Below are 461,373 nucleotides of genomic sequence, written 5' to 3' on the forward strand. Positions count from 1 at the left end.
TTCAAGGGCACCCTGGACAACACCAAGGTGTTTGACCTGCTGAAGGCGGCCTTCGGCTTCTGATCCACATCAACACGGTAACCCCACCGGGGCGGATGGCGTATGCCCTCCGCCCCTCTGCACGTAAAGGCAACACCATGAAATCGTCCCTGATCGCCGTCCTCCTGGCCGCCGGCTTTGCCGCCAGCGCGCAAGCCGCTCCTGCCGCTCCTGCCGACCTGGACCTGGGCATCACCTATTACAGCCGCGTCCTGACGCCCGAAGGCGTGACGCGCGAAAGCCGCTACGAAGAAAAGATGCTGCGCCGCCCCGGCCACGTGTGGGTCGAGCGCGTGCTGGCGCCGTCGACCGATGCACATGCGGGCCACAGCCACGGTGAAAACAAGAAAGTGGCATTGAAAACGTCGACCGCGGCCACGCAGCATGAGCACAAGCACTTCAATCCCGTGCTGATACCGCGCCACGTGATGCTGGAAAAGAACACCGTACGCGTGGAATACATCGATGCGCATGACAAGATCGTCGTCGCCATCCCCAAGGCCGAGTACGAAAACGTCAATTTCGACGGTTCCTGGGAAAACAGTTTTTATCTGCTGGACCCGAAACTGGTGGCCGCCATGCCGCTGTCGAAACAGGCGTCGAACGTGACGGGCGCGCGCTGGCGCGAAGTGGAAAAGAATGGCGTGTTCCAGCGCATCCTGTGGGATGAGCAAAAACAGATTCCGCTGATCATCGAGAGCGGCGACCGCGCGAATACCTTCTATCGCCGGGTCGACGTCAAGCTGCAGCCCACCGTCAGCAAGGCGCAGCCGTGGGCCAACTTGCAGTACTACGCGCAGCGCGAGTATTCGGACTACCTGGACTAAGAGCCTATCCCAGTAGGGAGCGTCTTCTGCTGGCAGCACATCAGGAGCGCGGACAAGGCGTGAGGAGGACGCGTGGCGAGCCACGCGACGACGATCAACGCAGTCCCCGCTTCTGAGGTGCGCCAGCGGGGGATGTATTCATCTACTGGGACAGGCTCTTAGCCAGCCTCGGGACGTAAAAAAAGCCAGGGAAATCCCTGGCTTTTGTTTGCCTGACTGGCGGGCGCCGGATTACTCCGCCGCTGCCGCCTTCTTCGCCGGCGCCTTCTTGGCAGCCGTCTTTTTCACGGCCGCAGCTTTCTTGGCCGGCGCTTTTTTGACGGCTGCCGCTTTCTTGACGGCCGTTTTCTTCGCTGGTGCCGCGCCTTCTTCGCCTTCGGCCTCGGCCGCTGCCGCCTTCGTCTTGGCGCCCGGCTTGGCCTTGCGCTCTTCAAACTCGAAGCTCACCTTGCCATCCTTGCCGCGCACGAGGAATGCCTTGAACGGACGGCGGGTACGCTGCGAAACAAAGCCCGGCAGCAAGTCCGTCTTGCCGTCGTTGAGCAGTTTTGCCATTTGTTCCGGCAAGATTTCCTGCTGCAAGATGATACGGCCGCTGCGGAAGTCGCACGTCTTCGGCTTGGCCACGCTGTGTTCGCACACATAGGCCAGTCCCATTTCGTACACGCCGGCGTTGCACTTGGGGCACGGTCCCACGGGCGTCTGGCCCGTGAAATCGACGCCTTCGCCATCTTCGCTCTCGTCGTTCTGGCCGAAATCGAATTCCAGCTTGAAATTCTTGATCTCTTCATCGCGCACGATGCGCAGGATGGCCGCGAACGGACGGCCCATCTTCGAGCGGAAGCCTTGCAGCGGGCCGATGGTGCGGTCCTTCAGCAATTGTTCCACTTCGGCGATTTCGAACTGGCGCGAACCCGGTGTCTTGCTCATCGAGAATTCGCACTTGGTGCAGGCGAAACGACGGTAGTTTTCCTTTACCACGCCGCTGCAATTCGGGCAGGGCGTTTCCAGGGTCGCGTAGTCGCCGGGAATGGTGTCATTATCGTATTCCTTGGCGCGCTTGACGATGATCTGCGTCATCTGCGCGATTTCGCGCATGAATTCTTCGCGCGAAATCTTGCCTTTTTCCATCTGCGACAGCTTGTATTCCCACTCGCCCGTCAGCTCCGGCGCCGTCAATTCATTGACGCCCAGGCCTTTGAGCAAAGTCATCAGCTGCGATGCCTTGGCCGTCGGAATCAATTCGCGGCCTTCGCGGATCAGATAGCGCTCCGTCAGCAAGCCCTCGATGGTGGCCGCGCGCGTCGCCGGGGTGCCGAGACCCTTGCCGGCCATCGCATCGCGCAACTCGTCGTCGTCGATCAGCTTGCCGGCGCCTTCCATGGCCGACAGCAAGGTCGCCTCCGTGAAGCGCGCAGGCGGCTTCGTCACCAGGCCGTTGGCGTTGACGCTTTCCGTCTGCACTTTTTCGCCCTTGGCCACTGGCACCAGGTTGCCGTTGCCATTGCTTTCCTTGTCGGCGTCCGTCGACGCTTCCTTGCCGTAGATGGCCAGCCAGCCCGGATTGGTCATGACCTTGCCTTCAGTCTTGAACTGATGGCCGGACACTTCCGTGTAGCGCGTGGTGACCTGGAATTCCGCAGGCGGGAAGAACACGGCCATGAAGCGGCGCGTGACCAGGTCATACAGCTTCTGTTCCGGCTCGGACAGGTTCTTCGGCGCGATCGTCGTCGGGATGATCGCGAAGTGATCCGAGATCTTGGTGTTGTCGAAGATGCGCTTGTTCGGCTTGACCCAGCCCTTGTCGATGATCTGCTTGGCGAACTGGTGGTAGTTGCTGTTGTCCTTGACCGTTTCCAGCGCCTGCAGCACGGTCGGCATGTAGTCTTCCGGCAGGTGGCGCGAATCGGTACGCGGATACGTCAGCACCTTGTGCTTTTCATACAGCGCCTGGGCCAGGCCCAGGGTGTTCTTGGCCGAGAAGCCGAAACGCGAGTTCGCTTCGCGCTGCAGGCTGGTCAGGTCGAACAGGCCCGGCGCCATCGAGGTGGTCGGTTTCGATTCTTCCGTGACATTGCCTTGGCGGCCGCGGCAGGCGGTGGCGATCGAGTCGGCAGCCGTCTTGCTCCACAGGCGCTCGGCGCGCTTCTCGGGGTCGTTCTCGTCCTTCTTGAACTTCGTGTCGAGCCAGCGGCCTTCATAGATGCCGGCCGCGCAAACGAATTCGGCGCGCACTTCCCAGAAGTCGCGCGGCACGAATTTCTTGATCTTGTCTTCGCGTTCGACCACGATGGACAGGGTCGGCGTTTGCACGCGGCCCACGGTGGTCAGATAAAAACCGCCTTCTTTCGAATTAAACGCCGTCATGGCGCGCGTGCCATTGATACCGATCAACCAATCGGCTTCCGAACGGCAGCGGGCCGCATCGGCCAGCGGCAGCATTTCTTCATCGCTGCGCAGGTGCGAGAAACCGTCGCGGATGGCGCCCGGCGTCATCGACTGCAGCCACAGGCGCTTGACCGGTTGCTTGGCTTTCGCGTTTTGCGCGATCAGGCGGAAAATCAGCTCGCCTTCGCGCCCCGCATCGCATGCGTTGATGAGGGTAGTGACGTCTTTGCGTTTGATCAGCTTGTTTAATACTTTGAGGCGCGCTTCCGTCTTGGCGATCGGGTTCAGCGCGAAATACGGTGGAATCATCGGCAAGTGCGCGAAACTCCATTTGCCGCGCTTCACGTCGAACTCTTCCGGCACGGCGATCTCCAGCAAGTGGCCGACCGCCGACGACAGGACGTATTCATCCGATTCAAAGTACTCATCGTGCTTGGTAAAGCCGCCAAGCGTCTTCGCGATATCGTTCGCGACAGAAGGCTTCTCGGCGATGATGAGGGTTTTTGTCATATTTTTTAGTCTCGAAAAATGCTCTAGGATAGTTTCAGCATGCGCATCATACAGTGCATTGCCAGGCGCCGACGCTTTTGTCTGCGCAAGGCCTTGTGACTTGTGGTCTTGTCAAGCGGCCAATGATAAGCGCCTATTGAAGAATTCGGCAAGTTATCTGCAAGCAAGAATGCGCAAGCGCAAACACAACAGGCTGGCGGGCGTGCTGGTGCAGCACATGGTAAAGGGGATGGCGCGGCAGCGGCGCCAGGGTCGGCAGGCAGCGACAGCGGCCGCCAGCGACGTCTATATATTAGTGCAATAAGCGCGGCGGGAGGTCTTCGTCGTCGACAAACAGATCGTCGAACATCAGGGCGTCCGGTTCCTTGCCCTGGCTCCACAGCAGCATCAGCACGATGACTTTCAGCTTGCCCAGCGAAACGGGTGCCTCGTCGAGCGCCAGCGCCCGTTCGATGACGATTTCGCGCTGCAGCGGCGACAGCACCTTGGCGCTTTCCAGGAACTGGATGAAGCCGACGGCGGCCGTGCCCAGCACGTCGCTTTCCTGCTGCACATAGAAGCGCGTGCCCGTGGAGCTGGCCGTCAGGGTTTGTTCGACGCCGGCCATGGCGTTCAAGTCCGTCAGCCACACGAGCGCTTCGGAAATCTCCACGTCGTCGAAACCGACGGCCGACAGTTTGCGCGCCAGGACTGCCGGCTCGGGGCAGGCATCGGGGCGATAGTAAGTCTCGTAGAGGTACACCAGGATATCGAACATGGCTCTACTCTATCAGCTAAGTTCGCTGCGACACAAGGGTGTGCGCCGACAAAGCGCCCCCGTGCGGCAAGGCCGCCACACAAGTGACAAGCTGTCATTTACAGCGTTGAAACAGTCCTCCCGGCAAGCGTTCCACCCGGCCCGCCAGCTCCAGCGCCAGCAATTCCCCCATCAGCACGCCCATGGCCAGGCCGCTGCGCGCGGCCAGGGTATCGGCATCGAGGGGATCGTGGCCCAGCGCGGCCAGCAGCGGCGGTTCGTCTTCCACCGCTGGCGGCACTTGGGGCAAGCCGCCCAGCCATTGCAACTCTTGCAGCACGTCATCAGCCGACTCGACCAGCTTGGCGCCCTGCTTGATCAATGCATGGCAGCCCTTGGCCAGGGTCGCATGGATGGAACCGGGCAAGGCATACACGTCGCGCCCCTGCTCGCCGGCCAGACGCGCCGTGATCAATGAACCCGATTGCGCGGCCGCCTCGATCACCAGCACGCCGCGCGCCAGGCCGCTGATCAGGCGGTTGCGGCGCGGAAAGTTAGCTGGCATGGCGGGCAAGCCCAGCGCGTACTCGCTGACGATGCAACCCTGTTCGGCAATTCTTTGCGCTAGATCAAGGTTACGTCGCGGATACACCAGATCGGCGCCCGTGCCGATCACGGCGACGGTAGCGCCCGCGCCGCGCAAGCCGCCCTCGTGCGCGTGCGTATCGATGCCCAGCGCCAGCCCGGAAATGATGGTCAGGCCCGCCATGCTCAGCGCTTGCGCGAAAGCGGCCGCATTCTGCATGCCTTGCGCGCTGGCATTGCGGCTGCCGATGATGGCCACGCCGGGACGCGACAGCAGTTCCGCCCGCCCCCGTACATATAACAACAGCGGCGGATCGGCGATTTCCAGGAGCAGGGGCGGATACGCGGCATCGGCCAGGGTCAGCACGGCGTTGCCGGGCCGCTGCAGCCACTGCAGGGTGAGTTCCAGCTGGCTGTTGGCCACGGGCTTGGGCAGCTGCACGATGGCGCGCGCCACGCTGGCCGGCACCGCTTCGCGCAAGGTCTCGAAGGGTGTGGCGAAGATCTCCGGCGGCAAGCCGAAGCGGGCCAGCAAGGCGCGCGCCGCCACCGGCCCCACGCCGGGCAGATGCTGCAGGCGCAGCCAGCCCGCCAATTCCGTGGCCGTGTCTGCCGTCGTTGCAAGTGCATGCATGACCACCTCGCTGTGTGCTGTGCCCTCCCATGCTAGCGCCATGGCGCGCACGCGATACCGACGCGCGCAAGGATGCGTGCAATGCGTGTGCAAAACGGCCCCCCATCCACAGGAGCATGGGCGTCTGTGATAAAATTTCCCTTTGCAGCAAACGATTAGCGCACTGGCAAACGCATCTGCCGCGCCGTTGTGCCATACGCGCCCAAGCATGGCGTACCCAACAGAAAATAGCCCTGCCATCGTTCGCATGGCCCAGGCATGAATAATCCGGCGCACCGGCGCCCACCTTAACCAGTCGAATCCGTATGTCCATATTAAATATCCTGCGTTACCCCGATCCTCGCCTGCACACGATCGCCAAGCCCGTCACCGAATTTGACGCGCGCCTGCAAACCCTGATCGACGACATGGCCGAAACCATGTACGACGCCCCGGGCGTCGGCCTGGCCGCGTCGCAAGTGGACGCGCATATCCAGATGATGGTGATCGACATCACCGAAGAAAAAAACCAGCTGCAAGTGTTCATCAACCCGGAAATCACCTGGGCCAGCGAGGAAAAGCAGGTCTACGACGAAGGCTGTTTGTCCGTGCCTGGCGTCTACGACGGCGTCGAGCGCCCGGCCCGCATCAAGGTGCGCGCCCTGGACCGCCACGGCAAGCAGTTCGAACTGGAAGCCGATGGCTTGCTGGCCGTCTGCATCCAGCATGAGATGGATCACTTGCTGGGCAAGGTATTCGTCGAATACCTGTCGCCGCTCAAGCGCAACCGCATCAAGACCAAGATGATCAAGGAAATCCGTGGTCTCGAGCGCGAAGCGAGCCTGCGCGCACAGAACCGCCGCTTCTAAGCCGCTTTTGCAGCTGTGCTGATAGACTGACCGCAAAGACTGACCGTAACACCACGCCAGCCTGGCGCCTCCGGCGCGGGCCTGCGCACCTCACGTCAAGGAACCATATGAAAGTGATCTTCGCAGGCACGCCTGAATTTGCCGCCACGGCCCTGAAAGACTTGCACGAAGCGGGATTCGAGATTCCGCTGGTGCTGACCCAGCCCGACCGCCCTGCCGGACGCGGCATGCAATTGCACGCCTCGGCCGTCAAGCAATATGCACAGCAGCACGGCATCGACGTGCTGCAGCCCTTGTCGCTGCGCATGGACAGCAAGGACCCGCAGCGCGCCGCCGAGGCAAAAGCAGCGCACGAGCGCCTGCTGGCCACCGACTACGATGTGATGGTGGTGGCGGCCTACGGCTTGATCTTGCCGCGCAGCACCCTCGACATCAAACCCTGCATCAATATCCACGGTTCATTGCTGCCGCGCTGGCGCGGCGCCGCGCCCATCCACCGCGCCATCGAAGCCGGCGACGATGAAACGGGCGTGACCATCATGCAGATGGAAGAAGGCCTCGATACGGGCCCCATGCTGGCCATCGAGCGCACGCCCATCGAAGCGGGCGATTCCACCGCCAGCCTGCACGACAAGCTGGCCACCCTGGGCGGCAAGATGATCGTCGAGACCCTGCGCAAGATGCAGCTGCAAGCGCTGGAAGCCGTGCCCCAGCCGGAAGCGGGCGTCACCTATGCGGCAAAAATCGCCAAGGAAGAAGCGGCGCTCGATTTCAGCCTGCCGGCGCTGGAACTGGGCCTGAAAATCCGCGCCTTCAATCCGTTTCCCGGCGCCTGCGGCCAGGTCGATGGCACCACCATCAAGATCTGGGCCGCCGACGTGCTCGAGGCGGACAGCAAGGAAGCGCCGGGCCAGGTGCTGGCAGCCGACGCCCAGCACGGCATCGTCGTGGCCTGCGGCAATGGCTCGCTGCGCCTGACGGAACTGCAAAAACCGGGCGGCAAGCGCCTGCCTGCGGCCGAATTCATCAAGGGCTTCCCCCTCGAAGGCAAGCGCTTCGCCTAAGTTCACCGGATCGCACCGCGCCATCATCCCGATGGCCATAAAAAAAGGCTTGCCGCGGCAAGCCTTTTTTGCATCCGCCCCGCTAGCTTAGCGGCGCTGCACCTTCATCAGCCGTGCGCCCAGAGACGACGACAGGCTGACCTCGAAACGGCCGCCGGCCGGCAAGGTGCTCACGTCGACATTGGCTTTGCCACCCGTCAAGTCACTGGCGACCACCGTCTTGCGGCCATCGGCAGCCACGTGCATGACGGCGGCATACGGTTCCGCCTCGGCATTCCAGACCAGCACCAGTTGGCCGCCGCTTTGCGTCGCATCAAACGTGGCATCGTTGGCGGCAGCCTTGCTGCGGCGCGCCGGGCGTTCCAGCTTGGCTAAAGCCTTGCCATTTGCCAACACTTGCACATCGCTGATTTCGCCCGGATTGGCGAAGCTGACGCGGAAGTGGCTCATGGCGTTGCCGCCATGGTCGGCCACGGAGACGCCATCGAAGGGCAAGTCGATAGTCTGTCCGGACGCCGTCAAGACGCGCAAGGTATAAGCATGGCCGCTGCCGCTGGCAGCGGCGCCGATGCGCGCCGACGAGGCAACGGCCGGGCGCAGGGCCACGCCGCCAGGCGTAATGCGGCCGGAAATGGTCAGGTAGCCGTTCTCGGCCACGGCCATGCTGGCGGCCAGCACATTGCTGCCCGTAATCTGCGTGCTGCGTTTTTCCAGGAATTGCTGCACCCGCGCATAGCTGTAGTCGGAGAACCAGGCGCCGCTGCAATAGCTCATCACGTCCTTCATCGGCGTGTTGCCATAGACTGCCTTGCTCAGCTGGCCGATGCTGCCTGCATAGTTGCTGTTGTACAGCGGTTGCGGGCCCAGATTGCCATTCGCATATGGGTAGTCGACAGCAGCGCCAGCCGGACCGCCGCAGGGAACGTGCTGCAGCGAGTGATTGTGGCCCAGCTCATGCACGAGCGTAGTCAGCCACAGAGGCCATTGATTGGAGAATGGGTCGACCGCCGCGATGCTATTGGACTGGGCATCGAGGCCGATGGCCGACGTAAAGTCGTTGCCGCTGCTGCGCTGGTTGATGTAGGCCAGGCCGGCGGCGTTGGTGACGGACATCTTCGGCACGAAACCATAATAGTAGGCGCCGCTGTCTTCCAGCGCGCGCCGGTTTTCCAGCTTGCCCAGGGCATCGCTCCACCAGCTGTCGGCCGTGCTGCTGCCCGGCATGCTCAGTGCGGCGCGCGTCGTGATGCTGATATTTTCCGTCGCATACGGATACACGCGCAGCAGCGCGGCGCGGATCACCTCGGCGTCAGGCAGTTGCGCCACGCCATCATCGGTGCTCAAGGGCACGAGCACCAGACGGATCTTGGCCAGGCTGGCCACCACGGGCGCCGCTTCCTGGCTCACTTGCACGCCGTCATTGCCGACGGCCGTCACGCGCACGCGCACGCCGGGCAAGATCCAGCCTGCAGGCAGGACGGCACTGAAATTGCCGCTGAAACTGTCATCGTTCTTCGTCGTCGGCAAGAGCGCCGGCCCCGTCATCGCGATGCTGCCCAGGTTGCTGCCATTGGCGGCGGTCGCATTCAAGGTGACCGCCGGGCTGGACTGGCCCGCCTGCCCGGCCAGCACGGACACGCGCACGGCGGCCGGCTTGCCGCGCGTCAGGCGCAAGGCCGTATTGCTGGCATTCAAATTCAGTACTTGCGCGAAATCAATGCTGCCCAGGGTAAAGGCCGACACCGTGCCCGCATTCACGGCGATGCGCGACGCCGCCGCCAGCATCACGTTGCCCGTTGCCGAGTCTGGTGCAGACAATACCAGCTGGCTGGCAGTGGCGCTGACGATGACGGCTGGCGTATTGCCCACCGACGCCGAAGTGACCTGGTCGAGATTGCTGCCCTGCACCGTCACGGACAAGCTTCCGTTATTGACGGCCGAGGTGATCGACGTCACCGTCACGCTGGCCAGCACCGTGTACGTGTCGCCGCTAAGCACATCGTTGTAGGGACCGCGCACCGTCAGCGCGCCTGTCGCCGCGCCCGCAGGCACCAGCACCGTCACGCTGCCGGCCGTCTGGCTTTGCGGCGTTGCCGCCGCACCATTGCCAAACTGCACCGCCGTCACGGCGCCCATGCCGCCGCCCGTGATCGTCACGCTGGAACCGACGCCGCCCGTCGCCGGCGCGACGCTGCCCACGCTCAATGGCAGGTACACATTGACGTTATAGCTGGTGGACGCCGTGCCGCTGGCGCTGACGAGGCTCAAGGCGCCCGATACGGGCACGCCCGGCATGGTCAGGGTGATGCTGGTATCGCTGGCGGCGCTGGTGGCAACGGTCACGCCGCCAACCTGGAAAGCCGTCACGCGGCTCAGATTCGTGCCTGTAAGCACCAGGCTGCCACCGACGGCGACATTCGCCGCCGAAACGGCCGTCACGGCAGGCAGCAGCACGGGCGTGCCCGACGTGGTCGCCACCACCGTGTCGCCGCCCCCACCGCCACCACCGCCGCAGGCGGACAGGCCCAGCATGACAAACAATGCGACAAGCAGATGGTTTTTCATGGCTGGCAACCATGTTGATGCAGCGCGATGCCGGGGAGGACACGAGATAAATGTGACATATTGGTGACTTTTGGTGAGAATTTAATTTCGAAGAACCAATATTATGGTTTAGTTCGATTCCCAAAGACAACTATTAATGCTTTTGATTCAATTGGTTTTGATAATAATTAAAATATCTGCTTGGCAAACTTTACTCTGGGCATTATTCCCCTCACTCTGTATTGGCTAAAATCAAAATTACTTTCCTTTGCAGCTATTGCCATTCAACTCATTAAAAATATGCTGATGCGGCGCAAATAATGTGGAAATTTTTCCACAGCCTAGACGCCATATCGTTCTGACAACTTTGCTGGAAGAATTAACGTTTTGAGTAAGATTTTCAGGAATGCAATTTTCAGAAGCAGGCGTGGCGGCAGGCGATGTGTTGCAAGAAGGCCTGCCGTGGGGCGAACGGCCGCTTTTGCTTAAAACCAAAGCAGCCTGATGCCGTATAATTTTAGACCCGGTGAAATCAGGCGATTGCCACCTTCTGCCTGCCCTACCCGGCCGGCAACTCTCCGTCAGCTGATCCTGCTGACCCGCATCCGCCTCGTAACGTCTTGTCGCCGCGCCGCCGCCCGTTTGCCTATTGAAAGCATGAAATGAACGATACCGTGATCCCCGCCATGTCCCCGACCGAAGCCACCTTGCGCGCCATTCTGGCGCAGCGGATCATGATTCTCGACGGCGCCATGGGCACGATCATCCAGCAATACAAGCTCGACGAAGAAGCGTACCGCGGCGGCCCCGCCGGCCGCTTCATCGATTTCGCCGCGCCGGCCGACAGTGGCGCGCGCGAACTGTTCGTCAAGGGCAATAATGAGTTGCTGACCCTGACCCAGCCCCACATCATCCAGGAAATCCACGAGCGCTACCTGGCGGCCGGCGCCGACCTGATCGAAACGAATACCTTCGGCGCCACGACGATCGCGCAAGACGATTACCACATGGCCCACCTGGCCTATGAAATGAACGTCCAGGCGGCCAAGCTGGCGCGCGCCGCCTGCGATAAATATTCCACGCCGGACAAGCCGCGCTTCGTCGCCGGCGCCCTCGGGCCCACGCCGAAGACGGCGTCGATCTCGCCCGACGTGAACGACCCTGCCGCGCGCAACGTTACCTTCGACCAACTGGTGGCCGCCTACCTGCAGCAGACGCAGGGCCTGGTGGAAGGCGGCGCCGACGTATTGCTGGTGGAAACCATCTTCGATACCTTGAACTGCAAGGCGGCCCTGTTCGCCATCGACCTGTTCTACGAGCAAAACCCGGATGTCGTGCGCCTGCCGCTGATGATTTCCGGCACCGTCACGGACGCGTCGGGCCGCATCTTGTCGGGCCAGACCGTGCCCGCCTTCTGGAATTCCGTGCGCCACGCGAAACCGCTGACCATCGGCCTGAACTGCGCGCTGGGCGCCGCCCTGATGCGCCCGTACGCGGAAGAGCTGGCCAAGATCGCCGACACCTTCGTGTGCATCTACCCGAACGCGGGCTTGCCCAACCCCATGAGCGACACGGGTTTCGACGAGTTGCCAGCCGACACGTCCGCCCTGCTGCGCGAATTTGCCGACGCGGGCTTCCTGAACATGGCGGGCGGCTGCTGCGGCACCACGCCCGAGCACATCGCCGCCATCGGCGAGTTGCTGTCAAAAAACACCCCGCGCACCGTGCCGGCCCCATCGCACGACCTGCGCCTGGCGGGCCTGGAACCGTTCGTCGTCAATGACGAGTCGCTGTTCGTCAACGTGGGCGAGCGCACCAACGTCACGGGCTCGAAGGCGTTCGCGCGCATGATTCTCAACGAGCAATATGACGAGGCGCTATCCGTGGCCCGCCAGCAAGTGGAAAACGGCGCGCAAGTGATCGATATCAACATGGATGAAGCGATGCTCGATTCGCTGGCGGCCATGACGCGCTTCCTGAACCTGATCGCCTCGGAACCCGACATTTCGCGCGTGCCCATCATGGTCGACTCGTCGAAATGGTCGGTCATCGAAGCGGGCCTGAAATGCGTGCAGGGCAAGGCCATCGTCAACTCGATTTCCATGAAGGAAGGCGAAGAAGAATTCCTGCGCCAGGCAAAGCTGTGCCGCCGCTACGGCGCGGCCGTCATCGTCATGGCCTTCGATGAGAAGGGCCAGGCCGATACCTTCGAGCGCAAGATCGAAATTTGCGCGCGCGCATACCATTTATTGATCGATGCGCTGGACTTCCCGCCGGAAGACATTATTTTCGATCCGAACATCTTTGCCGTCGCCACCGGCATCGAAGAGCACAATAATTACGCCGTCGACTTCATCAACGCCACGCGCTGGATCAAGGAAAACCTGCCGTACGCGAAGATATCGGGCGGCGTGTCGAACGTGTCCTTCAGTTTCCGCGGCAACGATCCAGCCCGCGAAGCCATCCATACCGTATTCCTGTACCACGCCATCAAGGCCGGCATGACCATGGGCATCGTCAACGCCGGCATGGTGGGCGTGTACGACAACCTGGACCCGGAATTGCGCGAGCGCGTGGAAGACGTGGTGCTGAACCGCCGCGAAGACTCGACCGAGCGCATGATCGAATTTGCCGGCACCCTGAAGGCGGGCGGCAAGGCCGAGGCGCAAACCCTGGCCTGGCGCGAAGGCACGGTGCAGGAACGCCTGTCGCATGCGCTGGTGCATGGCATCACGCAATTCATCGTGGAAGACACGGAAGAAGCGCGCCAGGAGCTGCTGCACAATGGCGGACGCCCCATCCACGTGATCGAGGGCCCGCTGATGGCCGGCATGGACGTGGTCGGCGACCTGTTTGGCCAGGGCAAGATGTTCCTGCCGCAAGTGGTCAAATCGGCGCGCGTGATGAAACAGGCCGTGGCCCATCTGATTCCATTTATCGAGGAAGAAAAGCTGCTGGAAGAAAAGCGCACGGGCATCGTCGCCAAGCCGAAGGGCAAGATCATCATGGCAACCGTGAAAGGCGACGTGCATGACATCGGCAAGAACATCGTCACCGTCGTTCTGCAATGCAATAACTTCGAAGTGGTGAACATGGGCGTGATGGTGCCGTGCTCGGAAATCCTCGCCCGCGCCAAGGTGGAAAACGCCGACATCATCGGCCTGTCGGGCCTGATTACGCCGTCGCTGGAAGAAATGGCCTATGTCGCCAAGGAAATGCAGCGCGACGAACACTTCCGCATGCTGAAGATTCCCCTCTTGATCGGCGGCGCCACCACCAGCCGCGCCCACACGGCCGTGAAAATCGCCCACAACTATGAAGGCCCCGTGATCTACGTGCCGGACGCCTCGCGTTCCGTGTCCGTGGCGCAATCCTTGCTGACGCCGGAACAGCGCGACAAGTACGTGGAAGACATCGAACTCGACTACGCGCGCATCCGCGAACAGCATGCCAACAAGAAGGCGCTGCCGATTTTGCCGCTGGCGCAGGCGCGCGCCAACAAGATGCTCGTGCCGTTCGACGGCGCCTGCACGCCCGTGAAACCGAAGTTCATCGGCCGCCGCGTCTTTAAAAATGTCGACCTGGCCACCCTGGCCAACTACATCGACTGGGGCCCGTTCTTCCAGACCTGGGACCTGGCCGGCCCCTTCCCCGCCATCCTGACGGATGAAGTGGTGGGCGACGCGGCCACCAAGGTCTACGCGGAAGGCCAGGCCTTGCTGAAAAAACTCATCGACGGACGCTGGCTGACGGCCAACGGCGTCGTGTCCTTGCTGCCGGCAAACAGCGTCAATGACGACGATATCGAGGTGTACACCGACGATACGCGCAGTAGCGTGGCGTTCACGTATTACGGCATGCGCCAGCAGGGCGTGAAACCCGTGGTCGACGGCGTGCAGCGTCCGAACCAGTGCCTGGCCGACTTCATCGCGCCGAAGGCATCGGGCGTGAAGGATTACATCGGCATGTTCGCCGTGACGTCCGGCCTCGGCATCGAGAAATACGAAAAACGCTTCGAGGATGCGCACGACGATTACTCGTCCATCATGCTCAAATCCCTGGCCGACCGCCTGGCCGAAGCGTTCGCCGAATACCTGCACGAGCGCGTGCGCAAGGATTTGTGGGGCTACGTGCCGGACGAGCACCTGGGCAACGACGACATGATCGCCGAAAAATATGTCGGCATCCGCCCCGCTCCAGGCTACCCGGCCTGCCCCGAACATACCGTCAAGAAAGAGATGTTCGAGGTCATGCAGGCCGAGGAAATCGGCATGCAGCTGACGGAATCGTATGCCATGTTCCCCGGCGCGGCCGTGTCCGGCTTCTATTTTGCCCACCCGGAGTCGAAATACTTCGTCGTCGGCAAGATCGGCATGGACCAGGTGGAAGACATGGCCAAGCGCCGTGGCGTCAGCATCGAGGACGTGGAACGCTGGCTGGCGCCGAACCTGTCGTAATGCCATAATATAAGCACAAGGCGCGCGGAACTTATCGCGCGCCGAAGCGCACTAACGCAGTATGCCGGCCGGCATGCTGCATGCCCGCTCCGGCCCGTTCCCAACCGGCAAGGAGGATATATGGCAACCAATTTCAAACTGAAACGCTGGCAGGATCAGGTGATCCTGTTGCTGGGCCTGTGGCTCGTCGTCTCGCCCTGGGCGTTTTCCTATCCCGAAGGCTCGCCGCAGATGATCAACGCCTTTGTCTCGGGCCTCGTGATCGCCATCCTGGCCGCCTTCGACCTGTACAAGACGTATTTCTGGGCCGTCGTCGTCAACCTGCTGGTGGGCGTCTGGGTCGCCGCCTCGCCGTGGATACTGCGGCTGGCCGAACAGCGCGTCGTCCTGTGGAACGAGCTCGTCGTCGGTATCGCCGTCGTCGTCCTGGCCCTGTGGGAGCTGCGCACCGACCCCGAGCTGCACAAGCACTGGCCCGGCGCCGCGGCGTAGTGCAGCTACCGGCGTAAAAAAACCCCGCCGGGCACTGCCGGGCGGGGTTCTTGATATGGCTAGCTATGCCAATTACAGGGCGTATCTGACAACGTTATCGCTCCATTCGTAGGCGGCCATTTCCAGCTCCACCAGGTCGTCCGGCGACATGGCCAGGTCGCGCAAGGTTGGCACGATCTCGCCTTCCATGTCTTCGATGCGCTCGATGCACTCGGCCAGGCGCAGCAGGTCGCCGTAGAAGCCTTCGCGCGACAGCAGCGCTTCGGCAACTTCGTCGATCACTTCGATCTGGCCGAGGATTTCCGACATCGGCACGCCGAACAGGGTATCCATCAGCGACATGATGCCGACCGTAAAGGCGATATCGGCCGAATGGGCGTGGTTCGGGCGCAGTTTATGCGCGAGCAATTCCAGCAGGCGGCCGCGCGTGGTGGCCAGCATCAGCAGCGGCGTCATGCTGTGGCCGCGCTTGCTTGGTTCCGCATACAGCATGATTTGCAGCCAGCGCTGCAATTGGCGGCGGCCCAGCACGGTCACGGCCTGGCTCAGCGAATCGATGCGCTGGCGCGCGCCCACGGCCGGTGTATTGACCAGGCGCAGCAAGTTCAGGGCCAGCGACACGTCGCGCTTGATGGCGCGCTCGATGTCCATATTGTCGGCGTCCGAGGTCACCAGGGTCATCAGTTCCATGACGGCCAGTTGCGACGGCGACAGTTTCTTGCCCGTCATGATGGCGGGCTTGGCAAAGTAATAACCCTGGAAGTAATCGAAGCCCAGGTCCAGGCCCGACTTGAATTCTTCGCGCGTCTCGACCTTTTCCGCCACCAGTTTCTTGTTTTCCTGCTTGAAACGGGGCGCCAAGGCTGCCAGCACTTTCGGGTCGACCGTGCTCATGTCCATCTTGACGTACTGCACCAGCGGCAGCAGTTCCTGCACTTGCGCCGTGTCGGACACGACGTTTTCCAGCGCGAAAGTGAAGCCATGACCCACCAGCTCGCTGATGCGCGCGCGCACTTCCGGCGTGACGGGCATCGATTCGACGATTTCCAGCACGACTTTTTCACGCGGCAGGAACACGAAGATGTCGCTCATGATCACGTCGGCATCGACGTTGACGAAACCGAGCGCGTCGCCGATGACCTTTTCCATGCCCAGCTGGGAAGCGTGGGCGATGACGGAGGCCGTGGCGGACAGATCGCTGGTAATGTTGGCGGGACCGACCGGAGCGTTGCGGAATAGCAACTCATAGCCAAACAGGGCTTGATTACGGTCAAGGATAGGTTGTCGCCCCAGATAGAACTCGCGCACGCGCAAGGGTTTCGGGGTGATGTCGTTGCTGGAAATATCGATCATTAACTCTTCATCAATCACGTCGAGTGACACCGGCCGCGCCGCGCCCGCATCAAGGTTCACTATTGACAATACTTTAGCTGAATTCCGCCCGCGCTGTGGGTATTTTGGCAGCAATCCAGTTTATTGTCGTCAACAAATTAGGCGACTGGCGTGTCTTGCACCATCCCGTCGACAAATAATTTCAATTCGCCCGGCGCAAACGCCGTCCATTGCTCATTCGTCGTCAGCGGCTGGGTAACAATCACGGCCACGCGGTCCTGGGGTGTCGTCACCTGGGAAAAGTCCACGCTCAGGTCTTCATCGGAGAGTTTAGCAGTTGGAAACGGATGTTGTCGCACCAGATAGTGCAAGCTGGTCGAGCAATGGGCAAACAGCGCCTCGCCGCTCGACAGCATCATGTTGAAAGTGCCGTGGGCGGCGATGCTGGGCAGCAACTCCGCCAGGGCCGCATGCAGTTGCGGCAACGCCGGCGGGGCATCGCCAAAGCGCGCGTGCAGTTCCTGCAGCAGGTAGCAGAAAGCCCGTTCGCTGTCCGTGCAGCCAACGGGGCGGTAACTGCCCGTCAGCACGGGGTTGAAATCCTTCAAATCGCCATTGTGGGCAAAGACCCAGTAGCGGCCCCACAGTTCGCGCACGAACGGGTGGCAATTTTCCAGCGCCACCTGGCCTTGCGTCGCCTTGCGGATATGCGCGATGACATTGCGCGACTTGATGGGGTAGCGTTTGATCAGTTCGGCCACGGGCGAGGCGATGGCCGCCTGGTGGTCGACGAAATGGCGCACGCCGGCGCCTTCGAAAAAGGCGATGCCCCAGCCGTCATGGTGGGTATCGGTATGGCCGCCGCGCATGGCGAAGCCGGTAAAACTAAAGACAATGTCCGTGGGGACATTGCAATTCATTCCGAGAAGTTGGCACATGGTCTGTTTGCAGCTGAATAACACAACCACCATACCATGCCGTCAGACGGATTGGTATGGTGGCGATAGCCATCCGGTCAGTGCAACAGGACGGGCTGGCTCATGAGGGAATCATAGCTGCCCAAAAATTCATCGATCTCTTCCATGCTGGGTTCGCTGGCGATCAGCTCCGTGACGTCGCGGCGGAAGTGTTGCGCAAGGATGCCGGCGATAAACGTTTCCCGCTTGCCCCCCTTGTCGACGATTTCATAGCCGCCAAAGCGCAGGGCTTCGAGGTCGCCGTCGACGCCGAATTCCACGACGCTGTATTGTTCGCTGTTATAGATCAGGTTCATTTTGCATCCTTCGCTCAAGCAGGAGAAGCTCCTGCGGTGTCAGAACAGAGGTGGGGTTCACACGGCGCCATTTCAAGCGGCCATGCCACCCTGCGGGCTACAGAGTTGTAACGAGATGCAAACTACGACTGCGGTAAGGCGATCAAGAAATCGTCAGGAAACCACCATGTCTGCTTGCAGCGCCAGCAGGGCATCGTAGGGACTGGCGGTGAGCCAGGTGCGCAATTGTTCGATGTGCGTGGCGTCGGCCAGGCTGATGAACAAGTGTGCGGGTGGATGGCGCAGCAGACGATTCAATGTTACACGCAATACGAGATTGCCGCTGCAGCACAGGCAACCTGGCGCGATGCGCAACAGTTGCAATGGAAATGATGGAGGAGGAGAAACTTGCCCGGCCAGGTCGGCCAGGATGGCGTTGCCGTCAGCCAATCCTTCCAGGATCACGGCGGCCGGCTGGCCAGGCGGCAAGGCTTGCGCGATGGCCGCTTCACGCCCGGCGGCGCGTCCACCGCTGACCAGGGTCAGCGGCGTCGGACGCCGCACGGCTGCCGTCACAGGCTTTTCTTGGCCAGCTTGCCCGGTTCGACACCCAGCTGTTTCAGCTTGCGGTACAAATGGGTGCGCTCGAGGCCCGTTTTTTCCGCCACGCGGGTCATGCTGCCGCCTTCGCGTCCCAGGTGATGTTCGAAATACATGCGCTCGAACGCGTCGCGTGCCTCGCGCAGCGGCAAGTCGAACGACAGGTTGTAGCCATGGCCTTCGGCCACCGCCGGTACGGCGATGCCTGGGCGCACCATCAGCTGTTGCGGCGCGCTGCCGCCAAAGCTCGGCACGGGATGGCTGCTTTCCTCGGCCACCACGGGCGCCACGGGGCGCGGCGCCACGCTCGGCGCGCGCACGGTTTCCTGTGCCCGCGTCAAGCCTTGCTGGACTGCCTTCAGCAGTTTTTGCAGGGCAATCGGTTTTTCCAGGAAGTTCATGGCGCCGATGCGCGTCGCCTCGACCGCCGTATCGATGGTGGCGTGGCCCGACATCATGATCACCGGCATGGTCAGCAAGCCGTCGCGCTGCCATTCCTTGAGCAGGGTGACGCCATCGGTGTCGGGCATCCAGATATCCAGCAATACCAGATCCGGCGCACCGGCGGCACGCGCTTCGCGCGCCTGCTGCGCATTTTCGGCCAGCTGGATAGCATGTCCTTCGTCGCCCAAAATTTCCGAGAGCAACTCACGGATACCCATTTCATCATCCACTACGAGTATGTTTGCCATTCGTGTCTTGCCTTCCTCATTTCGCCGGCCGTCGCGCACAAGATGCACACGGCGGACAACTATGATTTTATTAGTGTTTTAAATACTAAACCAGACCCTCACGCCAGGAATTCCTGGGCAGGAGTGTCGGGAGCTAACTTTAACAGCAAAATGACCACCGAAGCGCCATTGCCGTCGACCCGGTTCTCGATATCGATGCGTCCGCCGTGTTCATCGATAATTTTCTTGACCATCGCCAGGCCCAATCCCGTGCCGCGCGCCTTCGAGGTCACATAGGGCTCGAAGGCGCGCGCCAGGATTTTTGGCGCGAAACCAGGGCCATTGTCGCTGATGGCCAGCCGCACGGCGATATTCACGCCGCCGTCCGCACTGCGATAATGAATTGCTTCCGTCCTTACGTCAATCCGCGGATGCGGCGAGTCCGGCGGCAGGTCGGCCATGGCGTCCTGCGCGTTCTGCAGCAAGTTGTGTATCACCTGGCGCAACTGGGTCGGATCGCCCATCACCATCGGCAGGTTCGGCGCCAGCAGCGGGTGGATGATGTCGCCATCGTCGCCGCGCAGGTACAGGTTCAGTATCTCTTCGATCAGCTCATTCAAGCGCAGCGGCGTGAGCACGGCCGGCGGCGTGCGCGCATAGTCGCGGAAGTCGTCGACCATGCGCTTCATCGCATCGACCTGCTTGACGATGGTGGTGGTGGCGCGGCTGAGCAGGTCGGCATCGGGCTGCTCCAGCTTGCCTTCGAGCTTCATCTGCAGGCGCTCGGCCGACAGCTGGATGGGCGTGAGCGGATTCTTGATTTCATGCGCCAGGCGGCGCGCCACCTCGCCCCAGGCGATCGAGCGCTGCGCGGAAATCACGTCGGAAATATCGTCGAAGACGACGATGTAGCCGCTGCCGGACTCCAGCGGCAGGCGCGAACCGCGCGCCAGCAAGGTGATGTCATGCTCGTCGGCACTGCTGCCCAGGCGGCGCGGAATCTCGATCTGGCGCTGCCAGTGCAGGCGCTGCTGGTTGCGGCCCGACGCCGATTGCGCGCTTTGCGCCGTGAAGGCGCTGATGATGGCGCCGCCAAACTCTTCCATTCCAGCAATATTCGCCAGCGGCTGGCCCACCATGCTCATGCCCGAATGCTGCAGGATGCGCTCGACCGACTCATTGCAGGTCACCAGTTTAAAGTCGCCGTCGAGCACCATCACGCCGGCCGACATGTTCGCCAGCACCGATTCCAGGTGGGCCTTGGCGTTTTGCAAGGCGGCGCGGTTGCTTTCCACGGCCGTGCGCGCATCGAGCAACTGGCGCGTCATGATGTTGAACGACTGCGTCAGGGTGCCCAGTTCATCCTTGGTGGCGACGATGGGGCGCGGCGACAGGTCGCCCTCGGCCACGGCGCGCGTGCCTTCGGCCAGCAGCAGCAGGGGCTGGGCCAAATTGCCAGCGATCAGGAAAGCGCTGCCGATGGCGCCAAAAATGGCCAGCAGCAGGGTCAGGGTGAGGATTTCCATGTACATCTTGCGCAGTCCCACGCGCGCGACGAAACGTTCCTTGTATTCGCTGTAGGCGGCGCGCAGCACTTCGCCATTCGTCGCCAGCTTGGGCGGCACCGATTGCAGCAGTTGCAAATAGCGGGGCGAGACGGAAGGCCCCGGCACGGCCACCAGCACGCGCAGGCGCAGGCTGGCCGCCGTTTCCAGCGACGCCGGCAAGCCCGAGCGGAAACCGCCGCCGCCCGACTCCGTGCCATCGTCGTGCAACTCCAGTCCGCCCTCGGCGGAGGCATAGCCGGCCGGCAAGGCTGCCTGCACCAGCATGGGCGGCGTCGGCAAGTCGGCCGCGCTGTGCGGCCCGGCGCTGGCCAGCAGCACGCCGTCGCCGCTGACGAGCATGACATTTTGCATGCCCTCTTCGCGCAGCAGGCTGGTCAGCACGGCCGGACCGGCCACCGGGTCGGCGCCCAGTTCTTCGACGGCCTTGTGGCCCCGGTGGTCGAGCTCGACCAGGGCCGCATCGAGGCCGGCACGGCCCAGCTCAATCCCCGATTCCAGCGCCGCTTCGATCTTGACGTTGAACCAGGATTCGATGGAGTGGGAGACGAATTGCACGGAGACAAGGAAAATCACCAGGCCCGGCAGGATGCCGACGGCGGCGAACAGCATCACCAGGCGCGTCATCAGCTTGGAGCCGAACTTGCCGCTCTTGTAGCGCGCGTACAGGCGCGCCAGGGAAATGCCCACCAGCGCCAGCAGGGACACGGCGACGGCCGCGTTCAGGCCCAGCAGCCAGGTGTAATAGCGGTCGAAAAAGCCGGAATTGTCGGAAGCCGACGCCAGCAGGAACAGCAGGATACTGACAATGCCGCCGCCCACCACCAGCAAATAGCGCAATGCTTGACTCACTACTCCGCCGTATACAAGAAGGTTTTTTTATTCGAAGCCAGGCGCCAGTCGCTGTTATTGAAGGCATTGACCTGTATCGGCTTGGGCAGGTAGTCGCGGTCCATGCCCATGCGCAAGGTGACGTTGTACGTCTGCCCCACTTTCAGCTCGCCGCGCCGCGCCACCAGCCAACGGCTGGGACGGCGGATCAGGAAGAGCGCATCGTCGAGGGTGGGAAAGCTTTGCTGCAAGCCGCCGCCCGACACATGATACTGGCGCGTCAGCACGTTATAGGACAGCTTGCTGGTCTGGCGCGCCACGATGGCTTTTTCATCGAACCAGTACCAGCGGGGCCGGGTCAGTTCGATTTCTGTCGTGAAATACAACGGCACGCCATGCTGTACCGCATCATCGAGGTCGTGATTGAGCTCGAAGGAATACGTGGCGGCCAGCTTGTAGCCCTCTTCGCCCGACTCGATATAGGCACGGGTGATCTCGACCATGTCGGCGGCATGCGCGCGTGGCATGGTACATGTCAGCATCAGCAGCAGGGCCAGGAGTCGGAAGAGTCGTGTTGTCACAAGTGTGCCGGTAGTGTCCGTAAGATAAGGTTCGACGAATCGCTCAAGCCGCATTTTTTTGGAATAGCGCATAGAACAAACCGTCGTGGTCCTGCTCCGCGCTGCCAGTCGGCAACAGCTGGCCAGGCGCTGTCAATCGGGTCGCATTATTGCGTACCGCAAATGCCGCCGCCTGTGCCTCGGACTCCTGCGGCCACAATGAACATGTCACGAACAGCAATTTACCATCGGGGCGCAGCATCTGCCACAGGTTGTCCAGAATTTTGGAGGAAAGTGTTGCAAGTTGGAACGCATCACCCTTGCGGCGCAACCAGCGAATGTCGGGATGGCGGCGCACGATGCCCGAGGCCGTGCACGGCACGTCGGCCAGGATGCGGTCGTACTGCTGGCCGTCCCACCACGCGCTCGATTGCGCATCCTGCGCCTTCAGGGTGGCGTCCAGGCCCAGGCGCTCGAGGTTTTCCGCGATGCGCGGCAGGCGCTTGGCGTCCGCATCGATGGCCGTCACTTGCACGTCGGCCAGCTCCAGGATGTGGCACGTCTTGCCGCCCGGCGCCGCGCAGGCGTCCAGCACGCGCATGCCATCTTGCAAGTCCAGCAGCGGCGCGGCCAATTGCGCACCGGCATCTTGCACGGAAACGACGCCCTGCTCGAAGCCGGGGATCAGCGCCACGCCGATCGGTTTGTCCAGCCGCACGGCAAACGGTCCCACCTGGCGCGCGGCGATGCCCGCCTCCGCCAGCACGGCCAGATACGCTTCGACCGTGCTCTTGCGGCGATTCACGCGCAAAGTCAAGGGCGGCACGGCATTGCCGGCCGTCAGAATGGCTTGCCAATCGCGCGGGTAAGCCAGGCGCAGCGAGTCGATCCACCACTGCGGATAATTCCATTGCGCCAACGGTTGCTGCAGGGCCGCTTCCAGCAAGGATTTGCGCTCGCGCAAGAAACGGCGCAAGACGGCATTTACCATGCCCTTGGCATGCGCCAGGTCAGGATGCGAAGTGGCCACTGTGACAGCCTGGTCGACAACGGTAAACTCTTCGTACGGCTGCTCGCCCGGCTCGGCCGACATCAGCGACAGCGCGCAGCACAGCAGGGCGGCCAGCATCGGCGGCTCGGGCGCCTTCGACGTCATCAGGCCGACCAGGGTTTCGCTGCGGCCCAGCTGGCGCATGGTACGGTAGGAAATATCCTGGATGGCGCCGCGCGCCTGCGGGCTGGCGTTCGATTGCGTAAACACCTTGGCCAGCGCCTGCGGCAGGGCCGTGCCCGTACGCACTTGCGCCACGGCATTGGCCGCGCCCAGCAGGCAAAACGCCAGCGAGTCGGCGCGCAAATCGGGTTGGAAGCCTGGCTGCAAGACCGGTTTCAGGTCGGGATGGTAGCTGGGACGCAATTTCGGTGCGGCAGGAGCCTGGCCTGGCGCCGGCTTGGTTTTCAATTTCAGCGTGGGGCGCTTGTTCATAGTTATCCGGTGTGGCTGCGCGCGGCGGGCTGCATGGTGGCAAAGTCGCGGCCGCGCGTCATCAATAAAGGGTCGATTGTAGCGTTTGTGGCGCCCTCTGGCCCAAGCGATTGCAGCGATACATGTAAATTGCGGCAAAAAACTGCATATATACAAGCAGAATGTCCCATGCTGATGTTTTCGTGCACCAACATGGGCATGCTGTCCTGATAATATCGTGAAAAGCGCCGGCACGGGCACACTGCCGGCTGGCGTATTGTTCCCGGCAGCAAACCAGTATAATTAACGCAGTCTGGGCGGCTTGGGTACTGGCCGTCCGTTTTGCTTTTTGATTCATTCTATTCATTCTTAACGCGGTTCCACCGCCATCCTGCTCATGCTCGCCCAACAGAAACAAGAAATCATCGCCCTGTTCCAGGCCGCCCTCGCTCCCGTCCTGGCCGGCACCTCGCTAGCGCCTAGCGTAGTGCTCGAGCGACCACGCGATGCATCGCATGGCGACGTCGCCTGCAATATCGCCATGCAACTGGCCAAGCAGCTGAAACAGAATCCCCGCGAACTGGCGCAAACCATCGTGACGGCCGTGCTGGCCAATCCGGCCGGCAAGGGCCTGGTCGAGGCAGTGGAAATCGCCGGTCCCGGCTTCATCAACGTGCGCGTCTCCGCCGCCGCCAAGCAAGCCGTGGTGAAAACCATCCTGAGCGAGGCCGACAGCTATGGCCGCAGCACGGCAGGCGCCGGCAAGCAAGTCATCTTGGAATTCGTCTCGGCCAACCCGACCGGTCCGCTGCACGTGGGCCACGGCCGCCAGGCAGCCCTGGGCGACGCCCTGTCCTCGCTGTTCGACGCGCAAGGCTACAAAGTGACGCGCGAGTTCTACTACAACGACGCGGGCGTGCAGATCCAGACCCTGGCCAATTCCGTGCAGGCGCGCGCGCGCGGCTTCAAGCCGGGCGACGCCGAATGGCCCGAGTCCGCCTACAACGGCGACTACATCGCCGACATCGCCAACGACTTCAAGGCCGGCAAGACGGTCTCGGCCAGCGACGGCCAGCCAGCGACGGCCAACGGCAACGTGGAAGACATCGATTCGATCCGCCCGTTCGCCGTCACCTACCTGCGCAACGAGCAAGACATCGATTTGCAGGCGTTTGGCGTGAAGTTCGACAATTACTACCTGGAATCGTCGCTGTACGCGGACGGCAAGGTCAATAGCGCGGTGGAAACCCTGATCAAGGCGGGCCACACGTATGAGCAGGATGGCGCGCTGTGGCTACGCACCACCGACTTCGGCGACGACAAGGACCGCGTCATGCGCAAGACGGATGGCACCTACACGTATTTCGTGCCGGACGTCGCATATCACCTGGTGAAATGGCAGCGCGGCTTCGTGCAAGCCATCAATATCCAGGGTAGCGACCACCACGGCACCATCGCGCGCGTGCGCGCCGGCCTGCAGGCGGTCGACATGGGCATCCCGCAAGGCTACCCCGACTACGTGCTGCACAAGATGGTCACCGTCATGAAGGATGGCGAAGAAGTCAAGATTTCGAAGCGCGCCGGCTCCTACGTGACCGTGCGCGACCTGATCGAATGGTCGGGCGGCGGCGACATCGCCAAGGGCCGCGACGCCGTGCGCTTCTTCCTGATCTCGCGCAAGGCCGACACGGAATTCGTCTTCGACGTCGACGTGGCGCTGAAAACCACCGATGAAAACCCGGTCTATTACGTGCAATACGCGCATGCGCGCATCTGCCGCATCCTGGAAAACTGGGGCGGCGATGCCAGCACGGTCGCCAGCGTCGACCTTTCCCCGCTGACGGCGCCAACCGAAGCGACCCTGCTGGCGACCCTGGCCGCCTACCCTGAAATGCTGGCGCGCGCGCAAGCGGAACTGGGACCGCACCAGGTCGCCTTCTATCTGCGCGACCTGGCCGCCAACCTGCACAGCTTCTACTTCGCCGAAAAAGTGCTGGTCGAGGACGAAGCCGTCAAGATGGCCCGCCTGGCCCTCGTCATCGCCGCGCGCCAGGTACTGCGCAACGGCCTGGCACTGATCGGCGTGTCCGCGCCAAACAAAATGTAATCGCGAAGGTCAAACCGTCAATGAATCACGCTTCCCGCTACTCTTCGTCCCGGCGCCAGCAGGGCAATACCCTGGTCGGCATCATCATCGGCCTGGTCATCGGCCTGGGCATCGCCGTGGTGGTCGCCCTGGTGATCACCAAGGGCGCCTCGCCCTTCACCGACAAGTCGGGCAAGGCCGGCAAATCGGCCGAGCCGACGGCCGGTCAGATCGCCGACCCGAACAAGCCGATGTACGGCAACAAGGAAGCGGCCAAGGAAGCGGCGCGCGACTTCTCCAAGGAGCCGCGCGAGATCACCACGCCGACGCAGCCTGCCGCACCGGCGCCCGTGCCCGCCACCGCGCAGCAGCCGAAGGCGCCGCCGCCGGACGCGCTGCAGGAATTGATCGGTACATTGAAGGACAAGCCGGCGCCGAAAACGCCAACGGCGGCACCAGCAGCGCCCGCGCCGCAAGCCAAGGCAGACGCGAAAGAGGCCAAGGCCGATGCAGCCAGCGACAAATGGATTTATTATCTGCAGGCTGGCGCCTTCCATGACATGTCGGACGCCGAAAGCACGCGCGGAAAACTGGCGCTGCTCGGCTTCGAAGCGGCCATCAGCGACCGCAGCACCGATGCGGGCGTGCTGCACCGCGTACGGGTCGGGCCGTTCAACCAGCTCGAGGCGATGAACCGCGCACGCACTAAACTGTCTGAAAACGGCATCGATGTCGCCGTCGTCCGTAACCAAAAATAAGGAACCAGCATGCGTTTTCTGAAGAAAATCCTGATCGCCGCCGCCCTGTTCACCGCCGCCATGGGGGCGTCGGCCTCGCCGGCCGAGCCCAAGAACGGCGTCGAGTACGAAACCCTGCCCACGCCGCAGGCGACGGAATCGGGCAAGAAAATCGAAGTGACGGAATTCTTCGCCTATTACTGCCCGCATTGCAACGTGCTCGAACCGCAGCTGGCAGCCTGGGTCAAGAAACAGGGCGACAACATCGTCTTCAAGCGCGTGCACGTGTCGCGCGATGACAGCGTGGCGCCGCAGCAGCGCTTGTTCTTCACCCTGCAAGCCATGGGCCTGGTCGACAAGCTGCACACCGGCGTCTTCCACGCCATGCACGTGGAACGCAACCGCCTGAACACCGACGACGCCGTCTTCGACTTCGTCGCCAAGCAGGGCGTGGACCGCCAGAAGTTCATCGACACCTACCGTTCGATGGGTGTCTCGGCCCGCGTGCGCCGCGCGGACGCCATGATGCAGGGTTATAACGTGACGTTCTGGCCCATGATCGCCATCGATGGCCGCTACATCACCTCCCCTTCGCAGGCCGACCAGGGCAGCAAGTCGGCCAAGAACGAAGAGCAGCTGAACGCCCAGGCGCTCAGCGTGATGGACGTGCTGGTCGCGAAAGCCAAAGCGGAAAAGAAATAAGCATGGCCACTTCCCTGGCGCGCCCGGGCATCGCCTGATGCATCGCGTTTTCATCACGGGCGCGTCGAGCGGACTGGGCGCCGCCCTGGCGCTGCAGTACGCGCGCCAGGGCGCCCATCTGGGCTTGCTGGCCCGCCGCGGCGACACCCTGCAGCAACTGATCGCCTCCCTGCCCCACCCTGAACGCCACCGCGCCTACGCCGTCGATGTGTGCGACCACGCCGCCCTGAAAAGCGCGGCCGGCGACTTCATCGCCCATGCCGGCGGCATCGACGTCGTCATCGCCAGCGCCGGCGTGTCGTACGGCACCTTGACCGAACATGCGGAAGACCTCGACGCCTTCGCCCGTTTGATGGCCATCAACGTCACGGCCACCGTCGCCACCTTCGCCCCCTTCATCGCCACCATGAAAAGCCAGGGTAGCGGACGCCTGGTGGGCATCGGCAGCGTGGCCGGCATCCGCGGCCTGCCCGGCGCGGAAGCCTACAGCGCTTCGAAGGCAGCCGTGATCAGCTACTGCGAATCGCTGCGCCTCGAACTCAAACCGGCAGGCATCAAGGTCGTCACCATCACGCCCGGCTACATCGACACGCCGATGACGCGCCATAACGCCTACCGCATGCCCTTCCTGATGCCGGCCGAAAAATTCGCCGTGCGCGCCGCGCGCGCCATCGCCGACGGCGACAGCTACCGCGTGATCCCGTGGCAGATGGGCGTCGTCGCCAAGCTGCTGCGCGCGCTGCCCAATGCCGTCTACGACCGGGCCTTCGCGAATGCGCCGCACAAGGCGCGCAACTGAACTGACCACCATGACGAAGCACTCAGACCTGAACAGCGCGGCCATCGCCGCCCATTGCGCCACGAGCGCCTCCCATGTAGCCATCGAAGTGGTCGACGAAACGGGATCGACCAACGCCGACCTGCTGGCGCGCTGCGCCACCCTGGCCGGCCCCACCCTGCGCATCGCCGGCCAGCAAACGGCCGGACGGGGACGCGCCGGGCGGCCCTGGGTGTCACAACCGGACGCCAGCCTGATGTTCTCGCTGGCCTGGCGCTTCAAGGGACCGCTGCACCGGCTGGTCGGCCTGCCGCTGGCCGTCGGCGTGGCGCTGGCCGAAACCATGACAGCGCTGGGCGTGCCGGTGCAGCTGAAGTGGCCAAACGACCTGCTCAAGGATGGACATAAACTGGCCGGCATCCTCGTCGAGACGCAGCAGACGCCAGACGGCGGCGTGTGGGCCGTCATCGGCTGCGGCATCAATCTGCTGATGCCCGATGCGCTGGAACGGCAGATCGGCCGCAGCGTCTCGGCCGTGCCCTGGCTGGCGCAGATGGAGCGCAATACCCTGGTGGCGGCCCTGCTCAGCCGCCTGGCCGGCGTGCTGGCCGAATTCGACGACACGGGCTTTGCGCCCTTCACGGAACGCTGGAACGCACTGCATGCATGGCAAGGCCAGCACGTGAAAATCCTCGACAATGGCCAGCTGCTGCAGCAAGGCGTGGCGGCCGGCGTGGATGAACTGGGCCGGCTGCTGCTGCGCGGCGAGGACGGCTTGCAGCACATCATGTCCGGCGACGTGTCCCTGCGCCTGACGGGGGAGTAAGCGCATGCTGCTGCTGATCGACGCCGGCAATACGCGCATCAAATGGGCGCTCGTGGCCGCCGACAGCGCCGCCGGCGGCTGGCTGGCCAGCGGCGCCGTCACGCATGCGCAGATCGACACCCTGGCCGCGCAGTGGGCGTCACTCGCCATCGGCGAAGCACTGCTGTCGAACGTGGCAGGCGCCATCATCGGCACGCGCCTGCGCGCCATGCTGCCGGTCGTTACCAGCGACTTTGTCTCGCTGCCGCAGCTGGCGGGACTGACGAACGGCTATCGCGCGCCGTCGCAACTGGGCTGCGACCGTTTTGCCGCCGCCATCGGCGCGCACGCGCTGGCGCCTGGCCAGGCCGTCATCGTCGCCAATTGCGGCACCGCCACCACCATCGACGCCATCACGGCCGATGGCGTTTTCCTCGGCGGGATGATCTTGCCGGGGCTGGGACTGATGGCCAGCTCGCTGGCGCGCAACACGGCGCAGCTGCCGCAGATCGCCAGCGACGCCCTGCTGCCGGCCGGCTTTGCCGACAACACGGATGACGCCATCCTCTCCGGCTGCCTGGCGGCCCAGGCAGGCGCCATCGAACGGGCCGTGCGCATGCACGGCGCCAGCGCCTGCCTGCTGTCGGGCGGCGCCGCATCGCGCATCGCACCGGCCCTGGCGCTGGCGGTGCCGCTGCACCTGGTCGACAATATCGTCATGCTCGGCCTGCAGGCGGCCGCACGCGCCGGGGCTGCAGGAACACAAGGAAATCACCCATGCTGAAATTCGTCTTCTGGCTGCTGGCCGGCGTCAACCTGCTGGTGCTGGCCATCGGCCAGGGCTATCTGGGCAGTTTTCGCACGGAGACACGCGAGCCGGCGCGCCTGAAAAACCAGCTGCAGGCGACCAAGCTCACCTTGCTGACGCAGGAGCAGGCCATGGCGCCCGCCGCGCCGCCTGCCGCGGAAGAAGCAGTGACGCCGGCGGCGGCCGCACCGGCGCCACCGACATCGTATGCCTGTACGGAAGTGGGCAATTTCGTGCTGGCCGACGGGCGCCGCTTCGAAGCGCAAGTGGCGTCGCTGGACCTGGGCGACCGCCAGTCGCGCCGCAACGTGGCCGGCCAGGAGATTTCCAGCTACATGGTGTACATCCCGCCGCAGGGCAGCAAGGAAGGCGCCGACCGCAAGGCGGGCGAATTGAAGCAGCTGGGCGTGACGAATTACTTCATCATGAATGAAAGCAGCCCGCTACGCTGGGGCATTTCACTGGGTGTGTTCAAGTCGGAAACCAGCGCGCAAAGCCAGCTGGCATCGCTCAACAAACAAGGCGTGCACAGCGCCCGCGTCGCACCGCGCTACAGCGCCAGCAAGCAGATGGCTTACCAGTTCCGCGACCTCGACGCCGTCACGCGCGCGCGTCTGGAAAAGATCAAAACGCAGTTCCCTGACCAGGAACTGCGCAACTGCAAATAAGCACCTGACTAAACCTACTGCGCGTCGCGCTTTGCGGCCTGCGATGCTCGCTGTGCTCCAGCACAGCTGCGCTTCTTAGCCAAAAATCGCTGCCGCTCGCTACGGTTTTATCAGGTGCTTTGCACCGTCAGGCGAGCCTATCGCTGGATGACGATAGGCTTGATGCCTGTCGATTCCGGCAAGTTCGCCGCCGCGCGGGCCGCTTCGGCGCGGCTGGAGAACGGTCCGCCGTACAGGCGGAACAGGTTACCGGCCTGCACCACGCCCAGGGTACCGAGGGCTGCCGCGTATGGCGCCAGGCGCGAACGTCCCGATTCCGCATTGTCGGCGCGCGAGTAGGCGCCCAGCTGCAAGTAGAACCCGCTGGCCAGCGCCGCCGGCGCCGGCATGGCCACCGTCGCATCGACGGGCAGCATCTGCGTCGACACTTCCGGCTGCACCACGGCGCCCGTTTCCACGGGCGTGTCGATGGAGATGGCCACCACGGACGGCACCGGCTTGGGCGCCGCACGGGCCGCAAGGATGGCGTCGATATCGGCTGGCAGCAGCCGTTCGACGACCACCTGGTGGCTGCCCTTGCCGAGGAAACCCAGCTTCAGCGCCGCCGTGTAGGACACGTCAATCACGCGCGTGGCGTGAAACGGTCCGCGGTCATTGATGCGCACGATCACCTGCTCGCCGCTGTCGATGCTCGTCACGCGCGCATACGATGGAATCGGCAAGGTCGGATGGGCCGCCGTCATCTTGTACATATCGTAGATTTCACCGGACGAGGTGCGCTGGCCATGGAATTTCTTGCCATACCAGGTACCCGTGCCCTTCTGCTTGAACGGTTCGTTATCGGTGATCGGCGTGTAGGTCTTGCCGAAGACGACATACGGGCGGTTCGAGCGCGTGGAATACGGCTCGTTACGCACTTCCGCATCGGGCACGTCGCGCAGGTTGGCCGGCGGATTGTCGCCCGGGCCATCGTCCTTGTAGTAGCCGCCACGCCCGGAGCCGGCCGCCGGCAGCGCAGGCAAGGTGGGATCCTGGCGCACAGGGGACTTGACCTTGCCGCCGGATGGCAGCGGCACGTTATTCGATGCGGGCTTTTGCGGCGTCGTGCCGCAGGCGGCCAGGGTCAGCAAGACCGCCAGCAGTGTGGCAACATTCGGCCCGCGCATGACAAAGGTATCGAAAGGCGCGCGCATCAGGTCTGCACCAGCTTGCGGTGGCGCTGAATGCTCATCAGGATACCGGTGGCCACGCCCAGGGTCAGCAGCGCGGTGCCGCCATAGCTGAGGAATGGCAAGGGGACGCCGACCACCGGCACGATGCCGCTGACCATGCCCATGTTGACGAAGGCGTAAGTAAAGAAAATCATAGTGATCGCTCCTGCCAGCAGGCGAGTGAAAAAACTGGGGGCGTTGGCGGCGATCATCAGCCCCCGTCCCACCAGCAGCAAATACATCAGCATCAGGATCAAGTTACCGACCAGGCCGAATTCCTCGGAATATACGGCAAAAATAAAATCGGTCGTGCGTTCCGGAACAAACTCCAGGTGGGCTTGCGTGCCGTGTGTCCAGCCCTTGCCCGTCATGCCGCCGGAACCGATGGCGATGATGGACTGGATGATATGGAAGCCCTTGCCCAGCGGGTCCTTGGTCGGGTCGATCAGCATCATCACGCGGTCGCGCTGGTAATCATGCAGGTGCGACCAGGCGATCGGCAGGCAGGAAACAAAAGTGATCAGCAAGCCGGCCAGCACCTTCCACGACAAACCTGCCAGGAAGATGACGGTAAAGCCGGCCGCCACCACCAGCAGCGCCGTGCCCAGGTCGGGCTGGCGCGCGATCAGATAGACGGGCGCCAGCAACAGCACGGCTGCCATCACGAACGATTTCCAGCGCAGGGCGCCCGCATTGTGCTGGAAGAACCAGGCCAGCATCAGCGGCGTGGCGATCTTCAGGAATTCGGACGGCTGGATGTCGATCACGCCGATATGCAGCCAGCGCCGCGCACCGAGCTTGATGGTGCCGAACAGCGCCACTGCCACCAGCAAGATCACCGACACCGTATAGGCGGGTACGGCGATGCGCATCATCATCTGCGGCGTGACGTTGGCCGCCACCCACATGACGAAAAAGCACAGCAGGATATTGCGCAAATGGTCTTCGATCTTGCCGGGGATGCCGATGCTGGCCGAATACAGGGTCAGCAGGCTGGTGCTGAGCAGCATCAGGATGATGATCATCAGCGGCGGATCGAACACCGCCAGATAGGGTTTGGCGCGCCGCCACAGCGAGCGCCTCTCGTTAATGGGCATGTGCTTCCTTATTGTCTGGCAGGTGCCGTCGGGGCTGCTTGCTCGTCCGTGATTTCTTCCAGGGTGCGCACTTCGTCGACATCTTCCTTGGGCACCTTGGTGGTGTCCTTTTCCTTGTCGCTCGGGCGCTTGCCCAGCAGGTAGTAGTCGAGCGCCTTGCGCGCGATCGGCGCGGCCACGCCGGCGCCGAAGCCCGCGTTTTCCACCACGATGGCAATCGCGATGCGCGGCTTGTCGGCCGGCGCGAAGGCCGTAAACAAGGCGTTGTCGCGCAGGCGTTCGGCCAGCAGCTTGGCATTGTACTTCTCGTTTTTCTTGATGCCCACCACCTGCGCCGTACCCGTCTTGCCGCCCACCGTGTACTGCACGCCGGTGAAGATGCGCGCGGCCGTACCGCCCTGCTCGCTGGTCACGCCCACCATGGCGCGCTTGATGATGTCGATGTTTTCCTGCTTGAGCGCGATGCGGTAGCTTTCCTTCGGCACCGTCAGAGTGCGCGCACGCGTGGCGGCGTCTTCGATGATCTTCACCAGATGCGGTTTCATCACCACGCCGTTATTGGCCAGGTTGGCCGTCGCGTGGGCGATCTGCAGCGGCGTATAGGAATTGTAACCGGAACCGTTACTCACCGAAATCGTGTCGCCGCCCACCCATTTTTTCTGCTGCGGCGTCTTGAAGCGGTTGCGCTTCCATTCCGTCGATGGCAGCACGCCCGTCTTTTCGTTATTCAGGTCGATACCCGTCAACTGGCCGAACCCGAACGGCTTCATGAAGTCGTGGATGGCGTCGATGCCCATGTCGCGACCCAGCTGATAGTAATAGGTGTTGCACGAGACGACGATGGACTTGTGCATGTCCACCGTGCCATGGCCGCCCACCTTGTCGTCGCGGAAGGTATGCCCGCCGAGAATGAAGAAACCGGGATCGGAAATCGACTGGCTCGGCGTGCGCTTGCCCAATTCCAGCGCGGCCAGCGCCATGAAGGGCTTGAAGGTCGAGCCAGGCGCGTAGGTGCCGGACAGGGGACGGTTGACCATCGGCCGGTCCAGCGAGGTATTGAGCTCATTCCAGCTTTGCTGGTCGATGCCGTCGACGAACAGGTTGGGGTCATAGCCTGGCTTGGAGACGTAGGCGAGGATGTCGCCCGTGGCCGGGTCGATGGCCACGGCCGCGCCGCGCCATTCGCCGAACGCTTCCTCGACCACTTTTTGCAGTTCGATGTCGATCGACAGGATCAGGTTGTTGCCCGGGGTGGCCGCCGTGCGCGACAGGGTGCGCATGGCGCGCCCGCCGGCCGACACTTCCACCTCCTCGTAGCCGGTGGTGCCATGCAGCTGCTTCTCGTAGCTTTTTTCCAGGCCTTCCTTGCCGATATGGTCGGTGCCGTTGTAGTTGGCCGCGTCCTCGCCCTCTTCCAGCGCCCTGGCTTCGTTGCGGTTGATGCGGCCGATGAAGCCCACCACGTGCGAAGCGATTTCGCCCATCGGATACTGGCGGAACAGGCGTGCCTGCACCTCGACGCCAGGGAAGCGGAAGCGCTGCGCCGTGAAGCGCGCCACTTCCTCGTCCGTCAGGCGCGTGCGCAGCGGCACGCTGACGAAGTTCTTCGATTCTTCCAGCAGCTTCTTGAAGCGGCGGCGGTCCTTGATGTCGATCTGCACCAGGGTCGACAGCTCGTCGATCACGGAATCGAGGCTGGCGCTCAATTTCGATGGCGTGATTTCCAGCGTGTAGGCCGAGTAATTGCGCGCCAATACCACGCCGTTGCGGTCGAGGATCAGGCCCCGCGTGGGCACGATGGGCACGACGGCGATGCGGTTGTCCTCGGCCTTGGTGGCGTAATCCTCGTGCTTGATCACCTGCAGCCAGATGAAACGCGCCAGCAGCAGCGAAAAGCAGACGAAGACGAGCCCGCCCAGGATGGTCAGGCGCATGCGGAAAAAATGCAGTTCGCGCTCGGTGTTTTTCAGTTCAGTCATTGCAGGCGCCCGTCAAATCGGCCGGTTATGGTCACGGTCCACGGCGCGGCGCTGCGGCGCCAGCAAGATCCACGTGACGAAGGGCCACAAGGCCACAGCGACGAAGCTCTCGATGAAATTGAGCCAGCCGGGGAAGCGGCCCGAGACGATCAGCCGCGTCAGCAATTGCAGCGCCTGCGTCAGCAACAGCAGCGGCAGCACGTGCAGCGCCTGCGTCAGGATGGGGAACCACAGCACGCGGCGGTGCATCATGATGGCGAAATACGAGAGCAAGGTGTAGGCCAGCGCATTCTCGCCCAGCAGGGTCGAATCGTGCACGTCCATCATCAGGCCCATGAAGAACGCCACGCCGATGCCGACCTTGCGCGGCTGGTGGATGCCCCAGAAGACCAGCACCAGGGCGACGAAATCGGGAACGCCGACGAACTGCCCCCACGGCAGCAGGTTCAGCAAAAAAGCACACAGCAGGGAAAAACCGATGAACAGGGGGCTGACCGGCAGCAGGATGTAATGCGGGCGGTTCATCGTGTCGCTTCCTTCGGTGGCACGGCGGCAGGTGTTGGTACAGGCGTTGGTACAGGTCCTGCAGGCGCCGCCGGTTTCGGCGCCGGGCCGGCAGGCGGTTTCGCCGCTGGTGCGGTGGCCGTATTGGCGGCAGGTGGTGTCGCAGCGGCAGCCGCAGGCTCCTTGGCAGGGTCCTTGATCGGCGCCATCTTGCCGGCGATCTTGCGGCCCGTCTTGACTTCTTCGGCGGGCGGACGCGGTGGAATGTCCGGCGACGTCATCAAGATGAGCAGCTGGGTGTTGCGTTCGATACCGGCCAGCGGCTGGCACACGACGCGGCCGAACGGACCATGCGCATTGCGCTCGACCAGGGTCACGCGCGCCACGGCCAGGCCCGCCGGGTACAGGCCGTCGAGGCCCGAGGTAATGACGATGTCGCCGATCTGGATGTCGGCGCTGGGGGCCGTGAAGCGCAGCTCCATGGTGCCGGACTTGCCACGGCCGATGGCCACGCTGCGCACGCCATTGCGCAGCAGCTGCACGGGAATGGCTTGCTCTTCATCGGTCAGCAGGGTCACTTCGGAAGTGAACGGGAACACGCGCGTGACTTGCCCCACCACGCCGAGATTGTCGATCACGGGGCGGCCCAGTTCCACGCCATGCTGGATACCGCGATCGAGCACGATCTTGCGCGTGGCCGAATCGCGCGTGTCATACAGGACTTCGGCCATCATGGTCTTGACGGGAACGCGCTCGCGCGCTTCCATCAATTTGCGCAAGTGGTTGTTTTCAACGATGTTGAGCTGCGCCTGCTGCAGGATCTGCGCCGAGGCGATTTGCTCGTGTTTCAGGTCGCGCACCTGTTTTTCCAGGGCGGACAGCGAAGAAAAGTAATTGCCGACGCCAAGCGCCACATCGCGCGGCACCAGGGCCGCCATCTGCACCGGATACAGCACGGTGCCGACGGCCTGGCGCACGGCCGTCAGCGCGTGCATGCGCGAATCGACCAGCAGCAGGGCGATTGAAATGCCGGCGAACACCATCATCTTGACGCGGGCGGAGGCGCCTTGTTTGAAAAGTGGCGGAGGACTGTATTCCATGACTTCCAATAATCAGGCCAGGCGCAGTGCGCCAACGTGCAGGCCCCGGTCAGACGCCGGCGCCAAAACCAAAAAAAGGCCGGAAAATGGTTTCCGGCCCTTCTGTCAGATTATTCGTAGGAGAAGATCGAGCCGAGCTTGTCCATACGTTCCAGAGCCATCCCGGAACCGCGCACCACGCAGGTGAGCGGGTCCTCGGCCACCAGCACCGGCAGGCCGGTTTCCTCCATCAGCAGGCGGTCCAGGTCGCGCAGCAGTGCGCCGCCGCCCGTCAGCATCATGCCTTTTTCGGCGATGTCGGCGCCCAGTTCCGGCGGCGTCTGTTCCAGCGCGTTTTTCACGGCCGAGACGATGTTGTTCAGCGGGTCGGTCAGCGCTTCGAGGATCTCGTTGCTGGAAATAGTGAACGAGCGCGGGATGCCTTCGGACAGGTTGCGGCCCTTGACTTCCATTTCCTTCACTTCCGAGCCAGGGAAGGCCGAACCGATGGCCTTCTTGATGGCTTCAGCCGTCTGTTCGCCGATCAGCATACCGTAGTTGCGGCGGATGTAGTTGACGATGGCTTCATCGAACTTGTCGCCGCCGACGCGCACGGAACCCTTGTAGACCATGCCGCCCAGCGAGATGATGCCTACTTCGGTGGTGCCGCCGCCGATGTCAACCACCATCGAGCCGGTCGCTTCGGACACGGGCAAGCCCGCGCCGATGGCCGCTGCCATCGGTTCTTCGATCAGGTACACCTGCGAGGCGCCGGCACCCAGGGCCGATTCACGGATGGCGCGGCGTTCGACCTGGGTCGAACCGCACGGCACGCAAATGATGATGCGCGGCGATGGACGGAAGAATTTCGAGTCGTGCACCATGCGGATGAATTGCTTGAGCATCTGTTCGGTCACGGTGAAGTCGGCGATCACGCCATCTTTCATCGGACGAATCGCTTCGATATTGCCCGGCACCTTGCCCAGCATCTGCTTGGCTTCCTTGCCGACTGCCTGAATGGTCTTCTTGCCATTCGGACCGCCTTCCTGGCGGATGGCGACGACGGATGGCTCGTCCAGGACGATACCGAGGCCGCGTACATAAATAAGGGTGTTGGCCGTGCCCAAGTCAATGGCCAGATCGGTGGAGATATACCTGCGTAAAAAACCAAACATGAGTGTCCTGTAGCGCATCGAGCTGCGCAAAAGCTGTTTATGGGGAGTTTCAAAGCGGGCGCTTTCAGGCACCCTGAAAATCCAAAAGGCGATTTTTCCGGGTTTCGCTTGGCGCTTGCGCAATCTTTTCTATGCTGCGGCAGCAGTCCATCAGCGCCGGCAACGCATTAACCCGCCATTCTACCTTATAATTTGAATGCGATTTGCTCAAAAACCATGGAAAAGTGCGACTCTTGCAGCCGCGAGTTACGCGGCATTCCTCGATTTTTGTGAGCAAAATAGCAGTAAATACCCGCGTTTTATCAAAACGCCAACTTAATACTAATGCGCGGCACTCCGCGCCATTCGCCATGTCCCTGACACTCTCCGACGTAAAACGCATCGCCCACCTGGCCCAACTTGAAATGGCCGACGACCAGGCCGTCACGTCTTTGGCCCAATTGAACAAGATTTTTGCACTCGCGGAACAAATGCAAGCCGTCAATACCGATGGCGTGGCGCCCCTGAGCCACCCGCTGGCCGCCCACATGGACAATATCGCCCTGCGCCTGCGCGACGATATCGCCACGGAACAGAACCGCCGCGATGCCTACCAGGCCGTGGCGCCGAAGGTACAGGATGGCCTGTACCTCGTGCCCAAGGTCATCGAGTAAACACGCCGTAGCGCTGTTCCCGCCTTTTTGCCGAATATCAAAATAGAAACGCCATGCATACAAAATCCATCAAACAGCTGTCCACGCTTTTGCAGAACAAGGAAATTTCCGCCGTTGCACTGGCGACGCATTTCCTCGACCGCATCGAAGCGGACACCTCGAACGCCTTCCTGCACGTCGACCGTGCCCTGACCCTGGCGCAAGCTGCCGAGGCCGACGCGCGCATCGCCGCGGGCACGGCCACGCCCTTGACGGGCGTGCCGATCGCGCACAAGGATTTGTTCGTCACGAAAGGCTGGCGCACGACGGCCGGCTCGAAAATGCTGGCCGACTACGCCAGCCCGTTTGACGCCACCGTGGTGGAGAAATTCCAGGCCGCCGGCATGGTCACCCTGGGCAAGGTCAATTGCGATGAATTCGCCATGGGCTCCGGCAACGAGAACTCGGCCTTCGGCGCCGTGCAAAACCCGTGGGACAAGACGGCCGTACCGGGCGGCTCGTCCGGCGGCTCGGCCGCCGCCGTGGCGGCTGGCCTGACGCCGGCCGCCACCGGCACCGACACGGGCGGCTCGATCCGCCAGCCAGCCGCGTTTTGCGGCATCACCGGCATCAAGCCGACGTATGGCCGCGTCTCGCGCTTCGGCATGATCGCCTTTGCCTCGTCGCTGGACCAGGGCGGCCCGATGGCCCGCTCGGCCGAAGACTGCGCCCTGCTCTTAAGCGCCATGGCCGGCTTCGACGAACGCGACTCGACCAGCCTGTCGCCGGAACAGGGCGGCGTGGCGGAAGATTTTTCGCGTGAACTGGGCCAGCCGCTGACGGGCTTGCGCATCGGCGTGCCGCGCGAGTACTTCGGCGAAGGCCTGGCCAAGGACGTGGAAGCGGCCGTGCGCGGCGCTCTGGCGCAGTATGAAAAGCTGGGCGCCACCCTGGTCGACATCTCGCTGCCTAACACCGCCCTGTCAATTCCCGCCTATTACATGATCGCGCCGGCCGAAGCGTCGTCGAACCTGTCGCGCTACGACGGCGTGCGCTACGGCCACCGCGCTACCGAGTACAAGGACTTGCAGGACATGTACAAGAAGTCGCGCGCGCAGGGCTTCGGACCCGAAGTACAACGCCGCATCATGGTCGGCACCTATGTGCTGTGCCACGGCTACTACGACGCCTACTACCTGAAGGCGCAAAAGATCCGCCGCCTGATCGCGCAGGATTTCGACGCCGTGCTCAATGGCCCGAACGCCGTCTGCGACGTCATCATGGGCCCCGTCGCGCCGACCGTCGCCTGGGACCTGGGCGACAAGACGGACGACCCGGTGGCGAACTACCTGGCCGACATCTACACCCTGTCGACCAGCTTGGCCGGCCTGCCCGGCATGTCGATCCCGTGCGGTTTCGGCGAGGGCGAAAAGAACGCCAAGCGCCCCGTCGGCCTGCAAATCATCGGCAATTACTTTGGCGAAGCCAGGCTGCTCAATATCGCCCACCAGTTCCAGCAAGTGACGGACTGGCATACGCGCAGCCCGGCAGGCATTTAAGAAATAATTCGCGCCGCCCAGGCGGCGCCACCAAAAAATAAGCGAGAACACTATGCAATGGGAAGTCGTCATCGGTCTTGAGAACCACGTTCAGCTCACGACCGAATCCAAAATTTTCAGCGGTTCGCCGATCAAGTACGGCGCCGAAGCCAACACGCAAGCCAGTCCCGTCGACCTGGCGCTGCCAGGCGTGCTGCCGGTCATGAACAAGCAAGCCGTCGACCGCGCCATCCGCTTCGGCCTGGCCGTCGGCGCCACCGTCGCGCCGCACTCGGTCTTCGCGCGCAAAAACTATTTTTATCCCGATTCGCCCAAGGGTTACCAGATCAGCCAATTCGAAGACCCCGTCGTCATCGGTGGCGCCCTGACCTTCGGCTATGAAAAGGATGGCGAATTCGTCACCAAGACGGTCAACCTGACGCGCGCCCACTTGGAAGAAGACGCGGGCAAATCGCTGCACGAAGATTACGCGGGCATGAGCGGCATCGACTTGAACCGCGCCGGCACGCCGCTGCTGGAAATCGTCTCGGAACCGGAAATCCGCAGCGCCGCCGAAGCCGTGGCCTACGCCAAGGCCCTGCACTCGCTGGTCATGTGGCTGGGCGTTTGCGACGGCAACATGCAGGAAGGCTCGTTCCGCTGCGACGTCAACGTCTCCGTGCGCCCCGTCGGCCAGAAGGAATTCGGTACCCGCTGCGAAATCAAGAACCTGAACTCCTTCCGCTTCATCGAGGAAGCCGTGCACGTGGAAGTGCGCCGCCAGATCGAACTGATCGAAGAAGGCGGCAAGGTCGTGCAAGCGACGCGTTTGTACGATCCGGACCGCAAGGAAACGCGCGAAATGCGCAGCAAGGAAGACGCGCAGGATTACCGCTACTTCCCTGACCCTGACCTGCCGCCGCTGGTCATCTCGCAAGCGTGGATCGACACGGTCAAGGCCTCGATGCCGGAACTGCCGGCCGCCATGCGCGCCCGCTTCATCAGCGAATACGCGCTGCCGGAATACGACGCGCTGGTGCTGACGCAATCGAAAGCCATGGCCACCTACTTCGTCGCCGTGGTCGACAAGGCTGGCAAGGAAAACGCCAAGGCCGCCGCCAACTGGCTGATGGGCGACGTGTCGTCGACCCTGAACCGCGAAGGCGTGGACCTGGACGACGCCCCCGTCTCCGCCGCGCAGCTGGCCGCCATGCTCAAGCGCATCGCCGACGGCACGATCTCGAACAAGGCGGCAAAGGAAGTCTTTGCCGGCATGTGGGAAGCGAAGTCGGACGACGAAAATCTGGTCGACACCATCATCGACGCCAAGGGCCTGAAGCAGATCTCGGACTCGGGCGCCCTGGAAGCCATCGTCGATGAAGTGCTGGCGGCGAACGCCAAGTCGGTGGAACAGTACCGCGCCGGCAAGGAAGCGGCGATTAACGCGCTGATCGGCCAGGCCATGAAAGCGTCCAAGGGCAAGGCCAACCCGGCCCAGCTGACGGAACTGCTGAAGGCCAAACTGGCGGGGTAATCTTCGCGAGAGGCATGCAAAAGGACGCTGCGGCGTCCTTTTTTTATGCGCCGCCCGCTTGCGGGTATGATCATGGATTCTTCCACGCACCTGTGAATACGCCATGAACAAGATCAAAACCGGCCTGGTCGGCTACGGCTTTGCCGGCTCCACCTTTCACGCTCCCGTGCTGTCCGCCATCGAGGCCCTGGAGCTGGCGGCCGTCGCTTCCAGCAAACCGGAGCTCGTGCACAAGGATTGGCCGCACGCGACCGTGTATGCCGAGCCCGCGCAGCTGTTTGCCGATCCGTCCATCGAGCTGGTCGTCATCGCCGCGCCCAATGAAGCACATTTCAGCCTGGCGCAAGCGGCCCTGCAGGCGGGCAAGCACGTGGTGGTCGACAAGCCCTTTACCATTTCCAGCTTTGAAGCACAGAGCCTGATCGCGCTGGCCAAAGAGCGCAAACTGGTGCTCAGCGTGTATCACAACCGGCGCTGGGATGGCGACTTCCTGACCCTCAAAACGCTGCTGGCGCAGGGCACCCTGGGGCGCATCGCCAGCGTCGAGTCGCATTTCGACCGCTTCCGTCCCGAGATCCGCCAGCGCTGGCGCGAGTCTGGCGCACCGGGCGGCGGCTTGCTGTACGACCTGGGTCCGCACATGCTGGACCAGGCCATGCAGCTGTTCGGCCAGCCGGAAAAACTGTACGCCGATATCGCCCTGCAGCGCGACGGCGCGCAGGCTGTAGATTATATGCACCTTGTGCTGTACTACGACCGGCTGCGCGTGGTGCTGCAAGCGGGTTGCCTGGTAAAGGCGCCGACGGCGCGCTTCGCCGTGCATGGCGACAAAGGCAGTTTTGTGAAGTTTGGCCTCGACCCGCAGGAAGACGCCCTGAAGGCAGGCGGCAGGCCGGGCCAGCCCGGCTGGGGCGTGGATCCCGTGCGCGGCGCCCTGCACCTGGGCACGCAGCCGGACGGCCATTTCGAACACCTCGAGATGCAGGCGGGCCGCTACCAGGACTTTTACCAGGGCATGGCCGACGCCATCCGGCACGGCGCACCGGCGCCCGTGGCAGCCGAAGATGCGGCGGTGACGATACGCCTGATCGAACTGGCGCTGCAAAGCGCCACCGAAGGGCGCGTACTCAAGGTCAGTTGATGACGAAGGCCAGCACCACGGCGCCCAGCGCCAACAGGGCCAGGCCGCAAATGAACAGCAGTTCGCCCCACCATTCGTAGCGCAAGCGCGACTGGCCGGGGCGCAGCGACATGAACGAAAGCACGGCGCTGACGAGAAAGACGATGGCATCGACGGCCAGCAGCTTGTCGATCGCCACGCGCACCTCGCCGCGCGGCGCCAGGTGGCCGATCGACAGCACCGTCATGCATACGCCGACCATCGTCGCCGACGTGGGCAGGATATGGGCAGACAAACCGCGCGCCGGTACGCCCCGCTCGGGCGCCTTACCGTCGCCCGGCATCAAGGCCGGCCCTGGTTCGTTCCCGCCGGCCAGACCAGCTCCACGCGCGCGGAGCTGCCCGCCTTGACCTGCACCTTGCGTTCCAAGGTCTTGCCGGCCAGGGTGGCGCGCAAGCGGTAGCTGCCCGGCGGCAGTTTCGCCAGCAGGAACGGTCCGCTGGCCGTCGTTTCCAGCACCGACATCCCCTTGGCATCGCTGATCTGCAGCTTCACGTCGGAGGCAAATTCCGCCTTGCCTGCCGCCTGCACGGAAAACACCAGGCTCAATGGCCAATGCCGGCTGGCGCTCTTGATGGCCGTCGACTCGTCGAGGCCGATGCCGCCGCTCAGGTATTCCACCGCCCCGCTCTTCTGCACGGGCGGCAGCGCGTTATCCGTTTGCGCCTGCGCCGCACTTCCCAGCAACAGCCCGGCGGCCAGCACTGCCGCCGCCAAGCCCAGGGTACCGCGTCTGTTTGATGCCATCTCACTCTCCTCGTGTCGGTTGAATCAAGATAGGAAGCGCAGCTTAGGCAGGACTTAGGAAACCATCAACGCCGGCGCATGGCCTCGGCGATCTTCTGGTCCGTCTTGAACTGGCTCAGCGCATATACGGCCCAGATCGTCGCTGGCAGCCAGCCGATCAAGGTGATTTGCAGGATCAGGCAAATGATGCCGGCGATCGGACGGCCGATCGTGAAAAAGGTCAGCCACGGGAATATCAGGGCAATCAGCAAGCGCATCGTTCGTTCCTTCAGTATTCCCCTGCGCCGCGGGGACCGGGCCGGCATGCGGCGGTAAAATCCATTGACCTGATTATAACGATACCTGCGCCTCACGCGGCGCGGGTGCCAGTTGTTTTTCCATCCACGCCAGGATGGCGGCGAAGATCTCCTCGCGGTTCAGTTCATTGAAATTCTCGTGATAATTGGCCGGATAGTAGTGATAGTCGAGCAAGCCATCGGGCACGCTGCGCAGCATGCTCTCCGTGGCGCGGCTGTCGGCCAGCTTGTCGTCACCGGCCACCACGGCAAACAGGGGGAAACGCCAGCCCGACAAGCCTCCCGCCAATTCCTTTTGCGCCGACGTCAAGGCATGGGCGAAGCGCACCGAGGCGGCACTGGCGCGGATGCCGTCGCGCTCATCCTGGAAATGGCGCGCGGTAATGGTCTGGTCGTGCGTGAGCAGCATGGTCAGGTTCCCCAGCGGCACCTTCATCGTGGGGAAGCGCTGCGCCAGCCAGCCCGACAGCATCTGCAGCACCTTCGGCACGGGAATCGCATTCACGTAATACGGCGATGAGATGACAAAACCCTTGATGGCCGGGTCGCCCGCAAAGCGCCGCAGCCCCAGATGCGTGGCGATCAAGCCGCCCATGGAGTGGCCCATGACGAAAATCGGCACGCCTGGATACGCCTGCTTGACCCAGGCGAGGAACAGCTCTTCGTCGTCGAGGAAAGCCTCGAACGATGGGATATCGACCTTGCGCTGGCCATCGTGGCCCACCATGTCGAAGCTGACGGTGGCGATGGCGTGCTGGCGGAAGTACAGCGCCGGCGTGACATAATCGCCCGCATGCGCCATGCCGCCGTGGATCGCCAGGATCACGGCACGTGGCTGTTGTGACCCTGGCGGCTGCCAGATGTGGATGGGGCGCTCGACCTGGTCGCTGCACCGCAGGCTGGCCATCTTGTCTTCTGAAAAACGCATCGCTGCTCCTGTCATGCCCTGTCACGCCTTCAGGTGATCGATCAACTGGCGCGCATACAGGGGTAATTCACTGAACTGGCGCACGCAAATCGTCAGATTGCGTACCGACCAGGGATCGGATAATTCCAGGCAGCGCAGCGCCATCGTCTGCTGGCAGCGGCTGGCAGCCGCCAGCGGCACCACGCTGATGCCCACGCCGCTGGCCACCATGCGGCACACGGCATCGAAGCTGCGCAGGCGCACGCGTACCTTCAATGGACGCCCCAGGCGCGCCGCATGCATGCCCAGGTACTGCTGCATCGCGCTGTCGTCGGCCAGGCCGATGAAATCGTGATCCAGCAGCGTGGAGAACGCGACGACACCATCCTGGCCCAGCGCCCGGTGGTGCACGCCGTCGGCCGCGGCGATGACCACCAGGCGGTCGGGGCGAAACAAAAACGTCTGCAAGCCGCGCATGTCGACCGAGTCGGACACGATGCCCATATCGGCCAACCCTTCCGAGACAGCCTTGACGATATCGTAACTGAGGCGCTCTTCCAGGTCGATGGTCAGGTTCGGATGGCGGTCGAGAAAAGCGCCGAGCGCCTCGGGCAGGAATTCGCTGAGCGCCGCCGTATTGCACAGCAGCCGCAACTGCCCTTTCAAGCCGCGCGCAAACTCTCCAAGCTCGCCGCGCATTTTCTCCATTTGCAGTAAAACGAGGCGCGCGTGATGCAGCAAGGTCTGGCCCACGGGGGTCGGCTCCACGCCGCGCCGCCCGCGCAGCAGCAAGGGCATGCCCAGCATCTCTTCCATGCCGCGCACGCGCGCACTGCTTGAGGCCAGCGCCAGGTGGCTGCGCGCGGCGCCCGCCGTCAGGCTGCCCGCCTCCACCACGTTGACAAACAGCTGCAAATCGACCAGATCAAAGCGCATGGCGGCTCTCCTTTTCGCCATCTTATCAGCCTTCGTATTTTACTAAGGCTGACTCAAAATAATCCACCTTGGCGAAATCCGCAAGCGCGCGCAGAATCCACGCAAAATCACTGTGGGATGAAAAAGATGGAGACGTCATTTCTGCTGGCTGTTGGCGCCAGCTTCCTCGTCGCTGGCTTCGTCAAGGGCGTAGTCGGCCTGGGGCTGCCGACGGTGGCCATGGGCACGCTCAGCCTCGTCATGCCGCCCGTGCAGGCGGCCGCCCTGCTGATCGTGCCCTCGATGGTGACGAATGTCTGGCAACTGGCGGCCGGCCCCGGCCTGCGGGCGCTGCTGCGTCGCTTGTGGCCCATGCTGACCGCCGTCATGGCGGGCACGCTGGCCGGCGGCGCCCTGCTGCCGGCCGACAGCGGGGCCTGGGCCATCGTCGCGCTGGGCGTGGCGCTGATGCTGTATGCGCTGGCGGGCCTGTTCTCGCTGCAGCTGCGCGTGCCAACGCGGCACGAAGCGTGGCTGGGGCCCGTGGCAGGCGCGGTAACGGGACTGGTGACGACCGCCACGGGTGTCTTCGTCATCCCCGCCGTGCCGTATCTGCAGGGACTGGGGCTGGCGCGCGATGCGCTGGTGCAGGCGCTGGGCCTGGCGTTTACGGCGTCGACCGTGGCGCTGGCGGCCAGCCTGGCCCTTCACGGCGACTTCAGTCTCGGTGCGGCCGGCGCGTCGGCGTATGCGCTGCTGCCGGCGCTGGCCGGCATGCTGGCCGGTCAATGGCTGCGCGGACGCATCGCGCAGCCGGTATTCAAGCGATGCTTTTTTATCGGCCTGTTCGCCCTGGGTTTGCATGCGGCGCTCAAACCATGGCTGGCGTGATGATGCAGATAGACTGGCAAGGGGACAGCGCGCTGTGCGCGTGGATCGACGGCCAGCAGGTGGCCATGCTCGACATCAGCAAGTGCGCGAACGAAGTGACGGTGAACATGCTGTTCGTGAAACCGCCGTTCCGCCGGCGCGGTATCGGCGGCGCACTGCTGCGGCGACTGTTGCAATGCCATCCGCAGGCCAGCGCCGCCTGCAGCGACCCGCGGCTGCGGGCCCTGCTGGAAAGTAGTGCGATTTAAAGTGTTCAGGGCAAGGCGCAGCGCGGCAGACAGCACGCTAGTGCGGCAACGCGCTGCAACGCCGCCATGGGCGCTTTAAATCCCGTAGCGCGTGCGGTAGGCGGAAACAGCCTCTTTATGTTTCAACAGTTCCGGATCGGCGCCCGCGCCATTCAGGTAGCCGAACAAGTCGTCCAGGTTGCCGATCGAGATGACGGGAATGCCGTACTGTTTCGACACTTCCTGCACCGCCGAACTTGGCGACAGCTGGCCGTCCGGGCCCGAGCGCTCCATGCGGTCCAGGGCGATCAGCACGGCGCATGGCTCGGCGCCGGCGGCGCGGATCATGTCCACCGATTCGCGCACCGAGGTACCGGCCGAGATCACATCGTCAATGATGACAACTTTGCCATGCAATTTGGCGCCGACGATGGTGCCGCCTTCGCCATGGTCCTTGGCTTCCTTGCGGTTGAAGGCGAACGAAGTGTTGCGGCCCTTGCCGGCCAGCGCCACGGCGGTGGCCGAGGCCAGGGTGATGCCCTTGTAGGCGGGACCGAACAGCATGTCGAATTCCACGCCCGAATCGAGCAGGGTCTGCGCGTAGAACTGCGCCAGCTCGGCCAGGGTGGCGCCGTCATGGAACAGGCCCGCATTGAAGAAGTATGGCGACTGGCGTCCGGCCTTGGTGGTGAACTCGCCAAACCGCAAGACTCCCTTGGATACTGAAAACGCGATAAACTGCTGGCGTAAATTATTCACATTAGCCTCATTTTTTAAAAGTGCCTGTATTTTAATCCGCGCGCACCGGCGAGACAATCGCCATGCCGCGCCCGCCGGCCCCGTCCAGCGCCCTTTCACTCTAGACCTATGCCAAAAATTATCTCCGCCAACCTGAACGGCATCCGTTCCGCCGCCAAAAAAGGCTTTTTCAACTGGATGGGCACGCAGACGGCCGATTTCATCTGCGTGCAGGAATTGAAGGCGCAATTGCCCGACATGACGCCGGAATTCCTCAACCCGCACGGCTATCATGGCCATTTCCACTACGCCGAGAAAAAGGGCTATTCCGGCACGGGCGTGTACAGCAAGGTCGAACCGGACGCCGTGCATATCGGCTTCGGCAGCCCTGAATTCGACGCCGAAGGCCGCTACGTGCGCTGTGATTTTGGCAACCTTTCCGTCATTTCCGTGTACTGCCCGTCCGGTTCGTCCGGCCCGGAGCGCCAGGAAGCCAAGTTCCGCTTCATGGAACTGTTCCTGCCGCATTTGCTGGAATTGAAGGCGCTGGGACGCGAAGTCGTCATCTGCGGCGACTGGAACATCGCCCACCACGAAATCGACCTGAAAAACTGGAAGGGCAACAAGAAAAATTCCGGCTTCCTGCCGGAAGAACGCGCCTGGCTGACGCGCGTCTTCGACGAAGTGGGCTTTGTCGACGTACACCGCGGCCTGGACAAGCGCGAAGACCAGTACACGTGGTGGAGCAACCGCGGACAAGCCTACGCGAAAAACGTGGGCTGGCGCATCGACTACCACGTCGCCACGCCCGGCATCGCGGCCCAGGCGCATACGGTCAGCGTCTACAAGGACGAGCGCTTCTCCGACCACGCGCCGCTGATCATCGACTACACGCTCAAGGCGTAAGCGCCGCTACAGGCTGCGCCGGCTTTCAAAATGGCGCGGCGCGCCGCTCAACGGGTCCGTGAAATCGATCGCGCGCGCCAGCAACTGCAAGGGCTGCGACATATCGTCGTCCTTGCACGGCAGGGCCACCGGGTAAAACGCATCGTTGACGATGGGGATGCCCAGCGACGCCAGGTGCACGCGCAGTTGGTGCTTGCGGCCCGTGTGCGGCTGCAGCCGATACAGGCACACGTCGCCGCGCTCCTCGATCACGTCGATGACGGTTTCCGAGTTCGGCTCGCCCGCTTCCTCGCGCATGAGGAAAAACTGCTCGCCCTCGACCATGCGGCTGCGGTAGGTAAATGGAAAATCGCGGCCATCGAGGCGCGGCGCCAGCGCCTCGTACGTCTTGCGCACTTCGCGGCGCTGGAACAGCGATTGATAGGCGCCGCGACTGGCCACCTGGCGCGAAAAAATCACCACGCCAGCCGTCTCGCGGTCGAGGCGGTGGATCGGCGTCAGCTCGGCGCAGTCCAGGGTTTTCTTCAGGCGCGTCAGCAGGGTCTCCTGCACGAAGCGTCCGGCCGGCGTCATGGGCAGGAAGTGCGGCTTGTCGACCACCACCAGGTGTTCATCCTGGAACAGGATCTCTTCCTGGAAGGGGATAGGCGTTTCCCGCTCCAGCTCGCGGTAGTAAAAAATGCGCATGCCGCGCTTGTAGGCGCTGCCAGGGCCCAGCACCGCACCGTCGCCGTTGACCACTTCGCCGCGCGCCATGCGGTCCCGCCATTGCGCAGCGCTGATCTGCGGATAGCGCTCGAGCAGAAACGACAGCATGTCGGGCCATTGCCCTTCCGGCAGCCACAGGTAGCTGGGCGCCACGCCGTCGCGCATGGGCAACGGCGCCGCTGCCGGCTTGTTGCCGGGACTGCGTACAGACATCCTAGCGCTGCGCGATGGCGTTGCTGCGGTACGGCGGCAAGGCGTCCACGCTGACGCCCTTGCTGCGCGCGTACAGGGGCAGCACTTGCGCCATGTGGCTGTTCATCTGCGAGATGCGGTCCTTGCCCGACGGGTGGGTCGAGAGGAATTCCGGCGGCGCGCCCGCGCTCACGGCCGCCATCTTCTGCCACAGCACCACGCCGGCGCGCGGATCGAAACCGGCGCGCGCGGCCAGGTCCATGCCGATCAGGTCCGCTTCGCGTTCATCGTCGCGCGAGAACTTCAGCATCACGCCCTTGGCCGCCATGTTCGTGGCGGTGCTGGTCAGATTCGGGTCGACGCCGAGCCAGGCTGACAGGCCGGCACCCACCAGCTTCGAGCCGACGGCGGCCAGGTTGCCCTTGCCAGCCTGCGCTTGCGAGTGTTCGCGCAAGGCGTGCGAAATTTCATGGCCCATGACGACGGCCACTTCATCGTCGGTCAGGTTCAGTTTGGTGATGATCCCGCTGTAAAAAGCGATTTGCCCGCCCGGCATGCAAAAGGCGTTGACCTCGTCCGAGTTGAGCAAGTTGATCTGCCAGTTCCAGTTGGCCGCCGCATCGTTCCAGCGCGTGGCAAACGGGATGATGCGCTGGGCGATGGCGCGCAGGCGTTTCACTTGCGGATCGCTGTCCGGCACCAGCGCGTTTTTTTCCTTCGCTTCGTTGACCAGCTGCGTATATTGCTGCTTCGATTCCGCATTGAAATCGGTGCCGCCGGCAAAGATGCGCGACGTCGACAAGGGACGCACCTTGATGCCATCCTGTACCGTCGCCTGCTGGGCGTGGACGGACAGGGGCGCCAGCGCCGTGGCCGCGCACAGGCTGGCCAGGACGGTGTAACGTTTAAGGGATATTGGTGCCATTGGCAGACCTCCATGGAGCGATTTTAGGCAGCATCATCATGGCCGGGAAGGCCAGGAAGAAGCACACGATGAAAAACGAGAACCAGCCCAGCTCGGCGACCAGGAAGCCCACCGAGGCATTGATCAGGGTGCGCGGCACGGCGCTCAGGCTGGAAAACAGCGCATATTGCGTGGCCGTGTAGCGCGGGTCCGTGGTGCGCGACAGGAACGCGACAAAGGCGGCCGCACCCAGGCCCAGGCTGGCGAAAGCTTCAAAACCGATCACGGCGCTCAATAGCATGGTGTTCGGCCCCACCTGCGCCAGCCAGGCAAATCCCAGAATCGCGATCGCCTGCAGCGCGCCAAACACCCACAGGCCCCGGTTGATGCCCAGCTTGAGCATCCACACGCCGCCCACCACGCCGCCGGCCAGGCTGGCCCAGAAACCCGTAGTGTTGGCGGCCAGGCCGATCTGCGTCATGGAAAAGCCCAGGTCCAGGTAAAACTTCGTCGCCAGCGCCGTGGCCATGCTGTCGCCGATTTTATAGAGTAATACGAAAGCGAGAATCCACATTGCGTTACGCCAACCATCACGCGCGATGAATTCCTGGAATGGCAAGATGATCGCTTCGCGCATGGTCTTCGGCGGCGAGCCATACACGGTCGGCTCCCTGATCAGCAGGGTGCACACGAGGCCCGGCAGCATGAAGGCGGCCGTGATCCAGAACACGGGCTGCCACGGCATGCGGTCGGCCAGGATCAGCGACAGCGCGCCCGGCACCATGCCCGCCACCTTGTACGCGTTGACGATGACGGCGGCGCCCAGGCCCTGCTCGTTATCGCTGAGAATTTCGCGCCGGTAGGCGTCGATGACGATATCCTGGCTGGCAGACAGAAAAGCCACGCCGCCGGCAGCGGCCGCGATCAGGCCGATCTGCGTGAGCGGATCGAGCATGCCCATGCCGCCGATGGAAAAGAACAGCGCCACCTGCGTCAGGGCCATCCAGCCGCGCCGGCGTCCCAGGCCCAGGATGCGGTAGCGGTCCATCAGGGGCGCCCACAGGAATTTCCAGATGTACGGAAACTGCACCAGGGCGAACAGCCCCAGCGCCTTGACGTTCAATCCCGACTTGGCCAGCCATGCCTGCAGCAGGTACAGCAGGATGAACAGGGGCAAGCCGGAACTGAAGCCCAGCACCAGCACGGCCAGCATGCGGCCATTGGCATAGGAACGCCAGCCTGGCGCCGGGATTGTGGTCATCAATGCACCGCTTTTTTACGCAGGCGGAAGACGGCCAGGTCGCCGCGCAGGTTCGGCAGCACGGAGACCATCTTGCCTTCGGCCAGGGCCACGCATTCGATCACTTCCAGGCCGCATTCCTCGGCCAGTTCGCGGAAGTCGTTGATCGTAGCGCAGCGCACGTTGGGCGTGTCATACCACTGGTAGGGCAGCGATTTCGACACGGGCATGCGCCCTTTCAGCAATGCCACGCGGTGCGGCCAGTAGGCGAAGTTGGGGAACGAGACGATGGCCTCGGCGCCCACGCGCACGATGTCGCGCAGCAGCGGCTCGACCTGTTTCATCATCTGCAGGGACGACAGGCACAGCACCGTATCGAAGCTGTTGTCGCCAAAGACGGCCAGGCCCTTTTCCATGTCCTGCTGGATCACATTGACGCCGCGCAAAGTACTGGCCAATACCTTGTCGTCGGCGATCTCGATGCCGTAACCGCTGCACTCCTTGTCGCTTTGCAGGTATTGCAGCATCACGCCGTCGCCGCAGCCCACGTCCAGCACATGTGCGTTGTCCGGCACCCAGTGGGCGATGAAGGCCAGGTCGGGGCGCAGCGCGCTCAATTCGTCAAAAGTCATGCGGTCTCCTTCGCGCCCTGGCGGACGGCGGTGTGCTGTGCAGGAGCGGGCAAGCCCGCCCCGATGTCGTTCCATACCTGGCCATAATAGGCGCGCACCATGTTCATGTAGCGCGCATCTTCCAGCAGGAAGGCGTCGTGGCCGTGCGGCGCGTCGATTTCCGCATACGTGACCTGGCGGCGGTTGCAGACGAGCGCTTCGACGATTTCCCGGCTGCGCTCGGGCGAGAAGCGCCAGTCAGTGGAAAACGAGGCGAGGAAGAACTTGGCCTTGGTGCCCGACAGGGCCTTGGCCAGGTCGCCGCCGTGCGCGCGCGCCGGGTCGAAATAATCGAGCGCCTTGGTGATCAATAAATACGTGTTGGCGTCGAAGTATTCGGAGAATTTGTCGCCCTGGTAGCGCAAATACGATTCGATCTCGAAATCGATGCCGAAGCCGAACTTGTAATCGCCCGTCTGCGCCGCATCGCGCAGCTTGCGGCCGAATTTCTCGGCCATGTCGTCATTCGACAGATAGGTGATATGGCCCACCATGCGCGCCACGCGCAAGCCGTTCTTCGGCACCACGCCGTGGGCATAGAAGTCGCCGCCATGGTAATCGGGGTCGGACAGGATGGCCTGGCGCGCCACGTCGTTGAAAGCGATGTTTTGCGCCGACAGCTTGGCCGTCGAGGCGATCACCACGCAGTGGCGCAGCCGCTCGGGGAACATGATGCTCCACGCCAGCGCCTGCATGCCGCCCAGCGAACCGCCCATCACGGCGGCAAACTGTGTGATGCCCAGTTCATCGGCCAGGCGCGCCTGCGCGCTGACCCAGTCTTCCACCGTGACAACGGGGAAGGAGGCGCCGTACGGCTTGCCGGTGGCGGGATTGGTGTGCATGGGGCCCGTCGAACCGAAGCAGGAACCCAGGTTGTTGACGCCGATGACGAAGAATTTGTTAGTGTCGAGCGGCTTGCCCGGTCCCACCATATTGTCCCACCAGCCCGTGCTTTTCGGCTCGTCCGCATACACGCCAGCCACGTGGTGCGAGGCGTTCAGGGCGTGGCAGACCAGCACCGCGTTCGATTTGTCGGCGTTCAAGGTGCCGTAGGTTTCATACATCAACATATAGTCTTGCAGCGATGCTCCGCTTTGCAGCTGCAAGGGTTGCGCAAAATACATGGTTTGCGGCGAAACAATTCCAATGGATGACATGTGTGTCGGTTTATAAAAGGGGGGCGGCCCCACGGGCCATGGTCGATGCAGCACCGCGATGATAGGTGCTGCAACTTTAGCATCAGGGCACCTCTTGCCGCGCGCGAGGTGTCCTGATGCTGATAAGGTGACAGTTTACATGAGCTGCAGTTGCTGGACAGCTTCCGCGATCACATTTGGTTCCATGGAACGCATAATTTTGCGCATTTGTGGCGCAATCAGGCCAAGATCGCTGTTGAGTATCTCTTGCTTGACTGCCAACAGCTGGGCCGGATGCATGGAAAACTCGCGCAGCCCCATGCCCAGCAGCAAGCGCGTGAGCTTCACGTCGCCCGCCATCTCGCCACAGACTGCCACGTCGATGCCCGCCTTGTGGCCGGCGGCGATCGTCATGGAGATCAGTTGCAGCACGGCCGGGTGCAGCGGATTGTACAAATGCGCCACTTCATAGTCGACGCGGTCGATGGCCAGGGTGTACTGGATCAAATCATTCGTGCCGATCGACAGGAAATCCATGCGCTTGACGAACATGGGCAGGGCCAGCGCGGCGGCGGGAATCTCGATCATGGCGCCCACTTCGACCTCGTCGTCGAACTTGACGCCGTCCTCGCGCAGGCTGGCCTTCGCTTGCGCGATCATGGCCAGCGACTGGTCGATCTCGAACGCATGCGCCAGCATGGGAATCAGGATGCGCACCTTGCCGAAGGCGGAAGCGCGCAAAATGGCGCGCAGCTGCGTCAGGAACAGCTGCGGCTCGGCCAGGCAGTAGCGGATGGCGCGCAAGCCCAGGGCGGGATTCAAGGCCGTATGGTCGGACTGGTCGAGCGGCTTGTCGGCGCCGATGTCAAGCGTGCGGATGGTCACCACGCGCCCCTTCATCGATTGCACCGTGTTGCGGTAAGCCTCGAACTGCTCGTCCTCGGTGGGAATCTTGTGCGCGCGGCCCATGAACAGGAATTCGGAACGGAACAGGCCCACGCCGCTGGCGCCCGATTCCAGCGCGAACGGGCAATCCTCGGGCAGTTCGATATTCGCCAGCAGGGTAATCGGCGTGCCGCACCTGGTGACGGCCGGCGTCTTTTTCAGCTTGCCCAGCTTCTTGCGCGCGCGCTGCATGGCCACCTGGCGCTCGCGGTACTGCTCCAGCACCAGGGGACTGGGGTTGGCGATCACCACGCCCGCGTCGCCGTCGATGATCAGCCAGTCGTCCTGCTCGATCAGCATCGACGCCTGCGACATGCCGACGGCGGCCGGGATATCCAGGCTGCGCGCGACGATGGCCGTGTGCGAGTTCTGGCCGCCCACGTCGGTGATGAAGCCGATGAAGGAGCGGTCGCGGAACTGCAGCATGTCGGCCGGCGAGATATCGTGGGCGACGACGATCATCTGCGCCAGCAACTCATCGTCGGCGGCCGCTTTCGGCAGCAGCTGTTCCGTGCCCAGCAAGACCTTCAGCACGCGTTCGGCCACTTGCTGGATGTCGGCCTTGCGTTCGCGCAAATACGGGTCTTCGATTTCGTCGAACTGCGCCGACAATTCATCAATTTGCGTCAACAGCGCCCATTCGGCGTTGTAGTGGCGCGAACGGATGATGTCGAGCGGCGCTTCGGCGATCATCGGGTCCGACAGGATCAGCGCATGCACGTCGATGAACGCGCCCAGTTCCGTGGGGGCATCCTTCGGCAGCTCGTTCCACAGGGTTTGCAGCTCCTTGTGGACGGCGGCGATGGCGTTTTGCAAACGCTGGACTTCCGCTTCGATCTGTTCCTGGGCGACCAGGTAGTGTTTGACGTCAAGGGCGGCCGGCGCCAGCAGATGCGCGCGGCCAATGGCGATGCCGCGGGAGACCGGGATGCCGTGGAGCGTGAAAGATGCCATGGGGTGACCTGTCGGAATGCGGCTGCGGCTGCGTTCGGCGGGCATTACTCGCCTTCGCCAAACCTGTCATTAATCAGGGCGGTGAGCGCATCGACACATGCCTGCTCATCATCGCCCTCGGCTTCCAGGGTCACTTTCGCGCCCTTGCCGGCGGCCAGCATCATCACGCCCATGATGGACTTGGCGTTGATGCGGCGCGCGTTGCGGGTCAGCCAGACGTCGCTCTTGAACTTGGCGGCGAGCTGGGTAAATTTGGCGGAGGCGCGTGCGTGCAATCCCAGCTTGTTGATGATTTCGAGTTCTCTTTGAATCATTTTTGTATGGTCTCTATCCCTGAATGCACTACGCTGATGACAATCTTGGCCTATAAAAACCGCCGCCTTCAGGGCGGCGGCCATGCACTTCCTTATTCTCCCACGCGGATGCGGTTATCGACGCGCACGGCGCCGCTTTGCGCACCGGCCAGCGCCATCTCCACCACCACGTCGAGCGTGTCGCGGCGATACGTGATGGCGCGCAGCAGCATCGGCAGGCTGATGCCGGCGATGACTTCCACCCGCCCCGCATCGGCCAGCTTATTGCAGCAGTTCGACGGCGTGCCGCCCTTCACGTCGGTAATCACCAGCACGCCGGAGCCGTCGTCGAGACGGCAGATGGCGTCCGACGCCAGCTTTTGCACTTCCGCCAGGTCCTGGTCGGCGACGACGTCGATGGCTTCAAACCGTTCCGTTGGCCCCCGAAACACATGCGCGCAGGCGGCGATGAAAGCCTGTCCCAGCGGTGCATGTGTCATGAGCAAAATCCCTACCATAGTCATTTCACCTTCTAGCGCTGCTGCGCTTGCGCAACGCCATGCTCGACGGCGTCGACAAACATGGCCGCCACGTCAAAGCCCGTCTGCTGCATGATTTCCTGGAAGCAAGTCGGGCTGGTGACATTGACTTCCGTCAGATAGTCGCCGATCACGTCCAATCCTACCAGCATCAGGCCACGCGCGGCCAGGATCGGGCCCAGCTTTTCAGCGATTTCCAGGTCGCGCGCCGTCAATGGCTGCGCCACGCCCGTGCCGCCGGCGGCCAGGTTGCCCCGGACTTCGCCCGCCTGCGGGATACGCGCCAGCGAAAACGGCACCGGCTTGCCGCCGATGACGAGGATGCGCTTGTCGCCCTTGACGATGTCGGGAATAAACCGCTGCGCCATGATGGTCTGTGCGCCGTTCTCGCTCAGGGTCTCGATGATGGCGCCCAGGTTCAGGCCGTCGGCCTTGACGCGGAAGATACCCGTGCCGCCCATGCCGTCAAGCGGCTTGAAGATGACGTCCTGGTGCTTGGCGTGGAAGGCGCGCAGGCGCGCTTCGTTCGACGTCACCAGGGTCGGCGAAGTGAATTCGGAAAACTGGGCGATGGCCAGCTTTTCATTGTTGTCGCGGATGGCGGAAGGCTTGTTGAAGACGTGCGCGCCCTGCTTTTCCGCCAGTTCCAGCAGATACGTGCCATACACGTACTCCATGTCGAACGGCGGGTCCTTGCGCTCGATGATAGCGTCCAGGGTCGACAGGCGCACTTCCTCGGTGGAAACGACCTTGTACCAGTCGTGCTCGTCGCCCGTCAGCTCGATATGCTGTACCCGCGCCGTGACGATGCCCTCTTCCAGCGCCATGTCCTTCTGTTCGAAGGCGTACACGGCGTGGCCGCGTTTGGCCGCCTCGCGCATCATGGCGAAAGTGGAATCTTTGTAAGTCTTGAAGCCTGCCAGCGGGTCGGCAAGGAATGCAATTTTCATGGTGCGTCCAATCGGGGAGCCTGGATAAGGAATGCTTGATTCTAGCCGAGATCGCCGGGCGCGGTAGTCACCGCGCCCGGCAAGCCGCAGGGATGGATCAATACACCTCGGGATTCGGGTCCGTGCGCTCCATTTCCAGCGACGCGGCCAGCAAGGCCAGGCGCGCCACCACGCCATACACATAGAAGCGGTTCGGCGCGGCCGTGCCCGGCTTGGCCTTCAAGTCCGGCACGGCATGCTGCTGGGCAAATGCCAGCGGCACGTACTGCGAGCCGGGCGCGTTCAGGTTCTGGTCCACGCCCTTTTCCGCGTGCACGCGGTAGAAGCCGCCCACCACGTAGCGGTCGATCATGTAGACGACCGGCTCGGCCACGGCATCCTTGATGCTTTCAAAGGTCGGCACGCCTTCCTGGATGATGACGTCGGTGACAACCTTGCCGTCCTTGACGATGGACATCTTGTCGCGCTGCTTGCGCGACAGGTCGCGCACTTCGCTGGCGTCGCGCACCGTCATGATGCCCGTGCCATACGTGCCCGCATCGGGCTTGACGATGACGAAGGGCTTTTCCTTGATGCCGTATTCCTTGTATTTCTTGCGGATCTTGGCCAGCAGCACGTCGACGCTGGCGGCCAGCGCATCTTCGCCCTCGCCTTCCTGGAAATTGACGTCGCTGCACTTGGCGTGGAAGGGGTTGAGCATCCACGGGTCGACATCGATCATCTTGCCGAATTTCTTCACCACTTCATCGTAGGCCGTGTAGTGGTTGCTCTTGCGGCGCAAGGCCCAGCCCGCGTGCAAGGGCGGCAGCAGGCTTTGCTCATGAATATTTTGCAAGATATCGGGAATGCCGTCCGACAAGTCGTTATTCAGCAGAATCGTGCACGGGTCGAAATCCTTCAAGCCCAGGCGGCGGCCATTGTTCAGGCGCACGAGGGGCTCGATGACGAGCATGTTGCCATCTGGCAACGCCAACGGTGTCGGCTGGGTGATGTCGGGCGACCAGGAACCGAAGCGCACGTGCAGCCCCGTCTGGCGGAAGATCTGCATCAGGCGCGCCACGTTCTGCAGGTATTGCGGCGTGGTGTTGTGCAATTCCGGCACGATCAGCAGGTTGCGGGCATCCGGGCAATACTTGTCGATGGCGGCCATGGCCGCCTGCACGGACAAGGGCAGCATTTCCGTCGCCAGGTTGTGGAAACCGCCAGGGAACAGATTGGTATCGACGGGCGCCAGCTTGTAGCCCGCATTACGCAAGTCTACCGAGCAATAGAAGGGCGGCGTGTGCTCTTGCCACTCCATGCGAAACCAGCGCTCAATGGCCGGCGTCGCGGCCAGAATCTTTTTTTCGAGGTCGAGCAGCGGTCCGGTCAGGGCCGTGACGAGATGGGGAACCATAGTTACATCCTTAAATTATGTGCAGTATTCAAAAAAGCACACAGAACTGCCGACTATATTACCGTGTAAGTACCCCAAATCGGGGCAAAAGCCTTGTTTTAAAGACCTTTTCCATTCCCATAACGAAAAAAAGGCGCCTCAATGAGGCGCCTTTTCCAGCAGGACATGCCGCGCCGGGGCGCTGGCATGCCAGATAATTGCTATTTAGCCATGATACGCTTGCTCGCCGTGGCTGGTGATATCGAGGCCTTCGCGCTCTTCGTCTTCCGGTACGCGCAAGCCGATGACGATGTCGACCAGTTTATAGGCAACGAGGGAAACCAGGGCCGACCAGAGGATGGTGGTGCCGACCGCTTGCGCCTGCACCCACACCTGGTGGCCGATCGAGTACGGATCCGCCGACATCTTGTTGGTGACATAGTCGAAGATGCCCTGGCCGCCCAGTTGCGGTGCAGCAAACACGCCCGTCAGCAAGGCGCCCAGGATACCGCCCACGCCATGCACGCCGAATACGTCGAGCGAATCGTCGGCGCCGATCAGGCGTTTCAGGCCATTCACGCCCCACAGGCAGACGACACCGGCCAGCAAGCCGATGACGAGGCCGCCCATCGGGCCGACAAAGCCGGCCGCCGGGGTGATCGCCACCAGGCCTGCCACGGCGCCGGACGCGCCACCGAGCATGGAAGGCTTGCCCTTGGAAATCCATTCGCCAAACACCCACGACAGGGTGGCGGCGGCCGTTGCCAGCAAGGTATTGACGAAGGCCAAAGCCGCCACGTCGCCCGCTTCCAGCGAGGAACCGGCATTGAAACCGAACCAGCCCACCCACAGCAGCGAAGCGCCTATCATGGTCATCGTCAGCGAGTGCGGCGCCATCGATTCGCGGCCGTAACCGACGCGCTTGCCGATCATGATGGCCCCCACCAGGCCGGCGACGGCGGCGTTGATGTGCACCACGGTGCCGCCGGCGAAGTCCAGCGCGCCTTTTTGCCAGATCCAACCCGCCTTCAGGGCTTCGCTGGCCGAGGTGGCGGCGTTGGTGATCAGGTCAGGACCGGTCCAGAACCACACCATGTGGGCCGCTGGCAGGTAGGCGAACGTGAACCACAGCACGACGAAGGCCAGCACGGCGGCAAACTTGGCGCGCTCGGCAAAGGCGCCGACGATCAACGCGCAGGTGATGGCGGCAAACGTGCCCTGGAAAGCGACGAAGACGAACTCGGGAATGACGACGCCCTTGCTGAAGGTGGCGGCGGCGGCGAACGTGCCCTTGGCCGGATCCCAGATGCCGTTCAGGAACAGGCGGTCGAAGCCACCGAAGAAGGCGGTTTTTTCCGTGAAGGCGATCGAGTAGCCGTAGATGCACCACAGGACGATGACCAGCGCGAACACCATGAACACCTGCATCAGCACCGACAGCATGTTTTTGGAGCGCACCAGGCCGCCGTAGAACAGGGCCAGGCCGGGGATCGTCATCAAGATCACCAGCAAGGTGCTGATCATCATGAAACTGGTGTCGCCCTTGTTGGCAACGGGCGCGGCGGCTGGCGCGGCAGCGGCCGGGGCCGGTGCGGCTGCATCAGGCACGGGCGTCACGGCCGGGGCGGCAACGGCCGCGGTCGTGGCCGCCTCCGTCTTGGCGGGCGCATCGGCAAAGCTCGGCGTGGCGACACCAAACGCACACAGACAGGCTATCCCGGCTAGCAATTTTGTTATATTTTTATGCATCAATATTCCCCTTAGAGCGCTTCGTTGCCGGTTTCACCGGTACGGATGCGGATGACCTGTTCCAGGTTGTAGACGAAAATCTTGCCATCACCGATTTTACCGGTACGCGCGGCGCCTTCGATCGCTTCGATGGCCTGGTCGACAATGGCGTCATCGACGGCCGCTTCAATCTTGGTTTTTGGCAAGAAATCAACGACATACTCGGCGCCACGGTAGAGTTCCGTGTGACCTTTCTGGCGGCCGAAACCCTTGACTTCCGTGACGGTAATGCCTTGCACATTGATAGCCGACAAAGCTTCGCGTACTTCGTCCAGTTTGAACGGTTTAATGATTGCAGTAATCATTTTCATGACTGTCTCGCTTAAAAGGTTTTCGATACGGTCAGCACGAGACCGGATTTCGCCAGATTCTTGCCATTCGGTGCCAACGATACGATATTGGCCTTGACGACCGCCAGGGCAACGGTCGCCATGCCGAAGTCCTTGGTCACGCCGATCTTGTAATCGCTGTAGCTGAGGGAATCGTTGTGCTCGACCTTCTGGCGCCCGGCGTGCAGATTCAAGATGTAACCGTCGTGCACCTCGACGTTGGCGCCCACGTCGAGGTAGCCGCTGTTCTTGCTGTCGGCCACGCCGAACAGATTGGTGGTCGAATGCGAGTACTTGATGTACGCGGGGCCATAACCCAGCTGGCCGTACAGCTCGAAGGTGTTGGCATTGGTGCTCAGTCCATTCGATGGGTAGAAGTAGTACAGGCCGCCCACGTCATAGGTAAAATCCTTGCTGATCTCGCCCCGCTTGCCGCCGTAGATATCCCATTCCAGATTGGTATCGCCGCCGCCGTCCTTGATCCATTTGATGCTCGACAGCCAGGTGCCCACATACAGGCCCGTCGGGTTATGGGTATAGTCGGCACCGCCGCTGATGGCCGGGTTCAAGCGGCTTTGCGAGATGCCGCGGTAACGGTAATCGCTGGTCAGCGCCACGTTGTAGCTCACCACGTTATCAGGTACCGCTTCGGCCACAGCAGGCGCCGCCACTGCATCCTGGGCCATGGCGCTACCGCACAAGGCGGTCATGGCCAGCGTCAACGCTGCAGCTAAAGTCATGTTCTTGGACAGATTCTTCATGGCGATTCCCTTTTATTGAACTTTTAAAGCGGTTGAGGTTTAAAATCTTGGCTGGAGATCACAAAGCGTTCATACCTTCTTTAGCAGAATACGTGCCAGCTCTATTGCCACCTTGACAGGTGCATTTCCGTCCATACATACCCTGCACACGGCCAGGAATGCGGCAACGGACTGCTGAAGCACAATGAAGCGCCCAGTTTCGCACCAGATTAACGCTGCTGTGCACCGCAATGGTGCGATGCACAGGCCGCACCATAAAAGGACTGACCATGGACATGAATACCTTCTTTAACGACTTGCAGGGCAAGATCCATCAAGCCATCGAAAACTCGCCGGCCAAGGATATAGAGAAAAATGTGAAATCGATGATGACCCAGGGCTTCGCCCGCCTCGATCTCGTCACGCGCGAGGAATTCGATATCCAGGCGCAAGTGCTGGCCAAGACCCGTGCCAAACTGGATGCACTGGAATTGCGTCTGATCGAACTGGAAACGCGCCTGAACGATCCAAAAGCCTGAACCGCTGCTGCACGCAGGGCGCCGTAATCGGCGACCTTGCTGGCATACCTCAAGCCTCACACCTTTTCAAGCGCTAGACTGATCCTGCCCGCGTCCGCGCTACAGGGGAGTCTGATGAGCCTGGCCGTCCTGAAAAGCCGCGCCCTGGCCGGCATGGAGGCGCCCGAGGTAAGTGTCGAAGTCCACCTTGCCAATGGCTTGCCTTCGTTTACGATAGTCGGCCTGCCGGATACGGAAGTGAAGGAGTCGCGCGACCGCGTGCGTGCCGCGTTGCAAAACTGCGGCTTCGAGATGCCGGCGCGGCGCATCACGGCCAATCTGGCGCCGGCAGACTTGCCCAAGGAATCGGGCCGCTTCGACTTGCCCATCGCACTGGGCATCCTGGCCGCCTCCGGCCAGTTGCCGGGCGACCAATTACAGCACTATGAATTCGCGGGCGAACTGTCGCTGTCTGGCCAGTTGCGTCCCATCCGCGGCGCCCTGGCCATGACCTTTGCCATGCAGCGCAGCCAGTCAGGCACGCCACGCGCCTTCATCCTGCCGCAGGCGAACGCGGACGAGGCGGCTCTCGTCAGCGATGCCTGCATCTATCCCGCCCACAGCCTGCTCGAGGTCTGTGCGCATTTTGCCAGGCACGCCAGCCAGACTGCCCTGCAACGCCACCAGCCCGTGCTGGCACCGCACGCTTTTCCCTATCCCGACTTTGCCGACGTGCAAGGGCAGCAGCAGGCGCGACGCGCACTGGAAGTGGCGGCAGCGGGCGGTCACACCGTCCTGATGGTGGGACCACCGGGCGCAGGCAAGACCATGCTGGCCAGCCGCTTCCCTGGCGTGCTGCCGCCCATGAGCGATGAAGAGGCGCTGGAATCGGCGGCCGTGCATTCGCTGGGCAGCCACTTCAAGGTGGAGCATTGGAAACGGCGGCCCTATCGCGCCCCGCACCAGACGGCGTCCGGCGTAGCCCTGGTGGGCGGCGGCAACGTGCCACGGCCAGGTGAAATCTCGCTGGCACACTGCGGCGTGCTGTTTCTCGATGAAATTGCCGAATTCCACCGCCGGGTGCTCGACGTGCTGCGCCAACCCATGGAGTCGGGCGTGATCAGCATTTCACGCGCGGCACGCCAGGCCGAGTTTCCTGCCCGTTTTCAATTGATTGCCGCTATGAATCCCTGCCCGTGCGGCTATCTGGGCCACGCTTCCGGTCGTTGCCGCTGTACGCCAGACGCCGTATTGCGCTATCACAATCGTCTGTCGGGCCCCCTGCTCGACCGTATCGACCTGCAGATTGAAGTGGCCGCCATGCCGCCGACGGCGCTGGGGCGACGTGCAGGCGCCGGCGAAAGTACGCAAGCGATCGCCACGCGGGTAGCGGCAGCCTATGCCTTGCAGTTGGTACGCCAGGGAAAAGCGAACCAGCAGCTGAGCAACACGGAAATCGAACAACATTGTCGCCTGGAACCACATGGCGAACAGTTGTTACATGGCGCCATGACGCGCCTGCACTGGTCGGCGCGCACCTACCACCGGGTGCTGCGCGTGTCGCGCAGCATCGCGGACCTGGCGGGCAGCCCCGCCATCACGCAAGCGCATGTTGCCGAAGCGATCCAGTACCGGCGCGTACTGCGCGAGATATAAGGCAAGCGGTGAACCCTACACGTGCACGATTGCGCGTGATTGGCAGCGCTGCTACCATCTGCTGATGAAAAAAACATCACTTGCCCTCTTTCTGGCTACGCTCGCGGCCGCCAGCGTCCTGTCTGCCTGCAGTCCGAAATTCGACTGGCGCGACTATCGCAGCCCCGACGCCCAGTTCACGGCCCTGTTTCCGGGCAAACCGGCCGTGCTGACGCGCGAGATCGATCTCGACGGCAAGAAAGTCAGCCTGACCATGACGGCCAGCGAAGTCGATGGCAATACCTTCGCCATCGGCAGCGCCATGCTCGACAGTGCGGAACAGGCACAAACGGCCCTGCCCGCCATGCAGACAGCCCTGTTGAAAAATATCAATGGTGTCGTGCGCAGCGAGAAATCCGCGTCGACGGCCAGCAGCACGGCGGCCGGTAGCCATCAACGCAGCGCGCTGAGCGTCGAAGCGACGGGGACGCAGCAGGGCAAGCCCGTCCTGCTGGTCGGCCGTTTTGTGGCGCAGGACAAACGCATCTTCCAGATCATCATACTCGGTGAAGAAAGCAAGCTGTCGCGTGACACCATCGACACGTTCATGGACTCGGTGAAACTGGATTGAGACTTAACGATCGCTTAAACGGATGTTTTCACGGTAAACACGCTCTTGTAAATACGTGCGTTGTCCAACAGATGGCCCTATCCGGCTTGCAAATGTGCAATCCGGGCAATCGGACGGCCTGTGCGACATTTCAAGTCGTGATATTGTTTCGACACTAACAACAAGTTTCAGAAAGCGCTTATGTTGATCTCATTCAAATCCAAATCCTCCCCAGAAGTGCTGATGTACCAGGAGCATGCCCAGCGCATCCTCGACATCCTGCACAAGAACCCCACGCGCGGCGTCATCACGCCAGCGGAAGCGGGCGATGCCCTGGCCCTGCTGGAAAAAGAAGTCGCGGAAAGCAAACTGCATCCGGAAAATGACATCGAACACGATGCGCATACGCCGGAAACGCTGGAAGACGGTGAAACAGGCGCCCATGCGCGCGCACAAAAAGTGCATTTTTCGCAGCGCGCCTATCCTTTGATGGAAATGCTGCGCTCGGCCAAGGCGGAAGGTGAAAGCATCACCTGGGGCATCTGATCCGATGAATGCTGCAGACGAAAAAAAACCCCGCACCTAGCGGGGTTTTTTTATATAACAAGCCTGACGATAACCTACTTTCACACTGGTTGCAGCACTATCATCGGCGCAAAGTTGTTTCACGGTCCTGTTCGGGATGGGAAGGGGTGGGACCAACTTGCTATGGTCATCAGGCATAACTTTTTCAACAGCCTGCTCCCAACGGGGCAGCAAACCATCTGATCTGAGGAGGCGAATTATATAGCAATTTGCCTGAAGATGGGACTAAAAGTGGGCTTTTATCGCGACAAAACCGCCAGACGTAAAAAAACCCCAACCGGATCACCGGAAGGGGTTTTTTCGAATAACAAGCCTGACGATAACCTACTTTCACACTGGTTGCAGCACTATCATCGGCGCAAAGTTGTTTCACGGTCCTGTTCGGGATGGGAAGGGGTGGGACCAACTTGCTATGGTCATCAGGCATAACTTGTACTGGCATTTGTCCTCAATGGAGCGACAAAGCCTGAATCTGGAAGAAGCAAAGATTGGGTAATGAATAGTTGTATCAACACACACGCAACGTTGTACCGTCTTATCCTCTGTACCTGCTAAGGTTATAGGGACAAGCCGTACGGGCAATTAGTACTGGTTAGCTTAATGCATTACTGCACTTCCACACCCAGCCTATCAACGTCCTGGTCTCGAACGACCCTTCAAAGAGCTCAAGGCTCTGGGAAATCTCATCTCAAGGCAAGTTTCCCGCTTAGATGCTTTCAGCGGTTATCTCTTCCGAACTTAGCTACCCGGCAATGCCACTGGCGTGACAACCGGTACACCAGAGGTTCGTCCACTCCGGTCCTCTCGTACTAGGAGCAGCCCCCTTCAAATTTCCAACGCCCACGGCAGATAGGGACCAAACTGTCTCACGACGTTTTAAACCCAGCTCACGTACCACTTTAAATGGCGAACAGCCATACCCTTGGGACCGGCTACAGCCCCAGGATGTGATGAGCCGACATCGAGGTGCCAAACTCCCCCGTCGATATGAACTCTTGGGAGGAATCAGCCTGTTATCCCCAGAGTACCTTTTATCCGTTGAGCGATGGCCCTTCCATACAGAACCACCGGATCACTATGTCCTACTTTCGTACCTGCTCGACTTGTCAGTCTCGCAGTTAAGCACGCTTATGCCATTGCACTATCAACACGATGTCCGACCGTATCTAGCGTACCTTCGAACTCCTCCGTTACACTTTAGGAGGAGACCGCCCCAGTCAAACTGCCTACCATGCACTGTCCCCGATCCGGATAACGGACCAAGGTTAGAACCTCAAACAAACCAGGGTGGTATTTCAAGGTTGGCTCCACGAGAACTAGCGTCCCCGCTTCAAAGCCTCCCACCTATCCTACACAGATTGGTTCAAAGTCCAATGCAAAGCTACAGTAAAGGTTCATGGGGTCTTTCCGTCTAGCCGCGGGTAGATTGCATCATCACAAACATTTCAACTTCGCTGAGTCTCGGGAGGAGACAGTGTGGCCATCGTTACGCCATTCGTGCAGGTCGGAACTTACCCGACAAGGAATTTCGCTACCTTAGGACCGTTATAGTTACGGCCGCCGTTTACTGGGACTTCAATCAAGAGCTTGCACCCCATCATTTAATCTTCCAGCACCGGGCAGGCGTCACACCCTATACGTCCACTTTCGTGTTTGCAGAGTGCTGTGTTTTTATTAAACAGTCGCAGCCACCAGTTTATTGCAACCCTTTCACCCTCATGGAGTAAACCAATCAAGCTACCGGGGCGTACCTTTTCCCGAAGTTACGGTACCAATTTGCCGAGTTCCTTCTCCCGAGTTCTCTCAAGCGCCTTAGAATACTCATCTCGCCCACCTGTGTCGGTTTGCGGTACGGTCTCGTATGACTGAAGCTTAGAGGCTTTTCTTGGAACCACTTCCGATTGCTTCGTGCACAAGTGCACTCGTCTCAACCCCTTGAATTCCGCACCCGGATTTGCCTAAGTGCCTTCTATGAGCCAAAAACCAACTATTCCAACAGTTGGACAACCTTCCGCGATCCGTCCCCCCATCGCATCATACGACGGTGCAGGAATATTAACCTGCTTCCCATCAGCTACGCATCTCTGCCTCGCCTTAGGGGCCGACTCACCCTGCTCCGATGAACGTTGAACAGGAAACCTTGGGCTTACGGCGTGGAGGCTTTTCACCCCCATTATCGCTACTCATGTCAGCATTCGCACTTCTGATACCTCCAGCATCCTTTACAAGACACCTTCGCAGGCTTACAGAACGCTCTCCTACCATATATATCTGTGATAAATCACAGAACAATATCCGCAGCTTCGGTGACTGGCTTAGCCCCGTTACATCTTCCGCGCAGGACGACTCGATCAGTGAGCTATTACGCTTTCTTTAAATGATGGCTGCTTCTAAGCCAACATCCTGACTGTTTTAGCCTTCCCACTTCGTTTTCCACTTAGCCAATCTTTGGGACCTTAGCTGGCGGTCTGGGTTGTTTCCCTCTTGACGCCGGACGTTAGCACCCGACGTCTGTCTCCCAAGCTCGCACTCATCGGTATTCGGAGTTTGCAATGGTTTGGTAAGTCGCAATGACCCCCTAGCCATAACAGTGCTCTACCCCCGATGGTGATACTTGAGGCACTACCTAAATAGTTTTCGGAGAGAACCAGCTATTTCCAAGTTTGTTTAGCCTTTCACCCCTACCCACAGCTCATCCCCTAATTTTTCAACATTAGTGGGTTCGGACCTCCAGGGCGTGTTACCGCACCTTCATCCTGGCCATGAGTAGATCACTTGGTTTCGGGTCTACACCCAGCGACTGATCGCCCTATTCGGACTCGATTTCTCTACGGCTTCCCTATTCGGTTAACCTTGCCACTGAATGTAAGTCGCTGACCCATTATACAAAAGGTACGCAGTCACGGAACAAGTCCGCTCCTACTGTTTGTATGCACACGGTTTCAGGATCTATTTCACTCCCCTTCCGGGGTTCTTTTCGCCTTTCCCTCACGGTACTGGTTCACTATCGGTCGATTACGAGTATTTAGCCTTGGAGGATGGTCCCCCCATATTCAGACAGGATGTCACGTGTCCCGCCCTACTTGTCGTACGCTTAGTACCACCGGTCCGATTTCACATACGGGGCTATCACCCACTATGGCTCCTATTTCCAGAGGATTCTGTTATCGGTCCGACTATCACGTACAGGCTCTTCCCATTTCGCTCGCCGCTACTTTGGGAATCTCGGTTGATTTCTTTTCCTGCAGCTACTTAGATGTTTCAGTTCGCCGCGTTCGCCTTGCATACCTATGTATTCAGTATGCAATACCCTAAAAGGGTGGGTTGCCCCATTCGGAAATCTGCGGATCAAAGTGTGTTTGCTCACTCCCCGCAGCTTATCGCAAGCTACTACGTCCTTCATCGCCTGTAATCGCCAAGGCATCCACCATGTGCACTTATTCGCTTGTCCCTATAACGTTAGCCTCTTCATTCTTTCAAACGAAAAGAGCGCTACAGGGATAAGAAAGTACAACGTTGTTGCTTGTTTGTTGATACATACAATCATTACCCATCGATTTACCTTTTACGGCAAACCGATCAATAAATAATCTTTACTTCTTCCAGATTGTTAAAGAACATACAGCACTTGATCTCGAAAAGACCAAACCTAAATTTAATCACCGCTGTGATCAACTTACGTTTGAACTTTTTGGTGGAGGATGACGGGATCGAACCGACGACCCCCTGCTTGCAAAGCAGGTGCTCTCCCAGCTGAGCTAATCCCCCTGAGATTTACTACAGAAACTGGTAGGGCTGGTTGGACTCGAACCAACGACCCCCGCGTTATCAACACGGTGCTCTAACCAGCTGAGCTACAGCCCCAAATGCTGTTCTTTATATTAACAGCCGATAAGTGTGAACATTTGATGCGTGAACCAGTTACCTGATTCGTGCAAACTCTAGAAAGGAGGTGATCCAGCCGCACCTTCCGATACGGCTACCTTGTTACGACTTCACCCCAGTCACGAATCCTACCGTGGTAAGCGCCCTCCTTACGGTTAAGCTACCTACTTCTGGTAAAACCCGCTCCCATGGTGTGACGGGCGGTGTGTACAAGACCCGGGAACGTATTCACCGCGACATGCTGATCCGCGATTACTAGCGATTCCAACTTCATGCAGTCGAGTTGCAGACTACAATCCGGACTACGATACACTTTCTGCGATTAGCTCCCCCTCGCGGGTTGGCGGCGCTCTGTATGTACCATTGTATGACGTGTGAAGCCCTACCCATAAGGGCCATGAGGACTTGACGTCATCCCCACCTTCCTCCGGTTTGTCACCGGCAGTCTCATTAGAGTGCCCTTTCGTAGCAACTAATGACAAGGGTTGCGCTCGTTGCGGGACTTAACCCAACATCTCACGACACGAGCTGACGACAGCCATGCAGCACCTGTGTACTGGTTCTCTTTCGAGCACTCCCCAATCTCTCGAGGATTCCAGCCATGTCAAGGGTAGGTAAGGTTTTTCGCGTTGCATCGAATTAATCCACATCATCCACCGCTTGTGCGGGTCCCCGTCAATTCCTTTGAGTTTTAATCTTGCGACCGTACTCCCCAGGCGGTCTACTTCACGCGTTAGCTGCGTTACCAAGTCAATTAAGACCCGACAACTAGTAGACATCGTTTAGGGCGTGGACTACCAGGGTATCTAATCCTGTTTGCTCCCCACGCTTTCGTGCATGAGCGTCAATCTTGACCCAGGGGGCTGCCTTCGCCATCGGTGTTCCTCCACATATCTACGCATTTCACTGCTACACGTGGAATTCTACCCCCCTCTGCCAGATTCTAGCCTTGCAGTCTCCAATGCAATTCCCAGGTTGAGCCCGGGGATTTCACATCAGACTTACAAAACCGCCTGCGCACGCTTTACGCCCAGTAATTCCGATTAACGCTTGCACCCTACGTATTACCGCGGCTGCTGGCACGTAGTTAGCCGGTGCTTATTCTTCAGGTACCGTCATTAGCAAGAGATATTAGCTCTCACCGTTTCTTCCCTGACAAAAGAGCTTTACAACCCGAAGGCCTTCTTCACTCACGCGGCATTGCTGGATCAGGCTTTCGCCCATTGTCCAAAATTCCCCACTGCTGCCTCCCGTAGGAGTCTGGACCGTGTCTCAGTTCCAGTGTGGCTGGTCGTCCTCTCAGACCAGCTACTGATCGATGCCTTGGTAGGCTTTTACCCTACCAACTAGCTAATCAGATATCGGCCGCTCCACGAGCATGAGGTCTTGCGATCCCCCACTTTCATCCTTAGATCGTATGCGGTATTAGCGTAACTTTCGCTACGTTATCCCCCACTCTAGGGTACGTTCCGATATATTACTCACCCGTTCGCCACTCGCCACCAGAGCAAGCTCCGTGCTGCCGTTCGACTTGCATGTGTAAGGCATGCCGCCAGCGTTCAATCTGAGCCAGGATCAAACTCTTCAGTTTAATCTCTGTTACTTTGCCGTTTTACCGGCACCGTTATTTCTAACGGGTCGCTCACTCAAAAAACTGACAGGCCACTACTTGCGTAGCGCCTATTTCATTATTTCTTGTGAACATTTGATATTTTAAGTATTACAGCAATCCGAAGATCGCTGCTGCACTTACATCAAATGTCCACACTTATCGACTGTTAATTGTTAAAGAACTGTATTCGGTACTGCTTTCGCGCTATCGACAAAGCGTTGTGTTTGTCAGCTGCGAAGAAGGAAGAGTATGAAGCGTTTCGGCCATTTCGTCAACCTTCTTTTTTACTACCCAGCCCCGGAAGGCTGTCCCTTTTGTGCCGCAAACCAGTGCGTCTCATCGGGGAGGCGAATCATATCAAAGACCATCGAAGTTTGGCAAGCGCTTTTCCAGGAAAGCGTGCATGCCTTCTTTTTGTGCAGGCGTACCGAAGGCCGCCTGGAACAAGCGGCGCTCGTAGGCGACACCATCCGTCAAGGTGGTTTCAAAGGCGCGGTTGACGCAATCCTTGATCATCATGGCAACCGAGGTCGGCATGGCGGCGATGGTCTTGGCGGCGGCCAGCGTTTCTTCCAGCAATTTATCGGCCGGCACGACGCGCGATACCAGGCCGATACGTTCCGCCTCGGCGGCATCGATGGTGCGCGCCGTCAGCAGCAGATCCATGGCCTTGGCCTTGCCGATGGCGCGCGGCAAACGCTGCGTGCCGCCCGCACCCGGCGTGACGCCGACCTTGATTTCCGGCTGGCCAAATTTGGCGCTGTCGGCGGCGATCAGGAAATCGCACATCATAGCCAGTTCGCAACCGCCACCGAGCGCATAGCCGGCCACCGCACCCACCACAGGTTTGCGCACGCGCAAAATATGCTCCCAGTTGCGGCTGATGTAGCCCTGGGTAAACGTGTCCGGGTAGGTGTAATCGGCCATGGCGGCGATGTCGGCGCCGGCGGCAAACGCTTTTTCGCTGCCAGTGAGCACGATGCAGCCGATATTGTCATCCGCATCGAACTTCAGCAAGGCGTCGCCCAGCTCATTCATCATGTTGTCGTTCAAGGCATTCAAGGCCTTCGGGCGATTCAGGCGGATGAGCGCCACTTTGCCCTGGATATCGATGATCAAGTCTTCGTATTGCATATAGTCTCCTCTGGATGAACACGGTGACAACGATTGTAGCGGCTAACGGCAGCGGCGCGGCAGGTGCGCTGCTATTATTGTGAGCCTGATCATTTTCATATCGAGCAAGATATTTTCTCCTCCCTCTTCCAGTACTGCACCCATTACCTGCGCGGCGACGGCAGCGCCGCCAGCGTCGATTTCCGCCGCCTGTGGTTCAGCAACGGCCTCAATTGCTTCGGCGCCCAGATCACCTCGCTGGCCCTGCCCCTGTGTGCGGTACTGTTATTGCATGCGACGCCGGAACAGATGGGCGTGCTGGTTGCCTTGCAGGCGCTGCCGTTCGCCCTGTTCGGCTTGCCCGTCGGCGTGCTGCTGGACCGGCGCAGCAAGCACCCGATCATGCTGTTCAGCGAAAGCATGTCCGGCCTGGCCCTGGCCAGCGTGGCAGTGGCTTACTGGTGCGGCGTGCTGTCGATGCCGTGGTTATATATAGTGGGGTTCATCATCGGCACGGGCTTCGTCGTGGGCGGCGGCGCCGAGCAGGTGTTTCTGACTTTCCTCGTGGGCCGCGATGGCTTGATCGATGCGCAGTCGAAATTTGCCGCCACCGAATCGGCGTCGCGCCTGATCGGTCCCGGCCTGGCCGGCGTGCTGGTGCAGGTCTTGTCCGCGCCCGTCGCCATCCTGTGCACGGCGTGCGGTTATCTGATTTCCGTCTTCAATTTGCGCGCCATGAGCGTGCGCGATCCACGGCCGGCGCCATCCGACAAGCACGCCTTGCGCGACATCGCCGACGGCTTGCTGTTCGTGTGGCGCGAACCGCTGCTGCGCGCGCTGGCCTGGGGCGCCGGCATCTGGCACTTCCTGTTTTACGCCAGCATGGCCTTGACGGTGCTGTTCGCCACGCGCGACCTGGGCATGAACCCTGGCGTGCTGGGCATGACGCAGATGCTGGGCGGCGCCGGCGTCTTGCTCAGCGCCTTCATCGTCAAGCCATTGACGAAGCGCTACGGCGCCGGCCGCACCATCCTGATCGGCCTGGCATCCACCTCCGTGTGCTTTGCCCTGACGCCAACGATTCCGGCAGCACTGTTCGGCAGCGCGGCCGCCAGCGCCGTGGCGTATGCCATATTGATGTTCTTTTTCGATTGCGGCGTGATGCTGTTCTTTATTCCCTACCTGGGCCTGCGCCAGAAGGTGACGCCCGATCCCATGCTGGGCCGCATGACGTCGACCATGCGCTTCCTGACGGTGGCGACGGCGCCGCTGGGCGCGCTGGCCGCCGGCTGGATCGCGGAACACTTTGGCGTGCGCAATGGTCTCGCTTGCATCGCGGCCGGCAGCATCCTGTTGACGGTGGCCATGGTGTGGGGCACGCCGCTGCGTAGCGTGCGCACCTGAAGCGATGAACGGGCATACACTGCTAAAAGATTGCCTTGGCGACACTATTCACGCCAAAGCCTGTGAGGTTTGATTTATATCAAGGTTTTAATTGATGTAAATCCATAAGCTGTCTTACATCACTTGAGGAGCACGCTATGTTTAACACCATCTTATTTCCCACCGACGGCTCGCCGTTGTCCGACAAAGCCGCCGAGACCGCCCTCGCCTTCGCCCAACTGAACAAGGCCAAGCTGGTCGCCATCAGCGTGGTGCAGCCCTTCCCGTTCTCGCCGATGGCCGACGGCGGCATCGTGCTCGACGCCAGCCTGTATGAACAGCAGATGCAGGAAGCGTCACAACGCGCCATCGACAAGATCGGCGCAGCGGCAAGCGCTGCCGGCGTGTCTTTCGAAGGCGTGGTGGCCGTGTCGCCGAGCCCGCACGATGAAATCGTCAATGCGGCGCAAACCTACCATTGCGACATCATCCTGATGGCCTCGCATGGCCGCAAGGGCTTGAACAAGTTGTTCGTGGGCAGCGAAACGCAAAAAGTGCTGGCCCACACCCATTTACCCGTCATGGTCCTGCGCTAACCTTGCGCTAGCGCAACCCCCGCCCGGCGCCGCGAGAAACTCAGCGCGCCGGCGCCTGCTTCGGCAACAACACCCACACGGCGCCGCTCTGTTTCATGCGGCCTGCATTCTCGGCCGCTTCCGCGCCAAAGCCAAAGAAATAATCGACACGGATCGGCCCGCGAATGGCGCCGCCCGTATCCTGCGCCATCACCAGGCGCTGCATGGGGATCTCGCTATTGGCTTGCGTGGTGGACAAGAATACGGGCGCGCCCAGCGGCAGGAAGCGCGAATCGATGGCCACCGAGCGCTGCGGCGTCAGCGGCACGCCCAGCGCGCCCTTCGGCCCCACTTTCGGATCGGGCAAGCGCTCTTCTTTGAAGAAGACATAGCTCGGGTTGGCGTTGAACAATTCATCCTTGCGCGTGGGATGGCCGGCGATCCACGCCTTGATGCCTTGCGCGGACGCCTGGCTCAGGGTCAGCTCGCCCTTGTCGACCAGGTAGCGGCCGATCGATTTGTATGGATGGCCGTTTTGATCCGCATACGCCACGCGCACGGTTTCCTGCGTATCGGTCAGCTGCACGCGCCCGGAACCCTGCACTTGCAGGAAGAACGCCTCGACTTCGTCATCCACCCACAGCAATTCCTTGCCCGTGACGGACGTGGCGCGCTCGATGTCGGCGCGGGTTGCGTACGGTATCACCTTCTTGCCGACCAGCTTGCCCCGCAAGCGCATGTTCTTCAGTTCCGGATACACGCCGGACAAGTCCACCGAGACCAGATCGTCAGGCACCTTGTACAGCGGTGTCTGGTATGGACCGCCGCGCTTGCGCGCGCCGTGCAGCAATGGCTCGTAATAACCGGTCACCAGTCCAGTATTGGCGCCATCGGCGGTGACGACTTGATTTGGCACAAAGAAGGTCTCGAAAAACAGGCGGATGGCCTTGTCGCTGTCGGCATTGACCTGGCGCGCAATCGTGCACGATTCCTTCCAGTCCGGCCGCTTCACCAGCACGCCGCACGAAGCCATGAAGGCGGGCCAGGCGGCGCGCATGTCGTCGCGGGCCCAGCCTGGCAAGGCGGCAAACTTGGCGGGCACGAAGGTGGGCGCCGCCACGTCCGTGGCATCCTTGGCATCGGCCGGCTTGGCAGGCACAGGCTTGACGACGGTCGGCGCAATGGCGGGCGCCTTGCCGCTGGAAGCAGCGGGCGGCGCGACGGGCGGCGTGGTGCAGGCGGACAAGACAAGCGCGACGGCGCCGATTGAAACAGGTAGACTACCGCGTGTAAACAGACGGCTGGTAAATGGGCTGCGGGTAAATAACATAGGGATGCGTATGTGGATCTTGATGATAGAGGCGCTGGTGGCGTTCTTCTTGCTGGCATTTATAGTCTGGTGGACCATGTATTCGGGCAAAAAGCCCGCACCGCCGGCACGCAAGCAGCTCAGTGAAGAACAGGACGCCACCGAAAAACTGAAATAAGGGGGCAAGCCCCCGGCGTTTCCTTAATGCAGGGTACGCGGCACCGACAGCACGAACTCGGGAATCGGCGCTTCGAACTGATGGCCGTCTTCGGCCACGCAGAAGTATTCGCCGTGCATCGAGCCCTGCGGCGTGCCCAGCATGGTGCCGCTCGTGTATTCGAACTGCTCGCCCGGCTGCAACAGCGGCTGGTGGCCGACGGCGCCCAGGCCGCGCACCTCCTCCACCTTGTTGTTCGCATCCGTGATGACCCAGTGGCGCGAAATCAGTTGCGCGCCAGCCGTGCCCGTGTTGACGACGCGGATCGTGTAGCTGAACACGTGCCGCCCCTGGTCCGGTGCCGATTGATCGGGCAAATATTGCGTTTTGACCGTTACCGTAAATTCATAAGTCGCCATCGTCATTCCTCTTCAGACATTGCCAGTCATATTGTGTGTCGCGCGCGACGCATTGGCCATCGCACGATGCGTATTCTGTATTTCACCTTACTTCAATGAGGCATGGTAACGGCGTCAGGCGTAAAATAGCGCAAATCGCATTTTCTATCCTTTGGCTACTTCACCATGACAACATTCCGTATCGCTCCCAGCATCCTGTCCGCCGACTTTGCCCGCCTGGGCGAGGAAGTGCGCAACGTCGTTACCGCCGGCGCCGACATCATCCACTTCGACGTGATGGATAACCATTACGTGCCGAACCTGACCATCGGCCCGCTGGTGTGCGAAGCGATCCGCCCGCACGTGCAAGTACCCATCGATGTGCATCTGATGGTCAAGCCTGTCGATCGCATTATCCCGGATTTCGCCAAGGCTGGCGCGAACATCATCACCTTTCACCCGGAAGCGTCGGATCACGTCGATCGTTCCTTGCAGTTGATCCGCGACAATGGCTGCAAATCGGGCCTGGTTTTCAACCCGGGCACGCCGCTGCATTACCTGGAACACGTGATGGACAAGATCGACATCATCCTGATCATGTCCGTCAACCCGGGCTTCGGCGGCCAGTCCTTCATTCCGCAAGCGCTGAAGAAAATCGCCGAAGCGCGCCGCATGATCGACGAATCGGGCCGTGACATCATGCTGGAAGTCGATGGCGGCATCAAGATCGACAACATCGCCGCCGCCGCCGCCGCCGGCGCCGACACCTTTGTCGCCGGCTCGGCCATCTTCGGCAAGCCGGACTACAAGGCAGTCATCGACGCCATGCGCGCCGAACTGGCCAAAACGGTGGGCAACTGATGCAAACGGGCATGGTGAAGGACCACGTACTGGCTGGCGTGCGCGCCGCCATCATCGACCTCGATGGCACGATGCTCGACACCGTGCCCGATTTTCATGTCGCCATCAATGGCATGCGCGCCGAACTGGACCTGGCGCCCATCAGCGCCGACGCCATCAAGTTGATGGTGGGCAAGGGCTCGGAAAACCTGATCCGCACCGTGCTGGCGCTCGACTTCGATGACGCCGGCGTGGAACAGCGTTTCGAGCAGGCGATGGAGGGCTACCAGCGTCACTACCTGGCCATCAACGGCCAGTTCAGCACCCTGTATCCGGAGGTCGAAGCAGGGCTGGCGGCGATGAAGGCGGCGGGCCTGCGCCTGGCCTGCGTCACCAACAAGCCGATCGCCTTCGCCCTGCCCCTGCTGAAACTGAAAAACCTGGACCAGTATTTCGAGATCGTCTATGGCGGCGATTCGCTGCCGCAGAAAAAACCGCACCCCATGCCGCTGCTGCAAGTGTGCGCGGACTTCGACCTGCCGCCATCCAAAGTGGTGGCCATCGGCGACTCCTCGAATGACGCGCAAGCGGCCAGGGCTGCGGCTTGCCCCGTACTGACGGTACCGTATGGCTACAATCACGGACACTCTATACACGATACCGATTCCGATGGTATAGTAAAGACACTGCTCGAAGCAGCCCGTTTTATTGGCATGCAAAACTAACCGGCATACTGACCAAACCCAACACCATATCGTGAACACGTTTCTCATCAAAAAACACAATGTCACCCAAACCGGCTCGATTGAGGCCTGGCTTTGGCGACGCTGGCAATCCTGGCAGGCTTAAGGGCCGAGCCGTTACGATTGCTGCCGGTTGTACACACGTCGTTTGCGCATATTGCGCACGTTGCGTGTCCCGGCAAGTTTTTTGATAACCCACCGCAGGGTTTGTGCACTATGCACACTCATACCCTGACGGCATGGAGAGAAACATGACCGAACTCGAATTCAAATCGCTGGCCCAGCAAGGCTACAACCGCATCCCCCTGATCGCGGAAGCGTTCGCCGACCTGGAAACCCCGCTCACCCTGTACCTGAAACTGGCACAGTCCCAACAAGGCGGCAAGAACACCTTCCTGCTCGAATCCGTCGTCGGCGGCGAACGCTTCGGCCGCTATTCCTTCATCGGCTTGCCCGCCACGAGCGTGTTGCGCAGCTATGGCAAACGCACCGAAATCGTCAAGAACGGCAGCGTGATCGAAGAACACGAAGGCAATCCGCTCGACTTCATCGAACAATTCCAGTCGCGCTTCAAGGTGGCCCTGCGCCCCGGCATGCCGCGCTTCTGCGGCGGCCTGGCCGGCTACTTCGGCTACGACACCGTGCGCCACATCGAGAAAAAACTCGCCGGCGGCGCGCCGAAAGACGACTTGAAGCTGCCCGACATCCAGCTGATGGTGACGGAAGAACTGGCCGTCATCGACAACCTGTCCGGCAAGCTCTACCTGATCGTCTACGCCGACACGACGCAACCCGAATCGTTTTCGAAAGCACAGCAGCGCCTGAAGGACTTGCGCATGATGCTGCGCCGCGGCGTCGATGCGCCCGTCACCAGCGCTTCCGTGCGCACGGAAACCATCCGCGACTTTTCCAAGGAAGATTACCTGAAGGCCGTCGCCAAGGCACATGAATACGTGATGGCGGGCGACCTGATGCAGGTGCAGATCGGCCAGCGCATCCGCAAACCTTATGTCGATTCGCCGCTGACTTTGTACCGCGCCTTGCGTTCGCTCAACCCGTCGCCGTATATGTACTTCTATAATTTCGGTGACATGCAGATCATCGGCGCCTCGCCGGAAATTCTGGTGCGCAACGAAAAGACGGCGGACGGCGGCAAGAAAGTCACCTTGCGCCCGATCGCCGGCACCCGCCCGCGCGGCGCCACGCCAGAGCGCGACGCCGAATTGTCGGCCGAGCTGCTGGCCGACCCGAAAGAGATCGCCGAGCACGTGATGCTGATCGACCTGGCGCGCAACGACATCGGCCGCATCGCCGAGACGGGTAGCGTGCAAGTCACCGACCGCATGGTCATCGAAAAATACTCGCACGTGCAGCACATCGTCTCGAACGTGGAAGGCAAGCTGAAGGATGGCCTGTCGAACCTGGACGTGCTGCGCGCGACCTTCCCCGCCGGCACCCTGACGGGCGCGCCGAAAGTGCGCGCCATGGAAGTGATCGACGAACTGGAAATCACCAAGCGCGGCATCTACGGCGGCGCCTGCGGCTACCTGTCGTTTGGCGGCGAAATGGATGTGGCGATCGCCATCCGCACGGGCGTGGTCAAGGACGGCATGCTGTACGTGCAGGCCGCGGCCGGCATCGTGGCCGACTCCATTCCCGAAATGGAATGGCAGGAAACGGAAAACAAGGCGCGCGCCGTACTGCGCGCCGCCGAACAAGTGCAAGATGGCCTGGATGGAGGGTTTTAAGATGCTGCTGATGATCGACAACTACGACTCCTTCACCTACAACATCGTGCAGTATTTCGGCGAGTTGGGCGAAGACGTGCGGGTCTACCGCAACGATGAAATCACGATCGCACAGATCGAGGCGCTGAACCCGGACCGCATCTGCATCTCGCCCGGTCCGAAAGCGCCGGCACAGGCGGGCATTTCCGTGGAAGTGCTCAAGCACTTCGCCGGCAAGAAACCGATACTGGGCGTGTGCCTGGGCCACCAGGCCATCGGCGAAGCGTTTGGCGGCAACGTCATCCGCGCCAAGCAAGTCATGCATGGCAAGACTTCCCTCATCGCGCATACGGGCGTGGGCGTTTTCAAAGACTTGCCCAGCCCCTTCACAGTGATCCGCTACCACTCTTTGGCGATCGAACGCGCCTCGCTGCCTTCCTGCCTGGAAGTGACGGCGTGGACGGACGACGGCGAAATCATGGGCGTGCGCCACCGGGAATACGATATCGAGGGCGTGCAGTTCCACCCCGAATCGATCCTCTCGGAGCACGGCCACGCCCTGCTGAAGAACTTTCTCGAGCGCTGATTTTCCGCGCACGCCACGGCGTGCCATCAGTGTCCTCCTGCGCCATCATTGAAGAAGGAAGCATCATGCCGATCACACCACAAGAAGCCCTGCTGCGCTGCATCGAACACCGCGAAATCTTTCACGACGAAATGCTGTACCTGTTCCGCCAGATCATGTCCGGCGAAATGTCGCCCACCATGATCGCCGCCCTCACCATGGGCTTGCGCGTGAAAAAGGAAACCATCGGCGAAATCGCCGCGGCCGCGCAAGTGATGCGCGAATTTTCCACCAAGGTGCCCATGGCCGACACCACCAACCTGCTCGACATCGTCGGCACGGGCGGTGACGGCGCGCACACGTTCAATATTTCCACCGCCTCGATGTTCGTGGCGGCGGCAGCCGGCGCGCGCGTGGCCAAGCATGGCGGGCGCAGCGTCTCTTCCTCGTCCGGCAGCGCCGACGTGCTGGACTCGCTGGGCGTCAACATCAACCTGCAGCCCGAGCAGATCGCCCAGTCGATCGCGCAAACGGGCATCGGCTTCATGTATGCGCCCAACCACCACGCGGCCATGAAACATGCGGCGCCCGTGCGCAAGGAACTGGGCGTGCGCACCATTTTCAATATCCTGGGCCCCTTGACCAATCCCGCCGGCGCGCCGAACATTTTGATGGGCGTGTTCCACGCCGACCTGGTCGGCATCCAGGTGCGCGTGCTGCAGCGCCTGGGCGCGCAGCACGCCATCGTCGTGTATGGCCGCGACAACATGGATGAAGTGTCGCTGGGCGCGGCCACCATGGTCGGTGAACTGGTCAACGGCGAAATCCGTGAATATGAAATCCATCCCGAAGACTTCGGCATGTCGATGATCGCCAGCCGCAACCTGAAGGTGGCCGATTCCGTGGAATCGAAAGCCAAGATGATGGAAGCGCTGCGCGGCGAGCCCGGTGCGGCCGCCGACATCGTGGCCCTGAACGCGGGCACGGCGCTGTACGCGGCCGGCGTGGCCAGTTCGATCGAAGACGGCCTGGCGCGCGCGCGCACCGCCGTCAGTTCGGGCGCGGCCCTGGCGAAACTCGCTCAATTCGTGCAGGTCACGCAACAGCTGGGCACCCTGGCGCAAGCGTAAGCTGCCGCCCTCCTTTATAGAATAGCGACCATCATGTCCGACATACTCGATAAAATCCTGGCCGTGAAAGCCGATGAAGTGGCAAAGGCCAAGGCCCGCCGCAGTCTGGCCAGCCTGCGCGGCGACGTGGAAAGCGACAGCGCCCTGCGCGCCGGCCTGCGCGGCTTCGAAGCGAGCCTGCGCCAACACATCGCCGCCGGCAAGCCCGGCATCATCGCCGAAGTGAAAAAGGCGTCGCCATCGAAAGGGGTCATTCGCGCCGACTTCCACCCGTCTGATATCGCCGCCAGCTATGCCGCGCATGGCGCAGCCTGCCTGTCCGTGCTGACGGACGAGCAGTTCTTCCAGGGATCCGTGGAGTACCTGCAGCAGGCGCGCGCCGCCTGCGCCATCCCCGTGCTGCGCAAGGATTTCATGGTCGACATGTACCAGATCTATGAAGCGCGCGCCATGGGCGCCGACTGCATCCTCCTGATCGTCGCGGCGCTCGACCATGGCCTGATGGCCGAAATGGAAGCGTGCGCCCACGAACTGGGCATGGGCGTGCTGATCGAAAGCCACGATGGCGACGAACTGACGGCGGCCCTGAAACTCAAGAGCGCATTGATCGGCATCAACAACCGCAACCTGCGCACCTTCGAAACGTCGCTCGACACGACCATCAAGCTGTTACCGCGCATCCCGCAAGACAAATTGATCATCACGGAATCGGGCATCCACGGCACGGCCGACGTGCAACGCATGCGCGATGCGCACATCCACAGCTTCCTCGTGGGCGAAGCGTTCATGCGCGCGCCCGACCCCGGCGTGGAGCTGGAACGCCTGTTCAGTTAAACCATGGTAGGCTGGTAGCATGAGACACGGAATTATCGTCCTTGCCGCCGCCAGCCTGCTGTCGGCCTGCCAGACCGCGGCCCCGCCGGCGGTGAGCACGTCCACGCCCACGTCCACGCCCCCTCGCACGCCGGCCGCGATACAGCTCGCGGACAGCATCGACGCCTACAAGTCGCTGGTGGCGCAGCAGATCATGGCCGCCAACAGTGCCTACACGTTCAGCGGGCGCCTGCCGCCCATGCTCCCTGCCATCGTCGTGCTCGACCTGAGCGTGGGCCCGGACGGCGAGCTGAAAGGCGTGCACGTGCACCGTTCGCGCGACAGCGAAGCATCGGCCGCGGCGCTGGCCGCCGTGCGGCGCGTGCCCACCCTCTTTCCGCCAGCGGCACACCTGATGCACCGCCACGCCCGGACCTTCGATTTCTCCGAAACCTTCCTGTTCAACGACCAGTACCAATTCCAGCTGCGGACCTTGTCCGGTCCACAGTAAACGCGGCGGTATCGAGTTCGATACGGTCGCGTCCCCGTTCCTTGGCCAGGTACAGGGCCGCATCAGCGCGCGACAACAGCTGTTCCAGCCCTTCCACCACCGACGCCTGGCAAGCGACGCCGATGCTGACCGTACACGGCGGCAGCCCTGTATGACTGGGCTCGCGCAGCAAGGCACGGATGCGTTCGGCCACGCCCAACGCATTATGCGCCGGCATGTCCGGCATCAGCACGACGAACTCCTCGCCGCCGAAACGCGCCACGCAATCCGATTCGCGCAAGGCGCCCTTGATAACGGTGGCCACATGCGCCAGCACCCGGTCACCCACCGCGTGACCGTGGCGGTCATTGATCAATTTGAAGTAATCAAGGTCGATGCTGAGCAATGTCAACGGCAAGCGGCGGCGGCGCAGATTGTCTATCTCGCGCGCATAGGCGTCGCCAAAGCCGCGCCGGTTCAGCACCTGGGTCAGCGGATCATGGGTCGAGCGGCGCTCCAGTATCTGCTGCAGGCGGCGCGTCGCCATCGTCATGAAGCCCACCGTCAGCAGCAGCGCCATGAAATTGGCAACCGCCAGATAGATGCCGGCCGGCGTGCCGGCCACCGTCAGGTTCACGCTGGCGCCGCCATGCAGCAAGGCAGACACGCCGCGCGCCAGCACCACGACGGCTTGCATCAGCATCAGCGCGGCAAAGAAAAAACTCGAGAAATGGCGCTCGCCATGGCGCCATACCAGTTGCACCTGGCGCGCATAAAACAGGAAGACCAGCAGGGAAAAGACCGCCACGCGCGCCGAAAAATCGGGGTGCACCAGCAACCACCAGCTATTGCCGGCGATGGCCAGGGCAAGTATCAGCAGATAGGCGCGGCGGCTGGGCGCTAGGCCAAAGAATTTCTCCGTGCCCAGCATCGACAGGCCGATACCGGCCACCAGCGCCGCATTGGCCGCGATCATGGACAATGCCGGCGGCAGCACTTCGCGGGTGCCGAACAGCAGGGACGCGCACACCAGCAACAGCAAGCCGGCCGCCCAATGCCCCAGGCCATGCACCTCGCGCCGGAAACTGCGATACACCGAGAACATGACGATGCTCATCGCCCCGCACATCAGGGTCGTCATCAGCATAATCGTTCGGGGATCGAGGGTTTGCACGTTGGGCGCGATCTAAAAGAAGCGGTTCGGCAATTTTAGTTTAGTTAAAGAAAAATTAGTTCATTTGCAGTAAATATGATGGCAAGCCGCCAGTTTCACCGGATAAGTTGCATTTGGGAAATTGCTGCTTGAAATAAAAAACCGGCCAGTGACGGCCGGTTTTCTGTCTTACCGCATGAGCATCATGCCGCGCTAGGACGCTTCGGCCCCGTGGCTTTCTTCGGCGCCGGCAGCAGCGCCAGGCTGACGCCGGGCACGCGGTCGCCTTGCAGCACGGCCGCAAACGTCATCAGCTCGTCGCGGCGGAAGGCGTGGATGGCCACCTTGGCGCCGACGGCGTAGCGGCCCAGCAAGGTGTCCAGGTTGGCCGGGTTACCCGTCACGCGCAAGCCATCGATGGCCACCAGCACGTCGCCCGCCGACAGGCCGGCCACGTGCGCCGCGCCGCCCTGGTGCACCTGCGCCAGTTTGGCATCGTTGCCGTCGCGGCCCAGGTTGACGTCCAGGCTGGCCTTTTCCGCCTTGCGCGCGTCGCTGTATTTCACGCCGAACGGCGCCAGCAGGCGCGCCATCGGCACGTCGTCCGTGCCGCGGATGTAGCGCTCGAAGAAGGGCTTCATCCGCGTGCCGGCAATTTCGTCGAACAGGGCTTCGACTTCGGCCGGCGTCACGCCGCGGCCTTTGCCTTCTCCCTTGCCCTTGTAGAAATCGCGGCCATAACGCTGCCACAATGCCTGCATCACGTCGTCCAGCGACTTTTCGCCATTCGTCTTGGCGCGGATCGTCAGGTCGAAGGCCAGCGCGATCAGCGAACCCTTGGTGTAGTAGCTGACGATGGCGTTCGGCGCGTTTTCATCCTGGCGGTAGTACTTGCCCCAGGCGTCGAAGCTGGAATCGGCCACGCTTTGCTTCGTGCGGCCGCTGCCGCGCAAGACGCTGTTGACGGTTTTTCCGAGCAGCTTGAAATAGGCCGCTTCATCGATCAGGCCCGCGCGCACCAGCATCAGGTCGTCGTAATAGCTGGTGAATCCCTCGAACAGCCACAGCAGCGGCGAATAGCTTTCCGCCTGCAGGTTGTACGGCGCAAAGGCGGCCGGCTTGATGCGCTTGACGTTCCAGGTATGGAAGTACTCATGGCTGCACAGGCCCAGGAATTTCAGGTAGCCGTCGCCGATTTCCGTGCTGGTCGACGCCGTCGTCGGCAGGTCGGCACGCGCGCAGATCAGCGCCGTCGAGGCGCGGTGTTCCAGACCGCCGTATCCGTCGCCGACGGCCATGGTCATGAACACATAGCGGTCCATCGGCGCTTTCCTTGTCTTTGGCTCGAAGAAGGCGATTTGCGTTTCGCAGATGGCTTTCAGGTCGCGGCACAGGCGGTCCAGGTCCAGGTTCGGCACCTTGCCCGTGACGACGATATCGTGCGGCACGCCATGCGCGGTGAAAGTGGCCAGCGCGAAGTCGCCCATCTCCACCGGGTGGTCGATCAGCTCATCGTAGTTGGCCGCCTGGTAGCTGCCGAAGCCATAGCGTTTCGCTTTCAATTCCGGCAGGGTGGTGGCCACTTTCCACGTCTTGCAGGCCGCATCCTTCGGCTGCACGATATGCACTTCATGCGGCTCAGCCTCCTGGCCCAGCACGCGCAGGAACACGCTGGTGCCGTTGAAGAAGCCGTGGTTCTGGTCCAGGTGGGCGGCGCGCACGGACAAGTCCCAGGCATACACGTCGTATTCGACGGTCAACGGGCCCTTGCACGGGGCGGCTTGCCACGAATGCTTGTCCAGCTTGGTCAGCGCCACGGCCTTGCCCTCGGACTCGGCGCGGATGCTGACGATATTGCGCGAAAATTCGCGGATCATGTAGCTGCCCGGGATCCAGGCCGGCAAAGCAAATACCTGGCCGATGGCGGCCGGCGACTTGACGGTCAACGTCACCTTGAACATGTGACCGGCCAGGTCGGCTGCGGCAATGCTGTAGATGATGCCGGCGGCCGGTGTGGTTTTCACTGCGGTTTTTGCCGCGGCTTTGCTTGTGGCTTTGCCGCTTGCCTTGGCTCCCGCCTTGGCGGTGATTTTTTGAATCGGTGCTTTCTTCATGTTTTCCTCGTGTCTGGCATGGATGTTCTACAATCGCCCGGGCGCGCCAGGCGCCGGCGACAAATCGTCAGGTGTATCAATATCGCGCAAGATGCCGCTGTCGTCCACTGCTACTTCGCACACGGCATGGCTGTTGACGATGCTGCGCGCGCCCTGGTCGCCATCGAGTGCCAGCAGCAGCGGCAAGTGAAAGGTGCTGAACGCGACAGGATTGCCGCGCCGTCCCCGGAGCACGGGCACGGCGATGCGCGCGCCATCGCCGATGGCGTGCGACAAGGCGGCGATTGTAGCCGCTTCCACACTAGGCATGTCGCCCAGGGCGATCAGCCAGCCCGGCGCACCGCGCACGTGACCGATGGCGCAGGTGAGCGAGGCGGCCATGCCCGTGTCGGCATCATGGCAGACGCGCACCTCGCAGCCCAGCGCACCGAGCTGGCGCGCGACCTCGGCATCGTCGGGGCGCACCACGGCCAGCACGCGCGGCAAGGCAGCCAGCATGTTCCTCGCTGCCGCCACCACCACCGGCAGACCCGCGTGCGGTCCTTCCGCCAATGGCTGCAATAATTTGTTCTGCACGCCGGCAGGGTCGAACCTGCGTCCCCTTCCGGCTGCCAGCAAGATGCCGACCGTGCTCAAAAAACCGCTACCGTCATGCGGCCGCCAAATCAAAAGGCAGCTTGCGCAAGCGCTTGCCCGTCAGCGCGAACAGCGCGTTGGCGAAGGCGGGCGCCAGCGGCGGCACGCCCGGCTCGCCCATGCCCGTCGGCGCATCGCCCGACGGCACCAGGTGCACCTCGATCACCGGCATGTCGGGCATGCGCGGCACGGGGTAATCGCCGAAGTTCTGCTGCTCCACCACGCCATCCTTGAGCGTGATGGCTGCGCCGGGAATCGTCATGCCCAGCGCCATCAGCGCGGCGCCCTGCACTTGCGCCTCGATCGTCAGGGGATTGACGGCCAGGTTGCAATGCACGCCCGCCCATACCTGGTGCAGCTTGGGTGCGCCTTGTACCACCGACGCCGTCACCACATAGGCCACCACGGAATTGAACGATTCGTGCATGGCCACGCCCCAGGCTTGCCCCTTCGGCAGCTTCTTCTTGCCGTAGCCGGACTTGGCCACGGCCAGGTCCAGGGCGGCGATGTGGCGCGTATGCTTGGCGTCGATCAGCTGCTTGCGGTAGGCGACGGGGTCCATCTTCGCCACGTGCGCCGCCTCGTCGATCAGGGTTTCCATGACGAAGGCCGTGTGCGTCGAGCCGACGGAGCGCCACCACAGCACGGGCACGTTCGCCTTGGCCGTGTGCACGGACAGCTTCATCGGCAGGGTGTAGGGCTCGCCCATGCCTTCGACCATGGTGCCGTCGACGCCATTTTTCACCATGAAGGCTTCGAACGGCGTGCCGGCCATGATGGACTGGCCCACGATGGTATGGTCCCAGGCGAGGATTTTCCCTTTGGCGTCGAGGCCGATCTGCGCGCGGTGCACGTGCGACGGCCGGTAGTAGCCGCCCTTGATATCATCCTCGCGGCTCCACATCAGCTTTAACGGGCCGCCCTTGCCCGCCGCCCGGTACGCCTTGGCGACGTTGACGGCTTCGACCACGTAATCGGACGAGGGCACAGCGCGCCGGCCAAAGCCGCCGCCGGCCATCATCGTGTGCAGGGTGACCTGCTCCGGTTTCAGGCCCGAGGTCGCCGCGATGGCCGCCTGGTCGCCCGTCTGGAATTGCGAACCGACCCACATCGTGCATTTGTCTGCCTGCAGGTCGACGACGCAATTGAGCGGCTCCATCGGCGCGTGCGCCAGGTAGGGAAATTCGTAGACGGCTTCGATCTTTTTCGGCGCCGAGGCCAGCTTGGCCATGTCGGCAGGTTTGGCGACGGTGCCCGGCGTTTTCGCCAGCGCCTTGAAGGCGGCCAGCTGCTTGTCGCTGCTGACCTTTTCCACGGCGCTCGTGTCCCATTCGATCACCAGCGCGTCGCGCCCCTGTTTGGCCGGCCAGTAGCCTTCGGCGATGACGGCCACGCCGCTGCCGCCACGGTCGGTTTTGACTTCCAGCACGTCCAGCACGCCCTTGATGGCTTTCGCCTTGCTGGCGTCGAATTTCGCCACTTTCGCGCCAAACACGGGCGGGCGCGCCACCATGGCCACTTTCGCGCCAGGCGGCTTGAAGTCGATGCCGAACTGCTGCTTGCCCGTGGATTTGGCGGCCGCATCCAGGCGTTTCACGGGTTTGCCGATGATGGCAAAGTCGCGCGGGTCCTTCAGCTTGACGGTGGCGGGCACTGGCTGGCGCATGGCCGCGTCGGCAAATTCGCCAAACGTGGCCTTTTGTCCGCCGGGGCCATACAGCACGCCCTTGGCGGCGCGCACCTGGTCGGGGCTGACTTTCCATTGCGCGGCGGCGGCGCCCACCAGCATGGCGCGCGCCTTGGCGCCGATTTCGCGGTACTGCGTAAACGAATGGGCGATGCTGCCCGAACCGCCCGTCATCTGCATGCCGTAGGCGGCATCCTTGTACTGCTCGCCGGCAGGCGCCAGCGCGCCGTGCACCAGGCTCCAGTCGGCGTCGAGTTCCTCGGCGATCAGCATGGGCAAGCTCGTTTGCACGCCCTGGCCAAATTCCAGCCGGTTCACCTGCACCGTCACCGTGTTATCGGGGGCGATGTGCAGGAAAGCGTTCGGTGCATACACGGGCTTGGCGGGTGCGGCATCGGCCGCCTGCGCCAGCTTGCCTGCGCCTGGCAGGAAAAAGCCCAGCATCAAGCCGCCGCCGGCCACCGCGCCCGCCTTCATGAAACCGCGCCGCGACACGCCATCCGCCACGCCCGGCGAAACCGATGCCAACGCCGCGCCCAGGGTCACCCCGCCATGCTGCAATGCTTCCTGATTCAACCATTCGATACGCATGTCGCTCTCCTCAGGCCAGGGTCTTGGCCGCGTCCTTGATGGCCGCGCGGATCCGTTGATAGGTGCCGCAGCGGCAGATATTGCCGCTCATGGCGCCGTCGATGTCGGCATCGCTGGGCGCCTTGTTGGTGCGCAGCAGCGCCGTCGCGCTCATCACCTGGCCGCTTTGACAGTAGCCGCATTGCGGCACGTCGTGCCGCACCCACGCCGCCTGCACGGCCTTGCCCACCTGGTCGTTTTCCATCGCTTCGATGGTGGTGATCTTTTGCGCGCCGACGGAGGAAATCGGCGTGATGCACGAGCGGATGGCCTGGCCGTCGAGGTGCACCGTGCAGGCGCCGCACAGCGCCATGCCGCAACCGAACTTGGTGCCCGTCATGTTCAGGTTATCGCGCAGCGCCCACAGGATGGGCGTGGAAGGATCGGCATCGACCTGCGTGTCGCGTCCGTTGATATTCAGGGTAATCATCTGCTGCTTCTCCTTTTTTGAATTGTTATGGCGTCTACAAACAACACTTGATGATACGACAGCGGAAAAAAGTGCAAAAAAAAGCGCGCCTTGCGAGGGCGCGCCGTCCAGCCTTCCTGGCGACAGCCCGGATTACTTAATGGTCGAGAATTTCTGTTCCAGCGTTTTCGCATCGACTGCGCCCGGAATGCGGCTGCCGTCGGCAAAGAAGATGGCAGGCGTGCCCGACACGCGCAATTGCTGGCCCAGGGCCAGGATTTTTTCATGCGGATTGGCGCAGGTGGCGGCTACCGTGGCTGGCGCCTTGCCGTTCAACATCCAGTCATCCCATGCCTTGTTGCGGTCCGGCGCGCACCAGACATTGCGCGACTTGACGATGGAGTCCGGCGACAGGATGTTGTACATGAAGGTGTAGACGGTGACGTTGTCGATTTCCTTCAGCGCGTTCTGGCGGAAGCGCTTGCAATAGCCGCAGTTCGGATCTTCGAACACGGCGATCACGCGCTTGCCATTGCCCTTGACGGTCTTCATGGCGGAGTCGAGCGGCAAGTCGGAGAATTTGATGCGGTTGACTTCGTCCAGGCGCACCTTGGTCAGGTCTTGCGACGTCTTGGCGTCGAAGACGTGGCCGACGAACAGGTATTGCGCGGCCTTGTCCGTGTACAGGATGTCGCCGCCCGTGCGCACTTCATACAGGCCGCCGTACGGCGTTTCCTTGACCGAATCGACCTTGGCGCCTTCGCCCAGGCGCGGCTCGATCAGCTTCTTGATGTTCGCTTCCGTTGGCGTTTCCGCGCCGGCGCACGACATCATCAGGCCCGAGGCCAGTACCAATGCGATTCTGCTCATTTTTATCACTATCACTTCTCCACTTGAAACGCCTGGCGGGACTCGCCTCTGGCCCGGCATCGTTATCTCTTTGACAAAACGATCGCCGCAGACCAGCTGCGGCGACCTTGAATTTTCACACCTGCCATTATCCGGCGATATCTTAAGATTCGCTGATATTTACTGATGTCCCAATGCGTGCGCGATCATTTTCCGCTTCAGGGCCGGTAATTTATCCAGCAAGTTTAATCCCAAATTGCGAACCACGCGCAACGGCTCCAGGTCGGCGCCAAATAATCGCGCCAGGCCATCGGTGGCCAGCTGCATCAACAGCACGTCTTCCTTGCGCGCGCGCGCATAGCGGGCCAGCACGCGCTCGTCGCCGATGCCGCGGTGCGCTTCGCGTTCGGCGATCGTCTTGACCAGCTGCGCCACGTCGGCAAAGCCCAGGTTCATGCCGTGGCCGGCCATCGGGTGCACCACATGGGCGGCGTCGCCCACCAGGGCCACGCGCGGCGCCACCATGGCGTGCGGGCGCATCAGGGTCAATGGGAAGGCGCGCACCAGCTCCGGCTGCAACGGCGTCAGCTTGCCCAGTTTGTCGTGGCAGTAGGCGGCCAGGCGCGCGGCCAGGGCGTCGGCCGATTCGGACATGAGGGTGTCGGCCAGCGCATCGGGCGCCGACCAGACCAGCGAGACGCGGTCGCCCGGCAGCGGCAGCAGCGCGACGATGCCTTCGCTGCCCGTGAACCACTGGTGGGCCGCGCCATGGTGCGGCTTTTCGCAGGCGAAGTTGCTGACCACGCCGCGCTGGCCGTAGGAGCGGTAATCGAGGCCGATGTCGCACTGGCCCCGCACCCACGACTGGGCGCCATCCGCGCCCACTACCAATGCGCAAGTGATGGTGTCGCCGCCATCGAGATGCACGATGGCCGAGTCGTTCGTCCATTCCAGGCGGCTGGCGCGGCCCTGCACCACGCTGACGTTCGGTGCAAATTTCAGGGCGGCGTCCAGCGCCTGGCCCAGATTGCGGTCTTCGATGATCCACGCCAGCGTGCCCACATGGGCGCCATACGCGTCGAAACCGAGTCCGCCCGCCTGCGCGCCGTCGCCGTTGACCAGCATGGCGTCGACGGGCGCCACCCTGTCAGCCTCCAGGGCGCCCCATACCTTCAGCGACGACAGCAGCTGGTGCGCCGTGTGATTGAGCGCATACACGCGCACATCCCAGCTGGCTTCGACCGGCTTGGCGGCCGAAGGGGATGTGGGCGCAGGAGGGCTCACCGGGGATAACAGGGTGACGCTTTGTCCTGCCTGGGCAAACGCCAGCGCCGTGGTTTTCGCGATGGCGCCATTGCCGACGATGCAAACGTCGCTGTGGCTATGCATGAAGCGCCGCATGGTAGGGGGAGTGGGACTGTTCATGCGGCCATTATAGCGTTTGCCCCACCCTTTTCAGATAGTCCGGAAGTACAGGACGCGTGTCCCAGATCAAGCGATGCCATGAAAGACGGGCAGCACGTGGTCCGCGATCTCCTGCAAGGTCTCGGCCAGCGGGCGGCGGTTCTGCCGCAGCTGCAAGCCGATGTGCTGCACGCCGGCGTCGCGCATGGCCGTCAACTCGGCGATCAGGCCGTCGCGCCCCGTGCGTGCGCCGAAGCGGAAGCGCTGCAGCGGCAAGTTCGGGTCCTCGTCCAGGTCCAGGTGAATGAAGCTGACGTAGGGTTTATCTTCCCCGGCGACGGCGCGCCATTGCGCCGAGCGACGCGCATGGTCGTCCGGCGTGCCCGGATAGGCGAGCCAGCCATCCATTTGCTCGCCTATCCAGGCGGGCGACTGCTGCGCCAGCCCCGCCACCAGCAGCGGCAAGGGCGCGGACGGCTTGGGCAGCAGGCGGATGCCGGGCGGCAGATGCGTCTCGCCCCAGTCGCGCAGCATGGCTACCTGTTCGCGGAACGCCGCGCCGCGCTGCTCGAAGTCGCGGCCGAAGACGGGATATTCGACAGGACGGTCGCCGCTGGCCACGCCCAATAGCAAACGCCCGCCGCTCAACTGGTCGACGCTGGCCGCCGCTTTTAACGTCAATACAGGCTCGCGCAGGGGCAGCACCACGGCGGCCGTGCCCAGCAAGATGTTCTCCGTGATGCCGGCCAGGTAGCCAAGATAGGTAAACACCTCGAAGACCTGGGCCGCGTCGCCGAAGGACGGGTCATACAAAGGCACGTCGCGCAGCCACAGGGCCCTGAAACCGAGGCGGTCGGCCAGTTTTGCCAGCGCCGCATGCTGTTGCAGGTCCGGTTCGCCCGGCACGCGGCCGGACGCCGCATTCGCCTGGCGCCCCGTGGACGACCAGTCATTATCGAGCGGCAGTTCCAGCCCGATACTGAAACCGCCCTGCCCAAGCTTCGTCATGGCGCCCATATCAATCCCACTGCGGCGCCAGGCCGTCCGGATTGGCCAGGCGTTCGCCACGCTCCAGGGTCGCCATCTGCGCCATCTCGTCCGGCGACAGGGTGATGCGCTGGAAATGCAGGTTCGCTTCCAGGTTGGCCCGTTTGGTGGACGACGGGATCACGGCAAAGCCCTGCTGCAGCGACCAGCTCAGGGCCACTTGCGCCGGCGTCACGCCATGTCTTACCGCGATGGCCATGATGACGGGATCGACGACCACCTTGCCATACGCGAGCGGCATATAGGCCGTGATGTGGATGCCCTGGCTGCGCGCGAAGTCGATGACGGTGCGGTTTTGCAGGAAGGGGTGGATCTCGACCTGCTGCGTGGCGATTTCAGACGCGCCCACCGCAGCGATGGCTTGCCGCAGCTGCGCGTTGGTGAAATTCGATACGCCGATGGCTTTCGTCAGCCCCTGCGCCTTGGCGTCCGCCAGCGCCGCCATATACTCGGCGACGGGAATGGCGTCTTGCGGCGACGGCCAGTGGATCAGGGTCAGGTCCAGTTGCTCCAGCTGCAGCTTGTGCAGGCTGTCCTTCAGGCTGGGAATCAGTTTGTCGCGCTGCAGGTTCTCGATCCAGATCTTGGTGGTGACGAACAGCTCGTCGCGCGGGACGGGGCTGGCGGCGATCGCCTGGCCCACTTCGGCTTCATTGCCGTAGATTTGCGCCGTGTCGATATGGCGGTAGCCGACGTCGAGGCCCGTGGTGACGGAATCGATGACGACCTGGCCCTGCAGGCGGAAGGTGCCCAGGCCGATTTCAGGGATGGCGGTGCGATTTGTGGTGGAGTTCATGCGGTAATCCTCTCAAGTCAATGTCGATGGCCACACTATGCGCCCATCCTTTGTTGAGAAAAATACCGCTGATATCAAATCATATTTGCCCCACAAGCAAGTAAAACCATGCCCATGCAGGAAATCTGGGAAAAGTCGCAGCCGGCTCTTGCATTCCCGTTTTGGTCTGCTATAATTCGCCACCTTGGCCTGGTAGCTCAGTCGGTAGAGCAGAGGATTGAAAATCCTTGTGTCGGTGGTTCGATTCCGCCCCGGGCCACCAAGAATACGTTTCACATTCAAAAACGCCACCTTCGGGTGGCGTTTTTGTTTGTGGACTGTCTATACAACACGCAGGCCGTTTCCGGCCCGCAACCACTCCCCCGGCGCCGTCAGCGCCGGGCAAACATCCCGCTTACCACATCAAATCATCAGGAATCTGGAACGCCGCATACGGATCGTCCTCGTCCACTTCCGTGCTGGCCTGTTTCACGCGCACGACGATGGCGGGGTCGCGTTCGGCGATCTTGTCGGCGATGATGCGCGGCACCAGTTCCACGGCGCCGTTCAAGCAGATGATGACCAGGCGGCCCGCCACCAAGTGGGCTTGCACGGCGGCCGTCACGTAGATGCGCTCGATCTTGTTATTAAATGTAAAGTTGTACGGCACGTCGCCGTTGTTGCCCTTGCTCTGGCGATTCTTTTGCACCATTTGCGCGATCTGCGCCACGATGGCCTTCTGGTTGGCGGCCGCGTCGCGCTGGGCGTTCAGTTCGCGCGCCCGCTCGGCATTCTTGCGCTGGGTCTCGAGCGCGGCCAGGCGCACCTCGTCGACGCTTTGCGTGCCGCTCTTGCGCTCGTCCTTTTTCTGCTTGCTCTTGTCCTGGTTGGCCAGCTTGACCTTCTTCTTGTCGACCAGGCCGGCCTTTAAAAACTGCTCTTGCAACGAGACCATAACTACTCCGTATTGAGGGTGCGCCGGCCAAGGCAGCGGCATCGGCCGGTGGAAAGACGCTAGCATAGCAAAAAACAGGGGCGCTGCCGCCGCAACATGGCTACCCGGGCCAGCTGGCGGGCGCCTTCTGCCTGCCAGTAACAAAAAGACACACTCGAGTGGAAATTTTGTTGATAAATGTCATATAGTTAGTTACGTTTTGCATATCGGCATTCTCTGCCGATTGCATCGCCCCCTTCCACCGACTGCGTCTACAAGGATTTGCCATGAAACAATTAATCGCCCTCTGCATCGCCGCCGCGTTTGCCAGCACCGCCTTTGCCGCCGCACCGGAAGCGGCGCCCGTCGCCAAGACGGCCCAACAATCGAAGATGACGACCTGCAATGCGGACGCCGCCGGCAAGAAAGGCGATGAACGCAAGACCTTCATGAAGGAATGCCTGAGCGCCAAGCCGGCACCGGCCATGACGCAGCAAAACAAGATGAAAGCGTGCAATGTCGACGCCAAGGACATGAAGGGCGATGCCCGCAAAGCCTTCATGAAGGAATGCCTGAGCGCGCCGAAGAAATAAGCGCCTCGCCTGTTTGCCCCCCCAACGCCAGCGTCGACGCTGGCGTTTTTTTACGGCGATGCGTACGCCTGCATGAGCCGGTCAAGGAAACCGAACAGCTGGCCGTTCATGGCGTGCCAGTCGTGGCTGCGCAAGACCGCTGGCGGCTGCACGAAGCGGTGCGGCTCCAGCATGGCCAGTTCGGCTTCCGACGCGGCGATCAGCAGTTCGACCACCTCCGGCGTGAACTCCATATGGCACTGGAAGCCGTACACCAGCCTGCCGTATTCGATGATCTGGCGGGGGCAGCCTTCGCTACAGGCGATGACCTTCGCGCTGTCGGTCAGGCCAGGCATGTCGCTATGCCAATGCCCGGTTTCCAGCACGTCGCCGAAATGGGCGAATTTATCGTTTGCCCGTCCTTCCGCCGTCAGCATGACGGGGAACTTGCCGATCTCCTTTTCCGGGCTGTGCGCCTGGCGTGCTCCCAGGGCTGCGCCTATCAGTTGCGCCCCCAGGCAGACGCCGACGACTGCCTTGCCCGCCGCGGCACATGCGGCAATCAGGGCCTGTTCGGCCGCGGCGTCGAAATGCGGGCATTCCTCGCGCGTCGTCGACGGCGATTGCGGCCCGCCCATGACGACCAGCAGGTCGATGTCCGCGATGGACGGGGGCAGCGGCTCATGGGCATGGACGCGGGAATACGTGGCCGCGTAGCCGCGCTCGCGCACCCATGTCTCGTAGGCGCCCGGCGCCTCGAACGCTTCATGCACGATGAAATGGACTTTCATGATGTTCCCTTTCTGTGGCGAGGAATTAAAAAACTATGGCCGGCCCAGCACCTGGGCCAGCACGCCGGCGAACGCCTGCGCGCCCGCTTCATCCATGCTCGACACGGTGATCCGCAATCCCTGCGCCGGCGCTTGCACCCCAAACGCTTCACCGCCGCGCACCAGCCAGCCATGCCTGGCCAGCGCCAGCACGGCCGCCTGGCTGCTGCCCGGCAGCGGCAGCCACAGGTTCAAGCCATCGGCGGGACTGGCGCAGACCAGGCCTTGCGCCGCCAGCGCATCGGCCAGGATGCCGCGGCGGCGCGCATAGTCTGCGCGGGCCAGGGCCACCTGCGCCAGCACGTCCGGCGACGACAGGCAGGCGCTCACGGCGTCCTGCAAGAGATGGCTGACCCAGTTCGTGCCGGGCGCCAGGCGCAGGCGCAGGCGGCGGGCGGTCTGTCCGTCGCTGGCGACAACGGCCAGGCGCAGATCGGGGCCGAAGATCTTCGATACCGAACGGACCAGCGCCCAGCGCCGGGCCGCAGGGGGAATCACGTCCCGGTAGCCGGCGACGGACAACAGCGAAAAATGGTCGTCAACGATGACCAGCACGTTCGGATAGGCGGCCAGCACCGCGCGCAACTGAGCCGCGCGCGCCGCGCTCAGGCTGCAGCCGGTCGGATTGTGCGCGCGCGGCGTCACGATGACGGCTTGCGCGCCTTGCGCCAGCGCCCGTTCCAGCGCCCCGGCCTGCATCCCCTCGACATCGACCGCCACGCCAACGGCGTGCAGCCCCGCGATGCGCAGCGTGTTGATGCTGCTGACGAAGCACGGGTCTTCCACGGCCACCTTGTCGCCCGCGACCAGATACGCGCCCAGCAGGCGCTCGACCGCATCGACCGCCCCATTCGTCAGGGTGACGTCGTGCCCTTCCGGGCAATCGCCGGCCAGCCAGCGCCGCGCCAGGGCTTCCAGCGCCGGGTCCAGCGTGGCCTCGCCATACAGGCGCGGACGGTAGGGCTTGCGCGCCAGGGCCGCGCCGACATCGGGCAGCCAGGCCAGGTTCGGATTGCCGCCGCCCAGGTCGGCCAGCGGCGAGCCGGGCAGCAAGCCTTCCTGCTCGCCGGGATCGCGCTGCGCGCGGATGGCCGTGCCCAGGCGCCCTTGCGTGACCGCGATCCCGGCCGTCACCAGGCGCTTGTACGCCAGCGACACGGTATTGCGGTTGACGCCCAAGGTCGCCGCCAGCTCGCGCACGGTCGGCAGCGCCTGGCCCGGCGGCAGTTCGCCCGCCTGCGTCAGCGCGCGGATGCTGTCGAACAGCTGCGCCGCGGTTTTCCCTGTCATCTTCATGATGGTCTCAGACATGATATATTTTGGCATAGGACAATCATACATCACTGCGGCGACTCCTGCCGCTCATAAGGCTGACACAAGGCTGACACATGAACAATGACACTCCCCTGCCCACTCCCACCATGCACGCGCAGCATGGGCGCTGGCCGCAAGCCGTTTCCGTGGACGACTTCCGCCGCAATCTGGCGGCGGTGCATGCGCGCATGGCGGCCGCATGCCAGCGGGTCGGGCGCGATCCGGCCGGCGTGCGCCTGCTGCCCGTCAGCAAGACCAAGCCCGAGGCAAGCCTGCGCCTGGCCTATGCCGCGGGTTGCCGCCTGCTGGGGGAAAACAAGCCGCAGGAAGCGGGCCGCAAGTGGGAAGCGATGGCGGACCTGGCCGACCTGCAATGGTCGGTGATCGGCCATTTGCAGACCAACAAGGCCAAGCTGGTGGCGCGCTTTGCCAGCGAGTTCCAGGCCCTCGACAGCCTGCGCGTGGCCGAGGCGCTGGAACGGCGCCTGCAGGCGGAAGGGCGCGGGCTCGACGTGTTCGTGCAAGTGAACACGTCGGGCGAAGCCAGCAAGTACGGCTTGCCGCCGGACGAAGTGGCTGCTTTCCTGCGCCAGCTGCCCGCCTTCCCGGCGCTGCGGGTGCGCGGATTCATGACATTGGCCCTGTTGTCGGCGGAAGCGGTGCGTGTGCGCCGCTGCTTCGTGCTGCTGCGCGAACTGCGCGACCGCCTGCGCCAGGACGCCCCGCCTGGCATCGGCCTCGACGAGCTGTCGATGGGCATGTCCGGCGATTATGAAATCGCCATCGAAGAAGGCGCCACCGTCGTGCGGGTCGGCCAGGCCATCTTCGGCGCGCGGGACACGCCGGACAGCCACTACTGGCCCACGGCGCAGACGGAGTAGGCGGCCCGACGCGCCCCGCAGGTAGCCGCGCAGTCAACCATGCCGAATGATCAAGATGACATGCATAAAGATAGCGCGTAATATTTTTACCATACTGCTCAGCTCGGCAGCACAGCTCCTGGGGAAAGGACGGCAGCGTGGCCGCGTCAAACGATCTCGCGCACTGGCGCGGACAGATTTTTTCGCGCCTGCTGCAGGTGGTGTTGCTGCTTGGCATCATCACCGCCATTCCCAGCGCCTTGCTGGCGGCGCGCGAAGCTATCTGGTCCATAGTCGCCCTCGACGTGCTGGCCATCGGCTGGGTCGGCGTCATCTGGCATCTACGCGCCATGCCCTACCGCTGGCGCGTGTGGCAATTCCTCATCGTCGCCTACCTGGTGGGCGTGGGCCTGCTGTTGAAAATCGGCCCCGTCAGCCAGATCTACATGATGCTCATGCCCGTGCTGGCGGCCCTGCTGCTGGGGATGCGGCCAGCCTTGTCGACCCTGGCCCTGACTTCGCTGACCATCTTTTTCCTCGGTTTGCATCCCGACGTCGCCCTGCACGTGCAGGGCGTGCCCGACTCCCCCGTGCTGCGCGCGCTGATCGTGGCCCTGAACTTCCTGTTCATCGCCGCCGTGCTGACCCTGTCCTGCGCCTTCCTGCTGCGCCACCTGGAACGCAGCAGCCAGGCCCTGTCGCAGCTGAACGCCGACCTGCGCTTGACGGCCACGGCGCTGGCCCGCCTGAACGACATGGTGATGCTCGCCGAAGTGACCGATGCCCCCGGCGGCGCGGCGCCCGCCACGCGCATCATCTTCGTCAACGACGCCTTCGAGCGCAGCAGCGGCTATGCGCGCGCCGAGGTGCTGGGCCGCAGCCTGCTGTTCCAGCAGGGCCCCGCCACCGATGCGGGCGAACTGGCGCGCGTCGCCGCCGCCATGGCCAATGCCCAGCCGGCCAGGGCGGAATTGCTCAATTACAACAAGGCCGGCAAGGCGTACTGGGTCGAAGCGGAACTGGCGCCGTTCACGGATGCGGACGGCAAGCAGACGCACTGGGTGGCCGTCGAGCGCGAAATCGACGAGCGCAAGAAATCGGAAGCGGACATCCACCGCCTGGCCTTCTACGACGTGCTGACGGGCCTGCCCAACCGGCGCCTGCTGATGGACCGCATCGGCCACCTGCTGGCCGCCGCGCCGCGAGGGAATACAATCAGCGCGCTGATGTTCATCGACCTCGACCACTTCAAGCACATCAACGACGCGCGCGGCCACGCCACCGGCGACGCGCTGCTGCGCCTGGCCGGCGAACGGCTGGCGCAGCTGATGCGCAAGGCCGACACGGTGGCGCGCATCGGCGGCGATGAATTCGTCGTGCTGCTGGCGCACCTGGCCGAAGACCTCGACAGCGCCGCCCGCGCGGCGGCCCAGGTGGCCGAGAAAATCCGCGCCGCCATCGCGCGCGACTTCGATATCGACGGGCAGTCCTATCATTGCAGCGCCAGCATCGGCGTGACCCTGCTGCCGAAAGCGGGCCAGCAGGCGCACGACCTGCTGCGCGAAGCGGACATCGCCATGTACCGCGCCAAGGCGGAAGGACGCAACGGCATCGCCTTCTTTGAAGCGGCCATGCAAGCGGGCGTGGAACGCCGCCTGACCCTGGAACGGGCGCTGGCGCGCGCCCTCGATGCCCATGCACTGTGCATGCACGTGCAGCCGCAGGTCGACCGCCATGGCCGGGTGACGGGCGCCGAATTGCTGATGCGCTGGCCGCAGGCGGACGGCAGCCATATCGCGCCCGGCATCTTCATTCCCATCGCCGAGGAATCGGGGCTGATCGTCAGGCTCGGGCACTGGGCACTGCGCGAGGCGTGCCGCGCCGCCGCCATGCTGGCGCGGGCGGGGCAGCCCGTCGCCCTGTCCGTGAATGTCAGTCCGGCCCAGTTTCGCCAGCCCGATTTCGCCGCCCGCGTGCAGGCGGCGCTGGCCGAACACGGCACGCCGGCCGGCGCCCTGATCCTGGAACTGACGGAAGGCCTGCTGATCGACCAGCGCGACGCCTCGCTGGCGCGCATGCGCGAACTGGCGGCCCTCGGCATCCGCTTTTCCATCGACGATTTCGGCACCGGCTATTCCAGCCTCGCCTACCTGACCTCGATGCCGCTGTACGAACTCAAAATCGACAAGCGCTTCATCGACGACACGCCGCACGATGCGCGCGACACGGCCATCGTGCAAGCGATACTGGCCATGGCGCGCCACCTGGGCTTGCGCGTGGTGGCCGAAGGCGTGGAAACGCAGGAGCAGGCCGACTTCCTGCTCGCCCACGATTGCGACGGCTTGCAAGGCTACCTGTATGCGCGGCCCATGCCGCTGGACGACTTTCTGGCCTGGCTGGCCCGGTATCAGGCTTAGCTTTCCGACATTTCCTGCACGAAACTCCTCCGCTAGAATACCGGCCTCATAGCCTGTACCTTCACCATCCCCTTTGATTAAAGTGATCCCCGATGCGTCTGGTTCTTCCCCTGCTGCCGCTCCTGCTGCTCTCTCTGCTCCCCGCCGCCCATGCGGCCCCATCCACCGCACCCACGCCCATCACCCTCGACCAGGCCATGGCCGATCCCGACTGGATCGGCGCGCCCGTCGAAGCGGCATGGTGGGGCTGGAATGGCCAGCTCTACTACAAGCAGAAACGCCTCGGCTCGCCCCTGCGCGACACCTATCAATTGCCGGGCGCAAACGCCAAACTCAATAGCGGCAAGAAGGTCGACGATGCGCAGCTGGCCAATCTCGACGGCCAGCACATGGTGGTCAACCGGGCCGGCACGCGCGCCATCCTGCTGCGCAACGGCGACTTGTTCGAGCGCAACCTGAAAAGCGGCGCCTTGATCCAGATCACGCGCGGCGTGTCCGCCATCAGCGACCCGCAATACTCCGCCGACGGCGGCGCCGTGCAATACCGCAGCGGCACAGACTGGTTCAGCTGGAACCGGCTTGACCGCCTGAGCGCCCCCGTGGCCCTGTTGCGCGCCGTCAAGGACCCGGACGCCAAGCCGGAAGCGGACGCCCTGCGCGAACTGCAGCTGCGCCTGATCGTCAACCTGGCGCGCCAGAAGGAAGACCGCGACGCCAGCCGCGAACGCCGCCATGAAGAGCGCCGCCTGGACGCCACGCGCGCACCGGAACCGATCTACCTGGGCGACAAAATCACTATTTCCGGCAGCGCCCTGTCGCCGGACGGCCGCTGGCTGCTGTTCGTCACGCAGGACAAGGCCGCCGAAAAGGGCAAGCTGGGCAAACTGGCCCGCTACGTCACGGAAACGGGCTATCCGGAAGCGGACGACGAGCGCACGCGCGTGGGCCGCAACATGCCGATCGCGCAAAGCCTGAAACTGGCCGACCTGCGCACGGGCCAGGTGCGCGAGATCGCCTTCGATAACCTGCCCGGCATCGCCGCCGACCCGCTGGCCGCCATGCGCGCCGAACAGAAGCTGCCGGCCCTGAAAGGCAACCGTCCCGTGCGCATCGACGCCCAGCGCGACGGCGTCGCCTGGACCGACGACGGCGGCAAGGCAGCCGTGCGCATCCGCGCCATCGACAACAAGGATGGCTGGCTCGCCAACGTCGACCTGGCCAACGCCGCCCTGCTGCCCGTGCACCGCATCAGCGACGCGGCCTGGGTCAACCGCCGCGCCGACGAATTCGGCTGGCTGCCCGACAACGCCACCCTGTGGTATCTGTCCGAGGAAAGCGGCTACGCCCACCTGTACACGAAAACGGGCGCGGCCCCGGCGCGCGCCCTGACCAGCGGCCAGTGGGAAGTGAGCGCCGTCGAATGGAGCCGCGACGGCAAAACCGCGTATTTCATGTGCAACCGGCAGGCGCCCGGCACGTATGAAGTGTGCGCCAGCACGGCCAAGGAGGGCGGCGCGCGCGAAGTCACCGGCTTGAAAGGCGTGGAAAACTTCGGCTTGTCACCCGATAACGGCAAGCTGCTGCTGCGCTATTCCACCAGCTATATGCCAGCCCAGCTGGCGACGATTTCCGTTGCCGGCGGCAAGGCCAATATCCTGACGGATACACGCAGCGACGCCTTCAAGGCGCGCAGCTGGGTCATGCCGCAGCTGGTGCAAGTGCCGTCCACGCATGGCGCGGCGCCGATCTGGGCCAAGCTGTACCGCCCGGCCCAGCTGGAAGCGGGCAAGAAATATCCCATCGTCATGTTCGCGCACGGCGCCGGCTACCTGCAGAATGTGACCGAGCGCTACCCCGTCTACTTCCGCGAACAGATGTTCCACAACCTGCTGGTGGAGCAGGGTTACATCGTGCTCGACGTCGATTACCGCGCTTCGCTCGGTTACGGCAGCGCCTGGCGCACGGCCATCTACCGCCAGATGGGCCATCCGGAACTGGAAGATTTCATCGACGGCGCCCACTGGCTGGCAGCCCGGCACCAGGGCGACATCAAGAACGTGGGCATCTATGGCGGCAGCTATGGCGGCTTCATGAGCCTGATGGCCCTGATGCGTGCGCCGGAAATCTTCAAGTCCGGCGCCGCGCTGCGTCCCGTGACGGACTGGACCACCTACAACCACGAGTACACGGCGAATATCCTGAACACGCCGGACGTCGATCCGCAAGCGTATAAAATCTCGTCGCCGATCGAATACGCCGACAAACTGACGGGCAATCTCTTGATCGCCCACGGCATGATCGACGACAACGTGTTCTATCAGGATTCCGTACGCCTGTCGCAGCGCTTGATCGAGCTCAAAAAGGATAACTGGGAAATGGCCAGCTACCCGATGGAGCGCCACGGCTTCGTGCAGCCGGAAGCGTGGTATGACGAGTACCGCCGGATTTATCAGTTGTTCCAGAGAACATTGAAATAAACCCCGATGCCCGCTTGAAGCGGGCATTTTTCATGAACTCATTCAGTCAAACGGCACGGGCCGCGGCGTCGTATCCGACGATGGCGGCAGGATCGGCAGCACGATATGCGGCTGCTTGCCCGTCAGGGTTTTCAGGAAGGCCACCAGCTTGCCATTTTCATCGGGCGTGAAGGTGCGGCCCAGCTGCAAGCGGCCCATCACGTCGACGGCTTGCGTCAGGGTTGCCGCCTCGCCATCGTGGAAGTAGGGATACGTCAGCTCCACGTTGCGCAGGGTCGGCACCTTGAAATTGAAGCGGTCCGCATCCTTGCCCGTCACGGCCGAGCGTCCCTCCGCCGTCATCGCCGTCTTGTACGGCTCGACGACGCCCATCTTCTGGAAGGTGTTGCCGCCCACGGCGGGACCGTTATGACAGGCGATGCAGCCGCTCGATTTGAACAGCTGGTAGCCGGCCAGCTCGTCTTTCGTCAGCGCGCTCTTCTTGCCCGACAGCCATTGGTCGAAGCGGGAACCGGGCGTCACCAGCACCTCTTCAAAGGCGGCGATGGCGCGCGTGACTTGCTCGATGGTCAATTTATCCTGGCCAAACACTTGCCGGAACTCCGCGCGGTAAGCGGGAATCGAGGCCAGCACGTCGATGGCAAGCTCGTGCGTGAAAGCCATCTCGCCGGGATTGGCGATGGGGCCACCCGCCTGCTCCTGCAAATCCTTGGCGCGGCCATCCCAGAATTGCGCCACGTTCATGCTGGAATTGAGCACGGTGGGCGAATTGATGGGTCCGCGCTGCCAGTTGTGGCCGATCGACGTCTTGATATTGTCCGTGCCGCCCATGCTCAGGTTATGGCAGCTATTGCAGGAAATAAAGCCCGAACGCGACAGGCGCGGATCGAAAAACAGTTTCTTGCCCAGCTCGACCATGGCCGGATTGGCCACCTTGGCGGCCGTGATCGGCTGGATCGGTTCCTTGTCGGCGGCGTGCAGCACGTTGCCGAAAGTCAGGCTGGCGATGAAGAGGAAGGGGGATAAGGTGCGGCGCATAGTCTAACTCCTGGAAACATTCCCGAATCGGCGGCGCGCGCCGGCGCGGGAATGCAGCGCACCGGCCCGGTTGCCACCCGTACATCGCTGGTTGGATGTTGATTTATATTAACTTTGACTAGTTAATAAGGAAAATGACCGGGATCAAGGTTCTGCCCAAGTGCGAATCGCGCTTGCCATTTACGCAAGCGTGGCACATGATGAGCGCATGCAAACGCCAACCTACTCCGCCCTGCTGCGCGCCGCGTGCGCCAGCTTCCTGCTGCTGGCCGCCAGCGCCTGCGGCAGCGCCCCCACGCAAGATGATGCGCCGCCCGCCCCCGGCAATGCCGGCTTGCTGGCGCAGATCCAGGCGGAAGTGGGCGCCGCCGCGTGCGATTCCACCCAGCAATGCCAGACCATCGCCATCGGCGCCAAGGCTTGCGGCGGCCCCGAGCGCTATCTGGCGTGGTCCAGCAAAAGCAATGACGGCAAAAAACTCAAGGCACTGGCCCAGGCGCAAGCCGAGGCAAGCCGCAAGCAGCAGCAGGCGGACGGCATGATGTCGACCTGCTCCATCATCACGGACCCGGGCGCCACTTGCCAGGCAGGGCGCTGCGTGCTGCAAAAGAGCGGCCTGGGCGGCAGCTCGGCCATGTAAAAAAGCCGCTGATTCAGCGGCTTATGAGGTTCGGCAACGCGTCAGGACTGCAATTGCAAGGTCTTGACGATCTTGCTTTCCACCTTCTCGCCTGCGCCCGACATGGCATTCTTGCTTTCCTTGCGCAGGAGCAATAAATGGTCGCCGCTGACGCCATACTGGCGCGTCTCGTCCGTCTTTTGCGTAAAGCTGATGACGACAAAGGCGCGCCCGCTCACATCCACGTGGAAATGGCTGGCCAGCGGCGTGCCGTCCGCCGCGATCCACACATCGAGGCCGCCTTCGAACTTCTTCACATACTTGCGGTCTTTCTCAGGCACCTTGTCGAGCGACAAGGTAAAGCTGAGTAGGCGCGCCGGCTTGCCCTTGTAGCTATCCATTTTTTCGCCGCTGAACACGGCTTCCTCGATTTCGCGCGACAGGGTGTCCGCCGCCGACACCATGGAGCGCAGCTCCGTCGCCTTCATTTCCCCCAGCGCAAAGCCGATCGGCGCCTTGGCCTTCGGATCCTTCACCTTGGCGCGCTGCTCGGCCTCCACTTTCGCCAGCAGCTCCTTACTGTAGAGCACTTGCAAGCCCGCCGGCCCGCCCTCGACCGCTACCGTGGCCTGGCCGCTATCCTCTTCCGCCGCCTTGCCCTCGCCTTCGCGGCGCCAGGTTTTCGATTCGACCTGCGCCTTGATCGGCATCTGCCCCTGCAAGCGCGCCAGCGCCGCGTTCAACTCGGCCAACCCGTCGGCCCGCGCCGCGCCGCACAACAAACCGAACAAGCCCGCCACCGCCAGGCCTTGCACTCCAATACGTCGCTGCATCGCCACATCCTTTCGGTCATACAAGGATGCCAAAACACCATGTTTTGGCCATCTGTTGCATTTGAACACAGCCAGCTCTGGTCAGGTGGAAAGTCTTTCTGCTATAATTCGCCGCCTTGGCCTGGTAGCTCAGTCGGTAGAGCAGAGGATTGAAAATCCTTGTGTCGGTGGTTCGATTCCGCCCCGGGCCACCAAGAATAAAAAAACGCCACCTTCGGGTGGCGTTTTCTTTTGTCCGCCACCGCCTTTCCCCCTCTGGCAAAACCGTACGCGTGACTTTTTTCTGTCGCCGCCGAACCCATTGTGCGAGAATGCCCCTCCCCACTGGATGGTGCGCATGATGATCAGACTCGCCGCAATCACAACCGGAATGACACTGCTGCTGGCAGCTTGCAAGCCCGCGGCCACGGCGCCCACGCATGACATTCCTGCGGCAATGCGCCAGACCGCGACCACCCTGCTGCAGTCGAAACTGCTGCACGCGACCTCGATAGCCGTCGTTTATCGCGGCCAGGAGTTCATCCTGCATCAAGGCGAGCTGGAGACCGGCAAGGCCAATCCGCCCAACGATACAACGCTGTATGAAATCGGCTCAGTCAGCAAAACCTTTGCCGGCCTGCTGCTGGCGAACGCCGTGCTCGATGGGAAGGCGGCGCTCGACGATCCCATACAAAAATACCTGCCGGCCGCCTACCCGAACCTGCAGTCGCAGGGGCAGCCCGTGCGCTTGCGCCATCTGATCACGCATACCAGCAATATGCCGGGCATGCTGCCATTGCAGGTGAACACCGTATTGCAGGATTTCACGGCGCATGCCACGCCGGCAAAGCTCAACGCAGCCTATGCCAACTACGGACAACCCCAATTCTGGCAGGACTTGCATACAGTCAACATCAACGGTCCGCTGGGCAAGGACTACGCCTATTCCAGCGCCGGCACCGAACTCGTTGCGCACGCGCTCGAAACCATCTACGGCATGCCCTATGAAGTGCTGCTCACGCAATTGCTCGCGCGCGAAGCCGGCATGCACGATACCAGGCTGAAAATCGCAGCCCAGGATGCCGGCCGGCTGGCGCCCGGCTACCACAGCGACAATCCCGTCATCACGACACCGATGCCGCAACTGCCCTGGGGGGCCGCCGGCAACCTGAAGTCGACCATGCCGGACATGGCGAAATACCTGCGCCTGCAATTGGGCACCCATCCCGCCGTCGTCGAATCGCACAAGCCGCTGCTACGCTTTCAGGATGACTTCAGCATTGCCTATTTCTGGAACATCGGCACGAGTCGCCAGCTGGGCACGCATTACGTCCACCATGGCGGCGTGCCGCGTGCGCAAGGCTACGCCTACATCGTTCCCCAATATCAGCTCGGGGTCTACATCATCACCAACCAGAGCGGCGACGCCACCGCCGGCGCCATGGAAAGCGCGCTGGCGCATATCTTCGACACCGTGGCATCCATGGAAAGCGCGCAGTAGGCCGGGCCTTGTTTGGCACATCTTCGTGCCGCTGCTTCGATTCCGCCCCGGGCCAGCAAGAATGCAGCAGTACTGATCAAGACGCCACCTTCGGGTGGCGTCTTTGTCTGCTGGCGCCGAAAACAATAATGCCGTATGACAATATGACTTAAGTTACAATCATGCAATTTTATAAATTGCATTCCCATGACTCATTTGCGTATTATTTCAGCGACCAGCTTAATGCTCGCCTTGAGCGCCTGCGGCGGCGGCAGTACTTCACCGACATCGCCTCCCGCTCCACCCCCGACACCGCCCACACTGCCAACGCCCCTGCCGCCCGAGGTCAGCGCCGTTTCGCCCGCCAAGGCCAACATCGGCATGGTCACCACCTTTACTGTGACTGGCAGCAATCTGCCGGATAACATGCAGTTTGCGTTGACGGACTGCGCAGGTATCGCCGAGCTCAGCGGGGGTAGCAGCACGCAGCGTCAATTCAGCTGCACGCCGACCGGGCAATCGGGAGCGCGCCAGGGTGCCGTGTCCGCGAGCGCCGGCGCCGCATCGCCATTGCACAAGCTCTCCATCGACTATCAGGCGATTGCCGCATTCGTCACCAGCCTGAATTGGCGCTACGCCGCCCTCAAATCTGACGGCACACTCTGGGGCTGGAACCCTCTCCAGCCCGTACCGGTCAAGATCGGCGACGGCTACGCCGATGTTGCAGTCAGCATCGCTGCCACCCTGGCCATCAAGAAAGACGGCTCGCTTTGGAGCTGGGGCAACAGCAATGACGCAGGCATCCAGGGCAATGGCACGAGCGGCTCAAACGCCACTCCTGTGCAGATCGGCAGCGATTTCCTCAAGGTCGTCGTCAAAGGCGAGAGAAGCGTCGCCGGCGAAAACGCCGAAGCCCTGAAAAAAGACGGCAGCCTGTGGGTCTGGGGCGCGCGTAGCCTGCAGCAACCCAACGCCATCGAACCGGAGCTGACGCCGCGCATGATAGACACGGGCTACGTGGATATCGCCCGTGGCAGTGGCGGGGCGTCACTGGGCCTCAAGCGCGACGGCTCGGTGTGGACATGGACCCAGAATCTGGCCAACCAGCCATTTACACCGGTCAAGATCGCGGATGGCTATATTGCGATTGCCACCAGCTACGATGCGGTCTATGGCTTGAAGGCGGATCATTCGCTGTGGAACTGGGGCGGCAACGCGCCCAACCAGTCGCCCGCCGCCACGCCCACTGCCGCCACGCCGGTCAAGGTGGGAGATGGCTTCGTCAGCATATCGGCAGGCACTTATTATGCGCTTGCCGTCAAGTCCGACGGCACCTTGTGGGCAGGCGGCGATGGCAACAACGGCCAGTTCGGCGATGGCCAATTCAATCGCGGTGCCTTCCGGCAAGTCGGTACCGGGATTGCCGCCGCATGGGCTGGCAGCGCATGCTCCTTCATCCAGAAGACCGATGGCAGCTTGTGGGCGGCAGGCTTCTGCGACCTGGGGGATGGCAAATATGCGCGCTACATGCTCACGCCGGAACCCGTCACGCTGTAATTTTCCCTACTGCCCATCCGGGTCACCATCCTGGATTTACGTGACATCAAAGGCCCGGCTCTGGCACAGCCATGGCCGTTTCAAGGCGGCGCCAGCACAGGCGTCACTATTGAGAATGGACAAGTTCGATGAGGCCTCTGGCACTTGTATTTAGCGCGTGTGTGCTCGTTGCATGCGGTGGCGGAGGCGGTGGTGGCGACTCCCCGCCGGCCCCTGCCGCCCAGGCAGATTTGACCGTCAAATAAGCGTGCCAGGCAGCACCAGGCCCTCAGTCGCGGTGCTGCCACTCCAATTTGAACAGCCACAGCAACCTTCGGGTTGGCTGTTTGTCCTTGCACAAAACCTCCACCCCACCCGCCGCTATGTACGCAAACGTACGGACTGCGGCTGTCCAAGAGCACATGCTGCAGGCAGACCACATCCCTTCCCGCCGCCAGCGCCCTGCGCGACACGGCGCGACGGCTACCTGATCCGATTCTCTCCGCCATACCGCCATGCGAAACTCGCGCCCGACCCCGTCGAGCCGTTCCGTACATCACCGCACACTGCCAAAGGATGCATCATGAAAACTACCCTGATATTGCTCGCGCTCGCCTCTACCCTCGCCCTGACCGCTTGCCAGCGCGAAGCACCACCCGCGCCTACCGTCGTACAAGTCGTTCCCGGCCCTGCCGGCGCGCCTGGTCCTGCCGGCGCTACCGGTGCCAAGGGCGCCGAAGCCCCTGCCGGTGCGACCGGTGCCACCGGCGCCACGGGCCAGACCGGCGACAGCGGCATGCAAGGCAACGATGGTGCCAAGGGCGACGCTGGTGTTGCCGGCGATGAAGGCGCCAAAGGCGACACGGGCGCCAAGGGCAAGACGGGTGACACGGTGATTGTTGTTCCGCAACGCTGATACGCCTCGCGCCAGACACCACAACGCCAACCCCTGCGGTTGGCGTTGTGCGTATGCGCAGTACCGCACAGTAACATCGGCCGCATCGGCCTACTCTGTTGTCATGACACAGGGAGATATCGCATGCTGACGATCATACTGATGCTGGCCCTGCTGGGCCTGGCTTTACTGTTTGCGCCCGGCCCCGTGCGCCGCGCCTTGCTTGCGCCGCACCTGCTCGCGCTGTTCAAGCGCATCTTGCCGACCATGTCCGACACGGAACGCGACGCGCTCGAGGCGGGCACCACGTGGTGGGATGCGGACCTGTTTTCCGGCCGGCCCGACTGGCCCAAGCTGCTGGCGTATGGCCGCGCCATGCTCACTGCCGAGGAGCGCCACTTTCTCGAGCACGACGTCGAGCGGCTGTGCGAACTGGTCAACGACTGGGAAACGCAGCAGCAACTCGACTTGCCACCGCAAGCCTGGGACTACCTGAAAAGCCAGGGTTTCCTCGGCATGATCATCCCGAAACAATACGGCGGCAAGCAATTCTCCGCCTACATGCATTCGCAAGTGGTAATGAAGCTGTCGAGCCGCTGCTCGGCCCTGGCCGTGACCGTGATGGTGCCCAATTCGCTGGGGCCGGCCGAACTGCTGTTGCACTACGGCACCGAAGAACAGAAGGATTACTACCTGCCGCGCCTGGCCGCCGGCACGGAAATTCCCTGCTTTGCCCTGACCAGCCCGTATGCGGGTTCCGACGCGGCCGCCATCCCCGACCTGGGCGTCGTGTGCATGGGCATGCATGAAGGGCGCGCCACTGTCGGTTTCCGCCTCAGCTGGAACAAGCGCTACATCACCCTGGCGCCCGTGGCAACCTTGCTGGGCCTGGCATTCCAGACCAGCGATCCAGAACACTTGCTCTCCGACAACGATGCGCCCGGCATCACTTGCGCCCTGATCCCCGCCAGCCACGACGGCGTGGTGATCGGCCGCCGCCACCATCCCTTGAACGCCGCGTTCCAGAACGGTCCCACGTCCGGTCAAGATGTCTTCATCCCCATCGACTGGGTCATCGGCGGCCAGGCGCAAGTGGGCAAGGGATGGCGCATGCTGATGGAGTGTCTCGCGGCCGGGCGCGCCATTTCGCTGCCCTCGTCCAGCGTCGGCATGGGCAAGATGGCCGTGCGCGGCACCGGCGCATATGCGGCCGTGCGGCGCCAGTTCAACATGCCCATCGGCAAGTTCGAAGGGGTGCAGGAAGCGCTGGCCCGCATGGGCGCCAACCTGTACTTGATGGATGCGGCCCGCACCCTGGCCGCGCACGCCGTCGACCTGGGCGAGAAGCCGTCCGTCATTTCCGCCATCGTCAAATACCACGTCACGGAACGGGGCCGCGCGCTTGTCAACGATGGCATGGACATTCTCGGCGGCAAGGGCATCTGCGTGGGACCGAACAATTTCCTCGCCAGCGCCTACCAGCAAATCCCCATCGCCATCACCGTCGAAGGCGCCAACATCCTCACGCGCAGCCTGATCATCTTTGGCCAGGGCGCCATCCGCGCGCATCCGTATGTGCTCAGGGAAATGGCCGCCGTCAGCGAAAGCGACGGCCGCAAGGCCGTGCGCGATTTCGATGCAGCCTTCTTTGGCCACGTGGGCTTTGTCCTGGGCAACCTGGCCAGGGGATTGTGGTACGGCCTGGGCGGCGCGCGCCTGGCAGCCGTGCCCGACGACGGCGCCGCGGAACTGGCGCCCTATTACCGTGCCCTGACGCGGCTGTCGACGGCGTTTGCCGTCATGACGGATATGTCGATGTTCGTGCTCGGTGGCGAACTCAAGCGCCGGGAACGGCTGTCCGCCCGCCTCGGCGACGTGCTGGCACAGCTGTACCTGGCGTCGTCCGTGCTGAAGCGCTACGAGGACGATGGCCGTTTCACCGCCGACCTGCCGTATGTGCACTGGTCGCTGCAAGATGCACTGGTCAAGGCCCAGCAAGGCTTGACGGGCGTGCTCGACAATTTCCCCACGCGCGGGCTGGCCGTGCTGCTGCGCACCCTGCTGTTCCCGTTTGGCCTGCCACACCGTCCGCCATCCGACGAACTGGGCAGTGAGGTGGCGCTGGCCCTGCAAACGCCGGGCGCCGACCGCGAACGGCTGCTGGCCGACGGCCATGTCGCCAGCGACGCCGCAGATCCCGTCGCCTGCGCCGAGCGGGCGCTGGCCCTGCTGCCCGACGTGCTGCACATCGAAAAACGCCTGAAAGACACGCCCGCAGGCGCGGCCCTGCGGCACTTGCCGCAAAGCCTGTCCGCCATGCAACAGTGGCTGGCCGCAGCCAAGGCAGCAAGCTTGGTCAGCTGCCAGGAGCACAATGTCTTGCTGGAATATGCGCGCCTGGCCGACGGTTTGATCCAGGTCGACGATTTTCCGGCCGAAGCGGCGCAGCCAGCACACTTGCCGGTACACGAGGCCGATACCGGCAGCCGCGCCGCCTAGGCGAATTTGCGACCTATACTGAATGGAGCGGGCGCGGTGCCCGCTCTTTGCAGAAAGGAGTCGATCATGACGCGCAAATTCATCGATTGCCGGGAATTTCCAAGCGACACACATTGCTCGGTGGCCATCTCGGCCGACAGCGAGGAAGAGCTATTGGGCATTGCCGTGGAACATGCGGTCTCGGTACACCATCACCACGACACGCCGGAGCTGCGCCAGCAGCTGCGTCAACTGTTCAAGGACGGCATGCCGCCCGAACACCTGCCCATGACGGGACAGGCCGGCAGCAGCGGGGCCTCGCACGCGCACTAGCCTGCCAGGGCTTGCGCCGGTTTCTGCAAGCGCAAGCCCAGCACGAGCGGCACCAGCGCCGCGTACACGACGATCACGGACAGCCAGACGGCACCGGGCCAGTGCGCCCGGACGCCAAAGTAAATGCTGGAAAACACCAGCGGACACAGCACGGACGCCAGGCTTACGGCCGAGGCCAGCACGCCCTGGAACTGGCCTTGCCGGTCCTCGGCAACTTGCCGCGTCGCCAGCGACTGCAAGGCCGGCGCGCCGATGCCGCCCAGGGCGAACACGGGCATGATGGCGAAGATCATCCAGCTGCGCGTGGCAAACGCCATGACGAGCAGCGCGACGCAGGCGCAGGCCACGCCCGTCAGGATGGTGGCGCGTTCGCCCAGCAGTTTCACGGCCGGACCGGGCAAGAAGGCCTGGGCCAGCGCCTGGCACACGCCAAAGGCGCCCAGCGACAGGCCGATCCACAGCCCGTTCCACGCGAACGCATCGTGTCCCCACAAGGCCCAGCACACGCCATACACTTCGCCGGCCGCGCTGAAGGTAAAGAAGATGACGGTGATCGGCAGCAAGCTTTTCTCCGAGAAAACCCAGCGCAAGGGGCGCAAGGGATGCAATGCCGCCAGGTCGATTTTTCCGCGTGTCGGCGTTCGTGATTCGGGCAAGCTCAACCACGCCAGCAACAGATTGCCCGCATTCAAGACGGCTGCCGCCATGAACGGCAGGCGCAGCCCGTAATCGCCCAGCGCGCCGCCCAGCACGGGACCGATGATGAAGCCTGCGCCGAACATCGCGTTGAGCAAGCCGAAGCGGCGCGCCCGCTGGTTCTCGGCCGAAATATCGGTGATGTAGGCAGTGGCCACGGAAACGTTGGCGCTGGTCAACCCCGCGATGGCGCGCCCCAGCAACAGCATCCACAGGCTGGGGGCGAAGGCGAGGAACAGGTAATTGACGGCCGCGCCCGCCAACGACAGCAGCAGCACGGGACGCCGGCCCAGGCGGTCGCTCAACGCGCCCAGTACCGGCGCAAAGATGAACTGCATCAGCGCGTACAGGGCCGTCATGATGCCGATATACGGCGCCACGTTATCGGCATGCGTGACGTCCCGCAGCAGCGTCGGCAGGATGGGGAAGACCAGGCCGATGCCGATGGCGTCCAGCACGACAGTGGCGAAAATGACGGGCAGCGCCGCCACGGGAAGGGATTTCTTCATATACTCAATCTAAATATGTACTCAGTACATAAATAGTATTCCCCATCTTGCCGCACCATCAAGCGTTATCTGTACTCAGTACACTTCGTGTATGATCGGGGCAACATGACGATTCCTGCCGACCTCCGCTCCCGCAAACGCCTTGCCACCAGGCAAGCCATCTCGAATGCCGCCACGCGATTGTTCTTCGTGCACGGCTTCGAGCAAGTGACGGTGGACGAGATCGCGGCGGCCGCCAGCGTGGGACGCATGACGGTGTTCAACCATTTCCCCCGCAAGGAAGACATGTTCTTCGACCGCGAGGAAGAGGGACGCGAACTGCTGCGCGCCGCCCTGCGCCAGCGCGATCCCGCCATCGCTCCCATCGAAACCCTGCGCCTGCTGGCGCACCGCCTGGCGGCCGAGGACAGTCCCTACCTCACGTTTTCCGCCGCCGGCCAGGGCTTCATTGCCACCGTCGAGGCCAGCGCTACCTTGAAGGCGCGGGCGCGGGCGATCCGCGACGAGCTGGCGCACGTGGTGGCGCAAGCGCTGAGCGACGCCACGGGGCGCGATGCAAGCGATCCCCTCGCCCGCCTGGCGGCCAGCCTGCTGCTGGCCACGTGGAGCACCGCCCTCGTCGAAGCGCATCGTGCCTTCGCGCAACATGGCGACGCGCAACTGGCCAAGGCCGGCTTCCTGTCCCTGGTGGACTGCGGACACACGGGATTGAACGCCGCCATGGCGGGCACGCCCTACGCCTGAAGCGACAGCCCCCTTCGTTCAGGCAGCCCATCGTCTGTCGCAGCGCAAGCCTTCGTACTTCCTTGTTTCATTTGCCAGCACCTGGGCTTGCGTACCGTCTGGCGCCTTCCTATCATGAAACCACGCGCTGGCAAACGATGCATGCAGGCCGGCACGCGGGGACAGTCCTCCTGCTTCCCGTCACCATACCCATAACCGCATGCAGCCGCTGGGAGGTACACGATGAATACCTTGACGAACGGCCAGCTCAATGAGTTGCAAGCCTCATTGAGAGGGCAACTGTTACAAACGAACGACGCCGGCTACGACAGCGCGCGCGCCGTCTGGAATGCGATGATCGACCGGCATCCGGCCCTCATCGCGCGCTGCGCGGGCACGGCCGACGTGCGCACGGCGCTGGCGTATGCACGCGACCACGGCCTGCCCCTGGCCGTGCGGGGCGGCGGCCACAATATCGCCGGCAGCGCCCTGTGCAACGATGGCCTGGTGATCGACCTGTCCGGCATGCGCTCGGTGCATATCGATCCGCAACAACGCCGCGCCCACGTCGAAGGCGGGGCCACCTTGCACGACTTCGACCACGAGGCGCAGGCGTTCGGCCTGGCCACGCCGCTGGGCATCAATTCCACCACGGGCGTGGCAGGACTGGCCTTGGGCGGCGGCTTTGGCTGGCTCAGCCGCACGCTGGGCCTGGCGGCCGACAACCTGCTGGCGGCCGACGTCGTCACGGCCGACGGACAATTCCTGCATGCGAGCGCGACGGAGCATCCCGACCTGTTCTGGGCCTTGCGCGGCGGCGGCGGCAACTTCGGCGTGGTCACGCGCTTCGAATTCCAGCTGCATCCGGTGGGGCCGCAAGTCACGGCCGGCCTCATCGTGTTTCCTTACGCGCAAGCCAAGGCGGTGCTGACGAAATACCGCGATTTCGTCGACGGCATGCCCGATGCATTGACCGTCTGGGCCGTCTTGCGCAAGGCGCCGCCGCTGCCCTTCCTGCCGCCGGAAGTGCACGGCCAGGACGTGCTGGTCCTGCCCGTTTTTTCGCCCGTGCAATCTGCCGCCATGCAGGAAGCGATCGAGCGCATCGGCAGCTTCGGCCAGCCGCTGGGCATGCACCTGGGCAGCATGCCGTACACGGCCTGGCAACAGGCGTTCGATGCCCTGCTCACGCCGGGCGCGCGCAATTACTGGAAATCGCACAACTTCGCGCAGCTCAGCGACGCGGCCATCGATACCGTCATCCGCCATGCCGGCAAGCTGCCGACGCCGCAATGCGAAATCTTCCTCGGCCTGCTGGGCGCGCAGGCGAGCCGGCCGGCGCCGCAGGATACGGCCTATCCGCACCGCGACGCCCTGTACGTGATGAACGTGCACACGCGCTGGGACGAGCCGGCCGATGACGCGCGCTGCATCGCCTGGGCACGCGAGTTTTTCAACGACGCGGCGCCGTATGCGACGGGCAGCGTGTACGTCAATTTCCTGACCGAGGATGAAAGCGGGCGCACGGCCGACGCGTATGGCGTGAACTATCCGCGCCTGGCGCGCATCAAGAAGCAATACGATCCCGCCAACCTGTTCCGCGCCAACCAGAACATCTGCCCGGCCGCCTAGGCTGCCACGGCGCAGCGCCTTGCAATCCCTTGATCCAGGGCAATGCAATGCGCTCGCCGCCCGCTTACAATCGCCGGCTTTGCCCCTCCTCCATGCGCCACGCTCCCGAACTTCTCCTGCCTGCCGGTTCCCTGGCCAAGATGCATGCCGCCTTCGACTATGGCGCCGACGCCGTCTACGCGGGCCAGCCCCGCTACAGTTTGCGCGTGCGCAATAACGATTTTTCGACCTTGCAAGCCTTGCAGGAGGGAATTGACGGCGCGCACGCGCGCGGCAAGCAATTCTTTGTCGCCAGCAATATCTTCGCCCACAACGCCAAGCTGAAAACGTATCTGCGCGACATGGAGCCGGTGATCGCCATGCGCCCGGACGCCCTGATCATGGCCGATCCGGGCCTGATCATGATGGTGCGCGACAAGTGGCCGGAGATTCCCGTGCACCTGTCCGTGCAGGCGAACGCCGTCAACTGGGCCGACGTAAAATTCTGGCACCGCATGGGCTTGACGCGCGTGATCCTGTCGCGCGAACTGTCGCTCGACGAGATCGAGGAAATCCGCCAGCGCTGCCCGGAAATGGAACTGGAAGTGTTCGTCCACGGCGCCCTGTGCATCGCCTATTCGGGCCGCTGCCTGCTGTCCGGCTACTTCAATCACCGCGACCCGAACCAGGGCACGTGCACGAATTCCTGCCGCTGGGATTACAAGGTGAAAAATGCCACCGAAGACGCCAGCGGCGACCTGGGCGGCATGCAGGTGGTGCCGCTGGAATTCCACCAGGCGCTGGCCGAGGCCGACAACAACGCGTTTTCCGCCCTGCACCAGCAGCCGCGCCACCCGCTGGCCGACCAGCCATATTTAATTGAAGAAGCCCAGCGCCCGGGCCAGCTGATGCCGATCCTCGAAGACGAGCACGGCACCTACATCATGAACTCGAAGGACTTGCGCGCCGTCGAACACATCGAGCGCCTGGTGAAAATCGGCGTCGATTCGCTGAAGGTCGAGGGCCGCACCAAGTCGCTGTACTACGCGGCGCGCACGGCGCAGGTCTACCGCCAGGCCATCGATGACGCCGTCGCGGGCCGGCCTTTCGACATCGGCCTGCTGGGCCAGCTGCAAGGCTTGGCCAACCGCGGCTACACGGACGGTTTCTACCAGCGCCACCACACGCAGGCGCACCAGAACTACATGCGCGGCGCATCCGAGGCGGACCGCAGCCAGTACGTGGGCGACGTGCTGGGCGTGACGGACGGCTGGGCCAGGGTGGACGTGAAAAACCGCTTCGCCGTGGGCGACCGCATCGAAGCCGTGCATCCGGGCGGCAACCGCGACTTCACCATTACCCGCATGCTGGCCGACGATGGCAGCGAGATCCAGGTGGCGCCGGGCAACGGCCACTTCGTGCGCATCGAACTCGACGGGTCCCTCGACAAGGCCTTGCTGGCGCGCTATTTGTAACCGCCAGTCTGGAGCGCGGGGTGGCGAACCAGTATGTAAGTGTTTGATTTGACAAGAAAAATTCCCGCTGACACAGCCTGAATAATTTGTTTAGGCTTCAACATTGCTATACGATACGGCCACCCTGCGCTTGGGGGCCTTATCGGCATCCCGTGCGTCCCTGACACGTTCACCGGAATCCCCGATGCCACCTGCCACCTCTGCCCTGATCACCAATGACGCCGTCGTCCTCGGCCTGCTCGCCATGACCCTGGGGGGCGTCTTCTGGACCGCCTCCCGCACGAACGGCTTCTGGAAAAAGTTCTATACGTATATCCCGTCCCTGCTGATGTGCTATCTGATCCCGGCGTTGCTCAACACCTTCGGCATCATCGACGGCAACGCGTCCGGCCTGTACGCCGTGGCGCGCGACTACCTGCTGCCCAGTGCGCTCGTGCTGCTGTGCGTGGCCATCGATTTCGGCGGCATCATCCGCCTCGGCCCCAAGGCCATCATCATGTTTCTCACCGGCACACTCGGCGTGATGCTGGGCGCCCTCGTCTCGTTCGAAGCCCTGCGTCTGATCCATCCGGAAACGGTGGCGGGCGACACGTGGCGCGGCATGACGACCGTCGCCGGCTCGTGGATAGGCGGCGGCGCCAACCAGGCGGCCATGAAGGAAGTGTTCGAAGTGGACGCCACCCTGTTCGGCCAGTTCGTCGCCGTCGACGTGCTGGTGGCCAACGTCTGGACGGCCGTGCTGCTGTTCCTGGCGGGCCGCGCGGGCGCCTTCGACCGCTGGACGGGTGCCGATTTGACGGCCATCAATGCGCTCAAGGACAGCATCGAAAGCTACCGCGCCCAGCACGCGCGCGTCGCCACCCTGACGGACATCATGATCATCCTCGGCGTGGGCCTGGGCGTGACGGGACTGTCGCACTTCCTGGCCGGCCCCATCATCAGCTGGATCAATACCTTGCCCGCCGCATGGCGCCTGCAGGATTACAGCCTGACGTCGAACTTCTTCTGGATCGTCGTGCTCGCCACCACCTTCGGCTTGCTGCTCAGCTTTACCCGGGCGCGCAGCCTGGAAGGCGCGGGGGCATCGACCATCGGCTCGGCCATGCTGTACGTGCTGGTGGCCACCATCGGCATGCACATGGACCTCGGCGCGCTGCTCGACAAGCCGTTCTTGTTCCTGCTGGGCCTGATCTGGATCGCCGTGCATGGCGGCTTGATGCTGCTCGTCGCCAAGCTGATCCGCGCACCCCTGTTCTTCATGGCCGTGGGCTCGCAGGCGAACATCGGCGGCGCCGCGTCGGCCCCCGTCATCGCCAGCGCCTTCCACCCGGCCCTGGCCCCTGTCGGCGTGCTGCTGGCCGTGCTCGGCTATGCGCTGGGCACCTACGGCGCCTACATCACGGGCTTGATCTTGCGCAGCATGGCGGGGTGACGCTCCTGGCAGCGCGGTAACGACAACGCCAGCCTTCGGGCTGGCGTTGTCGTTGGTTCTCGAATCAGCTTGCTACCGGCCATCAATAGTTGCTAGGGAGAGACATAAAACATAAATAAATAATAACTTTGTGCTATATATGGCATGAATTGAGATAATATTTTAAAGCAACATATTTTCAAGAAAGTAAATTCTTTAATTGCTTTAAAAGCATCATCGCACGCAACAGGGCATAGCCAGCCTCCCCCCCCACTCATGAATGAACGTTTCCCCACTCCGTTGACTAATATCAAGTCAGTATGGACCGGCAGCATGCGTCCAACGCCCGCAGAAATGCGTGAGTTTCCTTACGATACGTCGTCGTCGCCACTCCCCCATAAAAAGCTATTGGTATGCGCAGCGCCACGCGCATCGAGCAAACGCCTGGCCCGCCTGTTACTCGGCGCAGGGATCGGCGTGCCGCTGGAGTATTTCAACGACAATAGCGTGCAGGCGCTGACGGAGCGCTGGCAAATCAAGAAACAGGATTACCTCGCGCATATTTTTGCCAGGCGTTCTGCGAATGGCCTGTTCGCATCGAATATCCAGTTTCCCCAGATACAAAAGTGGCCGTATCCACACGACTTTACCGCCTTGTTCGAAGGAGCGACGGTCATTCATTTGATCCGCGACAACAAGCTCGCCCAAGCGGCATCCCTGGCGACCTGCATGATCACGGGGCGCTGGGGTTTCGAAGTCGCCCCGGTAACAAAAAATTACTCGACCTGGCGCCTCAAACTGGCGGCGCGCAAGGCCATGCAGCTGATTGCCGTGGATGAACAACTCTGGCAGGACTGGTTCAAGCAACGGGGTATCGAACCGCTCGTCATCAGTACCGAACGTGTCAACCGGCACGATCTGACGCTGATCGATGACATCGCCGCCTTGCTCGGCGTCAATGCCGATGCGGCAAGCGCCCAACGCATGCTGGACGTGGACCAAGGCGCCTACCCAGGGGACCAGGAACTGAAATCGCGCATGCGCACGCTCGTCGAAGAACTTGCGGCACGCGGCTAGTCAACGCCCGGGCTTCCCCGTTTTCATTGAACACACACAACAAGACAGGACGAACATTGAATATCTTTATGGTGCGCCCCACCACTCGCAATATCGGCAACGATCTCATCGGCTACGCTACGGCAGAGCTCCTCTATGAGGTGTTCGGAGCGGCCACCAATGTCGTCAGCATTCCTGCCTTGAAAGGACCGCAATTTGGCGGCCTGGTGCCACGCCAGATTTACGACATGAACCGCCTCGCCGACGCCGTCATCGTGGGCGGCGGGAATCTGTTTGAAAACGGCCAGCTATCCTATGATGCCCAGGCCGTCAATGCCTTGCGCCGGCCGATGATGCTGATGGGGCTATCCCACGGCCGCATCACGGGCCGCGACGGGCAAATGGAAGACCGCACCGATGCGCTCAGCCCGATTGCGATACGGCACCTGGTCGAGCATGCCAAGGTGGCCATGGTGCGCGACACGGGTTCGCAGGAAATCCTCGCCGACCTTGGCGCCAAGGTGACGGTCGGTGGCTGTCCCACGCTGTACCTGCCGCCGAATGCCGAGGGCGATGCCGCCAAGGGCGGCGTGATCATTTCCATCCGTCATCCCATGCGCATGAGCGTTCCGGCCACCTTGCAGTGGCGCATCGCCGAAGACTTGCGCCGCCTGATTGCCGCCCTGCGTGCCGAATATGCGCAACCCGTCTACCTGGCTTGCCACGACTACATCGATCTCGAATTTGCCGCCGGCTTCCCGGAGGCGGCCCCCCTGTACTTTGACGAAGTCAGCCGCTACATCGAAGCGCTGCGCACCTGCAAGCTGCACGTCAGCTACCGCCTGCATGGTTTCCTGCCCTGCCTGGCCATGGGCTCGCACAGCATCAACCTGTCGTATGACGAACGGGGCCGCTCGATGCTGTCGACCATCGGCATGGCGTCGTGGGATGTTGATCTGATGCAAAGTGGCGACTGCGTGAGCGCCATCATGGACCGCGCGCGCTCGGTCGCGCAGTATCGCCGCGCGCGCCAGGACGCCCTGCCGCTGATACAGGAGTTGCGCCAGATCACGGTGCGCGGCTTGCAAACCTTGCGCACCCTGGCATCGGAGCAATGAAGATGAGCGCTCCATCCTCGACACAGGGCGTGTGGCTCAAGTGCCACGTCCGTGAACTCGCCCCGTGGGCAACGATGACCGAGCGCGTGCTCAGCGAAATTATTTCCACGGTCGAACAAATGAAGGGCGCCGCGGCAGCCCAGGTGCTGCGCCAGCATGGCATCGAGCGGCTGCACGAAGTGATCGACACCGACGATGTGACGTCCTTGCGCAACCAGGTGCTGGAACGCTTGCGCCAGCCCTTGCTGGCCATGGCGACGGCCGTCGGCCGCCAGGTCCTGGGCTGGGATGGCGATTTCTATGTGGATGACTATTTGATCCTGCGCATCAACTTCCCCTACGAAGTAGCGCGCAAGACCAATCCGGCGAGCGAAAATCCCGGCATTGGCCGCCTCAGCGCGACCGTGCGCGAGCAATTTCAAGCCCGTAAGGTCATCGACCCCGTGTACGCGCCGAAAGACTATCACCGGGGCCACCCGCCCGCCGCCTGGGCACATGGTCCGCACATCGATAGCTGGGCCGGCCATTCGCGGGACGGACGCAATATCTGGTGGGCCATTGGCGAGGTGCCGGCGGAAGCGGGCATGGTGCTGTATCCGGAACTGGCCAACGCCTCGCTGCCCTGCGAGCGGCGCACGCTGTACCTGCAAGCGGGCTACCGCCTGCCGGTGCCGACTTATCTGCCGCTGGCGGCAGGCGAGATGCTGGTCTTCGATCCAGAAGTGCTGCACGGCACGCACCTCAATACGACGGACGCGACGCGCGTGGCCATCTCCATGCGCCTGAATGCTTCCCGCCCGACCTTCGATCCCGCCTGTTTCTACTCGCGCGAATTCTGGCGCCGGGCCGCCGATATCGAGCAGGGCCACGATGAAGTGCTGCACCTGCGACGCGAAGACAATTTCGGCGCGCCCGTCGCCGCCGCCCCCGTGCAGACGCCGGCAGCCGTTCCCGTCATTGCCGGCCAGCTCGACCAGGCGAACGGCGTCATACATGGCCAGCTTCCTGCTGCCGGGCCCGACACGCAGCGCATCATCGTCGATGCCGCGCCGTATCGCATCATGCTGGTGCGCACCAGCGACGGCACCCGCGCCTACGATGCGGCCTGCCCGCATTACGGCGTGGACCTGGCCGATGGCGGCTGCGACAGCGACAGCGACAAAGTGTATTGCCCGGCCTGTGCCATCTCGTTCGACTTGCAAACAGGAAAATCGTCCTGCCCGTCATTGACACTGCAACCGTATGACATCCGGCAAGACGGCGCAGCCATCCGCATCCGTGTTGCGCCGCCAGAAGCCGTGGCGCCATGAGCGTCGCCCCCGTCAGCGTCATCATTTGCACCAGGAACGGCTGGTCCAGGGGGTTTCTCGACGACACCTTGCAATCGCTGCTGGCCCAGTCCCGGCCCGCGCAGGAAATCTTGCTGATCGACGATGCCAGCAGCGACGGCACTGCCGCTTACGTCCACGCTGCCTACCCGCACGTGACCATCGTGCACAATGCGGGCACCGGCCTGGCGGCCGCCAGGAATACGGGAGTGGCCGCCGCCCGTTGTCCATGGGTGGCCTTCATCGACGACGATGACATCTGGCTGCCTGAAAAACTGGCCGAACAACTGGCACAGGCAGAAGCATCCGACACGCCAGATGCGATTGTGTATGCATCGCAAGTTGCCACGCTTAACAGCCATGGCGGCAATCCCGTGGCCTGGGCAACGCCACGGCAATTTGCCGCCTGGCCCGCCTGCCTGCTGGGTTCTCCCATCCAGCCATCCGGCGTGCTGCTCAGCAAACGACTGCTCTCCCGTATCGGGCCATTCAGCGAACAGTTGAAGGAAGGCGCCGCTTACGACTACTGGATACGCTGCCTGAGTGCCGGCATGTCCATCCACTACAGTAGCAACGTCCTGCTGCACTATCGGCAACATCATCCGCAAATGACCGCAATGTCGCGCAAGCTCGAGCATTTCCTGCATATCGACGCCATGCTCGCGCCGCACCTTGCGCGACTGGCGCCAGCACTGGCCAACAGGATCCGCTCAGCGCGCAAGCTGAACAATCTGCGTTCCCTGCTGAACCATACCGGTATACCGGCAGCAACACGTTACTGGCGCGCCAGCGCCCCTTGCCCGGTGCCCGGCCTGCGCACTCTTTCCTATTTCTTGCTGGATACTGTTGCATGCCGGGCTCCGCACCGGATTCGCCACACGCTGCGGCAGCGCGCCATGCAGCTGCTCATCGGCAAGGAAACGCCCTTGCCCGGGCTGCGCCCGAAACGATCCGGACACCTGACGTAAAGGTCCGCAACGCCAGCATTCACGCTGGCGTTTTTTGTTTTTCGGTCACTTTTTCCACCAGACCACTCTCTGTTTGGCCTCGCCGCTTGATGGGAAAGCGCGCCCCACAATGTAGCAGAAACCCCTCAAAACCAAATTTCCGCACCATTTTCGTGCAAAATCTGCGATGATAGTTGCCCAAATAACCGATTACCTCCATGGAATTCTGATGAAATACGCATCTGCTCACGAGTATGTCCAGCATGTCGCCGCACGCAATCCAGGTCAACCCGAGTTTCTGCAAGCCGTCACCGAAGTCATGGAGAGCTTGTGGCCATTCCTGGAACAGCACCCGAAATACGCGGAACAAGGCTTGCTGGAACGCTTGATCGAGCCGGAACGCGTGGTGATGTTCCGCGTATCGTGGGTCGATGACCATGGGCAAGTGCAAGTCAATCGCGGCTACCGCATCCAGCACAGCATGGCCATCGGGCCGTACAAGGGCGGCATCCGCTTCCACCCGTCCGTGACCCTGTCCGTGCTGAAATTCCTCGCCTTCGAGCAAACGTTCAAGAATGCGCTGACCACGTTACCGATGGGCGGCGGCAAGGGCGGCGCCGATTTCGATCCGAAGGGCAAGAGCCCGGGCGAAGTGATGCGTTTCTGCCAAGCCTTCGTGAGCGAACTGTTCCGTCATGTGGGTTCGGACACGGACGTGCCGGCCGGCGACATCGGCGTGGGCGGACGTGAAGTGGGCTATATGGCCGGCATGATGAAAAAACTCAGCAACCGCGCCGACTGCGTGTTCACGGGCAAGGGCGCCAGCTTCGGCGGCTCGCTGATGCGTCCGGAAGCGACGGGCTACGGCACCGTGTATTTCGCCGAAGAAATGCTGAAAACGCGGGGCCGCTCGTTCGAAGGCATGCGCGTGTCCGTGTCCGGCTCGGGCAACGTGGCGCAATACGCGGTGGAAAAAGCCATGGCCATGGGCGCGAAAGTCATCACCGTCTCCGATTCGAGCGGCACCGTCATCGACGAGGAAGGTTTCACGCCGGAAAAGCTGGCCATCCTGATGGAAATCAAGAATCATCTGTATGGCCGGGTCAGCGATTACGCCGCGCGCACGGGCGTGCGCTTCGAGGCGGGCGTGTCGCCATGGCATGTGCCGGTCGATATCGCCCTGCCCTGCGCCACGCAAAACGAACTGGACATCGACGCTGCCCGCACCCTGATCGCCAATGGCGTGCAGTGCGTGGCCGAAGGCGCCAACATGCCCACCACCATCGAGGCCGCCAAGGCCTTCGAAGCGGCCGGCGTGCTGTATGCGCCGGGCAAGGCCAGCAATGCGGGCGGCGTGGCGACATCCGGTCTGGAAATGAGCCAGAACGCGGCCCGCATATCGTGGCCGCGCGAAGAAGTCGATGCACGTTTGCTGCAGATCATGCAAGGCATCCACGCCGCGTGCAAGCAATACGGCACGCGCGCGGACGGTTCCGTCAGCTATGTGGATGGCGCCAATATCGCCGGCTTCGTGAAAGTGGCCGATGCCATGCTGGCGCAGGGTGTCATTTAACCCCAGGACAGATACGGGGAGCATCTTGAGAATTAACGACACCTGACAAAACCGTAGCGAGCGGAAGAGAGAGGTGGCCGAGAAGCGCAACCGTACTCGGGTACGGTGAACATCGCAGGCCGCCTATATCGACGCGCAGTAGGTTTGGTCAGGTGTCCTACGACATTTCAGGCTTCATCAAACTCTTGCGGCTGATGGTGCGGCCCGATACCATGAACTCGCCGTTGCCACGGTAGTGCAGGGTTTCGGGCAGCTTGGGCGAGGTGGCCACGTGGGCTTTCACGCACTCGAAAATGAAGAAGCCGCCCTTCGGGTTGCCCGCCACCTGGGCCAGCTTGCATTCGAAGTTGGCGTAGCACTCGGCGATCAGGGGCGCGCCCACCTGCTCGGCCGGCTGGGGCGTCAGGCCGAAGGCCGTGAACTTGTCCGTGTCTGCGCCGCTGCAATTGCCGATGGCGACCACCTGGTCGACCATGTCGGCCGTGGGCAGGTTGATCACGCATTCCATGCTGCGCTTGATCATTTCATAGCTGTGGTTCGCGTCGGAAATGAAGCAGCCCAGCAAGGATGGCGTGAATTCCATCAGCATGTGCCAGGCCATGGTCATGACGTCGCTTTCGCCCTGCCACGTTGAACTGACCAGCACCACCGGCCCCGGTTCGAGGAAGCGCCGGATGTCGGCGACGGGGTAATCTTCTTTGTGGTAATTTTTCATGCAGTCTCCAGGACGCGGTACGCCACAGCATAGCCCAACGGCGCCTTGCCGGGCGCGCGGCTGGCCGATGGCAGCCGTATCATCCGCGCCGCGATTTGTGCCATTCATCGCAAAATTCTCCCCAATGGAGATGTTGCACAATAGAATACACTGATCAACTACTCAAGGAAACCGTCATGCGCCCTCTGTTCCTGTTGTCAGTCCTGTCCCTTGCCTGCCTCTCCACCCTCGCGCATGCCGACGAGCAAACCCGCACGGTCGGCGCCTTCAACGCCATCGATATCCGCGGCCCCATCAGCATCGAAGTCGAATCGGGCAAGGAGCAAAGCCTGCTGCTGCGCGGCGACCAGAAATTCCTCAGCGGCGTGATCACGGAAGTGGTCAATGGCGAACTGAAAATTTCCATGAAGGACAAGGACATCAAGAAAACGGAAGGCGACCCGCGCATCATCATCACCATGCCCACCTTGCGCAAGCTGATCGCGGAAGGCGCGGGCGAAAAGATATTGACCAAGCTCAATGGTCCAAGAGTCGACATCAGCTACAAGGGCGCGGGCCGCCTGGCCGCCGATGGCCAGGTCGACTGGCTGCGCCTGAAGGCGCAAGGCGTGGGCGAAGTCGATACGAAAGCCTTGCTGGCAAAAAACGTCGACGTCAATTTCGAAGGCATCGGCTCCGTCAAGGTGTACTCCTCGGGCGAACTGAACGCCGTGGTGCGCGGCATGGGCGAACTGACGTATTACGGCAAGCCGAAGATCGTGCACAAGTCGATCGCCGGCATCGGCAGCGTCAATGCCGCCAAGTAAGATTTCCTAAAACAACAAGGCCATCAGGCCAGGGGAGACCGCATGACCGCAACACCCGAAACCCAGGATAACGATGCGCCGCTGGTGCTGCGCGAAGACGAGGGTGGCCTGGTCACCCTGCGCCTGAACCGTCCCCTGCAATTCAATGCCCTGTCGGAAGCCATGCTGGCTGCGCTGCAAGAGGCGTTCGATGCCGTCGCGCTGCAACCGCACGTGCGCTGCGTGGTGCTGGCCGCCGAAGGCAAGGCTTTTTGCGCGGGCCACGACTTGCGCCAGATGCAAGCCACGCGCCAGCTTGCGTATTATCAAACCCTGTTCGCGCAATGCTCGCGCGTGATGCAAGCCATCCAGGCCTTGCCCGTGCCCGTGATTGCCCGCGTGCACGGCATCGCCACGGCGGCCGGCTGCCAGCTGGTCGCCAGCTGCGACCTGGCCGTGGCGGGCGCGTCCGCGCGCTTTGCCGTCTCCGGCATCAACGTGGGCCTGTTCTGCGCCACGCCATCCGTGGCCCTGTCGCGCAATGTATCGCCCAAGCGGGCCTTCGACATGCTGGTGACGGGCCGCTTCATCGACGCCGACACGGCCGCCGACTGGGGCTTGATCAACGAAACGGTGGCCGATGCGGCGCTCGACGACGCCGTGGCGCGCCTGGCGCAGCAGATCATGGCGAAAAGCCCGACGGCCATCCGCTACGGCAAGCAAATGTTTTACAAACAGCGCCAGCTGCCGCTGGACGACGCGTATGCGTATGCGGGCGACGTGATGGCGCGCAACATGATGGAAGAGGATGCGCAGGAAGGCGTCACTGCCTTTTTAGAAAAACGGCCGCCCGGCTGGGCGACCGCAAAGTAGCTTAACGCTCCTGCTTCATCTGCTGCTGCACGGAAAGACTCAAGGTACCGAGGTCTTCCTTGCCCAGCAGCGGCAATTGCGCCAGCAGCTGCATCAGGGCGGAACTGCCCGTCACGTCCAGCTCGGACGACTGCACCAGCACCGTGCCGGCGCCCGTGAAGTCGATCTGCTTTTCCTCGCCCGACAAACTGAAACCGGTGAGCGCGCCGGCGGCCGAGGCCCAACCCTGCACGTGGGCGTAATCGTAGTGGTACGACGGGCTGGGGCAATCGGCCCAGCCCAGCACGGCCTGCTCATCCACGCGGCACGGCAGTTCGAGGAAATGCACAGGGCCGTTCGACGAGGCGATGACCTTGCCCGTGCCGATCATGGTCAGATAACCGGGCAAGGTCGATTCCTGGCAAATCACATCCTTCGTAAAACCCAGCAGGTTTTTCGCGCGGATGGTCATGTTGGCGTTGTCCAGGTCGTAGCACGCCAGGTCGTTGCCGTTGTCGCCCAGGATCAACTGGCCTTGCCCTTGCGCCACGACAAAGTGGTGCACGTATTTCGGTGCATTGAAGGCATTGCGCACGATCAAATCGAGCACGCTGCTGCCCATGGCTTCGAAGCGCAGTTCGCCATAGAAGGCGATCATCTTGCCCTTGCGAATGAAGATCTGTTCCTTGACGTCGATGACATACGAAAAACGGTTCAGGTTATCGTTCTTCGGCAAGGTATCGGGATTGTAAATCGTCATGGCTTACCTTTCGCTCGCTTGGATGTAGACCGTGCCCTGGCCCGTGAATTTCACCTGGTACGATTCGCCGGACGCCTGGCCGACGAAGGTTTTCCAGTTCAAGTCCGTGACGATGGTCGAGCTCAGCTGCCCCGTGTGGCCGATATACGCTTGCGGGTCGACAAACACGGGCACGTCCGGCGTGACGGGCAAGCCGATGGCATTGCCGTCCGACAAAATTGCCACTTCGCCCGTGCCTTGCAGCGTGGTGGTAAACAAGCCCTGGCCCGAGGCCATGCCGCGCACCACGCCCTGCACGCCGCCCTGGTTGCCGAGGAACATGGTGCCGGCCGTCAGGCGCGCATCGAAGGCCAGCAGGGAATCGCTTTCCACATAAAACGTTTCGCCGCGCACGGGGACGATGGTGACGAACAGGCCGCCCTGCGCATAAAACACGCTGCCCGTGCCGCGCGCCGACATCAGGACATAGCCCTCGTTCGTGACGGCGCGCATGGCCAGGCTTTGCACGCCCTGGCCGGCCAGGAAGGAACGGCTGAACGCCACGTCGCCCTGGTAGGACACCATGGCGCCCTTGCGCGCGAACACTTCTTCATTGCCGAGTTTGACCTCAAGCATCTTTTCATTGATTTGCTGATAGACAGGCATCGCGGGTCCTCGCTGACTTAACGTTCGGCGGGCTGGATGAACACCACGCCCTGGCCTGTGAATTTGTGCTGGTACGATTCGCCCGAGCTCTGGCCGATCATCGTGCGCCAGTTGACGTCGAAAACGAATTCCTGGCGGATATCGCCCTTGAAGCCGACGAAGGCGTCCGGGTCCACGCGCAGCGGGTGCGCGGGCGTCACTTCCAGCATGATCAGGTTGCCGCGCGAAATGACGGCCAGGTTGCCGTGCCCTTCGACGGTGGTGGAAAACAGGCCCTGGCCCGAACTGGCGCCGCGCAGACCCGCAAAGCTGGTGCCCGTCTTCAGGCTCGTGTCGTAGGCCAGCAGGCTGCTGCTTTCGATGGTCAGCTTTTCACCCGTCAACGGAATGACGGTGATTTCGGCCGCATTCTGCGCGAAAAACACGGTGCCCGTGCCGGCTGCCTGCATCACCTGCATGCCTTCGTTCGTCACCTTGCGCTTGAGCGCGCCGAACAGGCCCTCGCCGCCGAGCAGGGATTTTTCAAATTTGATGCTGCCCGTATAGGCGACCATGGCGCCGGCAATCGCCAGCACTTTTTCATCCTGCAGGCGCACTTCCAGCAGGCGGTCGGTATTGGTGCGGAAACTGGTCACGCGCGACTCCCCAAGAATGCCAGGGCACAAAGCCATGGCTATCCGACAAGATACCGTTGGCGTTACCGCCATGCAAGTGCTATTCCTCCCGAACGGGGTGGGTGAATAAAAAAAAGCGTGCCCGGAGGCACGCCTTGCGTTCAAGCAAAGAACGGTTTACTCAGCCAGAACCGGCTTGGCGCCGCGCGCGTTCTGGAACAGCGGCACGGGATCGTTGGTATTGACCTCGACCACCGTGACGCCCTGCACCACGCCAGCCACCTGGTAGCCGACGGCGCCCAGGTGACGCTTGCCTTCGGCCAGGTTGGACCAGCTCAGCGAGACAGTCGCCGTGCCGCCCGTGTAGGCCGTGCCCGGCATCAGCGCCTTGAAGCCGCCATTCGACAAGCCCGGCACCAGCACCCACGACGACAAGGTGTAGTCGGCCTGGCCGTTTTGCGGCGCAAAACCGATCACGCACACCTTGTAGGTGCCAGCGGCGGGCAGGCGCAGTTCCACTTGCTCATTGGAACTTTCATTGCCGCTGCTGCCGACCAGCACATTGGCGGCGTTGTAGACCTCCATGTCCATGTCGGTATTCGCGCCGCCCGTCGTTTCCGCATCGTAGGTGGCAAAGCGCGCCGCCAGGGTGCCGGCCGGGATCACCACATTGTGCACGTTCACGCCCGTGGCGCCGCCCGCCTTGCAGGCGGCCGATGCGGCGGCGCCCGTCGTCGCTTGGCCGATCGTGCGCGCCTGGCGCACGGCTTCGACGAGACCCGACTTGACGCCCACCAGCGCGCCCGAGAAGCCCGTGCCCAGGGTCAGCACCTTGCTGCCCGTGGCCGCTTCGCTGCTGACCAGCGGAATGGCCACCAGCGCCGTGCCGCGCGCCGTCAGCGGGCTGCGCACCGTGTGCGTGCCATCCGTCCAGCTCAGGGCGCCGTAGGTCCAGGTATTGGCCGGCGCCGTGGTGCGCGTCAGCTTGACCTGGTACTGGCCCTTGGCGCCCGGCGCCAGGCTCAGGCTCGTTGGCGTCACCGCCACCGTATAGCCGGGCAAGCTGGCCGAGACGTTGTAGACGGCGCTGCTGGCGCCCACGTTGGTCACCGTGCGCGTCAGGGTTTGCGTGCCCAGCACGTTGGCCGCCGTCAGCGACGCCAGGTTCAGGTTATAGGCCGCGATGGTACCGATGGCCTGGCACGTGGCGGCGCTGTAGACCTTCAGGTTCAGGCCGCACAGGAAGCGCGCATAGTCGATTTCCGACATGTCGTACACGAGGCCAGGATCGGCCGCGCTGTTCGGCGCGATGTGGCCGGCGCCCTGGCCCCACGGCAGCTGGCCCGAGTTCTTCGCCGTGGCATCCCACGACACGGAACCGTTCAAGCCGTCCGAATAGGTGCTGAAGGCCGTCGTCATCAGCGCCGACTTGATGGCCGCGGGCGACCAGTCAGGATGCTGCTGCTTGAGCAATGCCGCCACGCCGGCCACGTGCGGGCTGGCCATCGAGGTGCCGGAATAGAAATCCCATTCGGCCGCCGGCGCCACGCCGCCCGCTGCCACGGCATCGCGCTGCGCCTGCGTCAGGTCGGCCGTCACGCCGGCCAGCACGTTGGTGCCGGGCGCCGAGAGATCCGGTTTCAGGATGTTCGCGTTGGCCACGTTCGGGCCGCGCGAGGAACGGTCGCTGACGATCGGCGCCAGCACCGTCGTGTCGGCGGTGGTGTGGATTTCGCCCAATGCCGCCGTGCCGTCGGGCGTCGCCGCCATGAAGGCCTTCAGCGCGTCGCCCTGCGCCTGCGCCAGGTGCACGGTCGACAGCGCGTGCGCCTGGTTGATGACGGTGTTGGCGCCGCCGGCCACGTTGGCGATGATCACGCCCGCCGCACCCGCCGTTTTGGCGTTCGCGCTCTTGTTGACCAGCACGTTGCCGCCACGGTCGCACACGAGTATCTTGCCCGCCACTTTCGCCGGGTCCAGATACGCCGACGTGGCATCGGCCACGCCGAAGCAGCGCAGCAAGTTGACATCCGTCGGCAGCACGCCGGCCAGGCCCGCGTCGCGCGACTGGATCAGCGGCAGCGCCGGGGTATTCGCATTGCTCGATGCGCCTTCCAGTTTCGTGCCGCTGCTAAGAGTGACGTTGGCCGCGTACAGGCGGTTGTGGGTGGAATTGGCCACCGTCGCCAGCCACGGGCTGATGTGCGACACGGGCGCCGGCACGTCGGGCGCGGGCGTGGCCGGGCCGGAATTGCCGCCCGATGTGGCGACAAACACGCCGGCTGCCGCCGCGCCGAGGAAGGCCACTTCCGTCGGTTCGTCGAAAGCGCCGCCGCCCGCGTTCGGGCCGATGGAGAAGTTGATGACGTTCACGCCATCCTTGACCGCCTGGTCGATGGCGGCCACGCTGTCGGCCGTGGCGCAGCCGTTGCGGCCCGTCGAGGCGGCCGTCCAGCACACTTTATAGGCGGCGATGCGGGCGCGCGGCGCCATGCCGGACGCCTTGCCCAGCGAGACGCCGTTCGAAGTGGCCAGGGCGCCATTGTTGCCGCCCGCCGTGGACGCCGTATGCGTGCCATGGCCGCCGTGCCCCGTCAGGCCGGCGACGGAATCGCGCGGCGACATGAATTCCGTCCAGTGCAGCGCCGACGTGGCGGCGCGGTAGTAGCGCGCGCCGATCAGCTTATTGTTGCAATTTTCGGCGCTAAAGCCTTCGCCCGTCTGGCAAGTGCCCTGCCAGCTGGCCGGCGGCGCGCCATACACGACGTTGTTGCCGCTGTGGCTGGGCACGCCGTTCTCGTCGAGGCGGTCGGCAAAGGCCGTGTTCTCGGGCCAGATGCCGCTGTCGACGATGCCGATGATGATGTCTTCGCCCGCGTGCGCCTTGCCGCCCAGCTGCTCCCAGATGCCGCCCGGCTTGTCCAGGCCCAGGAAGCTGGGCGTGTAGCTGGTGTCGAGCTGCAGGATGGAATCGGCGCTGATGCTGGCCACGCCGCTGTTTTTCTTCAGGGCGCGCACTTCATCGTCCGTCAGCAAGGCGGAAAAGCCGTTGAAGACGACGCTGTACTGGTGCGTGATTTCCGCCGCGCTGACGGTGCCGGCCACGGCGGCCTGTTTGGTGTCGAGGTAGCTCAAATAGGCCTGCACGTCGGCCGCGCCCACGTTGATGCGCGCGCCCGGGGCCGGCTTGGTGGCGGCCAGGCCGTCGACCTGGCCCGTGTAGGTGGCGGCCGGCTTGTCGACCAGTTGCACGATGTAGGAGCGGCGTTCCTGCGCCTGCGCCGCTTGCGCCAGGCTGGCGGCCAGCAAGAGGATGCCGAGTGAAACGGGACGTAATTTCATCTCATGCTCCTTGCACGGTGGAGGCGGCGAACTTGCCGCTGCGGCGGCGCGACAGCATGCCGATGGCGCCCAGTCCGGCCAGCATCAGCATGTAGGTCGACGGTTCCGGCACGGCGCTGATATTGATATTGTCGAGCGCAAACTGGCCCTGGTTGAAGGCGGGGAAATCGAGGGAGTTGCTGCACGCGCCCGTATCGTTGAAGATGCACGCGTTGAAGCTCAGGCCCGTAAACGCATAGTTGCTGAAACCGCCCAGCAGGGAAGCGCTCTGGAAATGGTAATTGCCATCGCTGCCCTGGCCGGGAAACGCCAGCGAGGTGCTGATCACCTGGCCGTCGCTGAGGGTGCCGCTCAGCTGCAGCTGGCCCCAATTCTGGTTCGGCAAGCCGGACACGGGGGCGATAAAGGAATAATCGAAACCGGCCAGGGTGAATGCCTGGTGGTCGGCGCGCGTGAAATTCACGCCGCCATCGTTGAGGATAGCCAGGTAATTGCCGGTGGCGCCCTGCGGGCAGGCGGCGATATCGCACGACGAACCCACGCGGCCATCGAGGATGGCGCCCACGCCGCTGACGCCGCCGCCGGCCGCCGTCGTCGGGTCGGCCAGGAACAGCAGGTTGTAGCTCGACGTATTGAGCGTCTGGCCGCTTTCATACACGTCGGGACGCAAGTTGTCGAAAGTCAGGACACCGGCCAGGGCCGGTGCCGAGCCCAGCACGGACAAGGTGGCCAGCGCGGCAAGGACGGCGACGCGACCGCGGGTAGCGGGCGGATTGGCGGTGGCGGGCGATACCCGCGCATGTGATAAACGATTCATTCTATTCCCTTGATTGTTGTGGATAGATAGGTCGGCAGGTCTGGCGCCCGCTTTCAGCTTTTTCACAAAAGTGTCAACAAATATAGCAAATCGTATAAAACAAATATCATATTTTTAATATCATTTATTTATTTTTTATCTAACTCCGCGAAACTTTGTTTTGTTTTATCTATGAAAGTTTGAGGAATCTCAACGTTACATTTGAACAACAAGAGCGCACACTGCAGACGCGTACGCCAGCGGACCGGCCCGACTTCGGATAAGCTCGAAAACCGCGCCTGCCGCGTCGTCCTCCCCGTCACATCGCGGTACACCTGTTCCATCCTGGAACACTTGCCTGTCCCCTCCGCCCCGCATGAGCGGCCCCTCGCGCCCTTGCGCCGATGGCATGAAGCTTGCACAACAAGAAGATCGACCGTGCTCAGGGAGCAGCATCATGGAACACCATCAATTTGGCGCCCAGGCAAGCGCGCACGCCCGGCCGCGCCGGACCGTCCTGCTGTGCTGCGCACTGGCGCTGGCTTTTTTCCTGCTGGCCGCCAGGCTGGACCTGGCCGAACGGCTGACGCAGTCGCTCTGGCGCCAGGAACATTGGCAGCTCGATGAACTGGCCCTGAGCCTGCTGGTGCTGGTGCTGGCGCTGGCCGGCTTTGCCCTGCGGCGCGGCCGCCAGGTGGCGCTGCTGCTGGCGCAAAACCGCGCCCTCACGCAGCGCCTGCTGCGCGCGCAGGAAGAGGAGCGCTGCGCGCTGGCGCGCGAGCTGCACGATGAAGTGGGACAGGACTGCACGGCCATCCGCGCCGCCGCCAGCTACATCCTGCGCGCGCGCGAGGGCGACCAGGCAAACGTGCAGGCGTGCGCCGCCAGCATCGCCCGCTCGTCGGAAGCGCTGCACGCGATGGTGCGCACGATGCTGCGCCGGCTGCGCCCGCCCGTGCTCGACAGCCTGGGATTGGCGCCGGCGCTGCAGGCGCTGTGCGACAGCTGGACCCAGCAGCACGGCATCGCCTGCCATTTCGCGCCGCACGCCATCCCCGCCGGCCTCGACGACAGCACCGCCACCGCCATCTACCGCCTGGTGCAGGAAGGCTTGACGAACGTGGCGCGCCACGCGGGCGCCGACCGGGCCACGGTGGAATTGCGCGCCGATGCGCACGGCTTGCTGCACCTGGCCATCGAAGACAATGGCCGGGGTTTGCGCCAGGACAAGACGCCAGCAGACGGTTTCGGCATGCTGGGCATGCGCGAGCGCGTGGCGGGCTTGCGCGGCCACATCCGCTGGATCAGCGCGCTGGGCAACGGCTTGCGCATCGAAGTGGCCCTGGCGGCACGGTGCGTGGCATGAGCGCCATGAACGCCATGCACAGCGGCATGCGGCCGATCCGCGTGATGCTGGTGGACGACCACCCGGTAGTGCGCACGGGCTACCGGCGCCTGCTGGAACAGGGCGGCGACATCGCCGTCGTGGCCGAGGCGGGCAATGGCGAAACGGCGTATGGCTTGTACCAGGAGCACGCGCCCGACGTCTGCGTGACGGATTTGTCCATGCCCGGCATCGGCGGCCTGGAATTGCTGCGCAAGCTGCTCGCGCGCGACGCGGGCGCCCGCGTGCTGGTGTTTACCATGCACGACACGCCCCAGCTCATCGCGCGCGCGTTTGACGGCGGCGCCTGCGGCTTCGTCAGCAAGCAGGCCGACCCGGAACACCTGGTCGACGCCGTGCGCGCCGCCCACGCGGGCCGGCGCTACCTGGACCCGCACAGCGCGCCCGGCGTACTGCAAGGCACGGCCAACATGGAAGCGGACCGCTTGAGCAGCCTGAGCCAGCGCGAATTCGAAATCTTCCGCCTGCTGGCCGAAGGCCGCAGCGCTGCCGACTGCGCCCGCCTGCTGCACGTGAGCTGCAAGACGGTGGCCAACCACCAGACTTGCATCAAGGAAAAGCTCGACGTGCCCGGCCCCGCCGCCCTCGTGCACCTGGCGCTGCGCAATGGCATCATCGAGCAAGTCCATCCTTAAAACGCATAGCGCACGCCCACATTCACGCTGCGCGGCGCGCCGGCCGCATAGAACGTCGCATTGACCATCGGATAGTCGCCGTTCACGGCGGGCAACGGGCGGGCGGCGAAATTGCCGTTGGCGTCGAAACCCGTCGCGCCCAGCTGGGCCGCCGTCGCATATTTCCGGTCGAACAGGTTATTCACCTGGGCAAACACGCTGAGCCGTGGCGTCAGCTGGTATTTGCCGTTCAATTCCACCACGGCATAGCCTCCGCTCTTGCCCGCGCCCAGGTAGGCTGGCCCGCCCGCCTGGTGCGCATTGTTTTCATTGCCGCGCGCATAGGCGCTGGAGACGGCCGTCATGGCCAGGCCCACCGTCCAGTCGCGTCCGCCCTGAATATCCACATGCGCCTTCAGGATATGGCTGGGCGTCAAGGGAATGCGCTTGCCGGGCGTGATGACGATATTGCCTTCCAGGCCGGGCGCGTCCGCATCGCTGCTGCTGTTGGCGCTGCCGTTGACGAGCTCCCGGCTTTGATACGTCGCCTGCAGCCACGTGTAGTTGACGCCGAAGTCCAGCATGCCCGCCTTGCCATCCAGCGCCAGCTCCACGCCCTGGTGGCGCGTCTTGCCGAAATTCTTGAAATAGCCAAACCCCGCCTGGTTGTCGGCCACGAACAGGATATCGTCGTGATTTTCCGCGCGGAACACGCCGGCGCTCCAGCGGGCCACCTCGCCCCACTGGCCGCGCACGCCCGCTTCCCACGTCTTCGTGATGACCTGCTGTAATGGCGGGTCGCCGGCCATGGCGTTGGGCAAACGGCACGGATTTTCCGGATCGGCGCAACCGAGTTCGATGGCCGTCGGCGTGCGGCTGCCTTCGTTGTAGCCGAAATAGGCGCCGATGCCGGCCACTGGCGCATACGCCAGGCCGATGGCGGGATTGAAGCGGCTGAAACGGTGGTCGCCGTCCAGCGAACCGCTGCCGCCGCCGGGCGTGATGGCGTCGCGGTTGCGCACCGTGCTGCGGTTGTAGCGGCCCGAAACGGTCAACGTTAAATCTTGAGTGAACGCCATGCTGTCGCTCGCATACACGCTCCACGTGCGCATGCGCCCGCTCAAGTCGACCCGGTTGTCGACGGGCGTGCCGTCGTCATCGATTTCCGTGCCGTCGGCAAAGAAGTTCACAGGCGTGATGCTGCGGTCCGGATTCAGGTAGCCGAACTGGCTCGTCTGGCGGAACGTGGCGTGGCTGGCATCGAAGGCGGCACCGGCCGTGACGGCATGGCGCGCTCCCGCCAGCTCGGCCAGCGCGGTGAACTGGCCCGAAAACCCATAGTTTTCCTGCCGCGTATGGCTGCGGTTGAGCATGCCATTGCATTTTTCGGCCGGCTCGTCGTTCAGCAGCACATTGGCGATGCAGCGCCATTTCGGGAAGGGTGTATTGGCCGCGTTCGCCCCGCTGGCGGGAAAGCCCGTGTAGCCGGCCGCCGCCAGGGCCGCCCGCTCGGCCGCTCCCGGCTGGTAGACGGACTGGTCGAGCGACTCGTCGTTCAAGTCGCCATTGAACGTGTGCGTATCGATCTTGCGGTAGTACACATTGCCCGACAGCAGCAAGGCCGCGCCGGCCTGGTGCTTGCCCGTCACGTTCAGCAGGGTCGACTTGTTTTCCGTCAAATCCGGCTTGGTATACACGCTGCGGTAATCGCGCGCCAGCATGCGCTGTTCCTGCAAGCCGTTGCCCGTCAGCGCATTGTCCGCGTGGGCCACGGTAACGGCGATATCCGTGCGCGCATCGCTCCAGCCCAGCTTGCCAAACACCTGGCGCACGTCGGACGGCGAATCGTCGCGCCAGCCGTCTTCCTTGAAGCGGTTGCCCGTCACATACCAGTGCCAGCCCTGCGCATTGCTGCCGCCATGCTCGACCTCGACGGCGCGCCGTTTGTCGGAACCCAGGCGCGCTTCGATGGCGGTGCCGGGGCTGCTGCGGCCATCCTTGGTTTGCAGCGCCAGCGCGCCGCCCAGGGTATTCAAGCCGAACAGAGGGTTCGAGCCGGGCATCAGGGTCAGCGAAGCGATGGCCATGCGCGGGATCAAGTCCCAGCTGACGACGTCGCCGAACGGCTGGTTCAGGCGCATGCCGTCGAGGTAGACGGACAACCCTTGCGGCGTGCCCAGCAGGGGCGACGCCGTGTAGCCGCGGTAGCTGACGTCGGGCTGGAACGGGTTGTTCTGTACCTCGTTCACGACGACGCTGCCCAGGTTGCGGCGCAGGAAGGCGGAGAGATCGAGCGCGCCGCTGCGGGCGATCTGCTGCGCGCTGGCCGTCTGCACGGGCGCGGCCAGGGTGTCGCGCGGCTGGTCCACGGTGGGCAGCGGCATGCTGCCCGTGATGATGACGGTGGGCAAGTCACCCGAAGTGGCCAGGCTGGCGTCAGCGGCAAGGTCGGCGGCCTGCGCCTGGCACAGCGCCATGGCGGCGGCGGCCAATAAAGTCAGTTTCATGCGTATCCCCAGTTTTATCGTGGTTTTTATTACTGTCCAGTATCGGACAGCCACCATCGGGGAACCAGGGAAAAACTCCCGCCGTGCGGGGGAACTAGCGTTGCAAGGGCAAATAACTCTGTTTGAGCTGGCGCAACACGAAACTCGATTTGCTGTGGCGGATGCCGGGGATTTTATATAAGCGCTCGCGCAGCAGGCGTTCATAGTCGCGCGTGTCGCTCACCGCAATGCGCAGGTAGTAATCGTAGTCGCCCGAGACGAGGAACGCTTCCAGCACTTCCGGGATCATGGCCAGCGCGTGGCCGAATTCGAACAGGGCCTGGTCGGAATGGTCGTCCAGGGTCACTTGCACGATGACGGTGTCGGCCAGCCCCACCTTGGCCGCGTTGACATTCACCGTATAGCCTTCGATGACGCCATCGTCTTCCATGCGCTTGATGCGCGCCCAGCACGGCGACGAGGTCAGGCCCACCTTGGCACTCAGGTCGTGCAGGCTGATGCGGGCATCCTGCTGCAGGGCCGTCAGGATGGCGAGGTCGAATTTATCCAGCTTCATTCTGTCATATCCTTATTTCACAGCAAATTTTACTGAATATCGCATTCTATACGAGAAAACCAGCAGCCTTTTCTGCTGCATAAGGCAGAAAATAAGGCCATGAAACCCGATCCCGCTCCCCTCCTCGCTCCCGCCGCCGATCTTGCGCCGCGCAACGGCGCCAGCACCCTGATCGACACCCTGCTGGCCCTGGGCGTCGACACCGTCTTCGGCTACCCGGGCGGCGCCGTGCTGCCCCTGTACGACGCGCTGCACGCGCAGCCCCGCCTGCGCCACGTGCTGGTGCGCCACGAACAGGCGGCCGTGCACGCGGCCGAAGGTTATGCGCGCAGCACGGGCCGGCCTGGCGTCGTCTTCGTCACCTCCGGCCCCGGCATGAGCAACACCACCACGGGCTTGCTCGACGCCCTGTGCGATTCGGTGCCCGTCATCTGCATCAGCGGCCAGGTGGCCAGCACCAGCATCGGCACCAACGCCTTCCAGGAATGCGACGCGCTGGGCATCTCGCGCCCCGTCACCAAGTGGAACCGGCAAATCCGCGCGGCCGAGGAAACGGCCGTCGTCGTGCACGAAGCATTTATCCAGGCCACGCAGGGCCGGCCCGGCCCCGTGCTGGTCGATTTTCCCAAGGATCTGCAGCTGGCGCCCGTCACGCAGCACGCGCCGCTGCCGCCCGCCGCATCTGCCGCCGCCCTGCCGCAGCCCGCCGACCTGGAACGGGCCGCCAGCCTGATCGCCGGCGCGCGCCAGCCCGTGTTCTATGGCGGTGGCGGCCTCGTCAATTCCGGCCTGGATGCCTGCGCCGCCTTCCAGCAACTGGTGAAACTGGCCGCCGCGCCGTGCACCCTGACCTTATTGGGCCTGGGCGCCTTTCCCGCCTCGCACCCGGCCTTCCTCGGCATGCTGGGCATGCACGGCACCCTGGAAGCGAACTTGGCCATGCACCATGCGGATCTGATCGTCTGCGTCGGCGCCCGCTTCGACGACCGGGTCACGGGCCGCCTGGATGCGTTTTGTCCTGGCGCAAAGGTCATCCACATCGACATCGACCCGGCCTCCATACACAAGGTGGTGCGCGCCGACGTGGCCCTGCGCGGCGACTGCGCCCCCGTATTGGCCGCCTTGCTGGCGCAGCTGCGCGGACGCCTGCTGGCGGACCGCCAGCCGTGGTGGCAGCGCATCGACGCCTGGCGCGCCCAGGACAGCCTGGCGTTCGACGATACGCCGGAGGTGATCGCGCCACAGGCGCTGATGCGGCGGCTGCAGGCGGCGCTGGACGGCATGGACGGCGGCGACGTCATCGTCTCCACCGACGTGGGCCAGCACCAGATGTGGGCGGCGCAGCACTTGCGCTTCGAGCAGCCGCGCCGCTGGCTGACGTCAGGCGGCGCCGGCACCATGGGCTATGGCTTGCCGGCCGCCATCGGCGCGCAGATCGCCCATCCGGGCAAGCGCGTCGTGTGCGTCAGCGGCGATGCGTCGATCTTGATGAATATCCAGGAACTGGCCACGGCCGTGCAGCACCGCCTGCCCGTGAAAGTGGTGCTGTCGAACAATGGCTACATGGGCATGGTGCGCCAGTGGCAGGAACTCATCCATGGCGGGCGCTACAGCCACAGCTACACGGAAGCGCTGCCCGATTTCGTCGCCCTGGCGCGCGCGTTCGGCTGGCAGGCGCGCACGGTGAGCCGGCGCGAGGAGCTCGACGCGGCACTGGCGGCCTGCCTGGCATCGGAGGGCCCGTACTTCCTCGACGTGCGCGTGCATGGCGCGGAAAACTGCTTCCCCATGATGGCGCCCGGCGCGGGGCACCATGAAGTGACCTTGCGCAAAGGCGTCGTCTACACCGGGTAACAAATCCTGTTCAACTCCACACCCTGTATATCCAGTAGCTTTCATCGTCGCGCATGGCGCGCGCCAACTCGGTGGGGCTCAAGCCCGTGATTTCGCGCGTCTCGCGGCAAAAATGGGCCTGGTCGGCGTAACCGCCGCTGGCGGCGACGTCGGACCAGGACGCCGTGCCCTGCAGGATGGCGCCGCGCTCGTCGAGAAACAGCTGTTCCGCGCGGCGCATGCGGCGCAAGGTGCGCATGGGCTGGCCGGCCCAGGCCTTGATGCGGCGCTCGATATTGCGCGCGCTGCTGGCCAGGCCCGTCGATGCCGCCTGCACGGCCAGGCGGCGCACCCAGTCCTGCACGGCGCCGGCCGGATGGTCGCCGCTCTTGCGCGCCAGCGCCCAGCGCGGCGCGAGAAAATCCTCCACCAGCCTGACGCGGACCGCATCGTCGGGCGCCGCCAGCACGGCGTCCGACAGGGCCAGCCAGTCCCCATCGAACAGCGCGTCGAGCGGGCGGAACTGGTCCAGCAAGCCATCCATCGAGACGCCCGACAACGCATGCAGGGCGGCCGGGTAGAACATCACCACAAACGTATGCACGGGGCCGGGGTTGTAGCTGACCAGCGGATACGAGCGGGGGCCGCCGAACAGCGCGGGCGGCATGCGCACGTCCCGCAGCGACAGGCCCGGCGCTGCCGCTTCCACGTCGCCCGCGACGGTCCAGACGATGCTGCACATGGGCGCGGCGGGAAAGCGGTTCAGGCGCTGCGCCGGCGGCAACGGCGCGCAGCCCGTGGTGTCGCGCACGAGGAAGGCTCGCACGCAGGAAGCGAGCGCCGTGCGCGGCGCGATCAGGCGGGTCAGGGGCGTAGGGGCGGCAGGCATGGCGACGATTGTACCGGCAATTTCCGGCCGCGCCCGATGTCGTATTCGTTCAAGACGCGGACGCGCAAGCGCGCTACAGTGAAGTCATTGTCGCCATCCACCAGGAGTACGCCATGCCCCCGCTCGATCACGCCGCCGCGCCCGCCACCACGGCCCTGCGCCAGATTCGCCGCCTGCCGGGGCCATTCGCCCTGCCCATCGTCGGCAACAGCCTGCAGATCAAGCTCACGCGCATCCACCGCGACGTGGAAGAGTGGGTGCAGCGCTACGGCCCCTACCTGCGCGCCTGGTTCGGCCGCACCCTGGTGCTGGTGGTGGCCGACAGCGAGGCCGTCGCCGCCGTGCTGCGCGACCGGCCCGACGGCTTTCGCCGCCCCCTGAGCAGCTCCATCGTTTCCGAGGAGATGGGCGGCATCCCCGGCCTGTTCCTGGCCGAGGGCACGGAATGGCGCAACCAGCGCCGCATGGTCATGGCCGGCATGGCGCCCGGCACCGTCAAGGCCTACTTCCCGGCGCTGGCGACGGTGGCGCAGCGCCTGCAGCGGCGCTGGCATCTTGCCGCCTCGCAAGGCCAGGCGATCGACCTCGATGGCGACCTGAAACGCTACACGGTCGACATCATCGCCGGCCTCGCCTTCGGCACGGAGGTCAACACGCTGGAAGCGGGCGAGGACGTGATCCAGCGGCACATGGACGCCATCCTGCCCGCCGTGGCGCGGCGCAGCCTGTCGATGTTCCCGTATTGGCGCTACGTCAAGCTGCCCGTCGACCGCCGGCTGGACCGCGACGTGGCGGCCCTGTCCGCCGCCGTGGCCGACCTGGTGCAGCAGGCGCGCACGCGCATGGCACGCGACCCGGCACGCCGCGAGCATCCGCCCAACCTGCTCGAAGCGATGATCGCCGCCGCCGACGAAAAGGACAGCGGCGTGAACGACCGCGCCGTGGCCGGCAATGTGCTGACCATGCTGCTGGCGGGCGAGGATACGACGGCCAATACGCTGTCCTGGATGATTTACCTGTTGCAACGCCATCCGCACACCCTGGCGCGGGCGCGCGAGGAAGTGCGGCGCCTGGCGCCCGACGCGGCCCGCTTCACGATCGAGCAGATGGATAGCCTCGACTACCTGGGCGCCTGCGCCAGCGAAGCCATGCGCCTGAAGCCGGTGGCCCCCTTCCTGCCCGTCGAGGCGCTGCGCGACACGGTCATCGCCGATATCGCCGTGCCGGCCGGCACCCTCGTGTGGTGCGTGATGCGCCACGATACGGTATCCGATGCGCACTTTCCCGACGCGCAAGCCTTCCAGCCCGAACGCTGGCTGGCCGAGGGCGGCGAGGCGAACAACAAGCGCGCTTCGATGCCCTTCGGCGCCGGCTTGCGCACGTGTCCGGGCCGCTACCTGGCCTTGTTGGAAATCAAGATCGCCATGGCCATGCTGCTGGGCAGCTTCGACATCGCCGGCGTCGACACGCCCGATGGCGGCGAGGCGCAGGAACTGATGGGTTTTGTAATGTCGCCCATCGGCTTGACGCTGCGCCTGGCGCGGCCGCAGTGATACCATGGGGGAAGTCCCATTCATTCGACCTCCCCATGACCATCCGCCTGGAATCGCCGCAGCAAGCCGACGTGCAAACCCTGATCGCCGAGCTTGATGCATATCAACAGACCCTGTATCCGGCCGAGTGCGTCTACTCGCTGGACCTGGCGTCCGTGCCGTCCGATACCCTGCTGTTTGCCGTCGCCCGCGATGCGGCGGGCACGGCGCGGGCCTGCGGCGCCATCGTCGTCACGCCCGCTTTCGGCGAGCTCAAGCGCATGTACGTGCACCCTGACAGCCGGGGACTGGGCCTGGCAAAACGTTTGCTGGCCTTGCTGGAAGAGCAGGCGCTGGCGCGCGGCTGCCGCTTGCTGACCCTGGAAACGGGCATCCACCAGCCCGAGGCGATCGCCCTGTACGCGCGCCACGGCTACCAGCGGCGCGGACCGTACGGCGACTATCCCGACGACCCATTCAGTGTCTTCATGGAAAAACCGCTGCAGGTGGCCGCATGAGCGCGCCCAGCGACAGCCTGCTCGACATCCGCGCGCGCCTGCGCGCCTTTGCCGACGAGCGCGATTGGGACCAGTTCCACACGCCGAAAAACCTGGCCATGGCCCTGTCCGTGGAAGTGGCGGAATTGGCGGAACACTACCAGTGGCTGGCCACGGGCGCGGATAGCGAACTGGACGAGGCGAAGCGCACGGGCATCCGCCACGAACTGGCCGACGTGCTGATGTACCTGGTGCGCCTGGCCGACAAGAGCGGCGTCGACCTGCACGCGGCCGTGCTGGAAAAGATGCAACTGAACGCACAGAAATACCCGGCGCAGCAGGTGCGCGGCGACGCGCGCAAATACAGCGAGTACTGATAGCGAGTGCTGACACGCCCACCCGTGCGTGGCGGATGCGAAAAAAGGCGTAGCATCAAGCCATGCGTATTTATCGATTACTGCTGATCATAGGCTTGCTCCATGGCCCTATTGCGCTGGCGCAAACCGCGCCCGTGCCGCAGGTGAAGGTGGACGCCACGCGCGACCCCGTCGACAAGTCCTACCGCAAGATGCTGCAGGGCGTGGACCGCTTCGAGCGCGACCATGCGCTGGCGCCGCAGGCCGTGCTGCGCTTCCGCTTGCTGCCGCGCCAGCCCGGCGTGGACATGGCCGGTGTGCAGCTGCGCATCGCCGGCGACACGGTCAGCATCCCCTTGCCCTTGGCCGAAGACAACAGTTTTGCCCCCGTGCGCAATGCGCAAGCGGCGCGCGAAGACGCCGTGCTGCTGGCCAACCGCAAGGCCACCACCATGAGCTGGCGCGCGCAAGTGATCACGCCCGGCTTGCCGCCCGGCACGCGGCGCCTGGGCGACCTGCGCCTGGAATGCCGCGCCGGCATGGATTCCGGCCTGATCTCGAACGACCCGCAAATCATCGCCTGGCTATCCAGCATGCTCTACAGCACAGATAAAGTGTGTTCCGAGCCGGATGGCAATTATCTGTTCTTCACGGACCGTCCCCTGTTCGGCGTGACCCTCGTGCATGGCGAACGCCGCCTGGCGCTGCCGTTCACCATGCTGTACGCGGGCGGCGAGCAAACGCCCGCCTCGCTGCCCTATTGCGATTGCCAGGTCTTGCTTGATCGCACGTATTACGCGCCCTTGTGGGATAGCAACTGGCCGGACGACACCCTGCTGGAATTTACTTACATGGACGAGGTGGCGCCATGAAGTGGCTGTCGCTGGTCTTGTTGACGCTGCTGGCCGCCTGCTCCGGCACGCGCGCCTTGCAAGCAAGCAAGAATGTTCCCTACGCCACCCTGGAGCAAGCCGTGCAGCCGGGCAGCAGCACGCGCGAACAGGTGCGCGCCGCGCTGGGCGACAGCACGTCCATCCGTTTCGACAGCGGCAAGGAAGTGTGGATGTACACCTATCCGGCGGCCTCGGGCGCGCAGGGGGAATATGTGATTCTGTTTGGCGGGGATGGGGTGGTGAAGCAGGTGCGCGGCGGCGAGGTGTACCGGGTACGGAAGTGATTCCCGCCAGCATGGCGCTGGCGGGAGTGGCATGCTTATCGTGCCTTCAGCAAGGCCCGCGACGCGACGCCCGCGCCCACGCTGCGGCCCACGCCGGCAACCTTGCGCTTGGGCGACGCCTTCAGCTTGAAGATGCCGATCGACTGGGCCACGCTGTCGGTGCGCTGCGCCAGGTTGGTGGCGGCCGCGGCCGCCTGCTCCACCAGCGCCGCATTCTGCTGCGTGATGCCATCCATGTGGATGACGGCCTGGTTGACTTGCCCGATGCCCTGGTTCTGCTCGCGTGTGGTCGAGGAAATCTCGTCCATCACTTCCGTCACGCGGGCTACCGAGGCGATCACTTCCGCCATGGTGGCGCCCGCATTGCTGGTCAGTACGCTGCCCGCGTTCACGGTGGCGATCGAATGGTCGATCAGGTTTTTCACTTCTTTCGCAGCCGTCGCCGAGCGCTGCGCCAGGCTGCGCACTTCGCCGGCCACGACGGCGAAGCCGCGGCCATGCTCGCCCGCGCGGGCCGCTTCCACGGCCGCGTTCAAGGCGAGGATATTCGTCTGGAAGGCGATGCCGTCGATCAAGCCGATAATGTCGAGAATCTTGCGCGACGAGCTGCTGATCTCATCCATCGTGGTGACCACTTCGCTGACGATGGTGCCGCCCTTGGCCGCCACGGTGGACGCCTGCGCCGCCAGGTCGTTGGCCGTGGCCACGTGGTCGGCGCTGTTCTGCACGGTTGACGTCAGTTCTTCCATGCTGGCCGCCGTCTGCTCCAGGCTGGACGCCTGCGATTCCGTGCGGCTGGACAAGTCCATATTGCCCGTGGCAATTTCCGCCGTGGTGATGCGGATATCCTCGAAGTTGGCGCGCACGTCGCCGATGATGCTGTGCAAGTTGATGTTGGTCTGGCGCAAGGCCGCCATCAATTGACCCATGTCATCGTCGCGCACCTTGTCGATGACGCCCGTCAAGTCGCCGCCGGCCATCTTGCGCGCCACCGTGATGGCGTCGCCCAGCGGGGCGACGAGGGAATTGTGCAGATGGGCCCAGAAATACAGCATCAGCGCCACGGCGGCAGCGGCGGCACCGCTGAGCCAGCTGCGCGTGGCCGTGCTCGTGTCGCCGTCGATATTCCACACGGCGCAGCCGAGGATGGCCAGCACCACGCCGAAGACGATGCAATGCAGTGCCAGGTCTTGCGACAAGCTCAGCTTGCGCCACTCGGCCAGCTTGGCGGCCCAGCCCTGGCGCACGACGCGGCCATTGCGGATCGCCAGGTTGGCGCTATTGCCGTCTTTGAAACTTTTATACAGGGCTGCCGCTTCGTTGATCTGCTCGCGCGTGGGCTTGGTGCGCACGGACATATAGCCGATCGGGCGGCCGCTTTCGATGACGGGCGTGATATTGGCGAAGACCCAATAGAAATCGCCATTCTTGCAGCGGTTCTTGACCATGCCGGTCCAGGGCATGCCCGTCTTGATGGTGTCCCACAGGTCGGCAAACGCTTCGGCCGGCATATCGGGATGGCGCAGGATATTCTGTGGCGCACCCAGCAGTTCCATTTCTGAAAAACCGCTGACTTCAATGAAATACTGATTGGCGTAATTGATGTTTCCCTGTAAATCCGTGGTGGAAACAATCGTCATGCCTTCATTTAATACGTATTCATTTTGCGTGATAGGCGTATTGACCCGCATCGTCGCTCCTCTATTTTTTTTCAACTAGCATAACAAAAACATAAAAACAATATACCACATCAAGCACCCATGATATATCGCCTCGGCGACAGTGACGCCAGTCAAACAATTTAATAAAAGTCAATTTATTTATGTTTTAGGATTTACTTTGATTCAACTTGATTGATTTTATTGAAATGCAAAATTTAAATTGCGTGCATATACAATAATTAATAAAAAATTATGTATCGATGCAGCAGGCAATAAATATGGCGTTTACGCCGATAAAAAGATGCAAAGGAGCCGTGGCCATTGCCGGCAGATGGCAATACCTGCCGCCAACCATAACGCGGCAATCATGTTTATTTCTTGAGGGAAAATAAAAACTGGCGCGAATGCGCCAGTGGGGGATGTGTCTCCAATCCGCGACACAGGCGCCGGAGCGCCCGTGGGAATGGCTTACTTGTACGTTTTACGGGGCGGCGACTTCGGACGCGGCGGCGCAGGCTTGCGCTCCGTCGTGCCATCGTCCAGGCTGATGCGCAGTTTCTGCCCCGAAACGACGACCGATTTCAGGTGGTCGAGGATTTCCGGCGGCATGCCTTCCGGCAAGTCCAGCACGCTGTAGTTGTCAAAGATATCGATGCGGCCGATATGCTTGGCTTCCAGGTTCGCTTCGTTGGCGATGGCGCCGACGATGTTGCTTGGCGTTACGGCGTGCTCACGGCCCACTTCGATACGGTAGGCCGTCACGCCCGGGCGTGGACGTTCCTTCTTCGGCGCGCGCGGGGCAACTTCGCCCGCGTCCGCCGGCGCATCCTTGAACGCTGGCGCGGACTTGGCGGCGAACGGCTTGCGCGGCGCGGCTGGCGGCGCCAGGTCCGGTGCGTCGCCGTCGCGGCTGATGCGCAGCTGCTGGCCCGCCACCCACACGGTTTTCAGCTGGTCCAGCAATTCTTTCGGCATGCTGTCTGGCAAGTCCAGGACGCTGTAGTCGTCATAGATTTCGATGCGGCCGATGTTTTTCGAATCGATGCCCGCTTCGTTGGCGATGGCGCCCACGATATTGCCCGGCTTCACGCCATGCTGATGACCTACCTCAATGCGGAAGGTTTGCATGCCGGCGTCGGCCGGACGCTGGATGCGTTCCTTTTTCGGGAAGGCCGGGCGCTCGCTGCGCTCGTTGCGGTCGAAGCGGTCATTGCGTTCGAAACGGTCATTGCGTTCAGGGCGGTCGAAGCGGTCTTGGCGCGCAGGACGGTCGTCTTGCCACGTGGCTTGCTCGCGCGCCTTGTTCTTGTCCAGCAACAAAGGCACATTGCCACGCGCCATCTTCGCCAGGGCGGCGGCGATTTCGATGGCGGGAATGTTTTGCTCGCGTTCGAAATCTTCGATCAGCGACTGGAACTGTTCCAGTTCGCCCAGGGCCAGGGTTTCGCTGATCTGTTCCTTGAACTTGGCGATACGCACGTCGTTGACGGCCTGGATCGTCGGCAGTTCCAGCATGCCGATCGGCTGGCGGGTCGAGCGTTCGATGGCTTTGAGCAAGTTCTTCTCACGCGGGGTGATGAACAAAATCGCTTCGCCGCTGCGGCCGGCGCGGCCCGTGCGGCCGATGCGGTGGGTGTAGCTTTCCGGATCGTGCGGCACGTCGTAGTTGACGACGTGGCTGATGCGCTCGACGTCCAGGCCGCGGGCGGCCACGTCGGTGGCGACCAAAATGTCGATCTTGCCGTCTTTCAACTGCTGGATCGTGCGCTCGCGCTGGGCTTGCTGGATGTCGCCATTGATGGCGGCAGCCGAGAAGCCGCGGGCTTGCAGCTTGCCGGCCAGCTCTTCCGTACCCAGCTTGGTGCGGGCGAAGATGATCATGCCGTCAAACGCTTCCGCTTCCAGGATGCGGGTCAGCGCGTCGAGCTTGTGCATGCCCGACACCAGCCAGTAGCGCTGGCGGATGTTGTCGGCCGTGCCCGTCTTGGCGGCGACCGTCACTTCGGCCGGGTTCACCAGGTAGGTGGTGGCGATGCGCTTGATGACGGAAGGCATGGTGGCCGAGAACAGGGCCGTTTGATGCCCTTCCGGCGTTTCTTGCAAGATGCGTTCGACGTCGTCGATAAAGCCCATGCGCAGCATTTCATCGGCTTCGTCGAGTACCAGGGTTTTCAGCTTGGACAGGTCGAGCGAACCCTTGTCCAGGTGATCGATGACGCGGCCAGGGGTACCGACGACGACGTGCACGCCGCGGCGCAGGGCCGACAGTTGCGGGCCGTAGCTTTGGCCGCCGTAGATCGGCAGCACGTGGAAGCCGGGGATGTGGGCGGCGTACACCTGGAACGCTTCGGCGACCTGGATGGCCAGTTCGCGCGTCGGTGCCAGGACCAGGGCTTGGGGTGAGCTTTGTTTCAGATCGATGCGCGACAGGATCGGCAAGGCGAAGGCGGCGGTCTTACCCGTGCCTGTTTGCGCCTGGCCCAGCACGTCGCGGTTCGCGAGCAATAATGGAATCGTCGCCGCCTGGATAGGCGACGGTGTTTCGTAACCGACATCCTTGAGCGCGCGAACCAGCGGCTCGCTCAGGTTAAGGTCGGAAAATAAGGAAATTGGTGTATCAGACATGAAATCACTCACAAGTTCGCTCGAATCGCCCAATGCGAAAGAGTGTATCTGCTAGTTTACTCTTTACTGGACCTTACCGGGTGGCTGCATGCCGCAGAACGCCGTTTTTTGCGCCATATCTACGTAAAAAAGGCAGAAAAATCGGCGATCCGCACGCATTTGGCGCGTGATTTTGCCAACATTAAACGATACACAACAATATGCCGGCTGCGCCTGTTCTGCGTGGCAACAGCTACGGCGGGCGCCGCGCCGTCACGGCGCCCGCCCCCGCTTCAGGTGCGCAAGAACTCCAGCAAGTCCTCGTTCAGCCTATCCTTGTGCGTCGTCGCCAGGCCGTGCGGCGCGCCCGCATACACGAGCAATTTGCTACCGATGATGAGCTCGGCAGTGCGCCGCGCCGAGGCGGCGATCGGCACGATCTGGTCGTCGTCGCCATGGATCACCAGGGTCGGCACGTCGAATCTGGCCAGGTCGCCCGTGAAATCCGTTTCCGAAAACTGCTTGATGCACAGGTAGGCGGCCGGCATGCCCGCCTGCATGCCTTGCCGCCAGAAACTGTCGCGCACGCCCTGCGACGGCTTCGCGCCGGGCCGGTTGTAGCCATAGAAGGGCTCGCTCAAGTCGCGGAAAAACTGGCTGCGGTCGGCCTGCACGCCTGCGCGGATGGCGTCGAACGCGGACAGCGGCAAGCCCAGCGGATTATCGGCCGTCTGCAGCATCAGCGGCGGCACGGCGCCCACCAGCACGGCGCCGGCCAGGCGCTGCGTGCCGTGGCGGCCGATGTAGCGCGCCACTTCGCCGCCGCCCGTCGAATGGCCGACGAGGGTGGCGCCCGTCAAGTCCAGCGCGGCGATCAGGGCGGCCAGGTCGTCGGCATAGGTATCCATGTCGTTGCCGCCGAACGGCTGGCTGGAACGGCCATGGCCGCGCCGGTCGTGCGCGATGACGCGGTAGCCGCGCGAGGCCAGATAGAACATCTGGTCTTCCCAGGCGTCGGACGACAATGGCCAGCCGTGGCTGAAGACGACGGGCGGGCCGCTGCCCCAGTCCTTGTAGTAGATCAAGGTGCCGTCGGCGGTACGCAGGGTATTGCTCGATTGCAAGTCAGGGCTAGTCATGGAACGCTCCTTGTCGGTGGACCAGCAGCCATTGTGGCCCCAATCGGCTGGTGCGCGCCGCGCGCTACGCCAGAGCATTGCGGTAGAGTAAGATTACCGCTGCTTTGCTTTCCCGTATTCACTTTTGGAGTTGTCATGCGTTTTCCCTTCGTCCTCGTCGCCAGCCTGTTCAGCACGGCTACCCTCGCCCAACCGCTCGTTGCCGAGGCGCCCCTGCGCGCCCACCTGTCCTTCCTGGCCGACGACTTGCTGGAAGGACGCGGCACGGGCCAGCGCGGTGGCGACCTAGCCGTGCGCTACCTGGAAACGCAGGCGGCCGTGGCCGGCTTGCAGCCCTTGCCGGACGGCACGTATCGCCAGGCGCTGACCATCGTCGGCAGCAAGGCATTGCCATCGAGCACAGTGACCTTCAGCGCGGGCGGCAAGACCTTGTCCCCCGCCTTCGGCCAGGACATCGTCTTTGGCGCGGCGAATGGCCAGCAGAAAGTGGCGTTCGACGCGCCCGTCGTGTTCGCCGGCTACGGCATCCGCGCCCCCGAAGAGCAGTGGGACGACTTCAAGGGTGCTGATTTAAAAGGAAAAATGGTCATCCTGATGGTCAACGACCCGCAGCCGACCGTTGCCGAACCGAACCGCTTTGCCGGCAAGTCGCTGACCTGGTACGGCCGCTGGGTCTACAAGTACGAGGAAGCGCTGCGCCAGGGCGCCGCCGGCGTGCTGCTGATCCACACGACGGCGTCCGCGTCGTATCCGTGGTCGGTGCCGGCCAATGGTTTCGGCCATGAACGCTTCAACCTGGCCGGCGCGGGCAATGCGATGGAAGGCTGGCTGCAGGAAGACATGGCGCGCGCCCTGTTCCAGGCGGGCGGGCAAGACCTCGATGCCTTGCGCGCGCAGGCGGAAACGCGCGAATTCCGCCCCGTGGCCTTGAACGCGACGGTCAAGGTGGTCTTGAACAGCCAGATCCGCAGCATCGAGCAATTCAACGTGGCCGGCATCGTGCCGGGCACGGATCCGAAACTCAAGGACGAAGCCGTGATTTACTCGGCCCACTGGGACCACCTGGGCAAGGATGACGAAGGCAGCGCCCGCTCAGGGCAAAGCGACCACATCTACAACGGCGCCATCGACAATGCCTCGGGCGCGGCGGCCCTGCTGGCCATGGCGCAAGTTGCGGTAAAACAACCTGCACGGCGCACGCAGATCTTCCTGTGGCCGGCCGGCGAGGAAACGGGCATGCTGGGCAGCACGGCCTACACGCGCAAGCCCCTGTGGCCGCTGGCGAAAACGGCCGCCGACCTGAACCTCGACAGCATGAACTTCGTCGGCAAGACGCACGACATCGGCGTGGCCGGCGCCGAGCGCAGCAGCCTGTACGCGAGCGCCGCCAAGGTGGCCAAGCGCATGGGCCTGCGCCTGGCACCCACCATTCCCGACCTGTCCGGCGCGTTTTACCGGGCCGACCACTTTGCGTTTGCCAAGGCTGGCGTGCCCGCCTTCAACGTGGGCTCGGCCGTGTTTTCCGGCGACGGCTCGTTCGACTTCGTCAAGGAGCCGAAAGCGTCCGGCGAGCGCCTGGTGGCGTTCAAGAAGGATTACCACCAGGTAACGGATGAATACCACCCGTCGTGGGACCTGTCGGGCATGGTGCAGCAGGCGCAGTTCACCCTGAACCTCGGCTATGAAGTGGCGAACGACAAGAATTTGCCTACATGGAACAAGGGCGAAGCGTTTGGCAAGGTCAAACGCTAGGCGCCATGAAAAACACCGGCCTGTGCCGGTGTTTTTTTAAGAGTGCTGGACAAAATGTTCAGGGCTAGGCGTGTTGCCGAAGACAGTACGAATGTACGGCGAGGCAACGCAACAACGCCATGGACTTTTTGTCAGGCGCTCTAAATTGCCATGATGCGTTTCAGGTCGACGAAGGCCGTTTCATACAGGTGCTGGAACGCACCCACCATGACTTCTTCCACACCTTCGGCCGCATCGAACTCGCTAGCCCATTCCGCCACGCAGGAAGCGCCGCCCGGCTCGCCCGTGACGCGCAGGGTGGAGCGGTAGTTCTTGACGGGGATCGGCCCCGATACGATGGTGTAGCTGTAGCTCTTGTCCGCCTCGCTGTAGCTTTGCAGGCGTTCGGCGATGATGGCGCCGTCCGTGGTTTTCAGGCGGCGCACGCGGCCGCCGTGTTCGGACAGGCTGGTCTTGATCGAGCTCGACCATTCAGCCAGCGACTGGAAGCCGCCGATAAAATCCCACACGCGTTCGGCGCTTGCCGCCAATGTTACAGAAACAATTACTTGGGCCATCTTTAATTCGGTTCCTCATCCAGGTTTGCCGGGCGTTGCCCGGCACAGCCGCTATTTTAGCGCCCATGCGGCTTTGTTGCTGGGCGCGTATTGGGCTCGAGAATAACAACTGGCCGGCCTGGCGAGGCAGCCTTACAGGTTTTCCGCCAGGAAAATCAAGGAATTGCCGTGCGCGTGGGCGGCGGCGCGCTGCTGGTAGCTGTCGCGGTGGGTGCAGTTGAAACCGTGCTCGGCGCCCGGGTAGATATGGATTTCCACGTCTTGCCGGTCTTCGAAGCGTTCGGCGATCTTTTGCACGGCTTCCGGCGGAATGTGGCTGTCCTGGCCGCCAAAGTGCATGAGCAGCGGCACCTGGATGCGGTCGGCCAGGTCCAGCTTGTTCTGGATGCCGCCGCCGTAATAGGCGATGGCCGCGTCGACCAGGCCAGCCGCGGCCGTCTGGAACGACAAGCGGCCGCCGAAGCAGTAGCCGACGGACGCCAGCTTGCCCGTCACTTCCGGACGCGCGCGCAGGACGGCGATGGTGGCGGCGATATCGGCGTCGGCGTGGGCATTGTCGGTAGCCTGCATGAGTTCGACGGCGCGCTTCCAGCCGTCCGCGTCATAGCCCAGTTCGATGTGCGCACCGGCGCGCCAGAACAGGTCGGGCACCAGCACCACGTAGCCATCGGCCGCGTACTGGTCGGCCACGGCGCGGATGTGCTCGTTGACGCCGAAAATTTCCTGCAACAGGATGATGGCGGGGCCCTTGCCCACGTGCGGCACGGCCAGGTAAGCCTGGAAGCTGCCGTCCGGGCCGGCGATATCGATCCACTGCGATGTTGTGCTCATAGAAACTCCAGTCTGAGGTTGGGGGGAATGCCACAGCCAGGCATGTTACTGGTTTTTCCCTCTTTCTGCGCCCACCCTTTGTCCTGGCTCAATACATCTCGCGCAGGTAAATCACCGGGCCCGACTTGAAGACGCCAAAGACGACGGTGCCCACGGTGCTGGGCAAGTACGCGATGCCGGGCACGGACACATCGACGCTGCCGGTCTTGCCGGCGCCGGGCGCCGCCACAATCAAGCGTCTATTCGGCGGCAAGATGCCCTTGTCGAACGTATAAGTAATAACCGTGTTAGCGGGGAATGCAAAGTCCTTGCACACCAGTGTTTTCTTGCAATTGGCAAACACCACCTGCGCGCTGCCGAAGGCGCTGATGCTGTCCAGCAGACTGGTGACCCAGGTCTTGCCGTCCCAGTACTGCGCCTGCACGGCCAGGCGCACGGGATAGCGCTCGGAACCGTAGTCATGCGGCACCATCAGGCGGCCCGTGAGCACGGTCAGCTGCGCTTCCTTGCCATCGGCCGGCGCCGAGCTCACATTGCCAGCTGCCGGATAGGCATACGTCGCGCGCAGCAGCAGCCCCGTCGGCGATGCCAGCGCTGTCGGCTGCTTGGGCACGGCATAGGCGGCGGGGAAGCTGTAGGCGATGGCGCGCGTGGCAACGCCATTGGTAAAACTGGTGACGGGTACGCCCGTCACGGCCGCAGGTACTGTTGCCCCATCCGTCAGCGTGCTGCCCGATGGCGCCGTGGGCGGATATTTGTTGTTCCCCGTGGCCGCGTCATACGGGACCAGCGGCACCTGCGTTTTGTTGATGTCGGCATTCCTGGCGTCGAAGTTCTTCGTCTCGTTGCCGGCGGCCGTCTGGGCGCGGATGGTCAGGTCGAAGGGCTGGCGCGAATACACGGCGCGGTTGCCGGCGCACACGAGCGGCGTGCTGCACGGGAAAGGAAACTCCGTCTTCGTCCCCCCCGGGAGGTCCACTTGCTTGACGACCAGTTCCGTCACAAAGTGGTGCGGATAAAAGAGCACGGGGTCGCTCGTCCCCGGCGACGTCAGGCTGCTGCCCAGATAACCGTTTTGCAGCGCGGCCGTGAAATTGATCTTGCCCACTTCGGGCCAGACCAGCGGCGGCGCCGTGGTGACGCCCCCTTTTTTCAAGAAATCGAGATCGCCGCCGACCGTCGGATTGGCAGGCGTGTTAACGTCCGGGTTTTCGTAGACCGGCGCCAGCAAGATATTGCCAAGCACGACTTTTTGCACGGCGACACCGCTTTCGTTGCCGAAATTCTTCGTCACGGCACCGGCCGCGTTGACGGCCGACAGCATGATGGTCATACCGGACGTCAAGGGCGCCGCCGCCAGGCCCGCGCGCTGAATCGGCGCCAGCTTCGTGAACAGAAATTTCGCTGGCGCCACGATGACCGTGCCGCTACCGCTCATGTCCAAACCTTTGTCGCTGCCGCTGTCCGGCTTGTAGGCAGCCGTCAGGATCAGCGCTCCCGCATCGGCATACAGCATGTTCGGCTTGGCCACGCCATCGGCGCCAAACGTCACATTCACCTTGGTGCTCGCCACGGCGCAGCTGCTCTGGTCGCTGCCAGCCAGGGCGACATAGCTATTTTGGACGCTGTCAAAGATGCGCGCAGGCAATGTTCCCTTGTCCGGATTGCTGTACCCGCAAGTCAGGTTCAATTGCTTGGTCTGGCTGGCGAACATGGGCACGCACACGTCCCTGTTGCCGGACGAGGTCTGCAAGGCGCTGATTTCCAGTACGGCCACGTCCTCCGCGTAGCGCGGAACGCCGCTTACCTGGAAGCCGCTGGAGAGAAAGCTGATCTGGCAATTGCTCGTGTTGCCGCCGCTCTTGCACACCAGCGCCCCCGCCGTGGCGGGCGTGCTGACCAGGCTCAGGGTGGCGATGCCCACCGTGGTCTGGCGCACCGTGACATTGGCGTTGACGCCGCTGGCATCGATCTGCGTCGGCACGCCGCCCGGGCTGACGGTGACGCTGGGGCTACCCTTGTACACCGCGCTGCAGCTGGCGTCGGCACAGGCAGTCACCGTCACCGTGGGCACCTGGCAAGTGAGCGCCGTCAGCGGGTGCTCGATCTGGAAATGGTGCAGTCCGCTCGGCGTGCCGGGCCCGCACTTCGGCCCCATCGGTTCATTGAAGGCCCAGCCGCTGTTGTTCGTCACGCAACTGCACGGGTTCGACGGTGTATACGCCTTGCAAGTGATGGTTTGCTGCACCCGGCCCTGCCAGCCCAGGGTGATGTGGTCGACCAGCGCATTGCCCGTGATATACGCGTTGGACGAGTCCAGCGTGACGTTGCCGCCCTCGACATTACCCTTCACGCCATTGCCGGAGGCGATGCTCAGGGAGCTGGACGCTTTCACGTCGCCCGTGACCAGCAGGCCCGAGGCCTTTAAGTCGATGGTCGGCGACGTCAGGTTGCCCTTCACCTGGCTGCCCGAACCGACTGTCAGCGAGGTGCTGGCCGTGATATCGCCCTGCACCTGGCTGTTCGCTGCCTCGATGCTGACGACGGGCGCCTTGGTGGTGCCATTCAGGTTGCTGCCCGAACCAAGGCTGAAGGAATTGACCGCCGTCACGTCGCCGGTAATCGACACGCTGGAACTGGTGGTGATGCTGCTGCCGTTGACGGGTCCCGTTATAGTCGAGCTGGAGCCGATGCTGACGTTGCCGCTGGCCTTCACGCTGCCCGTGATCGTGACCTTGGAATTGCCGCTGATCGAGCCGCCGCTGATGGCGCCATTCAGCGTCGAGCCGGAGGAAATGTCGATATTGCCCGTGGCCGTGATATTGCCCGTCACCTTCACGGGCGTGCCGCCCAGGGAAACGGACGCCGCCGAGATATCGGCCACGAGCACGGTGCCGCCCTGCGACCCCACCTTGAAATTGCCGCCCTTGGCCGTCAGGCTGCCGCCCGTGATCTTCAGGTTGGGCGGATTGACATTGCTGATGTCGATATTCTTGTTGGCCGTCAGGGCCGCCGTGCCGCTCATGCTCAGGCCCTGGTTGTAGTCGATGCTCACATCGCTGTTGACTGTCACGCCATAGCCGCTGGCGATGACGACGTTGTCGGTGCTGCCCATGATCAGGCTGGCGCACGTGTATTGGGTGCTGGACGCCGGCAGGGTGCAGCCGCTGACGGCGCCGCCATTGAAGTTGAGCGTGGCCGCGTGGGCAAGGGATGAGCCCAGCAGCAATGTCAGGGCGGCAAAAATGTGGAGTAAGCGCACGATATCGAGGAATCCGGTGGGTGGGGAGCCAGCGGGCGCGCGGATTATTTCATGCTAACCTACGCCATCGCTGTTGTTGCATTATGGCAGTATTTATCCCCCTCGCGCATATCGCATGATCAAGCAAAGCCCCAAAGAATTCCCCCTGCGCACCGTCGACATCATCGTCTATCCCGGCTTCAAGGCGCTCGAAGCCATCGGCGCCATGAAAGTGTTTGACTACGCCAACACCCATTTGCGCCTGCGCAATCTGCCCGGCGGCTACGACGTGCGCATCGCCTCGACAGCCATCGGCCCGGTCGAGTCGGACACGCTGATGTCGCTGCACGCCAGCAAGGCGCTCGATGTGAACCGCCTGCCCGACCTGGCCGTCATCGTCGGCTGCCACCACGTCGAGCAAGTCTTGCAGGACATTCCCGCCCTCGCCGCCTGGGTGGCCGAGGCGGCGCCGCGCATCGACACCCTGGCAGCCCTGTGCACGGGCTGCTTCTTCCTGGCCGAGGCCGGAGTGCTGGACGGCAAGAGCGCCGCCACGCACTGGAGCGCCGTGGATAGCCTGCGCCAGCGCTATCCATTGATACAGGTCAATGCCGATGCGATTTTTGTACGGGAAGGGAAATTCTGGACGTCGGCCGGCGTGACGGCCGGCATCGACCTGGCGCTGGCCCTGGTGGAAGACGATTTCAGCCGCGATATCGCGCTGGAAGTGGCCCGCGACCTGGTCGTGTATCTGAAGCGGCCCGGCGGCCAGTCGCAGTTTTCCGTGCACCTGTCGAGCCAGATGACGACGCACCCGACCATCCGCCAGTTGCAGGGCTGGATCATGGAGCATCTTGCCGAAGAGCTTACCGTGCCGCTGCTGGCGGCCAGGCTGGCCATGAGCGAGCGCAATTTTACGCGCGTGTTCCAGCGCGAAACGGGGACCAGTCCCACGGAATTCATCGACACGGCCCGCTTTGAAGTGGCGCGTCGCTTGCTGGAAGACAATGTGTCTTCCTTAAAACAGGTGGCCGTACAGGCGGGCTTGCACAGCGAGGACAGGCTGCGCCGCCTGTTTCAAAAGAAACTCGCCATCACGCCACGCGATTACCGCGAGCGCTTTTCCAGCACGGCGCGCTAGGCGCTGCGGGAATCAGCGCGGCTTGCCGTGACGCACGTGGCGCGTCGCCAGTTGGCGGCTCTGCCGGGCCAGCGGCGTAAACAGCAGTGCGCACAGCAGATACGTGGCCAGCAGCGCCAGCCAGATGGCGGGCGTGGCGAGGCTGGCGGCATTGCTCCACCACAAGGCCAGCAGGGAAGACAGGGCCGCGCCGAGGAAGACGGGCAGCATGCGGCGCAAGGTCGCGAGGTAGGCAGTGGCAAACATGGACGGCTCCCGAAGCAAGGCGGTGATGTCTTCACACTAGCAGGGGCAGGCGGCGAAGTACAGCGCGCCGCCCTGCCCCGTCCGTCAAGTGTTGCGCAATGAGTACAGTCAGATAAAATTAATACAACACGACGGAACGGATCGATTCGCCGCTCTTCATCAGGTCGAAACCTTCGTTGATGCGTTCGAGCGGCAAGCGGTGCGTGATCAGGTCGTCAATGTTGAGCTTGCCTTCCATATACCAGTCGACGATCTTCGGCACGTCCGTGCGTCCGCGCGCGCCGCCGAAGGCCGAACCGCGCCATTCGCGTCCCGTCACCAGCTGGAACGGACGGGTGGAAATTTCCTGGCCCGCCGCCGCCACGCCGATGATGAAGGACTTGCCCCAGCCCTTGTGCGTGCACTCGAGCGCCTGGCGCATCAGGGTGGTGTTGCCGACGCACTCAAACGAATAATCGGCGCCGCCATCCGTCAGTTGCACGATGGCATCGACGACGTTTTCCACCTCGTTCGGGTTGATGAAATGCGTCATGCCGAACTTGCGCGCGATGGCCTGGCGCGCCGGATTGATGTCGATGCCGATGATTTTATCGGCGCCCACCATCTTCGCCGCCTGGATCACGTTCAGGCCGATGCCGCCCAGGCCGAACACGGCCACGTTGGCGCCCGCCTCGACCTTGGCCGAGAACAGCACGGCGCCCACGCCCGTGGTGACGCCGCAGCCGATGTAGCAGACCTTGTCGAACGGCGCGTCGGAGCGGATTTTCGCCAGCGCGATTTCCGGCACGACGATGTAGTTGGAAAAGGTGGACGTGCCCATGTAGTGGAACAGCGGCTGGCCATTCAGCGAAAAGCGGCTGGTGGCGTCCGGCATCAGGCCGCGGCCCTGCGTGGAGCGGATGGCCTGGCACAGATTGGTCTTTTGCGACAGGCAGAACTTGCACTGGCGGCATTCCGGCGTGTACAGGGGAATGACGTGGTCATCCTTTTTCAGGGTCGTCACGCCCGGACCCACGTCGACGACGATGCCGGCCCCTTCATGGCCGAGAATGGCGGGAAAGATGCCTTCCGGGTCGGCGCCGGACAGGGTGTAGTAATCGGTATGGCAGATGCCCGTGGCTTTCAGCTCGACCAGCACTTCGCCGGCGCGCGGGCCGGCCAGGTCGACTTCTTCGATGGTCAGCGGGGCGCCCGCTTTCCAGGCAATCGCGGCTTTGGTTTTCATGTATGTCATTCCTGCTCGGTTTCAGATGCGCCATTATCGGGCGCCGGCGGGCGCGGCGGCGCAAGTGCCGGCGCGCTTGTCTGAAAACGCGGCGCATTTGTCCGATGCCACCGTACGTTTGCGCCAGCTCAAACTTCCCGCCGCAAAGACGCGCATTCTTGGCACAAGCCCATCCCCTCTTGAGCAGCCATTGCATCGTGCCCGCAGGAGACTGACATGCGCCATTTCCTTTCCCGCTTGCCGCTGCCCTGGCTGGCCCCGCTGCTGGCATGCTGCCTGGCACTGCTGACTGCCTGTGGCGGCGGCCATCACCACCCAGCGCCGGGCGCCACCACGGGGAACCTGACGGTCACCCTCGGCGGCTTGCCGGCCGGCGTGGCGGGCGCCGTCACGGTCACGGGGCCTGCGTCGTACAGCAAGACGCTGACGGCCAGCACCACGCTCACCGGCCTGGCGCCCGGCGCCTACGCGGTTGGCGCCGCCAGCGTGACGCAAGGCACGGGGACGCTGGCGCCCACGCCCGTCACGCAGCAGGTGCAAGTCACTGCGGGGGCGACGGCCAGCGCCAGCGTCATGTATGCGGCAGCCACGCCGCTGGCCCTGCGCCTGCAGGAAGTGGCCAGCGGACTGGATGCCCCCCTCTTCCTCACGGCGCCGCCCGGCGACAGCCGTTTGTTCATTGTCGAACGGGCCGGCCGCATCCGCGTGGTGCAGAACGGCAGCCTGCTGGCCACGCCCTTCCTCGACATCAGTACGCTCACCACCACCAGCGGCGAACGGGGCTTGCTGTCGCTGGCCTTCCATCCGCAGTACGCCAGCAATGGCTATTTCTTCATCTATTACACCAGCCTGGCCGGCGACATCGTCATCGAGCGGCGGCAAGTGTCGGCCGGCAACGCCAACGTGGCCGATCCCCTGTCGGCGCTGGGCATCCTCACGATTGCCCACCCCACCTTCAGCAACCACAATGGCGGCTTGCTCAGCTTTGGCCCGGACGGCTATCTGTATGCGGGCACGGGCGACGGCGGCAGCGGGGGCGACCCGCCCGGCAATGCGCAAAACACGAATGTACTGCTCGGCAAGCTGCTGCGCCTGGACGTCAACGCCAGCAACGTCGCCCAGCCGTACGCCATTCCACCCGGCAATCCCTTTGCCTCGGCAGGCGGACGCCCTGAAATCTGGGCCTACGGCTTGCGCAATCCGTGGCGCTACGCCTTCGACGTGCCGGCCCAACTGCTGTATATCGCCGACGTGGGCCAGGCCAGCTGGGAAGAGGTCGACGTGCGGCCCGTGGGTCAGGCGGGCAACAACTATGGCTGGAACATCATGGAAGGCACGCAGTGCTACAACAGCGTCAGCTGCAACCAGGCGGGGCTGGTCTTGCCCGTCATCACCTACGGCCACGATACGGCCGGCGGCTGCTCGATCACGGGCGGCTATGTGTACCGGGGCGCGGCCCTGCCGGAACTGGCGGGGCAATACCTGTATTCCGACTACTGCAGCGGCTGGCTGAAGAGTTTCAGCTACGGCAATGGCACGGCCTCTGCCGTGACTGACTGGGGCATCGCGAACGTGGGCAACATCGTGTCGTTCGGCCAGGATGCTCAAAACGAGCTGTACATGCTGAGCGGCACAGGGAAAGTCTACCGAATCGTACGCAAATAGCGCCCCTGCGCGATGCCTGCAGCACACGGACGATGGGACGTTTTTCGACGGGACGCGGGGAACCGGCTAGAATTGGTTTTTTCCGCCGCGCCCTGCGCCCCAGCTCAAGAGAACACCATGGCCCGTTTGAAACTTGAATTCCCCGAAGACCAGTACTGCTATTCCTCGCAACTGACGGTACGCACGACGGACATCAACGCCGGCAACCATCTCGGCAACGATTCCATGATTTCCATGATTTCCGAGGCCCGCGCCCGCTTCCTGTTCGAATATGGCGTGCGCGACATCGAAGCGGACGGTACCGGCATCATCGTCACCGACCTGGCCACCACCTACCGCGCCGAAGCCCATGCACGCGACCAGTTGCTGTTCGAAGTGGGCGTCATGGATTTCAACAAGTATGGCGGCGACATCACCTTCCGCATCACGCGTCCGCGCGACAGCACCCTGATCGCCATGGCCAAGTCCGGCTTTGTGTTTTTCAACTATAAGCTCAGCCAGGTCGTGCCCATGCCGGAAGATTTCGGCAGCAAGTTCCCGCAGGTGAACTGGATCGATTGAGGCGCGGTACATTCCGGCCATCATCCTGTATGCTTGTCAGGATGATATGTAAAATTGACCTGCGCCGCGCCGGCGCCTGCCTGCTGGCCGCCCTCTGCGCGATGGCCGCCCCCGGCATCGGCCATGCCGCGCCGCAAACCGTCATCCTGTACGGCGACGACGACTATGCGCCATACAGCTATGTGGAAAACGGCGTCTTCAAGGGCATGTATGTCGATATCCTGCGCCAGGCGGCCAGCGCGATGCCCGGCTACCGGCTGGAACTGCAGCCGCGCCCCTGGAAGCGGGGCCTCGATGCGCTGGAAAAGGGCCAGGTTTTCGGCCTGTTTCCGCCCGGACGCAAGACGGAACGGCCCTACGTGCAGCCGTATTCGGCCATGCTGTACCGCGAATCGGTGGTGCTGTTTTGCCATGACGCCGTCATGCGCACGCCGCGCACGCGGTTTCCCGCCGACTTTGCCGGCCTGACCATCGGCGTCAATACGGGTTTTTTACTCTCGGAAAAACTGATGGCGCCGGCCCGCGAGGGACTGCTGCGCCTGGAAGCGGCCAAGGGCAATGAAGCCAATCTGAAAAAACTGGCCTTGCGGCGCATCGATTGCTACGCCAGCGACCGCGGCGCGGCACGCCACACGGCGCGCCGGCTGGGCGGCGAACTGGCCCGTTACGGCTTTGCCTTGCACGAAGTGCTGGAATTGTCGTCCGAAGCCACGTATATCGCCTACAGCGCGCGCAACACGCCGGCCTACAAGGCCGATTTCGTCGCGCAGATGAATGCCGCCCTGCTGGCCCTGCGGCATAGCGGCCAGCTGGCGCGCATCGAACACGCTTATTTGCGTTGATCAGCCCGGCACTTCGCGCCGCGGCAAGATCATTTGCGTACCGGACTCTTCACTTGCGCGCCGAACGTGCTCGCAAACCAGTCATCGATCATCTGCTTCTCGTAGCGCAGCTTGTCGCCGCTGGAATAACGATTGATGCGCGTCAGATAGGACATATCGGACAGGGCCGCATCGGCGCTGCCGATGACCTTGCCATCTTGCTCCAGCACATAGTGCAAGCGTATGCGCGGCCAGTCGGCCTGGCCGGTCATCACGCGGAAATCCTGCGCAGAGCGCATGGCGGGATTTTCACGGCCAGCCATGTCCAGATCCGTCACATCGATCTTCAGGGTTAGCCCGGGCTTGAGCGCCTCTCCCCGTTTTGCGAAGTGCGCCGCCAAGTCCTTGAGGACATTCTCACGCTCCGTCCGATCGAAAGACACATCCGAGAATTGTTCCGGCTTGGTGAAATGCACTTCCGTGCCCGCCCAGGCGGCAGTGCTCGCCAGCAAGGCAAGACCAGCAATGAAGGTACGCGTCGTTTTCGTTTTCATGATGAGTCCTTTCAAGAATGTGGATGGCCTGCGGCCATTTTTTACTTCTCAATATAGCGCGATGCGTTTCATTCTAAAGGGAAACTAATACATTGTTACTTTTCTTGCACCGCGTAACGAACGAGGCTTCGTCCCACCGATTTTTTTTACAGATTCATTGGCAATATTAATTAAAACAAAGTATTGTCTTGAAAATATAGTTGCCTAAGCGATAAAGTATACATAGTGCCGGCAGCGTGGATTTAAAGTGCTTTTTTGATATGCATGTTGCATGAGTTTAGTCAATTATTCTTGCTTGTTGTTAATACTTGGCTGTCAGTCTACAATCGATAAAATGCGCCCGAAAAACGCGCAACGCCAGTAGTGGCGCACAGGCAAGCCTGGCGCGGGCGTCTCAGTATTGCGTCAGTTATGCCTTTTAGCGGAACTCGCCCTTATGTCATTTTTGTCTTCAGCATCGCCCAAGTTACCTCCCTGGAAAGTCCTGCTCGTCGACGATGAACCCGACATCCATGACATCACCGAACTGACACTGAGCCGTTTTCGCCTCGAGGGCCGCGCCCTGAGTTTCGTGCATGCCTACAGCGGCGCCGAAGCCAAGCAGGTGCTGGCGCGCGAAGCAGGCATCGCGCTGGTGTTTCTCGACGTGGTGATGGAGCGCGAAGACAGCGGCCTGGAAGTGGCGCGCTGGATGCGCGAAGACCTGGGCAACCAGTTTACGCGCATCGTGCTGCGCACGGGACAGCCGGGACAGGCGCCGGAAGAACGGGTGATCGTCAACTACGACATCAACGACTACAAGGAAAAGACGGAACTGGACCGCACCAAGCTGTTCACCACCACCTTTGCCGCCCTGCGCGCCTACCGCGACATCATGAAGGTGGAAGAGGCGCGCCAGGCCCAGCTCCATTACCGCGAGGGACTCGAGCGCGTCATCGCCGCCTCGGCCCACATCTTCAAGCAGCGCAACCTGCGCGACTTCGCCAGCGGCCTGCTGCAGCAAGTCGTCGCCCTGCTGCGCCTGGAAACGAGCATGCTGCTGCGCCTGCGCGGCGCCAGCGCCATTTCGGGCGAGCAGGATTATGAAATCCTCGCGCAGATCGGCGACACGGACGACGGCATCCTCAGCCCTTCCCTGCTGTCGCAGCTGGACGACGCCAAGAGCAACAAGATCTCGCGCCTACACGGCGACACCTATGTCGGCTATTTCCCGAACAGCAGCGGCAAGGCGTCCTTGCTGGTACTCAAGGGCGTGGAAGAAATCTCCGACCTCGATGCGCAATTGCTGGAAGTCTTCTGTTCCGGCGTGGCGATCGCCTTCGACAACATCCTGCTGACGCAGGAAATCACCGATACCCAGGCCGAGCTGATCCTGCGCCTGGGCGACGTCGTCGAATCGCGCTCGCACGAAGGGGGCAACCACGTGCGCCGCATGGCCGAAGTGTGCCAGCTGCTGGCGCAGGCGTCCGGCATGTCGGACGAGGAAACCATGGTGCTGCGCCACGCGGCACCCATGCATGACATCGGCAAGATTTCCACGCCCGACGCCGTGCTGCTCAAACCGGGCAAGCTCGACGCGGCCGAATGGGAAATCATGAAGCAGCATCCGACGGTGGGCATGTCCATCCTGGACGGCTCGCAGCGCCCGCTGTTGAAGGCGGCCGCCGTGATTGCCCACCAGCACCATGAAAAATACGACGGCAGCGGCTACCCGCAAGGCCTGGTCGGCGAGCACATCCACAAATACGCGCGCATCGCCGCCGTCGCCGACGTCTTCGACGCCCTCATGCACAAGCGCTGCTACAAGGACGCCTGGCCCCTGGAGCGCGTGGTGGGCTACCTGCGCGAAGTCAGCGGCAGCCACCTCGATCCGCAATATGTGGAATTGCTGATTGCAAATCTGGATGCGGCGCTTGCGTTAAATCAACGTTTTCCAGACTAGCAGGCCCCACGAGCGATACGCACGCCGGCAAAACACGCTTCGGCCCATGCCCCCAACACGGGCATTCCGGGCCAAGCGGACCTGAAAAATGTCGAGGGCAAGGCGCAGCGACGCAGACAGTACGCATGTACGGCAAGGAGCTGCAACGCCGCCATCGGCATTTTCTCAGGCCCGCGTCTCCGGCCCGCCGCTTTTAGGTTTTCAAGGACACATCATTGAACCCGAGCGGGAAACGGATTTTATAGTGCAATCCCATGCCCGGCGCGCTGACCACCTTCACCGTGCCGCCCAGCGGCCCCGTTACCAGGTTGTAGAGGATATGCGCGCCCAGGCCGCTGCCGCCGGAACCCCGCTTGGTCGTGAAGAAGGGGTCGAACAGCTGGCCCAGGGTGGCGCTGTCCATGCCCATGCCGTCATCGCTGTAGTCGAGTTCCAGCATCTCGCCGGCCGTGCGCACGCTGATCCTGATCTTGCCCGGCTCGCCTTCGACAAAGCCATGCACGAGTGAATTGACCACCATGTTCGTGACGATCTGCGAGACGGCGCCCGGATAGCTGCGCAGCTGCACCTCGGGCCCGCAATCAATCTCCACCTTGACGGGCTTGCCCTTCAGCTTGGGCTGCAAGGACAGCAGGATTTCATCGAGGTATTTGCGCAAGTTGAAGCTGCGCAATTCGTCCGACGACTGGTCCACGGCCACCTGCTTGAAGCTGCGCACCAGCGCCGCGGCGCGCTGCGTGTTCGTCGTCATGATGCGCAAGGTCTGGTCGATGATGTCGAAGAATTGCCGCAAGCCATCTTCATCGAGCTGGCCGCCTTCCAGGTCTTCGCGCGTGAGCTTCAATTCCTGCACCAGGTGGCTGGTGGCCGTCACGCAAATGCCCAGCGGCGTATTGATTTCATGCGCCACGCCCGCCACCAGGCGTCCCAGCGAAGCCAGTTTTTCCTGGCGCACCAGTTCCGACTGCGCCTCCTGCAAGGCGCTCAGGGCGCTGTTCAGGGCCGCGTTCTGCTCTTCCAGCGCTTCCTTGGCCCGACGCATGGCGCTGTCGGCCTGGATGCGGGCCATCGCCACGGCCACGTGGCTGGCCATGAAGGCCAGCACGTCCAGTTCCGCCTGGCCATACACGACGGACGTGTCATAGCTTTGCACGATGATCACGCCATATTTCCGGTCGCCCAGCAGCATGGGCGCGCCCATCCAGCTGGCGATGCTGGTATTGCCCAGCGGCTCTTCCATCTCGCCGCTGGCCACCAGCGCCGCATAGCTGTCCGCATCGAGCAGGCAAGCCTGGCGCCGCGCCAGCACATAGGAACTCATGCCGATGCCGTAATGAAAGCGTTTCACGGGCGCCTGCGCATCCTTCTCGTCGACGAAATACGGGATCGTGATGTCCTTGTTGTCCGGGTGGTACAGGGCGATGAGGAAATTCTTCGCCGTCACCAGCTCGCTGATGATGGCGTGCAGGCGCGCGTACAAGGTCGTCGCATCGGATGCCTGCGCCGACAGGTTGGCGATTTCATACAGCGCATGCTGCAGGTTTTCCGCGCGGCGCCGCTCGGCCACCTCGTGCGCCAGCAGGGCCGTGCGCTCCTGCACCGCCTTTTCCAGGCGGTCCATGCTTTGCATGCCTTGCAGCGCGCTCGACACGTGCGTGGCGATCAGCGCGAACAGGGCCTGGTCTTCCAGGCTGAAGCGGTGCTGGGCGTCGTAGCTCTGGATGACGATGGCGCCCAGCACCTGGTGCTGCTGGTCCAGCAGCGGACAGCCGATCCAGTGCTCGGCCGCCGTGCCCCCGCCCCAGGCGCCGCCGCCGATGGCGCGCATGGCGTCGTCGTCGGCCGTCATCACCAGCTGCTTGCGGTTGACGATGACCCACGCCGTGGGCGACTGCGCGGCGCTGGCCAGGCGCACGCCCTCGTCCGGGTCGGGCGCGGCGTCGAATTCGTCGACAAAATAGGGAAAGCGCACGAGGCCGTCGTCGCGGTCGCTGAGCGCGACATAGAAGTTCGCCGCATACATGATGCGTCCCAGCGCCGCATGCACCGCCTGCAGGAATTCACTGATATCGCTGCAGGTGCTCGAGCGCTGCCCGATTTCCAGCAACACGGTTTGAACGGCTTCCAGGCGGCTGAGGCGGCTTTCCATGGGTGACTATGTACCTTGTGCAAGTATATGTTCTGAAAATCAATATTATCAGTTCAGCCCAGCCTTGGCACGGCATAAAACGGAGAATCTTGCCTTGAGGCAGAGCAACACACGCCACGCGCGCATTTGCCACGCTGGCAATACAGTGGCAGACTAGGCCCCTTCCTACAGACCAGACCGTCCTCATGACTGCCACGCTACGCGCCTCGCTTCGCCCCTACACCCTCGCCGGCCTGCTGGCCTTTGCCGCGCTGGGCATGCCGCCGCTGTGCGCTGCGCCAGCCAAGGCGCCGGCGGCGGAAACGGCCGATGGCGGACGCTATTTCGGCCCCCTCGTCGCGGGCAAGATGCATGGCCAGGGCCGGCTCGAATATGCGAGCGGCGCGTTTTACGAAGGGGGCTTCGCGCGCGGCGTGTTTTCCGGCCAGGGCAAGCTGCGCCAGGCGTCCGGCGTCGAATACACGGGCGCGTTCAGTCAGGGCGCCTTCGATGGCCTCGGCCGCTACACCTCGCCCAAGGGCGAAATTTACACGGGCAACTTCGTCAAGGGCAGCTTCGAGGGCGTGGGCCGCTTCCAGGGTGCCGACGGCGCCACCTTCGAAGGCCATTTCAAGCACTGGCGCCCGCACGGCGCCGGCAAGCTGACCGACACGGACGGCACCGTCTTCGAAGGCGAATTCGTCCAGGGCCAGGTGCAGGGCAAGGCCACCGTCACCACCAGCGACGGCATCCACTACGAAGGCGAGCTGAAGGACTGGAAATTCGAAGGCCAGGGCGTGCTGCGCACGGCCGACGGCGACGAATACCGGGGCGGCTTCAAGAATGGCCAGTTCGACGGCAAGGGCGTGCTGCGCTACGCCGTGGCGCAGGCGGACGGCCGGCGCGAAGACAGCGGCAACTGGACGGAAGGCCAGCTGGACGATCCGGCCCTGGACAAGCTCACGCGCGACAATATCGAGCTGGCCCTGTACAACCAGCGCACCTTGCTCGACGGCGCCCTGGCGCGCATCGCGCCGCGCGATGCGGCGAAAAAGATCAATCTGTATTTGCTGGGCGTGGCCGGCGATGGCGCACAGGAAGTGTTTCACCGCGAAACGGCCTTCGTGCAGCGCCAGTTCGACCGCGATTACGGCACCGTGGGCCGCTCCCTGATGCTCGTCAACAGCCGCAACACGGTGGCGCAGCAGCCGATGGCCACGCGCACCAGCATCGCCGCCAGCCTCGACGCGCTGGGCGCGAAGATGGACAAACAGAACGACGTGCTGTTCCTGTTCCTCACCAGCCACGGCTCGCCCGAGCACGAACTGGCGCTGGCGCAAAACGGCATGGACTTGCACAGCCTGCCCGCGCAAGAGCTGGCGTCCATGCTCAAGCACAGCGGCATCCGCTGGAAAGTCATCGTGATCTCGGCCTGCTATGCGGGCGGCTTCATTGCCCCCTTGAAAGATGACAACACCCTCATCATCACGGCCGCGCGCAGCGACCGCACCTCGTTCGGCTGCGACGACCAGAACGATTTTACGTATTTCAGCGAAGCGTATTTCAAGGAAGCCTTGCCGAAAAGCAGCAGCTTCACGGAAGCGTTCGACAAGGCCAAAGTGCTGGTGCAGGCGCGCGAGGCGGCCGATTTCCGCGAAGGCGGCATGGAAGCGGAAGAGCATTCCGAGCCGCAACTGTTCCAGGGCAAGGCCATCGCCGCGCAATTGAAGGCGTGGCGCGCGCAGCCGCGCTGACATGGGCACGCCCGCCCGCCTTTCTGTACAATAGCCGTCACCATGCGTAAATTCTTCCTCATTTTGCTGCTGTTCGTGCTTCCGCTCCAGATGTCCTGGGCTGCGGCGAGCGCGTATTGCCTGCACGAGGAAGGCAAGGCGGCGCAGCACCTGGGCCACCACAGCCACCAGCACAAGGCGGATGCGGACAAGCAGCCCGCCGGCGATAAAAAAGTGGCGGACCAGCAGAAAAAAAGCCAGCCGCACAGCGATTGCAACGTCTGCCACGGCATCGGCCACGCATGGCTGCCGGCCGGCTCCAGCCTGCCCATCGGCGACATGGCTTCCGTGAACGCGGACACTTCCCCCTTCTTTTACGCTTCCCACATCCCGGACGCTCCCAAGCGCCCCGACTGGTCGTCGGCCATCTAGGCCGACGGGACGTCCCCTTTTGTCATAACGCAATGCGCGCCCTGAAATAATCCGGGTGCAGGCCTGCGCGTCCCGTCGAATTCTTTTTCCATACCTTGGAGAATTCGATGCACCGATCCATTTATCTATTGCTACTCTCTGCTGGCCTGCTGGCCGGCAACATTGCCCACGCACAATCTGGCGTGGAACCCGCCGCACCCCTGACCCTGCCTGCCGCGCTGGCCCTGGCGGAGGGCGGCAACGCCACCCTGTCGGCCGCCCGCCATGAACTGGTGGCGCAAGGGGGCGCCCTGCAACAGGCGCGCGCCTTGCCCAACCCGGAATTGCAAACCGTGCTGGAAGACACGCGGCGCGCCACGCGCAGCACCACCGTGCAGCTCAACCAGCTCATCGAGCTGGGCGGCAAGCGGGGTGCCCGCGCCGCCGTCGCCCAGCGCGGCGCAGACCTGGCGCAGGCGGGCCTGTCCCTGCAACAGGCGGACACGCGCGCCGCCGTCACGTCCGCCTTTGTCGACGTGCTGGCCGCGCAGGAAGGCTTGCGCCTGGCCGACAGCGCGCAGGCGCTGGCCGCGCGCGCCAGCGACATCACGGCGCGCCGGGTGACGGCCGGCAAGGCGTCCCCGGTCGAGGAAACCCGCGCCAGGGTGGCCGAAGCGAGCGTGCGGCTGGAACTGAACCTGGCGCGCAGCACCCTGGCCAGCGCCCGCCAGCGCCTGGCCGCCCTGTGGGGCAATGCCACGCCCCGCTTCACACTGGCAGAGGGACGCCTGGAAACCTTGCCGGAGCTGCCCCCAGCCAGCGAACTGGCAGCGCGCATGGCCCAGGCCCCTGCCGTGCGCCAGGCGCAAAGCGCACTGGCCCAGCGGCAAGCCATGCTGGACGTGGAACAGCGGCGTTCCACGCCCGACGTCACGCTCAGCATCGGCATGAAGCGCTCGGAAGAGCTGGGCCGCAACCAGGCCATCATCGGCCTGGCCCTGCCGCTGCCCCTGTTCGACCGCAATGCGGGCAACAAGCTCGACGCCTTGCGCCGCAGCGACAAGGCCAGCGACGAGCTGGCTGCCGCCCGCATCGCCGTGCAAACGGCCGTGGCCGCCGCCAGCGAACGCCTGGCCACGGCCCGGCTCGACGTGGAAAGCTTGCGCCAGGACATCTTGCCTGGCGCGCAAAGCGCCTACGACGCGGCCAGCAAGGGATTCGAGTTCGGCAAGTTCGCCTTCCTCGACGTGCTCGACGCCCAACGCACCTTGCTGCAAGCCAAAAACCAATACCTGCGCGCACTGACGGAAGCGCAGCACGCCGCCGCCGACATCGAGCGCCTGCTGGGCACACCAGCTCCTCTGTAAGGAACACCCTCCATGAACATCACACGCAACAAAAAGCAGGCGATCGCCATCGCTTCCATCGCCGCCGCCGGCATCGTGCTGGCCGTTCTCATCCTTGGCACGGGCAATTCCAAGACCCCGCCGCCCGCCGCCAAGGCGGAGGCGCATGTGGAAAAGAAAGACGAACATGGCCACGAAGAAGTGGAAGGCAAGCTGGAATTGACGGCTGCGCAAAGCCGCGCAGCCGGCGTCGTCATCGCCACGGCCGCGCCCGGCCGCATCAAGACGACGGTGGCCCTGCCCGGCGAAATCCGCTTCAATGAAGACCGCACGGCCCACGTCGTGCCGCGCCTGGCCGGGGTGGTGGAAGCCGTGCACGCCGACCTGGGCCAGCTGGTGAAAAAGGGGCAAGTACTGGCCGTCATCGCCAGCACGGAACTGTCGGAACAGCGCAGCGCACTGCTGTCGGCGCAGCGGCGGCTATCGCTGGCCCGTTCCACGTATGAGCGCGAAGAAAAACTGTGGCGCGAAAAAATCTCGGCCGAACAGGATTATCTGCAGGCGCAGCAAGCGTGGCGCGAAGCGGAAATCGCCGTGCAGAATGCCCAGCAAAAGCTCAGCGCGCTGGGCGCCAATGGTTCCGGGACCGGAGCCAGCAAAGGCCCGCTGAACCGCTACGACATCCGCGCGCCGTTCGACGGCATGGTGCTGGAAAAACACATCACGCTGGGCGAAGCCGTCAAGGAAGACGCGAACATCTTCGTCATTTCCGACCTGTCGACCGTGTGGGCGGAAATCGCCGTGCCCGCGAAAGACCTGGCCACCGTGCGCATGGGAGGCAAGGCAGAGGTGAAAGCGTCCGCGTTTGATGCCAGCGCGCAAGGCACGATCACCTACGTGGGCGCCTTGCTGGGCGAACAGACGCGCACGGCCAAGGCACGCATCAGCTTGCTGAACCCGGACATGGCGTGGCGCCCGGGCCTGTTCGTCACGGTGGAAGTCGTGTCCGGCGAAGCGGACGCGCCCGTCACCGTGCAGAGCACGGCCATCCAGACGGTGGAAGACAAGCCCGTCGTCTTCGTGCAGGTGAAAGATGGCTACCAGGCCACGCCCGTGGTGCTGGGCCGCAGCGATGGCAGCTTGACGCACATCAAGCAGGGCCTGGCCGCCGGCACGCCGTACGCGGCGCAAGGCAGTTTCGTCCTGAAGTCCGAGCTGGGCAAGGACTCCGCCGGTCACGAACACTGATCACGTCAAGGCTAAGGAAACCATCATGTTTGAACGCTTGATCCGCTTTGCCATCGACCAGCGCTGGCTGGTGATGCTGGCCGTGGCCGCCATGGCCGGCCTGGGCATCTACAGCTATCAAAAGCTGCCCATCGACGCCGTGCCCGACATCACCAATGTGCAGGTGCAAATCAATACCCAGTCCGCCGGCTATTCGCCGCTGGAAACCGAGCAGCGCGTCACCTTCCCCATCGAGACGGCCATGGCCGGCTTGCCCAACCTGGAGCAGACGCGCTCGCTGTCGCGCTACGGCCTGTCGCAAGTGACCGTGATCTTCAAGGATGGCACGGACATCTATTTTGCGCGCCAGATGATCAACGAGCGCTTGCAGGAAGCGAAGGAAAGCTTGCCAGCAGGCATCACACCGAAGATGGGCCCCGTTTCCACGGGCCTCGGCGAAATCTACCTGTGGACGGTGGAAACGCAGGACGGCGCGAAAAAGCCCGACGGCACGCCGTACACGCCGACGGACTTGCGCGAAATCCAGGACTGGATCATCAAGCCGCAGTTGCGCAATGTCACGGGCGTGACGGAAATCAATGCCATCGGCGGCTACGCCAAGCAATACCAGGTGGCGCCCTACCCGGAAAAACTGGCCGCCTACGGCATCAGCCTGCAAGACGTGGTGACGGCGCTCGAGCGCAACAACAGCAACGTGGGCGCCGGCTACATCGAACGGCAGGGCGAGCAACTGCTGATACGCGCGCCGGGCCAGGTGGCGTCCAAGGACGACCTCGGCAACATCGTCGTCGCCAATGTGCAGGGCGTGGCCATCCGCATCCGCGACGTGGCCGACGTGGTGCTGGGGCGCGAGCTGCGCACGGGCGCGGCCACGGAAAACGGGCGTGAAGTGGTGCTGGGCACCGTGTTCATGCTGATCGGCCAGAACAGCCGCGCCGTCTCGCAAGCCGTCGACAAGAAGATGGTGGAGATCAACCGCAGCCTGCCGAAAGGCGTGCACGCCGTCACCGTGTATGACCGCACGGTGCTCGTCGACAAGGCGATCAATACGGTGAAGAAAAACCTGCTGGAAGGGGCCGTGCTGGTGATCGCCATCCTGTTCCTGTTCCTTGGCAATATCCGCGCGGCAATCATCACGGCCATGGTGATTCCGCTGGCCATGCTGTTCACGTTTACGGGCATGGTGCAATACCACGTGAGCGCCAACCTGATGAGCCTGGGAGCGCTGGACTTTGGCATCATCATCGATGGCGCCGTGGTGATCGTGGAAAACTGCGTGCGCCGCCTGGCCCATGCGCAGCAAAAACTGGGACGGCCGTTGACCTTGCAGGAACGTTTTCACGAAGTGTTTGCGGCATCGCAAGAAGCGCGCCGGCCCTTGCTGTATGGTCAGCTGATCATCATGGTCGTGTACCTGCCCATCTTCGCGCTGACGGGCGTGGAAGGCCGCATGTTTACGCCGATGGCCCTGACGGTCGTCATCGCCTTGCTGGGCGCCATGCTGCTGTCGATCACCTTCATCCCGGCCGCCGTGGCGCTGTTTATCGGCGACAAGGTGGCGGAGAAGGAAAACGCCATCATGCGCGCCGCCAAGCGCTGGTATGCGCCGCTGCTGGACAAGGTGATGCGCAACACGCCCGTCGTGCTGACGGGTGCGGCGGTGGCCGTGCTGCTGTCTGGCTTGCTGGCCACGCGCATGGGCAGCGAATTCGTGCCCAGCCTGAACGAGGGCGACATCGCCATCCAGGCCTTGCGCATCCCCGGCACCAGCCTGACGCAATCGCTGGCCATGCAGCAACAGCTGGAAAAAAAGCTGATGAGCAACCACAAGGAAATCGCCCGCGTATTCGCCCGCACGGGAACGGCCGAGATCGCTTCCGATCCCATGCCGCCGAATATTTCCGACGGCTACATCATGCTCAAGCCCCGCGACCAGTGGCCGCAGCCGAAGAAATCGCGCGAGCAATTGCTGGCGGAAATCGAAGCGACGGCCAGCAGCTTGCCAGGCAACAACTACGAGTTTTCGCAACCGATCCAGCTGCGCTTCAATGAACTGATTTCCGGCGTGCGCAGCGACGTGGCCGTGAAACTGTTCGGCGACGACATGCTTGTCCTCGACGGCACGGCGGCGAAGATCGCTGGCGTGCTGGGCAAGATTCCGGACGCTACAGAAGTAAAAGTCGAGCAGACGACGGGGCTGCCCATGCTGACGGTGCAGATCGACCGCGAGCAGACGGCCCGCTATGGCCTCAACATTGCCGACGTGCAAGCGGCAATTGCCACGGCCATCGGCGGGCAGGAAGCGGGCACCCTGTTCCAGGGCGACCGCCGCTTCGACATCGTCGTGCGCCTGCCCGACAGCCTGCGCAGCGACCTGGAGCAACTGAAACGCTTGCCCATCGCCCTGCCCCTGGGCGCGGCGGCGGAAGGCCGCGCGCGCTTCATCCCGCTCGGTGAAGTGGCCAGCCTGCAAGTGGCGCCAGGGCCGAACCAGATCAGCCGCGAAGACGGCAAGCGCCGCATCGTCATCAGCGCGAATGTGCGCGGCCGCGACATCGGCTCGTTCGTGGCCGACGCCACGCAGCAGTTGCAAGCGCAGGTGGCCATTCCCGCCGGCTACTGGACCAGCTGGGGCGGCCAGTTCGAGCAATTGCAGTCGGCCACGAAACGCCTGGAGCTGGTGGTGCCGGTGGCGCTGGCCCTCGTCTTCGTCTTGCTGTTCGCCATGTTCGGCAATGTGAAGGATGGCTTGCTCGTGTTCAGCGGCATCCCGTTCGCCTTGACGGGCGGCATCGTCGCCCTGTGGCTGCGCGACATTCCCATGTCGATCTCGGCGGCTGTGGGTTTCATCGCCCTGTCCGGCGTGGCCGTGCTGAACGGGCTGGTGATGATCGCCTACATCCGCCAGCTGCGCGAACAGGGCATGCCCTTGCAGGAGGCGATACGCGTAGGGGCCATCACGCGCCTGCGGCCCGTGCTGATGACGGCGCTGGTGGCCTCGCTGGGCTTCGTGCCGATGGCCATTGCCACGGGCACGGGGGCTGAAGTGCAGCGGCCGCTGGCCACCGTGGTGATCGGCGGCATCCTGTCGTCGACGGCCTTGACCCTGCTGGTGCTGCCGCTCTTGTACCGGCTGGCGTACCGCAAGGAAGACGAGGTGGAAATGCACACCGCGCCCGAAGGCGCGGCGGTACAGCTGAGTAAATAGAGGGAAGCGCTACCGCAATCGGCTTAACCCGGCCGGCGGTAGCCGCCTTCGATCCAGTTCGCCGCTGCGGTGGCGTTGAACTTGAAGGCGGCCGAGGTGCGCACCTTGGCGATCTGTTCGCCGTCGGCGTCGTAGGCGCTCAGTTCCGCGTACGGGTGGTCTTCGTCGGGCACGATGTCGAACATCACCTTGATCTGCCCCTCGTCGGTGGCGACGAACAGGTTCTTGTGCAATTGCGCATGCAGCTGCTGCTCGTGGCGGCGCAGCACTTCCGAGGCCGTCTTGACCAGCGTGTTGAACGCGTTGACGTCGAGCGGCTTCGGGTTTTTCTTGTCGCGGCCCATGGTCCACGGGCCTACCAGGGCTGGCTCCGGTTCGCCATCCTTGATCATGGCCACGGCCCAGCCTTCATCTTCCTCGTTCTTGATCACGCGCGCCGTCCAGCCATTGCCTACCCACAGGCGCGGCTCCTGGATCGGGGCGTCGTTGTCCTGCTCGGCTGCTTCGTCGGAAAAATCGGGGAAATCGGTACTCATGGCGGTGCTCGTGATGGAAGGTCGGGGCTAGCATGATAGTCGAAAACGCCCGCCCGTGCCGCCTTGCCGCAAGCGCGACGGCACGTCATACAACACGAGGCAGCCTGCCGCCACGGCGGCTGTCAGCACATGGACATGGCAGGCCGGTTGGGCCAGGTCAGCGGCGGACCGGGCGGTACCCAGCGCGGATCGATGGCCGGCAGCGGCGCATGGTAATTGAAGGGGTTGATGATGATCGGCGGTATCGCCGATGGCGCGCCGACGGGCTCGGCGCAGGACTGCGTGGCGCTACGCTGGCGCATGGTGCGATGGTCAGGGGGGGATAGCGATTGATCCCCGGTATCTGCAAACAAAAGCATGTTGCCCTCCTTGCGAGACTGAGGTATTCAGTATAGGACGGCTTGCGCGCATTACAAGAAAAGAAATCTTGTTCCAGATCAGTGTTTTTCTGGCCCCCAGCGCCTTCCATACCGTGAAAATGACAGCCTGTCGCACGCCGCTGGCGGCGAGCCGGGCGCATCCCTACAGTGTGAGCATGCAACACCCCATCACCCACACACCGAGGCCTATCATGAAAAAATTGCTCACCTTCGTCCTCATCGTCATGCTCGCCTGCCTGTTCCTCGACAAGATCAGCGGCAGTGGCAGCGACATGCACATGCAGTTCAACGGCGACGATGTCGACGGGCCGCTGGAGTGGCTGTTCGGCCTGGTGTTTGCCGGCGGCGGCTTGCTGATCGCCGCCATCGCGGTGGTGTGCGCCGCCGTCATCACGGGAGTCGTCCTGGCCGGCGTGGGCGTGGTGCTGATCGCGGTAGTGGCGCTCTGCGTGGTGCTGGCACTGGCCTTGAGCACGCCCGTGCTGCTGCCGCTGCTGATTCCCGTCGCCATCGTCTGGCTGATCGTCAGCCGCAACCGCAAGCAGGCGCAAGCGCGTCAGCACAGCCTGTAATCACTGCGCCATGAACTTGCTGAGCACGCCGTCGCCGCCGCCGTCATTCTGTTCGATGCGGTTGCGCCCGCCCCGCTTGGCCCGGTACAGCGCCTCGTCGGCGCGCGCCAGCACGGCGTCGCAATCGGCATCGGTACCGGCCATGGCGGCCATGCCGATGCTCACCGTGATGGTGATCACAATGCCGCCATCGATGGTCAGCGAACTTTCCGCCACGCGCCGGCGCAGCCGTTCGGCGAACACGGCGGCGGCGCTCAGATCCGTGCCAGGCAGCAAGATGGCGAATTCTTCGCCGCCCACGCGGCCCGGCACGTCGACCTTGCGCAGCGCCTGGCACATCAGCGCGCCCAGGTGGCGCAGCACGGCATCGCCCACCGCGTGGCCATACTCGTCGTTGACGCGCTTGAAGTGATCGATGTCGAGCATCAGCACGCTGGCGCAGCTGGCCAGTTCGCGCTGCAACCGCGCATGCTCGTTTTCCAGCGCCGCCATGAAGTGGCGCCGGTTCGGCAAGCCGGTCAAAAAATCCGTGGTGGCCAGTTGCAGCAGTTCCGCGTTCATGCGCTTGCGCTCGGTGATATCGAGCGAGGACACCATGACGAAATCGAGGCTGTCCGCATGGCCCGGCATCACCAGCAAGCTCAATTCATTTTGCCGCGCCGCGCCATCGAGACGCACGAAGCTGCTCTCGCACTCGTACAGGTGGGCGCCGCCAGCCAGCGCCAGCAGCGCATCGCCAAAGCGCGGCAAGGCGCTGTCGTCGAAATTCTGCGCCAGGCCCAGCGCGCCGCGACGCTGGTCGTCCTCGTTGGCGCGCACCTGCGCCAGCGCGGCGCCGTTCGCATCGATGATGCGCACCATCCCCGCCAACCGCTGCAGCGCCTCCGGATGGGCCTGGAAATGGGCGCCCAGGTCGCGCACGCCCGCTTGCTCGAGAACATCGAGCGCGGCGCGCACGGCCGACCAATCCTGTTCCCACAGGGCCACGGGCGCATGGTCGTACAGGCTGCGGAAACGCGCTTCGCCGGCGCGCAGGGCCAGCGCCACTTGCGCCTGCTCAATGGCCATGCCGGCCAGGTGCGCCGCCTCGCTCAGCCGCGCCAGGTGCGCCGCGCCCGGCAAGGTGGGCTGGCGGTGATACGCCATCAGCACGCCCAGCAGCTTGCCCGAGCCGCCACGCACGGGTTCGGCCCAGCACGATTGCAGCTGGGCCCGCCACGCCAGTTCCATCGTCTCTTGCGCATCGGCAACGGCGTGCAAGTCGCCCACGATCACGCGCAAGTCGTCGCGCAAGGCTTGCGCGGCGATGCCATGCACGCCCTGCAGGGTGTCGAGGTCATGCCCATGGCTGGCCAGGTTGAAGAACGCGGGCAAGCCCGGCGCCGCGCCCAGCACCAGGCGGTGGCGGCTTTCATCGAGCAGCAAGATGCTGCACAGCATGGCAGGATGGTCCGCCTGCACGCTCAGCACCACGCTTTCCAGCACCCGTTCCAGCGGCGCGCCCGTGGCCAGCATTTCCAGCACTTGCCGCCGCGTATGCTCGCGCCGCTCCATCTGGCTGCGCTCGCTGATATCGCGGAAGGTCCACAAGCGCGCCTGTTCATTGCCCAGTTGCATGCTGCGCACATATTGCTCGACCACCCGCCCATCGCGCAGGTGCAGCACGTCGCGCCGCTCGCGGTGGCCGTGCGGCGCATGGACGCGTGCTCCGAGGAAAGGCGCCGCCTGCTCCAGCTGGCTTTCCACATGGCGCACCAGCGCCGCGCCGTCGGCTTGCCAGTCGAGCGCATCGGGCACTTGCCACAGGTCGCGGAAGCGCCGGTTCGACGTGAAGATGCGGCCATCGATGTTGTCGACCAGAATGCCGTCGATGGTCGAGTCGAGGATGCTGCGCAGCATGGCCTGGCTGCGCTGCGCCGCCTCGGCCATCGCCAGCACGCTCGCCTGCCCCTGCTCCAGCTGGCCCGTCAGTTCGCTCGAACGCGCCAGCGCCACCTGGGCGCGGGCGCGGCCCGCCGCCAGCAGCCAGGCGGTCAGCGCCAGCACGATGCTGGCCAGCAAGCCGGTCAAGGCCACCAGGCGGGGCCGCGCCAGCAGTTCGCCATCGAAACCGGGCATGGCGCGCACGCGCAAGGTCCAGGCATGGCCGGCGATGGTGATCGTTTCCTGCGCCACCAGGCTGTCCGAGGCGGCAGACGACAAGGCGCCCGGCAAGCTGTCATACATCAGGGCCGCCTCGGCCAGTTGCGCGCCATCATAGATTTCCAGGTCCAGCTGGCGCGCGCTCTCGCCGCCCACGCCCGCCATCAGGTCGCCCATGCGAAATGGCGCAAATACCCAGGCGCGCAAGGCGGCGCGCCGCTGCTCCACGCTGCCGTGCAGCAAGCTATTCTCATACACGGGCAGCACGATGAGAAAACCATGCGACTGGGCGCTGCCGCCATCCTGTACCAGGTGGATCTTGCCCGTCATGGCGGCTTGCCCCGTGTCGCGCGCCTGTTCGAGCGCGGCGCGGCGCACGGGTTCGGAGCCGATGTCGTAGCCGAAGGCCAGCAGGTTGCTCTCGCTCAAGGGTTCCAGATAGGTGATCGGCGCATGCCAGGCGCGCTGGCCGTGCGGACGCACGGCATAGCCGGGATAGCCTTCCGCGCGCACGCTCGCTTCGTGCCGCGCCAGGGCGGCGCCGGACAACAGCGGCAGGTAGCCGATGCCATGGATGCCGGGAAAGTGGCGGTCCACCTGCTGCACCGCCAGGTAGGCATGGAATTCGCGGCGCGTGACTTCCTGCGAACTGGCATACAGTCCCTGCACCCCGTGCAGCACCTGGATATAGGTCTGCATGCGGCCGGCGATGTTGTTGACCAGTTCGTGCACGCGGAAATCAAAATCGGCCCGCACCTGCTGTTCGCTGGCATCGTGGGCATTGCGCCAGGCGCCATACGTCAATCCCAGGCACAGCGCCAGCACCAGCGCGGCCAGCACGCGCGGTCCCATCCAGTGCGACACTGGCCCAGCAAACCACGACGTAGACGCGCGTGTAGGCATGACAGGATGACAAGCAGAACGGATATCAAACCGCTTCACGGCCAGCGACGTGGCTGGCGGCGGGCTGCAGGACTACCATCGGTAGTCGATGAGAATGATAGTACGTTACAGCGGGCGGCCTTGCAATGCTGAATATTGTATTAAAAAAATCACATATTTCGCCAATGCAATGATGTGTACTCCAAGAAAATTCGATGCCGTGAAAACAATCCACCACTCGCTGATATGATCGCCCCGCAATCCATCACCTGTGAGTCGCGTTTGCAACAGGATAGCTGGCAGGGAACACTCTGGCTGGCGCCGGACTTCGCCATCTTGCATGGCGCGGCGGGCGCCACGGCCAGCCACGCCCATTATGCGCACCAGTTGATGCTGAGCACCGGCGCGCCTTTCACGGCCGAGCTCGACGGCATCGTCCACACGGCGCGGCACTTGCTGGTCGATAGCCTGCGTCCGCACGCCATCCTGGCCGCCCCGGCGCCCATGCTGACCATCTATGCGGAGCCGCAGCGCCTGGGCGGCCCGGCCCTGCTGGCAGCGGCCGGCAGCGCAGGCATGCCCAGCCTGGACAGCCTGGCCGCCGCGCTGCAGGCGCAGCCGCGCGAGCACTTGCCCGATCCCCGCTTGCGGCGCGCGCTGGAGAAGGTCGACACGTTGCTGTCAGGCAAGGTCAGCGCGGCCGCCGTGGCCGAGGCGGCGCATTTGTCGCTGAGCCAGCTGGAACGCCTGTTCAGCGCCCAGCTGGGCTTGCCCGTGCGGCGGCTGGTGCTGTGGCGCCGCCTGCGCCTGGCCATCCGTTTCATTGTGCTCGGCAGCACCCTGACGGAAGCGGCCCACGGCGCCGGTTTTGCCGATGCCGCGCATTTTTCGCGCACCATGCGCAGCCTGTTCGGCGTGCGCGCCGACCGCAGCTTGCGCCAGCTCAACGTCAAGCTGCTCGATTGATGGCTTTACGCAAGTCCGCCGGCAATGCGGGCGCGCGCACGCCCTCTTCCGCGCGAAACGGTTCCAGCAGCTGCGCCCCGTACGCGGCCGGGTAATCGGGACGGCTGCCGATGCCCAGGTCCTCGCCCCGCATGCGGTAGCCGGGCGCGTCGAAACGCGTGCCCAGCAAGCGGTCCCAGCAGGTAAAGAACAGGCCGAAATTCACGTCGCCCGCCGTGCCGTACTTCATGTGATGGAAACGGTGCAGGGGCGCCCAGGCAAACACGTGGCGTAGCGGCCCCATGCGCATGTCGACATTCGCGTGCTGCAGCAACAGCTGGATCGCCACGGCAAACGCCAGCACGGCCATGACACGCTCCGGTATGCCCAGCAGCAACAAGGGCAGCATGCCGCCCGCCGCTTCCAGCAGCAGGTGCAGCGGGTGTTTCATCCAGCCGTTAAAACCGTACAGGCGCGTCACGCTGTGGTGCACGGCATGCAGTTTCCACAGAAAATAATAGCGGTGGCTCAGGTAATGCACGAGCGTGATGCCGCAATCGGCGATGAGGATGGCCAGCAGCAGCTGCGCCCAGAACGGCAACTGGCCGGGCCAGAACGGACCCAGCGCCAGGTGCCCGGCCAGCAGGGGGAAGATGGCCAGTCCCAGCAGGTACAGCGCTTCATTGACGAGCGCGTGCGCAATGTCGCGTCCGCCGTCGCCATGCTCGTGGTTCCACGCGCCGTCATACGGCAGGTAACGCTCGGCCAGAAAGGATGTGAGCAGGGCCAGCAGCAACAGCGGCGGCAAGACCCGGAGGGAGAATTGGCACAGCGCCACCAGCACGGTGGCGGCGCCGATGAAGCCGGCCCAGAAGACTGGGCCGTACAGCGCGGCAAAGAGGGATTTCATGGCAAGACGCTCCTGTGGCAAAAACCACAGCATGGCCTTGTCCCCCGCCCCGCCGCTTGAAGAAACGGCGCAAACTGCTTATTTGGCGGCCGGCTTCGCAGCCTTGCGCGCCGCGTATTGCTGGTAGCCATTCGCGCGCAGGGCGCAGGCGGGGCAGGTGCCGCAGCCATAGCCCCAGTCGTGCAATTCTCCCCGCTCGCCCAGGTAGCACGTATGCGTGCCGCTGCGGATCAGGTCGACCAGCGGCTGGCCGCCCAGGTCTTCCGCCAGGTCCCAGCTTTGCGCCTTGTCCAGCCACATCAGCGGCGTTTCCAGCTTCAGGCGCGTATCCATGCCCAGGTTCAGGGCCACTTGCAGGGCCTTCATGGTGTCGTCGCGGCAATCCGGATAGCCGGAAAAATCCGTCTCGCACATGCCGCCGACCAGCACCGTCAAGCCGCGGCGGTAGGCCACGGTGGCGGCCACCGTCATGAACAGCAAGTTGCGTCCAGGAACAAAAGTGTTCGGCAAGCCGTTTTCCTGCATGACGATCTCGACGTTCTGCGTCATGGCCGTATCGGAAATGGCGGAAATCAGGGACAGGTCGATCATGTGATCCTGGCCCAGGCGGCTATCCCACTCGGGCGACTGCCGGCGCATCTGTTCCAGCACGCCGGGACGCACGGTCAGTTCGATCGCATGGCGCTGTCCATAGTCAAAGCCGATAGTTTCCACGCGGCTATAGTGTTTCAAGGCCCAGGCCAGGCAGGTGGTGGAATCTTGTCCACCGCTAAAGAGCACCAGTGCGGAGTCCGTTGCTAGCATAATTTCTTTCTTTGAGTTTTGTTCTGTCCAATAGTGCGCGGGGAAACGAGATTCCCCATGCAAAAAATACTTATTCGTCCGCCATCAGTTTACCTATTCCGGTAACATGCAGTCAGCATTTACTCATCTGGAGCACCATGTTTTCTGCACGACCCATACGGCATACGGTTGCCGGCAAGGCGATACGACCACGAATTTTGGCACAAGTAGTGACAAAAGCAATGGGTCAACTGACACTGGCGGCCGCCGGCAGTGTCATCTTGCTGTTCCCCATCGCCCAGGCCGCCGCGCAGGAAGGGGCGCAACAGAGCGCGCAAGACGCGCCCGCCGACAGCGCCGCCACGGAAGCGGCGCCCGCCCCGCTGCAGTACGAGGTCAAGGTCAACGCGCCGGGCGACCTCGATGAGTTGCTTGAAAAAAACCTGGACCTGGAACGCTTCCGCGGCAACCCGCGCATGGACCGCGAGCAATTGCAGCGCCTCGTCCGTGATACGCCGGAGCAAGCCAGGAACCTCGTCGCCACGGCCGGCTACTATACGCCCGTCGTCACGGTGCGCGTCGATACGTCGGGCGCCAAGCCCGTCGTCATCGTCGACGTCGATCCTGGCCAGGCGGTCACCATCGACAAGGTCGAGCTGGCATTGCGCGGCTTCGACCCCACGCCGCCGCTGGCCGCCAGCGAGCCCTACGATACGGAAGCCCTGAAGCGCAGCTGGTCCCTGAAGACGGGCAGCGTGTTTCGCCAGGCCGACTGGGAATCGGCCAAGCGCGCCCTGCTGCGCGAAGTGGTGCAGACGCGCTACCCGCGCGCCCAGCTGGTCGACACGCAAGCCGTGGTCGATCCGGAAACGCATAAAGTCTCGCTGCTGGTGGTGCTCGACAGCGGCCCCGAGCTGCGCTTCGGCGAGCTGCGCATCGAAGGCTTGAAACGCTACGATCCCAGCATCATCCGCAACCTCGACAATATACGTCCGGGCGAGTACTACAGCGAATCGGCGCTGCAATCGTTGCAGGCGCGCCTGCAGGACACGGGCTACTTTGCCAGCGTGGAAGTGAGCGCCGACATGAGCAGCATCCTCAGCGAGCAGATCGAGGCCGGCCAGGAAAGCCAGCAAGCCGAGGCCGAAGGTGCCAGCGCCGCCGCCGAAGCCAAGCCCGTCAACCGCGGCCCCGCACCGCTGCTGCCGCTGGTGGTGCGCGTCACGGAAAACAAGCAGCAGAACGTCAGCGCCGGTCTCGGTTTCAGTACGAACACGGGCAATCGCGCCCAGCTCAACTATGACAACCTGAACGTGTGGGGCACGCGCTTCAAGAGCGCGATCACCATGGAAACGAAGAAACAGGCGGCGCACGCCAATTTTTACTTTCCAACGACCGAGCGCGGCTACAACGACAGCGCGGGCGCCTCGTTCGAGCGCAGCGACATTTCCAACGAAATCACGGCCGTCACGACCATCTCGGCCAAGCGCAACTGGGGCGGCACCAACCTCGAACGCAGCCTGACGTTCGAGTTCCTCAGCGAGGACAAGACCGTCGTGGGCCTGGAACAGACGCGCAGCAAGAGCTTGCCGTTGACCTATGCCATCACCAAGCGCAGCCTCGACAGCCTGCTGTTCCCCACCAGGGGCTACGTCATCAACGCCCAGGTGGGCGGCGCCCTGCTGCCCGTGCTGACGGACGAGCGCTTCGTGCGCGTGGCCGGCAAGGCCGTGTATTACCGTCCGCTCGGTGAAAAAGGCGAGCTGATCGTGCGCGGCGAAATGGGCGCGCTGGGCTCGAAGGAAAAACGCGGCGTGCCGGCCGTCTACCTGTTCCGCGCGGGCGGTGACCAGTCGGTGCGCGGCTATGGCTACCAGGAACTGGGCGTCAAGGAAGGCGACGCCACCATCGGCGGGCGCTACATGCTCACCGGCAGCGCCGAATACCAGTACTGGTTCAAGCCGAAGTGGGCCATTGCCGCCTTCTATGACGCCGGCAACGCGGCCGATACCGTGAAGGCGGCCATGACGCCGAAATCGGGCTACGGCCTGGGCGGACGCTACAAGAGCCCCGTCGGCCCCATCAATGTCGACGTGGCGTATGGCCACGCCGTCCACGCTTACCGTTTGCACTTCTCTCTGGGATTCACTTTCTGATGTCCGATATTACTACCGAGTCCCCCAACGGCGCCGCGCCGCCACCGCCGGCGAAAAAAGCCCGCCGCTGGCCCCGCTATGTGGCGATCGCCGTCGCCAGCCTGGCCGTGCTGCTGGGCGGCGCCTTCTGGTTCCTGGGCCGCGAATCGACCCTGCAGATGCTGGTGCAAAAAGTGGCCAGCGCCAGCGGCGGCGAAATCGCCGTGTCGGGCGTGTCCGGCTCGCTGTACAACCGCATGCACCTGGGCCACGTCAGCTACCGCAGCAAGACGCAGCACATCACGGCCGAGAATATCGACATCAACTGGTCGCCGTTCCAGTTCTTCTCGGAAGGCATCGCGATCAGCGAACTGCACGTGGCCAGCCTGTCCGTGGAAGGCACGGCGCCGTCCGAGGAGCCGTCGACGATGCCCGCCAGCCTGGCTTCGCCGTTCAAGATCGGCATTGCCGACGCGCGCCTGGACAAGGTGATCCTGGTGAGTCCGGGCGGCAACACGGTATTTGAAAAGATCCATTTCACCTTGTCGGGCGACAAGACGCAATGGCAGCTGGAAGACGCCTCGGCCCTCACACCGTTCGGCCAGGCCACGGCCAGCGCGACGATTGCCGCCACGCAACCGTTCAAGCTGTCAGGCAAAGCCGGCTTGACGCAGATCAACCCCGCCGCCGGCGAAAAACCGGCCGCCCTGGCCCTGCAACTGGGCGGAGACCTGAATGTGCTGAACGTCACGGCCAAGGGCAGCGCGGGCGCGGCCACGGCCGATGCCCAATTGGCGCTGGCGCCGTTCGACCCCGTCATCATCCTGCGCTCGGCCAGCATCAAAGGCCGCAACATCAATCCGGGCAAGTTTGACGCGACCTTGCCGCAGGCGGACCTGAGCCTGGAACTCGACGCCGCCATCGATACGCGCCCAAGCGCGCAAAGCGTGTCGGGCAAGCTGGCCATCCTCAACCACGCGACACCGGGCCCCATCGACCAGCAAAAGCTGCCGCTGCGCCAGTTCGAGGCGAGATTGGGCGGCACCCTGACGGCCACCACCCTGGAGTCGGCCCTCATCGACTTCGGCACTGCGGGCAAATTCACGGGCAGCGGCAAGCTCAACCGCGACGCGGCCGATGGCCCCATCGGCAATGCGCAGCTGACCTTGCACACAGACAAGATCGACTTGCAGCACATTTACAGCAGCATCAACAGCACGAAGATCGTCGGCGATATCGTGCTCGACAGCGATGGCAAGACACAAACCCTGCGCGCAAAGCTGGGCGAAGCCAAGCTGCGCCTGGACGTGGAAGCCACTTTGGCCGATTCCCTCGTGCAATTGCGCAAGGGCACTTTGCAAGCGGGCAAAAGCAGCGTCAACGCGACGGGCCAGATCAGCCTGAAGGATGAACAACCGTTCAAGGCCGTGGCCAGCACCAGCCGTCTCAATCCCGCCGACTTCGGCGCCTTCCCCGTGGCCGACCTGAACCTCGACGTGCGCGCCAACGGCCACGTGGCACCGCAATGGCTGGCGAATGCGGATTTCACCGTGCGCCCCAGCAAGCTGCTCGACCAGCCCCTGTCCGGCAAGGGCAAGCTGACGGCCGATGCGGCCCATTTCAGCGGCATCGACGTGCAATTGGCGCTGGGCAAGAACAACGTGACGGCCAAGGGCAACTTCGGCGGCGCCGGCGAAAAACTCAACTGGAACGTCGATGCGCGGCAACTCTCCGCCCTGCAGTCCGACTTGCTGGGCAGCGTGCTGGCCAGCGGCGTGGTGCAGGGCACCATGCAGCAGCCGCGCACGACGTTTGTTGCCGATGCGAAAGGGCTTGGCTTGACCAGCGGCAAGCGTCCCGCGCCGGACAGCGCCATCCATGCCAGCGGCGACGTGGGCTTGACGGGGCCGAAACAGGCAGCGGAACTGAAAGTGACGGGTTCCGTGCAAAAGATCAATCCGGCCGCGTTTGGTGCTGCACTGCCCAACGGCAACGTCAATGCGGATTTCAACGGCAGCGGCCGCCTGAGCGGCGACTGGCAAGTGGCCCTCAACCTGGCCCTGCGCGAATCGACCTTGCAAAACGCCCCGCTGGCCGGCTACGCCAAGCTGTCGGCCAATGCGAAACGGGTCGACAGCGTGGATACGGAACTGCGCCTGGGGCCGAACAGCCTGCTGGCCAAGGGCGCGCTGGGGGGCGCCACGGACAAGCTGACGTGGAAACTTGATGCGCCGCAACTGTCGACCCTGGGCCCCCGCTTTGCCGGCGTGCTGCAGGCAGCCGGCTCCGTCAGCGGCAAGATGGACGCGCCGGCCGCGCAGCTGACGCTCGATGGTAGGGATTTGACCTTCTTTGGCGACCAGCAATTGAAATCCATCAAGGGCAGCGCCAGCGTGGGCGCCGGCCAGGGCGCGCTCGACCCCATGGTCAGCAGCCTGGACATCACGGGCTACAGCACGCCCACCTTCAAGCTGGGCAGCGCCCGCCTGGCCACGACGGGCACGCGCGGCAGCCATACCGTGAGCCTGGCGGCGCGCAACGACGATTTCGATGCCACCGTGCAAATCCGCGGCAGCCAGATCGGCGCCAGCTGGACGGGCACGATCGACAGCCTGCAAAACAAGGGCCGCTATGCGCTGGTGCTGCAAGCGCCCGTGCCCGTGAAAGTGGCGGGCCCTGCCGGCAGCGGCGTGGCGGGCCTGGGCCAGCCGGAACAGATCAGCGTGGGCAACACCGCCATCAAATTGCCAGCAGGCAGCATCACCATGCAAAGCCTGGTCAAGAACGGCCCCCGCTGGACCAGTTCCGGCCAGGCGGCCGGCGTGGCCCTGACGTATCTGGCGCAAGTGATTCCCTCGCTGCAAGCCAATGCGCGCAGCGACCTGACCCTGGGCGCGCAGTGGTCGCTCGACATGCAGGTGCCGACGGCGCAGCAGAAAGATCCCTCCCTGGCGGGCATGCTGCACATCTACCGCGAAAAAGGCGACGTGACGGTGGGCGTGGAACAGCCGCTGGCGCTGGGCTTGCGCACCCTCGATGCCCGCGTGGATGTTGCCAACCAGCAGCTGCGCCTGGCCGTGAAACTCGACGGTGCGCGCGCGGGGCAGAGCGACATCAATGCCACCGTGCAAATGCTGGGCGGGCGCATCAGCAACGACAGCGCCCTCTCCCTGACGGGCACGACCAGCATCGATACACTGGCCTGGCTGGCGCCGCTGACGGGCCAGCCGGGCCTGGAACTGGGCGGCGCCTTGAAAGTGGCGCTGTCCGGCAGCGGCACCATCGGCGCGCCGCAATTGAATGGCGACATCAACGGCAGCAAGCTGCTGGTGAACTGGGCCGACCAGGGCTTGAAATTGCGCAATGGCGTACTGCAAGCCAAGCTGGCCGGCGATCAATTGCAATTGCAGCGCCTGAGCTTTGACGGCGGCGATGGCAAGGTGCAGGCAGACGGCTGGGTACGCTTTGCGAATGGCGAAGCGAGCCTGGAACTGAAATTGATGGCGGACCGGCTGCAGGCGCTGTCGCGCCCCGACCGCACCTTGATCCTGTCGGGTAACAGCACCCTGGTGCGCAACGACAAGCGCTTCAGCTTCGAGGGCAAGTTCAAGGCCAACCGCGCGCTGATCGAACTGGCGCCGCAAGATACGCCCACGCAAAGCAGCGACGTGGTGGTGCTGGGCAAGGAAGTCAAGGGCAGCAAGGAAGCGCCGTCGCTGCCCCTGAATATCGACCTGGAATTTGACCTGGGCAATGCCTTCCACCTGCGCGGCATGGGCATCGATGCGGATCTGGCGGGCAATGTGCGCGCCAGGGTCATCAACCGCGCTGCGCCGCGCGTGACGGGCAGCATCAAGGTTGTCACAGGTCAATACGCCGCCTACGGACAAAAGCTGTCGATCGAACGGGGCTTGATCGCCTTCACGGGCGCCTACGACAACCCGTCGCTGAACATCCTGGCCGTGCGCAAGCGTCCCGAAGGCGAAGCCTTGTCGGAAACAAATGTGGAAGCGGGCGTGGAAGTGCGCGGCACGGCCCAGGCGCCGACGGCCAAGCTGGTGTCTACCCCGAGCGTGTCGGACAGCGACAAGCTGGCCTGGCTGATCCTGGGCCACGGCGCGGAAACGGCGGCCGGCGATGAAATGGCCCTCTTGACGACGGCCGCAGGGGCCCTCTTCGGCGGCTCCGGCGGCGGCTTGCAAGGCAAGCTGGCCAATTCGCTGGGACTCGACGAAGTGGGCCTGTCGCAGGCGCAAGGGCTGGAAAGCACGGTCGTCACCGTCGGCAAGCGCCTGTCCTCGCGCGCCTACCTGACGTTCGAGCAAGGCACGAGCACGGCAACGAGCCTGGTCAAGCTGCGTTACAAGCTGAACCGCCGCATCACCCTGCAATTCCAGACCGGCACGAACAATGCCCTGGACGTGTTGTACACGTGGGCGTTCGACTAATCAGACGTTGAAATGCAGAAACAACAAAGGGCGCCTCGGCGCCCTTTTCTTTGATCTGCCGCAAAGGCAAACTTACTCGGCCACGTCGAGGCCCCGCTCGATCATGCCTTCGACGTACGCGCGCAGATATTGTTCCAGCGCGGGGCCGGACAGCACGTTGGCCGTCAGCGCGCCATGGGGCGAGCCTTTCAGCACGCCGTCGTGGTACACGCGCGCAATCCAGGCCACGTCCGTGCCCAGGGTGTAATCGAGTTCATAGTCGAACGATTCTCCGCTGACTTTGCGTGTGTAGACTTCCTTGACAATTGCCATCTAAAACAGCCTTTCTTGACGAGATTAACTGGGATGCGGGTGCGGCACGGGATCGTCCTGCGGCACCGGGTGCACGGGCCCCGGATGGTGCCCGGGCGCTTCTTGCGGCTCCGGCGCCGGCATGGGTTCATCGACGGGCGCCGGGTCGGGCGCGCGGTGGGCATGGATGACGGACATGGCTGGCCTCCCGGCGGACAAAAGAAGACCATACCACGAGATGCCCGCCGCCTGTCCATGTTTGCCTGCCGGCTTGACGTCCGCGGCCGGCGGCACGGCGTGACAAGGCATAGTGCTTGCATGCCATGTAAATGTCAACATGCAACTTTTACCGTTTGACAAGCATCGCCGCCCGTCCCCATCTGGCTTACAATCGCTGTTTTACCCGTACTCGATTGCATACATGGAAACCACCACCCTCGCCCTGCTGTTACTGGTCCCGCTGCTGGTCTGGCGCATTTATTCGCGCCTGAAGAAACTGGTGGCGCGCCAGAAGTCGCAGCTGTGGCGGCACTGGACGGTGGCGATCACCTTCCCCGCGCTGCTGCTGTTCCTGGCGACGACGACAAAGTTCGACGTCCTGCCCCTGTCCAGCCTGGGCGCGGCCGCGCTGGCCGGCGGCTGGCTGGGCGTGCTGGGCTTGAAGCTGACGCGCTTCGAACAGGTCGGCAAGGACTTTTTCTTTACCCAGCACCGCTACCTGGGCCTGGCCATCACGATGCTGTTCATCGCCCGCCTGCTGTACCGTGGCATGGAAATCTACCTGAACTCGCGCCTCGACGTGCCCGTGCCGCCGCCACCGTTCGGCCAGAGCGCGCTGACGATGGCCGCCTACGGCCTCGTTATCGGCTACTACGCCGTGTATGCGTGGGGCCTGGTGCGCTGGCGCCAGCGCAACCAACCGCTGCAGGCGCCCGAATAAGTCATCCCGTCAGTAGTACTGGCACAGGCCTTCGCAGGTCGTCACCGACAGTGCCTGGCGTATCGTCGCCAGCGCCGGCGCCAGGGCGGGATCGAGGTCCTTGTCCGCACCAGCCAGGCTGGCCAGCAAACGCTCGCGCAACGGCGGCGCCATCAACGCGACGTTCGGCGTTGCGTACTGCGCCGCCGCTTCCAGCATGCGCTTCTTTTGCGCCACGGTCCAGAACGGCACTTGCACGAACTGCACCACGCCGACATACAGGGTGGTCGAGCCCTTGCTGAAGGCGCGCGCCCGCATGCGCTCCGTACCGCTCACTACCTGCAGCGGCTGGCTACTGAATTCCTGCTCCATCAAGCCAATCAAGTGCGCATGGCAATGCATGCCAAAGGCAAAAAAAGTACTCATTTCATCGCCATAATTGGCCAGGTTCTCCGTTACCTGGTCATTGCGCGCCTGCTGCAACTCGGCGCCGGACAGCGGCAGCGGCCGCTCGCTGCCAAACGTGTAATACGCCTTGCCAATGTTGGTTGCCCGCTCGCACAGGGCCACGCTCGGGTTGATGTCCTGCAACGCCGCGACGGGCGCCCGGAACAGGCCCGGCGCGTCGGTAATCTGGGCAATCAACGCTGCCACTTCAGGTTCACTCAGGCGCGGCAAGCCGCTTTGCAGCGTGGCCTTGGCCATCAGCGCTTCCAGGCGTGCACTGGCTTGCTGGAAATCGGTATAGCTGTCGGCCCAGGCGGCAGGCGCCACGAGGACGGAGGAAAGGCAGAACAGGCGGCCGAGGCGGCGCAACGGCATGGAAATCAACAGGGACATGGGATCAGGAAAACACTATTGGAAAATTGGCAATTATAGGCAATCTGTATCTACAGTGCATTTAATTGTGTTTTACACCACGTTTTATCTAGGCGATGATGGTGACGCGCGGCCAGCGCGCCGCATAATCCTTGCTGGCCAGGCGCTGCGCATAGCCGTCCAGGCTGATGCGCGCCGGGTTGCGCCGCACCACCATATCGAACAGGTCGTCGAGGCCATGCGGCGCGATGATGCCGATCCCGCCGTCAGGCTGCAGCGAGATGCCAACCGAGGTGGCAAACTCGGGCCAGGTGGCGATGGCGTCGTCGAGCGACAGCAGGGGCGGCACGGCGTAGCCGAACGCGTCTTCGAACCACAGGTGCACCCGCGCCTGGTTGCAAACCTCCCACGGCACGCCGGGCAGCACGGTTTCCAGGCGCTGGCGCAGCTGCGTTTCGCTTTCCGGATGCATATCGCAGGCATCGAAATACGCCACGTCGACGTCGCTCAAGGCCGACGCTTGCGCGTAGCCATGCAAGGCATCCCACACGAGGTTGCGCACGGCGCCGGCGCCGATGCAGCAATGGGGCAAGCCCAGCTGCGCCACTGCGTGCAGGGCTTGCATGCACCACGGCGTGGCGCTGGCGATGGCGCGCAGGCGCGCCGCCAGTGCTTCCTGCCTGCTCATGCAGCTAGGGCCGGATCTGCGGCGCCACGCCGTCGTGGCTAACCGTGCCTTCGACATTGCCGAAATACACGTCCAGGTCTTGCTTCGGATGGAAGTTGCGCAGCTTGACTTGCAAGGTGGTGGGATTAATCTTGCTGAACGTGCCGGGGAAGCACAGGCTGACCAGCTCGTCCGACTTGCCCTTGATCAAGTTCAAGGTAAAGTCTTCGATGCCATTCTTCCAGGTATTGCCGGTGGTCAAAATGTACGACACCCACACGGCATTGACGAAGCCGCTTTCGCCCTGCTGGGCCGCCAGGCGGTTCCACGTCTTGTAGAAGGCCTTGTCGCCGCAGTATTTCTTTTCAAATGTATTGCCATCACCCAGGTAGGACGCACCGGGACCGGCCGCGACGAACGGCGCATATTGATGGCGCACGCGCACGACTTTGCCGGCAGGGAATTTCTGCTGCCACAGGTAGATGACTTTCACGGTCCAGGCCGGTACCCATTCCTCGTCGTACAGCTGGGCCAGCAAGCCTTCGCGGATCATGATCTTGCTCTGCGCGGCCGTCAGCGGCGCCACTTTCTTGTCGAACGGCGTGTGCGAGGGGAAATACGCAATTTGCGCATCGGACAAGCCCAGCTGGCGCAAGCGGGCCGTCACGTCCTCTGCGTCGAGCTTCGCGACGAAGGTGGTTTTATAGTCCTTGCGCTTGCCGTCAACGTCGACGGTAAACTGCTGCGGCTGGCCATAATACGTGGGCGAGCCGTGGTAGCCGGAAGCGTATTCGGGCAGCGGGAAGAAGATCGTCTCCTCCACATCCGTTTTCGACTCATTGAGGAACTCGTATTCGACCTTGATCAATTCCGCGCTCACGCTGAGCACTTCCTTTTTCATGGCCACGGCATCCGTCTTGCCGAACAGGATGCCGCCCGCGCTCACGGAGCCGATGCCGTCGTTGGCCATGGCGGGCGCCGAACACGCCAGCGCCAGCGCGGCAGATGCCAGCAAGGTGCGCACCAGCATCACGCCACCTTGCCCGAGACGGGATCGACCCGGCGCTGCAGCACGAAAATCGGTTGCGCCCATTGGGTATCCTTTTTCTTCTTGCTCGTGATCAAAGTCAGTTCCGATGGATCGTAGACATCCGTGTTGTGCGTCAACGGCGTCGTCATCAGGTATTGCGCTTCCGTGTTCTTCAGGAATTCGCCGACCAGTTGAATGTTGCGGATATCGAGGTGGGCAAACGGTTCGTCGATGAAGACGAAGCCGCCGGAACCGTCTTCCGATTTCAGCAAGCCGATCAACAGCACCAGCGATTTCATCACTTGCTGGCCGCCCGACGCTTCGCCATCGTTCATGCCGATCACGCCCTTGCCGTCGAACTTGAAGCGCACGTGCAAGCCCGCCTGCGACAGCTGCACGTCGTCGTTTTCCAGGCGCACGGGGTCGGCATGCACTTCGATGCCGGCCAGTTCGCCCAGCTCCTTGATGTTCTTGCTGTAGGTCTTGATGGTGTAGCGCAAGCGTTCCATGTAGGCGCCGCGGGCATTGCCCGTCGCTTCGATGGCGCGGTTGTTCTGGTAGCGGCGCTCGTCCGTTTCTGACTGGCGGCCATGCAACTGGTCCGACAGGCGGTGGTGCTGGTCGATGACGGTGGCGTCGAGTTCCCAGTCGTCGCGCGCCAGGCTGTTTTGCAGGCTGGCCACGCGCAAGTCGACCTGGTGCGCATTCTGATGCTCGGCCACGAGGGCCGCGCGGCGTGCGGGACGGCGCCAGCTTTTCGGCAAGTGGCGCCACGCATGGCGCAGGGCCAGCAAGGCGCGCGCATGCTCGGCGCGCTGTTCGATCTGCTTCTTGTAGCCCAGGCGCGAGCCCGCTTCCGCCTCGGACAGGGCCAGGCGCGCGTTTTGCCACACGGTATCGGCACGCGTGCGCGCCACGGTGGCGTTCTTCGTCAGGTTTTGCAACTCGCCCAGGCGACCGCCCACTTCCAGGCGCTCTTCCTTCAGCGGCTTCGAGTTGCGCAGCGCTTCGGCGAATTCTTCCTGGCGGGCGCTGAGTTCCTTGGCCGCGTCGACGCCGGCGATGCGCGCTTTCAAGGCGCCCACTTCGGCCGCCAACTTCGAAATCGCCAGGGTCAGGGTGTCTTCCTGTCCTTCCAGGCCCGGCAGCGAGCGCAGCAGCGCTTCCAGGCGGCCGCTGCGGCCAGCCTGGCCGAAGCGGTAGCGCGACGCTTCCACGAACAGCGAGCGCCCACCCCTGCGTTCGCGGTGGTAGGCCTCGGGCGTGATCCACTCCTCATGGTTGCCCAGTTTAAAACCTGCTTCGACGGAATCGACGCGCGCAATGCGCGACAATTGCTCGATCAGCCAGCTGGGCACGGGCGCGGAAAATTTCACCACGGCCAGCAGGCTCTCGTCTTTCGCGACAGGCGCCGTGACCAGGTCGGGCACGATGAAGTGGCGATAGCGCTCCTTCTCGGCCAGACGATAGGCGGCCGCCGCATCCTTGGCCTTGTCCAGCAACACCACCGAAGCGTAACCGCCCAGCACGCCTTCGACGGCGCCCTGCCAGCGGCTGTCCGTCACTTCGACGATGTCCGACAGCATCGCGTGACTGATCCCCGCGTCGCGCAGCGCGCGGCGCATGCCGCGCACGTTGTCCGGCTCCGGCATGGCCGTCTTGCCTTGCAGCGCGGCAATAGTTGCCTGTTCGCCCGCGATGCGCGCGGACAAGGCGTCGCGCTGCTGGCGCTGCTGCAGCAATTGCGCTTCCTTCTGTTCCAGCTGGGCCGCCACTTCGGCGATGTCGCTGCCCGAGTCCGCCGCCAGCTTGTGCAAACGGTCTTTCTGCTCGAGCAAGCTGTCCAACGGTTTGAGCTTGCTATTGATCAAGGACAAACGGCTCTGCAAGCCGATCGATTCCTGTTCCAGCAAGGTTTCGTTCATTTGCGCGTCGGACAGGGCCTTCGCCTGCGATGCCAGCGCATTGCGTTTATCGGTCAGCTGCTGGTCCGCCTGCGCCATCGGTTTGCGCGCATCGCGCAATTGCCGGCTGGCCGTGGCCGCTTTTTCGCGCGCCTCGTGGTACTGCAGGCTGGGCAGCACTTCTTCCAGCAGGTTGCGGCGCTCCTTATGCAGCCCTTCCCACTGGTGGTAATTGGCAACGCGCAGGCGCAAGCCTTCCAGGTTGGTCTTCGACGCTTCCAGTTCCGTCTCGAAACGTTTCAGTTCCACTTCCGTGTCGCGCTGGTGGCGCTTGGCTTCGTCGTAGGCGTCCAGCACTTCCTTGTCGCCGAACACCTGGAACACCAGGTCGAGCAGCTGGCGCGGCGCGTATTCGCACAATTTGTCCGTCTCGCCCTGCTCCAGCGCCAGCACTTTCGACATGGCGGGCGACAGGCCCGCATTGGCCAGGCGCTTGCGGTAGTTTTCCACGCCGAGCCAGTCGTTGGCGTCCGTGATGTCCTCGATCTGCACATTGCCCGGACGCATCAGATACTGGCGCTTCCAGTCGCCGCCGTTCTTCTGGATCTGGCAAAACAGGGTCACTTCATCATCGCTGAAGAAGCCGGAACTGCGGAACGGGCGGTTCGACAGCTGCTTGCCCACGTTCTTGTTGTCGACCACGGCGCGCAGCCAAGCCGTCTGCTGGCCCGAGTGGCGCGCATAGTGTTTATAGGTGCGGCCCATCGAGCAATCGAGGCCGAACAAGGTGCGCAAGGCGTCGAGCAAGGTGGTCTTGCCCGAGCCGTTCTGCCCCGCGATGGTGATGATCTTCGCGTCGAGCGGAATATTCTTGATGCGCTGCCAGTAATCCCAGTGCACCAGTTCAAGTGATTTGATATGAAACATGGGCGCTTTCAGTGAGGGAGGTCGGACGCGGGCTCATCGCCGTCGTCGGGCAGGTCGCCGATGTCGGCGGACAAGTCGTCCGCCAGGTCGGCGTCGGGCAACGTATCGCCGCTGACGGCCACCAGGCGCGCCGGCGCCCGCTTGAACACGTCGGCCAGGGCACCGTTGATGATGCGCTCTTTCAACACGTCCGTGTCCATCATCAGGTCCAGCAACGGGCCTTCCAGGATGAAATCGCCGCGCCGCTCGATGAAGCCCAGCTTGGCCAGGGTGCCCAGATTCATGTCCATGCGCGTCTTCTTGCCCAGCTTGTCGCCGAAGTCCGACAGCAGCGCCTTGTAGGAAATGCCGATCGACGCGTCTTCCGCGCGCGGCAGCGGTTTTTCCGTGCCAAACATGTCGTTCTGGTCATCGTCCGCGTGCTGGTGCGTTTCCTGGCGTTCACGCTTGGGCAGGATAATCTGCGCCCACAGCACCACCAGCAAGGCCACGCCATCGCGCGCCAGGCCGAAGTTGTTGTTTTGCCACACGTCGCGCGCGCCGAAAATCTTCGGCTCGATGGTGCGCGTCAGTGCCAGGGTGACATGGTCGGCGTACACGTTGTCGAGCAATTTCAAGCCGCAGGCCAGCAGGCGCGCATCGATCTCGGCGCGGAACAGCTCGTCGGACAGCACGCGCTTGACGAGCTTGTCGTCGCGGCGCAGGGTTTGATGCGTGAGCAGGCGCGCAATCAGGATTTGGGAATCGTCATTCATCGGCGGTGCCGCTATCTAAATCAAGTGAAACATTCAGTGAAAGCGAGGCGATCGACATGGCCGCCACGTGGGGGTCGGTCAGTTGGACCATCTCGTCGGTCGGTGTAAAGGTAATCGGCAAACGGGCCAGTTCGGCCGTGGATCCCTGCAAGCTCGCTTCGGAGACGTCGCCCAGCAGCGGCAGCATGGAGGCGCGGTACGAGGCCACGGCAAAGCTGGCCGGCAGCAGGGAATCCTGCACGGGCACCGATTTCGGCCCTTCTTCGCCGATGCTGGGGAAATTGCCCAGGCTGGCGAAGTTCGACAGGCGTTCGAGCAAGTCATCGAGTTCGAGTTGCATGGCGGGACCGTCGCTGATGGTGGTGGGCGCGTCCTCTCCGCTGGGCAGGCCCGTGTTGATGACACCCGCCGCCCGTTCGGACAGCAGTTCCGTTTCGGCCACGTCGATCATCTCGGCCGGCGTGGAGAACAGGGGCACGACGGGCTGGTCGATGGCGCCCTCGGCCAGGCTGGCCAGGTCGTCATGCAGCAAGAGCCAGCGCTTGATGTCCGTGGTCGACAAGCCCGACTGGCCCAGGTGGACCCGCTGGCGCTCGATCTGGTTCAGGGCGCGCGAAAACATGCCTTGCATGTTCAGCAATTTACTTTGCGCGCGGCCGATCGCCTGCGCCGCCTTGTGCGTGGCGCTGTCCGCGTTTTCATCGGAGGTGATGGCCACGAGGATCTCGGAACCCTTCTCGACCCAGTCGCACGCCATGTTCCACTTCGCTTGCGCCGTGCGCAGGCGGAATTCGGAACCGGAGGCAATCGCGTCGGAGAATTCTTCCGTCAAGTCCACCAGGCGGCCCAGCAAATGCTGCAGTTGCTCGACCGACACGCCACCGACGGCTTGCGCACCCGCCACCTGCGACAGCAGGAAACCCATTTCCGCTTCATCTTCCGTCTGCCCCAGGCCCAGCAAGCTGTCGATGGCGGACAGCACATTGCGCGCCATCGGGGTCACGCGGTACACGCCCTGCTGCGCATCCCAGGCCAGCAACTGGTTCGAGCGCAGGCGCAGCAAGACCGTTTCCAGGCTTTCCGGCAACAGATATGCGAGTTTCGTATTGATATCGGCGCGCGTATAGGCGGACGTGGCCGCATCGGACGCGAGCTCGCGCAACACCAGCAGACGCACCAGCACGCCATCGAAACCGCCGTGGAACAGGGCCGTAAACACTTGCAGCAGGGGCTGCGCCCGCTTCAAGTGAAAAACTTGCTCAATTTCATCGGCCGAAATATTGGGCTGGAAATGCGCCTGCAAGGAATCGTGATGCTCTTGCTCTGTCTGATTTGCATCCGTAGCCACGGCTGCACTTGCCATTATATCAATCATTCTTTTCCGGATGAGTGTTCAGCGGGCGGCGCTGCGGGCTAACGCGGCGCTGCGGGGCGGGGGCGTCAGTATATCAGTTCTGACATGCAATTTAGCGCATGGGAGGGGGCGGTGCGGACATGGCGCAACACGGCCGGTGCGCCGTGCCGGGCCAGGAGGGTGAAATGGGGGGCCAAACATGGTATGCCTGGCCCCAAGCCATTAGTGAACACTTACTTCCTGACGATCTTTTGCAAGGTTTGCTCGACGTAATCGCCGTCTTCATCGGCGAACGTCACCTTCACGGGATACCATTCCAGCGACGGCGCCAGCCACAGGTCCACTTGCTGGCCCTTCTTGTCCGGCGGCGGCGCCTTGACCAGGTGCACGGCTTCCACCAGACCCTGGCCCGTGGCGACGGTTTCCTGCTTGACGACCTTGAAGGTCCACGGTTCGGCGTCATGGCGGCCGGCAACGAAGAAGCTCCATTCCGAGCCGGGCGTGAATTTCTCCGGGGTGGCGCGCGCCACGCTGACCAGTTGCCAGACGGTGCTGTTGCGGTCCTGCTCGCCGCCTTTCAGCGGATACGTTTCATCGCCTTCGCTGAAGACGATGCTCTTGCTGTCGCGCTTGAAGGTGGTCGTGGCCGCTTCCTTGCGGAAACGTTTTTCCACGAACTGCGCCGGCGCCAGGCCGTAATCGTCGACCGTGCCTTCGCTGCGCTGCTCCAGGATCTTGCCGAACAGCGCGGCCTTGGTTTCGGCCAGCAGCGAGTACTTGCCGTCGCCGGCGCGCCAGTTGCTGACCGATTCGCCGGACAGCGCAATGCCGCGCTGCTTCGCCTTGATCGAATAGACGAGGTCGGCCGACGGCGCCAGCTTGTACGGGCGCTTGATGACGGGATGGTCCACGGGCTCGTCCGCCGCCATGGCGGGCGTCAGGGTGGCCGCCAGCAGGCTGGCAGCCAGGACGCGTTTCAAGGTAGTCAAAGTAGTCATTTATTTTCCTGTTGATTCATTTACGGAGATCTTGGTCACGGTTTGCGTGGTCAGCGCCCCGTTCGCTTCGGTATTGCGTATTTGTACCGGATACCATTGCATGGACGGCGCCAGCCAGACATCGAGCTGCGACGAATACGTGCCGGGCTTCGGCGGCCGGCGCAGGTGCCACGTCACCAGGCGGCCCATTTTCGTGTCCAGTTCTTCCTCGCCCACCAGGTGGAAGCGGAACACGGTCGCTTCCTTTTCCTCGCCGACGAGAATGTCGATATTGCCCACCAGCTGGTTGACGTCGGCACGGCCGATGGCGGCCAGCTGGAACGGCACGGTGGCCTTGTCCTGCGCCCCTTCCTGCCATGGCGCCGTGGCCGTCGTGGCCGAAAACGTGATGGCCTTGGCGTCGCGGTTGAAATGCGTGGCCGTTTGCGCGCGGCCCTTGCGTTTCTCCGTGGCCGTGACGGGCACGATGCCGCTGCCATCGATCTTGCCCTCGCTCGTCAGCACCAGCAGGTTGATGCGCGTGATCAGCATGCTCAAGCCCACTTCCAGTTTCAGCTGATACGTATCGCCCCGGTTGTCCCAGGCCATCGCGGCCACGCCCTGCCACTTGGTGCCGTCCGCATCGCGCCGGTCCACGTGCAGGTCGAACTGGGCCGACGCGGGCGCATTCGTCTTGTAGCGCCGTGCCTGTTCGACGGCCGGTGGCGGCGGTTCGCTGGCCGGCGCGGGCGCGGCGGCCACGGCGGGCGCCGGCGCCGTGATGGCCGGAGCCGCCACGGCGGCCGGCTCGCTCGTGGCCGGGCCTTCCGGCACGTCGCTGACGGGCGCCGTCAACTGGGGTGTTTCGCTCGACGCCAGCTCCGTCGGCGGCGGGGGCGGCGGCGGCGGCCTGGGCTTGGGCACGGGCCGCAGTTCGGGCGGCGGGGGCGGCACCACCGGCAGGGGTGTGGGCGGCTCGGCGATCAAGGCCATGCTGACCACCTGCGCATGATTCTGTCCCAGCGGCACCATGCTGGCGCGCGAGGTGAGCCATTCCAACGCCACGTAATGCAGTACGCCGATGACCGCGACAAAGATGACGGTACGGCGGCGCGGTGGCGAAAAGAAGGAGTCAGGCATCATAGGCCGTAGTGTAACGCTTCCGCCCCGCTTCCCGCTTCTTGCCCGTGCTCAACTCTTAATGTTTTATGTAAGAAAATGTTGGCGGCATTGCGTCAGTTGCAAGCCGATATCTGCTACGCTAAGGCTATCCACCTACCAGGAGATTTCGCATGGCAAACCCGCAAATGCCCCAAATGCCGGGCGCAGCAGTTGTGACCGATACGCTCGACTTCGTCAAAAACCTGTGGGGCAGCATGAGCGTGCCCGGCATGGGCATGCCTGGCATCACGGCGCCCACCATGTCGGTGGAAGAGCTGGACAAGAAAATCAATGACTTGAAGGCCGTCGAAGCATGGCTGAACCTCAACACCAGCATGCTGCGCGGCAGTATCCAGGCGCTGGAAGTGCAGCGCGGCACCATCGCCACCTTGAAATCGATGGGCGCGTCCCTGGCGGCAGCCATCACCCAGCCCGGCGCCAGCGAGAAATCCGTGTTTGAATCGGTGCCCTACGCTTCCGCATTTTTCCAGCAAGCCGCACCCGCGGCGCCTGAACCGAAACCGGCGCCTGCGCCCGCACCGCCACCCGCTGCGGCGGCGCCCGGCGATGCCGGCAGCCAGGCCGGAGCCCAGCTGGCCAATCCAAGTGCCTGGTGGAATTTGTTACAAGATCAGTTCACGCAAGCCGTCTCGACAGCGATGTCGCCCGACGCCGCCAGCGCGGCAGCGGCCAGCTTTGGCGGCGTGAGCAAAGCCAAGCCAGCGGCCAGCAAGCCTGCCAAACCTGCCGAAGCAGGCACGGCAGCCAAGGCCAAGGCCCCGCTGCGCAAGGCGCCCGCGAAACGCGCAGCGCCCAAGGCCAAAGCACCAGGCAAGGCCTGATGTTTCAAGCCGGCAATATGATCAGGCGATACGATGAATGCGGATCGCCTCGATCATGTTGTCGGCCTGGCGTTTTACGTCACCGATCGTGATCAGGCCTTCGTCGGCCAGCGCCTTGGCGTGCTCGTACGAAGACTGGAATGTTTCCAGCGTGTCTCCCTTGGCGGCGACCGGGCGTACCCAGGCAACGGCGCCGACCTTCATTTTTTTGTATACTTCATTGACCACATCACGCATAGTTTCTTCCTTATTGTTGTAAAGCAACTCAAGCACGGGCGAACCCACGCTGGCCCCTAGTTTATCATCCGGCACGCTCACGCACGGCTTTTCCCCCTTTTTCCGCTGCCGGCGGCGCATTTTCCGGCGCCGCGACGGCGTCTTCCGGCCCGGGCGGCGGCGTCAGCTGCACCAGTTGCTCCATCAATTGCGCGAAGCGCTGCTGCCCTGGTGCAATTTTGTCTACATACAACAACACTTCCATGGCCTCGGCCGCCAAATCGGCCTGAAACCCGCGCTGCTGCAGGAAGGAAACGATGATTTGCGCGGAATTGAACAGGATGCGCAAGTTGTTCGGCAGTTTTTCGCGCGCCGCGCGCATCCAGGCGACCGCTTCGTTGAGCTTGTCCGTCTTCCACAGCAGAACGCCCTTGTTCATCAAGTCCGACGCTTCCTTGCGCGAGGCGATGATCAGGCTCGTGCCTTCGTCGCCCATCTTCGCCTTGTCGAATATCTTTTGCACTTCGTCCTGCACCACCTGGTTGTCGTGGTTGTTCTTCACCACGTAGCACAGCAGGCCGGCCGGCGCATCCTTCACGCCGACGGCGAACAGCAAGGTCGCCAGCTCCATGCAGATGGCCTTCTCGGGCCGCGCCGGGTCTTCCAGCAGCATGGCTTCGAGCTCGTCGCCGCACTTGCGCGCGCGCCGGTAATCGCCCGTTTCGTGGTGCACCATGCCTTCCGTGATCTTCGCGCGCAAGCCGATCTGTTCGGGCGAGAATTCGCGCTGCGCCAGCAGCAGCCATTGCAGCGCCTCTTTCGCATCCTTCTTCAGGCCGCACACGCGCGCCAGTCCCAGGTAGGCGTCCGGCGTCTTCATGACGGAAAACTCGCCGATGGAAATACACTTGCGGAAAGCCTTTTCCGCCATGCTGACATTGCCCACTTTCAGGGCCGCCAGTCCCAGGTTGCGCTGGCGCGGCACGGAATTGGGCGACAGGCGCGCCGCCTTTTCCAGCACGCCGCACGCTTCCTCGTGCTGGCCCATCAGCTGGTAGGCGACGGCCATCTGGTCGTAGGCGTCGATGTAGTACTTGTTTTCGACGATCACGCCCTGGAAGATCTGCCGCGCCGCCTCGTGTTCGCCGTTATTCATGCGGATCTTGCCCAGGCCCGCCTTGGCCCAGCTGTAATCGCGCTCGGCCAGCACTTTTTCGTACACGGCGCGGGCCTTTTCCGGCTCGCCGCTTTTCAGCAGCAAACTGGCCTTCATGCGCAGCAATTCCAGCTCGTGCAGCTTGTTGACTTCGATCTGCGCGTCGCACAGCTTGGCCGCGCGCAGATAATCCTTTTCCATGCAAGCCTGGTCGATTTCGCGGAACACCTGCTTCTTGTGCCACACGCGGTTCAGCCGCGTCAGCAGCACCCCTTCCGTGATCGGCTTGATCAGGTAGGCGTCGGGCTGGTGCTCGGCCGCGCCCATCACGGATTCCACGCTTTTTTCGGCCGACACCATCAGCCACACGCTCGATGGCGCCGTCAGGTTGCGCACGCGCGTCTCTTCCAGCACTTGCTGGCCATTCTTGCCTTCGCCCAGGTTGTAATCGCACAGCACCACGTCGTAGCGCGTCTTGGCCAGCAGCTTCATGGCTTCGCCGCCGCTGGCCGCCTGGTCGATATGCCGCGCGCCCAGGTTGCGCAGCGATTCGCGCAGCAGGATGCGGATGCCGATGAAATCGTCGACCAGCAGATAGTGTTTGTCGGCCCAGTCGGTGCTGCCCGCTTCGGCGGCGGTGGCGTGGCTGTCTGTCGTCATGGATTCCTCGTTCAGGGCAGGCGCAGGATGAAACAGCCGCCGCCCAGCGCGCCGCCATTTTCCAGGGCGATGCTGCCGCTGCTGCCCCGGTGCTTGTGCATCTTTGCCACTTCGCTGGAAAAATACAGGCCCAGTCCCGTGCTGTTGGTGGAAAAATTCACGCCAGCCGCCATGCCATCCATGGCCGCGCTGCCCGCGTCCAGCAAGGCCTGGGTATAGCCGTCGCCATTGTCTTCCACGCGCAGCTCGAGCATGTCGTCGTGCTCCCGCACGGACAGGCGGATCGTGTCTTTCGTGTAGCGGATGGCGTTGTTGATCGCATGCGCGAGCACGCCGATGACCAGGTCTTCATCGAGGGTCCAGATCAGCTCCGGCGGACAAGCCGTCTGCAGGTGGATGCCTTTCGAGGCCAGCAGGATCTTTTCCTGGTCCACCACCTGGTCGATGACCTGGCTCACCAGTTGCGGCTGCACGTCGAAGGGGTAGCCGGGCTTGCCCACTTCCTTGTACAGGGCCAGCAGCTGGATCAGGTTATCGTTGAGGCGCTTGGTCTGGTACAGCATCTGCGCCATCTGCAGGTAGGCGGGGTCGGCCTGGGGCGCGGGCTTGGCCTGCTCGGCCGCCAGCAGCGACTCCAAGGTGCCGCTGACAACGCTGATCGAGTTTTTCATGTCGTGCACGGTCGACGCCAGGAACAGGAAAAGCTCGGGCGAGCTGTGTTGATCTTCCACCGGATATCTCCTTGGGGGCCGCGGCTTGAATATTGCCAAGGATAAATTATACCGCCAGCCTGCGGGCGCCTGCCAGCCAGGCGCAAAGTCCGTGACATGACGCAACAATGCCGCCCCCGCTGGCGCAGGGGCGGCATCGGCTTGACAAGGCGGCAAGATCAGCGGCGCGCGCCCGCCAGGCGTTTGACCACGACGATCATGCGGTCGATTTCCTCATACGTGTTGTAGAAGGCGAACGAGGGGCGCACGGTCGCTTCCACGCCGAAGCGGCGCAGGATAGGCTGGGCGCAGTGGTGGCCCGAGCGCACGGCGATACCCTCGTCATTGAGGGCGCGCCCCACTTCCGCCGGCTCGTAACCGGCCAGCACGAACGAGGCCACGCTGGCCTTGTCCAGCGCCGTGCCGATCAGGCGCACGCCGGGAATGGCTTGCAAGTGGTGCGTCGCGTATTCCAGCAGCGCGTGCTCGTAGGAGGCGATGTTTTCCAGGCCGATGCGCTGCACGTAGTCGATGGCCGCGCCCAGGCCCACGGCATCGGCGATATTGCCCGTGCCCGCCTCGAAACGGTTCGGCACGCCCTGGTAGACGGTGCGCTCGAACGTGACGTCGGCGATCATGTTGCCGCCGCCCTGCCACGGCGGCAATTGCTCCAGCAAATCCGCCTTGCCATACACGGCGCCGATGCCCGTCGGGCCGAACACTTTATGCCCCGAAAACACATAGAAATCGGCGCCCAGCGCCTGTACGTCCACGCGCAGGTGCGACACGGCTTGCGCCCCGTCGACCAGCACGCGCACGCCGGCCGCATGCGCGAGCGCGATGATCTGCGCCACGGGCGTGACCGTCCCCAGCGCATTCGACACCTGCGTCACGGACACCAGCTTGGTGCGTCCGTTGAGCAGCTTGCGGAATTCATCGAGGATGATCTGGCCGCTGTCATCGACGGGAATCACGCGCAATGTCGCGCCCTTCTCTGCCGCCAGCTGCTGCCACGGCACGATATTGGCATGGTGCTCGAGCTGCGAGACGATGATCTCGTCGCCGCTGGCTATGTACTTGCGGCCAAAGGTATTGGCAATCAAATTGATGCCTTCCGTGGCGCCCCGCACGAAGATGATTTCATTGGCCGAGGCGGCGCCCAGAAAACTGGCGACCTTGGCGCGTGCCGCTTCATACGCATCGCTGGCGCGCGCCGCCAGCGCGTGGGCCGCGCGATGGATGTTCGAATTTTCGTGCGCATAGAAATACGACACGCGGTCGATCACCGACTGCGGCTTGTGCGTGGTGGCCGCATTGTCGAACCAGGCCAGCGGCTTGCCGTTGACCCGCTCGGCCAGCACGGGAAAATCGCGCCGCACGGCGTGCACGTCGAACGGCGCCGGCGTCTGGTGCTGGCCAGGCTTCGTCGCCGAGGGCAGCTCGGTCTGGAAATAGAACGCGGGCTGGCCACTGGCTGGCGAGACGGGCAACTGGCGCGCGGGCGCCTGCTGCGGCGTGGCAAACAGGCCCAGCACATCATCGGGCGCTGTCTGCCCTTGCCCCTGCCGCGCCAGGCCATCAAGGCCATTGCCCGACGCGGGATAACCATGCGCGCCACCGATAAAATAATACGGCGACGGTGCAGCCGGCGCATTGATCGCCGACAAGCGCGGCGTCGGCACGGACGCGGGGGCCGGCGCAATGGGCGCTTCCAGGGGCGCCGTCACGGGCGGCACCTGCGCCGTCGCCACGCCGGGAGCGATGGCGGCGAACGCAGGACCGGGTTGCGGCGGCGGACGGTTCGCATAGCGGGGCGCCGCATCGAGCACGCTGCCGGAACCGCCGAGGCTGGGCGACTTGTCCAAGCCCGGCAGGCGCGCAAAGAATTCTCCCGCCAGGCGGTTCAAGGTCGCTTCGTCGGGTAAAAACGGGACGGCAGGCAAGCCCGCCGCGCCATCACTTGTAGGTGTCTGGGTAGTCATGGTATTTACCGATCTCCACGTCTTCCAGTACGGCCAGCGCATCGTCGGTCAGCACGGCCAGCGAGCAATACAGCGAAATCAGGTAGGACGAAATCGCGTGGCGGTTGATGCCCATGAAGCGCACGGACAGGCCCGGGCTTTGCTCGCCCGCCAGGCCAGGCTGGAACAGGCCGATCACGCCTTGCCGCTGTTCACCCGCGCGCAGCAGGATGATCTTCGTCTTGCCGTCTTCGATGGGCAGCTTGTCGGACGGCACCAGCGGCACGCCGCGCCACGTGAGGAACTGGGAACCGAACAGGCTGACGGTCGGTGGCGGCACGCCGCGGCGCGTGCATTCGCGGCCGAAGGCGGCAATGGCCAGCGGGTGCGCGAGGAAGAAGCCCGGCTCCTTCCACACTTTCGTCAGCAGTTCGTCGAGGTCGTCCGGCGTGGGCGCACCCGTCAGGGTAAAGATGCGCTGGTCGTCGTGCACGCTGGCCAGCAGGCCGTAGTCGGGATTGTTGATCAATTCGCTTTCCTGGCGCTCCTTGATCGTTTCGATGGTCAGGCGCAGCTGCTCCTTGATCTGGTCGTGCGGACTGCTGTACAGGTCCGACACGCGCGTGTGCACGTCGAGCACCGTGCTGACGGCATTGAGGAAGTATTCGCGCGGCTGGTCGTCGTAGTCGACGAAGGTTTGCGGCAGTTCCGACTCGTCGCGCTGCGAGCAGGCCACGCGCACGTCCTTCGGATTTTTCACGCGGTTCAGGCGGTAGATACCCGCTTCCACGGGCAGCCATTGCAGCAGGTGCACGAGCCAGCGCGGCGTGATCGTGGACAGCTGGGGGACGCTCTTGCTTGCATTGGCCAGCTGGCGCGCGGCGTTGTCGCCCAGCGCAAACTGGCTATCGGGGGTTGCTTCGGCCATCTACGACTCCTAATGAGAAAAGTGAATATGCTTATCTGAAAAACAAATAAAGTATCAAGCGTCTCCCCTGATCTCTCAACATGCTATCGCCATCAACGCGACGTTTTAATCCACCCGCATTAATCCACCAATTCCGGCTCGCAGCGCGCCATCAAGCCCGCCAGGCCGATGCCCAGCGCGCCGGCCAGCTTTTCCACCGTCAGCAGCGACGGCGTGGCGGCGCCCCGTTCGATCTCGCCGATGAACGAGCGGTTCAAGTCGGCCGCTTCGGCCAGGCGCTCCTGCGACCAGCCATGCCCTTCGCGCAACTGGCGCACGGCCAGTCCAAACTGTTTGATCAACATGCTGTCCTCATGGGTGGTGGGCAAAAGCGGGGTGGGATGGCGCCGGCAGCTCCGGCAACTCCGGTGCTTCCTGCTGGTTATGCGCTTGCGTGACATGGCTGCCGGGCGCCACGCTGCGGGTCAGCCAGACATTGCCGCCGATGACGGAGCCCTGGCCGATGGTCACCCGTCCCAGGATCGTCGCGCCCGCGTAGATGACCACGTCGTCCTGCACGATGGGGTGGCGCGCCAGTCCCTTTTTCAGCACGCCATCGGCGCCGGCGGGAAAGCGCTTGGCGCCCAGGGTGACGGCTTGATAGATGCGCACCCGTTCGCCGATGATGGCCGTCTCGCCGATCACCACGCCCGTGCCATGGTCGATGAAAAAGCTGCTGCCGATGATGGCGCCCGGGTGGATGTCGATGCCCGTCTGCGAATGGGCCACTTCGGCGATGATGCGCGCCACCAGCGGCGCGCCCAGCGCATACAAGGTATGCGCCAGGCGGTAATGGATGATGGCCAGGATGCCCGGATAGCACAGCAGCACTTCGTCGACGCTGTGCGCGGCCGGGTCGCCATGGAAGGCGGCCGCCACGTCCGTGTCGAGCTGGGCACGGATGCGCGGCAGCGCGCGGGCGAAGCGCTGCACGATGGCCAGCGCCTGCTGTTCGATGGACACCGTCTGCTGCAAGCCATGCTGGCGCGCGTGGTAACTGAGTTCGCGCCGCACCTGTTCGTGCAAGCCCGTCAGGGTCGTGTCGAGCGTGTGGCCGACAAAGAAATCCTCGCTCTCCTGCTGCAGGTCGAGGGGGCCCAGGCGCATGGGAAACAGGGCCGCGCACAGGGCTCCGACGATGTCGCGCAAATGCTGGCGCGACGGGAATTCGCGCGCGCCGCACTCCTGGTTGCTGGCCAATCCTTCGCGCCACTGCTCGCGCACGGCGCGCAATTCATCGACGATCTGGCGCAATTCCCATTGCGGCTGCGCGGCAAGGGAGGCAGGGGGGATGGCTCGCTGGTTCATGGTGATCCTGAAGGGAGATTTAATCTTGCAGCCAGGGCAGCGCATGCCAGCGCCAGCCACCGCTGTGGCCACGCTGCTGCTGCTCATCGAGGTCGCCCTCGAAGCCTTGCGCGATATTGAAGACGTGCGTGAAGCCGGCCTTGGCCGCCGCTTCGGCAGCTGCGGCCGAGCGCTTGCCGCTGCGGCACAGCAGCACCACGACGGCGTCCTTGCCACGCACTTTCGCTTCCAGTTCGCGCGTAAAGCGGGGATTGCGGTTCATGGACGTGCCGGTCGCCCACGCCACGTGCAGCGAGGCGGGCACGTAGCCGACGAAGGTGCGTTCTTCATTCGTGCGCACGTCGACCAGCACGGCTTTGCCGGCCTGCACCAGCTGCCATGCATCCTGCGCGCTGACGATGCCCGCATACGGCAAGCCTTGCGCCTGCGCCTGGGTACGCGCGAGATTGAGCACTTCGTCAAACGCCGCCTCGCCGTGCGCGGCGCGGGGATCGAAAATCAGTTCTGCAGCAGCCATCTTTCCACCTCTTTATTCCGTCGTCAAAAACCAGCACGAGTCCACTGTAGCGAACTTATGTTGTTCGGAAAACAAATTAAAAAGAGTTTGGAAAGCTGAAAAACGTATATGGAGATATTGCAGCGTAAAGCCGGGGTCAGACCCGCCGGGTCTGACCCCAGAACTTGTTTGGGGGGTAAATTAGAAAAAGACCAGAATCAATATGCTCTACGGCGCTCTCGTAATAAAAAGCGCGCAGGGTCCAAAGCGGCGGCCAATTGACTCTCCAGCGGCAGCGGTTCGCCCTCCAGCTGGCAAGCCAGCAGCTCGGCCGCCAGCGGCGCCCAGATCAGGCCGCGCGAGGCATAGCCGAGCAAGCCGAACAGGCCGGGCCAGCGGGGCACGTCGCGCAGGCGCTCGCAGCGGCCTGGCACGCCGGGGTCGGGCAAGGCGCCCGCCAGCGGCAAACGGTCCGGCGCCACGCAGCGAAAGCCCGTGCGCCCGGCCAGCGGCGCCTCGAACGGGGCTACGCCAAGGATGTCGGCGATCTTCGCGATGTTTTCTTCCTGGCTCGATGGGCGCAACGTGGTGTCCGCGTCCGCATCATAGCTGGCGCCCACGCAGACAACACCCTGGTGCGCCGGCGTCATGTAGGCTTCGCGGCAGACGACGAACGGCAACGAAGGCAAGCTGCCTTCGGCCAGGTGCGTGACTTGCCCCCGCACGGCGTCCAGCGGCAGGCCGGCCGCCTGCTCGACATCCACGGCCCCCGTGCCCGCCGCCAGGATGACGGTGGGCGCGGCCGCGATCAGGGTACCTTGCGCATCGCGCACCAGCCATTCTTGATCGCCGCGTTCCAGGCGCAGGGCGCTGCTGGAAAAGCGCCGCGTGAGCAGGGCGCCGCAGGCGTCCAGCATGGCGGCGCAGACGGAGGACGGGCGCGCCCAGCCGCCCTGTTCGAACCACCAGGCGCCATCGGGCGCCGGCGCGCCCAGCATGGCCGCCGCCTCGGGCGCTTCCAGCCAGCGGGCGAATTCGCGCGGATACAGGCCGCTGGCGGCGATCTGCCGCTGCACCTGCGCATGCGCGTCATCGCGCGCCAGCTGCAGCACGCCGCATTGCGCGCCATCAAAGGCGCTGCCGATGCCGCCCAGGTCCTGCCAGTAGCGCAGCGAGTACAGGTAGGCGGCGCGCACCAGGCGCGTGGCGATATTGTCGTCCTTCGACAGCTGCGGCATGAAGATGCCGGCCAGGTTGCCCGACGCCTCGCTGGCCGGCTGTGCTTGGCGTTCGATCAAGGTCACCTTCCAGCCGCGCGCGGCCAGGCGTTCGCAGGCGGCCGCACCGGCCACGCCCGCGCCGATGACGATGGCGCGCCGCTCGGGCGCCACGGCAGCCACGTGCTCTGCGCGCCGCGCATAAAACATGGCGCGCAAACGGCTCTCGTCGAAGACAAAACCGTTCTTTTGCAGCGCCATGCGCTGCGCCTCGTCCAGGTGCACGGCCTGCAGGCGGGCGCCATCGACCATCAGGCGCGCCAGCACGGGCGTGGCTGCCGGCACCCAGGCCAGGTGCACTTCGTCGACACGCGCCGACAATTGCGCCAGGCAGGCATCGGGTTCGCCGATCAGCACATCGAGCGTGACGAGGCCATCGTGCGAGACCATGCGGTGCAGGCCCGGCACGCAGGGCGGCCACTGCGCGCGCCACTGCTCGGGCAAGTGGTTGGCGTCGACGGGACGCGGCGCCAGCGCGATGTAATGCAGGCGGCGGCCGCCATGCGCCGCGCAGGCGGCACGCAAGCGGGCGCCGTCAAAATCCGTGTCGAGCAGCACCAGCGCGCGGCGCATCAATGCCCCGCGCGGCAAAAGCAGGCGGGCGTATGGTCGTCGACCATGCCGATGCCCTGCATGTAGGCGTAGATGATGGTCGAACCGACGAACTTGAAGCCCCGCTTGAGCAAGTCTTTCGACAGTTTGTCGGACAAGGCCGTCTTGGCGGGACGCTCGCCGGTCTGCCAGCTGTTGACGATGGGCTGGCCATCGACATACGCCCACAGGAAGCTGTCCAGGGTCTGCCCTTCCGCGCGCAGGCGCAAATAGGCTTGCGCATTCGTGATGGCCGCCGCCACCTTCAGGCGGTTGCGCACGATGCCCGGGTCGAGCAGCAGCTGCGCCACCTTGTCCGGGCCATACGCGGCGATCTTTTCCGCATCCCAGTTATCGAAGGCGGCGCGGTAGGTGTCGCGCTTGTTGAGGATGGTTTCCCAGCTCAGGCCAGCCTGCGCGCCTTCCAGGTTCAGCATCTCGAACAGCCGGCGCTCGTCGTGGCAGGGCACGCCCCACTCCGTATCGTGGTAATCGAGATAACGGGGATTGGCCGGATTGGCCCAGGAGCAGCGGGTAATATTCATGGTCGTGTTCTTCATGTGCAGGCAAGTGCCAGTATAGTTTATCGGCCGCGCAGGAGGCGCCCCAGTTCCTGCAAGCCGTGCGCCATCTCGGCCGGGGGAATCGCTGCAAAGCCCAGCAGCAGCCCGGGCGGCGTGGCACACTCCGGCCCCGCCGCCGGATCGGCATAGTGGCCCAGCGGACGCAATTCGATGCCCCGTGCCAGGCCCGCGTGCGACACCGCTTCCTCGTCATGGCTGCCGCGAAAATACGCGCACAGTTCCAGGCCGCTGTCGGCCGGGCCGCAGGTGAGCTGGTCGTCGAGTTCGCGCGCCAGGCCACGCACCAGCAGGTCGCGCCGCTCGGCATTGCTGTCGCGCGTGCGGCGGATATGCCGGCCAAAGTGGCCCTCGGCGATGAAGTCGGCCAGCGCCATCTGCGGCACGATGGCCGTGTGGCGGTCCATCACGGCCTTGGCCTGCACCAGCGCTTCGGCCAGCGCGGGCGGCGCCACCATGTAGCCCAGGCGCAGGCCCGGGAACAGCACTTTCGACAAGGTGCCCACGTACACCACGCAACCGGCCCGGTCCAGGCTTTGCAGCGAGGCCAGCGGCGCGCCCGTGTAGCGGTATTCGCTGTCGTAATCGTCTTCCACCAGCCAGGCTTTGTTTTGCGCGGCCCAGGCCAGCAAGGCCAGGCGGCGGGGCAAGCTCATGCTCACGCCCAGCGGCATCTGGTGCGAAGGCGTCACGTAGGCCAGCTTCGCCAGCGGGCAATGCGCCACGCCATACGCCACGTCGAGCCCCTGCGCATCGACGGGGACGGGAAAGACGCGCGCGCCGGCCGCGCGCAGCGGGCCGCTGGCGCCCCGGTAGCCGGGCGACTCCATCCAGGCCGCGTCGCCGGGCGCCAGCAGGATGGTCGACAGCAGGAACAGCGCCTGCTGCGAACCGGAGGTGATGACGATCTGCTGCGGCGTGCACTGGACGCCGCGCGACGCCTTCAGGTACACGCACAGCAGTTCGCGCAGCGGCAGGTAGCCGGCCGGGTCGCTGTAGCCGAAATGGTGATCGGGACGGCGCCAGCGCCGCGCTTCCAGGCGGTTCCACACGTCGAACGGAAAATGGTCGATGCGCGGCATGCCGACGCGAAAGGCGCGCAGCGGCCCCCGGTGGAACGCCACCTGGCGCATGGCCGCCACCACGCCCTGCCCGCGCGCCGACAGGGGCCGCAGCAAGCCCGGCGCCGCGGCAGGGACAGGCAGAGGAACGTCGCGGCTGACAAAGGTGCCGCGCCCCACGGCGCCATCGAGATAACCTTCGGCCGCCAGCTGCGCATACGCATTGAGCACCGTCTGGCGCGACACGGCCAGCAGGCGGCAAAAGTCGCGCGTGGGCGGCAGCTGCATGCCGGGACTCATGCGGCCATCGAGGATGGCGGCCTTGATGGCCGCATACAGCTGGCGAAACAGCGGCTCGCTGGCGCCGCGCTGCAGCGGCAAGGCGGCGATAACCTGGTGCAGGTGGGAAACTGGCATGATGGCATTCTTGAATTGGTAACTTCAAGATAGCACTTATTGGCTGTTTTAAATAGCCAAGACTGGCGCTAAGATGGTGCATCCCCCTTCTACTCTTGCGGAGCACCCATGCATCAGTTTTTCGCCACCGTGGCCTGGCAGCGTGACGGCCAGGATTTCGCCGGCCAGCGCTACAGCCGCGGCCATGAATGGCAGTTCGACGGCGGCCTGACGGTACCCGCTTCGTCGTCGCCCCTGTCCGTGCCGTTGCCCATGTCGGTGGCGGCCAACGTCGATCCGGAAGAAGCGCTGGTGGCCGCCACGTCGAGCTGCCACATGCTGTTCTTCCTGTCGCTGGCAGCGCAGCGCGGCTACGTCATCGACGACTACCGCGACGACGCCGTCGGCGAGCTGGGAAAAAATGCCGCCGGGCGCCAGGCCATGACGCGCATCGTGCTGCGTCCGCGCATCGTCTTCGCGGGAACGCCGCCCTCGCCCGAGGCGCTGGCCGCCCTGCACCACGACGCGCACGAGCGCTGCTACATCGCCAATTCGCTGACGGCCGACGTGGTCGTGGAAGGAGCCCACTAGATGTACACGCCCGCCACCTTCCGCGAAGAGCGCCTCGAGGTGCTGCATGGCCTGGTCCAGGCGCATCCGCTGGGCGCGCTGGTGCGCCATGGCGCCGATGGCCTGTGCGCCGACCACCTGCCGTTCGAGATCGCCGCGCCCACGCCCGAGGCACCATTCGGCATCCTGCGCGCCCACGTGGCGCGCGCCAACCCGCTGTGGCGCGTGGCCGGCGGGAGCGATGACTGCATGGTGATCTTCCAGGGGCCGCACGCCTACATCACGCCCGCCTGGTATGCGGAAAAGCAGCGCAGCGGCAAGGAAGTCCCCACTTTCAATTACGCGGTCGTGCACGCGCACGGCCCCCTGCGCGTCATCGACGACGCGGCGTGGCTGCTGGGATTGCTGGAGCGCCTGACGGCGCGCCATGAGGCAGGTCAAGCCGCGCCTTGGAAAGTGGGCGATGCGCCGGCCAGCTACATCGAGAAACTCTTGAAAGCCATCGTCGGCATCGAGATTCCCCTCACGCGCATCACGGGAAAATGGAAGCTGGGGCAGAACCGCAGCATGCAGGACCAGGCCAGCATGGCGCATGGCCTGGCGCTGGACACGCAAGCCGGCGCGGCGCAGGCCCTGGGCGCGCTGATCGCCGCCAACGTCAAGTCAGCCAGCTGACAGCCGCCGAAAACGTCAAAAACGACAGCGCCGTCGACACGAGGATGATGCGGGCGATGCGCGCAGTATTCGCGCCGAAGCGTTCCGACAGCAGCGAGACGTTGCTGGCGCTGGGCAGGCAAGCCACCAGCACCATGCAGGTCAGCGCAAACGGATCGAGCGGCGCGCCCAGCGCGATGGCCGCGTGGCCGATGCCCCACACCAGCAGCGGATGCAGCAGCAGTTTTTTCAGCGCCACGGGCACATACTCGCCCAGTGGCGCCGGGTCGCTCGTGCTCATCTGCGAACGGGCCAGCACGGCGCCGATGGTAAACAGGGCCACCGGCGAGGCGGCGTCGGCCAGCAGGCCCACCGTCTGCATCAACGGCTTGGGCAAGGCCAGTTCCAGCCACGACGTCAGGGCGCCCAGCACAATCGCCCACGGCATCGGATTGCCCACCATGCCCTTCAAGGCATTCATGACGGCCGCGCGGCTGCCGTGCGCGCCGCCGCTACCGATGCGCGACAGGGCGATGCACAGCGAGCTGGTAATGAGCATGTCGACGACGATGGTGACGATGACGGGGCCCGAGGAGCGGGGACCGAGCAAGGTCAATAGCAGGGGCACGCCCATGAAACCCGTATTCGGGAAAGCCGCCACCAGCGCACCGAAGGCGGCGTTGTTCCAGTCGATGCGGTGGCTCAAGGTCATGGCCGTGGTGACGCCCACCATGATCAGGGCGCACAGCAGGTAGACGCCGAACACGCTCGCGTCGAGCAGCTGCGCGATGGGCGTGGCGGCGCCGAAGCGGTACAGCATGCAGGGCAGCGCGAAGTACAGGACAAAACTGTTCAAGCCGCCGATGGCGGCCAGCGGCAGCAGCTTGCGCCGCACGGCCAGGTAGCCGCACAGCACCAGGGCGAAGAAGGGAAAGGTGATGGCGAGGATGGTCAGCATGGAGCGCCATTGTAGCGCGCTGCACCGGCCGGCCGCCTGGCGCAAAAAAAGGCCGCTCGCGCGGCCCAAGGAGGTTTCGGGGAAAACGCCAAGCCGGCTAGGGTTTGAGCTGGGCGCGGATCTCGCCGGCCGGATAGGCGGCGCTATGCACGTTCACGTACAGGTTGCCGGCCTGGTAGCTCGCATACTGGGGCGGCGTGAGCATGGTGCCGGCCGGCACGGCAAACATGCCTTCGGCAGTTTTCACCAGCGGCACGATGACGGGGCCATTCGCGCCGGCGGGCGCTTCATGGATGTGCGCGACGGTGGCCACCATGCCCGTGTAGCGCACGCCGCCGCTGACGCTGCGGTCGTGGGCGACGCGGATATTGCTGCTGCCGCTGGCCGTGCTGGTATTGGCCGGCACTTCCTGCGCGCCCGTCAAGGTGACGTCATGGCCGCCCGGATGATGCGGGCCGTGGGAACAGGCGCCCAGCAGGGCGGCCAGCGCCAGCACGCTGGCGGCGCGGCGTACGTGTTGTTGCAGTGTGCTCATCGCAATACTCCCTCAACGGACATCGGATCACGGATGGCGCCCTGCCCGTACAGCCGAGCCGGGCGTACGCCGCACTTGAGTTGCATAGTGCGACAGTAACGCCATGCCGCCGTGTCCGCTTTGCTGTACGCCAAACTTGCTGCTCGCCTGCCAGCCCGCGTTCAGGCCAGGTGGCCTTCCGCCACCCAGCCGCGGTTGGCGGCCGGCGCCTTCGGCTTGGGCGCGATGCCGCTGCTTTTTTCCGCATCGAGGATGATGCTGCGCATGCTGTCGCTGGCGGCAGGCCCTGGCGCGAACGCGTAGTACTCGTCGTTGATGGGCAAGCCCGTCGTGGCGTCGACCAGCACCGGATCGGCGGCCAGGCCCGTGTCGCGGCTGGCGATGACGAGGCTGGCGCCTTCGGGGGCGAAGTTCTCATTACCCCAGGCAATAAACGCCAGCAAGACGGGCTTGAAGGCGCGCCCGGACTTGGTCAGCACATAGTCGTAGCGGGGCGGCTTGGCACAATACAGGCGGCGCGTCATCAAGCCCCCTTCCACCAGGTCGGCCAGGCGGCGCGTCAGGATGGTGGGCGCAATCTTGAGGCTTTTTTCAAATTCGTCGAAACGCGTCTTGCCGTAAAACGCTTCGCGCAGGATGAGGATGCTCCACCATTCGCCCACCTTGCCCAGGCTGCGTGCGATCGGGCAAGGCAAATTATTAAAGTTGGTATGTTTCATGACCATCTCCTCACGTTGATTCAACACAACAATCGAAAAAGTATTTCAGTTGCAATACAGAAACTTAGTTACTATCATCTTGAAAGCTACGCTCACCCCATGATGGCGGCCTGAAAATACGCACAAACTCACACTTTTCTTGTTCCAGTACAATCATGGCTCGTTCTGTCCCCCTCAACCCGGTACGAAAAACGGTGTCAGCCTTGCCATGCGGCATCGCTGACCACGCCCGTTTTTCGCCAGATGCATCCAAGATGACTCCTTTGAAGCTTGCCGTACTGCCAGCCCTGTTTGCCCTTGCCGTTTGCCAGACCACCACCGCCGGTACCGTCTCCTCCGCATCGTTCCAGGCCACCTTCGTCGTCCACGATGCGTGCACCATCGTCTCGCAGCGCGGCAGCGCCCAGGTGCGCTGCCAGCACAACACGCCCTATTTTCTGCACCAGCAGGCAACGTCATCGGGCGCCGACCTCGTCACCGTCACGTTCTAGAAATAAATCGTTGCCGTCACCGTATCCTTGTAATCGCCAGGGCGCGGCGACACCTGCGCCGGCACGCGGCCGTAGATCGTCAGCGGCACGCTGGCGCCCGTTCCCGTCCCCGTCACCATGCTCGTGCCCGCCGTGCCATCGCCCCATGGCGCACCATCGAGGGTGGCGGACAGCAAATAGCTGACCTTGTCCGTGGTCACCGTGTTCTTCATTTGCCGGTTGGCCACATTGGCCGCCACGCTGCCGCCGTTCAGGGCAATCTGGTAGGCATTGTTATTGACGCAGCGCACCGACAAGGTGCTGGTGCTGCGCAAGTTGCCCGTCAGGATGGAGGCGTTCGCAAACGCCATCGGCGTGGCCGTGATGGTGCAATCGTTGACGGCCGTGGCATTCACCGTGAAACCGAAGCTGCCGCTGCTGGCCGTGCAACCCTGCAAGTTGACGAGGCCATACGTGGTGTAGGTGTAGGTGCCGACGCCGGCAAAGCTCGACGTATAGACGGTATTGGCGTTGGCGACCGTGGGCACGGCGGCCAGGGCGGTGCCGGCAGGAATCTTCGCGTACACGGTAAAGGTGGTGGAATACGTGCCGGGCGGCGCCAGCAAGCCAGCCGACAGGATCATGCCGAAGGTCGACGGCGCGCCCGGCACGCCGGCGCCGCCCCAGATCTTCGCCGTCGCATACGAATTGTCCACGTACACGTTGTACTCCATGCGGTTGCTGCCATTGCCCAGCTTGCGCGGCAGGGCCGACGTGGAATTCGTGCCCAGCCCCAGCGAAATGCACACTTGCGCATTGGGCGTGAGCAACTGCCCCAGGTTCAGCGACGAAAACAGGCAGCTGAAGGTCCCCGTGGCCTGCGCCACGTAATCGGTGCCGGAAATCGGGCTGAGGGTGCCGAAATCGATATTCGTCACGCTGACCGTGCAGGTATCGGCCGCCTGCGCCACGCTGCCCCAGGCGCAGCCCAGCAGCAGGGTCAGCCATAGCAGCAGGCGGCGCATCAGCGGCCTGCCCCGGCGCTGGCAGCGGCGGCTGCGCAGCGCAACGGCCCGATCACGGGCAAGCCGCCAGCGGCCGGACGCACATAGGCAAAACGCAGCGTGCATGCGCCGTCGCCTTCGCCGACTTGCAACTCGTTTTGTTCGAGCAGGTCGTCGACGAAAACGATGCCGTCGAATCCCACCACCGTCTGCTTGCCGCTTTGCACGTGCAACACGGGCAAGCCCGTGGCCAGCGCCTTGCCCTGCGCATCCTGGACGATGACGGTGGCCGCGCTGTAGCGCTCGATGGGAAAGGCCGCCAGCACGCCCGCCAGGTATTGCGGCACGACATTGATATTACTCACAGGCACCCGCGCATCAACATCAAGCTCATCCGTGGCGATGCTGACCTGGTTATTGCCATAGGGATTCAAATTCGGCACCAGCAGATAACCGCCCCTGCCCGTCACGCCGATCTGGCGGTTTTCATGCAGCACAGGAATATTACCCACGCCGCCCGTGGAGACCAGCGCAAAACCGTTGCCCACCTGGCGCGCCGCCTCGACATGGCCATCCATCAGCACCAGCGCGCCGGCCGCGCCCAGCGAGGAGGCACTGCCCATGCTGCTGCTTTGCGTGCGCGCGCTCACGCGGCCGTCGTTGCCCAGGTATTCCACTTGCGCCTGCCGGTAGGCATTGCTGCCCGCCGTGCCAGCCTGCACGCTCCAGCCGAAGCCGCCGCCAAAGTCCGCCGCGCGCTGCGCGCTGACGCTGCGGCCGCTCTCGCCGTTTTGCCGGCTGCTGTTCACGCTGAGGGCCAGATTGTTGTCGAAGGCCATGCTCAAGCCAAAGTAAAAGCCCCGCTTCTCGCGTTGCCGCAAGTCCTGGAACAGGCTGGCGTTGAAGAACAGGCCATGAAACAGGGTGGCCGAATAGCCCACGGTGGCCAGTTTCGATGGCGGTGCGCCAGGCGTGCGGTAGCTGATATAGCTGCTGCTGATACTGCTTCCTGCAGGCAATGGCAAGCTGACGGTGAGGCGGTCGGCCGCGCGCACCACGGCGCTGCCGTCGCGCGAGGCCAGGTCGCCAAAGCCGGCGCTGGCGCGCACGCTTTGCACATCGACGCTGAAGCGCGGCCCCATGTATTGATAGCCGGCACCCAGCTGCGCACCACGGCTGCGGCCGGCGCTGGCCGACAGCGAACCGCTCAGCACGCCCGCCTGGCCCAGCCGCACCAGCGCGCCCGCCCCCGCCTGATACAGGCCGGCGGCCAGTTCCGCATGGCCTTCGAGGGTGAAGTTGTCGCTGACGCCGTGGCGGCCGGAAGCGCTGGCAACCAGTTGCCGTTCATAGCCGAACAGGCGGCGGCCATAGTCGCGCCGCACGGCGCCCGCCTCGACCGAGTAATCGCTCAAGCCGCTGGCCAGCATGCGCGTATCGACATACAGGGGCAGCACGGTCGTCACGCTGCGCCCCAGCGCATCGCGCGTGATAATGGTGGCTTGCCCTGCGCCATTGATGCCGGCCACCTGGTTCAGCACGAATGGACCGCTGGGCACGCTGGCAGCATATTGCTGCACGCCATTGACATACAGGCTCAGCGACGAAGGCACGAGCGCCGTGCCATCGACGGAAGCGACGGGAAAGGTCAGCAAGTCGGGGCGCAGCTGGAAATTCTTGCGCCACTGCACGCCGCCGACGCGCACGGCGCGGCTCCAGCTCAGCGACGAAGAAATCAGGTCGCCCACTTGCCACGTTTGCAAGGTGTCGGGGTCGGCGTGGCTCCAGAAGGTGTCAAAGCGCATGTACTTGCGCTGGTCCGACCCCAGGTTCACCGTGCCGGTATTGCTGAAGACGCCGCTGTCATTGAAGTAGCGCAAGTCGTTGAAGATCGCGGCGCGCCGCGTCCGGCCCAGTTCCGCATAGGCTTCGTAATTGAGGACGGCACCGGGCGTGACCGTCGATGGCGGCGTCTGCGCCGCCGTGCGCGCGCTGATGCGGTAAGGCGAGCGCAAGTCGTCCGCCACCCGCAGCGACACGCTCTGGCGCGCCGCATCATATTCATAGCTGAGTCCGGGAATCGCGTCGAGCGCCACCTCGGTCTGACCGGGTGCGACCAGGCGCGCGGGGTCCAGCCCCAGCTGCTGCAAGTTCGCCACACTGCTGCGCAAGCCTTTGCCCACCTGGGTAAAGCGCAAGATCAGCCCGGTTGATTCAGCATTCACAGTAACCTCCAGATACAGTTCATTCGGCGCCGCCGGATCGCTGGGCAAGCTGGCGGGACCCGGATCGGCGCCCGTCAGGCCCGCCGCGCCATCGGCCCTGGCCAGCGGCGCCATGACCAGCAACAGCCACGCTGCCAGTGCGCGTTTCATGGTGTGGCCGCTTGCGCCCGGGGCGCGCAGCAAGCCGCCCCGTCATGGCAGCCATGTTCAAGGTGTCGAAGTCTTGGCAATGAGTGCCTTGGCATTCACATTTACCGCAATACTCAACGGCCCATCCAGTTCGGCCTCCCTGGCAACGGGCAGGCGCCAGACGCGCATGCGTGCCGCCAGGACATAACCAAACAGCCCCTTGCTGATGACAAACTCCTTGCCCGCCGGGTTCGTCAACGTCATCGCACCGATCTGCGCATGGAAATTGCCGCTGTTCTTGATGCGCAACATCCACTCGCCCTGTTCGCGGAAAACTTGCCAGTCAAGCACTTCCTTACCCGGCGCCCCGGCCGGCAGCACGAACACGGGCACCGAATAGCGCAGGCGGATATCGACGCCGCTGCGGCCCGCCTCATCCTCGCGGCTGACTTCATCGATGAGCACGCGATACGTTTTTTCCTGCGCGACAGGGCCAGCCTGGGCACGCACGAGGCGGATGGTCTGCCGGCTGTTGGCGGCGATTTCGACGATCGGCGGACTGGCCACCAGCTCCTGCGTCGGCGCCAGCGTTTCCTCGCCATCGCGCTGATCCCAGACGAATACCCGCACTTGCCCGTAGATGGGCTGGTCACCGAGGTTTTGCAGGGTGAGGCCGGCCGCATTCTGCGCCGCGCGCAAATTGAGCGTCACCGGCGAAATCTGCAGGCTGGCACCGTGCGCGCCCGCGGCGCAGCAAGCCAGCAGCGCCAGCACGCCTTTCATCAGGGAAACAACACCGGCCTTCACGCGGCGCCTGGCTTAAAAGTAAACGGTGGCCGTGATGGTCGACTTGTAGGTATCGGGCGCCGGTGTCGCCTGCGGCGGAATATTGCCGTACACCGTGATCGGCTGCGAGGAGCCGTTACCGGTGCCGCCGACGGTATTCGTGCCCTGGGTATCGCCCCACAAGGTGCTGCCGGCCGTCTGGTACAGATTGAATTGCACCGTTCCCAGGTTGCCGCCGGTACCGCTCAGGTAGCGCGTCGTGCCGGTCGAGCCGGTGCCCGTTCCCGCCGTCAAGCCCACGTTATACAGCGTGGTATTGGTGCAGGTGACATTCACGGTCGTATTGACGTTCACGGCAGTAGCCAGTACACCCTGACTTTGGCCAAAGTCGAGATTGGCCGCCGCGATGGTGCAATTGGCGATGATCTTCAGGGTGACGTCGAAGGTGGTGCTGGCGCTGCCATTCAAATACACGGCTGCGTCGGCGCCACGTGGCAGGAGCGCCGTGGCGGCAATAGCCACGCTGGCGGCAACGATAAGACGGGGGAAAATAACTCGCAACATGATACCTCCTGATGATGGAACATCATTAATGAGCCCGCCAATTTGAGGGGCGTCGAGGATAGTCACGGTATTGCCGGCGTTTTCTTGGGCACGCAAACCAGGACGACAAAATACAGGTGCCGGGAGTCAGGAACCCGGGGACTCCGGCACTTTTTGCAGCATTGGCAAAACAGATTTTTTAGCAATCGACATTGCTTAAAATCAATGCACGAATGAATTATTGGCGATCTGGGAAATCCGCGCTTCTTCTGGCGGAGAAACATCTTTTGAAACACGAGAAAAGCAGAAAAAAAAGAAAAAGCGAGGCATAATAAGCCACAACTTGCTATTTGGTTAAGTCATCCATGCCATGCCATTGACCAGCGAAACCATCAAAAAGAACATCTTGCTCGTGGACGATTCCGCGTTCGAGCAGCGCATGCTGATGGAGCTGCTCAGCGAGCAGCCCTATCGTTTCAGCATCGCGTTCAACGGCTACCAGGGCTACCAGCTGGCACTGGCCACGCATCCCGACCTGATCCTGCTCGATGTGCGCATGCCCGAGATGGATGGCTACACGGCGTGCCGTTTGCTCAAGGCCAATCCCGAAACGGAACAGATACCCGTGATCTTCCTCAGCGGCGCAGATGCCGCCAAGGAACGCATCATGGGCTTGCAGGTGGGGGGCGTGGACTACATTTCGAAGCCATTCACGCCGGAAGAACTGGCCGCGCGCATCCATATCCACCTGGGATTGATGCGTAAAAGCAACAGTACCCTGCCGGCGACGACGCCGATCAGCGACAAGCTGCAGCATCCCGACCTGGTCTTCGTTAATGCCGTTAAGCAACTTATTCTCGACAACCTGGGCAGCCTGCCGAACCTGTCCGAAATCGCCCGCAGCGTCGGCACCTACCGCGAAAAGCTGACCCTGATGTTCCGCGAGCAGACGGGCATGACGGTCTTCGCCTTCATCCGCGAAGCGCGCATTGCCCGCGGCGTGGAATTGCTGCAGCAGACGGACATCGACGTGCAGGATATCGCCCTGCTGATCGGCTTTCACAACGCGGGCAACTTCGCCACGGCCTTTCGCGAACGCATGGGCGTGCCCCCCAGCGCCTACCGCCAGCGCCTGCAGGAGCAGACGAGCCAGCGGCAGGCGGCGGGCGGCTAGAACTTGTAGTTCAGCTTGAGTGCCGCAACGCGTCCGCGCGGGTCGGCCTGGGTAAAGTCAAAGCCGGTGGAGGCATAGTCCCAGGGCGCGCGCTTGTTGGCCAGGTTTTGCACGATGAAGGTGACGTTCGCCTGTGGCGTCACCTGCCAGCTGCTGGTCGCGTCAAAGGTGTTGAAGGCGGCCACCGATTCATCGAGGTGCGTCTCCTGCGCATAGCTGCCCACATAGTTCCAGGTCAGGGTCGACGACCATTTCCCCTGTTCCCAGGTGGCCGAGCTGACGCCGCGCCATTTCGGAATGGAACCGAAGTGATTGGTGCCGGCGCCATTGGTGAGCGGCGCGCCATCGGACAGCGGCTCGGCAAAGCGCAGCATGCGGCTCAGCTGGCCTGCCAGGGTCAGCTTGCCCCAGTCCTTGTCGACAAAGCGCTGGCGCAGGTCGATATCGATGCCCGACACTTCGCGCTGGCCCTGGTTGCGGAACTGGCGGTACAGGGTCGTGATGCGTCCATCGGCGCCGCGCGTGATCTGTTGCGGCGCAGTATTTTCATTCTCGAGGATGGTGGTGGCGCTGGCCGTGCCGATCACGCCATCCTGCTTGATGCGGTAGTAATCGAGGCCGATGCTCGAGCTGCTGGTAGGCGACACCACCACGCCCAGGTTCAGGTTTTTCGAGCGCTCGGGGCGCAGGTTCGGATTGGCGATCGTCATCACCGTCACGCCGCGCGCCTGCGTCGGCGTCAGCGGATCGCGGGCATCGATCACGCTGGTATAGCTGACGGCCGTGCTGTCGGTGATTTCCGGCAGCGACGGCGCGCGGAAGGCGCGTGAAACAGTGCCGCGCAGCAACAACCATGGTGCCGCCTGGTAGCGCGCGCTGGCTTTCGGCGAAAATGCATTGCCGAAGTCGCTGTAATGGTCGGCGCGGCCGGCCACGTTGACGGACAGATCCTTCACGACGGGTACGTTGAATTCGGCGAACAGGGCCGACACATTGCGCGATCCGTTGATGATATTGAGCGCCGGGCGCAGTTCCGTGCCCGACAGCACGGCCGTCGAGGTTTGCGAATCCATCTTTTCGCGGCGCCATTGAGCGCCGGCGGCAAAGCCCAGCGGGCCCGCGGGCAAGGCCCAGATATCCTTGGCCGCCGAGAAGTCGAGCGTGTCGAGCGTCGATTCGGCCGGGCGCAGGGTCGACAGGCGCAGGCGGTTGCGCACCGCTTCGCTGTTTTGCGATTGATCAAAGAAATTGTAGCTGCCTTCGGCCAGCACTTTCTGGAATTCGTAGCGGTTGACGAAGTTCTGCACCGTTTCCTCCAGCTTGCTGCTGGAATGGGCCACGGCCGTATCCCAGTCCCAGCCCGCCCAGGTGCCCTTGGCGCCGGCCAGCGCGCGGTAGAAGGTGACGCGGTCCTGCTTCAGGCGCGGCCCCAGGTCGAACAGGGTGGCCGTGAAGGGCAAGGGCGTCGTGCCCGGATTGTTCGGATGGCCCACGGGCAGCACCACGGGGATGGTGTCGAGCAGCTTGGTGCTGTTGTTCCACACGCGCGTGGCGTTATTCACGCTCAACGGCGCGCTGAAGGTCTGGTCGGCGCGCGAATAACTGTGCAGCAGGTCGACATAGGCTTCCGTGTCCGCGTTCAGCTTGAGGGTGCCGCGCAGCGACGAGTGGATGCGCTGGATGCCCGGAATCAGCGTTTTATACGGCGCCGGATTGTAGGCCAGCACCTGGCCGCTGCGATCAGGATTGATATCGTTGTACGGCACCAGTTGCAGCGGGCCGCGCACGCCGCCCAGGGTCTGCGTGGGATCGTTGCCCGCGTAATTCGTGACAGCCCAGCCCAGGCTGCCGCGCTGCTGCTGGCGGTAATCGGCATCGCGCAGCCATGCCACGTCGCTTTGCTGCAGCTTGTCGCGCTGCTGCGCGTCGACCGAGAAGACCACGCTGTAGCCATCTTCCTCGAGCTTGCCGAAACCCGTTTGCAGCGCCGCGCTCTTTTCATGCTGGCCCGTGCCTTGCGTCGAGCCGCCCCATTGCGCCGTGATGTCCGTGCCCGTGAATTCCTTGTACAGGATGATGTTGACCACGCCGGCCACGGCGTCGGAGCCGTACACGGACGAGGCGCCATCCTTGAGCACCTCGATGCGCTGCACGGCCGCCATCGGCAGGCTGTTCAGGTCGACGAAGGTCTGCTGCAAATCCTGCGCCGTGGCATAGCTGGCCACGCGGCGGCCATTCACGAGGATCAGGGTGTTTTGCTGGCCGATGCCGCGCAGCGACAGACCCGAGGTGCCGGCCGAGAAACTGCCCGTATATTGTTCGTTGTAGCTGTTGCCGCTGTTGGCGGAGATGGCGCGCAGCACGTCCGACACGCTGGTCTTGCCGCCGGCTTTCAATTCCTTGGCCGTGATGACCTGCACGGCGCTGGCGCCCTCCTTTTCGCTGACGCGGATATTCGATCCGGTGACGTTAACACGCAGCATGTCGTCCTCGGCATGGGCAAGAGTGGTGACAGCGGGAAAGGCGGCGGCGATGGCAAGACTGATGGCGAGTGGTTTGAACATGGTTTCCTCTTATTGGGATTGCAGCCTTTTTCCGATAAAAAAGGCCGAGCAGGGGCACGCGGACCGGGTGGGCCAGCGGGCAAACGACAACGAAATGGATGGAGTGACTTAGGGGATGCGTGGACGGGCACGCATCGGCATCCACTGCGCCATGCATTGCATGGTCAGTTGATGACAAGTAGCGTAAAAACTGGCAGAAGGGGTAGAACGCAACATAAAAGACACCGGTAAGCGGGGAAAGGCCACTATATCCCGGTGTCTTTATCGCGTGAACGAATTAAAAATTGATTGTATATACGATTTGAATCTAAGGACTTGTCGTTTGACAACATTCAAGCATCGGCATGCGCCACTGGCGCCAGCGCCGCCCGGCGCGCCTGCACGCTCCACCAGTACCAGGAAACCACGGCATTGACCCAGTAAGCCGCATACAGCACAGCCGTCAGGTGCAGGCCGCGGCTGTAGTACAGCGGCACGGCCACGGTGTTGACCAGCAGCCAGAAAGCCCAGGTTTCAATGCGCCGGCTCATCAGCAGGAATTGCGCGATGATGCTAAATACCAACACTGCCGAATCGATGAACGGCGCGTAGGCATTCGTAAAGCGGTGCAGCAGCATGCCGTAGATCACCACGGAGGCGATGCCGGCCGGCACCACCCACGCCAGGCTGCGCCAGCCCGTGCGCGTGATCGGCAACGGCTTGCCGCCGGCGCCACGCCGCCATTGCAGCCAGCCGATGACGCAGGTGACGATGAAAAACAGTTGCAGCATCACGTCGGCGTACAGGTTGACCTGGAAAAACAGCACGGCAAACAGCACGCAGCCGACCATGCCGATCCACCAGGAATGAATATTGTTGCGTCCGGCCAGGATGATGGAGGCAGTCATCAGTACATTGGCGGCGATCTCGAGCGGGGCAGTCAAGCGGTCTTCCTTTGCGGGGCAGTGGTGGCACCGCGCCACTATAGCCGATTACACTGTACGGTGTTCGCCGGGCCGGAGGCGATTTCCATGGGGGAAAGCGGCAAAAAACGCGCAAACATCGAGGAAATGCGAACCAGGCCCGCCTTCCGCAGCCTCAGCCCTTGACTTCCGCGGCCATTCTGGCAAATTGAATATCAAGTTGAAACTCCTGGAAACCTCCACATGCGCATGCGCCATCTCCTGTTTGCGGCAATGCTCGGCATAACTGCCCTGCCCGCCGTGGCTTGCCGCATGACGATGGCGCTGGAACAGTGGCCGCCATATATCTACCGCGATGCCCGGGGCCGCTTTACAGGCCTGGACCTGGAGTTGCTGCAAGCCATTTTCAAGGAAGCCCGGTGCACCCTGGTCACCTTGCCGGAATTGCCCACCGCGCGGCGCCAGTTGCTGTTCCAGAAAGGGGGGCTGGACCTGATGCTGGCCGCGTCCGAGACGCCGGAGCGCCAGTCCTATGCCCGCTTTTCCCTCTCGTATCGCGACGAAGCCGTGGGCCTCTTCAGCAAATCCGGTGCGCCCGCCGGCCACCGCCAGATCGCCAGCTTCGCGCAGCTCATGCGCGGCAACTCGACCTTGCTGGCGCCCAAGGTGGGCTGGTATGGCGCGCAGTACGCGGCGGCCCGGCCGGCGCTGGAAAAGGCCGGCCGCCTGAATGCGTTCGGCAGCTTCCAGCAAGGCGTGCGCATGCTCGATGCGGGCCGCGCCGACCTGCTGCTGGGCGACGTGCTGGCCGTGCGCCACGAAGCGCGCCTGCAGGGCGTTGCCTTGCACACCCTGCCCTTCCTCATCCTGCGCGCCCCCGTGCACCTGATGCTCAATGCGCGCACGACCAGCGCCGACGACCTGGCGCGCCTGAACGCCGCCATCACGCGCCTGGAACAGCGCGGCGTGCTGGCGGCGATACGCAGCAGCTACGAAGCGCCGTAGCCGCGGTCAGCCCTTGCTGGCCGCTTCGAGGATTTCCAGCTTCGTTTCACGGCCATTCTTTTGCACGCCCTGCGCCTTGTCGTAGCTTTCGATCAGGGCGCGGTACGGCGGCACGATGTGGTCCGTCATGATGGCGGCAAACTCCATCGCATCGGCGCGGTTCCAGGTGCTCATCACTTCAGCCAGCACGGCATACGTGTCGATCGGCACGGCGCCTGCCTGCGTCACGCGCGCCATGGTGATGTCGGTGGCCATCTTCGACCAGTTGCCCGAGGCGTCGATGATGGCAAACACCTTGTAGCCGGCCGCCAGCGCGCTGATGGTGGGGAAGGCCATGCACACGCTGGTGAGCGTGCCGGCGATCAGCAGGGTCTTGCGGCCCGTCTTTTCGATGGCTTCGACCCAGGCCGGATTGTCCCAGGCATTGATCTGGCCCGTGCGCGGGATATAGACGGCTTCCGGGTTGAAATGGTGGATTTCCGGGATCAGGGGGCCGTTCGGGCCGTCGGGCACGGAAGCGGTGGTAAAGGTCGGCATGTTGGCCAGACGCGACAGCTTGGCCAGCGCCGTGACGTGGCCGCGCAGCACGTGCTGCTCGATATCGCGCACCAGCTGGAACAAGCCGCTCTGGTGGTCGATCAGCAGCATGACGGCGTCGTCGGGATCGATCATCGGTGGCAAACCTTGGAAGTTGGCGGGGGTGCTCATGGTAGTCTCCTCAAAAAACCATGCCGCGGGATGCGGCATGGGTACTGCACACACTACTTCTCGATGCGGGCGAAGCGGCCGCTGTTGAAATCCTCGAACGCCTGCACGATTTCCGCTTCGCTGTTCATGACGAACGGACCGTGGCCGACGATGGGTTCGTCGATCGGCTCGCCGCTCAGCAGCAGAACCACGGCGTCGTTGTTCGCCTCGATGGTGATGCTGTCGCCATCGCGCTCGAACAGCGCCATCTGCGCTTCGCGCACCACGCTCTCGCCGTTGACCAGCACCGTGCCATGCAGGACGATCAGCGCCGTGCTCCAGCCTCGGGTCACGGGCAGCTCCGTCAGCTTGCCCTGGGCCAGGCGCAGGTCCCACACCTGCATCGGCGAAAACGTGCGGGCCGGGCCATGCTGGCCGTCGAAGTCGCCGGCGATCACGCGCACGGAACCGGCATCGTCCGGCAGCGCCACGGTGGGAATCGTGTCGCTGGTGATGGCCTGGTAGCCGGGCGCCGTCATCTTGTTTTGGGCCGGCAGGTTCACCCACAGCTGCACCATTTCCAGGGTGCCGCCCGACTGCGTGAAGGCAGGCGAGTGAAACTCTTCATGCAGGATGCCGGCGCCGGCCGTCATCCATTGCACGTCGCCGGGGCCGATCACGCCGCCCTGGCCCGTCGAATCGCGGTGCGCCACTTCGCCCTTGTAGACGATGGTCACCGTTTCAAAGCCGCGGTGCGGGTGCGAGCCGACGCCGGGCGGACGGGTGCCGGGCGCAAATTCGGCAGGGCCGGCATAGTCGAGCAGCAGGAAGGGGCTCAGCTGCTTGCCATGGCCGTTATACGAAAACATCGAGCGCACGGGGAAACCGTCGCCGACCCAGTGCTGGCGGGGTGCGCTGTAGATACCTGTGACTGTGTTCATCTCGATCTCCTGTTGGGGTTTGCATTACGATGAAGACAGAATACGCTTGCAACGATGAAGGCGGTAGACGGTAAAATATGCCATCAGCGTTCCAAAAATAGAACGATCAAGGAGACAGCATGCAGGATCTGAATGACTTGTATTACTTTGTGCAGGTGGTCGACCATGGCGGTTTCGCGCCGGCCGGGCGCGCGCTGGGCATGCCGAAATCCAAGCTGAGCCGGCGTATCGCGCTGCTGGAAGAGCGCCTCGGCGCGCGCCTGCTGCAGCGCACGACGCGGCATTTTTCCGTCACCGACGTGGGCCAGACGTTTTATGAACATTGCAAGGCCATGCTGGTGGAAGCGGAGGCGGCACAGGAAGCCATCGAGCTGACGCGGGCCGCGCCGCGCGGCACGGTGCGCCTGTCCTGCCCCATCGCCCTGCTGCATACATTGGTGGGTCCCATGCTGGCCGGTTTCATGCGCGCGCATCCGCAGGTGACCCTGCTGCTGGAAGCGAGCAACCGCCGCGTCGACCTGGTGGCCGAAAGCATCGACGTGGCCATCCGCGTGCGCCCGCCGCCGCTGCCCGACAGCGACCTGGTGCTGCGCGTGCTGGCCGAACGCAGCCAGTGCATGGTGGGCAGCCCGCTGCTGTTCGCCGGCGCCCCCGCGCCGCAGGCACCAGCCGACCTGGCCGACTGGCCCAGCCTGGCCCTGGGCACGCCGCAACAGCACTACCAGTGGGATTTGCATGGCCCGGACGGCGCACGCGCCCAGCTGCGCCACGTGCCGCGCTTCGTCACGGGCGACATGCTGACCTTGCGCGACGCGGCCGTGGCCGGCGTCGGCGTGGTACAGCTGCCGACCATGATGATCACCGAGCAGGTGGCCGATGGCAGCCTGCTGCCGCTGATGGAGCAGTGGCGGCCGCAGCGCGAAATCATCCACGCCGTGTTCCCGTCGCGGCGCGGCCTGCTGCCGGCCGTGCGCGCGCTGCTCGACTACCTGGCGCACGGCTTCGCCGCGCTGGAGGAAGAGTGAGGGTTTTCAGGTACGATGACATACCCTCCCATCGCCTGGATGCCGCATGCGTTTATTGATCCTGTCGGACCTGCACCATGAGCTGTGGCGCGACGATGCGCCGCAAGGTGACCTTGCGCTCAGCTGCCCCGATGCCGTCATCCTGGCCGGCGACATCGACACGGGCGCCCGCGCCGTCGCCTGGGCCGCCACCGCATTCGCGGGGCTGCCGGTGCTGTACGTGCATGGCAACCACGAAGGCTATGGCCACCACCTCGACAAGGTGCGCCAGGAGCTGCGCAGCGCCTGCGCCGCCACGGACAACGTGCACTTCCTCGACTGCGGCACGCACGTCATCGCCGACCCGGCAGGCGGCGCCGTGCGCTTCCTGGGCGCCACCCTGTGGACGGATTTCCGCCTGCTGGGCGACGACACGCGCCAGGCGGCCATGCGCGACGCGGAAGCCGTCATGAACGACTACAAGCGCATCCGCCTGGCCAACATGGGCTTTCGCAAGCTGCGCGCAGCCGACACGGCCATGTTCCACGCGCAGCAAAAAGCGTGGCTGGCACGCGAACTGGCGCAGCCTTTCGACGGCAGCACCGTCGTCATCAGCCACATGGCGCCGTCGCTGCTCTCGGTCGACGATGCCTACGGCAGCGAAGGCTGTTCGCCCGCCTATGCCTCGCGCCTGGACGAACTGGCCGCGCAGGCGGACCTGTGGGTGCATGGCCACATCCACGCTTCGCGCGATTACCGCATCGGCTCGTGCCGCGTCGTCTCGAACCCCTGCGGCTACAAGACGCGCAGCGGCACGCCGCAAAATCCCGCTTTTGATCCGAACTACATCGTCGAGCTGCCGGCCCGCTAATCGTCAGGCTTGAGACGGCCCGCCAGCCATTGCTGCAGGCGGTGCTTGCCGGCCCGGCGCGCCGCGCGCGGCGACGCTACCGACTGGTGCGCGCCGGCGCCGCCGCGCAGCCTGGCGGCAGCCACCAGCGGATTGCGCGGCTTCGGCGTGGCTTTCACTTTGACCTTCATGGTTGCTCCTTTCAGCCCTTGATGCAGACGACCTGGCGCAAGGTATGCACCACTTCCACCAGGTCGCTCTGGTGCACCATGACGGCATCGATATTTTTATAGGCGGCCGGGATCTCGTCGACCACGCCGCCATCCTTGCGGCACTCGATGCCGGCCGTCTGCTCGGCCAGGTCGAAGCGGTTGAAGCGGCGCTTCGCCTCGCTGCGGCTCATGCTGCGCCCCGCCCCATGCGAGCAGGAACAGAACGATTCGGCATTGCCCTTGCCGCTCACGATGAAGCTGCGTGCCCCCATGCTGCCGGGAATGATGCCCAGCTCGCCCTGCCGCGCCGAAATGGCGCCCTTGCGCGTCACATACAAATCCTCATTGCCATGCGTTTCGCGCGCAATGTAGTTGTGATGGCAGTTGATCGCTTCGCCGTCCAGCCGGAACGGCGGCGCATGCTTCGCCAGCACGTCGAGCACGCGGCGCATCATTTCACTGCGGTTGAGCAGCGCATAATCCTGCGCCCAGTCCACCGCTTCCACGTAGTCGTCGAACACCATGGAGCCTTCGCTCAGGTACGCCAGGTCGGCGTCCGGCAGCTGCAGCTGGTGGCGCCGCATGTCCTTCTGCGCGGCGGCGATGAAGTAACGGCCAATCACGTTGCCGATGCCGCGCGAACCCGAATGCAGCATGATCCACACGCGCTGTTCCTCGTCGAGGCAGATTTCGATGAAGTGATTGCCGCCGCCCAGGGTGCCTGCCTGGCAGATCCACGTGCGCTCGAACTGGCGCAGCATCTTGGCGATGCCGCGATGGCGCTCGACGATGTGCGCCAGGCGGTCGCCGAGGGGCCGCACGGCGCGCGCCTGGCGCGAGCCTTGCACGCGGCTCCATTCGTGCTGCTCGAAGCCGACGGGTACTTCCGCTTCGATGGCGCTGCGCAGGCGCGCCAGGTTGTCGGGCAGGTCGCTGGCCGTCAGGGTCGTGCGCACGGCATTCATGCCGCAGCCGATGTCGACGCCGACGGCGGCCGGGATGATGGCGCCGCGCGTGGGAATCACGCTGCCGACGGTGGCGCCGATGCCGGCATGCACGTCAGGCATGGCCGCCACATGCGGATGGACGATGGGCAGGCTGGCAATATTGTGCAGCTGGCGCAGCGCCTGCGCGTCGATATCGTCGGTAAAAATATGCACGGGCACCTGGGCGCCGTGCAATGTCTGATGGATGGGCATAACGTATTCCTTGGTCTTGTCGTTATGCCGGGGTCCTGGTAAACCAAAAAACCCCGGCGAGTTTCCTCACCGGGGCTTGAAGGACACCGGCTCGGGATCGGCAATGCTGCCGATGGCCCCGAGCGTCATGCGCGGGGCTAGTGGTCGTACAATTTGCTGCCAGCCTGCTCGAACATGGGTTTCCTTTCCTTTATCTGGTTAATCTGCACTGCGGACGCTGATTCTGCGCCGTATGCTGCAGTGCGTCAACCGCTTTTCATGGTGCATGCGCCAACGTTGTTATTTTGTCGCAGTCTCGCCAGTCATGGCTTGCTCCTTGGCGATGCGGGCGTCGAGCTTCGCTTCATTTTTGGCAGCGTAGTTGCTGCACGCCTGCGCATCGATGAAGGGATTCGGCATGACACCTTCCAGCAGTTGCGTGAGCTTGCGGTCGCCGCCGGAGTGGTCGGGGTGCGCCGAGATCAGGATATCGCACGGCAGCTTGGCGAAGTCCTGCATGACGCGGCGGAAGGCCGGCGTCAGGTCCGCATGGCGTTCATCGGCCAGGTAGTGAAAGTCGTCGGCAGCCACCGGCGTGAGGCTCGCGCCAAACACCACGTTCAGGCACTCCTGGCGCTCCGCATCCTCGCACGACACCCAGGTCCAGCTGGTGCTGCCCGGCGTATGCCCGGGCGTATGGCGCGCCGTGATGGTCACGTCGCCCAGTTGCAGGGCTTCGCCATCGGCGATCTCGCGCACGTTGTCCACGGCCGGCATGGGATCGATTTCGCCCGCCTGCGGATCTGCGGCGAGCACCGCTCCCGCGCGCAGCGCCTCCGCTCCCAGCGGGCTGGCGATCACTTGCGCGCCGCTGTCGCGGGCCAAGGCGGCGATGCCGCCCGAATGATCGAAATGCGCTTCCGTACTCAGGATGAACTTGATGTCTTGCAGGCGAAAGCCCAGCTCCAGGATATGTTCCTTGATGGCGGCCACCGATTGCGGCAATGCGCCATCGATGAGGATCAAGCCTTCGCGCGTGTCGATCAGCACCACGCTCAAGCCGCCCACGCCCACGTAATACGTGTCGCCATGGATGCGCGCCGGTTGCTGCGGGCGGTTCCACTGCGCCGCATACGGCGAGGCGATAGGCTGCGTCAAAGGATCGACGGCGGGCGTGGCGGCATGCGCCGTCAACGGCAGCGCCATGGCGGCCAGCGCGATACTGAGCAAGGTCTTGGGAAGGAAGAAAGGCGGCATGCGGCTCCAGGAAGATAGGCAGTATGAATCAATGCCACAGGGTAACGTCGCTACCCTCGCGCGGTCAAGCAGACGGGCGTGGCGACTTGCGCTACGATAGAGGCCCATCGACTGCCGTGCGCCTTGCCGCGCCCAATGCCATGCGTTTGCTGATCCTGTCCGACCTGCACCTGGAAGTCTGGGGCGAAGACACGCCCGCCATCGACCTTGCCGCCTGCCGCCCCGACGTGGTGATCCTGGCCGGCGACATCGACACGGGCAGCAATGCCGTCGCCTGGGCCGCGCGCACCTTCGGCACCCTGCCCGTACTGTACGTGCACGGCAACCACGAAGGCTACGGCCACCAGCTCGAACGCATGCAGGACGCCGTGCGCGACGCCTGCGCCAGCGCGAATGCGCATGGCGCCAACATCCGCCTGCTCGACGGCGACGCCGTGGTACTGAACGGCGTGCGCTTCCTCGGCGTCACGCTGTGGACGGATTTCCTGCTGTTCGGCGCGCAGCGCCGGGAAGAAGCGCTCAATGCGGCGCAAGCCTACATGCCCGACTACAAGCGCATCAGCACGGGCGGCGACACGCCCCGCCTGCTGTGCGCCAGCGACACGGCGCAGCTGCACGCGCAGCACCGCGCCTGGCTGGAGCGGCAACTGGCGCAACCGTTCGATGGCAAGACGGTCGTCATCACGCACATGGCGCCATCGATGCTGTCGGTGGAAGCGCAGTATGCAGACAACCTCGGTTCGCCCGCCTTCGCCTCGCAGCTGGACGCGCTGGTGGCACAGGCCGACCTGTGGGTGCATGGCCACATGCATGCCTCGCTCGACTACCGCATCCAGGACTGCCGCGTGGTCTGCAATCCCTGCGGCTACAAACGGCCGGACGGCACGCCCGAGAACGAACGTTTTGACACAGGCTTCATCGTCGAGCTGGCCAGCGCGGCTTAACGTTTTCCATAGCGCAGCTGCACCACGCCGCTGGGCAGCTGGCGCGTGCCGTCCAGGCGCCAGTCGCTGCGCGGCAAGCCATCCTCGAACAGGCGCACGCCCCGGCCCAGCACCACGGGCAGCACGGACAAGGTGACACTGTCGACGACACCGTCGCGCAAGCCGGCGCGGATGACCGCGCCGCCATCGAGGTACACGTGGCGGCAGCCTTCCGCTGCCAGTCCCTGCAGCACTTCCCGCACGCTGCCTTCGCGGCGCTGCTCGCCATGGCGCGGCGCGAAGTCGCGGTGGCTCAAGACCACCACGCGCTTGCCCGCATACGGCCACGGCTCGAAGCCCAGCACGGCGTCGTAGGTGGTGCGGCCGATCAGCAGGGTATCGACTTGCTCCATCAATTGCGTGTAGCCGGTGGCCTCGGGCGAGTCGGGGGCCAGCTCGGCCAGCCAGGACAGGTCGCCGTTTTCCCCGGCGATGCAGCCATCGAGACTGATGCCGAGAAAAACGCTGACGAAAGGTTTTTGCATGAGTGTTCCTTGATTTAATTCTACAGTGTAGAATTATGCCCATGAAAATCCCAAAACTTCAAGCCATGGAATCTCCCGTGCGCCGAGCGGGTCGTCCGCGCAGTGCCCTGCCCGCACTGGACAACGCCAGCATCCTGCACGCGGCCCTGGCCCTGCTGGAAGAAAAAGGCGAGGCGTTTTCCATGCGCGCACTGGCGCAGAACCTGGGCGTCGACGCCATGGCCCTGTATCACTACTACGCGGGAAAAGAGGAATTGTTGCAGGCCTTGATGGCGCAGCGTTTTGCCGCGCTCGATCCGCAGCAGCCGCCGTTTACGCGGCGCCAGGCAGCGCCACGGCGTGTGCTGGCGCTGTGCGCGCTGTACCTGGAACTGGTCAGCGCCACGCCGTATTTCGTGCGCCTGATGGCGCGCGGACTGGTGGAGCAAGCCGACGTGGCCGAGCGGTTTATGGCACTGTTCGAGCTGGCCGTCGACGGTCTCGCGCTGGACAAGAAAACCCGCTTGCGCGGGCGCGATGCGCTCGTCGACTTCCTGCACGGCTATGCGCTGGCGGGCCGGCCGGTGGGCGAGACGCACTGGCACGCCTCGGTTTCCCTGATCCTGGCCGGCATGCAGGCCAGTGTTGAAACAAGCGCTTAATTGAACTGCTTGAAATCCGGCTTGCGCTTCTGGAAAAAGGCCGTAAACGCTTCCTTCGCCTCGGCGCCGCCCAGCATGGCGCTGAACAGTTTGTTTTCGTCGGCGATGGCGGCCTTCATCGGCTCCATGCGGCTTTGCTTCATCAGGCGCTTGGTAGCACGGATGGAGGCGGCAGGCAGGGCCACCAGCTTGGCGGCTTGGCCTTGCGCGAAGGTCATCAGCTCGTACAGGGGCACGACTTTCGACACCAGGCCCATTTCCAGCGCTTCGCTGGCCGGGAAGGACTCGCCCAGCATCAGCTTTTCCGCCGCGCGCGGGTAGCCGGCCAGTTGCGTGAGCAGCAGGCTGGAACCGAATTCCGGGCACAGGCCCAGCTGCGTGAACGGCATCGAGAAGCTGGCATTGTCGGCTGCGTAGACCAGGTCGCAATGCATCAGCAAGGTCGTGCCGATGCCGATGGCCGGGCCGGAAACTGCCGCCACCACGGGCTTGCTGCTGCCGTACAGGGCGCGCATGAACTGGAACACGGGGCGGTCGTGGTCGAGCGAGCCATCCTTCGGGCGCGCCGTCTTCATGAAGTCATCGAGGTCGTTACCAGCCGTGAAAATCGCGCGCTTGCCGCAGATCAAGATGGCGCGCACGTCGTCGTCCGTCTCCGCCGCCACCAGCGCATCGGCCAGGGTCTGGTACATGCCGCCCGTGATCGCATTCTTGCGTTCCAGGCGGTTGAATTCCAGGGTCAGAATGCCCTCGCTCTTGCTGCACAAAATATCCATGTCGTCTCCAAAAAGATAAAGGGCGCCGGGGTAATCCCGCAGCGCCCAAGTTTTGACCAATCTTATCTGACCTCTTGCGTCACGACGCCTGTGTCATCAAACGCGCTCGAAGATACCTGCTGCGCCCATGCCGGCGCCCACGCACATCGTGACCATGCCGTACTTCTGCTTGGTGCGCTGCAGCGCGTGGATCACGGTGGCTGCGCGGATGGCGCCGGTGGCGCCCAGCGGGTGGCCCAGGGCGATCGCGCCGCCCATCGGGTTGACTTTCGATGGATCCAGGCCCAGGTCGCCGATGACGGCCAGCGCCTGTGCGGCAAACGCTTCGTTCAGCTCGATCCAGTCCAGCTGGTCTTGCGTGATGCCGGCGGCGGCGCATGCTGCAGGAATGGCGAATTTCGGACCGATGCCCATGATTTCCGGCGGCACGCCGCGCACGGCGAACGAGGAGAATTTCGCCAGCGGGGTCAGGTTGTGCTCGCGCAGGATTTTTTCGCTGACGATCAGCAGCGCGCCGGCGCCGTCGGACATCTGCGAGCTGTTGGCGGCCGTGACGGAGCCCTTGGCCGCGAAGACTGGCTTCAGCTTGGCCAGCGACTCCATCGACGAATCGGCGCGCGCGCCTTCGTCCGTGTCGACGGTGCGGCGCGTCACATCAACCTGGCCGGTAGCCAGGTTCGGCGTGCGCGTGATGATTTCCACGGGCGTCGTTTCCGCCTTGAAGAAACCGGCTTGCTGCGCGGCGATGGCGCGACGGTGCGATTCGACGGAGAACGCATCCTGCTGTTCGCGCGACACTTTCCATTGCTGCGCCACTTTTTCTGCCGTCAGGCCCATGCCGTAAGCCATGCCGATGTTCTCGTCGCTGAACATGTCGAGGTTCATCGACGGGTGGTGGCCCATCATCGGCACCATCGACATCGATTCGATACCGCCGGCGATCATCACGTCGGCTTCGCCCACGCGGATGCGGTCGGCCGCCATGGCGATGGCCGTGATGCCCGAAGCGCAGTAGCGGTTGACGGTGACGCCGCCCACGGTTTTCGGCAAACCGGCCAGCAGTACCGAGTTACGCGCGATATTGAAGCCCTGCTCCGCTTCCGGGAACGAGCAGCCGATGATGGCGTCGGTGATCAACGCCGGGTCCAGGCCAGGCGCTTGCGCCAGGGCCGATTGCAGCACGCGCACCAGCAGGTCGTCCGGGCGGGTGTTTCTGAACATGCCGCGCGGCGCCTTGCCGATCGGGGTGCGGGTTGCAGAGACGATGTAGGCGTCTTGAAGTTGTTTGCTCATTTTATGCTTTCAAAGATGTTGAACGAGGTTCGTGTTCTGTCGAATGTCCGGGGTAGAGGCTTATCGCTTCTGCGACAAATACCAGTCCACCGTCACCTGTGCCGCCAGCGTGCCTTCGGAGTCGAAGATATCGACTTCCACGGGAAACGCCACCTTGCCGTCCTGCGCCAGCTGCGCCTTCAAGGCAGCCAGGTCGCCCGGTACCCGGCCTTCGGCGCGCGTCGCGCCCCGGGCCACCTTCTGGTACTGGATGCGCGACTCCTTGGCCACCGGACGCAAGCCCAGTATCAGCTCGGCGAAGCCGCCCGCCATGGCCGCGCCGGAAGCCGTTTCGGCCAGGGTAAACAAGGCGCCCGCATGCTGCGTGCCCAGGTGATTATTCAGTTTTGGATCTTCCGGCAGCGACACCTTCGAGGTGCCGGCGCCGATGTCGTCGATGCTGATCCCCAGCAGCCGCACGAAGGGCAAGGTGTCCATCATCTGTTGTTTGATACGGTCATACACCATGCTTGGCCTCACGCGCAGTAATACTTTAAAAACGAGGGACAGGATCGTCATCGACGTTGTGCTTAGTTGCGTACCGGCTTACCGGTCTGCATCATGCCCATGATCCGTTCCTGGGTTTTCGGATGGTTCAACAGCTCCAGGAATGCCTTGCGTTCCATATCCAGCAGCCACTGTTCGCTGACGAAGCTGCCCTGGTCCACGTCGCCGCCCGATACGATCTCGGCGATCATCTCGCCCAGCTTGAAATCGTGCGCCGAAATGAAGCCGCCGTCGCGCATGTTGACCAGCTGCGCCTTGATGGTGCCCCAGCCGTAACGGCCCGTCACCTGGATCAGCGACGGCAGTTGCGGACGGAAGCCCGCGTCGAACATGGCGCGCGCTTCGACCTTAGCCACGTGCAGCAGCTCGTAGGCGTTGAACACGATCACGTCGTCTTCCTTCAGGTAGCCCATTTTCTTCGCTTCCAGCGCCGATTTCGACACGTTGGCGGTAGCCGCATTGGTGAAACCCGTTTTCAGGAATTGCAGGATGTCGTTACCCTTGGCTTCCTTGTAGGCGCGCTGCGCCGCTTCCTTCAGGCCGCCGCCGGCTGGAATCAGGCCCACGCCCACTTCCACCAGGCCGATGTACGACTCGATCGAGGCCACGCGCTTCGATGCGTGCAGCGCCAGCTCGCAACCGCCGCCCAGTGCCAGGCCGGCGACCGCGGCGATCACCGGCACGTTCGCGTATTTCAGCGACATGAAGGTGTTCTGCAGTTCGGCGATGATCGGATCGACAGCTTTCACGCCGCCTTGCATGAACGCCGGCAGTGCCGATTGCAGGTCGGCGCCGGCCGAGAAGGCGCCGCCTTCGGCTGCGTCGGCGTGCCAGATCACCAGGCCCTTGAAGTTCTTCTCGGCTTCGGCCAGCGCCAGTTTCAGGCCATTGATCACGCCTTCACCGATCACGTGCATCTTGGTCTTGAACGAGATGATCAGCACATCGTCACCCGTATGCCAGACGCGCACGGATTCGTCTTCGAAGACGGTGGTGCCGGCGGTCTTGGGGTCGGCAGCGCCGCTGCCCAAGTTGGTGCCAAAAACGGGCGCGCGGAATGGCTGGCGGTCGTACACGGACAGGGTCGAACGGGGCACGAAGCTGTTCGACACGGCCGAATACGAACCTTCCGGCGTGTGCACGCCGCCTTGTTCAGCGACCGGGCCTTCGAAGACCCAGGCTGGCAGCGGTGCATTGCACAGCGCGTGGCCGGCGTCGATGTCTTCCTTGACCCAGTTGGCCACTTGCAGCCAGTTCGATGCCTGCCACGTTTCAAACGGACCCACGTTCCAGCCGAAGCCCCAGCGCATGGCGAAGTCGATGTCGCGCGCATTGTCGGCCACGGTGTCCAGATGGATGGCGATGTAGTGGAAAGCGTCGCGGAAGATCGCCCACAGGAACTGGCCTTGCGGGTTCGTCGATTCACGCAGCGCCTTCATCTTCTTGACCGGATCCTTTTCCTTCAGGATGCGGGCGATGATGTCGGCAGCCTTGGCGCCGCCGGCCACGTATTCACCGGTGGCGAAGTCCAGGCGTTGGATTTCCTTGCCGACCTTCTTGTAGAAGCCCGCGCCGCTCTTCTGGCCCAGCGCGCCTTTTTCCACCAGCTGCGCCAGGACGGCCGGCGTCTTGTAGACGGCGGCGAACGGATCGTTCGGCAGGTAGTCCTGCATGGTCTTGATCACATGGCCCATGGTGTCCAGGCCAACCACGTCCGCCGTGCGGAAGGTGCCCGACTTGGCGCGGCCCAGCTTGGCGCCCGTCAAATCATCGACGACGTCCACGGACAGGCCGAATTTTTCGGCTTCGTGCACGATGGCCAGGATGCCGAACACGCCAACGCGGTTGGCGATGAAGTTCGGCGTATCCTTGGCGCGGACCACGCCCTTGCCCAGGGTGGTGGTCAGGAAGCCTTCCAGCTGGTCGGCGATCTGCGGCTTGGTGAACGCGGTCGGGATGATCTCGACCAAGTGCATATAGCGCGGCGGGTTGAAGAAGTGCACGCCGCAGTAGCGCGATTTCAGGTCGGCGTCGAAGCCTTCGGCCAGCTTGGTGATCGACAGGCCCGAGGTGTTCGAGGCGAAGATCGCGTTCGGGCCGATGTGCGGGGCCACCTTCTGGTACAGGTCGTGTTTCCAGTCCATGCGCTCGGCGATGGCTTCGATGATCAGATCGCAACCGGCCAGCAGGTCCAGGTTGTCTTCGTAGTTGGCCACCTGGATCAGCGCGGCGTCATCCTTGTTGCCCAGCGGCGCAGGCGACAGCTTTTTCAGGTTCTCGATGGCGCGCAGCACAATGCCATTCTTCGGGCCTTCCTTGGCCGGCAGGTCGAACAGCACGACCGGCACTTTCGCGTTGATGCAATGGGCGGCGATCTGCGCGCCCATCACGCCGGCGCCGAGGACGGCTACTTTTTTAACGATGAAATTGGTCATATTTTCCTCAAGTCTTAGAACAGGTCTGCGTCGAGTGCCATCAGGTTGGCCGAACCGGAACGCGCCTGACGGATCAGGGTTGCCGTTTCAGGCTGCAAGCGGGCGAAGTAGAAACGTGCGGTAGCCAGTTTGGCGGTGTAGAACTTGTCGCCGCTGGATTCTTTTTCGAGGGCGATCTTGGCCATCTGCGCGAACAGGTAGCTGTAGATCATGTGGCCGACGACGCGCAGGTAAGGCACGCATGCCGCGCCCACTTCGTCCGGATTCTGGAATGCCTTCATGCCGATTTCCATGGTCAGCTTGGTGACTTTGTCGCCCAGGTCGCCCAGTGGCGTAACGAATTCGCTCATCGCTTCATCGGTGCCGTTGTCTTCGACGAAAGCCTTGATCTTTTCGCCGAACTTGCGCAGCTTGGCGCCGTTGTCGCCCAGGATCTTGCGGCCCAACAGGTCCAGCGACTGGATCGTGTTCGTGCCTTCGTAGATCATGTTGATGCGCGCGTCGCGCACATACTGCTCCATGCCCCATTCCGAGATGTAGCCGTGGCCGCCGAATACTTGCATCGCGTCCGAGGTGGCGATCCAGGCGTTGTCGGTGATGAAGGCCTTGATGACGGGCGTCAGCAGCGCCACTTCATCGGCCGCTTCCTTGCGCACGTCGGCGTCTGGGTGGTGCAGTTCGCGGTCGATCTGCAGCGCCACGTAGGAGGTGAAAGCGCGCGCGCCTTCGGCGTAGGCTTTACCGGTCAGCAGCATGCGGCGCACGTCAGGGTGCACGATGATGCGGTCGGCCGGCAGTTCCGGGTTCTTGATGCCGGACAGCGAACGCATTTGCGTGCGGTCCTTGGCGTAGATCAGCGCGTTCTGGTAAGCGATTTCCGTCAGGCCCAGCGACTGCATGCCCACGCCCAGGCGGGCCGCGTTCATGAAGACGAACATGGCGTTCAGGCCCTTGTTCGGCTGGCCGATGATCCAGCCTTTCGCGCCGTCCAGGTTCATCTGGCAGGTCGAATTGCCGTGGATGCCCATTTTTTCTTCGATGGCGCCGCAGGTGATCGGATTGCGCTCACCGACAGTGCCATCCGCGTTTGGCAGGAATTTCGGCACAAGGAACAGCGAAATGCCTTTCGAGCCTTCCGGCGCGTCCGGCACGCGGGCCAGCACCAGGTGCAGGATGTTTTCCGCCATGTCGTGCTCGCCGGCCGAGATGAAGATCTTGTTGCCGGTGATGGTCCAGGAACCGTCCGCCTCAGGCAGCGCTTTCGAGCGCAGCAGGCCCAGGTCGGTGCCGCAGTGCGGTTCGGTCAGGCACATGGTGCCCGTCCATTCGCCCGACACCAGCTTCGGCAGATACACTTCCTTCTGGTGGTCGGTGCCGTGTTCCTTCAGGCACTCGTAGGCGCCGTGCGACAGGCCTGGGTACATGGACCAGGCCTGGTTCGACGAATTCAGCATTTCATAGAACGAATTGTTCAGCACGACAGGCAAGCCCTGGCCGCCGTATTCCGGATCGCACGCCAGGGCCGCCCAGCCGCCTTCGACGTACTGCTTGTAGGCTTCCTTGAAACCCTTAGGCGTGGTCACGCTTTTCGTGACGGGGTCGTGGTGGCAGCCTTCGCGGTCGCCGGAGTGGTTCAGCGGGAACAATACTTCGGAAGTGAATTTGCCGCCCTCTTCCAGCACCTGGTTGATGATGTCGGCGTCGACGTCGGCGTACGACGGCATTTGCTTCAGTTCTTCTTCCACTTGCAGGAACTCATGCAGGACGAATTGCATATCCCGGATTGGCGCGACGTATTGACCCATAATTTTCTCCTGAAGGCGATTAGCTAAAGTGTTGTACTTGTAAGTGCGTGTGCGTTGTTGCGGATACTGCCTGACGGCTTATTTGCTTGTGACGGAATTCTGGTACGACGCCAGCAGGCGGACAAAGCCCGCTTGCGCCCGTTCGATGCTGCCCGGCACGCGCAGGAAGCGCGCATCGTGATGCAGGGCCAGGATCAGGCCATACATCTCGTACACCAGCTGCTGGGCATCCGTGTCCGCTTTCAAGTCGCCCGTGGCGATCGATTGCTCGACACAGCGCAACAGCGCACCCTGCCAGGCCCGCACCATGGCCACCAGGGCTTCACGGATGGGACCGGGACGGTCGTCATACTCGACGGCGCCGCTGATATAGATGCAGCCGGAAGCGATTTCCACGCTGACCCGCTTGACCCAGCGCGCAAACATCGATTGCAGGCGCTGGATGCCGCGTGGTTCTTTCATGCTGGGAAAAAAGACTTCTTGCTCGAAACGATAGTGGTAAAGCTTCAGCACTTCCATCTGCAAGTCTTCGCGCGAGCCAAAGTGGGCAAACACGCCCGACTTGCTCATGTTCATTTTGTCCGCAAGCAACCCAATGGTCAGGCCTTCCAGGCCGTCGCGGCTGGACAGGTCCAGCGCCACGTCGAGGATGGCTGCACGGGTCAGTTCGCCCTTGCGCATGAATTTGACTGAAGTATTCAAGAGGTCCGTTCTAAAAGTGATGTTGCCGATTTGGCGGACTGAAGCGAGGGTAAAAAAAAGCACGCCTCGAAAAAATCCGAACGCTCGTACTATTATCCACTACCACGTAAAAGTCAAACGGGAACTTTAGAGCCGGCGTTCTATTGGTGCAGCGCAGCATTTTCAGGCTGCGTGTTTACAGCGATTTCAGGAGGGCAAAAGCGTCGCGCGCCCTTGCCCTCCCGCATCAGGCGAGCCTCAGGAAAGGTCGCCTGCCTTGCTCAATTGACGGCGGTCGCGCTTGGTCGGCCGCCCCTTGATGGTGGTGCCTGGCTCGCGGAACAGCTTGCGCTCCTCGGCCAGCTGCTCGCGGCGGGCGATGCTGGCCGGCGTTTCGCCATACAGCAGGCGCGCCACGGGCGCCGCGCCGCGCTTGTCGGACAGGCCCAGCACGGCCACTTCCCACGTCTCCGCGCCATTATCGATGGCCAGCTCGTCGCCCAAGCGCAGGCTGCGCGCCGGTTTCACGCGCTCGCCGCCCACTTTGACCTTGCCCGTGTCGACGGCCTCGCTGGCCAGCGAGCGCGTCTTGAAGAAGCGCGCCGCCCACAGCCATTTGTCCAGCCTTACCGTTGTCATCTCGTTCATGCGTACTTGCCTACTGAAAAAATGCGCATCACCAGCCGGTACACGAGGAACGCGGCTTCATAGCCGATGCGCCGGAAACGGCCGATGTGCTTGAAATCATCCTGGTGAATCACGATGCCGTCCGCCACGCCCTGCTCTATATGCTGGCGCAAGCTTTGCGCGAACGCCACGTCCTTGATGACCACGTTCGCTTCCTGGTTCAGGAACAGGCTCAGCGCATCGATATTGCTGGAGCCGACCGTCGCCCAGTCATCGTCGACGACGGCCACCTTGGCGTGCAGCTGCGTCTTGCGGTATTCGACGATTTTCACGCCGGCGGCCAGCAGCTTCGGATAAAACGAATGCGCCACGGCGTCCTGCATGCGGAATTCGCCCACGCCGATCAACAGCACCACGTCCACGCCCCGCTGGGCCGCCTGGGCCAGGGCGCGGCGCAGCTTGTGGCCGGGCGCGAAATACGGGTTGGCCAGCATCACGCTTTTCCTCGCCTGGCCCAGTGCCTGCAGGTAGGCGCGCTGGATGGTGCGGCGGTTGCGCAGGTTGTCGCGCACGACAAAGCCGGCCACCACGGGGTTCTTCGCCAGCTCCTTGCTGACGACGCGCATCTTGCGGTACAGCTTGATACGCCGCACCAGGTTCATCTTGCCCAATCTTGCCCACTGCGCCTGCACTTCTTCGTGGATGGCGTCCACCAGCGGGCCCTTCACCTGCACGGCGAAATCCCAGCGCGGCGCTTCCAGGCTGATGTTGTGGTCGTAGTCGCAAAACATGTCGTCGTTGATATTGATGCCGCCCACCAGCGCGATTTCGCCATCGGCCACGCAGATCTTGCGGTGCGTGCGCGTGATGCCGCGCCGGAACCACGGATTGAAGATGCGGTGGTGCACGCCAGCCGCTTCCAGCTCTGCATGCATGGCGTTGACCCGGCGGTTGCCCGTGCCGAACCAGTCCGTGATCATGCACACCAGCACGCCGCGCGCGGCGGCACGCTTGAGCGCATCGAGCACCAGGGCGCCCGTGGCGTCGTCGGCAAAGATATACGTTTCGAAATACACTTCCGAGCGCGCGCCGTCGATGGCGGCGATCAAGGCAGGAAAGTAATCGGTGCCGCAATACAGCAGCTGGATGTCGTTGTGGGCGATGAAATTGACTGTGCGCATGCCGGCAGTCTACGCGAGTTTCAAAGCGGCAACTATCGGCGCGTGGTCCGACAATTTGGCCCACAGGGTGCCGTGCATCACTTGCGCGCCTTCCACATGGAAACCGCGCACATAGATGCGGTCCAGGCGGAACCACGGCAAGGCGGCGGGAAAGGTACGCGCCGGCACGGGAATCGGCGTTTTCGTCTGGCGCCGCGCCAGGGTGCGCACCAGGTCGCCCAGGGCCGAGTTCGAAGCCCGCTGGTCGAATACCTCGACCACACCGAGCGCGTTGCGCAGCTTGTCGCTGAGCGTGTTGCGCCAATCGTTGAAGTCGCCCGCAATGATGACGGGCTCGCCATTCGGCGCCGATTCCATGACGGCGTCGATCAGCGCCTGCGCCTGGCGCCCCCGCCCCGACTCGAACAGGCCCAGGTGGACGACGTAGCAATGCACGTCGGCCTGCGGCGTCTTGAGCACGCAATGCAGGATGCCGCGTTGCTCGTAGGCATGGTCGGACACGTCGTGGTTGGTTTGCGAGGCGATGGGAAACTTGCTCAGCAAGGCGTTGCCATGGTGGCCATGGTCATACACGGCATTCATGCCGTAGGCGGAATGGTGTTCGGGGCCGGCAAAGAACTCGTGCTGCGACGCTTCCGGCCAATGCTTGTGGCCGTTCTTCTCGGCGCCATAGCGGGCCGCATTACGGTCGTGCTTGCCTTGCACCTCTTGCAAGAAGACAACATCGGCATGGAACAGGGCAATCGCCTGCTTTAAAGCATGCACGCGGGGCAAGCCCCGCACGGAGGAGACACCCTTGTGTATATTATAAGTTGCTACGCGGATTTTCATGCATTGATTCTACTCCCAGACAGGCCCCGCGCGGCGCCGGCCTAGGTGCGCGTGCGCACCTAAAACCCACAATCAGGCCAGCATGCGTCCCACGCCCGCCGTCACGCTGACGATCAGCGCGGTAATACCCGCCGCCCAGACGATCTTCACCAGCAACGGTGCGCCACGCCAGGCCACGGTGCGCTTGCCCTCGGCAAACGCGCCCGGATGCAGCAGCCAGCCGATGGCCATCAGCGGCATGCCGATCGGCGGCGTGCGGCCGGGCACGGTGGAGCTGAACAGCAGGAAGATAAAGCACAGGCAAAAAACGATGCCCAGGGTGCCCAGCAGTTTTTGCTGCGCAGTCAAATGTAACCAGTTCAACATGGAATGCTTTCTAGAAAATCAGGTGGGACGCGCCAGGCCCGTCATGGCCGGCAATTGCAAGATCGCTTCCGCGTTGGACGACGAGAAACAGCGGTCGGCCGCCGCCAAGTAAGGCAGCCACGCATGCTGCAAATGCTCGCGCGGGCTCAGGGTGACGGCGATGTCGCGCGGCACTTGCACGCTGAACACGTGTTCCGTGTTGCGCGTCACGCCCGGCGCATAGCGGTGGCGCCAGATCGGATAGATCTCGTACACATTCGACAAGTTCCAGTCGCGCAGCACGATATCGTGCCCATCGGCAACGATGCCGGTTTCTTCCGCCAGTTCGCGCGCGGCCGTCAGCAGCAGCGGTTCATCGACGGCGTCGACGGAACCCGTCACGGATTGCCAGAAACCAGGTTGGCCCGCGCGCTCGATCAGCAAGACGTCTAGGTCCGCCGTATGGATGACGACCAGCACGGAAACGGGAATTTTATGGCTCATATCAAGAATGAAAAAGGCGCCTCGCAGCGCCTTTTTTTGCCTCAGCAAGTAAAACGGTAGCGGCTGCCTGGGCAGCCACATGCTTCATTACACTACTTTTGGCTCGGTGCTGCGCAAACGGATGTGCAGTTCACGCAGTTGCTTCTCGTCAACTTCCGACGGCGCATGGGTCAGCAAATCTTGCGCGCGCTGGGTTTTCGGGAAGGCGATCACGTCGCGGATCGATTCGGAACCCGTCATCATGGTCACGATACGGTCCAGGCCGAATGCCAGGCCGCCATGCGGTGGCGCGCCGTATTGCAGGGCGTCGAGCAGGAAGCCGAATTTCAGCTGCGCTTCTTCGGCGTCGATCTTCAACGCGCGGAAGACCTTGCTTTGCACTTCTTCGCGGTGGATACGGATCGAACCGCCACCCAGTTCCCAGCCGTTCAAGACCATGTCGTAGGCCTTGGCGATGCAGGCGCCCGGATCGCTTTCCAGCATGTCTTCATGGCCGTCTTTTGGCGCCGTGAATGGATGGTGGGTCGCCGTCCAGCGGTCCGCTTCTTCGTCGTGCTCGAACATCGGGAAGTCGACCACCCACAATGGCTTCCACACGTCTTCGAACAGGCCGGCTTTCTTGCCGAACTCGCTGTGACCGATTTTCACGCGCAGCGCGCCGATGGCGTCGTTGACGACCTTGGCCTTGTCCGCGCCGAAGAAGATCAGGTCGCCGTCTTGCGCACCGGTCTGCTCGAGGATCGTGGCCAGCACGTCGGCAGGCAGGAACTTGACGATCGGCGACTGCAAGCCTTCAGGACCCTTGGCTTTCTCGTTGACCTTGATGTAAGCCAAGCCCTTGGCGCCGTAGATGGCGACGAACTGGGTGTAGGCGTCGATTTCCGAACGGGGCATGCTGCCGCCTTGCGGTACGCGCAGGGCCACCACGCGGCCGCCCTTCATGTTGGCGGCGCCGTTGAAGACCTTGAATTCGACCGACTTCATGACTTCGGTCAAGTCCGTGAAGGCCAGCTTGACGCGCATGTCCGGCTTGTCGGAGCCGTACAGGCCCATCGCTTCGGCGAAATCCATCACCGGGAACGGGTTCGGCAAGTCGATGTTCAGCGTGTTCTTGAAGACGACGCGGATCATGTCTTCGAACAGGTCGCGGATTTCCTGTTCCGTCAGGAACGAGGTTTCGCAATCGATCTGCGTGAATTCAGGCTGGCGGTCAGCGCGCAAGTCTTCGTCGCGGAAGCACTTGGTGATCTGGTAGTAACGGTCGAAGTTGGCGACCATCAACAGTTGCTTGAACAACTGTGGCGATTGCGGCAAGGCAAAGAAGCTGCCCGCGTTCACGCGCGACGGCACCAGGTAATCGCGCGCGCCTTCTGGCGTCGACTTGGTCAGCATCGGCGTTTCGATGTCGATGAAGCCCAGCGCGTCGAGGTACTTGCGCACTTCCATCGTCACCTTGTAGCGCAGGCGCAGGTTGTTTTGCATTTGCGGGCGGCGCAGGTCCAGCACGCGGTGCGTCAGACGCGTCGTTTCCGACAGGTTGTCGTCGTCCAGCTGGAACGGCACGGGCACGGAAGGGTTCAGCACTTCCAGCTCCGAGCAGACCACTTCGATCTTGCCCGATTTCAAGTTGTTGTTGATCGTGCCTTCGATACGGTTGGTCACGACGCCCGTCACGCGCAGGCAGAATTCGTTGCGCACGGCTTCGGCGACCTTGAACATCTCCGCTTGTTCCGGGTTGCAAACGATTTGCACCAGGCCTTCACGGTCGCGCAAGTCGATGAAAATCAGGCTGCCGTGGTCGCGGCGGCGATGTACCCAGCCGCACAGGCTGACGGTTTGTCCCAGCATGGCTTCGGTAACGAGGCCGCAGTATTCAGTACGCATAGACATAAAATTCTCAGTTCAGGTTAGTGAGTGTTCAATCCGGCCACGTCCCGCATGGGACGCCTGCCTTTATTCTTTGGCTGCCGGGGCCGGTACAGCAACAACTTCCGCAGGCGCCACCACGCCCATCGAGACGATATATTTGAGCGCCGCATCGACGCTCATGTCGAGTTCGACGACATCGCTGCGCTTCATCATCAGGAAAAAGCCCGATGTCGGATTCGGCGTCGTCGGCACGTACACGCTGACATAGTCGCCCACCAGGTGGTTTGCCGCATCGCCGCCCGGCACGCCGGTCAGGAAAGCGATGGTCCAGGAGTTCTGGTGCGGATACGGCACCAGCACGGCCTTGCGGAAGGCATTGCCCGACGGGGAAAACAGGGTATCCGACACTTGCTTGACGCTCGAATACAGGGAATTGACGATGGGTATGCGTTGCAGCAATTTTTCCCACAGTTTCACCACGTAATTGCCGACCAGGTTATTCGTCAGCAAGCCCGTGAAGAACACGATCAGTACCGTCAATACCGTGCCCAGGCCGGGAATGGTGCTCAGCGCGGGAATCTGGCGGCCGAACCAGACGCTGGGCTGCGTACTGCCGGGCACCAGCAACAGCGACTGGTCCATCGTGCTGATGACCAGATTCAGGACCCAGGCCGTAATGGCCAGGGGTACCAAAATCAGTAATCCGGTAATAAAGTATTTACGCATCGGTTTCTCGGTAAGGGATCGTATCGGCTCGGCGCGCTTTTCAGTCCGCTTTCGGCGCAGCGGCAGCCGGGGCGGGCGCAGGGGCCGCGGCAGGCGCGCTCTCGGCGGCCGGGGCGGGTTTGGCGTTATCGGCCGGGCCCGTCGGGATGGCCGTGGTGGGCGCCGTGCCGCCGCGGAAATCGGTCGCGTACCAGCCGGTGCCCTTCAATTGGAAACCGGCGGCCGTCAATTGTTTCTTGAAACTGGGCTTGCCGCACGACAGGCACACCGTCAGTACTGGATCGGAGATCTTTTGCAAGACGTCCTTGGCAAAACCACACTCGTCACAACGGTAAGCGTAAATCGGCATCTCTACTCCGAGAAAATCATCAAAAACCCTGAATTATAAAGCTTTTCCTTTGTCGCCAGCGGAAATTGCCCCGCCCGCCTCAGTCCGCCCGGCGGCGCCAGCTCATCCAGCGCTCCTTGCCGGCGAAGACGGCGATGGAATCGTCGACGGCGTCGTCGGCCAGGCAATCGAAATGCGGCGCCAGCAATTCCTGCAGTGTCTCACGCGATATGCCGAACGGCGGCCCCTTGGCATTGTCGTCAAAGAAGAAGTAGCCGGCCAGCATGGCACCGGGCGCCAGCAACTGCGCCCAGCGGGCCGCCACTTGCGGCCACCTGGCGCGCGGCATGGCGCACAGGAAAGCCCGTTCATAGATCAGGTCCAGCGGCGCAACGGGTTCCCAGGCAAAGAAATCCGCTTCCACCACCCGCCCTGCCCGCTCACCCAGCTGGATGCGCGCGGCCGCCACGGCACCGGGCGAAAAGTCGATGGCCGTGGCATCCCAGCCGTGCTCCAGCATGAAGACCAGCTCATACGCCGAGCCGCAGCCGGGAATCAGGCAGCGCAGCGGCACCGGGCTGCCGGCAACGAAGCTGCGCAGGCGCGCGGGCACGCCGCCGTGGTCCCAGGGCGTGAATTGCTTCTCGAAACGCTCGTCCCAGAAGGCGGGCGAGAGCGGGTCGCGGGTGTGGAAGTCAGCCATCACTTACGTCCTCAGCCAGTTAAAACGGCAGTTGATGCCAGCGCATGAACACTTGCAAGCCCAGCGCACCGAGCGCAAAGGCGCCCACGAAGTAGACGATAAAGCTCAGCAGGCGGTTCGTCTGGCGTTGCTCGGCCAGCAAGGTTTTCATCAGTTCCACCTCGTTTTCGCGCGGTTCGCCATGCACCGTCAAGGCCTGGTGCAGCAAGCGCGGCAGTTGCGGGAAGATGTGCGCATAACGGGGCGCCTCCGCGCGCAGGCGCTCCATGAAGCCTTGCGGCCCCACCTGGTTGCTCATCCATTTTTCCAGGTAGGGCTTGGCCGTTTGCCACAGATCCAGTTCCGGGTCCAGCTGGCGGCCCAGGCCCTCGATATTGAGCAGGGTCTTTTGCAGCAGCACCAGTTGCGGCTGCACTTCCACATTGAAGCGGCGCGAGGTCTGGAACAGGCGCAGCAACACTTGCCCAAAAGAAATATCTTTCAGCGGACGGTCGAAGATGGGCTCGCAGCAGGCGCGCACGGCCGCTTCCAGCTCATCGACGCGCGTATCCTTCGGCGCCCAGCCCGATTCGATATGCGCCTCGGCCACGCGCTTGTAGTCGCGGCGGAAGAAGGCGAGGAAGTTTTGCGACAGATAATCCTTGTCGTAGTCGTTCAGGGTTCCCACGATGCCGAAGTCCAGCGCGATGTAGCGGCCGAACGATTCGGGCGCGATCGATACGAGAATATTGCCCGGATGCATGTCCGCATGGAAAAAGCCGTCGCGGAACACTTGCGTGAAGAAAATCTCCACGCCATCGCTGGAGAGTTTACGCAAGTCCACGCCGGCCGCCACCAGGCGCTCCGTCTGCGACACGGGAATCCCATACATGCGTTCCATGACGATGACGCTGCTGGAACAGTAATCCCAGTGCATTTCCGGCACCAGCAGCAAGTCCGAGTTGGCGAAGTTGCGGCGCAGCTGGCTGGCGTTGGCCGCCTCGCGCATCAGGTCCAGCTCGTCGTGCAGGTATTTGTCGAACTCGCCCACCACCTCTTTCGGTTTCAACCGCTTGCTGTCGGCCCACAGGCGGCTGGTCCAGTCGGCGGCGATGTGCATCAGGGCCACGTCTTCGTCGATCAGCTTTTTCATGCCTGGACGCAAGACCTTCACGGCCACTTCGCGGCCATCTTTCAGGGTGGCAAAGTGCACCTGGGCAATCGAGGCGGACGCCACCGGTTCGCGCTCGAAGCGGGCAAACAATTGATCCGGGTGCGCGCCCAGGGACTTGGTGATCTGGGCGACGGCCAGGTCGGAATCGAACGGCGGCACCCGGTCTTGCAGGCGCGCCAGCTCTTCGGCGATGTCGAGCGGCATCAGGTCGCGCCGGGTCGACAGCACCTGGCCGAATTTGACGAAAATCGGACCCAGCTCTTCCAGCGCCAGGCGCAGGCGCAAGCCCCGTGGCGACGACAGGTCGCGCCAGAAAATCAGGGTGTCGATCAATTTGGCGGTGCGGGGAACTTGCAGACCAGAAATCGCTATCTCATCCAGGCCGTACTTGATGGAAACACGGATGATTTTAAACAGGCGCAGGAATTTCAATATCATGTAGACAAATCCGGTGAGGAGGGCTGCGACTGGAGGGCGGCGGCCGCCTTTTCCAGCCGGGCAAGGCGCTTGGCCAGGCGTTCGACGTCATCGCGCACGCGCGTCACGCCAGCGGAATACTCTTGCAGGGTAGAAGGACGGATCAGCATGGGCTGTTCGTCGAGAAAATATTCGGCCACGTTTTCCGCCAGATTTTGCTGGCCCGTGCGCACAAAGGCGGCCGCATCCTTCGCGCCGGACACGAGGCGCGTGGCCAGCATGGGGCCGACGACCTTTTCCAGGTCGTGCTCGGCTTCCCAGCGCAAGCCCTTGCTCAATTGGGAAATCGCATTGGCAAACTCGGCATCGCCTTCGATCTTGACGTAGGAAAACGCCCGCTCGCGGTTTTGCAGGATCAGCGGCACATCGGACAATTTCACGCGGATGGTGACGTTGGCCGGCATGTCGGCCGGCGCCGCCCCCAGCATGCCGGCGCTGTCGACGCGCAGGCGCAAGGCCACGGCGCCCGTGTCGATGCAGGCCAGCTTGCCGGCATGCACGGCCAGTTGCTGGCGCGCCCACGGCTCCTGCGCCAGCAAGTGGTTGATTGTCGCGATGACGGGCGTCATCAGGGAGAGATCGGAAAGTGGTGCCATCTTATACTGCGCGCCGCGCGCGCCCCCAAAAAGAAAAAACCGCCCATCAAACAAGGTGGGCGGTTTCGATCTTACCAGTTCAGCAGGAAATATCTGTCAAGCATCATGCATTCCGCATGGACTTAAGCCATTATTCAGCAAGTTTTTACAATTAATTCAATTGCTGGATGCCTGCCAGAACCCAGCCGCTATTGCCGCTGACGGGTTTCGACATATTCCATACTTCCGCGAACGGTTCCGCTGCGGCGCCCGGCGCCGAACGGATCAGGCCCGTAAACTTCACGCTGGCCAGGTAGTCGTTGACGCTCGTTTCGATTCCCAGCAGTTCGGCATCGATGGTGACGACATCCGTAAAGTCCGGCTGCGCGCCCCGTTCCTGGATTTGCATGCGCAGTTCCGCATACACTTCCGGCGACGTGAATTCGCGGATATCGTTGACGTCCGCCTTGTCCCAGGCCGCTTGCAGGCGAATGAAATTGCTTTTCGCGTGGCGCAGGAAGGCGTCCTTGTCGAAGTCGCTTGGTACGCCCCATGGCGCGGCAGCCGGCGCCGGCTTGTCCAGGCCTACGCCGGACGAGACGGGTTGCAGCGGCGGCAGCGGCGGGATGCGCGAACCGATGTCAGGCACGTTGCCCGCTGGCGCAGGCTGGTTGCCGCCAAAACCGGCGAACGGCGCATTGCCGCCGGCATTGTTGTCGCGTTTGCCACGTACCATGCGGTAGATGAAGAACGCCACGCCGGCCAGCAAGGCCACCATCAGCAGGGTGCTGATCATGCTGGCCAGGGCGCCGCCCAAGCCAAAGTGCGACAGCAAGGCGCCCAGGCCCAGGCCCAGCAAGGCGCCGCCCAGCAAGCCCTTCCAGCGGCTCGGTGCCTTGGCGGCAGGGGCCGGCGCGGGGGCTGGCGCAGGTTGCGCCTGGCGTGGCGCGGCGGCCGGCGCCGGGGTTGGTGCCGGCGCAGGCGCCTGGCGGCCCACGTTTTGCGACTGGCGGCCAAACGAACGGCCACCGCCCATGGGACGGGCCAGCGCCTCGCCCAGCATGGATACCGTGGTCGCGGCCAGCATCATGCCGACCATAAATTTCTTCAATTTCATTCCATCTCCTAAAATCACCGGCTTGGTGAGTTACAGCTTGAGTTACATCTTGATGCCGGTATGCAAAGCGGCAATGCCTGCCGTCAAATTGTAGTACTGCACGCGCTCCAGGCCCGCCGTTTCCATCATGGTCTTCAGCGTTTCCTGGTCCGGATGCATGCGGATCGATTCTGCCAGGTAGCGATAGCTTTCCGCGTCGCCGGCGATTTTCTGTCCGAACCACGGCAAGACCGAGAACGAATACAGGTCGTACGGCTTTTGCAGGGGCGCCGCCACCTTGGAAAACTCCAGCACCAGCAACTTGCCGCCCGGTTTCAGCACGCGGCGCATTTCCGCCAGCGCCACATCCTTGTGCGTCATGTTGCGCAAGCCAAAGGCCACGCTGACCCGGTCGAAATAATTGTCGGGGAACGGCAGTTTTTCCGCGTCACACAACAAGGTGGGGGTGAGCAAGCCGCGATTCAAGAGGCGATCGCGGCCTACGCGCAACATCGATTCATTGATATCGGTCAACCAGACTTCGCCGGTAGGGCCCGCCTGCTTGGCGAATGCCTTCGACAGGTCGCCCGTGCCGCCGGCGATGTCGAGCACCTTGAAACCGGGGCGCACGCCCGCGTTGGCAATGGTAAACGTCTTCCACAGACGGTGCAGCCCGCCCGACATCAAGTCGTTCATCACGTCGTATTTGGCAGCGACGGAATGGAACACCTTGGCGACTTCGCGCACTTTGTCGTCTTCTGCAACTGTTTTGTATCCGAAATGGGTCGTATTGGTCATGGTAGGCAGTCTGTTTGAACTTGGGAGCATTATACAAGCGGCAGGCGCATTTCCCCGTGACGCCGGAGAAGGTATTGCCTTTCCACTGCATTCGCAGCCAGCATTGCTGCCCGGGCATATGCCGCCAGCGCCCCCCGCCGGTCGCCCTGGCGGCGCAGCAAGTCGGCCCGGGCCGCGTGCAGATAATGCGAATTGGCAAGACTGGGCACGGCTTCCAGGCGTTCGAGCCACGCCAGGCCGTGCTCTGCGCCATGCGCCATCGCGCAGGCGATCACGGCATTGAGCAAGATCAAGGGTTCCGGCTTGTGCCGCAGCAAGGCGCCATACAGGGTGCTGATCTGGCGCCAGTCCGTCTGGCTGGCCGTGACGGCCTTGGCGTGCAGGGCGGCAATCGCCGCCTGCAACTGGTATGGCCCTGGCGCGCGCGCCGGCAAGGCTCGTTCCAGCACGGCCAGCCCTTCGGCAATCAAATCCGCCTGCCACAGGCGGCGGTCCTGTTCTTCCAGCGTCAGCAACTGGCCTGCGGGCGAAAGGCGGGCCGGGCCGCGCGACGCCTGCAACAGCATCAACGCCAATAAGCCCTGCACTTCCGGCTGGCCCGGCTGCAGGCTGTCGAGCAGTCGCCCCAGGCGCAGCGCTTCCGCGCACAGGTCGGCGCGCAGCAAGCTATCGCCGCCGCTGGCGCAATAGCCTTCGCTAAACACCAGATAAATCACGTGCTGCACTTGCGCCAGCCGTTGCGGCCAATCCTGGGCCGGCGGCAACTCGAAAGGGATGCGCGCTTCGGCGATCTTGCGCCTGGCGCGCAAAAGCCGCTGCGACAGGGCCGCTTCCGCCACGCCGAAGGCGCGCGCGATCTCGCCTGTGGACAGCCCACACAGGGTGCGCAGGGCCAGCGCCACCTGCGCCTCGGGCGCCAGCGCGGGATGGCAGCAGATGAACAGCAGGCGCAGGCGGTCGTCCTCGATGGCTTGCGTTTCATCAAGCATGGCCGCCGGCAGGCAGGACAGCACGGCCTCGGCCTCGCTGACGCTCTTGCCCGCGCGGCGCACGTGATCGAGGCCCGCGTTGCGCGCCACCGAGCTGAGCCAGGCCGCGGGATTGGACGGGATACCCGCCTGCGGCCACAGTTCCAGCGCCTTGCGGCACGCTTCCTGCAATACATCTTCCGCCAGGCCCAGGTCGCCGAAGCGCCGCATCAGGCCAGCCAGCACCCTGCCCTTTTCCTGGCGAAAGACGCGTTCGACGGCCGCAATAGCGTCACCGGCCATGTTTATGCCGTGACAGGCCGTACTTCGATGGTGCCCAGGGAAGCCGCCGGACAACGCCCGGCCCAGGCCAGCGCCTCGTCCAGGTGGGCGCAGTCCAGCAGGTAATAGCCGCCCAGCTGCTCCTTGGTTTCCGCGAACGGCCCATCCGTGATGACAGGCTTGCCGTTTTGCACACGCACGCTGGTGGCGCTGCGCACAGGCGCCAGCTCGGCGCCGCCGCGCATCACGCCCGCCGCCTCCAGGTCCTGCGTATAGCTGGCAAAGTCGGCCATCAGGCTGGCCATCTGGCCCGCTTCCATGGCGGCATAGCGCGCCTCGTCGGCGTAGATCAGGATCATGTATTCCATAGTCTCTTCTCCAAAAGAAAAATGCCCGCAAGCGCGGGCATCCATACGACGAACGGGGCGGCGGCAATCCGACAAGATTACCGCATTATTTTTTTGACTTAGTGTTTGTGCCCGCAGCTGGGTCCATGGACGTGTCCGGAAGATTGCTTGACCGTCATGTCCGCCTTGGCATCGCGGCCGCTGTCGCCCGGGTAGCCGGCGGCTGCCAGCTGGTCCAGATAGGCTTGCCACAGGGTCGCTTGCTCGGCGCCCAGCTTGTACAGATAAGCCCAGGTGTACAGGCCGGAATTGTGGCCATCGCTGAAGGTGGGCTGCACGGCGTAGTTGCCGACCGGCTCCAAACCCGTGATGCCGACCAGACGCTTACCTAATTGCAAGGTTTCCTGGCCCTTGCCATGGCCCTGCACTTCGGCCGACGGCGAGTACACGCGCAGGTATTCGAACGGCAAGGCAAATTCGCTGCCGTCGTCGAACGCCACGTCGAGCACGCGCGACTGGTTGTGCACGGTCAAGCCGGTGGGTTGGGGTGTTGCTGCTTTTTCAGTCATGACAATACTTTATGCGGATAAACGTTGAAGGATGGCGTCGCGCAAGGCCGGCAGCAGGGCGCGGCGCGCGGCCAGCACCTCGGGCGCCGTTTCGCGCTGGATCACCGCCCAGCTGGGGTTCGGGAAATGCGCGTCGTCGCGGTAGCGGGGAATCACGTGCCAGTGCACGTGCGGGGTCATGTTGCCGAAACTGGCGACATTCACCTTTTCCGGCTGCATCACTTCCCGCACGGCCAGTTCGACTTGCCACACGACTTCCATGACGTAATTGCGCTCGCCCGGCGTCAAGTCCGTCATTTCCTTCACGTGCTTGTTCCAGATCACACGGCAAAAGCCGGGATAGGCAGGATCGTCGACCGCCACGACGGACAGGCGCTCGCTGCGCCACAGCAAGGTCTCCAGCCCCTGCTTGTTGGCGTAGCCGTCCAGCAAGTTGCACAGATCGCAACTCGTGGACATCACACGAGCACCCGTTCGATGCCGCCGTCATTGGCGCGTTTCACGTAATCCGGCATCCAGTTCTCTCCCAGCAAGTGTTTGGCGATCTCGACGACGATGTAATCGGCCGTCGTGCCCGAATCGTCATTGTAGCGCGACAAGCCTTGCAGGCACGACGGGCAGCTGGTGAGGATTTTCACGTCGCCCGTGAAACCGTCGCCGCGCAGCTTGTCGGCGCCCTTGACCATCTCTTCTTCCTTGCGGAAACGCACTTGCGTGGAAATGTCCGGGCGCGTGACGGCCAGCGAACCCGATTCGCCGCAGCAACGGTCATTTTTCTCGATCTTCACGTTGTCTACCGTGCTGATCAGGGAATTGATGGTCTTGCCCGATTCCTGCAGCTTCATCGGATTGTGGCATGGCTCGTGGTACATATAGCGCGTGCCGTTGACACCTTCCAGCTTGACGTTTTTCTCCAGCAAATACTCATGGATATCCATGATGCGGCAGCCGGGGAAAATCTTTTCAAACTGATACGTCGCCAGCTGGTCATAGCAAGTGCCGCACGACACGAGCACCGTCTTGATGTCCAGGTAATTGAGCGTGTTGGCCATGCGGTGGAACAGGACGCGGTTATCCGTCATCATCTTCTCGGCCTTGTCGAACTCGCCCGCACCCCGTTGCGGATAACCGCAGCACAAATAGCCCGGCGGCAAGACCGTCTGCACGCCCACTTCCCACAGCATCGCTTGCGTGGCCAGGCCCACTTGCGAGAACAGGCGCTCCGAACCGCAACCAGGGAAGTAGAACACGGCTTCCGTATCAGCCGTGGTCGTCTTCGGATTGCGGATGATCGGGATGACCTTGTCGTCTTCGATGTCGAGCAGCGCGCGTGCCGATTTCTTCGGCAGGTTGCCCGGCATTTTCTTGTTGATGAAGTGGATCACCTGCGCCTTGACGGGCGGCTTGCCCGTCGATGGCGGCGGCGCCTTGGTTTGCTTCTTGGCAAATTTCTTCAGCAAGTCATGGCCCAGGCGTTGCGCCTTGTAACCCCAGCCGATCATGACCTTGCGCGTGGCGTTGATGGTCACGGGATCGGTGGCGTTGAGGAACATCATCGTGGCCTTGGTGCCAGGATTGAAGCTTTTCTTGTCCATCTTGCGCAACAAATTGCGCATGTTCATCGACACATCGCCAAAGTCGATATTCACCGGGCAAGGCGTCACGCATTTATGGCAGACCGTGCAGTGGTCGGCCACGTCCTCGAACTCTTCCCAATGCTTGATGGAAATACCGCGGCGCGTCTGTTCTTCGTACAGGAAGGCTTCGATCAGGGACGAGGTCGCCAATATCTTGTCGCGCGGCGAGTACAGCAAATTGGCGCGCGGCACGTGGGTCGAGCACACGGGTTTGCACTTGCCGCAACGCAAGCAATCCTTGACGCTGTCGGCGATGGCGCCGATATCGCTTTGCTGCATGATCAAGGACTCATGCCCCATCAGGCCGAACGATGGCGTGTAGGCATTGCGCAAGTCGGCGCCCATGCCCGGCAGGTTCAGCAATTTACCTTTGTTGAACCGGCCTTCCGGATCGATGCGCTGCTTGTAGCTGCGGAATTCGCCGATCTCTTCTTCCGTCAAAAATTCCAGCTTGGTGATGCCGATACCGTGTTCGCCGGAAATCACGCCATTGAGCGAGCGGGCCAAAATCATGATGCGGCCCACGGCTTCGTGGGCGTCCTGCAGCATTTCGTAATTGTCCGAGTTGACGGGCAAATTCGTATGCACGTTGCCATCGCCCGCATGCATGTGCAGCGCGACGAATACGCGCGAACGCAGGATGCGCGCGTGAATCGCCGTCGCCTCGTCCAGGATCAGCTTGAACGCGGCGCCGTTGAATATCTGGCGCAGCTGGGCGCGGATCTCTTGCTTCCAGGTAATGCGCACTGTGCGATCCTGCACCACGTCGAACAGGGTGGCGTCCGGCTGCGTTTCCAGACGCGCATCGAACACGGGCAGCAAGCGCTCCATGCCCAGTTCGGCCAATTCGCCCTTCACGTCCGCCAGCGGACGGTCCAGCTGGGCCAGCAGATAGGTCCAGCGGCTCGTGACTTGCGCCAACAGCTGCTGCGCCTGCTCGGCGCGGTCGCCCAGCATTTCCGCATCGTCGACCCGGTCGTCGGACGCATCGTCGCTCTTGCCTACTGGCAAATTACCCTTGCCAAAGAATTCGCTGAGGGCCTCGGCCAATTGCAGTTTATTCTTGATCGACAGCTCGATATTGATGCGTTCGATACCATCCGTGTATTCACCCATGCGATTGAGCGGGATCACGACATCTTCATTGATCTTGAACGCATTCGTGTGCTTGGCGATCGCCGCCGTGCGAGCACGGTCGAGCCAGAATTTCTTGCGTGCTTCCGGGCTGACGGCCACAAAGCCTTCGCCCACGCGGGTGTTGGCGATGCGCACCACTTCCGACGCCGCTTGCGCGACAGCATTTTCATCGTCGCCGACGATGTCGCCAAACAGGGCCATCTTCGGCAGTACGCCCCGCTTCGACTTGGTGGCGTAGCCGACGGCGCGCAGGTAGCGCTCGTCCAGGTGTTCCAGGCCCGCCAGGCGGATGGTCGTGTATTGCTCGCCTTTCGCCGGCAAGCCGTCGAGGTAATCCTTGATTTCCACGATCGACGGGATCGCGTCGCGCGCCTGGCCGAAGAACTCCAGGCAGACGGTGCGGGCGAACTTCGGCATCTTGTGCAGAATCCAGCGCGCCGACGTGATCAGGCCGTCGCAGCCTTCCTTCTGGATGCCCGGCAAGCCGGCGAGGAATTTATCGGTGACGTCCTTGCCCAGGCCTTCCTTGCGGAACTTGCGGCCAGGAATTTCCAGGATTTCCGTCTTGAACGGCGCGTTCGGTTTCGTCGCGTCGCGCGTGCTCGGGTGACGCCATTCCAGCTGGAAACGTGCCAGTGCGATATCGTGGATCTTGCCCAGGTTGTGGTCGAGGCGCGTGACGTCGAGCCAGTCGCCATTCGGGTCGACCATGCGCCACGAGGCCAGGTTGTCCAGCGCCGTACCCCACAGCACGGCTTTCTTGCCGCCCGCATTCATGGCGACGTTGCCGCCGATGCAAGAAGCATGCGCCGAGGTCGGGTCGACGGCAAACACGAAACCAGCCTTTTCCGCCGCTTCCGACACCTTGTTCGTGATCACGCCGGCGCCCGAATTGATGGTCGCGTATTCATGCGTGAGGCCCGGCAAGACCGTCATTTCCACGGCGCCCAGGGTGATGAGTTTTTCCGTGTTGATGACGGCCGACATCGGCGTCAGGGGAATCGCGCCGCCCGTGTAGCCGGTGCCGCCGCCGCGCGGGATGATGGTCAGCCCCAGCTCGATGCAGCCCTTCACCAGGCCGGCCATTTCCTCTTCCGTGTCGGGCGTGAGCACGACGAACGGGTATTCCACGCGCCAGTCGGTGGCGTCCGTCACGTGCGACACGCGCGTCATGCCGTCGAAGCGGACGTTATGCTTTTCCGTATAGCGTCCCAGCACCTTGACCGTGCGCTTGCGCAAGTCGTAGGTCTTGCGGAATTCGTCGCCAAAGTCGGCCACGGCCTTGCTGGCCGCTTTCAGCAGCAGCTCCACATTGGCGCTGCGCGCTTGCGCCACTTCGGGCGCTTCGCCACTGGCGGCCACGTCGCCGCCGGCCGCGTCGATGGACAGGCGGCGCTTGTCGACTTCGGCCAGGCGGTGATGCAAGGCATCGATCAAGCCCTGGCGGCGCTTCGGATTGTCGAGCAAGTCATCCTGCAGGTAGGGATTGCGGCGCACGACCCAGATGTCGCCCAGCACCTCGTACAGCATGCGGGCCGAACGGCCCGTCTGGCGGGCGCCGCGCAGCTCGTCGAGCAGGCGCCAGGAGTCCTCCCCCAACAGGCGTATGACGATCTCGCGATCGGAAAACGACGTGTAGTTATACGGGATTTCGCGCAGGCGGCTTGCTGCGGGACCATTCGGCGTTTCTGCCAGTAAAGCTTGGATATGTGCGGGAGCGTTCATGGAGTGTGGTGACGATGTGGACTGGACCCTAAAGGCCCATTTTATCTTATTGCGCCGCACCATGCGGGAACAGCCTTATGCCGCCCAAGGTTTAAGCATCGCACCCGTCACCATAGCAAATACGGAAAAGCCCTATTTTGCATGAATAAAAAACCAGTGTTAATCATTTTTTGACGCAAAAATGCCAAGAATCAGAGTCTGCTGCAAACTATCGAACTGCCCAAAAATGGGGCAAAACGGCGTTGCATTACGCCCCGTTTGCGCCCACTTTACGCCAGCATTTGTCCAATCCGGTGCCATACGCCATCGGGCACGTACAGCAGCAAGCCCGTCATGGTCAGGTAGCGCGCACACTTGCCGACGGCCATATAGGCCACGCTGGGCCAGAACGGCAGCTTGAGCCAGCCGGCCAAGGTGCACAGCGGGTCGCCCACGATGGGCAGCCAGGCCAGCAGCATGGTCTTGGCGCCATAGCGGGCCAGCCAGCGGAACCAGCGCGTGTCGCGTTCCTTGGCAAACGCCTGCTTGGCCCGGTAGCCCATCCAGTAGTCGACGATGCCGCCCAGGGTGTTGCCCAGGGTGGCGACGCCGATGGTGGCCCAGAACAGCGCGGGGTTGGCCTTGATGACGGCAAAGACGGCCGGTTCCGAGCCGAGCGGCAAGAGGGTGGCGGAAATAAAGCTGATCAGAAAGACCGATGTCAGCCCGACTTCCGGTGCGGCGATCAGCTGCAGCAGCCAGGCGATTGCGGATTCGATCATGGAACACTTCGCGATGCAGTAAGGCTCTCCATTATAATGAAGAGCAGCTTGCGCGCCGCACAATCCGCGCCGGCCGGCAAAGGCCTACCCGCCCGCAGTTCCACAGAGCATTATTGTCGCCAGGCTATCCGCCGCGGCGCCGCCGCTATCGCCCGACACGCTCCAGACCCTTTCTGGCCCAGAATCACTTGCTTGCAGACTATGAACATCGACTACCTCAAGAAAATCCTGACCGCCCGCGTCTATGACGTCGCTACCGAAACGCCGCTGGAACTGGCCCCTGCCCTGTCGCAGCGCCTGAACAACCAGATTTACTTCAAGCGCGAAGACATGCAAAGCGTGTTCAGTTTCAAGATTCGTGGCGCCTACAACAAGATGTCCAAGCTCAGCGAAGCGGACCGCAAACGGGGCGTGATTTGCGCCTCGGCCGGCAACCACGCCCAGGGCGTGGCCCTGTCGGCCGCGCGCATGGGTTGCCGCGCCGTCATCGTCATGCCGACCACCACGCCCCTGGTGAAGGTCGAGGCCGTCAAGGGACGCGGCGGCGTGCACGTGGAAGTGGTGCTGCACGGCGAGTCGTACACGGATGCCTACAACCATGCGCTGACCCTGGAAAAGGAACAGAAGCTGACCTTCGTGCACCCGTTCGACGATCCGGACGTGATCGCCGGCCAGGGCACGATCGGCATGGAAATCCTGCGCCAGCACGCCGGCCCCATCCACGCCATCTTCGCGCCCATCGGCGGCGGCGGCTTGATCGCCGGCATTGCCGCCTACGTGAAACAGATTCGTCCCGACATCAAGATCATCGGCGTACAAAGCGTCGATTCGAACGCCATGGCCCGTTCGCTGAAAGCGGGCGAGCGCGTGACCCTGAACGACGTGGGCCTGTTTGCCGACGGCACGGCCGTGCGCCTGGCCGGCGAGGAAACCTTCCGCCTCGTGCAGGCGTATGTCGATGAAATCATCACCGTCGACACGGACGCCATCTGCGCCGCCATCAAGGATGTGTTTACGGATACGCGCAGCATCCTGGAGCCGTCCGGCGCGCTGGCCATCGCCGGCGCCAAGGCCTATGTGGAACGGGCCAGCCTGACCAAGCACCCCGTCAACAATGAAACCCTGGTCACCATCGCCAGCGGCGCGAACATGAATTTCGACCGTTTGCGCTTTGTCGCGGAACGGGCCGAACTGGGCGAATTCCGCGAAGCCGTGTTTGCCGTCACCATGCGCGAACAGCGGGGCAGTTTCAAGCGTTTCTGCTCGCTCATCGGCGCGCGCAACGTGACGGAATTTAATTACCGCATCAGCGATGAAAAAGCCGCGCACGTGTTCGTCGGCATTCAAATTGCCGACCGACATGAATCAAGCGTGCTGGCGAAGACCTTCGAGGAACACGAATTCAAGACCCTGGACCTGACCCACGACGAGCTGGCCAAGTCGCACATCCGCCACCTGGTGGGCGGCAAGAGCCGGCTGGCGCAGGACGAGCTGCTGTACCGCTTCGAGTTCCCGGAGCGCCCGGGCGCCCTGATGCGCTTCCTCGACAGCATGGCGCCGAACTGGAATATTTCCCTATGTCACTACCGCAGCCAGGGCGGCGACGTGGGGCGCATCCTGATCGGCCTGCAAGTGCCGCCCGATGAAATGGGAGAATTCGCCCGCTTCCTCGATACCCTGGGCTACCGTTACTGGGATGAAAGCAGCAATCCCGTCTATAAGCTGTTCCTGGGGTAAGCGTCACCTCCCGGCGGCGGCTACTCGCCGTCGGGAGAATTAGGCTACCATGCGTGCTTGACTGAATTCACGCCACACGACCATGACCACCACCAACGACCTCGCCGAACAATCCCCGCTGGGCAAAAGCTCCGCCTACCGCACCGATTACGCGCCGGAACTGCTGTTTCCCATTCCCCGCCAGGGCAAGCGCGACGAGCTGGAATTGCGCGGTACATTACCGTTCTTCGGCCTCGATATCTGGAATGCCTATGAGCTGTCGTGGCTGAACCAGCGCGGCAAGCCGCAGGTGGCGATTGCTAAGGTCAGCGCGCCGGCCGATTCGCCGAACATCATCGAATCGAAGTCGTTCAAGCTCTATTTAAATTCGTTCAACCAGACCAGGCTGGACAGCCCGGATGCGCTGCTGGCCCTGCTCAAGCAGGACTTATCGAAGGGCTTCGGCGCGCCCGTGCAAGTGGAACTGACCTTGCAGGACGATTTCGGCAAGCTGAAAATGGGCGAATTCGACGGCGTGCTGCTCGACCGCCTGGACCTGGAAATCACGCAATACACGCCCTCGCCGCTGCTCTTGAAGGCGGCGCTCGATGAAGCGCCGGTGGAAGAAAAACTCGTCTCGCATTTGCTCAAATCGAATTGCCTGGTGACGGGCCAGCCCGACTGGGGCAGCGTACAGATCGAGTACGCAGGACCGCAGATCGACCAGGAAAGTCTGTTGCGCTACCTGATCGGTTTCCGCGAACACAACGAATTCCACGAGCAATGCGTAGAGCGCATCTTTGTCGATATCTTGCGTCAGTGCAAGCCTCAAAAACTGTCCGTGTATGCGCGCTACACGCGCCGCGGCGGCCTCGACATCAATCCCTGGCGCAGCAACTTCAGCACCGGGGCGATGCCGGGCAATCTGCGCAATGCGCGCCAGTAACGCCAAACAACACCCCGCAACCATGCCAACAGGAATGTTGGCTGTGTTTTAAAACAACGTTGCAGTAGTGCCGCAGAGCATGTCAAAGACGCTGAAAAATCGGAAAATCGGCATTCGGCGGCGGAAAAACCGGCGCACCGCGTGTTTTTAATCAAGAAATAGCCGATACACGCCGATGTTATTTTTTTGCTAAAATGATGACCACGTGGGCTGTAGCGCCCACTGCGCCCGCAGCGGGCGTATACTGTTGAGAATTGGCGTTACAGGCCGCCGAAACAGGCCTATAATTCGGCTCGCAAGCCCTCTGCGCATTGCACCATTTCATTGAGTGTCATGACTAATCTTAGCAAAATATTATCCCTCGAGAACGTCCTGCTGGACCTGGAAGTCTCCAGTAAAAAGCGCGCCTTCGAGCAAGCCGGCCTGATCTTCGAAAACAATTACGGCATCGCCCGCTCTACCGTCTCGGACAATCTGTTTGCCCGCGAACGCCTGGGCTCGACCGGACTCGGTCATGGCGTGGCCGTGCCGCATGGCAGGGTCAAGGGCAGCAAAACCTTGAAAGCGCCGCTGGGTGCCTTCGTGCGTCTGGCCGAGCCGATTCCATTCGAATCGCCCGATGGCAAGCCCGTCAATCTGCTGTTTTTCCTGCTGATTCCAGATCATGTCACCCAGCAACATCTGGAAATCCTGTCGGAAATCGCCGAAATGTTTTCCGACGACGCCTTCCGCACGGCATTGGCCACGGATCCGGAACCGAAATCCGTGCATTCGCGCATCGTCAATTGGCAACCCAGTCTGCAAGCGGCAGGTTAAACTTCAGGTATTCCTCCACTCCTGAAGAAGACTGCCATGTTGCAAACGCCGCTGACGATACAACGCCTGTACGACGATAATCGTGAAAGTCTGCAACTGGGCTGGTTCGCCGGCTTCCCCGGCGGCGAGCGCCTGATCTCGGGCGACGTCTCGTCGGCCGCCGACCAGGTGGGCCACTTGAACCTGATCCATCCGGGCCGCATCCAGGTCTTCGGCCACCAGGAAATCAATTATTACCAACGCCTGAAGGTCAACACGCGCACCCACGTGATCGGCGAACTGATCGCCGGCGGTCCGCCCGCGCTGATCATCGCCCAAGGGCTGGAAACGCCGCCCGACATCCTCGCCATCTGCGACGAGCAAAACATTCCCCTGTTCTCCACCCCGCTGCCGGCCGCGCAAGTGATCGACTTCCTGCGCGTCTACCTGTCGAAAAAACTGGCGCAGCGCATCATCATGCATGGCGTGTTCATGGACGTGCTGGGCGTGGGCGTGCTGATCACGGGCGACTCGGGCCTGGGCAAGAGCGAGCTGGGGCTGGAACTGATCTCGCGCAGCCACGGCCTGGTGGCCGACGACGCCGTCGAATTCTCGCGCATCGCGCCCAACATGATCGAAGGCCGCTGCCCACCCCTGCTGCAAAACCTGCTGGAAGTGCGGGGACTGGGCTTGCTCGATATCAAGGCCATCTTTGGCGAAACGGCCGTACGCCGCAAGATGCGCCTGAAGCTGATCGTGCACCTCGTGCGCCGCAACGCGCTGGAAGAAGAAGTCGAGCGCCTGCCTTTCCTGTTCCCCACGGAAGACGTGCTGGGCTTGCCCGTGCGCAAGGTCGTCATCCCCGTCGCCGCCGGCCGCAACATCGCCGTGCTGCTGGAAGCGGCCGTGCGCAATACGATTTTGCAACTGCGCGGCATCGATACCTTGCAGGAGTTCATGGAACGGCAGAGATTAGCAATGAGTGGTGACTAGTCTGCAATGGAGTTCGCCCTTGCAAGGGCGAACCGTTGCGCAGGCACGCAGCAGTGCTGCGTGAATTCCCTGCTTCACCAACGACTCGCCATGAGTGGTGACTAGCGTTGCAAGAAGCACGCCCTCTTTTGTTTAACCAATACTACAGTCCAAATTGCAATAATTTGTAAAGATAGTTGCCTTGGGAGCGGAGCGCCGGTCTTTATTGTATGATCGGGTTATGCATATCGTCCTTATCACCGGAATATCCGGCTCCGGTAAATCCGTCGCGCTCAATGTGCTGGAAGATACCGGTTACTATTGTGTCGACAACCTGCCACCGGCCTTGCTGCCCAGCCTGGTGCAGACCCTGCTCGACGAAGGTACACCTCAACTGGCCGTCGCCGTCGATGCGCGCAGCGCCGAGTCGCTGACCAGCCTGCCGCACAATGTGGCCCTGCTGCGCGACCAGGGGCACGACGTCAAGGTCATGTTCCTGACAGCCACCACGCATTCGCTGGTGGCCCGCTTCTCGGAAACGCGGCGCAGCCATCCGCTGTCGCATGAATTGCGTCCGAACCAGAATCCGGCCAGCCGCCGCACCCTGATCGAGTGCATTTCGGAAGAGCGCGAACGCCTGTCGACCATCGAACAGCTGGGCCATGTGATCGACACGTCGGAACTGAGCGCCAACAAGCTGCGTGCCTGGATCAAGGATATCGTCGCCTCCGAACGCGCGCCGCTGACCCTGTTCTTCGAATCGTTCGCCTTCAAGCTGGGCGTGCCGCTGGACGCCGATTTCGTCTTCGACGTGCGGGCCTTGCCGAACCCCTATTACGACCTGGCCTTGCGCCCCCTCGACGGACGCGACGCGCCCGTGATCGCCTTCCTCGACGCGCAGCCCAGCGCGCTGGAACTGCTGGCCGACATCCGTGCCTTCATCGAGAAATGGTTGCCGTCATTCAAGTCCGACAACCGCAGCTACCTGACGGTAGCCCTCGGTTGCACGGGCGGCCAGCACCGCTCCGTGTACATGGCGGAGCGGCTGGCGCAATACTTCGGCCCCAACGAGCGCGTGGTTCTGCGCCACCGCGAGCGCAGCTAATTAATCGAGGTGGCGCAGCGGATGCGCCGCAGCCGGCCAGACGGGCGTAAAGAAGCGCGCCACCATGGCCGCGTCGACTTCGTCCAGGCTGGCGGGGTTCCAGCGAGGGGCATTGTCCTTGTCGACCACCAGGGCGCGCACGCCCTCGAGCACTTCGCCATGTTCGAAATTATGGCGTACCACCGTGCGCTCCAGGCGCAGGCAATCGGCCACGCCCAGGTGGGCGCCCCGCTGCAGCAATTCCAGGGTCACCGACATCATCAAGGGCGAACGCAGGCGCATGGCCGCCAGCGCCTTGGCGGCGAACGCACTGTCGTCCTGCGCCAGCGAGGCCATGATGGCCGCCACCGAACCGGCGCTGAAATGGCGGTCCAGCGCCGCGCGCGCCGTGGCCAGGGGAGAAACGCCTGCCTCGGCCTGGAATGGCGCCGCCAGCGCCTTGATGGCCACCGGCAAGGCCTCGCCCGGCGTCGATTCAAACAGGTCCAGCAGCGCCCCCATCTGCGCTTCGGGCAGGTAGACATCGGCCAGGCCCGTGTACAGGGCGTCGGCCGCGTTGATCGTCAAGCCCGTCAAGCCCAGGTACAGGCCCAGCTGGCCGGCCAGGCGGGACAGGAAATAACTGCCGCCCACGTCCGGAAACAGGCCAATATTGACTTCCGGCATGGCCATGCGCGTGCGGCCCGTCACGATGCGCAAGCGGTTGCCTGGCCCGGCTTGCGCCACGCCCATGCCGCCGCCCATCACCACGCCATCCATCACGGCGATATACGGTTTCGGGTAGAAATGAATTAAATGATTTAAAGCATATTCTTCCGTAAAGAAATCTTCCAGCAGGGCGCTGCCGCCTTGCGGCGTGGCCAGGCCCGCATCGTAAAAGAAACGGATGTCGCCACCGGCGCACAGGGCTTTGTCGCTGCTGGAGCGGATCACGACGGCGTCCACCTGCGGATCGTCGCGCCAGGCCAGCAGGGCCGAGCTCAGGGCGCGCACCATCTCCAGCGACAGGGAATTCAAGGCTTTCGGACGGTCGAGCACGATGTGCCCGGTGCGGTTGCGGATGGAAGTCTGGACGAAGTCGCTCATGGCAGGCAGGAAAGAAGTGAAAGTGCGAATATTCTAATGCCTGCGCGGGGAACATTGCGTTCCGCTGGGCGCAAAAAAGGGCGCAATGTGCGCCCTTAGTTGATCACAACTGCTGGAAGCGGGTGGCCTTAGACGGCGACGACGGCTTCTTCCTCGGAGTTGTCTGGCAGATGCTTGATCGCCTCTTTACCGTGCCCTTGCACTTTGGTTTTGTATTTCATCACTTGCCTATCGAGCTTGTCGATCAGGGTATCGATCGCGGCGTACAGGTCGTGCGCCAAGCTTTCCACATAGACAGTCTTGCCGCTCAAACGCAGGTTGACTTCAGCCTTTTGACGTTTTTCTTTCTCTTTGAGGTTATCCACGGTCAGAATCACGGCGATATCGATGACTTGATCGAAATGACGTTTCACGCGCTCCAGCTTCGTTTGTACGTATTCACGGATGGCTGGTGTCACTTCGAGATGATGTCCGCTGATGGTGAGATTCATACACACTCCTAAAGATGATCGGGTTCGTGCGGTCCATCCTATCCGGCCCGCAGAGGAACCGAAAAAAACTTACAAACACTTACGCAGGCTCACTGGCGGAATTTTTAATGCTTCCCGGTATTTGGCAACAGTACGTCGCGCAATCACCATGCCTTGTTCCCCCAGCATGTCCGCAATCTTACTGTCGGATAAAGGATTTTTAGGGTCTTCTGCTCCTGTCAGTTGCACGATCAATGCCCGTATCGCCGTCGATGACGCTTCGCCCCCCGCTTCGGTGGCGACGTGGCTACCAAAGAAATATTTCAACTCGAACATGCCGTGCGGGGTCAGCATGTACTTTTGAGTTGTTACCCGCGAGATAGTACTCTCGTGTAAACCCAGTGTATCAGCTATTTCACGGAGCACAAGGGGGCGCATGGCAACGGCCCCATGCGAGAAAAAGTTCTTTTGTCTTTCTACTATCGCCTGCGCCACGCGCAGGATCGTGTCGAAGCGCTGGCGCATGTTCTTGATCAGCCACTTGGCCTCCTGCAACTGTGCGCCCATGGCGCCCTCCCCCTTGCCCTGCTTGAGCAAGTTGGCGTACATGGCGTTGACGCGCAGGCGCGGCATGACGTCGTTGTTCAGGGTGACTTGCCAGCCATTGCGCGCGCGCTTGACGACGACGTCGGGCACCACGTAATCGGACACGTCCGAGGCGAACACGGCGCCCGGATGCGGATTGCACTGGCGAATCACCGTCTGCGCTTCGCGCAAGTCTTCATCGTCGCAATCGAGGGCTTTTTTCAGCTTGTTGAAATCGCGCTGGGCAAACCAGGCCAGGTGCTTTTCCACGATGACGAGGGCCATGCGCCGCGTCACCATGGCGATGTGCGGCAAGCGCTTGATTTGCAGGGCCAGGCATTCGGACGCGTTGCGCGCGCCCACGCCCGGCGGATCGAAACTTTGCAGCAGCGACAAGGCCGTGCGCATCTCGTCGGCGTCGATTTCCAGCTCTTCCGGCAGGCGCGCCAGGATGTCGTCGAGCGACTCTTCCAGGTAGCCATTGTCGTCGAGCGCGTCGATGATCAGCTCGACCAGCGCGCGGTCGCGCAATTCGAGCACCGTCACGCGCATCTGCTCCATCAGGTGTTCGCGCAGAGTGCAGTGATGGGCCTCCAATTGCGGACGCGAATCTTCGTCGTCGGGCGCCTTGCCCCGGCTCGCCTCACTCCAGTCGCTGTCGCCGCCATCCGCGGCGACCGGGCTGTCGCCCCCCTCGCCGTCAAACGCCTCCGCTTCGGCCGGCGCCGCGGGCGCCTCCTGGCCTGGCGGCTGGGGCGGCGCTTCGGCCGGCGCGGCCGTGGAACTCAAGGCCCCGTCGGACAGCAGGCGCAGCGAGCGGTCGAGCGGATCGTCGAGGCGTTCGAGCAAGGGATTGTCCGTCAGCAATTGCTCGAGTTCCTGGTGCAATTCCAGAGTAGACAATTGCAACAGGCGTATCGATTGCTGCAACTGCGGCGTCAGTGCCAGGTGCTGCGAAGTGCGCAGCTGCAATGATTGTTTCATTGGCTTACATGCGGAAGTGTTCGCCCAGATAGACCCGGCGTACCGACTCGTTCGCAATGATGTCGTCGGGGCGTCCCGACGCCAGCACCGAGCCCTGGTTGATGATGTAGGCGCGGTCGCAAATACCCAGCGTCTCGCGCACATTATGATCGGTAATCAGCACGCCGATATTGCGCTCCTTCAAGAAACGCACAATGCGCTGGATCTCGATCACGGCGATCGGATCGACGCCGGCGAACGGCTCGTCGAGCAGCACGAAACGGGGATCGGTGGCCAGCGCGCGGGCGATTTCCACGCGGCGGCGTTCGCCACCGGACAGGGACAGCGCCTGGTTCTCGCGCAGCTTTTCAATCTGCAAGTCGGCCAGCAATTTATCCAGCCGCTCCTCGATCTCGGCCTTCGTCAGCGGACGGCCTTCGACGGTCTGGATTTCCAGCACGGCGCGGATATTGTCTTCCACCGTCAGCTTGCGGAAGACGGACGCTTCCTGCGGCAGGTAGGACAGGCCCATCTGCGCGCGGCGGTGGATCGGCAGGCTGGAGATATCCACGCCGCTGATATCGATGCTGCCGCCATCGGACGGCACCAGGCCGACAATCATGTAGAACGAGGTAGTCTTGCCGGCGCCGTTCGGGCCCAGCAAGCCCACCACTTCGCCGCATTCGACTTGTAGCGAAACATCATGCACGACTTGCCGCTTGCCATAGGTTTTTTGCAGCCCGCGAACGATCAGGGTGCTGCCGCAACGTGTATTTTCCATTATTTCTTTCCTGGCGCGGGCGTGGCCGGCGCTTTCTCCGCTGCCGGCGCCTTGGTCTTCGGCTGGATCACCATGCGCACGCTGCCGCCATCGGCGGTGCTGGTGCCGCTGTTGGAATTTTCCATCGCAAATTCTTCCTTGCGGCTGTCATACGAGATGAAAGCGCCATTGGCCACATCGGTGACTTTCGCGCCTTCCAGGCGCGTCAGCTTGGCTCTGGAAAACAGCTTCACCACTTCCGTCTTGTTGTCGTATTCCACGCGCTCCGCCTCGCCTTCGACCCACAGGTCGCCCGCGCCATCGCGCTTCTGGCGGAAGGTCGCAAGCTTGCCGGGATCGGCCCAGAAGGTGATGAACTGGTAGCCTTGCGGGTCTTCCGTGATCAGAGCCCGGCCCGCCTTCATGGTCAGGGTCCCCTTGACCAGCACGACGTCGCCCGTCAGGGTGCGCACCTGCTTGACGTCATCGACGTGGCCGCTGCGTGCCGTGATGACGGCTTCCTTCTCGGAATCGGCCTTCTCGGCATGCGCCACGCCCATGATGGCCAGCGAAAATACGGTCAACAGCAAGATGTTCTTCATAGTATGGTTTCCTTGTTTCATTCTGTCATTTTGCCGCCGCGGCCGGGCGCGGTTTCGGCGGGAGTACCATGCGCAGCGCATTCTGCACTTCCACCACGCCGGTGGCGTTATTCGCCTTCATGCCGACGCCATTGATGCGCGAGGCGCCCGTCAGGATATCGACAGGCACGTCCGTTTCCATTCTTTCCTCGTCCGGGAACACCGTCAGCGCTTCCGTCTTGACCGTCAGGTTCTGCGCCTTCGGACTGGCCACGCGGTCGATCACGACCTTGCGGTGCAGTTGCAGCCGGGTATTGTCCTGGTCGATATGCGCCAATTCCGCATTCATGTTCATCGGCGGCATGCCTGGCGTGAGCTTGCGCACGAAGGGCTGGTCGATATCGGACGAATCGTCCAGCGGATAATGCGTGAGCTTGGTGCCCGACACGATATAGCTGGGCTTGCCCGTCAAGTCCATGCGCACCATGCTGAAATTGGTGATGAAATAGTCGGGTTCATCCAGATGCTTGCTGGCCGTGATGTCCTGGCCATTCTTGTTCATCACCTCGAGCAGCCAAAAGCTGCCCAGCGCGACGACAACCGCGCCCAGCACGGTAAAAATCATGCGCCAGCGATGGGCGCCTCCTGGCTTACGCATAGGGCTTCACTCTTTCAAAGGTCACTGGCGAGGCGGCGCGCCTCACTCCAGGAACGGCGCCATGACGCGCGCATAGTTGTCCTGGGCGCGCAGCAGGAATTCGCAGATCTCGCGCACCGCGCCGCGGCCGCCGCCGGCCTGCGTCACATGGTGGGCCAGGCCCTGCGCCTCCGGACGCCCGCCCGGCACGCTGACGGCAAAGCCCACGCGCTTCAGGATGGGCGCGTCGATGACGTCGTCGCCGATATAGCCACATTGCTCTTCCGTCAAGCCCGTCAGCGCCAGCAATTCGCGAAACGGCGTCAGCTTGTCGTGGCCGCCCTGGTGCACATGGGTAATGCCCAGGTCTTGCGCGCGGCGCGCCGTGATGGCCGAGCGGCGCGCGCTGATGATGGCCGTCTGCACGCCCGATTCCTGCAGCAGCTTGATGCCCAGGCCATCATACACATTAAACGTTTTCATCATCTCGCCGTCCGGGCCGAAATGCAGGCTGCCGTCGGTGAGCACGCCATCGACGTCAAAGATCATCAGTTTGACCTTGGCCGCCCGCGCCAGGTTGTCCGCCACGCTGTCCATCAGATCACCTTCGCTTGCGTCAGATCATGGATATGCAGCGCGCCCACCAGCTTGCCGTCGGCATCGACGACCAGCATCTGGTTGATGCGGAACTGCTCCATCACGGCCACGGCATCGACGGCCAGGCGTTCGGGCGCGATGCTGCGCGGCTGCGCATGCATGACGTCGCGGATCGCCACTTGCGTGAAATCCTGCACGCGCTCGAACATGCGGCGCAGATCGCCATCCGTAAACACGCCCACGGGACGGTTGTCCGCGTCGACGACGGCCGTCATGCCCATGCCTTTCTTGGTCATTTCCTCCAGCGCCTGCAGCAAGGAAGCGTCCACGGGCACCTTGGGTACGCGTTCGCCGCTGCGCATGACGTCATGCACGTGCGTGAGCAAACGGCGGCCCAGGGCGCCGCCCGGGTGCGAGCGGGCGAAATCTTCTTCCTTGAAGCCGCGCAAGTCGAGCAAGGCCACGGCGATCGCGTCGCCCAGGGCCAGGGTGACGGTGGTGCTGGCCGTCGGCGCCAGGTTCAGCGGACAGGCTTCTTTCTCAACAGAAATATCCAGGTGCACGTCGGCCAATTGCGCCAGGCTCGAATTGGGCTTGCCCGTCATGGAAATCAGCACGCCGCCCATGCGCTTGACGACGGGCATGATGGCCATCAGTTCCGATGATTCGCCGGAGTACGATATGGCAATAAAAGCATCGTCCGAGGTGACCATGCCCAGGTCGCCATGGGCCGCTTCGGCCGGATGCACGAACAGGGCCGGCGTGCCGGTGGAAGCGAGGGTGGCGGCAATCTTGCGCGCAATATGGCCGGACTTGCCGATGCCGGAGACGACGACTCGTCCTTTGCATTGCAGCAACATCGCCACGGCGCGACCGACGCTGTCGTCCGTGGCCAGGCGCGCGTGCAGCGCAACGATGGCGTCGGACTCGATCTGCAAGGTGGTGCGGGCCAGCGCGACAGCGCGCTCGGTCGTCGCTTGCATGTCAATTCGATCAAAAGCTTTCAGCATTGTTTTTTCATGGGTTACACTCATGCCCAAAGTATAAACGAATTAGGAAAGCAAAAAACTTGCCAGTCACAACAAACAACGATTTCCATTGACCGTACCGGGCAACCCATGTTTTCCTCGCTTGAACTGACCCTGATGTTACTCGGCAGCGCCGTGCTGGGCGTGGTCGCTTTCAGAATGTTGCATTTGCCGCCCATGCTGGGTTACCTGGCCGTCGGCATCGTCATCGGCCCCCACGCGCTGGGCCTGGCGGCGGAAAACGAGGCCAGCCACACCCTGGCCGAGTTCGGCGTCGTCTTCCTGATGTTTTCCATCGGGCTAGAATTTTCTCTACCCAAGTTCCTCGCCATGCGGCGCATCGTCTTCGGCCTCGGCATGGCGCAGGTGGTCACCACCATCATCGCCACCGTCGTCTTCGGCTGGTTTGTCGCCCGTTACCTGTCCGCCTACATCCACCTGAGCTGGCAAGCCGCGTTCGCCCTGGGCGGCGCGCTGGCCATGTCGTCGACGGCCATCGTCTCGAAAATGCTCACGGAGCGGCTGGAACTCGAAAGCGAACACGGCCGCAAGATCATCGGCATCCTGCTGTTCCAGGACCTGGCCGTCGTGCCCCTGCTGATCCTGATTCCCGCCCTCACCCGCGATTCGGACAACCTGGCCGAAACACTGGCCTGGGCCGGCGGCAAGGCCCTCGTGGTGCTCATTTTGCTGCTGTTCATCGGCCAGAAGATGGTACGCGGCTGGTTGACCATCGTCGCCAAGCGCCGCTCGCAAGAGTTGTTCATGCTCAACCTGCTGCTGATTACCCTGGGGGCGGCGTGGATCACGGAACGGGCAGGATTGTCGCTGGCCCTGGGGGCCTTTGTTGCCGGCATGCTCATTTCCGAGACGGAATTCAAGCACCAGGTGGAAGAGGATATCAAGCCTTTCCGCGACGTGCTGCTGGGCCTGTTCTTCATCACCGTCGGCATGCTGCTTAATATCCGCGTGGTGTTTGAGAACTGGTGGCTCGTGCTGCTCTTGCTGTGCGGCCCCGTGCTGCTGAAATTCGCCCTGATCGCGGGCCTGGCCCGGCTGTTCGGCTCCAGCAACGGCGTGGCCTTGCGCACGGGGCTGGGCCTGGCGCAAGCGGGCGAATTCGGCTTCGTGCTGCTGAACCTGGCCGGCGGCATCAAGCTGATGGACCCGTTCGTCGTGCAGGTGGTGCTGGCGTCGATGGTGCTGTCGATGCTGGTGGCGCCCTTCCTCATCGCCAAGTCCGACGCCATCGTCATGAAACTGGCGGCCAACGACTGGATGATGCAATCGCTGGCGCTCACCAAGATCGCCACGCGCACCATGGCATCGCAGAAACACGTGCTGATCGCCGGCTTCGGGCGCAGCGGGCAAAGCCTGGCCACCCTGCTGGCGGAAGAAAAGATCGAATACCACGCGCTGGACCTGGATCCGGAACGGGTACAGGAAGCACAGCTGGCCGGCGCCCACGTGTCGTATGGCGACGCGGGCCGGCGCGAAAGCCTGGTGGCGGCCGGTATCTACCGGGCCAGCGCCGTGGTGATCACGTACGCCAACACGCCTTCGGCACTGAAATTATTGCATTTACTCAACGAAATGGCGCCGACCCTGCCCGTCATCGTGCGCAGCCACGACGATACCGATCTCGACCAGTTGAAGAAGGCGGGCGCGGCCGAAGTGGTGCCGGAATTGATGGAAGGCAGCCTGATGCTCGCTTCGCACGCGCTGATCATGATGGGCGTGCCCCTGCGCCGCGTCGTGCACCGGGTGCAGGCCGCGCGCGAGGAGCGCTATGCCTCGCTGCGCGGCTATTTCCACGGTTCCAGCGATGCGGGCGACGATGCCGAGCTGGAACGCCTGCATACAGTCACCGTCAGCGATGGCGCGCACTGCGTGGACTTGCCCTTGAGTGCGATCGACGTGGCCGGCTGCGGCGCGTTTGTCACGGCCATCCGCCGCGGCCGCGGCCGCCTCGACGTCACCCCCGAGACGCAGCTGGCCAGCGGCGACGTGGTGGTGCTGCGCGGCACGGCCGACGCCGTGGCCAAGGCAGAAACATTGCTATTGAAATAATTAGTCCGACGGTGCCTGCCAGCTGATGACCTTGTTGCGGCCATCGGCCTTGGCCTGGTACAGGGCCTGGTCGGCGTGCGCCACCAGTTGCTGCGCCACCGTTTCGATCGGTAGCAGCGCCGCGTCCGCTTCCAGGCTGGCCACGCCGATCGAGACGCTAACCCACGCTTGCGCGCTGCCCGGCAAGTCGAACATGGTGCCGGCGATGCTGGCGCGGATGCGTTCGGCAACGAATGTCGCACTGTCGAGGTCAGCGTCGATCAGCAGCACGACGAATTCCTCGCCGCCGAAGCGGCCCAGCGCATCGGAGCGCCGCAATTCCGTGCGGATGCGCGTGGCCACTTCGCGCAGCACTTCATCGCCACCCTGGTGGCCATAGGTGTCATTGACCAGCTTGAAATGGTCGATATCGATATACATGCATGAAATGCAATAATTCTGGCGCCGCGCGCGGGCGATTTCTTCCAGCAGCCGGCGGTCGATATAACGGCGGTTGTAGACGCCCGTCAAGGAATCGGTCAAGCCGATGTATTTCAGCATTTCATTGCTGATCACGTTTTCCAAGCAAATGGCGATGATGGAAGCCATGTGCTTGATGAAATCCGTGCCCAGCACGGGCGTAAAGCGCGTCACGTCGCTGCTGGCCAGGTTCAGGCTGCCGATCAGGCGCTTGTTGCGCAGCAAGGGCACCAGCGCCACGCTGCGCAGGGGCGAGTCGATGCCCGGGAAACGCGGGCCATGCACGGCGGCATCGAAGGCGCCCAGCAGCGGCAGCGGCGGCAAGGCCGCTTCGCCCTCGGCCACGGGCGCCGACGGGGCAAAACCCAGCTCCGCCACGGCATGTACGAACAGCAACTGCGGGAAGGCGCTGAAATCGACGCCCAGCTTTTCCATCACCAGCACGATATCGTCATCCTCGTCGAGCAGGCTCAAAGTGACGCCGTCGAGGTCGGAAATCACGGGCAAGGTGCGGAAAATGGTGCCGATCAGTTCGGGAAACGTGGACGCGCCGACGATTTCCAGGTCGAACGCCTGGTGGCGGCACATGATGTCGTGGTTGCGCTCGACCTGTTCCAACAGGAAAGCCATGCGCGCCCGCAAGGCCTGGTTTTCGGCTTCGAGGCTGGCAATGCGCGGGTCCGGCGGTATTGCTTGATTCATAGAAACCTTAAACCCTTCTGTGCGGGCGCCATGCTTAAAATGCCAGTTCGAAACCGATGTCCTGCCCCACTACGATACGCTCATCGCCGCCTTCGGTGACGATGGCGTTCATGCCGAAGCAGATGGCGCCGTCAAGCTCGGGCTTGGCGCGGTAGCCATGCATGACGTCGAGCGGGTCCGGTCCGGGCACACCCGTGGCCTGGTCCACCGACGGAATCGGGCAGCGCGAGCACGGCTTGACGGGTTTTAACACGGTCGCGCCGAATTGCAGGAAGTCGGCGTAGTCTTCCTCGAAGGCGGCGATATCGCCGATGACGAGATTGGGACGAAAACGGTTCATCGGCAAGGCCTCGCGGCCGGCGGCGCGCAGCTTGTCATTGACGTCGGCTAGCGAGGCGCTGCCGGCGATCAGCACCGGGTAGCCATCGGCAAACATGGTCGAGGCGGCCACGCCATCCGTCCACTTGGTGCTGGTGGCGCGCACCACGTCCGGGTGAAAGCGCACCAGGCGGCACGGCACGCCGACGGCGTTGGAAAACCAGGTGGCCGTGACGTCGTCGCAATCGTAGGCGCGCACGGTATCGTCCCACACTTGCACGTCCAGCATGGGCGCCAGTTGCGGATGCGGCAAGCCCAGCTCGATTTCCAGCCGCAACATGCCCGGCGCGCGCAATTCCAGGGTGGTGGCCTTGATGGAAGGCACGATCAGCGCCATGCGCGGATGTTCGCGCTGCGTCAGGAAGCGGCCGTGCTCGTCCACCACCATCCATTCGCGGTCGAACACGTGCTCGCTCATCAGCCCTGAGCGCGTCAGGACCGCCTCGCGCAAATGGATGCCGGCGCACGATTTGATCGGATACAGGATGATGTCGGACAGGATAGCCATGGACAGGGGAGAAGGAACAGTGTTGCTGCTTCAGCCAGGAAGTTATTCAAAAACGAAGTATGGCAGCAAAGCGGGCAAGCGTAAATCCGCCAAGCCCAGCCGCAGTGGCCGGGTCGGCGTGACGGCGATCAATACGTGTAGAAAATACGCTGGATTTCTTGCGTACTATTGGTTTTGGTCAAGGCCAGCATCAGCAGGATGCGGGCTTTTTGCGGGTTCAGGGTGTCGGATACGACACTGTCGAGTTCATCGTCGTTGGCTTCGCCATTGCGCGCCACGATGCCCTGGCCGACGCGGCTCGAACGCACGATCAGCACGCCCTTCTGGCGCGCTTCCACCAGGGCCGGCTTCATTTGCGCGGCCACGCTGCCATCGCCCACGCCCGCGTGGATGATGCCCTTGGCGCCGGCGGCGATGAAGGCGTCCATGCCGACGCGGTTCATGTTGGCGTAGCCGTAGACGATGTCCACTTGCGGCAAGGCATCGAGCTTGCTGATGTCAAATTCCGACTCCAGCGTGTGCTTGCGCGTCGACTGGCGGTAGAAAAAGGCCTTGCTGCCCTGGATGTAGCCCAGCATGCCCAGTTCCGGCGACTTGAAGGTGTCCGTGGTCGATGTATTGGTTTTGGTCACTTCGCGCGCGGCGTTGATCTGGTCGTTCAAGGCCACCAAGACGCCCTTGCCTACGGCTTCCTTGCTGCCCGCCAGCATCACGGCGTTGTACAGGTTGATGGGGCCGTCAGCCGAGATGGCCGTCGATGGACGCATGGCGCCCACCACCACCACCGGTTTATGGCTCTTCACGGTCAGGTTCAGGAAGTACGCCGTTTCCTCGATGGTGTCGGTGCCGTGCGTGACGACCACGCCATCGACATCGCTCGAGGCCAGCAGCACGTTGATGCGCTTGGCCAGGGCCAGCCAGTGGCTATTGCCCATGCTTTCGCTGGCGATCTGGAACACTTGCTCGCCTTTCACGTTCGCCACTTTTTTCAATTCCGGCACGGCCGCGATCAGGCGCTCGACACCCACGGTAGCCGAGGTGTAGCCGACGGTGGTGGTGCTGTCGGCGCCGCTGCCGGCGATGGTGCCGCCCGTGGCCAGGATCACCACATTCGGCAATTTGACGGCCGCCTGCTGCGCGCGCGCGGGGGAAGCGGCGATAAAGCCCATCAGCATGGTAGCCAGCATCAGCTGTGCACAAGAATGGAATTTGCGTGAAAACATGGTGCTCCCGTGAGGTGTACTGTCAAAAATAACAAAGTCGTGTGCAAATTATATGTCATCCATGCCGGGGCAAATCCCGAATTCATGCGTATCGCGCAAACGTGCGCGCCTTCCCTTGCGCTACAGTGGCGCCATGTCCACACTGCCGCCCATCCGGTCTTGCCTCCTCCTGCCGCTCGTCTTGATGGCGCTCAATGCCTGCGCCACGCAAATCGAACTGCGCACGGCGGCGCAACAGGAACAATGGGGGCGAGAAGCGGCCAGCCAGGGCGACTGGACACAAGCCATGCGCAACTACGCGGACGCCGTCGGGAACGTCGAACTGGGCCACGGCGATCTCGCTTGGCAAGCACGGCTGCACCACCAGGCGGGACGCGCCGCCAGCGGGGCCTGCCGCTACGATGCGGCCGAATTTCATTTCCGCCAGGCCATCGCGCTGGCGAAACGCAGCAAACAATCGAGCGCCCTCGGCTACAAGGCCCTGATCGACCTGTATGAACGCCAGGGCAAGGCGACGGAAGCCTTGGCCGTGCGCAATGAACTGGGGTTTCATCAATCGTGGGCACTGGGCGCCTTTGCCGACCTGGAATCGCTGCCGGCAGGCAAACCTTGCGGAGTTGCTCGATGAGTATCGCACGCCCCTTGCTGGCCGCCTCCAGCCTCCTCGCCGCCATGGCGCCGGCGCGCGCCGTCGAAGCACCGCTGCCCTTATCGCTGCCCTTATGGGAAGTGGGCGTGTTTGGCGGCACGGCCGTCACGCCCTCCTATCCGGGTGCCAGCGAACGCTCGACGCGCAGCCTGGCCCTGCCCTATCTGATTTATCGTGGGAAAGTCTTGCGTGCCGATCGCTCCGGCGTGGGCGCGCGCCTGTTCAATACGGAGCGATTCGATTTCGATATCGGTTTTGCCCTGTCCTTGCCGGCCAGGTCCAGCGACGTGCCGGCCCGGCGCGGCATGCCGGACCTGGGTACCCTGGTGGAATTTGGCCCGCGCCTGAAAATCAGGCTGGCCGAGCCGACGCAGCACAGCCGCCTGGGGCTGGAGCTGCCCTTGCGCGCCGTCATCGAAGCGCGCGGCGGCCTGCGCCGCCAGGGCGCCACCTTCGAGCCGCGCCTCGTGTATGGGCTGCAAGGCGGGCAACAGGCCTGGCATGTGGACGCCAGCCTGGGCGCCGTGCTGGGCAATGCCGCCATCAACGATTACTTGTATGGTGTCAGTCCCGCGTTTGCCACCGGCCAGCGCCCCGCGTATGCGGCAAAAAGCGGGCTGATGCTCACGCGGCTGGGCCTGGGCGGTTCCTACCGGCTGCAGCAGGACTGGCGCGCCTTTGCCTTTGTACGCTACGATACTTACACAGGCGCCGCCAACCGCACCAGTCCCCTGCTGCGCCAGAACAGCGGCACCTCGGCCGGCATCGGCCTGATGTGGACGTGGCAACGTTCAAGCAGCCTGGCGCGGGGCCCGGACGACTAGCGGCTAGACGGCTTAAAACTCCGTCGTGGCCGACAGCATGACCGTGCGCGGCGCGCCCAGGCCCAGGCTGGTCCATTGCGGCAGCGCCCAGTACGCCCTGTTGCCGACGTTCGTCACGCTGGCGCGCACCGTCAGGGGCCGGCCCGCCGCCTTCGTCGCATAGCGGGCGCCCAGGTCAAACACGGTGCGGCCCGGCACGGACATCGAATTGTCGGCATTGATGTATTGCTTCGATGCCGCCGTCGCGTTCGCCGTCAGGGTCACGCCAGGGATGGCGGGCGTATCCCACTCAACGCCCAGCTTGGCTTGCAGCTTGGGCACGCCCGTTGCCTGCTTGCCCTGGTTGGCGCCGCCCACCGTCTTGCTCAAGACCGGATCGACATACGCCACGCCGCCCATCAGGCGCACGTCGCGCAGGGGCGAGCCGAAGAAGCCCCAGTCGATGCCGCGGTTGCGTTGTTCTCCGCCAAAGGAAAAGATATTGCTGACCGGGTCGACATAGCTGCTGGGCCGCTTGATTTCATACACGCTGACCGTATGCGCGAACTCGCCCAGGTCGACCTTGACGCCAAACTCCGCCTGCTTTGATTTGTACGGAGCAAAGACCTCGCCCGAGTTGGCGGCCGTCAACGGCGCCGTGGCGCCCTGGCTCAAGCCTTCGATGTAGTTGCCGTACAAGGAGATGGTCTTGCTGGCCTTGACCAGCAGGGCGACGGCGGGCGTGGTGGCGCTTTCGTCATAGCGCGAGGTGCGCGCGCCCGTCTTGATGTTGAAGTTATCGCTGAGCACTTCCTGACGGCGCAAGCCCACCGTCAGCTGCACGGTGTCTTGCGCAAAGGAAAGTGTATCGACCAGGCCAAAGCTGGCCAGGCGCAGTTCCGCCTTGGAAATTTGCGGCGCGTCGAAGCGCGTCGCCGGGCCCCAGACGGGATTGTAGATGTTCGTGATCCAGTCTTTCGCCAGGGTATTGCGGCGGCCGTACTGCTTGTCCGTGTGGTGATAATACGTGGCGTTGACGGCCCATTGATGGCCGATGTCGCCCGTGCGCAACTTGCCCCGAAAACCCGCTTCCGCCGACTGTTTTTCCACGTCGAAGCCCAGGTCGGCGACGTTGGTGCGGTAATCGCCGGCCGTGTTGAATACCTGGATCAGATACGCGCCCGTCGACTGGTAGTCGGCCCGGCTGGCCCCCACGGCCGCATACGCCATCACTTGCGCGTTCAAGTCCAGTTCGCCGCGCAGCATGGCGCCCTTGTCCTTGGTATCGTAAAACGCCCAGCTGGGATTGAGCAAGGTTTCCGCTTTCGGCGGACGCGGCACGGGCAAGCCGGGGGCCAGGTTGACGCCCCGGTTCAAGCCATCGGCGCGGTCCTCGCTGTGATACAGGTCGGCGGACAGGCGCGCGCCATTGCCACGCCAGTCCAGCCCGACCGAGACGAGCCGGGTCTTCTTTTTCTGGTGGTCGATGGCGCCGTCGCCATCGCGGTAGACACCGTTGACCCGGATGCCGAATTGTTGATTCTCGCCAAAACGTTGGCCCAGATCAATATGCCCGCCCCATTGCGAATCCGACATGTACGACGCCGTCACGCGCGCCAGCGGCGCATCGCCCGCGCGCTTGGGCACGAGGTTGATGCTGCCGCCCACGGAACCGCCCGGTGGCATGCCGTTGAGCAAGGCCGATGGCCCTTTCAGCACCTCGATGCGCTCGAACATTTCAGGCGACGTGCGGTAGTACGGCGAAATGCCGTACAGTCCGCCAAACGCAACGTCGCCGATATTCGAGCTGAAGCCCCGTATCGAATAATTCTCGCCGATGATGCCCGTCATGCCGCTGCTGAAGACGGTAGGGTCGGCGGCGGAAATCACGTCGGTGATGTCGCGCGCCTGCCGGTCTTCGATGAATTTATCCGTATAGCTGATGGTGTTGAACGGCGTTTCCATGAAATCCTTGTCGCCAAGAAATCCCACGCGGCCGCCGGATGCCACTTGTCCGCCTGCGTAGGCATCCGTCACGCTGTTGCCTTTGCCCCACACCGTCACGGCCGGCATGGTGGCGGCGGCTTCGGCGGCGGCGTTGTGCGCCGGTTCGCGGCGCACCGTGTAGCTGCCATTGCCCTCGCGCACGGCTTGCAAGCCATGGCCGCGCAGCAATTCGTAAAAGCCTTCAGGCACGCTGTAGCTGCCGGACAGGCCGGCGCTGTTCTTGCCTTGCAGTAAGCTAGCCTCGACCGTCAATTCGACGCCCGCCTCGGCCGCGAAAGTGTTGAGCGCCAGGCCCAGCGTACCGGCCGGCACGCTGAACGCTTGCCGGGCCTGGCCCGCCCCCGCTTGCGCGTACGCTGGCGAGGCCGCCACGCCCAGCGCCCCCACGGTCAAGCCCGTGATGAGCGCCAGTTGCACGGCGGTGGCGATACGGCTCAGGTTCAAGGCGGGAAGATGGCGCGTTGCCATGCGTTGGGTCATAAAGTAAATCCTTTCAGAGGGGATGATTGCTTGTTCTCACCCTATCTCCCGAACGAAAAGGCAAAACCCTCAATGCAAATACGACTCATTACGAAAATAATTTATCTCACTGATAACCCTTGAGCACGTCGTCGATCACCCGTTTCAGCGACGTCACGCTGGCCGCCGTGATGTACCAGGCATCCGCATCGACGAAGACCACGCGGCCGTTCTTCCAGGCATTGGTCTGGCGCAACAGCGGATTGGCCATCTGTTCGGCCGTCATGACGGGACGGTGTTCCATCACGGCCGTGCGGTCCACCACATAGATGATGTCGGGATTGGCTTGCTGGATGAACTCACTGGAAATGGGTTGGCCATGCAAGCCCGCCTCGATGGCCGAGCTGGCAGGTTTCACGCCCAGCGCATCGAACACAAAACCGTAGCGTGACCGCACGCCGAAGGAGCTGAAGGCGCCGTTGTTATGCAGCACGATGAGCGCCTTCTCGGGACGCTCCTGCGTCACCTTGCGCGCATCCGCCACCTTGGCGTCGAGCTCCGCGGCTTTCCGGCTGGCAATGTCTTCCTTGCCGAAGATGCGTCCCAGTGTCAGCAAGTGTTGCTTGACCACTTCGATGTGCTTGCTCTCGCTGTTCTGGTAATCCACGTCGAAATGCAAGGTGGGCGCGATCTGGCTCAGTTCCTTGTAATGGTTGGCCTGGATCGACGTCATCAGTATCAAATCGGGCTGGAGCGCGTGGATATGCTCGAGATTCGGCTGCACGATGGCGCCCAGGTCGCGGATGCCCTGGTCATCCTTGTAGCGGGTGAGGAAATGCGGCACGTAATCCTTCACCATGCCGGCCACGGGCACGCCCAGCTGGTCGAGGAAATCGACTTCGTTCATGTCGAGCACGGCCACCCTCTGTGGGCGCTGCTTGAGCACCGTCGTGCCCAGCTTGTGCTCGATGGTGATGGGCGCAAACGCCTGCGGTGACGCGGAGGCGGCAGGCGCTGACGGCGTCGTGGCTGCCTTGTCGGTGCAGCCTTGCAGGGCGGCCATGGCGGCGAGCAGCACGGCCAGCGCGCGGCGGGATTTGTTCCAGATCATCTCAAGCTCCTGTGGGGGTAAAGTAATTGCAGACGCAGCCGCGCTCGTTGCGCACGATGTGAAAATCGATGTCGTACAGCGCGCGCAAGCGTTCCTCGGTGACGACTTCGTGGGCGGGGCCGGAAAAGCGCACGGCGCCGCCCTGCATGGCGACGATGTGGTCCGAATAGTTGGCGGCGAAATTGATGTCGTGGATCACCAGGATCACCGTGCGGCCCTGCTCGTCGCACAGGCGCCGCAGGGCGCGCATGATTTGCACGGCATGCTTCATGTCGAGGTTGTTGAGCGGCTCGTCGAGCAGCAAGATATCGGTCTGCTGGGCGATCGTCATGGCCAGGAAGGCCATCTGCCGCTGGCCGCCGCTCAGCTCATCGACATACGCCAGGCGCAGATGCTCCAGCGACAGGAAGGCGATGGCGTCATCGATGGCTTGCCGGTCCTGCTCGGTCAACGCGCCTCGGCTGTAGGGAAAGCGGCCGAAGGCGACCAGCTCTTCCACCGTCAGGCGCAAGTGAAAATCGGGCGACTGGCGCAGGGTGGCCACGAGTCGCGCATAGTCCCGGATCTGGATGGCTGCAATGCTGCGCCCGTCTATCGTAATCTCGCCGCCATGCGCTTCCTGCAGCCGCGCGATGAGCATCAGCAAGGTCGTCTTGCCGGCGCCGTTCGGGCCGATCAAGGATGTCACTTTTCCCCTGGGAAACTGCGCGCTGACCTTGGCCAGCACGCGCTTTTCGCCGTAGCTTTTTTCAATCTGTTTGACGTGGATCATGCTGTACCTCGGGTGCGGACCATGAGCGCGAGGAAATAAGCGCCACACACCAGGTTGACGAGGATGCCAACGGTGGTCCGGTAATTGAAAACGTGTTCGACCAGCAACTGGGCGGCCAGGAAGATGGCGATGGCGATGGCGCAGCCCAGCGGCAAGGTGACGCGATGGCGCGCCGTGCGGGCCAGGGCGTAAGTCGTGTTCGCTACAAAGATGCCCATGAAGGCCGTCGGTCCCAGCAAGCTCGTCGACACCGCCACCAGCACGGCGATCAGCGCCAGCTGCAGCTGCACCAAACGCCGGTAATCGATACCAAGCGAGATGGCCTGCTCGCGCCCCAGCGCCAGCACGTCGAGCGCCGGCAAGGTTTTCAGCACGGCCACGCAGGCGGCGCCCGCCAGCACGGCCGAGTACAGCAACTGCACGGGCTGCGCCTTGTTGAACGAGGCCTGGCTGAATCCTTGCAAGATGGCAAACTCACCGGGACTGATGCGCAACTGGATGAACTGGGTAAATGTGCCGATCACCATCGTCAGCACGAATCCCAGCAGCAACAGGAAATACACGTTGTTCTTGCCATCACGAAACAGCCAATAGTGGATGGCCCAGGAATACGCGAGCATCAGCGCAATCGACACGACAAAATTGCCGTTCTGCCCCAGCAGCACGACGCTGTGCATGCCCATCGCGAGGATCAGCAGCGATTGCAGCAGCAAATACACGGCTTCGTAACCCATGACGGCCGGCGTCAGGATGCGGTTGCCGGCGATGGTCTGGAACACAATCGACGACACGGCCACGCAAACGCCGCCGATGACGATGGCGGCCAGGCGCGACATGCGCTTGGGAATGACGTAATCGACATCCAGATTTGCGCCGATGAAGAGGAAAGCGAGCGCCAGGGCCAACACGGCCAGCCAGAGCATGCGCTGGTTCAAACGGCGCCTCATCGCCGCCCCCGGATGATCCACATGAGGAACAGCACGCCCCCCACGCCCCCTGCCGTCAGGCCGATGGGCACTTCGAATGGATAGATCAGCAAGCGCCCCGCGATGTCGCAGGCCAGGAGCAGCGACGCGCCGCCCAGCGCGACAATGGGCAGGGTGCGGTCCAGCTTGTCGCCGTAGCGCAAGGCCACCAGGTTGGGAATGGCCAGCCCGACAAACGGGATCGCCCCCACCGTGATCACCGTGGCCGCCACCGTGACGGCCACCAGCATCAGGCCCAGCGCCACTGTGCCCCCGTAGTTCAAGCCCAGGCTGGTAGCCATGCCCTCGCCCATGCCCAGCACGGTAAAGCGCTGCGCATACAAATACGTCAGGGCAACGATGGGCAGGATCAGATAAATGATTTCATAGTTGCCCTGCACGATCTTCGAGAAATCGCCCAGCAGCCAGCCCTGCATGCTTTGCAGGATGTTGTTGCGGTAAGCATAAAACTCGGCCACGGCGCTCAGCACGCCGCCATACACGAGGCCGATGACGGGCACGAGTATCGTGTTCTTGAAGCGGATGCGGCGGATCAGGGCCACATACACGAGGCTGGCGGCAAAGCAGAAGGCCAGCGCGAACGCCATCTTGCCGGCCGTGCCCGCCGCGGGCGCCACGGTGAGCGCCACGAGAATGCCCAGCTTGGCCGCGTCGAGCCCGCCCGAGGTGGCCGGTTCGACGAATTTGTTGCGCACGATGTGCTGCAGGATGACGCCGCACACGGACAGGCCCACGCCCGTCAGCACCAATGCCGCCAGGCGGGGCAGGCGGCTGGCCGTCAGGGTCAGCCAAGCGTCGGCGGACAGCGCGCCGGACGAGGACAACAGCTGTGCCCACTCCATCTGCCTGGCGCCCACCAGCAAGGACGCGCAGCACAGCAGGAAGAAGACAAAGAACAGACGCGCGCGTGTCAAATGCCGGACTCCGTGCCAGCCTGGCGGGCGGGCGCGGCGATGCGCCAGCCCTTGGCCGCCTGGCGCTGGGCCAGGAAATGCGCATACAGGCCGTGCTGCGCGCGCAAGGTGGCTGGCGCGCCCTGCTCGCGGATCACGCCACCGTCCAGCACGACGATCTGGTCGGCCATGGCCACCGTCGACAACTGGTGCGCGATGACGATCACCGTGCGCTTGCCGCGCAGCCGCGCCAGCGCTTCGGCGATGGCGGCCTGGTTTTCCGCGTCAAGCGCGGCTGTCGCCTCATCGACCAGCAAAATCGGCGCATCCTTGACCAGGGCGCGGGCAATCGCGATGCGCTGGCGTTCGCCGCCGGACAGGCGCGCGCCGCCCTCGCCGACCAGGGTATCGAGTCCCTGCGGCAGGCGGGCGATGATCTCGGCCACGCCCGCCTGCCGCGCCGCTTCCAGCACCTCGGCATCGGTGGCGCCGGGCTTGCCGATGCGAATGTTGTCGCCGATGCTGCCCTGGAACAGATAACTGTCCTGGAATATCTGGCTGATCTGGCCAGCCAATTGCTCGCTGGACATATCGCGCACATCGACGCCGCCCACCAGCACCGCGCCTGCACTGGCGTCAAAGAAACGCGCGATCAGGCGCACCAGGGTCGTCTTGCCGGAGCCGGACGCGCCGATCAGCGCCGTCATGCTGCCCGGCGCAATGCGCAGGTTGATATCCGTCAAGACGTCGGCCTGATCCTGTGCATAGCGGAAAGCCACGCCGCGCAATTCGACGGCGCCATCGCGCGGCGCCTGCGGCTTGTCTGCTTCCGGCAGCGGCTGCACGGCGAAAATATCGCGCGCCGCGTCGAGCGGGCCGCGCGCGCCGCGCAGCACTTCGCCATAGCTGGCCACTTCCTGCAGCGGGTCGACAAAGCGCACCACCAGCAGCAAGGCCACGATGACGGCGATGGCGTCGCCCGCGCCGGCAGCACCGCCCGCCAGGCTGTCAAGCCACAGCGCGGCGGCGGCCAGCAAGGCGGCAAAGATAGCTTGCACGGTCCAGGCGTTGAGCACGGACGACAGCGCCGACAGGTAAATGAGCCGCGTGCCCGCATGGCGCTGCGCATCGATCGCTTGCTGCAGGAAACGCGTGCCGCCGTCAGCTGCACCACTGCCGTTGCCATTGAATGCGCGCAAGACGGATTGCGCTTGCGCAAACTCAACGAGGCGCTGGCTGGTCTGGGCAAAATGGTGGTGATAGGCATCGTCGGCGCGCTGGCCCAGGTACGCGGTGAGCCGCAAGGCGCCGGCCAACAGGGGCAGCGCCAGCAGCGCGATGAGGCCCAGCTGCCAGTGCAGCGCGAACAGCGCGGCGACCATCACGACGGGCGTGACGGCGCCGCAGATGACGGGCGTCAACACGTGGGCGGGCAGCTGGGCCACGTTCATCATGCCTTGCGTGATGACGTGGCCCAGTTTTGCCGTGTTGTCCGGCGTGAACCAGCCGACGGGCAGGCGCGCCACGTGGTCGCCCAGGCGCTGGCGCGCCCCTTGCAGCACCGTCACTCCCACGCGCACGCCGGCCTTTTCTACCTGGCGCCGCCAGGCCCAGCAGGCAACCAGCCCGGCCAGCAGCACCAGCAGCCACAGGACCGCGCCGCCCACGTCGCCGCCCAGCAGGCGGCCCAGGGCCAGCACCAGCGCCGTGATGGTCAATCCGCTGAGCACGCCATACGCGAGCGCCATGGCACAGTAGCGGCGGAACACGGGCGCGTCATCTCCCAGCAGTTGAATAAACGTTTTCAGCATGGGAGCACCGCGTCTTCCTGGAAATCCTGATAGCCGCCCAGCGCCCACAGTTGCGCATAGCGGCCCTTGTCGGCGAGCAAGCCGGCATGGCTGCCCTGTTCGACGATGGCGCCGTTCTCGACGACGACGATGTTGTCGGCATGCATCACCGTGTCGAGCCGGTGCGCAATGATGAGCAGGGTGCGGTCCCGGGCAAAGCGCGACAGCGCGTCCTGGATCGCCACCTCGTTTTCCGCATCGGCCGCGGCCGTCGCTTCATCGAGCACAAGCACGGACGGGTCGAGCAGCACGGCACGGGCGATGCTTACGCGCTGCAACTCGCCGCCGGACAATTGCGCATCCTCGCCGATGACGGAATCGTAGCCGCGCGGCAAGTCCAGGAGGCGTTCATGGATGTTCGCCAGGCGCGCCGCCTGTTCGATCTCGTGCATGCTGGCCGATGGCCGGCCCAGCGCGATGTTCTCGCGCACGCTGGCGTGGATCAGGCGCACTTCCTGCAGCACGAAACCGATGCGCCGGTACAACTCGGGCGTGGCGATGTGCCGCAGGTCGACGCCGCCCAGGGTGATGCGCCCCTCGGTCGGGTCGAAAAAACGCAGCAGCAGCCGCGCCAGGGTCGATTTGCCGGAACCGGAAGCACCGACGATGGCCGTCACCGTGCCGGGCGGCAAGGTCAGCGTGATATCCGACAACACCTTGTTGTGCCCATCGTAGGCATAACTGACGCCTTCCAGGCGGATCTCCGTGCCGTCGGGCAACTGCTGCTCATCCGGCGCTGGCTGCGCCAGCACGGGCGTATCGAGCAAGGCTTGCACGCGCTGGGCCGCTCCCGTGGCGTTGTTGAGGTCATGCGTCAGGTAATGCAGCAGCAGCATGGGCGCGGAAATGCCGGGCGCCACGAGGGCGAACGGCAAGATATCGACGGGCGCCATCCAGTCCAGCGCCACGAAGGCCGTGCCGGCGAGCACCACCACACCCAACACGGCGACGGGCGCGATCAGCGCGTTGGCATTCGCCATCGAGCCGACCAGCGGACGGGTAAACGCGGCAAACGCCTCGGCAAACGCATCGACGGCCGCGCGGTAGCTGCCATGCGCGCGGCCCGTGGCGCCAAACGCCTTGACCACGGGAATGCCGTTGACGAACTCCACCACGGCATTGTTGATGCGCCCCATGCCGGCGACGAATTGTTCCATGTTGCCGCTGCTGGCCTTCATGGCGCGGCCGAAGAACAGGAAGAAGCCGGGAAACGGCAGGATGGCGATGAGGGCCAGGCGCCAGTCCATGGCGAACAGGTAGATGACGGAAATGGCGATGGCGCCCACGGCGCGCCCCGTCGTCGTGTAGAAGTGGGCCGTGAGGCTGTGCAGGGTATTGATGTCGTCCTGCATCGCCTGCTTGACCTCGCCCGAGGCCCGGCTGGTAAACCAGCCCAGCGGCACCTGCCCCAGGCGCTGCATGGCTTGCAGGCGCAATCGATGCGTGAGGCGGTTGTCGGCCAGGTGCGCGGCCAGTTCGCCCAGCGACATCAGGGCCATGCCGAGGAACAGGCAGGCGACGCTGGCGATGATGACCGGCCACACCTCGCCGTGCGCCAGCGCAGGGGCCATGGCGATTTGCGCGATCTGCGCGATGCCCGCCAAGGGCACCAGGGTGAACATGGCCCCCGTGCCGGCCAGCACGGCGGCGGCGATCAGGCGTCCGCGGATGGGGTGCAGTATCCGGCTGATCGGGCCGGGCTCGCGGCGTTGGCTACGCATGGGAAAAACGGGAAAAAACGTGCATAAGGTCAATGAATAAAGGTGGCTCTCACCCTATATCCCGAACGAGAATGCAAAACCCTCAATCGGGCCCGAAAAATTGTCAGGCAGCGGCTTGCGGTATGGCTTGCACCGTCACCCAGTAGCGCGTGCGCGCGAGGATTTGCACGGGCAAGGCCAGCGCCAGGTTATGCAGCGCGCGGTCCGTGTCGCGCAGGGAAAACACGCCGTTGACGCTCAGGCTGGCCACGGCCGGGTCGCAGCGCAGCAGGCCGGGGCGATAGCGGGCCAGTTCCGCCAGCAGGTCGTCCAGGCGCATGTTGTCGGCCACCAGCACGCCCTTCGTCCAGGCGGCCGCGCTGGCCGGCACGGGGGCGGCCGATTGCACGATGTCGGCCGAGAAGATGGCGCCGTAGCCTGTGGCGATGCCCACGGCGTGGCCGGGCGCATGCGCGAGGCGTATTTCGACGGCGCCCTCGAAGACGGCCACGCGCGACGTGTGTTCGTCTTGCCGTAAAGTAAAACGCGTGCCCAGCGCCTGCACCGTGCCGTGGCGGCCCTGCACGCGGAAAGGCCGCTGCGCCGGGTCGGGATCGTGCGCCGTGGTGACGAGGATTTCGCCGCTGCGCAGGATCAGCAAGCGCTCGCTGGCATCGAAGCGCACGTCGATGGCGGAAGCGGAAGCGAGCATCACGCGCGTGCCGTCAGGCAAGGTAATCTCGCGGACCTCGCCCGTGGCCGTGCCGTGGCCGGCCGTGGCCACTTGCCAGGCATCCGTGCCGCGCAGCATGTACGCCATGCCGCCCACGGGCAGCAGCACGGCCAGCAGCTTCAGGGCACGGCGGCGGTTCAGGTAGGCGGCGGGCGCCGGTTCGCGCAGCGCGTGCCGGGCCGCATCGCGCGGCACGCTGTGCAGCTTGCCCTCGAACGCTTGCAAACGCTGCCAGGCGATGGCGTGATGCGGATGGGCCGCGCACCAGCGGGCACAGGCAGCCCGGTCTTCGTCGCTGGCGTCATCGGACCACAGGCGCGCCATCCACTGGGCAGCCTGCTGCACGACGGCGGGCGCAATCACCACCTCCATGGCTCAGGCGTCCGACGCGTGCATGGCCTGGTAGCAGGCCAGCAAACCGGCAGCGATGTATTTTTCGACGGACGAGACGGACACCTGCAATTCGGCGGCGATGTCGCGATAGCTGAGGCCATCGAGTTTGCACAGCAACAAGGCCTTGCGCGCCTTGGCGGGCAACTGGTGCAGCACCGCATCGATTTCCGTCAACGCCTCGATCACCATCGCGCGCTCTTCCTCGGACGGCGCCAGCGCCTCGGGCACCAGGGCCAGCACTTCCAGGTAGGCGGCCTCGATCTGGCGACGGCGGTACAGGTCAATGACCATGCCGTTGGCGATCTGCGTCAGGTGACGGCGCGACTCCCCGGCCGGCGGCATGCGCCCCGTCTTCATCAGGTGCAGGTACACATCGTGCGCCAGGTCGGCCGCATCGAAGGCATTGCCGAGTTTACGGCGCAGCAAGCCGCGCAGCCAGTGATGGTGGTCGGTGTACAGACTGCTGACTTGCTGCTGAAGCGCTAACTCGGCGGTGCTCACGATACCCTTCCTGTCGCCAACGGCCGGCAAGAACAGGCGCATCGGATTATAAATGAGAATTATTCTCATTGTACGCCGAGTGACGAGGAAAACGCAATACGGCGACGGGCAGCAAACGCCCTCAGCCCTGCTGCCGGACGGGCCTGAACAGCCTGAACGCGGCCCACAGCGAAGGCCGGTAGACATGCAGTGCGGCAGCGAGCAGCACGCCCCACGCCAGCGGAGCAAGCACCCCCAGGCGCTGGGCAAAAAACGCGTGGCCCGCCGCCAGCAGCGACAGCAGGACGGTGCTCAGGTACAGCGAACGACGCGGCAGCGGACGCCAGACGCGCATGCCCAGCTCCGTCTTGACGACGAAATACACGAGGAAGCCCAGCAGTTGAGACACGGCGGCGCCCGTGGCGCCATGGCGCGGCACCAGCACGGCGCCCGCCAGCAAGGTGCCCAGCAAGCCGGCAGCAAAGGCGGCGATGGAAAATGCCGGACGGCGGGCCAGATTGATGCCGACGCCGGTCACTTCCGCCAGGGCATACAGCAGCGGCTGGCCAACCGTGGCCACCGCCATGTACGCGACGCCGTGATAGTTGGGAGGCAAGACCCAGCCGATCAACCAGGCCAGGGCGCCCGCCAGGCAAAAGCCCACCACCACGATGGCCTGCGCATGGCGGCAAATGGCCGCAATATTCGACAGGCCGCCGCCGGCCGCGGCCCACTTGTGTACTTGCGGTATCCAGACAATCGTAAAAATCGATTGCACCAGCCAGGCGCCGGCGGCCACGCGCGTGGCCAGCGCATAAATGCCGAGTTCGTCAAAGCCGGCAAAGAAACGCAGCAAACCCATGCCAGCCGACAACATGAACATATAAAAAATCCCGCTCACCAGCAGGGGCGCAGCCTCGGAAAGCAGGCGCCGCAGCAGCACCCGGTCCACGGCGGTGTTCCAGGCTTGCGCCAGCGATACGCGCGCATGCCACAACAGCCATAGCGTGACCAGCCAGGTGGTGGCCACGACCAGGCTTGCCAGGTGCACGAAATTGCGCTGCGGATCCCACCACAGGACAGGCAGCAGCAACAGCAGCGACATTTTCGGCAATACCTGCGCCAGGCTGAATACCCAGGCGCGCTCCTGCATGCGGAACAGTTGCGCGATCAGGCGATTGGCCAGAGCGCTCAGCATGCCGGCAGCGAACAGGACAGCCAGTGCAGGTTGCGCCACATCAAATAACAGTTGCGCTACCGGCGCGGCAAACACGAGTATCACGGCCAGCGCCACGGGCGCGAGCAACACCGCGGGCAGCAGGCACGCTTTCAGCAAGCCGCTACGCGCGGTGCTGTAATGGTATTCATACAGGAAAGCCTTATCCAGCCCCAGCGACAGCAGCAAACCGGCCACCGTGCATGCGGTCATGAAGAAATCCAGCTTGCCGATGTCGGCAGGCGGAAACAGCCAGGCCACGGCAGGCACGGTGGCCAGGCCGCACAGCAGCGACAAGATGGGGCCGGCTGAAAAACCCGCGAGACGGTTCAGGCGCATCGTTCAGCCGGGCCGGGCATCTCAGCCATGCCTGTCGTTGGAGAAACGATAGGGCACCGTGTCCGAATCGGCCGGCACGCGCCAGTGGTCCGGCGCATCATAGCGATACGCATGGTCCACCGCATTGACGAGGATGGCAAGAGTGCTGCAGTAATTTTGCACGCCATGCCAGACGCGCGGCGGCACGACGAGCAGGCCGGGACGCCTGGTGCCCAGCTTGAATTCGTTGAGCATGCCAAAGGTGGGCGACTCCTCGCGCGCGTCGTACAGCACCACGCGCATCTGGCCCGCCGCCACGAACAGGCGGTCCGTCGTGATGGCATGCGCATGCCAGGCGCTCAGTCCGCCCGGCTCCAGGGTCGAAGCGAATATCTGGCCTATCTGTGCCGCATCGGGCACCCATTCGGTGCGGAAAATTTCGGTCAGGCTGCCGTACGCCGTCAAGACAGGCTTGATTTCCTGAAAGATCACGCCATCGATCAAGGAAGGCGTTGCCGGCTTCCATTCCTTGGTAATGCTGACGCCATCCTGCTTCGCGCCAGCCAACAACCAGTTATCTTTCTCAGCCACCAGATCTACCCCTAGAATTTTATAAAAATGCTCTTATGTATTGCAACCGTATTATCTATCGGCGCGACATGTCCTTCAATCCCCGGCGGCGGCGTAATTCACGTAAAAATGTGCCTTTGCGCCAATATTTGAGCCAGAAGCCGGGATGCGGCGGCCACAGCCCCAACATATAGCAAAGACGGCGTGACAATGCTTTCATGGCCGTTATCGCGGACTGTAGCGGTGCAATAAGACGCTCACGGCCCACCTTGCCATACAGCGTGGAGACAGCCTGCAGAATATTCAGCGGATCCTGCATGTGCGCCCACCAGAACGCATGCTCGGCGTGTTGCCGCTCCAGGTAGGCATTGCTGCGGCTGCCAGACTGGATCAGGATGGCGCCGATGCGGGAGTGGGCCAGCATCGGCCGTCCCGCGCGATACACGCGGTGCAGCCAGGCTTGCGACGGCCAGCAGCGCACTTCCCATGAGGGCTGCCATGGGCCGATCTGCAGGGCCAGTTCGCGCCGCATGATCCACAGGGTAGCGGGCACGTCCATCCACGGACGGTACGGTTGCACGCCGTCCGCCAGCGCACCCACCATGTGATATCCCACCGGCAAAACCACCAGTCCCTGGCCAAAAGCCAGGTCGGCCCCGGTGCGCTCGAGGACCTCGATACTGCTTTGCAAATGATCGGGCAACCACAGGTCATCGTGGTTCAGGAATGCCAGATAGGTGCCGCGGGCCAGGCTGACGCCGACATTGTTGGGCCCCGTCTGTTCGCCGTAATTGGTTTCCAGATTCACAAAGCGGATGCGCGCGTCGCCGAACGCGGCGACCACCTCGGCGGTATCGTCGGTGCAGCAATCGCCAACAATAATCAGTTCCCAATCCTGCACGGTGCTGGCAAGTGCCGACTGAATAGCGTACCCGAGGATATTGCTCCGGTTGTACGTGGCCATGACAATGGAAACGAGCGGCGGTTTCTCCGGCTGCATGGCAGGCCTTTTCAAATAGACAAACAAAAAATGCCGCCCAAGTGCATTGAGCGGCATTTCGCAATGGACGAATGCAATATGTTGCTGGCGCTTGCCAGCAAGCATCTGTCCTTAGACGTTAAACAGGAAGTTCAGCACGTCGCCATCCTTGACGACGTATTCCTTGCCTTCGGCGCGCATCTTGCCCGCTTCCTTGGCGCCCGCCTCGCCCTTGTAGGCGATGAAGTCGTCATAGGCGATGGTTTGCGCGCGGATGAAGCCGCGTTCGAAGTCGGTGTGGATCACGCCGGCCGCCTGCGGTGCCGTGGCGCCGACAGGGATGGTCCAGGCGCGCACTTCCTTCACGCCTGCCGTGAAGTAGGTTTGCAGGCCCAGCAGCTTGTACGCGCCGCGGATCAGACGGTCCAGGCCTGGCTCTTCCATGCCCATGTCGGCCAGGAAAGCGCCCTTGTCGGCGTCGTCCAGGTCGGCGATTTCCGCTTCCAGCGCCGCGCAAATGGCGACGATGGGGGCGTTCTGCGATTGCGCATAGGCCGTCAGCTGATCCAGCAGCGGATTATTCGTGAAGCCCGAGTCGGACACGTTGGCCACGAACATGGCCGGCTTGGCCGTGATCAGGCACAGCGGCTTGATCAGTTCCATTTCATCGGCGTCCAGGCCCATCGCGCGCACGGGTTTCGCGTCGTTCAGGTAAGGCATCATGCGTTCCATGATGGCCAGCAGCTTAGCCGCATCCTTGTCGCCCGAGCGGGCTTTCTTGTTTTCGCGGTGGATGGCTTTTTCCACGGTGCCCATGTCGGCCAGCGCCAGTTCGGTCTGGATGACTTCGATATCGTCGAGCGGGTTGATCTTGCCGGCCACGTGGATGACGTTGTCATCTTCGAAGCAGCGCACGACGTTGACGATGGCGTCCGTTTCACGGATGTGCGACAGGAACTGGTTGCCCAGGCCCTCGCCCTTCGATGCACCGGCCACCAGGCCGGCGATGTCGACGAATTCCACGATGGCGTTGACCATGCGTTCCGGCTTGACGATGGCGGCCAGCGCATCCATGCGTGGGTCCGGCACTTCGACGACGCCGACGTTCGGCTCGATGGTGCAGAACGGATAGTTTTCAGCCGGGATACCGGCTTTCGTCAGTGCATTGAACAGGGTGGACTTGCCGACGTTCGGCAAGCCGACGATACCGCATTGGAGACTCATGGGAAAACCTTTAAATAATCAATTTTGCCGGCAAGCGGCTGGTGCAAAAACGGCCTGTACAGGCGTTTTCTGGATAATCTTGCTGTAATAAATCTGGTAAGGGTCAATTGTACCTCTATGCACCCTACTCTTCAAAAAAACCGCCTCTGTGCCGCTAACTGTCGCCATCCCCGTCGTCCGGCTGCGACGCGTCGAATTCCAGGATGTCGCCGGGCTGGCATTCGAGCATCTCGCAGATTTTCGACAGGGTATCGAAACGCACGCCGCGCACCTTGCCCGACTTTAGCAGCGACAGATTCTGTTCCGTGATGCCGATGAAGGCCGCCAATTCCTTCGATTTCACTTTTTTCCTGGCCAGTACCAGATCGAGGCGCACGACGATGCCCATCAGATGAACCCGCTGTTTTCATCGGCCAGGCGCTGGCCTTCGTGGAGGATTTGCGCCAGCGCAAAGAAAACTGAACACAGCAGCAAGGTCCACAGGTCGCTGCCCGTGACGTCGACCACCAGGCGCAACTGACCCGCGCCCTCTTCCAGCAAACCGAACAGCATGCCGCGCACGGTCAGCTCCAGCAGGGTCAACAGCGTTCCCAGCAGCAAGCCGCCCGCGAAACGGCGAAAGTGCGCCGCCACCTGCGGCGTAAAGTACACGCCCTGCTCGAACTGGCGCAGGACCCGGGCCAGCTGGCGCACGGCATCGCCCAGCACCAGCAAGGCCGGCAAGGCCAGCGCCAGGCCCAGCACCCGCTGCCACCACGGCATGGCCGCCAGGTGCTCGAATGGCTGGCTCTGCAGTTGCAGCATCAGCTCGTACATGCCGGCGCCACCCAATGTCCCATGCGCGGCCGGCGCGGGCGCCAGCCAGCCCAGCACCGTCAGCAGCAGGTACAGCACGAAGAACGTCGTCACGCCATGGCGCACGCGCCGGCTCAATACAGCGGGGCCTGACTGATTTTTTTTCATATTTAAAAGTATACGAAAGTACAAAGTGCCGTTAGAATAAATTATCGTAAAACAATAATTAAATCATGTTTTGCGACCATTTTAACATGTTCACCCTATCCTATCGACTGGAGACACCATGAAAACCCTGCTTGCCTCACTCGTTTGCAGCACCGCCTTCTTGCTCGGCGGCACCGCCCGCGCGCATGACTTGAACGCCATGCTGCAGCAGGCGCTGGCCGACAAGAGCGTGCCGGCCATGGCCATCCTGCTCATTCGCGACGGCAAGATCGATGCGCAGGCGCAGGCGGGCGTGCGCGCCAACGACGGCCATGACGCCGTACGCGCCGATGACGTGTGGAATATCGGCTCCGACGGCAAGGCCATGACGGTGACCCTGATCGCGCGCCTGGTGGAACGGGGCGTGCTGTCGTGGGATGCGCCGCTGTCCAGCATGCTTCCCGCGCTGAGCGCCGGCATGCGCGCCGAGTACCGCGACGTCAACCTGATGGACTTGCTGGCGCACCGCGCCGGTTTACCGCCCAATCCGGACGAGGACTGGATCAATTCCACCTACACGGATGCGCGCTCCTTGCCCGTGCTGCGCCTGGAATACGCACAGCGCGCGCTGGCCGACGCGCCGGTGGCCGCACCGCGCGGCGAATCGCATTATTCGAACAGCGGCGCCATGATCGCCGCCGCCATCGCGGAGCGGATCACGGGCAGGACCTATGAGGAACTGATGCAGGCGGAAGTATTCGGCCCGCTGGGCATGCAGGCCGCGTTCGGTCCCACGGTGCGCGGACAAAACCTGGGCCACAAGGAAGGCAAGCCGATCGCCGGCTTGATGGCCAGCAACCCGCTGATGATGGCGCCCGATGGAGAAATTCACCTGAGCATGGCTGACTGGGCCAAGTTTGCGCTCGATCAACTGCAGGGCGAAAAAGGCAAGGGCAAGCTGCTGAAACAGGAAACCTATGTCTTGCTGCACACGACCCAAGGCGACACGAACGCGGCCCTGGGCTGGGGCGTGATGCATTTCCCGCCCCAGGCGCCGCAGCGCGTGCTGACCCACCTGGGCTCGAACGGCTACTGGCACGCGCTGATCGCGCTGGCGCCCGGCAGCGGCGACGGCTTGCTGATCGCCGCCAACGCGGGTGAAGGCAGCAGCGCCCAGGCCAGCCAGCAGCAGATGGCGAAAACCATCATGGCCGGCTTCGGCAAGGCGGGGAAATAATTACGCGGTGTGCAACTTCATGGTCGCCGCCTCGAACTTGCCCTCGACGATCAGCGGCATGACTTGCAAGGATTTGTCGATCGCCTGCTCGATCAGCTCCTGGTCTTCGCGGCGCGGGCGGTGCAGCACGAAATCGGCTACCTGCTGCTGCAGGCTCAGGGTGCGCGGATGGCCGATGCCCAGGCGCAAGCGCCAGTAATCCTGCGTGCCCAGCGCGGCCGTGATGTCCTTCAAGCCATTATGGCCGCCGGCCGAGCCGCCCTTCTTCAGGCGCGCGATGCCGGGCATCAGATCGAGTTCGTCGTGCACGACCAGCACTTCATCGGCGGCGATCTTGAAGAAACGCGCCAGCGCGCCCACGGACTGGCCCGAGCGGTTCATGAAGGTCAGCGGTTCGAGCAGCCAGACTTCGTTGCCGCCGATGGAGGTCTTGGCCAGCATGGCGTTGTAGCGCGAATCGCGCTGCAAGCGCGTGCCGGGCAAGCTGTTGGCGAGGTTGCCCACCAGCCAGAAGCCGGCATTGTGACGGGTTTGTTCGTATTCGGGTCCCGGGTTGCCGAGGCCGACGATCAGGCGTATGGGCATGGCTGTGTCTGCAGTGTAAAAACGTATTATCGGTGAAAACAGGCAGAAAAAAACCCGTCCGGAGCGAACCGGACGGGTTTTTCCTTGCGACTACCGCATTGCTGCGGCGGCAAAATTACTTCTTGTCAGCAACAACTTCAGCAGCAGCGGCTTCAGCAGCAACGTGGCCAGCCGGTACCGAAGCGGTAGCGATGGTCAGGTTGGCGCCGTGGGTGACCGCGGTCACGCCAGCTGGCAGGACCAGGTCGCCAACGTGCAGCGAGTGACCGACGTCGATGTTCGACAGGTCAACGTTGATGAATTCTGGCAGTTGGCCTGGCAGGCACGAAACTTCGATTTCGTTGGCTACGTGGCTGATGGTCGCGCCGTGCAGTTTGACTGCTGGGGAAACGTCAGCGTTCGTGAAGTGCAGAGCAACTTTCACGTGGATAGCTTGCTTAGCGTCAACGCGTTGGAAGTCAGCGTGCAGAACCAGTTGTTTGTATGCGTGGACTTGGAAGTCGCGCAACAGAACTTGCTGGGAAACGCCGTCGATTTCCAGGTCCAGGATCGACGAGTGGAACACTTCTTTTTTCAGCGCGTGGTACAGGGCGTTGTGATCCAGCGAGATCAGCACTGGGGCTTCAGCGCCACCGTAGACGATACCAGGGGTTTGGCCGGAAATGCGCAGGCGGCGGCTCGCTCCGGAACCTTGCAATTCGCGTTTAAATGCGATAACTTTCATGTGAAACTCCAAGAAGAACAAGGCTTGCGCCTTGTGTTATGAAGATTCCCGCGACCAGGAATCTTCGAAAATGGGCGCATACGCGCCCCGAAAACTAAAATACTACGGCGCAACAGGCAAAAAGCCGGTCGCGCCGCAGGTGACGTCTGTTGCTGCTCTTGTCGAATTAATCGATAAAGAGGGAAATAACCGAATCGCCCTTGATGATGCGCTTGAACGTCTCGGCCAGCAGCGGCGCGCACGTCAATTGACGGATCTTGCCGCAGGCCAGGGCCGCTTCGGACAGGGGGATCGTGTCGGTCACGACCAGCTCATCGAGTGGCGAGGCCGAAATACGGTCAATCGCCGGGCCCGACAGCACCGCGTGCGTGCAATACGCCACGACTTTTTTCGCGCCGCGCTCTTTGAGCACTTCGGCAGCCTTGGTCAGGGTGCCTGCCGTGTCGACCATGTCATCCATGATCACGCAGTTGCGGCCTTCGACTTCACCGATAATGTTCATCACTTCCGACACGTTCGCTTTTGGACGACGCTTGTCGATGATGGCCAGGTCGCAGCCCAGGCGTTTTGCCAGGGCGCGCGCACGTACCACACCGCCGACGTCCGGCGACACCACCAGCAGATCCTGGTAGTTTTTCTTTTGCAGGTCGCCCAGCAAAATTGGCGAAGCGTAGATGTTGTCGACTGGGATATCGAAGAAACCTTGAATCTGGTCAGCGTGCAGGTCCATGATCAGGACGCGCTCGACACCGGCTTCTTCCAGCATGTTCGCCACCACCTTGGCCGAAATTGCCACACGCGCGGAGCGTGGACGACGGTCTTGGCGGGCGTAGCCGAAGTAAGGAATCGCGGCGGTGATGCGGCCAGCGGAAGCACGTTTCAAGGCATCAACCATCAGCATGATTTCCATCAGACTGTCGTTGGTTGGAGCACAGGTGGATTGCAAAACAAAAACATCCTTGCCGCGTACGTTTTCGTTAATCTCGACCATTACTTCGCCGTCGGAGAATTTCGAAACGTTTGCTTTACCGAGAGGGATGCCGAGGTTTTTTGCGACCCCCTCTGCCAACGCTGGATTCGCGTTGCCGGTAAAAACCATCAGGTTTTCGTAAGCCATGGGAGTCCCAAGAGGTGATATAGAAGTCTTGAAAAGCACTAACCGGGCATAGGCCCGGTCAGTCATTGTTTAGAATATGCCGCGTGGCGACATATCTGCTTTTTCCCGTACTGGACGCCAACTTCGCATCGACAGACTACGGTGAAATGGTGGCAGGGGAAGAAGGATTCGAACCTTCGCATGCTGGAATCAAAATCCAGTGCCTTAACCAGCTTGGCGATTCCCCTACGTTACTGACTGCTTGCCGTCATGTTGGCCAGTATTATACCGACTATTTGACGCTAAGCAAAATCTTTTTTTGCTCTTTACAACATTGTGAGCATCGGGTGGCGATTCAGCGCTTTTGCCTTCCAGGCGATCCAGACTGGTGGCACATTGCTGAGCACCGCATCCGCTTCTTCCTGACTGCCAAACGCACTAAACACACAAGCACCGGAACCAGTCATCCTGGCCTCACCGTAAGCACCCAGCCATTCTACCGCATCTGCTACCGGCTTGAAAAGACTGCATGCCACTTGCTGTAAATCATTCTTACCAAACCCGCCCGCATCGTTTCCTTCTGCGAGGTACCTGGAAAAGTCCGCTATTGTGACGGGTTCGGTATTTCTCGTCAAGCCTTCCGCGCAAAAAATTGCGGAGGTAGGCACTTGCACGCCCGGCTCGATCACCACATACCAGCATTCGGGCGTGGCGACGGGCTGCAGGGCCTCGCCCACGCCTTCGGCAAAGGCGTTTTCGCCAAAGATGAAAAACGGGATATCAGCGCCCAGCGGCAAGCCCAGCGCCATCAATTCCTCGCGGCTCAAGCCCGCTTGCCAGAGGCGGTTCAAGGCCATCAGGGCCGTGGCCGCGTCGGACGAACCGCCCCCCAGGCCGCCGCCCATGGGCAGCACCTTGTCGATGGTGATATCGACGCCGCGCGGCAAGGCGCCCGTGCGGCGCAGCACTTCCGCCTGCAGCAGTTTCGCGGCGCGGATGATCAAGTCCTGCTCTTCCGGCACGCCGGCCAGCGCCGTCACGCGGCGGATCAGCGTGTCGTCGCGCAGCGCGAAGTGCAAAGTGTCGCCATGGTCGAGCAACTGGAACACCGTCTGCAGCAGATGGTAGCCATCGGCACGGCGGCCGTTAACGTGCAGAAATAAGTTCAGCTTGGCGGGAGCCGGGCAATGATTCAGGGTCGTCAATGTCATGGTGCAGGTGTGGATGGGGCGGCATCGAGCACGATGCGCAGCGAGACGGCATCGGCCTGCGCGCTGGTGGTGCGTTCGGCATCGATACGCCGCGGTTGGGGCAAGGCGCCCGGTGTATTCTCAGCAGCATCTTGCCACGACACATAGCGCAAGCGCCAGCCGTCTTTGGTTGTCACGCTGTCATTGGCCGGTGACGCGACGAAGCGCTTGCCATCGGCGCCCACGGCATAACCTTGCAGCCAGTCGCGCAAGCCCGACACAGGCAGGGACCAGCCCAGCATCTGCGCGCTCAGGGTATCGACATCGGGCGCGCTGCGCGGCGCCTTGCCGCTTTGCGTCAACACGGCCTGCTGCGGCGTGACGGCGATCGTCGCCAGGGTGCTGCCGACGGGCGTATACAGGGTCACATCCGTGCGCGCGGCCGTCTGCAGCCAGTTGAAATTGACGGTGGCCGATTCGGGCTTGTCATCCTTCTGGTACACGACGTTCAAACGGCCCGTCAGCTCCACCTGTTCGCGGTAGGGCGCGACGGCTTTGCCCGATGGCGCGGCGCCGGATGAAAAGGGGGAAGTCAGGGTCGAGCAGGCCGAGAGGGCCAGGCACAGGACAGTCAGGGGCAGGAAATGTTTGGACATGGGTTTGGACATGGGCACAAGGAAAAACCAGCGCCATGGCGCTGGTTTCTCATAGTTGAGTTAATCGGTTCAATCACAAACTGACATTCAAGCGCGCCAGGGTGCTTTTCAGTGCATCGTTTTTCGGATCCTTGCCTTGCGCCTCGCGCCACAGCTTTTGCGCTTCGGCCTTGTCGCCCTTCTGCCACAGCACTTCGCCCAGGTGGACGGCGATTTCCGGGTCGCTGCGCACGGCATAGGCGCGGCGCAGCGCGCTTTCCGCGGCGGCCAGGTTACCCATGCGGAACTGCACCCAGCCCATGCTGTCCATGATGAACGGGTCGCCCGGCGCCATCTGCAAGGCTTTTTCGATCAGTGCATGGGCTTCCGGCAGGCGGATGCCACGTTCGGCCAGCGAGTAACCGAGGGCGTTATACGCGTGCTGATTGTCGGGCGCCAGCGCCATCACGCGGCGCAGGCTCGCTTCCATCAGCTCGAGTTTATCCAGGCGCTCGGCCAGCAAGGCATAGTCGTACAGCAGTTCCGGATTATCGGGGAAGCGCAGCAAGGCGTTTTCCAGCACCGTATAGGCGCTTTGCACGTAGCCGGCATCGCGCAGGAATTGCGCGTCGACCAGCAGCACCTGCGCCTGGCTTGCCGGATCGTCCGTTTCGATTTCCGTCAGCGCCTTGCGCGCCGCATCGAGATTGCCGCCACGGGCGATCAGCTGGGCGCGGCGCAAACGCGCCTCGACATAACCGGCGGACGCACTGTTGTCGATCTTGTCCAGCCAGGCGATGGCGCCGGCCGTGTCGCCGCGCGTTTCGGCGATCTGCGACAGTATCATCAGGGCCTTGAACGGATCGCGCGCGTCGCCAGGGGATTTGTCGAGCACGGCCAGGAAGCGCTTGAAGTACTGCTCCGCGCCCTTGGTATCTTCCAGCTGCAACGCCACGATGCCGAGCGCATACAGGCCGCCCAGGTTGTCGGGCTGACTTTTCAGCAGCAGCAGGAATTGGTCGCGCGCCGGCTCCAGCTGTTTTTGCTCGACCAGCAGGCGCGCATACGCGCCGCGCACCTCGACAGCGTCCGGATTCTTTTGCAGGAAGGCGGCCAGCACCTTGCCTGCCGCCTCGGGTTCGCCCGTCACCTGCGCCAGGGTCAGCGCGGCCAGCTCGGAGTTCGGCTTGATCGCCAACGCCTTGTTCGCTTCGCCGATGGCGCGTTCACGCTCGCCTATCGACAAGGCGCCCTGCGCCAGCACCAGGTGGGCTTCGAACATGTCCAGGTAGGGCTGCACCAGGCGCGTCACCATCGAATAGGCATACAGCTTGTCATTCGAACGCGACAGGATTTGCTGCATCTGGAACAGGGCCACGCCGCGCGCGCCCGGCGGTGCATTGGCCAGGCGCTCGGCAAAAATCGGTTCCGCTTCTTCGATCTTGTCCGTCAAGACGACGAAGCCGAGGAAGAACTGGGTCGCCTCATCCGATTCGGGCGCCAGCTCGCGCCACAGGCGGATGGCCGCCAGCGCTTCGCCGCCCTGCTTGGCGGCCAGTGCCATTTCGGAGGCGCGGCGCGCCAGGCGCGGATCACGCGTCTGCTGCGCCGCCACCATCATCGTCACGTACGGCCCTTGCCACTGGCCGCTCTTGAATTCCATTTCAGCCTTGGTCAGCTTGTACAGCAAATCGCTGCTCAACTCGACCTTGGGCAGCTTCTCGCCCTTGGCGTCGTCGCCGGACTCGGTACCGGGCGCCGGCGGCGCGGCGGCCGCAGCGGGGCTGGCCGCCCCATCGGCAGGGGCAACAGGCGTCTGTGCCATGGCATGCGTGGCCATCAGGGCGGACAAGGTTACAATGGCGAAAGCGTTTTTCAAAGGCTGATCCTGGCTAAACGGCAAAGTTTGATTCTACGCCCAACGCGGCTATCGCGTACTTCACGTATGTAACGAAATATATACGTCGTGGCGGCGTAGCGTGCCCGGGCCAGCCATCGGCCGGCGACCCGCCTGTTTTTTACCCGGTTTTCCACCATTCGAGCCCTATGCCAGAATTGCCAGAAGTCGAAGTCACACGGCGCGGTGTCGCGCCCCACATCGAAGGGCGCGCCGTGCGTGCCGTCGTGCTGCGCCGCGACGGCCTGCGCTGGCCCTTCCCCCCGGCCCTGGGCGAACAATTGTCGGGGCAGACCATCGGCCTGACGGGGCGGCGCGGCAAATACCTGCTGATCCACTTCCGCCACGGCACCCTGATCATCCACCTGGGCATGTCGGGCCATTTGCGCGTACTGCCCACAGGGACGGAGGCGCAAAAGCACGACCATTTCGACCTCGTCGTGGAAGACGCGGACGGCAGCAGCCAGGTGCTGCGCATGACGGATCCGCGCCGCTTCGGCGCCGTGCTGTGGCATGACGAGGCCGACGGCCCGCTGGATGGCCACGCGCTGCTGCGCGGCCTGGGCACGGAACCGCTGGAAGGCGGCTTTACGGGCCAGCTGCTGTTCGAGAAAACGCGCAACAAGGGCACCAACATCAAGCAGGTGCTGATGGCGGGCGACATCGTCGTCGGCGTGGGCAATATCTATTGCTCCGAAAGCCTGTTCCGCGCGGGGATCAACCCGAAGACGCCAGCCCGGCGCATCGGCCTGGCCCGCTATGAGAAACTGGCGCAATCGATCCGCGACGTGCTGGCCGAAGCCATCGTGCAGGGCGGCAGCACCCTGCGCGACTTCATCGGCGTCAACGGCCAGTCCGGCTACTTCCAGCAGACGTATTTCACGTACAACCGCGCGGGCAAGCCATGCCGCGTGTGCGGCGCGCCGATACGGCAAATCGTGCAGGGACAGCGTTCCACGTTTTACTGCGTGAATTGCCAGAAATAGCCACACTCACAGAGGGAGCCAGATGGTCAGAGACTTGGAACAATACAGCGCATGGCGGCAGGACGTGCAGGCCGCCTTGCAGGCATACCGGCAAGCCGCCAGCGCGGCGGGCCTGGTCGACGGCGCCTCCGCGCTGCGCCTGGCGCGCTGTGGCTCCCGTCTGACTGACGACCGCCTGTCCGTGGCCTTCGTGGCGGAATTCTCGCGCGGAAAATCCGAGCTGATCAACGCCATCTTCTTTGCCGGCTATGGCCAGCGCATCCTGCCCTCGGGCGCGGGCCGCACCACCATGTGCCCCACCGAGCTGCTGTACGACGCGGCCTGGCCGCCATCGATCCGGCTGCTGCCCATCGAGACGCGCGCCCAGAACCTGTCGACCAGCGACTACCGCGACCTGCCCGCCGCCTGGACCGTCCTGCCCCTGAACATCGAGGCGGGCGGCGACATGCAGGAAGCCATCCGCCAGGTCAGCCTGACGAAAAAAGTCAGCGTGGCAGAAGCGGCGCGCTACGGCCTGTACGATGCCGACGACGCGGACGCCCCTGCCATGCTCGACGAGGACGGCCAGGTGGAAATCTCCATGTGGCGCCACGCCATCATCAACTTCCCCCATCCGCTGCTGAAACAGGGCCTGGTGATTCTCGACACGCCCGGCCTGAACGCCATCGGCACGGAACCGGAACTGACCCTGAACCTGATCCCGAATGCGCACGCGGTGCTGTTCATCCTGGCGGCCGACACGGGCGTCACGCGCAGCGATATCGAAGTATGGCGCAACCATATCGGCGCCGGCGCGGGGCGCCTGGTAGTGCTCAACAAGATCGACAGCATGTGGGACGAATTGCGCGGCGATGCCGAGGTGGCGCAAGCCATCGAACGCCAGCAGGCCAGCGTGGCGCACCTGCTGACACTGGATGCGGGCCAGGTGTTTCCCGTCTCGGCGCAAAAGGCCCTGGTAGGCAAGATCAACCATGATGCGGCGCTGCTGGAAAAGAGCCGCTTGCTGCCGCTGGAGACGGCCCTGTTCGAGGAGCTGATCCCCGCGCGCAAGGACATCATCCGGCGCCAGCTGGCGTTCGACCTGGACGCCATCGAGGCGGCGCAGCAGGTGCAGGCGGCGGCCCGCGCGCGCGGCATCGCCGAGCAGCTGCACGAGCTGCACAGCCTGCGCGGCAAGAACCAGAGCGTGATCGCGCACATGATGCGCCGCGTCGATATCGAGAAGAAGGAATTCGACAGCAGCCTGTTCAAGCTGCAGGCCACGCGCGCCGTGTTTACCCGCCTGTCGACGGAACTCTATACAAGCTTGGGCATGGATATCGTGCGCAACGATATCGATGGCGTACGCGCCGCCATGCAGCGCAGCCGCTTTTTCACGGGCTTGCGCGAAGCCGTGCGCCAGTATTTCGAGCGCATCACCCGGAACCTGGACCGTTCGGAAGGCAAGACGGCCGAGATCACGGAAATGATGAACGTGATGTACCGAAAATTCGCCACCGAACATGGCCTGGCGCTGGCCTTGCCGATGCCGTTTTCGCTGGCCCGCTACCGCCAGGAGATCGCCGATATCGAAGCCGTGTATCACAAGCAGTTCGGCACGGCCACCTTGCTCACCACCAGCCGGGTCGTGCTGATGGAGAAATTCTTCGACACCATCGCCTCGCGCGTGCGCCGCAGTTTCACCAACGCCAACGACGACGCCAGCGCCTGGCTGAAAGTCATCATGGCGCCCCTCGAAGCGCAGATCGTCGAGTACAAGGAACAGCTGAAACTGCGCTTTGCCTCGATCCAGCGCATCCACGATGCCACGGGCAGCCTGGAACAGAAAATCGCCGGCTTCGAAGCCAGCCTGGCGGCGCTCGAACGCGACAAGGCGCAGCTGGCGCAATTGCTCGCTGCCTTGCGCACGGCCAGTGCCACATAAGACACGCAACAACACGCCACAAGATACTGGAACCCTGCATGAAACGTCTGCTGCATCCGCTCTCGCCCGCCACGGGCGTGGCCCCCATTGAAGATTATATCGACCCGACTTTTTCCGCCACCGTCATCGCCTGGCAAAAGCAGCATGGCCGCCATGCGCTGCCGTGGCAAAACACGCGCGACGCCTACCTGATCTGGCTGTCCGAAATCATGCTGCAGCAAACGCAGGTCACCGCGGTACTCGGCTACTATGCGCGCTTCCTCGAACGCTTCCCTACCCTGCGCGATCTGGCCAGCGCCCCGGTGGAAGACGTGATGGCGCAGTGGAGCGGCCTCGGTTACTACACGCGGGCGCGCAACCTGCACAAGTGCGCGCAGCGCGTGGTGGCCGAATACGACGGCGTGTTCCCCAGCGACCCGGCCTTGCTGGCCGACCTGCCCGGCATCGGCCGCTCGACGGCGGCCGCCATCTCCGCGTTCTCCAGCGGCACACGCGCAGCCATCATGGACGGCAACGTCAAACGCGTCTTCGCGCGCACCTTCGGCATCGATGCCTATCCCGGCGAAAGACGGGTCGAGGAAGCCATGTGGCGCCGTGCCGAAACGCTGCTGCCGGAGACAGGTATCGAAGCCTACACGCAGGGCCTGATGGACTTCGGCGCCACCCTGTGCACGCGCAGCAGCCCCGATTGCGGCCGCTGCCCGCTGCAGCCGCGCTGCGTGGCCTACGCTACGGGCCGCACCAAGGATCTGCCGGTGCGCAAACCGAAGAAAACCAGCCCGGAAAAACACGCCGTCATGCTCGTCATCATCGACGATGGCCGGGTGCTGCTGGAACAGCGTCCCGGTTCCGGCATCTGGGGCGGCTTGCTGTCGCTGCCGGAACTCGATGGCCACGTGCTGGCCGGCGAGGACTGTCCGCGCGACATCGATCAGGAGCTGCTGGCGCACGCCGTGGCGCCGTTTGGCGCAATCGAAACGCAGGAACGACTGCTGCCCATCGTGCACGTGTTTACCCACTACAAACTGCACATCGTTCCCTGCCGCATCACCCTGGCGCGCCGCCTGGCGCTGGCCGGGGAAGCGACGCACGTCTGGTACGACGGCGCAAAAATTGCAGACGCGCCGCTGCCTGCCCCCATCAAGAAACTGCTGCTGGACCTGTTCGGCGATGCGCGTTCGGCGCAACGCAGCATGTTCTAGTGCGGCGTTTTGTACTGCTCGCGCTGGCGGCGCTGTGTCTGCACGGCGCCCAAGCGGCGAACGACCTGCCCGAGGTAAGAATTGGCGTACTGGCCTACAAGGGCGGCGACGCCGTGCAGCAGGACTGGTCGTACGTGACGCGCCACCTGCAAGCGAGCATTCCCGGCATCCGTTTCATCCTGGCCGACTACGACCAGGCGGGCCTGACGCGCGCCGTGCAGTCGCAATCGATCGCCTTTGCCATCACCAGCAGCGGCCATTACGTGGCGCTTGAACACAGCGATGGCGCCAGCCGCATCGCTACCCTGGAGTCGCCATGGACGGACTCGCCGCGCCAGGCCATCGGCTCGGCCATCGTCGTGCGCAGCGCGTCACCGCTGCACGACCTGGCCGACCTGGCTGGCAAGAACGTGATGGCCGTGGCGCCCGACGCCTTTGGCGGCTACCAGATCGCCGCGCGCGAATTGCGCGAAGCGGGCATCGATCCCGCGCATGATTTTGCCAGCCTGCGCTACAGCGGTTTTCCGTCGCAGCAGATCATCGACGCCGTGCGTGCGGGGCGCATGGATGCGGGCATCGTGCGCACCTGCCTGCTCGAACAGATGGTCGCGCGCGGCGAAGTGCGCGCCGAGGAACTGCGCGTGATCACCACGCGCCCGATTCCCGGTTTTCGCTGTGCCAGCTCGTCGCGGCTGTATCCGGACTGGCCCTTCGTGGCCCTGCGCCAGACGCCGCCCGCGCTGGCGAAAAAAGTGGCGCAAGCCCTGCTGGCCATGCCCCGCACGGAGGAAGGCTACAGCTGGACGGTACCCAGCGATTACCAGATCGTCGATGAACTGTTCCGCGACCTGCGCATCGGTCCCTACGCCTACCTGGACAAGCTGACGTTCGAAACGGCGCTGCGCCGCTACTGGGGCTGGATGCTGCTGGTGCTGGCCCTGCTGGTGGCCTGGGCCGTGCACACGGTGCGCGTGGAATACCTGGTCAGCCGGCGCACGGAGCAACTACGCGCCGCCCAGCACCAGCAGCGCGCGCTGGAAGAGCAGGCGCGCCAGCGCCAGGCCACGCTAGACCACACGGCGCGCCTGGCGATTCTGGGCGAAATGGCCAGCGCCATCGCGCATGAATTGAACCAGCCGCTGGCCGCCATCGGCAATTTCGCGCGCGGCATGGCGCGCCGCATCACGGCGGGTCGGCTCGATGCGGCGCCCCTGCTCGACGGCGCGCAGGAAATCGCCACGCAAAGCGAACGCGCGGGCGCCATCATCCGTCACATTCGCGCGATGGCGCAAAAGCGTCCCGCGCACAGCACCGCCTTCGCCCTGGCCGACGCCGTGGAGCAAGCCGTGGCCCTGTTCCGCGCAGCCCATCCGCAAGCCAATATCAGCTGGTGCCACGAGGCGGTCAGCGCGGCACCGCGCGTGCTGGCCGACCCGCAGCAAGTGCAGCAGGTGCTGCTCAATTTACTGAAAAATGCGCTCGATGCGCAGCTGGAAAACGGCAATCCGCAGCACCCCATCGGCGTGCTGCTGCACCGCGAAAACGGCGCCTGCACGGTGGCCGTGCGCGACGCCGGCTGCGGCCTGGAAGCGGCGCAGATGGCGCGCCTGTTCGAACCCTTCTTTACCACCAAGGCCGAAGGCCTGGGCCTGGGCATGTCGCTCAGCAAAAGCATCATCGAATCGTTCGGCGGCAGCCTGTCGGCGCACGCCAACGCCGATGCACCGGGCTTGACGGTCTGGTTCCGCCTGCCCGAAGATACCGGCCTGGGAGCCAACAAGGAAACACCATGAATGAAAGCGATGCGATCATCTTTGTCGTCGACGACGACGCCGCCATGCGCCGCTCGCTGGCCTATCTGTTCGATTCGGCCGGCTGGAAGGTCGAGACGTTCGAGTCGGCGCGCGACTTCCTGCAGCGCTACGCTGGCCATGTGCCGGGCTGCCTGCTGCTCGACGTGCGCATGCCTTTGATGAGCGGACTGGAACTGCAACAGGAGTTGAACAATAGGACCGGGCACGCCATCTCCCTGCCCGTGATTTTCCTCAGCGGTCACGGCGACCTGGCCATGGCCGTGCAGACGATGAAGGCGGGCGCCTGCGATTTTTTGGAAAAGCCGTGCAAGGACCAGGTATTGCTTGACGCCGTCAGCCGGGCCGTGGCCCGCAGCGTGGAAGAAAGCCGCAGCGCCGCCAGCGCGAATACGGCGCAATCGGCGCTGGCCAGGCTCACCGCGCGCGAGCGCGAAGTGGCGTTGCTGATGGCCGAAGGCAAAGCCTCGAAAGTCATCGCCCGCGAGCTGGGCATCAGCGACAAGACGGTGCAGGTGCACCGCCATAACACGATGGAAAAACTGGGCCTGCATTCGGCAGCCGAGGTAGCCCGGCTGCTAATGGCCGGCGGCGAAATCTAGAACACCCAACCCAACCTACTGCGCGTCGTGATTTGCGGCCTGCGATGCTCACTGTGCATTCGCACAGCTACGCTTCTCGACCGCACCTCCCTTCCGCTCGCTACGGTTTTGTTGAGCGTTCGTTAAGCCCGCACGATACGCGCCGGCAGCCCCTGCCGCACCGACGTGCCCGAGACGGGATCGACAAACACGTTCTTGTCGCTGCGGCTCGGGTCCGTCAATCCCAGGTCATTCAGGTTGATGCCGGCGCCGATGGCCGGTTCATCTGGCTGGCGCAGCTTGCCGATACGGTGGGCGCGCGCACCGTGCTCCTTGTGGCCGAAACCGTGTTCGACGGCGATCACGCCCCGCTGCACGCCATGGCGCAGCATCACCGTGGCCCTGGCCCTGCCTCCCGGCGTTTCCAGGTAAATGGCATCGCCATTTTCCAGCTTCAAGCGCGCCGCATCGTCGGGATGCACGGCGACCGGGTTGTCCGGATGGATGCCGCGCAAGCGCCGCGCACCGATGCTGTAGGAGTTCTGCAGCGCCGATTTAAAGCTGATCAACTCGAACGGCCACTCGCTGGCCGGATAGGTTTTGCGCACGGGCGTGCCATCGGCAAACGCCGCCACTCGCCACGCGGGCGTGCCGGGGAAACGCTTGCCGCTCAAGCTGTTCTTGCTCACGCCCAGGCCTTCGTTGTACAGCATCATCGGTTTCAGATAGCGGTGCGTGGACCAGTCCTGCGGATACGGCGCCTCGTCGATCACGGGTACAGGAGCTGCCGGCGCCTTGGGATTCGCCGGTGGCGGCAGGCGCAGGCCGAACATTTCGCCATAGCTCTGGTAGCGCCCTCCCCGCGCCAGCATGAAGGCCACCTTGCGCCACTCTTCCGGCTTCAGGGTGCGCTCCAGTTCGGGGCGGATGCGGCCCACGCCGGACAAATCGATATCGTCGTCGCTGGCCTCCGGCACGGCCGTCTTGCCCTGCCAGGCGATGTTGGCGCCGCCGCGCAGATACCAGTCTTCCGCGCGCTGCAGGGGGAAGCGCTGGCCATCCATGTCCTGCAAGGCATCCGGACCGAAACCGGGCAAGTCCATCGTTTTCGCCAGCGCGATGAAGAACGATTCCATGCAGATGGTCTGGCCGTCCGGCGTCTTTTGCACGCGCGGTTCGACCACGGGCCAGCGCGCCGTGCTCATTTTGACGGGCATGCCGCCCCAGGCGCCAGCCCAGCCCCAGCTTTCGTACAGCAAGGTGTCGGGCAACAGGTAGTCGGCAAACGCCGAGCTTTCATTGATGAAGGGGTCGATGGCGACGATCAGGGGAATCTTCTTCGGATCGGCCAGCTCTTTGCCGATCTGCGCGCGCAAGCCCGTGATGCCGTAGACGGGATTGCAGCTCCACAGAATCAGCGCCTTCAGGGTGTACGGGTAGCCGTTCATGGCGCTGGTCAGCCACTCGGTGGCCAGCGCGGGCGCATTCGGATACCACGGCGCCTTCGCCGGATACGCCTTGCCCGCTTCTTTCTTCAGCTTGAATTCCGAGGTTTTTTCATACGGCACATTGCGCCCGATCGGCATGCCGGCCGCCTTGATCTCGCCGTCGAAACTCTCGAGGTTATAGCGCGGCCCAGGCCCCGCATCCTTGAAGCTGCCGCCGTTGACCAGGGTGCCGCCCTTGCGGTTCAAATTGCCGATCAGGGTATTGAGCATGACCAGCGCATACGCGTTATAGAAGCCCGCACCCGACATCATGCCGCCGTGCGCATTGACGGCGGCGCGCTTGCCATGGCTGGTGAGTTCCTGCGCCAGCCCTTCGATGATGTGGCGCCCTATGCCGCAGGCGGCCGCGTAATCATCCATGCTGTGGCGCTGCGCTTCCTCGTTGAGCATCGTCATGGCCGTCTTCAGGTGCAGCGGTGCGCCCGCCACGTCCAGCGGGCCGTCGAAGAACAGGCGCGCCTCGCCCTTGGCGGCATTGTGCGGCACGATCGCTTGCGTGGCGGCGTCGATCACGCAAAAGGCGTCGCCATCCTTGTAGCGCTCTTCTTCCGGCAGCTCCACCGCGCCGATATCCGACGCCCGCAGGTAGCGGCCATCGCGCGGATGGCCCTTCTCGTTGATGATCAAATGCGTGGCATTGCACCAGGCGGCTTCGCCCGCCGCTTCCGCCACCTTCAGGTTCGGCTGCACGAGGAAGTTGCGGTCATAGCGTTCGTGTTCGATGATCCAGCGGATCATGGCCATGGCCAGCGCGCCATCCGTGCCCGGCTTGATCGGCACCCAGCGGCTGCGGTCGCCCGCGGCAAGGCTGTCCGCGTTTGTCAGCACGGGGTCGACAACGACGTAACTGAATTCGCGCTTGCCAGAGCGGGCCTTGGCGATCAGGGTACCCTGGCGCTTGAACGGGTTGCCCGCATTGCCCGGCGCCGTGCCGACGAAAATGCAGAACTCCGTGTTTTCCAGGTCCACTTTCGCGTGCGGCATCTTCTTCATGTCGCCGAACATGGCGCCCGAGCCGCTGCGGTAGGCGCCGCCGCAATACGAACCGTGGTTGACCAGGTTCAAACTGCCGTATGACTGCTTGAAAAAGCGCGTGCCGAACGCCAGGCGGCCATCGTCGGTACTGCACATCAGGCCCACCTGGTTCACTTGCGGGCCCAGTTCCGGCTGCGCCGGATCGATCGGCTTTTCCAGCTCGCGCAAGGCGCGCAGCCCCTGCACGTGGCCTTCGCCAAACAGGTCGCCGCCTTCCGTCACTTCCTTCACCAACTGGTCGAAGGCGATCGGTTCCCACTGGCCGCCGCCGCGCGGTCCCACGCGCTTCATGGGCGCCAGCACGCGGAACGGCGACTCCATCTGTTCCAGCACGCCGTTGCCGCGGCCGCAAGCCGTCGAACGGCCCTTCAGCCCCTTTTCCTGGAAGCGCGACAGCGACACAAAGCTGTCGCGGATCGAGGTTTGATACGGCAGCGCCGGGTCGGCCGACAGGGGGCTGTAGGGATTGCCCGCCACGCGCAGCACCTTGCCGCTTTTTTTATCCAGGCGTACGCGCACGCCACAAAACGTGGTGCAGCCCATGCACATGGTGTAGCTCACTTGCTGGTCGGGATTGACCGTCAGCTTGCCCGTGGCCGTATCGACGGAAAACTCGGGCGGCAGGGAATTGCCATGCAGTTTCTGCACGGGTTTATCCTTGCCCAGCGCATGGTCGACCATGCGGCCGGCCGTGGTGGAAAAGCTGGCGGCAAACGCGGCCAGGCCGCCGCCAATGGCGCCGTAGCGCAACAGCTTGCGGCGTTTTTCGTTTTCGTCGTCAGGGACGTCGTTATGTGCGTTGTTGTGTATTTGATCGTTCATTTTTGACTCCTCAGTGCGTGGCCATGGCGGAACGGCTGCGACCAGCGACGACGCGTCCCGCCCATGGCAAAAATTCCAGCATCAGCAACAGCAGCGCGATCCACAGGCCGGCCGTGCCAATAATGCCCAGCAAGCCATCGTTCCCCATCGGCAGGTGGTAGTCGTACAGGCCTGCGCCCGTCTTCGGAATCGTCTGGCCGCCGATAAAAATCGTCCAGCGCATCATCCAGGCGCTATGCAGCGCGATCAGGCCATTGGCCAGGCCACTCGTGGCCGGACGCCAGATGGCCAGCGCCATCGGCACGATGGCCGACAGCACGGCCCATACGGCCGTGAACTGCCATTGAGGCATGCCCGCCACCTGCGTAAAGGCCATGCTGTGGCTGGCGCTCACGCCGGAAAGACTGACGAACAGCCAGCCGCCGCCCAGTGCCAGCACCAGCGCCAGCGACAGGGCCAGCGCGCGGTTCAGCGATACTTCCAGCGCCTGGTCGCGGCCCGGCAGGAAGCGGTTGAACAGCAGCGCCAGGCCCACGGCCCCGACAAAGGCCGTGGCGGCAAATTGCGCCGGCAGGAAAGGCGTGAACCACAGGGGACGGGCACGCACCACCATCACTTCCATGCCCGTGTACAGGCCCACGACGAAGGCGGCGAGCAAGGTGAAGGCGGCGGCGACGCGAATGGCCCGCAAGGAAGCGGCGCCGCCGCGCCCCAGCAAGCGGTAGGCGAAGGCCAGGCGGTCCTGGCCCTGTCCCCGTGTGGCGAAGTCCACGCGCAGCGCCAGCCACGCGTACAGCATCAAACAGCCCAGATACAGGGGGATGAAGAACGAGCCCCACGACATCCACGACTGCGGCTGGAAGTAAATATAGAAATGGTAGAAGCGGCCCGGCCCGTGCAAGTCGGCCAGCAGCGCCACGGGCGCCGTCATGCCGCACACGAGGGATGCCAGCAGCGCGATGCGTCCCAGGCGTTCATACGCCTTGCGGCCAAAGACGAAGTACGGCAGCGTCAGCATGAAACTGCCATAACTGAGGCCGATGAGGAAAAAATACTGCACCGCCCACGGCAGCCATGCCGCTTCGCGCGTGACGTTGAGAATTTCGGTGATGTGGCTGTCCATGGTTTATTTCCCGTGTTTGCTCGGTTGCCAAAGAGTCGCTTCGCCCTCGACGTGGCCGGCAAAGCGCGTGTCCAGTCCCAGGTAAAACACGTGGGGCTGGGTGCCCTGCTCGGGTTTCAGCACCTTCACCTTGTTCTCGGTCAGCAGCTGGTGCACCACGCTGTCCGGGTCATTCAGGTCGCCGAAGATGCGCGCGCCGCCCACGCAGGTTTCCACGCAGGCAGGCAGCAAGCCTTCATCGACCCGGTGCGCGCAGAACGTGCATTTGTCGGCCTTGCCCGTTTCGTGGTTGATGAAGCGCGCGTCATACGGGCAGGCTTGCACGCAGTAGGCGCAGCCCACGCAGCGGTCGCCATCGACGACGACGACGCCATCCTTGCGCTGGAACGTGGCGCCGACGGGACAGACGGGAATGCAGGGGGGATTGGCGCAGTGGTTGCACAGGCGCGGCAGCATGTAGGTGCCGCAGCGGTTCTCTTCCTTGACTTCATAGGTCGAGACGACGGTGCGGAAGCTGTTTTCCGGCACGGCGTTTTCCATGATGCAGGAGACCGTGCAAGCCTGGCAGCCGATGCATTTCTGCACATCGACCACCATCGCCCAACGCTGGCCGCCTTCGCCCTTCGTTGCGGCCTTGCTGGGCAGCGGCGCGATGGCCGCCCCGATGGTTACGGCTGGCAAGGCGCGCAAGAAACTGCGGCGCGATTCAATCATGACACTCTCCTTGACTATGGGGCGGCAAGCCCTTGTTGACTTGCTGCCATGATAGAAAAGAAGTTGCCGTACGGATATTGGGGTGATCGGGTGGGGACCTAGATGATCATGCCAATTGACAGGGGGGAGGAATGGGGGTAATGCGCTTACAACTCGTCGAGCGAATACAGCCTGCGGTGCTCACGAATCGCGTAGCGGTCCGTCATGCCGGCGATGTAGTCGGCGATCTTGCGCGCCTGCTGCGTGACAGTGCCATCCCTGTCATGGCCAATAAGCTGATAGTCGGGCGGCAGCAGGGCCGGTTCGTCCATGAAGCTGTCGTACAGTTCGCGCACGATGCGGCTCGCCTTCACGCGCATGCGGTTGACCTGGTAGTGGCGGTACAGGTTCGCGCGCAGGAACCGCTTGAGCTCCGTCGCATCCTTGCGCATGGCGTCCGAAAAACGGATCAGCGGGGGACTGGCGCGCACTTCCCTGACGTCGCGCGGAGCGGCGTCCGCAATCAGGGAAGTCGACGTGACGATCAGATCGTCGGCCAGGGCCGTGATCAGGCGGCGCAGGGTTTCGTAGATGGCGCGCCGGCCCGACAGGCCGGGAAACGCCTGCTGCACGTCGCGCCACAGGCGGCCGAAGAATTCCACCTCTTCCAGCTGGGCGATCGTGATCAGGCCGGAGCGCAGGCCGTCGTCGATATCGTGGCTGTTGTAGGCGATTTCATCGGCCAGGTTGGTCAGCTGCGCTTCCAGGGTCGGTTGCGTGCGATCGATGAAGCGCTGGGCCACGGGGCCCAGTTCGCGCGCATGCGCCAGCGAACAGTGTTTCAGGATGCCTTCGCGCGTCTCGAACATCAGGTTCAAGCCATCGAAGGCGCCGTAGTGCTCTTCCAGGGTGTCGACCACGCGCAGGCTTTGCAGGTTGTGCTCGAAGCCGCCGTGCGCCTGCATGCACTCATTGAGCACGTCCTGGCCCACGTGGCCGAACGGCGTGTGGCCCAGGTCATGCGCGAGCGCGATGGCTTCCACCAGGTCTTCGTTCAGGCGCAGGTTGCGCGCGATGGAGCGGCCCACCTGCGCTACTTCCAGGCTGTGCGTCAGGCGGGTGCGGAACAAATCTCCCTCGTGATTGAGGAACACCTGGGTCTTGTACTCGAGGCGGCGGAAGGCAGAGGAATGGATGATGCGGTCGCGGTCGCGCTGGAACTGGCTGCGCGAGGCGTGCGGCGCCTCGGCAAAGCGACGTCCCTGCCCCTGTGCCGAATGGGCTGCGTACGGGGCGAGGAAGTCTTCGGGCAGCATGTTATTGCACTCCGGCGGCCAGGGTAGCCAGCACCAGTTCGTGGGGCGCGGACGTGATGTTCGGGCTGCCCAGGGGTTTCAACAGGATGAACTTGATGGCGCCGCCCTCGTTCTTCTTGTCCACTTCCATCAGTTCCAGCCAGCGCGCCACGCCCAGGTCCGGCGCCTTGACGGGCAGGCCGGCGGCGGCCACCAGCGCGCGCACGCGCTCCACGGCCGCCTGGTCGATATAACCCATGCGGCACGACAGGTCGGCCGCCATCACCATGCCGCAGCCGACGGCTTCGCCATGCAGCCAGTGGCCATAGCCCAGGCCCGCCTCAATGGCGTGGCCGAAGGTGTGGCCGAAATTCAGGATGGCGCGCAGGCCGCCTTCGCGTTCATCCTGGCGCACCACGTCGGCCTTGATTTCGCACGAGCGGGCGATGGCATAGGCCAGGGCGCCCTTGTCGCGCGCCATCAGCTTGGCCATGTTCGCCTCGATCCAGTCGAAGAAGGCGGCATCGATGATGGCGCCATGCTTGATCACTTCGGCCAAGCCGGCCGACAGCTCGCGCGCCGGCAGGGTTTCCAGGGTCGAGGTGTCGGCGATCACGGCGCGCGGCTGGTAGAAGGCGCCGATCATGTTCTTGCCCAGCGGGTGGTTGATGCCCGTCTTGCCGCCGACGGAGGAATCGACCTGCGCCAGCAGGGTGGTGGGCACCTGCACGAAGCCGATGCCGCGCATGTAGCTGGCGGCCGCATAGCCGGTCAGGTCGCCGATCACGCCGCCGCCCAGCGCCACCAGGGTGGTCTTGCGGTCGCACTTGTTGGTCAGCAGCGCGTCGAAGATCTGCATCAGGCTGGCCCAGTTTTTATATTCTTCGCCGTCCGGCAGGACGATGCTGATCACCTCGCGGCCATCGCTGGCCAGCGCCGCCTGCAGGCGGCCCAGGTACAGGGGGGCGACGGTGGTATTGGTGACGATGGCCACCTTGTGGCCGCTGATATGGCGCAGCAGCGCGTCGGCGTCGGCCAGCAGGCCGGGACCGATGGCGATCGGATAACTGCGCTCGTCGAGGTCTACGCTCAACAACATTTTAGATTGCTCGTTCATCGAAGGCTCTGCATGAATGACGCAGTTGGGCGAGGCCTCGCATTCGAGGCTGGCCAGCTGCATCAGGATGGTCTGAACCATCGATTGTACGTTAGGACGGCCCGTGTCGATCACAATGTCGGCCACTTCCATGTAATGGGGCTCGCGCTGGGACGTCAATTCTTCCAGCTTGCGGCGCGGGTCGGCCGTCTGCAGCAGCGGGCGGTTCTTGTCGTGGCTGGTGCGCGCGAGGATGTTGCTGACACTGGCACGCAGGTAGACGACCGTGCCCCGTTCCTTCAGGTAGGCGCGGCTGTCGGCGTTGAGGATGGCCCCGCCGCCGGTGGCCATGACGATGCCTTCCTGGGCGCTCAGGTCGCGGATGACCTCGGCCTCGCGCCGGCGAAAGCTGGCCTCGCCCTCGATTTCAAAGATCCACGGGATGGTCGCTCCCGTGCGTGCCTCGATTTCGTGGTCGGAATCGACAAAGCGCAAGCCCAGCTTGCGGGCCAAAATGCGCCCGATCGTGGTTTTGCCTGCGCCCATGAGGCCGACAAGAAAGATATTACTGTTGGAAATTTCGGACACTTTTTATATCAATCAGAAAATAAGCAGGCACCGCCTCTACGGCGCCCGTTTCCCCTTACGTCAAGGACAGGAGAATGTCAGTCTAAACGGGTAACTGGTGGCGTTACCCAGCGGCGTCGTCACTGTTACATTAAACGTGCTGACCACATTCGCTACACAATTTGTCGGCGTCAGGCTGTTAATTGTAACGGCATGCCGGCCTCCCTGGTTACCTTGAATGTTGCCTCCGGTACGGTCATCCACGCCAAGCGTGTTGTGCGGATAGATATTTTGTATGCTGTCCGGAGTGATGGATCCAACGCCATTGATCATATTCGTGATCGCGACCGTGGTCCCGGAGGGCATGGGGTTTTGATGCAAATCGCTGAATCTCAAGCTGAATTGACGCACTGCAGCGGCTGAAACGCTCCCAAGATCATAGGTGCTGCGATCCAGGCTGACCTGGGCCGACTGATCGAACAGCGTGACATTTTCGGGACGGCTGCCGCTCAGGAAGATGGCGATCTTCGCGAACAACGTCTTGCTGCCGTCCGAAGTGCTGGCGCAGATGGTGGCAAGACCGGGCCACAGGCTGTCGGCCGTGCCGCCATTGCTGACATCATTGCAGGGCGTGACAGGTGGATTGGTGGCCACACGCGGGTTCTGGCTGCGGAAGTCGACCGAGCAGCCGCCGTTCATGGTGGTGCAGCCGCCCATGCTGGACGAGCCGATGGCGCCCAAATTGCTCTGAAATGCCACCGGCGTGCCGTCAGGAACAGGGTTGCCCGCTTGGTCTGCCAGCAAGATAGTGACGATCGTGGCAGGGGTGCCTACGGGGCTATCATACGACCAGCCTTCCACGCTGGACTTGACGGAGCTGAGCGAAAACGCCGTTTGCACAGGCAAACCCGTCGTTACCAGGATGGAATCGGACAAGGTGGAAATGCCAGAGGCCAGGCTGGCCTTGACGCGGAAGGTGGTCGGGGTGGTGCCGGAACTCACGGTGGTGATGACGTCACCATTGGCATCCGTGGTGTCTTTCACTTTATTGAGCGTCATGCCAGGGCCGTTCAACAACGAAAACGTCACTTCCTGGCCGACCAGCGGTTTGTTGAAAGTATCGAATACGCGGAAAGTGAGCGTAGCCATTTCCGTGCGCGCTATGCCGCCCTGCCCTTGAATCACGATCGATTTACCTACCGGACTGACGCTGGAAAATTGTACCGATGCCGGCGCAACGCGGCCGATCGGCAGCGTCCCGTGATACATGGAAGCGCTACCCGCGACTGTGGCATTGACCATATCGTAGTCATTGCAACCCAGGTCGCGGAAAACAGCTGTGGCCTTGCCATTGACGACAGGCACGCCACTGGTCACGCTGGCCTTGCCGGCCTGCACGCAAGTCGAACTGAAATTTACCGTCTGGCCTGATCCCGTGTACAGGCTGCTGCCAGCCATGACATCAACCGTGACGTTGGTGGTGCCATAGGCCGGGATGCTTGCGGGCGAAAACCGCAGGTTCTCCGCACTCAGGTCGGTGGCTCCCAGCACATAATTGATCTGGCTGCTGGCAACGGCACCATTGGCCGTCGTGGTCGCCCGCAACGTGGCGGCGCCGCTGGCCGACAGACTGAAAGGACGCAGCGTTACGCTGGCCGTACCTGTCGCATCGGTCAGTGCCGTCCCTACCGATGGTGACATCACTGCCATGGTATTGTCAGTCGAGAATGCCACCAACACGTCGCTGATCGGTTTTCCGTTCAAATCGGTCACCAACGCCTTGGCCGTCAGCGGCGCGGCGCTCGACAGCGCGTTACTGGCGCTGCCGCCGTTAAGCAGCGATAGCGTCATTTTGGCGCCCGATGCCTGGGCCGCCTTGATGTCATAGCTCGCCTCGCCGCTTACCGTGGCGGTGCCCGCCGCGACAGTGGCCGTCAGCTTGCCGGCACCGGTGACCGACGCATTCAAGGCCGAGACGGTGATGCTGGCATAGCCCTTGGCGTCGGTCAGCGCCGTGCCGTTGGTTGACGACAACGATACCAGCGTGGCATCGGCTGAAAACGTGACCACGACATTGCTGACAGGAACGCCATTTTTATCGTTGACGAGCGCCTTGGCCGTCAGCGGCGTCGTGCTGCTCAATGCATTGCTGGGCTGGCCAGCGGCGTTCAACAGGCTTACCGTGACCGTCGCGGCCACGCCGCCCGTCGTGCCGCCACTGCTGCCGCCATCGATGGTCGGATCACCGCCACCGCCGCCACAGGCGGCCAGCAAGGCGCCCAGCGCCAGCAAGACCAGCCAATTCGATACCCGACTCCAATAAGTGTTGCTCCAAGATACATTCCGCATAGTCGCCATCAGTCCGCTTTCGTTTGCATTGTTACTTAAACGTAAAGATGTGACATTAACGTGTTGCTGGCCGATCTGCCACTATTTTCGGCGTAATAAACACCATCAGTTCGGTTTTTTCTTGACTGCGGCCCGTGCTGCGGAAAAAAACACCAAGTACGGGGATGTCGCCCAGCAGCGGCACCTTGCTGTCCGTGCCCCGCTCGGATTGCTGATAAATGCCGCCCAGCACCACCGTGCCGCCGTCTTCCACCATCACTTGCGTGCGCACGTGCTTGGTGTCGATGGCGAAGCCGGAGCGGGTTTCCTGGCCCACGCTATCCTTGTTGACGTCCACTTCCAGCACCACGTTGCCGTCCGGCGTGATCTGCGGCGTCACTTCCAGGCGCAGATTCGCCTTGCGGAAGGTGATCGACGTGGCGCCGCTGCTGGTGGCCACCTGGTACGGCAGCTCGATGCCCTGTTCGATCAGCGCCAGCACCTTGTCGGCCGTCACCACGCGGGGGCTGGAAATGATCTTGCCCCTGCCGTCCGCTTCCAGCGCGGACAATTCCAGGTTCAGAAAACGGTTGGCGGCCGCCGAAAACAGGCTCAGGGCGAAACTGGCCGGCTGCAAGCCATTGATACTGGCGGCCGGCAAGTTGACAAATTGCGTGTTCGGCACGAAGGCGCCGGCGCCGGCCACCGTTTGCCCCGTCGCCTCGCCCACGCCCTGGTAACTGCCGCCGATGGCCGCGCGGCGCCCGCTGCCGCCCAGGGAAAATCCGGGCACCTGGCCCGCCGCCAGGCGCTGGTCCGTAAAACCCAGGCGCGCGCCCAGGTTGCGGCTGAAACTGTCATTCGCCTCGACGATGCGCGCCTCGATCATCACCTGCCGCGTGGCAATATCTGTCTTGGCGATCAGTTGACGGATCTGCTCCAGGCGCGCCGGCACGTCGGTGACGAACAGCTGATTCGTGCGCGGCTCGATCAGCACGCTGCCACGGCGCGACAGCAGGCGGCTGCGCCCTTCTCCCGCGTCCAGGGCGAACACCGTGCGGAACGCTTCGGCCTTCTGGTAATTGAGCTGGAAGATGGCTGACTGCAAGGGTTCCAGTTCCGCGATCTGCGCGCGCGTTTCGAGCTCCAGCTTTTCGCGCGCCAGCATTTCCTCACGCGGCGCGATCCACAGCACGTTGCCATTGCGCCGCATGTCCAGCCCTTTCGCCTGCAGCAACACGTCGAGCGCCTGGTCCCACGGCAAGTCGCGCAGACGCAAGGTCACGTTGCCCGACACGCTGTCGCTGGCGACGATATTTTGCCCCGACGCATCGGCCAGGATATGCAGGGCCGCGCGCACGCCCACGTTCTGGAAGTCGACGGAGATTTTCTCGCCGGCATACAAACGCGGCGCCGACACGTGCACCACGGCTTCCTGGGCAAGGCTGCTGGCGTGCAGACACAGCATGGCGGCCAGCAGCATGCGGCGCGGCCTCATGGCACCGCCTCGGGCAGGCTGGCCTTCGCAGCCGCCCCCGCCGCCTGCAAGGCCAGGCTGCCGCGCCGCTCGCGCCAGGGACCATCCGCCTCGCGCAGCAGTTCACGGTACTGCAGCGCCTGTTCACTGATGCCCGTCACCACGCCGTGGTCTAGCCCCAGATACTGGCCCACCGCCACGCGGTACACGCGCTGGCCCGCCAGCAGCAGCGCGCTCAGGCGCCCGTCCTGTTGCACGCTGCCGACCATGCTGATGGCCGGCAAAGCCACGCTTTCCAGCGGTTCGCGCACGCGCCGCGGGTCGGGCCCCGCCACGGCGCCCCGTTGCCCCGGCGCGCCGGCCAACGGCAAGGCGCCAAAAGGATCGCCCAGGGCGGCAGCCGCGTACGGCTGCGGCGCGACAACGGCAAGCGGACGCCATGCCGCAGCGGCTGCGCCCGCCTTGGACGCCAAGGCCTCTTGCGGGGCCCGCTCCCCCGCTGCGGGCAAGCGATACGCGTGCAGCACGGCATCGAGGGTCAGCAAGCGATCCTTGCCGAGGGTCAAGGCCAGCCCATGTACCGTGACGATGCGCGGCAAGCGTGCCAGGTCCGCCAGCAGCGCGCCCATGGCGTGGTAGCCGCCGCGCAACTGTATGGCGATCGGCAAGGCGACATACGGCGCTTGCGGCTGGGCCGCGCTAGGCTTGAACAGGGAAAATTGCAGCCCGCGCGACTGGCCTGCGGCATTGATCTGCGTCAACAGCAGCGCCATCGCCTGCTGGTCGGGCAGTTGCTGTTCCAGCAAGGCCAGCTCGGCGCCGGCCTGGCGCTGCTGTGCGCGCCAATGCGGCAACTGCTGCGCCCTGGCTTGCGCCGACAGATACGCGGCGCGCAAGCGGACCTCCTCGCCTTGCCCCGCCTGCATGGCCGCAAACAGTCCATCCAGCCACGCAAGGTGCAGCAGGGCTGCCGCCAGCGTCGCGGCCAGGGCGGCGCAAGCGAGGCGCGCGGGTAGCGGCCACAGCGACGCGATCTTCAAGCTCAGCATGATCAACCTCCAGGACTAGGGTGCCAAAGCCAGCCGTACCGTCCATTCCACGGCGCCATCGGCCGCGCCGCGCACTTCCACCAATTCCGGGCGGGACCAGGGCGCCGCCTGTTCTAGCCCCAGCAGCAATGCCGCGACCTTGTCCTGCGACGCAGCCTGCCCCTGCAAGCGCACCATCGCTGTTTCCTGGCGCACACTGTGCAAGGCTACGCCAGCCGGCATCGCCCGCGCCAGCGCGTCCAGCATGCGCACCCAGGCATTGCGTTGCTGTTGCAAACTGCCCATGGCTTGCTGGCGCAGCAGCAGCGCGGCCGTCTCGCCCTGCACCCGTTGGCCAACGACAAGCACGGCATCGACTTGCTGCATAGCACTGCGCCAACCCTCCTGGCGGCGCAGTTGCGCGTCGAGCTGGTACCGCAGCCAGGCGCCCGTCGCCAGGGCCAGCAGCAGTCCCAGCAGCGCCCCGCCCGCCAGTTGCCACAGCAGCAACTGAATACGCCTGCGCCGTGCCGCGGGGCGATACGGCAACAGGTTGATGCGCTGCACTTGCGCCCGGACCGTCATCGGGCGTACCGGTGCAGAGCCAGGCCCCAGGCCAGCTGGTAGGCCACGCCACCGTCGGGCAGGGCTTGCCAGCCACCCTGCGCAAGCGCCGCCTGCATGGCCATTGCCTCGCTATCCATGACGACGGCCTGCAAGCCCGCCGCCGTGGCCGCATCGAGACGGCGCTGCACGCTGGCGCGCCGCGCCGCCACCAGCAGCACGTCGACCTCCTTGCCTGTTGCGCCAGCCAGCGGCGGCGCGGGGCCGAGAATGAAAAAATCCAGGCTGGCGTCTTCCAGCGCAAACGGCATGTATTGGGCCGCTTCCAGTTCCACGAGGATTTCCAGCTGTTCCTCCGGCAATCCGGCGGGCAGGCGGATCGCATGCGTGATCAGGGCCGTGGCCGGCATGGCCAGCGCCACCCGCGTGCAGGCGCTGCCACTGTCGCGGTGGGCCTGGCGCAAGGCATCGGCCAGGCCCTCCGTGTCCTCGACATTGCCTTCCAGTATCACGCCGGGCGTCAGCGCGGCGGCGCCGCAATGCCGGCACGACAGTCTTCCCCGCCGGCGCCTCAACTCGACCACGCGCACGGCATCGTCCGCGATGTCGACGCCCAGCAAGCCGATGCCAAGAAAATTGCTGATGGACATGTTTTTCATAGAGAAACGTCAGCGTGGGAGAGTTCCTGCCATCCGACAGCCTAGTCCCGGCGGCGCCGGCTTGTAAATGGATTTCAGGCCGGAGTCTGCGGCGCGCGACGCCTATCTGGCCAAGCCGTGATCTGGCGCAGAATAATTGTTACCAAATCCTGGTTGCCAGCGGGCCAATACACGCTTATATAGAGTATCGGCAAGTTTCAACACTCTCCCCCGGCAAGCGCCACGGCGCGCTGCCACCCCGGCAAGCTCGCTTATAATTGGCCGGCATAATTAACCGAAAGACATACGACGCATGACATCTTCAAAATCCGCTGGCCCCGCTGGCTCGAAGCCGCCCACCAAGGGCAGCAAACCCAAACGTTTCCTGCTGATGGCCCTGGTATCGCTGCTGGGCCTGGGCATCGTCGGCGTCTTGCTGGTGGTCTTTGGCCTGGCCATGGCGTATCCGAACCTGCCGGCGCTCGATACCTTGACCGATTACAAGCCAAAGATGCCGCTGCGCGTGTTCACGTCCGACAGTGTGCTGATCGGCGAATTCGGCGAGGAACGGCGCAACATGGTGCACATCAAGGATATTCCCGATGTCATGAAGAAAGCCGTGCTGGCCATCGAGGATGACCGCTTCTATGAACATGGCGGCGTCGATTACCTGGGCATCACGCGTGCGGCCCTGCACAACCTGACGGGCGGCGCCAAGCAAGGCGCGTCGACCATCACGCAGCAGGTGGCGCGCAATTTCTTCCTGTCCAGCGAACAGACCCTGAAACGCAAGGCGTATGAAGTCTTGCTGGCCTGGAAGATCGAGAAAAACCTCAGCAAGGACCAGATCCTCGAGGTATATATGAACCAGATTTATCTGGGACAGCGCGCCTACGGCTTCGCCTCGGCCGCGCAAATCTATTTCGGCAAGAACATCCAGGATCTCACCGTGGCGGAAGCGGCCATGCTGGCCGGCTTGCCGAAGGCGCCGTCGGCCTACAACCCCGTCGTCAATCCGAAACGCGCGCGCATGCGCCAGCAATACATTCTGCAACGCATGGCCCAGCTGGGCTACATCACGCCGGCGCAGTACGAAGAAGCGAAAAATGAAGAGCTGAAAGTGAAAACCGACAGCAGCGCCTTCGGCGTGCATGCGGAATACGTGTCGGAAATGGCGCGCCAGCTGGTCTACGAGCAATTCAAGGAAGATACCTATACGCGCGGCCTGAACGTCTACACCACCATCACCAAGGCCGACCAGGACGCCGCCTACATCGCCTTGCGCAAGGGCGTGATGGATTACGAGAAACGCCACGGCTACCGCGGCCCGGAAGCGTATATCGAGATTCCAAAAACCAAGGCCGAAGCCGATGACGCGATCGAGACGGAACTGGCCGACCATCCGGACAGCGACGACATCATCGCCGCCATGGTGCTGCAAGCGTCGCCCAAATCGTTGCAGGCCGTCACCTCGGCCGGCGAGGAAATCACGATTACCGGCCCCGGCCTGACGTTCGGCGCGGCCTGGCTGTCGGAAAAAGCGGCGCCGAACCGCCGCATCAAGCGCGGCGCCGTGATCCGCGTCATGCAGGAAGGCAACACCTGGGTCTTGACGCAGATGCCGGAAGTGCAATCGGCGTTCGTCTCGGCCAGCACCACGGACGGCGCCATCCGCGCCATGGTGGGCGGCTTCGATTACAACCGCAACAAGTTCAACCACGTCACGCAGGCGTGGCGCCAGCCCGGTTCGGCCTTCAAGCCCTTCATCTATTCCGCATCGCTGGAACGGGGCCTGTCGCCGGCCACCATCATCAACGATGCGCCGATTTCGTTCGACGCGGGCCAGACGGGCGGCCAGGCATGGGAACCGAAGAACTACGACAGCAAATACGATGGCCCGATGACCATGCGCAAGGGCTTGATGAAATCGAAGAACATGATTTCCATCCGTATCCTGCACAAGATCGGCGCCAAATATGGCCAGGAATACGCGACGCGCTTCGGCTTTGACGCGGACAAGAACCCGCCCTACCTGACCCTGGCCCTGGGCGCCGGCAACGTGACGCCGCTGCAGATGGCGGGCGCGTATGCCGTGTTCGCCAATGGCGGCTACAAGATCAACCCGTACCTGATCGCCAAGGTGACCGATAGCGACGGCAATGTCTTGTCGCAAGCCAAGCCGGACCTGGCGGGCGAGGAAGCCAACCGCGTCATCGACGAGCGCAATGCCTTCATGATGAACAGCATGCTCAACGACGTCGTGCGCTTCGGCACGGCCAACAAGGCCATGGCCTTGAAGCGCCCCGACCTGGCCGGCAAGACGGGCACGACCAACGATTCCATCGACGCCTGGTTCGCCGGCTACCAGGCCAAGCTGGTGGGCATCGCCTGGATCGGCTACGACCAGCCCCGCAACCTGGGCAACCGGGAAACGGGCGGCGGCCTGGCCTTGCCGATCTGGATCAGCTACATGGCGAAAGCCCTGAAAAGCATTCCCGTCGAGGAACGCGCCGTGCCGGAAGGCCTGATCCACGTGGGCGACGAATATTACTATGCGGAAAATCCGCCGGGCACGGGCGTAGGCAGCCTGGAAGGCGCGGCGCGCGGCACGCCGGAGGAAGAGAAAGCGAAAGAAGCCGTCAAGAACGAACTGTTTTAAGATCGTTTGATGCAAAAAGGGCAGACTGAAGAGTCTGCCCTTTTTTATGACGCACGGCTAAGACAATTACTTCAATACGACTGCCGTGCCTGCCTGCTCGCTGGCCATGGCCGACAGGGCCGCAAACAGTTCCGAGCCGTCGCGCGTGTTGCGCCATTCGTCGTCCACGCGCTTGTAGTGGAAACCGCCGGAACGGGCCGCCACCCACATCTCGCGCATGGGGGCCTGGCTGTTGACGATGATTTTCGTGCCGTTATCGATGAATTCGATTTCCAGCACATTGCCGCTGCGGCTGCATTCGACGTCGAGCACGTCTTCATCGTTCAGCCGGTCCAGCGCCGCCTCGATCTGGGTCAGGGTGGCTTCGGCCAGGGCCAGGAATTCCGATTCGCTCATGCTACACTCCAAAGATCTTAATCAAACCGTGATTCTAATCGTGAAGTCATCCTCAGCGTTTTATATCGGCACCGCCATTGTGGTTTCTAGCGTCCTGGCCGGCTGCGGCCAGCCCGGCCCCCTGTACCTGCCCAAGCCGCCAGCGGCCAAGGGTGCGCCGGCAAAAGGCCCGGTCGAACCGGCACCCGTGCCGCCGCCACCGGTCATCGTGCCAGCCGCCTAAACGGCACGCACCGGGGTGGCTGCCTTGGCCGCCCTGGCGCTCTTTTCTCGCTTGCTCCAGGCGAAATACACGCGAATTAGCAGCAGTAGCGCGACGATGGAGCCGAACAGTATCGGTTGCGCGAAATTGTGCTTGCCCGCCTTCATCCACCAGAAGTGCAGGATGCCCAGCGGCGCGATGATGTAGATCAAGCGGTGCAGCCACTGCCAGCGCTTGCCCCCCAGGCGTTTCACCATGCCGTTCGTGCTCGTCACGGCCAGCGGAATCAGCAGTACGAAAGCGATGAAACCCACGGTGATGAACGGCCGCTTGAGTACATCCTTCCACATTTCCTGCACATCAAAAAAGTGATCGAACCATAAAAAGGTGGTGAAGTGCAATGCCGCGTAGAAAAACGCGAACAAGCCCAGCATGCGCCGCAGCTTGATCAGCCAATTCCATTGCGTGAAGCGCCGCAAGGGCGTGACCGCCAGGCTGATGCACAGGAAATACAGGGTCCAGTCGCCCGTGCCGCGCGTGATGAATTCCAGCGGCTCCACCAGTTGCCCCGTGTACGTCAGCCAGACCATGCGGGCAAACGGCAGCAGCGCCAGCAAGAAGATCAGGCTTTTGAATAGCGACAATTGTCTCGGCGTGGGGTTGAGGGCCATGGTCTTTCCTTAAAAGAACTTCTTCAGGTCCATGCCCGCGTACAAGGAAGCGACATCGTTGTAGCCATTGAACATCAGGGTCTTGCGCTTGCGCGTGAGAAAACCGTCTTCGCCGATGCGCCGCTCGGAAGCCTGCGACCAGCGCGGATGATCGACGTTCGGGTTCACATTCGAGTAAAAACCGTATTCGGACGGCGCCGACAGGTTCCAGGACGTGCGCGGCTGTTCCTTGACGAAACGGATCTTGACGATGGATTTGGCAGACTTGAAACCATATTTCCACGGCAATACCATGCGCACGGGCGCGCCATTCTGGTTCGGCAAGGTTTCGCCATACATGCCCAGGGTCAGCAGCGCCAGCGGATGGTTCGCTTCATCGATGCGCAAACCTTCCGTATACGGCCATTGCAGCACGCGGCTGCCCACGCCCGGCATCTGTTTCTTGTCGGCCAGGGTGATGAATTCCACGTACTTGGCATTGCCCGTCGGCTCGACTTTCTTGATGATTTCCGAGAAGGAGTAACCGACCCACGGGATGACCATCGACCAGCCTTCCACGCAGCGCAGCCGGTAGACGCGCTCTTCCAGCGGCGCCAGCTTCAGCAACGCATCGAGGTCCAGGGTCATGGGTTTCTTGACTTCGCCTTCGATGCTGACCGTCCACGGACGCGGGCGCAGGGTGCCCGCGTTTTGCGCCGGATCGCTCTTGTCCGTGCCAAATTCGTAGAAATTGTTGTAGCTGGTGGCGTCTTTATAGGCCGTCTGCTTTTCCAGCGCCGAATAGGCGGGATTCAGTTTGGCAGCCAGCTTGGGATTGGTGCCTTGCGCGAAGGCTTCGCGGCTGGCCATTTCCAGCAAGGCCGCGCTGGACATCGTGCCCAGCGCCACTTGCTTGATGAAACTGCGGCGCGATTCGAACACGGCGCGCGGCGTGATTTCGGAAGAATACGGCAACTCAATGCCGTTGGGACTGCGCTTGATCAACATGGCGGCTCCGGGAAAAGGTGATTATTTGTACCTTACACCAGTTTTCCCGGGCCGTTCATGACGCTTCTGTCATGAAAAAATCGTTACTAAAGTGTCCGAAAAAAGTTCAGGGCAAGGCGCCTTGCCGCAGGCAGTACGCATAGTACGACTAGGCAAGGCAACGCCGCCATGGGCTTTTTCTCGGGCACTTTTACAATTTCCCGTAAGAATGGAGGCCGGAAAGGAACATGTTCACGCCCAGGAAGGCAAACGTCGTCACCAGCAAACCCACCAGCGCCCACCACGAGGCGACGCGGCCGCGCAAGCCTGTCATCAGGCGCATGTGCAGCCAGGCTGCATAGTTGAGCCAGACGATCAGCGCCCACGTTTCTTTCGGGTCCCACGACCAGTAGCCGCCCCATGCTTCGGCCGCCCACAGGGCGCCCAGGATGGTCGCTACCGTGAAGAAAGCGAAGCCCACGGAAATGGCCTTGTACATCACGTCGTCGAGGACTTCCAGCGATGGCAGGCGGTCGACCAGGTAGCCGCTCGATTTGAGCAGGTAGGCCGCAGCAACCATGGCCGACAGGGCGAAGGTACCGTAGCCGATGAAATTGGCAGGCACGTGGATCTTCATCCACCAGCTTTGCAGGGCCGGCACCAGCGGCTGGATTTCGGCCGCGTCGCGCGTGACCGTGTACCACATCAGGAATACGACGGCCGCCGAAATGACCAGCATGACGAAGGCGCCCAGCTGGCGCGTCGCGTAATGCTGCTCGTAGTACAGGTAGAACATGGCCGTGATCAGGGAAAACAGGATGAACACTTCATACAGGTTCGACACGGGAATGTGGCCCACGTCGGCGCCGATCAGGTAAGACTCGTACCAGCGCACCAGCATGCCCGTCAGGCCCAGCACGACGCCGGCCCAGCACAGCAGGGAGCCGACGGACGAGCCGAATTCCGAGCGCGCCACCAGGCCGATCCAGTAGAACAGGGTCGACAGCACGAACAGGGTGCCCATCCACAAGATGGCGGACTGGCTCGACAAGATGTACTTCAGGAAGAATTTCTGGTTCGCCATCTCCAGGTGGCCCGCGTACAGCTCGATGGCGAACAGCGACAGCACGGCTGCCACGGGGATCAGCCAGCGCACGGGCTTCCAGTACCAGCCCAGCCACGCGAACGTGGGCGCCGCGGCCAGCAAGATGGCTTTTTCATAGATATCCATGAAGGCGCCAAAACGCATCAGGCCGAACAGGGAGGCTGCCAGCAAGCCGGCGCCGTACAGCCAATCGATCAGGCTCAGGCGCTTGAAAAATCCTGGTTCCTGCGTATATATTTGCTTGTTTGCCAATTCCATCATTTTCTCCATTCCCGGCGACGCGCGAGCGTCCCGGACACAGCGCAGCTTACGCCGATTGCGGCAGCTTTGCCTTCAAGTTCTCAAATTCTTTTTCAAAATCCAGGGTCTTGCGTTGCGTGCTCATGGCCATCAAGGCCTCGCTGCCGCCCTCGCCATCCTTGATCCACACCCACAGGCGACGCTCGCGGATATAAAACATGGAAAATACGCCGATCACGAGGAACAGGCAACCGAGGTAGACGACGCTCTTGCCTGGCGACCGCGTCACTTGCAGCACGGACGCCTTGATTTCCGTAAAGTCGTCGAGTTGCAGATACACGGGCGCGCCATAGAAGAAGCTGTCGGACAGCGCATTCGTGGCCAGCTGCAGGAAGCGGCCGTGCTTGTCATCGGCCTCGATGGCCTTCAAGCCATCCTGGGCGCGCGCCGCCTGCCACAAGTCCCACAGGCTGCCATTCAAGATTTTCATGAAGATATCGGCCGCTTTTTCTTGCTCGGCGGCAGGAATTTTCTCCAAGAAACGCGAAATGGCGAGGAAACCGCCCTCTTGCCCATTGCCGGCAAAGATGCCCAGGCTCTTCGCCGCCGATTCCTGCAACTGGCTGCGCAAGGCTTCCGCGCCCGCCTGCGGCATGGCGCGCGCCGCATAGCGCGTGGCGGCTTGCTGGCGCAGCGCGGGATCTTGCAGCGCGGCACGCAAGCGCATCCATTCGTTCACGCTGTAATTGTCATCGGCGGGAATGCGCAGATAGCTGAACGGATCGCTGGGGTTGACGCGCATGCCGGCCAGGAACACCGTCGTGCCATCCACGGCGACCGGCTGCATATAGTTCTGGTACTCGCGCGCCTGGCCCGTCTTGTCGCGCAATTTGTATTGCACCGAGGGGCCCACGTTCTTGAGATCCTTGTTGTTCGCGTTCTTCGCGGCCGAACCGAGGCGTTTGTCCAGGCCGACAGCGAATTTATCGTTAAAACTTTCCGCCTTGTTGACGGCGCGCACATCCTGGCCGGCGCTGAGGTTTTCCACGTTGAAGGGACGGAAACCCGACCATTCCACCGTGTAGGAATTGCCATCGCTGCGCTCGAGCGGCGTGCTGCCGCCCACTTCGCCGCCGATATCGAAGCGTTTCGTCGTCTTGCCCGTCATCGGATAACCCGTCAACTTGAGCTTGCTGCCGCCATCCTCAAAGCTGGACTGGTACAGGGCCAGGCCCTTGTACAGCAGCGGCTGGTTGACTTTGATGGTTGCTGGGAAACTTTCCCCCGTCGCATGGTCGGTGACGACGACGTCGCTGGCAAACAGCTTCGGCATGCCCGTGCTGTAGAAATCGATGTGGAATTTCTTCAACAAGATCGTGATCGGCAAATCCTGGATCAGCACGCCATCGGCCTGGGGAATGATGGCCGTGTTGCTCGACGAGCCTTCCGGGATCATGGTATTGCCGCGGAACGTGGGGTTCGACAGGCTCAGGCGGTGCTGGGCCGGAATGTCGGCGATCACGCCGCTGCCGGCAAACGGCGTCTTGCCAAAGAACCATTGCTGTACGCGGATCGGCATTTCCGAGTCGAGCAAGCCGCCCACGCAGATGATGACGATGGCGCCGTGGGCAAAGATATAGCCCCATTTATTGGCGGCGCCCCGCTTGGCCGCCACCAAAGTGGCGTTGTCCTTCTCGACCACCTTGGCACGGTAGCCGGCGTCTTTCAGGCGCATCACCATCTGCTGCGCCAGCACGGCGCGCGGCAGCGGCGCCTGCCATTCCAGCTTGTGGTGGAAATTGCGCAGGGATTGCTCGCGCACATTGTCGCGCCAGCTGCGCATGTCCTTGAGCATCTTCGGCGCATTGCGCACGATGCACAGCGAGGTCGAGGCGACGAGGAAACCCATGATCACGAGGAACCACCAGGCCGAATACACGGAATACAGGCTCAGCTTGTCGAAAACGGTGAACCAGAACGGCCCGAACTGGTTGACATAATTGGGCATGGGCTCGTTTTGCTTGAGCACGGTGCCGATGATGGACGCGACGGCGATCAGGGTCAGCAGGCTGATGGCAAAGCGCATCGACGAGACCAGCTCGACGAATTCAGCCAGGCTGCGGCGTTGGGTCTTTAACTCGATTCCGGTCGTGCCTGTGCTCATACGTGGATACTCATACGGGATATGCAATCTTCAAGAAAATGTGGCATGGAGCTGATAGTTTCTCCGCGCAAGGCGGCAGCATACTCCTGTTTGGCCCCTGCCATAAAAAAGGGCAGCCTGTTGAGACGGCCGCCCTCGTTCATGCGCGCTGGTGCGCCTGGCAATCTCTTGCCACGATGAAAACTTACTTCAGGCCCGCGATGTAATCGGCAACGGCGGCGATCTCGTCATCCGACATGCGGGCGGCGATGGTGTGCATTTGCGCGCTGTTCTTGCGGGCATCAGCCTTGGTGCTGCGGAACATGGTCAGCTGGGCCACCGTGTAATCCTGGTGCTGGCCGGCGATGCGCGGGTACTGGACGGGAATGCCATTGCCCGTCGCGCCATGACAGCTGGCGCAGGCGGCAACTTGCTTGGAAGCAATGCCACCACGGTAGATTTTCTTGCCCAGGTCGATCGTATCCTTGTTTTTCGCGGCGCCCGGTTTGGACAGCTGCGCGCCCAGGTAGGCGGCGATATTCTTCTTGTCGGCGTCGCTGAGCATCTTCGCGTACGTCGTCATGACGGGCTGGCTGCGTTCCGGCGTGGTGAAGTCGACCAATTGCTTGTAGATATAGCTTTCGTGCTGACCGGCCAGTTTCGGATTGACCGTGATGGTCGAATTGCCGGCCGCGCCATGGCAGGAGACGCAGGCAGGCAAGCCGCGCGCCGCATCGCCATCGGCGTACAGGGTGGCGCCCTTGGCGGCGTCGGCCTTGACGGCCGGTTTCGCTGCTTCGACCGCGGAGGCAGTTGCCGATACAGCCAGCAATGCGAGCAGCATGGATTTGATAAACGGTGAAAACGCACGATTCATTCAGGCACCCTGAGACAGTGAGAAATTAGTGGTGGACATTGCCGCGCCCTGTGGATTTTTGCTTTATTTTCAGGGCCGCAAGCCGCATCGCTGCTACGCCGGCAACAATAAACAACCCCTTATTGTACAATAGCTTCTTGGCGTTATCGCTCCCTTATCGCTCCCTTTTGTTGCTTTACTACTCCCATGTCAAAACTCTGGCAAGCCCGCTTCTTTACGACCGTCAACCAATTGCGTGACCTGCCCGATACCACGGTGCCGGAAATCGCCTTTGCCGGCCGCTCCAATGCCGGTAAATCGACCGCCATCAACATCTTGTGTAATCAGAAAGGCTTGGCGTTCGCCTCCAAGACACCTGGCCGTACCCAGCACATCAACTACTTCTCCATCGGCGGCGCCCACGTGGCGCAGCACCGCAAGGATGCCACCATCGTCGAAGAGATCGAATGCCTGCTGGTCGACTTGCCGGGCTACGGCTACGCGGAAGTATCGGGCTCGGCCAAATTGCACTGGCAGCGCCTGCTGGGCGACTACGTGCAGCGCCGCGAGCAATTGGCGGGGTTGATCCTGATCATGGATTCGCGCCGCCCGTTCACAGACCTGGACATTCAAATGCTGGAATGGTTCGCCCCGACGGGCAAACCGATCCACTGCATCCTGACCAAGGTCGATAAGCTGAACCGTAATGAATCCGTGAATGCCTTGCGCCAGGCGAAAGCCAAGCTCGACAGCTATGTGGATGAAGACGGCGTCGGCTTCCCGTTCACCGTGCAACTGTTCTCGGCCCTGAAACGCGTCGGCATCGACGAAGCCAACGACAAGATCATGGAACTGGCCGGCATCAGCGAAGACGGCGCGGCCCAGATGGTCGAATTGATCGACATGGAAGACGACGTCGAGCCGGAATCGGACAAACCGGCTTGATCGAGATCAACGCTGCGTAAAAAAAGGCTGCCCGTTCACACGGTGCAGCCTTTTTTATTGCCGTCAGTTTGACGGGCGCCTAGCGCCGTCCCGGCCCTGGCCGCTTCTCGGAAAAGAATTCCTGGCGCAGGAAAGCCATCAGCTCGGCCGTGTCTTCCACGCGGGCGCTGAGGTTGACGTTACGCCCCAGGCGACGCGATTCCCACACGAAGTCGCCCGGTTTTTCGGCACGGATCAGCTGGATCATCTTCTTCAGGATTGCCGTTTCGATATCGGGCTCATTGCCCAGCTCCACTTTTTCCTGCTTCAGCCAGTTGCGCTTGAAGTTGCCGTTCCAGCCCTTGAACTTGACTTCCGCGCTGAACGAGGTCTGGTTGACGATGGAAAACACGCCGCCCGAATCCTCGCGGTCGCTGCCGGAATTGCGTCCCTGGGCGCCGGCGATATTCGCCTTGGCCACGCGCATGGCGCGGTCGTTTTCGCTTTCCTCGGCCGGCGGCGCGGGATTTTGCGCCTGACGCTGCTTGCGGCGCTGCTCGATCATCGAACTCATGTCTTCAGCGGGCGGCGGCGGCAACGGCACTTTCGACACCAGCGGCGGCGTGAAGGTTTCCAGTTTCGGCTTGTCGCGCGGCACGTCTTTCGTGACCACGCGCTTGCTCGGCGCCGGTGGCGGTTTGACCTTGGCCACTTTCGTGTCCTTCGGTTTCGGCGTGGGTTTCGGTTGCGGCTTCGGTTGCGGCTTGTCTTTCAGCGGCGCAATGTAGACCATCGCGCTTTCCTTCTTCGGCGGCGGGATCTTTTCGATCTTGTCGCTACGCAACAAGACATACGCCGCCAGCAGCACGTGCAGCAAGACGGACACGCCGAGCGCCACCTTGCGCATGGTGCTGGTCCTGGACCCGTAGGCCGGTGGTGGCTGGATGACTTGCCCGCAGGTGGGGCAAACATCGGAATCGGCAGCCATCAAATGGGTCGTGTCATGCAAAATGAATCGTGCTTTCTGTGTAGCGACAAAAGTAATCTTACAGGGCAGCCATAGTGCCAGAGTCCCTTGCTTTTGGGAACACTTCCTCGGCATTTCCAACCCGAAGCGTACAGGATAGCGACTTTCCTTGCAGCGGTATCAGCGTACCCTAGCCGTCCCTTGACGGTTGTTACCGTATGTATCACGGCCCATACAAAACCGGCGCCGCATTCACTCAGGAACGGGGCGCCGGTGCTGGCCGTATGGCGGATCAGGCCTTGTTGTCGAGCGCCACCAATTGCTCGTCCGTCAACGGTCCCGTGCCGCTGTACTTGTCCAGGAACAGATAGATCACGGGGGTGATGAACAGGGTAATCACTTGCGAAAAGAGCAAGCCGCCGACCACGGCCAGGCCCAGCGGCTGGCGCAGCTCGGCGCCGGCGCCCAGGCCCAGGGCGATCGGCAAGGCGCCCATCAAGGCCGCCGCCGACGTCATCATGATGGGGCGGAAACGCAGGATGCAAGCCTGGCGGATGGCCTCCGCCGGCGCCAGACCGTCGTTGCGCTGCGCATGCAGGGCGAAGTCGATCATCATGATGGCGTTTTTCTTGACGATGCCGATCAGCATCAAAATGCCGATGATGGCGATCATGGTCAGGTCCATGCCGAACAGGCGCAGGGTCAGCAGCGCCCCCACGGCCGCCGATGGCAAGCCGGCCAGGATGGTCAGCGGGTGGATATAGCTTTCATACAACACACCGAGCAGCACGTAGATCACGGCCAGCGCGGCAATGATGAGGATGATCTGGCTGGACTGCGAGCTCTGGAACACGGCCGCGTCGCCGCCGTAGCGCGTGATGATGGAGGCCGGCAAGCTCATGTCCTTGGCCATCGCGTCGATCTTGCCCGTGGCGATGCCCAGCGGCACATCCGGCGCCAGGTTGAAGGCGATGGTAACAGCCTGCAACTGCCCCTGGTGATTCACGGACGTGGGCCCGATCGTGCGTTCCACGTAGGCAATACTCGACAGTTTCACCAGTTCGCCCGTCTTGCTGCGCACGGACACGCGCGTGAGCGCATCGTCGTACTGGCGGTCTGCCGTGGCCGCTTCCAGGATCACGTAATAGCTGGCTGCCGACGAATAGATGGTCGACACTTGCCGCTCGCCAAAGGCGCTGTACAGGGCCGTGCGGATGTCGGACATTTGCACGCCCAGCAAATTGGCCTTGTCGCGGTCGATCCTGAGCGACGCCTGCAAGCCCTTGATCTGGGAATCGCTGGTGACGTCGCGGAAGGCCGGATCCGTGCGCATTCCGGCAATAAACTTTTCCGCCCAGTCATTCAAGGCGTCGGGACTGACGCTTTGCAAGGTGTACTGGTAGCGGCTCTTGCTCTGGCGTCCGCCCAACTGCAAGTTTTGCACGGGGCGGAAATACACGGCCATGCCGGGCACGGTGCTCGTCGCGCGGCGCAGGTTTTCCAGCACCACGGGCATTTTCGGCCGCTCGTTGCGCGGTTTCAAGACCATGAACATGCGCCCCGTGTTGCCGCCGCCGACGAACGAGGTCACATCCTGCACGCTGGGGTCCGCCTTGAGCACAGCCGCCACGCGGGCTTGCAAATCCTGCAGTGCCGCCGAGGAAATGTCTTCCGACGCTTCCGTATTGACCTGGATCTGGCCCAGGTCTTCTTCTGGGAAGAAACCTTTCGGTATCGTGGCGTACAACAGCACCGTCAGCGCAAAGGTACACACGGCAACGAACAGCACCACGTTGCGGTGCGCCAAGGCCTTGTCGAGCAGATGCACGTAACCGTTGCGCAATTTCGTGAAACCCGCTTCGAAATGGCGGCCGATGAAGGTTTTTTCGCCATGGCTGGGGTCGCTGTCATTGTGCTCGCGCGAATCGGCCGGCAGGAAGCGGCTGGCCAGCATCGGCACCAGGGTCAGCGAGACGATGGCGGACACCAGCACGGCCAGCGAGACGACAACGGCGAACTCATGGAACAACAAGCCGATCACGCCCGGCATGAAGAAGATGGGGATGAACACGGCCACCAGCGAGACGGAAATCGAGATGATGGTAAAGCCCATCTCTTTCGCCCCTTCCAGGGCCGCGCGTATCGGTTTCTTGCCCATCTCGATATGGCGCACGATGTTTTCCAGCACCACGATGGCATCGTCGACAACCAAGCCGACGGCCAGGGTAATGCCCAGCAGCGAGACGTTGTCGAGGCTGTAGCCGAGCCAGTACAGCAGAGCCAGGGCGCCCAGCAGGGAAATCGGCATGGTGACGGCAGGAATGAAGGTGGCGGCCGCGCGGTGCAGGAACAGGAAAATCACCAGCACCACCAGCACCACCGTCAGGGCCAAGGTCAAATTGACGTCGTGGATAGCTTCGCGTATCGACAGCGAACGGTCGTTAACCAGGCTGATCTGTATCGATTGCGGCAATTGTTCCTTGAACCCAGGCAACAAACGGCGCACGCCATCGACCACTTGCACCGTGTTGGCATCCGGTTGGCGCTGCACCATCAGGCTGATCGAGCGCTCGCCGTTGAAACTGCCGACGGCCTTGATCGATTGAAAGCTGTCTTCCACCTCGGCCACGTCTTTCAGGCGCACGGGCTGGCCATTGCGGCTGGCGACGATCAATTCGGCAAAATCAGCCGCTTTCATCATTTGCGGATTGCCCTGGATGGTCAGGGTCTGGCTCGGGCCGTCAAGGATGCCCAACGGGGAATTCGTGTTCGAGGTGCGCAAGGCGGTGGCCAGCTCGTCCATCGTCAGGTTGCGCGCATTCATCAGGTCGGCACGGGCGCGCACGCGCACGGCAAAGCGCTTCTGGCCATTCACGATCACCTGGGCCACGCCAGGCAGGGTCGACAGGCTCGGGGCGATCAGGTTTTCCGCATAATCATTGAGATCCGACAAGTTCAGCGATGGCGACGTCATCTGGATGAACAGCACCGGCGCATCGGCAGGATTGACCTTGCGGTAGGATGGCAAGTCCGTCATTTCCGTCGGCAACTGGCGCTGCGCCCGCAGCAGGGCCGCCTGCACGTCGACGGCCGCCTCGTTGACATTGATGCTGGCGTCAAATTCCAGGGTCAGCGAGGTATTGCCCAGCGTGCTCGTGGACGTGATCAGGCTGAGGCCGGAAATGGTGGAAAATTGTTTTTCCAGCGGCAAGGCCACCGACGAGGCCATGGTTTCCGGGCTGGCGCCGGCCAGGTCGGCGCTGACGTTGATGACGGGCGTGTTGTAGCTCGGCAAGGCCGCCACGGGAATTTGCAGGTAGGCCAGCACGCCGGCCAGAATGATGGAGAGGGACAGCAGCACCACCATGACGGGGCGGCGGATGCTCAGTTCGGACAGGTTCATGCTGGCTTGCCCTGCGGTGCGGCGGCGCCATCGGCGGCCTTGTGTTTTTCCGCCAGGCGCACCTTGCTGCCTGGACGCAAGTTCTGCTTGCCATCGACGATGACTTTTTCATCGCCTGCCAGGCCGGTGACGACGGCGCTCGGCCCGAACGCGTACACCCGGGTAATCTTGCGCATCTTGGCCGTACTGTCCGCCTCCATCGAGTACACGAAGGTACCGGAAGTACTCGTGATGATGGCGTTTTGCGGGATCACCAGCGCATCCTTGAGGGTGCGCACGGTCAGCTGCGTATTCACGTACTGGCCTGGCCACAGGTCGGTGCCGCCATTATTGAAACGCGCCTTGATCCGGATCACACCGGTGGCGGAATCGACGGCATTGTCGATAAAGTTCAGTTTGCCGTCGAGCTGCTTGCCGCCCGCATCGGACAACAGCGCCGTGACAGGCACCTCGCCCGCCTTTTGCGCCGCCAGCAAGCCGGACAGGCTGCTTTCCGGCAAGGTGAACGACACGTCGATCGGGTCGAGCTGGGTGATGCTGGTGAGCGACGTGGTCGGCTGCACCAGGCTGCCCGCATAGACATTGATGGCCCCTACCCTGCCCGCCTGCGGCGCGCGCAGGACGGTGTAGCTGGAATCCACCTGGGCGGCGCGCAAGGCGGCCTGGTCGGCGGCCAGCAAGGCGCGTGCCGCGTCGAGCTGGCTTTGCAGGGTATCGACGGCGCCCTGGGCGATGAAATTCTTGCTCAGCAAATCCTGGCTGCGCTTGAGCTGGCGCTCGAAGTCCTGCACCGAGGCGCGGTCGCGCAAGACCTGCGCCTGCGCCTTGTCGACATTCGCGTGTTCGCTGCGCGCATCGAGAGTGAACATCAGCTCGCCCTGCTTGACGAACTGGCCTTCGCGGATATGCACCTTGGTAATCGTGCTGGTCGTCTGCGGGTGCAAGTCGACGCTGCTGATCGGCATCACGCTGCCATTGGCTTGCAGCACCATCGGAACATCCTGGCGCACCGGAACGACCACGCTCACCGTCGTCGGCGCTTGTCCGCCCTTGCCCCCTTTGCCATCCTGCCCACCGCTCGCCGCGCCGGGCTGATGATTGAAATACCAGATGCCGCCGCCGATACACAGGGCCGCACCCACGAGGATTGCCAGACTAGTCTTTTTCATTGTTCTGTCACGCTGTCGCAGCGCAGGGCTGCTGGTTGAAGGTAGTTGCCAGGGGGCATAAAGCACAATATTGTCGCACGGAAATGCTCACTTTCCTGCGTAATACTCGGGCACGATCAGGGTGACTTCCAGTCCACCGTCGACATGATTGAGCAGTGAAACCGTGGCGCCATGCTGTTCGGCGATATTGCGCGCGATGGTCAGGCCCAGGCCCGTGCCGCCCGATTCGCGCGAACGCGAAGTCTCGATGCGGTAAAACGGTTCGAACACTTTAGCCAATTGATCTGGCGCAATGCCTGGCCCCCCGTCGCGGATGCGGATGCGCGCTGCACCCGGGATGCGCTCGACGGCAACCTGCGCGTACAGGCCATATTTGACGGCATTGTCGATCAAGTTCACCAGGCAGCGCCGCATGGCGATCGGGCGCGCCATCAAGGCCATACCTGCCTGCCCATTCAGGGTGACTTTCTGGCCGGCATCAGCCGCGTCGGAACAGACGCTATCCAACAGGGAATCGAGGTCCAGCGCCTGCATCGCTTCCGTGCTATCCATCGAGCGGGCCAGGTCCAGCCCTTCCTTGACCATGCTCTGCATGGCCGACAAATCGCCCACGAGGCGGTCATACAATTCCGTATCGGCCACTTTTTCCAGGCGCAAACGCAAGCGCGTCAGCGGCGTCTGCAAGTCGTGCGTGATGGCTGCCAGCATCTGTGTCCGCTGGGAAATATGCTGGCGGATGCGCGCCTGCATGGCATTGAAGGCGGCGCTGGCCTGGCGGATCTCGCTGGCGCCCGACAGGGTCAGCGGCGGATGGTTGATGTCGTTGCCCAGGTCTTTCGCCGCCTGCGCCAGTTGCTTGAGCGGGCGCATGGTCATGCGCGTGACCAGGTAGGCGAGGATGGCGATGCTGATCAGGAAAGGCAGCAAGGTCATCCAGTCGTTGTGTTCGTTGAACGGCGGCTGCTGGCGCGGCGGCAAGACCATCAGGCGCAGCACGTGGCCATCCTGCATGCGCACATCGAGGTTTTCGCACGTGCCGCCCCATGGTTTGGCGGCAAACATGCCCGGCGTCTGGCGCGGTTTGACGCAGGCGGCCGGGCGTTCGGCCAGCGCGCTGACCTTGAAACCTTCGCCCAGCTTGGCTTGCAGGGCGGTGGAAAATTCCGTCGGTGCGCCGGGCGTATGTTCCGTTTCGGGACGCAGTTCCAGGCGCACGCTGCCCTTGTTGGCCACTTTCAGGTAGGCGGCGCGCGAGGCCAGCGGCACCACGTCGGCCGCCATCACCAGCTGCTCGGCCCGCTCGACGGCGTGGTAGTCGCGGTATTGCTCGATGGCGCGCTGACGTTCGCCCACGGCCAGCCACTGCGTCAGCGCGGCCGACGCGACGATGCCGATCAGCAAGAACATGAAGACGCGACCCGTCATCGACCCGAGGAAGGCCTTCACGCGTGGGGCTCCACATTGACCTGGCCGGCCAGCACGTAGCCGCCGTTGCGCACGGTCTTGATGATTTGCGGCAAGCGGGCATCTTCACCGAGCTTTTGCCGCAGGCGGCTGATCTGGATATCGATCGAGCGGTCGAACGGGTCGGCGTCGCGGCCCTGCGTCAGGTTCAGCAGCTGGTCGCGGTTGAGCACGCGGTTCGGGTGTTCCAGGAACACGCGCAGCAAGCGGAACTCCGCACCCGACAGCATGATCACCAGGCCGCTGGGATTGAGCAGGTGGCGCGCCGTCAAGTCCAGGGTCCAGCCGGAAAAGCGGATTTGCTGCGCCTTGTCCGATGGCACGTTCGACGGCATGGCATGGCTGCGGCGCAGCACGCTGCGTATGCGCGCCAGCAATTCACGCGGTTCGAACGGTTTCGGCAAGTAATCGTCGGCGCCCATTTCCAGGCCCAGGATGCGGTCCAGCGGCTCATTGCGCGCCGTCAACATGATCACCGGCACCGTCGATTGGGCGCGCAGCTTGCGGCACAGGGTCAGGCCATCGTCGCCGGGCAGGTTCAAGTCCAGCACGATCAAGTCGGGCCGCGTTTCGTCGAGGATTTTCCACATGGCCGTGCCATCTGCCGCGCCCAGGGTGCGGTAGGCGTTCGTTTCCAGGTAGTCCGCCAGCAAGCTGCGGATATCGCGGTCATCGTCGACGATGAGAATTGTAGAAGTGGGTTCCATGGTACGAATTATCCCCACTTCCCCCGGCCTTGCACAGCGCATTTGTATCGTCTTGTATATAGGAGACCCGAAGAAACATATAGATACAAACTGTCTGGCAGCGGACACTTCGGGGAAACATGGCGCGTCCAACATGGATTCATGTGCAGCAACATGTACATCCCTCACTTTTACAAAGGAATCCAGATGAACGCCTCAATGACAACCTTGCGCAAGAATTTGATCATCGCCATGAGCGTACTCGGCATGGGTGCGGCATCGCTGACCGTCCACGCCCAGGAAGCGGCCGCCAGCGCGCCTGCCGCCAGCACCAAGATGCAACACGATGGCCAGCACCGCGGCGGCAACCCGGCCGAGCGCATGGCCAAGTACCAGGCCCGCCTGCACGACAAACTGAAGCTGACGGCCGCGCAGGAACCGGCCTGGGCCACTTTCACGGCCGCCAATGCGCCGAAAAAACCGATGGGCGACTGGAAAGCCAAGCGCGAAGCGATGGCCAAGCTGTCGGCGCCGGAACGCATGGAGCAATGGATAGCCATGTCGAAGGAACGCATCGCGAACCAGGAAAGCCGCCTGGCCTCGCTGAAAACCTTTTATGCCGTGCTGACGCCGGAGCAAAAGAAAGTGTTTGACGACAGCGTGCCTGGCGGCAAGCACGGCGGCCACCGCGGTGGGCACCGTGGCGCTCACGACGGCATGCAGCAGCATCCCAAAGCCGGCTAAGTTGTAGCGGGTGTAAACACAGAAAAAGCCTGCAATGCAGGCTTTTTCTTATTGACGAGACAAGTGACCGCTTACTGCCCGTCGAGCTTGCGCAACGAGGTCAGGAAGGTGGCGGCGTTCTGGAAACCGATCACGCGCGATTGGGCGATTTCCTGCCCTTGCGGGTTGAACATGATGATGCCAGGCGGGCCGAACAGCTGAAAACGTTTCAGCATGGCCTTGTCGTCCGCATCATTGGCCGTCACGTCCACTTGCAGCAGCACGGCTTGCCCCATCTTCTCGCGTACGGCGGGATCGACGAAGGTCAGTTTTTCCATTTCGATGCAGGACACGCACCAGTCCGCATAAAAGTCCAGCAGGGCCGGCTTGCCATTGAGCTGGGCCAGCGCCGCATCGAGCTGCGCCACGGTCTTTACGCGCATAAACGGCTGCGCGTGCACTTGCCCACCGCCGAGGTGGGCCAGCGGCGCCAGCGGATCGCGGCCACCGCTGGCCACGCCCACCAGTTGCATCGCGCCCAGCACGGCAAATACGAGGCCGAAGGCCTTGGCGATCCAGGCATTCTTCGCGCCGCTCTTGCCCACCAGCAAATACATGCCGTAGCCGATGAACAGCACCGTCCAGCCCAGCATCTGCACGGCGCCCGGCAGCACGGGCGAGACCAGCCACCAGGCCACGCCTAGCTGCAGTACGCCAAAGAAGCGCTTGACGGCATCCATCCAGGCGCCGGCGCGGGGCAGCAAGGTACCGGCCGACACGCCAACCAACAGCAGAGGTACGCTCATGCCCACCGCCATGGCAAACAAGGCGCTGCCGCCGATGACGACGTCGCGCGTCTGGCTGATGTACAGCAAGGCACCGGCCAGCGGCGCGGCCACGCAGGGCCCCACGATCAGGGCGGAAATGGCGCCCATGACGAACACGCCCGCCAGGCGGCCCGACGATTGCTGGTTCGACACGGACGTCAGCTTGCCTTGCAGGAAAGCCGGCACTTGCAGCTCATACAAGCCGAACATCGACAGCGCCAGGCCCGCCATCAGCAGGGCAAAGAAGCCCAGCACCCACGGATTTTGCAGCTGGGCCGCCAGGCCTTCGCCCGCCAGGCCGGCCGCCACGCCCAGCGCCGTGTAGACGATGGCCATGCCCAGCGCGTATGTCAGCGACAGCAGCAAGCCGCGCGAACGGCTGACCTTGGCGCCATCGCCGATGATGATCGACGACAAAATCGGCACCATCGGCAGCACGCATGGCGTAAATGCCAGGCCCAGGCCCAGCAGCATGAACAGGGGCACGATGACGAGCAGCTTGCCCCCCTTCAGGGCCGCTTCGATCTTGCCCGTCTCGCTTTGCGCGGGCGCAGGGCTGGCCGCCACGGGCGCTGCCGCTACCGGCTCGGGCGTGCTGGTGATATTGGCCTGGGGAATGCTCATGACGGACACGCCAGGCGACGCCTGCGCCTGCGGGCCGTTGACGGCGGCCGTGTCGACTGCCGGCGCGGCCGGCAAGGCGAACTTCGAGGGCAAGCCGCCCGGCGCCATGCTCTGGCCGCCGCCACCGCCCACCAGCTGAGCCGTGGCATCCTGCGGCGCATAGCACAGGCCCTTGTCCGAGCAGCCCTGGCCCGTCGCCTTCAGGGTGAACGCGCCACCCGCTTCCACGGGAATGGTGATGGTGAGGGTCTGGCGGAAGGTTTCCACGTTCTTCTGGAAAGTGTCGTCGAACTTGACCTTGCCCTTCGGATACATGGGCGTACCCAGCTTGGCGCCCACGGCTTCGAACTTGAAGCGCTCGTGGTACATATAGTAGCCATCGGCAATCACATAGGTAACGGCGATGGTGGACGGGTCCTGCATGCGGGCGGAAAATCTAAACGCCAGCTCCGGGTCGAGGAATTCATCGTCGGCGCGGGCATGATTGGCGCCAAAGACGGCCATGGCCAGCAGCATACAGGTGGCAAGCCAGATCAGCAGTTGATGTAGGGGAGCGGCGCGCGCGGTGGCGCTGGAAGGGAAACGGGACATGAACAACCTTTTTCTGCGGCATCAGCTGTGCCATTCGACAAGAGTCGCGCGGAGCAGGCAGCGCTTGTGCCGGGCCGGCGCGAAAGAAGAATAGTACACCGCAGCAAGGATAGCTGCAGCAGAAAACAAAAAAGCCAGGCTAGGCCTGGCTTTCTTAGATGCAATTACTGGGATTACTCGCCAGCAACTTCAACTGCTTCGGTCGTATCTGGACGATCCATCAGTTCAACGAACGCCATAGGAGCGTTATCGCCGACGCGGAAACCCATTTTCAGGATACGCACATAACCACCGTTACGGTTGGCGAAACGTGGGCCCAGTTCAGCGAACAGTTTGACGACCATTTCACGGTCGCGCAGGCGGTTGAAGGCCAGACGCTTGTTTGCCAGGGAGTCGGTTTTGCCCAGGGTCAGAATTGGCTCGACAACGCGGCGCAGTTCTTTTGCTTTTGGCAGGGTGGTTTTGATCGCTTCGTGACGCAGCAGCGATACTGTCATGTTGCGCAGCATTGCCAGACGGTGGGACGAGGTACGATTCAGTTTACGGAGGCCGTGACCGTGACGCATGATAAATCCTTTCGGTGAGTGTTTAAATTCCAGCTCTTCGATCAATGAGGCGGAAGCTTCATCGCGGGCCGGTTTGGTGCTACAAAATAAAAGCCTGGGACACCTGTCCCAGGCAGTTTGCTACAACTACGTATTACTTTTCCAGGCCGGCAGGCGGCCAGTTTTCCAGCTTCATGCCCAAGGTCAAGCCGCGCGATGCCAGCACTTCCTTGATTTCATTCAGGGACTTGCGGCCCAGGTTTGGCGTTTTCAGCAGTTCGTTTTCCGAACGTTGGATCAGGTCGCCGATGTAGTAGATGTTTTCCGCTTTCAGGCAGTTCGCCGAACGCACGGTCAACTCCAGGTCGTCGACTGGACGCAACAGGATAGGATCGACCAGCGGAGCGCGCGATGGCGCTTCGGCGGCGGCTTCCGTGCCTTCCAGGGCAGCGAACACATTCAACTGGTCCACCAGGACGCGGGCCGACTGGCGGATCGCTTCTTCCGGCGAGATCACGCCGTTGGTTTCGATGTTGATGATCAGCTTGTCCAGGTCGGTACGCTGTTCAACGCGGGCCGATTCAACGAAGTACGATACACGGCGCACTGGCGAGAACGACGCATCCAAAATGATGCGGCCGATGGTCTTGTTCGTGTCTTCCGACAGGCGACGCACGTTACCAGGAACGTAGCCGCGGCCTTTTTCAACCTTGATCTGCATGTCCAGCTTGCCACCAGCGGTCAGGTGGGCGATCACGTGGTCAGGGTTGATCAGTTCGACGTCATGCGGCAGGTCGATGTCGGAGGCCAGGATGGCGCCTTCGCCTTCTTTTTTCAGGGTCAGGGTTACCGAATCGCGGTTGTGGACTTTGAAAACCACACCCTTCAAGTTCAGCAACAGATCGACGACGTCTTCTTGCACGCCATCGAGGGAGGAATATTCGTGGACGACGCCAGCGATCGTCACTTCGGTCGGCGCGTAGCCTACCATCGACGACAGCAGAACGCGGCGCAACGCGTTACCCAATGTGTGGCCATAGCCGCGCTCGAACGGTTCCATCACGACCTTGGCGTGACCTGCACCGAGAGCTTCAACATCGATAATACGTGGCTTCAACAAACTGTTTTGCATGAAATGTCCTTTTCAATACCCTCGGCTCATTACACCGATAAGGCTGATGGCATTAGTAAAACGCCCACTCAAGAAAGTGAGTGGGCGGGAGTCTTGCTAACTACTATTAACGCGAGTACAGCTCGACGATCAGCGATTCGTTGACGTCGTTAGCGATTTCGTTACGCTCTGGCAGGGACTTGAAGGTGCCTTCCATTTTCTTGGCATCAACCGAAACCCAGCTAGGCATACCAACTTGTTCAGCCAGCGACAGTGCTTCAACGATACGCACTTGCTTTTTCGATTTTTCACGAACAGCAACGATGTCGCCAACTTTGACTGCGTACGAAGCGATGTTCACAACGATACCGTTCACGGTGAACGCTTTGTGGCTGACCAATTGACGCGCTTCAGCGCGGGTCGAGCCAAAGCCCATGCGGTAGCAAACGTTGTCCAGACGCGTTTCCAGCAACTTCAACAGCGTTTCGCCGGTGTTGCCTTTACGACGGTCTGCTTCAGCGAAGTAGCGGCGGAATTGACGTTCCAGCACGCCGTACATGCGCTTGACTTTTTGCTTTTCGCGCAGTTGGTTACCGTAGTCCGAGGTGCGGGCGCCGGATTTGACACCGTGCTGGCCTGGCTTGACGTCCAGTTTGCACTTGCTGTCCAGCGAGCGACGTGCGCTCTTCAGGAACAGGTCTGTACCTTCACGGCGGGAAAGTTTTGCTTTAGGTCCGATATAACGTGCCACGATACTTCCTTTTTTAAATGATAACGCCCCAGCCACATGCATGATCAAACACACTGATGCGGTTAGGCGCTAGTCTGATTTGGTTTCAATCAGACGGTGGCTGAAAACGAAAAACCCGTCAAACAGAATTTGACAGGCAAGAACAGCCGGGCAGTATAACCGTTTCCGGCTCCCTGCTCCAGCGTTTTCACACAACTGTACTGAGTTACAACAGACAGCAAAGCAGCTGGCGCCGAAGCGCCCTCTGCAACACTATCTTAGATACGACGACGTTTCGGTGGACGGCAACCGTTGTGCGGTACCGGCGTCACGTCCTGGATCTCGGTGATCTTGATGCCCAGGTTGTTCAGCGCGCGAACGGCGGATTCACGACCAGGACCTGGGCCCTTGATACGTACTTCCAAGTTCTTCACGCCACACTCAACAGCCACTTTACCAGCGGCTTCCGCGGCGACCTGCGCTGCGAATGGGGTCGATTTACGCGAACCCTTGAAGCCTGCACCGCCGGAGGTAGCCCACGACAAGGCATTGCCTTGACGATCGGTGATGGTAATGATGGTGTTATTGAACGAAGCGTGGACATGCGCGATGCCTTCAGCGACGTTCTTTTTAACTTTTTTACGCACGCGTGCTGATGCGGCGTTATTTTGCGACTTAGCCATAATTATTCCCTAGCGGATTATTTTTTCAGCGATTGAGCGGCTTTACGCGGTCCCTTGCGGGTACGTGCGTTCGTACGCGTACGCTGGCCACGGCAAGGCAGACCCTTACGATGACGCATGCCGCGGTAGCAACCCAGATCCATCAAACGCTTGATGTTCATGGACAGTTCACGACGCAGATCGCCTTCGACGATGAATTTACCTACTTCATCGCGCAGCTTTTCCAGTTCGCTGTCATCCAGATCTTTGATCTTTTTGTTGGTTGCTACACCGGTCGATGCACAGATTTTCTCTGCGCGTGGACGGCCCACACCGTAGATGGCCGTCAGGCCGATAACGGTATGCTGATGATTTGGGATATTAACCCCTGCAATACGTGCCATTTGTTATTCCTCGATTAACCTTGACGCTGCTTGTGACGTGGTTCCACGCAGATAACGCGGACTACGCCTTTGCGCTTGATGATCTTGCAGTTGCGGCAGATCCGCTTGACTGATGCGAGAACTTTCATTTTTGGGCTCTTTCTTTCGCTTCTTTGGTTTGATTCAGTGTGTTACTTGGTACGGAACACAATGCGGGCTCGGCTCAGGTCGTACGGCGTTAACTCCACCGTCACCTTGTCTCCAGGGAGAATGCGAATATAGTTCATCCGCATTTTACCTGAAATATGCCCGAGCACCACGTGTCCGTTCTCCAGCTTCACTCGAAATGTTGCATTTGGGAGATTCTCAAGAATCTCGCCCTGCATCTGTATGACGTCGTCTTTTGCCATTCGGTATGTTTACCGCGCTTAACGCGTCGGAATTCCGCCCTTGAAATTTGCTTTGCGCAGCAGTGAATCATATTGCTGCGACATCACGTAGTTCTGTACTTGCGCCATGAAATCCATGGTGACAACTACAATAATCAATAAAGAAGTACCGCCGAAATAGAATGGTACTTTCCACTGGGCTTGCATAAATTCCGGCAATAAACACACCAGGGTGATGTAGACTGCGCCGGCAAGTGTCAAGCGTGTCAGGATCTTGTCGATGTAACGGGCTGTCTGTTCGCCTGGACGGATCCCGGGAATGAACGCACCGCTTTTCTTCAAGTTATCCGCTGTTTCCTTGCTGTTAAAGACCAGCGCTGTATAGAAGAAACAGAAAAACACGATCGCCACTGCGTACAACAGCGCATGGATAGGCTCACCAGGCCCCATCGATGCTGCCAAATCTTTCAAGAACCGCACCGCAGGGTTAGCGTTGTCGGCGCCCTTTGAAAACCAGTCCACGATAGTGGCCGGGAACAAGATGATCGAAGAAGCAAAGATCGGCGGGATCACGCCGGCCATGTTCAGCTTCAACGGCAAATGGCTGGTTTGACCGCCATAAATCTTGTTGCCTACCTGGCGCTTCGCGTAATTGACCAATATTTTGCGCTGACCACGTTCGACGAATACAACGAAGTACGTTACCAGTGCTACCAGGATCACGATGAAAATCGCGCTGAAGCTGCCGATCGAACCATTCGACACCTGAGTGAACAAGCCACCCAACGCCGACGGCAGACCTGCTGCAATCCCGGCAAAAATGATGATCGAGATGCCATTACCCAAACCACGCTCGGTAATTTGCTCACCCAACCACATCAAAAACATTGTTCCGGTCAACAAAGTGACGACCGTCACGAAGCGGAATGCAAGACCAGGTTCCAACACCAGACCAGCTTGCGACTCCAGTGCGACTGCAATGCCTAACGCTTGGAACAGTGCCAGGGCAACCGTGAAATACCGGGTGTACTGGGTGATCTTGCGACGACCTGCTTCGCCTTCTTTTTTCAACGCTTCCATCTGCGGTGACACGATCGACAGCAATTGCATGATGATCGAGGCCGAGATATAAGGCATGATACCCAGCGCAAACACTGTAAAACGAGACAAGGCACCGCCCGAGAACATGTTGAACATGCCCAGGACGCCGCCTTCGTGCTCCTTGAACAGCGAGGCTAATTGTGTCGGGTCAATCCCGGGAACCGGGACGTGAGCACCGATACGATAAACCACCAATGCGCCAAGCAAAAACCAGAGCCGTCCCCAAGGGAAACCGGCCGCTGCACTTTTAGCAAGTTGTGGATTAGTCGCCAATTTTCGCTCCGATCAAGCTGTTAGCGGTCAACTCAGGCTACCGAGCCGCCGGCTGCTTCGATGGCTGCTTTCGCGCCAGCGGACACTTTCAAGCCCTTCAAATTCACCGCTTTGGTGATTTCGCCGGACAAGATCACGCGCACGTCACGGGCCAACACGCCCAGAACGCCAGCTTGCTTCAAGACCAGAATGTCGACATCGCCAACAGCCAGGTTGTTCAGATCGGACAGGCGCACTTCAGCTTTGAAGGTTGCGTGCATCGATTTGAAACCGCGCTTAGGCAGACGGCGTTGCAGAGGCATCTGACCGCCTTCGAAACCGACTTTATGAAAGCCGCCCGAACGCGATTTCTGACCTTTGTGACCACGACCCGAGGTTTTACCCAGGCCGGAGCCGATACCGCGACCGACGCGACGCTTGTAGTGCTTAGCGCCTTCGGCTGGTGCAATAGTATTCAATTCCATGATTTGCTCCGTTCGTGTAAGCCCGAAGGCTTACCCGACAACTTTAACGAGATACGATACTTTATTGATCATGCCGCGTACGGATGGGGTGTCTTGCAATTCGGAAACCGAATTTACACGACGCAGACCCAGACCGCGCACGGTAGCGCGATGCGATTCGCGCGTACCGATCAAGCCCTTGACCAATTGCACTTTGACTGTGTTTGTCATTTTGTCCACCTTAAGCCAGAATGTCTTCGACCGACTTGCCGCGTTTGGCAGCGATATCGGAAGCAGTGCTCATTTTCGACAGGCCGTCCAGCGTAGCGCGTACCAGGTTGTATGGGTTGTTCGAACCGGTGGATTTCGCCACCACGTCCGTCACGCCCATCACTTCGAAGATAGCGCGCATTGCGCCACCAGCGATAACGCCAGTACCAGGCTTAGCTGGGTTCATCAGGACCTTGGAGGCGCCGTGACGACCAACAACCGTGTGATGCAAGGTACCGTTTTTGAGCGGTACTTTGATCAGGTTGCGACGGGCTTCTTCCATTGCCTTCTGCACGCCAACTGGCACTTCTTTCGATTTGCCCTTGCCCATGCCGACGCGGCCATCGCCATCACCAACTACGGTCAGCGCGGCGAAACCCATGATACGACCACCCTTGACCACTTTGGTCACGCGGTTGATCGCGATCATTTTTTCGCGCATGCCATCATCCGGCTTGTCGCTTTGCATTTTTGCTTGCATTTTTGCCATGATTGATCCTTAGAACTTCAGACCGGCTTCGCGTGCGGCTTCTGCCAACGCTTTCACACGGCCGTGGTAACGGAAACCGGAGCGGTCAAACGCAACTTCGGTAATCCCTGCTTTCAACGCTTTTTCAGCGACGCGCTTGCCGATCAAGGCTGCAGCAGCGGCATTGCCGCCTTTGCCGGATTGGCCTGCCAGTTCAGCGCGAACTTCCGCTTCAGCCGTCGAGGCCGAAACCAGGACTTTAGCGTCCGGGCTGATCAGGTTGGCGTAAATGTGCAGGTTGGTGCGATGCACCGACAAGCGATTTACTTTCAATTCCGCAATCTTGATGCGGGTTTGGCGTCCGCGGCGAAGCCGTGATTCTTTCTTATCCATCGTCAGCCCCTAATTACTTCTTCTTGGTTTCTTTAAGCTTAACCACTTCGTCCGCATAGCGAACGCCCTTGCCTTTATAAGGCTCAGGAGCGCGGTAAGCACGAACTTCAGCGGCTACCTGGCCAACCTGTTGACGGTCGATACCTTTAATCAGGATCTCGGTCGGGGTTGGTGTTGCGCAGGTAACGCCAGCTGGCATGTCATGCACTACAGGGTGCGAGAAACCCAGGGACAGATTCAGCTTGTCGCCTTGGGCTTGCGCCTTGTAACCCACGCCTACCAGGTTCAGCTTTTTCTCGAAACCCTTGGTGACGCCAACAACCATGTTGTTGACCAGTGCGCGCAGCGTGCCGGACATGGCATTGGCTTCGCGGCTGTCGTTCGCCACGTCGAAACTCAGGGTTCCTGCATTGTTTTCCACTTTGACCTGGCCGGTGAGGGCCTGGGAAAGTACGCCCAGCGGGCCTTTTACGGTGATCGCTTGTGCGGAGATGGCGACTTCGGCGCCAGCTGGCACTACGATAGGCATTTTAGCTACTCGAGACATGTGTAACTCCTTAAGCCACGTAGCAAATAACTTCGCCGCCGACACCGGTAGCGCGTGCTTTGCGGTCAGTCATGACGCCTTGCGGAGTCGACACGATCGCCACACCCAAGCCATTCATCACAACAGGGATCTCGTCTTTACCCTTGTAGACGCGCAGACCCGGACGGGACACACGCTCCAAGCGCTCAATGACGGGACGGCCAACATAATACTTCAAACCGATTTTCAGTTCCGCTTTGCCACCAGCTTCGGCAACAGCGAAATCTTCAATGTAACCCTCGTCCTTCAGGACGCTGGCAATCGCAATTTTGACTTTCGACGATGGCATGGCCACGGTCGTCTTTTGCACGCCTTGTGCATTGCGAATGCGGGTCAGCATATCGGCGATAGGATCGCTCATACTCATTGCATATTCTCCTATTACCAGCTTGCTTTTGTCATACCCGGAATTTCACCACGCATGGCGAATTCACGGAGCTTGATACGACCCAGACCGAATTTACGGAATGTGCCGCGCGGACGACCAGTGATGGCGCAACGGTTACGTTGACGCGTCGGGTTCGAGTTACGTGGCAGCGCCTGCAATTTCAGGCGAGCTTCGTAGCGCTCTTCTTCCGATTTCGATTGGTCATCGACGATGGCCTTGAGAGCTTCGCGCTTAGGGGCGAATTTCGCCACCAGGTCAGCACGCTTGATCTCACGATTAATCAGTGACAGTTTGGCCATGATCAGTTCCTGAAAGGGAATTTAAAGGCGGCGAGCAAAGCTTTGGCTTCGTCATCGGTCTTAGCGGTTGTCGTGATGCTGATATTCATACCGCGCAACGCGTCAATCTTGTCGTATTCGATTTCAGGGAAAATGATCTGTTCCTTGACACCGATGTTGTAGTTACCACGACCATCAAATGCACGGCCGTTCACACCACGGAAATCGCGTACGCGCGGCAGAGCCACGGTAATGAAGCGATCCAGGAACTCGTACATGCGAGCGCCGCGCAGGGTGACCATCGTACCGATCGGGTAACCTTCACGGATTTTGAAGCCTGCGATCGCTTTGCGGGACTTGGTGGTCACTGGCTTCTGGCCGGCGATCTTGGTCAAGTCAGCAACTGCGTGCTCGAGAACTTTTTTATCCGCGATAGCCTCACCAACACCCATGTTCAGGGTGATCTTGGTCAGGCGTGGAACTTCCATTACCGACTTGTAACCAAACTTGCTGGTCAGGTCGGCAACGACTTTTTCTTTATAGAATTCTTGGAGACGTGCCATGATTTCTTAAGCCTTCACTACTTCGCCGGAGGATTTAAAGATGCGAACTTTCTTGCCGTCCACTTCTTTGAAACCCACGCGATCTGCCTTGCCAGTCGCTGCATTAAACAATGCAACGTTGGACACGTGAATTGGCATGGTCTTATCGACGATACCACCAGTTACGCCAGTCATCGGGTTTGGCTTAGTCGCTTTTTTAGCGATGTTAATGCCGTCAACCACGATATGTTCAGCATCGATACGCTGCTGTACCACACCACGTTTGCCCTTGTCTTTCCCGGTCAGAACGATGACTTCGTCGTTTTTACGAATCTTATCCATTACGACTCCTTACAGGACTTCCGGTGCCAGGGACACGATTTTCATGAACTTCTCAGTGCGCAGTTCGCGCGTGACAGGTCCAAAAATACGGGTACCGATCGGCTCCAGCTTGGCGTTCAACAGAACGGCGGCATTGCCGTCGAACTTCACCAGGGAACCGTCTTGGCGGCGAACACCTTTAGCGGTGCGCACAACCACGGCGTTATAAATTTCACCTTTTTTGACACGGCCACGTGGCGCAGCAACCTTAACGGTTACCTTGATCACATCGCCAATGCCAGCATAACGGCGCTTGGAGCCGCCCAATACCTTGATGCACATTACTTCTTTGGCACCGGTATTGTCAGCCACTTCGAGCCGGCTTTCAGTTTGAATCATAGTATTCTCTTTCCCAACTTAAGCCGAAGAATCCACACAATGTAGACCCACGGTCAGTCTTGGTCCCGCCAGAGCCGCCCTGCTGGGCTTCACTGTTTGGGTGCATGACCTTCATACATCAACTGACCGCGAATGCTACTGTCTGTGGCCAGACACTTTGCGGCGTTACATGAACGAAGCCCGCAAGTATTACATACAATTTGCGGGCCTGCAAGTACTAATTAAAAGCCACCGCCGAAACGGTGGTTTTTATTTAAACGGTTGGTGCGGCTTGAACCACACGTGTCACCGTCCATGCCTTCGTTTTGGAGATCGGGCGACCTTCCTGGATCTCGACCGTGTCACCGGCCTTGACTTGGTTGGTCTCGTCATGCGCGTGATACTTGTTCGAACGCATGATGATCTTGCCATACAAAGGATGTTTTACGTGGCGCTCGATCAGAACGGTAACGGTCTTGTCCATCTTGTCCGAAACCACTTTACCGATCAGCGTGCGCTTGAGCGACTGTTTCACTGGTTCGTTCATTTGGCTTCCTTCAGATTCATTACCGTCTTCACACGCGCGATATCGCGGCGTACCTTCTTGAGCTGCGAAGTGTTGCTCAGCTGCTGCGTAGCGATTTGCATGCGCAGGCCGAACTGTGCCTTCAACAGGTCATTCAGCTCTTTTTGCAGAGCTGGCTGGTCCTTGCCGCGGAGTTCAGATGCTTTCATATACAACTCCAATTATTGGCCGACTTGGCGGATGACAAACGTCGTCGCCAGTGGCAGTTTAGCGGCGGCAAGACGGAATGCTTCCCGTGCCAGCGCTTCATCAACGCCATCCATTTCGTACAGTACTTTGCCTGGCTGAATTTCAGCGACGTAGTACTCAGGATTACCTTTACCGTTACCCATACGGACTTCAGCCGGTTTGTTCGAAATCGGTTTGTCCGGGAAAATACGGATCCAGATACGACCACCGCGCTTGATGTGACGCGTCATTGCACGACGCGCCGCTTCAATTTGACGCGCAGTGATACGACCGCGCGCAACTGCCTTCAGACCGAATTCGCCAAACGACACGGCGGTGCCGCGGCTGTGCGAAATACCGGTATTACGGCCTTTCTGCTCTTTACGATACTTTCTGCGTGCTGGTTGCAGCATGATTATTCTCCTGCTTTCTCAGCTGGTGCTGCTGCGGCGGCCGGTTTAGCGGCGGTACGCACACGTGCACCTGGTGCTGTGGATGGTTTCGCACCGGCACCGGCTGGACGTGGACGGCCAGCTGGCTTGCCATCGTCACGGCGTGGGCCGCGGCTTTTCTTCTCGTCAGCTGGGGTATCGATGACTGGTGCATCGCCGTTAGGCGCGCGGTCACCTTTGTATACCCACACCTTGACACCGATGATGCCGTAGGTGGTCGACGCTTCGCTGGTACCGTAGTCGATATCGGCGCGCAGGGTATGCAGAGGCACACGGCCTTCGCGGTACCACTCTTTACGTGCGATTTCGATACCGTTCAGACGGCCGGACGACATGATCTTGATACCGAGAGCACCCAGGCGCATTGCATTTTGCATTGCACGCTTCATGGCGCGGCGGAACATGATCCGTTTTTCCAGCTGCTGAGCGATCGAGTCGGCGATCAGTTGCGAGTCGATTTCTGGCTTGCGAATTTCTTCGATGTTCACGTGAACAGGTACGCCCATGATCTTGGTCAGCGCGGACTTCAGTACTTCGATGTCTTCGCCTTTTTTACCAATGACCACGCCTGGACGCGAGCTGTAGATCGTGAAGCGCGCGTTCTTGGCTGGGCGCTCGATAACGATGCGGCCAACGGAAGCGTTCTTCAGTTTCTTTTTCAGGTAAGCACGTGCTTTCAAGTCTTCGTTCAGCATGGCAGCGAAATTACCGTTGCCTGCATACCAGCGCGAAGCCCAGTTACGGGTGACCGCCAGACGGAAACCGGTTGGATGAATTTTCTGACCCATCGTGGCTCCTTAGTTACCGACAGTCACGTAAACGTGACAGGATTGTTTCGAAATACGGTCGCCACGGCCTTTTGCACGCGCGGTGAAGCGCTTCAGGACGGGGCCCTTTTCGACGTAGATCGTTTTCACGAACAATTCGTCGATGTCCGCGCCATCATTGTGCTCGGCATTCGCAATAGCGGATTCCAGAACGCGTTTGATGATCGCAGCACCTTTTTTCGGGCTGAATTGCAAGATGTTGAGTGCAGCGTCAACTTTCTTGCCACGGATCAGGTCAGCAACCAGGCGGCCCTTTTGGTCCGACAGGCGCACACCTTTGAGGATAGCTTTAGTTTCCATTATTTCTTAGCCTTTTTGTCAGCTGCATGGCCCTTGAACGTACGGGTCAGTGCGAATTCGCCGAGCTTGTGACCAACCATGTTTTCGGAAACATAAACCGGCACGTGCAGCTTGCCGTTATGCACCGCGATCGTCAGGCCGATGAAGTCAGGCATGATTGTCGAACGACGCGACCAGGTTTTGATTGGCTTTTTGTCTTTGGCTGCTTGCGCGGCTTCAACTTTTTTCACCAGGTGGGCGTCACAGAACGGCCCTTTTTTCAATGAACGTGTCATGTGCTACCCCTTATTTCTTGCCGCGGCGCGAGACGATCATGGAAGTAGTACGCTTGTTGCTGCGTGTCTTCTTACCCTTAGTCTGTTGGCCCCAAGGCGAAACTGGATGACGACCAGCTGCTGTTTTACCTTCACCACCACCGTGCGGGTGATCGACCGGGTTCATGACCACACCGCGAACGGTAGGACGAACACCGCGCCAGCGCATCGCACCAGCTTTACCGATTTTACGCAGGCTGTGCTCGGCATTGCCGACTTCACCAACCGTTGCACGGCACTCGATGTGCACGCGACGTACCTCACCCGAGCGCAGACGCACTTGAGCGTAGGTACCTTCACGTGCCATCAGCACAACGCCAGCGCCGGCGGTACGTGCCATTTGGGCACCTTTACCTGGCAGCATTTCGACGCAATGCATCACGGTACCGACTGGGATGTTACGGATTGGCAAGCAGTTACCCGATTTGATCGGTGCTTCCGAACCGTTCATCACGCTGTCGCCAACGGCCATGCCTTTGGTTGCGATGATGTAGTGACGTTCGCCGTCGGCGTAGCACAACAGAGCGATATTCGCGGTGCGGTTTGGATCGTATTCGATACGTTCCACTTTCGCTGGAATACCATCTTTGGTGCGCTTGAAGTCGATCAAGCGATAGTGTTGCTTATGACCACCACCGATATGACGGGTGGTGATGTGACCGTTGTTGTTACGACCAGCGGTCTTGGATTTCTTTTCAACCAGGGCAGCGAACGGACGACCTTTGTACAGGTCGGCATTCACCACCTTTACCATGCCGCGACGGCCTGGCGAGGTTGGTTTCATCTTAACGAGTGCCATTATGCAGCCTCCTCGGAGAAGTTGATTTCCTGGCCAGGCTTCAGGCACACGAAAGCACGCTTGGTATGGTTACGACGACCGTTGAACTTGCCGGTGCGCTTTTGCTTACCTTCGCGGTTTGCAGTTTGCACGGACAGAACTTCAACCTTGAACAGCAGTTCGACCGCTGCCTTGATTTCAGGCTTGGTTGCATCCGGCAGTACGCGGAATACAATTTGCTCGTTCTTTTCCGCGACCATGGTGGCCTTTTCGGAAATCACGGGCGCCAACAGCACCTTCATCAAGCGTTCTTCGCTATGTTTCAAAATCGCGCTCATGCCAGCATCTCCTCAATCTTGGCCAATGCAGCTTTGGTGACCAGGATCTTCTTGTAGAACACCAGGGACATCGGGTCTGCGTGACGTGGCTCAACGACGAGTACGTTAGGCAGGTTGCGCGATGCCAGTTCCAGGTTTTCGTTCAGAACGTCGGTGATGATCAGAACCGAATCAAAGCCCAGGCCGTTCAATTTTTGCGACAGCAGCTTGGTTTTTGGCGCGTCGATCGTCAGATCGTCGATGACGATCAGGCGCTCTTCGCGAGCCAGCTGCGACAGGATCGAGCAGATACCTGCGCGATACATTTTTTTGTTCACTTTGTGGGTGAAGTTTTCGTCAGGCGAGTTCGGGAAAATCCGACCACCGCCGCGCCACAGTGGCGACGACGACATACCAGCACGCGCGCGGCCGGTACCTTTTTGGCGCCATGGCTTTTTCGTCGTGTGGTGAACTTCTTCACGGTCTTTTTGCTTGCGGTTACCACTACGTGCATTCGCTTGATAAGCGATGACGACTTGGTGGATCAGCGCTTCATTGTAGTCACGGCCGAAAATCGTATCGGCTGCAGCAACGTTCGAGGCGGCTTGACCTTGCGCATTCAGAAGCTTGAGTTCCATCGTTTAAGCTCCCTTCTTGGCTTTGGTTTTGATGGCTGGCGAGACAACTACCTGGCCATTTTTCGCACCTGGAATCGCGCCTTTGACCAGCAACAGCTGACGGTCGGCATCGATACGGGCGATCACGAGGTTCTGGATCGTACGGTTAACGTCACCCAGATGACCGGTCATGCGCTTACCAGGGAAAACGCGACCTGGATCTTGTGCCATACCGATGGAACCTGGAACGTTATGCGAACGCGAGTTACCGTGCGTTGCACGGCCAGAAGCGAAGTGGTAACGTTTGATAACGCCTGCATAGCCTTTACCGATGGTAACGCCTTGCACGTCGATCTTTTGACCGACTTCGAACAGGGAAGCAGCGACAACATCGCCAGCTTTCAATTCAGCGGCTTTAGCAGCGTCAACGCGGAACTCTTTCAACAGAGTACCGGCTTCAACACCAGCTTTAGCGTGATGACCAGCAACAGCTTTGGTCACGCGGGAAGCGCGACGTTGACCGAATGCGACCTGAACAGCGGAGTAACCATCTGTTTCAGGGGTTTTGATTTGCGCAACACGGTTGTTCGATACGTCCAACACGGTGACAGGAATCGAATCCCCTTCATCCGTGAAAATGCGCATCATACCAACCTTGCGACCGAGAAGGCCTAGGCTCATTTTTTCTCCATTCCCACCTGCGATTGGGCGGGGCTTGTTTAACTACAAAGTAACGTAGGACTCAAAAAAGACGAATCCATACCGAAGCCGGCTAGTATATAGCACAAAAACCCTTGACGCAACAAGTTAACACGAGGTATGTCAAAGTGTTGCGCGACGCCCCTGCAGGAGTTGTCGAACACCTCCCGCAATTGTCGCAGCGCCTCGTCAAAATGAGCATCCATGCGCCCTGACGCCACAAAAAGAAGGGCGCGGGCCAGGCTTGTACCCCGTCCGCGCCCATGCGTCATGCGAGTCGCTGGTCTAGCCGTTGCAGCGCTCCAGGCAATGTTGGAGCAGGTCACGGCAAATCGGGCTACCGCCCAATGAACCGGTGCAGCCGACATAGCTGCTGTCGCAGCGCGAACGGCATTGCCAGACATCCTCACTCGCCGCGGCATACGCGTAACCGGCACTCAGGCCACAGGCGAAGAGGAAAAAAGCCAGTTTCTTGATCATGGTGCTGTCTCCAGGTTGTTATGTTGGAATGAAAGGAACTGCCCGGTGGCGGCAAGCCATCCTTCCTGCCGCCCGCTATTACTCCCGCAACACACAATACCGTGCTGCCCGGAAAGCAATACCAAAGACTACCGTAAACAATACCAACTTAAAACCAATTATTTTCCAAATCAGCAATCTTTTTCATGCATCACTGGAGCAGGCTCTGACGATTGCTGCCCTCCCCTGCCTACCTGATACCAGTCCACCTTGCGCGTCGCCACCATGATGGCGGCCAGCACGGCGAACAGCAGGATGCTGCCCATCACCAGCGCATTGTTTTCCGAGCTCAGCAAGCCATACAGGGCGCCATACAGCACGGTCAGCGCCACGCCGAAGCCGATCCCGCGCCAGGCGTTGTGCAGCACGTGCACCAGATAGAAGCTGGTCAGCGCGATGCACGCGGCGCTGGCGATCAGATAGGCGGCCAGGAAGGCGATATGCTCGGCCAGGCCCACCAGCAGCAGGAAGAAGATCACCAGCGACAGGCCCACCAGCAAATATTGCACCGGGTGGATCGGCAGGCTTTTCAGGATTTCAAAGATGAAGAAGGCGGCAAAGGTCAGCGCCACGAACAGCAAGCCATATTTCGTGGCCCGGTCCGACTGCGAATACACGTTCACCGGCTCGATGAAGCCCACGCTGAAGCGGTCAATCTGGCCCAGCGGGGCGCTGTCGGGCACCTTGAATTCCCCTTCGATCGTGCTCAGTTGCGTTTGCGCATTGGTGGCCAGCGACGAGATATTCCACGCCACACTGAAACCCTGGGCATCGATCTGGCGATTCTTCGGCGACGGCAGGAAGCGCCCGCCAAACTGCGGATGGGGCCAGTTCGACTTGATCTGGATCTGGCTGTTCTTGGCCACCGGCACGAAATGCTGGCGTTCGATGCCATCGAGGCCCAGGTCAAAGCTGAAGCGCACCTGTTGCGGCGCCGCCAGGGGCATGGCGCCCAGCGGCGCATGCAGGCCGCTGCGGAAGGCAAACAGGTCGGTACCCTGCTCGAACTCGATCTTTTGTCCGCCCCAGTCGATTTTCGGAATATTGCGGATGCCGCGCACGTCCTCGATGGAAAGGGCGACGAAAGGCTGACCCAGGGTCATGCGCGAGTCCGGCGACTTGCGCGGCAACTGGCTGCTGGCCGGCACCGTGAAGTCGCCCTTGAACGCATGCTGGCCGCTGTAGACCAGCACCTGGTGGATGCCGCGGTAACGGCGGTCCGTCTCGATGTTGCCGTTGATCTGCAGATCGTTCGGGTACACGAGCAGGCGACGCTGCACCAAGCGGCGCAGCAACTCCGTGCGCGCAGGCGCTTTCGCTTCCTTGTCATCACCCTTGGCCACTTCCACGCGCTCTTCGTACTGCTCCGTGTAGGGAATCACGAGGATGGGGCCGATGATGGTTTGTTCGCGCACCGAATCGGCGGCGATGCTGTTGACGGCTTCCTGGCGGAATTCCATCCGCTCCTTGATCGTTTCCTGAATCATCAGCAAAGGCAGGCCGATCAGCAACATCAGGCCGAACACGATCATCGCTTTGACTAAGAGAGTTTTTTGCATGGCGCATCCTTGAAGTAAGGCGGCCAGTGTAGGAAAGCTGTATGCGCTGACGATGCAGTCTGTGTGAAGCCTGTAAATATAGTGCGCTAAGCCAGCGGCAGACACAGGCACGCGCAGGCACCGCCTTCCGCATGATTGAGCACCTCGACCGTGCCGCCATGCAGGGAAGCGACCTCGCGCACGAAAGGCAGGCCCAGGCCCGTGCTTTTACCGGCGCTCGGGCGCGGCAAGGAGTAGAAGCGCTCGAAGACGCGTTCGAGCGCATATGCGGGGATGCCCGCGCCGCGGTCACGCACGGCAATTTCCACCTGGCTACCCTGGCGCCGCGCCGTCAGGTCGATGCAGCTGCCGGGCGGGGCGAAGCCGGCCGCGTTATCGAGCAGGTTGCCCAGCGCCTGGCGCAGCAACAGGGGGTCGCCCGCCACGCTCGCCTCGTCGTGCTGCAGCTGCAGACGCACGCCGCGCGCCGCCAGGGTGGCGGCCGCATCCTGCGCCACTTGCGCCAGCAGGGGCGCCAGCGCGATGCGCTCAGGGTTATCCAGGCGCTGCTGCTTTTCCACGCGCACCAGGGCCAGCAGCTTGTCGATCAGTTGCCGCTGGCGCGCATTCTGCTCCAGGATGCTGGCGAGAAACTGGCGGCGCTCGGCCGGCGGCATGTCTTCCTGCAGCAGCTCGGCAGAGGCCTGGATGGCGGCGATCGGGCTTTTCAATTCATGCGCCAGCGTGTGCATCAACTGCTCCACATACTCCTTGCCCTCCAGGCGCGTGCGCATCGCCTCCAGCGCCCGCCCCAGGGTGCCGATCTCGTTCTGGCCCAACGCCGGCAGCGCCACCTTGCGCCCCGCTTCCACGTCGCCGATGTAATGCATCAACTTGCCCAGCGCATGGTGCAGCCACCAGGCGAATGCCAGGCCGATCAGCAGCGACAGCAGCAACAGCACGGCGCCGCGCTGCAATATCTTGCGCTGGCTGCGCTCGACAAACGCCTGCACGCTGGCATTCGGCTTGGCCACCGTCAGCACGCCGATCACCTCATTGCCGTCGCGAATCGGCGCGGCCACGTGCATGACCGTCGACATCTCGTCGTCTGGCCGGCTGCGCGTGCTGCGCGCACCATACTTGCCCTGCAAGGTGAGGTACACGTCATTCCAGCGCGAATAGTCGCGGCCCACGTCGCGCCCGCTGGAATCGAACAGCACGATGCCATGCCGGTCCGTGATGGTGATGCGGTAATCGAGCGTGCGCTTGCGCACACCGTTGATATTGACGTCCACGCCATGGCGCGCGTAATCCTGCATGCGTTCTGCCACGGGCGACTGCGCCAGCCTGCCCGCCTTTACGTCGGGTGCCACCAGGCTGGCCAGCAGCTGCGAAGTATCGACCAGGGTGTCTTCCAGGGTCGAGCGCACACCGGGCTTGACCTGCTCCATGAAGACGTTCAGCAGGAACCATGCGGCCAGCCCGACGATCAGGAAGTAGCCGAGCAGGATGCGCAGGCCGATCTTCATGCGCCGGCCAGGCTGTAGCCGAGGCCACGGTGGGTGTGGATGGGGTCGACTTGCGCATCGATGGCGCGCAGCTTGGCGCGCAGCGATTTGACGTGCGCGTCGACGGTACGCTCGAGCGTGTCCGGCGCCCCGCTCCACACGCGCTCCATCAGCTGCGCGCGCGACAGCACGTGACCGGGATGCGCAAGCAGGGTTTTCAGCAACAGGTATTCATAGCGGGTCAGGTCCAGCGGCTGGCCGTGAAAGAGCACCTTCGCCTCCAGCGCGCGCAATTCGAAGCGCGCCGGCGCGGCGACAGGCGCGACTATCGTCATGCCAGTCTCGCGGGGAGCTTGCGCGGCACCTGCGCGGCGCAGGATGACGCGGATGCGCGCCACCAGTTCGCGTGGCGAAAACGGTTTCGTGACGTAATCGTCGGCGCCGATTTCCAGGCCGACGATACGGTCGATCTCATCGCTGCGGGCCGTCAGGAAGATCACCGGCACCTCGGAAAACTGGCGCAGCCGGCGGCACACTTCCAACCCGCTCATGTCGGGCAAGCCCACGTCGAGCACCACCAGAACGGGCATCTGCGCGGCTTCGCCGGGCGTTGGACGCAGCGCGGCCAGGGCTTGCTCGCCCAACATCACATGGCGCGGCGCAAAGCCGTCCGTGCGCAAGGCATAGGCGATGCTGTCGGCAATCGCCTGTTCATCTTCCACGATCAGGACAGTCTTGGACATGGCGGCGGCACGCAGTAGTGGACAGACCCGGAGTATCCCTGAAGCACGCAAGCGGCGTCAATCGCGCGCCTTGCCGCGCGCCGGCAAAAAGCCACCCGCCCAAAAAAACTTATAGTATATTTATCGCAGCAAGACTCCACTGATACACCGTGTTTGACACCCGTCCGAGGAGACTATGAAGAACCATACCATCAGCCTGCTATGTGCCGTCAGCCTGCTGGCCGCCTGCGCGGCGCCAGCGACGATCACCACCTCCAACGCACAACAAGACGCCTGCAACGCGGCCGAGCTCAAGGGCCAGTTTGGCGAAGCGGAACTGGCTTGCGTACAGGCGCTGCGCAGCGCCGAGCAGGCCGGGGCCAGCGCGGACATCCTCTCGCAGCGCCAATACAACCTGGGCCGCATCAAGCGCTTGCAGGGCAAGAATGCCGAAGCGGAGCAACTGTACCGGCAAGCCCTGGCCACGGAAGAAGCGGCGCAGCCACGCAGCGATGCGCGCGTCGGCCGCCGCATGGTGGAACTGGCGTCGGCCCTGGCCGCGCAAGGCAAGTGGCAGGAAGGCACAGGCTATCTGGAACGCGTGCTGCCGTTGCTGCCGAAGCTGTCGTCCGCGTCGCGCACGTATTCCGCGGAAGTGCTGCGCCAGTACGCCAGGCAGTTGCAAGGCGGTCCGCAGGCCGCATTGGGCGCGCGCTTCGACGCGGTGGCGGCCAGCCTGCAATGAGCAACTCCCGGGCCCGGCCTAGGGCTGGGCGACGTGGATGCTGGCCTTGATGTGCTTGAGGTGGGCCACGATGGTGAACGTCATCACCACCAGCAGCGACCAGGAGCTCCATTTGCTGACATGCACCACCGACCAGGCGCCAAGCTGGTTCGGATAGCGCCACACGCCCCAGAAAGTGCTGATGTTTTCAGCCAGCCAGATAAAGAAGCCGACCAGCACGAAACCGAGCAGCAAGGGCATGCTGCGGTCGCGGTCGAGCGGACGGAACACCACGGTGGTGCGCGCATACAAGCCCAGCGCGCAGGCGGCCAGGTACCAGCGATAGTCGCCGATGTAATGGTGAGTAAAGAAGTTGGCGTAGATCAGCACAGCGATCAGCACCGCCATCCAGTATGGCGGATGGTGGCGAATCCGCATGTCGAGCAGGCGCCAGGTCTGGATGATGTAGCTGCCGACCGCCGCATACATGAATCCCGAAAACAGGGGAACGCCGAACACTTTGGTATAGGCAAAGTCGGGATAGCTCCAAGACTGGATCGTCCCCGATACCTTGAATACTTCCAGCGCAAAGCCCACCGCATGGAACAGGCAAATGGCTTTCAGCTCATCCCACGTTTCCAGTCCGCTCCAGACCATTGCGGCCTGGATCGCCAGCGCCAACAGCAGCAGCACGTCATAGCGCGGCAGGCCGAACAGGCCGGCGCGCGGCACCAGGAACACGGCAGCAAAAAACAGCCCCACGAACAGGCACGACCTCGCCTCCTTGATGCCGAAATACAGAAATTCGGTCAGGAAGCGCGGCCAGCCGCGCAGGCGCTGGCGTGGAGTCGCATTTAACAGGTGGGTATCGAGGGCATTGAGCATGCAGCAACTTTATCGACGGGCTGCAGCACTGTAAAGCGATTTTGCACACACAGGCAGGTGGCGCCAGCGTTAGGCCGGCCAATGGCAATGGGGCCGGGCGCACTCACGATCGTGAGCAGGCCCGGCCCCATCATCAGGCAGCGGGACACCCCGCCGGCCTGGAACAGCTGTCAATACCTGATGCTACGGTGTTGTCAGCTGCCCTGAAAACTCTTATTGCAGTTTGATTTCGACATCAACACCAGCTGGCAGGTCCAGCTTCATCAGCGCGTCAACGGTTTTGTCCGTTGGGTCAACGATGTCCATCAGGCGTTGGTGCGTACGGATCTCGAACTGATCGCGCGAAGTTTTGTTGACGTGCGGGGAACGCAGCACATCGAAACGTTGAATACGGGTAGGCAGTGGTACTGGGCCTTTGACGACAGCGCCGGTGCGCTTCGCGGTTTCAACGATTTCCAGAGCGGACTGGTCGATCAGCTTGTAATCGAAAGCCTTCAGGCGGATACGGATTTTTTGGTTTGGTGCCGACATGATATTTCCTTAAAAGAACGAACCGCGCGGTCTGCACGGCAATGAGGTCATACGGGAATTTCTGACGCTACAACCGTCAGGGTCGACATGATAGCACCAAAATGCTTGCCAACCCCGGCAGTTGAATAAAAAGAAGGGCGCCGGGCGACGACGCGTCTTCTTTTCTATCGCTTAATAATTAAGCGATGATTTTTGCAACAACACCAGCGCCGACGGTACGGCCGCCTTCGCGGATAGCGAAGCGCAGACCTTCTTCCATCGCGATCGGGTTGATCAGCTTGACGGTGATCGACACGTTATCGCCTGGCATGACCATTTCTTTGTCTGCTGGCAACTCGATCGAACCGGTTACGTCCGTCGTGCGGAAGTAGAACTGTGGACGATAGTTGTTGAAGAATGGCGTATGACGGCCGCCTTCGTCTTTCGACAGAACATAGATCTCGCCGGTGAAGTGAGCATGCGGCTTGATCGAGCCTGGTTTTGCCAGAACTTGACCACGTTGCACGTCTTCACGCTTGGTGCCGCGCAGCAGCAGACCAACGTTGTCGCCTGCTTGACCTTGGTCCAGCAGTTTGCGGAACATTTCCACGCCGGTGCAAGTCGTTTTGACGGTATCGGTGATACCAACGATTTCGATCTCTTCGCCGACTTTAACAATGCCGCGCTCGATACGACCGGTCACAACGGTACCGCGACCCGAGATCGAGAACACGTCTTCTACTGGCATCAGGAACGCACCGTCAACAGCGCGCTCTGGCGTTGGGATGTAAGCATCCAGCGCATCGGCCAGACGCAGCACTGCGTCAACGCCCATTTCGCCTTCTTTGCCTTCCAGCGCCATACGTGCCGAACCTTTGATGATTGGCAGGTCGTCGCCTGGGAATTCGTACTTCGACAACAGCTCGCGCACTTCCATTTCAACCAGTTCCAGCAGCTCTGCGTCGTCGACCAGGTCGCACTTGTTCAGGAACACGATGATGTATGGAACGCCAACTTGGCGGGCCAGCAGGATGTGTTCGCGGGTCTGTGGCATTGGGCCGTCAGCTGCGGAGCACACCAGGATCGCGCCGTCCATCTGGGCAGCACCGGTAATCATGTTTTTGATGTAATCGGCGTGGCCTGGGCAGTCAACGTGCGCGTAGTGACGCGTTTCCGTTTCGTACTCGACGTGGGCGGTGTTAATCGTGATACCGCGCGCTTTTTCTTCTGGAGCTGCATCGATCTGGTCGTATGCTTTAGCTTCGCCGCCGAATTTCTTCGACAGAACCGTTGCGATTGCAGCGGTCAGCGTGGTTTTACCGTGGTCGACGTGGCCGATGGTGCCGACGTTGACGTGCGGCTTGGTCCGTTCGAATTTACCTTTTGCCATTTTATTCTTCCTTAGAACAATGATTTAAATGTAGGGACCGGCATTCTCGTGAAAGCCGGCCCGGAACTTCTATTACTTAGCTTTCGAGCTTACGATTGCTTCAGTCACATGCTTAGGTGCTTCAGCATAGTGCTTGAATTCCATCGTGTAAGTCGCACGACCTTGGGTCGACGAACGCAACGACGTAGCGTAGCCGAACATTTCCGACAGAGGCACTTCGGCCTTGATGATCTTGCCGCCACCGCCAGCAATTTCATCCATACCTTGCACCATGCCGCGACGCGACGACAGATCGCCCATCACGGTACCGGCGTAGTCTTCCGGCGTTTCCACTTCCACGGCCATCATCGGCTCCAGGATGACTGGCGATGCTTTGCGGCAGCCATCTTTGAATGCCATCGAAGCGGCCATGCGGAATGCATTTTCGTTCGAGTCAACATCATGGTACGAACCGAAGAACAGCGTGACTTTCACGTCAACGACTGGGTAGCCAGCCATCACGCCCGAAGTCAGCGTGTCGCGCACACCTTTTTCAACTGCAGGGATGTATTCGCGAGGAACGGTACCGCCCTTGATCGCGTCAACGAATTCAAAGCCCTTGCCCGGTTCTTGCGGTTCGATCTTCAGAACCACGTGACCGTATTGACCACGACCACCCGATTGCTTGACGAATTTGCCTTCCGACTCTTCGCACACTTTACGGATCGTTTCGCGGTAAGCCACTTGTGGCTTGCCGACGGTGGCTTCAACGTTGAATTCACGCTTCATGCGGTCAACGATGATGTCCAGATGCAACTCGCCCATACCGGCGATGATGGTCTGGCCCGATTCTTCATCGGTACGCACGCGGAACGATGGATCTTCTGCTGCCAGACGGTTCAGCGCCAAGCCCATTTTTTCCTGGTCGGCCTTGGTTTTTGGCTCAACCGCTTGCGAAATCACTGGCTCAGGGAAGACCATGCGCTCCAGAACCACGCTTGCCTTGTCGTCGCAAAGCGTATCGCCAGTGGTGGTGTCTTTCAGACCCACAACGGCGGCGATGTCGCCAGCGCGCATTTCCTTGATTTCTTCGCGTTCGTTCGCTTGCATCTGCACGATACGGCCGATACGCTCTTTCTTCTGCTTCACGGAGTTCAACACCGAGTCGCCCGAATTCAGGGTACCCGAGTAGCAACGGATGAAGCACAGCTGACCCACGAACGGATCGGTTGCGATCTTGAACGCCAGCGCCGAGAATTTCTCGTCGTCGTCAGCTTTACGCTCGACAGGCTGTTCATCTTCATCCAGACCAGGTACTGGCGGAATGTCGATTGGCGATGGCAGGTACTCGATGACCGCGTCCAACATGGCTTGTACGCCCTTGTTTTTAAAGGCGGTACCGCACAGCATTGGAACGATTTCGCTGGCGATGGTACGTTGACGCAGAGCAGCCTTGATCTCGGCTTCCGACAGGTCGCCTTCTTCCAGGTACTTGTTCATCAGGTCTTCCGACGCTTCAGCAGCGGCTTCAACCATGTTCTCGCGCCACTTGGCAGCATCAGCGGCCAGGTGTGCAGGAATGTCTTCGTATTCAAACTTCATGCCTTGCGAAGCGTCGTCCCAGATAACCGCTTTCATCTTGACCAGATCGATAACACCGGTGAAGACGTCTTCAGCGCCGATAGGCATCTGAATAGGTACTGGGTTGGCTTTCAGACGCGAACGCATCTGATCGTAGACCTTGAAGAAGTTGGCGCCGGTACGGTCCATCTTGTTCACGAAGGCCAGACGTGGCACTTTGTACTTGTTAGCCTGACGCCATACCGTTTCCGATTGTGGCTGCACGCCGCCGACTGCACAGTAAACCATGCAGGCGCCATCCAACACGCGCATCGAACGTTCCACTTCAATGGTGAAGTCAACGTGGCCTGGGGTGTCGATGATGTTGATGTGGTGAGCTGGGAAGTTGTTAGCCATGCCTTTCCAGAAGCACGTAACAGCAGCCGAGGTAATCGTGATACCGCGCTCTTGCTCCTGTGCCATCCAGTCGGTGGTGGCAGCGCCATCATGGACTTCGCCCAGCTTGTGGTTCACGCCTGTGTAGAACAGGACGCGCTCGGTCGTGGTCGTCTTACCTGCATCGATGTGAGCGGAGATACCGATATTACGATAGCGCTCAATGGGGGTCTTGCGGGCCATAATTAATCCTAAATGAATGGACAAAACCGAGCAGCATTTTTTTGCAAAAATGAGCCCGGCCTCGAACAACAGATGCTTGACAGCCGCCTTGCGGTAGCTGGCTTTATATTAGAAGCGGAAATGCGAGAACGCTTTGTTCGCTTCAGCCATACGATGGACTTCGTCGCGTTTTTTCATCGCGCCGCCGCGGCTTTCAGCCGCTTCCATCAGCTCACCGCCGAGGCGTTGTGGCATCGATTTTTCGCTGCGCTTGTTAGCAGCTTCACGCAACCAACGCATGGACAGAGCCATACGACGGACTGGGCGAACTTCGACCGGCACCTGGTAGTTTGCACCACCGACGCGACGGGATTTCACCTCAACCAACGGCTTGGCGTTGTTGATTGCGGTAGCAAAAACTTCGAGTGGATCTTTACCCGATTTTGCTGCGATGTGCTCGAAAGCACCGTAGATGATGTTTTCTGCAACCGATTTCTTACCGGACAGCATCAGCACGTTTACAAATTTAGCGACATCAGTGTTGCCGAATTTTGGATCTGGCAAAATTTCGCGCTTGGGTACTTCACGACGACGTGGCATATCAATTCCTTTCAATCTTCAGTTGAGCGCGCGTTCTTCGCACACTCGCGGACGACCATCATAGTCCTCCACTTACTCGACCAGATGCGGTCGACTACATTCACTTAGCTAGTTGCCACTGAGCGAAACTTGGGTTTGCTGCGTACAACTTATTACTTCTTGCCTGCTTTAGCGCGCTTGGTACCGTACTTCGAACGCGATTGCTTACGGTCTTTAACGCCTTGGGTATCCAGGGCACCGCGAACCATGTGGTAACGCACACCCGGCAAATCCTTGACGCGGCCGCCGCGCAACAGCACAACACTATGCTCTTGCAGGTTATGGCCTTCACCGCCAATGTACGAAATGACTTCGAAACCATTGGTCAGACGAACTTTAGCGACTTTACGCAGAGCCGAGTTAGGCTTCTTTGGAGTCGTGGTGTAAACACGTGTGCAGACGCCACGTTTTTGCGGGCTGTTTTCCAGCGCCGGCGATTTGCTCTTCACGGTCAAAGCGACGCGTGGATTGCGAATCAATTGATTGATGGTTGGCATCGTTATAAATCCAACAAAAAACTACGATTAATAACCCGGGCAAGATGCCCGGCGACTAAAACCTCGTCCCGCTTTCATCTACTGCGCACCGGAGGCGCCCGCAGCCACTCGATAAGGAGCGGCCATGAAATGCCAAGCAATACGTAAACGATGAGCAGAATAAAATCGAGAACTCGCTAGTTTAGACCTTGTGTTACAGGGGGTCAATCAGTTTACCGCTTTTTGCTATAAAAAAAGGCAAAAAAGCGGCACTTTTGTGGTATTTTGACTAATCTTTGGGGGCGGCGCGCGGGTGCCGGCACCTCGCAGCGCTTGATGATTTGGCATTCTTTCTCTACAACCAAGCATCGGGGCCGCACATTCTTGTATGACCGCAAGACAACAAAAGGATTGATAATAGCGGACATTTTTCGCTGCCCTCCTTTATGCGCCCCTTGCTTCGCCCCGCCAATCTGTTCCTGCTGCTGACCTACGCCTTGCTGACGGCCGTGCCCTTCGTCCCCGCGCTGCTGGGGCGTGCGCCGGAGCATCCCTGGCAGATGCTCACGTTCGAACTGCTGGCCTGGCTGGCCGTCTGGAGCGTGTTCAAGCGCCCCGCATATTTCCACTGGCTGCTGGTGCCCGCCTTCCTGGCCCTGCCGACGGAAATCTACCTGTTCATCTTCTATGGCCAGGGCATTTCCACGCACCACCTGGGTATCATCTTCGAAACCAGCCCCAAGGAAGCGATGGAATTCCTCGGGCAAAAAGTATGGCTGATGGGCGCCGTCATGCTAGGCGTGATCGCCTGGTGCGCTGCCAGCTGGTTTGCGGCCGCGCGCACGCGCGACCTCGACTGGCGCGGCAAGACGCGCCCGGCCGCCTTCGTGCTGTTGCTCCTGCTGGGCGGTTTCTGGTGGTATGGCTACGAATTCGGTTTCGACGCCAAAGTCCTGCACAGCGCCCCCGCATCGGCCAAGGCCGGCAACTCGGCGGCCAGCGGCAAGGCGGGCGCCTCCGGCTTCGGCGACGCCAGCTCTGCCGACGACGAAACGGCCGAGGAAGACGAGGAAAGCAGCAAGCCGGAGAACGCCAGCATCGCCGGCGCCGACGAGACGGGCCTGGGCTGGCCCAGCCTGCCCCACTGGGCGCGCCTGTCCTACGCCTTCGACACCGTCAGCAATTCCTGGCCCTTCGGCCTGGCCGCGCGCGGCTTCGATTTCTACAAGGAGCGCAAATACCTGGCCGAACTGGGACAGAAAAGCAGCAGCTTCCGTTTCGGCGCGCACCAGCAACAGCCCGATCCCCATCCGGAAGTGGTGGTCATGGTGATCGGCGAATCGTCGCGCTACGACCGCTGGAGCTTGAACGGCTACGAGCGCGACACCAATCCCCTGCTGAAACAGGAAAGCAACCTGGTGCCGCTGGCCGACGTCATCACGGCCGTTTCCGCCACGCGCCTGTCCGTGCCCGTCATCATCTCGCGCAAGCCGGCCACGCAAAGCCTCAAGGATGGCTTCTCGGAAAAATCCTTCCTCACCGCCTACAAGGAAGCGGGCTTCAAGACGTACTGGCTGTCGAACCAGATCTCGTTCGGCCAGTTCGACACGCCCGTGTCCGTGTTTGCCAAGGAAGCGGACGTGGTGCAATTTCTGAACCTGGGCGGCTTTACCAATAATTCGAACTTCGACCAGATCCTGTTCGATCCGTTCAAGAACGCGCTGGCCGACCCGGCGCCGAAAAAACTCATCGTGCTGCACACGCTGGGCAGCCACTGGAACTACAGCCAGCGCTATCCCAAACAATTCGACAAGTGGCAACCGTCGCTGTTCGGCGTCGACAAGCCCGTCTACACGGACACGGCCATCAAACCGCAGCTGAACAACAGCTACGACAGCTCCATCCTGTACACGGACTGGTTCCTGTCGAACGTGATCGGCATGCTGAAGGACGATGGCCAGCGCACGGCCCTGCGCAGCTCGCTCGTCTACGTCGCCGATCACGGCCAGACCCTGTACGACGGCACCTGCCGCCTGGCCTTCCATGGCCACAACACGCAGTTCGAATTCCACGTGCCCGCCTTCGTCTGGTATTCGCCGCAATTCCAGCAGCACTATCCGGACAAGGTGACGCAGCTGCGGCGCCATCAAAAGGCGCGCCTGTCGACGGAAAACATGTTCCACACCCTGCTCGACCTGGGCGACATCCGTTTTGCCGGCGAACAGCCCGAATGGAGCATCGCCAGCCCCCGCTTCAAACAGCACAAGCGCTACGTCGACAGCTATGGCTGGACCAACTACGACAACGCCATCATCCGCGGCGATTGCCGCGAAGTGATCGACAAGAGCACGCCGGAGAAACAGGAAAAGTAAGCGCGGCCATCAGGCCCGTTCGAGAACGCCGCCGCAATCGGCCGGCTGCGCCATGTGCGTGCTAAGCCAGTCGAAGACGCGCCCGGCCTTGTCCGCGATGCCGGCGTCAAACCCGCGCTGCGCCAGCAGGGCGATGCCATTCGTGGCCTGCAGCACGCCGGGCTCCAGCAACAGCGCGCCGGCATCACCACGGCGCACGCACCATGACGCCAGACAGTCTTCCAGCAAGGGTCCCAGCACGAGGTTGTGCGACGAGACGATCACCAGGTGCTCAGCGGCCAGGCTGTGCAGCACGGCGGCCGCCGCCGCCACCGACTCGAGGTGGTTCGTGCCGCGGAAGATTTCATCGATCAGGAACAGCGCCGGCGCACCCTCCTCGGCCAGCGCCAGCAATTCGCGCGCGCGCCGCAATTCGGCAATGTACAAACTTTCGCCGCCATCGAGCGAGTCTTCATTCTGCATGCTCGAATACAGGGGCAGCAGGGGCACCCGGGCCGCCTGCGCATAGCAAAAGCCGAAGGCGCGCGCACTGATCAGATTGAGCCCCACGCCGCGCAACAAAGTACTTTTGCCCACCGCATTCTGCCCCGAAATGAAGGCGCCGCGGCCATCGAGCCGCAACGACAGGGGCTTGGCGCCGTCCAGCAGCGGATGCACCATCGCGTCGAGTGACAATTGGCGCGCATCGCTTTCCTGCGCCCAGCAAAACTGCGCGCGGCCGCGCAGGTGGCGCGCCAGGGCCAGGTCTGCTTCCAGCTGGGCCACCCGGGTAAAGCTGTCGCGCAAAAAGGGCAGCTGCTGCGCCACCAGCTGGCGCGTGCGGAAATAGCGCTTGACGTTTTTCAGCAGGAGCCAGTCGCCATATTCGACCAGTACCGTATCGATGAAGGGCACGTAATGCAGCAGCGAACGCTCGATGGCCCGCGTTAGTTTTGCCGCCTGCGCGCCCTCCGCAGCCAATGGCAAGGCTGCCGGCACATCGAGCCGCGCCAGAGCGGCACGGATTTTCAGCAGGTACCGCAAGGTATCGAGCGTGCGCTCCCACGCCTTGGCGCTTTCGTAAAAACGCGCCTGCACGGTCATCAGCGCCACGCAGGCGGCCACCACGCCAAACAGGGCCGGCCACCCCATCAGCCAGGTAGCGGCGATGGCCAGCAACAAGGCCAGCGGCACCAGCCAGAGCCAGGCACTCCACCAGGGCGCCGGCGCCAGCGCCGCACCGAACAGGGTTGCGCACACTTCCGTATCAGCCTGACGCAAGGGCAGGCAGGCGCGCTGCAGGCTGGCCGCCTGGGCCGGATCGTCCAGCAATTGCCGGACGCGCGCAATGGAGGCAGGATCAGCCTGGCCGCCGCTCAGGCGCCGGTGCAGCTCCTGCTGGCCGAAGATGCTGGTCTCGCGCGCCAACTGCGCCGCATACTGGTCGAGCAGCAGCTCGTCCCAGGTCTGGTCATCCAGCGCTGGCGCCTCGCCCGCCAGCCGCTGCAGCATTGCCACGTCGCTGCGCGCAAAAGGATAATCGAGCGCCGGCGCGAAGACACGGGCAGGGAAAAGTTGCTGGAGGAACGGATGCATGGCGCCTGTGGAGGAGTCTATGAAAGGTATGTTCCCGCAGATGCAGGCGATTGCCAATTTATCAAGTGCAACCTGCGCGGACGGACATGCTGGACAACGCGGACACGGCGGACAGCCGGACGAAAAATATTTTTCCCATTCAAATCAATTACTTAGCAACTGGCACGGATCGTGCATTGAGAAAGGTATCCTTCACGAGACCTGACCATGATCCGCGATACTTCCTCCCAAGACGCCGTCCTGTCCGCCCCGCCGGGCCAGCGCCACAAGCAACGCGCCCTGCTGCTGGCCGGCGCCGCCGTCGTCATCGGCGCCGCCATCGCTGCCGTTGCGGGCTGGCGCAACAGCGAACATTCCGTCAATACCGACCGCCTGCGCATCGCCGACGTCACGCGCGGTACCCTGATCCGCGACGCCGCCGTGAACGGACGCGTGGTCGCCGCCATCAGCCCGACCCTGTACTCGACCACGGTGGCCACCGTCACGCTGAAAGCGAAGGCCGGCGACACCGTCAAGAAGGGCGACATCCTGGCCGTGCTGGAGTCGCCCGACCTGTCGGACGCGCTGAAACGCGAGCAGTCGAGCGTGCAGCAGCTGGAAGCGGAAGTGGCGCGCCAGCAGATCCTGGCCAAGAAACAGAAACTGCTGGCCCGGCGCGAAGCGGACACGGCGGAAATCGAGCGCCTGTCCGCCCAGCGCACGCTGGAGCGCTATGAAAGCGTGGCGCAGGTGGGCATCATCGCCAAGATCGATTACCAGAAGGCCAAGGATGCCTTGAATTCCGCCGAAATCCGCAGCAAGCACGCTTCGCAGGCGGCGGGCCTGGAAGGCGAGGACGTGACCCTGGCGCTGAAGACCCGGGTCAACGAACTGGAACGCCAGCGCCTGAGCCGCGACAACGCCCAGCGCAGGGTCGACGAGCTGACCGTGCGCGCGCCCGTCAATGGCTTCATCGGCACGCTGTCGGTGGCCAACCGCAGCGTGGTGCAGGCCAACACGGCCCTGATGACCCTGGTCGACCTGTCGCAGCTGGAAGTGGAGCTGGAAGTACCGGAAACGTATGTGGCCGACATCGGCCTGGGCATGAGCGCCGAGATCGAAACGGGCACCATCCGCGCCTCCGGCAAGCTGTCGGCGCTGTCGCCCGAAGTGGTCAAGAACCAGGTGCTGGCGCGCGTGCGCTTCAACGGCGAACAGCCGGCCGGCCTGCGCCAGAACCAGCGCGTCTCGGCACGCCTGCTGATCGACGAGCGGCCCAATGTGCTGATGCTGGCGCGCGGGTCCTTCGTCGAAGCCGAAGGCGGACGCTTTGCCTACGTGGTGCGCGATGGCGTGGCCGTCCGCACGCCCATCAAGCTGGGCGCCACCAGCATCTCGGCCGTCGAGATTCTGGGAGGCCTGAAGCTGGGCGACAAGGTGGTGGTCGCCGGTACGGAAAATTTCGCGAACGCGGCCCGCGTCGCACTCAATTAATTTCAGTCAACAAGGAGGCTTCCCATGCTGCGCATGCAAAACCTGAGCAAGATCTACCGCACCCACATGATCGAAACGCACGCGCTGCGCGGCTTCGAGATCCACGTTCGCCAGGGCGAATTCGTCACCGTCACGGGACCATCCGGCTCCGGCAAGACAAGCTTCCTGAACATCGCCGGGCTGCTCGAGGAATTCACCGATGGCGAATACATCCTCGACGGCGTCAACGTCAAGGGCATGGACGATAATGCCCGCTCGCGCCTGCGCAATGAAAAACTGGGCTTCATCTTCCAGGGTTTCAACCTGATTCCCGACCTGTCGCTGTTCGACAACGTCGACGTGCCGCTGCGCTACCGGGGCTTCAACAGCGCCGAGCGCCGCGAACGCATCGAGGATGCGCTGGCCAAGGTGGGACTGGCCTCGCGCATGAAGCATTATCCGGCCGAACTGTCGGGCGGGCAGCAACAACGCGTGGCGATCGCACGCGCGCTGGCCGGCTCGCCGAAACTGCTGCTGGCCGATGAACCGACGGGCAACCTGGACACGCAGATGGCGCGCGGCGTGATGGAACTGCTGGAGGATATCAACGCGCAAGGCACGACCATCCTGATGGTGACGCACGATCCGGAACTGGCGCTGCGTTCGCAACGCAACGTGCACATCATCGACGGCCAGGTGTCGGACCTGGTGCAGCATGGCGCCACGCTGTCGGCCAGGCCACAGCACGCGACCGCCTAGGAGCCGCCATGTTCCACTACTATTTCAAGCTGGGCCTGCGCAACCTGCGCCGCAATCCCGCCCTGACGGCATTGATGGTGCTGACCCTGGCTGTCGGCGTGGCCGCCAGCGTGGCCACCGTGACCATCCTGCACGCCATGTCGGGCGACCCCTTGCCGCACAAGAGCGACCGCATGTTCGTGCCGATGATCGACGTAGTTCCCTTGAAAGGCTATACGCCGGGCACCAAGCCCAGCTTCGGCCAGGCGCAACTCGCCTATACCGATGCGAAGAACTTCATGGCCAGCAAGATAGGCATCCGCCGCAGCGTCATGTACGGCGTGGCCGGCCCCGTGGAACCGGCGCGCAGGGACCTCGGCGCCTTCCGGGCCCAGGGCCTGGCTCCCACACGCGATTTCTTTGCCATGTTTGAAGTGCCCTTCCTGTATGGCCAGCCATGGAGCGAAGCCGACGACGACAGCGGCGCCGACGTCATCGTCCTGAGCCGCGCCCTGGCGGAAAAGCTGCTGGGCACAGTCAATCCCGTGGGCCAGCGCGTGACGGTGCTGGGACGTCCCTATCTGGTCAGCGGCGTGCTCGCTCAGTGGGACCCCGTGCCGCGCGTGCACCGCATCATCGGCAGCAAGGGTGCTTTCGGCACGGAGGATGAATTCTTCATTCCGTTTGCCAGCGCCATTCGCCACGAAACGGGGCATGACGGCGGCATGGCCTGCAGCGGCGTCGAGCGCAGCCCCGGTTACCAGGGCATCCTGGCATCGGACTGCACCTGGCTGCAATTCTGGTTCGAAATGGCCAGCGCCGGCGAACGCAGCGACCTGCAGGCTTATCTCGACAGCTATGCGGCCGAACAGCGCAAGCTGGGCCGCATGCCGCGCCATGCTCCCAACATGCTGTACGACGTCAGGCAGTGGCTCGATTTCCTGAACGTTGTCGACAACGACAACAAGCTGGCCACCTGGCTGGCCTTCGGCTTCCTGCTGCTCTGCCTGGTCAACACCATCGGCCTGCTGCTGGCCAAGTTCTCCGTGCGGGCGGCGGAAGTCGGCATCCGCCGTGCGCTGGGCGCCACGCAGCGCGACATCTTCCGCCAGTTCCTCATTGAGACAGGCGTCATCGGGCTGGCCGGCGGCGTGCTGGGCCTGTTGCTGGCCTATGCCGCCCTGGCCGTGGTGAGTTCGCAGTCGAAAGAGCTGGGCACCGTGGCGCACCTGGATGTCCCGATGCTGCTGCTGACGTTTGCCGTTTCCGTACTGGCGGCCTTGCTCGCAGGGCTGTTGCCCACCTGGCGCGCCTGCCAGGTCACGCCGGCCATGCAGCTCAAATCCCAATGACACCCACCTTTTCACAATGAGGCCCAACATGGAAATCCGCCCCATCCTGTCGGCGCTGATGCGCAACAAGACCGGCGCCGTGCTCGTCGCCGTGCAAGTCGCCATCAGCCTCGCCATCCTGGCCAACGCCTTGTACATCGTCAACCTGCGCCAGGCCATCGCCGCCCGTCCCACCGGCGTGGTAGCCGAAAACGACATCTTCTATGTCAAAGTCCAGAGCATGGACAAAGGCAGCCCGCAACGCCAGATAGCCGAGCAGAAGCGCCAGGCCGCGATACTGCGCGCCCTGCCGGGCGTGGTCTCCGTGGCGCAAACCACGCAGGCGGTTCTGTCGCGCTCCGGCAGCAGCACCAACGTCGCGGCCAAACGCGGACAGGCCGCGGCCAGCGCCAGCACCTCGATGTACGTCACGCCCGATTCGCTGGTCAAGACATATGGATTGAAGCTGGTGGAAGGGCGCGATTTCCATGCCGACGAGGTCCCGGAAATCAATGAAGACGTCGATGAAAGCTTCCCCAAGGTGGTGATCGTGACGCGCGCCGCGGCGCAAAAGATCTGGCCCGGCGAAACCAGCTTTGTCGGCAAACCCCTGTTCAATGGCACCGGCGACAACGATGACGAGATGCGCGTGATCGGCGTGGTGGAACGGCTGCAGACCCAGGTCGGCCAGGTCGGCGCCCAGGGCGAGTATTCGATCATCCTGCCGGCGCGCCTGACGGGCGGGCGCGATTCGCTGCTATTTGCCGTGCGGGCAGAACCAGGCCAGCGCGACCGCCTGATGAAAGAGGCGGAACAAGCGATCCGCAAGTCCAGCAGCGAGCGCCTGCTGGTGCGCACGGATACCCTGGAACAGCACCGCAAAGCACGTTATCTGGCCGACCGGGGCTTGTCCTGGATGCTCATCGCCGTCAGCACCCTGCTGCTGCTGGTGACGGCCAGCGGCATCGTCGGCATCGCCAGCCTGTGGGTCTCGCAGCGGCGCAAGCAGATCGGCGTGCGGCGCGCGCTCGGCGCGCGCCGCATCGACATCCTGCGCTATTTCCTGACCGAGAATTTCATGATCACCAGCGTCGGCGTGGCATGCGGCGTGCTGCTGGCATTGGGCTTGAACCAGCTGCTGGTAAGCCAGCTGGAAATGGCGCGCCTGCCGCCCGGCTATCTGCTGGCCGGTGCGCTGGTGTTCTGGCTGCTGGGCGTGGGCGCCGTGTACGGTCCGGCATGGCGCGCGGCCAGTATTTCGCCGGCCACTGCCACCCGCAGTACCTGAGCCGGCACCTGAGTGATATGCTGCGCGCATGCCTACCGTACTGATTATTGACGACAATGCCGCCGTGGCCATCGCGCTCGACGTGCTGTTCTCCCTGCACGAGATCGACGCCGTGCGCGCCGCCTCGCCCGAGGAAGGCCTGCAGCTGCTCGAGCGCCACGCCATCGACCTGGTGGTGCAGGACATGAACTTCACGGCCGACACCACCTCGGGCGAGGAAGGCAGCGCGCTGTTCCACGCCATCCGCGCGCGCTACCCGGACCTGCCCGTGGTCCTGCTGACAGCCTGGACGCAGCTCGACGCGGCCGTCGACCTGATCAAGTCCGGCGCGGCCGACTACCTGGCCAAGCCATGGGACGACCGGCGCCTGATCGCCAGCGTGCAAAACCTGCTGGAGCTGGGACAAGCCAACCGCGCGCTGCGCCAGCGCGTGGTGGCCGAGCAGCGCCAGCGCCACGCGCTGGAACACGACTTCGACTTGCGCGGCATGGTGTGGCAAGACCCGGCCACCGAACGCGTGGTGCACCTGGCGTGCCAGGTGGCGCGCGCCGACGTGCCCGTGCTCATTTCGGGGCCGAACGGCAGCGGCAAGGAACGCATCGCCGCCATCGTGCAAGCCAATTCCCAGGTCGCCAGCGGTCCTTTCGTGGTGCTCAATTGCGGCGCGGTGCCGGTGGACCTGATCGAGGCGGAACTGTTCGGTGCCGAGGCCGGCGCGTACACGGGCATCACCCGCGCACGCGACGGCAAGTTCGATGCGGCCGACGGCGGCACGCTGTTCCTCGACGAGATAGGCAACCTGCCGCTGGCCGGGCAAATGAAGCTGCTGCGCGTGCTGGAAACGGGACGCTTCGAGCGCCTCGGCTCGAACCGCGAGCGGCAGGTGAAAGTGCGCGTCATCAGCGCCAGCAACGCCGACCTGCCGGCGATGATCAAGGCCGGCACGTTCCGCGAAGACCTGTTTTACCGCCTGAACGTGATCGAACTGCGCCTGCCGCCGCTGGCCCAGCGCCCGCTTGACATCCTGGTACTGGCGCGGCATTTCCTGGGCAGCGAGAAAACGCTCGATGCGCAGGCGCAGGCGACCCTGCTGGCCCATGGCTGGCCGGGCAATGTGCGCGAACTGAAAAACGTCATGCAGCGCGCCAGCCTGCTGACGGCAGGTCCCGTGATCCGCGCGCAGGAGACGGGCTTGCCGCTGGCAGGCGTGCCATCGCTGCGCGCGCCGCAGGATGGCGCCGCGACGGAGCCAGACCGCGACAGCGTCACCGCGGCGCTGGCGCGCGCGCAAGGCGTGGTGGCGCAGGCGGCGCAGGAACTGGGGCTGTCGCGCCAGGCGCTGTACCGGCGCATGGAACGCCTGGGCATCGCGCGCGGCTGATGGCAAACCGCCCCATGCGCCTCTCCCTGCTCACGCGCTGGACGGCGCTGATCGTTACCTTGCTGGTGCTGGGCATCGTCATCGCCCTGCTGCTCGCGCATTTTTTACCCGACCAGCCGCTGCTGGTGCTGGCAGGTACCCTGCTGTGCGTGTTGCCGGTCGCCGTCATTACCATCCGCGCGCAGCTGCAGGCGATGCTGTCGCTGTTTCGCGCCCTGAGCGGCACGGTCGCCAGCTACCAGGACGGCGACTTCGGCTTCAGCTTGCGCTGGCCGCAAAACGATGAACTGGCCGACCTGGTGGCGGCCCACAATGCGCTCGGCGACGTGCTGCGCAAGCAGCGCCTGGACCTGGTGCAGCGCGAACTGCTGCTCGACACCATGGTGCAAAACACGCCGGTGGCCATGCTGCTGGTGGCCGAGGGCAGCGCCATCGTCTACGCCAACCTGGCCGCGCGCCAGCTGCTGCACCATGGCCGCCGGCTCGAAGGGCATCACCTGGCCGACATCGTGCAGCAGGCGGCACCGGCCCTGGCCGAGGCGCTCGCGCGCCGCAACGACGGCCTGTTTACCAGCGGCGAGGGGGAACAGGAAGAGGTGTATCACCTGGCGCGGCGCAGCTTCAGCCTGAACGGGCGCAAGCACGAACTGCTGCTGTTGCGCCAGCTGACACTGGAACTGCGCCGCCAGGAAGTGCAGACCTGGAAAAAAGTCATCCGCGTCATCAGCCATGAACTCAACAACTCGCTGGCGCCGCTGGCCTCGCTGGCCCATTCCGGTGCCGAACTGGTACGCCGCGGCCAGACGGAACGCCTGCCGCAAATCCTCGCCACGATCGAAGAGCGCACGCGCCACCTGGAAACCTTCATCCTCGGCTATGCGCGCTTTGCCAAGCTGCCCGCGCCGCGCCTGACGCCGTGCGAGTGGCAGCCTTTCCTCGATGGCCTGGCCTCGCAGGCGCCCTTCAGGCTCGACTGCCCGCCGCCCGCGCAGGCGGCCGTGTTCGATGCGGCGCAAATGCAGCAGGCGCTGCTCAACCTGCTCAAGAATGCGCTGGAATCGGGCTCGCGGGAGGAGCACATCGGCCTGCACGTCAGCCTGGCGCAAGGGCAGTTGCGCATCGAAGTGCGCGACCGCGGCCCGGGCATGAGCGGCGCCGTGCTGGAAAACGCGCTGGTGCCGTTTTATTCCACCAAGCGCAGCGGCACGGGACTTGGCCTGGCGCTGGCGCGCGAAATCGCCGAAGCCCATGGCGGGCGCATCACGCTGGCCAACCGCGAGGACGGCGGCCTGGCGGTAACTCTAATTCTTCCCTTGCTGGACAGAAATTAGTTACTGGCGCAACGATTTTTCCATCACATGCTGCGCAATTATTTTTCAGTATTATATTGACAATTAGAGTTTTTAATATTGCAACATAACGAGCGCCATGCCCGTGTATTAGAAATAAGCTATTTAAGTTTGCATAATGATATAAAAATAGCTCATTGACAATGAAATGTCCTGGCGATAATTTATCTGAGCGGTACGGTTTTTTTGAAACATTAATCGTTTTTTCGCGGGGATAAAAATGAAACTGAAATCACTCATCGCAGTAGCACTCTTGAGCGCGGCTTCCATCGGCGTAGCGCAGGCGACAGCGTACAACGTGGACCTGATCAACACCACCGGCAACCTGTGGACGGGCGGCTTCAACGCCACGCCCGATCCGCTCGGCGCCTTTACCGACACCTTCACCTTCACGCCCGACGCCACGTTCGGTTCGACCGCGCAAGCCTTCCTGGCCAACCTGTCGGTCACGGGCAGCGATGCTTCGTCCATCAACTTCAGCAGTGCCAACCTGAACGGCATCGCCCTGACGGGCTTTGGCGGACCCACCGTCTTCGGCTATGCCCAGGGCGAAGTGCTAGCGCCAACCAACCTGCTGTTCAACGGCCCGATGGTCCTCACCGTGATGGGCAACAGCAATGGCGGCAGCTATGGCGGCACCTTCAACCTGAACCTGGCCCCCGTTCCTGAACCAGAAACCTATGGCATGCTGCTGGCCGGCCTGGGCGTACTGGGCTTCCTGGCACGACGCCGCAAGCAATCTTGAGCTCCCCACCAAAAAGACGCTGCGGCGTCTTTTTTTCAGCCGGCTGCTAAACTGGCGCCATGACGACCGACTTCACCTCCACCAGCCATACCGCTTTCAGCCACCCGGGCCACCCGCCTGCCACCACCACCGAACACCGCGGCATCCGCTACCTGCACCTGGGGACCAAGTGGGTGCAGGGCGCCATGCGCCTGGACAAACCCGACGCCATCGAGCTCGAATACGTGCAGATGATGATGATGTGGATGCTGTTCAAGACGCAGCCCAAACGCATCGTGCAGCTGGGCCTGGGCAGCGCCGCGCTGACCAAATTCAGCTACCGCCGCTTCCCCGACGCCACGGTCACGGCCATCGAACTCAATCCGAACGTGATCGCCATCTGCGGCGCCCAGTTCGCGCTGCCGCCGAACGACGCGCGCCTCGACGTGCGCGAAATGAATGCGCTCGACTTCGTGCTTGATCCGGCCAACCACGGCACCGTCGATGCGCTGCAAGTGGACCTGTACGACGAAGACGCGCGCGGCCCCGTGCTCGACACGCCCGAGTTCTACCAGGCTTGCTTCGACTGCCTGACGGACGACGGCATCATGTGCACGAATGTCTTCGGCGACTTCCCCAACTACGACAAGAATCTGCAGGCGATGGAGCTGGTTTTCGACGCCGTCGTCTGGGTACCGGAAATGGAAGATGAAAACATCGTCGTGCTGGCCTTCAAAAAATCGCCGTCGCTCGACTTCAGCGATTTATACGAACGCGCCGGCACCATCAAGAAGCAGTTCAACCTGCCCGCCAAGAACTGGGTCAACGGCCTAAAGCAGTGGATGCAGGACCAGCAATAAGGTAGCTGCATCACGCCGGCAGCAGTCCACCCAGGCGGCGCGCCAGGCCATCCATGTTCTCGGCCGGCACCTGGGCATAACCGAGCAGGAAACCGTTCCAGCCCCCCGCATCTCCCGTGCCATGCGCGGACAGGGCCAGAGCCACGATGCCGTCCTGCGCGGCGCTGCGGCTCAGCGCCAGGTCATCCCATGCGCGATCATGGAAACGCAGCGCCAGGTGCATGCCGGCCGTGCCGCCATGGATGGATGCGCCCGCGCACGCATGGCGCTGCAGCGCCTCGCTCAAGGCATCGCGGCGCTGGCGATACAGCCGGCGCATGCGCCGCACGTGGCGCGCAAACAGGCCGCTGCGCAGGAACTCGGCCAGCGCCAGCTGTTCCGCCACCCTCCCCCGCGCGGCGCCCTGCGCCTGCATCTGTGCGAAGGCCCCTGCCAGCGCGGCCGGCACGACGACAAAGGCGATGCGCAAGGCGGGAAACATGGTCTTGCTGAAGGTCCCCAGGTACACGACGGGCGCGTCGGCCACCAGTCCATGCATCGCGGCCAGGGGTGGGCCGCCATGGCGAAACTCGCTGTCGTAATCGTCTTCGATAATCAGGGCGCCGGCCGCGCGGGCGCGTTCGAGCAGCGCCATGCGGCGCGCGGGACTGAGCACGCTGCCCGTCGGATACTGGTGCGACGGCGTGGTGTAGATGAGGCGCGGCGGCGTGTCGCGCCAGTCGTCATCCGTCGGTGCGATGCCATCCATGTCGACCGCGATACCGGTCACCTGCAAGCCCGCGCCACGGCCCGCCGCCAGCGCGCCGCCATAGCCTGGATGCTCGATCCACAAGGTGTCGCCCTGGTCGGCAAAGGCGCGCAGGCAGACATCGAGGCTGCTTTGCGTGCCGTCCGTGATGAACACCTGGCCCGCATCGCAGACGACGCCGCGCGCGGCGCGCAAATGCTCGGCAATGGCCATGCGCAACGACGGCTCGCCGGCCGGGTCGCCGTAATTGAGCTGGCGCGGCGTCAGCGCGCGCCAGGCGCGGTCCAACATGCGCCGCCACTGCGCCAGCGGAAACTCATCGAGCGCCGGTACGCCAGGCGCAAACGCGCCCATGGCGTCAGCGGGAAACACGACCGACGCATTCACATCCTGTCCCGCCACGCCGCGCAAATGCCGCGCGCGGCGGGACAAGCCACCGTTGCCCCCTGCCGCAGGCGCGGCCGCCGGCACACCGGCGCTGCCGGCGACGACGGTGCCGCGCCGGTCCGGCAAGACAAATCCTTCGCTGGCCAGCTGCTCGTAGGCGTACAGCACCGTATTGCGCGCCAGTCCCAGTTCGGCCGCCAGCACGCGCGTGGCGGCCAGCCGCGTGCCGGGCGCCAGCTGGCCGCCGCGGATCGCCGCGCGCAGGCATTCATGCAGCAGGCGCTGGCGCGACCAGCCCCGCCCGCGGTGCGTGCGCTCGAACGCATTCAGCAGCAAAGCGAAGTCCATGCTTCCCCTTTCATTGTGGCTCTAAATTATTTGTCGGTTCTGGATCTTTTTTCAGGGCCAGATGCCGATTATAGTGCGGCCTGCTTCTTCAACCAACGGGACTTCCACCATGACCGCTACCGCCCTACCCCCCAGCCCCCGTACCCGCGTGCGCCGCGTCGCCGAACTGGCCAGCTATGAACAGACCACCCTGCACGCCATCCTCGATGCCGCCTATCTGTGCCATATCGCCTTCCGCGACGACAAGGGCAGCCATTGCATCCCGACCGCCTGCTGGCGCATCGGCGGCCACCTGTACATCCATGGCTCGAACGGCAGCCGCATGCTCAAGCAGCTCTTGCTCGACGGCGACGCGTGCGTGACGGTCAGCCATCTCGACGGCCTGGTGCTGGCGCGCTCCGCCTTCAATCACACCATGAATTACCGCTCGGCGATGGTGTATGGGCAGTTTGAGAAAGTCAGCGACATCGGCCAGCAGCATGCGGCCATGGATGCGCTGATGGAGAAGCTGGCGCCGGGACGCCTGGCGCACGTGCGCGGTGGCAGCGCCAAGGAATACGCGGCCACCACTGTGCTGCGCATCGCGCTCGACGAATGCGCCGTCAAGCAGCGCACGGGCGGCCCGCTCGACGATGCGGGCGACATGGCGCATGCCGTCTGGACGGGCGAACTGCCCTTTACGCACGGCCGTGGCGCGGCCATCGCCGATGCGCTCAACACCTGCGACATACCCGCGTATGCCGCCGCCTGGGGTACGGAATCCGCTTGACCGGCCAGCGTGCTTGCCCGATGATCGGCGTTGATGGCGATCGCCACCAATTGACCAACCGATCCAATCACGCATGGAGCAAATGATGATGAAGCGAGTATCCCTGGCCGCGGCCCTGACGGTCATGCTGGCCTGTGGCGGCAGCGGCGCGGCGCTGGCCGCCGATGCGGGCGACGCGGCCCTGAAGGCCGCCATCGCCGGCAGTGCGCGCACGCCGGCCAACGCGCTGCGCGACAGCGCCCGCCACCCGTATGAAACGCTGGCGTTTTTCGGCATCAAGCCGACCATGACGGTGGTGGAACTGGCGCCCGGCGGCGGCTGGTACACGGAAATCCTGGCGCCCTACCTGCGCGACCACGGCAAGCTGATCGCCGCCGGCAACGACCCGCAGTCAAGCAGCGAAGGCACACGCCGTGGCGCGGCGCGCTTCCAGCAAAAACTCGACGCCAATCCAAGCGCTTTCGGCAAGGTGGAACTCGGCGCCTTCGCACCCCCCACCACCTACCGCATCGCGCCCAAGGGCACGGCCGACATGGTGCTCACCTTCCGCAATATCCACAACTGGATACCGATCGGCGACGAGGGCATAAAAACCCTGTTCAAGGAAGTGTATGACAGCCTGAAACCGGGCGGCGTGTTCGGCGTCGTCGAACACCGCCTGCCGGCGAACAAGGCGCAGGATGCCACGGCCAGCAGCGGCTACATGCACGAAGCGTATGTGATCAAGCTGGCCGAAAGCGCAGGCTTCAAACTGGCGGCCAAATCGGAAATCAACGCCAATCCCAAGGATACGGCGGACCATGAGGGCGGCGTCTGGGCACTGCCGCCCACCTACGCCAACAAGGATGTGGAGCGCGCCAAGTACACGGCCATCGGCGAGAGCGACCGCATGACCCTGAAGTTCGTCAAGCCATAGCGTAAAAAAGGCCACCTTGCGGTGGCCTTCTGCTTTTACTTCTTGCCTTCCTTCGCCTTCACCGGCACCAGGCTCAAGTCCTGGAAGTCATAGCTGAAATCCGTCTCGGCCGACACGGGCGCCATCTTCACGCGGTCGATGCTGCCATCGGGATTGAGCGAAAACGTCACGTACGCATCGGCGTTGAAATTGCGCTCTTTCCAGCGCACGATGAAGGTGTCGTGCTGCCAGTGTTCCAGCTCGCCCGTCAGGTCCGGCGTGCGCGTGAAGCTGAGGATGTGTTTTTTTCCTTCCGGCTTGATCACGACCTTGCCATACCAGGCATCCTCGTACTCGCCGTCGTACGCCGCCAGCGACAGCGACGGCTGCGATTTGGCTGCGCGCGCGCTCGACGCCTTGCCCTGCTTTTTGACTTCCTCGGCATGCTGGTCCTGCTCCACCTTGGCCACCAGCGCCAGCCAGTCCGACGGCGCCGCCTGCAGGTAATGGTCGAGGATGCGCCATTGCAGCGCCGTCATGGAACCGCCATTTTCCGCATTGGTCAGAATGGCCACGCCCAGTTTTGCTTCCGGCACCATCACCACGCGCGAATAAAATCCCTGCAGCGCGCCACCGTGCATGGCCACTTTCATGCCCTTGTAGTCGCGCAGCTGGAAGCCCAGGCCATATGCGCTGAAGTTCGGTTTCGTCGCGGCCAGCGCCGGCTTCGGCTCGGAAATCTTGATCGGCGTTTGCGCCGTCCACATTTCGCGGCCCTGCTTTTCGCTGAACAACCGCGCTTCCTTGCCGTCCTTGTCCTTCACGCCGGCGATCTTGCCGCCGTCGAGCAGCACCATCATCCACTTGGCGATATCTTCCGCATTCGTGTTGATGCCGACGGCGCCCACGGCGTTCCGCACAGGCATGGACTTGACGGCGGTGATCTTGCCGTCGATCTTGCTGTGCGCACTGGCGACGTCGGGCTTGCCCGCGTTTTCAAGCAGGCTGGTGGTGGTGCCCGTCATGCCCAGCGGCGCCAGGATGCGCTCATGCATGGCCTCGCCCCAGCTCTTGCCCGCCTTGTCGGCGATGATCTTGCCGGCCACGATATACAGCAGGTTATCGTAGGCATAGCTGTTGCGAAAACTCGTGGCCGGGCGGATGTAGCGCAGCTTCTCGATGATCTCGTCGGTGCTGAAGGTGGTGGTCGGCCACCACAGCAAGTCGCCCGCGCCCAGACCCAGGCCGCTGCGGTGCGTCAGCAGGTCGCGCACGGTCATGGCGCCCGTCACGTAGGAATCGTGCATCTGGAAGCCGGGCAGGTGCTTGGTGACGGGATCGTCCCAGGCCAGCTTGCCATCGTCGACCAGCATGGCCAGCGCGGCGGCCGTGAAGCCCTTCGAGTTCGATGCCACCTCGAACAGGGTCTGCGCATCGACAGCGGCCGGCTCGCCGAGTTTACGCACGCCAAAGCCCCTGGCGGTGATGACCTTGCCGTCCTTGACGATGGCGATCGCCATGCCGGGCACGTCGAACACTTTCAGGGCGGTGGCGACGTCGCGGTCAAGGTCGAAGGCGGGTGCCGGCGCGGATGCTGCGGCAGCGACAGGTACGGCATCGGCTGCCAGCGCCGGCACGGTGATGCTGGAGAACGCCAGCACGATGGCGGCGGCAAGACGGTTCATGGTATGCATGGTCAGGATTTCCCAATAAGGTTCAATGCGCTTGCGCGGCCATCAATTTATCGACGCTTTCCTGCGTCACCGGGTGGTAGCGTTCACGCGCATGCGCATACACGTCCTTGGCCCAGGCATGGCCTTGCGGCGTCTTCATCAAGGCGCTGTACAGGGGCACGACGAACTTCTGGCGGCCCACGCTCATCAGGAATGCCTGCAAGGGCTGGCGCACATCGTAGCCGGCGTTCACGGAGGCCAGATAAAAGCGGTACGCCACTTCGTTGTTGCCGCTCTTGCCCACGCCGTAGGCCTGGTCCAGCTCACGCAATTGCGCCGCGCTGGCCTTGTTGTTGATATCGTTCAGGAAGTGCATCGATTCGATGGCGATCCACTTGTCCATGCCCAGGTCCTTCGTCGCCAGCTCGCCTTTCAGCCAGGCGTCGCGGTGCTGGTCGAGCAGCGCCAGGCGCGGCGAGACGACGTGCTGCGCGCTGGCCGGCACGCCGGTGCCATACAGCCATTCATCGAGTTCCGCTTCCGGCATGACGTCCGGATGCTGCGCCAGCAGGTTCTTGCGCAGGTAGGCGATGAACTGCTCTGTCGTCACGCTCTGGAACGCGTGCTGGTCGAACCAGCCGCGCAGGAAGGGGTCGAATACGGCGCGGCCGGCACGGCGCTCCATGGTCGCCAGGAACCAGGCGCCTTTCGGGTAGATGATGCCGTCGTCCGTGTACGTTTCCGCCGGATTGGCGTCCGCATCGCGCGTGATCAATGCCGTTTTCGCGGCCGGCAATTCCTTGATCGAGGCCGCCAGTTCTTCCTGGTCGACCTGCACGCCCATCTGCGCCACTTCGCTGCCATACAGCTGTTCGACGATGCGCGTCGTGACGTAGGTGGTAAAGCCTTCGTTGAGCCACATGTGCTTCCACGACGCGTTGGTGACCAGATTGCCCGACCACGAGTGGGCCAGTTCATGCGCGATCAGGTCGACCAGGCTGCGGTCGCCCGCAATCATGGTCGGTGTGAGGAAGGTCAGGCGCGGGTTTTCCATGCCGCCGTAGGGGAACGATGGCGGCAGCACGATCATGTCGTAGCGGCCCCAGCCATACGGGCCATACAGGGCCTCGGCGGCCTGGATCATCTTTTCCGTATCGGCCAGCTCGTATTCGGCGGCCTTGATGCGCGGCGGTTCCGCATACACGGCGGAGCGGGGGCCGAGTTTACGCACTTCCAGTTCGCCGATGGCGATGGCCAGCAGGTAGGAAGGAATCGGCTGCGGCATCCTGAATTTCCAGCCGCCCTTGCCCGTCGCCTTTTCGTCATTCTCGGCGCTCATCACGACGCGCATGCCGCTCGGCGCCTCGATGCGCGCGCCATAGGTAAAGCGCACGGCCGGCGTATCCTGCGACGGCACCCACGAGCGGGCGTTGATGCTTTGCGACTGGCTGAACATGAAAGGCAGCTTGCCCGACATGGTCTGCTGCGGCGTGAGCCACTGCAGCGCGATGGCGTTGGGCGCCGTGTGATAGTAGACGCGCACCTTGCCCGGCTGGCCCGTGGTCGTGATGCGCAGCGCCTGGCCCTTTTCCGGATCGGCCTTGTCCAGCTGGTACGGCGCCATCTGCCATGCGCCGCGCTTGTCCTGTACCTGCACTTTCGCAATCGACAGGTCGCGCGTATCGAGCACCAGGGTGCGCGCCGCCGGGTCGATCCAGTTCAAGGACAGCTCGGCATAGCCGCTCAAGGTCTTTTGCTTGAAATCCGCTTTCAGGTCCAGCTGCAGGTCGCGCGTGCGCACCTGGTCGTAGCGCGCGTAGCTGAGGGGGTCGGCGTGCGCGGCCAGGGTCACCTGGCAAAGTAGCGCACAGCCCAGCGCGCGCAGGAAGGTCAAAGTTTGCATGGTCGTCTTTTGAATGATTTGCGAAAGCCCCGGTCCGTGTGCGCCGGGGCGTCGCGCAGAATAGCACTTCCAGCGCGGACCTGGCAGAAAAAGCGCCGGACTGGCCAGCGCAGTTTCCCTATTTTGCTTCCGGCCTGGCTTCGGCCTTGGCCTCGGGCGCCTTCAGCGGCACATTAACATCCTTCATCAGGTTGTTCTTGTCGCGGTCCTGCTTGAACAGCTCCAGGCGCGATGGCGTGATTTTTCTCGGCCAGGCGTTATTGCTGATGTCGATGTCGGCCGTCTCCCAGTACGGGTCCTGCACCAGCCCCACCATCGGCTCGTCCGTGATGATGACCTTGCTGATCTTGTGCGGCGAGTAGCGCCACACTTCGGCCGGCACCCGCTCGATGATCTTCTTGCCGCTTTTCAGTTCGATTTCCAGGATCAGCGGCATCACCAGGCCGCCGAGATTCGAAAAATCGACCAGGTACAGATGCTTTCCCATGTTGTGCTGTTCCAGCAGCTTTCTCTCCCATGGCTCCAGCGTTTCCTGCTCCTCCGCATAGCTGTTGCGGTCCTTGTTGGTGACCGTGAATTCGTCGTGCCGGTTATAGAAATCCTTGAGCGCAGGATCGAGGTCGACCTTCTTCGGCAGCGCCTTGTTGCGCTGGTCCGAGATCGAGATCGGTTGCGCGGCCTTCTGCGCCTTCTTCCACGCTTTCTCGATTTCCGGATTCTTCGTGCTCACGCCATATTCGCTGATGCCGTCGATGCTGATGTCGACCGCGTCAGTGGTATAAAACCAGCCGCGCCAGAACCAGTCCAGGTCGGTGCCGGACGCATCTTCCATGGTGCGGAAAAAGTCGGCGGGAGTCGGGCGTTTGAATTTCCAGCGCAAGGCGTACTGCTTGAAGGCGAAGTCGAACAGTTCGCGCCCGAGGATGGTCTCGCGCAGGATGTTGAGCGCCGTGGCCGGCTTGTCGTAGGCGTTCGCCGTGAACTGCAGCAAGGACTCGGAGTTGGTCATGATGGGTACCTGGTTCTGGCTGCGCATGTAGTCGACGATCTTGCGCGGCTCGCCATTCCAGGACGGAAAATGCTCTTCCCACGCCTGCTCGGCCAGGTACTGCAGGAAGGAATTCAAACCCTCGTCCATCCACGTCCACTGGCGCTCGTCCGAGTTGACGATCATGGGAAAATAATTATGGCCCACTTCGTGGATGATCACGCCGATCAAGTCATATTTGGTCGTCTTTGAATACGTGCGTTCCCCCGTTTTCTTGTCCTTCACGGGGCGCCCACCATTGAACGAAATCATCGGATACTCCATGCCGCCCACGGCGCCGTTGACGGACATCGCGTTCGGATACGGATAGTCGAAACTGTACTTGTTGTACTGCTCGATCGCGTGCACGACGGCGCGCGTGCTGTACTGCTGCCACAGCGGATTGCCCTCGTTCGGATAGTAGGACATGGCCATCACGCGCTTGCCGCCGCTATTCAAACCCTGCGCATCCCAGATGAACTTGCGGCTCGACGCCCACGCCACGTCGCGCACATTGGCCGCCTTGAAGTGCCAGGTTTTCATGCCCGTGGCTTTGCCCTTTTCCGCCGCCATCGCCTCTTCCGGCGTGATCACCAGCAGCGGCGTATCGCTGTTTTTCGCCCGCGCCAGGCGCTCGCGCTGCGCCGCGCTCAACACGGCGGCAGGATTTTGCAGCTCGCCCGTGGCGGCCACCACATGGTCGCCCGGCACCGTCAGATACAGCTCGTAATCGCCAAACTCCAGCGTGAATTCCCCTGAGCCGAGGAATTGCTTGTGCTGCCAGCCGACGGCGTCGTAATACGCGGCCATGCGCGGAAACCACTGCGCGATCTGGAAAATCGCGTTCTTGTCGTCCTCAAAATACTCGTAGCCGGAGCGTTCGACCAGCACCTTCTGGTCATTGATCTGATACGACCAGTCGATGTTGAACGTGATGCTCTGGCCGGGCGCCAGCGCCACCGGCAAATCGATACGCAGCATGGTCTGGTTGACCACATACGGCAGCGGCTTGCCACTGGCCGCTTTCACGGCGGTGAGCTTGAAGCCGCCGTCAAATTCGCGGCCCGCATGGATGGCGCGCAAGTCCTCGAATTTCAGCGCCTCCTCTTCACTGCTGCTGAGCCAGGCCTGGCGCGACGGCGCGCTCAGGACGCGGCGCTGGTCGGCGTCCTTGCGCAAGCCATTCTGGTCCAGCTGCAGCCACAGATACGCAAGGCTGTCGGGCGAGCGGTTGTGATAGGTGATCTGCTCGCTGGCCGTGATTTCGCGGCGCGCTTCGTCCAGGGTAGCGCGGATTACGTAATCGGCGCGCTGCTGCCAGTAGGCGTGGCCCGGCGCGCCGGACGCCGTGCGGTAGCTATTCGGCGTGGGCAGCAATTCTTCGAGCTGGCGGAACTTGTCGTCGAAAGGCGCGGCGGCGCACAGGCCGGACAAGGGAGCAAACAAGGTCAAACACAAGGCAAGCAAGCGGACAAGGACCGGCATGGCGCATTCCATCTGGGAGTCGTGGACAGACTGCATTCTAAGTCGAGTCTGTTTGCAAATCGATCATTGTTGTCGAAGTCCCACACACCAGGCCGCAACATCCCCCGCCGGCACTGGCGCCGACGCAGGCATTGGCGTATGATGCGCCTCGAACATTGGGGAGTAGTCGTCCTGCGGTCCTGCCGCGGGAACCTGTATCAACATAATTGGCCCGCAGGCCATGGTGCAGGTGGTTGCAAAACTTGACGAGACCATTGATCCAGGGCGGCCGCATGGGCCGGAGTCGCCCGTGGATCATTGGTTAATTCGTCCGGCCCGCGTACCTCTTGCAATCTCATGGAAGCATTCCTCATCTCCACCGGCATCGTCGGTCTCGCTGAAATCGGCGACAAAACCCAACTCCTGGCCTTTTTGCTGGCCGCCAAATTCCGCAAGCCCTTGCCCATCGTGCTGGCGATTTTCGTCGCCACCATCGCCAACCACGCGTTTGCCGCCGCCGTCGGCGCCTGGATCACCAGCATGCTGGGGCCCGACGTGCTGCGCTGGGTACTGGGCGTCTCCTTCCTGGCGATGGCTGCCTGGACCCTGATCCCCGACAAGCTCGATGAAGACGAAACCAAATTGGCCAAGTACGGCGTCTTCCTGACCACCCTGATCGCCTTCTTCATGGCGGAAATGGGAGACAAGACGCAGGTCGCCACGGTGGCGCTGGCGGCGCGCTATCACGACATTGTTTCCGTCGTGCTGGGCACCACCTTCGGCATGATGCTGGCCAACGTGCCGGCCGTCTACCTGGGTGACAAGATCGCCAACCGCGTCCCGCTGCGCCTCGTGCATGGCATCGCGGCGCTGGTGTTTGCCGTGCTGGGCGTGGCGACCCTGCTGGGCGCGGGAGCGGCGCTGGGTTTTTGACTCAGTCTTAAATAATTTCTCATTTACAATGTTCATGTCTATAATTACAATGTCGCTGACATGAATACTGGCGCGGTGCCACCTGGTGGTCACCGCGCTTTCTTGAGGAATCTATGCATTTGAATGGAAAGATGGCGGCGCTGTGCCTGGTCGCCTGCGCAAGCCAGTTCCCCGCTGCCATGGCGGCACCTACGCCCCTCAGTCAGCAACGCAATCCGAGCCCGCCGTACGCACGCGCGACCTGCTGTTGCTGGGCGCCGGCCTGATCCTGCTGCTTGGCAGGCGCCGGCCCGAATACGATACGTGGCAGGTACGGCGGCTAGACTAAACCAGCAGTAGCACCACGTACTCGCGGCTCTCGTCGCGCAGGGCGATGCTGTTGCCCCCCTGCGCCACGCCATCGAGCAACAAGCCCGCAGGCCGCCCCTGCGCCTGTTCCACCGTGATGGCATAGCTGCTGGCGCCGAAGCGGTAATGCAGCTTGAAGCTGTTCCACTCTGCCGGCATGACCGGCACCACGCGCAGCACGTCCGCTTCGCGCGTCAAACCGAGCAGGGATTCGACGATCAGCCGGTACAGCCAGCCCGACGATCCCGTGTACCAGCTCCAGCCACCGCGTCCCACGTGGGGCGCCACGGCATACACGTCGGCCGTCACCACGTAGGGCTCGACCTTGTAGCGCTGCACCGCCTGCGCGTCAACGCCGTGGCGCACGGGATTGATCATGCGCAGCAGTTCCCACGCTTTTTCGCCATCGCCCAGGCGGGCAAACGCCATCGCCGTCCAGATGGCCGCATGCGTGTACTGGCCGCCGTTCTCGCGCACGCCCGGCACGTAGCCGCGGATGTAGCCGGGGTTCAGGCTGGATTTGTCGAATGGTGGATCGAGCAGCTGGATCACGCCGGAATCACGGCGCACCAGGCGTGCATCGACCTGGCGCATGGCGCCGGCGACCCGTTCCCTGTTGGCCGCGCCCGACAGTACACCCCAGCTCTGCGAAATCGAATCGATCTGGCATTCCTCGTTCATGTGCGAGCCAAGTGGCGTGCCGTCGTCGAAATACGCGCGCCGGTACCACTCGCCATCCCACGCATGCTCCTCGACATTCGCCGCCAGTTTCGCCGCTTCATCGCGGCAGAACTGGGCAAACGCGGCATCGCCGCGCAGCACGGCCACTTCGGCGAAACGCTGCAGCACTTCGTACAGGAAGAACGCCAGCCACACGCTCTCGCCCTTGCCATGTTCGCCCACCTTGTCCATGCCGTCGTTCCAGTCGCAGGAGCCCATCAGAGGCAAGCCGTGCACACCCAGGCGCAAGCCATGGCGGATGGCGCGCACGCAGTGCTCGTACAGGTCGGCCGACTCGCCCGAACGCACGGGCAGGTCGTAATACGAATCCTCTTCCAGCTTGACGGCGCGCCCCTCGATGAAGGGCGCCACTTCCGACAGCACGTTGACGTCGCCCGTGGCGATCACGTAACGGCAAGTAGCCAGCGGCAGCCACAGATAGTCGTCGGAACAGTGCGTGCGCACGCCCCGGTCCGACGGTGGATGCCACCAGTGCTGCACGTCGCCCTCGACAAACTGGTGCGCCGCGCACAGCAGCAAGTGCTTGCGCAGCAGCTGCGGCGCCGTATGGATCATGGCCATCGCATCTTGCAGCTGGTCGCGGAAGCCGTAGGCGCCACCCGACTGGTAATAGCCGCTGCGCGCCCACAGGCGGCAGGCGATGGTCTGGTACATCAGCCAACCATTGGCGATCACATCGAGCGATGGATCGGGCGTCTCGATGCGCACGGCGCCCAGGGTGTTTTCCCAGTGCGCACGCACCGCGTCGAGCGCCATGCGGGCCGCTTCCTTGCCTGCATGGCGCTGCACCATGGTGCTGGCGTCCGCATTGCGGCGCCCGCCCACGCCGAGCAGGAAGACAATTTCGCGCTCCTGCCCCGGCTGCAGCTCGAACGGCACCTGGATCGCCGCGCACGGGTCCAATCCCGTGCCCGCCTTGCCGGACAGGCGCACGCGGCGCAAGGCGGCTGGCTGCGCCAGACTGCCATTGCGGCCGATGAATTCATTGCGGTCGCAAGTGATGGAACGGATGCTGGCATCCGTATTGAAAAAGCCGACCCGGCCCGAAAACTCCGTGTTGTAGTTATTGCGCGCAAACAGGGCGCCGCTGATCGTGTCGACTTCGGTGGCCACGTGCATGCCGGACTTGGCGCGCAGGTCGGCCATCACCCATTCCACATAGCCCGTGACGGACAGGCGGCGCGGCACGCCGCTGTCGTTGCGCACCTTGATGACAGAGTATTTGACGGCCGCATCGAGCGCCACATAGGTGCACAATTCCGTGGCGATGCCGCCTTCGCTGTGCTCGAACACGCTATAGCCGAAGCCGTGGCGCGTGACGTAGTCGCCGCTGCCGCGCGCGGGCAGGGACGACGGCGACCAGAACTGGCCGCTCTGCTCATCGCGCACATAGAATGCTTCGCCGGACAGGTCGGAGACTGGGTCGTTCTGCCATGGCGTGAGGCGGAATTCATGCGCATTTTCGCTCCACGTATACGCCTGGCCGGCTTCGGACACCACGGTGCCGAATTGCGCATTGGCCAGCACGTTCGACCAGGGCGCCGGCGTCTGTTTATTCTCTCCCGTGGTGATCACATATTCGCGCCCGTCGGGCGTGAAACCGCCCAGGCCATTTTCCAGGATCAGCTCGCGCTTTGGCGCCCGGTGCGGCACGCCGCCATGGTCGCGGGCCGGGTCCTGCAGCAGCGGCGGCATGCGCAGCACGGGGCTGGGCGGACGCTTGACCTGCTCGGCCAGGGTGCCGCGCAAGTCGCTGATGATGGCGCGCGCCACCGATTGCAGCAAGATGCGGTCTTCATTGGCGATCTGCTCGGCCAGGCGCACGAAAATGCCGCCCGGGCGGTCGATCGCCTGCGCATCGATGCCCGAGGCGATCAGGCCCATGATCTGGTCGTGCAGCAGCTGCCGGTAGCCCGACTGCTCCTCGTACCAGATCACCAGGTCCACCACCAGCCCTTTCAGGCGCCAGTAGGCATGCGCCTGCACCATCTGGCGCGCCAGTTCGATATTGGCCGAATCGCGTATCTGCAGCAGCACGATGGGCAGGTCGCCCGAGATGGCATACGCCCACAGGCCGGATTGGCCGCGCTGGTTCTTGATCAGGATGCTGGCCTCGGCGCGCAGGGCCGCATTCGGATAGATCACGGCATTGGCCAGGCGCGCATACAGCTGCGCATCGGCTTCGCTGGCATTCAGCTGGCGCAGCACCACCTGGCTGTGCGTCCAGGCCAGTTCGAACACGCGGTCGGCCAGGTGGCGGTCCTGGTATTTGTCGATCAAGTGCAGCGCCGCGTCGCGCTGCTCGACCATGCCCGTCACGCTGTCGACCGTCACGGCCTGGTCGGGGGCCAAGGTGATGACGTAGCGGATGGCCACGATGGGGTCGAGTACGGAACCCTGGCCGCCACTGAGCGGCCCGCTTTCCTGCAGCGCCAGCGGCAATTGCGCCGTGTTGCCACGGCCGATGAAGCGCGCACGGTCTGTCTCGAACGAGACTTCGTAGCGCTCGATATCGTGCACGGTCATCACATGCAGCAGCCACGGCATCTGCTCATCCTTCGAGCGGGGCCGGCGCGTACATAAAATCGCATTTTCATGCGCGAGGATTTCCGTCTGTACGAACAGCTTGCTGAATGCCGGATGAGCCGCATCGGCCGCCGCCGGCGCCATCACCACTTCGGCAAAACTGGTGATCTCGATGCGCCGCTGGCGGTTCGAATTATTGCTGATGCGCGTGCGCCGGATTTCAATGTCGTCCTCGGGCGAGACGACGATTTCCGTGTACAGGTCCAGGCCATGGTCGGCGCGGCGGAACTCGGCCCGCCCTTCCGAAAAAATCACTTCGTATTTCTTCGGCTCGGCCAGGGTCGGCTGGTACATGGTGGACCAGACGGCACCGTCGTCGAGGTCGCGCAGATAGCAGAAATTGCCCCAGTTATCGCGCGTGCTGTCTTCGCGCCAGCGCGTCACGGACAGGTCTTTCCAGCGGCTGTAGCTGCCGCCCGCATTGCTCACCATGACGTGGTAGCGGCCATTCGACAGCAGCTGCGTTTCCGGCACGGCGCTGTTGGCTTGCGTAAGGATGCGCATCGGCATGGCCTGTTCGGGGACGCCGCTGCGCAGCACCGCCAGTTCGGCCGTGTTCGAGTAAAACGCACCGGCCTGCGGCGTGCGTTCCTGCAGCACCAGCAAGGCCGATTGCAGCAGCGGATCGGACTCGAAACGGCGCTGCATCGGGCGGTCGTGCAGCAGGTAACTGAGGGCCAAAAAGCCCATGCCCTGGTGGTGCACCATGAAGGAGCGGATGATGGCGCTGCCCTGCCCGCGCGGCAGGCGCGCCGTGGTGAAATCGATGGCTTCAAAGAAGCCGTAGCGGCCCATATAGCCGGCCGCCTGCATCCGCTGCAGGTTCTGGCACGACGCCTCCGGCTGCACCATCAGGCCCATCATGCTGGCGTACGGCGCCACCACCAAGTCGTCGGCCAGGCCCCGCTTCAAGCCCAGCCCTGGCACGCCAAACGCGCGGTACTGGTAATTCAGGCTGGCGTCGACCGTGTTGTAGCCGGACTCGGAAATCCCCCACGGCACATCGCGCTGGCGTCCGTAATCGATCTGCGCCTCGATGACGGAGTGGTACGTCTGGTCGAGCAGGGTGTTCGGATAATTCGGCATCACCAGCAGCGGCATCAGGTACTCGAACATCGAGCCGCTCCACGACAGCAGCACGGGTTGCCCCGCCACCATGCACAGCTGGCGGCCCAGGGCGAACCAGTGCTCCTGCGGCAGCTGCCCCTGGGCGATGGCGATGAAGCTGGCCAGGCGCACTTCGGAGGCCAATAAATCGTAGTAGCTGGGGTCCAGGCGCCGTTCGCTGACGTTGTAGCCGATGGCCAGCAGTTTTGTCGACGGGTTGTACAGGAACGCGTATTCGATCTGCGCAAAGTCGCGCGCCTGGCCCGCCGCGTGGGCGATGTCGCGCATGTGGCGTCCCGCCTGGTCGCGGCCCTGCGCCAGCAAGGCGGCCAGCTCGGCAGGCAGGCCTTCCGGTGTTTCCAGGTTGGCCAGTTCGCGCAATGTCAGCACGCGCATCAGCGCCGCATCGACATCCACCTGCCCCGCCCACGGCGCCAGTTGCAGCAATTCGGCCAGCGCCGCGCGGCACTGGCGCGCCAGCGCACCCGCCCACATGGCCAGTTCGCCATCCCCGCTTTGCAGTGTCAGCGACAGCAACGCGTCGGCGGCGCCATTCACCGCGCCCAGGTAGGCATGCCATTCGCCCAGGGTGGCGGGATGTGCCGCTGCCTGCAGCAGGCTCATGCTGTCGCGCATGGCCTTGCCCTCGCCTTCGGCGGCGATGAATTCCTGCAGTACCTGCGCCGTCGTGCGGATGCCCTGCACCACCTGCGCGCCGATGATGGGTGCGTCGTACAGTTCCACCAGTCCCGGCTGCAAGGTCAGCAGATGGCCGGCCAGGTTGCCGCTGTCGACCGTCGAGATGTACATCGGTTGCAGCGCCTTGAGCGTTTGCGTGTCGTACCAGTTATAGAAATGGCCCTGGAAGCGTTCCAGTTCGCCCATGCTGTGCAGGGTGGCGCGGCTGCGCTCGATCAACTGGCCCAGGGTGAGGTAACCGAAATCGTAGGCCGTCAAATTCGCCAGCAGCGCCAGGCCGATATTCGTCGGCGAGGTGCGGTGCGCCACCACCAGGTTCGGATGCTCCTGCATATTATCGGGCGGCAGCCAGTGGTCGTCGGGACCGACGAAGGTATCGAAGTACGCCCAAGTCTTGCGCGCCACGCCGTGCAGGAAACGACCCTGCTCGGCCGACAGGCTCGCCACGGCCCGCTCGATGGGGCGGCTGATCCACCAGGCGATGGCGGGTGCGACGAGCCACAACAGCAGTACCACGGCGGCGGCCGGCAAGGCTTGCGGGCGCCAGGCCAGCAAGCCGCCAAAGGTAGCCAGCGCCAGTGCGGGCGAACACCACATGGCGCGCCAGCTGTCGGCCTGCGAGCCGGAAGAACTGTGCAAATTCGAGGCGCGCCAGTCGAGCAAGTGCTTGTGCGAGACGCCCAGGCGCCACAGGGTGCGCGCGATGGCGTCCAGGCTGATCCACGCTTCGTACGGCAGGAAGACGAGCGTCAGCATGGCGTGCGAAAACTGCACGCCGCAGCGCCGCTCGAAGGCGGCCAGATGCTGGCGCCACAGGGTGTCGCGCGGTTTGCGCAGCAAATCGTACAGGGCGGAAAACACGGGCGGCAGGAAGATGATGGCCAGGACCGCTGCACTCCAGAAGGCCACGTGCGGCAGGAAGCCCCACACCAGCAGCAGCGACAAGGTGGTGGCCGGCGCCACGACGCTGCGGCGCAGGTTGTCGAACAGCTTCCAGCGCGACAGCATCGACAGGGGATTGCGTTCGCGCTTGCCGGCGCGGCCCGGCACCCGGCCCAGCAGCCAGCCGAGCAGCTGCCAGTCGCCGCGTATCCAGCGCTGGCGCCGGCTCACGTCGGCGTCATAGCGGGCCGGATATTCCTCGTACAGTTGCGAGTCGCTGAGCAGCCCGGCGCGCAGGTAGCAGCCTTCCAATAAATCGTGGCTGAGGATTTTATTGTCGGGCAGGCGCTGGCCCAGCACGCGCTCGAACATGTCGAGATCGTAGATGCCCTTGCCGATGAAGGAGCCTTCATAAAACACGTCCTGGTACAGGTCCGACACGGTGCGCGTGTAGGGGTCGATGCCCGGCTCGCCACCGCACAGCAGCTCGTAGCGCGACGCATTCGCGCTGGGCAGCGCCACGGCCACGCGCGGCTGCAGGATGCCGTAGCCGGCCACCACGCGCGTGCCGGCCGCGTCCAGCACGGGGCGGTTCAGCGGGTGCATCATGGTGGCGATGAATTCGCGCGCCGCATCGCGCGGCAGCTGCGTATCCGTGTCGAGCGTGATCACGTATTTGATCGTGCGCAGGCCGCGCAATTCGCCTTCCACCAGCGAGAATTTGTCGCGCGCGCTACCGCGCAAAAACGCGTGCAGGTCGGACAATTTACCGCGCTTGCGCTCCTGTCCCATCCACGCATTCTGCTGCGAATTCCACAGGCGCGGACGGTGCAGCAGCAGGAACGGCCCCACATGGCCCAGCTCTTCGTGGTCGGCCGGATCGCCGTTTTCCTTGAACGCGACACCCTCCACGCGGTATTTCTCGTTCAAGCCGCGGATGATGTCCTGCGCCTGGCGCAGCAGGGCTTCGTCGCCCGGCATCGTTTGCGCCTGCGCGTCGACAAAGTCCGTCAGCAGGCAAAAGCGCAGGTTCGGGTCGCGGTTGGCGAGATAACGCACTTCCAGCGCCTCGCACAGTGCCGCCACGTTGTCCTCGCTGTAGATCAGGGTCGGCACGACGACGATGCCGCGCGCATCCGATGGAATGCCGGCCTGGTAATCCATGCGCGGCAGCGGATGCGGCGACGTCATCAGGGTCGCCAGCCAGTTCACCACGGCCACGGACAGCTGGCTGCTGCCCAGCAGCGCCAGCGCGCCCAGCGCCGCCAGGGGCCAGCCCTGCACGCCATGGCGCACGGCGCGCTCAAGCAGCAAGGCGCTCGTCGCCAGGGTCAGGAACGAGATCGCGCCCAGGTAGACGGCCAGCGGCGCCGCGCGCGCCGTATGCTGCAGCGCCTCGATGAAGGGCAGTTTCGCGCCGGCCTGCTTTTCCAGCACCAGCACGCCGCGCCCCACCAGGTAAAAGCCGATATGGCCGCGGCGCGCATCATTGCCGTTGCCGTGCGTGTGCGCCAGCTGTACCACCATCTCGGCCACTTCCACTTCGCTGCGCGCGCTGCGCCTGGCGATGCGTTCGATGGCGTGGCGGTAGCTGTCGCGCGTGGCGAAATCCATCAAGCCATAGGTGCCGGCCGGATCGAGGCGCAGGGTTTGCTCGACCACGCTCATGGTCTCGACGAATTCCTGCCAATCCATGGTGCCGAGAAAACGCAGGCTGCCGATGCTGTTGGCGATCGACACCTGGTCGGCCGCCTGTTGCCCGATTTCGGACTGGATCTGCTGCTCGATGGTGAGGCCCGACTCGGCCAGCTTGTGCGTCAGCCACGACAGCGCCAGGGTCAGTGACGAACTTTGTCCCTGCAGGCGGCGCGACAGTTCGGCCACGAAGGCGCTGGTCATGGGCGGGTTCGAACGGGCCATGTCGGCCACCAGCAGGATCAAGCCGCTGGGATTGCGCTCGGCGATCTCCGTCATCTGGTCGGCCCAGGTATTGGCCAGGTCGCGCTGCATGCGGTCGTCGGCCACGCGCGCGGCGACGCGGCGCAGGTTTTCGATCAGGGCCAGGCGCAGCATGATGGGCACGGCCCACAGCTCACCCAGGGTCAAGGTGGCCACGTCCTGGTAAGCTTCGACGAAGTGGCACAGGTTTTCCAGGTCGACGCGGCCATCGCCGTGCGAGATGATTTCCAGCGCGATCTTGTACACGCGCGGGCAGCCCGCGTCCGCGCCGGACGTCAGCCGTGGCAACTCCTTGCTGTAGTTCTTCGGCAGGTGGCGCCGCGTGGTGCGGATCTGCTCTTCGATCAGGTAAAAATTATCGAGCAGCCATTCCGAGGCGGGCGTGACCTGGCGCCCGCTCTTGACGGTCGCCGTCAGCTCGTTGACGGTGGCCGTGATCAGGGCCGCATTGTCGGCCAGGCGCGCCAGCAGGCGGTCGCGCCCATGATGCCGTCCCACCGCATGGCCGGCAGCCACGTGCTTGCCGTGGGCGGCCATCTGCATGGCGCTGAATAATTCGGAACGCAAGGGCAAGGCATCGTCGCGCGCGGCGTCGAAGGTTTCCGGTGCAAGGGAATGGTCGCGGAAGATTTCTTTAACTTTGGAAATCTGTTCCTTGATCTGCTGCGTGACAACTGCTGTGTACTCTTTCAACTTGGCCTCGCTAGGTGCGCGCAGGCAGCCAGCGGCCGCCGTCACGCTGGCCCAGTCTGGAAGAACACGATCGGACACTGGCGAAGACGGAAAGCGAAGCGCCGGAGCGTTGCGACGAATCTCAGGGTGTAGGGAGATTTTCTCAACTTCATCGTAGGGGCGCCCTGCGCGCAAGACCGTGCGCTAGCGTACATACCCGGCGCTTTAGGGGCGTGCCGGCAAAGAAATCAGCGAGTGAAACGGGAGAAAGATTCCTGGAGGAAATGAACAGAGGAAAAGGAGTAGCGGCACCGTGCCAATAATGACACGGTGCAATATTTCAAGGAAGAAAGTTCAAGCCGCTCAGGCAGCGATGGCCAGCGGGTGACGCGTCGCCTCCGCCATCGCCATGCCGCCGTTGAGCTGCCATGCCGCGCCGTGACCGAGGCGGCGCAGGCAGGCGGCGGCGCGCGCGCTGCGGTTGCCGCTGCGGCAGAAAAAGACCAACGGACGCTGCGGCTGCTGCAACCATTCAGCCACCTGTCCCGCCAGGCGGCTCAGCGGTACGCTGTGCACGGCGCAACCCTCGAATACCGTGCCGGCGCACGCCGCGTGTTCATACGCTTCGCGCACGTCGACGAGGATGGCGTCGGGATGCTGGCGCAGGAAGGCGGGCAAAGCGGCCGCATCGAGCTGCAGTTCGGCGCTCGGCACGATACCGTCCCGTACGGTGCGCACGGTACCGCAAATGCCGCCATCGTCGCTTGACGCGCACAGCACGGTGTCTTGCATCACCAGCGCCGCATCCAGCAAGGGCGTCAACGCCTCGGGCGCCAGCGCGCCGATGAAGGCAAAGCGCTGCTCCAGCAGATACACATGGTTTTCGCCACACTCGACGCGTCGCAGGCGCTGCTGGCCCAGTGCCAGCTCACCGTCGATATCGATGCGGCCCACCTGTTCGATGGCGAGTTCCTGCAGCAAGGCCAGGCGCGCCACGCCATGGTCGGCCGGGGCGGCCGTGTGCACGATGGCGCGCAAGGCCAGGTGCTGGCAGCGGATGTAGGCGGCCAGGCGCGGCACCAGGGCGGCGACGGGATCGATGACGACGCAACTGGCGCTGGCAGCGTCGCTGAGCAGCCAGGTGCACTGGCCATCGACGCTCAACTGGATTATGCCGTCCTGCGGCGATGGCGCCAGCGCCGATGGCAGCAAACAGCTGCTGCGCAGCGCTTCGCCGCAACGCTCGATGCGCGCGCAGGCGGCCGTCACCGTCGCCGCGTCGATCAGGGGGCCGAACGACAAACGGATGGCCGAGCTGGCGCGCCATTGCGGCACGTGCATCGCTTCCAGCACATAGCTGGGCAGGGCCTTGGCGGCGGAACAGGCGCTGCCCGAGCTGACGCGCACGCGCGCCGCGTCGAACAGGTCCAGCAGCTCTTTCGAGGACAAGCCGGGCACGGAAAAATTGAGCGTCGTCGGCAGCGACAAGTCGAACGGCATATTGAACACGATGCCGGGGAAAGCGCGTTCCAGGCTGGCCACCAGCTGCTCGCGGAAAGCAGCCAGGTCGGCGTGGCTGCGGAAGGTCTTGCCATCGTCGAGCGCGGCCAGCACGGTGCCCAGCGCGGCGATGCCGGCCATGTTTTCCGTGCCCGAGCGCAGGCCCGCTTCCTGGCCGCCGCCCATCATCAGGGGGGTGAACGGCGCGCCGGCGCGCACATACAGCATGCCGATGCCCTTGGGCGCATACAGCTTGTGGCCGGAAAACGGCGCGTAGTCGATGCGCGTGGCGGCCAGGTTCAGCTTCAGCTTGCCCAGCGCCTGCACGCAATCGACCATCCAGTAGGCATCGGCACCCCGTTCCTGCAGCAGCTGGGCGATGGCGGACAAGTCGCTGACGACGCCCGTTTCATTATTCGCCGCCATCGTGCACAGCATGGCCGCGTCGCCGATCAGCGCATCGAGCGCCTGCAAATCGTGGCGTCCCTGCGCATCGACGGGCAGCTTGCGCACTTCCAGGTTCAGGCCCAGGAGCCGGTTCCAGTGCGCCAGGCTTTCCGGCACGGCCTTGTGCTCGGTCGCGCCATACAGCAGCAGGCTGCCGATGCGCTTGCCCGCGTCGCGCCGTTCGCGCAGCGCGCACAGGGCCGACAGCACGGCCGTCTGGATGCCTTCGGTGGCGCCGCTGTTGAACATCAACCGGCCGTCGCCCACGCCCAGCAGGCCGCTGGCGCGCTGGCGCACGCCATCCATCATGGCCTTGGCCTGCAATCCCGTCGCGTGGGTGCTACTGGGATTGCCATAGCCCTGCTCCATCGCTTGCCGGGCGGCGGCAACGGCGGCGGGCAGCACGCAGGTGGTGGCATTGCTGTCGAGGTAGATTTCTTTCATGATGGCAGTCTGGGGATTCTATAAATAAAGGGGCAGCACTGGCGGCTGGAACGTATGAACAGTCTACCGGCCCCCGTCCGTGAAGATATGCCAAAAGACACTGCAAACACGGTAATATGCAGCATGTTCATGCTATAAAAACAGGAATAGTGAAATGCATTCACCAAACACTCCGCTCGACAAATTCGACTGCGCCATCCTGGCCGCCCTGCAGCAGGATGGCACCTTGTCGATCGCCGCCCTCAGCGAGAAGATCGGCTTGTCGAGCACGCCGTGCTGGAAGCGGGTCAAGCGCCTGGAGGAAGAGGGCTATATCGAGAGCCGCGTGGCCATCGTCAACCGGCAAAAAGTGGGTTTGCCCGTGACCGTCTTCGTCAGCGTGCGCACCGGTCAGCACGATGAAAAATGGCTGCGCCGCTTCGCCGCCGCCGTCATCGTCTTGCCCGAGGTGCAGGAATTTCACCGCATGAGCGGCGATATCGACTACCTGCTGAAAGTCGTTACCACCGACATCAAGGGCTACGACACCTTCTATAAAAAGCTCATCAAAGCGGTGCAGCTGACGGGCGTGTCGTCCGCCTTCTCCATGGAACAAATCAAGTGCAGCACGGAATTACCGCTGGAATTGATCGCCCACGGCTTGCCTGCTTGACCCATTTTCCCCGCATGGCGAACAAGCATGAAAAATCGGCATGATTGCCTGCTTTTTTCGTTGCTGCATTGCAACATAAATAGCCTGAAAGCAGCAATGGTGCCGTGAAACGCACGGCCCGGCCGGTATACTGCAGGCTTGCCTGCCCGCTTTTCTGCCGATTGTGCAGGCCATCATTCAAGGTCTTCCATGTCACTGCTCCGCCGTCTCTCCATCCAGAAAAAACTCCTGTTCAGCATGGGCTTGTGCCTGCTGCTCTTCATGGCGATCTCGTCCTTCCTCAGCGTGCGCATGAGCAGCGATTACGTGCGCGAACGCGTCGTCGGCCAGGAATTGCCGGCACAGGTGGGCGAGATCCGCAACGATGTGCTGCGCCAGATCAGCCAGCCCCTGTCCGTGGTGCAAACCATGGCCAACGATGTCTACCTGCAAGACTGGGAAGACGCTGGCTTGCCCGACAGCGGTATTGCCACCTTCCAGCGCTACGCCACCGTCGTCAAGGAAAAGAACAAGGCGGCCTCGATCAACTGGGCTTCGGCCAGCACGGGCAAATATTTCACCACGGAAGGCTTGCTGCGCACCCTGGACAAGAACCAGGCGGCCGACCAGTGGTTTTATGGCTTGCTGGCCGGCGACAAGGCTTACACGCTCGACATCGACAAGGCGGAAAACTCCAGCGACCTGATGCTGTACCTGAATGCGCGCGGCCAGACGGCGGGCGGCAAGCAGATCGCGGCCGGCCTGGGCCTGTCCATCAATGCATTGGCCGACACCATCCGCAGCTACAAGATCGGCCAGACGGGCCATGTCTACCTGGCGCGCGCCAACGGCGTGCTGCTGGTGCACCGCGATCCGGCCTTGGCCGACGGCAAGCATCAATTGAAGGACTTGCCCGGCTTTAGCGCGGCACTGAGCAAGACTCTGCTGACGGGCAACAAGTACGCGTACGCCATCTACGACGCGCCGGCGGGACGCCAGTTCGTCGCCGCCTCCTTCGTGCCGGAATTGAATCTGTATGTGATGGCCGAGGTGCCGGAAGCGGAAGTGCTGGGCAACGTCACGCGTTCGGCCCTGATCGCCGCCCTGATCGCCGGCCTGGTGGGCGGCGGCATCGCCCTGTGCATCATTTATGTCATCAGCCGCGCCATCGCCGCCCCCGTCGCGCGCGCGGCCGACATGCTCAGCGAAATCGCCAGCGGGAACGGCGACTTGAGCCGCCGCATGCCCGTCGAATCCGAAGACGAGGTCGGCGCCCTGGCCGCCGCCTTCAACCGCTTCGTCGCGTCGCTGAACGTGACGATACGCGAAGTTCGCGATAGTACCGGGGCGATTGCCAGCGCATCGAGCCAGATCGCGTCGGGCAACCTGGACCTGTCGGCGCGTACGGAAGCCCAGGCGTCAAGCCTGGAAGAGACGGCGGCGGCCATGGAAGAGCTGACATCGACCGTGAAACAGAACGCGGACAACGCGCGTCAGGCGAACCAGCTGGTGGTGTCGGCTTCAAGCCACGCCGTCAAGGGCGGCGAAGTGGTCGGACAAGTCGTGCAAACGATGGGCGCAATTACGGAGAGTTCACGCAAGATAGCAGATATTATCGGCGTGATCGACGGCATTGCCTTCCAAACCAATATCCTCGCGCTGAACGCAGCGGTCGAGGCGGCGCGCGCGGGCGAACAGGGCCGCGGCTTTGCCGTGGTGGCAACCGAGGTGCGCAACCTGGCGCAGAGGTCAAGCCAGGCGGCGAAGGAAATCAAGGACTTGATCGTCGACTCGGGCAGCAAGGTGGACGCGGGCAGCAAACTGGTCGACTCGGCCGGCGCTACCATGCAGGACATCGTCGTCTCCGTGCAAAGAGTCGCCGACCTGATGGGAGAAATCGCCTCGGCCAGCCAGGAGCAAAGCCAGGGCATCGCGCAAGTCAATGCCACGGTCACGCAGATGGATGACGCCACCCAGCAAAATGCGGCGCTGGTGGAAGAAGCGGCGGCGGCAGCCCAGTCCTTGCAGGATCAGGCTGGGCGGCTGGCGCAGGTGGTCAGCGTCTTCAAGCTGGAAGAAACCGGGCATGCCGCGCAGCAGCCGGCCGGCAAGCCGGCGCTGCCCAAGCCGGCCCGTCCAGCACTGGCCAAGGCAGCAGCAGCGCGCCCGACAGCGCCGGCCAGCGATGCGTGGGAAGAATTTTAAGGGTGCTGGAAAACGCTTAAATCGCCGGCGCTTTCACGCTTGCCGCTTGCTTGAAGAAATCATAAATGCCGCTCTCGCTCATGCGGCGGGCATTCGCCAGTTCGCCGCCCTTGGTGGCGTACAGCACCTGGTTGTTGTCGCTCGATACGAGCACGGCGGCGGGGATGCCTTTCTTGAGCGGATTGCCATAGGCTTGCGCCACGTCAAGGTTATGGTCGAAGTTACCCACGTCGACCTTGACGACCTTGAACTGCTGTTGCATCAGCTCGGCATTCTTGCCTTCCTTCAAGGCCTTGTCGAGCGCGCGGCAATCCTCGCACCAGTTGGCGCCAAAGATCAGCAGGACTGGCACGTGCGCCGCCTTGGCCTCGGCCAGCGCGCGGGCCACGTCGGCCTTGGCATCGGCCGCCGCGTTATACGGCAAATGCGGCGTGGCGACGGGGTTGGCCGGCGTCGGGGCGGCGGCAACGGCGGTGCCGGAAAGCAGCAGGCTGGCAAAGAAAAGGGAAACGAAACGGGAAACGCGCATGCGGGACTCCTGAGAGAGATCGTGAAGCCAGCTGAACAGCTGCCAGCGGGCGTGATTGTCTAGAATATGCGTACCTGTAGGAAATATCCACCATTTAATTGCACTGTGCTTATGCGAAAAACGTATAAGCACGCCAAGGATAAGCCACTTGAACATGCCAGACAGCCTGCCCCCAACGCTATCCGGCGCCGCGCGCATGCTGTGCAGCGCCTATCCCGGCGGCATGCCAGACTCGGCGTACTTCGCCGTGCTGGACCTGTTGTATGAACACTTTTCCGACCGCAACCTGGCCGAGCTGATGGCCGCCGTCACGGCCAAGGATGCGGCGACGGTCTTCAATGACATCCATGCCTGCGCCAGCAGCAAGCGGGAACCGTCCGCCATCGCGGCCGTCGGGAACTTGCTGGCGCGGCACGGCCTGCACGCCGTCTGCGCCGGGGATTAATGCCCGCAGGCAGCGAAATGGAACGCATGGGATAATATCGGGCTCACACAGAGCAACGCGGCCCGAACGCGCCCTCCCCATGACGACTTCTTTCCTGGCACGCTGGCTGCCGCAACCGAACAACGGCAGCCGCCGCGAACAATTGCGCGCCTGCGCGGGCGCCATCTGCGGTCTGTTGCTCACTGGACTCATCTGCCACTTCCTGCTGGCCCCCGACAGCGCCAGTGTCTACCTGATCGCGCCCATGGGCGCCTCTGCCGTGCTGCTGTTCTGCCTGCCGGCCAGCCCGCTGGCGCAACCGTGGTCCGTGGTGGGCGGCAACGTCGTCTCCGGCCTGGTGGGCATGGCTTGCGTGAAGTGGCTGGGATCGAGCGTGGGCGTGGCGGCCCTGGCCGCCTGCCTGGCCATCGGCGCCATGTTTGCCCTGCGCTGTTTGCATCCGCCGGGCGGGGCCGTGGCGCTCACCACCGTGGTCGGCGGCGCCAGCGTGCATGCGGCCGGCTTTGAGTTCGTCTTCATCACCGTGCTGTTCAATTCCGCCGTGCTGGTTGCTTGCGCCGTGCTGTACAACAACCTGACGGGGCGTCGCTACCCGCACATCCAGCAACTGGTGGCACCGCATCCGCACGCCACCCGGGATGACGTGCCCAGCAACCGCCTGGGCTTTTCGCCGGACGACCTCGATGCCGTCTTGCGCCAGCACAGCGAAGTGCTCGATATCAGCCGCGACGATTTGCAAGCCATCTTCCTGCAAACGGAAATGCGCGCCTACCAGCGCCGTTTCGGCGTCGTCACCTGCGCCGACATCATGTCAAAGGATGTGCTCAGCGTGGAATTCGGCACGCCGCTCGATGTTGCCTGGCGTACCATGCGCGAGCACCAGGTGGGCGCCCTGCCCGTGCTGAACCGGGCGCGCCGCGTCATCGGCATCATCACGCAGACGGATTTCCTGCGCCATGGCGGCCTCGACGATTATCAAGGCATGCGCCAGCGCCTGCGCGGCTTGCTGCAGCGCAGCGGCCTGTCCCACGGCGACAAGCCGGAAGTGGTGGGCCAGCTGATGACGCCGTCGCCGCACACGGCCCGCCTGGGCACGCCCATCATCGACCTCGTGCCCCTGATGGCCGACGCCGGCTACCACCATATTCCCATCCTCGACGAGGATGAACGCCTGGCCGGCATCATCAGCCAGTCCGACCTGATGGCGGCCCTGTACGAAAGCCGCTTTGCCGAGGCCGCCGCATGACGCCCTTCCAGGCACTGCTGACCGGTCCCGATGGCGGCCCGGCTGGCACGCCTGTCAGCGCACATTTCTTTGGCACCCAGCTCGCCATCGATGCGCCCGGCCATGGTGTCGACGTGGCGCAGCTGGTCGTCAGCGTGGGCGGCGTCGACGGGCCGGAACTGTTCCTGAACTGGCTCGACGAACAAGGACGACAAGCGTCGCTGAAACCGCTCGGCGCGGAGGACATCGCCATCGTCTTGCGCGAAGCGCCGGCGGCGCTGCAACCGCAACTGCAGCGTTTGTGGGGCGAGCGCCAGCGCAACCGGCGGCAGGTGTCGGGCTGGCTGCTCGGTTTGACGGGCGCCGCCGTCGTCGCCACGGCCCTGCTGTGGTGGCAAGGCGGCCATGCCGTCGGCGCGCTGGCGGGGCTGATTCCCCTGTCGACGGAAAAGCAGCTGGGCGAACTGGCCCTGGCGCAAGTACGCGCGCAGGGCAGCATCAGCGAGAGCGGCGTGGCGCAGCAAACAGTGCAGGAAATCGGCCGCCAGCTGACGACCGGTTCGCGCTACCAGTACCGCTGGCTCGTCAAGCAGGACGACACGGTCAACGCGTTTGCCATGCCGGGCGGCATCATCGTCGTGCATACGGGCTTGCTGCGCCAGGCGGGGGATCCGGGCGAGCTGGCCGGCGTGCTGGCGCATGAAGTGCAGCACGTGGAGCAGCGCCATTCGTTGCGACAAATGATCAGCAGCCTGGGCTGGGGCGCCCTGATGGGCGTGACCATCGGCGACATCAGCGCCGTGGCCGCCATGCTGGCGCACCAGGCCGGCACCCTGTATTTCAGCCGCGACATGGAAGAAGAGGCGGATCGCCTGGGTTTGCTGGCCTTGCAGCGCGCGCGAATCCGCCCGGACGGCATGCTGCGCTTTTTCCAGAAGCTCGACGACAAGGACAAGGCCAGCGTACCGGGATGGATTTCCTCACACCCGCAAACGGCGGCACGCGCGCAGCAGATCCGCAGCCTGATCGCTGCCACGACCTGCCCTGCCTGCGTCCCCTTGGTCAGCCAGCACTGGCAGGCGATGAAAGCCCTGGTCGCGCCAGCGGACAAATAGCAACATTTCTCCCGCACAATTTATCCAAACGCACTGGGCAATGGCGTATGCTTACGCCCCGGCTGTTCCATCTTGAACGGCCACCCCGACCCCGCCAAGAACGCCTATCAAAACCTACTGCGCGTCGTAATTTGCGGTCTGCGATGCTCACTGTACCTTCGTACAGTTGCGCTTCTCGACCACAACTTCCTTCCGCTCGCTACGGTTTTATTAGGCGTTGTAAGCCTCCGTTCATTCCCTCCTTACAAAGGATCTCGCGCATGAAGCATCGTTTTGCCGCCGGCACCCTCGGCACCCTGGCCATCTCCCTGTTGCTCGCCCATGCGCCCATGGCGCAAGCGGCCCAGCCCGCAGCCAAAACCGTGGCCGTCAGCGCGCCCAAAGCGAAGCAGCAGCTGCAAGTGCTGGCCGACCAATACTATGATGCGCTGGCCCGTTTCGAGCCGATCAATGCCACCGAGAGCGGCGACAACCGTTTCGACGACCAGATCGGTTCAGCCATCGTGCCCGCCGCGCGCGCAAAACAATTCGCCCTGTACCGCCAGTACCAGAAGACCCTGCGCAGCATTGCCCGCGCGCAGCTGTCGCACCAGGACCAGATCAACTACGATATCCTCGACTATGAACTGGCCACGGCGCTGAGCTTCGAACGCTTCCCCGAACACCTGTTGCCCCTGAACCAGATGGACAGCATGCCCGTTACCCTGGCCAATTATGCGGGCGGAGAGGCATCGCAGCCTTTGACCACGGTCAAGGAGTATGACGCTTACCTGAGCCGTATTGGCCAGTTGCCGGGCTGGATAGACCAGGCCATCGCCAATATGCGGGTCGGCATGCAAAAGGGCATCGTGCTGCCGAAGGCGCTGACGGAATCGGCATTGCCGCAATTCAAGAAACTCGTCAGCGCCACGCCGCAGGAGAGCGTCTATTACACGCCCATCAAGAACTTGCCGGCCAGCTTTTCCGACGCGGACAAGGCGCGCCTGACGCAAACCTACACCGTCATCATCGAGGCCAAGCTGATGCCTGCGCTGCAGCGCCTGTCCACCTTCATGGAACGCGATTACCTGCCGGCCGGCCGCACGAGCAGCGGCTGGAGCGCCCTGCCCGATGGCGCCAGCTGGTACCAGGCGCGCGTGGCCAGCAGCACCACCACGGATTTGAAGCCGGAGCAAATCCACGCCATCGGCTTGAAGGAAGTGGCGCGCATCCAGGAACAATACGCGATCGTGGGCCCGAAGATGGGCTACAACGGCCCGGCTGCCGGCTTGCCCGTGTGGGTGTCGGAACAGGCGAAATACCGCCCGTTCAAGACGGAGCAGGAAGTGCTCGACGTCTACCGCAAGCTGAACGTGCTGCTCGACAGCAAATTGCCAGCCCTGTTCACCCTGGTGCCGAAGGCGCCGCTGGACTTGCGCCTGGAACCTGAACTGAGCCGCGACACGGCCGCCGACCACTACACGGCGCCGGCCGCCGACGGTTCGCGCCCGGGCGTGTTCTGGTCCGTCGTCACGGATCCGAAACTGTATGGCGACACGGGCATGACCACCCTGTTCCTGCACGAAGGCAAGCCTGGCCACCATTTCCACCTGGCGCTGGTGCAAGAGATGGACTTGCCGAACTTCCGCCGTTTCGGCGGCAACAATGCCTTCACGGAAGGCTGGGCCCTGTATGCGGAAACCCTGGGCAAGGAAATGGGCCTGTTCGAGGATCCGGCCCAGTATTTCGGCCACTTGAACGACGAGATGCTGCGCGCCGTGCGCCTGGTGGTCGACACGGGCTTGCACACCAAGGGCTGGACGCGCGAGCAGACGATCAAGTACATGCGCGACACCCTCGGCTATGACGCCGTGGCGAAAAGCGAAACGGAACGCTACATGGCGTGGCCGGGCCAGGCGCTGGGCTACAAGATCGGTTCGCTGAAGATCGTCGAACTGCGCCAGCGCGCGCAGCAAGCGCTGGGCGACAAGTTCAGCCTGCCGAAGTTTCACGAAGTGGTACTCGGCGACGGCACCCTGCCCCTGAAGCTGCTGGAAGCCAAGGTCGACCGTTGGATCGCGCAGCAGAAGTAAGCGGCAGCGCCTGAAAACAAAACGGCAGCACCTCGATGGCGCTGCCGTTTTTTTTCGCCGCCGGCGTTTCCAGCTACACCAGCAGCGCGGCGCTCATCGAGTGTACTTCCTCGGCCGATTCGGCCAGGATGCTTTGCAGGGTCTCGTTGTCGATAATGAAATCGATGACGGAATCGGAGGGCGTGAGCATTTCCACGTACGTCAGCTGCAAGGGCGACGGCACGGGTGACAGTTGCTTGGCCAACAACAAGGTATCGAGCAGGGAGTCGGGCGGGATGGATAGCAAGCCATCGCGCAAGCCTTCGATGGCTTCGCTCACGGCCAGCGGGATCAGCAGCTTCTTCATGACTTCGCGGGAAATGATCTCTTCGGCGGACTCCATCCAGTGATCCGTATCGTCGTCGAGCAAGCCTGGGAACTCATCGGCACGCGACAGCAAATAAAAGCCTCCCACCTCATGCACGATACCGGCGAACAGCGCCGTGTCGGCATCGACGTGCGTCACGCGGCGGGCCAGCACGTGCGCCAGCGCCGCCACGTGGGCCGTGTGCTCCCACAGCTGGGTCGCCTTCTGGCGCAGGACGGGGTCGATGATCTTGCTGCCGAACTGGCGCACTACCATGGCCGCCACCAGCGCGTACAGATTGCGGTACCCCATGCGCATGACGGCGGCGCGCACGCTGGTCACGGGCGCCGCATCGCCGCGGCTGTACACGGCCGAGTTGGCCAGCGCGACCGTGCGCGCCGCCAGCAAGGGTTCGCCCAGAACCAGCTTGATCGCATGATCGATATGGCAGTCCGGTTCAGCCAGGGCCAATTGCAATTGCAGTGCGGAATTCACACTCGTGGGAAACGTTAATTCACCGCGCACCGCCTGGGAAACAATTAAACCGAAAGCCTGTAGTTTATTCATCATACGATCAATCCGCCTCAGATATTTTCCTGGCCAACAATGTCATGCATTAAAAATTGAATGCCAGGCCCGGCCTTTAGAATACAGATGGCATGTCATTCGCCTGCATTGAGGAATCTGGCAATGCCAGCGCATGCAATAGCGATTCATCGCCAATAACAAACAACTTCGGCTGCTGTAATACCTGCAGCAGAAATGGCTGGCCTTCACGCAGACGCCGGCGATAATCGGCCAGCGTATATAAGTTGGGATTGATTTTACGCCTCAAGGTTCGCTCGGCCGGCGCCAATCCCGTCAACAGATCGCCATAATTGGCTTCTTCGCCCACCAGCAGCAAATCGATGGCGCTGCCAGGCATGTCCTGTCCCTTCGCCGTGGCACCCGACACGAATGCCAGGTGCAACTGGGCACGCAAGGGCGCCAGCGTCATGCTGAGGACGCCAACGATGCCGAAAGTTTTCTGCACCAGTCCGCTCAACTCCGGATACACGAGGCTTTCCTTGTTGGGCCAGAAGCGCCGCACATTGCCGATCCGCTCCGACGTGATCAGGCCGGACTCATGCAAGCGGCGCAGCTCCCGTTGCGCCGACGCGCTGCCAAGGCCGGTCAGGCGCATGATCTCGTTCAAGTGAAAGCCTTCATTCACGCGGACAAACAGCAATCCCAGCAGTTTCTGCTGGGCGGGAGTAAACAGGGCTTGGGCAATCATGCGCCAAATCTTAGCATGAATAAACTGATAATTGGCGTGGCCCGCCATGCCCGGACATTTGCGCAACACGTGTGCCGGTCGCGACCAGTGGCGGCCGTGCTGACGGCACTCGGCATCACCCGACACGCCACGGCACGGCCCGTAACGGCGCCGAGGAGGAAAATCAATGTGAGCGCTCACTGCAAAGCGAACAGGGCAACAGTAAAAATGCGGAAAAAAAGGAAGGTGATTGAATATGCCCGGCCATCAAAATATATGGATGCCGGACAGATCAATTATATATACCTTGATTCATTTTAATTTTTTCCTGCAAGCCGATCATAATCAAATCGAGTCCCGCATTAAAACGGTCGTCGATTTCCGCATTAAAGATGGCATCCATGGATGCGAGCACGTGCGGATAATGGTCGGCCGCCATGGCGGCGAAAGCGGCACGCCGGTTCGATAATGCATGCATCGCGGCGCTTCCCGGTCCCGCGCCTTGCGCTTCCATGACAAAACCGAGCACATAATAGAGCAGCGTAAATGCGCTCCAACTGGCCAGTTTCTCCGACACCCCGGCTGTACGCATCGGACCGATTAACGCTTCGGCGACGCGAAACACGTTTTCCGATATCACATAGGTACCGCCAAAGACGCGCACGCCATCGCGGCGGGCCGATAACGCCGCGCGCAGTTGCGCCGCCACCTGGCGCAACTGCGCTTCCCAGCCAGCATCCGCATCGACGTTCCTTGCCACGTCTTCGATCAGCACGTCGGCCATGCCATCAAGCAAAGCCTGCTTGTTCGCGAAATGCCAGTACAGCGAAGCGGCCTTGATGCCCATCGCGTCGGCCAGGCGGCGCATGGTCAAGCCTTCGATACCCACTTCGTCCAGCAGCTCGAGCGCCCTGGCCACCACGGCTTCGCGTTGAATTTTCATTTTCCTGTCATTTCCCTTGAAACTCTAACGTCGTTAGTTTACCATTTTGCACAGACTAACAACGTTAGATTGAGAGCGACATGCACAATAGCGATATCGAAGTCATCATCGTCGGCGCCGGCCCCGTCGGCCTGACCCTGGCCTGCGAAGTGCGCCTGGCCGGCATCCGCGTGACCATCCTGGAACGGCGGCCGCAACGCAGCGCGCATTCGCGTGCGCTGACCATCCATGGCCGCACCCTGGAAATGCTGGGCTTGCGGGGCCTGGACCAGCGCTTTGTTGCGCTGGGCACCTCCTTGTCCAGCGGCCACTATGCGGGCCTCGATACCCGGCTCGACTTTTCCGGCTTCGACACGCCCCATCCCTACACCTTGTTCCTGCCGCAAAACACGACGGAACGCCTGCTGGAAGAGCAATTGCTGGAAGACGGCGTGGCAATTGTTCGCGGCGCGCTCGTGGAACAGACACAGCAGGATGACGATGGCGTCACGGTGGCCGGCACGCACGATGGCGCCCCATTCTGCCTGCGTGCCCGTTACCTGATCGGCACCGATGGCGCTCGCAGCCTCGTGCGCCAGCAGGCGGGCATCGCCTTCGACGGCGTGGCGGCCACGTGCAGCATGCTCATGGGAGATGTTCAGTTGCGCCATCCGCCCGCGTCACCCATGCTGTCCCTGACGAACGCAGCGGGTAGCCTGATGATCGTGCCGCTGGGGCAAGGCCGCTACCGCGTCATCACCCTGAATGCGCGCCGCCCCCAGGTTGCGGCGGCGGAAGCGGCCACCCTGGAGGAGTTGTCGCAGGCCAGCACGGCCATCGCGGACCACGATTTCGGCCTGCATGACGCCAGCTGGCTGTCGCGCTTCAACGACGAAACACGGTTGGCCCGAGGCTATCGCCAGGGACGCGTCTTCCTGGCCGGCGATGCCGCCCACATCCACATGCCGGCAGGCGGCCAGGGCATGAACGTGGGGATGCAGGACGCGATGAACCTGGGCTGGAAGCTGGCCGGCGTGCTCAAGGGTTATGCACCGGACAGCCTGCTCGACAGCTACCATGCGGAGCGCCATCCCGTTGGCGTGTCGTTGCAGCACAATACCCTCGCGCAAACGGCCATGCTGACGCGTTTTGACGCGCGCACCCTGGCCCTGCGCGCCACCATCAGCGACATGCTGGCGCAACCGGACGTCAACCGCGCGCTGGCCAGCGAGTTGTCCGGCTTTGGCGTGCGCTATCCCATCTCGCTGGGCTCTGACGCGAGCACCGGCAGCGCAGACTGGATCGGCCGGCGCGTGCCCGACTGGCTGCTGCGCCTGGCCGACGGCACGGCCGTGGGCATCCATGAACTGTTGCACGCGGGAAAATGGCTGCAGTTGGTCGTTGGCAATGCCGCGCACGCAGCACAACCGTACCGTTTCGATGCGGCCTGGCTCACTTCGCTGACCATCAAACCCGGCTGCCAGCCACTGGCCGGCATCAAAAGCCTGCTGATCCGGCCCGACGGCTATGCGGACCACGCGGTCTGATTGACTTATCTCAAGACGAAAAAAAACGGCACCCGAAGGTGCCGTTCTTGTCAGCTAGCAGCGCAGATTACGCTTCGTCGCCGTGGTGTTGCTGGGTTTCGATATCCTGCAGCGCTTCGGCAGCTTCGCCAGCCATCGAGGCTTTCTCGGCCAGCAGCAGCGCTTGACGCTCTTCCACTTCCCACGCTTCTTTCTCTTTGCGTGCGCGGTGGAAGGCCAGACCCGTACCGCCAGGAATCAGACGGCCGACGATGACGTTCTCTTTCAGGCCGCGCAGACCATCGCGCTTGCCCATGATCGCCGCTTCGGTCAGCACGCGGGTGGTTTCCTGGAACGATGCGGCCGAGATGAACGAATCGGTCGACAGCGATGCCTTGGTAATACCCAACAAGACGTTTTCGTAGGTCGCTGGAATCTTGTTCTCAACGGCCATGCGATCGTTCTCGTCCAGCAGTTCCGAACGCTCTACCTGCTCGCCAACGATGTAGTTGGTGTCGCCGGCATTGACGATCTGAACGCGGCGCAGCATCTGACGCACGATCACTTCGATGTGCTTGTCATTGATCTTCACGCCTTGCAGACGGTACACGTCTTGCACTTCGTCAACGATGTAACGTGCCAGCGCTTCGATACCCAGCAGGCGCAGGATGTCTTGCGGATCGGCCGGGCCGTCCACGATCATCTCGCCCTTATTCACGACTTGGCCGTCATGCACCAGCACTTGTTTGTCCTTGGTAATCAAGAACTCATGCTTGTTGCCGTCCATGTCCGTGATTTCCAGACGCTGCTTGCCCTTGGTTTCTTTACCGAACGCAACCGTACCCGTGACTTCCGCCAGCATACCGGCATCTTTCGGCGAGCGCGCTTCGAACAGTTCCGCAACGCGTGGCAGACCACCGGTAATATCGCGCGTTTTTTGCGATTCGGTAGGAATACGTGCCAGCACTTCACCAACCGATACCTGTTGACCGTCCTTGACCATGATCAGTGCGCCGACCTGGAAGCCGATCGCCACCGAGTGTTCGGTACCGGCGATCTTGACTTCTTCGTTCGCGTCGTTGATCAGCTTGACTTGCGGACGCAACGTTTTCGTCAACGAACCGCGACGTTTCGCATCGATCGCCACCAGGGTGGACAGACCGGTCACTTCGTCGACCTGACGGGCTACGGTGACGCCTTCTTCGACGTTCTCGAAACGCACTTGACCGGCGTATTCGGTAATGATCGGACGGGTCAGCGGATCCCACGTTGCCAGGGCCGTACCGGCCTTGATGACCATGCCGTCCTTGACGATCAGGGTCGCACCGTACGGCACTTTATGACGCTCACGCTCACGGCCATGGTCGTCGGTGATCAGCACTTCGCCGGAACGGGAAATGACGATTTGCGCGCCCTTGCCGTTCGTCACGTAACGCATGGTTGCCGTGAAGCGGATGGTACCGTTCGACTTGGCTTCCACCGACGATGCCACTGCTGCACGCGATGCCGCACCACCAATGTGGAACGTACGCATGGTCAGCTGGGTACCAGGCTCACCAATCGACTGCGCTGCCACCACACCGACGGCTTCGCCGGCGTTGACCAGCATGCCGCGGCCCAGGTCGCGGCCATAGCACTTGGCGCACAGGCCGAAGCGCGTGTCGCAAGTCAGTGGCGTGCGAACCTTGACTTCATCGATGGACAGACGTTCGATCTCTTCGACCATGTCTTCGTCCATCAAGGTGCCGGCTTCGTACAGCGTTTCCTGGGTTTCAGGATTGACGACGTCATGCACCACCACGCGGCCGAGGATACGGTCACGCAACGGTTCGATGACTTCACCACCTTCGACCAGTGCCTTCATGACGGCGCCGTTCATGGTGCCGCAATCGTCCTCGATCACCACCAAGTCTTGCGTCACGTCAACCAGACGACGCGTCAGGTAACCGGAGTTAGCCGTCTTCAGCGCCGTATCGGCCAGACCTTTACGCGCACCGTGGGTCGAAATGAAGTACTGCAAAACGTTCAGACCTTCGCGGAAGTTCGCGGTAATCGGCGTTTCGATAATCGAGCCATCCGGTTTGGCCATCAGACCACGCATACCGGCCAACTGGCGAATCTGGGCTGCGGAACCGCGCGCGCCGGAGTCGGCCATCATGTAAATGGCGTTGAACGATTCTTGCGTCGACTTGGTGCCGTCGCGGCGGATCACGTCTTCGACTTTGAGCTGGTCCATCATGGCCTTGCCGACTTCATCCGAGGTCTTGCCCCAGATATCGACTACCTTGTTGTAACGCTCGCCGGCGGTCACGAGACCCGAGGCGTATTGCTGTTCGATCTGCTTGACTTCCGATTCGGCCGTCGCGATCAGGGTAACTTTTTGAGGCGGTACCAGCATGTCGTCGACGCAGATCGAGATACCGGCGCGTGTCGCCAGGCGGAAACCCGATTGCATCAGTTTGTCTGCGAACACCACGGTGGCGCGCAGGCCGCACTTGCGGAACGACGTGTTGATCAGCTTGGAAATTTCTTTCTTTTTCAGCGCGCGGTTCAGGACGGAGAACGGCAGGCCTTTAGGCAGAATTTCCGACAGGATCGCACGGCCGATCGTCGTTTCGTAGCGGGTAACCGTTTTCTCGAATTCGCCCGTTTCGGCGTTTTTCGGGTATTCGGTAATACGCACGGTAACGCGGGTCGTCAGTTCGACTTCCTTGTTGTCGTAGGCGCGGATCACTTCTGATACGTCAGGGAACATCATCCCTTCGTTCTTCGCATTGATCGCTTCGCGGGTGGCGTAGTACAGACCCAACACGATATCCTGGGAAGGAACGATCGATGGTTCGCCGTTCGATGGGAACAGGATGTTGTTCGATGCCAGCATCAAAGTGCGTGCTTCCATCTGCGCTTCGATCGACAGAGGAACGTGGACCGCCATTTGGTCACCGTCAAAGTCGGCGTTGAATGCGGCGCAGACGAGCGGGTGCAGCTGGATGGCCTTGCCTTCAATCAGGACTGGCTCGAACGCCTGGATACCCAGACGGTGCAAGGTAGGTGCGCGGTTCAACATGATCGGATGTTCACGGATCACGTCTTCCAGGATGTCCCACACGACCGGCTCTTGAATCTCGACCAACTTTTTCGCAGCCTTGATCGTAGTCGCCAGGCCCATCAGTTCCAGTTTATTGAAAATGAATGGTTTGAACAGTTCCAGCGCCATCAGTTTCGGCAAGCCGCACTGATGCAGTTTCAATTGCGGGCCCACGACGATGACCGAACGACCGGAGTAATCGACGCGTTTGCCCAGCAAGTTTTGACGGAAACGGCCGCCCTTGCCCTTGATCATCTCTGCCAGCGATTTCAGCGGACGCTTGTTGGCGCCGGTCATCGCTTTGCCGCGACGGCCGTTGTCCAGCAGCGAATCGACCGCTTCTTGCAGCATGCGCTTTTCGTTGCGCGTGATGATCTCTGGAGCACGCAGCTCCATCAGGCGTTTCAGACGGTTGTTACGGTTGATGACGCGGCGATACAGATCGTTCAGATCCGAGGTCGCGAAACGGCCGCCATCCAGCGGTACCAGCGGACGCAGTTCCGGCGGCAGCACTGGCAGCACTTCCATGATCATCCAGTCAGGCTTGATGCCCGAACGTTGGAACGCTTCCAGCACTTTCAGGCGCTTCGCGTATTTCTTGATCTTGGCTTCGGATTTCGACTCCTTCAGTTCCACGCGCAGGGTTTCGGCATCGCGGTGGATGTCGATCGAGCGCAGCAGTTCACGGATACCTTCGGCGCCCATGAAGGCGGTGAAGTCGTCGCCGTACTCTTCGTACTTGGCGGCGTAGTCGTCTTCCGACATGATCTGGCATTTTTTCAGCGGGGTCATGCCTGGATCGGTCACGACGTATGCTTCAAAGTACAGCACGCGTTCGATGTCCCGCAGGGTCATGTCCAGGACCATGCCCAGACGCGACGGCAGCGACTTCAGGAACCAGATGTGCGCGGTAGGCGAAGCCAGCTCGATGTGGCCCATGCGCTCGCGGCGCACTTTGGCCAGGGTGACTTCGACGCCGCACTTTTCGCAGATCACGCCGCGGTGTTTCAGGCGCTTGTACTTGCCGCAAAGGCATTCGTAATCCTTGATCGGGCCAAAGATCTTGGCGCAGAACAGGCCGTCGCGCTCAGGCTTGAAGGTACGGTAGTTGATGGTTTCCGGCTTCTTGACTTCGCCGTAGGACCACGAACGGATTTTCTCAGGCGAAGCGAGACCGATCTTGATTGCATCGAAGGTCTCGTTGGTCTGTACTTGCTTGAATAGATCGAGCAGTGCTTTCATGTATCACTCCAGAGGTGATTAAATTTCTATATTCCTGAGACTACATTGCCCGGCGTGGTTTCCCAGCCGGGCTTTGTGTTTCCCAAACCAAATGACAGGTGGCTGTCTTTTAGTTGCGTTCGAGGTCGATATCGATACCCAGCGAACGGATTTCCTTGACCAGCACGTTGAACGATTCCGGCATGCCGGCGTCGATCACGTGGTCGCCCTTGACGAGGTTCTCGTACACTTTGGTACGGCCATTCACGTCATCGGACTTGACGGTCAACATCTCTTGCAAGACATACGACGCGCCATACGCTTCCAGTGCCCAGACTTCCATCTCACCGAAACGCTGACCACCGAACTGGGCTTTACCGCCCAGTGGCTGTTGCGTCACCAGCGAGTAAGGACCGGTCGAACGCGCATGCATCTTGTCATCAACCAAGTGATGTAGTTTCAGCATGTGCATGACGCCGACAGTAACCTTGCGCTCGAACGCTTCACCGGTGCGACCGTCATACATGGTCACCTGGTTTTTCGAAGCGGTCATGCCCAGGTTCTTGGCGATGTCGTCCGGATACGCCAGGTCCAGCATGCGGCGGATCTCTTCTTCATTGGCACCGTCGAACACTGGCGTGGCGAATGGAACACCTTTTTTCAGGTTTTCCGCCAGCTTCATGATCTCTTCGTCGTCGAAGTCGTTCAGCTCTTCGGCACGGCCGTTGTCGTTGTAGATCGTCGTCAGGTACTTGCGCACTTGCTCGACCTTGGTTTGCGCCTTCAGCATTTCGCCGATGCGGATACCCAGACCCTTGGCAGCCCAGCCCAAGTGAGTCTCGAGAATCTGACCAACGTTCATCCGCGAAGGAACGCCCAGCGGGTTCAGCACAACGTCGGCTGGCGTGCCGTCGGCCATGTATGGCATATCTTCCACAGGAACAATACGGGAAACCACACCCTTGTTACCGTGGCGACCTGCCATCTTGTCGCCCGACTGCAGGCGGCGTTTCACGGCCAGGTACACCTTGACCATTTTTTGCACGCCTGGTTGCAGCTCATCGCCTTGCGTCAGTTTCTTGCGCTTCTCTTCGAAGGCCAGATCGAACTGGTGACGCTTCTCGTTGATCGATTCCTTGATCGCTTCCAGCGCTACCGCGGCATCGTCGTCCGCAGGGCGGATGTCGAACCAGTGGTATTTGTCCAGATCGGCCAGGTATTCCTTGGTGATCTTGGCGCCTTTGGCCAGCTTTTTCGGGCCGCCGTTGACAACTTTTCCGATCAGCATTTTTTCCAGACGCTGGAAGGCATCGCCTTCAACGATACGCATCTGGTCGTTCAGATCCAGACGGAAGCGTTTCAGTTCGTCATCGATAATTTGCTGGGCACGCTTGTCGCGCACGATGCCTTCACGGGTGAAGACTTGCACGTCGATCACGGTACCGATCATGCCCGAAGGCACGCGCAGCGAGGTGTCTTTCACGTCCGACGCTTTTTCGCCGAAGATCGCGCGCAGCAGCTTCTCTTCCGGGGTCAGCTGGGTTTCGCCTTTAGGCGTTACCTTACCGACCAGGGTGTCGCCGGCTTGTACTTCCGCGCCGATGTAGACGATACCGGACTCATCCAGACGAGCCAGCTGGTTTTCAGCCAGGTTCGAGATGTCGCGCGTAATTTCTTCCGCGCCCAGTTTCGTGTCACGGGCTACTACCGACAACTCTTCGATGTGAATCGAGGTGTAGCGGTCGTCCTTGACGACGTTTTCCGAGATCAGGATCGAATCTTCGAAGTTCAGACCATTCCATGGCATGAAAGCCACGGTCATGTTCTGGCCCAGCGCCAATTCACCCAGGTCGGTCGATGCGCCGTCGGCGATCACGTCGCGCTTGGCAACACGGTCGCCCACTTGCACGATAGGACGCTGGTTGATGTTGGTGTTCTGGTTCGAACGGGTGTACTTGATCAGGTTGTAGATGTCGACGCCCACTTCACCAGCGGTAGCTTCGTCATCGTTCACGCGAATCACGACACGGCCCGCATCGATGTAATCGACGATACCGCCACGCAGCGCTTGCACGGTCGTGCCCGAGTCGACCGCAACGGTGCGTTCGATACCAGTACCGACCAGCGCTTTTTCCGGACGCAAGCAAGGCACGGCCTGGCGTTGCATGTTGGCGCCCATCAATGCACGGTTCGCATCATCGTGTTCGAGGAACGGAATCAGCGAGGCAGCGACGGAAACGATCTGGCCTGGCGCCACGTCCATGTACTGGATGCGCTCCGGGGAGACCAGGATGGTTTCGCCGGCTTCACGGGCCGAGACCAGTTCATCGGACAGCATGCCTTCGTCGTTGATGGTCGCATTCGCCTGAGCGATGATGTAGCGGCCTTCTTCGATGGCGGACAGGTAGTCGATCTGATCGGTAATCTTGGAGCCTTCGACCTTGCGGTACGGGGTTTCCAGGAAGCCGTATTCATTCAGGCGGGCATACAGAGCCAGCGAGTTGATCAGACCAATGTTCGGACCTTCCGGTGTCTCGATCGGGCAGACGCGGCCGTAGTGGGTCGGATGCACGTCGCGCACTTCAAAGCCGGCGCGTTCGCGTGTCAGACCGCCGGGTCCCAGAGCCGATACGCGGCGCTTGTGGGTAATTTCCGACAGAGGATTGGTTTGGTCCATGAACTGCGACAGCTGGGACGAACCGAAGAACTCGCGAATCGCGGCCGAAATCGGCTTCGAGTTGATCAGGTCGTGCGGCATCAGGTTGTCCGCTTCGGCTTGGCCGAGGCGTTCCTTGACGGCGCGTTCAACACGCACCAGGCCGGCGCGGAATTGATTCTCGGCCAGTTCGCCCACGCAACGTACGCGACGGTTACCCAGGTGATCGATATCGTCGACTTCGCCGCGGCCATTGCGCAGTTCCACCAGGATCTTGATCACGGCCAGCACGTCTTCGTTCGACAGGGTCATGGCGCCCGTCAGTTCATCGCGGCCAATGCGGCGGTTGAACTTCATGCGGCCCACGGCCGACAGGTCGTAGCGGTCCGAGTTGTAGAACAGGCCATTGAACAGCGCTTCAACGGAATCTTCCGTTGGCGGTTCGCCTGGACGCATCATGCGGTAGATCGCCACTTTCGCAGCCATCTGGTCGGCGGTGTCGTCGATACGCAGGGTTTGCGAGATGTAGGCGCCCTGATCCAGGTCGTTGGTGTACAAGGTCTGGATTTCGGAAATGTTGGCATCGCGCAAGCGACCCAGCAAGTCTTCGGTCAGCTCATCGTTCGCGGACGCGACGACTTCGCCGGTGTCGCCATCGACGATATTCTTCGCCAATACGCGGCCCAGCAGGTAGTCTTCCGGTACGGAAATGTGCTTGATGCCGGCAGCTTCGATATCACGCACGTGTTTCGCGTTGATACGCTTGTCTTTCAGCACCAGGGTCTTGCCCGACTTGTCGACGATGTCAAAGCGCGCCACTTCGCCGCGCAGACGTTCGGAGACGAATTCCATTTCCGCGCCTTCGGAGCGCAGGTTGAAATTGTCGAAGACAAAGAAATTCGCCAGGATTTGCTCGTGCGACATGCCGATGGCTTTGAGCAGGATCGTCACTGGCATCTTGCGGCGGCGGTCGACGCGGAAGAACAGGATGTCTTTCGGGTCGAACTCGAAGTCCAGCCACGAACCGCGGTAAGGAATGATACGCGCGGAGAACAGCAGCTTGCCCGACGAGTGGGTCTTGCCGCGGTCGTGCTCGAAGAACACGCCAGGCGAACGGTGCAGCTGGGAAACGATAACCCGCTCCGTGCCGTTGATGACGAACGAACCGGTGGTCGTCATGAGCGGCAATTCGCCCATGTAGACTTCCTGTTCTTTCATTTCCTTGACGACAGGTTTGGTTGGCGATTCCTTGTCCAGGATCACCAGGCGCACTTTCGCGCGCAGCGGCGACGCGAACGTCAGGCCACGTTGTTGACATTCTTTGACGTCAAAGGCAGGATCGCCCAGAACGTACGACAAGAATTCGAGACGCGCAAAACCATTGTGCGAAACGATAGGGAAAATCGAAGTGAAAGCCGACTGCAGGCCATCATTCTTGCGGCCGGACGGTGCTATGTCCTCTTGCAAGAAACTATGATAAGACTCGAGCTGGGTCGCCAGCAGGAACGGAACGTGGTGAACGTTGGCGCGCTTCGCGAATGATTTGCGAATGCGTTTCTTCTCAGTAAATGAGTAGTGCATGGACACTCCGTGAGTGACAGAAAGGATAGAAAATTCAGGTTTTGCAAGTGTTCGTTTGCACCGCTGCGTGTGACACAGACGAAACCTCAAGGCTCTGCTTTCCGGCTTGAATCGAACAAAACTGCTGCTACAAATACGATACAGACGACAAAGGAGCCAAAGTCGGATCCCCCCCCTTGCGAGGGGAAACCTCAGACTTTGACTCGGGCGCTAACTGACGCCGGTACAGATATTACTTCATCGAAGCGGTTGCGCCGGCTTCTACCAGTTTCTTAACTGCTGCTTCAGCATCAGCTTTCGACACTGCTTCTTTCACAGTTTTTGGTGCGCCATCGACCAGGTCTTTAGCTTCTTTCAAGCCCAGGCCGGTGATTTCGCGAACTGCTTTAATGACGCCAACTTTGTTTGCGCCGAAGGTGTCCAGAACAACGTTGAACTCGGTTTGCTCTTCAGCAGCTGCTGCTGGGCCTGCTGCAGGACCGGCCGAAGCCATCGCTGCTGCGGACACGCCGAATTTTTCTTCGAATGCTTTAACCAGGTCGTTCAGGTCCATTACGGACATGGCGCTAACTGCTTCCAGGATATCGTCTTTGCTAATTGCCATTTTGAAACTCCTAAATTTATTACGTTAGTTACATCAGATTGGTACTGAGAGAAAAAAGCGCGCGCAATTAAGCGGCTGCTGGGGCTTCTTCTGCTGCTGCTTCTGCAGGAGCTTCGGCGCCTTCGCCTTTTTTCGCTGCCAGGGCAGCCAGACCACGTGCAAAGCCCGAAACCGGAGCCAGCATAACGCCCAACAACTGCGAAATGAGGACTTCACGGCTAGGAATGCTCGCCAACGCGGTGACAGCAGCTGTATCCAGCGGCTTGCCTGCGTAGTTACCTGCTTTGATGACCAGTTTGTCGTTGGTTTTAGCGAAGTCAGCGATGACTTTAGCTGCTGCAACGGCATCGGCCGAGATCGAGTAGATCAACGGGCCGGTCATGGCATCTGCCAGGCTGGCGAATGCGGTACCTTCAACGGAGCGACGAGCCAGAGTGTTTTTCAACACACGCAGGTACACGCCTTGGGCACGCGCTTTAGCACGCAGTTGCGTCAAGTGACCAACCTGGATGCCACGATATTCGGCCACGACGATCGTTTGCGCATTTGCTACTTGTGCGGAAACTTCGGCGACGACGGCCTTTTTGTCATTCAGATTGAGACTCACGGTCAACCTCCTTAAATGATGTTCGGCAATCACAACCGAGTGGTTGAGCGCCTTGCATCGGTTCGAACACGGCGTCCGAAGTCAAGAAGTACTAAACTGAGCGGATGGATTCACGCAGCATGAGGACTACAAAACTTGTTCGGGTACACCATCTGCGTTGGGCACTCGCCGTTGCCGGCAAGCCTATTAACCTTCTGCATGTGCGATCGCAGTCGGCCCAACGGTCTTTGATTGTCTGCCTGCCCGGTGCGAACACCGGGCAGACAGCCCAAAGATGCGCCCGCAGCGCCCGAAGGCGCTACAGGACTTGATTCTGTTACTTAAGCTGCCAGGCTAGCCTGGTCAACACGGACGCCAGCGCCCATGGTCGACGACAGCGAAACTTTGCGCAGGTACACGCCTTTGCTCGATGCTGGCTTGGCTTTGTTCAGTGCGTCGATCAGTGCGACCAGATTCGACTTCAGATCTGCGTCAGCGAACGATTTACGGCCGATGGTAGCGTGGATGATACCGGATTTGTCGGTACGGTACTGAACTTGACCGGCTTTCGCGTTTTTCACGGCGGTAGCGACGTCAGGAGTAACAGTGCCAACTTTCGGGTTAGGCATCATGCCGCGTGGGCCCAGGATCTGACCCAGGGTACCAACGATACGCATGGTATCTGGCGAAGCGATAACGATATCGAAAGGCATGTCGCCGGCTTTGATCTGCTCAGCCAGGTCTTCCATACCAACGATGTCGGCGCCAGCTGCTTTAGCAGCTTCAGCTTTTTCGCCCGACGCGAATACTGCCACGCGTACGGTTTTGCCGGTACCAGCTGGCAGCACGACGGAGCCGCGCACCACTTGGTCGGATTTCTTAGGATCAACACCCAGTTGTACCGATACGTCGATCGATTCATTGAACTTGGCCGTTGCGCACTCTTTGATCAGAGCGACAGCGTTGTCGAAAGCGTACACTTTGGTACGGTCGACTTTGGCTTTCAAAGCCTTGATACGTTTGGATAACTTAGCCATTATACAACACCTTCCACCGTGATACCAATCGAACGAGCGGAACCAGCGATGGTGCGTACAGCAGCATCCATGTCGGCAGCGGTCAGATCAGGGGTTTTCAATTTAGCGATTTCTTCAGCTTGTGCGCGGGTCAGCGTACCGACTTTGTCGGTATGTGGCTTCGGCGAACCTTTGGTGATCGCAGCAGCTTTTTTGATCAGGTAGGTTGCTGGAGGCGTCTTCATCACGAACGTGAAGGACTTGTCCGCAAATGCGGTGATCACGACTGGAATCGGCATGCCTGGCTCCAGACCTTGGGTCTGTGCATTGAAGGCCTTGCAGAATTCCATGATGTTCAGACCACGTTGACCCAGAGCTGGACCGATTGGTGGGGATGGGTTTGCTTTACCAGCTGGCACTTGCAGCTTGATAAAACCAATGATTTTCTTTGCCATGATGGCTCCTATCTTGGATTGAGTAGTAGCGCCCCGCCGATCCTACCCTGGCGGGGCTCCTCTGACCGGATTTCGCTGAGACTGCCGCGACGCTCCTGGTGGCGCTTGATAATACTTAGACTTTTTCGACCTGGCCGAATTCGAGCTCTACCGGAGTAGCGCGACCGAAAATGGTGACCGAGACGCGCACTTTGGATTTCTCGTAGTTGACTTCTTCGACATTGCCGTTGAAGTCGGTAAACGGACCATCCTTGATGCGCACTTGCTCGCCCACTTCGTACAAGGTTTTCGGACGGGGCTTTTCAACACCCTCTTGCATCTGCTTCATGATGCCGTCGATTTCGCGCGCGGAGATCGGCGTCGGCTTGTTCGACTTGCCACCAATGAAACCGGTAACCTTGCTGGTGTTCTTGACCAAGTGCCAACTTTCGTCCGTCATTTCCATTTCAACCAGCACATAGCCAGGATAGAAACGACGTTCGGTGACGGACTTGACACCATTCTTGACTTCGACCACTTCTTCGATCGGCACCAGGATCTGGCCGAACTGGTCTTGCATGCCCGCGCGCTCGATGCGCTCGGTCAGTGCGCGCATGACGCTTTTTTCCATGCCGGAATAAGCATGCACGACATACCAGCGCTTGCTGCTCACTGGCACGCTCAGCGCTGCACCAGTGTCCGCTACCGGAGCGTCGCCCGGAACGGACTCGTTCGCCGCTTCATCATGCACATTTTCGCTCATTATTTTTTCCAACCCAGAATTACGTCATACAACAAAAACTCGAGCAATTTATCCGTGCCCCACAGGAAAATCGCCATGACCAGCACAAAGGCAAACACGATCGCAGTAATCTGCGTGGCTTCTTTGCGGGTAGGCCAAACGACTTTCTTGGTTTCGCGCACAGCTTCTTTGGCGAAATTGAGAAATTCACGGCCGGTCGTCGAGACATACAAGAGCGCAACAGCAATAACCAAACCAGCCACAAGCGCGCTTGCACGCACCAGAGCTGGTTGGCCTGCCAGGTAATAAAACCCGACTACTCCTGCAATCGCAGCCACTATTGCCAGCGCGACTTTTATCTTGTCACTCGACGTGCTAACGGTTTGCACGGATTGATTTGACATTTTTCTACTTTCGGTGCCCTGCACCTTGACGGTGGCAGGGACGGAGGGCATCGAACCCCCAACCTTCGGTTTTGGAGACCGACGCTCTGCCAATTGAGCTACGTCCCTACGTAAAACTTTCGAGGAGTGCTATTCTACCACCCAGGACGCCCCGGGTGGAAGCATAACATTTCCTTATGCGATGATTTTTGCAACCACGCCGGCGCCGACGGTACGGCCGCCTTCGCGGATAGCGAAGCGCAGACCTTCTTCCATCGCGATCGGGTTGATCAGCTTGACGGTGATCGACACGTTATCGCCTGGCATGACCATTTCTTTGTCTGCTGGCAACTCGATCGAACCGGTTACGTCCGTCGTACGGAAGTAGAACTGTGGACGATAGTTGTTGAAGAATGGCGTATGACGGCCGCCTTCGTCTTTCGACAGAACATAGATCTCGCCGGTGAAGTGAGCATGCGGCTTGATCGAACCTGGTTTTGCCAGAACTTGACCACGTTGCACGTCTTCACGCTTGGTGCCGCGCAGCAACAGACCAACGTTGTCGCCTGCTTGACCTTGGTCCAGCAGTTTGCGGAACATTTCCACGCCGGTGCAAGTCGTTTTGACGGTATCGGTGATACCAACGATTTCGATCTCTTCGCCGACTTTAACAATGCCGCGCTCGATACGACCGGTCACAACGGTACCGCGACCCGAGATCGAGAACACGTCTTCTACTGGCATCAGGAATGCACCGTCAACAGCGCGCTCTGGCGTTGGGATGTAAGCATCCAGCGCATCGGCCAGACGCAGCACTGCGTCAACGCCCATTTCGCCTTCTTTGCCTTCCAGCGCCATACGTGCCGAACCTTTGATGATTGGCAGGTCGTCGCCTGGGAATTCGTACTTCGACAACAGCTCGCGCACTTCCATTTCAACCAGTTCCAGCAGCTCTGCGTCGTCGACCAGGTCGCACTTGTTCAGGAACACGATGATGTATGGAACGCCAACTTGGCGGGCCAGCAGGATGTGTTCGCGGGTCTGTGGCATTGGGCCGTCAGCTGCGGAGCACACCAGGATCGCGCCATCCATCTGGGCAGCACCGGTAATCATGTTTTTGATGTAATCGGCGTGACCTGGGCAGTCAACGTGCGCGTAGTGACGCGTTTCCGTTTCGTACTCGACGTGGGCGGTGTTAATCGTGATACCGCGCGCTTTTTCTTCTGGAGCTGCATCGATCTGGTCGTATGCTTTAGCTTCGCCGCCGAATTTCTTCGACAGAACCGTTGCGATTGCAGCGGTCAGCGTGGTTTTACCGTGGTCGACGTGGCCGATGGTGCCGACGTTGACGTGCGGCTTGGTCCGTTCGAATTTACCTTTTGCCATTTTGAACTCCTAATGATTTGATTAGATTGCTCAGGCACACGCCCGACGGTCTGGTTTGAATTGCTTCTGTGCTGCCTGCTGCGAATTCTGGTGCCCTTGACGTGGATCGAACACGTGGCCTCTCCCTTACCAAGGGAGTGCTCTACCACTGAGCTACAAGGGCTGTAATTTGTTGCATGCGATGCATCAAGCATCTGAACGGAAACTGGAGCGGGTGAAGGGAATCGAACCCTCGTCGTAAGCTTGGAAGGCTTCTGCTCTACCATTGAGCTACACCCGCGAGGTATCGTTCACTTTATCTTCACTTACTTTTGCTACTACCCAGTTTTCCTTGCAAAAACTTGGTGGAGGGGGCTGGATTCGAACCAGCGTACTCATAGAGAACAGATTTACAGTCTGTCGCCTTTAACCACTCGGCCACCCCTCCGCGGGAACCGCAGAGTATGAAGCATCTACTCACAACTGTCAACCTTATTTACTGATGCCTGACTGCTGCATTTGCTTATAAAGAAGAAGTTGGCTGCTTCGGGGCGTGATTATAAGCTCCCGATTTGAGAATGTGCAAGGGTTGGCGCGAAAAAGTCTGCTTTTTTTGGATTTTTTTTATCCCCCCTGCCGGGAAGCCGCATTTTCCCGTCATTTTCCCCTTTTACCGGGCGTCAGGCGGATGCATCCAGGAGTTGCCGAGAGGCTTATATTTACGCAACAACTGCTGATGCAGGCCCGACAGCACGGGCAATTTGGGGTTGCGCGGGTCCAGGCGGCGCACGCCGGCGATAAACGTCAGCGCCTGCTGCCCCATGCGTTCATCCCAGCCTTCGTGCTCCAGGCATTTCAGCACGGCCACGGCCGCATTGAACACCACTTGCGGATTATCGGGCAGGCGCGTGACGGCTTCGCCCATCAGATCGACGGCGCCGCGGAAATCGCCCTCTCCCGCCCTGGCGGCGCCGGCCGCCACCATGTCGGCCACTTCCTGGCGGCTTTGGCGCGCCAGCGCCTTGGCCAGCTCGTCGCGCCCAGCATGCTCGAACACGGCCATGGCGCGCGTCATGGCCGCACTGTCGGGCGCATTGCGCATGACTTCGCGCATCACCTCGGCGGCGCCGTCTTCGCGCCCATGCGCCAGGCAGTGGCGCGCCAGTTCGGTTTTCAGCATGTTCGAGCCGCCCACGCTGTGGCGGTTGGCGGCCAGCGCCGCGTCGAGCGATTGCTGCAGGCGCTCCTCGTTGCCCGTATGCGCATGCAGCATGGCGCTGCACAGCGCACTGCACAGCTCCGCATTCTTTTGCCCGCCCATCGACTTGTCGAGGTCGCGGATCACGGCGCCCACCTGCAGCGGGTCGCCCTTGCGCACCAGGGTCTGCACCAGGCGCACATGGTCTTCCGGATCGCGGAATTCCGAATACTTGGCCTTGCTGACGACCAACTTCAGGGATTTTTCCGCCATCTCGATATCGTCGGCCGCCAGGGCCGCCTCGCCCAGGCGGCGCAAGCGGCGCACGGCGTGCGGCGACAGGGCCACCGCTTCGCTCAGGGCGGCCTGCGCCAGTTCCGGCTTGCCTTGCGCCAGATGCGTGCGCGCCAGCCAGTCATATGCGTCGAGAAAACGCTTGTTGTTTTCCAGCAATCCCTCCAGGGTGCCTTGCGCCGCTTCATACTCGCCCAGCAGGAACTGCGTCTTGGCCTGCCCCAGGCGCGCCCAGCCGATGGACTTGGCTGCGTACAGGCCCGCGTAGATCGGCTCGGCGTCGGCCGCTTCGCCCAGCAGCAGGTGCAACTCCGCGCGCAAGCGCAGGAAATCGGTGGCGTAGCGGGGATACAGGCTGGCGCCCTCAGCGCAGGCGGCAATCGCCGCGCGCTCGTTGCCCACGTCGATCAGCTCGTACACGGGCACGAAGGCATTGCGCTTGTCCAGCGCGCGGCCGATGCGCTCGAGCATATTGTCAGCGGTGAACGGCTTGAGGATGTAATCGGTAGGCAACAGCTCGACGGCGCTGACCACCTTGGCGAAGCTGCCTTCGCCCGTGACCATGAAGAACATGGTCGATGCGTGCATCAATTTGTGGTGGCGCAAGTCTTCCAGCATCTGCTGGCCATCCTGCCCGCCATCGAGATCGTATTCGCACAGGATCAAATCATACGATTTGCTGCCCAGCATGCGAATCGCCTGGCCCGAGCTGGCCGCGTCATCGATCTTCGCCAGGCCGCACAGGTTGAGCATATTGTGCAGGCTGGCGCGCATGCCCGGATGCGGCTCGATGATCAGTGCGCTAAGGCCCTTGAGTTCTTTCATGTCGTGATGTCCGAAAACTCCGCGGCGCGCCACACTGGTGCGTGGCGCCAGCCAGCATGAGGCTGCCGAGTATATGACGGCGCCGCGCGCAAGGGAATGGCGGCGTGCCGAAAAATGCCGACGACGTTGCTGCTCAAGCGACGGCGCGCTCCGGATGCCACAGTTGCGGCTCATGGTCGATCAGTTCCAGCAGCGCCGTCACCACTTCCGGATCGAACTGGCTGCCGCTGCGCTGTTCGATGTATTCGCGCACCTGCGGATACGGCCACGGCTCCTTGTAGGGCCGCTCGTGCAGCAAGGCGTCGAAGACGTCGACCACGGCAACGATGCGCGCGGCCACGGGAATGTTGCGCCCTTTCAAGCCATTCGGATAACCGGCGCCATCGAAGTGTTCGTGGTGGCCGCCGGCGATCTGCGCGCCATACGTGAGGTAGCTGACGCCGTCGACCATGTTGGCGGCCCGCTCGAGGATGGTGCGCCCGACGCTGGCGTGCAGCTGCATCTGCGCCCGCTCCTCATCCGTATGCTTGCCGGGCTTGAGCAGCACGGCGTCCGGCGTGGCCACCTTGCCCACGTCGTGCAGGATGCTGGCCAGGCCGATCATGTCGAGCAGCTGCGGGGTCAGCTCGTCGGCATACACGCCGCGCTGCTGCATGCGCCGGGCGATGGCGTCGGACAACAACTGCACCCGCCGCACGTGGCCGCCCGTGTCGCTGTCGCGGAACTCGGCCAGGTCGGCCAGCGCCACCACAGTCGCTTCCTGCGCCTTGCGCAGCTGGCCGAACATGTACAGGTTGTCGAAGGCGGCGGCGATACGCTGGCAAAACACTTCCAGCAGATCGCGCTGGATCTGCGCCAGCGGCCACGGCGGCGTGACGGAGATGGCCAGCTCGCGGTTGCCTTCCGTGTGGATGAACAGCACATTGGCCGGATGCTCGAACTGGCTGCGCTTTTCCGCGAACGCCTTGTCGATGGTGGACGTGAGGGCATGGTCGGCCGGCATCGCTTCGGACTCGGCCAGCACGGCATACGTGCCCGTGGCGGCCACCACCTCGGGCCGTCCGGCGCCGCCCTGCATCAGGCACAGCACGCCGTCGGCGCCCACGTCGAGGATGGCGCTGACCTGGTTCAGCACGCCGGAAGCGAATTCGCGCAGGGAATGGATCTGATACAGATTGGTGGCGCCGGCGAGGATCTTGCCCAGACCGATGCGGCTGCGTTCGAGCATCATCAGGCTCTCGTAGGCCCGCAGGGCCGAGATGACGGTGGTAAACAACTTTTGCGTCGTCAGTTCCGTCTTGGCCTTGTAATCATTGATGTCGTATTCGATGATGACGCGCTGCTCGGGCGCCTGGCCCGGCTGGCCCGTGCGCAGCACGACGCGCACGATGGAATTGTTCAGGTCGGCGCGGATGCGCTTGGCGAGGATCAGGCCGGCGTCATCCGTTTCCATCACCACGTCGAGCAGCACCAGCGCGATATCGGGCGTGTCGCGCAGGATGTCGTACGCCTCGCGGCCGCTGTAGGCGGAAAACAGTTCCAGTTCGCGGCCCTTGAAACTGACATTGCGCAGCGCCAGCCGCGTGACTGCATGCACGTCGACGTCATCATCGACGATCAGGACACGCCACAGGCGCTGGTCGGGCGCGGCCAGTCCGGCAGGACTGGCCACCGGCTCATCTTCGTCGAGCAGCCAGTTATCATCTGCATCGGCCTTGAGGTCGGTCATGAATACTCCTAATGGATAAGTTCGATGTGGACGCTGCGTTGACGCATATCAAGCATAATCAGATTAGATGCTGCTTACAACAGGATTCTGCGTACCGCCTTCGCTGGCGGACGGCGACGACGCCGGCGCCGAGGCACCGCTGCGCGTGGCGCCGCCACAACTATCCTGGCCAGGCCCGACGGCCTGGTAGCGCACTTCATACTTGCCCGCGCTGAGCTGCTCCACCAGCAGCTTGTCGTACGCGAGGATGTACAGGTAGCGCACGTTCGAGCGCCGCTCCGTGTCAAACAGCTTGACGAACACGGGCGCCGCATTGCCGCTGTTGTCGATGCTCACGGCCAGCTCATCGCCCTTGTTACCGATCGGGAATCCATCGACATAGCCGGAATGGGTCGGCCAGGGTTCGCCATTCGGCGCCACCAGCGATGGGGACTCGGCCTTGCCTGCCCCATCGCAGGCGGGCTGGATGCCTTTCAGGCTCAGCTGGGACACGGCCAGCACGCGGATCTCCGGCGTCTTCGCTTGCGGCGGCTCGGGCGCATACGGCTTGCCCACGGCCCAGCTGTCGACTGCCACCGCCTCGCCTTTCGACGACGACACGGCACCGGCCGCCGGCGTGGCCGCTTCCGCATGGGGCTTGGCGCCGTCGCGGGCCAGGCCGCTCCAGGCCGACGCCAGCGCGGCAGGCACGGGCTGCGACGTGTCGAGCATCAGCAAGGCGGCCAGCCAGCCCAGCAACAGGCAGATAAACAAACTCAGCCACCAGCGCCAGTTGCGCCAGACGGGTTGCAGGCCGCGCCGCGGCTTGCCCTTCGGCGGCGGCACATCCTGCGCCCAGGCGTGTTCATGCGGCTGGGCATGGCCTTTCGCGCGGGCATCGCGGCTCTTGCCTTCTTCCTGGTGGGTGCTTTCCAGCCATTCGATTTCCCACTCCTCGGCGGCGATCCACTCGTCGTGTTCCTTGCGGCGTTGTGGATCGGACAAGGTGCCATAGGCGCTGTTGAGGATCGCCATGATGCGGGCGGCCTTTTCGTCGCCGGGATTCTTGTCCGGGTGGTATTTCTGGCTGAGGGCTTTGTACGCGGCACGTATGACTTCCTGCGGCGCCAGGCGCGCCACCTTCAGGTTGTCATAGTGTGTATGTATCTTTCCCATCGTTCTATCTTGAAATCGGTGCGCGGCGACGGGTTCTTGCAGGATGGAACCGTGCTGTGTCGGTCATCATATACGATATGACAAGATAATAACCACCGGCGGACAGGAAATTGCAGGGCGATACTGCCCTGCCTTGATATTGCAGGCGCTTACAAGCGGTGACTGCGGTCGCTGGACAACAGCGCTTCCGGCAACTCCACGCGGTGCCCCACCACCAGCACCTTGAACAATTCCCCCATCTCGGCGGGCGACACCAGTTTTTGCACGGCGCTCGCCTGCGGCAAATAGGTCTTGACCTGCTCCGGATCGGTGCGCAGCAGCAAGTCGCCGAGGCCCGCGCCCAGCAGGAAGGACGCCTGGTTCATGTAGGCGAGCACATCGAGGCCCGCCTCCTGCGCCGCCACCGCCATCGCCGTAAAATCCACATGGGCCGTGATGTCCTGCAAGCCGGGCAGATAAAACGGTTCCGCGTGGGCGTGATGGCGGTAATGGCACATCAGGGTGCCCGTGGCGCGCAAGTCGAGGTAATACTCATGCGCAGGAAAACCATAGTCGAACAGCACGGCCGCGCCTCCCTTGCCATTGGTCAGCATGCGCGCCAGCGAGCGCATGAAACCACAGGCGACGCCATGAATTTCCGTGACATAGCCGACCGGCAAGGCATCCGCCTCGGGCACCTGGGCGGCGATCTGCGCAGCCACGTCGGCGCCAGCGGGCCGTTCGACAAACACGAACTGGCCGTCGGCGATGCTGACGTCGAGTTCGCACCAGCCGGCGGGCGTCTTGCTGATCAGGTTGACGGGCATGGCGTCCAGCACTTCATTGCCGAACACGGCACCCTCGAAACTGTCGGGAAAGCCGTCGAGCCACACCACTTGCGGGAAGGCTGCCAGCGCCAGCTCCTGGCGCGCGCGCAATTCGCCGGACAATTCGACGATCGCATACTGTTCGACATGGATGCCGGCATTCGCCGCTTCCGTCAGGATGTCGCAGGCCAGCTTGCCCGTGCCGGCGCCGAATTCGAGGATGCGCGGAGCCGTTTGCGCCATAATAGCGGCTGCCACATGGGCCAGGGTGGCGCCGAACAGGGGCGAAATCTCCGGCGCGGTTGTAAAATCGCCATCTTTGCCCAGCTTGGCGGCGCCGCCGCTGTAATAGCCGAGGTCAGGCGCGTACAGCGCCAGCTCCATGAAGCGGACAAAGGGAATGGCGCCGTCATTGCGCGCGATTTCGGCGGCAATTTGGTGCTGCAAGGCATGGGACGCGGCCAGCGCGTCGCTATCGGGTGCGGGAAGAGACATTCCCGCATTGTAGCGAATCGGCGGCGCATGCCGCCAGTGTGGCGTCCACCGAATATCTCAACCATAGCAAAGACATGACAGAAGCAACGACAACGCCATTCGACAGCACTCCCCGCGTCGCCCTCGTCACGGGCGCGGCGCGCCGCATCGGCCGCGCCATCGCGCTGGGCCTGGCGCGCGACGGCTGGGATATCGCCGTGCATTACCGCGATTCGCGCGACGAGGCGCTCAGCCTGGTCGCGGAAATCACCGCGCTGGGCCGCCGCGCGCAAGCGTTCCCCTGCGACCTGGCGCAGGAAGAGGCCGTACGCCAGCTGTTGCCGCAGGCACAGGCGGCGCTGGGCCCCGTGACGTGCGTCGTCAACAACGCATCGTTGTTTGCATACGACAATGCGGGCGATTTTTCCGTCGCCGCGCTCGACGCCCACATGCACGCCAACCTGGCCGCCCCCATCCTGCTGGCGCACGCCCTGTACCAGGCCACCCCGGCAGGCGGGCAAGCCGTGGTCATCAACTTGCTAGACCAAAAACTGTACAATCTCAATCCTGATTTTTTGTCGTACACCCTGTCCAAGGCGGCGCTGCTGTCGGCGACCACCATGCTGGCCCAGGCGCTGGCGCCGAAAGTGCGCGTGGTGGGCATTGCCCCCGGCATCACCATGGTCTCCGGCGAGCAGACGGAAGCGAACTTTGCCAAGGCGCATGAAAACACGCCGCTGGGACGCTCCAGCACGCCCGAGGATGTGGCCGACAGCGTCTGCTACGTGGCCGGCGCGCGCGCGCTGACGGGCACGACCCTGCTGGTCGATGGCGGCCAGCATTTGATCGGCTTGCCGCGCGACGTCATGTTTTTGACCAAATAATCAGCAGCCCTACCAAACAACCAGCACTCCAGCATTCCCTAAAAGGTAAAACTATGTCGTCCGCCCTGTCCCATCCTCGCCTGGCCGATTGCCGCCGCCTGTTCCTGCGCAATTACGAAGTCCTCATCAACATCGGCGTCTACGACTTCGAGAAAAAGGGCGAGCAGCGCGTCCTCATCAACGTCGACCTGTACATTCCCCTGGCCCTGTCGACGCCGAAGGATGACCAGCTGGAAGAAGTGGTCGACTACGACTTCATGCGCGAAACCATCGCCAAACGCATGGCGCAAGGCCACGTGCAGCTGCAGGAAAGCCTGGTCGACGACGTGCTGGCCGCCATGCTGGCCCACCCGCGCGTGCGCGCCGCGCGCGTATCGAGCATGAAACCGGATGTGTATCCCGACTGCGAAGGCGTGGGCGTGGAAGTATTCAAGATCAAGGATGAAGCATGAACAACATGAATGACACCGCCGTACTGGAAACGATGACGGCCGCCGTGGAAGTGCCGGCCAATGTGGAAGCGCAGAAACTGGCGCGCAAGAAGGCGGAAAAGATCGCCCTGGAAAACAACAAGCTGCACAAGCGCTTGTGCCGCCTGGTGGGACAAGCCATCGGCGACTTCAACATGATCGAAGACGGCGACAAGGTGATGGTCTGCCTGTCCGGCGGCAAGGATAGCTATGCGCTGCTGGACATCTTGATGACCTTGCGCGAACGCGCGCCGATTCACTTCGATATCGTCGCCGTCAACCTGGACCAGAAGCAGCCGAACTTCCCGCCGGAAATCCTGCCCGCCTACCTGACGGAACTGGGCATCGCCTTCCACATCGAAAACCAGGATACCTACAGCATCGTCAAGCGTCTGATCCCGGAAGGCAAGACGACTTGCTCGCTGTGCTCGCGCCTGCGCCGCGGCATCCTGTACCGCGTGGCCGACGAGCTGGGCGCCAACAAGATCGCCCTGGGTCACCACCGCGATGACATTCTGGAAACTTTCTTCCTGAATATGTTCTTCGGCGGCAAACTGAAAGGCATGCCGGCCAAGCTGCAGTCGGACGACGGCAAGCACATCGTCATCCGCCCGATGGCTTACGTGAAGGAAGAAGACACGCAGCGCTATGCGGAAGTCAAGGGCTTCCCCATCATTCCATGCGACCTGTGCGGTTCGCAGGAAAACCTGCAGCGCAAGCAGATCAAGGGCTTGATGCGCGAATGGGACAAGAAATTCCCGGGCCGCGTGGAAAGCATCTTCTCGGCCCTGTCGAACGTGGCGCCGTCCCACCTGATGGACCCGAAACTGTTCGGCTTCAAGGATTTGAAGGCGGACGGCGTGGCCAACCCCATGGGCGACATCGCCTTCGATGAAGAGCCATGCTCGACGCCGACCACGTTCGGCACCATCGCGCTGCAACCGCTGTAAAAACCTCCTGTTGTTCCGCCGCCACCGTCCAGGTGGCGCGCGGTATCTTCCCTCCGCCTCTTTCCCCCCGCGTCCATTTGAGGTACCGTAGTCAGCTCTGCCGGTACGCGGTGCGTCACGCGCGCATCCCTGCACGGCGGTCAGCACGCATTCTTCCGACAACTTCACTGGAATGAACCATGACGCCATCCGCGCTCAAGCGCCCCCTGCTGTTTTCCCTGCTCGCTCTCGGCCTCTCCTCTGCCTTCGCCGCGCCTGCTGCTGCGCCCGTCGACCGCCAGGCCGACCGCTGGGACCTGACGGCGCTGTATCAAGACGACGCCGCGTTCGATGCCGACGCGAAAAAACTGTCGGCCCAGCTGCAGCAACTGGGCGCCTGCAAGGGGCAGTTGAAAGCGTCGCCGGCCCGCCTGAAAAGCTGCCTGGACCTGTATGCCGAGGCGCGCAAGCGCGTCAACACGCTCACCACCTATGCGGCGCAGTATTACGACCAGGATACGGGCGACAGCAAGGGCAACCAGCTGAACCAGCGCGCCGCCCTGCTGGGTAACGACTTCTCCCAGGCGACGACCTTCCTGCAGCCGGAAATCCTCGCCCTGGGCGCCAGGCGCATCGACGCCATGCTGGCGAAGGACAAGGGTTTGCAACTATACCGTTTTCAATTGAGCAACATGCTGCGCAGCGCGCCGCACACGCTCGACGCGGCTGGCGAACAGCTGGTGGCCCAGTTCGGCCTCGCAACAAGCTCGGCCGCCAGCGTCTACCGCACCCTGGCCAATGCGGAAATCCCATGGCCCACCGTGAAACTGTCGGACGGCAAGGAAGTACGTCTCGACCAGGCGGCGTACACGAAATACCGGGGCGATGACCAGCGCGCCGACCGCAAGCTGGTGTTCGACGCCTTCTTCGGCAAGTGGAAGGAATATGAACGCACGTTCGGCGAAACCCTGTACGGCCAGCTGAAGACGGACGCCGCATATGCGAAAGTGCGCCGCTATGCCGACTCGCAAAGCGCGGCGCTCGACGCCGACCATCTGCCGCCCGCCGTCTACCAGACCCTGATCGCGCAAACCAACGCCAATCTGCCCACCTTGCACCGCTACTTCAAGCTGCGCGCGCGCATGCTGGGCGTCAAGGACCTCGCGTATTACGACATCTATGCGCCACTGCTGAAAAGCGACCGCACCTTCCCGCTGGCCGACGGCAAGCAGATGATGCTCGACTCCGTCGCGCCGCTGGGCCACGACTACGTCAAGGCCCTCACCGCCGCCGTGGACGCGCGCTGGATGGACGTGTACCCGCGCCCGCGCAAGGTAGCGGGCGCCTACATGAATGGCGACGCGTACGACGTGCACCCGTTCGTGCTGCTCAACTACACGGACAATTACGAAGCCGTCAGCACCCTGACGCACGAATGGGGCCACGCCATGCACTCGGTGCTGGCCAACAAGGCGCAGCCATCGGTCTATGCGCCGTACAGCATCTTTGTCGCGGAAATCGCCTCGACGACGAACGAGGCGCTGCTGCTCGACGCGCGCCTGAAGCAGGCCAAGGACGATGACGAGCGCCTGCTGTACCTGGGCGCGGCGCTGGAAAACCTGCGCGGCACCTACTTCCGCCAGGCCATGTTCGCCGAATTCGAAGCGGCCATCCACGGCAAGGTGGATAAAGGAGAAGCTCTGACGGGCGAAGAGATCACGGCCATCTATGCCGGCATCCTCAAGCGCTACCATGGCGAGGCGCAAGGCGTCATGACCATCGATCCCGCCTACGCGCTGGAATGGGCCTACGTGCCGCATTTTTATCACGGCTTCTATGTGTTCCAGTACGCCACCTCGATCGCCGCGGCGCAGGATTTCGCGCAGCGCATCCTCGACAAGGAGCCGGGCGCGCTGGCCGCCTACCTGAAGATGCTCAGCTCCGGCGGTTCCGCGTATCCGTATGAGCTGGTGAAGGCGGCCGGCGTCGACCTGGCCTCGCCGAAACCGTACCAGGCGCTGGCGGCGCGCATGAACGGCATCATGGACCAGATCGAGGCGATTGAAAGCCGCCGGGGGAAATAAGCGCCCGCGCGGACCGGAATCAGGCCGGCTGGTCTGATTCCGGCTTGTCCGCCCCCGCTGCCGCAAACGCCGCCGCATCGCTCTCGAACATGTCTTCCAGTTCCTCGCGCGCCTGGCGCGTGAGGGACATGACTTTTTGCTGGTCCTGGAAGTGCGGCGCCACTTCCAGCAGGGTTTTCAGGTTATGCCGGCCAAAGATGCCGGCCGCGCGCTGCGCCCGCTCCGCGCTGAAGCCCACCTGCTGCAGGGTCTGCTCGCCCAGCAGCAGCGCCGCGGCGAACGTTTCGCGCTCGATCAGCGTCACGCCCCGCTTCATCAATTCATAGTAATGCGTGACGTTGCGCGCGCGCGCCAGAATCGTCAGTTCCGGCAGGCGCAGGCGCACGGCGTCGACCAGCGCCAGGCTGTCGTCCACATTGTCGATGGCGATCACCAGCGCCCTGGCCTTCTCGATGCCGGCCGCCACCAGCAGGTCCACGCGCGTGGCGTCGCCATAAAACACCTTGAAGCCGAACTTGCGCAGCAGGTCGATCTGGTCCGGGTCGTGATCGAGCACCGTCACGCCGATCTTGTTGGCTGCCAGCAGGCGGCCGATGATCTGGCCGAAGCGGCCGAAACCGGCGATGACGATGGGATTGTCCTGCGCCTCGATATGGTCGTCGGGGCGGCGCTTCTTCTCGCCTTGCAGGCGCGGCGCGACGAATTTGTCGTGCAACAGCAGCAGCAAGGGCGTGGCCACCATCGACAGGGTCACCACCACGACCAGCAGCGCGGCCGTCTCCGGCGCAAACACGTGCGCGGCCTCGGCGGCGGCAAACACGACGAAGGCAAATTCGCCGCCCTGCGACAGCAGCAGCGCAAAGAACAGCTGCTGGCCGCGGGGAATGTCGACAAACTTCGACAGCACATACAGCAAGGCGATCTTCACCGCCAGCAGGCCCGCCACCAGGGCCAGGATCAGCAAGGGCTGCGCGCGCAGCACGCCGAAATCGACGGACATGCCCACGGCAATGAAGAATAGGCCCAGGAGCAGTCCCTTGAACGGTTCCAGGTCAGAAATGAGTTCATGGCGATATTCGGAGTCGGCCAGCAGCACGCCCGCCATGAAGGTGCCCAGCGCCATCGACAGGCCCACCGATTCCATCAGCACGCAGATGGCGATCACCAGCAGCAGGGCGAAGGCCGTGAAGATTTCACGCAAGTCCGTCCTGGCGATGAAGCGCAGGATGGGGTTCACCAGAAAACGCCCGCCGATCACCAGCGCCGCCAGCACGGCGGCCAGCTTGGCCACGCGCAGCCAGCCCGGTTCGCCGCTGTGCGTGACCAGCCCGCCCAAGAGCGGCACCAGCGCGATCATGGGAATGGCGGCGATATCCTGGAACAGCAAAATGGAAAAGCCGGCAGAACCGGCCGGGGTGCTCATCAGCTTGCGTTCGCCCAGGGTGGCCAGCACGATGGCCGTCGACGACAGCGACAGGCCCAGCGCGCCGACCAGCGCCGTGCGCCAGTCCACGCCAAAGGCCATGGCCACAGCGCACAAGCCCGCGCTGACGACGCCCACCTGCGCCCCGCCCCAGCCGAAAATCGGGCGGCGCAGCAGCCACAAGCGCTTCGGCTCCAGCTCCAGGCCAATTAAAAACAGCAGCAGCACCACGCCGAATTCGGAAAAGCTGAGGATCACCTCGACATTCTTGATCAGGCCCAGGCCCCAGGGTCCGATGACGACGCCGGCCACCAGGTAACCCAGCACGGCGCCCATGCCCAGGCGCTTGGCCAGCGGCACCATGATGATGGCGGCGACCAGGTAAAACAGTATGTTGATGAGAAAGCTGTGGTGTTCCATGCGGATTCCGGAAAAACGTGACTGGAATCGCAATCATGCCTGAAGTGGCGCGCCAGCGGGGTATCAGGGTTGCGGCGCATCGATGCGTGCGCGCAGTTCGTCGACATTCACGCGCTGGAGGTAGCTTTCGATATTCTTCCACACGGCGTGGTAGCCGTAGCCGCCGTTTTTCAGCTCGTCGATCGCCTTTTCGCGCGGCCAGCCCTGGTACAGCATGCGGTACATGGCGGCCATCATGCCCGTGCGGTCGGCGCCGTGCAGGCAATGCAGCAGCACGGGACCCTGCTGTCCGGCGGCGCGGATGGCACGCATGGTGTCGATCACATGGCGGTCGCGGATGGCCCAGGTATTGATGGGAATGCGGACGGCGCGGATGCCGCTGCCTTCCAGCACCTGCGTATCGGAGTGGAAGGAGCGCAGGCTGATCACCGTCTTCACGCCCAGCGCCTGCAGCTGGGCCACGTCGGCGCTATCCAGCCTGGCGCTGCGGTACAGGACGGGCGTGACCTGGTGCAGGTTCGACACCTGCGGCAGCGGCGTGGCCCAGTCCGGATGGCGTGGCGGCGATGGTTGCGCCCCGGCCGGCGCGGCGGCCAGCCCCAGGGCAAGGGTCAACAGTACGACGTGCAGCATCATGGTTTCCTGGTTATTGAAGAACGGCGCCGGCGCGCAGCACCTGCGCCAGCACGTCCTGGGCGGCGCGCGGGCGGCCCAGGGCCAGCGCCTTTGCGCGCATCGATTGCAACTGCTCGGGATGCTCGAGCAACAGGCGCACCCGGTATTCCAGGGTGACGGCATCGAATGCCTTCAGGGCCACGCCCTGCTCCAGCAGATAGTCGGCATTGCGCTCTTCCTGGCCGGGAATCGGCGAGTTGACGATCATGGGCAAGCCCAGCGCCAGGCATTCCGAGGTGGTCAGCCCGCCCGGCTTGGTGATCACCAGGTCGGCGCACGCCATCAGGCGCTCGACTTCGCTGGTAAAGCCTTGCGCCAGCAGGCGGCCCGGATACTGGCCGGCCAATGCCTGCAGCGCTGCCAGCGCGGCGGCGTTTTTCCCCGCCAGCGCGATCAGCTGGAAGTCGCCCGGCAGCGCCAGCAGGCGCGCGGCGACCGTTTCAAGGCTGCCCAGTCCCGCCCCGCCGCCCATCAGCAGGATCGTCGTGCGCCGCGGGTCGAGGCCAAACGCCTGCGCGCACGACACGCGGTCGGGCGCCTGCGCGAACGCGGGCATGATGGGAATGCCCGTCACGTGGATGCGCCCGGCGGGAATGCCTTCGTGGCGCATGCGGAACGCCACTTCGTCGGTGGCGGCGAAATAGCCCTGCATCTGCTCGTGCACCCACATGCGGTGCAAGTCGAAATCCGTGACCTGAACCCACACGGGGCAAGCCAGCTGCTGCTGGCGCAATGCGCGCGACAGCAATTCGGCCGGCAGGAAATGCGTGCAAATGATGGCGTCGGGCTGGAAAGCGGCGATCCGCGCCATCAGCGCGCGCGTGTTGAGGCGCTCGACGGCGCGGCGCAGGCGCTGCATCGAGCCGTCGCGCGGCGCATCGTGGGTGGCGTGATACAGATAGCCCCACAGCGCGGGCGCCTTGTTGACCAGCTTGATATACAAATCCGTGTACAGCTTGCGGAAGGCGGGCGTGACGAAATCCATCACGTCGAGATGCAGGGCCAGCGCCGCTGGGCCGCCGCCATCGCGCGCCGCATACGCCTCGATGGCTTGCGCCGCGCGCATGTGGCCGGCGCCGGCCGAGACGCTCAGGAGAAGAATTTTTTGTGTCATGAAAAACCGATGCGTGAACAGGTTGCGCGCGGACGCGGAAGATGCATTGGCAGGATAACATCGCTGCAATCTGGCCGGTTTGATCTGGCCACGCGCGCGCTAGCCAATGACGGGGACAGGCAAGGCAGACACTTTCCAGCTGCCTTTGAGCTTGCGTTCCATCAAGGCCGGCAAGGCGCTGGCGTCAGGCGCGCCTTTTTTCGTGAATTTCACCGGCACCAGCAGATAAATGGTGACCTTGTCATCGTCGGCAATGTCCTCCTCCGGCTCCGGATTCCAGCGCTTGTCGATGGCCAGCAGCGCGTCGACGCCGTCCGGCCAGGCCAGGTCCGCCAGGTGCGGATCGTCGCGCCGCAACAGCTCGCCCGCCGCAAGGCTGGCCCGGTCGAGCGTGCGCCGCCCCAGGCGTGCCAGCAGCGCCACCGGAAAGCGCCAGGGGCTGTGCTCCGCAAAGCCGTGCACGGTCAGCGGCCAGCGGCCAGGCAGGCAGATGGCCAGTTCGGTCATCGGGGATTGCTGGAACAGGCCGGCCGTAAACAACAGCTTGAAATCGCTCTTGCCGCCGATGCAGCTGATCCCCAGCGAAAAGCGCGCATCGCCGCTGTCCGGGCTTAACACGGCCGGCAATACCCAGCCGGCGCTGTTGTGCATGAAGGTGCGGATCGATTCCTGCGGCGAGGCGGCCGCCTGCTGCGGCACGTCGAGTATGCTGACGCCGCCGGCGGCAGCGAGCAATTGGGCGATCGCGGGAAAACCCCAGCCGCTGGCGATATCGACCGGCGCCTGGTTCCAGCGCGTATGCAGGCGGTTCGGATTGGCGCCCGACTGCAACAGCAATGCCACCACGTCCTGGTGGCCGCCCACGCAGGCGCTGGCCAGCGGCGAGAGTATCTTGTCCGGCAAGCCGTCGACGGCAGCGCCCTGCTCGAGCAGCCAGCGGCAGGTATCCAGATGGCCATGGCTTGCCGCCGCGTCCAGCGGCGTATGGTTGCGGTAGCCGGGCAAGGGCAGGTCGATGTCCAGGCCCAGCGACACGAGCAGGACGCAGACGTCGCGGCTACCGCCGGCCGCGGCCAGATGCAGCAGCGATTCGCCGTCATCCATGTTGTAGTGGCGAAAGGTCAACAGCAGCGGCGTGGCCTCGAGCAGGCTGCGCACCTGTTCCACCTGATTTTCGCCGACGGCGTCGCAGAGGCGAAAAAACGTCTCGCGGTGCTGGTTGTAGAGTGTCTTGTTGACCATGCATGTTCTCTGCTCGTGGTGGCGGCGCCATCATCGAGCGGAGAATAGCATTTTCTTTCGATTAATCTGCGCGATTTGATAACTTCGGTGTGCGCGTCGGCGGCAATGCCAAGCCGGCCGGCGCGACATCCGTGCGCAGCACCGGATACAGGTTCAGGCGTTCATCCCAGGAAGCGTGGCGGCGGGCGAAGAATTCCAGGCGCGCGGCCGGGCTCTTGGCAAATGCGGGATCGCTGGCCAGCTTCTGCTGGAACTGCGCTGCCAGCGCCGGGTCGGCCGCCAGCTGCGCGCGCGCCACGTCTTCGGCCACGTATTCTTCCATGTACTCCTTGCGCTCGAAGGCCGTATTGAAACTGCCCCAGGCCAGCAGGGAATCGGGCGCGCGCGGTTCGAGCAGGGCCACGACCAGGCGCGCCTTGGCCTGGTTGACGGGCACGTACAGTGCGCCCGCACCGACCACGCGCGCCTCTTTCTGCCACTCGCCCTGCACGGCCGCCGTCTGGCGTCCCTCGAACGACTGCGCACCGAATTTCACCATCGTGGCGCGAAAGGTCTCGACCGGCAGATTGCCCGGCGCGCCAGCCAGCACCTGGTACGACACGCCATGCTGGCGCAGCTTGGCCGCCACCATCTGCGCCTGCGCGGCGGGCACCAGATAGCCGGCATGCGGCGCGGCCTGCTGCAAGTCAGGCACGATTTCGTCGCGCAGCGGCACGTTCCAGATCTGCGGCGTGGTTTCATCGTAGCGCGTCATCAGCGCGCCCGACACTTCGGACGGCGTACGCGTGTAGGCGTAGCCGCGAAACGCGATCATGCGGCTCTTCTCCGTCGTCTTGTAGGTGAGCGGCAGGGTGCTGCCTGCCAGCTGCGCGGCGCGTGCATCCGCCTCGAGCGCCGTTTGCCGCCACTGCGCGCCATGCTGCGCCACTTGCGACAGCAGCGAAACGATGGTGTTGCGGGTGATGCGCACGCGGGTCGGATAATCCTTCCACGAATGGGTTTCCACCAGCATGCCGAAGCGGTTGCGCAGCTGGAAATAGCCATGCGAGAAGCGGGGATTCGGCGCCGAATCGACAAAACCCGATTGCGGATTGTCGTTCTCGGCAAACGAAATATAAAACGGTTTCGGATCCGAACCCTGGCTGGCCAGGTCGGCCAGCACGCCATCGCGCAGCGCCGTTCCCGCCACGCGCAGGGCCGCATCGCCCGCATGCACGGGTTCGACCTGGATCGAGATATCGGGTTCGAACTGGGCGCCGTCGGTGACGTGCAGGTCGACGTAGGCCAGCGGGTCCCAGGCGTTCACCAGCGCCAGCATGTGCTGCATCTCGGGCGTATCGGCCTTCATGTATTCGCGGTTCAGATTGTAGTTTTGCGCCGTGCTGCGCCAGCCCATTTCCACGGGACCGCGCTGGTTCGGACGGTTCCACTGACCGAAGCGCTCATGGCCATCGACATTGAAGACGGGGACGAACAGCAGCACCTGCTTGTCGAGCGCGCCGGGAGCAGCCTTGCCTTCCAGGACTTCGCGCAAGGCCAGGAAGCCCGCATCCTTGCCATCGATTTCGCCCGCATGGATGCCGCCCTGCACCAGCAGCACGGGCAGCTTGCGGCGCGCCGCTTCGGCCGGCGTCAGCGCACCCGTATTCGTCACGGCCAGCGCCAGCATGGGGCGGTTTTCCGGCGTGCGGCCGAACTCCACGCAGCGCACCTGCTGCGGATAGCGCGCCTGGAACTGGCGGCACAAAGCTTCCACTTCCGCATAGCGGCCCGTATGCAAAAAGCCCGAGCGCTCGGCCACCGTCGCCAGGGCGGGAGCGGGAGCGGCGTGTGCGCTGGCGGCAAACACGGTCAACAGGGCGGTGGACAGCAGGGCGTGGCGTAGCATGGGTCAAACTCCATCGAGAGAGGACAAGCGGGCAATTATAGAGTGGCGGTCGGATAAAAACGCGCCGGAAAATAAAAAAGCCGGAACAGCGTCAGCTGCTCCGGCCTTGTTCTGGCAAGCGTGAATTACGAGCCAAAATGGTAGTTGAACTCGATCCACCCCTGGCGGCCTTGCGGGCTGTAGTTGCCGATCGGGTAGTACGGCCAGCCGTTGCTGGCGTCGCGCTTGATCTTGTCGAACACGTTGTTGACGATCAGCGAAACGGTGGCGCGGTCGTTGATGCGGTAGACGGTGCTGATGTTGGCCAGCGCCGTCGGCGTCAGGTAAGCCTTGCCGGCGGCATTCGGCAGCTTGCCGTAACGGCTGACCAGCAAGGTGTTCGACCAGTCGCCCGCAGCCCAGTTGACGCTCAGGTTCAGCTTGTCGGGCCAATCCATGTTGGTCATCGATTTGGTTTCATCGGTCTCTGCATCGCCGGCGAATTGCTGCGATTTCTTGCTCAGCACCCGGGCGTAGTTGGCCTTGAAGGCGAAACGGCCATAGTCCGTCGTGCGCAGCAAGTATTTCAGGCTGACGTCGATGCCGCTGCTGCTTTTCTTGGCCGCGTTGATCGGGTTGACGGTGATGGTCTTGATCTCGCCCGCCTTGTTCAAGGCATTGGCCGCGTAGCGCTCGATGCGGCCCAGGGTATCGATACAGGTCGGCGAGCCGATATCGGCCTTGCCGAGGCGGCAATCGGATTCGTCGCGCAGCAGCTTGTCGGCGTCCAGATTCGTCACCAGGTCGTCGATCTTGATGTTCCAGTAATCGACCGAGACGTCGAAATTGGAACTCGGCGACCAGACGGCGCCCACGCCGAAGGACTTGCCCTTTTCCGACTGCAGGTCGCGGCTGCCGTTCTGCACGTAATCGGCACCCGGCGATTTATTGGCATATTCGCAGCCGTCGATGGCCTTGCCCGCAGCATCGCAACGGTAATAGTCGGTGGTGCTCGAATAATAGCCTTTGCCGCGTGCCTGGTAGATGTAGTTCATGTCCGGCGCGCGGAAGCTGGTGGCGTAGTTGGCGCGGAACAGCAGGTCCGGCGCCGGACGCAACTCCAGCCCGCCGTTGTAGGTGAACTTGCCTTCCTTGCGGCCGGCAAAGCTGTAGCGGTCATAGCGGCCGGCGACGGTAGCGGTCAGCTTTTCATGCAGCGGCACATTCAACTCCGCGCCCAGCGCATAGCGCGAACGGGTGCCGGCCGTGACGCCCGAACCGGTGGCGACATTGAAATAGCCCTGGTCGATGCGCGCGTCGGGTTCGTTGCTGAAGCCCTGCTTGCTCGCTTCGGCAATCGTGGCGATTTTCACCGTGCCGGCGGGCAGCTGGAACAGGTCGCCATTCGTGGCCAGGCTCAGGGTATTCGTCCAGGCCTTGTCCTTGCTGTCGCTGTAGCCGCTGATGCTGTCGAATTCGGTCGGCGTCAGGCGCTGCGACAGGCGCGCGGGATCGGGGGCGTAGATGGCCACGCCATTCGCGTCCGTGCCCATCTTCGGTCCCAGGAAGAAGCTGTCGATGTTCGAGCGCAATTGCGGCCGGTGGGCTTCGCTCGTGTAGACCGAGGCGTTGTAGTTCGCCTCATATTGCCAGGCGCTGCCCGGAATGCGACCCTTGGCGCCCAGCGAGATGGCCGTGGCCAGGTCGTCCCAGCTGCGGTTGTAGCGCTGCACGCCGCCGATTTCCTCGGGCGAGATAAAGCGCGTCCACTCTTCGTAGGCGCCGCTGTTCTGGTTCAGAAAGGAATTGCCGTTCAGCGAAACCGAGGTCCACGACGGGCCGCGCGTATTGTTGACGGTCTTGTTCTTGCCGATCAGGACATCGGCAAACAGGGTGGTGTCGGCATCGAGCTCGTAATTGGCGCTGCCGAACACGTTCTGGCTCTGGTTCTTCGTCTGCGTGGTCCAGAAGGTCGGGCGGGCTTTCGGGCTGGCGCAATAGCTGCCGTTTGCCGCCGTATACTTGCTGACGCTGCCGCCGAACATGTCGCCGAACTGACCGCAGGTGTCGCCCAGGTCGACATAGTTGCCGGCCTTGCCTTTCACCAGGGTGCGGCGCGCGGCGATCGTCGTCGGCACGCCGGAGCGGCTGGTCATGAAGTCGCGGTCCATGCTCCACAGCGGGTCGCGCTGGCTCAGTTCCACGCTGAACAGGGTATGCAGCTTGTCGAAATTGCCGCCGCCCGTCAGCTGCACACGCTGGTTGCCGGCGCCGCCGCGCGAGGTGCCGCCCAGCTTGACGTTGATATCGAAGCCGTCCGTCTGTTTTTTCAGGATCACGTTGACCACGCCGGCGATCGCGTCCGAGCCATAGATGGCCGAGGCGCCGCCGTTGAGGATTTCGATGCGGTCGACAATGCTCGACGGGATGTTCGCCAGGTTGGTGAAGTTGACGGCGCCGTCATAGGCGATGGGGAAGTCGGCCAGGCGGCGGCCGTTCAGCAGGATCAAGGTATGGTTCGGGCCCAGGCCGCGCAGGCTGATGGTATTGGCCGACGGCGTGAAGGTATTGCCGTAATCCTCGCCCTGCGTAAAGCCGCTGTTCTGCACCTGGCTGGTCAGCGCGTCGAAGACGTTCTTGTAGCCCTGCTTGGTGATTTCGTCGCCGGTCAGGATGGTGACGGAAGACGGGCCTTCCAGGCTGGCGCGGGGAATGCGCGAACCGGTGACCACGACGGCTGGCGGGGTGGCCGCCGCCTGCTGATCCGCTGCGGGCGCTTGCGTTTGCGCGTGCGCCTGCCATGCGGTGCCGCCCAGGATGGCCAGTACGCCAAGGCTGAGCGGTGTTAACTTGAACTGTTTCGACATCGTTGCGCTTCTCAAGGTGGGAGAAAAGCGGCAAGATAGCAAAATGTCAGTCATTCCAGAACGAATGGATTCATCTTTCTATATATCAAAATTGTTATATAGAAATATTCATGAGCAGGAAAACGCCAGGCGTCCTCGCTAGCTCATGGCAGGAACATGCGTGTTAACGGCGCCTGATGGCAATTTCCTTGTAGGAGGGCCGCAACAGGCGCGTGGCCGCGTCGGCCGGACTCTCCATCGAACTCAACAGCCTGGTGGCCCCCATGGCCGGCGTGCAGCTGCCGCTGCTGCGGTAGCGCAGCGCCGCCGCCAGCATGCCTTCCGCCGCGTCGCCCAGCGCATGCTGGTAATCGTCCGCCACGTCGCAGGTCGGCGCCATGCCATCGGCAAAGTCGCCAAAGCCCTTGGCGTTGACGCCCTGGAATTGCACGGCGAAATACGTGGTGCCGCAATTCGGCGCGGGATAGAAACCGTAGGGCTTGCCACACGTCGTGCCGCCGATCAGGTTGACTTGCACGTCCACGCCGCGCAAGCCGTTAATGATCGCTTCGCTGGCCGAGCAGGTATTGCCCGTTGTCAATAAGGTCACCCGCTTAAGCCCCAGCGAGGGCAGCGGCGTGCCCTTGGGCAAGGGATTCTGCGCGGGAAAGCCCTGGCTTTGCGCATGGAATGGCACGGGCGCTTCTGGCCGCGTCTTGTCATTGAAGAGCACCTGCTCGAAGGTCTTGCCGGTGGTGACTTGCGGACCGGCGATCATGTAGGCGAGTTCGCTGGCGACATCGAGGTAACCGCCGCCGTTGTAGCGCACATCGAGCACCAGGTCGCTGATGCCGGCCGCCTGGAAGCGGGCCATGGTCTCGACCAGCTGACGTTCGGCCACGTTGTTGTGCGTGTTGAAGGTCAGGTAGCCCACCTTGCCCGTGGGCGTGTCGATGATGCGCTCGTTCTGCACGGCGCTGGTGCTCACGTCCACCGCCGTCAGGCTCACCGACAGGGGCGCGCCGTTACGGCTCAATCCCAGCGTGTGCGCGCCTTGCGCCTTGGGGAACAGGCCGGCGTTGAGGATAGCCACGCTGGCCGCGTCGGGGGCATTGACGAAATCGACGCCATCGACGGTTTGCAGCACGTCACCGCGCCGCAAGCCCGCCAGTGCCGCCGGCGAGCCCGGCTCGACGATCGAGATCACCGCCTTGCGCGGCGGCGTGCTACGCGTCAGCGCCAGCAGCATGCCGTAGCCCAGTTCCACGCCGTTGAGCGAAGCTTCCCATTCTGTCGTCGGCAAGGTGAAATGAAACTGGTCCTTCGGCTTGCCGGATGCCGTCATGGCCGTCGTTTTCAGCACATCGAAGTACGCGACGGGCGTGGCGAAGCTTTGCGCCTGGTAGGTGGCCGGCACTTCGCGGTACCACAGATACGTTTCATCGATCCAGCTGCGCACCCACGTCAGTTCATCGAGCAAGGTGCCCGGCTTGTCGATGCTGCTGCCGCGCGGCGCGGCGCAGCGGTTCTCGACCGTGGACGAAGCGACCAGCGCCGCCGGACCCGCCGGCGTCACGGGCGGCACGACGGGCGCGCTGTCGCTGCCGCCGCCACCTCCGCCGCAGGCACTCAACAACAATACGAGAGGAACCGCCAGGGCGGAAAAGCGCAGGGAAGACATGACGAACTTTCCGAAAAGAAATTATCGAAAAATTATAAGACGTTTTACAAACAGGCGTTGTTTTCTTTGATACAAAAAAAATGGCGCCCGCAGGCGCCATTGCTACAGCGTGAAGTTCACCCCATCACGCCACGGTGGCCGCCACGGGTGCCGCCATGACGGGCGGCAGCGGCGTCGGCGCATTGAAGGCGATCAGCAAACTGGCTTCCTTCTCTTTCGCCGCCTTCAAATGACGCTCCTTCACGTGGCCATAGCCGCGGATGTCTTCCGGAATGCTGGCAATCGCCACGGCTTGCGCCAGCTTGGCCGTCGTCAGTTTCGGCAGCAAGCCGCCTACCGTCGCGCGGTACTCAAGAATCAGCGCGCGCTCCATCTTGCGCTCGGCCGTATGGCCGAACACGTCGAAAGCCGTGCCGCGCAAGCCCTTGAACTTGGCCAGCACGCCAAACGCCTTCAGCATCCACGGGCCATATTCCTTCTTGATCAAATGGCCATGGGCATCCGTTTTCGCCATGATCGGCGGCGCCAGGTGGAACTTGAGCTTGATGTCGCCTTCGAACATGGCGGCGATCTTCGCCTGGAAGGCGCCGTCCGTGTACAGGCGTGCCACTTCGTACTCGTCCTTGTAGGCCATCAGCTTGTAGAAGTAGCGGGCCACGGCTTCCGTCAGGCGCAGGTGCGGGCCGTTCAGCGCGCTTTCGGCGGCGCGCACCTGGCCGACGAAGTCCAGGTACTGCTGCGCATACGCGCGGTCCTGGTAAGCCGTCAGCAGGGCCACGCGCTTTTCGATCAGGTCGTCGAGCGTTTCGATGCGCTTGAATTCCACCACCTTGGCTGGCGTCGTCATGCGCACCAGGCTGGCCGTATCGTGGGCACCCGCGCGCCCCCAGTTGAAGGCGGCCTTGTTGAACGCCACCGAGACATTGTTCAAGTCGATGGCCTTCATGATGGCAGCTTCCGACAGCGGCACCTTGCCCTTTTGCCAGGCATAGCCCAGCATGAACATGTTCGTCGCGATGGAGTCGCCCATCAGCGCCGTGGCGATCTGGCCCGCGTCGATGAAGTCCACGTGGTCGCTGCCGCACGCCTTTTCGATTTCCATGCGCGCCGAGGCGCCGGGGAATTGCCAGTCCGGGTTTTTCACGAACGCGGCCGTCGACGAGCTGGTCGAGTTGATCATGGCCCAGCTGCGGCCCTCTCCCATGCGCGACAGGGCGTCGCGGCTGGCCGTGACGATCAAGTCGCAGCCGATGACCAGGTCAGCCGCACCGGTACCCACGCGCGTCGAGTGGATATCTTCCTGGCGGTCCGCCAGGCGCACGTGCGACATCACGGGGCCGCCCTTTTGCGCCAGGCCGCTCATGTCCAGCACGGAACAGCCCTTGCCTTCCACGTGGGCCGCCATGGCCAGGATCTGGCCGACGGTGACGACGCCCGTGCCGCCGATGCCGGTGACCAGGATGCCGAACGGCTCGGCCGTCGAGGGAATGCTTGGCGTCGGCAAGGCCGGCGCCGCTGGCGCGTCCTTGTCGGCGGCAGCCGCCTTCTTCGGCTTTTTCAAGCCGCCGCCTTCCACCGTCACGAAACTGGGGCAGAAACCCGTCGTGCACGAGAAATCCTTGTTGCAGGACGACTGGTTGATCTGGCGCTTGCGCCCCAGTTCCGTTTCCAGCGGTTCCACCGACAGGCAGTTCGATTGCACGGAACAGTCGCCGCAGCCTTCGCAGACGGCTTCGTTGATGACGGCGCGCTTGGCCGGATCCGGGTATTCATTGCGTTTCCGGCGGCGGCGTTTTTCCGAGGCGCAGGTCTGGTCGTAGATCATGGCCGATACGCCGGGCATGTCGCGCAATTCGCGCTGCACGTCCATCAGTTCCGAACGGTGGCGCACGGTGACGCCTTCCGCCCAGGCGTAATCGTCCGGGTACTTTTCCGGTTCATCCGTGACGACGATGATGGGACCGACGCCTTCGGCGGCGATCTGGCGCGAAATGATCGCCGGCGACAGCGGGCCGTCGAATTCCTGGCCGCCCGTCATGGCCACCGCATCGTTGAACAGAATTTTATAAGTGATGTTCACCTTGGCCGAGACGGCCGCGCGGATGGCCAGGATGCCCGAGTGGAAATACGTGCCGTCGCCAAGGTTGGTAAATACGTGCTTTTCATTCGTGAACGGCGCCTGCCCCACCCACGTGACGCCTTCGGCGCCCATGTGGGTGAACGTCGACGTTTCGCGGTCCATCCACAGCACCATGTAGTGGCAGCCGATGCCGGCCAGCGCGCGCGAGCCTTCCGGCACCTTGGTCGAACTGTTGTGCGGGCAGCCGGAGCAGAAGAACGGCGTGCGGTCCTTTTGCGGATCGGGTTTCACGCTGATGGCCTTGAGGACGTTTTCCTTCGCTTCCAGGTAGGCGATGCGTTCCTTGACGCGCTGCTCCACAGGATGACCGGCGTAGTAGCGCGAGATGCGGCTGGCAATGGCGCGGGCGATCATGGCCGGATTCAGCTCATACGTGGCCGGCAGCAGCCAGTCGCCGTGACCGGTGCCCTTCTGGTTGCTCCATTCGCCCGTGTCGTCGAACTTGCCGACCACGCGCGGACGCTCGCCGTCCTTGAGGTTGTAGAGTTCTTCCTTCAGCGCGTATTCGAGGATTTGCCGCTTTTCTTCCACCACGAGGATTTCATCGAGGCCCTTGGCGAATTCATGCACGCCGTCCGCTTCCAGCGGCCACGTCATGCCGATCTTGTACAGGCGGATGCCGATGTCGGACGCCGTCTGCTCGTCGATGCCCAGGTCGGCCAGCGCCTGGCGCGTGTCCAGGTAGGATTTGCCGGCCGTGATGATGCCGATGCGCGCCTTCGGGCTGTCCCAGATGATTTTATTGAGCTTGTTGGCACGCGCATACGCCAGCGCCGCATACCATTTGTAGCTGTTCATGCGTACTTCTTGTTCCAGCACCGTGTCGGGCCAGCGGATGTTCAAGCCACCGGCCGGCATCTCGAAGTCGGTCGGCAGGGTGATCTGCACGCGGTCCGGGTCGAAATCGACGGCGGCGCCCGATTCGATGATGTCGGTCACGCATTTCATCGACACCCATAGCCCCGTGTAGCGGCTCATGGCCCACGCGTGCAAGCCGTAGTCGATGTATTCCTGCACCGACGACGGGTACAGCACGGGGATGCCGCAAGCGTTCAGGATATGGTCGGACTGGTGCGCCGTCGACGAGGATTTCGCCGCATGGTCGTCGCCGGCCAGCACCAGCACGCCGCCATGCTTGGCGGAACCGGCGTTATTCGCGTGTTTAAAGACGTCGCCGCAGCGGTCGACGCCAGGGCCCTTGCCGTACCACATGCCGAACACGCCGTCGTATTTGGCGTCTTCGAACAGATTCGTTTGCTGCGTGCCCCAGACGGCCGTGGCGGCCAGATCTTCGTTCAGGCCCGGATGGAATTTGACGTGGTGTTCATCGAGGTATTTCTTGGCCTTGATCGCCGTCATGTCGACGGACGTCACAGGCGAACCGCGGTAACCGGTGATGTAGCCGGCCGTATTCAGGCCAGCCTTCAAATCGCGCTCGCGCTGCAGCATGGGCAGGCGGATCAGCGCTTGCGTGCCCGTCATGAAGGCGCGGCCACGCTCCAGCGTGTATTTGTCGTTCAGGGAAATTTCGGACGCGTGCGCGCCCGGCTCAAGACTCGAGCCCTTGATTGGTGCATTCATTACTTGTCTCCATTATTCTCTGTGCTACGCGTGCAAAGTCGGTTGAACTCACACGTACCGGCTGTGCCTTGTGGACAATGCCGGTGCGGAAAAATGACTTGTTTGTCGTAGACTACCACAGGAATGCGCACAGTTCTTTGCTGCGCTGCACTCCCGGGCGGGTACCATTTTCACTACTATTTGTTACAGAGCAACATTACGCGGCGTTCGTATCTTTCAGCACGCCGCGCTTGATCTGGTCCAGCTCGATCGATTCGAACAGGGCGCGGAAATTGCCTTCGCCGAAGCCCTGGTCGCCCTTGCGCTGGATGATCTCGAAGAAGATCGGGCCGATCACCGTCTGCGTGAAGATTTGCAGCAACAGCTCGCGTTCGTTTTCCGTGCTGTGGCCATCGATCAGGATGCGCAGGCGGCGCAGTTCTTCCAGCTGCTCGCCGTGGTTCGGCAGGCGGCGGTTGACCAGCTCATAGTAAGTTTCAATCGTATCCTGGAAATCGATACCCGTATCGCGCATGCCTTGCACGGACGCGTAGATATTGTCCGTGCCCAGGGCGATATGCTGGATGCCTTCGCCATGGTACTGGTCCAGGTATTCGGCAATCTGCGACTTGTCGTCCGACGATTCATTGATCGGAATGCGGATCTTGCCGCACGGCGAAGTCATGGCCTTCGACTTGAGGCCCGTCAACTTGCCTTCGATGTCGAAATAGCGCACTTCGCGGAAGTTGAACAGGCTTTCATAGAACGTCGCCCATTCCTTCATGCGGCCACGGTGCACATTGTGCGTCAGGTGGTCGATATACGTCAGGCCATGGCCGACGGGGTTGGCGACGGCGCCGGGAATGGCGACAAAATCGACGTCATAGATGCTGATATCGCCGATGCCGCCAGGTGCGGCCGCGTCCGGCTTGTCGGCGCCCTTGCCGCGCCAGCGGTCGACGAAGTACAGCAGGGAATCGCCCACGCCCTTGATGGCGGGGATATTCAGCTCCATCGGACCTGTCTTATTGTCGAAACCCCAGGCGCCCAGTTCCAGCGCGCGGCGGTATACGAAGGCCGCGTCGTCGACGCGGATGGCGATGGCGCACACGGACGGGCCGTGATGGCGGGCAAAACGCTGCGCGAACGAATCTTGTTCGGCATTGATGATGAAATTGATGTCGCCCTGGCGGTACAGGGTCACATCCTTGTGGCGGTGGCGCGCGATGGCCGTGAAGCCCATGTTCTCGAACAGCTTGCCCAATGCTTTTGGGTCTGGTGCTGCATACTCGACGAACTCGAAACCATCGGTACCCATCGGGTTATCCCAAGGCTGAAATTGCATGATGTCTCCTCCAAGAAGTAGCGCACAGTATAGGCGCGGTCTGTGGGCATTAAATGCCAAAGATCTCCCGAACAATCATGATTTGCGCAATAATATTGCGTGAAAGTCGAACCACCGGAGGAAGCATGAGCAAAATTACGCTGGATAAAACGGATCGCAAGATCCTCGCCGTCCTGCAGGCCGATGGCCGCCTGTCGAACCAGGACGTGGCCGAACAGGTCAGCCTGTCGCCGTCGCCATGCTTGCGCCGCGTCAAACGGCTGGAAGAAGCGGGCGTGATCCGCCAGTACGTGGCCCTGCTGGACCCGGAAAAGATCGGCCTGGGCTTGCTCGCCTACGTCAACGTGCGGCTGGAAAAGCACAGCGACGCCACGGCGCACAGCACGGCGCGCGTGCTGGCGCCGAATCTGGTGACGAATACCTCGCCGCGCGCCGACTTTGCCGTGGCCGTGGCGCAATGGCCGGAAGTGGTGGCCTGCTATGCAATGACGGGCGAAATGGATTATCTGTTGCGCGTGCACGTGGAAGACATGGAACACTTTTCGCGCTTCATGATGGCGACATTGCTGCGCCACCCGGCCGTGCTGGACGTGAAATCGAGCTTTGCCTTGCAGCGCATCAAGGATACGACGGCCCTGCCCTTACTGTGACGGCGGTGACGGCGGCCCGGGCTTCTTCTTGCGCCCCGGCAAGCGATCCCACAGTTTGAACGCGGCACGCGCGTTGGCCTTGAACGTGTAGTCGAACATGGCGAACTGTTCCTGCACGGCTTCCTGCAGCATGCTGGTCGGGTTCGGCGGCAACAGTTTCAGATATGCATCGGCTTCGCCATAGTCGCGCTGGATTTCCATGCCCGCCTTCTTGGCGATATGCATCATCGTCTTGTTCGACGACAAACAATGCATGTACAGGGTATCGACATCATTGTTACGGCAGTGAATCGCCGCCCGCTCGAACAATTTCGACCCGACCCCCATGCCGCGCATGGATTTCGACACGGATACGCCGAACTCGGCCACCTGCTCCTTGTCCGTCACCACGCTTTTCGCCGGCGACTGGTCCTTCGGCGCGAACGCCAGGTGCCCCACCCCCACCAGCTTGAACAGGCTGTTGTAGACGCCGTAGATCATGTCGCGCGAAAAATCCATCTTTTGCACGTACTGGGCCACGAGTTCATCGGGCAAGGCGCTGCCGAAGCGCAGCAGGCGGTCGCTTTTCTCGAGCGACAGGAAATGCTTCATCATGCGGCGCCGGTCGCGCTCATGCAATTGCTTGACGAGCACGGTCGGACGCCCGCCGCCGCTACGGCTGAGCCAGCGGCGAAACGGGTTTTGAAACAGCTTGGGTAAGGTCACGTCGACTCCTGGGGGCGGTGCTGCGGCACGTCAGGCCGGCATTGTGCAGTGCAACATTGTGGCGCCATTGTAGCGTATTCCCGCCATTCAAGCCTGGCCCAGGAACGCCTGCACGGCCGCCACCCGCGCCGCGTGGATGACTTCGGGGATGCGTTTCGGCTCCGCACAGCCTTGCGCCAGCGCGCCCGCATTCACGGCGCGCGCCGCATCCAATCCGCCCTGCAGCCGCGCCGCCTGAGGGAAATCGCCAGTGACCAGCCCGTCGCAAGCGACGGCTTGCAGCAGTTGCGCAAAGCGCTGCGGCTTGCGCAAGCCGTCGCAGCGTTCGCACAAGCTCACCACGGCTTCGGCGCTCAGCGCCAGCGCGCCATTGATATGGTCCCGTTCGCGCGCCGCCATGACGGCCAGCTCGCGGCACTCGTTGGGCACGCGCAAGCGCTCGCTCAGTTTCTCGATGGCATCTTTGCTCATGCGCAGCATCAAGGCCGCAAAACGCACGGGCAAGTCATGACCTTGCGCGGCGGCATGGTCGACGACCTGCAGCAAGCGTTCGCTCAGCGTGATTTCGCCCATGATGCGCGCCAGGGCGCCGCATTCGTGCAGCACCGTCAGCATGCGCGAAGGATGGCTTTCCATCAGCCCCTTGGCCACTTCCTGCCACACGCGCTCGGCCACCAGGGCGTCGACTTCGCCGTCGGCCACCATGCGGCGCATCAAGGCCAGGGTGGCGGGCGCGACAGTAAAAGTATGAAAACGGGCGGCAAAGCGGGCCAGGCGCAAGATCCGCACGGGGTCTTCGCCGAACGCGTCGGAGACGTGGCGGAAGATTTTATTGCGAATATCCTCGATACCGCCGAACGGATCGGTCAACGTCCCATCCTCGGCCCGGGCGATGGCGTTGATGGTCAGATCGCGGCGCACCAGGTCGTCTTCCAGCGTGACGTCGGGCGCCGTGTGGAAGACAAAGCCCCGGTAGCCGGGCGCCGTCTTGCGTTCCGTGCGGGCCAGGGCGTATTCTTCTTGCGTCTTCGGGTGCAAAAACACGGGGAAATCCTTGCCGACTGGGCGGAAGCCCTGGCGCAGCATGTCTTCCGGCGTGGCGCCCACGACGACGTGGTCGTGGTCTTTCACGGGCAAGCCCAGCAGTTGGTCGCGCACCGCGCCACCGACCGTGTAAATCTTCATAACACTCTTTTCTTATTCAGGTAATTCCGCGTCGTGCTTGGCAGCGACTTCCGTTTCCGCCAGCGCTTCCGTGATCCAGCGGGCCACGGCCGGGTGCGCCTGCACGCGCTCGCAATACGCGTTCAGGGCCGGCGCCAGGCTCACGCCATACGTGCGGAAACGCATGACGACGGGGGCGAAATACGCGTCGGTGATGGAAAAATCGCCAAACAGGAACTGGTGGTGGCCAAAGCGCGACAGGCACTCTTCCCAGATTTCGCTGATGCGGCCGATGTCGGCCTGCGCGGCGGCCGTGCGGCCACGTCCCGGCAATCTTGCCTTGATATTCATCGACATATCGGTGCGCAAGCCGGTAAAGCCGGAATGCATTTCCGCGCAGATACAACGCGCCATGGCGCGCGCGGCCACGTCTTGCGGCCACATGTGTTTATCAGGAAACTGCTCGGCCAGGTATTCGCAGATGGCCAGGCTGTCCCAGATCGTGATCTCGCCGGCCAGCAGCACGGGGACCCGGCCGCAGGCCGAATATTCCGCGATCTTGGTGGCCGTGTCGCTCTGGTCGAGCAGCACGCGCACTTCCTGGAACGGGATGCCGAAGGCCGTCATGGCCACCCACGGGCGCATCGACCACGATGAGTAATTCTTGTTGCCGATGATGAGGGTCAGGCCCGGCTCGCGCGCGGCGGCCAGGGTTTGCGTCAGGCTGGGATCAAGGATGGTCGTTTGCATGGTCGGCGGACTTTAGTTGGAGGATGGCAAATCGGCGGAAACGGCGCTGTTTTTCGGTCCCACGGTGCCCAGGCGCGCCTTCAGCGACTGCGGGCTCTTCTCGAACAGGGCCGCGTAATAGGTGGCGTTGGCCATCACGTTTTTCACGTAGCCGCGGGTTTCCGTGTACGGAATGATTTCGGCAAAGACGGCGCCTTCCAGCGGACGCGTCATGGTGGCGCGCCAGATGCGCAGGCGCCCAGGTCCCGCGTTGTAGGCGGCGCTGGCCAGCACTTGCGAACCGTCAAGACCGCCAAGCACCATGTTCAGGTAATTCGTGCCCAGCAAGACGTTGGTGCGCACATCGCTCAAGGTTTCCGTGACGAAATCGGTGAGGCCGATCTTCTTGGCGACATAACGGGCCGTCGACGGCATGACCTGCATCAAACCGGACGCGCCCACGTGCGACTGCGCATCCATGATGAAGCGCGATTCCTGGCGGATCAAGCCATACACCCAGGCCTTGTCCAGGCCCAGGGTTTGCGTGGCCGGATGCATGACGTCGTCGTGCGGCGTCGGGTAGCGCTGCGTATAGTCCACTTCCAGGCGCGTGCGGTCCGAAGTGTTGACCATGCGGTCGAGCACATTGTTCTGGCGCGCAAATTCCGCGGCCGCCAGGTGCTGGCGGTCCGTCATCGAACGCAATTCCCAGTTCCACTCGCGCGTGCCTTCGAAGCGCAGGCGCATGTTGAAGAATTTCAAGGCGCGCTGCAAGCCCGGATTGGCGGCCATGGCGGCGATTTCCGTCGGACTGACCGGCTGGCCCGGCGGCGGCAACACCAGATGGTTGCCCAGTTCTTCATTGGCCAGCAAGCCATAGAAATTCGACTGGTCGGAAATCGTGCGGTACAGGGCGTCCGCCTGCGGGTTCGGGCGGCCCGGCGTTTCCGCCTGCTGCGCGCGCGCCAGCCAGTACACCCAGGTGGGATCCGTGCGCAGGGACGCCGGCATGGCCTGGATGGCGGCCTTCACCAGTGGCCAGTTGCCTTCACGCAAGGCGATACGCGCCTTCCATTGCATCTGCTCCTGGGTCAGGGGTGCGCCATTGGTTTTTTGCCAATATTCGAACGCTTCCGGCGCCAGCGCATACGACGCTTGCAAGGCCAGGCTGGCCCAGCCGATGGCCTGTTCCTGCGGCGTCAATTGCGCGCTCGCCTTTTGCAGGGCCACGACGCCCAGTTTCAAGGTGCTTTTCGCCATGCGGCCGACGGCCAGCAGGTACATTTCGTGATCGGCACGGCTGGCGCCCGCGCCCTTGGCCAGCACCAGCGCCGGCAAGTCGATGGCTTGCGCCATCTTCGCGTCGGACGCGCCCAGCAGCAACGCGATGCGGCGGGCCGGGCCGGTAGCGTTGGTCTGGCCCGCCAGGCGGATCTGCGCCCACAGATCATTCGTGTCGAACTGGCCATTTTGCGCCAGTGCCGCGATCAGGCTGCCGCACGCTTCGCCATAGCCAGGCGGCGAGACGAGCAGGTTGCGCGCCTCGGACGCCACGTTCTGCCCCTTGGCGGCGCGCGACATCAGCGCGTAGCACTTGAGCTGGGTGTCGTCGTCGAGGGCGAATTGCGGGTATTGTTCATCAAACACGACCCAGTCGCGCTTGCGGCCCAGTTCCAGCAGCCAGTCGTTGCGGAAACGGTCGGCGATGGCGCTACCCTTGTAGCGGTTCAGGTAATCGCGAAATTGTGCCTCGGTCAACTGTTTGATGCGCGGTTTCAGCCGATAATAGTCGACATACGAGGGAATCTGGTAATTCGTCAGGCGCCCCGCATAAAAATCGGCTTTTTCGACGTCATCCTTGCGCGCGGCGTCGCGCAGCAGCAGGAAGGCATCGTCCTCGCTGCGCGTGTCGGGAGCGGCAGGCGTTACGGTGGCGGACACCTGGGCCAGGGCGGCCAGGGGAGACAAGGCCGATGCAACACACAGCATCGTGCCGGCAATCCATTTCAGTGGGGAAATCAATGTACGACTCTCAATCTTAACTTGATGGTGATATGAATAGCGACCCTAGAATAACATGCGATCCGGCTGCACGGCCACCCATTGCGCCACAGGAAAAAGCCGGCTTGCGCAAAGCCTTGCTGGCGGCCCGGCGCACCCTGCCCGACGCCACGCGCGCGCAGTGGGATGCGGCCATCGCGCAGCGCCTGCTGGACTGGTGCACGCAGGAAAACATCGAGGAACTGGGCGTGTACTGGCCCCTGCATGGCGAGCCGGACTTGCACGACGCGTATGCGCAGCTGGCCGCGCGCGGCGTGCAATTAAGCTTGCCGGTGGTGCTGGAAAAGCATGCGCCGCTGGCGTTTTCCAGCTGGACGCCGGGAGAAGCGATGGTCAAGGATGGCATGGGCGTGGCCGTTCCGGCCGAATTGCGCCTGCGCCCGGCGCCCGGCACCCTGCTGGTACCTTGCCTGGGTTTTAATGGGGAACGGTACCGGCTCGGCTATGGCGGCGGCTATTACGACCGCACCCTGGCGCAACTGCCCCGTCCGCGCACCGTGGGCATCGCCTATGCCTGCCTGGCGGCAAGCTTTCCCAACGGCGAATACGACATCGCCCTCGATCACATCGTGACCGAGGGCGATCTGCTCTGACGGATCAGATGGGGATTACTTGACCAGGCGCTGCCACAGTGCGGTCGTGGGCGCCGCCTGGTTCATGCTATAGAAATGCAAGCCTGGCGCGCCGCCTTCCAGCAGGCGTTCGCACAAGCCCGTCACCACGTCCAGGCCAAAAGCCTTGATGGACGCGCTGTCGTCGCCGAAGCTGGCCAGTTTCAGACGCACCCAGCGTGGAATTTCCGCGCCGCACATGTCCGAAAAGCGCATCAATTGCGTGTAGTTAGTGATCGGCATGATGCCGGCCACGATAGGCACGTTGATGCCCATCTTCTGCGTCTGCTCGACAAACTGGAAATACGCGTCGGCATTGTAGAAGTACTGGGTGATGGCCGCATCGGCGCCGGCCTGCACCTTGCGCGCGAACGCGTTCAAGTCGTCCTGCGGCGAACGGGCTTGCGGGTGCACTTCCGGATAGGCGGCCACTTCGATATGGAAATGGTCGCCCGTCTCGGCGCGGATGAATTCCACCAGCTCGTTGGCGTAGCGGAACTCGCCCGAGGCGCCGTAGCCGCTCGGCAAGTCGCCGCGCAAGGCCACGATGCGGTTCACGCCGGCCGCCTTGAAGTCGGCCAGCACGGCGCGGAT

403 protein-coding genes, 9 tRNA genes, 4 rRNA genes, 1 pseudogene and 1 riboswitch (2 of these 418 only partly in view) are annotated in these 461,373 nt (G+C 62.7%); of the genes and pseudogenes, 136 read left to right on the forward strand and 281 right to left on the reverse strand.

Translation table 11 applies throughout. The features are described 5' to 3' along the window. Positions 1 to 63, forward strand: partial view of an alkaline phosphatase gene (locus CLU94_RS10020; protein ID WP_257219059.1) — the final stretch only. The gene continues 1,311 nt to the left of window position 1, outside the view; only the last 63 of its 1,374 coding nucleotides appear in the window; its start codon lies off the left edge, out of view; its stop codon occupies positions 61 to 63. 74 nt (positions 64 to 137) lie between these two features. Continuing rightward, complete coding sequence (locus CLU94_RS10025; RefSeq protein ID WP_099665523.1) at positions 138 to 866, forward strand: hypothetical protein; 729 nt, start codon at positions 138 to 140, stop codon at positions 864 to 866. A 231-nt stretch (positions 867 to 1,097) separates the two neighbouring features. Here the strand turns inward: CLU94_RS10025 and CLU94_RS10030 are convergent, their stop codons facing one another. The 3 genes from CLU94_RS10030 to dprA form a co-directional block, all read right to left on the reverse strand. Continuing rightward, positions 1,098 to 3,764, reverse strand: coding sequence for a DNA topoisomerase III (locus CLU94_RS10030; RefSeq protein ID WP_099665524.1), 2,667 nt, complete (start codon positions 3,762 to 3,764; stop codon positions 1,098 to 1,100). Positions 3,765 to 4,056: 292 nt separating this feature from the next. Further along, positions 4,057 to 4,521 (reverse strand): DUF494 family protein, encoded by a 465-nt coding sequence (locus tag CLU94_RS10035; RefSeq protein ID WP_099665525.1) that lies wholly within the window; start codon positions 4,519 to 4,521, stop codon positions 4,057 to 4,059. 94 nt (positions 4,522 to 4,615) lie between these two features. Beyond that, entirely contained in the window at positions 4,616 to 5,719 is a 1,104-nt protein-coding gene (dprA, locus tag CLU94_RS10040; RefSeq protein WP_099665526.1) for a DNA-processing protein DprA, read from the reverse strand. Between the two features lie 305 nt (positions 5,720 to 6,024). Between dprA and def the strand changes: the two genes are divergently transcribed. After that, on the forward strand, positions 6,025 to 6,567 hold the full coding sequence (gene def / locus CLU94_RS10045) for a peptide deformylase (protein WP_099665527.1): 543 nt from the start codon (positions 6,025 to 6,027) through the stop codon (positions 6,565 to 6,567). 107 nt (positions 6,568 to 6,674) lie between these two features. After that, positions 6,675 to 7,631: a methionyl-tRNA formyltransferase gene (fmt, locus tag CLU94_RS10050; RefSeq protein ID WP_099665528.1), complete on the forward strand. Its 957-nt coding sequence runs from the start codon at positions 6,675 to 6,677 to the stop codon at positions 7,629 to 7,631. 87 nt (positions 7,632 to 7,718) lie between these two features. Here the strand turns inward: fmt and CLU94_RS10055 are convergent, their stop codons facing one another. Further along, complete coding sequence (locus CLU94_RS10055; protein WP_143451390.1) at positions 7,719 to 10,196, reverse strand: IPT/TIG domain-containing protein; 2,478 nt, start codon at positions 10,194 to 10,196, stop codon at positions 7,719 to 7,721. 641 nt (positions 10,197 to 10,837) lie between these two features. Between CLU94_RS10055 and metH the strand changes: the two genes are divergently transcribed. Both metH and CLU94_RS10065 read left to right on the forward strand, forming a co-directional pair. Next, complete coding sequence (gene metH, locus CLU94_RS10060) at positions 10,838 to 14,632, forward strand: methionine synthase (RefSeq protein ID WP_180278628.1); 3,795 nt, start codon at positions 10,838 to 10,840, stop codon at positions 14,630 to 14,632. 120 nt (positions 14,633 to 14,752) lie between these two features. Then, the gene (locus CLU94_RS10065) at positions 14,753 to 15,124 is read left to right on the forward strand and encodes an SPW repeat protein (protein WP_099665530.1); all 372 of its coding nucleotides are present in this window, start codon (positions 14,753 to 14,755) and stop codon (positions 15,122 to 15,124) included. Positions 15,125 to 15,196: 72 nt separating this feature from the next. On the opposite strand, the gene CLU94_RS10070 is transcribed toward CLU94_RS10065, so the two are convergent. The 8 genes from CLU94_RS10070 to rsmB all read right to left on the reverse strand — a co-directional run bounded on the left by CLU94_RS10070 (position 15,197) and on the right by rsmB (position 23,421). Continuing rightward, entirely contained in the window at positions 15,197 to 16,477 is a 1,281-nt protein-coding gene (locus CLU94_RS10070; protein ID WP_077399474.1) for an EAL and HDOD domain-containing protein, read from the reverse strand. A gap of 137 nt (positions 16,478 to 16,614) precedes the next feature. Beyond that, positions 16,615 to 17,394: a class II glutamine amidotransferase gene (locus CLU94_RS10075; protein ID WP_099668254.1), complete on the reverse strand. Its 780-nt coding sequence runs from the start codon at positions 17,392 to 17,394 to the stop codon at positions 16,615 to 16,617. A 77-nt stretch (positions 17,395 to 17,471) separates the two neighbouring features. Continuing rightward, positions 17,472 to 17,729, reverse strand: a complete 258-nt coding sequence (locus tag CLU94_RS10080; protein WP_077399469.1) for a BTH_I0359 family protein — start codon at positions 17,727 to 17,729, stop codon at positions 17,472 to 17,474. Between the two features lie 153 nt (positions 17,730 to 17,882). Continuing rightward, a complete protein-coding gene (locus CLU94_RS10085) occupies positions 17,883 to 18,284 on the reverse strand; it encodes a GTPase (RefSeq protein ID WP_099665531.1) in 402 nt (133 codons plus the stop codon). Then, positions 18,281 to 19,000: a response regulator gene (locus CLU94_RS10090; protein WP_034784724.1), complete on the reverse strand. Its 720-nt coding sequence runs from the start codon at positions 18,998 to 19,000 to the stop codon at positions 18,281 to 18,283. Before CLU94_RS10090 ends, CLU94_RS10085 begins: the two co-directional genes overlap by 4 nt. Before the next feature lie 98 nt (positions 19,001 to 19,098). Next, positions 19,099 to 21,396 carry a sensor histidine kinase gene (locus CLU94_RS10095; protein ID WP_099665532.1) on the reverse strand — a complete coding sequence of 766 codons (2,298 nt, stop codon included), beginning with the start codon at positions 21,394 to 21,396 and terminating at the stop codon, positions 19,099 to 19,101. Further along, positions 21,396 to 21,902: a DUF4390 domain-containing protein gene (locus CLU94_RS10100; protein WP_251350982.1), complete on the reverse strand. Its 507-nt coding sequence runs from the start codon at positions 21,900 to 21,902 to the stop codon at positions 21,396 to 21,398. The genes CLU94_RS10095 and CLU94_RS10100 overlap by 1 nt, the downstream gene beginning before the upstream one ends. A 97-nt stretch (positions 21,903 to 21,999) precedes the next feature. Beyond that, on the reverse strand, positions 22,000 to 23,421 hold the full coding sequence (rsmB, locus tag CLU94_RS10105; RefSeq protein ID WP_099665534.1) for a 16S rRNA (cytosine(967)-C(5))-methyltransferase RsmB: 1,422 nt from the start codon (positions 23,419 to 23,421) through the stop codon (positions 22,000 to 22,002). Between the two features lie 376 nt (positions 23,422 to 23,797). On the opposite strand from rsmB, the gene argS reads away from it, so the two are divergent. From argS to CLU94_RS10140, 7 genes are read left to right on the forward strand one after another with little or no spacing between them, the layout of a single operon-like run. Continuing rightward, positions 23,798 to 25,507: an arginine--tRNA ligase gene (gene argS / locus CLU94_RS10110; RefSeq protein WP_099665535.1), complete on the forward strand. Its 1,710-nt coding sequence runs from the start codon at positions 23,798 to 23,800 to the stop codon at positions 25,505 to 25,507. A gap of 20 nt (positions 25,508 to 25,527) precedes the next feature. After that, positions 25,528 to 26,244, forward strand: coding sequence for an SPOR domain-containing protein (locus CLU94_RS10115; RefSeq protein WP_099665536.1), 717 nt, complete (start codon positions 25,528 to 25,530; stop codon positions 26,242 to 26,244). A 9-nt stretch (positions 26,245 to 26,253) separates the two neighbouring features. Beyond that, positions 26,254 to 26,925: a thiol:disulfide interchange protein DsbA/DsbL gene (locus CLU94_RS10120; protein WP_099665537.1), complete on the forward strand. Its 672-nt coding sequence runs from the start codon at positions 26,254 to 26,256 to the stop codon at positions 26,923 to 26,925. A gap of 37 nt (positions 26,926 to 26,962) precedes the next feature. Next, positions 26,963 to 27,724 (forward strand): SDR family oxidoreductase, encoded by a 762-nt coding sequence (locus CLU94_RS10125; RefSeq protein WP_099665538.1) that lies wholly within the window; start codon positions 26,963 to 26,965, stop codon positions 27,722 to 27,724. A gap of 10 nt (positions 27,725 to 27,734) precedes the next feature. Next, positions 27,735 to 28,529 (forward strand): biotin--[acetyl-CoA-carboxylase] ligase, encoded by a 795-nt coding sequence (locus tag CLU94_RS10130; RefSeq protein ID WP_099665539.1) that lies wholly within the window; start codon positions 27,735 to 27,737, stop codon positions 28,527 to 28,529. A gap of 4 nt (positions 28,530 to 28,533) precedes the next feature. Beyond that, on the forward strand, positions 28,534 to 29,292 hold the full coding sequence (locus CLU94_RS10135; protein ID WP_099665540.1) for a type III pantothenate kinase: 759 nt from the start codon (positions 28,534 to 28,536) through the stop codon (positions 29,290 to 29,292). Further along, positions 29,286 to 29,984: an SPOR domain-containing protein gene (locus CLU94_RS10140; RefSeq protein ID WP_099665541.1), complete on the forward strand. Its 699-nt coding sequence runs from the start codon at positions 29,286 to 29,288 to the stop codon at positions 29,982 to 29,984. The genes CLU94_RS10135 and CLU94_RS10140 overlap by 7 nt, the downstream gene beginning before the upstream one ends. 137 nt (positions 29,985 to 30,121) lie before the next feature. On the opposite strand, the gene CLU94_RS10145 is transcribed toward CLU94_RS10140, so the two are convergent. The 6 genes from CLU94_RS10145 to CLU94_RS10170 all read right to left on the reverse strand — a co-directional run bounded on the left by CLU94_RS10145 (position 30,122) and on the right by CLU94_RS10170 (position 37,029). Beyond that, positions 30,122 to 31,177: a septal ring lytic transglycosylase RlpA family protein gene (locus CLU94_RS10145; protein ID WP_099665542.1), complete on the reverse strand. Its 1,056-nt coding sequence runs from the start codon at positions 31,175 to 31,177 to the stop codon at positions 30,122 to 30,124. Next, on the reverse strand, positions 31,177 to 32,292 hold the full coding sequence (gene rodA / locus CLU94_RS10150) for a rod shape-determining protein RodA (protein ID WP_077399426.1): 1,116 nt from the start codon (positions 32,290 to 32,292) through the stop codon (positions 31,177 to 31,179). Before rodA ends, CLU94_RS10145 begins: the two co-directional genes overlap by 1 nt. A gap of 8 nt (positions 32,293 to 32,300) precedes the next feature. Beyond that, positions 32,301 to 34,271, reverse strand: a complete 1,971-nt coding sequence (gene mrdA / locus CLU94_RS10155; RefSeq protein WP_099665543.1) for a penicillin-binding protein 2 — start codon at positions 34,269 to 34,271, stop codon at positions 32,301 to 32,303. Positions 34,272 to 34,283: 12 nt separating this feature from the next. Continuing rightward, positions 34,284 to 34,796: a rod shape-determining protein MreD gene (mreD, locus tag CLU94_RS10160; RefSeq protein WP_035824494.1), complete on the reverse strand. Its 513-nt coding sequence runs from the start codon at positions 34,794 to 34,796 to the stop codon at positions 34,284 to 34,286. Next, positions 34,793 to 35,875 carry a rod shape-determining protein MreC gene (gene mreC / locus CLU94_RS10165; RefSeq protein WP_099665544.1) on the reverse strand — a complete coding sequence of 361 codons (1,083 nt, stop codon included), beginning with the start codon at positions 35,873 to 35,875 and terminating at the stop codon, positions 34,793 to 34,795. The genes mreD and mreC overlap by 4 nt, the downstream gene beginning before the upstream one ends. A 110-nt stretch (positions 35,876 to 35,985) precedes the next feature. Next, positions 35,986 to 37,029, reverse strand: coding sequence for a rod shape-determining protein (locus CLU94_RS10170; RefSeq protein ID WP_010393186.1), 1,044 nt, complete (start codon positions 37,027 to 37,029; stop codon positions 35,986 to 35,988). A 350-nt stretch (positions 37,030 to 37,379) separates the two neighbouring features. Between CLU94_RS10170 and gatC the strand changes: the two genes are divergently transcribed. From gatC to CLU94_RS10190, 4 genes are all read left to right on the forward strand, one after another. Then, on the forward strand, positions 37,380 to 37,682 hold the full coding sequence (gene gatC, locus CLU94_RS10175; protein ID WP_077399414.1) for an Asp-tRNA(Asn)/Glu-tRNA(Gln) amidotransferase subunit GatC: 303 nt from the start codon (positions 37,380 to 37,382) through the stop codon (positions 37,680 to 37,682). Between the two features lie 53 nt (positions 37,683 to 37,735). Beyond that, the gene (gene gatA / locus CLU94_RS10180; protein ID WP_099665545.1) at positions 37,736 to 39,220 is read left to right on the forward strand and encodes an Asp-tRNA(Asn)/Glu-tRNA(Gln) amidotransferase subunit GatA; all 1,485 of its coding nucleotides are present in this window, start codon (positions 37,736 to 37,738) and stop codon (positions 39,218 to 39,220) included. 37 nt (positions 39,221 to 39,257) lie between these two features. Next, positions 39,258 to 40,733: an Asp-tRNA(Asn)/Glu-tRNA(Gln) amidotransferase subunit GatB gene (gene gatB, locus CLU94_RS10185; protein WP_257219060.1), complete on the forward strand. Its 1,476-nt coding sequence runs from the start codon at positions 39,258 to 39,260 to the stop codon at positions 40,731 to 40,733. A 103-nt stretch (positions 40,734 to 40,836) separates the two neighbouring features. Beyond that, positions 40,837 to 41,874, forward strand: coding sequence for an oxidoreductase (locus CLU94_RS10190; protein ID WP_099665547.1), 1,038 nt, complete (start codon positions 40,837 to 40,839; stop codon positions 41,872 to 41,874). Here CLU94_RS10190 and CLU94_RS10195 read toward each other — a convergent pair. From CLU94_RS10195 to CLU94_RS10215, 5 genes are all read right to left on the reverse strand, one after another. Further along, positions 41,867 to 42,196: a hypothetical protein gene (locus CLU94_RS10195; protein ID WP_099668255.1), complete on the reverse strand. Its 330-nt coding sequence runs from the start codon at positions 42,194 to 42,196 to the stop codon at positions 41,867 to 41,869. The two genes, CLU94_RS10190 and CLU94_RS10195, sit on opposite strands and share 8 nt — an antisense overlap. After that, positions 42,196 to 42,660, reverse strand: coding sequence for a carboxypeptidase-like regulatory domain-containing protein (locus CLU94_RS10200; protein ID WP_099665548.1), 465 nt, complete (start codon positions 42,658 to 42,660; stop codon positions 42,196 to 42,198). The genes CLU94_RS10195 and CLU94_RS10200 overlap by 1 nt, the downstream gene beginning before the upstream one ends. Positions 42,661 to 42,725: 65 nt before the next feature. Next, complete coding sequence (locus CLU94_RS10205; protein ID WP_077399393.1) at positions 42,726 to 42,917, reverse strand: YqaE/Pmp3 family membrane protein; 192 nt, start codon at positions 42,915 to 42,917, stop codon at positions 42,726 to 42,728. A 73-nt stretch (positions 42,918 to 42,990) separates the two neighbouring features. Further along, positions 42,991 to 43,884 carry an alpha/beta fold hydrolase gene (locus tag CLU94_RS10210; RefSeq protein ID WP_099665549.1) on the reverse strand — a complete coding sequence of 298 codons (894 nt, stop codon included), beginning with the start codon at positions 43,882 to 43,884 and terminating at the stop codon, positions 42,991 to 42,993. Between the two features lie 21 nt (positions 43,885 to 43,905). Next, positions 43,906 to 44,799 carry a LysR substrate-binding domain-containing protein gene (locus tag CLU94_RS10215; RefSeq protein WP_070222806.1) on the reverse strand — a complete coding sequence of 298 codons (894 nt, stop codon included), beginning with the start codon at positions 44,797 to 44,799 and terminating at the stop codon, positions 43,906 to 43,908. A gap of 126 nt (positions 44,800 to 44,925) precedes the next feature. On the opposite strand from CLU94_RS10215, the gene CLU94_RS10220 reads away from it, so the two are divergent. Together CLU94_RS10220 and CLU94_RS10225 are read left to right on the forward strand one after the other, a co-directional pair. Then, positions 44,926 to 45,669, forward strand: coding sequence for a sulfite exporter TauE/SafE family protein (locus CLU94_RS10220; protein ID WP_099665550.1), 744 nt, complete (start codon positions 44,926 to 44,928; stop codon positions 45,667 to 45,669). After that, the gene (locus tag CLU94_RS10225) at positions 45,669 to 45,917 is read left to right on the forward strand and encodes a GNAT family N-acetyltransferase (RefSeq protein WP_180278629.1); all 249 of its coding nucleotides are present in this window, start codon (positions 45,669 to 45,671) and stop codon (positions 45,915 to 45,917) included. The genes CLU94_RS10220 and CLU94_RS10225 overlap by 1 nt, the downstream gene beginning before the upstream one ends. Before the next feature lie 75 nt (positions 45,918 to 45,992). Here the strand turns inward: CLU94_RS10225 and pyrE are convergent, their stop codons facing one another. Then, complete coding sequence (gene pyrE / locus CLU94_RS10230; RefSeq protein WP_035824465.1) at positions 45,993 to 46,655, reverse strand: orotate phosphoribosyltransferase; 663 nt, start codon at positions 46,653 to 46,655, stop codon at positions 45,993 to 45,995. A gap of 108 nt (positions 46,656 to 46,763) precedes the next feature. Here pyrE and CLU94_RS10235 point away from each other — a divergent pair, with 108 nt between their 5' ends. Continuing rightward, positions 46,764 to 47,540 carry an exodeoxyribonuclease III gene (locus CLU94_RS10235; protein WP_077399376.1) on the forward strand — a complete coding sequence of 259 codons (777 nt, stop codon included), beginning with the start codon at positions 46,764 to 46,766 and terminating at the stop codon, positions 47,538 to 47,540. Positions 47,541 to 47,546: 6 nt separating this feature from the next. On the opposite strand, the gene CLU94_RS10240 is transcribed toward CLU94_RS10235, so the two are convergent. The 13 genes from CLU94_RS10240 to CLU94_RS10300 all read right to left on the reverse strand — a co-directional run bounded on the left by CLU94_RS10240 (position 47,547) and on the right by CLU94_RS10300 (position 60,325). Next, a complete protein-coding gene (locus tag CLU94_RS10240; RefSeq protein WP_099665552.1) occupies positions 47,547 to 48,461 on the reverse strand; it encodes a pseudouridine synthase in 915 nt (304 codons plus the stop codon). 1 nt (position 48,462) lies between these two features. Continuing rightward, positions 48,463 to 49,365, reverse strand: coding sequence for a M48 family metallopeptidase (locus tag CLU94_RS10245; protein WP_099665553.1), 903 nt, complete (start codon positions 49,363 to 49,365; stop codon positions 48,463 to 48,465). Then, the gene (locus tag CLU94_RS10250) at positions 49,346 to 50,605 is read right to left on the reverse strand and encodes an AmpG family muropeptide MFS transporter (RefSeq protein WP_099665554.1); all 1,260 of its coding nucleotides are present in this window, start codon (positions 50,603 to 50,605) and stop codon (positions 49,346 to 49,348) included. The genes CLU94_RS10245 and CLU94_RS10250 overlap by 20 nt, the downstream gene beginning before the upstream one ends. After that, the gene (gene metW, locus CLU94_RS10255) at positions 50,605 to 51,216 is read right to left on the reverse strand and encodes a methionine biosynthesis protein MetW (RefSeq protein ID WP_099665555.1); all 612 of its coding nucleotides are present in this window, start codon (positions 51,214 to 51,216) and stop codon (positions 50,605 to 50,607) included. Before metW ends, CLU94_RS10250 begins: the two co-directional genes overlap by 1 nt. After that, positions 51,213 to 52,412, reverse strand: coding sequence for a homoserine O-succinyltransferase MetX (gene metX / locus CLU94_RS10260; RefSeq protein ID WP_099665556.1), 1,200 nt, complete (start codon positions 52,410 to 52,412; stop codon positions 51,213 to 51,215). The genes metW and metX overlap by 4 nt, the downstream gene beginning before the upstream one ends. Positions 52,413 to 52,547: 135 nt before the next feature. Further along, positions 52,548 to 54,290: a phosphoenolpyruvate--protein phosphotransferase gene (gene ptsP, locus CLU94_RS10265; RefSeq protein WP_077408955.1), complete on the reverse strand. Its 1,743-nt coding sequence runs from the start codon at positions 54,288 to 54,290 to the stop codon at positions 52,548 to 52,550. 44 nt (positions 54,291 to 54,334) lie between these two features. Next, positions 54,335 to 54,604, reverse strand: a complete 270-nt coding sequence (locus CLU94_RS10270; protein ID WP_034749416.1) for an HPr family phosphocarrier protein — start codon at positions 54,602 to 54,604, stop codon at positions 54,335 to 54,337. 92 nt (positions 54,605 to 54,696) lie between these two features. Beyond that, positions 54,697 to 55,101, reverse strand: coding sequence for a PTS sugar transporter subunit IIA (locus tag CLU94_RS10275; RefSeq protein WP_035824452.1), 405 nt, complete (start codon positions 55,099 to 55,101; stop codon positions 54,697 to 54,699). Positions 55,102 to 55,115: 14 nt separating this feature from the next. Continuing rightward, positions 55,116 to 56,072 (reverse strand): glutathione synthase, encoded by a 957-nt coding sequence (gene gshB / locus CLU94_RS10280; RefSeq protein WP_099665557.1) that lies wholly within the window; start codon positions 56,070 to 56,072, stop codon positions 55,116 to 55,118. Between the two features lie 97 nt (positions 56,073 to 56,169). Continuing rightward, a complete protein-coding gene (gene gshA, locus CLU94_RS10285; RefSeq protein ID WP_077399358.1) occupies positions 56,170 to 57,468 on the reverse strand; it encodes a glutamate--cysteine ligase in 1,299 nt (432 codons plus the stop codon). Between the two features lie 204 nt (positions 57,469 to 57,672). Continuing rightward, positions 57,673 to 59,196 carry an ammonium transporter gene (locus CLU94_RS10290; RefSeq protein WP_099665558.1) on the reverse strand — a complete coding sequence of 508 codons (1,524 nt, stop codon included), beginning with the start codon at positions 59,194 to 59,196 and terminating at the stop codon, positions 57,673 to 57,675. 11 nt (positions 59,197 to 59,207) lie between these two features. Next, the gene (locus tag CLU94_RS10295) at positions 59,208 to 59,546 is read right to left on the reverse strand and encodes a P-II family nitrogen regulator (protein ID WP_010393464.1); all 339 of its coding nucleotides are present in this window, start codon (positions 59,544 to 59,546) and stop codon (positions 59,208 to 59,210) included. 11 nt (positions 59,547 to 59,557) lie between these two features. Further along, a complete protein-coding gene (locus CLU94_RS10300; protein WP_099665559.1) occupies positions 59,558 to 60,325 on the reverse strand; it encodes a TorF family putative porin in 768 nt (255 codons plus the stop codon). Positions 60,326 to 60,594: 269 nt separating this feature from the next. Between CLU94_RS10300 and CLU94_RS10305 the strand changes: the two genes are divergently transcribed. The 4 genes from CLU94_RS10305 to CLU94_RS10320 all read left to right on the forward strand — a co-directional run bounded on the left by CLU94_RS10305 (position 60,595) and on the right by CLU94_RS10320 (position 63,613). Then, a complete protein-coding gene (locus tag CLU94_RS10305) occupies positions 60,595 to 60,843 on the forward strand; it encodes an accessory factor UbiK family protein (RefSeq protein ID WP_035824443.1) in 249 nt (82 codons plus the stop codon). 114 nt (positions 60,844 to 60,957) lie between these two features. Further along, a complete protein-coding gene (locus tag CLU94_RS10310; RefSeq protein ID WP_099665560.1) occupies positions 60,958 to 62,478 on the forward strand; it encodes a YifB family Mg chelatase-like AAA ATPase in 1,521 nt (506 codons plus the stop codon). Between the two features lie 64 nt (positions 62,479 to 62,542). Then, positions 62,543 to 63,088: a hypothetical protein gene (locus CLU94_RS10315; protein WP_077399347.1), complete on the forward strand. Its 546-nt coding sequence runs from the start codon at positions 62,543 to 62,545 to the stop codon at positions 63,086 to 63,088. Positions 63,089 to 63,268: 180 nt separating this feature from the next. After that, positions 63,269 to 63,613 carry a DUF1840 domain-containing protein gene (locus CLU94_RS10320; RefSeq protein WP_071325465.1) on the forward strand — a complete coding sequence of 115 codons (345 nt, stop codon included), beginning with the start codon at positions 63,269 to 63,271 and terminating at the stop codon, positions 63,611 to 63,613. Positions 63,614 to 63,674: 61 nt separating this feature from the next. Here CLU94_RS10320 and rrf (CLU94_RS10325) read toward each other — a convergent pair. The 7 genes from rrf (CLU94_RS10325) to CLU94_RS10355 all read right to left on the reverse strand — a co-directional run bounded on the left by rrf (CLU94_RS10325) (position 63,675) and on the right by CLU94_RS10355 (position 70,283). Then, positions 63,675 to 63,787: ribosomal RNA gene (gene rrf, locus CLU94_RS10325) — 5S ribosomal RNA — on the reverse strand. Positions 63,788 to 63,963: 176 nt separating this feature from the next. Next, a 5S ribosomal RNA gene (gene rrf, locus CLU94_RS10330) occupies positions 63,964 to 64,076 on the reverse strand. 137 nt (positions 64,077 to 64,213) lie between these two features. After that, positions 64,214 to 67,103 (reverse strand): 23S ribosomal RNA (locus CLU94_RS10335). Between the two features lie 241 nt (positions 67,104 to 67,344). Further along, positions 67,345 to 67,420, reverse strand: a tRNA-Ala gene (locus CLU94_RS10340). Between the two features lie 19 nt (positions 67,421 to 67,439). Next, a tRNA-Ile gene (locus CLU94_RS10345) sits at positions 67,440 to 67,516 on the reverse strand. 81 nt (positions 67,517 to 67,597) lie between these two features. Beyond that, a 16S ribosomal RNA gene (locus tag CLU94_RS10350) occupies positions 67,598 to 69,128 on the reverse strand. Together the 16S, 23S and 5S rRNA genes with 2 tRNA genes alongside form the textbook arrangement of a ribosomal RNA operon. Before the next feature lie 378 nt (positions 69,129 to 69,506). After that, positions 69,507 to 70,283 carry an enoyl-CoA hydratase gene (locus tag CLU94_RS10355; RefSeq protein WP_099665561.1) on the reverse strand — a complete coding sequence of 259 codons (777 nt, stop codon included), beginning with the start codon at positions 70,281 to 70,283 and terminating at the stop codon, positions 69,507 to 69,509. A 63-nt stretch (positions 70,284 to 70,346) separates the two neighbouring features. Here CLU94_RS10355 and CLU94_RS10360 point away from each other — a divergent pair, with 63 nt between their 5' ends. Next, positions 70,347 to 71,666: an MFS transporter gene (locus CLU94_RS10360; RefSeq protein ID WP_257218750.1), complete on the forward strand. Its 1,320-nt coding sequence runs from the start codon at positions 70,347 to 70,349 to the stop codon at positions 71,664 to 71,666. A gap of 137 nt (positions 71,667 to 71,803) precedes the next feature. Continuing rightward, positions 71,804 to 72,241 (forward strand): universal stress protein, encoded by a 438-nt coding sequence (locus CLU94_RS10365; protein ID WP_099665562.1) that lies wholly within the window; start codon positions 71,804 to 71,806, stop codon positions 72,239 to 72,241. 40 nt (positions 72,242 to 72,281) lie between these two features. Here the strand turns inward: CLU94_RS10365 and mltA are convergent, their stop codons facing one another. Continuing rightward, complete coding sequence (gene mltA / locus CLU94_RS10370; protein ID WP_306558300.1) at positions 72,282 to 73,466, reverse strand: murein transglycosylase A; 1,185 nt, start codon at positions 73,464 to 73,466, stop codon at positions 72,282 to 72,284. A gap of 106 nt (positions 73,467 to 73,572) precedes the next feature. Between mltA and CLU94_RS28665 the strand changes: the two genes are divergently transcribed. Beyond that, on the forward strand, positions 73,573 to 73,707 hold the full coding sequence (locus tag CLU94_RS28665) for a hypothetical protein (RefSeq protein ID WP_257218751.1): 135 nt from the start codon (positions 73,573 to 73,575) through the stop codon (positions 73,705 to 73,707). Positions 73,708 to 73,730: 23 nt separating this feature from the next. Here the strand turns inward: CLU94_RS28665 and apaG are convergent, their stop codons facing one another. After that, complete coding sequence (gene apaG, locus CLU94_RS10375; protein WP_034785627.1) at positions 73,731 to 74,105, reverse strand: Co2+/Mg2+ efflux protein ApaG; 375 nt, start codon at positions 74,103 to 74,105, stop codon at positions 73,731 to 73,733. 165 nt (positions 74,106 to 74,270) lie between these two features. On the opposite strand from apaG, the gene rpe reads away from it, so the two are divergent. From rpe to CLU94_RS10410, 7 genes are all read left to right on the forward strand, one after another. Further along, positions 74,271 to 74,945 (forward strand): ribulose-phosphate 3-epimerase, encoded by a 675-nt coding sequence (rpe, locus tag CLU94_RS10380; protein WP_077399332.1) that lies wholly within the window; start codon positions 74,271 to 74,273, stop codon positions 74,943 to 74,945. Between the two features lie 11 nt (positions 74,946 to 74,956). Next, positions 74,957 to 75,649, forward strand: coding sequence for a phosphoglycolate phosphatase (locus tag CLU94_RS10385; protein WP_257218752.1), 693 nt, complete (start codon positions 74,957 to 74,959; stop codon positions 75,647 to 75,649). Positions 75,650 to 75,918: 269 nt separating this feature from the next. Then, positions 75,919 to 77,415, forward strand: coding sequence for an anthranilate synthase component I (gene trpE / locus CLU94_RS10390; RefSeq protein WP_099665564.1), 1,497 nt, complete (start codon positions 75,919 to 75,921; stop codon positions 77,413 to 77,415). Between the two features lies 1 nt (position 77,416). Beyond that, positions 77,417 to 77,980, forward strand: coding sequence for an aminodeoxychorismate/anthranilate synthase component II (locus CLU94_RS10395; RefSeq protein ID WP_099665565.1), 564 nt, complete (start codon positions 77,417 to 77,419; stop codon positions 77,978 to 77,980). Positions 77,981 to 78,045: 65 nt separating this feature from the next. Then, positions 78,046 to 79,089 carry an anthranilate phosphoribosyltransferase gene (gene trpD, locus CLU94_RS10400; protein WP_099665566.1) on the forward strand — a complete coding sequence of 348 codons (1,044 nt, stop codon included), beginning with the start codon at positions 78,046 to 78,048 and terminating at the stop codon, positions 79,087 to 79,089. A gap of 33 nt (positions 79,090 to 79,122) precedes the next feature. Beyond that, on the forward strand, positions 79,123 to 79,923 hold the full coding sequence (gene trpC, locus CLU94_RS10405) for an indole-3-glycerol phosphate synthase TrpC (RefSeq protein ID WP_099665567.1): 801 nt from the start codon (positions 79,123 to 79,125) through the stop codon (positions 79,921 to 79,923). Between the two features lie 19 nt (positions 79,924 to 79,942). Then, positions 79,943 to 80,413 (forward strand): hypothetical protein, encoded by a 471-nt coding sequence (locus tag CLU94_RS10410; RefSeq protein ID WP_099665568.1) that lies wholly within the window; start codon positions 79,943 to 79,945, stop codon positions 80,411 to 80,413. On the opposite strand, the gene CLU94_RS10415 is transcribed toward CLU94_RS10410, so the two are convergent. The 9 genes from CLU94_RS10415 to dkgB all read right to left on the reverse strand — a co-directional run bounded on the left by CLU94_RS10415 (position 80,364) and on the right by dkgB (position 91,117). Next, on the reverse strand, positions 80,364 to 81,533 hold the full coding sequence (locus CLU94_RS10415; protein WP_257218754.1) for a GGDEF domain-containing protein: 1,170 nt from the start codon (positions 81,531 to 81,533) through the stop codon (positions 80,364 to 80,366). The two genes, CLU94_RS10410 and CLU94_RS10415, sit on opposite strands and share 50 nt — an antisense overlap. Positions 81,534 to 81,748: 215 nt before the next feature. Then, positions 81,749 to 83,569, reverse strand: a complete 1,821-nt coding sequence (locus CLU94_RS10420; protein ID WP_099668257.1) for a M61 family metallopeptidase — start codon at positions 83,567 to 83,569, stop codon at positions 81,749 to 81,751. Between the two features lie 117 nt (positions 83,570 to 83,686). Beyond that, complete coding sequence (locus CLU94_RS10425) at positions 83,687 to 84,295, reverse strand: nucleotidyltransferase family protein (protein ID WP_099665570.1); 609 nt, start codon at positions 84,293 to 84,295, stop codon at positions 83,687 to 83,689. A 13-nt stretch (positions 84,296 to 84,308) separates the two neighbouring features. Then, on the reverse strand, positions 84,309 to 86,573 hold the full coding sequence (locus CLU94_RS10430) for a xanthine dehydrogenase family protein molybdopterin-binding subunit (protein ID WP_099665571.1): 2,265 nt from the start codon (positions 86,571 to 86,573) through the stop codon (positions 84,309 to 84,311). Between the two features lie 10 nt (positions 86,574 to 86,583). Beyond that, positions 86,584 to 87,042, reverse strand: coding sequence for a (2Fe-2S)-binding protein (locus CLU94_RS10435; protein WP_099665572.1), 459 nt, complete (start codon positions 87,040 to 87,042; stop codon positions 86,584 to 86,586). A gap of 132 nt (positions 87,043 to 87,174) precedes the next feature. Further along, on the reverse strand, positions 87,175 to 87,891 hold the full coding sequence (locus CLU94_RS10440; protein ID WP_034785648.1) for a DsbC family protein: 717 nt from the start codon (positions 87,889 to 87,891) through the stop codon (positions 87,175 to 87,177). Between the two features lie 159 nt (positions 87,892 to 88,050). After that, on the reverse strand, positions 88,051 to 89,295 hold the full coding sequence (locus CLU94_RS10445; protein WP_257218756.1) for an FAD-dependent monooxygenase: 1,245 nt from the start codon (positions 89,293 to 89,295) through the stop codon (positions 88,051 to 88,053). Between the two features lie 66 nt (positions 89,296 to 89,361). Next, the gene (locus CLU94_RS10450) at positions 89,362 to 90,282 is read right to left on the reverse strand and encodes an LLM class oxidoreductase (protein WP_373610011.1); all 921 of its coding nucleotides are present in this window, start codon (positions 90,280 to 90,282) and stop codon (positions 89,362 to 89,364) included. Positions 90,283 to 90,292: 10 nt separating this feature from the next. Then, positions 90,293 to 91,117 carry a 2,5-didehydrogluconate reductase DkgB gene (gene dkgB, locus CLU94_RS10455; RefSeq protein ID WP_099665575.1) on the reverse strand — a complete coding sequence of 275 codons (825 nt, stop codon included), beginning with the start codon at positions 91,115 to 91,117 and terminating at the stop codon, positions 90,293 to 90,295. A gap of 186 nt (positions 91,118 to 91,303) precedes the next feature. On the opposite strand from dkgB, the gene CLU94_RS10460 reads away from it, so the two are divergent. After that, a tRNA-Phe gene (locus tag CLU94_RS10460) sits at positions 91,304 to 91,379 on the forward strand. 132 nt (positions 91,380 to 91,511) lie between these two features. On the opposite strand, the gene CLU94_RS10465 is transcribed toward CLU94_RS10460, so the two are convergent. Further along, positions 91,512 to 92,051 carry a DUF2058 domain-containing protein gene (locus tag CLU94_RS10465; protein ID WP_077399286.1) on the reverse strand — a complete coding sequence of 180 codons (540 nt, stop codon included), beginning with the start codon at positions 92,049 to 92,051 and terminating at the stop codon, positions 91,512 to 91,514. A gap of 266 nt (positions 92,052 to 92,317) precedes the next feature. On the opposite strand from CLU94_RS10465, the gene CLU94_RS10470 reads away from it, so the two are divergent. Next, complete coding sequence (locus CLU94_RS10470) at positions 92,318 to 92,623, forward strand: PsiF family protein (RefSeq protein ID WP_046682222.1); 306 nt, start codon at positions 92,318 to 92,320, stop codon at positions 92,621 to 92,623. A 50-nt stretch (positions 92,624 to 92,673) separates the two neighbouring features. Here the strand turns inward: CLU94_RS10470 and CLU94_RS10475 are convergent, their stop codons facing one another. Further along, entirely contained in the window at positions 92,674 to 93,393 is a 720-nt protein-coding gene (locus tag CLU94_RS10475) for a glutamine amidotransferase-related protein (protein WP_099665576.1), read from the reverse strand. A 33-nt stretch (positions 93,394 to 93,426) separates the two neighbouring features. Then, positions 93,427 to 94,728 (reverse strand): MocR-like B6 salvage transcription factor PtsJ, encoded by a 1,302-nt coding sequence (ptsJ, locus tag CLU94_RS10480; RefSeq protein WP_099668258.1) that lies wholly within the window; start codon positions 94,726 to 94,728, stop codon positions 93,427 to 93,429. Positions 94,729 to 94,820: 92 nt separating this feature from the next. Here ptsJ and CLU94_RS10485 point away from each other — a divergent pair, with 92 nt between their 5' ends. The 3 genes from CLU94_RS10485 (at position 94,821) to CLU94_RS10495 (ending at position 100,500) form a co-directional block, all read left to right on the forward strand. Continuing rightward, on the forward strand, positions 94,821 to 95,627 hold the full coding sequence (locus CLU94_RS10485) for a YggS family pyridoxal phosphate-dependent enzyme (protein WP_099665577.1): 807 nt from the start codon (positions 94,821 to 94,823) through the stop codon (positions 95,625 to 95,627). 137 nt (positions 95,628 to 95,764) lie between these two features. Next, on the forward strand, positions 95,765 to 98,023 hold the full coding sequence (locus CLU94_RS10490; RefSeq protein WP_099665578.1) for a putative bifunctional diguanylate cyclase/phosphodiesterase: 2,259 nt from the start codon (positions 95,765 to 95,767) through the stop codon (positions 98,021 to 98,023). Positions 98,024 to 98,115: 92 nt separating this feature from the next. Further along, positions 98,116 to 100,500, forward strand: a complete 2,385-nt coding sequence (locus tag CLU94_RS10495; RefSeq protein WP_099665579.1) for a S9 family peptidase — start codon at positions 98,116 to 98,118, stop codon at positions 100,498 to 100,500. Positions 100,501 to 100,542: 42 nt separating this feature from the next. Here the strand turns inward: CLU94_RS10495 and CLU94_RS10500 are convergent, their stop codons facing one another. Beyond that, positions 100,543 to 101,538, reverse strand: coding sequence for a cytochrome-c peroxidase (locus tag CLU94_RS10500; RefSeq protein ID WP_099665580.1), 996 nt, complete (start codon positions 101,536 to 101,538; stop codon positions 100,543 to 100,545). A gap of 208 nt (positions 101,539 to 101,746) precedes the next feature. On the opposite strand from CLU94_RS10500, the gene CLU94_RS10505 reads away from it, so the two are divergent. Next, on the forward strand, positions 101,747 to 102,178 hold the full coding sequence (locus CLU94_RS10505) for a hypothetical protein (RefSeq protein WP_099665581.1): 432 nt from the start codon (positions 101,747 to 101,749) through the stop codon (positions 102,176 to 102,178). Positions 102,179 to 102,219: 41 nt separating this feature from the next. Here the strand turns inward: CLU94_RS10505 and CLU94_RS10510 are convergent, their stop codons facing one another. After that, positions 102,220 to 102,990 carry a hypothetical protein gene (locus CLU94_RS10510; protein ID WP_257218757.1) on the reverse strand — a complete coding sequence of 257 codons (771 nt, stop codon included), beginning with the start codon at positions 102,988 to 102,990 and terminating at the stop codon, positions 102,220 to 102,222. Positions 102,991 to 103,108: 118 nt separating this feature from the next. Here CLU94_RS10510 and CLU94_RS10515 point away from each other — a divergent pair. From CLU94_RS10515 to CLU94_RS10540, 6 genes are all read left to right on the forward strand, one after another. After that, a tRNA-Phe gene (locus CLU94_RS10515) sits at positions 103,109 to 103,184 on the forward strand. A 176-nt stretch (positions 103,185 to 103,360) separates the two neighbouring features. Further along, positions 103,361 to 104,470 carry a serine hydrolase domain-containing protein gene (locus tag CLU94_RS10520; protein WP_180278630.1) on the forward strand — a complete coding sequence of 370 codons (1,110 nt, stop codon included), beginning with the start codon at positions 103,361 to 103,363 and terminating at the stop codon, positions 104,468 to 104,470. Positions 104,471 to 104,656: 186 nt separating this feature from the next. Continuing rightward, on the forward strand, positions 104,657 to 106,006 hold the full coding sequence (locus CLU94_RS10525) for an RCC1 domain-containing protein (RefSeq protein ID WP_143451393.1): 1,350 nt from the start codon (positions 104,657 to 104,659) through the stop codon (positions 106,004 to 106,006). A 562-nt stretch (positions 106,007 to 106,568) separates the two neighbouring features. Continuing rightward, positions 106,569 to 106,901 (forward strand): hypothetical protein, encoded by a 333-nt coding sequence (locus tag CLU94_RS10530; RefSeq protein WP_077399256.1) that lies wholly within the window; start codon positions 106,569 to 106,571, stop codon positions 106,899 to 106,901. 123 nt (positions 106,902 to 107,024) lie between these two features. Next, positions 107,025 to 109,379 carry an acyl-CoA dehydrogenase gene (locus CLU94_RS10535; protein WP_099665585.1) on the forward strand — a complete coding sequence of 785 codons (2,355 nt, stop codon included), beginning with the start codon at positions 107,025 to 107,027 and terminating at the stop codon, positions 109,377 to 109,379. A 66-nt stretch (positions 109,380 to 109,445) separates the two neighbouring features. Next, the gene (locus tag CLU94_RS10540) at positions 109,446 to 109,691 is read left to right on the forward strand and encodes a DUF1059 domain-containing protein (protein ID WP_099665586.1); all 246 of its coding nucleotides are present in this window, start codon (positions 109,446 to 109,448) and stop codon (positions 109,689 to 109,691) included. On the opposite strand, the gene CLU94_RS10545 is transcribed toward CLU94_RS10540, so the two are convergent. Beyond that, positions 109,688 to 110,896 (reverse strand): TCR/Tet family MFS transporter, encoded by a 1,209-nt coding sequence (locus CLU94_RS10545; RefSeq protein WP_099665587.1) that lies wholly within the window; start codon positions 110,894 to 110,896, stop codon positions 109,688 to 109,690. The two genes, CLU94_RS10540 and CLU94_RS10545, sit on opposite strands and share 4 nt — an antisense overlap. A gap of 105 nt (positions 110,897 to 111,001) precedes the next feature. Between CLU94_RS10545 and CLU94_RS10550 the strand changes: the two genes are divergently transcribed. From CLU94_RS10550 to gdhA, 9 genes are all read left to right on the forward strand, one after another. Continuing rightward, positions 111,002 to 111,640, forward strand: a complete 639-nt coding sequence (locus CLU94_RS10550) for a TetR/AcrR family transcriptional regulator (RefSeq protein WP_099665588.1) — start codon at positions 111,002 to 111,004, stop codon at positions 111,638 to 111,640. Between the two features lie 222 nt (positions 111,641 to 111,862). Beyond that, complete coding sequence (locus CLU94_RS10555; RefSeq protein WP_099665589.1) at positions 111,863 to 113,251, forward strand: FAD-binding oxidoreductase; 1,389 nt, start codon at positions 111,863 to 111,865, stop codon at positions 113,249 to 113,251. Positions 113,252 to 113,343: 92 nt separating this feature from the next. Further along, positions 113,344 to 114,705 (forward strand): prephenate-dependent tRNA uridine(34) hydroxylase TrhP, encoded by a 1,362-nt coding sequence (trhP, locus tag CLU94_RS10560; protein ID WP_099665590.1) that lies wholly within the window; start codon positions 113,344 to 113,346, stop codon positions 114,703 to 114,705. Positions 114,706 to 114,889: 184 nt separating this feature from the next. Further along, positions 114,890 to 116,137, forward strand: coding sequence for a DUF819 family protein (locus CLU94_RS10565; protein WP_099665591.1), 1,248 nt, complete (start codon positions 114,890 to 114,892; stop codon positions 116,135 to 116,137). Between the two features lie 312 nt (positions 116,138 to 116,449). Next, entirely contained in the window at positions 116,450 to 117,193 is a 744-nt protein-coding gene (locus tag CLU94_RS10570) for a Stf0 family sulfotransferase (RefSeq protein WP_180278631.1), read from the forward strand. Positions 117,194 to 117,249: 56 nt separating this feature from the next. Further along, positions 117,250 to 118,290, forward strand: a complete 1,041-nt coding sequence (locus CLU94_RS10575; RefSeq protein ID WP_143451394.1) for a polysaccharide pyruvyl transferase family protein — start codon at positions 117,250 to 117,252, stop codon at positions 118,288 to 118,290. Between the two features lie 2 nt (positions 118,291 to 118,292). Next, complete coding sequence (locus CLU94_RS10580) at positions 118,293 to 119,600, forward strand: Rieske 2Fe-2S domain-containing protein (RefSeq protein ID WP_180278632.1); 1,308 nt, start codon at positions 118,293 to 118,295, stop codon at positions 119,598 to 119,600. Continuing rightward, positions 119,597 to 120,586 carry a glycosyltransferase family 2 protein gene (locus CLU94_RS10585; RefSeq protein ID WP_099665595.1) on the forward strand — a complete coding sequence of 330 codons (990 nt, stop codon included), beginning with the start codon at positions 119,597 to 119,599 and terminating at the stop codon, positions 120,584 to 120,586. Before CLU94_RS10580 ends, CLU94_RS10585 begins: the two co-directional genes overlap by 4 nt. Before the next feature lie 208 nt (positions 120,587 to 120,794). Further along, positions 120,795 to 122,138 carry an NADP-specific glutamate dehydrogenase gene (gdhA, locus tag CLU94_RS10590; RefSeq protein ID WP_099665596.1) on the forward strand — a complete coding sequence of 448 codons (1,344 nt, stop codon included), beginning with the start codon at positions 120,795 to 120,797 and terminating at the stop codon, positions 122,136 to 122,138. A 157-nt stretch (positions 122,139 to 122,295) separates the two neighbouring features. On the opposite strand, the gene CLU94_RS10595 is transcribed toward gdhA, so the two are convergent. After that, a complete protein-coding gene (locus CLU94_RS10595; RefSeq protein WP_077399216.1) occupies positions 122,296 to 122,853 on the reverse strand; it encodes a flavin reductase family protein in 558 nt (185 codons plus the stop codon). A gap of 176 nt (positions 122,854 to 123,029) precedes the next feature. On the opposite strand from CLU94_RS10595, the gene CLU94_RS10600 reads away from it, so the two are divergent. Next, positions 123,030 to 123,659, forward strand: coding sequence for a head GIN domain-containing protein (locus CLU94_RS10600; protein ID WP_099665597.1), 630 nt, complete (start codon positions 123,030 to 123,032; stop codon positions 123,657 to 123,659). A 42-nt stretch (positions 123,660 to 123,701) separates the two neighbouring features. Continuing rightward, positions 123,702 to 124,511, forward strand: a complete 810-nt coding sequence (locus tag CLU94_RS10605; protein WP_099665598.1) for an enoyl-CoA hydratase — start codon at positions 123,702 to 123,704, stop codon at positions 124,509 to 124,511. A 1-nt stretch (position 124,512) separates the two neighbouring features. Here CLU94_RS10605 and CLU94_RS10610 read toward each other — a convergent pair whose 3' ends face one another. The 5 genes from CLU94_RS10610 to CLU94_RS10630 form a co-directional block, all read right to left on the reverse strand. After that, on the reverse strand, positions 124,513 to 125,250 hold the full coding sequence (locus tag CLU94_RS10610) for an AIM24 family protein (protein ID WP_099665599.1): 738 nt from the start codon (positions 125,248 to 125,250) through the stop codon (positions 124,513 to 124,515). 3 nt (positions 125,251 to 125,253) lie between these two features. Then, on the reverse strand, positions 125,254 to 125,895 hold the full coding sequence (locus CLU94_RS10615) for an AIM24 family protein (protein WP_099665600.1): 642 nt from the start codon (positions 125,893 to 125,895) through the stop codon (positions 125,254 to 125,256). 17 nt (positions 125,896 to 125,912) lie between these two features. After that, entirely contained in the window at positions 125,913 to 126,530 is a 618-nt protein-coding gene (locus CLU94_RS10620; protein ID WP_216350350.1) for an AIM24 family protein, read from the reverse strand. A gap of 156 nt (positions 126,531 to 126,686) precedes the next feature. Continuing rightward, on the reverse strand, positions 126,687 to 129,851 hold the full coding sequence (locus tag CLU94_RS28840) for a S8 family serine peptidase (RefSeq protein WP_099665601.1): 3,165 nt from the start codon (positions 129,849 to 129,851) through the stop codon (positions 126,687 to 126,689). A gap of 1 nt (position 129,852) precedes the next feature. Then, a complete protein-coding gene (locus CLU94_RS10630) occupies positions 129,853 to 130,668 on the reverse strand; it encodes an NF038120 family PEP-CTERM protein (RefSeq protein ID WP_099665602.1) in 816 nt (271 codons plus the stop codon). A 436-nt stretch (positions 130,669 to 131,104) separates the two neighbouring features. On the opposite strand from CLU94_RS10630, the gene CLU94_RS10640 reads away from it, so the two are divergent. Continuing rightward, positions 131,105 to 132,013 carry a histidine kinase gene (locus CLU94_RS10640; RefSeq protein ID WP_099665604.1) on the forward strand — a complete coding sequence of 303 codons (909 nt, stop codon included), beginning with the start codon at positions 131,105 to 131,107 and terminating at the stop codon, positions 132,011 to 132,013. Further along, positions 132,010 to 132,687 (forward strand): response regulator transcription factor, encoded by a 678-nt coding sequence (locus tag CLU94_RS10645; RefSeq protein ID WP_257218760.1) that lies wholly within the window; start codon positions 132,010 to 132,012, stop codon positions 132,685 to 132,687. The genes CLU94_RS10640 and CLU94_RS10645 overlap by 4 nt, the downstream gene beginning before the upstream one ends. Here CLU94_RS10645 and CLU94_RS10650 read toward each other — a convergent pair. Together CLU94_RS10650 and CLU94_RS10655 are read right to left on the reverse strand one after the other, a co-directional pair. Further along, entirely contained in the window at positions 132,684 to 135,173 is a 2,490-nt protein-coding gene (locus CLU94_RS10650) for a TonB-dependent receptor (protein ID WP_180278633.1), read from the reverse strand. The genes CLU94_RS10645 and CLU94_RS10650 overlap by 4 nt on opposite strands. A 94-nt stretch (positions 135,174 to 135,267) precedes the next feature. Next, positions 135,268 to 135,729, reverse strand: coding sequence for an Lrp/AsnC family transcriptional regulator (locus CLU94_RS10655; RefSeq protein WP_070217690.1), 462 nt, complete (start codon positions 135,727 to 135,729; stop codon positions 135,268 to 135,270). 99 nt (positions 135,730 to 135,828) lie between these two features. On the opposite strand from CLU94_RS10655, the gene ilvB reads away from it, so the two are divergent. Continuing rightward, a complete protein-coding gene (ilvB, locus tag CLU94_RS10660; RefSeq protein ID WP_099665606.1) occupies positions 135,829 to 137,583 on the forward strand; it encodes a biosynthetic-type acetolactate synthase large subunit in 1,755 nt (584 codons plus the stop codon). Between the two features lie 10 nt (positions 137,584 to 137,593). Here the strand turns inward: ilvB and CLU94_RS10665 are convergent, their stop codons facing one another. After that, positions 137,594 to 138,451 carry a helix-turn-helix domain-containing protein gene (locus CLU94_RS10665; protein ID WP_251349274.1) on the reverse strand — a complete coding sequence of 286 codons (858 nt, stop codon included), beginning with the start codon at positions 138,449 to 138,451 and terminating at the stop codon, positions 137,594 to 137,596. Between the two features lie 113 nt (positions 138,452 to 138,564). On the opposite strand from CLU94_RS10665, the gene CLU94_RS10670 reads away from it, so the two are divergent. From CLU94_RS10670 to bamE, 5 genes are all read left to right on the forward strand, one after another. Continuing rightward, positions 138,565 to 140,004, forward strand: a complete 1,440-nt coding sequence (locus tag CLU94_RS10670; RefSeq protein WP_099668261.1) for a cytochrome P450 — start codon at positions 138,565 to 138,567, stop codon at positions 140,002 to 140,004. Between the two features lie 35 nt (positions 140,005 to 140,039). After that, positions 140,040 to 140,501, forward strand: coding sequence for a GNAT family N-acetyltransferase (locus tag CLU94_RS10675; protein WP_099665607.1), 462 nt, complete (start codon positions 140,040 to 140,042; stop codon positions 140,499 to 140,501). Next, the gene (locus CLU94_RS10680; RefSeq protein ID WP_099665608.1) at positions 140,498 to 140,857 is read left to right on the forward strand and encodes a nucleotide pyrophosphohydrolase; all 360 of its coding nucleotides are present in this window, start codon (positions 140,498 to 140,500) and stop codon (positions 140,855 to 140,857) included. The genes CLU94_RS10675 and CLU94_RS10680 overlap by 4 nt, the downstream gene beginning before the upstream one ends. A 62-nt stretch (positions 140,858 to 140,919) precedes the next feature. Next, complete coding sequence (locus CLU94_RS10685; RefSeq protein ID WP_099665609.1) at positions 140,920 to 141,708, forward strand: hypothetical protein; 789 nt, start codon at positions 140,920 to 140,922, stop codon at positions 141,706 to 141,708. After that, positions 141,705 to 142,013: an outer membrane protein assembly factor BamE domain-containing protein gene (bamE, locus tag CLU94_RS10690; protein WP_099665610.1), complete on the forward strand. Its 309-nt coding sequence runs from the start codon at positions 141,705 to 141,707 to the stop codon at positions 142,011 to 142,013. The genes CLU94_RS10685 and bamE overlap by 4 nt, the downstream gene beginning before the upstream one ends. 35 nt (positions 142,014 to 142,048) lie before the next feature. Here bamE and CLU94_RS10695 read toward each other — a convergent pair whose 3' ends face one another. The 3 genes from CLU94_RS10695 to CLU94_RS10705 all read right to left on the reverse strand — a co-directional run bounded on the left by CLU94_RS10695 (position 142,049) and on the right by CLU94_RS10705 (position 147,417). Beyond that, positions 142,049 to 143,704 (reverse strand): methyl-accepting chemotaxis protein, encoded by a 1,656-nt coding sequence (locus tag CLU94_RS10695; RefSeq protein WP_099665611.1) that lies wholly within the window; start codon positions 143,702 to 143,704, stop codon positions 142,049 to 142,051. Between the two features lie 438 nt (positions 143,705 to 144,142). Then, positions 144,143 to 146,299: a DEAD/DEAH box helicase gene (locus CLU94_RS10700; RefSeq protein WP_099665612.1), complete on the reverse strand. Its 2,157-nt coding sequence runs from the start codon at positions 146,297 to 146,299 to the stop codon at positions 144,143 to 144,145. Between the two features lie 272 nt (positions 146,300 to 146,571). Beyond that, positions 146,572 to 147,417 (reverse strand): alpha/beta fold hydrolase, encoded by an 846-nt coding sequence (locus CLU94_RS10705; protein ID WP_099665613.1) that lies wholly within the window; start codon positions 147,415 to 147,417, stop codon positions 146,572 to 146,574. A 135-nt stretch (positions 147,418 to 147,552) separates the two neighbouring features. Here CLU94_RS10705 and CLU94_RS10710 point away from each other — a divergent pair, with 135 nt between their 5' ends. Further along, positions 147,553 to 149,169: a M28 family peptidase gene (locus CLU94_RS10710; RefSeq protein ID WP_099665614.1), complete on the forward strand. Its 1,617-nt coding sequence runs from the start codon at positions 147,553 to 147,555 to the stop codon at positions 149,167 to 149,169. Positions 149,170 to 149,309: 140 nt separating this feature from the next. On the opposite strand, the gene CLU94_RS10715 is transcribed toward CLU94_RS10710, so the two are convergent. The 3 genes from CLU94_RS10715 to CLU94_RS10725 form a co-directional block, all read right to left on the reverse strand. Further along, a complete protein-coding gene (locus CLU94_RS10715) occupies positions 149,310 to 149,726 on the reverse strand; it encodes an SRPBCC family protein (RefSeq protein ID WP_099665615.1) in 417 nt (138 codons plus the stop codon). A gap of 132 nt (positions 149,727 to 149,858) precedes the next feature. Beyond that, positions 149,859 to 150,557 (reverse strand): dienelactone hydrolase family protein, encoded by a 699-nt coding sequence (locus tag CLU94_RS10720; RefSeq protein WP_099665616.1) that lies wholly within the window; start codon positions 150,555 to 150,557, stop codon positions 149,859 to 149,861. Positions 150,558 to 150,645: 88 nt separating this feature from the next. After that, positions 150,646 to 153,819: a polymer-forming cytoskeletal protein gene (locus tag CLU94_RS10725; RefSeq protein ID WP_143451396.1), complete on the reverse strand. Its 3,174-nt coding sequence runs from the start codon at positions 153,817 to 153,819 to the stop codon at positions 150,646 to 150,648. Positions 153,820 to 153,934: 115 nt separating this feature from the next. On the opposite strand from CLU94_RS10725, the gene CLU94_RS10730 reads away from it, so the two are divergent. After that, positions 153,935 to 154,939, forward strand: coding sequence for a GlxA family transcriptional regulator (locus tag CLU94_RS10730; protein WP_077399151.1), 1,005 nt, complete (start codon positions 153,935 to 153,937; stop codon positions 154,937 to 154,939). Between the two features lie 12 nt (positions 154,940 to 154,951). Here CLU94_RS10730 and CLU94_RS10735 read toward each other — a convergent pair whose 3' ends face one another. Together CLU94_RS10735 and CLU94_RS10740 are read right to left on the reverse strand one after the other, a co-directional pair. Beyond that, positions 154,952 to 155,185 carry a hypothetical protein gene (locus CLU94_RS10735; protein ID WP_034784311.1) on the reverse strand — a complete coding sequence of 78 codons (234 nt, stop codon included), beginning with the start codon at positions 155,183 to 155,185 and terminating at the stop codon, positions 154,952 to 154,954. Between the two features lie 118 nt (positions 155,186 to 155,303). After that, entirely contained in the window at positions 155,304 to 156,410 is a 1,107-nt protein-coding gene (locus CLU94_RS10740) for an S-(hydroxymethyl)glutathione dehydrogenase/class III alcohol dehydrogenase (RefSeq protein WP_099665618.1), read from the reverse strand. Positions 156,411 to 156,626: 216 nt separating this feature from the next. Between CLU94_RS10740 and CLU94_RS10745 the strand changes: the two genes are divergently transcribed. The 3 genes from CLU94_RS10745 (at position 156,627) to CLU94_RS10755 (ending at position 159,478) form a co-directional block, all read left to right on the forward strand. After that, entirely contained in the window at positions 156,627 to 158,075 is a 1,449-nt protein-coding gene (locus tag CLU94_RS10745; RefSeq protein WP_099665619.1) for a PQQ-dependent sugar dehydrogenase, read from the forward strand. A 117-nt stretch (positions 158,076 to 158,192) separates the two neighbouring features. Further along, entirely contained in the window at positions 158,193 to 158,636 is a 444-nt protein-coding gene (locus tag CLU94_RS10750) for a thioesterase family protein (RefSeq protein ID WP_077399141.1), read from the forward strand. A gap of 41 nt (positions 158,637 to 158,677) precedes the next feature. Next, a complete protein-coding gene (locus CLU94_RS10755; RefSeq protein WP_218965286.1) occupies positions 158,678 to 159,478 on the forward strand; it encodes a substrate-binding periplasmic protein in 801 nt (266 codons plus the stop codon). A 29-nt stretch (positions 159,479 to 159,507) separates the two neighbouring features. On the opposite strand, the gene CLU94_RS10760 is transcribed toward CLU94_RS10755, so the two are convergent. Continuing rightward, entirely contained in the window at positions 159,508 to 160,011 is a 504-nt protein-coding gene (locus CLU94_RS10760) for a DUF3016 domain-containing protein (RefSeq protein WP_099665620.1), read from the reverse strand. 436 nt (positions 160,012 to 160,447) lie between these two features. Between CLU94_RS10760 and CLU94_RS10765 the strand changes: the two genes are divergently transcribed. After that, positions 160,448 to 161,953: a DUF3369 domain-containing protein gene (locus CLU94_RS10765; protein WP_099665621.1), complete on the forward strand. Its 1,506-nt coding sequence runs from the start codon at positions 160,448 to 160,450 to the stop codon at positions 161,951 to 161,953. A 193-nt stretch (positions 161,954 to 162,146) separates the two neighbouring features. Here CLU94_RS10765 and CLU94_RS10770 read toward each other — a convergent pair whose 3' ends face one another. Continuing rightward, positions 162,147 to 164,102: a GAF domain-containing sensor histidine kinase gene (locus CLU94_RS10770; protein ID WP_099665622.1), complete on the reverse strand. Its 1,956-nt coding sequence runs from the start codon at positions 164,100 to 164,102 to the stop codon at positions 162,147 to 162,149. Between the two features lie 185 nt (positions 164,103 to 164,287). Between CLU94_RS10770 and CLU94_RS10775 the strand changes: the two genes are divergently transcribed. The 5 genes from CLU94_RS10775 (at position 164,288) to CLU94_RS10795 (ending at position 172,027) form a co-directional block, all read left to right on the forward strand. Further along, entirely contained in the window at positions 164,288 to 165,835 is a 1,548-nt protein-coding gene (locus CLU94_RS10775) for a C13 family peptidase (protein ID WP_099665623.1), read from the forward strand. A gap of 42 nt (positions 165,836 to 165,877) precedes the next feature. Beyond that, positions 165,878 to 166,246 carry a cation efflux protein, CzcI family gene (czcI, locus tag CLU94_RS10780; protein WP_099665624.1) on the forward strand — a complete coding sequence of 123 codons (369 nt, stop codon included), beginning with the start codon at positions 165,878 to 165,880 and terminating at the stop codon, positions 166,244 to 166,246. 107 nt (positions 166,247 to 166,353) lie between these two features. Further along, a complete protein-coding gene (locus CLU94_RS10785; RefSeq protein ID WP_143451397.1) occupies positions 166,354 to 167,592 on the forward strand; it encodes a TolC family protein in 1,239 nt (412 codons plus the stop codon). A gap of 12 nt (positions 167,593 to 167,604) precedes the next feature. Next, positions 167,605 to 168,819: an efflux RND transporter periplasmic adaptor subunit gene (locus CLU94_RS10790; RefSeq protein ID WP_099665625.1), complete on the forward strand. Its 1,215-nt coding sequence runs from the start codon at positions 167,605 to 167,607 to the stop codon at positions 168,817 to 168,819. A gap of 25 nt (positions 168,820 to 168,844) precedes the next feature. Continuing rightward, positions 168,845 to 172,027, forward strand: coding sequence for an efflux RND transporter permease subunit (locus CLU94_RS10795; protein ID WP_099665626.1), 3,183 nt, complete (start codon positions 168,845 to 168,847; stop codon positions 172,025 to 172,027). A gap of 23 nt (positions 172,028 to 172,050) precedes the next feature. Here CLU94_RS10795 and CLU94_RS10800 read toward each other — a convergent pair whose 3' ends face one another. Together CLU94_RS10800 and CLU94_RS10805 are read right to left on the reverse strand one after the other, a co-directional pair. After that, the gene (locus tag CLU94_RS10800; RefSeq protein ID WP_099665627.1) at positions 172,051 to 172,563 is read right to left on the reverse strand and encodes a hypothetical protein; all 513 of its coding nucleotides are present in this window, start codon (positions 172,561 to 172,563) and stop codon (positions 172,051 to 172,053) included. A 122-nt stretch (positions 172,564 to 172,685) separates the two neighbouring features. Beyond that, entirely contained in the window at positions 172,686 to 172,922 is a 237-nt protein-coding gene (locus CLU94_RS10805; protein WP_143451398.1) for a hypothetical protein, read from the reverse strand. A 212-nt stretch (positions 172,923 to 173,134) separates the two neighbouring features. Between CLU94_RS10805 and CLU94_RS10810 the strand changes: the two genes are divergently transcribed. Further along, positions 173,135 to 173,515 carry a hypothetical protein gene (locus tag CLU94_RS10810; protein ID WP_099665628.1) on the forward strand — a complete coding sequence of 127 codons (381 nt, stop codon included), beginning with the start codon at positions 173,135 to 173,137 and terminating at the stop codon, positions 173,513 to 173,515. Here CLU94_RS10810 and CLU94_RS10815 read toward each other — a convergent pair whose 3' ends face one another. Continuing rightward, a complete protein-coding gene (locus CLU94_RS10815; protein ID WP_257218762.1) occupies positions 173,516 to 176,521 on the reverse strand; it encodes a sensor domain-containing diguanylate cyclase in 3,006 nt (1,001 codons plus the stop codon). Positions 176,522 to 176,821: 300 nt separating this feature from the next. Here CLU94_RS10815 and CLU94_RS10820 point away from each other — a divergent pair, with 300 nt between their 5' ends. Further along, positions 176,822 to 177,505 (forward strand): helix-turn-helix domain-containing protein, encoded by a 684-nt coding sequence (locus CLU94_RS10820; RefSeq protein WP_218965287.1) that lies wholly within the window; start codon positions 176,822 to 176,824, stop codon positions 177,503 to 177,505. Here the strand turns inward: CLU94_RS10820 and CLU94_RS10825 are convergent. Together CLU94_RS10825 and queC are read right to left on the reverse strand one after the other, a co-directional pair. Further along, a complete protein-coding gene (locus CLU94_RS10825; protein ID WP_099665631.1) occupies positions 177,489 to 178,394 on the reverse strand; it encodes a sterol desaturase family protein in 906 nt (301 codons plus the stop codon). The two genes, CLU94_RS10820 and CLU94_RS10825, sit on opposite strands and share 17 nt — an antisense overlap. Before the next feature lie 78 nt (positions 178,395 to 178,472). After that, positions 178,473 to 179,198 (reverse strand): 7-cyano-7-deazaguanine synthase QueC, encoded by a 726-nt coding sequence (queC, locus tag CLU94_RS10830; protein ID WP_099665632.1) that lies wholly within the window; start codon positions 179,196 to 179,198, stop codon positions 178,473 to 178,475. Positions 179,199 to 179,419: 221 nt separating this feature from the next. Here queC and CLU94_RS10835 point away from each other — a divergent pair, with 221 nt between their 5' ends. Both CLU94_RS10835 and CLU94_RS10840 read left to right on the forward strand, forming a co-directional pair. After that, entirely contained in the window at positions 179,420 to 181,333 is a 1,914-nt protein-coding gene (locus CLU94_RS10835) for an autotransporter assembly complex protein TamA (RefSeq protein ID WP_099665633.1), read from the forward strand. After that, complete coding sequence (locus CLU94_RS10840) at positions 181,333 to 185,760, forward strand: translocation/assembly module TamB domain-containing protein (RefSeq protein ID WP_099665634.1); 4,428 nt, start codon at positions 181,333 to 181,335, stop codon at positions 185,758 to 185,760. The genes CLU94_RS10835 and CLU94_RS10840 overlap by 1 nt, the downstream gene beginning before the upstream one ends. Before the next feature lie 72 nt (positions 185,761 to 185,832). On the opposite strand, the gene CLU94_RS10845 is transcribed toward CLU94_RS10840, so the two are convergent. Then, positions 185,833 to 186,072, reverse strand: coding sequence for a hypothetical protein (locus CLU94_RS10845; protein WP_099665635.1), 240 nt, complete (start codon positions 186,070 to 186,072; stop codon positions 185,833 to 185,835). A 24-nt stretch (positions 186,073 to 186,096) separates the two neighbouring features. Further along, complete coding sequence (locus CLU94_RS28355) at positions 186,097 to 186,249, reverse strand: hypothetical protein (protein ID WP_168208500.1); 153 nt, start codon at positions 186,247 to 186,249, stop codon at positions 186,097 to 186,099. Between the two features lie 223 nt (positions 186,250 to 186,472). Here CLU94_RS28355 and CLU94_RS10850 point away from each other — a divergent pair, with 223 nt between their 5' ends. Beyond that, positions 186,473 to 186,991 carry a hypothetical protein gene (locus CLU94_RS10850; RefSeq protein WP_099665636.1) on the forward strand — a complete coding sequence of 173 codons (519 nt, stop codon included), beginning with the start codon at positions 186,473 to 186,475 and terminating at the stop codon, positions 186,989 to 186,991. A 9-nt stretch (positions 186,992 to 187,000) separates the two neighbouring features. Here the strand turns inward: CLU94_RS10850 and CLU94_RS10855 are convergent, their stop codons facing one another. The 8 genes from CLU94_RS10855 to CLU94_RS10890 all read right to left on the reverse strand — a co-directional run bounded on the left by CLU94_RS10855 (position 187,001) and on the right by CLU94_RS10890 (position 196,546). Then, on the reverse strand, positions 187,001 to 187,810 hold the full coding sequence (locus CLU94_RS10855; RefSeq protein ID WP_099665637.1) for a hypothetical protein: 810 nt from the start codon (positions 187,808 to 187,810) through the stop codon (positions 187,001 to 187,003). An 88-nt stretch (positions 187,811 to 187,898) separates the two neighbouring features. Beyond that, the gene (locus CLU94_RS10860) at positions 187,899 to 188,477 is read right to left on the reverse strand and encodes a nucleotidyltransferase family protein (RefSeq protein ID WP_257218763.1); all 579 of its coding nucleotides are present in this window, start codon (positions 188,475 to 188,477) and stop codon (positions 187,899 to 187,901) included. A 4-nt stretch (positions 188,478 to 188,481) separates the two neighbouring features. Next, the gene (locus tag CLU94_RS10865) at positions 188,482 to 189,486 is read right to left on the reverse strand and encodes a DUF4424 family protein (protein ID WP_180278634.1); all 1,005 of its coding nucleotides are present in this window, start codon (positions 189,484 to 189,486) and stop codon (positions 188,482 to 188,484) included. Continuing rightward, positions 189,486 to 192,317, reverse strand: coding sequence for an ATP-binding protein (locus CLU94_RS10870; RefSeq protein WP_099665639.1), 2,832 nt, complete (start codon positions 192,315 to 192,317; stop codon positions 189,486 to 189,488). Before CLU94_RS10870 ends, CLU94_RS10865 begins: the two co-directional genes overlap by 1 nt. An 8-nt stretch (positions 192,318 to 192,325) precedes the next feature. After that, positions 192,326 to 193,072: a hypothetical protein gene (locus tag CLU94_RS10875; protein ID WP_077399077.1), complete on the reverse strand. Its 747-nt coding sequence runs from the start codon at positions 193,070 to 193,072 to the stop codon at positions 192,326 to 192,328. Further along, positions 193,065 to 194,435, reverse strand: a complete 1,371-nt coding sequence (locus CLU94_RS10880) for a hypothetical protein (protein ID WP_092608970.1) — start codon at positions 194,433 to 194,435, stop codon at positions 193,065 to 193,067. Before CLU94_RS10880 ends, CLU94_RS10875 begins: the two co-directional genes overlap by 8 nt. Before the next feature lie 224 nt (positions 194,436 to 194,659). Then, positions 194,660 to 195,424 carry a DUF3108 domain-containing protein gene (locus CLU94_RS10885; RefSeq protein WP_099665640.1) on the reverse strand — a complete coding sequence of 255 codons (765 nt, stop codon included), beginning with the start codon at positions 195,422 to 195,424 and terminating at the stop codon, positions 194,660 to 194,662. Next, entirely contained in the window at positions 195,425 to 196,546 is a 1,122-nt protein-coding gene (locus CLU94_RS10890; protein WP_257218764.1) for a DUF3108 domain-containing protein, read from the reverse strand. It lies immediately after the preceding gene. A gap of 149 nt (positions 196,547 to 196,695) precedes the next feature. On the opposite strand from CLU94_RS10890, the gene CLU94_RS10895 reads away from it, so the two are divergent. Further along, positions 196,696 to 197,406 (forward strand): PhaM family polyhydroxyalkanoate granule multifunctional regulatory protein, encoded by a 711-nt coding sequence (locus CLU94_RS10895; protein ID WP_099665641.1) that lies wholly within the window; start codon positions 196,696 to 196,698, stop codon positions 197,404 to 197,406. Positions 197,407 to 197,427: 21 nt separating this feature from the next. On the opposite strand, the gene CLU94_RS10900 is transcribed toward CLU94_RS10895, so the two are convergent. From CLU94_RS10900 to pdxR (CLU94_RS10950), 11 genes are all read right to left on the reverse strand, one after another. Continuing rightward, on the reverse strand, positions 197,428 to 197,724 hold the full coding sequence (locus CLU94_RS10900) for a hypothetical protein (RefSeq protein WP_251349309.1): 297 nt from the start codon (positions 197,722 to 197,724) through the stop codon (positions 197,428 to 197,430). Then, a complete protein-coding gene (locus CLU94_RS10905; protein ID WP_099665642.1) occupies positions 197,708 to 199,438 on the reverse strand; it encodes a response regulator in 1,731 nt (576 codons plus the stop codon). Before CLU94_RS10905 ends, CLU94_RS10900 begins: the two co-directional genes overlap by 17 nt. 11 nt (positions 199,439 to 199,449) lie before the next feature. Next, on the reverse strand, positions 199,450 to 200,169 hold the full coding sequence (locus tag CLU94_RS10910) for a sensor histidine kinase (protein WP_099665643.1): 720 nt from the start codon (positions 200,167 to 200,169) through the stop codon (positions 199,450 to 199,452). Positions 200,170 to 200,327: 158 nt separating this feature from the next. Further along, the gene (locus CLU94_RS10915) at positions 200,328 to 202,130 is read right to left on the reverse strand and encodes a family 2A encapsulin nanocompartment cargo protein cysteine desulfurase (RefSeq protein WP_099665644.1); all 1,803 of its coding nucleotides are present in this window, start codon (positions 202,128 to 202,130) and stop codon (positions 200,328 to 200,330) included. Next, entirely contained in the window at positions 202,105 to 203,037 is a 933-nt protein-coding gene (locus tag CLU94_RS10920) for a family 2A encapsulin nanocompartment shell protein (RefSeq protein ID WP_071325557.1), read from the reverse strand. Before CLU94_RS10920 ends, CLU94_RS10915 begins: the two co-directional genes overlap by 26 nt. Before the next feature lie 119 nt (positions 203,038 to 203,156). Continuing rightward, positions 203,157 to 203,381: a helix-turn-helix domain-containing protein gene (locus CLU94_RS10925; RefSeq protein ID WP_034784364.1), complete on the reverse strand. Its 225-nt coding sequence runs from the start codon at positions 203,379 to 203,381 to the stop codon at positions 203,157 to 203,159. A gap of 7 nt (positions 203,382 to 203,388) precedes the next feature. Continuing rightward, entirely contained in the window at positions 203,389 to 204,384 is a 996-nt protein-coding gene (gene epsC, locus CLU94_RS10930; protein WP_099665645.1) for a serine O-acetyltransferase EpsC, read from the reverse strand. 19 nt (positions 204,385 to 204,403) lie between these two features. Next, on the reverse strand, positions 204,404 to 204,901 hold the full coding sequence (locus tag CLU94_RS10935) for a rhodanese-like domain-containing protein (RefSeq protein WP_099665646.1): 498 nt from the start codon (positions 204,899 to 204,901) through the stop codon (positions 204,404 to 204,406). 197 nt (positions 204,902 to 205,098) lie between these two features. Beyond that, positions 205,099 to 206,730, reverse strand: coding sequence for an FAD-dependent 5-carboxymethylaminomethyl-2-thiouridine(34) oxidoreductase MnmC (mnmC, locus tag CLU94_RS10940; RefSeq protein WP_099665647.1), 1,632 nt, complete (start codon positions 206,728 to 206,730; stop codon positions 205,099 to 205,101). Beyond that, a complete protein-coding gene (locus CLU94_RS10945; protein WP_099668266.1) occupies positions 206,730 to 207,293 on the reverse strand; it encodes a DNA-3-methyladenine glycosylase I in 564 nt (187 codons plus the stop codon). The genes mnmC and CLU94_RS10945 overlap by 1 nt, the downstream gene beginning before the upstream one ends. 38 nt (positions 207,294 to 207,331) lie before the next feature. Continuing rightward, positions 207,332 to 208,807: a MocR-like pyridoxine biosynthesis transcription factor PdxR gene (gene pdxR / locus CLU94_RS10950; RefSeq protein WP_099665648.1), complete on the reverse strand. Its 1,476-nt coding sequence runs from the start codon at positions 208,805 to 208,807 to the stop codon at positions 207,332 to 207,334. Positions 208,808 to 208,915: 108 nt separating this feature from the next. On the opposite strand from pdxR (CLU94_RS10950), the gene CLU94_RS10955 reads away from it, so the two are divergent. Then, on the forward strand, positions 208,916 to 209,377 hold the full coding sequence (locus CLU94_RS10955; protein ID WP_099665649.1) for an OsmC family protein: 462 nt from the start codon (positions 208,916 to 208,918) through the stop codon (positions 209,375 to 209,377). Beyond that, positions 209,378 to 210,031, forward strand: a complete 654-nt coding sequence (locus tag CLU94_RS10960; protein WP_099665650.1) for an FMN-binding negative transcriptional regulator — start codon at positions 209,378 to 209,380, stop codon at positions 210,029 to 210,031. Here the strand turns inward: CLU94_RS10960 and CLU94_RS10965 are convergent. The 3 genes from CLU94_RS10965 to CLU94_RS10975 all read right to left on the reverse strand — a co-directional run bounded on the left by CLU94_RS10965 (position 210,015) and on the right by CLU94_RS10975 (position 212,222). After that, positions 210,015 to 210,968, reverse strand: a complete 954-nt coding sequence (locus CLU94_RS10965) for an AEC family transporter (RefSeq protein WP_099668267.1) — start codon at positions 210,966 to 210,968, stop codon at positions 210,015 to 210,017. The two genes, CLU94_RS10960 and CLU94_RS10965, sit on opposite strands and share 17 nt — an antisense overlap. 97 nt (positions 210,969 to 211,065) lie before the next feature. Further along, positions 211,066 to 211,503, reverse strand: a complete 438-nt coding sequence (locus tag CLU94_RS10970; protein WP_099665651.1) for a CHRD domain-containing protein — start codon at positions 211,501 to 211,503, stop codon at positions 211,066 to 211,068. Between the two features lie 161 nt (positions 211,504 to 211,664). Further along, positions 211,665 to 212,222, reverse strand: coding sequence for a winged helix-turn-helix transcriptional regulator (locus CLU94_RS10975; protein WP_034753667.1), 558 nt, complete (start codon positions 212,220 to 212,222; stop codon positions 211,665 to 211,667). A gap of 254 nt (positions 212,223 to 212,476) precedes the next feature. On the opposite strand from CLU94_RS10975, the gene CLU94_RS10980 reads away from it, so the two are divergent. Then, on the forward strand, positions 212,477 to 212,713 hold the full coding sequence (locus CLU94_RS10980; protein WP_099665652.1) for a hypothetical protein: 237 nt from the start codon (positions 212,477 to 212,479) through the stop codon (positions 212,711 to 212,713). On the opposite strand, the gene CLU94_RS10985 is transcribed toward CLU94_RS10980, so the two are convergent. The 4 genes from CLU94_RS10985 to CLU94_RS11000 are packed head-to-tail and all read right to left on the reverse strand — an operon-like array spanning position 212,710 to position 217,400. Further along, the gene (locus tag CLU94_RS10985) at positions 212,710 to 213,717 is read right to left on the reverse strand and encodes a Csu type fimbrial protein (protein WP_180278635.1); all 1,008 of its coding nucleotides are present in this window, start codon (positions 213,715 to 213,717) and stop codon (positions 212,710 to 212,712) included. The genes CLU94_RS10980 and CLU94_RS10985 overlap by 4 nt on opposite strands. Next, complete coding sequence (locus tag CLU94_RS10990) at positions 213,717 to 216,071, reverse strand: fimbria/pilus outer membrane usher protein (protein WP_143451399.1); 2,355 nt, start codon at positions 216,069 to 216,071, stop codon at positions 213,717 to 213,719. Before CLU94_RS10990 ends, CLU94_RS10985 begins: the two co-directional genes overlap by 1 nt. Positions 216,072 to 216,128: 57 nt before the next feature. After that, complete coding sequence (locus CLU94_RS10995; protein WP_257218765.1) at positions 216,129 to 216,824, reverse strand: fimbrial biogenesis chaperone; 696 nt, start codon at positions 216,822 to 216,824, stop codon at positions 216,129 to 216,131. A gap of 45 nt (positions 216,825 to 216,869) precedes the next feature. Beyond that, positions 216,870 to 217,400: a Csu type fimbrial protein gene (locus tag CLU94_RS11000; RefSeq protein WP_099665656.1), complete on the reverse strand. Its 531-nt coding sequence runs from the start codon at positions 217,398 to 217,400 to the stop codon at positions 216,870 to 216,872. 349 nt (positions 217,401 to 217,749) lie between these two features. Between CLU94_RS11000 and CLU94_RS11005 the strand changes: the two genes are divergently transcribed. Further along, positions 217,750 to 218,553: a response regulator transcription factor gene (locus CLU94_RS11005; RefSeq protein WP_099665657.1), complete on the forward strand. Its 804-nt coding sequence runs from the start codon at positions 217,750 to 217,752 to the stop codon at positions 218,551 to 218,553. Here CLU94_RS11005 and CLU94_RS11010 read toward each other — a convergent pair. Together CLU94_RS11010 and pnuC are read right to left on the reverse strand one after the other, a co-directional pair. Continuing rightward, positions 218,550 to 221,117, reverse strand: coding sequence for a TonB-dependent receptor (locus tag CLU94_RS11010; protein WP_180278636.1), 2,568 nt, complete (start codon positions 221,115 to 221,117; stop codon positions 218,550 to 218,552). The two genes, CLU94_RS11005 and CLU94_RS11010, sit on opposite strands and share 4 nt — an antisense overlap. A 332-nt stretch (positions 221,118 to 221,449) precedes the next feature. Continuing rightward, positions 221,450 to 222,040: a nicotinamide riboside transporter PnuC gene (gene pnuC, locus CLU94_RS11015; RefSeq protein WP_099665658.1), complete on the reverse strand. Its 591-nt coding sequence runs from the start codon at positions 222,038 to 222,040 to the stop codon at positions 221,450 to 221,452. A gap of 252 nt (positions 222,041 to 222,292) precedes the next feature. Between pnuC and CLU94_RS11020 the strand changes: the two genes are divergently transcribed. Next, positions 222,293 to 223,024, forward strand: coding sequence for a substrate-binding periplasmic protein (locus tag CLU94_RS11020; protein ID WP_257218766.1), 732 nt, complete (start codon positions 222,293 to 222,295; stop codon positions 223,022 to 223,024). Between the two features lie 6 nt (positions 223,025 to 223,030). On the opposite strand, the gene CLU94_RS11025 is transcribed toward CLU94_RS11020, so the two are convergent. Beyond that, entirely contained in the window at positions 223,031 to 223,732 is a 702-nt protein-coding gene (locus CLU94_RS11025) for an isochorismatase family protein (RefSeq protein ID WP_198521362.1), read from the reverse strand. Positions 223,733 to 223,785: 53 nt separating this feature from the next. Then, positions 223,786 to 224,652: a pirin family protein gene (locus CLU94_RS11030; RefSeq protein ID WP_099665660.1), complete on the reverse strand. Its 867-nt coding sequence runs from the start codon at positions 224,650 to 224,652 to the stop codon at positions 223,786 to 223,788. 119 nt (positions 224,653 to 224,771) lie between these two features. Here CLU94_RS11030 and CLU94_RS11035 point away from each other — a divergent pair, with 119 nt between their 5' ends. Together CLU94_RS11035 and CLU94_RS11040 are read left to right on the forward strand one after the other, a co-directional pair. Further along, positions 224,772 to 225,677, forward strand: coding sequence for a LysR family transcriptional regulator (locus tag CLU94_RS11035; protein ID WP_099665661.1), 906 nt, complete (start codon positions 224,772 to 224,774; stop codon positions 225,675 to 225,677). Between the two features lie 46 nt (positions 225,678 to 225,723). Continuing rightward, entirely contained in the window at positions 225,724 to 226,527 is an 804-nt protein-coding gene (locus CLU94_RS11040) for a metallophosphoesterase family protein (RefSeq protein ID WP_099665662.1), read from the forward strand. Here CLU94_RS11040 and CLU94_RS28360 read toward each other — a convergent pair. From CLU94_RS28360 to bla, 3 genes are all read right to left on the reverse strand, one after another. Then, positions 226,524 to 226,697 carry a hypothetical protein gene (locus CLU94_RS28360; protein ID WP_180278637.1) on the reverse strand — a complete coding sequence of 58 codons (174 nt, stop codon included), beginning with the start codon at positions 226,695 to 226,697 and terminating at the stop codon, positions 226,524 to 226,526. The genes CLU94_RS11040 and CLU94_RS28360 overlap by 4 nt on opposite strands. Before the next feature lie 11 nt (positions 226,698 to 226,708). Beyond that, entirely contained in the window at positions 226,709 to 227,917 is a 1,209-nt protein-coding gene (locus tag CLU94_RS11045) for an RtcB family protein (protein WP_099665663.1), read from the reverse strand. A gap of 279 nt (positions 227,918 to 228,196) precedes the next feature. Next, positions 228,197 to 229,153, reverse strand: a complete 957-nt coding sequence (bla, locus tag CLU94_RS11050) for a subclass B3 metallo-beta-lactamase (protein ID WP_099665664.1) — start codon at positions 229,151 to 229,153, stop codon at positions 228,197 to 228,199. Positions 229,154 to 229,239: 86 nt separating this feature from the next. On the opposite strand from bla, the gene CLU94_RS11055 reads away from it, so the two are divergent. Then, the gene (locus CLU94_RS11055; RefSeq protein WP_257218767.1) at positions 229,240 to 230,097 is read left to right on the forward strand and encodes a metallophosphoesterase family protein; all 858 of its coding nucleotides are present in this window, start codon (positions 229,240 to 229,242) and stop codon (positions 230,095 to 230,097) included. On the opposite strand, the gene CLU94_RS11060 is transcribed toward CLU94_RS11055, so the two are convergent. Next, positions 230,094 to 230,621, reverse strand: a complete 528-nt coding sequence (locus CLU94_RS11060; RefSeq protein WP_099665665.1) for a dihydrofolate reductase family protein — start codon at positions 230,619 to 230,621, stop codon at positions 230,094 to 230,096. The two genes, CLU94_RS11055 and CLU94_RS11060, sit on opposite strands and share 4 nt — an antisense overlap. Positions 230,622 to 230,662: 41 nt before the next feature. Here CLU94_RS11060 and CLU94_RS11065 point away from each other — a divergent pair, with 41 nt between their 5' ends. Then, complete coding sequence (locus tag CLU94_RS11065; RefSeq protein WP_180278638.1) at positions 230,663 to 231,262, forward strand: TetR/AcrR family transcriptional regulator; 600 nt, start codon at positions 230,663 to 230,665, stop codon at positions 231,260 to 231,262. Here CLU94_RS11065 and CLU94_RS11070 read toward each other — a convergent pair. The 25 genes from CLU94_RS11070 to CLU94_RS11190 form a co-directional block, all read right to left on the reverse strand. Next, positions 231,259 to 232,038 carry an enoyl-CoA hydratase gene (locus CLU94_RS11070; protein WP_099665667.1) on the reverse strand — a complete coding sequence of 260 codons (780 nt, stop codon included), beginning with the start codon at positions 232,036 to 232,038 and terminating at the stop codon, positions 231,259 to 231,261. The genes CLU94_RS11065 and CLU94_RS11070 overlap by 4 nt on opposite strands. 96 nt (positions 232,039 to 232,134) lie before the next feature. Beyond that, positions 232,135 to 233,331 (reverse strand): acetyl-CoA C-acyltransferase, encoded by a 1,197-nt coding sequence (locus CLU94_RS11075; protein ID WP_035824191.1) that lies wholly within the window; start codon positions 233,329 to 233,331, stop codon positions 232,135 to 232,137. 60 nt (positions 233,332 to 233,391) lie between these two features. Next, positions 233,392 to 233,838, reverse strand: a complete 447-nt coding sequence (locus CLU94_RS11080; RefSeq protein WP_099665668.1) for a PaaI family thioesterase — start codon at positions 233,836 to 233,838, stop codon at positions 233,392 to 233,394. A gap of 62 nt (positions 233,839 to 233,900) precedes the next feature. Then, entirely contained in the window at positions 233,901 to 236,312 is a 2,412-nt protein-coding gene (locus CLU94_RS11085; RefSeq protein WP_099665669.1) for a 3-hydroxyacyl-CoA dehydrogenase/enoyl-CoA hydratase family protein, read from the reverse strand. 14 nt (positions 236,313 to 236,326) lie between these two features. After that, complete coding sequence (locus CLU94_RS11090) at positions 236,327 to 238,117, reverse strand: acyl-CoA dehydrogenase C-terminal domain-containing protein (protein WP_034753387.1); 1,791 nt, start codon at positions 238,115 to 238,117, stop codon at positions 236,327 to 236,329. A gap of 78 nt (positions 238,118 to 238,195) precedes the next feature. Beyond that, complete coding sequence (locus CLU94_RS11095; RefSeq protein WP_070278980.1) at positions 238,196 to 238,798, reverse strand: TetR/AcrR family transcriptional regulator; 603 nt, start codon at positions 238,796 to 238,798, stop codon at positions 238,196 to 238,198. Positions 238,799 to 239,056: 258 nt separating this feature from the next. Continuing rightward, the gene (locus CLU94_RS11100; protein ID WP_099665670.1) at positions 239,057 to 239,446 is read right to left on the reverse strand and encodes an RNA-binding S4 domain-containing protein; all 390 of its coding nucleotides are present in this window, start codon (positions 239,444 to 239,446) and stop codon (positions 239,057 to 239,059) included. Further along, positions 239,443 to 240,606, reverse strand: a complete 1,164-nt coding sequence (clsB, locus tag CLU94_RS11105; RefSeq protein ID WP_099665671.1) for a cardiolipin synthase ClsB — start codon at positions 240,604 to 240,606, stop codon at positions 239,443 to 239,445. Before clsB ends, CLU94_RS11100 begins: the two co-directional genes overlap by 4 nt. Positions 240,607 to 240,615: 9 nt before the next feature. Then, on the reverse strand, positions 240,616 to 241,437 hold the full coding sequence (locus CLU94_RS11110; RefSeq protein ID WP_099665672.1) for an endonuclease/exonuclease/phosphatase family protein: 822 nt from the start codon (positions 241,435 to 241,437) through the stop codon (positions 240,616 to 240,618). Between the two features lie 72 nt (positions 241,438 to 241,509). After that, positions 241,510 to 241,803, reverse strand: coding sequence for a hypothetical protein (locus CLU94_RS11115; protein ID WP_099665673.1), 294 nt, complete (start codon positions 241,801 to 241,803; stop codon positions 241,510 to 241,512). An 18-nt stretch (positions 241,804 to 241,821) separates the two neighbouring features. Beyond that, entirely contained in the window at positions 241,822 to 242,286 is a 465-nt protein-coding gene (gene nudB / locus CLU94_RS11120) for a dihydroneopterin triphosphate diphosphatase (RefSeq protein ID WP_099668270.1), read from the reverse strand. Between the two features lie 87 nt (positions 242,287 to 242,373). Then, positions 242,374 to 244,176, reverse strand: coding sequence for an aspartate--tRNA ligase (gene aspS / locus CLU94_RS11125; protein ID WP_180278639.1), 1,803 nt, complete (start codon positions 244,174 to 244,176; stop codon positions 242,374 to 242,376). A 63-nt stretch (positions 244,177 to 244,239) separates the two neighbouring features. Next, entirely contained in the window at positions 244,240 to 244,881 is a 642-nt protein-coding gene (locus CLU94_RS11130; RefSeq protein ID WP_077398981.1) for a DUF502 domain-containing protein, read from the reverse strand. A 40-nt stretch (positions 244,882 to 244,921) separates the two neighbouring features. Continuing rightward, complete coding sequence (locus CLU94_RS11135) at positions 244,922 to 245,230, reverse strand: FmdB family zinc ribbon protein (protein ID WP_077398979.1); 309 nt, start codon at positions 245,228 to 245,230, stop codon at positions 244,922 to 244,924. A gap of 79 nt (positions 245,231 to 245,309) precedes the next feature. After that, positions 245,310 to 245,912: a methyltransferase gene (locus CLU94_RS11140; protein WP_099665675.1), complete on the reverse strand. Its 603-nt coding sequence runs from the start codon at positions 245,910 to 245,912 to the stop codon at positions 245,310 to 245,312. Positions 245,913 to 245,931: 19 nt separating this feature from the next. Continuing rightward, positions 245,932 to 247,503, reverse strand: coding sequence for a ubiquinone biosynthesis regulatory protein kinase UbiB (ubiB, locus tag CLU94_RS11145; protein ID WP_099665676.1), 1,572 nt, complete (start codon positions 247,501 to 247,503; stop codon positions 245,932 to 245,934). After that, positions 247,500 to 248,138, reverse strand: coding sequence for a ubiquinone biosynthesis accessory factor UbiJ (locus tag CLU94_RS11150; RefSeq protein WP_257218769.1), 639 nt, complete (start codon positions 248,136 to 248,138; stop codon positions 247,500 to 247,502). Before CLU94_RS11150 ends, ubiB begins: the two co-directional genes overlap by 4 nt. Before the next feature lie 151 nt (positions 248,139 to 248,289). Beyond that, a complete protein-coding gene (locus tag CLU94_RS11155) occupies positions 248,290 to 249,234 on the reverse strand; it encodes a Tim44 domain-containing protein (protein ID WP_099665678.1) in 945 nt (314 codons plus the stop codon). A gap of 42 nt (positions 249,235 to 249,276) precedes the next feature. Further along, entirely contained in the window at positions 249,277 to 250,011 is a 735-nt protein-coding gene (gene ubiE, locus CLU94_RS11160) for a bifunctional demethylmenaquinone methyltransferase/2-methoxy-6-polyprenyl-1,4-benzoquinol methylase UbiE (protein WP_034753359.1), read from the reverse strand. A gap of 29 nt (positions 250,012 to 250,040) precedes the next feature. Next, positions 250,041 to 251,282 carry an RNA polymerase sigma factor gene (locus CLU94_RS11165; protein ID WP_099665679.1) on the reverse strand — a complete coding sequence of 414 codons (1,242 nt, stop codon included), beginning with the start codon at positions 251,280 to 251,282 and terminating at the stop codon, positions 250,041 to 250,043. Positions 251,283 to 251,284: 2 nt separating this feature from the next. Continuing rightward, positions 251,285 to 251,629, reverse strand: a complete 345-nt coding sequence (locus CLU94_RS11170; RefSeq protein ID WP_099665680.1) for a YciI family protein — start codon at positions 251,627 to 251,629, stop codon at positions 251,285 to 251,287. Between the two features lie 98 nt (positions 251,630 to 251,727). Beyond that, positions 251,728 to 252,177 carry a gamma-butyrobetaine hydroxylase-like domain-containing protein gene (locus CLU94_RS11175; protein WP_099665681.1) on the reverse strand — a complete coding sequence of 150 codons (450 nt, stop codon included), beginning with the start codon at positions 252,175 to 252,177 and terminating at the stop codon, positions 251,728 to 251,730. A gap of 9 nt (positions 252,178 to 252,186) precedes the next feature. After that, complete coding sequence (locus CLU94_RS11180) at positions 252,187 to 252,636, reverse strand: HIT family protein (protein WP_099665682.1); 450 nt, start codon at positions 252,634 to 252,636, stop codon at positions 252,187 to 252,189. Further along, on the reverse strand, positions 252,636 to 256,676 hold the full coding sequence (locus CLU94_RS11185; protein WP_099665683.1) for a DUF3683 domain-containing protein: 4,041 nt from the start codon (positions 256,674 to 256,676) through the stop codon (positions 252,636 to 252,638). Before CLU94_RS11185 ends, CLU94_RS11180 begins: the two co-directional genes overlap by 1 nt. Before the next feature lie 269 nt (positions 256,677 to 256,945). Next, positions 256,946 to 257,437: a YqaA family protein gene (locus CLU94_RS11190; protein WP_099665684.1), complete on the reverse strand. Its 492-nt coding sequence runs from the start codon at positions 257,435 to 257,437 to the stop codon at positions 256,946 to 256,948. 201 nt (positions 257,438 to 257,638) lie between these two features. On the opposite strand from CLU94_RS11190, the gene ilvA reads away from it, so the two are divergent. The 5 genes from ilvA (at position 257,639) to rapZ (ending at position 262,971) form a co-directional block, all read left to right on the forward strand. Beyond that, the gene (ilvA, locus tag CLU94_RS11195) at positions 257,639 to 259,174 is read left to right on the forward strand and encodes a threonine ammonia-lyase, biosynthetic (protein WP_099665685.1); all 1,536 of its coding nucleotides are present in this window, start codon (positions 257,639 to 257,641) and stop codon (positions 259,172 to 259,174) included. Positions 259,175 to 259,256: 82 nt separating this feature from the next. Continuing rightward, positions 259,257 to 260,099, forward strand: a complete 843-nt coding sequence (gene queF, locus CLU94_RS11200) for an NADPH-dependent 7-cyano-7-deazaguanine reductase QueF (protein WP_099665686.1) — start codon at positions 259,257 to 259,259, stop codon at positions 260,097 to 260,099. A gap of 333 nt (positions 260,100 to 260,432) precedes the next feature. Then, on the forward strand, positions 260,433 to 260,915 hold the full coding sequence (locus CLU94_RS11205; RefSeq protein WP_071079718.1) for a PTS sugar transporter subunit IIA: 483 nt from the start codon (positions 260,433 to 260,435) through the stop codon (positions 260,913 to 260,915). 36 nt (positions 260,916 to 260,951) lie between these two features. Beyond that, on the forward strand, positions 260,952 to 261,887 hold the full coding sequence (hprK, locus tag CLU94_RS11210; RefSeq protein WP_034753337.1) for an HPr(Ser) kinase/phosphatase: 936 nt from the start codon (positions 260,952 to 260,954) through the stop codon (positions 261,885 to 261,887). A gap of 220 nt (positions 261,888 to 262,107) precedes the next feature. Next, positions 262,108 to 262,971: an RNase adapter RapZ gene (rapZ, locus tag CLU94_RS11215; protein ID WP_099665687.1), complete on the forward strand. Its 864-nt coding sequence runs from the start codon at positions 262,108 to 262,110 to the stop codon at positions 262,969 to 262,971. On the opposite strand, the gene CLU94_RS11220 is transcribed toward rapZ, so the two are convergent. The 8 genes from CLU94_RS11220 to CLU94_RS11255 all read right to left on the reverse strand — a co-directional run bounded on the left by CLU94_RS11220 (position 262,972) and on the right by CLU94_RS11255 (position 269,684). Continuing rightward, positions 262,972 to 264,057: an enoyl-CoA hydratase/isomerase family protein gene (locus CLU94_RS11220; RefSeq protein ID WP_099665688.1), complete on the reverse strand. Its 1,086-nt coding sequence runs from the start codon at positions 264,055 to 264,057 to the stop codon at positions 262,972 to 262,974. 128 nt (positions 264,058 to 264,185) lie between these two features. Further along, positions 264,186 to 264,548, reverse strand: a complete 363-nt coding sequence (gene hpf, locus CLU94_RS11225) for a ribosome hibernation-promoting factor, HPF/YfiA family (protein WP_034778388.1) — start codon at positions 264,546 to 264,548, stop codon at positions 264,186 to 264,188. A gap of 69 nt (positions 264,549 to 264,617) precedes the next feature. After that, positions 264,618 to 266,096 (reverse strand): RNA polymerase factor sigma-54, encoded by a 1,479-nt coding sequence (locus CLU94_RS11230; RefSeq protein ID WP_099665689.1) that lies wholly within the window; start codon positions 266,094 to 266,096, stop codon positions 264,618 to 264,620. Between the two features lie 4 nt (positions 266,097 to 266,100). Continuing rightward, positions 266,101 to 266,856 carry an LPS export ABC transporter ATP-binding protein gene (gene lptB, locus CLU94_RS11235; protein WP_077398949.1) on the reverse strand — a complete coding sequence of 252 codons (756 nt, stop codon included), beginning with the start codon at positions 266,854 to 266,856 and terminating at the stop codon, positions 266,101 to 266,103. Next, complete coding sequence (gene lptA, locus CLU94_RS11240; protein WP_099665690.1) at positions 266,856 to 267,437, reverse strand: lipopolysaccharide transport periplasmic protein LptA; 582 nt, start codon at positions 267,435 to 267,437, stop codon at positions 266,856 to 266,858. Before lptA ends, lptB begins: the two co-directional genes overlap by 1 nt. A 25-nt stretch (positions 267,438 to 267,462) precedes the next feature. Then, a complete protein-coding gene (gene lptC, locus CLU94_RS11245; RefSeq protein WP_253192771.1) occupies positions 267,463 to 268,074 on the reverse strand; it encodes an LPS export ABC transporter periplasmic protein LptC in 612 nt (203 codons plus the stop codon). A 42-nt stretch (positions 268,075 to 268,116) separates the two neighbouring features. Beyond that, complete coding sequence (locus CLU94_RS11250; protein WP_077398943.1) at positions 268,117 to 268,650, reverse strand: KdsC family phosphatase; 534 nt, start codon at positions 268,648 to 268,650, stop codon at positions 268,117 to 268,119. Next, positions 268,650 to 269,684, reverse strand: coding sequence for a KpsF/GutQ family sugar-phosphate isomerase (locus tag CLU94_RS11255; RefSeq protein ID WP_369811625.1), 1,035 nt, complete (start codon positions 269,682 to 269,684; stop codon positions 268,650 to 268,652). The genes CLU94_RS11250 and CLU94_RS11255 overlap by 1 nt, the downstream gene beginning before the upstream one ends. An 84-nt stretch (positions 269,685 to 269,768) precedes the next feature. Here CLU94_RS11255 and CLU94_RS11260 point away from each other — a divergent pair, with 84 nt between their 5' ends. Continuing rightward, positions 269,769 to 271,748: a monovalent cation:proton antiporter family protein gene (locus tag CLU94_RS11260; protein WP_099665692.1), complete on the forward strand. Its 1,980-nt coding sequence runs from the start codon at positions 269,769 to 269,771 to the stop codon at positions 271,746 to 271,748. On the opposite strand, the gene CLU94_RS11265 is transcribed toward CLU94_RS11260, so the two are convergent. The 3 genes from CLU94_RS11265 to CLU94_RS11275 form a co-directional block, all read right to left on the reverse strand. Next, a complete protein-coding gene (locus CLU94_RS11265; RefSeq protein WP_099665693.1) occupies positions 271,749 to 272,909 on the reverse strand; it encodes a GGDEF domain-containing protein in 1,161 nt (386 codons plus the stop codon). It lies immediately after the preceding gene. 34 nt (positions 272,910 to 272,943) lie between these two features. Continuing rightward, a complete protein-coding gene (locus tag CLU94_RS11270; RefSeq protein WP_099665694.1) occupies positions 272,944 to 273,795 on the reverse strand; it encodes an MOSC domain-containing protein in 852 nt (283 codons plus the stop codon). Between the two features lie 128 nt (positions 273,796 to 273,923). After that, entirely contained in the window at positions 273,924 to 275,018 is a 1,095-nt protein-coding gene (locus CLU94_RS11275) for a type II asparaginase (protein WP_099665695.1), read from the reverse strand. Between the two features lie 133 nt (positions 275,019 to 275,151). Here CLU94_RS11275 and CLU94_RS11280 point away from each other — a divergent pair, with 133 nt between their 5' ends. After that, positions 275,152 to 275,646 (forward strand): hypothetical protein, encoded by a 495-nt coding sequence (locus CLU94_RS11280; protein WP_143451400.1) that lies wholly within the window; start codon positions 275,152 to 275,154, stop codon positions 275,644 to 275,646. After that, entirely contained in the window at positions 275,643 to 276,491 is an 849-nt protein-coding gene (locus CLU94_RS11285) for a MipA/OmpV family protein (RefSeq protein ID WP_099665697.1), read from the forward strand. Before CLU94_RS11280 ends, CLU94_RS11285 begins: the two co-directional genes overlap by 4 nt. A gap of 12 nt (positions 276,492 to 276,503) precedes the next feature. On the opposite strand, the gene CLU94_RS11290 is transcribed toward CLU94_RS11285, so the two are convergent. From CLU94_RS11290 to CLU94_RS11360, 15 genes are all read right to left on the reverse strand, one after another. After that, the gene (locus CLU94_RS11290) at positions 276,504 to 278,957 is read right to left on the reverse strand and encodes a TonB-dependent receptor (protein WP_099665698.1); all 2,454 of its coding nucleotides are present in this window, start codon (positions 278,955 to 278,957) and stop codon (positions 276,504 to 276,506) included. A gap of 106 nt (positions 278,958 to 279,063) precedes the next feature. Beyond that, positions 279,064 to 280,047 carry a siderophore ABC transporter substrate-binding protein gene (locus CLU94_RS11295; protein ID WP_099665699.1) on the reverse strand — a complete coding sequence of 328 codons (984 nt, stop codon included), beginning with the start codon at positions 280,045 to 280,047 and terminating at the stop codon, positions 279,064 to 279,066. 1 nt (position 280,048) lies between these two features. Next, a complete protein-coding gene (locus CLU94_RS11300; RefSeq protein ID WP_099665700.1) occupies positions 280,049 to 280,819 on the reverse strand; it encodes an iron ABC transporter ATP-binding protein in 771 nt (256 codons plus the stop codon). Beyond that, positions 280,816 to 281,766 carry an iron chelate uptake ABC transporter family permease subunit gene (locus tag CLU94_RS11305; protein ID WP_099665701.1) on the reverse strand — a complete coding sequence of 317 codons (951 nt, stop codon included), beginning with the start codon at positions 281,764 to 281,766 and terminating at the stop codon, positions 280,816 to 280,818. The genes CLU94_RS11300 and CLU94_RS11305 overlap by 4 nt, the downstream gene beginning before the upstream one ends. Further along, positions 281,763 to 282,719 carry an ABC transporter permease gene (locus CLU94_RS11310; RefSeq protein WP_099665702.1) on the reverse strand — a complete coding sequence of 319 codons (957 nt, stop codon included), beginning with the start codon at positions 282,717 to 282,719 and terminating at the stop codon, positions 281,763 to 281,765. Before CLU94_RS11310 ends, CLU94_RS11305 begins: the two co-directional genes overlap by 4 nt. Beyond that, entirely contained in the window at positions 282,716 to 284,509 is a 1,794-nt protein-coding gene (locus CLU94_RS11315) for an ABC transporter ATP-binding protein (protein WP_099665703.1), read from the reverse strand. Before CLU94_RS11315 ends, CLU94_RS11310 begins: the two co-directional genes overlap by 4 nt. Further along, positions 284,503 to 286,269: an ABC transporter ATP-binding protein gene (locus CLU94_RS11320; RefSeq protein ID WP_099665704.1), complete on the reverse strand. Its 1,767-nt coding sequence runs from the start codon at positions 286,267 to 286,269 to the stop codon at positions 284,503 to 284,505. Before CLU94_RS11320 ends, CLU94_RS11315 begins: the two co-directional genes overlap by 7 nt. Before the next feature lie 103 nt (positions 286,270 to 286,372). Beyond that, complete coding sequence (locus tag CLU94_RS11325) at positions 286,373 to 287,353, reverse strand: FecR domain-containing protein (RefSeq protein ID WP_099665705.1); 981 nt, start codon at positions 287,351 to 287,353, stop codon at positions 286,373 to 286,375. Between the two features lie 3 nt (positions 287,354 to 287,356). Continuing rightward, positions 287,357 to 287,875 (reverse strand): sigma-70 family RNA polymerase sigma factor, encoded by a 519-nt coding sequence (locus CLU94_RS11330; protein ID WP_099668271.1) that lies wholly within the window; start codon positions 287,873 to 287,875, stop codon positions 287,357 to 287,359. Positions 287,876 to 287,996: 121 nt separating this feature from the next. Then, positions 287,997 to 289,409, reverse strand: a complete 1,413-nt coding sequence (locus tag CLU94_RS11335; RefSeq protein ID WP_099665706.1) for a lipopolysaccharide biosynthesis protein — start codon at positions 289,407 to 289,409, stop codon at positions 287,997 to 287,999. Between the two features lie 21 nt (positions 289,410 to 289,430). Beyond that, positions 289,431 to 289,979, reverse strand: a complete 549-nt coding sequence (locus tag CLU94_RS11340) for a dTDP-4-dehydrorhamnose 3,5-epimerase family protein (protein ID WP_099665707.1) — start codon at positions 289,977 to 289,979, stop codon at positions 289,431 to 289,433. 55 nt (positions 289,980 to 290,034) lie between these two features. Then, positions 290,035 to 291,063 carry a glycosyltransferase family 2 protein gene (locus tag CLU94_RS11345; RefSeq protein WP_099665708.1) on the reverse strand — a complete coding sequence of 343 codons (1,029 nt, stop codon included), beginning with the start codon at positions 291,061 to 291,063 and terminating at the stop codon, positions 290,035 to 290,037. Between the two features lie 6 nt (positions 291,064 to 291,069). Continuing rightward, complete coding sequence (gene ychF, locus CLU94_RS11350; RefSeq protein WP_099665709.1) at positions 291,070 to 292,161, reverse strand: redox-regulated ATPase YchF; 1,092 nt, start codon at positions 292,159 to 292,161, stop codon at positions 291,070 to 291,072. 154 nt (positions 292,162 to 292,315) lie between these two features. Then, positions 292,316 to 292,549, reverse strand: coding sequence for a helix-turn-helix domain-containing protein (locus CLU94_RS11355; RefSeq protein ID WP_034778346.1), 234 nt, complete (start codon positions 292,547 to 292,549; stop codon positions 292,316 to 292,318). Beyond that, on the reverse strand, positions 292,549 to 293,124 hold the full coding sequence (locus tag CLU94_RS11360; RefSeq protein WP_099665710.1) for a DUF2975 domain-containing protein: 576 nt from the start codon (positions 293,122 to 293,124) through the stop codon (positions 292,549 to 292,551). The genes CLU94_RS11355 and CLU94_RS11360 overlap by 1 nt, the downstream gene beginning before the upstream one ends. Before the next feature lie 118 nt (positions 293,125 to 293,242). Here CLU94_RS11360 and CLU94_RS11365 point away from each other — a divergent pair, with 118 nt between their 5' ends. Beyond that, positions 293,243 to 294,340 (forward strand): serine hydrolase domain-containing protein, encoded by a 1,098-nt coding sequence (locus tag CLU94_RS11365; protein WP_099665711.1) that lies wholly within the window; start codon positions 293,243 to 293,245, stop codon positions 294,338 to 294,340. On the opposite strand, the gene pth is transcribed toward CLU94_RS11365, so the two are convergent. From pth to CLU94_RS11400, 7 genes are all read right to left on the reverse strand, one after another. After that, positions 294,341 to 294,925 carry an aminoacyl-tRNA hydrolase gene (gene pth / locus CLU94_RS11370; RefSeq protein WP_099665712.1) on the reverse strand — a complete coding sequence of 195 codons (585 nt, stop codon included), beginning with the start codon at positions 294,923 to 294,925 and terminating at the stop codon, positions 294,341 to 294,343. Between the two features lie 115 nt (positions 294,926 to 295,040). Further along, the gene (locus tag CLU94_RS11375) at positions 295,041 to 295,649 is read right to left on the reverse strand and encodes a 50S ribosomal protein L25/general stress protein Ctc (protein ID WP_077408940.1); all 609 of its coding nucleotides are present in this window, start codon (positions 295,647 to 295,649) and stop codon (positions 295,041 to 295,043) included. A gap of 166 nt (positions 295,650 to 295,815) precedes the next feature. Then, positions 295,816 to 296,766, reverse strand: coding sequence for a ribose-phosphate pyrophosphokinase (locus CLU94_RS11380; RefSeq protein ID WP_034753270.1), 951 nt, complete (start codon positions 296,764 to 296,766; stop codon positions 295,816 to 295,818). Positions 296,767 to 296,916: 150 nt separating this feature from the next. Beyond that, a tRNA-Gln gene (locus CLU94_RS11385) sits at positions 296,917 to 296,993 on the reverse strand. Positions 296,994 to 297,071: 78 nt separating this feature from the next. Then, positions 297,072 to 297,956, reverse strand: coding sequence for a 4-(cytidine 5'-diphospho)-2-C-methyl-D-erythritol kinase (ispE, locus tag CLU94_RS11390; protein WP_099665713.1), 885 nt, complete (start codon positions 297,954 to 297,956; stop codon positions 297,072 to 297,074). Beyond that, on the reverse strand, positions 297,953 to 298,591 hold the full coding sequence (locus CLU94_RS11395) for an outer membrane lipoprotein LolB (RefSeq protein ID WP_099668272.1): 639 nt from the start codon (positions 298,589 to 298,591) through the stop codon (positions 297,953 to 297,955). The genes ispE and CLU94_RS11395 overlap by 4 nt, the downstream gene beginning before the upstream one ends. A 73-nt stretch (positions 298,592 to 298,664) precedes the next feature. Then, positions 298,665 to 300,449 carry a tetratricopeptide repeat protein gene (locus tag CLU94_RS11400; RefSeq protein ID WP_099665714.1) on the reverse strand — a complete coding sequence of 595 codons (1,785 nt, stop codon included), beginning with the start codon at positions 300,447 to 300,449 and terminating at the stop codon, positions 298,665 to 298,667. Between the two features lie 167 nt (positions 300,450 to 300,616). Here CLU94_RS11400 and mutM point away from each other — a divergent pair, with 167 nt between their 5' ends. The 5 genes from mutM to CLU94_RS11425 are packed head-to-tail and all read left to right on the forward strand — an operon-like array spanning position 300,617 to position 306,992. Beyond that, positions 300,617 to 301,453: a bifunctional DNA-formamidopyrimidine glycosylase/DNA-(apurinic or apyrimidinic site) lyase gene (gene mutM / locus CLU94_RS11405; protein ID WP_099665715.1), complete on the forward strand. Its 837-nt coding sequence runs from the start codon at positions 300,617 to 300,619 to the stop codon at positions 301,451 to 301,453. A 22-nt stretch (positions 301,454 to 301,475) separates the two neighbouring features. Beyond that, the gene (locus tag CLU94_RS11410) at positions 301,476 to 303,377 is read left to right on the forward strand and encodes a dynamin family protein (protein WP_099665716.1); all 1,902 of its coding nucleotides are present in this window, start codon (positions 301,476 to 301,478) and stop codon (positions 303,375 to 303,377) included. A 38-nt stretch (positions 303,378 to 303,415) separates the two neighbouring features. Next, positions 303,416 to 304,579 carry an A/G-specific adenine glycosylase gene (gene mutY / locus CLU94_RS11415; RefSeq protein WP_099665717.1) on the forward strand — a complete coding sequence of 388 codons (1,164 nt, stop codon included), beginning with the start codon at positions 303,416 to 303,418 and terminating at the stop codon, positions 304,577 to 304,579. Then, positions 304,579 to 306,372 carry a sensor histidine kinase gene (locus CLU94_RS11420; protein ID WP_180278640.1) on the forward strand — a complete coding sequence of 598 codons (1,794 nt, stop codon included), beginning with the start codon at positions 304,579 to 304,581 and terminating at the stop codon, positions 306,370 to 306,372. Before mutY ends, CLU94_RS11420 begins: the two co-directional genes overlap by 1 nt. Continuing rightward, on the forward strand, positions 306,369 to 306,992 hold the full coding sequence (locus CLU94_RS11425) for a response regulator transcription factor (RefSeq protein ID WP_099665719.1): 624 nt from the start codon (positions 306,369 to 306,371) through the stop codon (positions 306,990 to 306,992). Before CLU94_RS11420 ends, CLU94_RS11425 begins: the two co-directional genes overlap by 4 nt. Positions 306,993 to 307,114: 122 nt before the next feature. On the opposite strand, the gene CLU94_RS11430 is transcribed toward CLU94_RS11425, so the two are convergent. The 10 genes and pseudogenes from CLU94_RS11430 to pilM form a co-directional block, all read right to left on the reverse strand. After that, positions 307,115 to 310,336 carry a molybdopterin dinucleotide binding domain-containing protein gene (locus CLU94_RS11430; RefSeq protein ID WP_099665720.1) on the reverse strand — a complete coding sequence of 1,074 codons (3,222 nt, stop codon included), beginning with the start codon at positions 310,334 to 310,336 and terminating at the stop codon, positions 307,115 to 307,117. A gap of 10 nt (positions 310,337 to 310,346) precedes the next feature. Next, positions 310,347 to 311,459 (reverse strand): NrfD/PsrC family molybdoenzyme membrane anchor subunit, encoded by a 1,113-nt coding sequence (gene nrfD / locus CLU94_RS11435; protein WP_099665721.1) that lies wholly within the window; start codon positions 311,457 to 311,459, stop codon positions 310,347 to 310,349. Positions 311,460 to 311,462: 3 nt separating this feature from the next. Further along, positions 311,463 to 312,173 (reverse strand): sulfate reduction electron transfer complex DsrMKJOP subunit DsrO, encoded by a 711-nt coding sequence (gene dsrO, locus CLU94_RS11440; RefSeq protein WP_099665722.1) that lies wholly within the window; start codon positions 312,171 to 312,173, stop codon positions 311,463 to 311,465. A 146-nt stretch (positions 312,174 to 312,319) separates the two neighbouring features. After that, positions 312,320 to 313,468, reverse strand: coding sequence for a deoxyguanosinetriphosphate triphosphohydrolase (locus CLU94_RS11445; RefSeq protein WP_099665723.1), 1,149 nt, complete (start codon positions 313,466 to 313,468; stop codon positions 312,320 to 312,322). 1 nt (position 313,469) lies between these two features. Next, positions 313,470 to 315,089: a bifunctional shikimate kinase/3-dehydroquinate synthase AroKB gene (aroKB, locus tag CLU94_RS11450; RefSeq protein ID WP_099665724.1), complete on the reverse strand. Its 1,620-nt coding sequence runs from the start codon at positions 315,087 to 315,089 to the stop codon at positions 313,470 to 313,472. Positions 315,090 to 315,191: 102 nt separating this feature from the next. Continuing rightward, positions 315,192 to 317,402 (reverse strand): Ig-like domain-containing protein, encoded by a 2,211-nt coding sequence (locus CLU94_RS11455; protein WP_180278641.1) that lies wholly within the window; start codon positions 317,400 to 317,402, stop codon positions 315,192 to 315,194. Between the two features lie 112 nt (positions 317,403 to 317,514). Next, a pseudogene (locus tag CLU94_RS11460) lies at positions 317,515 to 318,840 on the reverse strand (type IV pilus secretin PilQ); the annotation flags it as partial. A gap of 92 nt (positions 318,841 to 318,932) precedes the next feature. Next, positions 318,933 to 319,964 carry a pilus assembly protein PilP gene (locus CLU94_RS11465; protein ID WP_099665727.1) on the reverse strand — a complete coding sequence of 344 codons (1,032 nt, stop codon included), beginning with the start codon at positions 319,962 to 319,964 and terminating at the stop codon, positions 318,933 to 318,935. Between the two features lie 15 nt (positions 319,965 to 319,979). Continuing rightward, positions 319,980 to 320,528: a PilN domain-containing protein gene (locus CLU94_RS11470; protein ID WP_099665728.1), complete on the reverse strand. Its 549-nt coding sequence runs from the start codon at positions 320,526 to 320,528 to the stop codon at positions 319,980 to 319,982. Continuing rightward, a complete protein-coding gene (pilM, locus tag CLU94_RS11475; RefSeq protein ID WP_180278642.1) occupies positions 320,525 to 321,157 on the reverse strand; it encodes a pilus assembly protein PilM in 633 nt (210 codons plus the stop codon). The genes CLU94_RS11470 and pilM overlap by 4 nt, the downstream gene beginning before the upstream one ends. 301 nt (positions 321,158 to 321,458) lie before the next feature. On the opposite strand from pilM, the gene CLU94_RS11480 reads away from it, so the two are divergent. Next, positions 321,459 to 323,804, forward strand: a complete 2,346-nt coding sequence (locus CLU94_RS11480; protein WP_077398866.1) for a penicillin-binding protein 1A — start codon at positions 321,459 to 321,461, stop codon at positions 323,802 to 323,804. A gap of 66 nt (positions 323,805 to 323,870) precedes the next feature. Here the strand turns inward: CLU94_RS11480 and cyaY are convergent, their stop codons facing one another. After that, positions 323,871 to 324,200, reverse strand: coding sequence for an iron donor protein CyaY (gene cyaY / locus CLU94_RS11485; protein WP_099665730.1), 330 nt, complete (start codon positions 324,198 to 324,200; stop codon positions 323,871 to 323,873). Between the two features lie 40 nt (positions 324,201 to 324,240). Here cyaY and lptM point away from each other — a divergent pair, with 40 nt between their 5' ends. Beyond that, positions 324,241 to 324,423: an LPS translocon maturation chaperone LptM gene (lptM, locus tag CLU94_RS28010; RefSeq protein WP_143451401.1), complete on the forward strand. Its 183-nt coding sequence runs from the start codon at positions 324,241 to 324,243 to the stop codon at positions 324,421 to 324,423. Here the strand turns inward: lptM and CLU94_RS11490 are convergent. From CLU94_RS11490 to CLU94_RS11510, 5 genes are all read right to left on the reverse strand, one after another. Then, positions 324,420 to 325,073 (reverse strand): sulfite oxidase heme-binding subunit YedZ, encoded by a 654-nt coding sequence (locus CLU94_RS11490; protein ID WP_099665731.1) that lies wholly within the window; start codon positions 325,071 to 325,073, stop codon positions 324,420 to 324,422. The genes lptM and CLU94_RS11490 overlap by 4 nt on opposite strands. A gap of 9 nt (positions 325,074 to 325,082) precedes the next feature. Next, a complete protein-coding gene (msrP, locus tag CLU94_RS11495) occupies positions 325,083 to 326,060 on the reverse strand; it encodes a protein-methionine-sulfoxide reductase catalytic subunit MsrP (protein ID WP_099665732.1) in 978 nt (325 codons plus the stop codon). A gap of 190 nt (positions 326,061 to 326,250) precedes the next feature. Then, on the reverse strand, positions 326,251 to 327,402 hold the full coding sequence (gene ccsB, locus CLU94_RS11500) for a c-type cytochrome biogenesis protein CcsB (protein WP_034753239.1): 1,152 nt from the start codon (positions 327,400 to 327,402) through the stop codon (positions 326,251 to 326,253). Between the two features lie 49 nt (positions 327,403 to 327,451). Beyond that, entirely contained in the window at positions 327,452 to 329,548 is a 2,097-nt protein-coding gene (locus CLU94_RS11505; RefSeq protein ID WP_099665733.1) for a cytochrome c biogenesis protein ResB, read from the reverse strand. 184 nt (positions 329,549 to 329,732) lie between these two features. Continuing rightward, positions 329,733 to 330,404, reverse strand: coding sequence for a c-type cytochrome (locus CLU94_RS11510; RefSeq protein ID WP_077398855.1), 672 nt, complete (start codon positions 330,402 to 330,404; stop codon positions 329,733 to 329,735). Positions 330,405 to 330,590: 186 nt separating this feature from the next. On the opposite strand from CLU94_RS11510, the gene yihA reads away from it, so the two are divergent. After that, on the forward strand, positions 330,591 to 331,328 hold the full coding sequence (yihA, locus tag CLU94_RS11515; RefSeq protein ID WP_077398853.1) for a ribosome biogenesis GTP-binding protein YihA/YsxC: 738 nt from the start codon (positions 330,591 to 330,593) through the stop codon (positions 331,326 to 331,328). Positions 331,329 to 331,407: 79 nt separating this feature from the next. Here yihA and CLU94_RS11520 read toward each other — a convergent pair whose 3' ends face one another. The 5 genes from CLU94_RS11520 to CLU94_RS11540 form a co-directional block, all read right to left on the reverse strand. Then, positions 331,408 to 332,295, reverse strand: a complete 888-nt coding sequence (locus CLU94_RS11520) for a hypothetical protein (protein ID WP_253192768.1) — start codon at positions 332,293 to 332,295, stop codon at positions 331,408 to 331,410. 271 nt (positions 332,296 to 332,566) lie between these two features. Further along, positions 332,567 to 335,677, reverse strand: a complete 3,111-nt coding sequence (locus tag CLU94_RS11525; protein ID WP_099665734.1) for an efflux RND transporter permease subunit — start codon at positions 335,675 to 335,677, stop codon at positions 332,567 to 332,569. Next, positions 335,674 to 336,846, reverse strand: coding sequence for an efflux RND transporter periplasmic adaptor subunit (locus tag CLU94_RS11530; protein ID WP_099665735.1), 1,173 nt, complete (start codon positions 336,844 to 336,846; stop codon positions 335,674 to 335,676). The genes CLU94_RS11525 and CLU94_RS11530 overlap by 4 nt, the downstream gene beginning before the upstream one ends. Before the next feature lie 87 nt (positions 336,847 to 336,933). Next, positions 336,934 to 338,292, reverse strand: a complete 1,359-nt coding sequence (locus CLU94_RS11535) for an ATP-binding protein (protein WP_099665736.1) — start codon at positions 338,290 to 338,292, stop codon at positions 336,934 to 336,936. Beyond that, a complete protein-coding gene (locus CLU94_RS11540; RefSeq protein ID WP_034753223.1) occupies positions 338,289 to 339,017 on the reverse strand; it encodes a response regulator in 729 nt (242 codons plus the stop codon). The genes CLU94_RS11535 and CLU94_RS11540 overlap by 4 nt, the downstream gene beginning before the upstream one ends. A gap of 186 nt (positions 339,018 to 339,203) precedes the next feature. On the opposite strand from CLU94_RS11540, the gene CLU94_RS11545 reads away from it, so the two are divergent. Further along, complete coding sequence (locus tag CLU94_RS11545; protein WP_257218772.1) at positions 339,204 to 339,740, forward strand: Spy/CpxP family protein refolding chaperone; 537 nt, start codon at positions 339,204 to 339,206, stop codon at positions 339,738 to 339,740. 71 nt (positions 339,741 to 339,811) lie between these two features. Here the strand turns inward: CLU94_RS11545 and dsbD are convergent, their stop codons facing one another. The 33 genes from dsbD to creB all read right to left on the reverse strand — a co-directional run bounded on the left by dsbD (position 339,812) and on the right by creB (position 360,389). Then, positions 339,812 to 341,761, reverse strand: a complete 1,950-nt coding sequence (dsbD, locus tag CLU94_RS11550; protein ID WP_099668273.1) for a protein-disulfide reductase DsbD — start codon at positions 341,759 to 341,761, stop codon at positions 339,812 to 339,814. Positions 341,762 to 341,934: 173 nt separating this feature from the next. Further along, the gene (rplQ, locus tag CLU94_RS11555; RefSeq protein WP_034753219.1) at positions 341,935 to 342,327 is read right to left on the reverse strand and encodes a 50S ribosomal protein L17; all 393 of its coding nucleotides are present in this window, start codon (positions 342,325 to 342,327) and stop codon (positions 341,935 to 341,937) included. A gap of 133 nt (positions 342,328 to 342,460) precedes the next feature. Then, positions 342,461 to 343,438: a DNA-directed RNA polymerase subunit alpha gene (locus CLU94_RS11560; protein ID WP_008444343.1), complete on the reverse strand. Its 978-nt coding sequence runs from the start codon at positions 343,436 to 343,438 to the stop codon at positions 342,461 to 342,463. A 106-nt stretch (positions 343,439 to 343,544) separates the two neighbouring features. Continuing rightward, positions 343,545 to 344,168, reverse strand: a complete 624-nt coding sequence (gene rpsD / locus CLU94_RS11565) for a 30S ribosomal protein S4 (RefSeq protein ID WP_010394478.1) — start codon at positions 344,166 to 344,168, stop codon at positions 343,545 to 343,547. Between the two features lie 257 nt (positions 344,169 to 344,425). Beyond that, the gene (rpsK, locus tag CLU94_RS11570) at positions 344,426 to 344,830 is read right to left on the reverse strand and encodes a 30S ribosomal protein S11 (protein WP_010394475.1); all 405 of its coding nucleotides are present in this window, start codon (positions 344,828 to 344,830) and stop codon (positions 344,426 to 344,428) included. A gap of 17 nt (positions 344,831 to 344,847) precedes the next feature. Continuing rightward, complete coding sequence (rpsM, locus tag CLU94_RS11575; RefSeq protein WP_046681666.1) at positions 344,848 to 345,213, reverse strand: 30S ribosomal protein S13; 366 nt, start codon at positions 345,211 to 345,213, stop codon at positions 344,848 to 344,850. A 14-nt stretch (positions 345,214 to 345,227) separates the two neighbouring features. Beyond that, entirely contained in the window at positions 345,228 to 345,341 is a 114-nt protein-coding gene (gene rpmJ / locus CLU94_RS11580; RefSeq protein WP_010394471.1) for a 50S ribosomal protein L36, read from the reverse strand. Positions 345,342 to 345,383: 42 nt separating this feature from the next. Then, positions 345,384 to 345,602: a translation initiation factor IF-1 gene (infA, locus tag CLU94_RS11585; protein WP_005663428.1), complete on the reverse strand. Its 219-nt coding sequence runs from the start codon at positions 345,600 to 345,602 to the stop codon at positions 345,384 to 345,386. Positions 345,603 to 345,620: 18 nt separating this feature from the next. Continuing rightward, positions 345,621 to 346,955 (reverse strand): preprotein translocase subunit SecY, encoded by a 1,335-nt coding sequence (gene secY, locus CLU94_RS11590; protein WP_010394438.1) that lies wholly within the window; start codon positions 346,953 to 346,955, stop codon positions 345,621 to 345,623. 32 nt (positions 346,956 to 346,987) lie between these two features. Further along, positions 346,988 to 347,419 carry a 50S ribosomal protein L15 gene (gene rplO, locus CLU94_RS11595; protein WP_034753211.1) on the reverse strand — a complete coding sequence of 144 codons (432 nt, stop codon included), beginning with the start codon at positions 347,417 to 347,419 and terminating at the stop codon, positions 346,988 to 346,990. A gap of 30 nt (positions 347,420 to 347,449) precedes the next feature. After that, a complete protein-coding gene (gene rpmD, locus CLU94_RS11600; RefSeq protein ID WP_010394435.1) occupies positions 347,450 to 347,629 on the reverse strand; it encodes a 50S ribosomal protein L30 in 180 nt (59 codons plus the stop codon). 10 nt (positions 347,630 to 347,639) lie between these two features. Beyond that, positions 347,640 to 348,158 (reverse strand): 30S ribosomal protein S5, encoded by a 519-nt coding sequence (rpsE, locus tag CLU94_RS11605; protein ID WP_010394433.1) that lies wholly within the window; start codon positions 348,156 to 348,158, stop codon positions 347,640 to 347,642. 9 nt (positions 348,159 to 348,167) lie between these two features. Further along, positions 348,168 to 348,530, reverse strand: coding sequence for a 50S ribosomal protein L18 (gene rplR, locus CLU94_RS11610; protein ID WP_010394431.1), 363 nt, complete (start codon positions 348,528 to 348,530; stop codon positions 348,168 to 348,170). A gap of 13 nt (positions 348,531 to 348,543) precedes the next feature. Beyond that, positions 348,544 to 349,077: a 50S ribosomal protein L6 gene (rplF, locus tag CLU94_RS11615; protein ID WP_034778281.1), complete on the reverse strand. Its 534-nt coding sequence runs from the start codon at positions 349,075 to 349,077 to the stop codon at positions 348,544 to 348,546. 10 nt (positions 349,078 to 349,087) lie between these two features. Next, positions 349,088 to 349,483, reverse strand: coding sequence for a 30S ribosomal protein S8 (gene rpsH / locus CLU94_RS11620; RefSeq protein ID WP_034753208.1), 396 nt, complete (start codon positions 349,481 to 349,483; stop codon positions 349,088 to 349,090). 14 nt (positions 349,484 to 349,497) lie between these two features. Further along, positions 349,498 to 349,803 carry a 30S ribosomal protein S14 gene (gene rpsN, locus CLU94_RS11625; protein WP_010394423.1) on the reverse strand — a complete coding sequence of 102 codons (306 nt, stop codon included), beginning with the start codon at positions 349,801 to 349,803 and terminating at the stop codon, positions 349,498 to 349,500. Positions 349,804 to 349,805: 2 nt separating this feature from the next. Further along, positions 349,806 to 350,345 carry a 50S ribosomal protein L5 gene (gene rplE, locus CLU94_RS11630; RefSeq protein ID WP_010394421.1) on the reverse strand — a complete coding sequence of 180 codons (540 nt, stop codon included), beginning with the start codon at positions 350,343 to 350,345 and terminating at the stop codon, positions 349,806 to 349,808. Between the two features lie 6 nt (positions 350,346 to 350,351). Then, entirely contained in the window at positions 350,352 to 350,666 is a 315-nt protein-coding gene (gene rplX, locus CLU94_RS11635; protein WP_034753204.1) for a 50S ribosomal protein L24, read from the reverse strand. 9 nt (positions 350,667 to 350,675) lie between these two features. Continuing rightward, on the reverse strand, positions 350,676 to 351,044 hold the full coding sequence (rplN, locus tag CLU94_RS11640) for a 50S ribosomal protein L14 (protein WP_008444317.1): 369 nt from the start codon (positions 351,042 to 351,044) through the stop codon (positions 350,676 to 350,678). Between the two features lie 253 nt (positions 351,045 to 351,297). Then, the gene (gene rpsQ, locus CLU94_RS11645; RefSeq protein WP_010394415.1) at positions 351,298 to 351,570 is read right to left on the reverse strand and encodes a 30S ribosomal protein S17; all 273 of its coding nucleotides are present in this window, start codon (positions 351,568 to 351,570) and stop codon (positions 351,298 to 351,300) included. Next, complete coding sequence (gene rpmC, locus CLU94_RS11650; RefSeq protein ID WP_010394412.1) at positions 351,567 to 351,758, reverse strand: 50S ribosomal protein L29; 192 nt, start codon at positions 351,756 to 351,758, stop codon at positions 351,567 to 351,569. The genes rpsQ and rpmC overlap by 4 nt, the downstream gene beginning before the upstream one ends. Positions 351,759 to 351,770: 12 nt before the next feature. Further along, positions 351,771 to 352,190, reverse strand: coding sequence for a 50S ribosomal protein L16 (rplP, locus tag CLU94_RS11655; protein WP_034753201.1), 420 nt, complete (start codon positions 352,188 to 352,190; stop codon positions 351,771 to 351,773). A 2-nt stretch (positions 352,191 to 352,192) separates the two neighbouring features. Beyond that, positions 352,193 to 353,017, reverse strand: a complete 825-nt coding sequence (gene rpsC / locus CLU94_RS11660) for a 30S ribosomal protein S3 (protein ID WP_034753199.1) — start codon at positions 353,015 to 353,017, stop codon at positions 352,193 to 352,195. Between the two features lie 9 nt (positions 353,018 to 353,026). Beyond that, the gene (gene rplV, locus CLU94_RS11665; RefSeq protein ID WP_170840583.1) at positions 353,027 to 353,359 is read right to left on the reverse strand and encodes a 50S ribosomal protein L22; all 333 of its coding nucleotides are present in this window, start codon (positions 353,357 to 353,359) and stop codon (positions 353,027 to 353,029) included. Beyond that, positions 353,356 to 353,631 carry a 30S ribosomal protein S19 gene (gene rpsS / locus CLU94_RS11670; protein WP_008444295.1) on the reverse strand — a complete coding sequence of 92 codons (276 nt, stop codon included), beginning with the start codon at positions 353,629 to 353,631 and terminating at the stop codon, positions 353,356 to 353,358. Before rpsS ends, rplV begins: the two co-directional genes overlap by 4 nt. A gap of 10 nt (positions 353,632 to 353,641) precedes the next feature. After that, positions 353,642 to 354,469 carry a 50S ribosomal protein L2 gene (gene rplB, locus CLU94_RS11675; protein ID WP_034753198.1) on the reverse strand — a complete coding sequence of 276 codons (828 nt, stop codon included), beginning with the start codon at positions 354,467 to 354,469 and terminating at the stop codon, positions 353,642 to 353,644. After that, entirely contained in the window at positions 354,469 to 354,786 is a 318-nt protein-coding gene (rplW, locus tag CLU94_RS11680; protein WP_010394398.1) for a 50S ribosomal protein L23, read from the reverse strand. The genes rplB and rplW overlap by 1 nt, the downstream gene beginning before the upstream one ends. Next, complete coding sequence (rplD, locus tag CLU94_RS11685; protein ID WP_034753197.1) at positions 354,783 to 355,403, reverse strand: 50S ribosomal protein L4; 621 nt, start codon at positions 355,401 to 355,403, stop codon at positions 354,783 to 354,785. The genes rplW and rplD overlap by 4 nt, the downstream gene beginning before the upstream one ends. Positions 355,404 to 355,406: 3 nt before the next feature. After that, positions 355,407 to 356,063: a 50S ribosomal protein L3 gene (gene rplC, locus CLU94_RS11690; protein ID WP_010394393.1), complete on the reverse strand. Its 657-nt coding sequence runs from the start codon at positions 356,061 to 356,063 to the stop codon at positions 355,407 to 355,409. Positions 356,064 to 356,366: 303 nt separating this feature from the next. After that, complete coding sequence (locus tag CLU94_RS11695; protein WP_077398840.1) at positions 356,367 to 356,561, reverse strand: hypothetical protein; 195 nt, start codon at positions 356,559 to 356,561, stop codon at positions 356,367 to 356,369. 170 nt (positions 356,562 to 356,731) lie between these two features. Continuing rightward, the gene (creD, locus tag CLU94_RS11700; protein WP_099665738.1) at positions 356,732 to 358,159 is read right to left on the reverse strand and encodes a cell envelope integrity protein CreD; all 1,428 of its coding nucleotides are present in this window, start codon (positions 358,157 to 358,159) and stop codon (positions 356,732 to 356,734) included. A gap of 86 nt (positions 358,160 to 358,245) precedes the next feature. Then, positions 358,246 to 359,667: a two-component system sensor histidine kinase CreC gene (gene creC, locus CLU94_RS11705; protein ID WP_099665739.1), complete on the reverse strand. Its 1,422-nt coding sequence runs from the start codon at positions 359,665 to 359,667 to the stop codon at positions 358,246 to 358,248. Beyond that, positions 359,664 to 360,389, reverse strand: coding sequence for a two-component system response regulator CreB (gene creB / locus CLU94_RS11710; RefSeq protein ID WP_099665740.1), 726 nt, complete (start codon positions 360,387 to 360,389; stop codon positions 359,664 to 359,666). The genes creC and creB overlap by 4 nt, the downstream gene beginning before the upstream one ends. A 175-nt stretch (positions 360,390 to 360,564) precedes the next feature. Here creB and CLU94_RS11715 point away from each other — a divergent pair, with 175 nt between their 5' ends. Continuing rightward, positions 360,565 to 361,113 (forward strand): tetratricopeptide repeat protein, encoded by a 549-nt coding sequence (locus tag CLU94_RS11715; RefSeq protein WP_099665741.1) that lies wholly within the window; start codon positions 360,565 to 360,567, stop codon positions 361,111 to 361,113. Positions 361,114 to 361,131: 18 nt separating this feature from the next. On the opposite strand, the gene CLU94_RS11720 is transcribed toward CLU94_RS11715, so the two are convergent. From CLU94_RS11720 to rpsL, 6 genes are all read right to left on the reverse strand, one after another. Further along, positions 361,132 to 361,977 (reverse strand): DUF817 domain-containing protein, encoded by an 846-nt coding sequence (locus CLU94_RS11720; RefSeq protein WP_099665742.1) that lies wholly within the window; start codon positions 361,975 to 361,977, stop codon positions 361,132 to 361,134. A 213-nt stretch (positions 361,978 to 362,190) separates the two neighbouring features. Then, positions 362,191 to 362,508, reverse strand: coding sequence for a 30S ribosomal protein S10 (gene rpsJ, locus CLU94_RS11725; protein ID WP_010394389.1), 318 nt, complete (start codon positions 362,506 to 362,508; stop codon positions 362,191 to 362,193). A gap of 178 nt (positions 362,509 to 362,686) precedes the next feature. Then, a complete protein-coding gene (gene tuf, locus CLU94_RS11730) occupies positions 362,687 to 363,877 on the reverse strand; it encodes an elongation factor Tu (protein ID WP_077398776.1) in 1,191 nt (396 codons plus the stop codon). A 72-nt stretch (positions 363,878 to 363,949) separates the two neighbouring features. Then, positions 363,950 to 366,055 carry an elongation factor G gene (fusA, locus tag CLU94_RS11735; RefSeq protein ID WP_077398827.1) on the reverse strand — a complete coding sequence of 702 codons (2,106 nt, stop codon included), beginning with the start codon at positions 366,053 to 366,055 and terminating at the stop codon, positions 363,950 to 363,952. Positions 366,056 to 366,163: 108 nt separating this feature from the next. Then, entirely contained in the window at positions 366,164 to 366,634 is a 471-nt protein-coding gene (rpsG, locus tag CLU94_RS11740; RefSeq protein ID WP_010394377.1) for a 30S ribosomal protein S7, read from the reverse strand. Positions 366,635 to 366,786: 152 nt separating this feature from the next. Further along, positions 366,787 to 367,170 carry a 30S ribosomal protein S12 gene (rpsL, locus tag CLU94_RS11745; RefSeq protein ID WP_010394376.1) on the reverse strand — a complete coding sequence of 128 codons (384 nt, stop codon included), beginning with the start codon at positions 367,168 to 367,170 and terminating at the stop codon, positions 366,787 to 366,789. A gap of 425 nt (positions 367,171 to 367,595) precedes the next feature. Here rpsL and CLU94_RS11750 point away from each other — a divergent pair, with 425 nt between their 5' ends. Further along, positions 367,596 to 369,521 (forward strand): phosphoethanolamine transferase, encoded by a 1,926-nt coding sequence (locus CLU94_RS11750; RefSeq protein ID WP_180278643.1) that lies wholly within the window; start codon positions 367,596 to 367,598, stop codon positions 369,519 to 369,521. Between the two features lie 9 nt (positions 369,522 to 369,530). On the opposite strand, the gene CLU94_RS11755 is transcribed toward CLU94_RS11750, so the two are convergent. Next, positions 369,531 to 371,096: a MutS-related protein gene (locus CLU94_RS11755; protein ID WP_099665743.1), complete on the reverse strand. Its 1,566-nt coding sequence runs from the start codon at positions 371,094 to 371,096 to the stop codon at positions 369,531 to 369,533. Between the two features lie 19 nt (positions 371,097 to 371,115). Here CLU94_RS11755 and CLU94_RS28015 point away from each other — a divergent pair, with 19 nt between their 5' ends. From CLU94_RS28015 to CLU94_RS11795, 9 genes are all read left to right on the forward strand, one after another. Continuing rightward, positions 371,116 to 371,301 (forward strand): hypothetical protein, encoded by a 186-nt coding sequence (locus tag CLU94_RS28015; RefSeq protein ID WP_143451402.1) that lies wholly within the window; start codon positions 371,116 to 371,118, stop codon positions 371,299 to 371,301. 2 nt (positions 371,302 to 371,303) lie between these two features. Then, a complete protein-coding gene (locus CLU94_RS11760; protein ID WP_099665744.1) occupies positions 371,304 to 372,569 on the forward strand; it encodes an efflux RND transporter periplasmic adaptor subunit in 1,266 nt (421 codons plus the stop codon). A 24-nt stretch (positions 372,570 to 372,593) separates the two neighbouring features. After that, positions 372,594 to 373,307 (forward strand): ABC transporter ATP-binding protein, encoded by a 714-nt coding sequence (locus CLU94_RS11765; RefSeq protein ID WP_099665745.1) that lies wholly within the window; start codon positions 372,594 to 372,596, stop codon positions 373,305 to 373,307. Between the two features lie 8 nt (positions 373,308 to 373,315). Further along, positions 373,316 to 374,638 carry an ABC transporter permease gene (locus CLU94_RS11770; protein ID WP_099665746.1) on the forward strand — a complete coding sequence of 441 codons (1,323 nt, stop codon included), beginning with the start codon at positions 373,316 to 373,318 and terminating at the stop codon, positions 374,636 to 374,638. A 28-nt stretch (positions 374,639 to 374,666) separates the two neighbouring features. Continuing rightward, positions 374,667 to 375,905 carry an ABC transporter permease gene (locus CLU94_RS11775; protein ID WP_099665747.1) on the forward strand — a complete coding sequence of 413 codons (1,239 nt, stop codon included), beginning with the start codon at positions 374,667 to 374,669 and terminating at the stop codon, positions 375,903 to 375,905. Between the two features lie 28 nt (positions 375,906 to 375,933). Next, positions 375,934 to 377,286, forward strand: a complete 1,353-nt coding sequence (locus CLU94_RS11780; protein ID WP_099665748.1) for a sigma-54-dependent transcriptional regulator — start codon at positions 375,934 to 375,936, stop codon at positions 377,284 to 377,286. After that, positions 377,286 to 378,617 (forward strand): sensor histidine kinase, encoded by a 1,332-nt coding sequence (locus tag CLU94_RS11785; RefSeq protein WP_099665749.1) that lies wholly within the window; start codon positions 377,286 to 377,288, stop codon positions 378,615 to 378,617. The genes CLU94_RS11780 and CLU94_RS11785 overlap by 1 nt, the downstream gene beginning before the upstream one ends. A gap of 238 nt (positions 378,618 to 378,855) precedes the next feature. Further along, a complete protein-coding gene (locus CLU94_RS11790; protein WP_099665750.1) occupies positions 378,856 to 379,380 on the forward strand; it encodes an FxDxF family PEP-CTERM protein in 525 nt (174 codons plus the stop codon). A gap of 59 nt (positions 379,381 to 379,439) precedes the next feature. Then, entirely contained in the window at positions 379,440 to 380,219 is a 780-nt protein-coding gene (locus CLU94_RS11795; protein WP_099665751.1) for a spermidine synthase, read from the forward strand. Positions 380,220 to 380,229: 10 nt separating this feature from the next. Here CLU94_RS11795 and pdxR (CLU94_RS11800) read toward each other — a convergent pair whose 3' ends face one another. Beyond that, on the reverse strand, positions 380,230 to 381,702 hold the full coding sequence (gene pdxR / locus CLU94_RS11800; protein WP_099665752.1) for a MocR-like pyridoxine biosynthesis transcription factor PdxR: 1,473 nt from the start codon (positions 381,700 to 381,702) through the stop codon (positions 380,230 to 380,232). Positions 381,703 to 381,811: 109 nt separating this feature from the next. Here pdxR (CLU94_RS11800) and CLU94_RS11805 point away from each other — a divergent pair, with 109 nt between their 5' ends. Both CLU94_RS11805 and CLU94_RS11810 read left to right on the forward strand, forming a co-directional pair. Beyond that, entirely contained in the window at positions 381,812 to 382,471 is a 660-nt protein-coding gene (locus CLU94_RS11805; protein WP_099665753.1) for a pyridoxamine 5'-phosphate oxidase family protein, read from the forward strand. Positions 382,472 to 382,559: 88 nt separating this feature from the next. Beyond that, entirely contained in the window at positions 382,560 to 383,387 is an 828-nt protein-coding gene (locus tag CLU94_RS11810) for a class I SAM-dependent methyltransferase (RefSeq protein ID WP_218965288.1), read from the forward strand. Between the two features lie 35 nt (positions 383,388 to 383,422). Here the strand turns inward: CLU94_RS11810 and CLU94_RS11815 are convergent, their stop codons facing one another. From CLU94_RS11815 to CLU94_RS11825, 3 genes are all read right to left on the reverse strand, one after another. Further along, complete coding sequence (locus CLU94_RS11815; protein WP_099665754.1) at positions 383,423 to 385,060, reverse strand: serine hydrolase; 1,638 nt, start codon at positions 385,058 to 385,060, stop codon at positions 383,423 to 383,425. A 22-nt stretch (positions 385,061 to 385,082) separates the two neighbouring features. Further along, positions 385,083 to 386,942 carry a M1 family metallopeptidase gene (locus tag CLU94_RS11820; protein WP_099665755.1) on the reverse strand — a complete coding sequence of 620 codons (1,860 nt, stop codon included), beginning with the start codon at positions 386,940 to 386,942 and terminating at the stop codon, positions 385,083 to 385,085. Between the two features lie 118 nt (positions 386,943 to 387,060). Further along, complete coding sequence (locus CLU94_RS11825; RefSeq protein ID WP_099668276.1) at positions 387,061 to 389,454, reverse strand: M1 family aminopeptidase; 2,394 nt, start codon at positions 389,452 to 389,454, stop codon at positions 387,061 to 387,063. A gap of 145 nt (positions 389,455 to 389,599) precedes the next feature. Further along, a riboswitch (yybP-ykoY riboswitch) is annotated at positions 389,600 to 389,769 on the forward strand. A gap of 21 nt (positions 389,770 to 389,790) precedes the next feature. On the opposite strand from CLU94_RS11825, the gene CLU94_RS11830 reads away from it, so the two are divergent. Then, a complete protein-coding gene (locus CLU94_RS11830; RefSeq protein ID WP_099665756.1) occupies positions 389,791 to 390,366 on the forward strand; it encodes a TMEM165/GDT1 family protein in 576 nt (191 codons plus the stop codon). A 324-nt stretch (positions 390,367 to 390,690) separates the two neighbouring features. Here CLU94_RS11830 and CLU94_RS11835 read toward each other — a convergent pair whose 3' ends face one another. After that, positions 390,691 to 399,318 (reverse strand): GH36-type glycosyl hydrolase domain-containing protein, encoded by an 8,628-nt coding sequence (locus CLU94_RS11835; RefSeq protein ID WP_099668277.1) that lies wholly within the window; start codon positions 399,316 to 399,318, stop codon positions 390,691 to 390,693. Between the two features lie 405 nt (positions 399,319 to 399,723). Continuing rightward, positions 399,724 to 401,751, reverse strand: a complete 2,028-nt coding sequence (locus tag CLU94_RS11840; RefSeq protein ID WP_099665757.1) for an aminotransferase class V-fold PLP-dependent enzyme — start codon at positions 401,749 to 401,751, stop codon at positions 399,724 to 399,726. A gap of 154 nt (positions 401,752 to 401,905) precedes the next feature. Here CLU94_RS11840 and CLU94_RS11845 point away from each other — a divergent pair, with 154 nt between their 5' ends. Together CLU94_RS11845 and CLU94_RS11850 are read left to right on the forward strand one after the other, a co-directional pair. After that, entirely contained in the window at positions 401,906 to 402,403 is a 498-nt protein-coding gene (locus CLU94_RS11845) for an Lrp/AsnC family transcriptional regulator (protein WP_099665758.1), read from the forward strand. 189 nt (positions 402,404 to 402,592) lie between these two features. Beyond that, complete coding sequence (locus CLU94_RS11850) at positions 402,593 to 404,587, forward strand: methyl-accepting chemotaxis protein (protein WP_099665759.1); 1,995 nt, start codon at positions 402,593 to 402,595, stop codon at positions 404,585 to 404,587. A gap of 16 nt (positions 404,588 to 404,603) precedes the next feature. Here CLU94_RS11850 and CLU94_RS11855 read toward each other — a convergent pair whose 3' ends face one another. Continuing rightward, entirely contained in the window at positions 404,604 to 405,116 is a 513-nt protein-coding gene (locus CLU94_RS11855; protein WP_218965289.1) for a thioredoxin family protein, read from the reverse strand. Between the two features lie 148 nt (positions 405,117 to 405,264). Between CLU94_RS11855 and CLU94_RS11860 the strand changes: the two genes are divergently transcribed. The 4 genes from CLU94_RS11860 (at position 405,265) to CLU94_RS11875 (ending at position 409,973) form a co-directional block, all read left to right on the forward strand. Beyond that, positions 405,265 to 405,561, forward strand: coding sequence for a DUF3349 domain-containing protein (locus CLU94_RS11860; protein ID WP_099665760.1), 297 nt, complete (start codon positions 405,265 to 405,267; stop codon positions 405,559 to 405,561). 79 nt (positions 405,562 to 405,640) lie between these two features. Beyond that, on the forward strand, positions 405,641 to 406,807 hold the full coding sequence (locus tag CLU94_RS11865) for an HPP family protein (protein ID WP_099665761.1): 1,167 nt from the start codon (positions 405,641 to 405,643) through the stop codon (positions 406,805 to 406,807). Beyond that, a complete protein-coding gene (locus CLU94_RS11870) occupies positions 406,804 to 407,901 on the forward strand; it encodes a M48 family metallopeptidase (RefSeq protein WP_099665762.1) in 1,098 nt (365 codons plus the stop codon). Before CLU94_RS11865 ends, CLU94_RS11870 begins: the two co-directional genes overlap by 4 nt. 260 nt (positions 407,902 to 408,161) lie before the next feature. Further along, on the forward strand, positions 408,162 to 409,973 hold the full coding sequence (locus tag CLU94_RS11875) for a DUF885 domain-containing protein (RefSeq protein ID WP_099665763.1): 1,812 nt from the start codon (positions 408,162 to 408,164) through the stop codon (positions 409,971 to 409,973). A 73-nt stretch (positions 409,974 to 410,046) separates the two neighbouring features. Here CLU94_RS11875 and CLU94_RS11880 read toward each other — a convergent pair whose 3' ends face one another. The 3 genes from CLU94_RS11880 to CLU94_RS11890 form a co-directional block, all read right to left on the reverse strand. Next, positions 410,047 to 410,886, reverse strand: coding sequence for an HDOD domain-containing protein (locus CLU94_RS11880; protein ID WP_099668278.1), 840 nt, complete (start codon positions 410,884 to 410,886; stop codon positions 410,047 to 410,049). Positions 410,887 to 410,962: 76 nt separating this feature from the next. Then, positions 410,963 to 411,643 (reverse strand): ArsR family transcriptional regulator, encoded by a 681-nt coding sequence (locus CLU94_RS11885; RefSeq protein ID WP_257218774.1) that lies wholly within the window; start codon positions 411,641 to 411,643, stop codon positions 410,963 to 410,965. Positions 411,644 to 411,866: 223 nt separating this feature from the next. Beyond that, entirely contained in the window at positions 411,867 to 412,517 is a 651-nt protein-coding gene (locus CLU94_RS11890; RefSeq protein WP_099665764.1) for a TetR/AcrR family transcriptional regulator C-terminal domain-containing protein, read from the reverse strand. Positions 412,518 to 412,597: 80 nt separating this feature from the next. Here CLU94_RS11890 and CLU94_RS11895 point away from each other — a divergent pair, with 80 nt between their 5' ends. Continuing rightward, positions 412,598 to 414,043, forward strand: coding sequence for an FAD-dependent monooxygenase (locus tag CLU94_RS11895; protein WP_099665765.1), 1,446 nt, complete (start codon positions 412,598 to 412,600; stop codon positions 414,041 to 414,043). A 67-nt stretch (positions 414,044 to 414,110) separates the two neighbouring features. Here the strand turns inward: CLU94_RS11895 and rpoC are convergent, their stop codons facing one another. The 17 genes from rpoC to CLU94_RS11980 form a co-directional block, all read right to left on the reverse strand. After that, entirely contained in the window at positions 414,111 to 418,352 is a 4,242-nt protein-coding gene (gene rpoC / locus CLU94_RS11900) for a DNA-directed RNA polymerase subunit beta' (protein WP_034753138.1), read from the reverse strand. 109 nt (positions 418,353 to 418,461) lie between these two features. Then, complete coding sequence (rpoB, locus tag CLU94_RS11905; protein ID WP_077398780.1) at positions 418,462 to 422,568, reverse strand: DNA-directed RNA polymerase subunit beta; 4,107 nt, start codon at positions 422,566 to 422,568, stop codon at positions 418,462 to 418,464. A gap of 232 nt (positions 422,569 to 422,800) precedes the next feature. After that, entirely contained in the window at positions 422,801 to 423,172 is a 372-nt protein-coding gene (gene rplL, locus CLU94_RS11910; protein ID WP_070223390.1) for a 50S ribosomal protein L7/L12, read from the reverse strand. Between the two features lie 67 nt (positions 423,173 to 423,239). Then, positions 423,240 to 423,779 (reverse strand): 50S ribosomal protein L10, encoded by a 540-nt coding sequence (gene rplJ, locus CLU94_RS11915; protein WP_034753621.1) that lies wholly within the window; start codon positions 423,777 to 423,779, stop codon positions 423,240 to 423,242. A gap of 320 nt (positions 423,780 to 424,099) precedes the next feature. After that, positions 424,100 to 424,795 (reverse strand): 50S ribosomal protein L1, encoded by a 696-nt coding sequence (rplA, locus tag CLU94_RS11920; RefSeq protein WP_034753134.1) that lies wholly within the window; start codon positions 424,793 to 424,795, stop codon positions 424,100 to 424,102. Then, positions 424,795 to 425,229, reverse strand: coding sequence for a 50S ribosomal protein L11 (rplK, locus tag CLU94_RS11925; protein WP_034753131.1), 435 nt, complete (start codon positions 425,227 to 425,229; stop codon positions 424,795 to 424,797). The genes rplA and rplK overlap by 1 nt, the downstream gene beginning before the upstream one ends. A gap of 115 nt (positions 425,230 to 425,344) precedes the next feature. Next, positions 425,345 to 425,971, reverse strand: a complete 627-nt coding sequence (gene nusG, locus CLU94_RS11930) for a transcription termination/antitermination protein NusG (RefSeq protein ID WP_077398778.1) — start codon at positions 425,969 to 425,971, stop codon at positions 425,345 to 425,347. Continuing rightward, on the reverse strand, positions 425,971 to 426,354 hold the full coding sequence (gene secE, locus CLU94_RS11935; RefSeq protein ID WP_010394308.1) for a preprotein translocase subunit SecE: 384 nt from the start codon (positions 426,352 to 426,354) through the stop codon (positions 425,971 to 425,973). The genes nusG and secE overlap by 1 nt, the downstream gene beginning before the upstream one ends. Before the next feature lie 32 nt (positions 426,355 to 426,386). Further along, positions 426,387 to 426,462 (reverse strand) — tRNA-Trp (locus CLU94_RS11940). A 66-nt stretch (positions 426,463 to 426,528) separates the two neighbouring features. Continuing rightward, on the reverse strand, positions 426,529 to 427,719 hold the full coding sequence (gene tuf, locus CLU94_RS11945) for an elongation factor Tu (protein WP_077398776.1): 1,191 nt from the start codon (positions 427,717 to 427,719) through the stop codon (positions 426,529 to 426,531). Between the two features lie 88 nt (positions 427,720 to 427,807). Next, positions 427,808 to 427,882 (reverse strand) — tRNA-Thr (locus tag CLU94_RS11950). Between the two features lie 43 nt (positions 427,883 to 427,925). After that, a tRNA-Gly gene (locus CLU94_RS11955) sits at positions 427,926 to 427,999 on the reverse strand. A gap of 62 nt (positions 428,000 to 428,061) precedes the next feature. Beyond that, positions 428,062 to 428,146: transfer RNA gene (locus CLU94_RS11960), tRNA-Tyr, on the reverse strand. A gap of 222 nt (positions 428,147 to 428,368) precedes the next feature. Beyond that, a complete protein-coding gene (locus tag CLU94_RS11965; protein ID WP_099665766.1) occupies positions 428,369 to 430,015 on the reverse strand; it encodes a tetratricopeptide repeat-containing response regulator in 1,647 nt (548 codons plus the stop codon). 133 nt (positions 430,016 to 430,148) lie between these two features. Further along, positions 430,149 to 431,744: a DUF3369 domain-containing protein gene (locus CLU94_RS11970; protein WP_099665767.1), complete on the reverse strand. Its 1,596-nt coding sequence runs from the start codon at positions 431,742 to 431,744 to the stop codon at positions 430,149 to 430,151. 63 nt (positions 431,745 to 431,807) lie between these two features. Then, positions 431,808 to 432,899, reverse strand: a complete 1,092-nt coding sequence (locus CLU94_RS11975) for a J domain-containing protein (RefSeq protein WP_099665768.1) — start codon at positions 432,897 to 432,899, stop codon at positions 431,808 to 431,810. A 149-nt stretch (positions 432,900 to 433,048) separates the two neighbouring features. Next, entirely contained in the window at positions 433,049 to 434,200 is a 1,152-nt protein-coding gene (locus tag CLU94_RS11980) for a class I SAM-dependent methyltransferase (protein WP_099665769.1), read from the reverse strand. A gap of 74 nt (positions 434,201 to 434,274) precedes the next feature. On the opposite strand from CLU94_RS11980, the gene CLU94_RS11985 reads away from it, so the two are divergent. The 4 genes from CLU94_RS11985 to pepF all read left to right on the forward strand — a co-directional run bounded on the left by CLU94_RS11985 (position 434,275) and on the right by pepF (position 438,546). After that, positions 434,275 to 435,063, forward strand: coding sequence for an SDR family oxidoreductase (locus CLU94_RS11985; protein WP_099665770.1), 789 nt, complete (start codon positions 434,275 to 434,277; stop codon positions 435,061 to 435,063). 53 nt (positions 435,064 to 435,116) lie between these two features. Continuing rightward, positions 435,117 to 435,515 carry a dihydroneopterin aldolase gene (locus tag CLU94_RS11990; protein WP_046682033.1) on the forward strand — a complete coding sequence of 133 codons (399 nt, stop codon included), beginning with the start codon at positions 435,117 to 435,119 and terminating at the stop codon, positions 435,513 to 435,515. A 32-nt stretch (positions 435,516 to 435,547) separates the two neighbouring features. Beyond that, on the forward strand, positions 435,548 to 436,483 hold the full coding sequence (gene ttcA / locus CLU94_RS11995; RefSeq protein WP_257219065.1) for a tRNA 2-thiocytidine(32) synthetase TtcA: 936 nt from the start codon (positions 435,548 to 435,550) through the stop codon (positions 436,481 to 436,483). A gap of 179 nt (positions 436,484 to 436,662) precedes the next feature. Continuing rightward, the gene (gene pepF / locus CLU94_RS12000; protein ID WP_099665771.1) at positions 436,663 to 438,546 is read left to right on the forward strand and encodes an oligoendopeptidase F; all 1,884 of its coding nucleotides are present in this window, start codon (positions 436,663 to 436,665) and stop codon (positions 438,544 to 438,546) included. Between the two features lie 19 nt (positions 438,547 to 438,565). Here pepF and kefC read toward each other — a convergent pair whose 3' ends face one another. The 9 genes from kefC to hppD all read right to left on the reverse strand — a co-directional run bounded on the left by kefC (position 438,566) and on the right by hppD (position 454,859). After that, positions 438,566 to 440,389 (reverse strand): glutathione-regulated potassium-efflux system protein KefC, encoded by a 1,824-nt coding sequence (gene kefC / locus CLU94_RS12005; RefSeq protein WP_099665772.1) that lies wholly within the window; start codon positions 440,387 to 440,389, stop codon positions 438,566 to 438,568. Positions 440,390 to 440,452: 63 nt separating this feature from the next. Further along, the gene (locus CLU94_RS12010) at positions 440,453 to 441,025 is read right to left on the reverse strand and encodes a dual specificity protein phosphatase family protein (RefSeq protein WP_099665773.1); all 573 of its coding nucleotides are present in this window, start codon (positions 441,023 to 441,025) and stop codon (positions 440,453 to 440,455) included. A 10-nt stretch (positions 441,026 to 441,035) separates the two neighbouring features. Next, positions 441,036 to 442,178 carry an MGDG synthase family glycosyltransferase gene (locus CLU94_RS12015; RefSeq protein ID WP_257218776.1) on the reverse strand — a complete coding sequence of 381 codons (1,143 nt, stop codon included), beginning with the start codon at positions 442,176 to 442,178 and terminating at the stop codon, positions 441,036 to 441,038. A 99-nt stretch (positions 442,179 to 442,277) separates the two neighbouring features. Further along, positions 442,278 to 443,420 (reverse strand): ankyrin repeat domain-containing protein, encoded by a 1,143-nt coding sequence (locus CLU94_RS12020; RefSeq protein ID WP_099665775.1) that lies wholly within the window; start codon positions 443,418 to 443,420, stop codon positions 442,278 to 442,280. Between the two features lie 61 nt (positions 443,421 to 443,481). Beyond that, a complete protein-coding gene (locus CLU94_RS12025; RefSeq protein ID WP_099665776.1) occupies positions 443,482 to 445,308 on the reverse strand; it encodes a M14 family metallopeptidase in 1,827 nt (608 codons plus the stop codon). A 125-nt stretch (positions 445,309 to 445,433) separates the two neighbouring features. Further along, entirely contained in the window at positions 445,434 to 448,154 is a 2,721-nt protein-coding gene (locus tag CLU94_RS12030; protein ID WP_099665777.1) for a TonB-dependent receptor plug domain-containing protein, read from the reverse strand. A 163-nt stretch (positions 448,155 to 448,317) separates the two neighbouring features. Continuing rightward, positions 448,318 to 449,814, reverse strand: coding sequence for a S41 family peptidase (locus tag CLU94_RS12035; protein ID WP_099665778.1), 1,497 nt, complete (start codon positions 449,812 to 449,814; stop codon positions 448,318 to 448,320). 124 nt (positions 449,815 to 449,938) lie between these two features. Continuing rightward, the gene (locus CLU94_RS12040; protein ID WP_099665779.1) at positions 449,939 to 453,535 is read right to left on the reverse strand and encodes an indolepyruvate ferredoxin oxidoreductase family protein; all 3,597 of its coding nucleotides are present in this window, start codon (positions 453,533 to 453,535) and stop codon (positions 449,939 to 449,941) included. A gap of 196 nt (positions 453,536 to 453,731) precedes the next feature. Then, positions 453,732 to 454,859, reverse strand: a complete 1,128-nt coding sequence (gene hppD / locus CLU94_RS12045; protein WP_099665780.1) for a 4-hydroxyphenylpyruvate dioxygenase — start codon at positions 454,857 to 454,859, stop codon at positions 453,732 to 453,734. Between the two features lie 125 nt (positions 454,860 to 454,984). Here hppD and CLU94_RS12050 point away from each other — a divergent pair, with 125 nt between their 5' ends. Further along, the gene (locus tag CLU94_RS12050; RefSeq protein WP_034753092.1) at positions 454,985 to 455,509 is read left to right on the forward strand and encodes an Lrp/AsnC family transcriptional regulator; all 525 of its coding nucleotides are present in this window, start codon (positions 454,985 to 454,987) and stop codon (positions 455,507 to 455,509) included. Here CLU94_RS12050 and CLU94_RS12055 read toward each other — a convergent pair. The 4 genes from CLU94_RS12055 to CLU94_RS12070 form a co-directional block, all read right to left on the reverse strand. Beyond that, positions 455,501 to 456,214 carry a GNAT family N-acetyltransferase gene (locus tag CLU94_RS12055; RefSeq protein WP_099665781.1) on the reverse strand — a complete coding sequence of 238 codons (714 nt, stop codon included), beginning with the start codon at positions 456,212 to 456,214 and terminating at the stop codon, positions 455,501 to 455,503. The two genes, CLU94_RS12050 and CLU94_RS12055, sit on opposite strands and share 9 nt — an antisense overlap. 87 nt (positions 456,215 to 456,301) lie before the next feature. Then, a complete protein-coding gene (locus CLU94_RS12060; RefSeq protein ID WP_099665782.1) occupies positions 456,302 to 457,399 on the reverse strand; it encodes a multifunctional CCA addition/repair protein in 1,098 nt (365 codons plus the stop codon). Between the two features lie 12 nt (positions 457,400 to 457,411). After that, on the reverse strand, positions 457,412 to 458,128 hold the full coding sequence (locus CLU94_RS12065) for a glutathione S-transferase family protein (RefSeq protein WP_099665783.1): 717 nt from the start codon (positions 458,126 to 458,128) through the stop codon (positions 457,412 to 457,414). Between the two features lie 12 nt (positions 458,129 to 458,140). Further along, positions 458,141 to 460,129: a lytic transglycosylase domain-containing protein gene (locus tag CLU94_RS12070; protein ID WP_099665784.1), complete on the reverse strand. Its 1,989-nt coding sequence runs from the start codon at positions 460,127 to 460,129 to the stop codon at positions 458,141 to 458,143. Between the two features lie 104 nt (positions 460,130 to 460,233). Here CLU94_RS12070 and CLU94_RS12075 point away from each other — a divergent pair, with 104 nt between their 5' ends. Beyond that, a complete protein-coding gene (locus CLU94_RS12075; protein WP_099665785.1) occupies positions 460,234 to 460,761 on the forward strand; it encodes a 5-formyltetrahydrofolate cyclo-ligase in 528 nt (175 codons plus the stop codon). A gap of 15 nt (positions 460,762 to 460,776) precedes the next feature. Here CLU94_RS12075 and metF read toward each other — a convergent pair whose 3' ends face one another. After that, a protein-coding gene (metF, locus tag CLU94_RS12080) for a methylenetetrahydrofolate reductase [NAD(P)H] (RefSeq protein ID WP_034783533.1) crosses the window boundary here: on the reverse strand, positions 460,777 to 461,373 show its 3' portion. It continues 234 nt past the right edge of the window; the window shows 597 of its 831 coding nt (coding positions 235-831); the start codon falls outside the window, past its right edge; its stop codon occupies positions 460,777 to 460,779.

It is taken from the genome of Janthinobacterium sp. 13, from assembly GCF_002749695.1.
GTDB classification, from domain to species: Bacteria; Pseudomonadota; Gammaproteobacteria; order Burkholderiales; family Burkholderiaceae_D; genus Janthinobacterium; species Janthinobacterium kumbetense.

Coding starts and splice junctions, on each gene's coding strand:
- CLU94_RS11510 (WP_077398855.1), bottom strand. CDS start 330,404: ATGAATCGTGCGTTTTCACCGTTTATCAAATCCATGCTGCTCGCATTG.
- CLU94_RS11250 (WP_077398943.1), bottom strand. CDS start 268,650: ATGGACAGCGTGGCGGACAACCTGGCGCGGGCGGCCAAGGTCAAACTG.
- CLU94_RS11360 (WP_099665710.1), bottom strand. CDS start 293,124: ATGAAAAAAAATCAGTCAGGCCCCGCTGTATTGAGCCGGCGCGTGCGC.
- CLU94_RS10975 (WP_034753667.1), bottom strand. CDS start 212,222: ATGAAACATACCAACTTTAATAATTTGCCTTGCCCGATCGCACGCAGC.
- cyaY (WP_099665730.1), bottom strand. CDS start 324,200: ATGAGCGAATCGGAATTCCTGGCCCTGGCCGAAGCCACCCTGACCCAG.
- rpsE (WP_010394433.1), bottom strand. CDS start 348,158: ATGGCAAAAATGCAAGCAAAAATGCAAAGCGACAAGCCGGATGATGGC.
- CLU94_RS11825 (WP_099668276.1), bottom strand. CDS start 389,454: ATGCCGGTCCTTGTCCGCTTGCTTGCCTTGTGTTTGACCTTGTTTGCT.
- CLU94_RS11850 (WP_099665759.1), top strand. CDS start 402,593: ATGTCACTGCTCCGCCGTCTCTCCATCCAGAAAAAACTCCTGTTCAGC.
- CLU94_RS11560 (WP_008444343.1), bottom strand. CDS start 343,438: ATGCAAAACAGTTTGTTGAAGCCACGTATTATCGATGTTGAAGCTCTC.
- CLU94_RS11965 (WP_099665766.1), bottom strand. CDS start 430,015: ATGAAAGAACTCAAGGGCCTTAGCGCACTGATCATCGAGCCGCATCCG.
- CLU94_RS11070 (WP_099665667.1), bottom strand. CDS start 232,038: ATGGATATTTTGTGCAGCAAGAGCGAGGGCATTCTGACCCTGGAATTC.
- CLU94_RS10485 (WP_099665577.1), top strand. CDS start 94,821: ATGAACAATGACACTCCCCTGCCCACTCCCACCATGCACGCGCAGCAT.
- tuf (WP_077398776.1), bottom strand. CDS start 363,877: ATGGCAAAAGGTAAATTCGAACGGACCAAGCCGCACGTCAACGTCGGC.
- ccsB (WP_034753239.1), bottom strand. CDS start 327,402: ATGGAATTGGCAAACAAGCAAATATATACGCAGGAACCAGGATTTTTC.
- CLU94_RS11545 (WP_257218772.1), top strand. CDS start 339,204: ATGAACGCCTCAATGACAACCTTGCGCAAGAATTTGATCATCGCCATG.
- CLU94_RS10435 (WP_099665572.1), bottom strand. CDS start 87,042: ATGATTACCCTGAATATCAACGGACGCGACACGCAGGTCGATGCCGAT.
- hprK (WP_034753337.1), top strand. CDS start 260,952: ATGTTGCAAACGCCGCTGACGATACAACGCCTGTACGACGATAATCGT.
- CLU94_RS10540 (WP_099665586.1), top strand. CDS start 109,446: ATGACGCGCAAATTCATCGATTGCCGGGAATTTCCAAGCGACACACAT.
- CLU94_RS10130 (WP_099665539.1), top strand. CDS start 27,735: ATGACGAAGCACTCAGACCTGAACAGCGCGGCCATCGCCGCCCATTGC.
- CLU94_RS12030 (WP_099665777.1), bottom strand. CDS start 448,154: ATGTCGAAACAGTTCAAGTTAACACCGCTCAGCCTTGGCGTACTGGCC.
- rpsG (WP_010394377.1), bottom strand. CDS start 366,634: ATGCCACGTCGTCGTGAAGTACCCAAGCGCGAAATTTTGCCAGATCCA.
- CLU94_RS11470 (WP_099665728.1), bottom strand. CDS start 320,528: ATGACGGTCCGGGCGCAAGTGCAGCGCATCAACCTGTTGCCGTATCGC.
- CLU94_RS10395 (WP_099665565.1), top strand. CDS start 77,417: ATGCTGCTGATGATCGACAACTACGACTCCTTCACCTACAACATCGTG.
- CLU94_RS11750 (WP_180278643.1), top strand. CDS start 367,596: ATGCGCCCCTTGCTTCGCCCCGCCAATCTGTTCCTGCTGCTGACCTAC.
- CLU94_RS10850 (WP_099665636.1), top strand. CDS start 186,473: ATGGAAACCACCACCCTCGCCCTGCTGTTACTGGTCCCGCTGCTGGTC.
- CLU94_RS10555 (WP_099665589.1), top strand. CDS start 111,863: ATGAATACCTTGACGAACGGCCAGCTCAATGAGTTGCAAGCCTCATTG.
- trpD (WP_099665566.1), top strand. CDS start 78,046: ATGCCGATCACACCACAAGAAGCCCTGCTGCGCTGCATCGAACACCGC.
- CLU94_RS10235 (WP_077399376.1), top strand. CDS start 46,764: ATGCCAAAAATTATCTCCGCCAACCTGAACGGCATCCGTTCCGCCGCC.
- nudB (WP_099668270.1), bottom strand. CDS start 242,286: ATGAGCCATAAAATTCCCGTTTCCGTGCTGGTCGTCATCCATACGGCG.
- CLU94_RS10715 (WP_099665615.1), bottom strand. CDS start 149,726: ATGGCCCAAGTAATTGTTTCTGTAACATTGGCGGCAAGCGCCGAACGC.
- CLU94_RS10530 (WP_077399256.1), top strand. CDS start 106,569: ATGAAAACTACCCTGATATTGCTCGCGCTCGCCTCTACCCTCGCCCTG.
- pilM (WP_180278642.1), bottom strand. CDS start 321,157: ATGTCCATCAGCAATTTTCTTGGCATCGGCTTGCTGGGCGTCGACATC.
- rpsH (WP_034753208.1), bottom strand. CDS start 349,483: ATGAGTATGAGCGATCCTATCGCCGATATGCTGACCCGCATTCGCAAT.
- CLU94_RS11375 (WP_077408940.1), bottom strand. CDS start 295,649: ATGAAAGTTATCGCATTTAAACGCGAATTGCAAGGTTCCGGAGCGAGC.
- hpf (WP_034778388.1), bottom strand. CDS start 264,548: ATGAATCTCACCATCAGCGGACATCATCTCGAAGTGACACCAGCCATC.
- CLU94_RS10890 (WP_257218764.1), bottom strand. CDS start 196,546: ATGATGCCTGACTCCTTCTTTTCGCCACCGCGCCGCCGTACCGTCATC.
- CLU94_RS10470 (WP_046682222.1), top strand. CDS start 92,318: ATGAAACAATTAATCGCCCTCTGCATCGCCGCCGCGTTTGCCAGCACC.
- CLU94_RS10220 (WP_099665550.1), top strand. CDS start 44,926: ATGGAGACGTCATTTCTGCTGGCTGTTGGCGCCAGCTTCCTCGTCGCT.
- CLU94_RS10700 (WP_099665612.1), bottom strand. CDS start 146,299: ATGTCTGATACACCAATTTCCTTATTTTCCGACCTTAACCTGAGCGAG.
- CLU94_RS10965 (WP_099668267.1), bottom strand. CDS start 210,968: ATGCTGACCATCCTCGCCATCACCTTTCCCTTCTTCGCCCTGGTGCTG.
- rpe (WP_077399332.1), top strand. CDS start 74,271: ATGACAACATTCCGTATCGCTCCCAGCATCCTGTCCGCCGACTTTGCC.
- CLU94_RS11020 (WP_257218766.1), top strand. CDS start 222,293: ATGCTCGGCATAACTGCCCTGCCCGCCGTGGCTTGCCGCATGACGATG.
- CLU94_RS10080 (WP_077399469.1), bottom strand. CDS start 17,729: ATGAACCTGATCTATAACAGCGAACAATACAGCGTCGTGGAATTCGGC.
- CLU94_RS10205 (WP_077399393.1), bottom strand. CDS start 42,917: ATGCGCTTGCTGATTGCCCTGATATTCCCGTGGCTGACCTTTTTCACG.
- CLU94_RS11380 (WP_034753270.1), bottom strand. CDS start 296,766: ATGGCTTACGAAAACCTGATGGTTTTTACCGGCAACGCGAATCCAGCG.
- CLU94_RS10505 (WP_099665581.1), top strand. CDS start 101,747: ATGCAAACGCCAACCTACTCCGCCCTGCTGCGCGCCGCGTGCGCCAGC.
- CLU94_RS10275 (WP_035824452.1), bottom strand. CDS start 55,101: ATGGTAGGGATTTTGCTCATGACACATGCACCGCTGGGACAGGCTTTC.
- CLU94_RS10120 (WP_099665537.1), top strand. CDS start 26,254: ATGCGTTTTCTGAAGAAAATCCTGATCGCCGCCGCCCTGTTCACCGCC.
- def (WP_099665527.1), top strand. CDS start 6,025: ATGTCCATATTAAATATCCTGCGTTACCCCGATCCTCGCCTGCACACG.
- lptC (WP_253192771.1), bottom strand. CDS start 268,074: ATGCGTAAGCCAGGAGGCGCCCATCGCTGGCGCATGATTTTTACCGTG.
- CLU94_RS10305 (WP_035824443.1), top strand. CDS start 60,595: ATGGACATGAATACCTTCTTTAACGACTTGCAGGGCAAGATCCATCAA.
- CLU94_RS10855 (WP_099665637.1), bottom strand. CDS start 187,810: ATGTCCCTGTTGATTTCCATGCCGTTGCGCCGCCTCGGCCGCCTGTTC.
- CLU94_RS11005 (WP_099665657.1), top strand. CDS start 217,750: ATGCCATTGACCAGCGAAACCATCAAAAAGAACATCTTGCTCGTGGAC.
- CLU94_RS10125 (WP_099665538.1), top strand. CDS start 26,963: ATGCATCGCGTTTTCATCACGGGCGCGTCGAGCGGACTGGGCGCCGCC.
- CLU94_RS11760 (WP_099665744.1), top strand. CDS start 371,304: ATGATCCGCGATACTTCCTCCCAAGACGCCGTCCTGTCCGCCCCGCCG.
- CLU94_RS12015 (WP_257218776.1), bottom strand. CDS start 442,178: ATGACACAAAAAATTCTTCTCCTGAGCGTCTCGGCCGGCGCCGGCCAC.
- CLU94_RS10225 (WP_180278629.1), top strand. CDS start 45,669: ATGATGCAGATAGACTGGCAAGGGGACAGCGCGCTGTGCGCGTGGATC.
- CLU94_RS11895 (WP_099665765.1), top strand. CDS start 412,598: ATGCACAATAGCGATATCGAAGTCATCATCGTCGGCGCCGGCCCCGTC.
- CLU94_RS10465 (WP_077399286.1), bottom strand. CDS start 92,051: ATGGTCTCGTTGCAAGAGCAGTTTTTAAAGGCCGGCCTGGTCGACAAG.
- CLU94_RS10355 (WP_099665561.1), bottom strand. CDS start 70,283: ATGCAATACGAAGACTTGATCATCGATATCCAGGGCAAAGTGGCGCTC.
- CLU94_RS11880 (WP_099668278.1), bottom strand. CDS start 410,886: ATGAATAAACTACAGGCTTTCGGTTTAATTGTTTCCCAGGCGGTGCGC.
- CLU94_RS11190 (WP_099665684.1), bottom strand. CDS start 257,437: ATGATCGAATCCGCAATCGCCTGGCTGCTGCAGCTGATCGCCGCACCG.
- CLU94_RS10055 (WP_143451390.1), bottom strand. CDS start 10,196: ATGAAAAACCATCTGCTTGTCGCATTGTTTGTCATGCTGGGCCTGTCC.
- CLU94_RS11110 (WP_099665672.1), bottom strand. CDS start 241,437: ATGAAAATCCGCGTAGCAACTTATAATATACACAAGGGTGTCTCCTCC.
- CLU94_RS11715 (WP_099665741.1), top strand. CDS start 360,565: ATGAAGAACCATACCATCAGCCTGCTATGTGCCGTCAGCCTGCTGGCC.
- creB (WP_099665740.1), bottom strand. CDS start 360,389: ATGTCCAAGACTGTCCTGATCGTGGAAGATGAACAGGCGATTGCCGAC.
- CLU94_RS10615 (WP_099665600.1), bottom strand. CDS start 125,895: ATGCCTGTCTATCAGCAAATCAATGAAAAGATGCTTGAGGTCAAACTC.
- trhP (WP_099665590.1), top strand. CDS start 113,344: ATGCGCCACGCTCCCGAACTTCTCCTGCCTGCCGGTTCCCTGGCCAAG.
- CLU94_RS10800 (WP_099665627.1), bottom strand. CDS start 172,563: ATGAGTACCGATTTCCCCGATTTTTCCGACGAAGCAGCCGAGCAGGAC.
- CLU94_RS10070 (WP_077399474.1), bottom strand. CDS start 16,477: ATGATCGATATTTCCAGCAACGACATCACCCCGAAACCCTTGCGCGTG.
- CLU94_RS10025 (WP_099665523.1), top strand. CDS start 138: ATGAAATCGTCCCTGATCGCCGTCCTCCTGGCCGCCGGCTTTGCCGCC.
- CLU94_RS11000 (WP_099665656.1), bottom strand. CDS start 217,400: ATGTTGCGAGTTATTTTCCCCCGTCTTATCGTTGCCGCCAGCGTGGCT.
- CLU94_RS11300 (WP_099665700.1), bottom strand. CDS start 280,819: ATGATCCACGTCAAACAGATTGAAAAAAGCTACGGCGAAAAGCGCGTG.
- CLU94_RS11970 (WP_099665767.1), bottom strand. CDS start 431,744: ATGACCGACCTCAAGGCCGATGCAGATGATAACTGGCTGCTCGACGAA.
- CLU94_RS11980 (WP_099665769.1), bottom strand. CDS start 434,200: ATGTCTCTTCCCGCACCCGATAGCGACGCGCTGGCCGCGTCCCATGCC.
- CLU94_RS10295 (WP_010393464.1), bottom strand. CDS start 59,546: ATGAAAATGATTACTGCAATCATTAAACCGTTCAAACTGGACGAAGTA.
- CLU94_RS10190 (WP_099665547.1), top strand. CDS start 40,837: ATGAACAAGATCAAAACCGGCCTGGTCGGCTACGGCTTTGCCGGCTCC.
- CLU94_RS11775 (WP_099665747.1), top strand. CDS start 374,667: ATGGAAATCCGCCCCATCCTGTCGGCGCTGATGCGCAACAAGACCGGC.
- CLU94_RS10745 (WP_099665619.1), top strand. CDS start 156,627: ATGCGCCATTTCCTTTCCCGCTTGCCGCTGCCCTGGCTGGCCCCGCTG.
- CLU94_RS11290 (WP_099665698.1), bottom strand. CDS start 278,957: ATGACCCAACGCATGGCAACGCGCCATCTTCCCGCCTTGAACCTGAGC.
- rpmJ (WP_010394471.1), bottom strand. CDS start 345,341: ATGAAAGTTCTCGCATCAGTCAAGCGGATCTGCCGCAACTGCAAGATC.
- CLU94_RS11790 (WP_099665750.1), top strand. CDS start 378,856: ATGAAACTGAAATCACTCATCGCAGTAGCACTCTTGAGCGCGGCTTCC.
- CLU94_RS11080 (WP_099665668.1), bottom strand. CDS start 233,838: ATGGTGTATGACCGTATCAAACAACAGATGATGGACACCTTGCCCTTC.
- CLU94_RS10300 (WP_099665559.1), bottom strand. CDS start 60,325: ATGAAGAATCTGTCCAAGAACATGACTTTAGCTGCAGCGTTGACGCTG.
- CLU94_RS10865 (WP_180278634.1), bottom strand. CDS start 189,486: ATGCTGGTGCGCACCTTGCTGGCATCTGCCGCGCTGGCGCTGGCGTGT.
- CLU94_RS10790 (WP_099665625.1), top strand. CDS start 167,605: ATGAACATCACACGCAACAAAAAGCAGGCGATCGCCATCGCTTCCATC.
- mreD (WP_035824494.1), bottom strand. CDS start 34,796: ATGAACCGCCCGCATTACATCCTGCTGCCGGTCAGCCCCCTGTTCATC.
- CLU94_RS11830 (WP_099665756.1), top strand. CDS start 389,791: ATGGAAGCATTCCTCATCTCCACCGGCATCGTCGGTCTCGCTGAAATC.
- CLU94_RS10970 (WP_099665651.1), bottom strand. CDS start 211,503: ATGAGCACACTGCAACAACACGTACGCCGCGCCGCCAGCGTGCTGGCG.
- infA (WP_005663428.1), bottom strand. CDS start 345,602: ATGGCAAAAGACGACGTCATACAGATGCAGGGCGAGATTCTTGAGAAT.
- CLU94_RS11260 (WP_099665692.1), top strand. CDS start 269,769: ATGTTTTCCTCGCTTGAACTGACCCTGATGTTACTCGGCAGCGCCGTG.
- tuf (WP_077398776.1), bottom strand. CDS start 427,719: ATGGCAAAAGGTAAATTCGAACGGACCAAGCCGCACGTCAACGTCGGC.
- rpoB (WP_077398780.1), bottom strand. CDS start 422,568: ATGCACTACTCATTTACTGAGAAGAAACGCATTCGCAAATCATTCGCG.
- fusA (WP_077398827.1), bottom strand. CDS start 366,055: ATGGCCCGCAAGACCCCCATTGAGCGCTATCGTAATATCGGTATCTCC.
- CLU94_RS10475 (WP_099665576.1), bottom strand. CDS start 93,393: ATGAAAGTCCATTTCATCGTGCATGAAGCGTTCGAGGCGCCGGGCGCC.
- CLU94_RS11815 (WP_099665754.1), bottom strand. CDS start 385,060: ATGCATACCATGAACCGTCTTGCCGCCGCCATCGTGCTGGCGTTCTCC.
- CLU94_RS10510 (WP_257218757.1), bottom strand. CDS start 102,990: ATGCAGCGACGTATTGGAGTGCAAGGCCTGGCGGTGGCGGGCTTGTTC.
- CLU94_RS10750 (WP_077399141.1), top strand. CDS start 158,193: ATGGCCCGTTTGAAACTTGAATTCCCCGAAGACCAGTACTGCTATTCC.
- metW (WP_099665555.1), bottom strand. CDS start 51,216: ATGACTTTTGACGAATTGAGCGCGCTGCGCCCCGACCTGGCCTTCATC.
- CLU94_RS10990 (WP_143451399.1), bottom strand. CDS start 216,071: ATGAAACGCGCACTGGCAGCGTGGCTGTTGCTGGTCATGGCGCCGCTG.
- CLU94_RS11355 (WP_034778346.1), bottom strand. CDS start 292,549: ATGGGCATCGTCGTGCGCCTCGATCTGGTACTGGCCAGGAAAAAAGTG.
- CLU94_RS10495 (WP_099665579.1), top strand. CDS start 98,116: ATGCGTCTGGTTCTTCCCCTGCTGCCGCTCCTGCTGCTCTCTCTGCTC.
- rplE (WP_010394421.1), bottom strand. CDS start 350,345: ATGGCACGTCTCCAAGAATTCTATAAAGAAAAAGTCGTTGCCGACCTG.
- CLU94_RS10985 (WP_180278635.1), bottom strand. CDS start 213,717: ATGCGCCGCCTGCTGCTATGGCTGACCCTGCTGCTGGGCTGCGCCTGG.
- CLU94_RS11275 (WP_099665695.1), bottom strand. CDS start 275,018: ATGTTTTCACGCAAATTCCATTCTTGTGCACAGCTGATGCTGGCTACC.
- rodA (WP_077399426.1), bottom strand. CDS start 32,292: ATGCCCATTAACGAGAGGCGCTCGCTGTGGCGGCGCGCCAAACCCTAT.
- CLU94_RS10385 (WP_257218752.1), top strand. CDS start 74,957: ATGGTGAAGGACCACGTACTGGCTGGCGTGCGCGCCGCCATCATCGAC.
- CLU94_RS10365 (WP_099665562.1), top strand. CDS start 71,804: ATGTTTAACACCATCTTATTTCCCACCGACGGCTCGCCGTTGTCCGAC.
- hppD (WP_099665780.1), bottom strand. CDS start 454,859: ATGCAATTTCAGCCTTGGGATAACCCGATGGGTACCGATGGTTTCGAG.
- rpoC (WP_034753138.1), bottom strand. CDS start 418,352: ATGAAAGCACTGCTCGATCTATTCAAGCAAGTACAGACCAACGAGACC.
- CLU94_RS11885 (WP_257218774.1), bottom strand. CDS start 411,643: ATGGCGGGCCACGCCAATTATCAGTTTATTCATGCTAAGATTTGGCGC.
- CLU94_RS10545 (WP_099665587.1), bottom strand. CDS start 110,896: ATGAAGAAATCCCTTCCCGTGGCGGCGCTGCCCGTCATTTTCGCCACT.
- CLU94_RS11855 (WP_218965289.1), bottom strand. CDS start 405,116: ATGCGCGTTTCCCGTTTCGTTTCCCTTTTCTTTGCCAGCCTGCTGCTT.
- mrdA (WP_099665543.1), bottom strand. CDS start 34,271: ATGACTGAACTGAAAAACACCGAGCGCGAACTGCATTTTTTCCGCATG.
- CLU94_RS11065 (WP_180278638.1), top strand. CDS start 230,663: ATGAAAATCCCAAAACTTCAAGCCATGGAATCTCCCGTGCGCCGAGCG.
- ilvB (WP_099665606.1), top strand. CDS start 135,829: ATGAAACCCGATCCCGCTCCCCTCCTCGCTCCCGCCGCCGATCTTGCG.
- CLU94_RS10250 (WP_099665554.1), bottom strand. CDS start 50,605: ATGACCACAATCCCGGCGCCAGGCTGGCGTTCCTATGCCAATGGCCGC.
- CLU94_RS11320 (WP_099665704.1), bottom strand. CDS start 286,269: ATGCGTAGCCAACGCCGCGAGCCCGGCCCGATCAGCCGGATACTGCAC.
- CLU94_RS10450 (WP_373610011.1), bottom strand. CDS start 90,282: ATGACGAAGCTTGGGCAGGGCGGTTTCAGTATCGGGCTGGAACTGCCG.
- CLU94_RS10885 (WP_099665640.1), bottom strand. CDS start 195,424: ATGACTACTTTGACTACCTTGAAACGCGTCCTGGCTGCCAGCCTGCTG.
- mutY (WP_099665717.1), top strand. CDS start 303,416: ATGAAACGTCTGCTGCATCCGCTCTCGCCCGCCACGGGCGTGGCCCCC.
- ubiE (WP_034753359.1), bottom strand. CDS start 250,011: ATGACCAATACGACCCATTTCGGATACAAAACAGTTGCAGAAGACGAC.
- rplP (WP_034753201.1), bottom strand. CDS start 352,190: ATGCTGCAACCAGCACGCAGAAAGTATCGTAAAGAGCAGAAAGGCCGT.
- CLU94_RS11030 (WP_099665660.1), bottom strand. CDS start 224,652: ATGAACACAGTCACAGGTATCTACAGCGCACCCCGCCAGCACTGGGTC.
- CLU94_RS10880 (WP_092608970.1), bottom strand. CDS start 194,435: ATGGCAAGTGCAGCCGTGGCTACGGATGCAAATCAGACAGAGCAAGAG.
- CLU94_RS12065 (WP_099665783.1), bottom strand. CDS start 458,128: ATGCAAACGACCATCCTTGATCCCAGCCTGACGCAAACCCTGGCCGCC.
- ilvA (WP_099665685.1), top strand. CDS start 257,639: ATGAACATCGACTACCTCAAGAAAATCCTGACCGCCCGCGTCTATGAC.
- CLU94_RS11430 (WP_099665720.1), bottom strand. CDS start 310,336: ATGAACGATCAAATACACAACAACGCACATAACGACGTCCCTGACGAC.
- CLU94_RS10915 (WP_099665644.1), bottom strand. CDS start 202,130: ATGACTACCCAGACACCTACAAGTGATGGCGCGGCGGGCTTGCCTGCC.
- CLU94_RS10710 (WP_099665614.1), top strand. CDS start 147,553: ATGCGTTTTCCCTTCGTCCTCGTCGCCAGCCTGTTCAGCACGGCTACC.
- CLU94_RS10580 (WP_180278632.1), top strand. CDS start 118,293: ATGAGCGCTCCATCCTCGACACAGGGCGTGTGGCTCAAGTGCCACGTC.
- czcI (WP_099665624.1), top strand. CDS start 165,878: ATGCGTAAATTCTTCCTCATTTTGCTGCTGTTCGTGCTTCCGCTCCAG.
- CLU94_RS10875 (WP_077399077.1), bottom strand. CDS start 193,072: ATGAATGACGATTCCCAAATCCTGATTGCGCGCCTGCTCACGCATCAA.
- CLU94_RS10585 (WP_099665595.1), top strand. CDS start 119,597: ATGAGCGTCGCCCCCGTCAGCGTCATCATTTGCACCAGGAACGGCTGG.
- mreC (WP_099665544.1), bottom strand. CDS start 35,875: ATGGAATACAGTCCTCCGCCACTTTTCAAACAAGGCGCCTCCGCCCGC.
- gshA (WP_077399358.1), bottom strand. CDS start 57,468: ATGGTTCCCCATCTCGTCACGGCCCTGACCGGACCGCTGCTCGACCTC.
- gshB (WP_099665557.1), bottom strand. CDS start 56,072: ATGAAAATTGCATTCCTTGCCGACCCGCTGGCAGGCTTCAAGACTTAC.
- CLU94_RS10595 (WP_077399216.1), bottom strand. CDS start 122,853: ATGAAAAATTACCACAAAGAAGATTACCCCGTCGCCGACATCCGGCGC.
- CLU94_RS11085 (WP_099665669.1), bottom strand. CDS start 236,312: ATGACCAATTTCATCGTTAAAAAAGTAGCCGTCCTCGGCGCCGGCGTG.
- CLU94_RS12010 (WP_099665773.1), bottom strand. CDS start 441,025: ATGATGCTGCACGTCGTACTGTTGACCCTTGCCCTGGGGCTGGCCGCC.
- CLU94_RS10430 (WP_099665571.1), bottom strand. CDS start 86,573: ATGCGTATCGAATGGTTGAATCAGGAAGCATTGCAGCATGGCGGGGTG.
- CLU94_RS11185 (WP_099665683.1), bottom strand. CDS start 256,676: ATGAACGCTCCCGCACATATCCAAGCTTTACTGGCAGAAACGCCGAAT.
- CLU94_RS12020 (WP_099665775.1), bottom strand. CDS start 443,420: ATGGTCAACAAGACACTCTACAACCAGCACCGCGAGACGTTTTTTCGC.
- ptsJ (WP_099668258.1), bottom strand. CDS start 94,728: ATGAAGATGACAGGGAAAACCGCGGCGCAGCTGTTCGACAGCATCCGC.
- CLU94_RS10500 (WP_099665580.1), bottom strand. CDS start 101,538: ATGCGCCGCACCTTATCCCCCTTCCTCTTCATCGCCAGCCTGACTTTC.
- CLU94_RS10630 (WP_099665602.1), bottom strand. CDS start 130,668: ATGAATCGTTTATCACATGCGCGGGTATCGCCCGCCACCGCCAATCCG.
- ubiB (WP_099665676.1), bottom strand. CDS start 247,503: ATGATATTGAAATTCCTGCGCCTGTTTAAAATCATCCGTGTTTCCATC.
- CLU94_RS10775 (WP_099665623.1), top strand. CDS start 164,288: ATGACTGCCACGCTACGCGCCTCGCTTCGCCCCTACACCCTCGCCGGC.
- CLU94_RS10895 (WP_099665641.1), top strand. CDS start 196,696: ATGGCAAACCCGCAAATGCCCCAAATGCCGGGCGCAGCAGTTGTGACC.
- CLU94_RS10245 (WP_099665553.1), bottom strand. CDS start 49,365: ATGGCACCAATATCCCTTAAACGTTACACCGTCCTGGCCAGCCTGTGC.
- CLU94_RS12040 (WP_099665779.1), bottom strand. CDS start 453,535: ATGAATGCACCAATCAAGGGCTCGAGTCTTGAGCCGGGCGCGCACGCG.
- dprA (WP_099665526.1), bottom strand. CDS start 5,719: ATGCATGCACTTGCAACGACGGCAGACACGGCCACGGAATTGGCGGGC.
- rplX (WP_034753204.1), bottom strand. CDS start 350,666: ATGGATAAGATTCGTAAAAACGACGAAGTCATCGTTCTGACCGGGAAA.
- CLU94_RS12035 (WP_099665778.1), bottom strand. CDS start 449,814: ATGTCTTCCCTGCGCTTTTCCGCCCTGGCGGTTCCTCTCGTATTGTTG.
- rapZ (WP_099665687.1), top strand. CDS start 262,108: ATGCATATCGTCCTTATCACCGGAATATCCGGCTCCGGTAAATCCGTC.
- CLU94_RS10835 (WP_099665633.1), top strand. CDS start 179,420: ATGGGTCAACTGACACTGGCGGCCGCCGGCAGTGTCATCTTGCTGTTC.
- CLU94_RS10730 (WP_077399151.1), top strand. CDS start 153,935: ATGATCAAGCAAAGCCCCAAAGAATTCCCCCTGCGCACCGTCGACATC.
- CLU94_RS11100 (WP_099665670.1), bottom strand. CDS start 239,446: ATGAACGAGATGACAACGGTAAGGCTGGACAAATGGCTGTGGGCGGCG.
- CLU94_RS11090 (WP_034753387.1), bottom strand. CDS start 238,117: ATGGGTCAATACGTCGCGCCAATCCGGGATATGCAATTCGTCCTGCAT.
- CLU94_RS10695 (WP_099665611.1), bottom strand. CDS start 143,704: ATGCGGGTCAATACGCCTATCACGCAAAATGAATACGTATTAAATGAA.
- ttcA (WP_257219065.1), top strand. CDS start 435,548: ATGACGGCCGCCGTGGAAGTGCCGGCCAATGTGGAAGCGCAGAAACTG.
- CLU94_RS11140 (WP_099665675.1), bottom strand. CDS start 245,912: ATGGCTGACTTCCACACCCGCGACCCGCTCTCGCCCGCCTTCTGGGAC.
- secE (WP_010394308.1), bottom strand. CDS start 426,354: ATGTCAAATCAATCCGTGCAAACCGTTAGCACGTCGAGTGACAAGATA.
- CLU94_RS28840 (WP_099665601.1), bottom strand. CDS start 129,851: ATGAAATTACGTCCCGTTTCACTCGGCATCCTCTTGCTGGCCGCCAGC.
- CLU94_RS11035 (WP_099665661.1), top strand. CDS start 224,772: ATGCAGGATCTGAATGACTTGTATTACTTTGTGCAGGTGGTCGACCAT.
- apaG (WP_034785627.1), bottom strand. CDS start 74,105: ATGGCGACTTATGAATTTACGGTAACGGTCAAAACGCAATATTTGCCC.
- CLU94_RS10870 (WP_099665639.1), bottom strand. CDS start 192,317: ATGTTTCATATCAAATCACTTGAACTGGTGCACTGGGATTACTGGCAG.
- pth (WP_099665712.1), bottom strand. CDS start 294,925: ATGCCCATACGCCTGATCGTCGGCCTCGGCAACCCGGGACCCGAATAC.
- aspS (WP_180278639.1), bottom strand. CDS start 244,176: ATGTCTATGCGTACTGAATACTGCGGCCTCGTTACCGAAGCCATGCTG.
- lptA (WP_099665690.1), bottom strand. CDS start 267,437: ATGAAGAACATCTTGCTGTTGACCGTATTTTCGCTGGCCATCATGGGC.
- CLU94_RS11975 (WP_099665768.1), bottom strand. CDS start 432,899: ATGGGAAAGATACATACACACTATGACAACCTGAAGGTGGCGCGCCTG.
- CLU94_RS28665 (WP_257218751.1), top strand. CDS start 73,573: ATGATAGAGGCGCTGGTGGCGTTCTTCTTGCTGGCATTTATAGTCTGG.
- rplN (WP_008444317.1), bottom strand. CDS start 351,044: ATGATTCAAACTGAAAGCCGGCTCGAAGTGGCTGACAATACCGGTGCC.
- CLU94_RS11395 (WP_099668272.1), bottom strand. CDS start 298,591: ATGTCCAAACATTTCCTGCCCCTGACTGTCCTGTGCCTGGCCCTCTCG.
- CLU94_RS10145 (WP_099665542.1), bottom strand. CDS start 31,177: ATGCGCGCGCCTTTCGATACCTTTGTCATGCGCGGGCCGAATGTTGCC.
- queC (WP_099665632.1), bottom strand. CDS start 179,198: ATGCTAGCAACGGACTCCGCACTGGTGCTCTTTAGCGGTGGACAAGAT.
- CLU94_RS11115 (WP_099665673.1), bottom strand. CDS start 241,803: ATGTTGAACTGGTTACATTTGACTGCGCAGCAAAAACTGCTGGGCACC.
- CLU94_RS11875 (WP_099665763.1), top strand. CDS start 408,162: ATGAAGCATCGTTTTGCCGCCGGCACCCTCGGCACCCTGGCCATCTCC.
- CLU94_RS10980 (WP_099665652.1), top strand. CDS start 212,477: ATGACTCCTTTGAAGCTTGCCGTACTGCCAGCCCTGTTTGCCCTTGCC.
- rplL (WP_070223390.1), bottom strand. CDS start 423,172: ATGGCAATTAGCAAAGACGATATCCTGGAAGCAGTTAGCGCCATGTCC.
- CLU94_RS11845 (WP_099665758.1), top strand. CDS start 401,906: ATGCATTCACCAAACACTCCGCTCGACAAATTCGACTGCGCCATCCTG.
- CLU94_RS10440 (WP_034785648.1), bottom strand. CDS start 87,891: ATGAGCAGAATCGCATTGGTACTGGCCTCGGGCCTGATGATGTCGTGC.
- CLU94_RS10805 (WP_143451398.1), bottom strand. CDS start 172,922: ATGCTTTTGTTTGCAGATACCGGGGATCAATCGCTATCCCCCCCTGAC.
- CLU94_RS10860 (WP_257218763.1), bottom strand. CDS start 188,477: ATGAGCAGGCAGGAAGCACTGGCGGCGCGCCTGCGCGCCATCGCCAGC.
- CLU94_RS11045 (WP_099665663.1), bottom strand. CDS start 227,917: ATGCCCATCCATCAGACATTGCACGGCGCCCAGGTGCCCGTGCATATT.
- CLU94_RS12025 (WP_099665776.1), bottom strand. CDS start 445,308: ATGCTACGCCACGCCCTGCTGTCCACCGCCCTGTTGACCGTGTTTGCC.
- dkgB (WP_099665575.1), bottom strand. CDS start 91,117: ATGAACTCCACCACAAATCGCACCGCCATCCCTGAAATCGGCCTGGGC.
- pdxR (WP_099665752.1), bottom strand. CDS start 381,702: ATGGACTTCGCTTTGCTGCTGAATGCGTTCGAGCGCACGCACCGCGGG.
- CLU94_RS11525 (WP_099665734.1), bottom strand. CDS start 335,677: ATGAACCTGTCCGAACTGAGCATCCGCCGCCCCGTCATGGTGGTGCTG.
- CLU94_RS10210 (WP_099665549.1), bottom strand. CDS start 43,884: ATGCGTTTTTCAGAAGACAAGATGGCCAGCCTGCGGTGCAGCGACCAG.
- CLU94_RS10030 (WP_099665524.1), bottom strand. CDS start 3,764: ATGACAAAAACCCTCATCATCGCCGAGAAGCCTTCTGTCGCGAACGAT.
- rplC (WP_010394393.1), bottom strand. CDS start 356,063: ATGAGCCTAGGCCTTCTCGGTCGCAAGGTTGGTATGATGCGCATTTTC.
- nusG (WP_077398778.1), bottom strand. CDS start 425,971: ATGAGCGAAAATGTGCATGATGAAGCGGCGAACGAGTCCGTTCCGGGC.
- CLU94_RS11025 (WP_198521362.1), bottom strand. CDS start 223,732: ATGAGCACCCCCGCCAACTTCCAAGGTTTGCCACCGATGATCGATCCC.
- CLU94_RS11755 (WP_099665743.1), bottom strand. CDS start 371,096: ATGCATCCGTTCCTCCAGCAACTTTTCCCTGCCCGTGTCTTCGCGCCG.
- CLU94_RS11820 (WP_099665755.1), bottom strand. CDS start 386,942: ATGCAAACTTTGACCTTCCTGCGCGCGCTGGGCTGTGCGCTACTTTGC.
- rpsK (WP_010394475.1), bottom strand. CDS start 344,830: ATGGCTAAGTCGCAAAATAACGCCGCATCAGCACGCGTGCGTAAAAAA.
- CLU94_RS10680 (WP_099665608.1), top strand. CDS start 140,498: ATGAGCGCGCCCAGCGACAGCCTGCTCGACATCCGCGCGCGCCTGCGC.
- CLU94_RS10570 (WP_180278631.1), top strand. CDS start 116,450: ATGCGTCCAACGCCCGCAGAAATGCGTGAGTTTCCTTACGATACGTCG.
- CLU94_RS12060 (WP_099665782.1), bottom strand. CDS start 457,399: ATGAAGATTTACACGGTCGGTGGCGCGGTGCGCGACCAACTGCTGGGC.
- CLU94_RS10170 (WP_010393186.1), bottom strand. CDS start 37,029: ATGTTTGGTTTTTTACGCAGGTATATCTCCACCGATCTGGCCATTGAC.
- CLU94_RS10090 (WP_034784724.1), bottom strand. CDS start 19,000: ATGGCAAACATACTCGTAGTGGATGATGAAATGGGTATCCGTGAGTTG.
- queF (WP_099665686.1), top strand. CDS start 259,257: ATGACCACCACCAACGACCTCGCCGAACAATCCCCGCTGGGCAAAAGC.
- CLU94_RS11345 (WP_099665708.1), bottom strand. CDS start 291,063: ATGCTTGCTGGCAAGCGCCAGCAACATATTGCATTCGTCCATTGCGAA.
- CLU94_RS11870 (WP_099665762.1), top strand. CDS start 406,804: ATGACGCCCTTCCAGGCACTGCTGACCGGTCCCGATGGCGGCCCGGCT.
- CLU94_RS10320 (WP_071325465.1), top strand. CDS start 63,269: ATGTTGATCTCATTCAAATCCAAATCCTCCCCAGAAGTGCTGATGTAC.
- CLU94_RS10290 (WP_099665558.1), bottom strand. CDS start 59,196: ATGCATAAAAATATAACAAAATTGCTAGCCGGGATAGCCTGTCTGTGT.
- CLU94_RS11365 (WP_099665711.1), top strand. CDS start 293,243: ATGAAAACCCTGCTTGCCTCACTCGTTTGCAGCACCGCCTTCTTGCTC.
- rpsC (WP_034753199.1), bottom strand. CDS start 353,017: ATGGGTCAGAAAATTCATCCAACCGGTTTCCGTCTGGCGGTCACCCGT.
- CLU94_RS11270 (WP_099665694.1), bottom strand. CDS start 273,795: ATGGCTATCCTGTCCGACATCATCCTGTATCCGATCAAATCGTGCGCC.
- clsB (WP_099665671.1), bottom strand. CDS start 240,606: ATGCGCACAGTCAATTTCATCGCCCACAACGACATCCAGCTGCTGTAT.
- CLU94_RS11075 (WP_035824191.1), bottom strand. CDS start 233,331: ATGAGCAAACAACTTCAAGACGCCTACATCGTCTCTGCAACCCGCACC.
- CLU94_RS10520 (WP_180278630.1), top strand. CDS start 103,361: ATGACACTGCTGCTGGCAGCTTGCAAGCCCGCGGCCACGGCGCCCACG.
- rplD (WP_034753197.1), bottom strand. CDS start 355,403: ATGGAACTCAAGCTTCTGAATGCGCAAGGTCAAGCCGCCTCGAACGTT.
- CLU94_RS10195 (WP_099668255.1), bottom strand. CDS start 42,196: ATGCCGGGCGACGGTAAGGCGCCCGAGCGGGGCGTACCGGCGCGCGGT.
- CLU94_RS11205 (WP_071079718.1), top strand. CDS start 260,433: ATGACTAATCTTAGCAAAATATTATCCCTCGAGAACGTCCTGCTGGAC.
- CLU94_RS10550 (WP_099665588.1), top strand. CDS start 111,002: ATGACGATTCCTGCCGACCTCCGCTCCCGCAAACGCCTTGCCACCAGG.
- CLU94_RS10525 (WP_143451393.1), top strand. CDS start 104,657: ATGACTCATTTGCGTATTATTTCAGCGACCAGCTTAATGCTCGCCTTG.
- CLU94_RS11695 (WP_077398840.1), bottom strand. CDS start 356,561: ATGATCAAGAAACTGGCTTTTTTCCTCTTCGCCTGTGGCCTGAGTGCC.
- CLU94_RS10445 (WP_257218756.1), bottom strand. CDS start 89,295: ATGAACAGTCCCACTCCCCCTACCATGCGGCGCTTCATGCATAGCCAC.
- CLU94_RS10565 (WP_099665591.1), top strand. CDS start 114,890: ATGCCACCTGCCACCTCTGCCCTGATCACCAATGACGCCGTCGTCCTC.
- rpmC (WP_010394412.1), bottom strand. CDS start 351,758: ATGAAAGCATCTGAACTCCGCGGCAAGGACCAGCCAGCTCTGCAAAAA.
- CLU94_RS10825 (WP_099665631.1), bottom strand. CDS start 178,394: ATGAAATCCCTCTTTGCCGCGCTGTACGGCCCAGTCTTCTGGGCCGGC.
- creD (WP_099665738.1), bottom strand. CDS start 358,159: ATGCAAAAAACTCTCTTAGTCAAAGCGATGATCGTGTTCGGCCTGATG.
- CLU94_RS11765 (WP_099665745.1), top strand. CDS start 372,594: ATGCTGCGCATGCAAAACCTGAGCAAGATCTACCGCACCCACATGATC.
- CLU94_RS10705 (WP_099665613.1), bottom strand. CDS start 147,417: ATGACTAGCCCTGACTTGCAATCGAGCAATACCCTGCGTACCGCCGAC.
- CLU94_RS10945 (WP_099668266.1), bottom strand. CDS start 207,293: ATGAATATTACCCGCTGCTCCTGGGCCAATCCGGCCAATCCCCGTTAT.
- CLU94_RS11060 (WP_099665665.1), bottom strand. CDS start 230,621: ATGCAAAAACCTTTCGTCAGCGTTTTTCTCGGCATCAGTCTCGATGGC.
- ispE (WP_099665713.1), bottom strand. CDS start 297,956: ATGACATTGACGACCCTGAATCATTGCCCGGCTCCCGCCAAGCTGAAC.
- CLU94_RS10845 (WP_099665635.1), bottom strand. CDS start 186,072: ATGGCAATTGTCAAGGAAGTCTACACACGCAAAGTCAGCGGAGAATCG.
- CLU94_RS11095 (WP_070278980.1), bottom strand. CDS start 238,798: ATGCGCAAGGGCGAACTGACCCGTGCAGCCATCCTCGACGTGGCGCTG.
- fmt (WP_099665528.1), top strand. CDS start 6,675: ATGAAAGTGATCTTCGCAGGCACGCCTGAATTTGCCGCCACGGCCCTG.
- CLU94_RS11490 (WP_099665731.1), bottom strand. CDS start 325,073: ATGGCCCTCAACCCCACGCCGAGACAATTGTCGCTATTCAAAAGCCTG.
- CLU94_RS10755 (WP_218965286.1), top strand. CDS start 158,678: ATGATATGTAAAATTGACCTGCGCCGCGCCGGCGCCTGCCTGCTGGCC.
- rpsJ (WP_010394389.1), bottom strand. CDS start 362,508: ATGTCGGCACCAAACCAAAAAATCCGTATCCGCCTGAAGGCTTTCGAT.
- gatC (WP_077399414.1), top strand. CDS start 37,380: ATGTCCCTGACACTCTCCGACGTAAAACGCATCGCCCACCTGGCCCAA.
- CLU94_RS10310 (WP_099665560.1), top strand. CDS start 60,958: ATGAGCCTGGCCGTCCTGAAAAGCCGCGCCCTGGCCGGCATGGAGGCG.
- CLU94_RS11150 (WP_257218769.1), bottom strand. CDS start 248,138: ATGGCACCACTTTCCGATCTCTCCCTGATGACGCCCGTCATCGCGACA.
- CLU94_RS10075 (WP_099668254.1), bottom strand. CDS start 17,394: ATGTGCCAACTTCTCGGAATGAATTGCAATGTCCCCACGGACATTGTC.
- rpsS (WP_008444295.1), bottom strand. CDS start 353,631: ATGACACGTTCATTGAAAAAAGGGCCGTTCTGTGACGCCCACCTGGTG.
- gdhA (WP_099665596.1), top strand. CDS start 120,795: ATGAAATACGCATCTGCTCACGAGTATGTCCAGCATGTCGCCGCACGC.
- CLU94_RS11285 (WP_099665697.1), top strand. CDS start 275,643: ATGAGTATCGCACGCCCCTTGCTGGCCGCCTCCAGCCTCCTCGCCGCC.
- CLU94_RS10600 (WP_099665597.1), top strand. CDS start 123,030: ATGCGCCCTCTGTTCCTGTTGTCAGTCCTGTCCCTTGCCTGCCTCTCC.
- mnmC (WP_099665647.1), bottom strand. CDS start 206,730: ATGCGCCGCGCGCTGGTGCTGCTCGACACGGATTTTGACGGCGCCCGC.
- trpC (WP_099665567.1), top strand. CDS start 79,123: ATGTCCGACATACTCGATAAAATCCTGGCCGTGAAAGCCGATGAAGTG.
- kefC (WP_099665772.1), bottom strand. CDS start 440,389: ATGGAACACCACAGCTTTCTCATCAACATACTGTTTTACCTGGTCGCC.
- CLU94_RS10740 (WP_099665618.1), bottom strand. CDS start 156,410: ATGAAAACCAAAGCCGCGATTGCCTGGAAAGCGGGCGCCCCGCTGACC.
- metX (WP_099665556.1), bottom strand. CDS start 52,412: ATGTCATCCATTGGAATTGTTTCGCCGCAAACCATGTATTTTGCGCAA.
- nrfD (WP_099665721.1), bottom strand. CDS start 311,459: ATGGACAGCCACATCACCGAAATTCTCAACGTCACGCGCGAAGCGGCA.
- CLU94_RS11530 (WP_099665735.1), bottom strand. CDS start 336,846: ATGAAAAAGACTAGTCTGGCAATCCTCGTGGGTGCGGCCCTGTGTATC.
- CLU94_RS10270 (WP_034749416.1), bottom strand. CDS start 54,604: ATGATTCAAAGAGAACTCGAAATCATCAACAAGCTGGGATTGCACGCA.
- CLU94_RS11780 (WP_099665748.1), top strand. CDS start 375,934: ATGCCTACCGTACTGATTATTGACGACAATGCCGCCGTGGCCATCGCG.
- dsrO (WP_099665722.1), bottom strand. CDS start 312,173: ATGATTGAATCGCGCCGCAGTTTCTTGCGCGCCTTGCCAGCCGTAACC.
- CLU94_RS11305 (WP_099665701.1), bottom strand. CDS start 281,766: ATGAGGCGCCGTTTGAACCAGCGCATGCTCTGGCTGGCCGTGTTGGCC.
- CLU94_RS11540 (WP_034753223.1), bottom strand. CDS start 339,017: ATGGAACCCACTTCTACAATTCTCATCGTCGACGATGACCGCGATATC.
- rplW (WP_010394398.1), bottom strand. CDS start 354,786: ATGAGCGCGATTTTGAAACATAGCGAAGAACGCTTGATGAAGGTGCTG.
- CLU94_RS11165 (WP_099665679.1), bottom strand. CDS start 251,282: ATGGCCGGTGACGCTATTGCGGCCGTCGAACGCGTCTTTCGCCAGGAA.
- CLU94_RS11010 (WP_180278636.1), bottom strand. CDS start 221,117: ATGTTCAAACCACTCGCCATCAGTCTTGCCATCGCCGCCGCCTTTCCC.
- CLU94_RS11805 (WP_099665753.1), top strand. CDS start 381,812: ATGACCGCTACCGCCCTACCCCCCAGCCCCCGTACCCGCGTGCGCCGC.
- CLU94_RS11865 (WP_099665761.1), top strand. CDS start 405,641: ATGACGACTTCTTTCCTGGCACGCTGGCTGCCGCAACCGAACAACGGC.
- CLU94_RS11840 (WP_099665757.1), bottom strand. CDS start 401,751: ATGAAAGAAATCTACCTCGACAGCAATGCCACCACCTGCGTGCTGCCC.
- CLU94_RS10415 (WP_257218754.1), bottom strand. CDS start 81,533: ATGACGACCCTGATGTGCGGGGCGATGAGCATCGTCATGTTCTCGGTG.
- CLU94_RS10240 (WP_099665552.1), bottom strand. CDS start 48,461: ATGTCTGTACGCAGTCCCGGCAACAAGCCGGCAGCGGCGCCGTTGCCC.
- CLU94_RS11325 (WP_099665705.1), bottom strand. CDS start 287,353: ATGGAGGTGGTGATTGCGCCCGCCGTCGTGCAGCAGGCTGCCCAGTGG.
- CLU94_RS11720 (WP_099665742.1), bottom strand. CDS start 361,977: ATGCTCAATGCCCTCGATACCCACCTGTTAAATGCGACTCCACGCCAG.
- CLU94_RS10810 (WP_099665628.1), top strand. CDS start 173,135: ATGAAAAAATTGCTCACCTTCGTCCTCATCGTCATGCTCGCCTGCCTG.
- metH (WP_180278628.1), top strand. CDS start 10,838: ATGAACGATACCGTGATCCCCGCCATGTCCCCGACCGAAGCCACCTTG.
- CLU94_RS11480 (WP_077398866.1), top strand. CDS start 321,459: ATGACATCTTCAAAATCCGCTGGCCCCGCTGGCTCGAAGCCGCCCACC.
- bamE (WP_099665610.1), top strand. CDS start 141,705: ATGAAGTGGCTGTCGCTGGTCTTGTTGACGCTGCTGGCCGCCTGCTCC.
- aroKB (WP_099665724.1), bottom strand. CDS start 315,089: ATGGGCGCAGGCAAAACCACGATCGGGCGCATTTTGGCCCGCAAGCTG.
- CLU94_RS11265 (WP_099665693.1), bottom strand. CDS start 272,909: ATGAATCAAGCAATACCGCCGGACCCGCGCATTGCCAGCCTCGAAGCC.
- CLU94_RS10535 (WP_099665585.1), top strand. CDS start 107,025: ATGCTGACGATCATACTGATGCTGGCCCTGCTGGGCCTGGCTTTACTG.
- rpsL (WP_010394376.1), bottom strand. CDS start 367,170: ATGCCAACCATCAATCAATTGATTCGCAATCCACGCGTCGCTTTGACC.
- mutM (WP_099665715.1), top strand. CDS start 300,617: ATGCCAGAATTGCCAGAAGTCGAAGTCACACGGCGCGGTGTCGCGCCC.
- CLU94_RS11520 (WP_253192768.1), bottom strand. CDS start 332,295: ATGGCTGCCGATTCCGATGTTTGCCCCACCTGCGGGCAAGTCATCCAG.
- yihA (WP_077398853.1), top strand. CDS start 330,591: ATGTCAAAACTCTGGCAAGCCCGCTTCTTTACGACCGTCAACCAATTG.
- CLU94_RS10215 (WP_070222806.1), bottom strand. CDS start 44,799: ATGCGCTTTGATCTGGTCGATTTGCAGCTGTTTGTCAACGTGGTGGAG.
- CLU94_RS11220 (WP_099665688.1), bottom strand. CDS start 264,057: ATGAGCGACTTCGTCCAGACTTCCATCCGCAACCGCACCGGGCACATC.
- rsmB (WP_099665534.1), bottom strand. CDS start 23,421: ATGAACAAGCGCCCCACGCTGAAATTGAAAACCAAGCCGGCGCCAGGC.
- rplQ (WP_034753219.1), bottom strand. CDS start 342,327: ATGCGTCACGGTCACGGCCTCCGTAAACTGAATCGTACCTCGTCCCAC.
- CLU94_RS11180 (WP_099665682.1), bottom strand. CDS start 252,636: ATGTCCACGAGTTGCGATCTGTGCAACTTGCTGGACGGCTACGCCAAC.
- CLU94_RS10135 (WP_099665540.1), top strand. CDS start 28,534: ATGCTGCTGCTGATCGACGCCGGCAATACGCGCATCAAATGGGCGCTC.
- CLU94_RS10650 (WP_180278633.1), bottom strand. CDS start 135,173: ATGAAACTGACTTTATTGGCCGCCGCCGCCATGGCGCTGTGCCAGGCG.
- CLU94_RS10960 (WP_099665650.1), top strand. CDS start 209,378: ATGTACACGCCCGCCACCTTCCGCGAAGAGCGCCTCGAGGTGCTGCAT.
- CLU94_RS10035 (WP_099665525.1), bottom strand. CDS start 4,521: ATGTTCGATATCCTGGTGTACCTCTACGAGACTTACTATCGCCCCGAT.
- epsC (WP_099665645.1), bottom strand. CDS start 204,384: ATGAACCAGCGAGCCATCCCCCCTGCCTCCCTTGCCGCGCAGCCGCAA.
- CLU94_RS11465 (WP_099665727.1), bottom strand. CDS start 319,964: ATGCTGAGCTTGAAGATCGCGTCGCTGTGGCCGCTACCCGCGCGCCTC.
- CLU94_RS10410 (WP_099665568.1), top strand. CDS start 79,943: ATGAGACACGGAATTATCGTCCTTGCCGCCGCCAGCCTGCTGTCGGCC.
- rplR (WP_010394431.1), bottom strand. CDS start 348,530: ATGGATAAGAAAGAATCACGGCTTCGCCGCGGACGCCAAACCCGCATC.
- CLU94_RS11135 (WP_077398979.1), bottom strand. CDS start 245,230: ATGCCGATTTACGCTTACCGTTGTGACGAGTGTGGTTTTGCCAAGGAC.
- CLU94_RS28355 (WP_168208500.1), bottom strand. CDS start 186,249: ATGTCCGTCATCCATGCCCACCGCGCGCCCGACCCGGCGCCCGTCGAT.
- CLU94_RS11445 (WP_099665723.1), bottom strand. CDS start 313,468: ATGCTGCCCGAAGACTTCCTCGCCCCGTACGCAGCCCATTCGGCACAG.
- msrP (WP_099665732.1), bottom strand. CDS start 326,060: ATGTTGATCAAGCGCAGTCCCAACGGCATTGAGTTGCCGTATTCTTCC.
- CLU94_RS10720 (WP_099665616.1), bottom strand. CDS start 150,557: ATGAGCACAACATCGCAGTGGATCGATATCGCCGGCCCGGACGGCAGC.
- CLU94_RS11795 (WP_099665751.1), top strand. CDS start 379,440: ATGACGACCGACTTCACCTCCACCAGCCATACCGCTTTCAGCCACCCG.
- dsbD (WP_099668273.1), bottom strand. CDS start 341,761: ATGTCCCGTTTCCCTTCCAGCGCCACCGCGCGCGCCGCTCCCCTACAT.
- CLU94_RS10765 (WP_099665621.1), top strand. CDS start 160,448: ATGTCATTTTTGTCTTCAGCATCGCCCAAGTTACCTCCCTGGAAAGTC.
- CLU94_RS28015 (WP_143451402.1), top strand. CDS start 371,116: ATGAAAGGTATGTTCCCGCAGATGCAGGCGATTGCCAATTTATCAAGT.
- CLU94_RS10100 (WP_251350982.1), bottom strand. CDS start 21,902: ATGCCACGCGCGCATGCCGCCGACATGGTCGAGATCACCCGTGCCTAT.
- rplK (WP_034753131.1), bottom strand. CDS start 425,229: ATGGCAAAGAAAATCATTGGTTTTATCAAGCTGCAAGTGCCAGCTGGT.
- CLU94_RS11505 (WP_099665733.1), bottom strand. CDS start 329,548: ATGAGCACAGGCACGACCGGAATCGAGTTAAAGACCCAACGCCGCAGC.
- trpE (WP_099665564.1), top strand. CDS start 75,919: ATGACCGAACTCGAATTCAAATCGCTGGCCCAGCAAGGCTACAACCGC.
- CLU94_RS10640 (WP_099665604.1), top strand. CDS start 131,105: ATGGAACACCATCAATTTGGCGCCCAGGCAAGCGCGCACGCCCGGCCG.
- rpsQ (WP_010394415.1), bottom strand. CDS start 351,570: ATGAACGAACCAGTGAAACAGTCGCTCAAGCGCACGCTGATCGGTAAA.
- CLU94_RS10655 (WP_070217690.1), bottom strand. CDS start 135,729: ATGAAGCTGGATAAATTCGACCTCGCCATCCTGACGGCCCTGCAGCAG.
- CLU94_RS10905 (WP_099665642.1), bottom strand. CDS start 199,438: ATGACGACAGACAGCCACGCCACCGCCGCCGAAGCGGGCAGCACCGAC.
- CLU94_RS11280 (WP_143451400.1), top strand. CDS start 275,152: ATGTCCACACTGCCGCCCATCCGGTCTTGCCTCCTCCTGCCGCTCGTC.
- CLU94_RS10920 (WP_071325557.1), bottom strand. CDS start 203,037: ATGGCCGAAGCAACCCCCGATAGCCAGTTTGCGCTGGGCGACAACGCC.
- CLU94_RS10770 (WP_099665622.1), bottom strand. CDS start 164,102: ATGGAAAGCCGCCTCAGCCGCCTGGAAGCCGTTCAAACCGTGTTGCTG.
- CLU94_RS10200 (WP_099665548.1), bottom strand. CDS start 42,660: ATGGCATCAAACAGACGCGGTACCCTGGGCTTGGCGGCGGCAGTGCTG.
- rpsM (WP_046681666.1), bottom strand. CDS start 345,213: ATGGCACGTATTGCAGGGGTTAATATCCCAAATCATCAGCATACCGTT.
- rplO (WP_034753211.1), bottom strand. CDS start 347,419: ATGGAATTGAATACTATTGCACCAGCCGAAGGCGCTAAGCACTACAAG.
- CLU94_RS10140 (WP_099665541.1), top strand. CDS start 29,286: ATGCTGAAATTCGTCTTCTGGCTGCTGGCCGGCGTCAACCTGCTGGTG.
- CLU94_RS10760 (WP_099665620.1), bottom strand. CDS start 160,011: ATGAAAACGAAAACGACGCGTACCTTCATTGCTGGTCTTGCCTTGCTG.
- rpmD (WP_010394435.1), bottom strand. CDS start 347,629: ATGACAAACACAGTCAAAGTGCAATTGGTCAAGGGCTTGATCGGTACG.
- rpsN (WP_010394423.1), bottom strand. CDS start 349,803: ATGGCCAAACTGTCACTGATTAATCGTGAGATCAAGCGTGCTGACCTG.
- CLU94_RS10645 (WP_257218760.1), top strand. CDS start 132,010: ATGAGCGCCATGAACGCCATGCACAGCGGCATGCGGCCGATCCGCGTG.
- CLU94_RS10785 (WP_143451397.1), top strand. CDS start 166,354: ATGCACCGATCCATTTATCTATTGCTACTCTCTGCTGGCCTGCTGGCC.
- CLU94_RS10795 (WP_099665626.1), top strand. CDS start 168,845: ATGTTTGAACGCTTGATCCGCTTTGCCATCGACCAGCGCTGGCTGGTG.
- CLU94_RS11770 (WP_099665746.1), top strand. CDS start 373,316: ATGTTCCACTACTATTTCAAGCTGGGCCTGCGCAACCTGCGCCGCAAT.
- CLU94_RS11315 (WP_099665703.1), bottom strand. CDS start 284,509: ATGCTGAAAACGTTTATTCAACTGCTGGGAGATGACGCGCCCGTGTTC.
- CLU94_RS11130 (WP_077398981.1), bottom strand. CDS start 244,881: ATGCGTAAATACTTTATTACCGGATTACTGATTTTGGTACCCCTGGCC.
- CLU94_RS10925 (WP_034784364.1), bottom strand. CDS start 203,381: ATGTTGATCAAACAGTTTGGACTGGCCGTGCGCCAGTTGCGCGAAGGG.
- CLU94_RS10605 (WP_099665598.1), top strand. CDS start 123,702: ATGACCGCAACACCCGAAACCCAGGATAACGATGCGCCGCTGGTGCTG.
- CLU94_RS11990 (WP_046682033.1), top strand. CDS start 435,117: ATGTCGTCCGCCCTGTCCCATCCTCGCCTGGCCGATTGCCGCCGCCTG.
- ychF (WP_099665709.1), bottom strand. CDS start 292,161: ATGAGTCTCCAATGCGGTATCGTCGGCTTGCCGAACGTCGGCAAGTCC.
- CLU94_RS10675 (WP_099665607.1), top strand. CDS start 140,040: ATGACCATCCGCCTGGAATCGCCGCAGCAAGCCGACGTGCAAACCCTG.
- CLU94_RS10665 (WP_251349274.1), bottom strand. CDS start 138,451: ATGCCTGCCGCCCCTACGCCCCTGACCCGCCTGATCGCGCCGCGCACG.
- CLU94_RS10670 (WP_099668261.1), top strand. CDS start 138,565: ATGCCCCCGCTCGATCACGCCGCCGCGCCCGCCACCACGGCCCTGCGC.
- CLU94_RS11410 (WP_099665716.1), top strand. CDS start 301,476: ATGGTCAGAGACTTGGAACAATACAGCGCATGGCGGCAGGACGTGCAG.
- lptB (WP_077398949.1), bottom strand. CDS start 266,856: ATGGAAAATACACGTTGCGGCAGCACCCTGATCGTTCGCGGGCTGCAA.
- CLU94_RS10065 (WP_099665530.1), top strand. CDS start 14,753: ATGGCAACCAATTTCAAACTGAAACGCTGGCAGGATCAGGTGATCCTG.
- pepF (WP_099665771.1), top strand. CDS start 436,663: ATGACGCCATCCGCGCTCAAGCGCCCCCTGCTGTTTTCCCTGCTCGCT.
- creC (WP_099665739.1), bottom strand. CDS start 359,667: ATGAAGATCGGCCTGCGCATCCTGCTCGGCTACTTCCTGATCGTCGGG.
- CLU94_RS12050 (WP_034753092.1), top strand. CDS start 454,985: ATGAGCAAAATTACGCTGGATAAAACGGATCGCAAGATCCTCGCCGTC.
- CLU94_RS28360 (WP_180278637.1), bottom strand. CDS start 226,697: ATGAAGGTCAAAGTGAAAGCCACGCCGAAGCCGCGCAATCCGCTGGTG.
- CLU94_RS11175 (WP_099665681.1), bottom strand. CDS start 252,177: ATGACTGAAAAAGCAGCAACACCCCAACCCACCGGCTTGACCGTGCAC.
- CLU94_RS11040 (WP_099665662.1), top strand. CDS start 225,724: ATGCGTTTATTGATCCTGTCGGACCTGCACCATGAGCTGTGGCGCGAC.
- CLU94_RS11155 (WP_099665678.1), bottom strand. CDS start 249,234: ATGAAATTGAAGAAATTTATGGTCGGCATGATGCTGGCCGCGACCACG.
- CLU94_RS11295 (WP_099665699.1), bottom strand. CDS start 280,047: ATGATCTGGAACAAATCCCGCCGCGCGCTGGCCGTGCTGCTCGCCGCC.
- ptsP (WP_077408955.1), bottom strand. CDS start 54,290: ATGGCATCTTTCACGCTCCACGGCATCCCGGTCTCCCGCGGCATCGCC.
- CLU94_RS10115 (WP_099665536.1), top strand. CDS start 25,528: ATGAATCACGCTTCCCGCTACTCTTCGTCCCGGCGCCAGCAGGGCAAT.
- CLU94_RS10685 (WP_099665609.1), top strand. CDS start 140,920: ATGCGTATTTATCGATTACTGCTGATCATAGGCTTGCTCCATGGCCCT.
- CLU94_RS11425 (WP_099665719.1), top strand. CDS start 306,369: ATGAATGAAAGCGATGCGATCATCTTTGTCGTCGACGACGACGCCGCC.
- bla (WP_099665664.1), bottom strand. CDS start 229,153: ATGCCGCCTTTCTTCCTTCCCAAGACCTTGCTCAGTATCGCGCTGGCC.
- CLU94_RS11335 (WP_099665706.1), bottom strand. CDS start 289,409: ATGCGCCTGAACCGTCTCGCGGGTTTTTCAGCCGGCCCCATCTTGTCG.
- CLU94_RS11230 (WP_099665689.1), bottom strand. CDS start 266,096: ATGAAACAATCATTGCAGCTGCGCACTTCGCAGCACCTGGCACTGACG.
- rplF (WP_034778281.1), bottom strand. CDS start 349,077: ATGTCTCGAGTAGCTAAAATGCCTATCGTAGTGCCAGCTGGCGCCGAA.
- CLU94_RS11255 (WP_369811625.1), bottom strand. CDS start 269,684: ATGAGTGTAACCCATGAAAAAACAATGCTGAAAGCTTTTGATCGAATT.
- CLU94_RS10315 (WP_077399347.1), top strand. CDS start 62,543: ATGAAAAAAACATCACTTGCCCTCTTTCTGGCTACGCTCGCGGCCGCC.
- CLU94_RS11890 (WP_099665764.1), bottom strand. CDS start 412,517: ATGAAAATTCAACGCGAAGCCGTGGTGGCCAGGGCGCTCGAGCTGCTG.
- CLU94_RS10935 (WP_099665646.1), bottom strand. CDS start 204,901: ATGGCTGCTGCAGAACTGATTTTCGATCCCCGCGCCGCGCACGGCGAG.
- gatA (WP_099665545.1), top strand. CDS start 37,736: ATGCATACAAAATCCATCAAACAGCTGTCCACGCTTTTGCAGAACAAG.
- rplA (WP_034753134.1), bottom strand. CDS start 424,795: ATGGCTAAGTTATCCAAACGTATCAAGGCTTTGAAAGCCAAAGTCGAC.
- CLU94_RS10955 (WP_099665649.1), top strand. CDS start 208,916: ATGCATCAGTTTTTCGCCACCGTGGCCTGGCAGCGTGACGGCCAGGAT.
- pdxR (WP_099665648.1), bottom strand. CDS start 208,807: ATGCCAGTTTCCCACCTGCACCAGGTTATCGCCGCCTTGCCGCTGCAG.
- CLU94_RS11170 (WP_099665680.1), bottom strand. CDS start 251,629: ATGGAATACATGATCCTGATCTACGCCGACGAGGCGCGCTATGCCGCC.
- CLU94_RS10610 (WP_099665599.1), bottom strand. CDS start 125,250: ATGACGATTTACAATCCCGATACCTTGCCGAAGAACGATAACCTGAAC.
- rplB (WP_034753198.1), bottom strand. CDS start 354,469: ATGGCACTCGTTAAGATGAAACCAACCTCGCCAGGCCGTCGCGGCATG.
- argS (WP_099665535.1), top strand. CDS start 23,798: ATGCTCGCCCAACAGAAACAAGAAATCATCGCCCTGTTCCAGGCCGCC.
- CLU94_RS11810 (WP_218965288.1), top strand. CDS start 382,560: ATGAAGCGAGTATCCCTGGCCGCGGCCCTGACGGTCATGCTGGCCTGT.
- CLU94_RS10735 (WP_034784311.1), bottom strand. CDS start 155,185: ATGTTTGCCACTGCCTACCTCGCGACCTTGCGCCGCATGCTGCCCGTC.
- CLU94_RS11785 (WP_099665749.1), top strand. CDS start 377,286: ATGGCAAACCGCCCCATGCGCCTCTCCCTGCTCACGCGCTGGACGGCG.
- CLU94_RS11985 (WP_099665770.1), top strand. CDS start 434,275: ATGACAGAAGCAACGACAACGCCATTCGACAGCACTCCCCGCGTCGCC.
- CLU94_RS10840 (WP_099665634.1), top strand. CDS start 181,333: ATGTCCGATATTACTACCGAGTCCCCCAACGGCGCCGCGCCGCCACCG.